Genomic DNA, 461,373 nt, shown 5'->3' with positions numbered 1-461,373 from the left:
GGCAGGTGTGAAGTAAGTATCGGCGTTGCCGTTCAAATATTGAACATTAAGGTTGTCAACACGCGTTGTGCTGTTTACCTTGAATGGTTGCGCTCCGGTCGGGTTTACAAAAGTTAAATAGTTATCCCCGTTGATGTTGAAAATATTGGCCCCACTCACCGACTTAAAGGTAAACGTGTCATTAAACCTATACATCGAATAGGAGTTGGTACTGGTTGGATTATAGAAGGTCAGCCCAATCGAGTTTGACGAAGCACCTATTTCCAAATACTGATTAGTACCATTCTTGGCAATGTTTGCGCCCTTTTTTAGGTCGAGCGAAGTAGAAGTCTCCTCAATCGATGCCTGATCAAGATTCCCTGCGTTCCATTTTACGAGATAGCCGGTAGAGCCTGAGCCAGTCAGCCCGCCCGAAACAGTCCATGAACGGTTCGCCGAAAGGTCAAAAGTGGTGCCGTTGATGGAAAGCGTCCTGACAGACGGAACATATCCGGCAGTTGCGTGATTGCCCCAGCTGACCGCCGTGTTCCAGTTGGTTGAATTACCTCCGCTGGCTGTTATGGTGCCCGAGAAAGTAGCGTTACCAGTCGCGCGGGAGATTCGCAAAGGCTCTCTCAAAAATGCCGCAGCGTCATTAAAACTCCACAAAGTGAAATCTGATCCGGAATCCGAACCCGATTCAGTTCCCGCTTTGCCGAACGACCAGCGCGTTTGACCACCATTTAAAATTGTGTATCCGCGAACGTTACTGTTGGTTGGCGTATCAGAAACAAAAATCCCTCCGTTGGCAGTTATGCTTATTCCCGATTCGCTCAGTAGGCTGTCAGTTATTGTTGTAGCAGTCGCCATTTTAGGGAGCCTTCCCGCTGTGGCGCTACCCGCCACCTTTGCATCGAGAGCAGCCTGCAAACCCGTTACGTTGGCAATTGTATGAGTATGGGACAATGCGGCATACCTTCCATCGCCGTAAGTAGTGTCGAAAGCAAGCGAAATATTTGCCGACAATGCTCCCCCGCCAGTCAGGCCAGTTCCGGCCGATACGGTGCGGGATACCGGGACGTAGAGACCTGCGTGGTTTCCCCAGCCAAAGGCCGAGTTCCACTGTGTCGAATTGCCGCCGCTCACCGCGATGGTGCCCGAAAATGTCGCGTTGCCAGATGCCCGAGAAATGCGAAGCGGTTCACGAAGGAAAGTTCCGCCATCGTTATAGGCCCACAATACAAAGTCGCTGCCAGAGTCCGAGCCGGATTCAGTGCCCGCTTTACCCATAGACCAACGGGCAAACCCCGAAGCCCACAACCCATAACCGCGCACGTTTGAATTGTGAGCAACATCCGAAACAAAGACGCCTCCGTTCGCCGTGATACTTATGCCGGATTCACTTAAAAGGCTGTCTGCGAAAGTGGTGTTCGTTGCAAACTTTGCATAGCGACCAGGCGTGCCGCTACCTCCGGTCTTCGCATCGAGTGCAGCCTGTAAGCCTGTAACTTCGGAAATTGCGTGAGTATGCCCGAGCTGAGAGTAACGCGTATCGTTCTGCGCATCACTGCGAGAGTTGTCCGAATGCCATAATGTATAATCGAGGCCTGTATCTGTCCGCAGCCTGAGATCAGACGCGGCTTCCGCATACAGGTAGGCCCCAAAACTTCCCGACGCGTGGAAGCCAATCCCAGGCCGCGCACCGGCAGCGTATGCTCCGGGAGGGGTGTACGCCTCGAAAGCTCCATTCGAGTAGGCGCTGTTCGCCACGCCAACCGCAAGCATAACGTAGCTGGTCGCCGCCCGGATCTTGGAGGCGGCGGTAATGGCATCATCGAAATCAGCAGCACTAAGGAATTTCATATCAGTTCTTTTTCACAATCACACGATAAGCATTCAGGGCAGGAGCTTTTGCGAACGCAATAGCGCAGGTATTTACTGTCGGGCGGGTAACATCCGCGTAAACTGTGGCGCCTGTCGTAGCGTCAAAGAGCTCAACGCCTACATCCTTCGTGTTGAAGTTGTGGGTAATCGTATAGGTGAGCGCGGTAGCATCGCCGACGTTCGTAGCAAATCCCGACGCAACCAACTGCGCGTCGAGAAGCGTTTTCAATTTTAGCGGGGTAACCGCTCTTGTATCGTCGGTGCCCGTGTTCGTTTCTGCCTGCGTAGCAATCTCGATCAAACCGGTGCGCGTTTCCGTTGCGGTCCGCTGGCTTAATGTCGATGGCGTAACCACTTTGTTCGCATCCGTTCCGGTTTGAACTTCCGCGGCGGTAGCCAATGCCACAACGCCAAGAACGGTAGTCGTCGCCTGATCGCGGTTGCTTTCCAGGAATATCCAGTCAGAGGCTACGGTAAGCGATGGGTTGTCTTTGTTGGCAATCAGTACATCGCCGACATTCATTGTTACGCCCTGAACTGTACCGGCAACAGTAACATACCAGTAATAGCCCTTGAAGGTGGTTGCGCCTCCGGGGAACTGCGTGGAAGTAGTCGCATTGAAAGCACCCTGCAAGCTTCCGATTGCAGATATCCGGCTATCGACGTAGGCCTTAATTGATCCGGCCGTCGCGAGATTGGTAGACAGCGCCGATGCCATCGTATTATCATCTATGATTGCAATGGCCGAAGCTACGCCAGAACCTGCCGCCACGCGCCCGATCAGGGTCATGGTCGGAATGTCCTGAATCTTGGCAAACGTGATGTTTTTATCCGTTACCTTAATTGTGGTAACGGCATTATCGGCAAGCTTCGCGGTAACAACGCCCAAGTCCTTCAAGCGGACGATATCGGCATTGATTTCCAGCCCCACACCATCCACGTTCACAGACAGCGTAGTAACACCAGCAACGGTACTTTCCGCCAAACCAGCGCCGCCAACTACGTTTCCTCCACCGAAGGGAATCCAGGTAGTATCAGTGACGCGGTAGTAATAGTACAGGTTCGTTCCTGTATTATAGTAAATCTGCCCATCGACCGGCGAGCCAGGGGCAACCGCCGCAGAGTGGATAACAACCTGCAACAGCTGGTTTTTATCCATGTCAACATTACTGAGAAATTTCATCTCCTTCTTTGGTTTTTATTTTGTGATGATGACCAGACCGGTCTCCGGCTTGGTGTGTATAATTTTGAAAACGTCATTGTCTATGTACTGCACGTCGCTCATTACCTTCATCCCGCCAACCAGGATATTAGGATCTGGCTTTTTATTCAGGTTATGGGTTACAATCCACTCCTCAGCGGGCGTATTGAAAGGAAACTCCAATTGTTCGGAAGCTTCTCCCTCGCAGTCGCATGCACAGCAATCTTTAATAGGCGGTTCCACGTCCTCGATCAGTTCAATCGTCGCCGAAAGCGTCGCAACCTCGACCGTAGCCAGGTAAGCGATCATTGTAATTTTCCAGAATCCAAGACCTGCCGTTCCATCGAGTGGCATTTCAACATCGTCGCCAACGCGGAACACTACCCGGATCCCGTCGGCGTCCGTATCCATACCGAAGATGTAGGCCTTATCGTCGTCTGTAAGCTCGGTAACCACGCTTCCTACGTTGTGGTAAACGATGTAGTCAGGCCCTAAAACCCATGCAGGTTGTTCAATGCCCCCAACGATTTTGGATAGCATGACTTTCACTGCGTCAAACTCCTCGCCTCCAAACCTTCGACCCGAGATAGTCCACCAAAAGCCCTCGGGAGGCATGAAGTATTGACGGCCCGTTTTTGGCACATTCGCATCGAGCAGCGTCATTTCGCCGCCATTTACATGATCGATGGTCAAGAACCGAAGGCCTGAATAATCCTCAGGATCCAGTGCAACACGAAAGCTAAAATCAGCCTGGGCGATGCCTACGATCTTCCCGTCAGCATCACGGCCGATAAACTTCGCCAGCACGCGGGATGGTGCCTGGTGAATATCCCCGATTTTCAAAGATGATTTGTTGCCAAATATAAGTGTTTTCCCTGACGTATAAGCAAACTTCTGAGGATATCCCGTAAACTGTTCCAGGTCCATTTCAGCGAAAGAACCGCCTCGTAAAAACTGTAATTCCCATTCGCCTGTAACACATTCCACGCCCGGGCCAAAGCTATTAAAAACCAGCGTCCAAGGCACAAGATCATACTCGGCACCTTTCAGCGGGATGTTCTCGGCGATGATCGTCGCGTTGGTCGTTCCGGGCGGGAAAGTGGCAAGTGAAAGCAGCGGCTTCGGCTCGGCATCCTTGCTCTCGATGGTGAACTTATCTGTCCGCTTAAAAACCTCTACCCCATCTTTCAGTAAGCGTACCGGAAATGTATATACGCCAGCCTCCAATTCTGTATTTTCCTCGAACACTTCGAACCACCATGCGAGCGTAGGATTCACATCGGTAATGTGCTGCTCGCCGATCACCTCACCATCCTTTTCGAGTGAAAGGTAAATTTCGTCATAGTCGATATCGTGGATCTCGGCGCGCGCGTTCACCGGACCAGGATACACGAATGACGTCGCACCGTCCGGCATGATCTCCCCGACATAATCAAAACCCTTGACAAGGAATTTCTTCATTTTCGCCAAGTACTCCTCATCGTAAAGCGTCAGGTCAAACGGCTGATCGGTTTCGTTCTCGCCAAGGAATGCAGTAACCTCGATCAGGTATTGCCCTACGCTGGCAGTTGTTCCGCTGGTATCCGCGAATGGCCTGTAAATACCCTCTGCGACCGGGCTGGATAGCGGGAAGTTTTTGGTAACATCCAGTTCCGCACCCAGGTCGCCGCCGCCAGTTATTTTTATCAAAACTCGGTCGTGCAGGCCTTTAACCGTTATCGGTGTATCCCATTGCGCCAACACTTCGAATGCACCCGGCAGGTCGCCAATTTTGGCGTCGCCTGCGGAAGTATCCATAAGCTCGCCAGTGATCTCAGTAGCCTCGATTACTTGCAAGGTGATCTCGTCGGTATACGGGCGGTGCTCTGCTACTCCATCCCATATTTGAACCGTGATCGTCCGCCTTTCAATAATGATAGGTGTGCCAGTGATCGAAAAGTCGTCATTCACCACGCTGCGAGCTGTCACCCATTCCGGAACGGAGAAAAACCGGTACGTCAAAAACTTGTGGCCGTCGGGCATGTAATCCCGGAAATTAAAGCCGGTAACAGTTTCCTTGTTCAGCGCAAAATTGAGCACAGGGAAAGGTTCGAACTCCGGCGGCCAGGTCTCGACGTAATCCTCATTCTCCTCGACCAGGACCGGCACGCGGATAGGGATCGCATTCTCGGGATCCGTCGGATCGTATGCCTCAAAGTCAACGAAGAACGAGCCCGACTTCGGAGCAAGCGCGGTTGCAGTCACCACCAGGTTCTCCACATCGATAGCGGAAATCCATGTTGGTTTTGAGACAACTTTGAAAATCAGCGTCGAAAAGTCGGTTTTATCCTCCGCGTCCAGATCCTCCTCATATTCAGTGAACGCCTCGGAAATGAAATCATGAAGATCGATAGAATCCTCGCTTTCAATCCCGGCAACATAGGTCAACGGTGTGATATCCTCGAACAGTGCGCCGGTACGTCCGACAGCTTGCACCGCTTCAAGTATCTCTTCGCCGGTCAATGGCATATCCTCAGCGTTGAGCCTGCCCGTAGTCGTATCCTCCTTGCTCGGGTAAATTCCGTCGCCCTGATCAGGAACAGTGTTCAACTGCTTGCCCGAGCCAGGGATATAAGAGTTTTGTTTGAGCTCCGAATCCGGAATATTCTCGAAACGCACCTCTGCCGCGACAATCCGGGCAGTGCGCATGTAATCGTTGTATTTAAAGCTCAGTATCCGGAATTTCTTATCCCCCTGGTCACCAAACATCAACGTGTGCATGTATGTGAGCCTTAGAGCTTCCGGCATCAGCTTTATAGTACCTTCGATCAAGGTCAACGGGCGTGTTGTCATACAGAGGCGATCTTTCATCATCGCCCGGTAGATACTTATCGACTCGTTCAAGTTACCGCGACGCTTCCAGGACTTTGTGACTTCGTTTGAACCAGGTTTAGTCCACGCTCCTACATAGTATTTGGTATAGTCGCCTGATATCAGGTTAATCTTTGTCGCCTCCTCATCGGTCACGTCTCCGCGCTCCAAGGTGGTAGCATATCTCGCCGATTCCTCGGAAGGCACAAAACCTTCGAGGACACCATTCAAGTTGTAAACCTTATACCAATCTCCCGGCTTACCCTCGTCGTCCGCCATTTTATAAAAGCGCACGTAGACTTTATCAGGATAAGGAACGTCGGGGGAAGTGGTAATAAACGTACTACTCAGCGCTACCGTACCGCTGAAAGTTCCTTTTTTGGTATTATTGCGAATGCTGATCACTTCAAAGTTTTCGCCTACGCCTTCCTGAGTGCCGCCAGCATTCGCTATCCGGGCAATGATCAAATCGCCATTCTCGACATTCACCCCATTCGCACCGCCAATTTTCCGATATTCGCCGGCAGGCACGCCGGTAACAGCCCAGGTCCAATTTGCAGCACTCGCAGCTGGATAATCCGGATTTGTGGACACATTAATCTCTCCTTTGTTGACCAAACTTCCTCTATCGACCGGCTGCACCCTGATAAGATGGAAATTGGTGTCTGCACTCCAATTCGTTTTGTCTGATCCGGCTTGCGCTGGATTGCTGTTTTTGTCTACCCAAAAATTACGAACCGAACCATCAGTAAGCGTTACGGGGATTCTAATCGAAATGAGTATGTCTGATGAAAATGCCTCGGTCTCGTAATCGAACGATATCGTTACGCTTCGGTCAGCTCTGGAAATAGATCCTCCCGGGCTTTCGATCCATTCCGATGGCTCCACATCATACCATGCGCCTTTAAGTACTGGCTTGTTGAATAGAGCCCCCACCGCTCCGGTACCAGCGATCGCAATATTGATCGCCTGGTTGGTGAGCTTTTTAAACAATCCTACTTTCTTGCGCTTCCGATATGGCTGCGGGGATTTTCCATTGATTTTAAGAATGGACCTTCCTGATTCGCCTCCAAGACTGTACTGTTCCCATCCAGGATTTCCTTTCGCCATGTGCGTAAAGTCCCATCCGACAAGTCCATTCTCGGTCCAAATGATCATGTTCCCGTTTTCGAAAAACGGAGTTTGCGCGCCAAGATCGACCTCGGTGCGGTACTTGTTCTTTGCCGGCAGGATCCTCACCACGCCGCCATCTTCGGTAAACGATTGCAAGCTGTTTACCTCATAGGTTGAAGGCCATGCTTTGCCTGTAACATCTCCAATGTCATGGTGATTGTTAGCCAGGCCGGTCGAGTTATCGACAATGCCACGGATCACCCAACAATTGTCTATCTGTACGATTTCCCCATTGAAGTGATTCAGGATGTCGTTCACAATAACATCGCAGTACATCGCCTCGCCATTCGAATCGAAGAACCGGAAGATGCTTTGCTCGTACGAAGTCAGCCCGAGTACGTCAGGTCCGGAAAAGCTGGTTTCCACGATGTGGGTGGATAATCTCAGTGGCAGATCGCCGGCTTGGATCAGGTTTAAACATTCCTGAATGATCGTCAGACCCGTTTTCTTGAAAACAGTGTCCGGGCTTTTGTACTTTGTCTTAGAAAGGTGAGCCAGACCGCAGCTGACAGTGAGCGACACCGGCCACGGCGCTTTTTTGTATGGCCTGGCTGCATCCCAAGGCTCTACCCATCCGCTGAATTCAACGTTTTCTACCCATACATCGACGATCTGAACAAAGTAGGTCTTTCTATTCGTGGTAAAATCTTTCAGATCATAGTGCTCGGTAAGCCAAAGGCTGATACGTGCCTGGCCTGCGATAATGGGCTGCTCCGGAAAGAATGAGGTATCACTGCTGCCAAAGTTGTACTCGACAGCTCCATTTGTACAAAACCATTCCGTCGGCTCGCCGGAGAAATCATCTTTGAAAAACCTGATCTCCTTAACGGTCTGATTTATATCCCGGTAACGCGCAAAATATTTTAATCCCATTATCCGCCAAAAATTGCTGAATCTCTCACTTGAACCCTTTTCAAAACTGTGTGTAAGTCCTCTCCCCGGATGCTGTATTCTGCCACTATCTCAGAGCCGCCCACTGCCCGTGGAAGGGCACCCTTTACGCTCTTTTTGATCGAATTGTCGAGCTTCGAATATGGGGCGATGAATTCGGGATCATTCCATGAGTTGTTGTTATCCCCGACTATCGCCTGCATAGGCTTGTAAGCCAAACCACCGTCTTTGAACCGGGTCACGGCCTGACTCGCCTGGTTACCGATTTTATTCTGAGTGGCCTGACCGAGGGCAACGAGTCCGATACCCGCAGCGAGAGCGAGATATGGGTTCTTGGCGAATACTTTCAACGCAATCCCCGCGGTACCTGCCGCGATCAGGGATTTACCCATATCTTTGAGCATCGTCGCCAGAGAGCCGATTACACGCCTGCCGAACTGCTCCACTCCACCGGCGCCTGTCATAAGATTTCCCAGGAGTTCGCCGAATGCCGCCGCCGTTTCGTTTGCCGCATCTTTCAGAGTAGAAGAAAGCGCCGCGCTCAGCTGCTTCGTGCGATCGACAATTGAGTAAACCCTATTGGCGTATTGCGTATCGCTTTCGCCGGCTATCTTGGGGATTTCTTCGAAATACTTGCGGAACTCAGAGAGGCTTGTTTGCGGCCCCATGAACTCCTGCATTTCGCTTGCCGCTGAATTCCGGATTGAACCACGGAAATTCTCGTTCTCGATACTTCTGAGCGATTGCGGCATTCTGACATCCGCTAGGCCGGAAAGCTTGGCGCTTGCAAGGCTCTTACTATCATAAGCGGATTGGCCGATCATGGAACCTGTCGTGTTACTCAGGCCTAAGCGCTGAACATTCAGGTTTTTCACCACGCCGACCAGCTCTTTATACTGGTCAGTGGCATCTTTTACAGCCTTCCGCTCTTTGAGGTACTTGCTTGCCAGGTCAATTTGCCAGTTGACATAGCCGAGTTCCGTGAGCTGCTTATAGTATTTGCCAGCCTCCTTTGCCTCTTTGGCTGCGGATTTCACAGCGTTGGAAGCTGTTTCAAAGGCCTTGCCCTGAGAATCTATGCTTATGGTTACCTTCCGGACCTCCTCAGCAATCTCTCCCTGACGCTTTTTGTAGTTGGCAGCAGTAGGATCGAGACTGTTGTACTCTTCGCGAAGCGCTTTTAGTCGATCTTGTAAATCGTTGATCGACTGACCGGCCGGGTTTCCTTTGCCGCCAGTGCCGTTGGAGGTAGGTCCGCCAGCTTTTGCTGCGCGCTCCTTCGCCTCAGCGATTGCCTGGTTGTACTGATAGATCGCGTAGTTTGACTTCTCGACCTTTTTCTCCTGCTCTACAACTTCCCGCTCAGCTTTCGCAAATTGCCCTTTAATTTTTAGCAGGTCGAGCGCGGCCCTTTTGTCCTCCTCGTAAGTCCCCTTTCCCTGCCTTGCGCGTACTTCATCAAGTTCCTTTGAGTATTTCGCACGATCGGCCCGAAGTTTATCCAGCTTCTTGATATCGGCATCCAGCCCAGAACTACCAATACTGGCCAGCTCCCGGCGGTTGGCAACTGCCTTTGCGTTAAGGTCGGCAATTTGCTGCGCGGCATCAACGAGCTCTCCGCTGGTTGCTTTTCTTGGCAGGTATTGGCCCATACCGAGGTAATCGGTTTTCTGGCCTGACTTGATCATACCTTGCAACTCGGCAACCCGAACTTCGCCTCGCTTATTCTCAGCAAGCAGCTGCTCGCGGCGGACGGCCTGCATGGACACGAGTAGCTTTTTTTGCTCTTCGGTGTAGGCTTTTACCTTATCGGTGTTGATACCGATAACATTGCCGTACCGGTCCCATCCAGTCACAGCGGACGGAACTACCTCGGCGATTTGCTTGATCACATCCCTGAGCTCCGCCTGCTCTTCCTTGCCGGTACTGTTTTTCAGCTTCTCATACTTCGCAATAAGCGGGTCGAGCTTTGTCGCAAATCCGGCAACTACTTCCTGCTGTTTATTGTACTCGGCCGTTTTACTGGTCACCAGTGGCATAATTGCAGCCAGCCCGGCGAGCGCCGAGACGGTAGCTAGCACTGCAACGACCGGCCACGAAATACCGGCAAACCCGGCGGCAGTGATTGGGAGGAATTTAATAAGCGTGCCTACTGCGCCAACCAGCAACGGAACGGCCACAGCCAGACCACCAACCAAAAGGATCGCTTTTTGAGCTTCCGGATTCAGCGCGGCAAAATTGGTTGACAAATCATCCAGGACACCGCCGAGTGTTTTAAGCACGCCGGTAACCCCGTAGGTCATATCGATCCCCTTGCCGATGGTAGCGGAAAAGAATGTTGCGGAATCTCCCAGCTGTTCCAGGGCCATGTTTGCGCCGCCGGATACCTTCGGCAGCTTTTCGAGGCCCGAAACAAACCCCTCGATAAACTTGTCAATTCCCAACTGGTTCAGCTTTGCCGGATCCGCGGTACCAAACTGCTTTTCGAGTACCTCCATTGTCTGAGGTATCCGGTTTGCCAACTGCCGAAGATCGACGGTATTGATATTTTGGGTAGCCTTGAACTGTTTGAGGTTGAAAAGCGCCGGTTCAAGATCCGAGGAGTCTCCGCCAGAGCCTGCAATGGCATTCGCAAATGATTTGACGGCACGCTCGGCGAGGCCAGATTCAAGGCGAACCGCACGAAGGCCGACCAAAGCCTTTGTACCGTCGAAAATACCGACGCCTGGCTCTTTTGCAATCCTGCGAACGTCTTGCAGGGTTTCACCGTAAAGGTTCAGACCTTTCTCCATCCGTTCGAGGGTAGCGAAATCTTTGAACGACTTTGCACCGGCGAAGATGGTACCAGCAGACACCAGCGCCATTTTTTTAGAAACGTCTTGCAGCTCATTCCCTAAACGGGCGAGTCCGCCGCGAAACTGCCTCTGCGCGGTATCTGCTGACCGGTAAGATTGAATGAGGGTAGCGTTAACATCACCGGCAAACAATTTGAATTGTTTACGAGCCTCCGATAATCCGGAAGCCACGCCCGATGGGTTAACGCCAACTCGTATATTGGTGCCGCCTACTACGTCGCTCATGGTATTGCATTCATTCTGGCCTCCATCGCCCGTTTGTAATCGGGATCGATAGCGCGGCCGGTTTTTAGTTTGGCTAGCGCGGCTTCATGCTCTTTGTCGATTTCCAGAGGGAACCATTCACTGATTTCCACTGGATCGGCGCCAAGTGCGGCCGTAATGGTCGAATAGGTCGTATGCGCCTGGAAGCGGGCTATTTCCCACGCCTGGTCCTGCTCATACTTTAACTTTCTGTAATAGCCCTCCCTGATCAGACTAAACTCGTAGGGAGTGATGTATTTGAAATCCGCAACGGAGACGCCTATTTTGGCTGCGTCTCGCCAGTAGTCTCGCCAGTCGAACTCTGTGACTGCGCTTCCGCCTGTGTCGCTTCCCTGATCTCCTGAATCGTTTGAAACAGTCGTCCAACTGCCGGCGCGAACACTCGACCGGTAAACCCCATTGCATTCATGAATGCCAAAGGAACTTTTGAAAGGGTTTCAGCATCGGTGCACTCCTCGAAAATGCGGATGAACTCGGCTTCATCCTTCCACTTCCGATCTTCCGGCTCTATACCGTTCTGGATAAGGAAAAGGATAATCTCGAACTCCGGCATTTCTGTTTTAGTCAAGTCGAATCCGGGATGTAGTTCCTCTATCCGCCTGCGGGATGTAATGCCAAAGCGAACTACGTATTCATGACCTCCGAGCGTTAATTTGACGCTGGTTTCTGAAAAATTATCAAGCTTACTCATTACGATTTAGTTTTAAACAAGCTCCTCGCGATTGAGGAGCTTGTCAGTTTGTTGATGAAATGAAAGATTACGGCGTGGCCGTCTGATTTGTCAGCACCGGCAGTCCATCGAAGGTGAACGCGATGGTGTAAGTCCTGGCCTCTCCGTTACTTCCAGACGTACGGAATGTTGCGATGAATGCCCAGAAAGTACTCACAGTGTCGTTTTCGTACTTGCCAGCCAGGCGGTATTGACGGCGTACCTGCGGAACAGCTTTAAACCATTCCTCGAATTCGCGCGCTGAAACGTTGGTTGCCGCATCTGCTGGATCGTACTCGAACACAAAACCGGTCAGCTGGGCGTCATAATCCGCCTCCTCGCCATCCGGAAACTTCCTTTTGCCGCTATCACAATTCAGCGTGACCATGTTCACGGCGCCTCCGTAATCCTTGGAGTTACCGCAACCCACCATCACCCAATTTGGCGCAGCCTCGGTGCCTTTGTTGACAAAGAAGTTCACTTCCTTGTTCATCACGGCGGGGTTAATCCTTTCTGCCATTTTGATTTATTTAGTTTGTTGATTTTGCAATTGCATATCCCTCGTACTCAATAATTTTCACATGAGTATCGAGGTCGTCGTCCCAGCCGTCGGCGACTTCTTCGCCACTGTTGAAGGTCAGCCCGACATTGCTAACCTTGCCGGCATAATCATCCAGGACCTTCCGCATTTCCATGATCGTATCGGAACAGTGCCAGTATTCCGCGCCATGAACTCCGATTTCAACCACACCGGTTTTGATTCCCATAGGGTTGTCGCAATTCATCTTTGACATACGGTTTGCGGCCACATACATAGCCGGCAGCTGCGTTCCCTCCTTGATGATATTCGGGTATATCCTCTGTCCAACGATTCCGGTTACGCCCGGAATGGTCAGCAGTAGTTCGATAATTGCCTCTTCGATCATTGTTGTGATTGAGGTAAATTCTGACGAGCCCATTTCATGAACTCTAACCGGAATTCGCGTTCTACATCTACCCGTACCATCGGCATGGTTTGATCGTAGGCGCGTTGTAAAAAGTTATTTTTAGTCACTCTCCCCAGGCTCTTACCTGCTTTTGAAAAGCGGATCCGGGTACCACGGGTGATGAAATTCGTTCGCCAACCTACTTTACTGGACCGCTTACTGACGCCGATCAGAATCCGGCCGGATTCATTCTTTTCAGGTGGTACAACCTTTGCCCGCATATCCCTGCGAGTGGCTCCCCCCTGGGCGTAAGCATTGGCATTCTTTCCGGCACTACGGTGTTTCAGGGATATCCGTGTCCTGCCGCCTTTCGAAACGGGAGCATTGGCCTTTGCCACGTTCAGCATTGGCTTGGTTGCCTTTCTCAGAATCCGGTTTGTTGTGTCAGTCGGCATGATCTTGCTGTATCTTGCCAAGCCCTGATCAACTTTATTCAATCCGGAAGTATCCGCCGTAACCTTGATCATCCTACCAGTTCGGTATTTATCTGAATCCTGTAACCCCTGCCTATCTCGGTAGCCGTTGAGACTACCTTGTAAACCTGCCCGGTAAAAAAGTCGATGATCTTCCAGTCAGTGACAATTTTGTTCTCGCCAACCAGCAGCTCACGGATAAATGGTATCTGCCAGTTTATCTGCGTTACGGACCGGGTTGCGTTATTCTTTGTCTGAGACTCATCGACAGGCCCCGGCTCTTCCCGATATGCCGGAAACATCTCGTAAACGATCACTTCGCCAGTATTGGACTCGTTGAACCTGCCAGGCACGTTAACCGGCTTGACGAGCTTGATTCGTCGGTCAAACTGGCCTACACCACGTCTTCTATCCTGCATATGGGAGTACGAAAGGGGCTAAAAGCCGGTCAACCATTGTCTTTTTCTCCCGCACATAGTCGCCCGGGGCTTCATACCACTCGGCTATCAATCCGCGGACTGCCCGAAGGAGATTCTTTTCAATCTTCCCCTCTGGATACCCAGCTTTAAATGTCACCCGAAAGAAAGTTTTTGAAGTTCGGAATGAAGCAGCCCACCGGATGCGCGACCGTAGTTCACTTTCCCGGATGAGCGAGTAGTTGCTGGCCGGGATCACGGTAAACCCTGAATCTCCTTCCTCTTCAATGCTGGTAATGCTCTGGATCAGGTATTTATCCCGTATTTCGCACGGCAAAGTGCTGGTATACCACTCATAATCCGAAACGGCCAACGAAAGGTTGGTTTCAGTCTCCACATACCCGATGGCCTCATCAATCAGTTCCTGAATCTTGGCATCTTCGGCCACGTATCCCGGAATATCAAGTTTAAGCCACTGTTTCGCCTGTACAAGGGTGACGGGCGAAACAGTGTACTTTTCTTTCAATATCGGGTAGCTCCTCTGCATTATTCCTCAATCTCTTCTGCGTATTCCATTTCGAGCAGCTTGTCAGCCACTGTTTTAGGGAGAGTCGGCGTTTCGCCTGGCTCATTCACTACCAAAGGGTGAAGTTTGACGATGCGAACTCTCTTTGTTTCAAGCTCGGCGCCCTCGACGGGTTTTCTGGTTTTTGCCATTGTTTGTTATGGAAGCGGGCCCCATAAGGGCCCTGGTTGAAAACTTACTTTTGCTGATTACGGACGTACCGTCACGATATCCTTGATACCCGCGAAAGACTTTTTGCGAGACTCGCGCTGGTTCCAGAATGCATTGACAGTTACCTCGATCTCTGCTTTTTTCTTCGCAGTGTACGGGTCAACGATGTACTCAGTACCACCCCATTGTCCAACAATCCAGTCTTTGAAGTTTCCGTAGATCAGCGCGGATAGGTTCGTCCCTGTGTTTTTCGTCAGGTTCGACGGGATCAGGTTAGAAACGACCGGCTGGTAACCGTTCAAGAGATTGTCACGGGTATCCCACACAGCTTCACCATTGGTACCGGCGAATTTTTGCGTGGTTTTCAGGATTCCGCGGACTTTTGAGTTGGTCAGATACTTAGGCTTGCCGCGCAAATGATTGTATCCAGACACCATAGTTTCCAGCTCTACGATATCTTCGTAGGTAGGCAAAGCTCCGTTTGTGTCCAGTCCGAGTAAGTTGCCGTTTGCGCTGGTAATGATCAAAAGGAGCTTGATAGCCGCCTCAACGTTCATTTTTTGCGCCAATGCTTCGCCGATCTGGCTGATCACGAATTGTTCCATGTCAATACTTCCCTGGATCATGATCTGACGGGAAATAGGAATAGTCACACCGCGACGTTCAGGCACCATGCCGAGTGAGCTGAACAGAATTTCAGCATCCATCATTTCCTCAATCTCGTCGAGTTCCTGAATCGCTGGCACAGTGTCCTGCACAGGAATTTTGAGGTTACCAGTCAACCCGGTCAAAAAGGTGGCGTCTACTTCTTTCAGGAAAGTATTGGCCTGCAAAACTTCCAAGACGGAGCGAACATCTTCACGAATCAGTACGCCGCCCTGGTCACCGGGATTGGTGGTCTGCCCGGTCGCAGTCTGGCCGCGCTTGGTGAAAATAGAGTCCATCACGATCAGCCCCGCTCCGTTCACCTCGATATTGTCGCGCTTGGCGGCTTCCATACCGATTGATTGGACCTCGGCCTCAACGCCGTCCAGCTCTCTCATGTGCAGTTTCGAATCAAGTGCGCGAAGCAAACTAAAACGAGCCAAATCGCGTTCGTCCTGCTTAGAAACGTCGCGCTGACCTTCTTCGCCAGAACCTACCGATGCGGCGCGTCCGGCGTTGAACGCCTGGATTTGCTGCGCGCTTCTGATCTGTTCATCGAGCTCCTTTACTTCGTCCGTCAAAGTGGAGAATTGCGTACGCTCCTCCGGCGTAAGAGCCCTTGTATCGGACTCCTTCGCAAGGGTCTCCATTTCGGTACGCTTGACGGCGCGCTCTTCTTGGAGGTCTTTAAGAGTTTTCTTAGACATTGCTTTGTTTGTTGATGAAATTGTTATTAATCTTTAAATCATCTGCATCCGCATGCGTGCATACTGACTCAGATATTGCCTTTCCTGCTCCTTATGGGCCTTCATGGCCGCTTCGTACGAGCGTTGAACCACGTCGGTAGTAGTTTGAGTGTAAGCTGGCAGGGTTACGGGCCCAACCTCGAACACCTTTTCAATCCGGGTGACGTATCTCAGGATTACGCCGTCTCTTTCCTGGCTAAAATCCCACTCATCGCCATTTTCGGCGGTTGTAAACATGAATGAGCTGCCAGTCACGTACTCGTTGCGAATTGGTTCAATCACTAGGTCTTTAATCGTCTGCGTAGGCAGCGGTACAGCGTCATAGTGAAACCCCTTGTCGTCAATGGTATACGTAAGGGTCTTGTTTGTGGTCCTGCCGAGGACATAAACCATGTTGTGGTTGAAACAGGACACGATATCTTCCAAATCGGCACCATTCAATGCCCTTGGATCAATGATTTCGTAGAACCAACCGAGTTTTTGCGACCGTTGGTTGAATACGATGCCAGTACCGGGGATATGCACAACGCCATCGGCTCCGGAAACCGCCCGCACTTGACTAAGATTCTGAGGCACTATCCTCGTTTCCATTGCTTTTTTTGTTGTTTTTGGTCTGTTTAAACTCTTTGCCGAGCAGAGCAAGCGGACGGTTTGAGCCGTTCATGTAGGCCGTATCGCCGGTGCCGTCTGGCAGCTTGTCCATTTCTTCCAGGTCGCGCACTTCATCCAATTTGAAGAAGCCAGCGCCAGCCATCTTGGCGTAATACTCTGCTTGTGCTTTCTGGTCGCCTTTCAGCAGGCCTTTAAAATTGTGGCGGGTGAAAACACCCTTTAATATTTCGTCCTTGCGCAGGCACTTGTAATCGAGCTCTTGCTCGAATTGTGTTGCGATAGGGATCAGTACTGAATTTGTGAGCGCGATAAACATCTGCTCTACACCGGTTCCCCATGAGCTTTGAACCTCAGTGTTCCCCAAAACGGAAAGTGGAAGCCCGAACATCATCGCGATCTCTTTCGCGGATTGATTGAACAGCTCATTAAGCTGGGATTCAACGGGCGTCATGCCTACCTTGGTGAATTTTACACCATGAGAAAGCACTACTAGTCCAAACCCGCCGTCGTCACCATCCTGCAACCCTTCTACCACTCGCTTTTTAATGGTTTTTGCAGCATCCTCGCTTTTCGCATCCCCACTCTCGATTATCCCGCCTACAAAGGTGCTTTTTGAGAAAAACTTGTCCTCAAATTGCTTGGCAAGCAAGTTTATCTTGATCGTTTGGGACTGCCATGTGACAATCGAACCGCCCCAATTGCCGTCAAAACTCAGGTCTTTTAACCAAATCACTTCATCCTCGGAAAGCGTCTTATTGAGGTGAGGGATCTTGAAATAGAACTCATCCGAAGAAATGTCATGCAGGATGAACACTTTCGAGCATGGATAAGGGATGATTTCGGTTACCCTGTACAGATAATCACGTTTGATTTCTGCGATTGACCAGCCATAGACCAGGCAATTCATTAACATTGTCCGGTGCGCGATAAATGGCGACATATGCCGGTTCGCGCGTTTGGTTAAAACCCAATGAAGCGGGTGCTCAGTGAATTTTTTACTACCACCTCCCGATTCAGAACGGTATACAGTATACGGCAGGCTCGAAAGGATATTACTGATAAACCTGACACAGCCGTAAAACGCAGAGATACTCATCGCGTTCCGGGGCGTTACAGACACATGCAGCTCATCCAATCCCAATTTCCGCGCAAATTCTTCTGCTGAATCCTTTGTAGATGCAACAGAACCGGATCCGTCCGAAACAGTAGCCGGCGTAACCGACCTCTCTTCAACGGGCTCAACAGGTGCGGGCTGGGATCTCTCGCCAAATCGAAAGATGTTTGTCCAACTAGCCAATGAAATATAAGTTTATACCGAAGGTACGGAGGTCGAAAATCAATAATTGTAATTCCCAATACCTCCTTTGAAAATTATTTTGCTTTGTTGCCGTAATACGCCGCTTTGAACGACTCAAACGAGGAATAATAGTTCTTATAGCCATCAGTCCAGCAAATCCGGTCCACGTGATCAAATGCACGCCTTACGGTGGTTCCTGTGGCTAAATGGTCGTTGAACAGCTTGAAAAAAGCCGTTTTGGTCAGTTGTAAGTCTGTTTTCTGAATTTTCATGTCAATACACGCCGTATGATCCGTCGTTTTTAGATTCGCCCATTGTAGTATTCCATTTCGAGTAGGTGCCTATTGCAATGATACTCGCAATAATGCCGTCGATTTTGTCGCGGCTTTTGTCCTTTACGGGCGTATAGTTGCCGTATGCATCTACCCGCATCGCCACATTCCCCAACATCCAAGATGTAATTGGATTCCCATCGTGAAAAATCTCACCGTTCAGTATCATTTCTTCGAACAACTTGGTAGCCGGAGCCATACCCGCGGCTTTTTGCTGGAAGACCTGCACTTTGTTGTAGTAATCCCAATTCAAGGATCCGTCCTCTCTGGTCACTGCTGCCCACCTGGTGCCCAGCTCCTCGGTCAATTCATCACGGAAATAGGGCGCTGAATAGGGGTCGTAGCCGAGAAACATGAGCTCTTGCTCCATCGCCGCCTCGAAAATGTCCCTTTTGATGAAGTTGTAATCAGTCGTTTTACCGGGCGTCGGAATTAAGTGCCCCTCCTCAATCCACTGCTTGTAATCGATCCCGGACCGCACTGCATTTTCCGCTGCTATCTCCGAACAATAGTGCCGAACAAGCAAGAACTTCTCTTCTGGAAAGAATGCAGCAAGTGAGGAGATATCACGGGACTGCCCCAGGTCAAGGCCACCATACCACACGTTCCGGTTGGAAAGCGATTTGGCAATGTACGGCCGGGCCAGCGCATCCCACGTTTCCGAAGGAATCCACGTAATGGCTGCGTCCACCCACATATTGAGGTGTTTCGTTTTAAAGTCCACCTCCTTGGTACCCGATAGCAACGCCTGTTGGAATTGGCCGCGAAGGTGATCCATTTCAACGGAAATGCCGAGGTTAGGATTTGCTTTGCGCCACGTTTTCTCATCTTTCCAATCGTCGTCCTTGTCAATGCCATAAATCAGGATGAATGACTGATCGAGCTTTGACTTTCCTTTCAGTACACTGATACAGACTTCCCGGTACTTGTAGCACGGGCCTTGCTTATTGTCCCCAGCCGTAGTGATGATGAAGAAGATAGGTTGCTTGCGAGCCGCCATACCGGTCTGCAAACTGTTCCGAACACCATCGTTTTCGTGAACGTGATACTCATCAAGGATTACACCGTGCGGGTTTTTACCCTCGGTCGTCCGCTTGTCGTGCGAAACGGCCATGAACTTGCCCCTCAGCTTTTTGTAGATCACGCTCCAAAGACTAACCTTCGCATGCTTCATCAGGGCCGGCGATCGCTCGACCATCGCTTTCGCCTCATCAAAACACTGCATTGCCTGATCGCGGGTAAAAGCGGCAGAATAAATTTCGGGACCGTTTTCGCCATCCCAAAATTGAAGCAATAGCCCAATGGCAGCCGCGAAAGTGGTTTTCCCGTTCTTCTTCGGAATTTCAATGTATGCCTCCCGAAACCTCCGTTTCCATCGATTTTTCTCGGAATCGTAAGATTGCCAGCCGAACAAGCTAATCACTACGAATGCTTGCCAGGGCGAGCACTCGAATTTTCCGCCATCGGTTTCACCTTTCGACAATGATATCAGATCAAAGAACGAAATCGCAAACGTGGCCAGAGCCTCATTGAACCGCAGTGTTTTTCCGTCCTGCCTGGCTAAGTCTTTGAAATGGCGCTTAACAGCAAGTCGCACCAGTTCGCCGACAATGATCTTGCCGTCACGGACATCCTCAGCATACTTTAAACCAGATTCAAGCGTATTAGCCATTCAATTGTTGCAATTTTTTCATTGCCGCCATCAGCGGATCCTCGCCTTTTTCCGGAGCTTCGATTCTCGCCCGGGCGGCCGGTGTAAAGCCGAACTGATTTGCAATTTTCAACGCGTTGTTCAACGCAGCGTTTTTGATTCCGACAGCTGGGTGCTGCTGCGAATAAGTCCCGCCATCGCCTCGCTCAAAAGTCATGATCATACCTTCCTTTCGGATCACGTCGCACGCTTCAATGTACGATCCCATTTCATTGCAGTATGCGGAAAGCAGGGCCAGGTCAGTATTTGCGAGGATGCCCATCTTGATCAGTTCGGTGCATGCCATCTTCCATTCCTTTTTGGCGGCGGCAGATAAATACTTCGGCGCCGATGGCGGGTGCTCGATAGTTGACGGCATGATTTCGTTTGTATTCGCGCGATCCTTCCGGGCCGTACCTTCCAGCTCTTTTTGCGCAGTCGGTTTACGTGGTCTACCTGGTCCCATTTTTCAAAAAAATCAATTGTTACTCCTGATACCCCCACCCCCTGAATTTTGACATTGTATTCAGATGGGGGCGGCGGGCATTGTCACGGGGTCACCTTTAAAGTTTTGACCCCTCCCCCGTAGTAGGACTACTACAAGCCCAAAATCGGCCTCAGGACGCTGGAAACGGCCTTTTCAAAGACTTGCCCCTTTTTCACCCTAATTCACCACCATAATCCCCGAGCGATCCATGATGACACGGAGCTCTTCACTTGACATTCCTGTCTCTCCTGTCAACTTCAAAGCATCGAAGGCCTGCTGTGCACGGTCTAACGCGGCCTGCTCCTTCTCAATAAGAATCTGAATGACATCAGCTACATCCTCTGCATCAAAGTGTATACCGAAAGCGGATACCATGCGATCTCCCCATTTCGCTTGATACCTATTTCCAAGTGCGTCCGACAGTTTATTCAGGCGCTGCTCATGGTGCACCACATGAGCATGCAGGTTGGTCGCATGATCTAATTGTTCCTTTGTCATGATGTAATTATTAATGTAACCGTTAATAGAATAAATTAAGTAATCCAGCAGTTATATGATTTTAATCTCTCGTCAAAAGCCACCTCTATCATATGAAATTCTTATACAGTTCAATATCTGATGCCATATCCAAAAGGTTTGGCAACGCTAAGACCATTCCAAATCAAAGTGCGACAAACGGCCTAACGATATTCAATTTCATTATCCCGTCTATCCGACCCGTTGCTGTTATACTGGAACTGCATCCAGCAGAGCCGACTATCTTGGTTAAAATATTTCCCGCCATAAATGAACTAGAAAGACAGATATTTGACATAATCCCTTTGCTATCAAATGATTCAGTTCAATTTTCGCAACAGAAGTCTAGGATATTTGTTGTCAACAAAGCCCCTACTTCGGATGATTTCAAAGTGTATTTCATGACTTTCTTCCCTGATGGAGAACTGGAAGAGTTAATGTCAGGAAGTAAATTAGTTTCCCAAATTATTTCACTACTTTCTGAAACTAATTTCGGTCGAGACTCTTAGTCAACAATACCATTGTTTAATTTCTTCTCCGCTGCCTCGCCTCCTCAGCGCTCTTAATTACATGACACCGCTTACACAGGCTTTGCAGGTTTTTGGGATCGAAGGGATCGCCGCCCACTTCCAACGGTGTAATGTGATCTACCTGAACGGCCTCCACTAAACGCCCTCTTCTGTCGCAAATCTGACAGTATGGAAAGTCGAGCAGCTGCTGCGGCCGCACCCTGTCGCGCCACTCTCTGCAATCGCGTATTTTTCTTACCTCGGCTGCGGTTCGTGGGGTAAGTCCAATCAATTCGTTCATAAGCGGCTAAAACGAGACATTTGCCGATAGCTCGGAAATAATCCTTAATGTATTTCGCGGCGGCTTCAATGCTGCCACAAACCAATTCAAACTGTAAATTCCGATAAGAAGCTATGAGGTCAAGAGCGGCTTTTCTCAATACTTCCTGATCAGCGACCAGTTCGGCCTCATGCTCTTTCAAGCAAATAACATAGCCGTTCATTACTTATAGCGAACGTCGTGGATTTGCAAATGGATATCCGGGAATGATTGATGGTTTGGCCCATCGACAATGCAAAGGCTGCCGGCGACACACTCCTTGTCACTGACGGCAAGCGCCTCAACCTCTACCAGTATACGAACGCCAGGCGTAAGGGCTACCAGCTTTTGAATGTCGGGAGTTTGAGCGATTCGGCACAAACCCGATTTGGGAAGATTTTTGACTAATTCTTGCTTGCGTGAACGCCGTGGCGATCTCGTGTTAGTGGGGTTCATGAAGTCCAAGTTTGTTGATGAAAGTTGCAAATCTGAAGAACCCAGGTCGGGCAACTAAATACCGCCTTCGGTACTCTCGCTGCCCGACCTTTGCGATTCGGGGTGCTTCAAAAATGTTGGACTCAAAGATAAAAAGGAGTTATTATAAATACCTCCTCCTGAGGCGCATTATCGGTACGCTACCTCGTTTTTGTGTAAACTTGGGTGATAAGGTAAGCAGCCGCAAATCAGTTCACTCATAATACTACTTTGCTGTGATTTTATTAACCACAACCTGTAATTGGGAACCATTCAGATTATAAAACGTATTATCCCCAGTATTTACCTCATCAACAGCCCCCGGTTTAAGATTGCTTACAAAGCCCTGGTGTTGCCTAATATTTCCGCTATAATTCTGGGTTATGGTATAGTCGAAAGATATTGTCTTTTCAGTGACATTTTTAAAACTGACAATATTTTCAGTTAAACCTTTAAGCTCGAACTTTCCATTTACGCATGACTGAAATCGGTTCTGCGTTAGAGTTAGGACCGAAAATACTCCCTGAGTTGGAGATCCAAAGGTATTGTCCCAACAATTAATGCTCTTTTTGGCTAAAACATCATAAAATTTTACATCACCATTGTTGCATTCTTTCACAGTCGCAGGCGGCGTAGTCGGATCTGGATCAGGGTCGGAAGGGCACCCAAATAATAAAATTGAGGCTGAAAGTACTAATACACCGTAGAGCTTTTTCATGAGGATGAGGTTTAATGTTAAAATACCCACATATGGTCAGGCAATTACAAACTAGCAAGAAATTACTTGTTCTCCGAATTTAACTTACCTAACGGTTAACTTCCTTGCGAAGGACGAGCAGGCACCGTCATAGCTGTTGTAAGATTGAAGAGTTAAACATGCGCCCAATTGATTCCCTTTGCTATCATGTAGATAGCTTGCCTGCCGACTCCAAAACGGTTGGCTATTTGCTGGTAGCTCCTCGTGCCCAATAGGGCACGGATTTTCGGAATGTCCGATTCTGTTAGCACCGACTTGTAGTGCTTGGAGCCTCTTTTAAATTTACTATCGTTCATATGAGTTCGCCGCTAAAGTCTTGATCGATATTTGGGGAAACTGACTGACTGCTTCAACGAAAGACATGCGTTGACCGCTTCGAGTAATTCCCTAGCTATTTCTGTTTTCGTTGATCGCCGTGACTGGAAAATTCGGTAAAATTGACCATCTCAATGCGATTTAAACCGACCACCTGTTCCGTTCGGAATTGAATATAGATTCCCCTCGAACGAGCTATGAGTACTCCTGGATAAAGTATTCAAACTGAGGATACCTGAATCAAAGGAGAAGTACGCGAATTACGTCAAAATGATCTTCGAATTAATGGCCCTCCACTTCGATGTGCCGGAGCAGCCAAAATCCAAGAGCTGATAACGCCACCAATAGCTAGAATAAATTAAATGTCGATGCATTAAGGGGGAGACCCGTCATTTAATGACCAAATTCGATTTTGGCTCATGCTCGCCTTCACTAGTACCGTACCCATCTCACCATCTCGGTTTTTTGCGAAGATATATTCCAGGTCATTAGTCGGAGTAAACTCTTCGCCTCGTTCTTGTGCCGCCGTTGCATCGTAGTAGTCCTGACGATACAGAAATATTACCACCGTTGCATCTTGCTCTATCTGGCCGGAGTTTTTGAGGTCGCTGAGGCCGGGGCGTTTGTCTCCACGCGACTCATTCGCCCTGCTGAGCTGCGCAAGTTCAATAATTGGCGTTCCGATCGAGCTTTTCAAGTGGGTGAGCTTTTCCTGTACTGAGGTTACCACCTTCGTTTTGTCCGACGAGTCCCGAACCGTCCGGTCCTTGATTAGCTGGATGTAATCGATGAAAATCAGCTGAATTCCGTATTTCCTCTTCCAGTTCCTCAACGTGAGACAAATGTCGTTGATATCCCAGGAATTGCGGTTCTCATAGTAGTAGATTGGCAATTGTTCGATCTTCCTCATCGTATCCCGAACAATTGTCTTCTGATTCATCGCCAATCTTCCCTTTGTCATGTCACTCGATGAAACATGGGCCACGTTGGAAACAATCCGAGCCGTGAGCTTCACCTTTGCCATTTCGAGCGATACAAAGGCAACCGGGATACCAAGTTTCGCTGCCGTGTAGGCGTGGAAGCATCCGCAGAGGCTTTTTCCCATACCAGGCCGACCCGCGATGACGATCGAGTCGTCGACTTGCCAGCCGCCCGTAACGTCGTTCAAGTCCTTCACCCCGGTATCTATACCTGAGAGCTTTGTTTCGGGCCGGTCAATAAGCCTGTTTAACTCGTCAAGCGAGTGAGCAAATGTAATCCCCTCAATAGGCCGGTTCCTCGTCGTCATGATATCCGAAGCCTCATTTACCAGTGTATCTAACTTTTCGATCGGTTCGTTCGCCTCAACTGCGCCAAGTAGTTGCATCGACTTGGTGAGCATTGATCGCTTTACCGCCAATTCCGACAAAAGCATCGCATTGCGCCATAAGGCAGTGTCAGAAGTGAAATATTTTTTCATTTCCTGATACGTCGCAAGAATATCCTTCTTGCCCGAAGGCACGACCTTGTTGAGGATGCTACTTTGCGATACCTCGCCGCCGGCAAGATGAATACCGAAAACGATATCGAACAAAAACCGGTAGTCAGGGTCATAGAAGCACTCCGAGTGTAGTATCTCCTCAACCTTCACGATCAACTCTGGACGGTTGCACATTACAGAAAGCACGTCTTTTTCAACCTCCTTGGATTGCGGAGGTGCAATGTTAAAGTTCATCGGATGGCTAGTTTTGCTGAAAGTTTATTGAACATATCAAGGTCGATCTCCCCCTCACCGAGCATTTCGTACAGGATTTCCATGTCTCGCTCCTTCGCGAATCCAGTACTTTTGGTGAAATCTGGTAACACCGCCGGCACTGAATAGCAATGCCCGTACTTCTCGGCCATTTGCTTGAATGAGGGATCGATCCGGGTTTCGATCCTCAGTTCCGTTTGCTCTCCCAGCATCAGGAACTCGGTCAGCTTTGCCCTCCGGCTCGGCAGCGAAAACAGAATGTGATTGCCGCAGTTCTTGCATGCGACTGCGTAAAGCACTCCATGTTGGAGCCTGGTTGGTTTCTCAACGGACGGGACGCATCCGCTACGGCATTTGCTATTCATGGTTCTGTTGATGATTGTGGTTTGGGATCATTCAGGTAGCGGCGTTTCGCCTGCGCAACCTCTTGCTTTTTGGGATATTTTGCGCCAAGCTCCTCAACCGTATCGATCCAGGTCGTTTTGATTGCGTGGTGCCAGTCTTTCATTTTTTTGCTGCCAACCTTCCAGTTCTTCCCCTCATACCAGGACACGAATTTGTGAGCAAATTTGGCCGAAGCCTCCTCGCTTAAACCAAAGTTCTCTATGACCATCTCACGGACATCCTCGATTGTTGGAGGAACAAATGCAACGGGTTTATTTATATTACTTTTCTTTACTTTACTATACTTTACTTTACTTTGTGTACTTAACTTTGGTTCTGCCTGTGTTTCTTCCTCGATTGGTATAGTTTCTTCCGGAAGTAATGCAGTGTCAGAGGAATTAATGAGGCCAATAAGCGAGTAGCGCACGTCGATGTCAGCTTTCCTCTTCGCATCTCGAATGATTTTCAACCACCGTTTTTGAATTCCGGAGCTGGTTAAAATCGAGTGTTTTTCGAACATCTCCTCACTGAGTAGCCCGTATTTCATCATAGATTTGACAATCTCCATCACCCGGCTACTGGCAATTCCGTGGCCGATCTTCTTGCCATATATCACAGGCATGAGCTCGCTCCATGGAAGATAATATCCCTGCTGGTAAATGTAGCTTAGCATTCTGGTAGCCACGTAGCCACCTTCCATCCCATGCTCTTCCTCGACGAGAAGAACCTTAGGATCTTCGTAGAAATTGACATTCATGGGGAAATATTCGAGGGATTCGGAAATTGGACGAGCCATAACATGTTCATATCAAACTACCTGTAAGCCAAAGACATACCGAGTTCGGTTCAAAAACCGAACAGTGATAGTTAATTTTTAGTAAAATTGATTCTAACGCTACTTCGATACACTCACTGGGAGTTACTCTGCGAAAGGGTGAAATATTCGCTCTGAAAGAACTTTCTTGGATTTTGGGCAACGAGAGCCAGGTGTACGTTGGAGACGAGATCATTTATCCCCCTTCGCAATCCGCAAAAAGTCTCCAAAAAATCAGCCCGAGGGCATTCAAAATAAGGAGAGCGAATGTGGGAGTCGAAAATGTCGTCAACGATGTTTAAGACTTCGATGAGCGTCTCAGGCCCTCTCATAAAGATATCATGCCTCGCATCGACTTCAAATACTGATGGGACGCCACCTTCTTTAAACAGAGTCTCCGTTATTATCTCCATCAGATCACGCATAAAGCCCGTCACGTAATACACGTCGATTCGATCATTCACAACTCCCGTACCGCCAACTCGCTGTTCCAGATACGAGCAATATGCTTCGTTCAATGTCGTGATAATGCGTATCAATCCTCCACTTGTGTTAAGGTTACGAGCAAAAAACTCAGGGGTAGCAATCAATAATTTACAATCTTCCATTTTGATAACTGATATGTTTATACGTACAAGGATGTTTCACTCAACTCAGCGCTTTGCATTTTGAGATAGTGTGAAAATTTCGCTCAGCTCAACCATCAGCTTGGTTGCCCCATATACAATCTTTGCCACGTCGTTAAACTCCTTGCGAGAAATACCACTGGTGTTTTCCGTAGTCGGAGCATTCATGTATGCGGTAAGCATTTGATGGATAATATTCAATTTATCCGGCAATTCGGCCTGAGCTTCGGCAAAGTCGGTGCAAACGTAGTGTAGCAGCCTTGACGCCTGCGCCTGATTTAAGGACGTAGCGTACTGCATTTCATTCTGAAATGTTGTGTTCATGGAATTTAGACAGTTTAAAAGCTAGCGGTATCTTGGTTTCACGTCAATTCGCTGCCTTTCTATAAAATTATTAAGATCCTCAATTTTGAAATACAGACGGTTCCCGCTCTTATAATGACGTATGCGCTTTGTAGTAGCATATTTGTAGAGCGTTTGAACGGAGACACTCAAGATACTAGCAGCCTCTTGAGTACTGACAAACTGAAATTTATCAAGCCCCACTTCATTGTAACGAATGTCGATTGCCTTAACAAGCTTCTCCTCAACCGACTCGAGGCGAAGTAAAATTTCATCGAGAATATTGGACATAACACTGCTGTTTAAGATGTTCATAATTCTCTAGAAACCAATCGAATACCTACCTTCTACTCGGCTCTCGCCTCCCCTTTTCCACGAAATCGTTGAGATCGTCGATCTTGTAATACACATAGTGCCCTCGCTTGTAGTGCCTCAGCTTCTGTTTCGAGGTATACAGGCGAATTGTGGGGATAGATACGCCGAGGATCCCTGCGGCCTCCTCTACCCTGACAAACTGAAACTTGTCAAGGCCGTGTTCGTTTTGCCGCGACTCAATGGCGCGGTCAAGCTTCTGCCCGAAATTATCCAGGCGAGATACTATTTCATCAAGGATGTTTGACATTGATTATAGATTTGTTGGTTTACATTTTACGTGGCACAATTCGGCCGGAATCAAGATAATTGTTCAGGTCCCCGATTTTGAAATAGAGCTTTGCATTGATCTTGCTATGAGGTATGCGGTTTTTCAGCTTGTATATGAAATCGATGGAGCAGTTCAGAAATTCTGCTGTTTTTTCTACTGTTAAATACTTTTCGGTATCAACGCCATTTTTATCAAGCTGAGCATCTTTCAACTCTAGAATCATCATTTTCAATTCCGCCAATTCGTCAAGAATCATCTCGTGTACATTCGGGATATGCATAGCTTTTCTGTTTTAGATTACTGATACCCACGAAGATACAAAGCTCCCTCTACCGCATCGGATTCTATGAAGCAATTAACGGGTACTTCTTGGACCACAGCTGCCGAAGATGGTCCATTAGCTGCGAAAAAGACTTTATGAATCCAGAGTCGATCGAAAATGCTAGGTTCGTTTCTAAACGCTCGAGCTCCCTCAGCTGTTGCTCGGTGCCGGTGTTGCGAATTCCTGACTCATGACGCCCAAAGACAATGTGATTGAGCGCACGGGCGAGATTGGCGTAATCCGTGTCAGGGAACTTCGCGACACCCTTTGCAAGGTCCTTGAACATATTGCCGGCCTCTATGCGATTGAGAATTAGCCCATCCGTCAGCCAAGTGATTACATTGCCGTACAGCATCGGATTCATTTCCATTGCGATCAAAACCCAAATGTAGGGATTGCACCAGGTTGATTTTGTATGGCGTGCGCCCTTGGTTGAGTAAGCGCCGTAAGACTTCAAGACCTTTGTAATACCTTGTCTTTCAACATGTTCTATAAAACCCCGAATTCCGGGTTTTATAACAACCTCACTATCAAGCACTTTGTTAAAAACATTTTTCTCCAGGATGTAATAGATGCGCTCATGGTTCTGCTTCGACTCAAGAACCTTGTCAATACTTCTATCTGACCATCCATGAATTTTTCGCGCAAGGTCATAAGCGCGCTGCAAATCTGAAAGGTTCAAATGGCCCGTTTGCGTCTCCTGGCGAATTGTGATGCCGAACAACTCCCTGCTCTGACTCACCAAAGTTACGTTGGTTTTCATTCCGCAGCAGCTACCAGAGATTCAAATTGACTAAACAGTGATTTTCTTTCTTTTTGAAATGCTTTAACCTCCTCCTCGTGCTCCTTGATGACTTCAATTGCGGTTTCAAACAATAACTTTTCTTGTTCGGGGAGAATATTGCGCTTCCCATTGCGCCACATTGAAACAATCGCAGGCGAGTATCCGAGTCGAACATAGAACTTATTCTTGATCCTTCTTTTCGAGAGCTCATTAAGAACTTTTCCGACAGACTCCTTAAAATCAGGAGATTTCTTGATATCAACGTCTTTCATTGCTGGAATTTCGTTTACCGTTAAATCACAAACTTTTTGACACGTCATAACAATAGCGTACATTTGTTATTGAGATTCAAAGGTAAATGAAAATGTTTTGACGTGTCAACATATTTTCATTATTTATTTTTACATGTCATATTTTTTATCGTGGGATTTTCGGAGAAAGTCAAAGAAATCATTGAAAAGCAAGGACTTACACAATCGGAGCTTGCTAATAAAATGGGTGTCAGTCGCCAAAGTATTTCATCCGCGCTGAAACAAGCAAAGCCTCATGCAAAAACTATTGAAGCGTTTGCAAAAGTTTTGGGAGTCGCCGCGAGTGAACTAGTCGAAAACGACGAAGAAAATAACATCAATATTCAGTTCGCGCAAAGGTTGAAGAAAATGATGGAGCACTATGGCGTGAGCGGTACCGATCTAGCAGAAAGAACTGGCATTGCACAACCAGTTTTGAACGGCATCTTGCTAGGGAAGTTGAGTCCATCGATGATTATCATCGCCTCAATAATGAAGATATTCCCATGGGTAAGTATGGAGTGGGCACTGCATGGCTCAGGCTCGATGAACGAAATTTGGAAAAGCTCAGAAGGCCTGAATATTCGTAAAGATATCAAATCCAGAAAGGAGACACCTCCAGAAAATGAGTTCATTGAGGTTCCTCAGCTTGGCAATGATCAGAGAGTAGAGTTGACTCGGCGCGAACATTCTAAAATCGACAAAGACGCCGTCGATGATCTATTTGCTGGGTCCCAGGCGAAAGGCTCAGTTCAAGAGATTTATGAATTTGCGACTATAGGAACAACTGAAGTATATAAATTCATACACGGATACTCTCGCTACGTTATTTCAATGCCCTTAATATACCATGCCAAAGAACAAGGATATGCATACTATTCGAAATTCTGGAATGATGAGGACTATCTAATTAGCGTCGGAAGGCACGTAATTGCAGTTGACTCTCTTAAGTTCTCTACTTACAGGTCCTTTGTTGTCGGAAATGATCCAGCCTCACTGGAAAACGGTCTTGATTTTAACGAAGGAGACATAATAACAGGCGGACGAGTAGAACAAAAAACCTGGAAAGATATTGCTTCATTGTCGACACTTCACGATGTAATAGTGAATTGCGAGGCTGGTATATTTTTTCGGCGAATTAAAGCCGTCCATCCGAACGGAAGAATCACATTAGAAGCCACAAACCCAGACAAGGATAAGTATCCAGACTTCGAGCTCGACCTTGACAATACCTTTGAAATTTATGAGATAGAGGTCGTTACGCGTTACAAAAAATAGAATCCGCGGCAACCTTTGACCACGAAGCGCTCTCGGAAAATGGGAAGATGAAACTAATTTAGGCGATACTGATAAGGTTTAGAATTTTACCCGATTAATACTCAGTTATCACCTTTAATTACATACAAATGGATTCAATCGTTAACATCCCCTTAATGCAATCATTGCAATATGCTATAAACAATGGCAAAGACGTACTTCTCACCTTTCCGGTAGCGGACAGCTATCAATCGAATAGCCAACCATCGGAGAAAACCCGACCTTTCCGCATAAGCTTTTACAACGAAAGGACACATGAACTGAAAGGGAATTTTCTGGACAAGGTAAGTGATGAGGTTGATGAATCACTCCAACCATATAGTATCATTCGCGTCCAGGTCATCGAATAGGCCGCCCGCAAATTGCATGCCTCCCGGACCATGTCCGGGAGTTTATTACCAATCAAACTATTTTGATATTTACTTGGATTGTGATAAGATTACAGCAGTTACAACCGCCCTATCAAGATGATTAGAAAATGTCTACAAATAAGAGAGGATTTCGAGCTGTACAAAAGGCTTCTCGAAAAGGACAAATTTATAGAAGAGCGTGCTATTGACCTCGTAGATAACGGAGCCACTTGGCGACGGCAAAATGCGAGCATAAATCATGATTCACACGAAGACATGTTCTTTGGCGTTGATAAACAGAAATTTGGAAATAAATATGGCCTGAAAATATTCATTAAAATCTTGTTTGATGAGCCAGTTTTCTATTTCGATTCGGACGGCCCGGCGCATTTCAACTATGACAAAGTGAACGGATTAAGTGGTTCTAGCATAGGAACTCCACATTTCAACTTTTACGACTCAGAGGGGATCAAGCAAGCGCGGCGCACTGAGTTTATAGAAGAAAATATTTCAAGATTGCAGAATGACATTAACTTCGGTATGGAATATTTTTGCAAGGAGGCCCACATTAACACCAATTCCCATGTTCCACGAATACGAGAAGGGCTACAATTGGGTATTTTTGCAAACGAGATAGATGATATCCACCGTGGAGTAGATTTTCTCGATGAAATATGAACTGGAAACAAGTATTCGAGGCCGTCAAATCAGACTTTTGTAGCCTCATGAATTTTAAGGTCAGGGGGGATACACTGGAAGTCCAAACAAGTTTGGTTACACTTGGAAATCAATTTGTTTCAGTTTTCATAAGCCTAAAGAATGATGTATTCATTGTTTCCGATGGAGGCTGGATCGATCAAAACTACTATGGCGATTCGGATCGCGACCAGATCGAAGAAGACATTATTCAAAGAATTGAAAGTCAGCTCCGGTATAGCTACAAGATGAACCAGGTTAGGGCAAAGACTGGTGCGATTTTCAACTTCAAGACGACCTCGGATATAAAATTGTTGTCCTTGACGGCATTTGAAACGGCTCATTTTGTTACACAGATGGCGAACGCTCGGCTAACTCACTACGCAGAGGACAAAATCCCGGCAGAGCGACAGATGTTTGTCAGCGAAGTGAATTCTATTTTAAAATTTCAATATGGATCTCAATTTTCAGCAAATGATTCACTGGACGCACATATTGGAGAGCTTGGAAACATCAAATTTAACGCAATTATAAGACGCCCGGCAAAAACAAGCCTCTTAATGTACGTAAGTGGATCAACTCACGGCAACTTTGTTCGAAGTGCGGCGGTCGCGACAATTAACTTCCAGATTGCTAACAAAGATTGGACGGCGAGAAGGTTTAACAAGGTGGCAATCGTTAATAGTCAGGCGCCAGGATACAACCCTGAAAGAGTCCACGATTATTTGAGGGAGCTCAGGGAGGAAACTAGCACGGACTTGCTTGACTTTTACAAAAATCAGCCCAATATCGTGGAGTTGATTGCAGCCTAGTACTGCACCTTACACTCAACACGATCTCGAACAAGGATTGATTTTTGAGACTCGGTATCTACCCGATATCCATCACATGAAACCTCCCGGACCAGTGCCGCGATTTTTCATGTGTAATACTCCACTCCTTCGTTTTCCACTGGCACTGAAACTGCGACATCCCGTTTGTTTTCGTCCAATGTCTCAGTTATGGTGCCGCGATTTCTGTTGTTGAGATACAGACGACATCCACACCAATCCAAGAACTTGCTGGGAGACTGCGCTGATCCATATACGAAAAGCCCGTACAGATAACCCCGCTCCCAAGGCGCAAGAGATCAAGGGATTCTACGGATATTCATTGCTTTGAAAACAGGACATGGTCTTCACTAACCTCACCACTGGATAGGATCGTGGCCTTTGACTTCACATCAAGTTCGCGCCCGATTAAAGTTGCATCAAAAATCACGCGCACTTTCTCCATCTTTTGGTAATCAATGAGCCATTCGACCGTTCTATCCAGGTTAATATTATCTGCCCGAGTCAACTCAATACTGTCAAAAGTTATTTCAAAGGGCGTTGTTGTTGTAGTCACTTCGGTACCAATAGGTATTACCTTAGCAGTTTGACGGTGCTTCAAGCTAATCTTGTTATCTGCAATTTTGGTGATCGTCCACCGTACAGTATATTCCACCGTTACATTTTCCAGGTAAACCACTGAATACCTATACTCATACGATCCAACTAAATCCGTAGTCAGATCTTTGGAAGGGCTTGGATCTGAGTCTTTTTTGCAAGATAAAGATGTTAAGAATAGAGCTATGAACAATAATTTTCTCATTGGGAGTGGCTTTAAGACGTAAACTTCGGAATATCATTTAGTAATTCCAATTAGTTGTGAGTACTCGCTTAGCTGTTCGCCGGTCATACAACAACGAAAAGGCGACGGGCAATTAGACCGTGAGTGATGGCCGAGACGAAAATTATCTATCGGCGGGGATAAGGTTGGCGGGGACTTAGTATAAACGTACAGGTTCAACTATTTTTTGACCGATGATTGGTTATGAAGCCGCACAGGCCTGAATGGCGCGTCCCGACGCTCAAAGACGCTACAACGTTAGAAAACTCGCTGAAAAAGGTTACTCATGTTCTTCAAAAGTTAAAATGATAAAGGCCGACTTCGAGCTGAAAGATTGAAAAACTTTGTTGTAGCGATAAGACTCTGTTGATTCTGGTATAAATCACCAATTAAACTTAAACAGATTGCACAATGGGGATAGTCAAAAATTACATGATTTTAGAAGTAGGCATCAAGGACGTTGGTTTGGGCTCGACGAAAGACTTAACCGCAAGTCCACTGTCAGAGGAAGGCAACAGCGGACGCATGGCAATATTCGAATCTGAACAAGCGGCGAACAAAGAGGTGGAGAGGCTCTTGTCTCCATACTCTTCTGGTCACTACATTATCCTGCCGGTATATTCCAACGAATCGTAGAATTCAATGATGGGCAGATGTCGGGCTTGACCATTGAGGTCGCCTCAGTTAAAGTGTGGAATGATTATTGCTGCTGTTATAGATAACTTAACCAGGAAGCCCAATGAAAACTAACCTCCAAAAGCTCAACATATTAGGTAAATATGAACGAGACAGGGCCGCGCTGGCTAACCGACAAGTTGCCGAATTCGATTCATTGTCACTAGGAGGCGCTCGAAAACTTCGGATTACGCACATGTCCCAAGTTTTAGAGTTGCAGGAACGACTCTTTCGAGATCTTGCCGGGTAATGGCATCTTGCAGGGAAGTCTGACTCCCAACATCAATATCTGATCTGACAGTATTGATGAAGTTCATCCGGGTTTTGATCCGAATCGCCGTTTGGCCGATTCCATAATGTCTTGTTACCACGGAATGCCGCTCCCCTTTTTCACTTAGATTGTCAGCAGGCTAACGTGAAATTTCAATTCAAAAATCCCCACTTCTAGCCTCCAATGGCATCCAAACAATATGCCCTCCGGAGCCGGCGACACGTCGGGCTTCGCTGTTGTAAATATTATAACTCGAAAAGTTCATTGTGAGTCTCATTGTGAGTCTTCGCGACCAGCTAGCAAAAATAGCCCTCACAAGCTCACTGAGCCACTTTTTCCAAATCCTGTCTCATTTCACCCGTAAATTGTCCTATACTCACCCCGGAAAAATGCCGGGCTGGCCGTATTTTTGTAACAACACTTCGCAAGCCGGTGACAATCCGGTGATTAATCCATATCGTTATGAAAACGTTTTATGCGGTTTTAGCCAACTCGCTGGCGGCTGCGCTTACAAATACGTTTGTCTGGTTTGCCGTCACTTTCTGGGTTTATCTCGAAACCCGGTCGGTACTCGCCACGTCGGTTATGGCCGGGGTTTACCTCGCAACGGTCGCCGTTTCGGGCTTCTTTCTCGGCTCAATCGTCGACAGGTACCGGAAAAAGACTTCAATGATGCTCTCGGCCACGCTCACCCTGGTGCTCTACATCATCGCCCTCATCATTTACGTCTCCACGCCCGAAGCCGTTTTCAAAGACGATTCGAGTGTTAACCTCTGGCTTTTTATCACGCTATGCCTCTTCGGCGCCATTACCGGAAACATCCGCTCCATCGCATTATCCACCGTGGTGACGATCCTGATCGAGGAAGACAACCGGGACAAGGCCAACGGAATGGTCGGCACAGCGAACGGGGTGTCGTTCCTGATCGCGTCGATTTTCAGCGGGCTGGTAATCGGTTACCTGGGCGTATTATGGATGATGGTGCTCGCCGTGGGGTTGAGCGTTGTGGTAATCCTGCACTTGCTTACGATCTCCATTCCCGAAAAAGAGGTCGTCCACACCGAACCGCACACGCAGCACATCGATATCCGCGGCACCATTGCCGCCGTAGGCATGGTTCCCGGTCTTTTCGGACTGATTTTCTTCAACACATTCAATAACTTCCTGGGCGGAGTGTTTATGTCGCTCATGGACGCCTATGGCCTCTCGCTCGTATCCGTACAGGCATGGGGAATCCTGTGGGGCGTGCTGAGCCTTGGTTTCATCGTCGGCGGGCTGGTGGTAGCCAAACGCGGCCTGGGAAAATGCCTTTGAAAACCCTGTTTACCGCCAACATCGTCATGTGGCTTATATGCATGATTTTCCCCATTCAGTCGTCCATTGTGCTGCTGGGCATCGGCATGTTCGTTTACCTCTGCCTGATCCCGGTTGTGGAAGCGACCGAGCAGACGATCCTTCAAAAGGTTATCCCGCACGAGCGGCAGGGACGTGTGTTCGGGTTCGCGCAGAGCATCGAGCAGGCTGCTTCGCCGATTACCGCATTCATGATCGGACCTATTGCGAAGTTTATTTTCATTCCCTTCATGACCACCGGCGCAGGCGTTCGCCTCATCGGCTCCTGGTTTGGAACCGGTACGGCACGCGGTCTGGCACTTTTGTTTATCGTAACGGGCATTGTGGGCCTCATTGTGACGCTGTTAGCCATGCAATCCGCAGCGTACCGGAAATTATCGCTCGTTTATCGGAAACCCGCGCCCGAATACGATACCGACGACGTGCCCGTCAGCGAAGAGGCCTGATAGCGTTTTATTTTCAATCAACAACTAACCTGCACAGCTATGTTTGGACAAACGAAAGCTTTCAGCGGATACTCGGTCGACGACCTGCGGAAAGCACAGCAGTTTTACGGCGAAATACTTGGAATAGAAGTATCTCAGCAACAGGAAATGCCTGTGCTCCACCTGCACATTCACGGAGGCTACGAGGTAATCCTGTACGAAAAACCGAACCACGAACCAGCGACCTTCACCGTCCTCAATTTCCCTGTGAAAAACATTGAAGAGGTGGTTAAAACACTCAAATCCAAGGGAGTGAAGTTCGAAAGCTACGACTGGCCGGGATTCAAGACGGACGCCGACGACATCATGCGGGGCAACGGCCCTACCATCGCGTGGTTCACCGATCCGGCTGGTAACATCCTGTCGGTCATTGAAACTGAAAAATAATCATCCTTAACCTTCAACTGAAAACATGGAAAACACAGCAAGCACCAGAATGCAGGGTGTTGTAAGTATGTACAATTTACAAACGCCCTTTTTTGCATTTGTAACAGAGAATATTTCCCATGAAGACACACAAAAGCGCCTGGATACCAAAGCCAACCACATCGGCTGGCTCGCGGGCGCGCTCGTGGAGCAACGCTTCGACCTCGCACGCCACCTTGGCTACGAGGGCCAGCAGCAGGCCAACGAGTTTTTCAAAGACTTCAAGGGGATTCAGGATGGTGTGGAGTATCCGTCGATCGCGTCGTATCAGGAGGATTGGAATAAAATCACCCCCATCCTGAAAGACTTGCTGAGCAACGTGAGCGATGAAGAACTGGAACGGCGCATCGATATGGGGCCGGAGTTCTCAATGTCGCTCTATGAACTGATCACGTTCTCGATCTACCGCGAAGCGAATATCATCGGACAACTCGCGCTTTGGCGGCGGTTACTCGGGTATCCGGGCATGCGATACATGTAAAATAGGCGGAATTGTACTTTCTTGCGGGCTAATCAGCGATCAGGCATTCTATGAAAATGTTTCAGCAAGGCGTTCAGCTCAAAGCAAGAAGCCGCGGTTTCCACCTCATTACCGGGGAAATCCTTCATGCATTACCGTCGATCAGCGAAATCAAGGCCGGGATGTGCCAGGTATTTATCCAACACACCTCGGCTTCGCTGACGATCAACGAAAACGCGGACCCGACTGTCCGCATCGATTTTGAGATGTATTTCAATAAATCGGTACCCGAAAACGATCCCGATTACCGGCACGACTACGAGGGTTCCGACGATATGCCGGCGCATTTGAAAGCGTCGCTGCTGGGAAGCTCTGTGACGATCCCGGTACGCAACGGCCGGCTAGCGCTCGGTACCTGGCAGGGGATTTATCTCTGCGAGCACCGCGATTACGGCGGCCCGAGAAACCTCATGGTCACCGCCTGGGGCATTTAGGCATTGGCGATATCATATAGAAAGATATTTGCCATAGCCATTCAAATTTTACTAAAAGTATTTTACATATTATAAGTATCATACATTCTCCCTTAATCCAATCACCTCAACCCTTCTGACGAGCGGCGCCCAAAAACGAACACACAATTCCCTCAGCGCCATTGCATTATCGTTGCTGATCCAGGCCCGTCGTTGGCCCAAACCTTGTCGCAAAGCGCAATCTGTTTCAAAAACGAATCTCTCGTTGGCGCCGTCAGGACATTTCCGCCGGAAAGGTATTGGTAGCTGGTCAGCTGGTCCATGCAGGAGACGACCATTTGCTTCTCGGCTTTGCCTGCAAAGCTGGCATCACATTGCAGTGCATACCTGAGCATGTCGGTATCGAGAATTCCCGTCCGGAATGCGCCCTGGTGCCCGTCCGGGCGGTTGGTTTCGTGCAGGTTGTTAGTGAGCGAGATGGGATAGCTTTCCGCCGACATCCAGCCGTTTCCATGGCGGGTCTGGTAGGCCCTGGTAAGGTAATAAACCGTCGCAGCAACGTGCAAGCCATTGCGGCGCAGTATTTCAAAAGCATTTCGGCTGGTTGTATTCGAGCGGGTCACATTTGGGAAAATACCGAAATCCATATCCAGCAAAATTCCCTGTCCGCCTTCGAAAATATAGTTTTCAAAACCCATTTCGAACAACCGGCTTTCTGTCAGCAGGCGGATCGTCCCGCGGGCACTATCGACATCACGCAGAAACTGGTCCAGCCGCATAATTTCCAGTTCCAGCGCTTCCAGGCAACTTTCCAGCCCGCGTGCTTTAAACCTGATCCGGTAGTAGTCGCGTACCGCTTCGAGCTTACGTTCCAAAACGGCCGGAAAAAACAGGTCCTGCGCATACAGCTTGAACGGCCCCTCGTTCCGCTCGATAGTCGCGCCAAAGCCCACGCCCACAGTTCCATGAGCAAGGTTGGCGCGATCACTTATATTATAGAATTTATCAAAAGGTGTTGTAACCATGGCCAGCGGGTCTACAAACAACACCGGGCTAACGCCCCATCGCTGCAATGCCCTGGACTCCCGTACAATGCCCGTAGGGTCGATCGTGCAGAACCGGGAGAAGAACACGGGTACCTGGCGAAAAGAGCCTGAGCCAAAGTTCGAAAACACGTGCAGCTGACCATCCGCGTGCAAGACGGTATGCCCGCATTGGTGCCCCCCATTGAACCTGATCACAACGGGATGGTCCAGCTTGGAGGAAAGGTAGTCGGTAAAAACACCCTTTCCTTCATCGCCATAACCCATCCCTAAGACAATCTGAATATTCCCCATTACAATGCGATAATGCCGGAAATGCCGTGATCACGGCGAACGAGTGAATCTTTGACAGCCACCAGTGCATTGGAAACCGATTGTCTTGTTTTGCTATCAAACCGGCTCATGGCATCATCGGCATTAACCCCTTTTACCAGCGCCACGGTGGTAGCGATGAGCTCCGCAATGTTGTTCTGGTCTTCGAGCACCAGGAAACGCTCGCCGAGCAATGTTTTCCATTGTGAAAACACAAAATGATCGTTGTGATAGCTGGCTTCGTTGGCATGAATATGAAAAACGAAATACGACCGGCAGGCTTCGTTCAGCAACGACGCCGCATTGAGATTTTCCTTCCCGCGGTACCCACATTTGGCCCGTAACAAATCGGCGGCCATAACGTCATGAAAGCCCTCGTCGCCGATCGTAAAAAGGAAACCCTTTTCCTGCCTTTTCTCAAAGGAATCAATGGAAGTATGCCTCGCCGCGAAGTACCAGGCCAGTGGATAGCTTTCGCGGTTCTGTCCGCCTCCGCCCCGCTCGATGAAAATCCGGGAAAGGCAGGCATCCAGCTCCATTGTACCCGATTCGAACTGACCTACCTGCAAAGGATAATCGTCGGAAATGTGATCTCCCACCGCCATAAACATGATTTGCGGATCCAGAATACCGTTGCTTATCAATGTGTTCATCAATGCGCCGAGTTTATTCTTGATCAGGTTTTCGGGGATCGAACCCATTGAACCGGTTACGTCCAGCGCCACGACGATCGGCACCGAATCGGGATGCAGATTCGAATCCCGCGACTCCCGGACGTCGACGCCCTCCGGGGAGAGGTCGGGATGGATCACGCCCAGCTTGTTTTGTGTGAAATTGTCGTCGATCGATTGCGTTCTGCGCACCCGGCTCACGCTGTCGTAAGCATCGTCACTCCATGAGGAATAGCCCATTGTTTTAAATATTTAAGTGTATGAATTGAGATGGAAAATTTCGGTCGAGCATTTCGCGGTATTTTTCATAGCACACGAGCGAATCGTCATCGGAGCTTAGAAGAAAATCTACAAACTCACGGGGTTGGGTTTTACGCAACGCAGTACCAAGCCCGGAACGGTCGCCGAGGAGATAGGCGCCTATCCGTTTCACCATTTCGAGGTCGGCATTTTCAGTGGCCTTTTTGTCTCTCAGCAGTTGCCCGGGATACCAGTGCCGGTAGGCGCCCGATATGGTCCGGACTTTGCCGCTTAGCGCTGCCAGGTGGTAAAAACCGGCGACGGCAATCCCATGTGTTTCGGGCACGAGCATTACCTGCGCGGGCGTCAGGCCCAGGTGCGCGCAGCCCGTATGCCTGTGCAGCAGCATGCAGAATTCCAGCAACCGCGATACGACCCAGTTCACATGCTCCTGAGGCAATGTGAGGTTCACCAGCGGTACAGCCCTTTGGGAAAGTAAAAAACTGTCGTCGGCGTCCCAGCTATAAGGCATGTAGCGCCTGAAATGCTTCGGCGCAGCGACTGCGACTTCCTCCTGGTTCCGCTTGGCCTGCGCCACGGCCTGTTTGTCGCCCTGGAAGAGTACCCAGTGATTGTTGGTCAGGAATTTGCCGGAATCGTCGGTAAAGACAGAGCCGTTGCCAAAATGCCGGAAGAGTTCGATCAGCCGCTTGGTAGCTTCCTGTGCAGAAGGATGGCTGCATTTGTCGGGATGGATGGCCTTCAACATGTCCCGGTAGGTCATGGCCGTACTTTCTGCCAATACCTGGTAATCGATGGCTTGCAGCACCTGCGCGATCAATCCGCTGTTGTCTGTCATGACTCGTAATTTCCGTTTATGAATACCCACAAATAGCTGAGAGAATGCCAAGGTATTCGAAGTAACGGCACCAAGCCTACGCCATTGAGCATGTGAATGATATGGATTAGCGATCGGTGCAACGCGGGGTCAATTCCCTTTGTCACAATCACCCCCTGACAATGTCGCAAATCACATCCGTTTTTCTTGACCGAACCCGCTTAGTTTGTAACATCGGAATAATGCCAAACAGGGCGGATCGAAACGCCTTCAAAACTGATCGGAACAAATGGTAGAGGTATTCAAAACAACGGTAGAGAAGCAAAGCCAGGCAAGGTTACTTGTCGATCTGATTTGCCTTGCATTCACAGGCTACCGGGCCAGTTTCGACCTCGAAGATTGCGATAAGGTATTGCGGGTCAGTTGTGACGGCACGGCGATATGCAATACCAGCGTCATAGGCCTGCTGGAAAGCTTCGGCTATGAGGCGGCCGTTCTGGAAGACGACTATTCCGAAACCGCTCTTCCGGCAGCATCACAAGTCCTATCCATTCTATAACCATATAAACTACATCAACTATGAAAAAGACAAGGATCATCTTCTGGGTCGTCACCGCCTTGCTGGCTATCATGATCGGCATTGGGGCCGCGTACGATGCCATTTCGGCACCTGAGGCCGTCGCGCACGTAACACGCATCGGCTATCCTGCTTATATAGTACCTTTCCTGGGCGTTGCCAAAATCCTCGGCGTCATTGCGATCCTCGTTCCGGGTTATCCGAGAATCAAGGAATGGGCTTATGCAGGTATTTTTTTCGATCTGTTCGGCGCATTTTACTCGCACATTGCATTCGGCGATGGCCCCGATATGTGGGCACCTTTTATCATCGGATTCGCGCTGATCGCCGTATCCTATATTTATCACCACAAATTGCAGCGCGAAACGCTCGCTACCGCATAACAGGGCTTACGGATTCCGGCCCTTTCATGATTTTGTAGTCAACTTATTACCAATCCCATAACCTAAAAACACTTTCAAAATGAAGATCATCAAGAAAATCCTGTTTGTCATCGCAGGCATCATTGTACTCGCCCTGGTGGCCGCACTTTTTGTGAGCAAGGAGTACAGCGTCAAACGGGAGATCACCATCAACAAACCCAGCCAGGAAGTGTTCGACTATGTCAAATTCATTAAAAACCAGGAGCATTATAACAAATGGGTGATGATGGACCCGAATATGAAAAAGGATTACCAGGGTACCGACGGCACAGTGGGCTTTGTGTACGCCTGGGACAGCCAGAAGGACGACGTCGGCAAGGGGGAAGAAGAAATCAAATTGCTCGAAGAGGGTAAAAAAATCAACCTCGAAGTGCGGTTTAAAAAACCGTTCGAAGGACTTGCCGTAACCGAAATGACCACCGAAGCGATCTCACCCACGCAAACCAGGGTATCGTGGGGAATGAGCGGAAGAAGCGCCTATCCCATGAACCTGACGAACACCATCATGGACAGCATGTTGGGCGCAGATCTGGAAGAGAGCCTTCGGACGCTGAAAGGCATTTTAGAAAAATAGACAAGTGTAACTCATTCATCAACAACCAATCCGTCAAAAGCTATGTCAATCATTTCATCACCCGCAGAAGCGAAAACCAACGAGACAGTGGACCGGAAACAGCTATTGCACGACCTCGACCAAACGGAGCAGGACTTTTACTCGATCCTCGCCGCATTGACTCCCCGACAGTTAAACATCGTCCCGTTTGCGGGCAGCTGGACGGCCGGTCAGGTGGCAGAACACATTCTCATGGCCGAATCCGGCATTCCGGAGACCGTACTCGGCTCTACGGAGGAAACCGACCGGCCGGTAGCACAATATGTCCCCGTCATCGAATCGATATTCCTCGATTTTACCGCCAGATACCAGGCGCCCGAGTTCATTATCCCCTCGGCCGGCCCGCACGACCAGCAGCAATTGCTCGAAGCGTTCAAGGCCGAGCGCGCGGCGATCCGTGAGATCGCGGCTAATGAAGATCTCACGCTGACCTGTACGGATTTCGAATTCCCGCAAATAGCCAACCTCACCCGTTGGGAGTGGCTGCAATTTGTACTCTGCCATTCGAAAAGGCATACCCGCCAGTTGCGCAATATTTCGGAAAAAGTTAGCGGGGCATCCGACCTCTGATATTTCAAAGATTGATAACTTGCGGACTCATTTTTACTATCTCAGTGCTATGTTCCGTAAGTTATCATTCTTGTTATTATTGATGGTCGGCATGTCGAATGGCTATGCCCAGGTTGCTGCCACCAGTAAGAAAATAGCCCCTTTTCAAATCAGGCTGGTAAATGGCCAGCAGTACACGTCGTCGCAGCTTGCTGCCGGGCCGGTAGTACTCATCTATTTTTCACCGGATTGCGAACACTGCCAGAGCTTCACCAAAGATCTGCTGAAAAATTCCAGCGTGGTTGCCAATAAGCAGGTGGTTATGGTCACATTTCAGGCGATGGACATGCTGAAACCCTTTGTGAGCCAATACAGCCTCGGTACTTACCCGAATTTCAAAGTGGGTACAGAGGGTACGTCCTACCTCGTGCAGCGCTATTACCAGATCCGTTCGTTCCCTTACATTGCCATTTACGACAAAAAAGGAAACCTGGTGAGAACATTCGAAGGCGAACAGCCGCACGCCGAAATCTTCAAGGCGTTGAAGCAGATCTGATCCGCGTTTCAGCCGGCGAACATCGCTTCGTAATGTGCCGAAGGCGCTAAAATCCCGCCGCTTTCAGTGTAAAACGACTTATCGGTGAGATACACGCCCTTCTGCGTTTTCGTCCAGCTTCCATTCGCCATCGGGTGGAAAGCCGCGAGTTTGTCCCAGTTCTTATAGTATTGATGGCCGTTCGTTTCCTGCAAGCCAACCGACATTCCGGGAAAAGGCTGCAAACGGGCGGCCACATTCTTGTTCCAATCGACCAGGATCGGGTTTACCGTGAGGTCGGCGCAGAAGCAGGGCACCTTTTTTTCGTAAGCCAGCTGGGTGATTTTCATCGTCATACTCAGCGTTTTGGCAATGGCTTTCACCGCAATCGCCGAATACCCGAGCTCAATGCGGTGCGCGGCGTCTTCGACCGTGTGCGCGCTTTCGTCCGCGGCCACGCGCACGCCCAGGTCGCCCACGAAGGCTTCGTTGCTTTCCTCAAATGGCTCTTCAATCACGGCAATCTGATCGAATGCACCGATTTTTTTGGCGTGATCCAGAAAACGGAGCAGCGTTTCCTTCTTCTCGTAGCGGCCATTCGCATCGAAATAGTAAGGAATCTTGCCGTTTTGGGTATAAGGCGTTTCGTAGTGACCGATCGCCTTGTGCAGGGCCGTCAGGAAGGCAATGTCCTTCTCGATCATCTCTTGCTGCGTTCCCGCTGCGCCGGTTTTGAGTTTTAATATAAAATAACCTTCATCGGCCGCCTGCTTGATGCGTTCCGGCGAAGTACCGACGGCAAACGAAGGGATACTCGCCACTTTCTCATGCCGGTAGGAAAGTCCGGGCCGGTAAGCGGCAGGTACCATTTCATCAAACTGCTTCATGCCATTCTCCTGCGCGTAAAGCAGCCACGCGGCATTGTCCACGCACACGAGGGCATTCAATGCAAAGGTTTTCCGCAGGTCGGGGTTGCCGGTGATTTTCCTGCCATAAGCGAGTACTTCGGGTAGTATGTCGTCGAGCAATTGTACCGGATCGTTGAACGACGTCCCTTTGATCATCTGCAAGGCATGCTCGCTCATAGCGTACATCAATGCATTACCGGCACTTTCGGAATGGGCGGCGAAAACCTTGGAATCCGACCAGAGCACCCCCTGCGTACCCAGGCCTACCTTGCGGATACCCGAATCGGATTCCAGCATGGCAACAGCCTGCCAGCTGTCGGTGATGGCGCTGCCTTTAAAACGATAGGGGTTCAGCGGCTCCCGCTCAAAGTTGGAGCTGACGTTCTTGATGGTGATTTTCTTCACGGCTGGCTTCGAAAATGGATTGGGGAATTGGTTTTCAGGCGCAAACATACCGGCCGCAGCCAGAATACCCGCCCGGCGGGCAAATTCTCGTCGTGAAAAATGTTCAGGTTTTCCGGAAATCATGGGTTTGGGAATGTGTTTCAAATGGTCAGACTCGATATCAGGCAGCTACCCTGACCCAATATCCGAATTTTATTCCCCCAAAGTCCGTCAAAGCACGTTCGTTCTGCTTAGGGAAGGCGGGCCACATTTTCAGGAAAATTAATTCTGATAAAACTCGTAATTCTCCTTCGTCACGATGTCGATGGGCATATAGTTCTGCTTTGTGACGGGCGCATTCACGACGAGCGTCTGGTAAAGCGCCATCATACCTCGGTATCCCTGGTCGTCGGGGCGGTGACAGATCAGGAAGTCGATCACATTGTCTTCCAGGTAATCCACGTTTTCCTTCACAAAATCGTAGCCGATCAGCGATACGTGGGTACGGTGACTGTTTTTCAGGAACGATGCGACCGTATGCACGCGCGAGTTGGTCACGAATGCCGCGCCGATATCCTTGTTTAAATGGAACACATAAGTAAGGTGCCGCGCCACGGACTGGTAATCCGTTTCGCGGATATCGATGCGGACAATCTCGTTCGGCTGATTATTATCATTGAAATATGCCCTGAAACCATCCTCGATTTCGAGGTAATTGAAGTTGTCGATCTCCTTGGAAATATTGATGATCAGCACCTTCTTCTCCGGTTCCAGGCGGTACGTGAGCAGTTTTGCGCCTACGTACCCGCTTTTGCGCAGGTGCGGGCCTATGTATGAGAGGCTGTGCAGGTCGGGAATATCCGAGTCGATGAAAACGTATGGGATCTTCCGTCGCACGCATTCTGCCGCGAACTTGCGGGTTTCCTCGATGAAAGAAGGGGATATCAGGATTCCGTGAAAACCGGCATCGAGCACGAGCCGGATCTGATCTGCGAACGAATCCTTATTATTGAGGTCAAACAAAAACACTTGCACCTGCACTCCATACTGCTTCATTTCTGCCTCCGCACGGCGTATGCCGTTCAGCGGAGCCGACCAGAAATCCGTTTCTTCCGACACGTCGGGCAGTAATGCGGCGAGGCTGATGATCTTTTTAGAAGCCAGCCGGCTGGCGAGGATGTTGGGCTGGTAGTCCATCTCCTTGATGATCGCATTGATCTTCGCCTTGGTTTTCTCCGAAACGCCCGTCCGGTTATGCAGCACCCGATCGACCGTAGCGGTGGACACATTGGCGCGCCTGGCAATTTCCTTCACGCCGAACAATTCGTTCTCTTTTTCCATTCAAAGGTTTCGTTCGAAGGGATAAATATAGGCGTTGCCCGGCTATTCCTGCAAAGAAATCGCCGGGCACGACGCTATTCGTTGGGATTAAAAGGTGAAATGGCAGCGCATTTACCGTCACGTGCAGCCGAAATGCCTCAGATATCCAGCAGTCTTTTCAACCGGTCATAAAATCCGGTATCACGGAAAGTAAACTGCTTGTGTAAAACATAATTGCTCAAAAAGCTCGCCCCCATCGCCGCAATTTGTGAAAACAGTTTATTCAAATTAACTTCCTTTACCGAAAAAGGGATCAGAAAAATAAATGTGCCAAACCATTGCCGGGAAATATCATACAAAATGGCCGATCCATAAACGGTAATAAGGCAGGACAGGATCGAAACCATAATAAACTTTACGATCTGCCGCCGGGTTTGCGTCGTATTCCTTGCGTTGAATGCAAAAAGCCTTGTTAAAAAATAGCCGACGATAAATGAAAACCAATATCCCGCAAACAAGGCCGACTTATAGGAAATTGGAAGCCATTCCTGTAAAATAGTAGCAACCAGCAAATTGGTCAATGCACCGGTCGCTGCAACAACAAAGTAGGCAATGAGATCGCGGCGATTGAAAAGTTGGTCGGCCATAAAAAGGGTTTCTGACCCGCCAATATAGTTGTTTAAAACGCTTCATTTCAACTAAAAATCAGCAAACAGCATGAAAAGAGCATTACTCCTTATCCTGGTCGCAATCCTGAATTGCGCCGTCGCAGTGTTCGGGCAGGATAACCAGTCGGTATTGTGGGAGATTAGCGGTAAGGGGCTTGCAAAACCGTCCTATTTGTTTGGGACTTATCATGTGGCTTCCATTTCAGTGCTTGACAGCTTTCCACAAGTGATGCGCATCGCTACCAGCTGTGATTTCGCACTTTTTGAAACCGGTGGCTCGCATATCGGTGATACTCCTCCTCCGATTCAAACTGCTCAGCCGCCACTCGATTCGATCTTCACACCGGCAGAATATGCAATCGTTGACAGTTTTTTCACCGCGTCGTCATACGGCAGCATACGGCAGCACACCAATGATGCTGATCTTTTGTCAATGTTTCAAGTAGCCCTTACCATACAACTGGGCCATGGGAATAAGCAGGACGAGCCATTTGATGGCCTTCTGTTGAATCGATTGAGTAAACTAAATAAACCTGTTTTTCAATTGGATGATCCACAAGAAGTTGACAACGTAATAAATGGTTTGGGCTACCGGAATATTGCCAAAATGCTGGTAGATATAATTAATGATAAAACTGCCTTTCAGCAGCAAGCTCCTGAGGAAGCAAAAGACCTTGCATTATACTCCAAAACGCTTCGCCAACCGCTCAGGCTCAGCGAAGAAGTCAATGTAAATCTCGGAAAAGCAACTATTCACAGGAATGCACATTGGGTTCCTAAAATTGAAGAAAAGATATCAGAAGGAAATTGCTTTATCGCCGTCGGGTTTAAACATCTGCAATACAAAACCGGCCTCATCCAGTTACTTAGAAACAAAGGCTACACACTCAATCCGGTTAATCTTTAATAAAGTCCGGTTATCAATTGATTTAAATACCAAACACCTTGAATCAGGAAAATGTCACATTCCGGGCAATGGTCCCGACCGATGCTGATGATATTTTAGATATTATCAACTACTATATCACTCATTCTACATCCTACTTTTCCGAGACACTTTTAGACCAAGGCAGTATCTCACATTTATTCAATGAGCAAAACGTACTTCCGAGATACGTAGCCTTAAACGGCGGGGAAGTAGTTGGATTTGGATATGCCTATAACTTCCGGCCCGAAAGCACATTTTCACAGACCGCCAAACTAACCTATTGGTTGAAAGAGAATTACACCAGGAAGGGAATTGGGAGCGAACTTTACAATATGCTCGAAACCGAGCTTAGAGTTCTGAAAATATCCAGTATTTTAGTCAACATTTCATCGGAAAACACAGCCAGCCTGAACTTCCATAAAGCAATGGGATACAATGAATGTGGAAATTTCGAAAAAATCGGCTACAAAAACGGCCGGTATTTTGATCTGGTTTGGCTGCAAAAATTCCTTCATTAACCTTCTCCTCCCTATGACCAACCCAGCAATCCATGGCATCGCCCCATGCTTTATTGTCAGAAATGTCCCGGCCGCACTCGCATTTTACCGCGATTTCCTGGGTTTTGAGATTACATTCCAGGGCCCGAGCGAAGACGACATTTTTTTCGGGATCGTCGAGCGCGGCGCGGCGATGATTATGTTCAAGGCCGTCGGCGTGGACCCGATTCCCAACCACACGAGGGATATCAAACAAGGCATTATGCGCTGGGATGCCTACCTGTACGTACCCAATCCCGATGCCCTAGCGGCAGAGTTTGCATCCAGGAATGTCGAGTTCTTTCTGCCTATCTGCAACAACGACGATAACTTACGTGGTTTTGAGGTAAAAGACGCCGATGGGTATTTGTTGTATTTTGGAAGGCCAAATAAAAGTGACCAGTAAGTTTGTATTCCAACCGCACCGACCCACCTGTTAAATGAAAAAACCCCGGTTAATAAGACTAGGCCTGCTTGTAATCAGTATACTGCTATACTTCGTATTGATTCTTTGTCTGCTGGGAATACTTTTGATGTTAAGTGGAGGTGGTCACATTAGCGTTCCGATTGAAGAATACTACCCAGTGGTCGGTGTTGGAATATTCGCTATTCTAATACTAAAAGTGGTATCCAGGATTCGTAAAAATCTGAAAGCAAAACAACTGACGGACGACTCAGATGAGTACTAGCGACTACTTTGCTTTTCTGCGACCAGTCGATTTTCATTTAGTTCGCTTTCCCAAGGAATTCAAAGAGTTTAGCGGTTGTTCTCCTGCTTGGTTCTGAAAACATCATACCCGTGCACGAAAACAAAACCATTCATCTCGAAATCGTGATTAACACCTCCGCGCAAAACATCTGGGCGACGCTTACACAACGCGAGCTGATCGGCAAATGGATGCTCGATACACCCGTCGATATCCTCACTGAATGGCACGAAAATGGAAAATTGCTGGAACGCGGAGATTTGCATGGCTTACCGTTTGAAAACAGGGGAAAAATCGTTCGGTTCGACCCGCCAAATGCATTGGAATACACCCATTGGAGTTCGCTTTCGATCGTTCCCGACATTCCGGAAAACTATTCCGCTATTCGCTTTGAGCTCCGGGAAACCGGCAATCAAACGCTTCTAACCCTCACAATCCGCAACCTTCTCACATTCGAAATCCGCAAACACATGGAATTTTACTGGAAAACCGCGCTGCATTTGCTTAAAGAAGTAGCCGAATCGCACTAACAATTGTCTCGGAAGCGATTTGTTTGCATTTTAGGAGCCGAAAATTACTCACTCCCATCACTCAATAGCTCCTTATGTACATCAACCGCTACCTCTCACCTATTATCGTCTACTACTATTCCTGGCGGATGGTCCTGTTTTCGATCGCTACGGGCTCCATCGCCATTTTTGTGTACGAATACCTCGGCTGGAAATGGGTAGCTATCCCCTGGCTTCCGGTGTCACTGGTCGGTACGGCCACAGCATTTTTTGTGGGCTTTAAAAACAACCAGTCGTACGACCGCAGCTGGGAGGCCCGCAAAGTGTGGGGCGCCATTACGAACCACAGCCGGTCGTTCAGCGCTGCGGTACGCTCTTTTACGACCTGCTCGCCCGACTCGGACAACATTATTGCTGCTCAGGAAAACCGCATTATCATATACAGACACATCGCATGGCTGTACGCATTGAAGAACACCATGGTCCAGCGGACAAACTGGGAGCACACCGACCGCGCGAGCGAACGCCAACGCAAGGCATTCAGGCGTTCACAGGTACCTTGTGACGTGGAGATCGCGAAACACCTGCCCGAGGCGGAGCTTGCGTCGATCAAAGACAAGAAGAACCAGGCGACGCAGATCCTCGACCTGCAATCACAGCACATCCGTGACCTTCGCCGCGCCGGCTCGCTCGATGCCTATCAGCACGTGGCGCTGCAAGACCTTATTTCAAAGCTCTACGACGAACAGGGCAAAAGCGAAAGGATCAAAAACACGCCGTTCCCGCGCCAGTATGCGACTACGTCCATGCTTTTTATATTTATTTTCATGACGTTACTGCCGTTCGGTCTGCTGCCTCAGTTCGTGGATTTGGGTGAGAAGTACATGTTTTTGCTGATTCCTTTCAACATGATCGTCTCCTGGGTTTTTATGTTTATGGAATATGTAGGCGATATCAGCGAGAACCCTTTCGAGGGCTTGCTCAACGACACGCCCATCAGCACCATTATCCGCAATATTGAAATAGATCTGAAAGAAATGCTCGATGAAACCGATCTGCCGGCGAAGTTTTCGAGCTATTCAGGGACTTTGTTTTAGGATTAAATCAATCGGTGGACAATCAGCGAAGCAGTCCCGGACGCGGAGGATATCAAAAAAATGGGCATTTTAAGCGGAATGGGCCATTTTCGCCCCAAGGTTTATTTGCAGAACCGCGCGAAATGTTGCGATATTGCCATTAATTATATTCTCAACGTTCGCTAAATGATGAAAATACTAATAGCCGACGACCATTCGCTGGTACGTTACGGGCTTAAATTAGCACTTCACAACCATTTCAAAGATAGCCAGATCGACGAGAGCTGGGACGGTGCGTCGGTTAAGGCGCAATTTGCCATGCACGCCTACGACCTGCTGCTGCTGGACCTGAATATGCCGGAAACGGACTCCACCGTTTTGCTGCAATGGATCCTGGAATTTCATGCGAATACCAAAGTGCTGGTCGTCTCCATGAATGACGAAAGCATTTTCGGTAAACGCTCGCTGCAACAGGGTGCACATGGCTACCTGGAAAAAGATTCGTCGCCGGAAGAACTTCTGAAAGCAGTGAGGACCATCCTGGACGGAAAGCGTTATGCAAGCCCGAACCTGGCCACGATCCTGATCAACGACACGCTAACGGGCAAATCGGGCAATCCTTTCGACCAGCTCACCACGCGGGAGTTTCAGGTAGCGATTTACCTCGCCAAGGATTATTCCGTGACGCAGATCAGCGAAATTCTACAAGTTCAGTACACGTCGGTGAATACATTCAAGCGAAGAATATTCAAGAAGCTCAATATCGAAAACAGAAGTGCATTAGTCAGGCTGGCAGATGCCTATAACCTCGGTTGAATGCAACGGGGAGACAAAAGGGCTGTGTAATGCCAGGCCACCTATGCTCACGGTGGTGCCTACACCCCTGCCGCTTTTAACGGACATCGTGAAGCCGAGCGTGTGCGCAAAATCCGCGATCAGCTGATAACCCAGCCGGTTGTTCGGCTCCACCGGCGCATTGACAGCCGGGTTCGACAGCCGTCGCCGGACTTTCTGCAACTCGCTGGGTAGCATTCCGCTTCCATTGTCGGTGACAGTAAGTACCGGTCCATTTTCCGAATTGGTGAAAACAAGTCGCACCTCTCCGCCCCGCGTATGCTTGTTGGCGTTGTCGATCAGGTTTCTCAGGATAGCTTTCAGGATATCACGGTTGGTATAAACGAAGACATCTTCCGGGCAATCTACCACCAGTACATTCTTATTGAGCAGCACCATATCTTCAAAAAACTGCTGCAATTCGCCTGCTAATTCGCTGAATGAGAACGAATGCTGGGCGGGCTGGAAGTTCTCGTGCTGCGAGCGTGCCCACAGGTTCACCTCTTTCACAAAAGCGTGGATATTGCCTGTCGCTTTCTTGATTTCCTCGGTGCCTGCTTTCACTTCGGGAAGCTGGTCATTGGCCGCAAAACGCGACACGTGATCGGAAAGGACGTTCAGGAAATGCAGGGGCGATTGAAGATCGTGGGCGATCATCATCGTGATTTTTTGTTTGAGTCCGTTGCTGTATTCAAGCCTGCGCGACAGGTCTTCCACCTGTTGTTCCAGTTCCTTTTTGGCAAGTTCGAGCCGAAAGTACCGGCCCCGTACCCACAGAAAAAAAGCCAGCAGCGACACCACTGTCATCATGACACAGATCCATTGAAAGATCATAACTCACTACCGGGTTAGATTTGGGGTTACTCAGTGAACTTAGTATCGTGAAGGGTGCTTGATTATAGTTACACAAAGAAATCGTTTTTGTAGTAAATATTGGTACAAAAGGTCAATATTTTTACTATTATTTCTACATAACACTAGAAATCATCAATAAGCCCCACCAAAAACATAGCATTAGCACAAAAAGTCAACAGCCCGCCAAAAGTAAAGAGACCTCCTTTCCACTTTTCATCCATCGCGCCGATCCATTCATCCATCCCCCATAATCCGGCCTTTGTCATATTTTCCTTTCAGCCTTGCGTGCGCGCTACCATTTTTGTTGCGTCATTTACTAAAACCATGAAAATGCGAAGAATTCTCCTCATTTTTTCCATCCTTGCCAGCTCACTCCTATCTCCGGTATTTGCACAATTCCCAGGTACAGGAAGCAGCCAGCCCAAAGCCCTGCCGGGAACAGCCGGCGACCAAAGCCCGAAGGGATCGGCTAAGATTACCGGTTCCGTTGTAGATTCAGCTTCTTCAAAACCTATTGAATTTGTGAGCGTTGCGTTGTACGACAAAGTCAACAATAAGGCGGTTGACGGTACAGTGGCCGACGAAAAAGGAAAGTTCACCCTCAACAAACTCGCTGCCGGCGACTACAAGGTGCTCATTTCTTTCATCGGTTACGCCAACAAGACGATCGACAACATCAAGCTCTCCAAAGGCCAGGATATGGATCTTGGAACGATCAGTCTGGGCTCCAACACCAAAACGCTCAACGAAATAACTGTCACCGGGCAGGCCGCGCTGATTGAGGAAAAGGTGGACAGGCTGGTTTATAATGCAGAAAAAGACATTACGGCAAAAGGTGGCGACGCTACTGACATTTTGCGGAAGGTACCGTTGCTTACCGTCGATCTCGACGGGAATGTTTCGCTCCGAGGCAGCCAGAACATCCGCGTGCTGGTCAATAACAAACCCAGTACCATTATCGCCAACAGCGTGGCTGATGCATTAAAACAAATCCCGGCCGACCAGATCAAATCGGTGGAAGTGATCACGAGCCCGTCGGCCAAATATGACGCCGAAGGATCAGGCGGGATCATCAACATCATCACTAAAAAGAACTCGCTGCAAGGTCTCAACCTGAATATCGACGCCGGCGTAGGTAACCGCGGCTCGATGCTCGCATTGAACGGCGGTTACCGTAAAGGGAAGGCCGGTTTCACCATCGGCGGCTTCGGACGCGGCATGTACAACACCGTTACCAAAACCTCCCTGGAACAAACCAGCACCGTGGGAGACATTACCACCACCACGCTCCAGACCGGCGACGGTTCGAGCCACGGGCTCTTCGGAAACTACAACCTGGGCTTCGACTATGATATTGCTAAAAACCAGAGCCTCACGGCCGGCGTAAAATACGGTGTACGTAACTTCTCGAACCAGCAGGACCTTGCGACCCGCCTGATGAAAACCGGCAATCCGGATGCGCTCTCCGCACGCAATGTGGCGGCGGACAACCTTTCGGGAACCGTGGATGTGAATGTGGATTACCTGCACACATTCAAGCCGCAGCAGGAATGGAGCATTTCGACGCTGTACAGCCGCAACGACCTCACCAACGACTTCGACGCCGACATTTTTACTGAGAAAGAGTTGACTTCCCGCCAACGCAACCTCAACAAGAGCGTTAACCAGGAGTTCACGTTTCAATCGGACTACCAGACGCCGATCAAGAAAAACCAGATGCTCGAATTCGGCGGAAAAGGGATTTTCAGGGAAGTAAAAAGCAAGTACAGCTTCCTGACCGCCGAACCGACAGGTGACTATCGTCCGGAAACAGATCAGCCTGCGGGAGACCTGACCTACCATCAGAACATCGCGGCGGCGTATTCATCCTATACTTACACCACTAAAAAGCGCTATACACTCAAAGCAGGTTTACGGTACGAACACACGTTCATCGACGCGAGTACCAACGAGGGCGTTGTGGGTGTGGGTAACTATGGCGTGCTGGTCCCCAGTGTGAATGCTTCCAAGACATTTAAAGGAACAACTGTGAAACTCGGCTACAACCGTCGTATCCAGCGCCCGGGCCTGCAACAATTGAACCCGAACTTCAACTCGGCCAACCCGCAGAACATCACCGTAGGTAACCCGGAACTCCGTCCCGAACTGACCAACAACTACGAACTGGGTCTGAGCAAGAATATCAAAAAGACCTACGTAAATGCGACATTCTTCGGCCGATTCACCAACAATGCGATCTCGCAGGTGCGCCAGCCCTCGGACACCCTCGCAGGCGCGATCGTGACCACGTACGAGAACATCGGTAAGCAGCACGCATATGGCGCCAACATTTTTGCCAATATCGCTGCTACTTCCAAAATCAACTTCGGCGTTTTTGCGAACGTGTTTTATACCAAACTGACTGGCCAGACGATCGGACAAAATGGGCTTTCACAGGAAATCGATAACGACGGTGTGAACGTGAGCGGTGGTATTTTCTCACAGGCAACATTCGGAAACGGCTGGGGCGCGCAGGCATTCGGGTTCATGCAGGGCCAGCAGATTCAGCTGCAAGGCAAGCAGGGCGGCTTCGGTTTCTATACGATTGGCGTGAAGAAGGAATTTGCCAACAAAAAGGCCAGTCTCGGCCTCGCTGCCGAAAACTTCCTGAGCAAAAGGTTTAAAATGCATACCGAATTGACTTCCTTGCAGTTCAACCAGGTCAACGACGTATATCTTTACAACCGCGGGTTCCGCCTGACATTTACCTATAAAATTGGTAAAATGACGATGGATGCGCCGAAAAGGAAAGCCAAGTCCGTCAACAACGACGACGTGAAAAGCGACGGAGGCGGGCAACAAGGTGGTGGCGGACAGCAAGGCGGCGGCGGAAATGCACCCCGCTAGGTGCGCCCCGCTAGGCGCGCCCCGCCAGAATCAATACAGCGATATTTAATGAAACTTACACAAGCCTGTTTAAACTCAAATACAATTTCCGGTATGAAAACAAACAAACTAATTTGGACAATGGCAGTGGCGCTCGTCTCCACGGCTTCTTACGCGCAAACTGTCGATGAAATCGTGGATAAACACGTCGCTGCCCTGGGCGGGCTCGACAAGATCAAGGCTGTAAATACCGTCGTCACCGATCGTTCCCTGGCTGTACAAGGCATGGAAATACCGAACAAAACGACCCTGGTGGTAGGCAAATCAGTCCGCAACGAATCGACTGTGATGGGCAATACGATGATCCAGGTAGTGGATAACGGCCAGGGATGGATGATCCGTCCGACCATGATGGGCGGCACCGGAGAACCGGAAGATATGCCAGCCGACCAATTGAAACAACAACTGAGCTCGCTCGACCCATTCGGCGGCCTCGTGAATTATAAGGAGAAAGGCAATAAAGTGGAGCTCGTGGGCAAGGAATCCGTCGACAAGAAAGACGTTTTCCACCTGAAACTCACTACGACCGATGGGCAGGTAATCGATGAATTTGTGGATGCAAATACCTACCTGGTAACCAAAGTGAAGGTTTCGATGAACGGCAATGATGGCGAAATCGCTCTTTCGGACTATAAAGAAGTCGACGGTGTGAAATTTGCGAATACAATGGAAATCAGCAACCCGCAAATGGGAACCATGTCGTTCATTACCAACAAAATAACGGTGAATACCCCGGTAGATCCGGCGATATTCAAGAAGCCGGCGAAGTAAGCGCCTGCGGCGCCGACCATGGACCATAGACGATGGACCATGCTATTGCTGTCCGAAATGCATGGTCTATGGTCTATGGTCGGCGGTCGATGACCAATTCCCAACCGACACCCTACCGAATAGCGTTGTTACCTGAACAACGCTATTTTTTTTGACAATTCGATCGGGTCTTTTACTTCCATTTTATCGTAAATGCGCCGTTTGTAGGTACTGATCGTATTTTCTTTCAGATTCATGATCGCGGCGATCTCCTTGGTCCATTTCCCTTCGGTCATGAGCTGCATGACGCGCCGCTCACGGGGCGACAGTGTGACGATGGGGTTACCGCCTGTGGTGCGGCCGCTCATGTCGGTAAAGCTCGAAAGGAAAATTTGCTGCACATCATAGCTCACGTAGCGGCCGTGGTCGAGAATCGCCTGCACGGCATTCAGGAACTCTTCCTGAGGTGCCTGCTTGGAAATAAACCCATCGGCACCGGCTTGCAGGTACGGCAACGCGTAAACCTTCTCGTCAAATGCCGAGTGGATGAGGATCGGAAGCCCGGCTTGCCTTTCGCGGAGCATCTTCATCATTCTGACGTTCTCGCCGCCCGGAATATCGATGTCCAGCACGGCCAGATCGAAACACTCCTGTTCGAGGACCGCGAGTGCGTTCGGAAAAGTCTCCGCATGGCTTACAGCCGCCCGGGGATAAAACTCGGCAAATACCATTTTGAGCCCCAGCAGAATCAGCGGGTGGTCTTCAATACATAAGAATTTCATAGAGGTGCTAACCGATACAGACAGGGTATAATATTATTTCGTGCAATATTAGGAATATTATCAGAAAACAGATTCTCTCCGTTTTGTAGAAATATATCGAGATTTCAGCAACACCGCTTTGCGCATTTGTTCAGCTCAACATGGTTACCTTCTCGATCAGCTTGATCAGGCTGTTGACCTGCATCTTTTTAAGTATCCGCATTTTATGCGTCCCCACGGTGGTTTTATTGATATTCAGGATAGCGGCGATTTCCCCGGTCGATTTCCCGGCAATGAGGTGGTTCATCACCTGCCGCTCCCTTTCCGAAATGCTCATCAGCGGGTTCACATATCGCAGCGAACGGTTGATCTGGCTTTCCTGGATGATCTGCTGCTGTAATGCCGTGCTCGCATATTTGCCCATCACCATCATCGCCCTGATCGCCTCGTCGAACTGCGCTGATGACGCCAGTTTCGACAAAAAGCCATCCGCACCTGCCTTCATATACGGTAGACCATACGTGCTTTCTTCCAGGTCGGTGATAACCAGTATAGCGGTACCGGGGTACAGCGCTTTCATCCGCTCCACCACGCCCGCGCCGGCTTTCCCTTTGATATCGACGTCCAGAATAATCAGTTCGTAAATATTACGGCTCGCAAGGTCATAGGCTGTGTCGACGGACGATGCATTGTCGACCGTCGTTACGGGATTGATCTCACCGATTTTCTGCTTTAATCCCAGTACGGTTAGCGGCTCGTCCTCGATAATGAGTATATTCATAAATTGGCTGATTGGCTGACAGAACCCCGGGCATTTAGCCTCTGTCGCAAATGTCATAATTCTACTTGCTCCGGATTTGGAACTAGTTCGTAATTTGAAGATGTAAATCTAAGAATAAATATTACACTTCTGTCGCTACACGTAAATGTAGAAATTTCTCTAACATAACTCAAACAAACTCGATTCAAAACTTAAGGCAACAGGATGTGCAATGAGTAGCAAGGCCTTAAACTGGGCTAAAAATGCATATTAAACCTCTTCCAGGCGCTTCTTGGCCCGGAATTTTTGTCGCGAATAGTAAAACTTTTTTTGCCGAACCGGGTAATTAACTGTAAACTTGTACAGACCGCTGAATAAGTTTTACATCAAATAATAGGAGTTTTACTCAATATTTACGGTATTTATTTGATAGCCATTGAGTCACAAAAGGTTATAAACGGTCGGAAACTGAATACAAGTCCTCCTTAAAAAAATGAAAAAAATCTTACTGGTTGAAGACCATGCTATTGTCAGGCTCGCTACCCGGTTCTTGATTCTTGATTTGCTGAACCCGGTGGTCGTGCATGAAGCTGGCTCTTTCAGTGAGACACTCGCCCAACTCTCCAATAATCAGATCGACCTGGTTATCCTCGACATCAATATTCCCGATGGCGAAGGGTTCAACATGATCCCGCGAATCCGGGAAGTGCAGCCCAAAGTTTTGATCATGATCTTCTCGAGCCTCGAAGAAGAGATCTATGCCTTACATTATATCAAAGCAGGCGCCAATGGGTTCCTCTCCAAAAATGCCTCTCAGGAAGAGATCAAAAAGGCGATATTGTCCATGCTGGAAGTCGGTAACTATATCAGCACCGCCGTTCAGCAGCAACTGCTACGCAACACCCTCGAAAACAAACCCAATGGCGAAAACCCGCTCGAACACCTGTCGCAACGGGAACTGGAAGTGATGGACATGCTCATCGAAGGTTACTGGACCAAAGAAATCGCCATCAAACTCAATCTTACCGAAAGCTCCGTCAGTACCTACAAAGCACGTATTTTCGAAAAACTGAAAGTTTCGACCCTGATCGAAATGTTCAAAAAAGTCCAGTTCTATAAAAGCCAAAACCCTGGTATTTAGCGCATTGTCAAGGATCAATTAATTTTTTAGTTTAAATATTTGACAGAACTACGAAAGATTCGTAGAATTACGAAAAAATCGTAGCCATGGAAAAACTGACCATTCAGGAGCAGGACGCCATGCTCGCCGTATGGAAAACCGGCGAAGGAAGCGTCAAATCATTCATGGAGGCCATGGCGCCTCCCGTCCCACCCTATACGACGGTCGCCTCGACTATTAAAAACCTCGAAAAGAAGGGATATCTCCGCAGCCGGCTGGTCGGTAATGCCTATTTGTATGCCCCAGCGATCAGCGAGGAGGCCTACAAGCAAAAGTTTATGGGAGGTGTCGTCAAAGACTATTTCGAGAACTCCTACAAGGAACTCGTGAGCTTTTTCGCGCAGAAGAACAAGATTTCGGCCGACGAACTAAGGGAAATCATCGGCCTGATCGAAGGAAAGAAGTAATTCATCCAAACTTTTCAGCTATGTCGGCATTTCCGGATTACCTGCTCAAACTGTCGGTCGGCCTCAGCGTGATCGCCCTTTTTTACCATTTGGTACTGCGCAAGCTCACATTTTACGATGCCAACCGCAGGTACCTGTGGTTGTACTCTTTTCTCTGCTTCCTATTCCCGGTCATCAATATCAATCATTACATCGCTCCTGAGCCCACGCCTGCGCGTGTGTTCGTGCAAAGCGTACCCACCTTTACGCGCATAGCCGCACCGGAAACTCTGGTCTCGGCGACGGTTATTCCTGGCGAGCCAGTGGCTGCCGCCGGTTCGTGGGCCCAAAGTGCCACCGAGTGGGTGCTGTACATCTGGCTTGCCGGCGTGGTGGTTATGGCGTTTCGGTTGCTGGTGCACATCCGCTCCTACCTCCGTATCCGGTCACAGTCCCGGCTCGTTTCAAACGACGGTGTAAAAATCTTCCATTTCGACCTCTGCATGAGCCCGTTCTCGTTCGGAAAGGCCATTTTTTACAACCCTCACCTGCACAAGCCCGACGAATTACAGGACATGATCCTGCACGAATACATTCACGTGCAGCAATGGCATTCACTGGATGTAATCTGGTCTGAAATCCTGTGCATTATCAACTGGTTCAACCCCTTCGCCTGGCTGATCCGCAGCGCCATCCGCCAGAACCTCGAATACATTGCCGACCAGAAAGTGCTGGAAAACCACCCGGATACGAAAGCCTATCAATATCTGCTCCTGAAAGCGGCCGTCGGCCCGGAGTTCTCATTGGTGAACCAGTTTGGTTACCATTCCCTGAAACAGCGGATTATAATGATGAACAAAAATGCAAGCCCGCGTGTGTTAATGGCGTGTTTTCTGTTCATTCTGCCGCTAGTGGCGGTAGTGCTGGCCGCATTTCGGTGGGATGTGCCGGGAAAAGGAAAAAAGGTGATCAATTTCTATCGCTCGCCAGTCGAGGTTAGTGTAAGAAAACCCAAAAACCTGCTGCATTTGGCAGGCGTGGTCATGGATGGCGAAACGGGCAAACCGATCACGAATTTACCCCTGAAAATCACGCACGACGAAGTCTATGTCAAAACCATTTCAACAGACATGGATGGCTTTTACTTTGCAGAACTGCCCGTTAAACCAGAAAAAGGTATCAGCCATACCTATTCCATCGGATACGATGGCCCCAATCTTTACATGCAATTCAGTGCGGGAGAGACGTATCACGGTGGGTTTAATTTCGGAGAACGCTTCGAGTACCATTTTATACGCAAGCGCGCAATCCCCGACCTGAGAAATTTCTATTATTCTCTTGATTCCAAGCCCTTTTACGATAAATACAACCCTTCAAACACTCGTGTACAACTCAAAACCTACCTGCTCGAAAATATAGCGCCTCACCAAAAGGAAATGGCCCTGCGAGTGGATTACATCAACACACACCGTTGGTCAAAAGATGTGATTACGCTGTATAAAGGCGGCTATTTCGATCGTAAAAAACAGCTGGTAGGGTACGAAGGCGAGTTAAATCTCCTCCTGGACGGAAAGAAAGCGACACCCCGTGAAATCAATGATGCATTCCGGAATTACCCGTACTTCCTGAATGAGGGTCAGGAAAAGAGGAATTTTGGGGGATTTAGCCTCTGTACCCAAATCGCCTACCTCACCTTCCCCCTCTACCGCGACGCCCCGCCGGCTGCATTGGTAAAAGGTAATGTACAGGTAAGAGACGCCCAGTCGTTCGATCCGGCAAGGCTTGAAAACGAGCCTTACCTGCTCGATGGCTTCCGGCAGGTTTACGGCGCGAGCAGCAACCTGATACCCGAAAAACAGGACATTAAGAGGGTAATGCTCCTCAAAGGCCGGCTGGCAAAATACTATGATCCGTCACTCAACGAAATCTGGTGGATCGAAACCCGGCCGGTCAATGAAGTTTTCGAACGGCCGGATTTCGCTTCCAAATAACAGTTCATGGTGATCAGCACAAAGCCGACTCATCGCATTGCTCCCGCACGCGTCGCGTATGTGCGAGCGTGAGGCTTGGTTTGATCAACTCCTTGAAGAAGGGTATTACAGGCTGGCCGGCGGCCATCAGTTTGGGCCAGTCGGACGAGGCAATGGCCGCACGGCCGATCGATACCAGGTCGGCCGCGTTGCTGTTCAGCAATTTTTCGGCCAGTGCAACATCATGCATTCCGCCGTTCGCGATCACGGGTGATTTGAGCAGGCTTTTGGCGATGCTGTTGGAAGAAGTTCCGTCGGGATAGCGGCATTCGCGCTCCCAGCGGCCTCCTTCGGCCGCAATGTGCAGGTAATCAGGGTTTATTTCGGCGAGTACTTCAAAAATCCGCCGCGCAGTTTCCGAACCGCCCGGCCAACGGTAGGTGAGATCATTAACTTTGCTCTCTGAAACACGGATGCCCACGATGAAACCGTCGGGCAATGCCGCCTTCACGGCCCGATACACTTCCATCAAAAACCGCAGCCGGTTCCGCTCATTACCGCCATAAGCATCGGTACGGAGGTTGGTATAGGGCGTTATGAACTGGTCGAACAAATAACCATTTGCCGCGTGTAGCTCAACCCCATCGAAACCCGCCTCATATGCCAGCCATGCGGCATGGACATAACCTGCTTTCACTGCTTCTAAATCCTCCGCTTGCATCGCGCGCGGCATGGGAAACGGGCTGGGTGACACAGTATGGTCCGTAGCCCGTAATCCAAGCGGTTGTACAGCCGAAGGTGCGATCGTTTCGTCCGTAATTTCCGACAACGCCCCGCCGTGCATCAATTGATTAATAATAAGCACATTATGCCTGTGAACGGCTGTCGCCACACACTTCCAGCCTTGCATTTGGGCTGTATTCGCAATTCCCGGCTGGTTATGGTTGGCTTTGCTGAACAATTCGTCCGTATAAGTGCCTTCGGTGATGATCATCCCAAAGCCGCCTGCTGCAAACGCCTCGTAATAATCTGCCATTTCCTGCGTAGGTACACCGTCCGGCGTCGCGCTCACCCGTGTCATAGGCGCCACCACGAGGCGGTTAGCCAGTTTTCTGCCGTGTATTTCAGGGCTATCGAATATCGTCTTGCTGATCGTTTCCATACTTCGTTTTTTGACTACAAAAGTACCGGCCTCGTCAGCTGCGCGGCATATAACTATTTTAATAAAAGTGCTTAAACTTGTTTAAGGCCGCCGCGCGAGCTGCTTTCGGATCTGGCTCAGGAATACGGGGGTAATGCCCAGGTAGGAAGCGATATACCGCTGCGGCATGCGCTGTTCGAGGGTAGGATATTTGGTGATGAGCGCTTCATACCGCTCGGCGCCGGTCATGGAAATGGCGTTCAGGATGCGCTGGTCCTGGGCAATGCTGCCCTTTTGTTCGAGAATGCGCCAGAAGCGTTCGAATACGGGAACGTCCTTGTAGAGTTGTTCGAGATCGTCCTTTTCTATTTGTAACAGCACAGAAGCTTCGAGCGCCACAATGCTCCTCGTAGCGGGGAGCTGTAAATGGAAACTGGTGAAATCGGAGATCCACCAGTCTTCCATCGCGAAATGCAGGGTATGGTCGTTGCCCTTCTCGTCCATATGAAAGGAGCGGAGAAAACCTTGGCAAACATAGCTTTCGTACCGGCACACATCACCCTGCTGGACAAGGTATTGCCGCGGAAGCAACTTGCGGACTTTCAGAAGGGAAACGAAATGCGCCTGTTCGGCCGCCGTGAGCTCAATGCGGCGCAGAACGTGGTCGACGATCATCTTTTGCAGTGCGGGGTCTTTTTCCAATGGTTTTCACAGCCTGGTGTCGGCGGCAAATATTGGAAACTAATCCGTCCGATCCTACCGGCGTGAGCTGAAATCAGCTTAGCGTACCGCCGTCGATGGTCATTACCGAGCCCGTGGTGTAGCTGTTGGTCGGGCTGGCCAGGAACGCCACCGCATCTGCAATGTGCTCCGGACGCCCGTATTTCGGGATAGCCATCATACCACGTTGAAAGTCGGAGAATTCTGAGGTCGACGGGTTCATATCCGTATCGACCGGTCCCGGCTGAATGAGGTTTACCGTAATCCCCTTCGGACCGAGGTCACGCGAAAGCCCCCGCGTAAAGCCCGACAACGCCGACTTGCTCGCCGCATACAAGGTCGCCTGCGGTACCGCCGCGCGATCAGCCATGCAGCTGCCGATTGTTACGATGCGGCCGCCCTGCTCCATTTTCCGCGAAGCCGTGAGGCAAGCCTCGAACACGGATTTGACATTGACATTCATGACATAATCGTAGTCCTCGGTGGTATGCTCCTCGAATGCCTTACCCACGTACACGCCGGCGCTGTTTACCAATATATCCAGCTTGCCAAAATGTTCGATAGCCTGATCGATGGCCGCAGATACGGCCCCCTCGCGTGCATTGTCGGATTGCAAGGCTACTACGGTAAGGCCTTCTTCCGTGAGTTCTTTCACGAGGGCTTCGGCCTGGCTCTTACCGTTGACGTACGTAAAAGTCACCTTCGCTCCTGCTGCCGCGAGCCTTTTCACAATGGCTGCTCCAATGCCCCGGCTTCCCCCTGTTACGAATGCGACTTTGTCTTTCAAATTTTGCATGATGATGAATTGGTTTTGATTTCATTGCAAAACTATCGCCCTACTCGTAATTTTACAGGTACTAACAAAATTGTCAAGTACTAACATAAATGTAAGTTATGCGAAAACAGAGCTCCACGAACCTTGAAAACGAAATACTCATCAACGGAAATTGTGACATGGCTTACACCCTGGACCTGATCGGCGGCCGCTGGAAACCTTCGATCCTGTGGCGGCTGGCTTACGGCGCCATGCGGTACAGCGACCTCCGCCGCAGCCTGCCGGCCGTGTCCGAACGCATTCTGATCCTCCAACTCCGCGAAATGGAGAGTGACGGCCTCATCAGCCGCAAAGTATACCCGGAAGTGCCACCGCGCGTGGAGTACCAGCTTACAGACCTTGGAAAGAGCCTCGAACCGGTGATCAATATCCTCACCGACTGGGGCTCTGAAAACCGGCCCGGTTCAGAGAAAAAACGGGTGCGTTGTCAAATATTGCTTCCATAGCCGACAGTCTGATCACGGCGGTGCCAACGAGCAGACGATGTAAAAAACAAGCCCCCAAAGACCAGTGGTCCCGGGGGCTTACACTACCTCTGCGTATAAATAAACTAGGGAACTTGCACAGTTTTAATGGTGGTGTAGTTGTACTTTTTATAAGTATCGTTCACCCGCACGCCGACGCGCACGTAGTAGGTCGTGCTGTATTTCATTGCTACCGACGACGAAATGGTAATATTCTGGCCCTCCTTATCGACTGTCACGGGTACCACTGCTCCTACTGCTGTATTGTCCCAATTATTATTTCCAACATATTGATTGGTTGAAATAAAAAGCTGGTAATCGAGCGGATTGGGTTTGGTGAGCCCTTCCGGCGCTGCATTACTCGTGAACTTGAAGCTTACCGAAAGCTTCTTGTCCGCATTGATCACCGGTTCCGCTACCCAATCCACATTCAGATAAGGTATTACCGTGAAATCCTGCTTCGTAGCACCTTTAATATCCACTGCTTTTTCGGCGACAGGGTAAAACGGACCTTCCACCGGCGTGACTTTGTAATTGCCCGGAAAGAGCTTGTTATTGATAAAAGAGCCGTCCTGTTTCAGGTTCAGGAACAATGGCAGCGGCGTATTGCTCCAACTCAGCTCTTCCATTTTCAGGCGCGCGCTGGAAGCGCCCTGTTCCAGCTGGATTCCCGCACCGCCGGCATCCACCAGCCGGCCTTCGAATGTCGAATCCGGCGCATCCACGTCGTCGATCTTGCAGGCGTACAACATGAGCGGCAGAAATAGGATATAAATAAGACTTTTCATTGTTAAATTCGTTTTCAGTGATCAATATTGCTCATTCTGAACCAGTTTCGGGTTCGCGATCAGCTCGGCACCCGGAATGGCCTCGTAGTAATTTTTGGTAGCGATGGTAAACCGCGAGCTTCTTTCCTCGAAACGACAATCAAAAATGTACTTGCCTCGAACGTAGTCGCTGCTCTCCGTCACTGCGCCCTTCGCGAACAGGAACGGGTTGCATTTCCGCCAGATGCGCGCATTTACCTCCGCATCGGCGGTGCGCCAGCGGAGCATATCCCACCAGAGTTTGTTCTCAAATGCGAGCTCCTTCCTGCGCTCGATACGCACGAGCTGCAACCCGCGTGTAGGCGCCAGCACATATCCGCCCACACCTGCGCCCGGAGCGATCGGCGGCGCGGACGAGAGTTCGGCGGCTGTTTTGAGCAGCACAGCACCCGCACGGTGACGAATTTGGTTGATGTTTTCAAATGCATCGTTCAGCAAAGCCACGCCGTCCACTTCCGTAACGCCGTTCTGGTGTAGCTCCAATGCCGCCTCAGCGCGGTTGAGCAGCACTTCGGCATAGCGCATTTCTATCCACGACTGGTTCGAGCGGTGTAAGGCGGTAGCCGCCGGCGCGAGGTTCGGCATCAGCCATTTGCGGCCATGGAAGCCGGTAATGGTTGCATTGTTGGCCGAAGTAGGACCGTCGAGGCCCGTCGGGTTGATCGACTGACCATTCGAGAGTACAATGGGCGTCTGGTTGTTCCAGGTACCCGATTGTTTTACATTGGAATTATAAAATGCATTGGAGTTATAGCCACTGGTCATATCCTCGGGGATAAACTTCGGGATCGGCACCGAGGGGTCCACGGTTTCTATCAATGTGCCTCGCCGCAGATCGGTGCGGACGCCTTTGATAGCCTGGCCCGGCAGCAGCACCGTCCCCCGCAAACGCGGCTCGCAGTTCTCGAAAAGCTGTTCCACATAATCGTAAACAATGTAGTTGCCTTTGTCATCGGTCGTTTTCAGCTGCCCTTTGGCATTCTTGGGCAATCCATCGAAAAGCTCCACGTAATCGAGCGTAGGGTTGAAACGATCGCCGTAGGTAGAGGTCATGTGCGGCGGTGCATAAACGGCATCGAAGCTGTGTACAGCCTCGGGATAGGAATAACCTTTGGCAAAAATGGTTTCCGGGCTGGCCGCATCGAGGAACAGGTCTGCATAATTATCGGCGGTCGAAATTTTGTCGTTGGCCGACCATTTTTTCATATATAATGAATACTTGCCTTCCACGGATTTCGCCGCCTGAAATGCCGCTTTGAAATATTCATTCGCTTTTTCCTTTGGAATTCCACAAAGCATTACGCCGTCTTTCACAAACGGGTTGGCGTAACGGGCAATGGAACCCGCCGTAAGCGCCACGCGTGACTTGAATGCTGCGGCAATGTTCTTATTCACCCGGCCCGACTGCTCGCTGGCCTCCGGCATGGCCGCGATCACGAAATCCAGATCCGCTAGGATAAAATCGAAAACCTGCTGCTCGCTGCTGCGCGGGATTTGGAGCGATTCCAGCGTGGAGCCGTCCAGCGACTGCACATCCTGCGTAATGGGCACACCGCCATACCGCTTCACGAGCGCGAAATAGGTGAATGCCCGCACGAAACGTGCTTCCGCAATCCATTTGTCCACCTTTGGCTGCGTGAGCGACGGCACATATTTCGGCAGCTCGCGGATCAGGTAATTGGCATTGCGGATCACCTGGTAGCCGCTTTTCCAGTAACCGCGAGCAGGGTTCACAAAGCCGCCGTTGTTACGGTTCGCATTCTCGCCGGTATTCAGCGCAGGCGTGGCGATGTTGTTCCAGGTGTCAAACCCTTCGGTCCCCTCCTGCGCGCTGTATTTGAAGTCCTCGATCGGCATCCGGCTGTACAATGCCGCCATGTATGCCTGCATACCGGCGTCGGTAAATGCATCCTTATCCTGCACGACGTTGATCGGAGGAATGTCGAGCTCATTACACGCATAAGTGCCGCCCAGCAGCATCAGCGCGAGGCCATATTTTATATTTTTCATTTGAAATACCATGCTGAATTTGATTTAAAAACTGATACTCGCACCCACATTGATCGTCCGGTTGATGGGGTACATATAGCCGTACAACTCCGACGGGTGCTCCGGATCCAATCCCCGTACCTTGGTGAATGTGTGAAGGTTATAACCATTCACATACACCCGTAGCCCTTGTACCCCCGCCCTTTCCAGCAGGTCTTTCGGAAGTGAATAACCAATTTCAGCACTTTTCACGCGCAGGTAAGCGCCATTCTGAATGTTCCGCGCAGAGTTTTCGTCGGCAGTGGTGCCGGTGTAGGCGTAATATCCTTTCGTCCATTGGGTCGACGGATTGTAAGGATCGGCCGTCGGGTCGTTGGGATGCCAGCGATCCATGAAAAACTCCAACGCATTACCATCCCAGGCGAGCGGCTCGCGCAGTTGCTCCCCGTAGGCCACATAAGAAAGCGCGGCGCCCTGGAAGAGGATATTCAGGTCAAAACCCTTGTAATCGATAGAGCCCGAGAAGCCGAAGTTCATGAGCGGATGGTTCTTTTTAGCGTCACCACCTACGGTTGTATTACTGGCCGGGTTGATGGTGGTGGCAATCGGGTGACGGTCCATGTCGTCGATGGTGCCGTCGCCGTTCCAGTCTTCATAAATGTAATCGCCCGGCAAGGTAGCACGGCCTACGAATGCATTGTGCGAGGCGATTTGCTCATACGACTGGAACTGTCCTTCATAACCCCAGCCAAACCAGACGTCGTTGAAACGGTTGCTGCGGTTGTTGCGCCAGTTGTCGTAAGAGTTACCCGAGCGGCCTCTCTCGATGTAAATGTTGCGGGTACGCGTGAGCGAAAAGTTACCCGACACATTGTATCGGATCTCGTTGATACGCTTCCGGTGGGAAACCGAAACCTCGAAACCGCTCGTCTGGTCGCTGTTCAGGTTTTCCTGCGGCATTGTGGCGCCGAACGTGCCGGGCAACGACATAAGGCGATTCGCCAGCAGCCCGGTCCGGTTCCGGCGGAAAATGTCGAAGGTAACCTCCGCCAGGCCATTCCAGAAACCGGCATCCAAACCCGCATTGGCCGTTTTTACGGTGTACCAGGTGATATTCGGGTTAGGCGAATTGCGGAAACCGAGCGAGTTCACAAACGATCCGCCGAACATATATCCGCCTGCCAGCGCCTGGCTGTTGCCATTGAACGGGTAATCGTAGCCCGATACGAACTGGTATGACGATGCCCCGTCGTCCCCCATCGTCCCGTAAGAGCCTCGGATTTTCAGGTTATCCAGAAAACGGAATGCCGCATTGTTCTTGATAAAACCTTCCTCCGACAACCGCCAGCCAGCCGAAACCGCCGGGAAGAAACCCCATTGCTTACCCGGAGGGAATTTGGATGAACCGTCGTACCGGAAACTGAAATCGGCGATGTACTTGCCTTTGAAATCGTAGTTCAAGCGGCCTACGAACCCTTTGTTGGCATTCTTCCAGATCGCATTGATATTGCTGTTCCCCACCTGGTTCTGCGCCTTTCCGGCAAACAAATACTCCATCGGGATACCCAGCTCGCGGCTTGCGTAGAAGTTGTCGCTGCTACGGGTGCTTTCTTCGTAAAGTACCAGTGCTCCTACACTATGCTTCTCCTTGAAAGAGCGGTTGTAGTTTAATGAAACCTGCATCAAAGTTGACGGCAGCGTGTTGTAGGTACGGGTCAGCTGGTCGGGCAGGTTGTTTGCGAAGGGGGCGTAGGTGCCGTTCGAAGCATTGTAATCGTACAAATTGTAGGACTTCTTATAATTGGTGTTGGAGTTGATCCGCGTATCGTAGCTGAACATCCCTTTGGCCATCAACCCTTCCACATGCGGCACCGTGTATTCCAGCTGAAACTGACTTTGGAGCCATTTGTTATTGTCCTTCTGGTAGCCCGAAATAGCGGCGGTGGTCAATGCTACCGGGTGGCCGGCAGCCATTTTAAAGAGGTAATCCGGGTTGTTATTGGAATAATTGGTCTCGTTGGGCTGCGCGCGCCAGAGCGGCCCGTAGATCTCGTGCATACCGCCCGCCTGCTGGTTATTTTTTGTATCGATAATACCGCTCAGCTTCAGCGAGGCCCGCAACTGTTTCGTAATCTGGGCATTGATATTCGAACGCAGGTTGTACTTGTCATAATTCAGGTCTTTGCTCTTCCAGAAACCCTCCTGGTACATATAACCCATATTGATAAAATAATCGACTTTGCCATCGGAAGTACCGCCGCTTGCGCTGAGGTTATGCTGCTGCTGGGGCGCGCGCTTCTGCATTACGAGGTCGTACCAATCGGTGCTTTGGAGCTTTCCTTCGCGGTAAGGCGCAAAATCTGACTCGGAATAGCGGATCGTGGGGCTATTCACGTTGTGCATGCTCTTCTCGTTCATGAGCGTGTAGCGGTCGATCGCGCCCACGGGCTTAGGCAGGCCGAGGGCGGTCTGGCTGCCGTAATACATCGAATACTCGATCTTCGCCCGTCCGCTCGCGCCGCGTTTGGTGGTCACGAGCACCACGCCGTTCGCTGCCCGCACGCCGTAAATAGCCGCCGCAGCGTCTTTCAGGATCGAAATGCTTTCGATTTCATTCGGATCAATGCGCGAAATGTTATCGCGCGGCACGCCGTCGATCACGATGAGCGGATTACCAAATCCGCGGATATCGAACTGGTTGGAATTGAAATCCCCCGGCTCCGACGATTTCTGCACCACCCGCAAGCCCGGCAGCTTGCCCGTGAGCATATTCTGCACGTTCTGATTTTTAGTGGTGACGATTTCCTGGCTGTTTACGGAAACGACGGCTCCGGTGAGCGTCACTTTCTTCTGAGTACCGTACCCTACCACCACTACCTCGTCGAGGTTCCTGTTGTCCTCAGCCAGCGTGACATTGATCGTCGTTTGGCTGCCGACAGCAACTTCCTGCTTGGCATACCCTACAAAAGAGAATACCAGCACGTCCGCACCTGATCCGACCTGGATCGAGAACTTCCCGTTCACATCGGTGGTAGTGCCGGTGGCAGTGCCTTTCACAAGCACGTTCACGCCAGGAATGCCCTCGCCTTTTTCATCTTTGACTGTTCCCGAAACATCGGTCGCGGCAGGAGGACGAGGGGCCACAGACTGCCCGCTGCCACTGCGGAGCGCATACGCAGGTGGGGTGGAATGGCATAGCAATGCCATACTCATCGCCCATAAGGGGATGGATAAAGTTTTGTTCATAATTGTTTTTTTGAAAGAAAAAGTTACACGGAGGCAATTGTAATTCCGGCAGCTAAGTAAATGGCGGGGTGTTAACGGGGACTTAATTTGGACTTAATTGCAGGTTTTAAGCCGACATTTTTTCCCATTTATTCTTTATTAATTCCTAGTTAAGCCAAAATTATAGGTGCGCGTCTAGATTTGGATCAGTCCGGCAGGCTTATGGGCTCCTGGCGTTTACTCAAATCTTTCACCTTAATCCAAACCTAAATGAAGAACAACTGCTTACTGTTGCTCCTTTTACTGGTGGCAGCCCTGCCCTCGCGTGCGCAGGTAACGCCCATGGACGACTGCGAATCGCTTACCGGCTGGGGAGGCGGCGGCAATGCACTAAGCCTCGACAGCGACGCGCCCGTGCAGGGTACTTATTCCATCAAATCCGAGGGAGGCAACACCGAACGCTTTCGCCGCACATTCACCACGCCGATCAACACCGGCATTGGTCCTACCGAACTGAACATCGCCTACCTTCAATTTTCACTTTACGTGTCGGACGTTACGAAGTTCAGCGCCTCGGGCGGGCAGTTTGAAATTACCAGCTCGGGCAACCCCGATACCGACGAGTACAACTGGGGTACCGCGAGCGTAAACCTGCGCAACGGGTGGAACAACGTGGTGCTCCGCCTGAGCGCCGCGGGCAAGCAAGGCAATCCGAACCTGGCGGCCATTAATTTTTTCAGGTATTACAAACCCATTAATGCGGGCGAATCGGTGATTATCAAGATCGACAACCTCCGTTTCACCAAAGGCTATGAGGGCAGTGTGCTCAGCGGCGCGCACATTTTCAGCGCAGCCGACAATACCACGGGTTGGTCGGGTGCGGATGCATTGGTAGCCGACACGGGCAACAAGATCCTCGGGAGTGCGTCCATTGCCAAAACCGGCTCAGGTACCAACTGGTTCACCTTCAACCCCGCGCCATTTAACACCACGGTTTCGGAGGCTGATGGCGTGGTGAAATTCTGGCTGTTTGTTTCGGATGCAACGCAAATGAACGGCAGCGGGAGCATCGTATTCTCATCGTCGGGTCTGGCGGGGAGCGATGAATACCGCTGGAACCTGGCCAATCAGAAAATCCAGAATGGCTGGAACCATGTGATCCTGCATTTGGATGCCGCCACCAAGACGGGTAACCCGAATCTCTCGGCCATCAATTTCTTCCAGATCAGCCAGGCGCTCAATGCGCCCGTCACCGCGCGGATCGATGAAATCGAATTCTACGAGCCTGCCCCAGCCACTACGCCTGTGCCTTCTGCCAACACCCTGAACGGCAAAGTGATGTTCGGTTACCAGGGCTGGTTTGGGCTTCCGACCGATGGCAACCCTACACATAACTGGTGGCTGCATTGGTTTGGAGGCGCACCCGACCACGCCAATGCGACCGTGGATATGTGGCCTTACCTGGGCGATTACCCGTCCAACGAGCTCGTAGCGACCAACATGGTGTATAGCAACGGCGCGCCCGCAAAGCTGTTTTCGAGCTACAATTACAACACCGTAGATCAGCATTTTAAATGGATGCGCGAGCACGAAATCGATGGGGTTTTCCAACAGCGGTTTCTGCAAAATTTCCGGACAGGCGATTCACGCGTGCCGAGGCATTTTGAGAAAGTGATTGAAAACGTGCAGACCGCCAGCCTGAAATACGGTCGCGTGTATGCGATCATGTACGACCTCTCGGGAGCGGATGCTACTTCCACCGAGGCAGTAATCGCCGATTGGAAGCGACTCGTGGATGAAATGGGCGTCACTTCGGAGAGCAACTACTTATGGCACAAGGGCAAGCCGCTCGTGGCATTGTGGGGCCTCGGCCTGGCTTCGAGCCCCGACGCTACCGCCGCACGTTCCGACAAGCTCGTGAAATGGTTCCGCGAGGGCGATCCCACCGACCCTACAGACGATCCCAAATACCGCGCGACCATCATGGGAGGCCTCAACAACAACTGGCGCTCGCATACCGCCGAATGGCTCGCGGTTTACGACCAGCTGGACGTGATCAGCCCATGGTCGGTGGGACGGTACAGCAATGAAAGCGGCGCCAATGCATTCGCTATTAACTCCGTGCGGCCCGATATGGCTTATTTACAGCCCAAAAACATCGATTATATGCCGGTGATCTTTCCGGGCTTTTCGTGGTTCAACCTGCAAACCGTCCGTAATAATCCTTCGGCAGCCATTAAAAACTCCATTCCGCGTAACGGCGGCAGTTTTTTGTGGCAACAATCGCAGAATGTGATCAACGAAGGGGCCAATATGGTATACCTCGCGATGTTCGATGAAGTGGATGAGTCGACTTCCTTCTTTAAAATGGAGAAATTCGCCGATCACACCCCAAAAGGCGGAGCAACCTGGTTCCTCTCGCTCGACGCCGACGGTTTCGACCTCACGCCCGACTGGTACATGGGCATTGCCGGTTACACCAAGAAAGTGCTCGCTGGAAAAGCGACAAACAGTCTGTCGGTTCCGCTCTTTCCCAATGCGCTGAGTACTACCGCCGGGCAGCCGCTGCCTGTTACGTTGGTAAGTTTTAGCGCGCAAACCGAACAAAACAATGCGTTACTAAGCTGGCGCACCGCGCAGGAAGTCAACAGTTCGCACTTTGAAATTCAGCGAAGCACCGATGCCAAGACATTTACGACTATTGGAAAAATCAGTTCCCGCCAAAACGCCAACGGGAGCAACGATTACTTTTATACGGATGCTAACCTGCCTGCGGGACAATTCTATTACCGCCTGAAAATGACTGATATGGACAATTCTTTCGCATACAGCAGCATTGTAACGGCGAAGATCGAGCGAGCAATCACCGTTAACGTTTATCCAAACCCCGCAGCGAATGTGCTGGCGGTGCAGTCGGATGCCCGCATTTTGCAGGTAGCTATCGTGAACTCGGCAGGCAGAAAAATGCATTCCTCCGCACCCGGCAAGCCCTATTTTGAATTGAATATCACTACCTGGCCGTCGGGAACTTACATTGTCAATGTCGATGGCGTCGAACGAAAGATTGTAAAACCATAAACTGAGTTCTCCGAAACCTGAGTTGCTGCGCCCCGGCCCGAAACGGCCGGGGCGCATATTTTTAAGGCATGGGCCTTGCAGCCTTATATTATTTCAAGTTTTTTTTAACTTTTGTAAGTTATTAGTTGCCACTGCGTATTACCTGAACCGGGCTGACCCATATGAGCCATTTTATGCCTCCTGAAATCGCCATGAGTGGCGGACGCAGTGGCGCACGCAGTGGCGTACGCCCGGTATCACCCCTGAACCTCCTGATGAAATTGCCCTTTGTCCTCCTCGCATTCCTATTCATCATTTCTGCCGGGGCTCCGGCGAAAGCCCAATCGCATGGCCTGCGTTTCGCCAGCTACGAGGTGTTGCAGGACCATCGCACGATGCTCGATCTTACGCCGACCAAACAGTTTTGCATTTCGGAAAGCCTCGAATTGACATTTGACTTTTGCTTTGTACCTAAGCAAAAAACCTATTTCGGCTACATTTTCAGGCTCATAGGCGACGACAAAAACAACATCGACCTGATTTACGATAACGGCGTCGCCGCAGCGAATGGCCGCTTCCGGGTCATTACAGGTGACAAGCTATCGGGCATTGCATTCAACATCGCCGATCAGTCGCTTTTTGGCGGCTGGAACAAGTTTCTGCTCAAAATTGACGTAAAGACCCGGAAACTGAGCATCACAGCGGGTGGGAGAACCTATTCGCATACAATGGAGGCGGCCTCAGGCGGCTGTTATCAGTTGCTGTTCGGAGCCAATCAACATAAGTCGTTCCAGACTACGGACGTGCCGCCCATGAACCTCGCCAACATCCGGCTGGCCCGGGACGGGAATTCTGCCGGTTTCTGGCCGCTGGACGAGCACTCGGGCGAAGCGGCCCATAATGCAAACGGGAAAATTGCCGGTGTGGCCAAAAATCCGGTTTGGATAGAAAAGTTGCACGAAGCATGGCAGCCGCGCAGGCGCATGGTTACAAGCGGGTTTGCGTGTTCCGCACTTGATCCAAAACGCGAGACCCTTTACCTGATCGGCGAGGATAGCCTGCATACTTACTCCGTGGCCAGCCAGGTAATGATTTCTTACCCCTACCAATCGGGCAGGCTGCATCTGGCAAAGGGCAACCAGGCGTTTGTGGATACAGCTACGGGAAATCTCTATACCTACAATGCCGATCAGCAGCGCATCGCCCGCTTCGATTTTGCGAGCTGGAAATGGGACAACAACTTCATTTTCCCGATTCCCGAAAGCTCCACGGAATACTGGCATTCGAATAAGTTCTTTTCGGCCGCAGATTCCTCGCTGTACCTTTTCGGCGGTTACGGGCATCTGACCTACAAAAACAAGGTGCATCGCTACCATATGCTGACGCACCAATGGGCAACCCTGCCTACCGGCGATACAACGACGCCCCCCACCTACACGCCCCGGTACCTCGCCGCCGGGGGAGTGGGTCCGCACGGCATGTACATTTTGGGCGGCTACGGCAGCCTGACGGGCCAGCAGATCCTGAATCCGAGAAACTGGAACGAGTTGCTGCTTTTTGACCCGCATACCCGAAACTGGAAGAAAGTATACGATACTGGTGCGGACCTGGCCCAGCTGAATTTTGCCAATTCATTGGTCTTTCCCGACGAGTATTTTTATGCATTGAGTTTTCCAAAAAACAGGTATAATTCGGAATTGCAGCTTGTCCGCGGCTCGCTCGACAAACCGGCGTTTACGCCTATGGCAAACCCGATCCCCTATTCCTTCCACGACACACATTCTTTTGCGGATCTGTTCTTCTGTCCCGACAGCAAGCAACTGGTGGCATTCACCATGACCCGCAGCGAGGACGACAAGCAGACGGTCATGCATGTGTACACGCTACTCACACCCGTACGCGAGGCCCGGGCCGAAGTGATAACCGCCGAATCCAAAGCATTGCCCGTGTGGCCGTTGGTATTAGCTGGCACGGGGCTGTTCGCTGGCGCCGCGTGGCTGTATTTTCGCAGGCGTCGCCCGGTGGCAAATGCCTCCGAACCGGGGAATGGTTCACCTGCGGACGTGCCTCCCGCTGCCGCTCAACCTCGTAAAAATGCCAGCCCGGCGGCTTCGCAGGAACGGAATTGCATTTCACTGTTCGGCGACTTGCAGCTTACAGATGACAGCGGGACCGATATTACCCAAGCGCTGACGCCGCTTATCAAAGAGCTGTTTCTGGTTATTTTGCTGTATTCAATCCGTTGGAAAAGGGGCATTAACTCCGACAAGCTGCGGGAATTGCTATGGGCCGACAAATCGGCCGAGAGCGCCCGCAACAACCGCTCGGTGAACCTTACCAAACTGAAAGCCATTCTGGCCAAAATGTCGCATTGCCAGATCGTCATGAACGCGGGGCATTGGAAACTGGATTTCGATGAAAATGAAGTGCATGTCGATTACCTGGACTTCATGAATATCACTTCTTCCAAAAGCATCGACCGCCCGATGATCGAGGCGCTGATTGGCATTACCAATAAGGGAAGCTTCCTGTCCAACATGGAATTTGAATGGCTCGACCCATTTAAATCGGAAATTTCGAATATGGTCGTCAATACATTTCTGAATTACGCAGCGGGCATTCAGGTATCCGACGATCCGGAGCTGATGGTCCGCCTGGCCAACAATATCTCATATTTCGACCCGGCCAATGAGGAGGCAATGGTCCTTAAATGCAAGTCGTTTGCATTGCTGGGCAAGCATTCGCTAGCGAAAAGTACGTTCGAGAGCTTTACGAGGGAGTACAATAACATTTACGGAGAGGATTTCCGGCGGGAGCTGTCGGATATCCTGAAATCGGAAGTATAAGAGGAAAGATTATGCAGAAAATGCAGGCCGGCACCAGATGCGCCGGCTTATTTTCTGGTATACCGCAAACCCACAGAAAGCCCGATCTGATAGGGCTGTATTTTGAATGGATTATCAGGATTGCGCAGTTTTGACAGGCTGTATTCGAAATACGGGCCGACAGTCATGACCACATTGTTTCCGGCAAAAAGCTCCTTCCCGAAGCCCGCATTCACCCATGCCATGTTCTTGCCGGAAGTGAGGTCGCGACTGAATTCCGCCCCAAAATCCCCGAAGTAGTTACGCAGGAAATGGGAGCGGCGCACCGTGTGCTTTTTCACAGCCATTCCCACCAGCCGAACCGTACTGTTCTCCTCCTGCGGAATGCCTTTTCGTACCACCTCATAATTGCCGGTGAGATCCGGCCCTACGGCAAACTCGCTGGTGGCGATCTCGTAACGGTACGACTGTTTGAATTGTCCGTAGTTAACCAGCAACTGAAATCCGCTGCGCTCTACTCCGGCCGAGACCTTATACCCGACGGTCTGGGCCGAGATTTTGGCAGGCAAAACGAAGTTTTGGTAAACAACCCCATTTCCCGGCCGTACGGTCAGGATCTGGAACGTACGCAATGGTGTAAGTCCTGCTATAAAGCTCCAATGTTCTTTGAAAAGGAATTCATAGCGTTTTTGCGGCTTGCCGGGCGTTACAAGGCTATCGGGTTCCCAGTTATATTTTGGAAGGGCCATTGGCCTGTGATCCAGCACCCCGATGTCTTGATCGGCCAACGAAGGCCCTTCCAGTTCTTTGATATCGCCTTCACCGGTTACGGTACTATCCGGCATCCCATTTCCAAAATCTGCTTTCGCCATTTCCGATTCCAGAAATGCCCTGTCGGCGGGCGAAATGTCTTTATCTCCAACCCAAATTGATGCGAAGCCTTTCGACCGGGCCGCCTCAACCCATTTGACAACGTCTGCCCGCTTGTACTTATACGAATGCGCGACTATGCGGGTTGCGCGCAAAGTACCGGCTTGCACACTTTCTCCGGCTTTGCTTACAGTATTGGATTCAATAGGCAATGCAGGCTGAGACGCAACCTGGTGAGTAGCTACCGTTTCCGGTTCCTGCCTATCTTCTTGCCGCGCCGGCGATTTGGAACTAGCCGGCAGCACATTGGACAACTCCCTTCTTACCTGCTTTATCCCGGCAACCACTTCTCTTTTCTTCTCCACTGAATAGGACACGAGGTACACCGTGGCCGTAAGTGCAATGAGCAGCAGCAACGACGCAACGAGGCCCGTTTGCACCATGCTGGTTCCGCCCCCAAGCCCCTGGAATATCTTTTCCCTGAGGGTCGGATCAGGCAGTCGTTCAAAATTATCGAATCGTTCACGGAGAGCTTTACGCAACTCCTCGTCGATACGCTCGTCAGAAGATTTCATATTGCGTAATTCCTTTTTCCTGTAACTTCCTCATTAACAAATTTCTTCCTCTTAAAAATTGCGAGCGGGAGGTACTGTCGGAAATGGACAGCATTTCCCCGATTTCGCCATGCGTATAACCATCTATCAAATGGAGGTTGATGATCATCCGGTATCCGTCCGGTAATGTATTGATCACATTCAGCAGCACGTTCATGTCAATCTGAGTGATAATCTTCCCATAATCTCCCGAATCGATCTCCCGCTGAAAATCTTCGAGGTTGGAGTGCAGCTGCTGCTCCTTCGTCGTCCGGTGATAGTAATTAATCGCCGTCCTGATTACCACCGATTTCACCCAGGCATCAATCACCTCCACATTCCTCAATTCATTGATATTCTTGAATACCTTAATAAACCCATCCTGAAATATATCTTCCGCCTCTGCCTTTGTTTTCGCATAACGCAGGCAAAGTCCCAGCAATTTGGATTTGTACCGTTCATAGAATGCAGTCTGCGCCCTGGCGTCGCCAGCTTGACAAGCCCGAACCAGATCGGCCAGCGAACTGTATTTCTTGCTGCGGAAAAATGTCATTCAGAAGGGTTATGAAGTGTATCGTTGAAACATTTATTTCTCGCTCACTGGTCAACCACAGACTGGTACCTCATATTCACGAAGTTGCCATCCTGATCGAAAGTGAACCGGCAATTTTCATCCGTCCCCTGCATAATCAACCCATAACCTGTCCCAATCGGGTCTGAAAATTTATAGCCTTCCACTATTTTCATGGAAGAAAATACCCACGAGTTTTTTACAAAGTTCTGTATTTTTTCAGGGTATTCATCAATATTGTAATAAAATGCCTCGGCCCGATAAATTGTATTTGTCAGCTTTCCCGTAGCATTGAAAGTAAAATCATAATTGGTGCTGGATGCCGTGTAGGCATTTACTTCGTATATTTTTTCATTCTTATCGTTAATACTAATTGTTGCAGCCGCAAATCTCAGCTTTTCCCTTTCCAGAAAACTCACCACAGGGCCTGGCAAGGCGACAAGTTCGTCTCTACCGATTGAGTACGAAAATTTGATATAAGGCTCCAACACAATCGACAGTCTTTTGGGATTGATCAGATCATATTTGAGCCAGCTCAGCAAATAGGCCTGGTTATTCCATGTGTACCGCGCACTATATTTCCTATCGACACTCACCTGATTTTCAGGCTCCTTGTAAGCTTCCACCACTCCTCCCGTCATATTCCTCGAAGGAAGCGCCCGCTTCATCGAATCGGGAAGTACACCGTGCATACGGTACACGCTTAATATCTTTTTTGTATTTAATGCGGCGTAAAAAGGATTACCTTTCAATTTATAATAAACTTCATACAGTTTATCTTTTTCTATTGCCTGAAATGTAGCATCCGTAGCATCAGGATATGCGTCCGACATGACCTTGATAATAGCATCCGGCAATGTTTCCGGCGGGATCACCTGCTGATCTTTGTAATTGCTGCATCCGTTTAAAAACAGGATCGGGACAATCAGAAGAAGTAATTTGTTCGTAAACATTCTTTCATTCATAGCATCAAATGATTTTGATCGCCGGGGTGCCAGTTATGTAATTAATATAAGGAAACTCCAAATTTGTGATCCGCGTCCCGCGTTTCGACATCCGTCAACCAAGCCGCTCGCATAGTAAATGCATAAGTGACTTTTCCCTGTACCGTTTGCTCCTCGACCAGGATCCTGATCCGCTCGGGGCTGGCTGCTCTTCGGGCTTCCTCCACTCCTCTGAAAAGCGGAGCCGGTTCGCTCGCTACGTACCCGCTATCGGGTTGCCAATCGGTACCCGACATCGCCGCTGCAAGCGACTGAATGCTTTCGGGCAAGGGAAGTTTCATCATTTTGCGTTCATTATCCCAGCTCCATTCGCCGCTTTGTTTTGTCGATTTAAGCATTAACATGCATTGAAATTCACCGAAAGGGACTTTTCCGTACGCACCGGTCATTTGTGATTCGGTTACTACCCCTTTCCCATAATAGCCCCGCCCGAACTGCACCGCCACGAACGGGATCACTTCGTTCAGGTAATGACTGCTGAGTAACGTCGTTTTCTCGCGTACATTGAGCGTGGCGATCTGGTCTTCTTCCTGCCGGGATATTTCCTCGATACGCCAATACCTTTCCTGCACGATCATTCTACCGAGAAACTCGGCCTTCGTCAATCCCGGAGCCGACCCCGGCTTTACCTCACTCTCTGTACCACAGGACAACAGTGAAAGCGTCACAAAAAGGAGGCTGTTCACCAAGCATGCCCTGAACCGCCGTTCGCGACCGGCTTTTCCATGCTTCATCACCATCTCAGATTCATTTTATTTATATTGCCGGCCAAGCTATTTTGAAATCCGGTTTTTTCCAACCTTAGTCCGACTATCTTTTTTCATGGCTAATAGTCTGATTAAAAAAGGCTTTCTGATCGTCCGCCCTGGTGGCGGAGCATGCAGGAAGACACGTCCCTCGAAAAAAACGCTGCACGGAGCTAAAAAAAGTCTTAACTCATTCCGGGTAATTTGAGTCCGGAACCTTTCAAAGCCTCCATCAGCTTCTCCTGGATTTCCATTTTGGTATCCACAAAACCGTGGGCATCGAGCCACACATTCACCATCACTTTATAGCCGTCGGGCTCGATAGATGATATCCCAATGCGCCTTTCGGGGACTTTAAGGGCACTTTGGGCATGATCGAGGACATTGTTGACAATGTTCCTGACCTCCCGGAAATCGATGCTATTGGTGAATTTCATCTCCACGTCGAGCCGCCTGTTGCCCGAACTGCTGATATTGATAATCACCTCGTTCGAGAGCTTGCTGTTCGGGATCACGACCGTGCGATTATCGTAAGTTCTCACGACCGTATAAAAGATCTTAATGGCCTGCACCGTCCCCTCCTGCCCTTGTGCCACAATGTTATCGCCTACGTGGAAAGGTTTGAGGATCAGGATGAGGACTCCGCTTGTAAAATTCTGCAAAGTACCTGATAACGCCAGGCCTGCCGCGACACCGATTGCACCGATAAGAGCCGCAAAAACGGTCATTTGGATGCCTACGATCTGCATGACCGAAATAATAAGCAATACCCGCAGCGTGGTTACCGCAAGGCTGAGAAGGAATGGAGTGAGTGACGGGTCGATGTCGCGCTTGTACATGTGCGCGTTGAGCCAGCGCGACAATATGCGGATGAGCCAGAAGCCTGCCACCAGCACGCCTATACCTATAAGAACAGAAGGCCCCGTTTCCAATATCCAGGCGTAGGCCTTGTTATAAAATTGCTGAATTTTCATGATTAGAGTGCATTGACTGAAATACCCCGCTCGCGAGAAAAATCCGTTCCAAAGCCGGTTGGCATATTTTTTGATCCCTACACTCCCATTAGTTAAGGAAAAAAACCAACAGACATGGAAATCCATCATCATCAACAAACAGAATTACATAGGGCTGCGGATGGTAACAGCATACCCGTGCGGCCTGCATTTGGCAGATATATCGTGTACATCCTGCTGGCGGCAGTGGCTACGGGCATCGCCTTTTACTTCTATGCGCCGAAACCGGTGAATAAGGCCGCTAACGAGAATATGCTGCTCTTCCTGCAAAACACGATCAGCGACATTGACCTGAAACTCAGAAACGGGGACAATAACACCGACCTAGCAACGCGGCTTTCGTGGCACAAGTCGAATATGGCCTTGTATAATGAAGCCAAAGCCAACACCGACAAGAAGGTGACGGAGCAACGCGAGATCCTGAAAAAGAAGATGGTACAAGTACAGCAGCGCGACTTTCCGGAGTTACGTACGGCCTACGTCGAATCGAAAAAGCAAGCATTGGACGAGCAGCACGTCGGGATTAGCCTGGCCGGCAAACATCAGGAAGTACTAACCTTCGAAGGCCGGATGTTCAAGCCGGAGCAGGTACAGGAGGACTTCATGAAGAACATTTACGGGGTCGTGAATGACCTGCGGTTTAAGAAAATCGTCTACAAATGGTCGGATGCACCCGACGGCTATCATAACTACGAGATCAAGTCGAAGGCGGATTCGGAGATTTGACAGGGCCGCCAAACTCGCTCCGGTAAATCCTGACCAACAGCAGCAGGTAGCTGATCAGCAACGGGCCGAAGATGAAGCCCCAGAAACCGAACAGCTTCAAACCGGCGATCAGACCGAGGATCGTGATGACCGGATGCACATTGCCCACCTTCTGTAAAAAAGTGATGCGGGCTACGTAATCGATATTTCCGATGATGACTGCGCTGTACGCAGCCAGACCGATCGCCTTTCCGGTTTCACCTTTGGAAAACAGGAATATCACCAATGGCAGCCATATCATCGCCGTACCGATCACCGGAAAGAAAGCAAACAAGCCCGTGATCAATCCGAGCAGTACGAAATCCTCGATCCCGACGATCCAGTAACCGAGCAATGCCACCAGCCCCTGGATAAGCGAAATAAGCGGGATGCCCAGCGCATTGGCCCGTACCATACCGCATGTTTCATCGGCAAGGGATTGGATATTCTTATGTTTGAGGGGGATGAAATGTTCCAGCGTTTCTTCCATAAACCGGCCGTTTTTGAACATAAAATACGACAGGAAAAGGATCATCAGCAGGTTTCCGAGCATGGTTGCCGAGCTGTTGAGGATTCCGGGGATAAAACCCGCCGCTCTTTTGCGGAGATCCGTCGTCGCCTCGCGGGTAAGCAAATCCTGCCCGGTCCATTCCCGAAGCTGCGCCGAAATTGCATCAATGGCATGATTCACCTGCTCCGGGTTTTCCGCGATCATATTGATTTTTTGAAATATCATCTGGCCCGCGAAATACACGGGAGCCACAATGCAAGCCATAAAAAGCACCATAAACAGAACCGCGGTGAGGCCTTTCTTCCACTTTCGCTGCTCGGTGAGGTGAAAATAGTACTTACGGCAAAGGATGTAGATCGTGAGCGCGCCCAGAAAACCGGGGAAGAAGATATAAAGCTGCTTGAAAACGATTACCGCCAATGCGGTGACAATCAGCAGAAAGGCTATTTGGCGAATGCGGTTGTTGAAGTCGGATACCATGAAATACCGTTTTGGATCACTATACGTGGAGCAATTATTGTACCAATATCGCCGGAAATGTCCAAAAGAAAAGCGCAGGACAAGTTATTATCCTGCGCTTTTGCTGTATATCTGAACGGACTATGCCGCCGATTGATCATCAACATCCGCATCCGGCGCATTTTTTTTCACGGATTCGATCCCGTTATCGCGGCTTGCTACGCTTTCGTACATTTCGCTGCTTCCGATTGCCTGCCCGTTGGTAGCTTTCAAAAGGAAATAGAATTTGTCGTTTTTCGAAGTAAGGCGTTCGAAACGTGCATCATCCTGCGAATTCTTTTTCACCGATTCGATCCCGTTTTCACATGCCGCTTTGGTCGTATAACCCTCGCTTGCCAGGATCACCTGGCCGTTTCCGGCTTTCAGGTTAAATTGAAATTCTCCGTTAGCCCTTTTTGTAATTACGAATTTTCCCATGTTTGAAAAGATTGGATTAGGCGTTCAAAGTACGATTATCTTTTCTTAATGCAATAGTATACGTTAACGAAAATGCGCTATACGTCCCTCAGGCCCGCGAGGATGCGCCGCGCGACCTGCCTGCGGTAGGGTGCGCTCACGGGCAGGATATGCGAGGCAATCTCGATTGTCTGCTCGGTGAATGCCGTTACTTTATTCAGCGCAACGATCAGCGAGCGGTGTACCCGCATAAAACCGCGTCCGGCAAACCGAATTTCAATTTCCGTCAGTCCCTGATGAACAATCAACTCTTTTTCAATGGTTTTGATCTTCGTATACTTCTTCACTCCCTCAATGTACAGCACCTCGTCGAGAAACACCTTCACCGCAGACCTGCCCGAAAACAGGTAAATGAATGGCCCTCTATCCGGCGCGGACCGCTTGCGCCTGGTCGGCACGTTCCGTTTCACAACCGGCGGTGGTACTGCCGCAAAGTACCGGTCAATGCTGGCAAGGAAACTCTCGAACGCAATGGGCTTCACCAGGCAATCGAGTATGTAGTCGTCGCCGCGCTTCCACCGCTTTTTCCGGTCGGACAGAAAAATGACCCTGGGTCGGCAGGGCAGCAATTCTAAAAATGCTTCTCCCGTCACTTTGGGAAGCATAATGTCGAGGAAAAGGAGGTCGATCTTATTCTGCTGAAGATACATCAGCCCGTCGATCGCGTGGTAAAATGTTCCCACGTGTTCCAGGGATTCCAACTCGCCGATATAGGATTCGAGTACGCTCGAAGCATACGGCTCATCGATAATTAAACATTTGATTCTACTCATAGAAAAAAGCCGGTGAAATAACTGTACTTCAAGGGACTAACCCACGGGGGCGAACAAATCGCAACCAAAGGTGAGTCCGACAGACTGGCCGGTTAAGTAATGAGAAGAAACGAGTTGAGTAGGATGGCGTTCAATTTCCAAATAATTCGGGAAAACTCCAACGCCATCCCCGCCGATGCTGCAAATTAGTACGATCAGATACGTTTCAAATACATCCGCAATGCGCGCATTTCGGTATCCGAAAATGCGGCGGTCATTTGCCAGGGCATAGGCGCTTTCAGCTCGGTGCCATCGGGGCGCTTACCGGTACGCAGCGTCTGAAAAAACTGTTCGTCGGTCCAGCGGGCGCTTTTCCCGGTCGAGGAAATGTCGGGCGTACCACCTTCTCCCGGCGTACCCTTCATGTCGGATTTGTGGCAACCGGTACAAATTTGCGACACATATTTACCAAAGTCGGCCGTAACACCCTCGCGGATCGCCAGCGGAGGTGCTGCATTATGGTCGATTTTCTCAGCCTCGAACAGTTCCAGTTCTCCCAGATCGGCCAGGATGGTCGCTCCGACGCCAATTTCGCTGGGCGGGTTCACGCGGTCGACGGGCGGCACCTGTGCGCAATAGGCGATCACCGCTTTCAAATCGGTTTCGCTGAGCTTGTTGAAACCCGCCGACGGCATATAAATAAGCGGCGTACCGTCTTGCTGCACGCCATGACGGATCGCCCGCACCCAGTCGTCGGTGTCGTAGTCTTGGGATATTCCGCCCTTTCCTTTGGTGAGGTTGCGGGCTACCAGCCGCCCTACCCCGCTTTGCTCGAAGAGGACACGCCCACCCAGGTCTTTGCCGTGGCAGTCGTTGCAGCCTTTGGTTGTAACAAGGCGCTTACCTTGTGCGATAGTGGCAGAATCAGCCGGGATGTCGAGTTTGACGGGCTTTACCGGGTATACTTTGCTTTTCCGGTTACCGATTGTGATGTAGGCTTTGGTGTAATAACCGAGTGCAAGGAGCACGATGACCAGCAACGTACGGCCGGTCCATTTCAGGACTTTTTTTAACATGGCTTTTGGAAATAACAGTTTGGAAAACTGCCGGCAGGGCCGACATTGCAAAAATGCCTTGCCGGCCGGCGATTCCCATTGTCAAATCCTTTGAAGCGTCATTATCGCTGCATGAATTGCGTAAAGCTATTTACCAAGCCATTTCTTGAAATCCATTGCCTTTTCGCGGCTGATAATCACCTCGCTCTCAGGCGCAGGCGTAAGCGCGAGCTTAATCTTGTTATTGAAATACGGGTTGATCTGCTGCACACAATGCACGCTGATGATAAACTGGCGGTTAGCACGGAAAAAGCAGTCCGGGTCGAGCATTTTTTCGAGCTCATCGAGGGTGTAATCGACCGGGTATTTCTGGTTATTCTTTGATTTAAAAAGGCTGGTACCCTCCTCGGAGTAAAAATAAGCGATGTCGCTCACCTCCACCGGCACCCATTGCTGCAAATGCTTGACCAGAAACCGTTTCCGGTATTCGGAAGGCTGCATTTGCTGGCGAAGCTGCTTGACGAGCGAATCGATCGCGTCGCGGTCTACATGGCTGGCATTTTTGGAAACGTCGCTCTCTGCACCCCTGGTGAGACGATTGTATTTCGCCAGACTGGCTTCCAGTTCCTGGCGTTTGATCGGTTTGAGCAGGTAATCGATGCTATTAACCTTGAATGCCCTGAGCGCGTACTCGTCGTAGGAAGTGGTAAATATCACCGGCGATTCCACTTTCACCTGGTCGAAGATTTCAAAGCTTTGGCCGTCGGCCAGTTCGATATCCATCAGAATAAGGTCGGGGACTTCATTCTCTTTCAGGAAATCCACCGATTCCTGCACGCTGGCGGCCTTGCCGACGATTTCTATATTCCCATCAATTTCAGTCAGTAGTTTGGAGAGTTTTCTCACGGCCAGATCCTCGTCTTCAATCAATAATACCTTCATAAATTGGTTTTGCAGTTCATGTTTAGGATCAAAAGTTAGGTCAAGATAACCAATTCCTGAAACCTGCGGGAAACGGAAACACATAAACGTCCTATGAAGCGGCATTTAAGGGCTATGAAACGTCTCCGCCCCGACTGGTACCCGCAAAATACCTTCCTGAACCGACATTTACGCCGATCGAACACTCCATACATCGCCTTGTACGCTTCATCCCCTGCTTGTCCCGTTTGGCGCACAATGCCCGCGGCGCAAGCCATGCAGCCATGCTAATTTTGGCTCAACCAAATGCAAATCTGTTAGCCATGAAAATGAAATTCTACACTCACATTGCCCTGTTTTCCCTGCTCGCTGCCGCGAGCCCCGCTTGTAAAGACGACGACAAAAAAGACGTGACACCGGAGCCTGTTAAAATCACTTTCACTGACAAAAAATGGAAGACCGAAACCTGGGACCTGGTCAAGCCGCTTGACCTCGACGAGGACGGCGACAAGGAAACCGATCTTATGCAGCTGCTCATCGAATGCGATTTCGACGACTTTATTGTATTTCAAAAGGACGGCAAGTTCATTACCAATACCGGCAGTAAGCGATGCAATGCAAACGAGGAGCAGGAAAGCTACACCGCCAACTGGGCCTACGACGAAGCGGCAAAGATCATCAAAATGAAAAGTGTGCCCAGCGGCCTGGAAAAAGACGATTGGGAAGTCCTCGAACTGACCGAAACCACTTTGAAAGTACGCTTCAACCTCCTTCCCGAAGACGGGGAATCGGCAGCGATCAAGAGCGTAATGACTTTGAAGAAGATGTGACCGCTACTCCGACACCAGCAGCGGGAGACTTACTGAGAAGTGCTGCGGGTTTTCATCGATATTAATCTCTCCCTGCCCCAGGAGGCTGTATTTCGTAGCAATATTGGCCAGGCCTATCCGGCTGGAAGGGATTGTAACCGAGCGTCTTTGGAGGTTGTTCGAGACGACAAGCCTGCCGTCGATCGTCGTGTTTAACCGAATATAGAGTGGTTGCTGAGGCATGATCACATTGTGCTTCACCACGTTTTCCATCAGCAACTGCAATGTGAGCGGCGGCAGCATATGATCGCGGTAGGCGGGGTCGATTTCTTCTTCTAACCGCAGGTTACTCCCGTAGCGCGTGCTCAGGAGGTGAAAATAGGAGCTCGCGAAGTTGAGTTCGGATTCCAAAGTAGTGAGTTCCGACTCGTTACTGCGCAGCAGGTATCGGTATACATTGCTCATTTCGTCGATGAACTGCGTCGCGAGCTCGGCATCCTCTTCGATCAGCGACGAAAGCGAGTTGAGGCAATTGAACAGGAAATGCGGGTTGATCTGCTGTTTCAAGCTCTCGAACTGGCTCTGGAGGTTGGCCTTGCGCAACTTCTCGGTTTCGAGCAGCTTCTGTTGCCACAGCTCGAACGCGTACACGCCTTCGTGTATGCACGTAACCACGACGTTCATGACCGCGCCCAATGCAAGCGCCCATTCGAAACTGGTGAGATCGTATACGTAACCCTTGAAACCGGCTGCTTTATAGAGGAAGAACAGCCCGCTGATAATGGCCAGGTTACAAAAGATATGCGCCGGGATCATGAGCAGCATTCTTTTGGGAGTTTGCTTGAAATGCGAAAACTGCCTGCGAAACCAGTAACCGATCCGGGCGTGGATGAGCTGATAGGCAAGCCCGAAAACGACAGTGGAAACGATCGTCGCCTTTGCAAACACCGAAATGTCCGAAAAATAAATGCTGCCAACCAGCAAGTAATTCATCAGCACGATGTACGCAGGAAGCAGGGCAAGAGCAATCCAAATATCCTGCTTGGTATAACTGACCAGTAGCTTCACGTCGTTTCGAATTGGTTACGGGTTGATCCTACGGGAATTCTTACGGTAAATGTCTCCCCGTCGTCGAAGAGCATCGGCTCTTCGAGGTTCAGGTCGCGAAACCGGGAAATCAGCGTTTCCAGGCCCTCGCGCGCTGCATTCACGTGCTTCGGCTGAATCGAATTCCGGACTTCGAGCTGCCTGCCGTATGTCGTGATCGACAGTTTCAGAGGCTTTTGTTTCATCACCACATTGTTCCGGATCGCATTGTCGACGAGCGTTTGCAAGGTGAGCATGGGCACCATGCAATGGGCGCAGCTTTCATCGATATTCATTTCTACTTCGATGGCCGAGCCGTAGCGGGTGCTGGTCAGGAACAGGTAGGAATGGATAAACTCGCCCTCGCTTTTGAGGGACGCCAGCCCGTTTTCGCTCGTGTGGAGCAAATACCGGTACACGCTCGAAAGCTCGTCCAGGAACGCACCGGCCTGTACGCGATCCTCTTCAATAAGTGCAGAAAGGGAATTGAGGCTATTGAACAAAAAATGCGGATTAACCTGGTTTTTAAGGTTATCGAACTGGTTTTGGAGCGCCTTTTTCTTGATAGCCTCCTCTTCCTGCAATGCTATTCCATATTGGCTCAACGAATAGATGAGCTCATAAACGGCACCCACCGCGAAGAGCGTCACCACGCAAAGGGTAATGTAAATGCCGTATTCTTTTAAGGTAAATACCTCCCAATCCCAACGCGCTAAATACACGAGCACAAAAAAGAAGCCCTGGCTGAGCACCTCAATCGCGAGATAGCCCGAAAACGTCCCGAAGATCCGTTGCCGGGTTTGGGTTATATCAGGGTACCGTGCCCGCCATTTCTCGCTCCACCGGGCCATGAGCTGCCAGGTAATGAGCGCACACCCGAGCCATGCCAGTGTGATGGTCACGCTTTTCCACTGGCTTCCGATAAATTTCTGAACAAGAAAAAGGTTCAGCAGCAATACCCACACGAGGATTACGAGCGGACGGAACCATTTCCATTGCGAAGGATTTTTCAACTTAATACCGGCAGATTAGGGGACAGAGTGCGATTTGCATTCCCGAACATAAAACTAAACCTGCCGGACCGATTTATCAAACACTTTTTCACACATTTTGCCTGCTATAAAATCCTAACTTTTTGAGCCTCAAACCAAAAATTAGTATATTTATAACCGCCGGCACTTTATCGCACCCTCGCGGAAGCCACGGCTCTTTGCGCATCCTTACGCTTTGCTACACCACAATCATCTGAAATTCGGCCCACCCGGACCGGTAGGTTTCTTGTTTTCTATTTAAACCCCTTCTCAGATGGAAGCAAACAGTTCCTCTAAAACGATCCCCCATTTCAGGGGCAGGGTTATTACCCCCGGTGACACCGACTACGATACCGCCAGAAAAGTCCATAACGGCATGGTGGACAAATGCCCCGAGTTCATTGTACGTTGCGCGGACGAGACGGACGTCGTCAAGGCCGTTCGATTTGCGCGCGAAAACGACCTGCTGGTAGCCGTACGCGGCGGAGGCCATAATGGCGCCGGCCTCGGCGTATGTGACCAAGGGTTAGTTATTGATTTGTCGGCTATGCGCAATGTGACCGTCGATCCTGTGGCGCGCACGATCCGGGCGCAAGGCGGGTGCCTGCTCGGCGATCTGGACAAGGCCGGCCATCCTTACGGATTGGCCGTACCTACGGGAATCAATGCCACAACGGGTATCGGAGGGCTTACGCTTGGAGGGGGCTTGGGACATTTGACACGCTTCGGCGGCTTGACGATCGACAACCTGCTCGAAGCCGAAGTGGTACTGGCCAATGGGACGAGGGTAAAAGCATCTCCTACCGATAACCCGGATCTTTTCTGGGCCATCCGCGGCGGCGGAGGCAATTTCGGTGTCGTAACGTCCTTTCTTTTCCGGGCACACGAGGTCCACACCGTGTACGGCGGACCGATGTTCTGGGATATCAACGACGCCAAAGTGATGATGGAATGGTACCAGGATTTTATCAAGAAAGCTCCGGACAGCGTCAGTGGTTTCTTCAATTTTCACAAAATACCACCTGCACCTATATTTCCCGAGCAGTATCACCTGCAACTGATGTGCGGCATTGTGTGGTCATGCATTGACGAGGAAGAAGCATCGGAGGTTTTCGAAATGGTACGCAAAGTCCGCAAACCCTTGATCGACGCCGTCGGCCCACTGCCTGTTCCCGCGCTCCAAAGTATGTTCGACGACCTTTTCGTACCCGGATACTATTGGTACTGGAAAGGCGATTTTGTAAAACACCTCAGTTCAGAAGTCATGGACGTGCACATCAAGCACGCGCACAGGATCCCCAATTTTTTCTCGGGAATGCACCTCTACCCTATCAACGGTGCTGCCGGCAGGGTAAGTAACGACGCCACCGCCTGGAATTACCGCGACGCCACGTGGTCGATGGTGATCGTCGGTATTTCACCGGATCCGTCGGAAAGGGACCTGGTGACCAGCTTCGCCCGCGACTACTGGCAGGAGCTGCACCCGCACGGCGCCGGCGGAGCCTATGTCAATTTTATGATGGATGAAGGCGCCGACCGCGTGAAAGCTACCTATGGCAGCAATTACGAGAAGCTCAGCCAGGTGAAAGCCAAATATGACCCGGATAACCTGTTCCGGGTAAATCAGAATATCAAACCCGCATAAAGAAAACAGGCAGGCCGTTGCGGACCTGCCTGTTTTTTTAGAATAACACCCCTTCATCATCCGATTTGGCGGGAGGGGTGTATACATCCTCCGACACTTGGGTCGAATCGGTAGCGCATTCGCCGGTATAGCCTTCGGGCCTCGGGAAAGGGCCTTTACGGTACTGAATGAGCGTTTGGTCGTTGTAAACCTTTTGCATGAATGCGCCCCACGCGGGCATCGCCACACGCCCGCCCTGGCCAAGGGCGAGGCTGCGGTAGTGAATGCTCCGGTCTTCGCCTCCAACCCACACGCCGGCCACGAGATTGTGCGTCATGCCCATAAACCAGCCGTCGGAATGGTTCTGTGAAGTACCCGTTTTGGCCGCAATTTCATTACCGTCGGTAACGCCGTACTGCCGCAAGCGACCGGCGGTACCGCCCGGATCCTCCACCGCGCCGCGCATAAGGTACAGCATATTATACGCCATATTTTCACTGAGTTCCTGGCTTTGCTGCTCGTGGAACTCGGCCAGCAACTTGCCATGGCGGTCTTCTATGCGCAGGATCGTCATCGGCATCACCTTATATCCTCCGTTGGCGAAGGACGAGTAGGCCGACACCATTTCGTAGACCGACACATCGCCGGTCCCGAGGCAAAGCGCCGGGGTAGCCGGCAACTCGCTGGTAATACCCAGCTTATGGGCATAATCGACTACCGTATTGGCTTTTACCATCTTCATGATATTCGCCGTCACCGAGTTGACCGATTTTCCCAATGCCTGGCGCAGTGAAAGCGGCTGCTCGGAATACACACCATTCGAGTTTTTCGGCGTATAATCTTCGTTTACATCGTCGATCCCCGCCTGGAAGGTAACAGGCGAATCCATAATCTTTTCACAAGGGGTAATGAAGTTCTTATCCAGCCCCGCCGTGTATACAAACGGTTTGAATGTAGATCCGGGCTGGCGTTTGCCCTGCTTCACGTGGTCGTACTGGAAATATTTAAAATTAATCCCACCTACCCACGCCTTCACGTGCCCATTGCGCGGGTCCATGGCCATCATACCCGCCCGCAGGAAGCGTTTGTAGTATTTGATGGAGTCGATAGGGCTCATGGTCATTTCCTTTTCGCCATCCCATGAGAATACCTTCATCTTATAAGGCTTGTTCATCACTTTCCATGCCTCCTCTTCGCCCAGCTTGTTTTTCAACACATTGAAATACGGCAGGCGACGGACAGCGGTATTGATGAACCCGGGGATTTCTTTTCCGTCCTCGTCGATCCATGGGTTACGGCCCTTCCAATGCTCATTGAATGTCTTTTGCTGCGCCTGCATGTGGCGCGTGAGCGCTTCCTCCATGTACTCCTGCATACGCGAGTCGATGGTCGTGTAAATGCGCAAGCCGCTGGTGTAGAGGTTCAGGTCTGTACCGTTTTCCTCGTTGTACATTTTCACCCAGGCTTTCAAATAGCCGCGCATCGACTCCCAGAAATACGGTGCCGGGCCGTTGGCGTGGGTCTCCATCGCAAATTCCAACCCGAGCGGCTTCGCGCTGAGCACATTGAAATCGTCTTCCGTGATATCGTCGTACTTCCGCATTTGCGCAAGCACGGTATTACGGCGGTTGAGGGCGTTCTGGGGGAAGCGGACAGGGTTGTAGATGGTAGGGTTTTGCAGCATGCCCACCAGCAATGCCGATTCAGGAATATCAAGCTCGGAAACGTCTTTGTTGAAATACGTCTTGGCTGCGACTTTAATACCAAATGCATTGTTACCGAACGACACGGTGTTCAGGTACATTTGCATGATCTCCTGCTTGGTATACTTGCGTTCGAGGATAATCGAAAGTATCCACTCTTTCGTTTTGGCGATCACGATCCGCACGCCGGGAATTTTACTTAGTGTTCCTTCAAACTCTTCCGAGCGCGTATTGAACAGGTTTTTCGCGACTTGCTGCGTGAGCGTACTGCCTCCGCCGGAGCTGGAATTGCCCGTGAGGATGCCCTTCGCCACCCGCAAAAGGCTGCGCGGGTCGATACCCGAATGGCTGATGAAACGGGTATCCTCCGTAGCCACCAGTGCGTTAATCAGGTTGGGCGAAATTTCGGATATCTCCACCGGCGAACGGTTCTCGATCAGGTATTTACCGAGCGACTTCCCATCCTGCGAAATCAGCTCGGAGGCGATCTCGCTTTTAGGGTTTTCGAGCGCCTTCAAGTCGGGCATGCCCCCGAAAAGCCAGAAAAAATTGTAGTTAACGGCAGCGATGTAAAAAATCAGCAAGGCAAGCCCGATGCCAAAGCCCCGCCACAAGAAAAGAATGCGACGCCGGTATTTCCCGGGTTTCAATTGAATCATGTATTTTCCAGAGTAACGTCCAATAAACCGACCAAATAAACGAATTTGATCCACAAATCAGCTATTAGAACGCTACTGGGGTGGTATTTGCTATTTTTTAGGCAAAAATATTTGAAAGGGCCCGTTGACTACGCCACCCCGGCCTGCCCCGGAAATTCAACCCGTTTTTTATATTCATTCGGACTCAATCCGGTTTCCTTTTTGAACAACCTCGAAAAATAAGGCGGGTTTTCAAAACCCAGAAGATAAGCGGTTTCCGCGACGGTTTTGTCCGTACTAAGCAGCATATTTTTTGCTTCTGACACGAGAAAAATGTGGATCAGTTCGATGGCGGTTTTGCCGGTTTCCTGTTTCAGCAAATCGCTCAGGTAACGCGGCGAGGTGTTGAGCATATCGGCCATGAGTTTGACGGACGGCAATCCTTTTTCCTGAAAGTTTCCATCTTCAAAATAGGTCGCCAGGCTTGCATTGAAACGCGAAACCGTGGTGCCCGAAAGCTGCGTGCGGTTGATAAACTGACGCTTATAAAAACGTTGCGAATATTTCAGCATCGAATCCAGGTGCGTGAGCATAATGTCGCGGCTGTATTCATCGGTGTTATTGAAATACTCACTTTGAATGCGGCTGAAAAGATCCCAAATGATCTGCTCTTCCCGCTCCGACAAATGTAATGCTTCATTGGCTTCATAATCGAAAAAACCATATTTGCGAATCTCCGAATGCAGCGGATGGCCGTTCAGAAAATCCTCATGCACGTAAAGAATAAAACCTTTTTCTTCCAGCTCGATATTATTCATTTCGATCACCTGCCGGGGTTTCGAGAAAAGCATTGAACCGTTTTCGTGATCGTATTTCGTGCGGCCGTAAAGAATATGCCCGGCTTTGATCTTTTTGAATGCGATCATGTAAAAGTCCGTCGTAAACTCCCGCCAACCCAGCGTGCAGCTTTTCAGCTCATCGCAGGTAAACATGCTGATCATAGGATGCTCCGGAGCCGGCAAATTGCTGGCGCGATGGAGCTCGCTGATGCTTTTATAATGGTCCATGGTTTTTAAAACGGTTAAATCTGCACCCGTATAAGGTGCAGATTTGATGAGTTTAATCAAATTTAACTAAAATCAGGCAGTTACCTGGCCTCCGTGAGCGGCGTCAGCTACCTCTTTCCATTCTTCCCACGTTGCAAGGCGGTCGGCGTACACCTGGTTCAACCAAGGGAACCCAACTTTACCAAGGAAGATTCGCAAAGGCGGGTTTTCCTCGTCGACTACTTTCAGAATCGCGTCCGGTGTAGCCTGCGGATCGCCGATGGTATCCGGCGTCAACCCTGCGTAAAGTGCTTCTTTAATGCCGTCGTATAGTGCGATCGGCTCGCTGTGAGTGGCCGAAGCACCGCCCCAGTCGGTCGAGAAGCCGTTAGGCTCTACGATCGTCACTTTGATGCCAAAGTCTTTTACTTCCGAGGCCAGCGTTTCGCTGAGACCCTCAACAGCCCATTTTGAGGCATTGTAAAGGCCCAGTACCGGCAGCGTGGCAACTCCCAACACGCTGGAAACCTGGATAATGTGACCACCGCCTTGTGCCCGCATTACGGGGATAGCCGCCTGCGTCACCCACAGCAGACCGAAAACGTTGGTTTCGATCTGGTCGCGGGCCTCTTTTTCACTGGTTTCCTCGATAGCACCAAACAGGCCGTAACCCGCATTATTGATCACCACATCGACGCTGCCGAAATGCCGGCTGGTTTGCTCGATCGCCGCGAAACTCGCGGCGCGGTCGTTCACGTCCAGCTGAATGGTTAAAAGCGTGTCGGGATATTGCGCTGCGAGGTCTTTCAGCGTTTCAGTGTTGCGGGCGGTAGCCGCTACTTTGTCCCCTCTTTTCAAAAAAGCCTCTGCCCATATACGGCCAAATCCTTTGGAAGCGCCGGTAATAAAAATTGTTTTTGACATGATTGACAATTGTTTTGGTGTTTTGATGCTACAAATTTACCGGGTCGCTTCCGCCGGCGGCTTATACAAAAATCCGGAAATGTGATACAGTTTTACGAAGCGGTGCGGACAGGATTTAACAGGCTGCGGGAACCGTTGAAGCTGCATTCCGGTTCCCCGGATAATGACCATCGAAACCTACTTCCCGACGCCGGAGCTGAGCCCGTTTATCCAATCCTATAAGGTGATCGAAACGCCTGCGGAAGTGGTTAATCACGTGCTGCCCGAAACCTCGCCGGTGATGGTGTTCAGGCTGAGCGGGCAGGTTTCTGTCAATCACAATGGCGGTACCAATGTGCTCGAACCGTTCGTCGTTTCGGGTTTGCGGAAATCCGGACGGGCCATGCAGTATCATTCCGGCACGATCAACATCCTGGTTGTCTTCCGGGAAGGCGGCATTGCGCCGTTCATCCGCGAACCGCTGCATGAGCTGAGCGATACCAGCATTGCCATGAACTGCCTCGATGGTTTCAGGGACACCGGCCTGCTCGAAGAACAACTGGCGGAACAGCCCTCGCACCTGGCCCGTATTGCATTGATCGAGCGGTTCCTGCTTAGCCGGGTAAGCGGCAGAACGCCGGATAATATGGTATTGGTGGCTATTCAAAAGATCCACAATGCCGGTGGTCAACTCCGTATCAGGGAACTGGCGGCGTCGCTGCACGTGAGCCAGGATGCATTTGAGAAGCGTTTCAGGCGGGTAGCCGGGCTTTCGGCGAAGCAGTTTGCTTACATTGTCAAAATGAAATCAGTGATCGAAAAGGGTCGTTCGGGCCAGACATTAGCTCAAATTGCACTCGACGCCGGCTATTTCGATCAGCCGCATTTCAATAAGGACTTTAAACTTTTTACCGGGCTCACCCCTACCGAGTTTTTCAAATCTCCGGTATTCTGGTAAATCAATGATTTTTTACAAGAATGGCAGGCAGCTGCTTTGGAATTTTGTATCCATCAAAAACCACCAGAAAAAGCTGTTTACATTCAATTCAAAAATCATGGAAGCACAACAAAACACCGAAGTCGCGTTCATCAGCAAGTACCTCATTCCCGCAGCATCCAAAGCCACTTTTCTCGAACGCCAGCAAATTGCCGCGACGTTTATCAGCACTTTGGACGGCCTCATCAGCAGCCACGCGTACGAGCGCATGACCGAAACCGGCGATACCGAATACATTACCATTGCTACCTGGGTTAGCGAAGAGGCGGTGAGCCATGCGCGGGAGGCAGTGAACGCCGAAAACCAGCGGACCGGCTTCAACCGCGCCGAAATGCTGCAAAAACTCAACATTAAAATGGAGCCCGGGCTATTCCGCGAGGACCTGGCCTGATCAACGGCCTGCATTTCGGTGGAACCAACGGGTGCGTTTCGGCTACCAGGCCGGAACGCACTTTTTTTCAAATGGTGTGTCGTATATTTAGGCTCGCATAGCCATAGCACCATGAAAAACGAAGTACTCGACGTCTCCGGAATGAGGGCGCTGCCCCTCGATCTCGATTCCGCCATTTCTTTTATGCCCTATATCCGCTTTCTCGAACAGCGGGTTGCGGAAGAGAAGACCTTAAAATCTACCTTTTACAAGAACATACTGACCTATTTCCACGAGCACCAGATCCCACAGGGAGATGTACCGCTCGACGAAGCCTACCTGTACGGCGATTTCTTCGAATATATTTACAGCAGCCTCTCGGCACCCCTCGCATCAGAACATAAGCTGGCCTGGGGCATGTGTCAGCCGCTGTACCCGCATATTTTTTACGGTACCGACCTGCTTTTCGAAATGCTGAACATGAAGCCGGCCGATTCGCAGTACGAGCTTCAAAAGAACCCCGAAGACTACCAGCGGGAGCGCCTGCATTTGATTTACACACTAATCCTGCAAAGGCTTTACAATTTCCAGGTGCCGGTGAAAATACAGCAGTATCACGCCTGGACGGACGTCGAAACCGGGCTCTACCGGTTCTACGAAGTGCTGGTTAGCCCCGAGTTTGTCGAAGTAAGCGCCACACGGGAGCTGCCGGACCTCAACTTCGTGGAAATCTACGCGCATTTCAGCGAAAAGGACGGGCATTTACAATTGCAAAAGGTGCTGCCGCTCGATATGTTCCGATTCCGGGGCTTTGCGGTGATCACCGTGTCGGATGTTACAGCTAAAATGGCCGTTGAAAATATCAAGAAGGTGCAGTTCAACCGGGTTCCCGGCGATAGTCCCAACCGCTACCAGCGCATTATCCAGTCGTTGAAAACATTGGTGCAGAACAACCGCATTGAATTTGACCTTTTCCCTTTCGTGCGCGTGAACGGGCAGGCCGTGTACGGGTACGGACAGGTAGGTACGGGCGTGCTTTTTCAGATTTGGGGCGAAAACCGGCTCACGCCCGAAGAGTTCCGGCGCCAGGCGGAAGGTTATGCCTCAAAACCAAATTCGTTCTTCTCACCCGACATTCAGGGAGAAGACGAGCGTCAGATCGGCTGGCTTACCCCATTCCGCGACCTGAATGTGCGCTCACTGGCATTGGTACCCCTTTTTGTGGATCAGAAACTCGTTGGCGTGCTTTGTATGCACACCTGGGAGGATGAGCGCTTCGACGAGAAAAAGCTGGCATCCCTCGAAATGGCATTCGCGCCTGTGGCACAGCTGCTCGACATTTATATAGAAGAGTTCAATCTGGAACTGGAAAGCATTATCAAAGAGAAATTCACCTCGATACAGCCCGCCGTACAATGGAAATTCAATGATGCCGCCTGGCATTACCTGCACCGCAGGAAAAAGGGCCTTCCCGAGGTAAACGAGAACATTGCATTCTACGACGTGTACCCCTTGTATGGTGCCATCGACATCCGCAATTCCACGAATGAACGTAATAGCTCCATCCGCGCCGACCTCGGCCACTACCTCGAGTTGCTGGATGAACTGCTGAATGCGCTTGCCAGCTTCGACCGGTCGTCGCTCATGCAAGAGCTGCGCTTCCATTGCACCAAATGGCAAAAGGCGGTAAGCCAGGGCGAACTGAACAGCACTTCGGAGAACAATCTGAACATGTTCCTCAATGAAGAGGCCCGCAATTATCTCATTCACCTGTCGCAGCAGGACCCGCGCACCGCGCCGCTCATCGATGCATACATCGGGGTCACCCACCCTGTGCAGGGCGAGGTGCACCGTCACCGGCAGGAACTCGACCACTCCATGGAACTCATCAACACGGCCGTAAACCGGTATTTCGAAGACCAGAAAGAGCTGTTACAGGAGTCGTACCCGTGTTATTTCGAGAAGTTCCGGACAGACGGCATCGAATACGACATTTACATAGGGCAATCGATTGCGCCCGATAAGCCATTCAACCATTTCCACCTCAAAAACCTGCGGTTATGGCAACTCTCGTCCATGATCGAAGTGGCGAAACTCACCCGTGCATTGCTCGGTGAAATGCCGAAAGAGCTGCATACCACGCAGCTGATTTTTGTCCATAACCACATGATCGACATCAGTTTCCGCAGCGACGAACGGAAATTCGATGTGGAAGGCGCTTACAATATCCGTTACCAGATGATCAAGAAGCGGATCGACAAGGTTCGGATCAAAAACTCCCAGGAAAGACTCACCCAGCCCGACAAAATTGCGCTCATTTACCTGCATCAGCGCGACATCGAAGATTACCTGCCCTTCATCCATTATTTGCAGGAAACCAATGCCCTCGAAGCCCATAGCGAAGAACTCGAACTGGAAGATCTGCAAGGGCTCAGCGGCCTGCGGGCGTTGCGGTTGGGAATCGTGTATTAGGTAGGCTGGCCCTGCTTCGCGTAAAGCATTGCATTGTTTCGCGGCAATTTATATTTAAATATTATTTGGACTTATTACAAATAAACTATATTTGCAAGTCCACATGCGAAGCGTGCCCTCAGCTCTGCCTTCGCTTTTTACTACTCATTTATCTCAATCATGTTTAAAAAACAACTTTTTATTGCCGCCTTTCTGCTCTGCTGCTCGGCGCAGCTCTTTGCTCATGCCCTCTGGATCCAGACTGCCCCGAAAGGTAAAGCCGGTCAGAAACAGGCGGTTAAAATCATTTATGCCGAGCCCGGAGACAAGCCTGAAAAGCTGGGCGAATGGTATTCCGATGTGAAGGATTTTGAGCTCTGGCTCACCGCGCCCGACCAGAAACGTACTAAACTGGCTACCGTTGCAGCCGACGATCATTTCACAGCCGAGTTCACTCCCGAGCAACAGGGCGTATACACGCTATCGGTAGGCCACACGTCGAAAGACCTGGGTGGAACGACGGTTTACCAGTTCAATGCCAGTGCATTAGTAACCGTCGGCAAAGCCGATGTCGGCAATAATCCGGGTGCCAATGCCAACGAATTAAATGTCTTTGCAGATCCGACGAAAACCAATAAGGTTAACAGCCCCCTCAATCTGCGCGGCCTTTTCAAGAATAATGGAAACGAAAAGCTGAACATCACTATCGCTTCACCGTCGGGATGGAGCAAACAAATCAGCACCGATGAAAAGGGGTTGGCTGAATTTGTTCCGCTTTGGCCGGGTACCTACTACATTGAAGCATCCAAAAGCTGGAAAGAGACCGGCAATCTGAACGGAAAGGAATACAAGGCATTTTGGCGCAGCGCTACTTTGCTGGTGGAAGTTGGAAAATAGTTTTTTAAAGCCTTATTCATTCGCATGTCCCTGTACGAACAAATCAGTGCCTATTGCATCCGCCACAAAATAAGGCTTGCCGAAAAGCGGGTTATTGTGGCCGACCAATTACTGGTCGCCGACGAATTTACTGACGGCGATACATTATGGCGCGACATGCGCAGCCGGGGCATTAAAATCAGTCCTGCTACCGTTTATGAATCGCTCAACTGGCTGGTGGTTGCAGGATTTGCGGAGCGCCGTTTCGCGACGGACAGCCGCAAAAATCTGTTTGGGATCCCCGAGCTTGTCCGGAATACATTGAACAGCTGAAAACGATCAATCCTGTTTATCAGTACTTAACAAAAAAGGGTCCGTTTTCCGGACCCTTTTTTGTTCATATCATTAAGCAACCACTGCATTCTTCGGTTTGCGGCCCCTGGGTTTACCAGTGTATGCCGGCTTGGGTTCTTCGGTTCCCAAAGTAAGCTCAAAACCGACAACGCCTTCTTCGTAATTAAAAAGGGTTACCTCAAAAATGTACTTTGTATTTTCAAAATCCACACCGCCTTTACGGAGAATCAGTTCCAGCGGGATAGAATATCCGCGGCCGCTTCTGGTAAGGACGAATGTTCCGTTTTCATCCGAGCTCGGAATCAGATAGAGGTGCTTCAAGGTTCTCTTACCTTGTTGCGCTCCGATTTTAAAGCGAGCTGTTTCAGGTTCGATACCTAATTCTTCCAAAGTTTTTGGAGGAAGAACCAACTTACCTGAGGACGAAACATAGCCGGTTGGCTTTGGTTTCTCCTGAGGCTTTTTCGTTACCGAAACATTATCCTCGGGAGAAAAAAATTTAATTGCTCTTGCTTTCATAAATAAATTACGGGTTGCTGGTGGATTATTACTTTCGCAAAAGTAATGAAGTTAACATTTTATTAAAATACTTTCTTAGAATAAATAATACGCCAAAACTGGCGAAAAAAATCATTGCTTAAATACCTCTGGCGCCATTTTTATTTAGCGTTTTTCGCTTTCGATTTCAAAATTGATTTTAATTGGAAGCGATACGATCATCGTTAATCCCGCCGTCGCAATTTTCATCCTTTTCTAATATACGATTCGTTCCTTCCACCAGACCGCACACCGGTACGAGTTTTATCCCAGGCGCATAACGGTTGTTAGCCTGCCGTATTAAGAAAGCCGTTTCTGAACAAATTTGTCCCATACGGTTACAAAAGTCTATTCTCAATTAACAATCCAATACCACTGATTGGAACCCCGCGCAATTACAGTGCGTAGAACTAGTTAGCCGCTAAGATTTCACCTAAGAATTAAGTTGAATTAACAAGCCGAAGGTAAAAATCCCGGTACTGCTTTATCGGACAAATCGAAAACTAACTCTCCATCAATGGTTAATGAACCAATAATTAAAGCCGGTTTCCAGACGCTTAATATTCATTCACCGGTTACAATTAGTATTTGAACAGTAACTTGTAGCAATTATTATTACAAGCCACAAATGCCGTGCCAGTGATTTTTAGTCTTTCTAAACTTTCGCGGTAGCACATTAATCCCGTACATTGCAATTACCGGACGCTCAATCATAGCCGCTATGAGAAAACTGCTTCTACTGAATTTCCTCTTGCTTTCCCTTACCTGTGCACGCGCCCAAGCCACGCGGGAAATCTCGTCTCCCGACGGTACTATCAAGCTGATCGCCCGGGCAGACGACCGGCTGCGGTACAGCATCTATTTCAAAAACCAGTTGATCGTATCGCCCTCGGAAATAGACATGGCACTTTCGGATGGCAAGAAGCTCTCGGACGGCCTTTCCAAGCCGCAGTTTACAGTAAGAAGCGTCAACGAAACCATTGTGTCGTCTGTACCTGAGAAGCGTACCCATATCCCCGACCGATATAAGGAACTGAAAATCACCCTTCCGAATGCCTTCGTCGTCATTTTCAGGGTGTATAATGATGGTGTGGCCTACCGCATTGCCACGTCGTTTCCGGGCAACATCACCATCCGCTCCGAAACGGCTGCATTCCGCTTTCCGGCCAATCATCCCGTGTATTTCCCCGAAGTGGCGCCTCCATCGGGTATGGACATCTACCATACGAGTTTCGAAGAGCCCTACACGATCAAACCGCTGGAACAGATTCATGCCAAAAACCTGCTTTTCTCTCCTATTCTGGTCGCACCGAAAGATTCGCCCAAGATCGGAATTACCGAGTCGGACCTGGAAGATTACCCCGGGATGTTCCTGAGCGGCAATGCGGAAAAGGCCTTGTTCGGCCACTTTGCACCCTACCCCGCCGAAGAAACCGAAACCAAAGAACTCTATTCTACCCGCTATGTGTCCAAACGGGCCGATTTCCTGGCCAAAACCAAGGGGACGCGCGTGTTTCCGTGGCGGGTGCTGATCATTGCACCGGAAGACAAGGATTTACCCGGTAACGACCTGGTGTACCGCCTGGCAAGTCCTTCGCGTGTGCCGGATGTATCGTGGGTAAAGCCCGGCAAAGCCACCGATGAGTGGATTATCACTTCCAATATTTTCAATGTGCCTTTCAAAAGCGGCATTAATACCGCCACTTACAAATACTACATCGATTTTGCCAAACGCTTCGGGTTCGAGCGCATTATGATGGACGCCGGTTGGAGTGATAATAACGACCTTTTCAAGATCAATCCGGACATTAATATGGACGAGATTATGGCCTATGCCAAAAGCAAAGGCATTGGTGTGAGTATGTGGACGCTCGCGCTCACACTCGACAAGCAGCTTGAACCGGCCCTGGCACAGTTCAGCAAATGGGGTGTGGATTTTATCATGACCGACTTCATCAACCGGGACGACCAGAAAGCCGTGCAGTTTTACTATAAAATAGCGGAAGCGTGCGCCAGGCACAAGATCATGCTGATGTTCCACGGTGCTTTCAAACCCGCCGGGTTCAACCGCACATTCCCACATGCAATCGCACGCGAGGCGGTGCTGGGCTCGGAGTACAACATGTGGAGCGCCAAGGCGACGCCCGACCATAATGTGCTGCTCGCATTTATCCGCATGCTTGCCGGCCCGCTGGATTATGAGCCCGGAATGCTCAACAATGCAACGCCCAAAGGTTTCCATGCCATGCCCGAAAACGTGATGTCGCTCACCACCCGCACGCAGCAGCTGGCGATGTTTGTGGTGTACGAAAGTCCGATTCAGTTTTTCGCCGGCAATCCCTCACAAGGCATGAAAGAACCCGCATTCATGGAGTTGCTGGGGAGTGTCCCCACCGTTTGGGATACCACCCGCGTTCTCGATGCGCGCCTGGGCGACTACGTCGTGACCGCGCGAAAAAGGGGCTCCGACTGGTTCATCGGCGCGCTCAACGATTCGACGGCACGGGAACTTATCATTCCCCTCAATTTCCTTCCAGAAGGCAATTTCCAGGCTACCATTTGCGAGGACGGCGCCAATGCCGATCGTTATCCTGCCGACTACCGCATTTCCGAAGCCATTCTTACTTCCAAAAACACGCTGACACTCAAACTGGCACCCGGGGGAGGGTTTATGGCCCGGCTGCGTCGGCAATAAGCAGCTTGTCTACTATTTGCGCTGCTGATCTACAATATTTGGCGAAGCTGACCTGACCCGGTTGTTTTGTTTCGCCAGAGGCCCCACCTCTGCCGTACAAACATTTATTATACCAATCATGTAGTATGCAATGCATAGTACCTAACATTACATAGCTTTGTAAAAACTATTAGCCATGAGAACTTTTGAAGAAGACTTCGGTCACCTGCCATTTCCCGGGCGCTGGCTGGGCGGTATTTCGCTCGTGCTCGCGCCCGCATTGCTGCTCACCGGCGAGCTGTTGAAGTTCCGGTTCGATTTCTTTTTTCCGGAGCAACTCAGGGCCTACCAAACCCATCCAACGTTGATGTTTACGGCTTACAGCCTATTTCTGGCCGGGAATATTCTGTTATGGCCTGCCATCGTCACCCTTGCAAATCTGATCGGACGTACCAAGCCTGTGTGGGCGGTTTGGGGCGGCAGCCTCGTGTTGTTCGGGCTCTTTGCGCGCACATTCCATTCGGGGATCAATCACCTTGCATTTCAGCTCGTTGACATCCTGAGTTTGCCGAAAGCGACGGCAACAATGGCTCAGTCCTATGGCGCATTTCACATTGTTTCGACGCTTTCGGGTGCGATCCTGTTCGGCTGGGCGGTGCTCGCCGTCGGAGCCTGGCTGTCGGGAACGTTGCGGCCGGTGGGCGTGGTGGCGCTGGCGATGATGTCGGCGCTGATGATCGGGGTGTTGAAGGGCGGAACAGTCATGTCCGTGATCGCGACGTCGTGCCTGTGCATTGCACTTGTGCCCCTGGGCGTGCGCGTACTGGCGCACGGGAGTATGCCCCCGGCCCGGCTGTTTTGGGGCTGGCTGATATTTTCTTCCGCCGTGATCGGTTTATTTTTCTTCCTCGGACAAGCGGGGTGATATTGATACGTAAGCTGGCTTAGGAAACGTAAGTGCGCCCGATTTACTATCCGCAACCATTTTCCTGCCTCCCTTTCCTCCTTTTCCTCCCTTGCCCTCCTTCTTACGACGCCCCCACCAGATCACGAAGCCGGTAACCGGCAGGCTGGCGCATATCAATCCGGCGAAAAAGGTGAGGATCTTACTCGGCAACCCCGCCCAGGCGCCCACATGCAGGTCAAAATTCAGAGCGTAGGCTTTTTCGCCATTGGTCAGTTCCCCGAAAGACCGTGAGCGCAATTTGGCTCCGGTAAACTGGTCGTACTGGCCTTGAATACGATCGTAGCGGTTGCCCGCGCTCAAATATGTGGAGGCATTCATAGGCAGTTTTCCCTTGGCAGGGAAATTGATCAGGTACCCGTATGCATTAGGCTGGTCGGCTTGCAATGCGGCAAATACCCGGTCGACCGCCTGCACGTCCTTGTTTTGGGTTGTATCTGAAAAAACAGCGGGTACCTCCACCAGCTTCCCACCGTCCGCGATGGTCTTCACACCTTTTTCGAACCAGTCGAACGCCCACACCAGGCCGGTAACCGCACATACGAACAGGATCACGCAAGCGTAAAAGCCAAGCACATTATGCAAGTCGTAGTTAACGCGCTTCCATTTAGCATTCCATTTGATTTTGAAACTCTTATCCCTGCCCGACTTATTCCATTTGGCAGGCCACCATAGTACCAGACCGGAAATCAGGATCAGCACAAATGCCAGCACCGAGTAGCTCACCACCGCGTGCCCGATCTTTTCGCCAAACAGCATCCGCATATGCAGCCCGAGCAGGATGGTAAAGAACTCGTTTTTTGAGTCTTCCAGCTTTATCACCTTGCCATTGTACGGGTTCACGTAGGCACGCTGGTAATATTTGTAATAATCCCAGTGCGAAAAACCCTCTTTATCGACCTTCAATGCGCGGAAAATGTACGTCCTGTCGGGTTCGGAAGATATTTCGACGCGCGTCACGGGCCGCTTCTCTCCTACGGCTTGTTGTGCCGCCGCCAGCAGCTGGCTCAATGGCAGTTTCGGTTTGTTTTCAGGTTGGATAAAAAGACGGTCCCGATAAACCAAGGGTTTGATTTCGTCGGTAAAAACGTAAATGGCACCGGTAAGGCCGAGCACAATAATGACGATCCCGGACGCCAGCCCCAACCAGAGGTGTAAGGTTCCGATAAGCTTGCCAAGGGCTGTCTTTCGCTGAGACATGAATGCAGTTTGGGTTGATAGCAGCCTGAAAAGGCGCTTAAATAGCTCAAAAACGTAGTTCAACGCTTTTGCAGCAAAGAAATAGCCTATTTAGTTTAATTACAAATTATTACACCCAAGAACCCTCATTATTTTCAATCAAAATAAAAATAGGAAAGCAACCAGGTACCGGAAACTAGCCGGTTGCACCACAATGGCGGCCTGCTTCGGGATTTGTTTAAATTTGCGCGCTGTTCAGCCAATTACCAAACGCCCCCGATGATGAAGCCTGCTTTCTTTTCGAAGTACGAATGGTGGTACCATCTCGCGATGATGCCCGTCTGCTTCGCGCTGGGCAATTATTATTTGCTGGGCGAACGTTACTTTGTGCATTTGCCCACCTTCCTGACGGCCTCTTCGCTGGCATTCGTGCTCTACTGGTCGTCGGTGGTGATCCTGACGATCGTCATCCGCAGGACAGCCGGCAGCGCAGCCGAAGGGCAGATACTCGAACAAATGCTGAAAATGCTATGGAAACTGGCCGCCGCGACGGTATTGCTGATGGTTTTCGATATCTGGATTTATAGTCTGGTACCCGTCCTCGATGTCGGTTTCAGCTGGTCGAAAATATGGCCGCTGGCATTGGTCGGCTTGCTTTGCGATGCATTTATCGGCGCGTTGCTCGGTTTGTTCTATGCATTGCAGCAATGGAAAAATGACCAGGCCGACGACGAAAAATTGGCCCGGCAGTCGCTGGAAGTTGAGTTTGATGCATTGAAAGGCCAGGTTAACCCGCACTTTTTGTTCAACAGCCTCAATACGCTTTCGTCGCTCATCAGCGCCGATCCCGCGCAGGCCGAGGATTTTGTAGAAGACCTCGCCCGCATTTACCGCTACATGCTCCAAGGCGGCCGTACCGAACTGGTACCACTGCAATCCGAGCTCAGTTTCCTGGAAGTGTACGTCCGGCTGCTAAAAGTCCGGTATCACGATGCGCTCGTGGTACAACTGCCCGAGCGCTGCCCGGCCGACCTGATGATCCCGCCGCTTATGCTGCAAATACTGCTCGACAATGCGGTTCAATACAATGTACTATCGCCCAGCCGCCCGCTGAGGGTTGTGATCACGCTCACCGACGACCGGGCTGTGACGGTTACCAATAATGTGCAGATGCGTCACCGCACCCTCGGCGCCACCGGCACAGGCTTGCGAGGGCTATCAGCGAAACTTATGACCTTCACTCCGCGGAAATTGCGGATCGAAGAAAGCAGCGAAGCATTCTCCGTAACAATCCCGCTCCTACCCGACGCGGCGCCTGCACAGGTTCCGATGTAGCGACAATTCATTCCAATAAAAATACAGTTGATGCAAGTTCTGTGCTTGCCGTTAGGCGCATTACACTATTTTTGAATCAGCCGCAGTAGAACTGTTTCAGCGAAACTCAGGCAGCCTGTTACAGGCAGCGGCTACCTAACCATGAAGAAAAGAGCATTGTTTGAGAAACTTCCGGACAAAATCCCTTCGGGAAGCGCACCAGCTTACGCCGTGGCTGCGCTGGCATTCCTGTTGTTTTTCGACTACATCATTGTTGGAGCGCATGTTTTCGGCGATATGGGCCTGTTCGTGAAAGCAACATTGCTGAATGCGGCGTTGCTGGCGGCAAGCTACGCCGTGCAGGCACGCGTAGCCCGGTACATTGCTACCCATTACAGCGATTTGCAGAAAACACTCATTCGTGTGGCATTGTCCATTTCGGCCTACGCGGTGATTTCGGGCGGATTTGTACTGCTGACAGCCTGGCTTTACATCGGCCAACGGTTGTTCGCATCGACGCTGACCGTACATACGCTCATCATCATTTACATTGTAAACCTGGCCGCCATTGTGCTGATCACCGGCTTGTGGGAGACATTCGATGCCCTCGCACGCTGGCGCCAGCACGAGATCAATACCGAGCGGATGATGAAGGAGAATGTGAACGGACAGCTGGAAAGCCTGAAAGCACAGATCAGCCCGCATTTTCTTTTCAATACACTTAACTCCCTTTCGGCATTGATTGGCGAAGACGCTGAGAAGGCCGAGGAATTTGTGGATGAAATGGCCCGCGTTTACCGGTATCTCTTGCAAACCAACCATTCATCCGTCGACCAGGGCGATTTCGGGCAATTAACAACGTTAAAAAAAGAACTGTCGTTTATAGAATCGTACGGACACCTGCTAAAAACGCGCTATGGCGATGGTATGAAGCTGTACATCCACGTCGAAGAGTGTTTCATGGATAGCCGCATTCCACCGCTGACATTGCAGCTGCTGGTCGAAAATGCGGTGAAGCACAATGTGATCCGCGCCAGCAGGCCGCTCACTATTTTTATATTGAGTACCGTGGACGGCCAGTTGATGGTAAGGAATAATTTGCAGAAGAAAAACCTGACAGCCGGGGCCGAAAACATTGAATCCACGCACGTCGGCCTGACCAACATTGTTACCAAATACCAACTGCTAAGCGAGTACCGGCAGGGACTACCCCAGCCGGTGATCGAAAGTAATCACGAGTTTTTTACAGTAACCTTACCACTGATTTCCTGAAAGTATGAATGCGCTTATCGTTGAAGATGAAGATTTGTCGGTCCGCCGCCTGAAAAAAATGATCGGGGAAGTAGCACCGTCACTGGATGTGGTGGGCGTTACCGACAGCATCGAGCAAACGGTGGAATGGGTGCACGAAAACCGCGCAGCCGGCAAAGCGGATCCGGACCTGATCTTCCTCGATATCGAGTTATCCGACGGCCAGAGTTTTGAGATTTTCAACCGGATCGAAGTGACGAGCGCGATCATTTTCACCACTTCCTACGATGAATATGCATTGCAGGCCTTCAAACACAACAGCATCGATTACCTCCTCAAACCCGTGCATCGCGACGATTTACAGCGGGCTTTGCAGAAATATGAAAAAATGAAAAGCCAGCCCGCCGTCGATCACTCGCTGGCAGGCATCCGGAAGCTGCTGGAAGATTTTAAAAGAGCATCGTCCGTGGAGTACCGGCAGCGCTTCCTCGTGAAACAGGGGCAAAAAATGCTCTCCATCGAAGTCGGGGAAATTGCCTATTTCTTTACCGACGACCGTTACAGCTTTTTCATGACCGACTCCAACCAGAAAATGCTCGTCGACTACACACTCGACGAACTCGCCGAATCACTCGATCCCGCCCGTTTTTTCCGTATCAACCGCGGCATAATGGTCACCCATCGCTCGGTCGACAAAATAGACCCCTATTTCGGCAACCGTCTGGCGCTCACGCTCCGTCCCGCGCATAACAAGGAAGTGCTCGTGAGCCGGGAAAAAGTGGGGGATTTTAAGGTGTGGATGGGTAAATAGGCAAACCGAAAGATTCGGCCGCCAAGCCTCAAAATTTCACCAGAACCTATTCCTATCCGGATAAAAACACCGTGCGGATAGTCGAAAAAGACGTGGTGACCAAGAAGGAGCAGCACATTTACCTCTACATAGAAAACGATAACATTGTGAGGACCAAAACACTTGACCCGGTCACGGATCAGGTTAAAGAGGAAAATCAGTTCGAGTACGACGAACATCCCAATCCTTACTTCTCGTTGACAGGCAAAACTAGCCTTCCGATGTCTCGCTCACAGCGCAATGTTACCGTCACGCGGACGCTATTCCGAAATGGGGAGTCGGTTAATTCGGAGATCAGGTATGCGTACGAATACAAAGGCCAGTGGCCTGTCAAAAGATACCAGTTACTGACCAACGGCAAAAAGCTGCTCGAACAGGAGTACTTTTATGAATAGTGCTCAAACTTTGAGCACAAGCCTGTCTTCGAGCGCCGCGTTCATGCCCGGTTCCGCACGTCGCTCGTGCGGGAGCGTGTAGAACTCCACCGTGATCGTAATGCCGTCGGCAGTTCTTTCGAGAAGCACTTTCAGGAAACCGTGTTTGGTGTCGCAGCTATATTCGAGGTTAACGCCTTCAAATTCCGGCAGGTCGCTATGGAAGCGGTAGTCGCTGGTGTAAGCCACCGGGTGCAGCTCGTCGTAACCGCCGCTACCTGCTACGATGAATGGCAACACACGGCCATTCCTATTACGGCCGCTTTTGTAATGCCGGCTGAAACGCTGGTAATTATGCACGTGCCCGCTGAAAACGATGTCGGGGTAAATGCCGATTTCTTCGAAAACGCTTTCCAGCAATTCGATCATCGGCATACTCGAACCGTGGTTGACATCCGCCGAATAGGGCGAATGGTGGAGGCAAAGAATTACCGCTTTGTCGGGCCGCTCGCTGTCGGCGCGTCGGAGTTCGTGGATCAGCCATTCGCGTTGCTCGTCGGTCACCACACCGAATTTCGGAACGTTGCTGTACATCCCGATGATGTTTGCCAATGGCGTGAGAAGCGTCCAGTACGCATTAGGCTGCACCATACTCTTGCGTTCCGCATTGCCGCTGAAAGAGACGGTCCGCCGTTCGGTATCGCAGAAAACGGCCGTAAAAGCATCCAGGCTGTTGTATCGGACGCGGCTGTCGGGATTGATGTCGCTGTCGTGGTTGCCCGGGATCGCGAAAATCGGGCCGGGGTATTGCTGATAAGGCTCAAAAAATTGGCGTTGGTACTGGCTGGCCTCACCGAAATTGTAGACCACGTCGCCCAGGTGGAATAAAAACTGGGGCTCATATCCGGTTTTCTCCGTCGCTTCGAACTGCTTCACCATCTCTCCTACCACCAGTTTCTGAAAGTCCGGCGTACGGATACTCCCGGTATCACCCACCATGTGGAACGCCAGTTTATTCTGATCCGGCAGCGGATCGACAGCTTCAAGATCTAAATGATAAGGATATTTCCCGGACGGCTTCGGCGCAGGCTGGTACTTGAATGTATCGTCGGGAACGTCTCTTTTGAAAACGGGTTTGGAGAATTTCTTGGAAAAATCTGATTTCATTACGGATGGCTGCCATTTATCAGCCTTTTGGTATTTGCTGATGGCAAGCTAGTAAAAAAACAGAGCTTGGGGTTGTAAAATTTGTATTAATTCCGGTCAGCCCCAAGCTGCTGATATTATTTAAAAACGCTCCTTACCACCTCTCCAACCGGATGGTTAGCCGTAAACTTGAAACCCATCAGCTGTGCGACGGTCTGTGCGAATTGATCCTGATAAACCTGCGACTGGCTTTTCATTTCTCCGCTCGCCGGGGTATCCGGGCCTATAATCGCCATCCAGGTTTCGTTGGAACCCGGCGCCGAAGTGCCGTGGCTCGTCCAACGGTCGCCGAGGCCGCGGCCGTGGTCGGGGTAAATGATAATCGTGGTTTTATCCTTATAGAACGGATCGGCCTGCATGTAGTTCCAGAGGCTTCCCACCATCGCATCGACGTAATGCGCGCCGTCGAGGAACGAGTCGTATTGGCCGTGGTGACCGAACTCGTCCATATCCGCGAAATCGATATGTACCACGCGCGGGTGGTTCGCCTCGATGTATGAGCGCGTCAATGCGTAGGTATGGGCGTCAAAGCGCACCGTTTTACCAAAGTACTCGGGCAGGTAATTTTGCAATTCATTGGCCAGTTTCTGGGCTTCGGTGAGGTTATTTCCCTTCACTTTTTCGCCGGGAATATTCACCAGCATACCATTGCGGTCGCGGTTGAGAATGCGGGAAAGTGCATCCCACGAAGCGAATGTGACCACTTTGCCTTCGATGCCCTTTTGCTTGTTGAAGAATTCGAGCACATTCTCATTCGGATTATTCGGGTAATCATTGCTGTTGACTTTCTCGTCGTAATACCCGCAAAGCGTTTCGCTCCGGCCAGGGTAGGAAAACCAGTATTTGTTGCGCACATTCATAAGATTGCCCAGATCGCGGTTTCCATAAAGCTGCCCATGTTTTGAAATGGTATTCCAAAAGAAAGGCATCAGCTTGTTCCGGCGTTCGGCGACGGTTTTGCCCCAATATTTCGCGCTCATCGCTGCGGAATCCTGCTGGCGGTATTTTTTGGAATAAAACAAAACCGAATCCGCGCCGCGGAAGATCTCCTGCCAGCGGCAGCCGTCAACGGAGATCATGACCACATTTTTCGTTTTGATTTGGGCGGTGGTTACAGTGCTCAGAGCCACTGTGCATAAGGCCGCCAGGATCGGGGTGAGTACAAAGGTTTTCATAATGTTAAGGTTAAGAGTCCGGAAAAGTAAAAACTTCCTCGGGACAGAAGATCCGGAGGAAGGGTAAATTTTATTTAACAAGCCACATTACGCCATTCTGGGTGTCGGCCCCATTGAACTGCGTTTTGAGCGCGGCTTTCACATTTACCTCATTGGTCGTGTATTCCGAGGTCGGGTAAGCCCAGCGGACGGGGATTTGATTGTTGTTCGCATTGGATTGCCCGATATCAAATGCGGGGATGCCCGTTCGGCGGTAGTTGTAGAACGCCTGGCGCCCCGAGTTTTCGAAGAATGCCATGTACTTCTGTTCGAGAATCTTCTGCAAGCCTTTTTCGGTATTGGCCGGATACGGGTTCGCCGCCAGGAACTTATCGATTTCCGATTGGGCGATGTTGTAAAACTTCATCGATTCGGTAACGCCTTTGCTGTAATAATCTGCCGCATTACCCGCGAGCCAGCCGCGATTGATCCCCTCTGCAATGCTGAAATTCACTTCGTGCGCACCCAGCTGGATCGCCGGCACACCAGCCGCCGACGCCTCCCAGTAATCGAAATTGATCATCGAGAGCAGCCCTTTTCCCGCCTCTTCAAGAAGCGTCGATTGCAGGTCGCCGGTTTTACCTCCGCCGTAGCGTTGGTAGGCATCCGCATTGCCTTTCAGAGCCTCGGCGGGCAATGCCACCACGAGCAGGCGCGGGTCGCGGGTGGTTTTGGCGATATTGACAAAGGTGGCCCCCAGGGTGTTCCGTTTGTCGTTTTTCACCACTACCCCATTGCTCGGCCACAGCGGGTAGGTATTGATGGTGTTGTAAACAACCTGGAAGTTGTCCGCATTGGTAGTAATGAGCGGATATTTGGCCGGATCGTTCACGATTGCCGCGAACTGTTGCTTCACGTTCAGATCGGGGGTATCGTCGGCACGCTTGCTGAGGCTGATGAGCACGCGCAGGCGGTAGGAGTTGATCAGTTTCTGCCATTTGGCGAGGTCGCCGCCGTACAGGTAATCGCCCGAGATAGCCGGTTTTTTCGCGATCAATGCGGGCATTTCAGCATTGGCCTCATCCAGCCATTTCAAAACCTCGATATATACATCCTTCTGGCTGTCATATTTAGGCTTGAAAACCCCGTCGCTCACCCCTTTGATCGCCTCCGACATCGGTACGTCTCCGAACATCTCGGTAGCGCGGCTGTAAAAATATGCCTTGAAAAACTTCGCCAATGTGAGGTAATGTGCGCCCACATCGCCGGTTTTGGTGGCCTCGATCTCCATGCGGCCCACATTACGGAGCGAGTTGTAAAAAACGTCGTAGGAGCCTGTCGTCCAGCCGTATGCCTGGCCATCGTAATAGGCCTCATTCTGCGTCATAAACTGATTATGACGGTGATCGGCACTCCATGGTGAATCCCAGGTGTTGGTCAGAATCCCCGTAAGGATAAGGTCCGCGGATGGGTTGGTGATCGCACCCGGGTCCTTTTGCAGCGTATCGATATCCTGGCAACTTCCCAGGCCGAGCGCCAGCGACAATATCATGTATTTGATCTTTTTCATTGGTAATTCCGGTTAGAAAGTCACATTCAAATTGGCCCCGAAGCTCTTCACAGACGGCGTCTGGAAGCTGGTGGTCGTGCCGGTAAACTGGTCGAGGTCGATGTTTTTGGTATATTTCCCCGTAAAGTACAACAGGTTACGCCCAACGAGCGAGAGGCTGGCCGCCGATGCAAAACGCGTTTTGGAAAGCAGTTTCGCAGGGAAATTGTAAGTCAGTACGACCTCACGCAGTTTCACATAAGTACGGCTCTTGGCAGCGATGTAATTGGACTGATAGTAATTCGTCGCCCACGCCTGCCACAATACCGGTACGTTGTTTTCTGTAAACTCACGGGTATCGGAGATCACATTACCATCCTGGTCGGTATTCAGCTGGCCTTTCACGATCCGCTTTCCGGAGGTCATCACAGAGCCCTTGTAGTCGGCATTGTCGCGGTTTTGCCAGTCTTTCAAGCGGTATTCATTCGCCGACTCCGGCGCTGTACCGCTACCGAACTGTTTGGTATACATATAGTTGTTAACCTTTCCACCGAACCGGCCATCCACCTGAAAGCTCAGTGTGAAAGACTTGTGCGTGAACGTGTTGTTGATTCCCGCGGTGAATTTATTGTCGTAATATCCGATTTTGGAATTGTAAGGATTGTAAGCAGGCATTCCATTCGAACCTACGATGATATTACCGGTTTCATCACGCTGAAAATCTTTGATATAATAGGAATCATCGCGTTCTCCCACATGGATGTTGCCATTCCGCTGCTGTACACCGTCGATCTTATCAAGCCATTTGTGGTTCAACGACCAGTTCCCCGACACATTCCAGGTAAGGTTTTCGTTCTTCACAACCATTCCGTCCACGCCCAGTTCGATCCCCTTGCGTACGTAGGTGAATGCATTCCGCTGCACGCCCGACACACCCGAGGTCACAGAGGTAGGTACGCTCACGATACCCGGGCCTTCCACGTTCCGGAACACCGCAGCGTCAAAACCGAGCCTGTTATGCAGAAAACGCATTTCCAAGCCGAGTTCGAAGGTTTTCACACGAGCCGCTTGCAGGTTGTCGCTGTAAAGCGTGCCGGTGTAGCTCACGCCGGTGTAAGAATTATTCCAGGGCGCCGAGCTCGTGTACGTCGGGAGCAATTTGTAAATATCATATTGAGCGTTCTCATCCACGAAATCACTCGCCACGTTGGCATAGGCACCGCGTACTTTCGCGAATGAAATGGCCTGCGGCAGGTCAATCACCTCCGAAAGCACCGCGCTCAACGAAGCCGACGGATAGAAATAGGTATTGTTTTTCTTAGGCATCGTGCTCGAACGGTCGGCACGGCCTGTGAGGCTCAGGAAGAGGAAATCCTTGTAATCCAGATCCACAAAACCGTATACACTTCCCACCCAGCGCTTGGCGTAGTCATTGGCGGATGTCGAAGGCTGTACGGAGTTCGAAAGATCGTACACACCCGGCACGAGCAGGCCTTTGGTGGTTTTACCAGTGAGCGAGGTCACTTTCACAGAGCGGAGGTTGCCGTACAACGAGGCATTCAACCCGAAATCCTTGCCGAAGCGGTTCTCGTATTTCAATGAAGTTTCGGTATTGTTCTCCCAGAAACTGTCGTACGTTTCGGAATAGCCGCCGGCCTGGTTCGGGAAGCCGAAATTGTAGAGATTCGACGAAATCGGGGCACGCGTGCTGCGGTTGCGGTTCCAGGTGCTCACGTTGGTACGGGCATTGAATGTCAGTTTGTCGCTGATTTTATAGTTCATCTGCGCAAAACCGTACACATCGTTTTTATAGTAGGTTTTCAATGCCTCGTAGGCGGTCATCCAGGGATTATCGTAAATGGTATATTCCCGGTTGTACTGCTGCGCATTCTCCTTGCCGGGCTGCCAGTAGTTACGCAGATCGTTCACGTCGTAGTCCACGCCGCCCCACACGGTAAATATGTAAATAGGGCTTGCAGGGCCGTAGTCGAGCGTCGGATAATTGGGCGAATATTGGCGGTTGTAGTTAATGCTCGCATCGAAGCGCAGCTTTTTACCTGCATTAATTCCTCCTGAAATGTTCACGTTGGTACCACCGAGTTTGGTATTCGGCATCTGACCGCGCTGGAATGTCTGCGAAAGCGAGAGGCGGAAATCGCCGAACTCGTTTTTGCTCGAAATAGCGAGGTTATTGGTACTCAGCAAGCCGTTCCGAAGGAAGTTGGTGAGGTTATTCTTGCCTCTCGCGAGCCAGGGAATAGGCACCAGTTCGCCGGTTTTGGGGTCTTTGGGACTGTTGTATTGGGTGATCAACTGTCCCTCGAAACGCGGCCCCCAGATATTGTAGTCGTTGTCGTTGATCCCGCCGCCGCGACCGTCCTTGAACGCATATTCGTAATCGCTGCCCGGGCCGTACTCCGTCTGGTATTTGGGGATTGCATTAAAACCGGTCTGCAACTGGGTACTGGAATTGAAATCGACCGTGAAGCCTTTCTTCGCGCCGCTACCTTTTTTGGTGGTGATGATGATCGCCCCATTCTGGCCGCGGTTACCGTACAATGCTGCCGCACTGGCTCCTTTCAGTACCGAATAGGTCTCGATGTCGTCCGGGCTCAGGTTCCAGGAATCGGTGTTCATCGGCACGCCGTCGACCACATACAATACCCTGTCGCGACCGCGCAGGGTCACCTGCGGGCTGGAAAGCAAATCGGGGCTCTGTGCGATGGTGAGGCCGGCTACTTTACCCGTCAGCGAGCTGATCGCATTCGGCTCGCGCGCTTTCACCATGGTAGCGCCTTTCACTTCCGACACCGAATATCCTACCGCCTTTTTCTCCTTTTTAATACCCAAAGCCGTGACAACCACCTCATTAAGCTGCCGCTGGTCGGCCGTCAATGCAATGTCGATCACCGTTCTGTTTCCCACGGCCAGTTCCTGTGAGACAAAGCCCAGGAACGAAAAAACCAACGTATCCTTCTCACTATCAACCCGCAATACGTACTTCCCGGTAGCGTCGGTCACCGTCCCGCGCGAAGTTCCCTTGATGAGGATATTCACGCCGACGAGCCCTTCCTTGCCTGCACCTTCGGTTACTTTACCGCTAATGGTCCGTTCATTTTCGGAGGCATTAATTGTCGAACGCACAACTTTATACGTACGCTCGCTACCAAGGGTATTTCCCGGCACTGGCATAGCGGCATAGGCGTGGACTTCCCGCGGAAGCACCGCCGAGAGCCCCAGGCACAGCGTGAGCGCAACAGACCAGCACCCGCCAGGGCGCTTCCGCTCTAAAAACGTAATCTTTTTTTTCATAAGTGATTGTTAATTAGCTGGTATTTCAAAGTCAAAAGGGTTCCATCAAAGGCCGAAAGGCCTTCTTGCAAATGTGCACGCGGCAAATGCGGGCAAAGCGCTGCACTGGCACCAGAAAGCCGGGCGCCCAGGTACGATCGCCGGACACACTACTTCCGGCTAACAGTGGTCATTCAAAAACAAAAGTTCGTGGTTAATTCATGTGCAATCTGGATTGTGAACAAATACTAAACAGTCTTTGATTATCACTACTTCAAAATATTCTGCGGCTAAAACCTAAAAGTAAAGTATAATTAAACAATCTAAAAGCTTTTGCTCATATTTATCCACCAATTGCTCATTTTGTGTTCGAGCACGTCTTTATATGTTTACAAATACTCTATATTTTCAACCTTCGACACAAAGATATTTCAGACCTCTCAGAAACAATTTACCTCAATGTTAATTAATATTTAACTTTTACAAAGCCACCCGTTCCTGCCGGCCAGGGGCCCGGTAAGGAGTGCGCTGCATTACCGGCGAGTGTTAAGTATTTGAGAGCAAATCAAAACTTCTTATTTACCTAATAATGGCTTAACACCACGGAAGCATCTTTGCGGCACTTATGAAGATAATCCGCAACATCCTGCTCGTTTTTTGCTCGTGGGTACTCTGGCTACTCGTGTCCCAGTTCTTCTTCTGCCCTCGCTTTAAATTCAATGATCCTATTCCTTTCGAAGGCCCCGTCCTCTATAATCCTTACGATTCAATCGATAGCTCGCACTGGGTCAAAAGCAACTTCCACGCGCATGCGCATGCATGGGAAGGCGCCACCAACGGGCATGGGACCGCAGCAGACATCCATCATGCCTACAAGGCGCTGCATTACGGCGTGCATTGCGTGTCCAATTATCATCATATAGATACGACCTATTCTACACATACCAATTATCTTTCGGCATACGAACACGGATATAATATCCGGAAAACACACCAACTCGTACTCGGAAGCACCGAAGTACAGTGGCTGGATTATCTTTTTCCGCAGACCGCGCATAACAAGCAGCACATACTGAGCCACCTCTCCGGCCCCGACAACGTGCTAATCCTCAACCATCCGGCATTGAAAAACGGCTACACCGCCGAAGACCTCACCCAACTCACGGACTACGATTGCATGGAGGTATTAAACCCGTCCGTAACCTCCACGGCTCAGTGGGACGCGGCATTATCAGCCGGTAAGCGGGTATTTATAGTTGGCGCCGACGATATCCACGACGTGATTTCAAAAGAACGGCTTGGCACGCGATGCACTTTCGTGAATGTCCGGAACAATTCGGCAGGCGAGGTGATCCATGCATTAAAAACCGGGCAGAGCTACGGGGTAATCGTCGGCGAAAACCAGTCGCACGATGCTATTCCGCAACTGCAAAGCCTGACGGTGCGCCACGACACAATTAATGCCCTGATGACGCAAACCGCCTCCGAAGTGACCATTACTGGTCAGAACGGCAAAGTACTCGCCCTCGCCCGCCACACGGATCGCATCAGCTACCGCATCACGCCCGACGACCGCTACGCCCGCGTGACGTTCAAATACGCGAACGGCACGGAGATTTTGCTGAACCCCGTGTTTTTTACCCCTAAAAACGGCTATCAGCCGGCACCGGTTTATGAGAATTTCAATGAAACCATGTTTTTCCGCAGCATCGGCACCTGCATTCTGGGCGGCTGGCTGCTGCTCCTGGTACGCCTGATCACCGGCCAACGGCCGCAACGCTACGGACGACGCAGGCTCTCATGGCGATAGAATACGTTCAGAAACACCCGTTAACTGCGCTGGTGATCGTTTTTACGATCATCAGGCTCCTCATTGCCAACCTCATCAACCTCGGCAACGACGAAGTTTATTACTTCACCTACGCCGTCCTGCCCGATTGGAACCATTTCGATCACCCGCCGCTGGTCGGGGTTTTTATCCGCATTTTCACGGTCAACCTCCATTGCAACCAGGAGGTATTTGTGCGAATGCCTGGCATCGTAGCGGCGGCTGTCAATACCTGGCTGATTGCCCGTTGCGGCATGTTGATCAAAAACCGTAACACCGGCCTGATCGCTGCCGTACTTTACAATACGTCTGTTTACACGAACATTCTTTCAGGCATTTTCATCCTTCCCGATTCGGTTCAGCTCCCGTTCTGGCTGGCTGCCTTGTATGTTATGCTAAGGTGTCTCAAAGCCACAAATCCGGCAGATATACGTCGGTACCTGCTACTGACGGGCCTCTGGATTGGCCTGGCGACGATGAGTAAGGTGCACGGCGTGTTCCTCTGGTTCGGGCTTCTCGGCTTTATTGTTTTCGACCGCCGTGGCCTGCTCAAAAGTCCTTACTTATATGTATCGATGGCCATTACCGCATTGCTGGTATCGCCGGTTTTGTTCTGGAATATCAGCAACGACTTCATTACCTGGCGGTTCCACAGCGAACGCGTGGTGATCGGCAATGGCGGCATCGATATCAAATCGTTTTTCAGGACTGCTATCGGTCAGGTGTTGTATGCCAATCCTTTCCAGGTCGCCATCTTCCTGTTTACCGGCCGAATGGTCGCACGCGGGCTTTCCGTGGCTGGTGCGGCGTCGGTCGCATTGCTCTATTGGTGCAGTCTGCCCATCATAGCCTGCACCACGCTGGTTTCGCTTTTTCGCGACACGCTACCGCATTGGAGCGGGCCCGGGTTCGTCGGTCTCATGCTCATCGGGGCAGCCTGGGCCGATCACTTCATTTCCCAGGGCATTAATACCCTTCCCAAAAAACTGCTGCACGGCTCCGTGGGGCTGATTTTATTCGTATTCACCATTGGTCCCATCCTTATCCGGTCCTACCCAGGCGCAATGAGCCCCAAACCCTTCCCGCATACCGGTGCGGGCGATGCCACTTTGGATATTACCGGCTGGGAGCAACTATTACCGGCATTTGAAAAGCTCCGTGCGGACGACATCGCCAGCGGCCAAATGCAGCCTGACGCGCCGATGGTCGTGCACAAATGGTTTCCGGGTGCTCATATTTACTACCATGTCGCATACCCCCTCGGCATGCGCACCGTGGGCGTCGGGCGCCTGGAAGACCTGCATCAGTTTGCCTGGCTCAACCAGCTGTACGGGCATGTCGCTCCCGGCGCCGACGCATGGTACATTACCCCTTCCAACAATTTCAGCGATCCCGCCGAACAATTTGCCGGGCAATTCGAACGCTTCGAAAAAGCCGGAACCATCACCCAAAGGCGCAACGGACAAGTAGCACGCTACTGGTTTGTTTACAGGCTTCGGAATGCGATGCGCGGTTTGGGGGCGGCCGCTGACGATGGGGCCTCACGGCCCGACCATAGACATAGACCATGGACCATCGACCATCGACCATGGATCGCAGCACGGCGACAATAGGCCTCCCGAACATGCCTGATGCTTCGGAACAGGACACCCCATCCGGGGTAAAACATCCAGCCGCACTGTATTGCTACAAACAGAGAGCCCCTCTGGGGCGACTCTTGAATATGACAGATCGTCGATGGTCCATGGTCGGGCCGCAGGCCTTACGGTCGGCGGTCGACGGTCAGCCCTCGGCCGTCCATAATCGCCCCCATGGTCGATGGTCCATGGTCGGGCCGCAGGCCCTATGGTCAACGGTCGGCGGTCGCCGGTCAGCGGTCAGCCGTCAGCGGTAAAAAAACATTCCCCCCATACAACCATTTCCCGATCTTGCGGCCTCTTTGATACGAATACGCTAAAAATCCCCGCATGACTTCGGAAGCCGATTTGATTACTGGTTGCCTTTTAAATGACCGTATTGCCCAGCGACAGCTGTACGACCGCTACAAAAAAGCGATGTACACCCTCGCCTACCGCATTACCGGTGATTTCGACGATGCCAACGACGTCTTGCAGGACTCATTTTTGGAAGTATTCAAGCATTTGAACCAGTTCCGCGGTGAGTCGACGCTCGGTGCGTGGGTCAAACAGATCGTCGTCCGGAAATCGACGAAAAAGAAGCGGCTGGTAATCTGGCAAAATGTGGATGATTATACAGGTGAAGGAGTCGACTGGGGCGAATCGGAGATCAATGCGGCGCACCTTGAAACAGCGGTTTTATCATTACCCGATGGTTTCCGGACCATTTTTGTACTTGCCGAAGTGGAGGGCTACACACACAGGGAAATCGCGGAGATGCTTCATATTTCGGAAGGCACCTCGAAATCACAATTGTTTCATGCCAAAAGAAAGCTCCGCGCGATGCTTTCGGCGAACTGACCTCGATTTTAATGGAAAAGAACCATATAAACCTGCAAAATGCGATTCGCCGCTTCCCGGCCTACGAACCCGGGGACGAAGTTTGGAATGCGATTAATGAAAACCTCCTGGCGCAACCACTCCGCCAGGCGCTTTCAGAAATGCCCTCTTACGAGCCGGACGACAAACTCTGGGATCTGATCGACCGTAAAAATACGCAGCAACAACGCTGGAAATGGGGATATGCGGCAGCAATGCTGCTGATGGCGGCCGGAATTGCCTGGCTGATACTGCCGACAAGTTCGGCGGGCATTGCGTACTCACAGGAAACCGTCGACCAGCGGCTGCAAATGGATGCCGAGTTGAAGACCGATCAGCAATATCGCCTCCTGAAAACCTATTGTGAGACCGAGACGCTGGTTTGCAAGAGTACCGAATACCAGTCGCTGCAACAGGAATACGAGCGGCTTAGCTCGGCATCGGAACAGCTCGTGCAGGCGATCGGCGATTACAACACCGAGCCGGCCCTTTTGCGACAGTACAACGAGATTGAAAGACAAAAAACGGACATTCTGAATGCAATGGCCAAGATGATTTAAGCACCATAACAATGAAAACGTATCTCAAAAATATCCGAAAATTAACCCTGCCCCTGCTGGTTGCGTGGGCGCTCGGAGGCCCTCATGTGTACGCGCAGGGAAAATTGCAGGTTGCCACCAAAAGAATCGAAAAGACGGTGAGCGCGCCCACCGTACGGACACTGTACATCAGCGCCGAAAAAGCCGACATCGAAATCGTGACCTGGGACAATTCCGATATTGCCGTGGTGATCGAGCTCTCGGCCCGCCATCCGGACCGCGCCACGGCCACGCAGGACCTTTCCAAGTTGCAGTATATCGCCGACCGTAATGGAAAGGATTATTTCCTGCGCAATTATATTGTATTAAAAGATGGGGAAAGCAAGCCCGTTTCGAACCTGAAAGCGAGGTACACGATCCATTTACCCGCATCATGCGCTGTCGATCTCAAAAATTCGTTCGGCACCATCATCCTGCGCGGCCTGACCAACCAACTGAACCTCAAAGCGGATTTCTGCACAACAAACCTGACTGGATTAAGCGGCAAAGGTGCCCTGCAAACGACATTCGGTGAGCTTTCGGGCAACGAACTGGCGGGGACATTCACCTTTGCGAGCGACCATACCAACGTCCGCCTGGAACAGATCGCAGGGGCTGTTCGCATCGATGCCGCATACGGGAACGTCGAAATCTTCCCGACCGTGGGCCTCACCAGCCTGGGAATCCATTCCAAAAAGGCCGAAGTGACGCTCCTGACGAAGAACTGGCAGCATTTCGACTATACCATCAACGGCGCCTACGCCACCATGAAACTGCCCAACGGCTTTAAATGGAAACGCAACACTGCCGATTTCAAAGAAGCATTTTTCTCCCGCAACCAACTCGCCAGCGTCGACATCAACGCCGAGTTCGGAAGGGTCACGATTAAATAAAACGGGTGCTTTAACTATTAGCCATGAAAGTAAAATTACTTGTGTTGCACGTGTTGGGCATTTGCGGATTGTGCTTTGGACAAGACGTGCCTATCATGTACACCTAGGAAACCGACCCACTCCCAAAACAATATTTCATCGACCGTTATGAAAATCTGTTCATGACGAAAATCCCAACTAGGCAAATGCTCAAGCTGGACTATACCGGCTCGGATTATCGGGGGACAGGCTTCCAGTTGGGCTATGAATACAAGCTAATGCCCACGCTATCACTCGAATTGGCGATTTACGCGCAAAGGAGTTTCGGCAACGGATTAAGCCTCAGGATACCCATCGGATTCAACTTTTGGGGCATACAAAAATGAGGTGGTGTCCCAATATGAACAAAAGGATAACGAATGGCCTGAGCGCCAACAATTTTAGTCGTCAATATCTCGGGCTTTCGTACGATCGCTCATTCAACTTTTCGAAAACGATGGTTAATTACCACGAAACAATTCAGTGCGTAGGATTAGTTTGGGGATTTCAGAGCCGCTTTTTCTCCTCCGGCCATGTCGACATTTCAATTGGCCTATTCAACAGGCCGATCTGGGGTGTGTTTCCTAAGAACTATTCCAAAAACTTCATCCCCGTAAAACACTTCGTGCTGGCAACACAGCCAGTAGTGGGCGTCGCCATCGGCGATTGGAAGAAGTCAGGCGCGGCAGCAAAATGCGAGGCGTTGTTTTGCGAGGAAGATATTCAACGTCATTGGGAAGTCGGCCTTCCAGACGTTACCATCGGCCAAAAAAACCAGAACATCGGAGTGGACATTGCTTTGGAGAACAGATTGAGGCACATCTCGTTTTCCATACAACCCAAAGCGGCGTTTTACTACTCGCACCGACATGTGTTGAAAGAATTTAGCTACTCCTATCACAATCTTGGTTTTAGTCTTAAATTCCGATATTATGTTTTTCAGACACTCCGGGTACGGAAAGGGAAGTCAGGCTATAACTTTTCCGGACCATACGCATCGTTCCTCACTGGCTATTATCTGATTAGAAACAGACACAATCTTAACTCCGAACAACAGGGCCAGAAGGTAGGAAACATCAGCATCGAGCCCGCCATCGGATTTCAGCAACGACTTTTCAAAAAGCTTTTCGTCGACGGCTCCGTCTTCTATACCAAAAACATTGTAAGCAAATTCTCCGCCGACCGGAAAGGCTATTTCGCATCGTGGCTGGGGCTAGGATTCATTTTCTGAAATAACGGGTCGAACCGCCGGCACTCAGAACACAAAAGGGCAGTGCCTTAAACCATTTAGCTATGAAAAGAGAAATACTCGCATTGTGCATGCTGAGCTTAATTTGGAATTCAGTATCCGCGCAGGACAGTCTTACTGTCAGCTTCTCAGAGGAGCAGGATACTTTGGTAAAGCAGCGGTTTATAGACAGACATGAAAATGTGTTTATGACTAAAGTTCCGACGAAAAGTATGGTTAAGCTTTCTGCTGTCGACTCCCGTTTTGCCGGCACTGGCATATTTGCATCCTACGAGCACAAGATACTGCCGAGCTGGTCACTCGAAGCTGGGGTTTACGCGCAACTCCTCATGATCAACAACTCGCTGGTGTCTGAATTACGCAAACTTAAAACTGAGAACATCAGCTACTGGGCCATAGTGAAGGCAAGATGGTATTTCGATATGCGTCGGCGAATGCAATTAGGTTTGAACAGCAATAACTTTACAGGTATGTACCTGGGTATGAACTACGAGTATTTATGGAAAAACCCTTACACGCGTGTAACGGGCCACGTACTTGGTTTGACACTTGGATTTAAAACACGTTTTTTAAACCATGGCAATCTTGACCTCGGGATCAATTTGTATTCTCGGCAACTCGGTTGGGGGACTATGAATGGCGACTACCAAAGTATATTCAAGCCGAAATACTTTGTGCTTTCCACCCATAAGACATACGGAATTGCATTCGGTGATTGGAAACGAAATCCGAATCCAACCGTTTGCGATGTCCTCGTCTGCGATGAAGACATTCTTAGTCAATGGAAATTCGGGCTCCCCGATATTTCTATTTCTCTCACCAAGCAATTGGTGGCAGTAACAGCAGCCTACGAAAGGAAGATCGGCAAAACGCCTCTGTCAATCCAGCTTATGAACGAGAGTACACTTTCCAGTTACACGAATAGCGGACTCTTCGGAAGTATCCTAACTGATCTGCAATTGAGATACTACTTTCTTCAAAGCCTTCGGCTTCGAAAAGGTTTGGGCGGATCAAACTTTTCCGGGCTCTACCTGGTAGGTGCTGCCGAATACTATCAGGGCTGGAACGCCAAAGAAAAATTTTCTTACTCAAACAACCGCTATTACGCTATGCAGACAGCTAAACTTGGCCTTGGTTTCCAGCAGCGCCTCCTAAGCAAAGTGTTTATTGATGGCGCGCTCTTCTACCAGGAAAATTACATACCCCGGAGCTGGAACAATTCCCTGGGAAGATCAAAAAACCGTCAGTTCAGCTCGAAACTAACAATCGGGTTTACCTTATAGCCGCCTATCTGCCACGATGTTGAAAATTCAGTCGGAACCTAACAAAGACGCTGATCAGCCGAAATAGGACTACGCTCGCAAAGTACAAACATTAGGAGATTCGTCCGCACTATTAAAAATCTGCTAATCCACACCAAACGGGTAAACTGAACCAGTCGGTAACTTTTTAGTTTTGGTCCTAAAAGCCAGCTGACCAGAACACCTATGACAACGTATTTCAAATTCCAGCCAGCGCGACTGGCAAGCATAGTCGTATTGCTGATAATTACTTCTTGTTTATTTCAACAAGTTGTTGCCCAAACCTCCGCCCGCCCATTCATCCCCCTCTGGGAAAACGGGGCGCCTGGATTCGAAAGCAAGCGAAACGAGCCGGAATCGGCGAAGGATTATTGGGTAAAAAACATTCATAATCCGTCGTTGCAGGTATTTACGCCACCTGCTGGTAAGGCAAACGGTACGGCCGTGGTCGTATGCCCGGGCGGCGGGTTCAGGCTGCTGGTTTACAATGCCGAGGGCATCCAACCCGCTGAATATCTGGCCAAGCTGGGCATTACGGTTTTTGTTTTAAAATACCGCCTGCCGCGTGAAGAGGGCTCACCCTACTCGCTCGACAAGCACCCGCGCGAGGACGCGTTGCGGGCGATCAGGCAGGTACGCAGCCGCGCGCAGGAGTACGGGATCGATCCCGCACGCGTAGGAATGCTTGGTTTTTCGGCCGGCGGAGAGGTAGTGGCGTCCGTAGCCTATGTTTCCGGCAAAGGCGAGCCTAATGCGAAAGATCCCATCGACCGACTCGACGGACGGCCCGATTTTCAGATGCTGGTATACCCGGGCCCGTTGGGCATTCCCGAAACAGTGCCCGCCGACGCTCCGCCTGCATTCTTGCTCGCCGCCAACGACGATCCCTGCTGCGGCGTCACCACAGCCAGCCTGCTCATCAAATACCGCGAAGCGAAACGGCCCGTGGAGGCGCACCTGTACACCAAAGGCGACCACGGCTTCAACATGGGTGACCGTTCACCACTCCAGAGTATCAAATCCTGGCCACAGCGCATGGCCGATTGGTTGGGTGATAATGGGTATTTGAAGTGAAAAAGTACTTAAAATTATCCTGCTGATAATCTCCCGATTGCCGTTGGAGAATTTGGTAAACGATTTGAATAATAGAATTGTTAGGTTGTTGCAGTTAATCAACCAGGTTTCAAAGCAATGACTATTCAGGAACAAATAATACAGGATGTCGCGACAGTGACCGAAAATACTGGTCTCAAATCTCAGCTGTATGATTATCTGCAATCGCTGAAATCCAATAAGCTGCAACAACCAAATAAAGACGCGGTATTGTCATACGCTGGCACCATCCAGAATGACGAAGCCGAAGAAATGCTGAAAATCATTGACCAGGAATTCGGAAAAGTTGATGATGAATGGCGCTGAAACACATTGCAATAGACACAAATATCGCGATTGAAATACTTAATGGTAACAAAGCAACGCTGCAAATGCTGTCGGTATTTGATGTTATTGCTTTACCAGTTCCCGTATGCGGCGAGTTGATGTATGGGGCAAAAAATTCGAGCAAAGCAGAAAGAAACCTCGCCCATTATCGTGCATTCATCGGTAGCTGCGAAATACTCGAGGCCAAGTTGCCGACGGCGTGGGAATACGCCAATATCAAATTAAATCTTAAACTAGCTGGACGCCCAATACCCGAAAATGACATCTGGATTGCAGCCATTTGTCAATCCTACGATATCCCATTTGCCAGTCGTGATGGACATTTTTCGTATATTCAGTCACTACATCTAATTGGTCTATGAAAAACACCTTGATAGTCGCTATTTTCTTTTTGGCATTCGCTGCCTGCCAGCCCAACGAAACCAGTCAGCGAACAACTGTAGCAGCCAATGCGACCAACGAAAGCCTCGTTAAACAATACTTCGACTATTTCAATAAGCACGACTGGCAGCAAATGGCTGCTATGTACTCCGACACGGCTGAATTCAAGGACCCGTCGCTGGGCGAAGGCATCGTGAAACAGACACACGAGCAAATCGTCAAAAAATACGGCGAGTTGCAGCAAATGATCCCGGATGTGCGCGACAGTGTGGTTACAATCTATCCTTCGGGCGACAAACACATGATCGTCGAGTTTATCTCAACCGGTACTACGCCCGATAAATCGAAATTTGCGCTGCCCATTTGTACCATTTTCACGATTGAGAACGGCAGGATTACACAGGATTTTACCTATTATGATAATTTCAGTGAATAGATTGGTGATCAACTAATTGCATTAAAACTCCCGCTCCTGATAAGCCAACCCTTTCCCTTTCTCGCAATAATCTTTCAAACTGAGCAAAAACATGGCCCAGTTGTAGTTGCACCACTGGTAAAACTCGGTCAGCTCGCGCCAATTGAAGTGCTTTAATACGACGGCGGTGACGCCGTTTTTCCTTTCAAAGAGTTCGAGCGATACGCTGGTACCGATCCATTCCGGATCGGAATGCGTACAGAGCCATTCAATACGCTTGTTTTCGGTGAGTTCGACGATTTGCATTAAAACGCGGTCGTCGTCGCCGAAACCGAAGTCGGAAATGGCGCCGACTTCATTTTGAACCGTCAGGTCGATGGTCCAGACGTGGCCCAGGCCTTTCTGCGTTGTTAATGCTTCGTATATTTTTGAAATGGGTGCCTTGATATAGTTGATGTGCTCGATCTTTTCCATGGTATCGCTATTGAGTTGTTGGTAACCGCAAAGCTAGCCAGGGTAAATAACCGGGAGGTTGGGGAAATGAGACATTTGAGGGGCGGTTCACGCCAAAATCTGCATTTGCCCGGGTGTTACATGCCTGACGGCATTTGTCACTTAGTTTGCAATGCCCGATTTCTACCAATGTTGCGTCGCTGCCGCGACTCGTCACAACCAAGTGCCGTCAGGCACGTAATATTGGTAGAAAATCAGGCACATACCCATCGCAAAATCCCGTCGGGATGCAACAACGGAGCAATCGCCGTTGCAACTTACCCGACCTTTGCACCGCCCCGCAAATACTCCGCGGTGAGCGACTCCCTGGATTTGAGCAAATCGGCAGGGGTGCCTTCGAACAATATCTGGCCGCCTTTGTGGCCGCCCTCGGGACCGAGGTCGATGATCCAGTCGGCGTGTTTCATGACTTCCGTATTATGCTCGATCACGATCACGGAATTGCCCTGGTCGACCAGATGATCAATGATTTCCAGCAAATGACCCGTGTCCGACATGTGAAGGCCGGTAGTAGGCTCATCCATGACGTAAATCGTGCCATTCTTATGCAGCTCGCCGGCCAGTTTGATACGCTGGCATTCACCGCCCGACAATGTGCTCAGCGGCTGCCCGAGCGTGAGGTAGTTGAGCCCTACCTGATTCATGGCGGTTAGCTTATGAATGACTTCCTTAGTTTTGAAAAATGCCAGCGCCTCTTCCACAGACATATCGAGCACATCGGTAATCGACTTGCCATTGACCTTATATTCCAGCACCTCCGGCTTGAAACGCTTGCCTTCGCAAGTTTCGCAAACCGTTTTCACAGGTTCCAGGAATGCAAGGTCGGTGAATATGAATCCAAGCCCCTGGCATTCGGGACAAGCGCCGTCCGAATTAAAGCTGAACAGCGACGCACTCACCTTGTTGGTTTTACCAAACAACTTGCGAATGTCGTCCATAATACCGGTATAAGTGGCGGGATTGGAGCGAATCGAAGTCCCTACGGCCGACTGGTCGATCACAATCGCCTCCGGGTGCTGAGAGAGGAACACGCCGTTGATCAGCGAGCTTTTACCCGAACCCGCTACGCCGGTCACGACTGTAAAAACGCCGGTGGGAATATCTACCGACACATTTTTAAGGTTATGGCGTTTGGCATTCCTTACTTTTAATGCACCCGTTGGCTGCCGGAAAGTGGATTTAACTTTTAAATCCCGATTGATAAACCTGCCGGTCAGTGTCGGGGCTTGCAGAAGCCCTTTGTAGTCGCCGGAGTAGACAATTTCACCACCGCCGCTACCTGCTTTCGGGCCAACATCCACAATGTAATCGGCCACGCGGATCACGTCGGGATCGTGCTCGACGACGAGGATGGTATTGCCCTTATCACGCAATTTTTGAAGTAGCTCGTTCAGTCTGTGCACATCGCGGGGGTGCAGGCCAATACTGGGTTCATCAAAAATATAGGTGATATCGATGAGGCTGCTGTTCAAATGCTTCACCATTTTAATCCGCTGCGATTCACCGCCGGATAAGGTGCCGGTTTCGCGATCGAGGCTCAGGTAACCCAGGCCAATGTCGACCAAATGCTCCAACCGCTCGGTCAGCGTGTCGATCATCGGTTTCGAAACCGGGTCCTTGATTTCACGGATAATTTTGACCAGTTCCGAAACCTCCATCGCCGACATTTCGGCAATGTTCAAACCATTAATGCGACTCGCGAGCGCCTTTTCGTTCAGACGGGCGCCCTTGCACGCGGGACAATCGCCCATTTTCAGGAACCGCTCCACTTTTTTGACGGTCTTTTCCGAAATCTCGCTGCTATCTTTCTGAATGTACAACCGGTTGAATTTGTCAACCAGGCCTTCATACTTTGTATCGAACGTCATTCCATTGTAATTGGATTCGTAGGTCCCCTTTCCATACAGCAGGGTATGCATTTCCTCGTCGGAGTAATCCTCCAATTTCTTGTCGTTATCAAGCATTCCGGAGAAAGTATATGCTTTCCAATACCAGGTCCCGACGGCATACAATGGAAAAAGGATCGCTCCTTCATTGAGCGACTTCGTAGGATCGAGAAACTTTTCAAGGTCGATTTCTACCTTTTTACCCAAGCCATTGCATTCCGGACACATCCCGGCAGGGTCATTGAAGGAAAACGCATTGGAAAAACCAGCGTGCGGCTGACCCAACCGGGAAAACAGCAAGCGCATAACCGCCGAAATGTCGGTAATGGTGCCCATCGTGGAGCGCGAATTGCCTCCGAGCCGCTTCTGGTCAATGACAATGGATGTGGAGAGATTTTCGATGGCGTCGGCCTCCGGCTGGCTGATGCGCGGCAGCCGGTTGCGGATAAACATGCTGAATGTTTCGTTCAGCTGGCGCTGTGCCTCGGCGCCGATGGTGTCGAATACGATGGAGGATTTTCCCGAACCGGAAACACCGGTAAAAATGGTGATTTTGCGCTTGGGAATGTCGAGTGAAACATTTTTGAGATTGTTTTCCCGTGCACCGCGAATGCGGATGTACTCCTGGTGGTTCATGGCGTTGAGGTTTGATGAAATGTAATGAGTGAATGATTGAATGACCGAATGATTGAATGATTGAATGAGCGCCGGGGGACGGGGAATGATTGAACGAACGAATGACCGAATGGTTGAATGAACGAATAGTTGTGAATATTCGGTCAGTCAATCATTCGGTCATTCAAAATTATGTATCCAACCGGACTACAAAATTAACTAAATGGTCTTTTCACGAAGCGCTGCCCGCCGAAAAAATCCATTGCACGGCGTAACGGTCTGTGAGTGTCGCCCATTGGCCTTTGAGGATCTCCGGCGAAAGCGGTGCAGTCACTTCTCCTTCCATGGCCAGTTTCCGGAATACCGATTGCAGCTGCTCGGGTGCCGTAATGCTGATCCACAGCGAAATGCTGTTACCCGAGGCTACCCCTTCCTCACCGCCGAGATCGGACGCAAAGAGCCGGACATGCTCCGACACCAGGCTCGCGTGCAGCACCAGCTGCCTGATTTCCGATGGGAACTGCCTCCCGCCCGGCGTATCGCCCAGGTACGTGAAATGCAGTTCGCCCCCGAAGCACGACTGATAAAAGCGCATGGCCTCTTTGCAATTGCCGTTGAAGGTAAGGAAGGGGTAAATCGCCATTTTGTAGTTTATTGATTATAAGCACGTTCCATTTCGGCAATATCGAGCTTTTGCATGCCCATTACTGCCTGGAACATCTGTCCCGCACGCTTAGGATCGCCGTTGGATAACCGCTCGGTCAGCATGGCGGGGACGATCTGCCACGACAATCCGAACTTGTCTTTCAGCCAGCCGCATTGGCTTTCCTGACCGCCGTCGGCAGTGAGCGCGTTCCAGTAGTGGTCGATTTCTTGCTGGTCTTTGCAGGAAACAAAAAACGAAACGGCTTCCGTGAACTTGAACATCGGTCCGGCGTCGAACAAATGTAACGTCAGTCCGTTGATCTCGATGACGCCCATCATCACCTGGTCGGCCGGCATATGGCTGCCTTCGCCCCATTTTTTCAGCTGTTTGATCCGTGAATTCGGAAAAAGGCTGGTGTACAGGTTCATCGCTTCTTCTGCCTGTCCATTGTACCAGAGAAACGGGGTAATGCCTTGTGTGGTTGACAATTCGCTCATTGTTTTGATTGTTGAAGGTGAATGGTTCTGATAAAAATGATTTTTAGTTTGCTGGTGATTGACATTACAAATTTGGCGGGATAAATGAAAATAAAAGGGGTGTGAATACGCCTATCCCGAGGGGTAAAAATGCCAACTGAATATTTTTCTATATTTACGTCTTCTAAATCCAAAATCGATATGAAACATATCTCGGTATATGTCCCCCAGTGCTCCTACATTGAAGCGGTTTCACCCGCGTACCGGCTTTTCAACACGGCCAACGACTTCCTGAGGGCGTCTGGAAAAGAGCCTAAATTCCATGTCGAATTCGTAGGATTGAACCATGATATCAAAGCACAGGACGGCGAGTACACGATCCGCATTAATAAACTCCTGAGCGAAGTCGACAAAACCGACCTCGTAGTTATTCCGGCATTGTGCGGCAACTTGCGCGAGTCCGTCGAGCTCGACAGGCCTGCCATTCCGTGGATGCTGGAAATGCGTGAAAAAGGGTCGGAGATCGCATCGCTTTGTCTCGGCGCCTTTTTGCTGGGTGCCACCGGCTTGCTCGACGGCAAAAAATGTTCTACGCACTGGGCTTATTATGAAGAGTTTAAGGAAATATATCCTCAGATCGAAGTCGTGGATGGCACCATTATCACCGACGAGGGCAAAGTCTATTCGAGCGGCGGCGCCAATTCGATCTGGAACCTGCTGATTTATATTCTCGAAAAATACACCAGCCGCGACATCGCAATCCTCGCCGCCAAATACTTCGCTATCGACATCGACCGCGATAACCAGCGCGCATTCACGATTTTCAAAGGCCAGAAAAACCACAACGACGACGGCATCCTCGCCGCACAGGATTACATCGAACAGAACTATACCGAGAAACTGACGATCGTAGAGCTTGCCGACATTGCCAGCGTCAGCCGCCGCAGCTTCGAGCGACGCTTCAAGAATGCGACCAACAATACGATCAACGAGTATGTACGCCGCGTACGCGTAGAAGCTGCCAAACGGAGCTTCGAAGTATCACGCAAAAACGTGACCGAGGTTATGTACGACGTGGGTTATACCGACACCAAGGCATTCAGGGATGTCTTCAAAAAAGTGACCGGCCTGACGCCCATCGAGTACAGGAACAAATACAGCAAAGACAACTAGAAGCGGCCACCGAGCCGCTTTTTTATTGGATGGCATTGTCCTCTTCATTTATTTTTCACTAAAAACCAGTGATTTACCGGTAGCTCATTTTATTTGCATGCGCCTTTCCAAATGCTCACTTTTGCACCACTATTTTAAAAATCGAACCAATTTATCGTCATGTCAAAGTCTGTTTTGATGGTCGTGCTCGCATGCATGATCGGTTCTGCGCACGCACATTCCACCCTGCCAGCTATGAACAGTAAAATCGCTTACACCGAAACCGTCGACTGCGGCAGCGTTTCTCTGATCGACATTTTCAGACGCGCCCGTCTGTGGGTAAGCCAATCGGCCCCGGACAATAAAACGCTGGTCGACGACAAGGAAACCGGCGACCTCGTTACGCAAGGCCACATTACGATCACCATTCCCCGATCTGAAAACAATGCGGGCGGCGTTTACAGATTCGCTTATGTGCTTTCGGTAGAATGCGCCAACCGCAAATACCGAGCATCGCTGGCCAATGTGGAATACCAGGAAGGAAACGGCGGCCGCACGGTGCCTCTGGAAGTTTTCAGCCAGAAAAGCGAAAACAAAGCCGCGGCTGCCGAGCTGGATGCCAAACTCAAAGCATTACTCGCCGATTTGCAGACGAACGTGAAGGATTACAAGCCGTTCTGATCATGAACACCGGTCGCGTTGCAACGTTTCTACTCGGTCCCGAACTTTCCTGGCTCCTGATATACGGCCTGGCGCTGCTGCTCGTAGCGCCCAACCAGCCTCCCACTGAAGCCGGCAACATCCGTCTCGAAAGCCTTGCCTGGTACGTGCTCTTCGGCGCGATCATTCTCTCATTTGTGCCCCTGTACTGGTCGCAAAGCGGGTTGGGCTGGTGGATGCTGCGTATAGGCATTGCCGGTTTGATCGGCATCACCTCCGTCGCCACCGCATTCTGCAGTGCGATCGACTACCACGATTCCCGTAATTCGGGCGTGGGCACATTGTGGATCATGCTGGTCATTTTTGGAGCGATTTTCCTGTTCCTGGGTATGATCGTCGTGAGTCTGTACATTAAATTCAGGTCTTAACAGCTGCCAATATGTTTGACGAAGTCCCTTCTCCTCAAAACACCTACGCGGTCCGCTTCGGCGCATATGAAGTGCGTATGAGCCACTGGATCACCGAACCCGTCATTATACGGCTTTCTAATAATCAGATGGTATTCGATATGCCCTCCACTTGGAGCTGCGACGAAGCGAAATGGATCGACGACCACACCGTAGAGCTGAAAACGCGGCTGTACCCGGGCCGAGAGTATTGCGACCTTGTCCTCTACCTTAAAGCGGAAACCGGCAAGGCCATTAGAGGGAGTTACCCGTTCGCTAATTCGATGAACAAGCCTCCTCGGGAATTCGAGGGCAGTTTGCAGGAAATCTATCGCTGGCTTTAACAATGCAGAAACATGGAAACTACTAGCAAGGGAGTACCGGGTTTTGAACTATTCATCTTACTGTTCTTTACTATCGGCGCAGTTTTTGCGGTGATCTCGTTTACGATTTACCGTAACAGCCAGAACCTGATCGAAAACGGTATCGAAACCAAAGGCATTGTCATAGACCTTCACCGCTTAAAGCCCCGGGAATATCCTCTGGCACCATCTATCCGCTATGTCAAAAAGGACGGTACCGTCCATGTTTTTCACAGCTCGGAAGCGCGTAACCCGCCCGAATACCAGATCGGCGAGGAAGTGACATTGTACTACGACCCGAAAGACCCCGACAATGTCCATTTGAAAGGCAATTACCTTTTTGTATATGTATTTGCAGGAATGGGCGCCATGTTTTGGCTGTTTTCAATCTGGTACGTCGGCTCCGCAGTGAAAGCAATATTTCAATGGCTTTTCGGCTGATAGTTGCCGAAAGTGCGGATTAGTTTTTACAATCCCCTATTCCATCTGTAAAACAATAAGTTCTCCCGGGCGGGTATCCAATTCAAGTCGTTCGCCGGAAACTGATCCCGTCCGCTTGCCATTGCGCCATACCCGGGCCGATTTACCTGGCCAGGGGTTCAATAATGTACAAATCTTCCCCTTTTCACTCTTGATCCGGACCATTTCCACACGGCCATTCTCCCGCCGCGAAGAAATCAGAAACGCTCCCCAGGTCCGCAGGTCTTTGAATTCGGCATTCTGCCCGTCGGGAAGCCCGCCAAACAACCGGATCACATTCCCCGCACTCATGCACAGCATTTCGTTCAGTGCATTGGCCACTGTGCAGCTGTTTTCAATTCCATGCGGGTTGTTCAGTTGAAAACCATTCCCGTAGGTATGCAAAGCATATTTTCGGAGTTCGTCAAAAACGATTCGTGGCGTGTAGCCGACGCGGATGGCCGCCATGAAAAAGCTGCTGCTGGTGTTGGCATCCTGAAACCGCTTCATCTCGTCGATGGTATTACGCGACAATGCCAGCAGTTCATCTCCGCTATCTAGCGTAATGGCATTGGCAGGATAAATATGCTGGATACCGAGACCATTGTTTACCCACCAGTCCACGCCTTTTTCCGAATATCGAAATACCATTTTGCCGTTTCGCTCCTGCACGGGAAATGCGCTGAGTTTTTCCAGAATATCCTTCCATTTGGCCTGCCGGTCCTGATCTAATTTTAAAGCCGTACTCAAATCAAGCATCAGGCTGAAAGTGTTACGGACAAGTCCCAGCGACAGAATGGGGTTCATATCGGCACCCGAGCCCTCATGAATGGCGTCGTTGTAAATGACATACCGGCCATTTTCATATTTCAGGTAATCCTCCCAAAAATCGGCAACCGCCCGGGCGTAAGGATATATCTTCTTCCCGTAGCGCTCATCGTACGTGCAACGCCAGTATTGCGCTATATTCAGCAAGCCATATGCGGCATTGGAGCGCTGCCCGAAGAACAGGCCGCCCTGCTCTTCATTTCCGGTGCGGGGATACCGCGGGTGGTTCCGCGTTACTTCAATTCCCAGCGGGCCAATCCCGACCGGATACAATACCCCGCGGGTATGCGTCACATTTTTCGCATACCATTCTCCCCTTTCCACAAAATCGATGAGCGGCGCGTCATGAGGCGCCCCTTGTTCCAGGCGATTGGCAGCGTAAAGCGAATAAAACGGGGCCTGATGGTTATAGTTCAAATGGTAATCACCTGCCCATTGCGGATCGTCGCTGGTTACCCAGCCGAAAAGGCCGGGAGGAAACCGCGGATCGCGGCTGCATGCCGCCATGGTGTACAATCCCTGGTAATAGGCCTTCATCAGCACCGTATCTTGTATGGTTACAGAAGACTTTTTCCAGTAAATCTGCCACCATGCCCCGTGTCGGGCCATTTCCATGTCGGCGGTATGCCTGTCGGCTTTTTTCAATTGGGTCAACACAAATTCCAGAGGCTGTTTACGCTTAAACCGACTCTCCACCGCCAAAGCGATCATCACCTTTTTGTCTGGCTCCACGGTAAATGTGCTACTACTACGATCGACGACCTTCAACCCGATAGCCACTTCGGTGGCAATATCGACACTATCCGCAAATGCCCTCGTGAGCCACCACGTGCCGGCCTCGCCGCCTTTCTTCAATCTCGCCTGAGGGTTTTCAGGCGCATTCAGGCCGACGGTCACCTGAGCGGGCCTGCCTGTTGCAGTAATTTCAATGAAGGCCGCATTGCGTACCGCCGACACCCATGATTTCAACGCTACTTTACCTCCGCCGGCCGCGAGATGGCAGGTGGTTGTGCCATCCGTCAGTTGTTGATCGGCGGTAAAACCCGCATTTTGATAACCGTCGATCCGGATATTGACAGAGCCCGCAATCCTCGGCCCCGACACATCGTCTTTTCTCGCGAGTGTCTCCGGGGACACCAATCGCCAAAAATCGTTTTTGGAAAGGTAGTAACTCACCACGTCGCCCTTGTAGCCCAGCGTCATAGTCACATCGCCGTTGCCCATTAATGGACCGTCTACTTTATTGGTGCTCGGCGTGGATACCATTGGTTGTGTCCACCTGTTATGAAAGGCAGTAACCGGGCTGGTACCGGTTTCACGGGTTTGGGCTAAGCCAGTAAACTGATAAAAGAAAAGGGAAAGGGTCAGGAAAGTCGGTTTCATATATTTTGTAAAATGCCTCAAAGGCCGCTATCGGCAGTTGAAGCAATCAAGAGTCGGGGTTAAGTCTGCGCTTTACATGCATTGCCTTGCGGCATTCCGGTTCAGTACATTAGTTTGTCCAAATGTATGTACATAAAATCAGGTAAAAAAATAAAACAGGAAATGGCCTGCGTCTTCCTACGACTGCAAAGCAGACAGACCGTCATCAAAAACGCCGCCTACTTTACAGAAAACCAATATTTAAGCTAAAAGCGGCTTCACCACTTTGCCGTGAACGTCGGTGAGGCGGTACCGTCTCCCCTGGTGCTTGAATATCAGCTGCTCGTGATCGATGCCCATCAAATGCATCACAGTAGCCTGGAAATCATGCACATGCACGGGATCTTTGATGATATTATAGCCAAAGTCGTCGGTTTGCCCATATACGAACCCCTTTTTCACGCCCGCACCGGCCATCCATATCGAGAAGCTGCGCGGATGGTGATCCCGACCGTAGTTGTCACGGGTGAGCTTACCCTGCGAATAGGCCCCGCGGCCGAACTCACCGCCCCAAACTACCAATGTTTCGTCCAGTAAGCCACGCTGTTTCAAATCGTTGATCAATGCAGCGGAGGCTTGGTCGACGCTCTTGGCCATGATTTTGATATCATTCGGCAGGTTACCGTGCTGATCCCAGCCCTGGTGGTACAGCTGCACAAACTTCACATCCTTTTCGATCAGCTTCCGGGCGAGCACGCAGTTCGCCGCGAATGTGCCGGGCTTGCGTGAGTCTTCACCATACATATCGAAGATGTAATCGGGCTCTTTGGAAATATCCATTGTTTCGGGCACTGCCGTTTGCATACGGTAGGCCATCTCGTACTGCGCCATCCGGTAATTGATCTCTGGATCGAGCAGCTTCTCGAATTGGCCCTGTTGCAGCTTCGCGAGCGAGTTCAGCATGCGCCGGCGGCTGGTGCGGTCAATTCCCTCGGGGTTATTGAGGTAAAAAACAGGGTCCGGACCGGAGCGGAATACCACGCCCTGGTGAATGGATGGCAAAAAACCATTGCTCCACAGTTTGGCATACAACGGCTGGTCACCGCCGCGGCCTTTGGAAAGCAGCACCACAAATGCGGGCATATTCTGGTTATCGGAGCCCAGCCCGTAGCTCACCCACGATCCCCAGGAAGGCCTGCCACCCTGCTGGCTGCCGGTTTGGAAAAAGGTAACAGCCGGGTCGTGGTTAATGGCCTCGGTAAACATCGACCGGATGAATGTAACATCGTTCACAATGCCTGATGTGTACGGCATCAACTCACTGATCATCATATCATTATCCCCATACCGCTGAAATTTGTATTTCGAAGCGGCCAGGGGGAAACTGCTCTGCCCGGCGGTCATTCCGGTCAGGCGCTGCCCTTTCCGCACCGATTCGGGGAGGTCCTTACCCCACATCTCTTCCAGTTTGGGCTTATAGTCGAACAGTTCGAGCTGCGACGGCGCCCCACTTTGGAACAGGTAAATAACACGCTTGGCTTTCGGCGGAAAATGCGGGTGCCCGATCGGCAGTCCGGCAGCTTCGGCGCCTTTTTCACCTACCTTTTTGGCCAACGAATTGTCTGCACTCAAAAGCGATGCCATCGCTGCCGCACCCAGTCCCAAACTCGTTTTCGAGAGGAAGTTGCGCCTGCTCAGTTGTTCGTGGACATGGTTTTCAAGTTCTCTGTAAAGGCTCATTGCTTTGCTGGTTATCGCTTGATCAAAAATTCGTCAAAATTCATTACCGTACTCGCCACGATGGTTCCTGCCGCGAGCTGTGCCGGGTTCAGGGTTTTGTCGAGCGGGTATTCCCCTACTGCCAGAATCGATTTCATCCGTTTCGGATTGTGGCTGAAATCCTTCAATTCCTCGTCGTACAACTCTTTCAGCACGACTTTCTCTTTCGGATCGGGCAGGCGGCTCGTTAATGCGGTGAAAGCATAGTCGATCTGTTCATCGATGGATTTGCCGTTTTTCAGCATATGCTGCGCCAGCACCCGCGACGCTTCTACGAATTGCGGGTCGTTCATAACCACCAATGCCTGCAACGGCGTACTGGTTTTCTGCCGTTTGGTAATGCAGAAATGCCGTTCGGCGGCATCGAAGTTAAGCATCATCGGCGGCGGCGAGCTCCGTTTCCAGATCGTGTAGAGGCTCCGGCGATAAAGCGAATCGCCGTGCTGCTGCTTGTAAGTGACCTCGTTGCGTGTCGCAAGCGCCTCCCACAAGCCTGCGGGCTGGTACGGGTATGCACTCTTGCCCCCTACCCTGCGCGTAAGCAACCCGCTCGATGCCAATGCATTATCACGGATCTGCTCCGCGCTCATGCGGTAGCTCGGCCCGCGTGCGTAAAGCCGGTTGTCCGGGTCGACGTCCTTCATATTCGGTTCAATTTTGGAGGATTGCCGGTAAGTGGCCGAAGTGACAATCAGCTTTTGGATAGCCTTCACATTCCAGCCCGATTCACGGAAGCGCGCCGCCAGGTAATCGAGCAGCTCGGGATGCGTCGGTAGTTCGCCCTGGTTCCCATAATCATCACTCGAAATCACGATCCCTTTTCCGAAATACATCATCCAGAACCTGTTAACGGTCACTCGGGTGAATAGCGGATGATCCTTGTCGAGCAGCCATTTGGCCAGGCCGAGGCGGTTTCTGGGGTATTCTTTGGGTATTTTAAAGAATGCGTCCGGTGTATCCGACGTCACGGGCTTGCCCGGCGCATCATACGCACCGCGATTGAGAATGAAGGTTTTGCGCGGATATTTGCGCTCTTTCATCACCATCACATCGATCTGCTTGTCCATGATCTCCGTTTCCTCGCCGACCCACGCACGGCTCGCTGCCAGCTGCTTTTTATAACCGGCATCGATATTGGTCAGGTAGTATTCTTTCAGGGAAGCCAGCTGCGCGGGTTTCAGCTGCGCGGCCGGTGTTTTCAATGCAGTCAGCAACTCATTTTTTAATGTAAACAAACCCTGCATTTCCAGCGGACTGATGGCCCGGGTGTAAATCCTGAATTCATCGACCTCGAAATTCTTCGTCCGCTGATCCGACAACCGGCCGATATTCAGCTTGTCGACGTACCAGTTCGTTTTGTTTTTACCAAACAAAATACTCTCTGTCAGGTGGTCATTATGCACGGTAACCGGCACAGGCTGGCCATTGACGAACAGTTTCAGGCCTGCCGCCTTGCTCAATCCGTCGTAGGTAAAGCCCAGCTGGGTCCATTTGTTCATCGGAAATTTGTCAACCGTCTGTATTTCAATCGCATTTTCCGGCCACACATGGCTGATCGTCAAGCGAATCCGGCCATCTTTTTCCCTGAACACATTCCAGCCGCGATATCCATTCATCACCCCATTGGATTTATGAACTAGCGAACCACTCACCGCAGGATCGTGCAGATTAAGCCAAATACTGATGCTGAATGGCTGGTTCCGCTCGAAGAATGCGAAGTTGTCCCCGAAACTCACGGCGTTTTCCCCGAAAATATACCGGGCCTTGCCGATGCGTCCATCGCGCGAAGCCACATTCGAGAGGCTGTCGTCGCCTTCCGCATTGGCCTTATGCTTTGGATCTGCAAGGTTGGCAAACTCCTTACCCTTAGGTTCATCGAATGTAAAATGGCCTATCAGATCCGTTTTTTCCGGAAGTAATGCTTTCTCGGGCGCGGTGCGGGCGCCGGTGAGCCATTGTTGAAAGCCAAGCTCATACACAGCCGCATTGGCCGTCATTGCCGACCGCTCTTTGGCAAGATTGGCATGAATGTATTTCAATTTCGCATCAGCCTCCGGCGTCGGCAGGGTAATGGCCGGGCTCGCTTCGCCGTTGTATGGGATCTGGCCGTTTTCATCATTATTATTAAAAAACGCATACAACGAATAGTAGTCCTTGTGGCTGATGGGGTCATACTTGTGGTCGTGGCAGCGCGCGCACTCCACGGTCAGGCCCAGGAATGTCTTGCCAAACGTATCCACGCGATCGGAAACGTAGGCACTGCGGTATTCTTCGGGTATAATACCGCCTTCCTGGCTCTGCTGGTGCATCCGGTTGAACGCCGTGGCGACCATCATGTCGCGTGTCGGATTCGGCAGCATATCCCCTGCCAGCTGCCAGGTTACAAACTGGTCGTAAGGCTGGTTTCTGTTAAATGAATTGATCACCCAATCCCGGAACGGCCAGGCGGTGCGCAAGCCATCGTCCTGATACCCGTGCGTGTCCGCATAACGTGCAGCATCGAGCCAGGGTACGGCCATATGTTCGCCATAATGCGGCGAGGCCAGCAACCGGTCGACGGCCTTTTCGTAGGCATTCGGGGATTTGTCGTTCAAAAATGCGGTAACCTCCTCGGGCGTCGGCGGCAGGCCGGTCAGGTCAAGTGAAACGCGGCGCAGCAATGTAGTTCTGCCCGCTTCCGGCGAAGGTTTAATATTCTTGTCTTCCAGTTTTTTAAGGATAAATCGGTCGATATCGTTGCGCACCCACGCCTCATTTTTCACCTTCGGCAATGCGGGCTTCTCCACTTTGGTGAATGCCCAATGCGGCTTGTACTCCGCTCCTTCTTCCACCCAGCGGATCAAAATGGCCTTCTCCCGCGCCGTAAGCGACAAATGCGATTCGGGCGTAGGCATAACCATGTCGGGGTCTGCGGACAAGATCCGGTGCACGAGCTCGCTGCTGCCCGGCTTACCGGGTTTAATCGCCTTCAAACCGCTCTCCGCCTCTTTTTTATAAGCCACTTCGGCCACATCCAGGCGCAAATTGGCCTTCTGGTGATTGGCGTCGGGCCCGTGACAGGCAAAACAGCGGTCCGACAGGATCGGCTTTACGTCGTAAGTATAGTCGACGGGTGCCACCAACGTATTCATTTCAGCGGCCACGTCGTCCGGCAGATCAACCTTTTTGTCACAAGACATTAAAAAGAATCCGGCGGCGGGAACCAGCACGCAATATTTAAACCAGGAATTCGACATTTTCTTAAACATTATTACCAGCGGGCAGCTACAACAGATAACAATCAACAAAGCACTCAGCCATCCAATTCTCCATTCCCTTAATCCTAATTTAATCATTTGCCGTCGACTTAAGTCGACGGCAGAAGGATTATATTGTGTTAATAGCCAGGATTTTGTGTTAATGTGGCTTTGCCATTTTTGGTGCTATATACAATGGCTTGCTGGGGGATGGGATAGTATTGGTGCCGTTCTTCGAATTTGGCGCCGCTGAGATAGGTGCGGAGATTTTTTTCCTTTTCGAGATAAGTATTCAATACCTGGACGGCTATTCCCCATCGGACGAGGTCGAAGAATCTATGCCCCTCCATCGCGAATTCGAGTCGCGTCTCGAACCGTACCGCGTCGCGGGCGGCAGCGGCATCTTTCCAGGGCTCACTGTAAAGTCCTACCTCGTAATTAGCAGCTGCTTTACCAGCGTCCGTTTTCACAAAACCATCCGGATTGGCAGCGCGTTTACGAATCATGTTTACGTATTCGCGTGCTTTTTCCAGGTTGCCCAACTCCACTTCGCATTCGGCCAGCCAAAGGAGCACGTGATCGTAACGGATCAGCCGGTAGTTGTTGGTACTGAGGCGCGGGTTGCCCGTTTTCCCGGACTCGGCCTTGCTCACGATCTGCTTTTTGGAGGAATACGGCCCTGCATACGATTGGTCCCGAATCCAGAACCGGCCCGGATGTAGGCCCCAATCGATGTACGGAATGCCCCTGCGGCCGAGTGTCCAGTCCACGCGGGAATCGAGGCGGCCGGTGTAAGGCTCAAACGGTGCCGAAGAAAGCAGCCCTTCGTCATTCTTGACATTCTCTTCGTTGAACGTCTTGATCATCGGCAAACCCTTTTCGTCTGTTTTGTAGGCATTCACCAGGTTTTGGGATGCCTGGAAAAAGCCGCAGCAACCGCCGGGGCCGTTCGGGTACATATAAGTAAGCTCGTCGCCCGCATTCCCACCCGAGCCGTCGGCCGCCGTCACGGTATATTGTACCTCAAAAACCGATTCGGCATTATTCCGGGTCTCGGCCGCGAAATTGTCATGAAAACGTTCCATCAGCTTGTACTTTCCGCTGTTCACCACTTGCAGCAATGCTTCTTTTGCCGCTGTAAGATGTTGCACATTCGGCTGGCCTTTCGGAAATCCCTGAAACATATGGCATTTACCGAGGTAAGCATAGGCCGCATTTTTGGTCGGCCGTCCGGGATCGGCTTGCGATACCGGCAGGTTTTCAGCCGCGAATTTGAAATCCGCTTCGATCTTCGGCCAGGCGTCTTCGGTATTGGGCAGCAGCACGCTTTCCGGGTTTTCGGGATCCCAGGTCTGCTCGTCGAGATAGGAAATGTTGCCCCACATTTTCTTGGCCTCGAAATGATAATGCCCCCGCAGAAACCGGGCTTCGGCCGTAATCTGCGTTTTCCGCTGGTCGGAAAGGCCCTGTACCTTCGGCAGCGATCTCAAAACATCGTTCGTGCGCGCGATGCCGTCGTACAGCGTGCGCCATTTACCATAAATGTGGGTATTGGTCGAAAGCCATACGTAGCGTTCGAGGAACGTCTGTTCGGGCTGGTCGCCGGCGTCGGAACCTTTGTAGGCATCATCGGAAACGACGCTACCGAAAATCCAGTTGGAAACCGCACCGTGCCAGGAGGTAACGCCGCTGGTACCAATGCCGTCGAGCAGCGCGTATGCCCCCACGAGAGCGCCCTCGATGCCCGCCGTGGTGAGGATAATATCAGGACTATATTGCCCTTGAGGCCTTTTTTCGAGAAAATCGTCGCCGCATGAGGTCGCGAACAGCAGGAGCACCGGTATGAATATCTTTTTCATGGTATTGATTTTAAAAGCCGAGACTGATACCTACAATGAATGCCTTGGGCGTCGGATAAACGCCTTCGTCCACGCCGATCTGGCGATCGGAACCGCTGTTGAAGTTGCGGAGATTGATTTCGGGATCTAAGCCGGTGTATTTCGTGAAAGTCAGCAGGTTTTGTCCCTGGATATAAACCCGCAGGTGGTCGGCTCCGATTTTGGACAAAACCGATTTCGGCAAGGTGTATCCAAGCTGAATATTCTTGAATCGCAGGTAAGAACCGTTCTCCACAAAATAGGTCGAAGGCTCGCCGCTCTGGGCGTCGTTCGCATCGAGGATAGGGAGTTTGGCATCAGGATTATCAGGCCGCCATGAGTCGTAGAGCATTCTTTTGGAACGGTTACCCTGAAAAACTTCGAAGTCGGTCCAGTAGCGCACATGGTTGAAAATGTCATTCCCCTGCACGCCCTGCGCGAAAATGGCGAGGTCAAAGCCCTTGTAACCCACATTCACATTGAGACCATAGGTAAAATCAGGGTGCGGATTACCGATGTAGGTCTGGTCCTGCGCATTGATCACGCCGTCGCCATTCACATCACGGTATTTGAATTTGCCCACTCCCTGGGTGCGCTTGCCGTCGATGTAAATATTGGAATCATAGTACCCCGGGAACCTGGCGTGATTTTGTACTTCTTCCTCATTCTGCATGATACCGTCAATAATATAACCATAGAAAGAGGAGATCGGCCGGCCGGCAATGGAGCGCGTTACCGCGGGGGTACGCAGCGAGAAGCCGGGCAGGAAGTCGTCAGGGTTTTGCGGGTCGAGCGCGATGATTTTGTTACGGTAAGTCGAGAAATTGACCCCAATGCTGTAAGTAAGCTGTCCGTCCAATGCGTGGTCCTGGTAGTTCAGGGCGAGGTCTACGCCCCGGTTCTGCATGGAAGCGATGTTCTGGGCAGGAATGGCGGCATCGCCCAGGCGCGGATCGTAGGCTTTGGTGTACAACAAATCCTTCGTTTGCCGGTCGAAAACATCGAGGCTCAGGTCAAATTTGCCTTTGAACAAATTGGCGTCGACACCCACATTGACCGTCGTGGTAGTCTCCCATTTGGCATTCGGATTCCCGAAACGGCCGAGGTCAAAACCCTGCATATAGCCGATCGGACTGCTGCCGAGCCCGTACCCGCTGCTGTTCGGATTGCTCTGATAAGTGGAATAAGCATTAAAATCCCCGATTTCCTGATTACCCGTCTGCCCCCAGCCCGCGCGGACCTTCAAATCACTCACAAAATCGACACCCGACATAAAGCTTTCCTTCGAAATGCGCCAGCCCACGCTCGCAGCCGGAAATGTGGCGTAGCGCGACGCTGCCTGGAAGCGCGAGGAAGCATCGCGGCGCAAGGTGGCTTGGAGCAGGTATTTGTCGTCGAATGCGTAATCTACGCGTCCGAAATACGAGAACAACGACCAGGACGACGACGCATAGCCGCTGTTGGTGGCCGTAGCCGGGTTACCGGCGTCGATGTACCGCAAATCGATATTGTTGGAGAAAAAGCCCTGGCGATAAGCGTTCACAAAATCGCCGAAAGAATCAATAGATTCCAGCCCGACGAACGCATTCAAATGGTGCGCCTCTCCGAATGTTTTATCATAAGTTAGGGTGTTGGTCCACGTCCAGGAGTAGCCGTAGCCCCGGTTTTCGCTCAGGCTGTTCACATTAGTGCCGTGCGCCAGTTCGATTTCAACCGGCGTGTAATACTTCCCGGCGGATGCGGTCAGGTCCAATCCGAAACTGGTTTTAGCCGTCAGGTTTTTCAGAATATCCAACTCCGCATACGCATTGCCGAACAGCCGAAGGTCTTTATAACCATTATCCTTGTTGCGCACGAGCTGGCCCACGGGGTTATTCGCATTTCCGAGGTTACTGCCGAGCGTACCTGCGAAATTGCCGCCGATATCGTACACCGGGATGATCGGCTGCGCGCGGTAGGTATTCGAAACCTGGCTCGTTTCGCTGTTGTTGCCGTAGTTACCCTGGCGCCTTCCGTAGGCAACCTGCAAATTCTCCCCTATCCGCAGTTTCTTTTTAATGGTAAACTCGGTATTCGCCCGCACCGAGTAGCGTTTGTAGCCATTGTAAAGCAAAATACCCGTCTGGTTGAAGTAATTAGCCGAAAACGAATACCGGCTCACCTCCGACCCACCCGAAACGCCCAGCTGGTAATTCTGAATAGGCGCGTCGTCGAAAACCTCACGCATCCAGTCGGTACCCTGTTTGTTGGCTTTCGTAATGGAGAATTTGGTTTTGCCAAACTGCGGGTCGGTATAGCGGTCGTAGCTGTAATTGGCCGGATTCACCCGCGGATCGCCTTCGGAAGCACCGTCGGGAATGATGTAATCCGGGATAACCGGCGTGGGTCCGTTACCGTATTGGGAATGCTCGGGGTTACCTGTCTTGGGGTTCACCACATTCGCATTCTTCTTGCTCTGCCAAAGGTATTCTCCGTATTCCTTCGTATTGAGCAGATCCATCGTTTTGGCCAGCTTTTGCACCCCGAAATAGGCATCGAAAGTCAACTTGGGCACGCCGGATTTGCCCCTTTTGGTGGTAATGATCACCACGCCGTTCGCTGCACGTGAGCCATAAATCGAGGCCGACGATGCATCCTTTAATATCTGTATCGACTCAATATCATTCTGATTGATCGTATTGAGGTTCCCTTTCGTAGGCACGCCGTCGATAATGTAAAGCGGATCATTGTTCCCAAGCGTCCCATACCCGCGCACACGTACGGCCACACCCCCGCCCGGCGTATTATCCGTGCCCACGGTCACGCCCGCGGCACGCCCTTGCAACTGCTGCGCGAGGTTGGTAGCCGGCACCGAAAGCAGCTTTTCGGCATCGATCACGCTCACCGAGCCGGTAATGTCCCTACGCGACTGCGTGGTGTAACCCGTCACCACGACCTCGCTCAATGCTTTAATGTCCGGATCGAGCGCGACGTTGATCACCGAGCGGTTCACGACCGGGATTTCCTGCGACACATAGCCGACAAAACTAAATACCAGCACCGCCTTATCATCAGGTACGACGAGTTCGAAGCTCCCGTCACCACCGGTGATGGCCCCCTGCTGCGTACCTTTCACCACCACGCTCACGCCGGGCAGCGCTTCCTTGTTGTCAGAGCCGGTAACCTTGCCTTTCACGCCGATATCCACCTGGTGCAGGTACGGCAACGGTACAGGTTCGAGCAGCTTCGGGGAATTGGAAAACGACTCATCGGGTTTGCGGACCAGGATAATGTAGTTACCCGACACCGAATAATGGATTTGCAATGGCGCCAACAGCTCCTTCAACACCTTGCTGAGCTTCTGGTTAGAAGCTTCTACGGTCACTTTCTGGTTTGAAATCAGGGACGGAATGTATGAAAACTTGACTTTGGCATTCTTTTCAAGCGTCGTCAGCACCTGTTTGAGGTCTTGCTGCCTGACTTGAAGCGTGACCTCCCGGTTCAGGATTTCCTGCGCCACGCCGTCGTTGGCAAGGGCCAGGCTCTGAAAGAAGAGGGACACCAGAAATGGTATGCATGTAACTTTCATCGCAGCTACCAAATATTTAAATGGTAAACTATTTTTTTTCATACTTTTACGATGGTTTTTGGGTGTTCACAAACGACAAAGACCTTCCTCTCTCCCATTTTGGGAGATTTAAGTTTCGCTTAAAATCCGGGGAATTTTCAAAGCCGGAAACGCTGGACCCGTTCCCGGCTTTTTGCTTTCTACAATCGGTGTTCAATCATATGTTAAGGGTTTAGGATGAGTAGGTAGGTAAAATTGAATGCTATCTGCAACCTTCGCTCGAAATAACAACCTGGCCGTCGCTCACGCGGTAGGCCGCTCCGAGGGTTTGCGTGATGATGTCGAGTTTGGTGAAAAAAGGCTCATTACTCAGCTCCACACGTAGCGAACACTTCTCCATCACCGTCGCGTCATACACGATCGGGATGCCGTACACTTTCTCCAAGGCAGAGAATACCTTGCTGACGGGCTGATTTTCAAACACGAACCCGGCTTCGGAATCGGGCTTGATGAGTTCGAGCGGCATATTGGTGATGGATTTGGAAACCACATTGTCCTTCACCGAAAATATCGCTTGCTGGTTGGGCGTCAGAAGCAGTTCGGTACTGCGGTCGGTGGGATTGTCAATGTCTTTCAAAGGCAAAACCGATACCCTCCCGCTCCTTACCAGCACTTCTACGTTCGTATCGGTGGTTTTAACCAAAAAACTGGTCCCCAGCACCCTCGTTACCAACCCATTGGCATATACAAAAAACGGGTTCTGCGGGTCCTTCGTCACATCGAAAAATGCCTGGCCGGACAGGAAGACCTCTCTCTTTTTGTCATGGATAAAATCGGCCGCGTAGCTGATCCTGCCCGCGGGTGCGAGGCTCACTTGACTGCCGTCCGGCAACCCGACCCGCATTGCCTTGCCTGTCCTGTTGACCACCTCCTGCAACTCCTTCGACGACCCCGGCACGTAGGCCATCCGGCGGCCCTCTCTACTTTCTGTTTGCTCAGTTTTCCACCAAAAAGCAGCGCCCAGGCCCGCTACCAGCGTTACCACCGCAGCGACGGAAAGCCATTTTCGCCATAGTACGCTTTGCACCGGCTCTTCGGCGCCCGCTTGTGTCGTATGCAGGATGCGCTGTACCTGGTCTTCGAGCTGCTGGTCGGTCACAATGGCGGCATGTGCGCGCCAGGTCGTGATCAGTTCCCGGGCTTGCTGCATAATCACTTTTTTATCGGGATAGAGGCGTACGATCTCGTCCCAAAGCCCCTCCGTTGCGTCGGCTTCACCAACTACCCACCGGCGGAAACTGTCGTCTTGCAGGAAGTCTTCCAGATCGTAATCTTTATAATATTTCATAACAAAACACCATTTGGTGTGTTTACAGGGAGGATAATCGGCAAATGCGGAAATCATCACCGAAAAAAGTGAAAAAAACTTTCGATGAACTATTAACTAACTAATAATCAATACAATAAAATAGCTAAAAAAGAAGGCAAAATGGTGTGCCATTTGTCCCGGAAAAGCCGTAATGCTTGCGAAAGCAGGTTCGCCACGGCAGGTCGCGAAATATCGAGCACCTCGGCGATCTGCTCGTGTGAGAGGCTTTCGAAGAATTTGAGGTGGATGATTTCACGCTGGCGGGGTGTCAGCGAATGCAGCACCGTCCCGATTTGCTGCTTGCGGCGTTCGTCGGTTTCGGTCGAAATCAGGCGGCTTTCGATGTCTTCCTCCGCGTGGCGGCCTTCGTGCCAACTTTCAAACGGGGTAAGGGCATGCGTCCGCTCAATCTCTTTAAGCAGCCGGTTCCGAAGGCTTTTCAGCAGGTAAGGCCGGATTTTGTCGGTATCGGCCAGGAAACGGCGGCGGTCCCAAAGCGAGGCAAAAAGATCGTGGATGCAATCATTCAGCGTATCGCGGTCGTGGATGAAACGCGAGCCATATTCAAACAGCGCACGAAACTCTCCCCGGATCATGGCTTCAAAAACGGCTGCATCGCCGTCTTTGAATTTCTTCCAACGTTCGAGGTCCTGCTCCATCGGTCAGCCAGTGTACAAAATGAATGCTGTGAATGATCGAATTTCTTTATTAAGTAAAATTTTAACCCGACTTACTCCAATGCGACCATTCACCATCACGTGAAATACCGTCAGGGCTTCTTGTACCCCTGCGCCGCATCGTCTATCACCAGCACCCAGTCGTGCCCGTAGCCGGATGTAGGCGGGATGAATTTATTGACCGTCTTATTATCAAACTTGCCGGCGTCCCGCACTTTGCCATTCCTCGGGTCGTACCAGAATGCTTCCAGGTTCGTGCCGGATATTTTGCCGGGGTTCACCGAGAAGGGTTTTCCGGACGCCGTATATACAAACAGGTAATCTTTCCCACGCGTCGCCTGCACACGCTCGGGCGCGGGCAAGGCGTTTTCAATCACGATCGACTGGTCGGGAACGCGGTCCGTGATCGGACGGGACTCCATCAGCCTCCGTACATACTTCATTTCCAAGGCGCCCGGCAGGTCGAGGGCCTGCTGCCAGAAAATATGCGGACCATTCACCGCCTCGCGGTTGGGCGAATACATCTGCCATATGTCGTGACATCCGTACGTATGCCCGAAAGCGCCCGCGAAGAGATCGAGGTAAGCCGATTTCCGAACGTCGTATGCGCTTGACGTGCCATTTTCCCTTGCATTAAAACACACCGGGTGATCCTCGTAAATGGGCTCCGCATCAATAACCGGCTTCACGACCGTGCGGTTGTAAGAGCGCTGAATGTTGTCGTAAACCGGCGAATCCCGGCAGTGGCCGGTCTGGAACATGTTGAAATCGAACCACTCGTCGTCGTGGAACCACTCGCTGGAACCTTCCTTGTTCGGCTGAGGGTGATAGGTCATCAAAGCCTTGTCGTGCCCTCCCACTCCTTCGGCAATGCCGGCAGCCATGGCTCGCCAGATTTCCACGTCGCGGCTGTCTTTGCGGGGCTGCCGGTCACCGCCGAGCACCCATATCACATTTGGCTTGGCCTTGTAGCGGTTACCGAGCCATTTTCCATAGGTTTTTGCATTGTTTTCATTAAAAATCTCCGGCCCCTTACCCCAGGTATTTTTAAACACTTTATCGCCCCAGGTCGGCAAAAAAGCGATGGTTAAGCCATAGCTCGCCGCTTTGTCGATAATGTAATCGACGTGCTTGAAGTAGTTCTCGTTCGGCTGCGTGGGATCGTTGTTGACCAGCGGTTTTTCACCATAAGGATTCGGCTCGCCCAGCCCATCGAATTCAGCCAAAGCCACTGCTTGAATGACGGTAAAGCCCTGCTCAGCACGTTTTTGGAGGTAATAATCGGCGTCGGAGCGGTCGAGCCGGTGAAAAAGCTCCCAGGCAGTGTCGCCAAGCCAGAAAAAAGGCTTACCTTCTCTGAGTAAAAACCGTTTGTTTCCACTTATCGTATAGTGTTGCGCGCGTACACCCGCGAGCGAGCAGCAGAGCACTGCCAGAATCAGGAGCTTGTTTGGTTTCATGGGTACCGGATTAACTACGTATCGTCAATCCATAAAGCTGAGACCTGTCGATTCTTAACATTCAGAGCGTGAATAATCTAACAAATAAGTGAGGCTCTTATTTTCATCGAAATCCATTTTAGGGAATTAAGCCGTTCGATTTTTTTTTCGACCGGAGGGTAATTTCAAGAACCTCATATTCAATATTTTAATGCAACTAGTTACCGGCTTTTTATATCATTATACGTAGAATAATTATTACCGTTTAGTAATTTATTTCCTCGAAATGGCGATATATCACTAATATTGAAGTACTATTTTTACATAACCTGAACCAAACGCACCTCCCTATGAAAATAACTTCTACATCTTCCGCTGTTGACATTGCCGTTTTCCGGGTATCCTCCTAATCAGGACAGGTACAAACCGGTCAATACTGCTCATCAACACTCATTTCGACTGCACTTCATCGATACTGCCGGTAACCGGCAGTGAAACGTCAATATTTACATTATCCATTCTTTAACCCATTTCATTCTATGGCTGAACCATTTCTATCTGAGATCCGGATGGTGAGTTTCAATTTCGCGCCGAAAGGCTGGGCGCTTGCCAATGGGCAATTTCTCCCTATCAATCAAAATCAGGCGCTGTTCTCGTTGCTCGGCACTACTTACGGGGGGAACGGACAAACCACCTTTGCGCTGCCGGACTTTCGCGGCAGAGTACCCATTCACATGGGCAACGGCCATACCCTCGGCGAAGCCGCAGGAGCCGAGGCCGTAACAATTAACACGCAGCAATTGCCGGCGCACACCCATTTTCTGACTGCTATCGACAACAACAGCGGCAACAACAACAACCCGATTGGTAACTACCTTTCCAATTCGGCGCCCAACAACCTTTACTCCAACAACGTGAGTACTCCGGTGACTCTGAACCCGGCCACCGTATCGAATGTAGGAGGCAGCCAGCCGCATACGAATATACAACCGTACCTGGCACTCATTTTCATCATTGCATTACAGGGAATTTTTCCAAGCAGAAATTAAGTACCAGGTCAATTTTTGTATCAACCCAAAACTTTTGAAATAAATGGGACAACCATATATTGGAGAAATCAGAATGTTCGCCGGGAACTTCGCTCCTGTCGGATGGGCTTTCTGTGACGGCCAAACGCTTCCTATATCTGAAAATGACGCGCTCTTCACGCTGATCGGTACTACTTATGGTGGCGACGGCCAAGAAACTTTCAATCTGCCCGATCTGCGTGGGCGGCTTCCCCTGCACTCGGGTACCGGGAAATTCGGAACGACCTATCAGATCGGCGAGAAGGCGGGGGTTGAAAGTGTTACCCTGAGCACCCAGCAGATTCCTTCCCACAATCACCTGATTGTTGCAAACAATGACATTGCCAACTCACCGAGCCCGAAAGATACGGTACTCGGGGTATCCAGCTCAACATTTGTTTTCCTTGCTGATGCCCCTTCCGAGCCGATGAAAACCGCTCTGAGTCCTTCCGGCGGCAGCCAACCGCACGAGAATACACAGCCTTTCCTGTGTGTGAGTTTCATCATTTCATTATTCGGCGTCTTTCCGTCGCAAAGCTAGGCTCACTCGACCGGCAATTGTAGAACCTCAAAACACATTCAATCATCATGGCAGATCAATTCGTAGCAGAAATAAGAATATTCCCCTTTAATTTCCCTCCGACCGGCTGGGCGTTTTGCGATGGACAAATTATGCCCATTTCCCAGAACACCGCGCTGTTTGCATTGCTGGGAACGACTTACGGGGGTGATGGCAAATCGACCTTCGCACTTCCCGACCTGCAAGGTTCGGCGCCGATGCACCCGGGGGATGGCCCCGGGCTCTCCCAACGCTTTCTCGGTGAGCAGTCGGGCGTAGAAAGTCTAACGCTCCTTGTATCCGAGATACCCTCGCACTCGCATGCCATTAACGCCGTGGGTGCTTTGGCGGATGCAAAGGGGCCAAAAGACAATGCTTTCGCCGTTTCCCAGAATGGTAACGTATTTACGGCCGGCCCCAGCCCACAGGTGATGATGTCTCCGAACTTACTCTCGGTCACCGGTGGTACTTTGCCGCATAACAACATGATGCCTTATCTGACGGTCAATTTCTGCATTGCCTTGCAGGGCATTTTCCCGGCGAGAGGCTAGTAAAAGACCCGGAGTAGTACTGTTTAAATTTTTTCTGATTATTGATGAAGTTAAAGCTTACCGACCCCAACCTGCGGCTGCGGCCCATTCAGTCCGCCGACATGGATAAACTGCTGGAAATTTATGGCAGCACAAGGGAAAAAGAAATGGAAAGGGTTCCGCACTGGTCCGACCTCATGAAAAAAGAGTTTATCGCCAGCCAGTTTCGGGCACAGCATGAATACTATCAGAAAAACTATATCGGTGCTGATTTCTGGGTTATTGAAAAGAACAACAAAACGATCGGAAGACTTTACTTCCAGGAAGATCACCAGGGACAGGGTATGCGGATCATTGACATCAGTATCCTGCCGGAGTACCGCAACCAGGGAATCGGCCGGGGTATTTTTGAAGATCTCCTCGGAAAAGCGGCGGCGCTCGATCGTCCGCTCACGATCCATGTCGAGAGTTTCAATCCCGCCAAGAATCTGTATACCCGCCTTGGATTTAGAACAATTAGTGAAACCAATGGAATTTATCATTTAATGGAATGGAAGCATACGATTTAAGCCAGATCACATCCTCGGATTTTACACCTAATTTGGAACAGCCGGTTGACATCCATTTCGCAGAAAACATTGTAGTGCAAGCAGTTGTAACCGGCGTAACGGAACTAAACGGCTACACCCCGTTGGAAAGAAAATCGTTCTCGATCGAGCTTCAAACGACCGGTGACCGTAAGCCCCGCGACCAGGGCATTTACAGAATTATCCATCCGAACGGCAAGTTCATGGACGTGTTTATGGTCCCCGTCGCGCTCGATGCAGAAGGAATGCGCTACGAAGTGGTCTTTTCGTAAACCTGAATTTTAGAACTGAATACGAGATGAATATTGAGCCTATGATTGCTTAACAAACTAAAACTATGAAAAACTTATACGCATACCTGGCAGGCGTTGCCCTGCTCGCGTCGGGCGTTGAAATCGTCACCAGATTAGCCGACGCCCCGGCCGTCTCCAAGGAATGGACCGTCCGAAAGGAGGACCGGTCTATCCAAAAACAGAAAGAACGGGTGCCATTTGCCCGCGCCCGCAAAAAAGCGGGAACCAAAGCATTTCTCGCACCGAGCATCACCGCTACGAATACGTACGCAATCACCAACAATGTCGGCCCTGCCGGAGCTTCTGCTGGTGACGAGCTGGAATACACCGTCACCATCACCAACGGCGGACCCGACCCTGCCACCGCGACGGTGTTCACCGAACAGATCGACGCCAATACGACACTGGTACCAGGCTCGGTAAAGGCAAGCCCCATCGCGCAAAACGACTCCTACACGACCATTGGAAACGTCGGGATCAATATCCCTTCGGGCACGGGTCTGTTTGCGAATGATATAAGCCCGAACGGCACAGCCATAAGCCTGAACGGTTCGACAACCATCACCTCGACAAACGGCGGTACGGCCACCGTCGACGCCACAACCGGCGCATTCACCTATGAGCCGGTCGCTGGTTTCTCCGGTAATGACACTTTTACCTACGAGATTCAAAACGGCTCTGGCATGACGTCTACCGCTACGGTTACGATTACCGTGGGAAGTGCAACCACTATGATCTGGTTTATCAATTCCGGCGCGGCTGCGGGCGGTACCGGCACATTGAGCAAGCCATTCAACACGATCGCCGCTTTCGAGGCAATCAATGACGGAGTAGGGCTACACCCTAAAAACGGGCAAGTTGTGTTCATTTATTCCGGGTCATACACCGGTCCGCTTACCTTGCGGAATGACCAGAAACTGCTTGGACAAGGTTCAACGGAGTCGATTCTCAGCTTTACGGGCTTCTCCCAGCCAGACGGCACCAACCAGCTTCCGGCTACTACCGGAACCGATGCCGGCAGACCTTCGATCACTACCACATCCGGCACGCTCAATGCGATCAATCTCGGGACCACCAACAGCATCAAGGGGGTGAACATAGGAAATACCACCGGTACCAAAATTTCCGGATCAGCAGCCGGTACATTTACAGCGACAGAAATGGCTTTATCCGGTAGCGGTAGCGCTCTGAACCTGTCAAACAAAACATTAGCAGCCAGTTTCTCCAGTGTATCGAGCTCCTCTGCCACAAATGGCGTCAGCCCGATCAAGATCTCGGCCAGTACCGGGTCGCTCACGATACCGGCTGGTAGTATTTCGGCATCATCGGTGCCAGCCATCGACATCGTCGGCGCCAGCGTCGCCAATAAAGTTGCCCTTAACATCACATTGACATCCGTATCGGCCAACGGAGGTAACAAAGGTATGGCGCTTGCAAATGCTACCGGTTCCTTCACGATCAACGGTACCGGAACAACAGGCGGGTCAGGCGGAACGATCCAGAACATTGCCAACCGCGGGATCGAACTGACCGACGTTCAGAGTATCACCATTAAGAACATGAACCTGACGAACGCCAACACAGCCGAAGGTGCTGTAACTTCCAACACCGACAATTCCAATGCCAACGCGGCGATTCATGGATCGAATGTGGCCGGCCTTACGCTGGATCGCATTGTGGTAAGCGGAACGGTGGTCCAAATGGGGATTAACCTCCGGGGAGGCAGCAACTTCAACCTCACCAATAGTACGATCAATCAATCGGGCTCCGCAACGATTGTCGAAGAAGGCAATATCTACGCGATGAACGTAGGCGGTACGAACTCGATCGTGAATTCCACGTTGAAAAACGCAGGCGGACGGTCAGCTTATTTCAGAAACAACAACGTCAATATGACGAGGCTGAATGTAACTAATTCGTCATTCCAAGATCCGGGCGGCGCTGCCTGTTTGCTATTTGAAGGGGCAGGCAACTCTGTTATGAGTCTCAAAATTCAGACTAGCTGTCAGTTTCTGAGACCGGTCACAACGGGTATAGAGGTCTTTGCCAACAACACTTCACAGATAGAGGCAGACATCCAGAACGCCACTATCGATATCGGCTCCGGAGACGACCAAGGGAGAGGCATCGACATCTCCGCGTCGGGAACAGCCAGCGTTAAGTTCAATGTAGCAAACAATATCTCGGATTACCTCGGTGGCCCCGGTTTCAACTTCTTCGCCTTCAATCAGGGATATCTTGAAGGAAACGTTACCGGTAATACACTGACCAACAATGGCGATAACGAAGCAACGGAGGGTTCTTTCCAGGGTATCACATTCTCTACCGAAGGAACAACGGCGCGCGGTGTCCTCAAAATAAACAACAACACTATTAACAATTCCCTCAACGGGGTGGGTATTGGTATCCTGCCGGCGTCGACCGGCGGCGCGCTAAGCAGTGTCATCGCCGACAACAATACGGTTACACTTACCGGAAACGGCTTTGCACACGGTCTGTACCTGAACTCCGTAGGCGGCACAGGCAACAATGGCACGCTGTGCGTTAATGTTACCAACAACGACGTAATATTATCGCCTAATTCACCTTTCGCAGCGGGTTACAGAGCCGGTACAGCGGGAACCGTGCTGAACGTGCAGCAAGCAGGAGCATCCGCCTCAGCTGCATGGAACGCAGGCCTCAACACACCTTCTAACTCAGCAACGAAAACCGGCAGCGGTACGGTCAACTATGGCGCCGGAACTTGTCCGTCTCCTTCATTCAGCGGCTTACGTATGGCAGCTATCGAGGAACCAATGGCAGGCAGGCTTTCGGCAGATTCAGTATCAACACCGGCAGCACCGGTACAACAGGCGGCTGCCCAGGCACCGGCTGTAACCGAACCCAAGGCGGAAATCGCACAAGCCGTAACCACTGCGCCGAGCCCGGCACGAACGGAAGCAGCACAGTCCGGTGAAACTGTAACGGTGAATGGCACAGGCGCCGGTTTTACATTACCGGCCAACAAAAACACCATCATCAAGTTCAAGGTGGTAATTGATGCGAATATCCCGGTGTCTGATTGCGAGGTTTCGACACAAGGTACTGTAAGCGGCAGCAATTTTGCCAATGTGCTTACAGATGATCCGAACGCAGCAGGAAGCAGCAACCCGACCGTCACCCCGGTGGTGTCGGTGCCGGTCATCACATTCTGCCCAGGCAACCAGACTTTCTCACCGGATGCAGGAACTTGTACGTCCACACAGACATTTACAGCAACCGCAGACGGATGCCCTGCCCCAACCATTACTTATACAGTCGGCGGCAACCCGATCACATTCCCATACGCATTCCCTGCCGGCGAGACAACCGTACTTGTAACGGCTTCGAATGGCATCGGAACGGCCCCTACCTGCTCGTTCAAAGTAACGGTAACCCCTACCCCGGCTCCGCCGATCACCGACCAGCCTGATGCGGCGACGATCTGTGCAGGCTCCGGCACTTCGTTCACCGTAGCTACTTCGCAGACAGGTGTTACTTACCAATGGCAGAAAAAACTATTCGGCGGCTCATTCGCAAACATTACAACCGGCACAAACCCGACTGCCGATGATCCAACACTGACATTGAGCAACATTCCTGCCAGCGATAACCTTTCGGAATACCGGTGTATCATCACCAACCCTTGTAACAACAGCACTTCCGATGCGGCGGTACTGACCGTGAACCAGATCACCGGTTCGAGCATTGCAGGAACTACTACTGTGAACCAGGGTGCACCGGCGCCAAACGTTACTTTCAGCGCTACCGGCGGTACTTTGCCTTATACGTTCACTTACAAGGTCAATAACGGAACTAACCAGACGGTGAGCACCACCGGCGTGCAAACCAGCGCAACTGTAAGCCAGTCGACTGCTGCCGTGGGCACATTTACCTATGAACTGGTGACGGTGACTGACGCTCAGAACTGTACCTTGACGCCGCCTTCGGCTCAAACGGCCACTGTAACCGTGTCGAACAACCTCACGGCGACGATCTCGGGCAGCACTACTGCCTGCCAGAACGAAACGGCACCTAAGATTACGTTTACGGCTGTGAATGGTATCGCTCCGTTTACATTTACCTACAAAATCAATGGCGGCGGTGACCTGACCGTGTCGACCACGGGTGTGAACACGACAGCGACCGTAGACGTACCGACAGGCACGACGGGATCATTTGTTTACACTTTGACCAATGTAGCCGGCGCGGGCGGCGCTACGACGCCGATCTCCGGACAGACGGCCACTGTGAATGTCAATGAGAAGCCGACCATCGCGCTGACCGGCGCCCAGTACGAATGCCAGTTCGCGGCCAACCCTCAAACGTATACCGTATTCTTCACGGCTACCCCGGGCGCTGTAATCACGACCGACAAGGGTACTGTCAGCGGCAACACGGTTATCAATGTTCCGAGCAAGGAAACGGCAACCATTGTGGCTACCCTGAACGGCTGTTCGGACACGCTCTCTGCTTACAAAGACTGCTCGCTTCCGGTGACATTGATCGATTTCAGCGGTGCGAAAGTTGAAAACACCATTGCATTGAAATGGAACACGGCCGAAGAAACGCACAGCGACCGCTTCGATGTTCAACGCAGCGCCGACGGCAAAAACTGGGCGACTATTGGCACGCAAAAATCGCAAGGCGAGAGCTATTCAGTGGTGAACTACACATTCGTTGACAAAAAACCAGCTCCGGGTGATAACTTCTACCGCCTGAAAATGATCGATACCGATAAGACATTCGCTTACAGTAAGATCATCAAGGTTGGCTACGACGTGCCGGCGCTGAACTCGGAATCGTATCCGAACCCGGTATCCGACGTCCTGAACCTGAGAAGTACGGATTGGAGCCAGGTTAAGGCAGTAGAAATGCACAGCCTGACGGGACTTTCGGTTTACAAATCGGGTAAAAACGTTTCGAAAACCATCGATGTGAAGAGCCTGCCGGTAGGCATGTACATTCTGACGATCACGCACAAGAACGGTGAGGTTATCAACCGGAAAGTGCTTATCAACCGATAATTATGACACCAATGCGTTATTAATGTGTTGTTTAGGTTAACGGTATCAGGCGGGGAGGTTCTCTCCGCCTGATTTTTTTATATCACTGCCCGTTTCTTTTGATTAGCAGGCGATTCGTATAAATTTGGATTTTTACACTTCACATGACATCCTTGAAAGCGCAGCAGAAACGGGAGATTGCAATCCATATCGGCATATGGGTGACCATTCTGCTTCTGCCCTACCTTATATCATCGGCCGACGAAGGATACAGGATCGGCGGGTTACCGGCGGCGTTTTTCGTGCTGGCGGGCCTGATTCACGCGGGGATTTTCTATTTCAATGCTTTTTACCTCTATCCCAAACTGGCCCGCGGCTGGCGCTGGTGGTTATATATTCCCTGCGCGATCGCCGTGATCATGGCCTCCTTTGCCCTCAAATACCAGATTGTAGCCCACTTTTTTCCGGAAGTAGTGCTCCGCAGCGCCGCCGGATTGATATTCGGCCCGTCGGTGTTGGTATTCGCGGCAAGCATTGTGTATCGCCGGGTAAGCGACGGCATTCGCCGGGAACGTGCGCGAAAGGAATACGAGGCGCAGCAATTAGCCGCCGAGCTGAAACTGCTGCGGTCGCAGGTCAATCCGCATTTTCTTTTTAATGTGCTGACAAACATGGTAGCGCTTGCGAGACAACGGTCCGACCAACTTGAAGATGCGCTCCTCCGCCTGGCTGACCTCATGCGTTATATGACGTACGACACGCAGGCGAAACAAGTGACCTTGCAGCAGGAAACGAATTATCTCAAAAGCTATATTGAATTGCAAAAACTGCGCTTTTCGGATGGAATGCGCATTGAACTGGATATTCAAATGGATACGGAGGCCGGCCGCTTGTCGGTAGAACCGATGATCATGATCCCGTTTGTGGAGAATGCATTCAAGCATGGCACCTCACGGCTCGATGAACCTTACATTCTGATCCGCCTCGAAGCCACGAACGGGCTTCTGACGCTAACAGTCACCAATCCGTACGATGCTTACGCGGGCGAAACGAAAGACGGTCATTCGGGCATTGGCCTCGAAAATGTACGCACCCGGTTAAAACTCATTTATCCGGACAAACACACCCTCGCTATCGACGACCGCAACCAAGTTTTCACTGTCACCCTGAACCTGGATTTACGATGATGCGATGCCTCGCCGTTGATGATGAAAAGCTCGTGCTCGACCTCCTTGTCGACAATATCCGGCAGGTGCCCTACCTGACGCTCGTGAAAACCGCGCGCAATGCGATGGAGGCCATTGAGATATTGCAAAACGAGCGCATCGATCTGCTTTTCCTGGACATTCAAATGCCCCGTCTCAGCGGTTTGCAATTTTTGAAAACCCTTCCCGATCCGCCGCTCGTGATCCTGGTAACGGCTTATGACCAATATGCATTGGAAGGTTTCGAACTGAATGTGGTTGATTACCTGCTGAAACCCGTGAGTATGGAGCGCTTTCTGAAAGCCTGCAACCGGGCCCACGAACTGTTCGAACTGAAATACAAAACGCCCGCTATTATACCACCCGCCGCGCTGCCCGATTTCTTCGTGAATGTTGAATACTCGCTGGTGAAAATAGTAGCGGCCGATGTGGCCTGGATCGAGGGATTGAAAGATTATGTCAAGATCTACCTTACCTCCGCCGACAAGCCGGTCATTACCCGAATGACATTCAAGGCATTGGAAGAAAAACTCCCGGAACCGGCATTTGTCCGTACCCATAAGTCCTACCTGGTAGCTGTCCGGAAAATCACCGCGATCAAGCGTGATTTCGTGCTGATCGGCGCCGCCGAAATTCCCGTCAGTGAGCATTACAAAGACAATCTCCGCAAAATACTGAATATCTCGCCCGATTGATCGTCGCAGGATTTGACGGTTTCATCGCAGACATTAACGGTGTGGTCTACTCTCCCTGAAATGCAACAAGGCATACCATAGCTTTGGTCAAAAAACAAACAAAGCCATGATTTCCAATGCATTCATAACCAAACTCATCCTGATGGCGGGAAGCCTGCTTCTCACCCTGGCGGCCGGGGCGCAGACGCGCATTAACGGCGATATAACGGGGCCATTGGGCGAACCTGTTCCCGGAGCGCACGTCCGCATGAAAGGCTCCCAATCTGGTACCGTAGCCGATTCGCTCGGCAAGTTCGGTTTCGTGACTACCCGGCGAGGCAATCAGACGCTCGTCGTATCGTCTCTTGGTTTCAAAACACAACAACAAACAGTTACCATTGCGGATAGCACCATTACGCTCTCTATCACCCTCGACGATGCCGCCAACACCCTCGAAGCCGTGACGGTGAGCGCCGGCAGCTTCGAAGCGAGCGACAAGGCCAAAGGCGCATCACTCACGCCCATCGACGCTTACACGGTAGCAGGCAATGGCGGCGACATCTCCAATGCGCTGCGGTCGCTCCCGGGTGCGCAGCAGGTGGGCGAGCGCGAGGGGCTGTTTGTGCGCGGCGGGACCAGCGACGAAACCCGGATGTTCGTCGACGGTACGCTCATGAAAAACCCGAACTATGCTTCCGTACCGGGCATTATGCAGCCGGCCCGCATTAACCTGTTCCTTTTCAAAGGTGTATTGTTCAACACCGGCGGCTACTCGGCATTGTACGGACAGGCCATGAGCAGCGCGCTGATCCTCGAAAGCATCGATCTGCCTGAAAAAAGCTCCGCCAATTTCAGCGTATTTCCCTCGAACCTCGGAGCGGGTTTTCAGCATTTGGCGAAATCGGGGCGAAGCAGCTACGGCGGCGGGCTCGCTTACAGCAATCAAAGCCTGTATAATAAGGTCGTCTCCCAGCACCCGGATTACTACTACGGGCCGGAATACACCAGTGCCAATGCGAACATCCGCGTCAAAACCGGAAAAACAGGCATACTCAAAGCGTACATCGCCTTTGCCGAAAGCAATATCGGCATGCGGAACCCGGACACCGACAGCTCGCTGCTCCGCTCTGATTTCCGTTTGAAAAACCCGAATATCTACGGAACCGTCAGCTACCGGACCAACTTCGGACCCAACTGGCGCCTCGACGCGGGTATGGCCTATACTTTCGACAAAAATATGGCTCATAACCGGCTGCTCAGCGGAAGTAATGAGCCTATTGCCATTCCGAATGCGCCATTTTTTGCCAAAAACAGCGACATAACCCTCCGCTCGCATTTCGCACAGGGCCGTGCCGTACTCACGCGGAACTTCGAGCGCAACCAGGCGTTCCGGTTCGGCGGCGAGACATTCTACTTCCGTGACACGCAACATTCCAATGGAACCCCGGCGACGCTCCGCGATCAACTGTCGGCTATTTTTATGGAAGCTGACATTCATTTGGGTGAGCACCTGGCATTCCGGCCGGGACTTCGGGCCGAGTATTCGAGCCTGCTTCGCAAGGCAGTGCTAGCGCCGCGTGCGAGCCTGGGGTATCGGCTGGCAACCGGCAGCCAGCTGAACCTCGCGTACGGTGTTTTCTACCAAAAACCGGAGAACCGGTATCTTTTTCAAAACCTTCAACCCGGGTTCTCCCGCTCGGAGCATTATGTGCTGAATTACTCCAAAAAGGCCAATAACCGGTTTTTCAGGTCGGAGGTTTATTACAAAAAGTACAGGAACCTGGTGCGGACATTTCCGGATATCTCCCTCGCCGGCGATGGCTATGCGAAAGGATTGGAGCTCTTCTGGCGCGACAAAAAGACCGTCCGCAACCTGGATTACTGGCTGACTTACACTTACCTCGACACGAAACGTAACTACCTGAATTACCCCGAAAGCATCCGGCCGTCGTTCACCAGCCCGCATACTTTCACCATCGCCGTCAAACGCTTTTTCCAGGGAATGAGCACCAATGTCAATGTTTCGTATTCCTACGCAGCCGGGCGGCCTTACTACGACATCCGCGCCGGCGGAGATGCCGGTACCCGCATTTACGATTCCGGCACAGCCCTCCCCTACAATGTCCTCAACCTGCACGTGTCCAAGATGATGACCTTTTTCAAAAAATCGAAATTCCGGGATTACTCAGGTTTCGCGTTCGGGGCGAACAATGTGCTGGGGACGAAGCAGGTATTCGGGTATACCTACGCCTACAACGGCCAGTTCAGAACGCCCGTTACGCTCCCCGCCACACGCTTCTATTTCGTCGGCATCTTCATGAGCCTGGGCATCGACCGGACCAAGGACCTCCTCGATCAAAGTCAATGAGTTCAGAGGCCAAAGTCCAAAATCGTCAACTCCCGACTCATTCAATCATTCAATCATTCAGTCATTCAATCATTCAATCATTCAAAACCATGAAAACGCTCATCACCACCATCCTGCTCATTTGCACTGCCGCATTCACTTTTGCGCAAAACGGAGACTACACTGCTCAATTAGAAGCATCCGTCAAAAAACTCGATCAGGCCAAGTCGGTTGCCGATTTTCAGGCGCTTGAAAAAACGTTTGTCCAAATGGGCAATGCCCGGAAAACCGAATGGCTTCCCTACTACTATGCTGCTCTTTGTAATGCTAAAGCCGGGTTTCTTCTGCAAGACGACGGCGAGAAAATCGAGCCTTACAGCGTGCGCGGCGAAGCGCAGATCAAGAAAAGCGAGTCGCTCGCGAACGGCGACAGTAAGGTGCTAGCCGAAATCTATGTCGTCCGGGCGATGATTTACCGCACCAAGGTTTTCATCAGTCCTATGACCATGGGCAGGGAGTTCGGCCCGCTTTCCGACCAGTTTTTAAAGAAAGCACAAAAACTGGATGCCGCTAACCCGCGTGCCATTTACCTCGAAGCCTGGACCAAATACTACACGCCCAAACTCTGGGGCGGCGACAAGGATCTGGCCAAAGAACTCGCCGGGAAGGCCATTCAGAAACTTCCCGCAGCGGCATTCACCGTCATGCCGCATTGGGGCAAAGCTGAAAGCGAGGCGCTGCTTAAATAGCGATTACACTTCATCATTGTTTCACTTAAACTTTTAGAAACCATGTTTTTCGGATTATTGATTTTCGCCCGTATCCTATTCGTGGCCTGTATGGTTTTCATCATCGGCTACATTTACGGTCCGTTCTCCCAACGCCGCGGCCTGACCATCGCCGCACGTGTAGCTGCCATCGCGATCATTTTCGCATTTATCATGATGAACATCTTTGCGTTCCGAGCCGGGGCCTCGCACGGTGGTGGCCCATGGAACAGAGGGCATTGGGATCATTGCGACGATGCGCATCCTCATAAAATGGAAGCGAAGCCTTAAAAGGCACCCAAGTAACCAAACGCCTCGCACCCGTGTGAGGCGTTTTTTATTGCCCTACCCCAAAATCCCCCAATATTTTACCAGGATAATGTAAAAATCAAGCGGATTAAGCGCCCTATTAATGGTTTGTTAACCATTTCTTAATTAACCCCCGATTACTTTGACCCCACGGTTCGGCCGACCGCTTTTCATGCATTTAAACGAACAGGAACTTAACCCTACGGTATGAACAAACAACTTCTATCAAAACCCTTGTGCGGGCACCGCATCCGGACGTTGCTCCGGCATGTATGCACTGCACTATGCCTGATGCTGCTCGTGCAAGCGGGCGCATGGGCGCAATCCGCCGCGGACGAAACCGCCATCAGCGGCGAAGTGAAAGACGAGAAAAGCAGCGCTATTCCCGGCGCGAGCATTGTGCTGCAAGGCACCACGAAAGGTACTACCACTGATGCCAATGGAAAATTTTCGCTCTCCGTTCCCAAATCGGGCGCGGTGATTATCGTAAGTTTTTTGGGATACAAAAGGCAGGAGATCGCCGTCGGTAGCCGTACGAGCTTCGATGTGCAACTCGCACTCAGCACGGATGAGTTGCAGGAAGTAGTGGTGGTGGGTTACGGCACGCAGCGTAAGCAGACACTCACCGGCGCTATTTCGAACATCGTTTCGGAGCAAATCAAAACCACCACTCACACCAGTTTGGCACAAAGCCTGCAAGGTAAGGTGGCCGGGGTGCAGATCCGCCAGAACTCCGGCGAGCCGGGCTCATTCAGCACGAATATCAATATACGCGGCTTCGGCGAGCCATTGTATGTGGTCGACGGCGTGGCGCGTGACGGCGGGTATGAGTTTCAGAAGATCAACCCGGACGATATCGAAAGCATTTCCGTACTGAAAGATGCTTCCGCGGCGATTTTCGGTATCCGTGCCGGAAATGGCGTCGTAATCGTGACTACGAAAAAGGGTAAGCAGGGCAAGCCGCAGTTCAGCTACAATATGGTGTATGGCCGCCAAAGCCCTACCGACGTCCCCAAAATGACCAGCGCATTGCAATGGGCGGAAATGCGGAACGACGCCGCGAAGAACCTGGGCGAGAACCCGGTGTTTTCTCCCGAGGAAATCGAGAAGTTCCGCAGCGGCGCACCGGGCTACCAGGGCACCGATTGGTATAAGGAAACTTTGAACAAATCGGCGAGCCAGCAGCAGCATTTCATTTCGGCATCGGGCGGCGAAGGCGTGGTGAACTACTTTACCAGTTTTGGCTACCAAAAAGAAAACGGTTTGCTCAAAAGCGGTGATATGGGCTATCAGAAATACACCTTCCGGTCCAATATCGGTATTGATTTAACCAAAAACCTGAAAGCGGACCTGATCCTCTCAGGGCTGTTCGATAAACGTGACCAGCCGGGTGATAACTTCTTTAACATTTACAAGGGTACCCGCATTGCATTGCCCACTGAGCGCCCGTATGCCAACGACAATCCGAAATATCCCGCATTGCTGAGCGGCGGCTATAACCCCGTGGCTTTGGCCGACAGGAGCCTGACCGGCTACTCGCAGGAAGTGAACAAGTTCTTCCAGTCGACCTTCGCATTGACCTACACCGTGCCGTTCGTTCCGGGGCTGCGCATTAAAGGGTTAGTGGCTTATGACAGCAATAACTACCGCGCCAAATCGGTTTCGAAAGCTTACAACCTGTATACCTACGACGCGGCAACCGACAAGTACATTGCCCACGCCCAGCGTAACCCGTCGCGGATCGGCAACAATTTCACCGATAACAACCGCATTACCTTCCAGGGACAGCTGTTTTACAACACCGTGATCGCGAAAAACCATAACCTGGGCGCTACATTGGTATACGAGCAGCAGGAATCGCACAACCGCTGGGCGGGGCTCGGGCGTGAGTACGCATTCTTCACCAACGACCAGATCGACCAGGCGGGGCTGAACAACCAGACTACCAGCGGGTCCGAAGCGGAATATGCCAGCCAGTCGTATGTGGGCCGTTTGAATTATGATTTCAAAGAAAAGTATTTGCTCGAAGTCGCTGCGCGCTATGACGGCTCCTACCGCTACCATCCCGACCGCCGCTGGGGCTTGTTCCCGGTAGTATCGGCCGGATGGCGGGTGTCGGAAGAGGGTTTCATGAAGCACATTCCCTTCATTTCCATGCTGAAACTGAGAGGTTCGTACGGCCTTGTGGGTGCCGACGCGGGTGCGCCGTTCCAGTATGTGCCCGGCTTCTCGCTCACCGGCGGTGGCGGGTATGAGTTCACCAACGGCAATTACACCACCGGTGCGGCCTCCCCGGCGATCGTGAACGAGAAGCTCACCTGGTTCAAATCCAACATCCAGGATGTCGGTATCGACGTGGGTCTTTGGGATAACAAAATCGATTTCACTTTCGACATTTACCAGCGCGACCGCAAGGGTTTGCTCGCACGCAGGAATGTTTCGCTGCCCAACACATTCGGCGGTACCCTGCCCGAGGAAAACCTGAACAGCGACCGCGTGCGCGGGATCGAGTTCTCGGCCGCCTACAACGGGCAGATCCGCGATTTCAAATACGGTATTTCGGGTAACTTCAACTTTGCCCGCACGCAGAACCGCTACGTAGAGCGCGGTGAGTTCCTGAGCAGCACGGACAAGTGGCGCGGCGGAGCTACCAACCGGTGGAACGACGTGGTGTGGGCCTACCAGCTCGAAGGCCAGTTCCAGAGCAAGGACGAGGTCATTTATGCGCCGATCCAGAACGGCGACCTCGGTAACACCCGCGAGCTGCCAGGCGATTTCAAATATAAGGATGTGGATGGTAACGGGGTAATCGATGGTAACGATGCTGTTCCGTTGTTTTTCGGCGGCGATCCGAAAATGTACTATGGTGTGACTTTGAATGCTTCCTGGAAAGGTTTCGATTTCACGGCATTGTTTCAGGGCTCGGGCAAATACAGCGTGCGCTTCCGCGAGGTATATGCCGAAGTGTTCGCATTCCGCGGCAACACGCCCGAGTATTTCTATGACAGATGGCACCAGTCGCCCGACGGCCAGTGGATCCCCGGAGAATGGCCTGCCTCCCGCTTCAACTACAATGTGGGCGCCATGTACGCCGAGAGCGGCGCCTGGCGGAAAGATGCCTCCTACCTGCGTTTCAAGAGCGCGCAGCTGGGTTACACCTTCAACCTGCCCTGGCTGAAAAAGATCGGTATCAACGATGTGCGCGTGTATGGCAATGCCCATAACATTTTCACCTGGGCCGATCCGTTCGTGAAGCCTTTCGATCCGGAAAAAGTGGAAGGATTGTTTGGAGCGGGGCTTACCTACCCGGTGACGAGAAGCTACAACTTCGGGATCAATGTCAAATTTTAATATTAATTGATAATGAGCTATTTAAAAAAGACCCTAACGCTGTTGTTGGTGCTCGTGGCGATGAGCTGCGGTGATGTACTCGACAAGCAGCCGCTCGATAAGTTGCAGGGCGAGAACCTGTTCTCCAACCCCGAAGGCGTAAAACTGTACATGGCGAACCTGTATTACCAGCTCCCGATCGAGGATTTCACCTTCTTCCGCCAGGGCTTCAACTGGAACACCGGCGACCCGAACAACGGCGGTTTCGCCCCGGCTATGTCGACCGACGAGGCCGTGCATACCGAGTTTGGTGATTTTATCGGGAACGACGATTTCCAGTGGTGGGACCAGGGCTACAAGCTGATCCGCGATGTGAACATCCTGATCGACATCATCCCTACCCTCGACATTACCGACGACGAACGGAAGGCGCTGGTCGGCGAAAGTGCGTTCATCCGCGCATATGCCTATTTCGCATTGGCCAAGCGCTACGGCGGTGTGCCTTTGATCACCTCCGTACAAAAGTATGAAGGCGATGTGGAAGCCCTGAAAGTACCTCGCAGCACCGAAAAGGAGACCTGGGATTTTGTATTAAAAGAATGCGACACGGCCGTGGGCAATCTGGGTGACTCGTGGCCCGGCGGTGAAAGACGCGCCACCAAATGGGTAGCCTATGCCCTGAAATCCCGCGCTGCATTGCACGCAGCCTCATTGGCCAAGTACGCCGACCGCGCCCCGATCTCGGGAACAGCCGTGGATCAGAAACTGGTCGGATTGGACAAGGCCGCCGCAGCAGAGTTCTATAAAGCGGCCATCGATGCGTCGGAAGCGATTATCAGTTCGGGCAAATTCAATTTATACAAACCTTCACCTGCAACGCCGGAAGAAGCCGCCAACAACTACCGGTTGCTTTTTGAAGATCCTAACAATGCACCGGAAGAGGTGATTTTCATCAAAGGTTACGCGAGGCCGGGCTCCGGCACAGGCCACAATTACGGCATCTGGTACCAGCCCAACCAAACGGCCAACGGCTGGCCGCATCCGGGCCGTATGAACCCGACCCTGGAACTGATGGACGTTTACGAAAGCTATGACAAGCCTGGTGAAAGCGCGCCGCTTGCAACTTCCGCAGCCGCCAACGATCTGACTGACTACACCGGTTTCAATGCAACCAAGCAATACAAACGATTTGATAGCGAGAACGATATCTTCAAAGGGAAGGACGCGCGCATGTGGGCGACGATGATCCTGCCCGGTACCAGCTGGAAAGGCCAGAAGATCGTGATCCAGGCCGGTTTCATCAAACCCGACGGTTCGGCACAAATCATGGGCGGCGACCCGTTCACCCACGGCGGCACGACTTACTATACTTATGGTGCCTCCGACCGTACGAAATACTCCGGTTTCGATACCTGGGGCGGCAATAATACCCGTACGGGCGTGAGTTTCAAGAAGTTTCTGAATGAAGGACTGAACATCGCGCCGGGCTGGAACCAATGCGTGACCGACTTCGCCGATTTCCGCTACGCCGAAATCCTGCTGAACTACGCCGAAGCCATTGCCGAAAGCGGTACGGGCGACAAAGTAAAGGGTGCGAAGGCATTGAACGACGTTCGCCGCAGGGCCGGGCATAAGGTCGAAATTCCGCTGACGATCAACAATGTGATCCGCGAAAGAAGGGTTGAACTCGCATTTGAGCACAAGCGTTTCTGGGACCTGATCCGTCGCCGCGAATACCACACGGTGTTTAACAACACCATGCGCCACGCATTGCTACCGGTCCTCGACCTGCGCGTGACACCTGCGAAATACATTTTCGTTCGCGTGAATGTGCCCCGCAGCAACCCGTCCACATTCGATTACCGCCAGTACTACCGAGCAATTCCCGGCATCGGGGCGAATGGTCTGGTCCAGAATCCGCAGTATTAAGAGGGCTATAAGCTGTAAGCCATAGGCTCTATGCTTTCCAGGCAAGAATCTTGTGGCTTATAGCTTACCGCATAGAGCCCCGCAGTATTAAATTGCTGTAAGCTGCAAGCCGTAGGCTATATGCTCTTCTCGAAAGCGCAAAAGCTCAAAGCTTACAGCATATAGCTTAAAGCAAAACGATTAACAATGAAACAACTATTCCCCTACATCCCCGCCCTGCTTCTGCTTTTCGGCGCTGCGGCGTGCAGTGTCGACAACTACCCTGCCCCTGATTCCCAATTGTACGGTACCTTTCTGGATGCCGAAACCAATGAGCCAGTGGAGCAGGACATCATCCGCGGCAGCACCATCGAGTACATCGAGCACGGTTACGCTTCGAATACCAAGCAGACGATGATCATCAAAAACGATGGCAGCTATCGCAACAACCTGATCTTCGCGAATACGTACACGATCACGCCCGTGCGCGGGAATTTCGTAGCCATGGCGGCGCAGGAAGTGATTGTCAAAGGCGAAACGAAGCTGGATTTCAAGGTGCAGCCTTACATTCGTGTGAAAGAAGCCAGCATTGAGAAAGTAGGCACGAAGATCGTCGCCAAGTTCAAATTGCAGCAAACTGTGATGAACAATGTGAGGAAAATCGGCTTGTACGCGCACCCGGAACCGTCCGTGGGCGAGCCTATGCGCGTGGCGCTGGCGGAGCAGGAAATCAACGGTGTGATTGATCCCAACAAGGTTTATCAACTGGAAATCGACCTGCCTTCGAACAGTAATGTATTGAAAACCGGCAACCAGTACTTCTTCCGCGCCGGCGGCATTATCGACGCGCCGGAATCGAAGTTTAATTATGCGAAAGCGGTGAGGATTGCATTGTGAGTAAAAAGGCCGTAGGCTATAAGCTTTAAGCAATAGGCTGTACGCCTACGGCCACAAATTAAAAAACATCAATTAGCATACAGCTTAGAGCTTACAGCATACAGCTTACAGCTTACAGCTTAAAGCATACAGCCTTCTTATGAACTTCCCCAAACTCCTATTCTTCCTTTCCATCATCTCGCTAAGCTGCAAAGGCGGCGATGATGACCCCAAAACCGAAGACCCTAAACCCGTCGAAGAGGTTAAATATGACGAGTCGCATTCGTTGTTCAAAAGTTACAAGGGCCTCGTCATGGCGGGTTACCAGGGCTGGTTCACGGCCGAAGGCGATGGAGCGGGCCGCGGCTGGCATCATTACCAGAAGGCCGGAAAGTTCGAGCCCGGCTTCGCATCAATTGATTTCTGGCCAGATGTAACGGAGTATTCCAAGACCTACAACACCGCATTTAAATATGCCAACGGCGAAGCCGCCAAGGTATACAGCCCCTACGACGAGGAAAGCGTGGACCTGCATTTCAAATGGATGCAAGAGCACGGGATCGACGGCGTATATATGCAAAGGTTCGTCTCTGAGGTGAAAGGCGAAAGCGGCAAACGGCATTTCAACAAAGTACTGGCCAATGCATTGAAAGCCTCTAAAAAATATGGCCGGGCGATCAGCATTATGTACGACCTCAGCGGCTCGACGTCCGCGGATATGGATTTCATCGCCAAAGACTGGGAAGAGCTGCAACAGCTTTTCAAACTGTTCGACGGGCAGGAGAACCCTACCTACCTGCGGCATAACGGCCGCCCGCTACTCGCCATTTGGGGCGTCGGTTTCAACGACGGCCGCAAATACACCATTGCCGACATTCAGAAGCTGATGGATAAGGTAAAAGGCCCTACTAAAAAGGCCTCGATACTCCTTGGCGTGCCCTACTATTGGCGCGAGCTCGGGCGCGATACAGAGAACTCGCCGCTGCTGCACACGGTTATCAGGCAAGCCGATATTATCATGCCCTGGGCCGTAGGGCGTTACAATGCGTCCACCTACCTGAGTGTCGCCGGCCCGAATCTGCCCGCCGACATTACCTGGTGCAATACGAATAAGATCGATTACGCGCCGCTGGTCTTCCCGGGGTTCAGCTGGGGTAACCTCAAAAACGATAAATCACTCTACAACCAGATCCCCCGCAACAACGGCGAGTTCCTCTGGCAACAAATCGCCGGTGCGAAAATGTCGGGCGCAGAGGCGCTCTACGTAGCCATGTTCGACGAGGTAGACGAAGGTACCGCCATTTTCAAAACCCGGAAAGAAGGCGATACACCGTTGAATGCGGAAGGAAAATTCGTCGGAATCGAGCCAGACCTGCCTTCCGACTACTACCTGTGGCTCGTCGGGCAAGGGGCCAATTGGTTCCATGGAGCGAGCGGGTATGGAAATGTGAAACCGGCCCGCAAGTGACGGCTAATTTGTGCAAGGGTTCCTTGCACAAATTATTCCTCCTCATTTCATTTCGCCAATTTTCATTATGTTTAAACAAAATAGAGGCCCATAGCCCGTTTGTTAAAACAAAATATATGAAAATTACATTTTCCCTGATCCTTTCTTTCTTCCTGGCGGGAACGCAGGCCTTGTGCTTTGCCGACGGAGGAAAAAAATCCAAAGCATTGCCCCGGATCGCCATTGCGGGGCTGGGTATCGAGTCGAGCACGTTCTCGCCGGCACGTACGGAAGAACCTGCATTCAAAGCCAAATACGGTGAACAGATTTTCACCTCCTACCCTTTTATGGCGCCGGATTCCAGCTTACGGAAACGTGCCCAATGGCTCCCGGCATTGGTAGGAAAGTCGTTGCCTGGTGGTATGGTGACGAGGGCTGCCTATGAGTCGCTGGTGAAGCAGACACTCGAACTTTTGAAGAAAAACGGCCCGTACGACGGACTATATTTCGATATCCACGGTGCAATGAGCGTCGAAGGGCTGGATGATCCCGAAGGCGACCTCATCACGCGCATCCGTGAGGTGATCGGCAAAAAAGTACTTGTTTCGACCTGTATGGACTTGCACGGCAACGTTTCATGGCGCCTGGCGCAGCATACCGACCTCATTACCTGTTACCGGATGGCCCCTCACGAGGACGCTATGGAATCCAAGCGGCGGGCCGTTGCGAACTTGCTTTCGCGCCTCGAAAGCGGCAAAGGCAAGCCGGCATACAAGGCCTGGATCCCGGTACCGATCCTGCTTCCCGGCGAAAAAACGAGTACCCGCATTGAGCCAGGGAAATCGCTTTACGCCAAGGTTGCCCCTGCTTCGGTGCAGCCGGGCGTTGTCGATGCTGCCATGTGGGTAGGTTACGCCTGGGCCGACGAACCACGGAACCACGCCGTGGTGATGGTTACCGGCGACGATAAGGCCAAAGTGACCGAAAGTGCCGAAATGCTGGCCAAGAGCTTTTGGGAGGTACGCAAAGAGTTTGCATTCGTAGCGCCTACCGACGATCTGAAAGGTGCATTGAACAAGGCTCTGGCCAGTGATAAACATCCGTTCTTCATCAGCGATTCGGGGGATAACCCTACCGCCGGCGGTGCAGGCGACGTAACGTGGACGATTACGGAAATCCTCAAACGCCCTGAATTCAGGAATGAAAACGGTCCGTCCTTGATTTACGCCTCTATTCCGGGCCCGGAACTGGTCGAAGCGGCGGTGAAAGCCGGTGTGGGAGGAAAAATCGACGCCTATGCCGGTGCGAAAGTGGATGCGCGTTTTGCGCCTCCGATACATCTCGTTGGTACTGTTGAGGCGATCCATCACGGAGACGTCAATGCCGAAACCGAAGTGGTCGTAAAAGTGGGCAGCGTGCGGGTGATCGTAACCAAAAAACGCAAGCCTTACCACAAGGAAGCTGATTTTACGCGACTTGGCCTGAATCCGCGTAAATCGGACATCGTGGTCGTGAAAATAGGTTACCTCGAACCGGAGCTGTACAATATGCGCGCCGACTGGATATTGTCGCTTACTCCCGGCGGCGTTGATCAGGACCTGGAACGGTTGCCTTACAAGCGCATCAAGCGTCCGATGTTCCCGTTGGATAAGGATATGAAGGATCCCGATTTGAAGGCAAAACTAGTGCCGTTGTCGGATAAGTAGTAGATGCTATTCGTATCAAAGCGGGCTAATCCTGAAAATGGATAGCCCGCTTTGCTGTTTTATCAAGGTAAGGTTTCCCCGCTGCCGGGCCTGCTGGTTCAATCCGCCAATGCAAATGCGATAGCCGCATCGGAATGGATACGGGTCGTGTCGAAAACCGGCACCGACACATCCTCCTGGCCAAGTATCATCGGAATTTCCGTGCAACCCAGGATGATCCCTTCCGCGCCCTGACGGATCAACTCGTCGATAATCGCAAGATAGCGCTGCTTTGTTTCTTCCCGAATAATGCCTTTCCCGAGCTCGTCACGCAGTGTATCCTGAATAAAATCCCGGCTCTCCTGCGTTGCCGGCACAATAGGTTCGATGCCCAGGCTCACCAGTTTATCTTTATAAAAATCCATTTCCATGGTAAACTTCGTACCCAGCAGGCCTACTTTCCGGAGCCCTGCCTGCTTGATGGCTGCGGCCGTCGCGGTGACGATATGGATAATCGGCAGATTGATTTCCATTTCCAAACGGTCTGCCACGGCGTGGGCGGTATTCGCGCAAAGCACGATGGCTTCGGCTCCCGCTTTTTCGAGGTTCAGGCAGGCGTCCCGCAGAATACGGAAGGTGTCGTCCCATTTGCCGGCGGTGTTGTTGCTCACAAACGCGCTGAAATTGACTGAGTAAATAACGCATTCGGCATAGTTGAGCCCTCCCAACCTGGCATTTACGCCTTCATTGATAAAGCGGTAATAATCGACGGTAGAGACCCAGCTCATACCGCCTACAAGGCCTAATTTTTTCATTTTTTGGTGTAGATATAAACGAGTGCTCAGGCATTATCGCGGTCGGAAACACGACCGGTAACCCAAAGCAGAAATAATGCATTGAAAAATAGCGTTTCACGCAGCCAGGTGAGGCTTTGAATGGTGTTAATGTTCTTTTTCATGGCGTTTTCAGTTTTTGGTAAATTAAAAAATACACGCCGAAAAAGCACTTACTTATAGGCAATTTTCAATTTTTTAGAAAAGCCGGTGGCTGTGTTGTCGATAAAAACTGTGTACATACCCTTCTGCCTTCCGTCCATATTTACTTTCCAATCCTCATCCGTCGTCACGTCGTAACTTTGAACCAGAAGTCCGGCTGTATTGTAGATCGTCACCCGGTCGCCCTTTGCGAGTCCGGCGATCGTGATAACACTACTGCCTCCCGGGTTGGGAAAAACAAACGGCTGGCCGCGTTTATCCAGCGTACCTGTCACCAGCGAGCTGTATTGGAAAGTGCCGTCCAGGTCGACCATTTTCAGCCGGTAGTAGTTTGCATTGCGCAGCGGCTCGCCGTCGGTAAATACATAGGAACTCCCCGCCCCTTTGCCATGCAGCGTTCCCAATGTCTGGAAGGTGCGGCCATCACTGCCGCGCTGTACGTCGAAATGCGAAAATTGGGTTTCCTCTGCCGTTTTCCATTCGACCAGGAACCGCCTCTCACTCTGGGCCAGCCTGATAGAAAGTAGTTTTACCGGAAGTGGGTCGCCCGGATTGGTAATTTTGGATAATGTACCATTCAAAAATGACAGGATATAGAGTTCACCGGCCTGGTCCTCTCCAAATGAGATTAGCGACGAGTAAGTGGGCCCTGCGTCGGGGCTGGCCACGCCGAGCGGATCGATGTACCCGATTTTCCCACTCGAATAATCCCCAAAAAAGTAATGGCCTTTCATCGATGGATAGCGTGAGCCGCGGTAAACAAATCCGCCCATGACAGAAGCGTCATTGCCGCCATTGTTGGTATATCCGGGATATGTGAGCCTGGGGGCGGTGTAAGTCGTTCCTTGTGCGCAGTGTGACGGATTGTAGCTCTGCGTGCCTTCAAGACAGTTCCAACCGAAATTCGAAGGCGGCCCGCCGAACGGATATGCCAGATAATTAATCTCCTCCCAGCCGTCCTGGCCGTTGTCCCCGATCCAGAGATCGCCCGTCTGGCGGTCGAAGCCGAATCGCCAGGGATTTCTGAGGCCAAGCGCAAATATCTTCCCGAGTGGGTTATCGCCGGGTGACGGACTGCCGGTATCAAGCCGCAGGAGCTTACCAAAGAGCTTGCCCATGTCCTGAGAGTTATTGTCCGGGTCTCCGGGCACTCCGCGGGATCCGGGACCGTTGTCGCCGGTAGAGATGTACAAAAAACCGTCTTTCCCAAAAGCCATATCGCCGCCTCTGTGGCCCCCCAGGACGTTCCCGTATGGAATCGTGAGGATCTTGACCTCCGAATTGGCATCCGCCAGATCGGCATTACCCGCCTGCCGGGAGAACCGCGAAACCTGCACTTCCGTCAGGCTCTTTACCACATACAGTACATAAAAAAAGCCGGAAGTCTGGTAGTCGGGAGGGAAGGCAATGCTGAATATCCCTGCCCAATCGGGATCGTTGATTTTCGCACCAATATCCAGAAATGGTTGTGAAAGGACGGCCCCGTTTTTGAAAATCTTGATCTTTCCGCCTATTTCGGCCACGAAAAGACGGCCGTCGGATGCATGGGTGACCTTGACGGGCCGTGTGAAACCGCTGGCGACCGGTTCAATGGCGAGGTTGAGTTGAGCAGAACCGTTATGTACAGCCCCAATCAGCAATAAAACGATGCAGAGCAGATTTTTCATGAGCACAGGTTAGAGGAGTAACGTAAATATACCAAATATCTCCCCCCTCACGCTACCGGCTCGACTTCATCGCCTTCACCGTTTTCATGTTGCCGTGCCTGGTAAATTCTTTGTACTCGGGACTATCACAAGCGTACAACGCTATTTTCCCGTTCTCATCGTTGTGAACACCCCAGCCGTACCGTTTCGTCAACGGTGAGCAACGCATGCACGCCTGGCCTTTTGAAAAAAACTGCTTCCGGGCCTCTTCCAGCTCGCTTTCGGTGAGATCCTTTCTTTCCGCAAAAACCTTGAACAGCACATCGTCGGATGTGAATTTATAAGGGTTTTTACTAATCATTTCATACTGGATACCGGCCACGGTTTTGGATTCGCCTTTCATCGGCGGTATTTCGCCACCCGCTGCGGGGCAGTCTTCGGCAACCTCGATGAACGTGTTTTCGTAGTTGGTGGTATGGACTTTCATAGCTGGTCTGTTTTCGGTGCAAAATAGTCGGGCCGGTGACAACTGTGTGTCAGCAGGCAAATCTAATTACATCAAAACTTTGTCAGGCGCTTACGCAGCCATTTCTGCTGCTTCCGGCTCGTTATTCCGTTTTATGTCCCGGTACGCCCATTCTGCCATCGCGTTGATCACCGATTCCAGCTCCTTGCCGCCGTCGGTGAGCGTGTAGGTAACATACGGCGGCACCACCGGCTTAGCCTCACGAATGAGCAAACGGTCGCTTTCCAGCTGTTTCAAATGCTGAATGAGCATCTTTTCGGTAATGTGCGGCATGGCCTTCTTAATCTCGCTGTAACGCTTGCTACCCGCCAGAAGGTGGTACAAAATGATCGGTTTCCAGTGGCCGCCGATCTTGTTCATCACATACGTAACCGGGCATTCCTGCATTACAATCTCACGGTTCGCATTGTAAGTCGAGTTTTCCTTGATTTTAGTCATACATACTCTCGGGTAAGTACTTGTCAAAAAGTAAGTACAAATATAGCTTTGTCCCATCAAAAAACAATTCGAAAAGACATGAAATACATTATCACAGGGTCACTTGGCAATATTAGCCTGCCCGTCACACAAAATCTGGTTAAAGCTGGCCATCAGGTAGTTGTCATCAGCAGCAATGCAAATAAAAAAGCGCAGATCGAAAGCCTCGGTGCCGAAGCGGCGATCGGTTCAGTACAAGACGCGGCCTTTCTCGCGTCAGCATTTCAAGGTGGCGATGTCGCATACCTGATGATACCTTCGGATTTTTCCGTTGCCGATTACGCTGCATTCCAGCTGGAAGTAGCAGACAAATATTTACAGGCCATTCAATCGGCCGGTATCACGAACATCGTGCTCCTGAGCAGCATAGGCGCGCATTTGCGTAAGGGGGCGGGACCGATCGATGCATTGGGTTACCTGGAAGAAAAGTTGGCTCAGACGCCCGGTTTACACGTAAAAATCCTGCGCCCGTCCTATTTCTTCAATAACCTGTATGCGCAAATCGGCCTGATCAAAAACGCGGGCATTGCCGGCAGTAATTTCGGCGGCACCGAGGAAAAACTTGTACTTACGGACACTAATGATATCGCCAAAGTGGCCACAGAGCAGCTTCTCGCCCCATTTACAGAAGCGCAAACCATCATCTACATTTCAAGCGACGAGCGCCACCCCTCCGAAATTGCCGCAATACTGGGTGCGGCCGTAGGTAAAGAAGGCACGCCCTGGATTACCTTCACCGACGAAGATGCCTTCAACGGCATGCTCCAAGCCGGCCTGAACGAGAGCTTCGCCGGCCTCTACCGCGACATGGGCCAGGCGCTGCAAAGCGGCAGAATGCAGGAAGATTATTGGAAAAACTGCGGAGAGATCAAAGGTACTTTCAAACTGGAAGACTTCGCGCAGCGGTTTGCGGGGGCGTATCAGGGGTAGTATTGAGGGCCGGTTCAACGCCGGCCCGTCATTAAAACTCCGCTCCTATCAATATCCGCTTGAAGGGGTAAAAAACAGGCTCTTTGGGGAAATGGATATTCAGCATTGCCTTGTAATCTTCGAGAAATGGGGCTTTCAGCTCTTCCGGCAGGCGTTCGAGGTAGGGAATCAGGGCCGTGCCGGAAACCCAGGTCAGCAGTGCGTCCACATCTTTCAAAGTCAGCGGATATATTTTCTCAAAAACCTGCATGGCTTTGCCTCCGTTTTCGAAAAGGAGCTGCGCATATTGATCGGGTTCCAGTACGGGCGATAACCGGTTCCAGCCGGCATAAACAGCCGCGTAAGGTTCCCGCATAGCGAGCTCATTGAGCAGGCGGTTAGTCAGGTTGTGATGCTGGGCGGGCATTTGTACCAACAGTTGCCCTCCGGGTTTTATTTTGGAAATAATTTGGGGAAACAACGCTTCATGGTCCGCTACCCATTGCAAGGCCGCATTGGAGAACACGACGTCCCATTGCTGCACCTTTTCCAGCTGCTTTTCAATGGTAATGCATTCAAAATTCAAAATACTGCCATCCGCTTTCCGCGAGTTGCCGAGCATTTCCTCCGATGAATCGACGCCCAGCACGTGCGATTCCGGTAAGGCGTCGGCCAGTTGGGCCGTCAGCTCCCCGGTGCCACATCCCAGGTCGATCGCCTTCAATCCCGGCCGCACTTTCAGCAGTGCCAGCAAGTCGTAAAACGGCGCCGAGCGCTCCGATTTGAATTGATTATAAACTTCCGGGTTCCAGGCCATAGGGCATTATATTTTTAAATTGAGTAATTCAGTAACCATTTCGGATAGCGGAATGGCCGTCACGTCCTTAGCCATGGGAAACCTTTCCTTGCCCGGATACACCAGAAACCGCTTTTCCGCCTCAATATCTTCACAACCGAGGTAAAAACCTTTCGAAAGCGAGGGAGCAAGCGATCTTTTGATCTCGATGGCGTAGCGTTCTTTCGGCCCTCTTTCGAGTACCAGATCGATCTCCGCGCCTGCCGAGGTACGGTAATACCAGGGCGTCATGCCCAAGGGCAATGCAGCCATCAGGTTTTCGATTACAAATCCCTCCCAGCTATTGCCTGATACCGGATGGCCCAGCAGGTCGTCGTAGGTGGCGAGGTTCAACAGTGCATGGGTGAGACCGCTGTCGCGTATGTACACCTTAGGCGTTTTCACGAGCCGCTTCCCCACATTCCCCGACCACGGTCGTAATGTACGGATCAGGAAAAGGTCTTCAAGCAATTCGACGTAGCGTTTCACGGTGGGCAATGCAATATCGAGGCTTGAACTCAATTGAGCGGTGTTCAGCTGCCCGCCCTGATGGTGCGCCAGCATGGTCCAGAGCCTGCGCAGCAAGACAGTCGGAATACGCGGCCCGAACTGCGGTATGTCGCGTTCCAAATAGGTATTGATAAAATTAAGCCGCCAGCGGAAGCTGTTCAGGTCGTTTTTAGACAAAAAACTATCCGGAAAGCCGCCGCGCAACCACAGCTTATCCTGAGCAGTCGGGCTCGTCTCTTCGATTTCATTAATCACAAATCCGGAGAGCTCGCGGTAGGCGATCCTTCCTGCCAGCGTTTCGGATGATTGCCTCAAAAGATCGAGTGACGCAGATCCCAGAATCAGAAATTGTCCCGTCCGCAAGCCCTCTCTCCTGCGCCGGTCGATGACACCCCTCAGCACTGGAAAAAGCTCCGGAACCCGGTGTACTTCATCAAGAATAATGAGACTACCCTTATGCGCCTCAAAATAGGCCTCGGGTTCGTTCAATTTCGCCAGATCGAGCGGATTTTCGAGATCCAGGTAAATCGGTTTCGGGTCCAGCGACGCGGCTACGAGCTCAGCGAGCGTCGTCTTGCCAATCTGGCGCGGGCCCAATACGCCCACAGCCGGAAAGTCAGCCAGTAATTCGTCGATTTCTTCCTTTGCTATGCGTGGTATCATCCTAGCAATTATAACATGTGATGTTAGATTTACAAGGTAAAATTAACATTTTAAAGCGGGTATTTCAAGAATTTTACCTTGTAATTATAACATTTAATGTTAGATTTACAAGGTAAAATAGAAGATCAAGTATCTTATTTTACACTAGTTATCAGTAATAAAACCTCAATTGCCGGCTTTAATAACTATGTGATCACCAGTTACACTGCCTGCTCTATGACTGCATCAAAATCCGACCCGACTTTAAAACAATACCTGACCTTCCTGACTTCCCTAACATTCCTAACTTCTCTGACATTCCTGGCCACACCCACCCTCGCGCAGAACACTGACGGCCATTTTGCGGAAGCGGAAATCGTGATGAAAAGGGCCAATGGTTTTCGGGGAATCTGGTACATGAACCAGCCTTCGAACGACGAGTATGTTTACAAATACAGCGGCGGACTGGCGGTTTACCCGGCCAATCACCGGCCATTTGCCATTTATGCGAGGCAGGTTGATAAGACTTTCTTTTGTTTCGGAGGTACCGACAGCACCAACTCCACATTGCTGCATAATGTCTCCTATTTCGACCACAGAACGAGCAAAGTAGCGAACCCACTGACTATTCTCGACAAGAAAACGACCGACGCGCACGATAACCCTGTGATTTCGATCGACGACCGGGGCTATATTTGGATTTTCTCGACGTCCCACGGCATTTCGCGCCCTTCCTACATTCACAGAAGCAAGAGACCTTTTGATATCGGCGATTTCGAACGGGTGAATGCCACGGAAATGGTCGACGGCAAGGTGCAGCCCTTTACCAATTTCTCCTATTTTCAGGTTTATCACATCAAGGGAAAAGGATTTATCGCGCTTTTTACCAAATACAACAAGGCCGGCCAGCGGGTGATCGGGTACAACACTACCGCCGATGGCGTGCATTGGAGCGAATGGAAAGTGCTCGCGCATATCGAGGAAGGACATTACCAGATCAGTACCGAGCGGAATGGCAAAATCGGCGTGGCATTCGACTACCATCCCAAGGGCAAAGGACTTAACTACCGGACCAACCTGCATTACCTCGAAACATCGGATTTTGGAAAAACCTGGCAGAATATCGCGGGCGAAACTGCGCAACTGCCATTAACCAGCCCTCAGAACCTGGCCTCCGTACACGATTATGCGAGTGAAAAGCGGAACTGCTACCTGCTCGACATTACTTTCGATCGGCAAAACAAACCTGCTATCCTCGTCATCGCCAGTAAAGGCTACGAAGCGGGTCCGGCCAATGGCCCGCGGGAGTGGACATTGTACCGGCCGGGCGGACACGGTTGGGAACACCACATTGTGACCACCTCCGACAACAATTACGACATGGGCTCGGTTTACCACATTTCCAAAAACAGCTGGCGGGTCGTCGGGCCCAGCGTCGATGGTCCGCAGGCCTACAATCCGGGTGGAGAAGTGGCCATGTGGCGGAGCGACGATGGCGGGAAGCAATGGGGCCTGGAAAGGCAACTAACCCGGAACAGCCCGATGAACCATTCCTATGTACGCAAGCCCGTGCACGCGCAAGATGGCTTTTACGCGATATGGGCAGATGGCCATGGCCGCAAGCCGTCGGAATCGTTCATTTACTTTTCCAATGCTAATGGCGACGTATACAGGCTGCCGAGACAGGGTAAAGCACGCATGCTGGTACCTGTGCCCGTGAAATGAGCAGGCACAAAAAAATTGCCGGCCTTTACGACCGGCAATCGAATCTATATAGCGTATGTGATTATTGTTGCTTACGTTTTTTCACGGTATGGTCAACGATTGCACCCGTACCTGCGCCCACGCCCGCGCCAATCACCGTGCCGATCAATGCACCTTCAACATGTTTCTTGTTCACGATCGCGCCGGTAATGGCCCCTGTGCCTGCTCCTACCAGTGCACCTTTGGCCGTGTGGCTCCATTTCTTTTTAGCCGGAGCTTGTGCCACAGCGGGCGCCGGAGCGCTTGCAGCAGTGTGAGTGTGGTTTGTTGCCTCAGTTTTCTCAAGATCTTCCCACTTTTCCGCTTCCTGACGCTGAGCTTGCAGGGCGTTCATTGAATCTATGATGGCCTGTTTTTCCATGGCCACACGCATGGAATCGATGGTTTTTTGTTGTGATTTCAAGAGTGCTTCCTGCTTGTCTGACTGCGTGTTACAAGCCGCCAGCATAGAGGCAGCCAATAACATCGAAATAAGAGCTTTCATCTTTGGTGTTTGGATGGTTATGCAATAGAATATTCCAAAACCATGCCAAACATGCCCAATCCGGGCAATAGCAACACACTCCGCACCCTGCCTACCGGTAAATAACAAACGATTGAGTAGATCCGGGGAACTCGCTAACTTGTAGAACTACCTCGATCCCTAAAAACAACCACCTCTTATGGAAGGTATTATCAACGACAACCTCGACCAGCAATCGCAGCGCCCCGGCCCGAACGGCCCGCGGCCCTTTTTTACGCGAGGCAGCAAAGAGACTGTTATCAGCGCCGAATACGACGGCCGCGTATTATGGCACATTACCAGCGACGGCACCAGAGTGATCGGAAACAAAGTGGAGCTGGATGCCTATTCGGGCTTGTCGGCGCTTGATCAATCGCATTTCTTTATCTGCTACCGGCAGCAGAAAGCGGGCATTCCCATTATTGATATGGCCGATGCGCCCGATAAACTGTTTTTTGCGAACCTGCCCCCCTCTCCCGACCGTGATTTCAGGGTTACGGAGCTTTTTCCCGAGGTATGGGCTACCGGCGTAACGCAGGCCGCGAGCCGGCTGCCGGAGTCGCGTAAGCACGTTTTTGTTTACATCCACGGCTTCGATTGGGAGCCCGGCCTCAAACTGGAACTCGCGCCGCAGTTCGTGCAAAGCTATTTTGCCCACCCCGAAAACAGCGTGGCTAATGTGCTGTACTTCGGCTGGCCGTCGTATGGATGGCGCAAAAAGGCCGACGACCGCTCGATCGGCTATGGCGAGCAGTTTACCCGGAATGGACTCTTTGAATACTTTGAAGTGCTCTCCCGAAAACTGAAAGAAGCGGGCAAAACCCTTAACCTGGTGGTGCACTCATTCGGGCATCAGCTGCTGAACGGTATGATCAACCCCGGAGAGGGCCACAGCATTCCGACGGGCATTTTCGAAAACATATTCCTCATGGCGCCCGATGTGACACACCTGGCTGTACAGCAGGGAGGTGTACAGCTGCGAAACATGCGCAGGAAGTTCAAGGGGCCGCATTTTCATTACAACTACACGCCGTTGAAGCAGTTGGCCAAGCACGTCCATATTTACTACGACCCCAGCGATTACCTGCTGTATGTGAGCTCTAAACAGTTTAACCTCAATGCAAATACCGCCACCTTCGATCCCCGCCCCGATGCCGAAGGCCTTACAACGGACTTCCGCAACCTGGGCAGTTACGGCGACGAAATTTTCAAAAAGGACCCGAACCTGAAACTCGAAGGCGGTTTTAACTTCTATAATGTGCTGGATATCATCAAACAGGACGCAGGCCCACAAGCGGATCCACTCTATTACGGCTTTCTCGACAATAACGACAATGCCATGGCCCGAGCTCGCGAAGGTGATTACAGCGGTATTAAACTACTCAGCACGTTCTGGGACAGGTATTACCTCATGAACCATCACGCGTACCTGTTCAGTAGCAGGCCCGTAGTCGCGCACGTGTTACAGCGCCTCGCAGGTGTGCCCGCGGAGCCGTCCATACACGAGGAAGAAGCGCCTATCGTGTAAAATATGCACGCAGGTCGCCCCTGAAATGGCGGCCTGCGTGGTTTTATCGCTGCTGGGTAGGCACCCACACCTCAGGTCCCGGCTCCTTGTTCGAAGTCAGTTCGATCAGCGACAGCAAATAATCGTTTTCAGCCTCGCCGCTTTGCTTTACCATCTGGCGAAACGCCGCCTCGCCCGCCGGGAACACGGCCGTAAGATCGAGTTTCCACGCACCATTTTCCTTATTAAACTCGAACGACAACGGCGTCTTCTGTCCCCGTACCAGCAATTCGCCCGAAGCGAAATTGCCGTTCACCTTCACCGCGCCTACCTCGTTATTCATCACCGAGCTCTTCCCTACCATCCCCATTTTAATGGCCGTTACCAGCAGCTGCTTGCCATTGGTGGTCATGATTTCTTCTTTCGAAATGCGATGACGAATGATCAGCACCATCAGTTTGTCCATCAAAGAGAGCTTATCGACTGTCACCGAATCGGCCGTTTTCACCTTTCCGAGAATATCGCCGTAATACGTAATCGTCTTGGTATCCACCTTTTCAACAGCCTCCTCGCCCTTGTCATTCAGGATCGCTGACTTGTAGTCGTCAAATGTTTTCTTGACTTGCTGCTCCTCGGTTTGCTGGGAGAAAGTCAGTGTTGGGATCAGGAGTAATGCCAGAAATGCAATGTGGGTAAAATACTTCATTGGAATGATTTGGAATTGAAAATGGTCGCGAAGATAGCCTGAATGCATTAAAAAAGTGACTTATCGGAAGTCACTAAACTTTTTCAAGGGCCTCTTTCAAATGCAAGTTCCTCTTCTGCAAGAACCTTCTCATATAGCTCTCCAAATACAACTTATCAAAAAGGGCTCCTAAAATGCCGAACGGTACTTCATACTGAAATATGTCCGTCATGACTGTGATCCCGTTATCATCAGCAAAATGATGCTCGTGCCGCATACTTTTGAAAGCGCCTTTCAGCATTTTGTCCTCAAAAAACGTCGGTACGATCATTCGCCCGATTTCCACCGTAAGGCGCTGCCTGATTCCGAGATGATTCGCCTCCCAGGTCACAATGTCCCCTGCTTCAAACAACCCGGTCATTCGGCCTGCAACGACTTTTTCATTCGTGCCAGCCGCTGACGATAAATGCGTGTCGACGCTCCGCGCGGCATCAAAGCAAGCTTTAATAGGCGCGTGAATCAGCGTTGTTAAATGAATCGTTGCCATGTTTAATTCAAATGCTTCAACTCCTTTCCGTCCCAAACACCTTTATAAGTCTCATTCAGACCCTTAATTTCTACGCGAAAACTCTGATCCTCAGCTTTATATTCTGACGTGATCACATTATCGCTTTCATCCAAAAATTCGAGGCCATAGTTAAAAGGCAATTGCTCGCTCGTGAAATGCATTTGAATGCCACCGTCTTGCATATTAAAGACCGCAATTCGGAAATGTTCGGGATTGCCTTTATCGGCGTACATTTCGTAGCCCATTTCCTGTGACGCGACCATGAAAAGCTGTTTATGATAAACCAGCGGGTATCGATAATCAATCGTATGCGGCCGGAAATCAGTGTAGTAGCGCTTACCGTCAATGCGTAAAGAATAGCACATATCGAACGAATACTTTTCGGTTCCAGCTGTTTTTTGATTATAAACCTGGTTATGAAAAATCGTGTCGACAATCGCCAGCGACGGTGCGACCAGCTTACCTGCTACATTCAATGGATCTTTCAAATCCTTTGACTTAAATAACAAAATACCGCCCGGTTGCGGGAAAAGCAACGACATATTCGGATCGGGCTTTTGCATGAATGTCTGCGGCGCAATTTCCTGCGCAGTCGCCGCGAGCGCTTGCGCATTCGTGCTCGCGGGCGTGTATGAGCCGTTCTGGATGTTGAAATTGAAAGGGGCCACTACGAACTCCTGTGCCATTGCATTGCCCAGGCTTATTATTGTTATTGAAATAAAACCCAATAGGAATTGCGCCACCCGGAGCGCCACTTTGGAAAAATGCGTCATGATACTAAGCGGTAACCGATCGTGCTGCAAGCTAAACAGATCTTCTACTTCGCTATTAAAAAGCAGTGAAAAAATGTGTAAAAACTTGCTTGCGGGGCTGCAAAGCGTAAATTTGGCTAGTCTAAAACAAACAAATCATGAAAACGACTTTCACCTTTTTGCTTCTGTTGGCGGCCTCGCTAGGCTTCGCGCAGCTTCCCAAACCCGATGAAATCCCGACCTCCAAAGGTCCGCTCAAAATCCAGCCACTCAACCACGCCACGCTGGCCCTCACCTGGAACGGCAAAACCATTTACGCCGACCCCTACCAGGCCCCGAAAACCTTCGTAGGCATCGCCAAACCCGACCTGATCGTGATCACCGACATCCACGGCGACCACTTCGACCCGGCTTCCCTCGATGCCCTCGACCTGACGAACACCATTATCGTGGCCCCACAAGCCGTCGCCGATAAAATGTCCGAAGCATTGAAAGCCAAAACCACCGTCCTCGCCAACGGTGCCACCACCGAAAAGCTTGGCATCAGCATCACCGCCATCCCGATGTACAACCTCCCCGAAACCGCCGACTCCCGCCATACCAAGGGCCGAGGCAACGGCTACGTCCTCAAACTGGGCGGCAAATCGGTCTTCCTCAGCGGTGACACTTCCGGCATTCCCGAAATTAAGGCATTGAAAAACATCGACGTGGCATTTGTATGCATGAATTTGCCTTACACGATGGATATTAACGAGGCTGCTGCGACCGTGCTGGCATTCAAGCCTAAGGTCGTTTATCCTTATCACTACCGCGGACAGAATGGGTTTAGTGATACCGAGGCGTTTAAGAAGCTGGTGAATGAGAAGGATGGGATGATTGATGTGCGGGTTAGGGATTGGTATACGGTGAAGTAGCACCGTGGATTTGCTTCGGCTTCGCCCAGCGTGACAATTTCAGTAAGACTACAATGTGAAATGTTAGCTGAGCGAAGTCGAAGACAGCCTATCAATACTCGCCATCTTCTTCATTTGAAGGTTTTTCCCTCACCCAACGCTTCTCAATTGATTCCCTCTCAGCCGCTTCCCCATATCCAAGATTAAATAACTCGTTTAGGCTCGGATCTCTTTTTATGATTTCCGATAAGGCAACTAGCCGGATATCCTCAGGATCTTGGTCTCCCGTCAAAAATTGCCAGTCACCATCATCGTCATGGACCACCCTCAAAATAGGGCTGCCAAGTTCCAGCCATTGCCTGGTCGTAAAAACTCCAAGATTTGTCGCTTCCCGAAACTTAAAATCTGCATTACGATCCAGCAAAGGCTGCATCGCCAAATACTTTTCATCAAAACCATTTTCCCAGGGAAATTTACCCGCCCGATCTGCCCAGATCATTTGCAGAGCCGGAAAACGTTGATAGTTGTAGAATTCCATCGCATAGCCAAAATAATCGCCGACATTTCGCTCATCGACCTCAACGAACATGGCAGATCCGACTTCAAGAACTTCACCCGACGGCTCCCCCGCCCTAAACTCAGTCCCCTCCCGCACTAATTGGCCTGCATAGTTAACCAAGTTGTGCAGAGAGTCATTTGACAACCCGAAGCATATAATTTCCGGATGGCGATATTCCTGCCAAAGGCCAACGCTGTAAGCAAAAGATGGTAGATAGTCTGTCGCTTCGATAATGACTACAGACAAACCGTGTTTTTCAATATGCGACTTCGTCCGCTCATTGTCGTGGCAAAGATGATGATCCATTTTGTTTAAAATATCTTGAAGAATTGTTCCAAAGTAAACAAAATGTGACTTGACTCAGCATCCCGTTATTAAACAGTCGTCATCGTAAAACAAATGGTTGCTTTCAAAGCAACGATTCCTCTGTTGCGTTGAGCGTGATCTCCAATTTGTTACCTAAGCACTTCACTGTCACTTCATCGCCACATTCAAAGCCGGCTTCTTGCAGCCACTTGCCGCAGAGACGGATTTCGGGCATGAGGGCGTATCCGTACCATGCGCGTGGGAGGTATTTGCCGTAAACTTTGAGGCGCCGCTCGGAGGGGTTTGAAGATTTTTTTCGGAGTGTCATAGTTGCTGTTTTACATAATTTACATAGCAAATAACAATATAAATATGATGTAAAACAATATTTCTAGTAGTCTTTCGAGGGCTTTTCTAAAATTGATTTAGTTCAGAATTAGCGTTAGATAGCATAAAATATGCAGTCGTCGCTAATTATGCGCCTTAATAGAATCAAGATAGTACTACACGAACAAGGAAAGACAAGCAAGGACCTAGCTCAGGAACTTGGCAAGGCGCAATCGACGGTTTCACGCTGGTGCACCAACGACTCACAGCCGTCATTGGAAACGCTTTATGAGATTTCGGTTTGGTTGAAGGTGGATATTAGGGAGTTGTTGAATTCGACAAAAGAGTAGACGCCAACTCTGCCTGTCTTAACAACTATTAAAGTAACTCCTCAAACTTCATGGCAGACAAAGCACACATCACACCTATCGTTTTTAAATGGGCCCGCGAATCGGCAAAAATCACTGCGGAAATAGCGGCTTCAAAAGTTAATGTCCCTGCGGAGAGATTGCTGGAATGGGAAGCAGGAACAAGTCAACCGACTATCAAACAGGCTCAGATGCTGGCGAAGGCTTACAAACGGCCATTCGCACTATTCTTTCTGCCCGACATTCCGCGGGACTTTCAACCTTTACAAGACTTCCGCAGAAGCGATTCAAAACCACTAAGTACCGGCTCCGTTTTCATTATTCGTGAGATTCAGCAGAAACAAGCCTGGATCAGCGAAACCAATAGGGAAAAGAATGAGCAAAAGTTTCCTTTCGTTGGTCGTTTTACAATCCATGACAACCCGGCACTGGTAGCGCAGGACATTCTCGATACACTTGCAATTTCTCCGGGCAAATACGCTAATGGAAATGCAATCAAAGAATGGATAGACAAGGCAGAAGCAAGGGGTATTTTCATTTCACGAACGAGTTTCATCAACTCCCATTTGACCTTAGATAGCAACGAACTTCAAGGATTTGCCATAGCCGATCCTTATGCGCCATTTGTTTTTATTAATTCTGAGGACTGGGCTGCGCCGCAGCTGTTTACGCTCGTACACGAGCTTGCACACATCTGGATTGCAGCCACTGGAATTTCCGCTGACGTCGAGCCGGGTTTTCGAAAGGCTGATCGACTTCACCCTGTTGAACTGTTCTGCAATGAAGTAGCTGCGAATGCACTGATTCCAATTAACATGCTACGCCAGGTCGGCAGTAACATATTTCAATCAGCGTCTCAGGCTTTTACGATTGCAAAAACGTTCGGTGTTAGCTCCTTTGCTCTGCTCGTTCGCGCATTGAATTTGAACCTGATCTCAATTGCTCAATACAAGAGTTTAAAAACAGCGGCGGACGCCGAATTCAAGGCCTTTCTCATCAAAGAAGAAGAGAAAAAGGCCAAGCAAAAGGAAAGCGCTGGCGGACCAAACTACTATTTATTACAAATTCAGAAAAATAGCCGATTATTTACTCAAACCGTTCTGGACGCATTTCGTGGCGGCAGCCTTGAACCCACTCAAGCAAGCTCGCTACTCAATGTGAAAATCAATCACTTTCACAACCTGGAAGCCCAGTTATACAAATGAGTAACGCAATCAACAAGTACTGCCTGGACGCCAACGTGCTGATCCAGGCCTGGAACTCCTATTATTCACCAAAGTTTTGTCCAACCTATTGGGATGTGCTGAATGAGTTGGGAAGTGCTGGGAGAATTTTCATTCCGGAGGCTGTCCGTGACGAAATTACTCGGACTGATGATGAGCTATGCAAATAACTTAAACAAAGTAGGATTGCAATCAAAGGTGTGGAAGAAAGGGTGATTGAATGCCTCCACGCGATATGGGCTGCAAATCCTATTCACACTACGGTCAATGCGACCCCAAATAGCCAAACGAAATATTTTAATATTTCTCATTCTGCACGGGAGTCCATTTCAATTTATCATTCTTTGTCTAAAATACTGGATAGCTCTCTAAACTCTAACTTACGAGTACTGTCTCCTTCATGCCACTTAATGAATTGTTCAAGCCACAAATATTTGGAAAGAACCCTTTCGTTGTCCTTGTAAATGTAAATATTATGCAGAACAAACTGCTTCACTTTCGATATCTCCTCCCGCTCATTGTCCGAAATAGATTTAAGCGTCTCCAAAGTAACATTATTGATTGACTGTGTTAACTTCAATACAGACCTTATTAAAGGATCATCGTCTGTGTCTTCTAGTAGATTATTAAACGCAGATTCCAGCATCTGTATCGAGCCATCAATCAAACCAAATGGGTTAAAAAAACAAACATTTTCCCAATCCAGTATGACCGCTCTGTCTAAGGCAAATTTAGATAATTTTTTACGGTCGTATTTACGAAGCCTTTCAATAATCGACTTATCGATAATTACCCTTGGGTAAATAGCTGTTTTACTTTCAAGATGATATGCTTTTATTAGCCCTGACGAGAATATAATGTTATTGTCAGCATAGTATGACCCAGTCGACACGCCACCGCGCATAAAAATCCGCTTAGAAAACATTATTTGCTGAAAACCTCTCACAAATACAGAAATAAAGTTGAAATTCATTAAGAAATCATCCTCATTATCAAAGTAAGGAATTGAAATACAAATATTATCTGAAAAAGTCTGGTAAGAAAGATGTTTAAGCAAATCTTGATTATTCAATGTGGTCGTTTCTAAAAGCTGTACCTTGGCAAGTGCGAATGATTCCTGTATATCTTGCAAAACGGTTGAAGTAAGATCCGTTTCGTAGTCATGAATCAAGTCACTAAACCCGAGTATATCCATAAAACAAATGATTCTAGGCTCAGTTTCCACAATCTCTCCAACAAAGTAGTCCTTTGGGTCGCGCGGAAGATTGATGTAAAAATTATCATCAGTTTCTTTTTCCAGAAAAACATGAAAATTGCCCGAGAATTCCCTAATTGCGATCTTTAATGCTATAACATCAAAAGTATCTCCTTTCAAGCATTTTTCAGTCAGGCACCTAATTTCATTTATAACTTTGATTAATGATGTTTTACAAATTTCATTATCTTTAATTTCCTTTATAACCTCGGAAAGATCAATCTCTATGAGTCGCAGAAATAGCACATCAATACTCGAAAGATATTGATCCCAAAATCTAATTAACCTTCCTTGTGCATCAAGCCCATCACTATTATATTCGTATAAAGCCTTCTTTAATTTTCGTTTAAATGTTATTAATAAGTTACTCGGGTTAATTGGCGGAATGGTGGATTTTCTTATTCTATCTTCTAACGATTTTCTATAAAAAGTCGAACACCATTCGATAGAAACTGACTTAACGCAATCCTCCAAAGTGTGAGGAAAGTGACTCATCGCCTGTTTTCGAATATAAGCAGGTATAATTCTCTTCGAGTAAATGCCAATTATCTGTCCAAAAGTAATTTCTTCATTGTGGAGGGGGTTTTGAGCCAAGATCTGAAAGTTCAGAAATATTTGATATTCAGGAAAGTCCAAATTTTGATTAAACAAGATTTTGCTAGCAACAGAATAATCCTTTTCCTGGGATATTGAAGTTCTCACATTCCATTCCTCTGCCTGCTTGGCAATATCGGTTAAAAAATGGTCCGTTAGAATTATTGCTTTTATTGAGTAGTCCCACAATTCTAGGTCAACTGCTTTTTGAATAATATTGGAGTAAAAATCTCTTAGCAACGAAACGGCTTCTTCGTTGTAGTATCCGGAAAGTTTAATTCGAACAATCTCTTCCATCCCAATGGTCGTAATCATTTAATTGATCGTATAGCTCTTAGACGTTTACTGAAATATACACTAACTGACGCCGCAAACCAAGTGGCCTCGATCACACTTCGAACGGAAAAATCATAAACCTAATCCATTTGCTAATAAGCAGTTCTAGTATACAAGCTCGCCCGAGATTTTAGTTTAGTGGAGCGAACACGATTCTCGCACATTTCCAAGCGGCGGCTTCGAGACACGCCGCACATCACCTCCCCACCCCACTAGCCCGCTCAACCTCCCCAACAAACCCCTCCAAAACCCCACTAACCCGCAAAATCCCCTCCTCAGCCTCCTTCCAATTCCGCTGCTCAATCGCCTCCCGGATCATCGGCAAAGTCTTCACGCCATACCCCGTATAAAATCCCGGCGCATAGATCTGATGCCGATACCAGGGCCGGCGAGGTAAGCCATCGGCATGAATCAGCTTCCTTTCGGTTTTATATAATATCTCATTCAACTCCTTCAACTTGTCCGCAGGCAATGCAGAGAATTTCGAAGAAGCCGAGGCGAATGCTTTGGCGCTGTTTTCGAGGGCTACCAATGCATTATCCAGCGGCGCGAAGTTCAAATAGGGAGCTACCGATAATGGCATAGGCTTCACAAATGGATCCTTCGGGTCGGAGGCGGCTTCGTAGCGGCCTTCGGCGAGGGATTTGTTGTGGTCTTCGGCTTTGGCGCGGGCGGCTTCGAGTTCCTTTTTTACTTCCGAGGTGTAGAGCTGCACGGTATTGGCGAAGTTGCTGAAATCGAAGGGCAGCACGTCGGCGTTGGCGAAACGGAGGACGGAGCGGCCGAGGGTTTTGGCAAGGGCTACGCCGTAGGCAAAGTCGCCGTCTTTGAAACGGGTGTAATGGTCGTAGGAGTCGAAAATGGAGTGGTAGTCGCCGCCGGCATCCTCGCCGCCGTAGCCGACGTTGAGGGAGGCGATACCGAGGTGCTGGATGAACGGCGTATAGTCGGAACCGGAACCGAGGGCGCCAATGCGCAGGTCGGTGCGGGTGCGGGCTTCCTGCTTGGCAGTCGGCGAGCCGTTGAGGATCGTGCGCGAGCGCAGCCGATCGATCACGCTCGTGCCTTTTTCGGGGTCGATCACGTCGCGGCCTACCTGGTTGATGAACTTCTCGAGCGTGTGCGAGCCGCCCGCGCTCAGGTACCCGCGACCGTTTCCGTCCGAATTGAGGTACACAACGGCCTTTTCCTTCAAGATGGACTGGTATTTTTCCACCCATTCCGTCGAGCCAAGCAGGCCGGGCTCCTCGCCGTCCCACCAGCAGTAGACGATGGTACGCTTCGGTTTCCAGCCGGTTTTGACGAGCTCGCCCAATGCCCGCGCTTCTTCCAGCTCGGCCACAGCGCCGCTCACCGGGTCGGCCGCGCCGAACACCCAGGCGTCGTGGTGGTTACCGCGGATCACCCATTGGTCGGGGAACTCGCTGCCTTTCAGCGTCGCGATCACATTGTAGCAAGGCACGATATCGAAGTTGAATTCGAGCTTCAAATGCACCTTCGCCGGGCCAGGGCCGACGTGGTAAGTGATCGGCAATGCGCCCCGCCAGGTCGCGGGCGCAATTTGTCCGCCCAATGCTTTGAGCAGCGGCAATGCATCACCGTACGAAATCGGCAGTACCGGGATCTTCATCATCGCCGGGGCCTCTTCCACCGACAGCCGTTTATGCGTCGCATCGGCCACAAACCCGTTCGTCAGCGGGTCACCCGGCGCCAGCGGCAAATCCACCACCGAGCCACGCTGCACACCCGACTCATTTTTAAATGCCCCTTTGGGATATACGTCGCCCTGGAAATAACCATCCTCCTTCGGATCGGAATAAATAATGCATCCGATCGCGCCATGCTCATATGCCACTTTCGGCTTGATCCCCCGCCATGAACCGCCATATTTCGCGATTACGATCTTGCCCTTCACATCCACACCCAGTTTCGCCAGCTCCTCGTAATCGTCGGGCACGCCATAATTCACAAAAACCAGCTCGGCCGTCACATCGCCATTGGCCGAAAACGCGTGATAAGGCGGCAATACATCCTTCGTTTGCGCGGATGTGGCATCCTCTTTCAACGGTTTTTCGGTTAATGATGCCTTGAATTTCGTCGGTTCGGTCAATTCCAGAATGCGCACTTTGGGCGTCGGGAAAAGCACATGCACGGTATCCAGCCGTGCATCGAAACCCCACGAAGCAAGCTTGTCGCGGAGGAAAAGTGCATTATTAAGGCCATATGGAGATCCCAACTGGTGGGGAAAAGCGGTCATGCGCTTCATCCAGTCGCGCAGGTTATTGGCTTGTAATTGTTTGTCAAAAGTGGCTTCGAGGTCGAGCTGCTTCTTTGCAGCATCGGTACCGAAGCCGAGGAGCGATGGCTGTTGCTGTGCGAGCGAAGGCAACGCTGCCAGTCCGGAAAGTAGTATTGGAATAAATGTTCTTTTGAAAAGGTGTCGCATAGGAATGAAGTGAAACGTTTTGATGATGCTTAAATATAGTAAACCAGCGGAAACAATGCAGAACAATGCCGGAGAATGTACCACTACGCAGAAATGTCGCACTAATGCCGCTATCAAATGTGTAGTCGAAACCCTAATTTTACCGGAAACAACTTCGAAATGAACAAACAAACCACCTCCGAGCAAATCCGTACATTGCGCAAAAACAAAGGCCTTTCGCAGGAAGCGCTGGCCGAAATGGCGGGCATTAACCTGCGCACTCTGCAACGGATCGAAACCGGCAGCGTCGTTCCACGCGGTGAGACCTTACGGCTTCTCGCGCAGGCGCTCGAAGTAGATATTGAAGCCTTTTCTGCCGATCAATTTTCCACACCCACCGCCACGCCATCGGCCATCGAAGATCCAGGCATTTTGAAACTACTGAATCTTTCCGCATTATCCTTCTGGTTCATCCCGCTAGGAAATATACTTATCCCTTGGGCAATTTGGATGTATAAGCGCAATACAGTAGCCGGCGTAAGCGAACTCGGCAAACGCATACTAAACTTTCAGATCACCTGGTCACTGCTGGTTTATGGAATTACTTTTGTAGGTATGATGTCTGGTATTCTTAATTTTTTGATTAACCCGGTTATCGTTTTATGCGTCATTTTCGCTTTGTTGGTCATCAACACGATTATTATTATCTCTAACCACTTCAAACTTCAACGCGGCGAGGAGGGCGATTATGGGACAAGTTTTAAGATAATCCAGTGACTAAGGTCTCAGAGTCAGTCAACCCGTCTTTCCTTAATCAACTACTTTACACCTCGCCAATCAACTTCCGCAAGGAGAGCCTCTGCACGGATAAAAAAGTCGGGAAATTGCGAAAACTTTGGCCTTGATAACACCTCGTAATATTCAGCCAGCAACTCATCGGAAACGCAAAGCTGAATCCTCTCATTAATGAAGAGCTCTCGAACAATCAGATATGGGTAACTCCTTTGAATAAGTGCTGATACAAATACATTCGTATCAATGATTACTTTTTGCATGTGTGCGTACAGCTTTCACCTCGGCGGTGATTTGGTCCATCGACATATCCGACAGACCATATTTTTCTGCCAATTCAACAGATCTTTCAATATTTTGGCGAACAAGCTCCTTGCTGACCAAATTGAAAAGTTCTGCGAATGTGAGACTTTCTCCCTTCAATCCTAATTTTTCAAATTCCTTCTCCGAAATTGAAACATTCAATGTCCTCATAGCCTTACTGTTTACCCGAAGATAAGAAAATTCCAGGTAAGATGGCTAATTGCCATTTTTCCGGGCTCTCTCCCCTCACAAATGCAATACCACCAAAGCCACAATCGCCGGCAAGGCCTGTACGAAAAATATCTTCTTACTAGCGGTTACAGCTCCATAAATACCTGCCACAATCACGCAAGTCAGAAAGAAAACACCCACATACAGCCTCCAATGATGGTCCTCAATAAGCAACGACCAGATCAGCCCTGCGGCCAGGAAGCCGTTATAAAGGCCCTGATTCGCAGCCAGCGTTTTGGTAGGTTTGAAGAGTTCAGGCGCGAGCGATCCTTTGAAGGTTTCCTTGCCCTTCGTTTCCCAGGCAAACATTTCGATGTAGAGAATGTAAAGGTGTTCCGCCGAGACTAAGGCGACGAGGATGGTAGAGAGTGTTTGCATGGGAGCTGATTTGGAAAATGTTCTTTATCGGATTTTGCTTCAAGGAATTTGGAGCAAAATTTTCAGTTTGGAATTCATATCATTAAGCTCGTGAGTTGATAACCTGCCCAAAAGCCCTTTTGCCAACCTTTGATCCAGGGTGGCTATTTTACTCGTCCTGATAAGCGATGCTAATTTTAAACCATTAGTGTGATTTGGAGCAAGCAAGACGTCGGTTGGCTCCTGCCAGCCGATTTGACTGGTTATAAAACAAGTAGTGATATCGATCCTGTCTGCCGCGAGAATAACCGCGGGGCGCAGTTTACTTCCTGACAAATCGGTAAATGGGAACGGAATGAGTACAATATCTCCCTTAACCATTGTACACTTCTTTCAAATCAGCAATAGTATAGATATCTTCTTCGTCCCTCAGAAACTCGAATGCAGTACCTTTTTCGATCAATAACTGGATCCCTTCGGTGAGCTGTTGTTCCTCATGACGCTTACGGACAAACTCAGCGAAGTCCGATATCTCCTCTGCCTTGTCGACAGGAAGCTGGTTAATTGCCTCCAAAGTACGTTCGATGATCGCTTGTTTCGTCATGGTTTCACAGGTTATGTATCCAAATATAGCAATTTCCTTTATCTTACCACCCACTTTTCCCATTCACTTCTACTCACCAACCAACGCATGAAAAAACACATTCTCGCTTGCCTGTTCCTATGTCTGTGCACACTAGCGCACGCACAGACACCCGACAAAAGCTTCAAAACCGACGATCTCATTATCCAGAAGGTCAGCGACCACGCATACACCCACCTCACCTACCTGCAAACGCAAACTTTCGGTAAAGTCCCCTGCAACGGCCTGATCGTATTCGATGCGGGCGAGGCGGTGATCTTTGATACGCCGGCAGATGATGTAACTTCGGAAAAGGTAATCCGCTGGGTCGAGGACAGTTTGAAATGCAAAGTGAAAGCCGTGATCGCGACACATTTCCACGAGGATTGTGTAGGTGGGTTGAAGGCATTCCACGAACACGGCATTCCCTCGTACGCTACCAACAAGACAATTGCATTTGACAAAGAACACAAGTTTCCCGTCCCTCAGAAAGGTTTCGACGATAAGCTGAACGTGAAAGTGGGCAAAAAACCGGTAGTAGCGGCTTTCTACGGTGAAGGACATACGCGCGACAATATCATCGGCTATTTCCCGAGCGAAAAGGTAATGTTCGGCGGCTGCCTGATCAAGGAAATCGATGCGACGAAAGGTAACCTGGCCGATGCGAATGTCGATGCCTGGTCGGCGACGGTGACGAAAATCAAGGCGCAATATCCCGATGTGAAGGTCGTAATCCCCGGCCACGGCAAAATCGGCGATGCTGCGCTGCTCGATTACACGATCAAACTATTTGCTCAAAAGTAAATCGCAACGCGGTTCCCTGTTTGTAGCCACCCTGCGTTACAAAACAAATTCAGCTTCGGAGGAGCTTCCTGATACGTGATGATCAAGGAAGCTCCTCCGGAGCTGAAAACATTATTGGGAACGTCGTTGCTATAAACAGGAGGCCGCTCTGCGGCCCGGGTGGTCGGCGGTCGGTGGTCGGTGGTCGGTGGTCGGCGGTCGGACGTCAATGGTCGGCGGTCAAAATCACCAACGACATCCAAACAGCCCCAACGCTACTTTACCCCTTTCCCAGTCGCCGCCCAGTAAATACCGCCATAGAGGTGATCCAGGAACGATTGGTCGGAGTAAACCAGGCCAATGTGGCCCAGGCCGGTATAAAATGCCCGGCCGCCGTCGAAATTGTGATACCATGCAATCGGGTGGTCGCCCATGCCATTGCCCTGGCTGGTTTTAGGATCGTACGTCTTTTCGTCGATCGTGATGAGCACTTTCAGGTCGTCGGCGTTGAGCGGCTTCTTGTATTCATACCACTCGTCGGTCCACATCATTCGCTTCGGGAAGCGTTCCAGACCTGGAAAATTGCTGTCTTTCACATCCAGGAAAGCGGTTTGCTGCGCCGGGTGGGTCTTGAAATACGCCCCTACCAGCTTGCCATACCACGGCCAGTCGTACTCCGTATCAGCCGCCGCGTGGATACCTACCCAGCCCTTTCCGCTTTTGATGTACTTTTCGAGCGCCGCCTGCTGTGTATCGTTAAGGATGTCGCCGGTCGTGTTCAGGAAGATCACCACCGAATAGTTAGCCAGACTTTTGTCATTGAAAACATCGGCATTCTCCTGCCAGTCGACCGAAAAATTATGCCTCGACGCCAGGTTCCTGATCCCGGTCACACCTTCGTGAATGGAAACATGGTGAAAACCCGCAGTTTTAGTAAAAAGCAACGCCTTAAACTGCTGCGCATGTGCCGTAACGGCACTTCCGATCAGAAGAGACAGGGCCAGTATTTTTTTGAACATGATTGTAATTGGGGTAAAGATGGAAATAGTATTTAAAACAAGCGGGGCTTGAAATTTACTGATGCAGTCATGGCAGAGCTCATCAATTCTGTAAAGGCATCCCTGATTTAATGCCAAAATCAGAGCTAACATTAAAATGAGTGCCTTTTTAATGTTAGCTCCAACCGCTCGTTATAAAAAAGCCACCGAAGGATTGCCGTGGTACTAAAGGTAGAGAAACAAAACAGCCGACCCCGCAATGGAGCCGGCTGCATCTCAATCAAATCCAAACAAACTACCTCCCCACTTTCAACCTCGTCTGTGCGCCGCCGGATACGTCTTTCAATTCCACTTTCAGGCCACCTTTCACTACATTCCGGTCGAGCACGAGTGTGATCGGTTGAATGCCCTGTGAGAGATCGGCGGTGATGGTACCGTCGGAGACTTTCAGTGCTTTGTTGCCATTATAGGCCGCAACGCCGCCGGGGCTGTTTAATGCAAAAGTTACGGGACCTTTGGTCAATGCTTCCACTTCGAAGCGGATAATGCTGAATGCCTTGCCGGCACTGTTTTGCATTTCGGCCAAATTATCCACAGGAAGCTCGCCGGAGACTTTGCTGTACACGGGCGAGGTGGTCACTTTGGCACCCTTGCCGGCGATAACAGGGCCTGCATCCATGGAGAATTTCGCGGCCAAATCCTTACTCAGCTCGATCGTCTCCCACCTGCGTACGTAGCGCGTCGCGGGTACGCGGAAGTCGCCGGGTTCGCCGAGCTTGGTCAGGAATGCGACGAGGTTCACAAATTGGTCGCGGTCGAGACCGGCGGTAAGGCCGGGAGGCATGAGCGAGCCGGGGACTTTCTCCATCACCTGCACCTGGCTTTTGGCAATGGAAACTTCTTTGCCCGTCACATCGCGGATCACGATATCGTTGGCACCGTCGGAGGCCAGGTAACCCATCAGCTCGGATCCGTCTTTTTTCACGACGCGTTTCAGATCGTAACCTTCTTTAATGGAAGCACTTGGGTACAGGATCGAACGGATAATGGTTTCTGCCGGCGAACTGGTACCGAGGCTGCTCAAATCCGGGCCAATCAATCCGCCTGCGCCGCCGATGGCATGACAGGTGGTGCAGCTCGACTCCGCTTTACGGAAAATGAGTTCTCCTTTGGCGGCATCCCCTTTTTCACGGGCCAGTTTGGCAAGCCCTTCAATGGTTTTGTCGTCGAGGTCTTGCGGCATTTTAGGTGCAGGCAATGAGCCACCTGATGCTTCCAGTGCCTTTTTCAATGCAGCGATTTCATCGATGCTCTGGCGCGTCCAGCCGGCGCGCTGTTGCACGAGTACCCGCCCGCGCTTAGCTACGGCTTCCGGGATTTTCTTCGCTGCAATGGCCTCCGCTAATGCAGCCGAACCGGGGTTCGACGGGATGAATGCAAGGAACAGATCCGACATATCGGTATCTGCTGGTAATGTCCGCATGAGCTCGGCGCTCACGCGTGCGCCTTCTTTCTCATCCAGGCCTGCCAGTTGCGCTGCCGCGATAATGCGTACTTCGGGCGTGTTTTTCGGACCTGTCAGATCGGTTACCAGTTGCAATGCCTTGGGTTTATCAATAGCGCCCAATGCGCCCAGCGCTGCTTTTTTGGTAGCCGGGTTGCCACTCTGGATCAGGCCGGTCAACCGGTCGTTCAAAGAAGATAGCTTCCAAAGGCCGATCAGGCGAATAGCGCTCAGACTGATCGCTTCCTCCTCGTTGCCGATCAGCATTGCAATGCGCTCCGGATTTTTGTTAGGCGCTACATGACGCTGGTTACCGGCTTCTTCGAGCGCTGCGAGCTGAGCCGCCGCATTCTTGTTGTTGTTCTGTACTGCGAGGTCAAGCAAAATATTGAGGTCCGACGGCTGGCCGAGGCGCGCGATGGAAGCGAGTACGTCTTTCTGGTAATCGTCGGGTACCTGGCCTTTCTGGTACAATGCGGTCAGCAAAGTCGCCGCGTCGGCACCGGTCGCCGATTTCAATGCATAAGCCGTCTTTTTAGCGTCGCCTAGCAGGTTGGCATCCGTTTTCAGTTTGGGCAGCCACACCGGTTCCAGTTCACGCACAGTTTGCCACAATGCGAAGTCCAGGAACTCATCCATTTGCGCATCGAGCACCGTTAATGCGGTTTTGGCAGCTTCCGGTGTTTTGGTTTTGCGTAGTGCGATCACCGCTTCCAGGCGTACCTGCGGATGCTGGTCACCTACAGCCCTGGCCAACAATGCCGGTGTATTCGAAACTTTGGGGTACCAGAGCGCCAGTGCCCGCAATGCAGCCGCACGCACGTTGTGGCTTTTCGCACTCAGCAAATTGAGCAATACCGGCTCGTTTACGGTTTCCAATGTTTGGTATAACCATAATGCTTCCAGCAAATTGTGCTCGTATTTCGCATCATTTTTGTCCAAACCGGCTACCCATTTTTCCAAAGCAGGCAGCACTTCTTTCGCTCCGCGGGCTTTCAGCACTTGTTTGGCTTGCAGGCGCGTCCAGTCTTCGGGTAATTTCAGTGATTCGAGCAACTCATTGACAGTCGCTTTCGCCAGCTGCGGCTTTTTCACCAACGGACGGTTCTTGGCAACAATGCGCCAGATCCGGCCATGCTGCTGATCGCGGCGCGGATCGTGAAAATCCACTTCGCCGTGCTGGATAATGGGGTTATACCAGTCGGCGACGTAAATGGCACCATCCGGACCTACATTGATATCCACCGGACGAAAAGCGACATTATCCGACCACATCAGATCGTCGGTCTGTTTCGAAACGTAACCGCTGCCCTGCTCTTCCAGTTTGAAACTGTTGATGCGGTTGGCACGGAAGTCGTTGGTGATCATGCGGCCTTGCCATGCGTCCGGCAAATGCCCGCCCGAAACCACATCCAGGCCGCTGTGCTTCGGCTGCCCCGGATTAAGGCCGCGCAGAATGCGTGCAGCACCCGGCGCAGTTACGAAAGTCGCCCCCGGAAACGCATAGTTAATACCCTCACCACCAGCACCGTCCGTCAGAAACGACTGTCCCCAGCGGTCGAACTGCAAACCCCACGGATTCACAAGCCCGCGTGCGTACACGTCCATATCCAGGTTACGCGTATTGAGCTGCCACACGCCTCCGCCTTCGAGGCGTTTGATACCAAACGGGGTTTCCACGTGGCTGTAAATGTAGATCGACTGGTTGAAATACATCCGCCCCTCGGGTCCCCAGCGGAAAGTGTGGATCAAATGGTGCGTATCGCCGGTTCCGAAACCGCTCAGAATGCGGCGTTTCTTGTCGGCCCTGCCATCGCCGTCGGTATCCGCGAAATGCAGGATTTCAGTGGAGTTGGCTACGTAACAGCCCCCGTCACCCGGCAGGATACCGGTAGGCTGTATCAATCCTTCGGCAAAAACGGTCGATTTATCGGCTTTGCCGTCACCATCCGTGTCTTCCAGGACAAATATCTTATCGTTCGCCGATTCGCCCGTTTTCAAATGCGGGTACACCGTGCTGCTCACCACCCAAAGGCGGCCTTCGGTGTCCCAGTTCATCTGGATCGGCTTCGCGACCATCGGATCGGCAGCGAATAGCGTTACCTCGAACCCCTCGGCTACCTTAAAGGATTTCAATTCCTTTTCAACGTCGGGGTCCAGGTTAAAGGGATGCAGCTCGGGCTCGGTCGAGGAGGTTAGCAGCATCATAGGAAGGAGCAATGCTCCGTAAAATATCTTTTTCATATTTGATGTTACAATTGTTGCGGTGCGCTGCACCTGGATTGTTTCGAATCGATTAATTGCTACAATTATTTTGGTGCTCTGCACCCTTCTTAATGCAGGTGCAGAGCACCAAAATGATTGTAGAATAAGGAGATTTCCATCCTATTTGAGGTGCAGCGCACCGTAAGAAAACGGCACACGGCACATCCGTTAATCTATCTTCCGCAGCTCATACACCACTTCCTTCGGTTCGGCATGGAGGATAATCTGCCCTTCAAGCCATTTGATGAGGATATTCTGCTCTTCGAGGCCCTTCACGTGCCTGCCCTGCTCATACTTGCGGAAACCGATGATGTAGGTCTGGTTCAATGGCCGGTACTGGAAAAAATGCAATTCGTTTTTACGGATAATCATCTCACGGATGCGTGCCGACTGCTCGAATTGCGGCCCCTGCTTGATTTCTACGCCCTTCTCCCACTCTTTGGCAGATGCGGTGACTACCTGCTCATTGCCGGCTGCTAGTGTGTAATACCCTTTTTTCAACCCGACAATCCGCACCACATTGGCATCATTACCCACCCAGCTGCTGGCTTGCGGAAACGGCAACGGAAGGTATTTGTCCGCGGCTGCAAACCGTACAATCACGTTATTGTCCTTGCTGTCCGTCAGTATTTTCACATTGGAAGAGAACGGCGTCGGTTTCGCGATAGTGATCGTCGAAGTTTCCCGGTCGGCGGGCAGGCCCAATGCCTTTTCCAACACATCGGCGAGGTAGTAGTAGCCGGTTTCGTTCAAATGGACGGTATTTTCAATGATATCCGCTTTCTTGCTCGTATTCAGCACCGGGTTATAAATATCTATATACTGCTTGCCGCGCTGAGAAGCGACATCGGCAATCGCTTTGGAATACAATTCAAGATCGGCATTCCGCGCATCGATACGCTGCGTAGTGTCGGAAGAAACCACCGGGATCGTCGAAAGCAGCACGGTCCGGGCGCCTAGCGATTCTATCTTGTCAATCAGTTTATTCAAACCATCCTTGAAATGCGCCACACCAGCCTGGCCTTCCTGCGCCTCCACGCCCCCGTATGCGAGGAACACAATGCTCGGCGCGGCATGGGTGATGTCCTCCATCAAATGCTCGTAAGGTGTCGGCGGGTTGGTGTAGGTACTGCGCGCCTCCCCCCAGACGTTATCGCCCGTCCAGCCGAGGTTGCGGAATGTGATGCCCTTGTCGGCAAAACGGGTGGTAAGGGCCAGTTCCAGGTAACCATACCGGAATTCGTTCTCAAAAATTGAGTTTCCCAGGAAAACGACGCGGTCGCCGTCTTTCAGCACATTCGGGCTTTTATTTTGGGCGTGGGTAGGTCCGTAGACGAGGGTTAGGAAAAACAGAAAAACACAAACCGGAAGCCCCGGCAGTCTAAAATTGCTCATTTACTTTGGGTTAAGTGTTTGGCAGAGTACTTTAATAGCATACAAAGACCCAAAGGCATCGAACTTAACCGCCCGTTACACAAAAATCGGGCATCAGACCTCCTCAGGCACCGTTTGCAGCGGCTTAGGCGCGGGGACTACCGCAATAGTGATCACCGTGGCCAACACCAGCGCAACCGCCATCAATGTATAGGAAGCATTAAAATTCCCGGTTTCGCTATTGAGATACCCCACCAGGTAAGACCCCGCAAACGATCCCAATGCCCCCAGGCTGTTGATCAACCCAATGGCCCCGCCGATCACATTCTTCGGTAGTATCTCCGCAATAGCGGCGAAGAACGGCCCGTAAGGCGTGTACAAAGCCCCTCCGGCAACTACCAGCAAGGCATATGCGAGCCAGAAATGCTCGGTACCAATCCACACCGCCGTATAAAGGCACACCGCGGCAATCAGCAGGAACGGCCACACGAACACTTTCCGGTTACCTGTTCTATCCGAAAAATAGGACGCAGCGAGCATCCCCACCACAGCAAACACATAAGGTACCGCCGAGAGCCAGCCCGTAGTCACCATGTTCATATTCGGAGCCGCCTTGATGATCGAAGGCAGCCACATTACAAAACCATAAACCCCGACACTCCACAGCAGGTATTGCAGGCACAGAAGGATTACTTTCGTGGATTTAAATGCCTCCGCATAGTTTTTGACCGGCTTGATACCCGCCTGCTCGGCTTTCAGTTTCTCTTCTACGGCTATTTTCTCCTCCTGCGTCAGCCAGTCGGCCTGCATGGGGCGCTCGTCGATGAGCTTCCACCAGATGAACGCCCACAGAATGCCCGGCGCGCCCTGAATAATGAACATCCACCGCCACCCGAGCGAGTCGATCAGATATCCCGAAAGTACCGACATCCACAGCACCGTCACCGGGTTACCCAATATCAGGAACGTATTGGCGCGGGAGCGCTCTTCTTTGGTAAACCATTGGCTCAGCAGGATCAGCATCGCGGGCATTACCGCGCTTTCCACCACCCCGAGCATGAAACGGATGACGATCAGCGCCGTCGCGTTGTTGACCATCCCGGTTGCCGCGGCCAGTCCGCCCCAGAGGATCAGCGAAATGAATATCAGCTTCTTGGCCGTGCGGGTAGCCGCATAATGCGCACCCGGGATCTGGAAGAAAAAGTAGCCCAGAAAAAACAGCGAGCTCAGCAGCGTGGAAGTATTCGGGTCGATATGGAGGTCGTCGGCCATTCCGCCCGCCACCGCAAACCCAAAGTTGGCGCGGTCGAGGTATGCCAGGCTGTATGTAACAAAAACAACGGGGATAATCCGGTACCAGCGTACCTGTGCGAGTTGCGGCTTCATGCAGGGGTTCAGGAGATGATATGCATTAAAACGCAAATCCCCGGCGGTTCTACCATCGGGGATCTGAAATGTTGCCGGGGATTGCACTCAGCCCTATTTGCTGAAAAGCTTGTACCCAAGGATCAGCGAAGCTTTGTTATAACCTGCATCGACCCTCGCGCGGTACAAATAAAGACTTCGGTTGAAATAGTAGCGTGCTTCCAGGCTGAAACGGCCGCTGGCAACACCTATCCCGCCGGCAAAATTGGACCCGGCAATGACCCCGTAGTTCACGTTATCGTCCCGCTTGCCCGTTGCCTGCTCCTTCAAAGTCCAGGCGTACAGCACATTTACGAATATTTTGGTTTGATCTGTCAGGTAAAAGTGATGGCGGATCCCCACCGGCAGTTCGACGGTCCAGAACTCGGCATCGAGCGTGTATCCGGGAGAAGCCAGGGGAAATTTGTAATACTGGAAACTGGGCTCGGCCACGACCGACCATTTGTTTTTATGAAACGGCGCGAAATATTCCCCTTCCAGACCGACCCGTGGGGAAACCTCGCTTCCGTTGCGTTTTCCCTTGTTTGTAAATGTAAAATTCCGGGTCGAAAGCATGGTCAAATCTGCTCCCGCGGTGATCTTTACATTGAAAACGTTCCTCTTTGCCTGCTTGACGACATTCTTCGCCGCTGGGTTACGGCAAGTGTTATAGCGCTCGAAAAAGCGAACGAGATCGCCCTCTCGATAATTGGTCCGCTCGATCTCCAACCGGCTGAGCCCCTCACACGAAAGATCGTTCAGCAGTTGCTGCCGGAAGCCGAAACTAATGGCCCGCTGCCCATTCCCGTCAATATATCTCTTGAAAATCAACGGTGTAAACAGAGAATCTGCTTTCTGATAGTAAAACTGGCTGATCTCATCCCGCTTGTATTGCAGCAGCGTCGCCTCTCCTTCGACCAGCACTTTGAGGAACACAAGCTCCTCCTTCCATTCGGGATTACGGCCATTGGAAAGCCGGCTCACATCGGTAGAGCTCTGATCCACCTTCACGAAGGCCCGTACATACGCGTTACCCGCATCGATTCCAAATGCACTCACGTCCTGTAAAGTAGCTTCCAGCACTTCATCACTCCCCGGTAGCTGGTAGCGGAACGACGACGGGCTGTTATCCCAATCCACATTCCGGATACTGCACACGGTTTTCACCTTATCGTTGCCTACAAAATAGCCCTTTTCAAACCGGATCTGGGCTTTCACGCCGATCGACAGGCAGATAAAGAAGAAAAACAGGATGGGTTTGTAAGGGAGCATAGCGCGGTCGAGTTTCGGTACAATATAATCAAAGAAAAATAATGTAACCGATGAGACCGATTTATTTCTGCCATGCGTTGCATCCACCCATTTCACAATTTTCGACACGCGCCTAATCCCGCTGAAACTGTCGGTAAAATATCCCTGCCTCTCCCAGCGCCTCCTTGCAAACGCCTAGTACCTGCTCCACCAGCCCGGAGATATCTTCCTTCGCGGAGGATCCATTTTCCAGGACATCCAGCGGCTCGTCCAGCAATGCATTCAGGCCCATAATCGAAATCGTAGTTTTGATTCCGTGGGCAATGCGGCGGATTTCGCTGCGGTCGCGCTTTCCTACCGCCGCCGACAGCGCTTCCAGCTCTCGCGGCATCAGGTGCAGGAACTGTTCGGTCACCAGCTTTTCGTAGCTAGCATCGCCGTTGCTGATCTCCCGCATATAGTCGAGATCAATCACTTTGAACGGATTAACGGAAACACCATTTCGTAATAAGGGTTTGGTGTAAGTGGTCAATACCCTGTCCAGCTCGCTTTCCCTGACTGGCTTGGCCATGTGATCGTCCATTCCGAGGCGGATGCATTTCTCTTTTTCCCCCTCCATCGCATGGGCCGTCATCGCGATTACAGGAATCGTCAGTTTCAGTTCCTCACGTATCGCGCGCGTAGCCGTGTAGCCATCCATTCCAGGCATTTGAATATCCATAAAAACAAGGTCGAATGGCTCGCTGCGAAGCATTTCAATCGCCTCAAACCCATTGGTTGCCACACGGCCTGCTATCCCCCGCTCTTCCATCAGGCGCATCATGAGCCCCTGGTTAATGATATGGTCTTCCGCAATCAACACACGCAAGCCTGGGCGTTGCGCGTGCGCGGCTTCGGCAGGAGCACCGGCAAGGGGCAATTCGCTCTCCACCGCTACCCGGTAAGGAATGGTCACCTTCACCGAAGTACCTGCCCCTGGCTTGCTCGATAGGGCAATATGCCCATCCTGCAAATGCACGAGGTCGCGTACGATGGATAATCCCAGGCCGGTGCCCCCAAACTGTCGGGTAGTAGAGTCTTCCGCCTGCCGGAATCGTTCAAAAATCGTTTCGAGCCGCTCGGTTTCGATGCCGATCCCGGTGTCCGTCACCTCGAACATCAGGTTCACGCGGTCATCGTTACGGCCGTTCGCTGTGACGCGAAGATTTATTTCACCGGTTTCTGTGAATTTAAATGCATTGCTCACCAGGTTGACAAGGATCTGCGTCAGCCGGGTCGGGTCGCCCGTAATTGTTTCCGGGATCGCCGGATCGAACGACACAATGAGCGGCACGTTTTTTTCGGCCGAGCGGTGGTGGAACATCGTTCCTACCGAATGCACCAATGCCTCGGGATCGAACGGCACGTGTTCGATCCGCATCATGCCCGACTCTATTTTAGACAGGTCGAGGATGTCGTTCACGATGGCCAGCAGCGTCTCCCCGGATTGCTGCACCGTAGTGATATGCAAGCGGGTATCCGCGTCGAGTTTCTTCTTTTGTAGGAGATTGGTGTAGCCTAAAATCGCATTCAGCGGTGTCCGGATTTCGTGGCTCATATTGGCCAGAAAATTCTCTTTCACGAGCACGGCCTCTTTCAGCTTCCTTTCGCTGGTATTGAGCTGGCCGATCAGTTCCGCCTGTTTCTTCATCCGGCCGATAATGATCGCAAAAACCGCCGTAAGCAACGCCAGCACGCCGATCGTCAGATACAAATTCCAACGCAAGACCCGCTGGCCGCTTTGGTCTACCAAGTTGATCTTCACCGCCAATGCCGCGCGGCTGGTACTATCTGCCTGGTGCGAAAGCCCGCTGCTCATCCGGTACTCATCGAGCAGGCTCTCATTGGCGCTGATCAGCTCCTCCAAATTGCGCCGCGTCATATACTGCACGGCCACCAGGGCAAGCACCGCAGCCACGAAACCCGTGGTAATGTAAATGACAAGCGTGCGGACTCTCATGGATTCAACTTTTCAAAAATCACAAAACATTCAGCCTGCGGTTCAACGCCGCGCGATAGGTATCGGCAACGGGTACCATTTTTTTGTTAATAATAAGCGTGCCGCCTTCGATTGTGTCGATTTTACCTACCTGGATGATAAATGAGCGGTGTACGCGCAGGAATTTCGATTCAGGGAGTTTCGCTTCCACCTCCTTCAAAGAGGTGTGTACGGAGTAAAATTTTTCTAGCGTATACAGTTTGACATAGTCCCCCATGGCTTCGGCATACAGGATATCACCGATTTTCAAACGGCGAACGATATTAGAATCCCTGATGAACAGGAAACTGTCGTCCTCCATCCTCACCTCCTGTTTTTTACTCCTGAAAATCTCCCTGGCCTTTTCAATGGCCTGCAAGAAGCGGGCGGGCGTTACCGGTTTGGTGATATAATCGGCCACGTTGAGCTCGAATGCCTCTGCGGCGTACTCCTTTTTGGACGTCGTGAATATGATCACCGGGTTTTTACTGCTCAGACTTTTCACCAGTTCGATCCCCGTCATTCCTTCCATTTCAATGTCGAGCAGCAAGAGGTCCACCTGTTCATCCATGATCCTGCGGTAGGCGTCCATGGCATTGTCGCATTCCCCGATGAGCACCAGCTCTTTGTCGTGCTTCACAAGCTGCTTCAATGTGGTGCGGGCAATGATGTTGTCGTCGATCACCAGGCAATTCATAATTAAAGATCCGGTTTGGTGGGAGGAATGCGAAAACCAAAGTAGCGAAAAGAAATCACAAAGACACTTTTGCCCTTTTCACCGACAGTTTCTGCCCTTCTGCCCACGCACTGTTTCCCAGGTTGGCCGCACCAGGTAGTTTTGGATCATTCAAACGATCAATCACCAAAAAACATAGCATCACAATGAAAACTTTCATCACATCCGCTATCATCGCCGCGCTGGCAATCACAGGAGCTCAGGCACAAACCCTTGCCAAAGACATCAAAAAAGAACACCGCGCCGAAAAACACGCCGCAGCACGTCAGGAGGTAAGTGCCCGCTCCAAAGACAGCTTTTACGCCGATTTCGGCCAGGTACCCGATGCCAAATGGGTAAGAGGCCCGCAGTTCGATGAAGTTACGTTTACCAAAGACGGCCAGCAACAAACCGCCTACTACGACAACCATTTCATGCTGGTAGGTACCACCGCCGACAAAAAATTCTCCGATGTCCCTGCCAAAGCACAAAAAGAGATCCAGAAACAATTTAAAGGCTACGCAATCGGTGCAGTGGTAGAGTACAAAGACAACGAGAATAACGACACCAACATGCTCCTTTACGGCACCCAGTTCGAAGACGCCGATCACTATTTCGTAACCGTTTCCAAAGGCAAAGAAGCCGATGTGCTGATGGTCAAAACCGATGGTGAGATATCTTTTTTCAGCACCCTTCGTAAATGATGGTTGAAGTAACGGGTAGCGCGAAGGTAAACCTTCGTGCCTGATATTCGCAGGCCTCTGGCCGGCCGGTCTATGCAGCAAGCATATTGCAATATCGACCGGCCGGAGGCCTGCGAATGGCGTGTGCAAAGCAGGAGCTTTGCACCAAACATACCGACGGCACTAACGCCGCTTTTTTGCTTCCACCTGCTGCTGCACGAACGAAAGCAGTTCATTCAGATTAAACCGCGAAGTGTTATTGGCGGCCGCGTAGCGCACATAAGGCAATGCTTCTTCCGGCTGGTCCATTTTAAGTAATATCACAAAAAGCATCCGCGCGCGCTCGAAGCTATTCTCCATCCGGAATGCTTTTGACAGGTAGTTAACTGCCTGGCGATGTAAACCCAAGGCGATACTGAGCTTGCCGGCATTATCGAAATACACCGCATTTAACGGATCGTCGAGCGCCAGCGCTTCGGCCACGCGGAGCATTGCGGCGGTGTCTTTGGCGGCAGCGTAATGCTGTTGCAGCCGGACCATCGCATCGCGCCAGGATATTTGTTTGACCACCAGCGCACCCGCCAGCTTCTCTTCTTCCGTTTTCTCCCGCTTTTCTTCCGTCGGCATCGGGATATTGAACGGCCAGCCTTCTTTGAGGATCATCATTTCATACTCTCCTTTCAGAGAATCCATGGGAGTAATGGGCATTTGCTTTTTCAATGCTTCAAAGGGCATTTCGGCTGATGATGCCGGCAATAGGCCCGTTTGCCGAAGGGTCTGATAAAACGCTTCTGAAAGCAGCGCATATCCCTGCAAATTGGGATGCACATGTTCGAGGAGCGTTTCCTTGCCCAAAATACCCCCGGCAGCGTGTTTTTTAAAAAGGTCGCGCGCGTCTACGAGCGTCACGCCCTTGTGTGCGTGCGCGATGTCTTTGATAATGGTATTCAATGCGTCCGGCGCGCGGAAACGCAATGCATCGAGCTCCTTCGCCATCACGAACTCCTTTTTAGCAGACGGATAATCGGCCTGATGGTACAACCGAATGCCTGATTGATAATGCGCATCGGCCGATTTCCCTCGTCCGTCGGAGATACTGATAAAGGGTTTCAGATCCTTCTCATTGCTGACAAGGTTACTGATCAGCAAGGGAATGCCTCGCGCACTGGCTGCTGCGGCGAGTTCGTCCATATTGGCCCTGAACTGCTCAATTCCGGCATTGTATGCGGCCGAGCCGAATGCGATCTGCTGGTCGGCGGCCATTCGCTTCATCAGGTTTTCGCGCAAATCGACGTTTTCACCCGAAATCAGCCCGGTAATTTTGTCGGCTACCGTCGCCATCAGTTGGGTAAGGCGCCAACTGCGCAGTTTCATCAGCCAGCAGGCCAGCGTGCGGTTATGGCCGATGCCTTTGGTAGCAGCCACGCCCATCGCTCCGTAGTACTCGTTATGGCCCGTGTATACCAGCACGGCATCCGGCTCATAATCGAGCACAGCTTTGCCGAAATCGAGGACGGTGTAGGAATTTACGGCCGTCAGCGAAAGATTAATGACCTCGAAATCACGGTCGGGATAGGTTTGTAGAAGCCGGTATTGCAGCCAGCGGTGAAACGACCCATTGTTCATATATGGATAACCAATGGTCGTAGATTCGCCCAATACGAAGATGCGAAACACGCCCGGCGCCTTGTTCGCAGTGAAAGGCTCGGCGTTGCCATAGGTGGCATTCTGCTGATTGGCGAAATAGCGCTTTGAAGCGTGCGGATTGAGCACCAGGTAGCCTTTCCTGGCTGGATCTTCCGTAAAAACCGCCAGATCGTGCCCGTAGCCAAACAACCGCAACGCCCCTTCCAGCACCAGTAGTACCAGAAAGGGCATTAACAATATGATCAATTTAAATAGAGACTCGCGTTTCATTCGCTGTTACATGCCTACGGCATTGGAATTCTCAATATCAACTTGATGCTACCCATATTACATGTCTGACGGCATTTGCGACCAACAAACATTACGGTCGGATGCTCGTACCGTCAAATTTACGAACCTGCCAGTTGGATTTGCTCGTGATCGGATACTTCGCGGCTTCTTTTTCATCAATATCCACGCCCAGCCCCGGCACCTCGTTCACCGACATATACCCGTCCTTCATCGTCGGGCAGCCTTTGAAAATCGCCTGGGTCTTTTCGTTGAAGCTCACGGCCTCCTGGATACCGAAGTTCCAGACAGCGAGATCGATATGCGCGTGCGCAGCGTGGCCCACCGGCGAAACGTCGCCCGGTCCGTGCCAGGCCGTTTTGATATTGAACCACTCGCCCAGCCTTGCCACTTTCATAGCCGGTGTAATGCCGCCGATCTGCGACACGTGGCAACGGATGTAGTCGAACCATTGGTTGGCCATCGGGTCGCGGAATTCGTTCACGTTGTTGAACAACTCGCCCATGGCTATCGGCACCGTGGTACTTTGCCGCAGCTGACGGAACCAGCCCATGTTTTCGGGCGAAAATGGATCTTCAATGAAAAAAGGCCGGTACGTTTCCAGCGCTTTGATCATATTAATGGCGTCCATCGGCTGCACACGCTCGTGAATGTCGTGCAGCAGCTCGATATCCTCGCCGCAGCGCTTGCGCACCGCTTCAAAAAGCTTTGGAACCGATTTCAGATACGCCCTTTCATTCATATAGTTATCGGTAGCCCCGCCAAAACCTGCGGCTTTGAAATCCGGCTTTTGCTCGGTTGCACCCACGGCACCATAGCCGCCCTGCTGAATGCGGATGTATTTAAAACCCCGGTCCATAATCCGCTGGACGTCATCGGCGACAGCTTCGGGTGTGTTACCATTGGCGTGGGTGTAACAAGGGATCGCGAACCGCGCTTTACCGCCCAGCAACTGGTACACCGGCATCCCCGCGCGCTTGCCTTTGATGTCCCAAAGTGCCTCATCCAGTCCGCTCAATGCATTGTTCAGCACCGGGCCGTTGCGCCAGTAGGAGCTCACGTAGGTCGAATGCCACATGTCTTCGATGTTGTCGACATCCTTGCCCACACAGAATTCATTGAGATAAGTATCAATCGCCGTCACCACCGCAAATGCACGCTGGGTAAAGGTAGCGCAGCCAAGCCCGTACAGGCCCGGTTCGGTGGTTTCCACTTTCACGACGATCAGGTTGGAGCCCTGGGGTGCGGTGACGATCGCTTTCACGCTTTTGATTTTCACCGGCGCCATGCCTCTCGCATACGCGGGTTGCGTGTAATGCGCATGAGCGCGGTCGGCCGAACCGAGCAGGCCGAGCAATCCGGCTGCCGATCCCGCTCCCAGCATTTTCAAAGCGTCACGACGATTCTGTTGGGGCTCAAAGGTATTGTTGTTCATAAACGTTTGGATTAGGAATGGTTATCAATGGGTCAAAATGGCTAATGGGTCAGGAATGGTCAATGGGTCAGGAATGGTCAGTAGGTCAGGGATAGTCAATGGGTCAAGAGTAGTCAGTAGGTCAGGGATAGTCAATGGGTCAAGAATAGTCAGTGGGTCAGAAATAGTCAATGGGTCAGGGATAGTCAGTGGGTCAGGGATAGTCAGAATTGGACCATGGTCCATGGTCGGTGGTCCATGGTCGGCGGTCGGCAGTCCATAGTCAATCGTCAATCCCCCCTCCCGGCAATGCAAATGCGATATACTTCCCCCCAGGCTTGTGCCCGTTTTTGGCTCCGCCGGCGGCGATCACCACATATTGCCTGCCGTTCACCATGTAGGTAGCGGGGGTTGCGAAGCCGCCTGCCGGTAGTTGGTATTCCCAAACGGTTTTGCCGGTTTTGCGATCGAATGCGCGGATCTTCTCGTCTTTGGTGCCGGCAATGAACACCAGCCCTCCTGCCGTCACGATCGGCCCGCCGTAGTTTTCCGTGCCGGTAATAGGGACGCCCTTTTTGGTGAGCTCCGGGAATTCCCCGAGTGGTACGCGCCAGAGGTATTCGCCCGTGTTCAGGTCGATAGCGTTGAGTGTGCCCCAGGGTGGTTTGATAGCCGGGTAACCGTCCGGGTCGAAAAAGCGCGTCCAGCCATTATTAATGTAAGGCGGGATGTAGGGAAATGCCGATTTGGCCTCCTCAGGCGCTTCGCTCGCGCTGTGCTGCTCGATAACAGGTGTTTTGGGTGTTGTATTTAAAAGAAAGCCTACCAATTCCTCCCGTTCCTTCTCGGAAATATGCTGGAATGAAGGCATTCGCCCGCGTCCGCTTTTGATAATATTGCCAATTTCCTCCTTCGACAATCTGTTGCCAACCTGCACAAGGCTCGGATATTCCTGCCCGCTGCCTTGTCTGTCGGCGCGGTGGCAGGCGGCACAATTCCGCATGTACACGGCCTGGCCGGGCGACGCCGCAGCTTGGCGGGCAGTATTACCGCCCCTCCCGCTATAATCCATCATTTTCAGGTCCCATACCATTTCGTTGGCGTTTTGGTATAGAATACCTTCCGGGTCGGCCGCATTACCACCCCATTCAGCGCCTCCGCCGATGCCCAGGTACAGGCTTCCTTCCTTGCTGGGCGGCATATACTTGTTGCCGGAGCGGGTCTGGGCGAATTTTTCCTTCACAAATGCGTGTGCTTCAGGCGTGCGATCAGTGATTTCGCTTTCTGTAAAATTCTGCCGCGAAAACGGCGCCGGCTTGGCCGGGAAAGGCTGTGTGGGCCACGGATGTTCACCGGGAAGATGGTAATCCGTCAACGCGGGGCGTTCCTCCACTGGAAACAGCGGCCTGCCGGTGTCACGGTCGACCAGGAAAAGCAGGCCGTCCTTGGTCGCCTGCGCTACGGCGTCGATCTTCCGGAGTTTGCCGTCCGGGCCTTTATGCCTGACTGTCAAAAGATTGGGCTGGCACGAAATATCCCTGTCCCAAAGGTCGTGATGGACGGTTTGGTAGTACCAGTTCATTTTCCCGGTCTCGGCATTCAGTGATATCACGCAATTGGCATACAAGTTCTTCCCTTCGCGGTCGGCACCATAAAAATCGACCGACGGCGAGCCGGTACCAAAGTACACCGCGCCCCGTTTTTCGTCGAGCACCATACCGGCCCAACTATTGGCGCCGCCAATGCGCTTCCAGGCATCTTTGGGCCAGGTATCGTGGCCGGGTTCTCCCGGTTCGGGCACGGTGTGAAATGTCCATTTGAGCGTTCCCGTGCGCACGTCAAATGCACGTATGTGCCCGGGCGCGGCATCCCCATACTCCGACACGCGCGACCCTATCACCAGCATATCCTTGTAAATCACGCCCGGAGAAGTCGCATCCACCGATAGTTTATCATTTTCACGCCCCGGCCGACCGGCTACCCCCTGGCTCAGGTCTACTTTTCCACCATTGCCGAAGCCCTGCACTAGTTTTCCAGTGGCGGCATCGACGGCACAAAGGTGGTTACCTGCTGTGTAAAGGATTCTTTTATCCCGCCCGTCTTCCCAAAACATAACACCCCTGCTCACATGGAAACGCGGTGTGCCGCCTGCGAATGGGTCGAAACGCCAAAGCTCCTCGCCGGTGTCGGCCTTCAATGCAAACAGGCACAGCTGCGGCGTGGTGCCGTACAAGATGCCGTTTACGATGATCGGCTGGCACTGGATTTCCATCGGGCGGCGGGCAGGTACCGTGCCCGGGGCCAGTTTCGAGGCGTCGTATTCCCAGGCTACTTTCAGCTGGCTTACATTACTGAGGTTAATCTGCGTCAATGGCGAATAGCGGTTCCCGGCCTTGTTACCGCCGTAGGCGATCCAGTCGGCGTTACGGTCGTCGGTGTGCAGGCTAACGAATGCGGCCAATGCTGTTAACATTGCCAAAATCGACAATATCCGCAAAAATCGTCCCGTCGGACCGACGTTTTTGTGTTGGTTCGAATACATGAAATGGAATATTGAATAAATATTGCGGTGCGCTGCACCTTGGCGTTTTTGGTACAAACCGACGGTGGAATATTGAATCCACAAATATTGCGGTGCGCTGCACCTCTTCGTGACCGGTGCAAAAACGCAGAGGTGCAGCGCACCGTAATACTTGTAGTCAAAATAGCATCAATACCCCGGATTTTGTCGCATGTTCACGTTGGCGGTGATTTCGTTGATCGGGATCGGCTGTGCGTAATCCGTAGGGTCCCATTGGATGGCGCCTCCGCGGATGCGCTGGTAGTAAGCCGCCTCCTTATCGCCGATCTGCCAGCGACGGACGTCGAGCCACCAATGGCCTTCGGCGAAAAGCTCCGCCCAGCGTTCGTATTTGAGCGGGTCGTTTTTCAGGACGGCGTCTGTCGCTTTCGTTTGGTCGGTAAGGCTCTTGTAGTCCAAAGCCGAAGGTGTATTGACCGGCAGCCCGTATGCCCTTCTTTTGACCTTGTTAATGTATTCCAATGCACCCGCATTGTCGCCTGAATGCGAGAGCGTTTCGGCATAAAGCAAGTACACATCGGCCAGCCGAAGCCACGGGAAGTTAGCCCCATTCGACATGTTGATCTCCGCTTCGGTACCGTTCGGGTTCGTGAATTTACGGAAGCTCCAAGCCTCCATATCCAGCTCGGTAATGTCGAGATAATGCGAAATAGGCCGCTTTTTGCCGCTCACAACCATCGAATCCACGTAAGGCTGGTAGCAGGCTACCCAAAGGCGCGGGTCGACGGTTTGCTTTTTCTTCGCTTCCAGCGAGCGGGTAATGTAAGCAGGATCCACATTGGCGATATTGGCGCTCGTGGTACCGGGTTTGAAATAGTGCCCCTCATTAAACCCGAAACGGGCAATGTTTTTGGCATGCGGGAACACGTTCGACCAGGCCGAAGCTGCCTGCCCGCCATTGTCGCTCACGTACGTAGGCGCGATCACCATCCCGATGCTCGAACCCATCGACTGGTCGTCGCCACCGCGGGCGGTCATGTCCACATTCAGGTTCAGTTCAAAAAGGGATTCGCTGGTAAATTCATTTTTACCATTGAACATATCCTTATACACATCGAACGACACGAGCGATTTACCACTGTTGGTCACCACATCACCGAGGTAGGTTTTGGCGTTGGCCCAATCGGCCTGATAGGCATATACTTTGCCTAGAAAACCCTTCACCGCCCAGCCCGACACCTTGTGTTTGTCAGTAGCGCCGGTCCAGCTGGTGCTTTTGAGCAAGCCTTCGGCCGCTTTGAGATCGCTGATAATGAAATCCCAACCTTCCTTCACCGTTTTGCGCGGTACCTGTGTCGCTTCGAGGCCCGGAGCTACTTCGGTAATGATGGGCACGCCCATTTTGGCACCATCCGTAGCCGCATTGAAGCCCTCTCCCCAGAACGATACCAGGTGGAAATAGTACCAGGCGCGCAGGAAAAGTGCTTGTCCTTTGATCAGGTCAATGGCCGCGGCGTCGTTGGGCGCTTTCTGGCGGTAGGTTTCAATGGAGGCGAGCAGTGTATTGCTGCGCTGCACGCCGCGCCAGAGCTCGCGCCAGGTGTCGTACAGGAAGCTGTCGTTGGGCTGCGAATTGTTCTGGCCCATCTGGATCCACGTCGGAGTACCCTGCCAGCTCAGGTCGAGGGTGTGGTCCCAGAGCCAGAGGTTTTTACCCAGCATGGTGTGCCCGTAGAGGCCGGTGGCGTGCTGGGTGGCATACACGCCCGTCAGCAACTGTTCGAGGTCGGTTACCGAATTGGGATATTGCGAAGGTGACAATGCGCCCGGGTTTTCGACATTGACGAAGTCGTCGCTGCACGAAAGCAGGCCCGTAAGCACAAAAAGCAGGAGAAATTGGTGTAATATTTTCATAGCCTTGCCAGCTGTTTAAATCGGTTAGAAATTCAGATCGATACCCATGGAAACCAGCCTCGTGCGCGGGTACGAATAAATCGTGTCGAGCCCGCGGGCGGTGGTACCGTTGCGACCGAGCACTTCCGGGTCGAGGCCCGAGTAGCCGGTAAATGTGAGCAGGTTCTGTGCCTGGAAATAAACCCGCAAACCGCTCATTTTCCATTGTTTCACCAATGCAGAAGGCAATGTGTAGCCCACTTGGAGGTTGCGCAGTTTCAGGAACGAACCGTTTTCAACCACGAACGAGGAAATACGGGTATAGTTCGAGTTCGGGTCGCGGACGTAGTTACCCGAAGCGTCCTTCGTACCCACGCGAGGCTGGTCGGTGAGGCCGTTTCCGTTGAAAAACGAGGTTTTGAAGATGTCGTTGGTGGTATTGTAATCGCCGACGAAAAACTGGGTGTAATATTTGTTTCCGTTGAAAACATCCACACCCTGCACGCCCTGGAACATCGCCTGCAAGTCAATGCCTTTCCAACCGAGGTTCAGCGAGAAGCCGTAAGTGATTTTCGGCCAGGGGTTCCCGATATAGGTCTTATCGTCGATGGTAATGCGGCCGTCGCCATTCACGTCGCGGAATTTCAGGTCGCCCGCGCCGGTGCCGGCATTCTGGAAGAACACGCCGGTGGTTGGTTTACCTGCCGCGGCGGCAGCCTCCTGCGCGCTCTGGTTCAATGCGGCTACTTCCGAATCGGTCTGGAACAAGCCTTCCACAATGTAGCCGTAAAACTGGCTCAGCGGCTTGCCTGCCTGCGTACGCGTAACGGTACTTTCGAGGTAATCGCCTGCCGCACCGTCGTTGATCGGGTTGTTGTTGGTACCGCTCAGCTGTTTCACCAGGTTTTTGTTAAATGCTGCATTCGCGCTCACGGAATAGGTAAAATCTCTCACCTTACCCCGGTAATCTACCGCCAGTTCAAGCCCTTTGTTGCTCATCTGGCCGATATTGGTATACACACTCGACCCATAGAAGCCCGCCGAAACCGGTACCGGCACCTGGTAGATCATGTCCTGGGTCTGGCGGCTGTACCAGTCGGCGGTGATATTCAGTGCATTCTTGAACAAACCGAGATCGATACCGATGTCGGTCTGGTTCACCTGCTCCCATTTGATATTCTGGTTGGGCAACTGGGCCGTCAGAGCATAACCTTTTGAACGGTCTCCGTTGGGCAAACCGAGGATATTGGTACCGCCGCTGCCGCCAAACGACGCCTGGTAGGTGTATTGCTGAATGCTGCTCGTGCTTCCCAGTTTACCATAGCTCGCGCGGACTTTCAGGTTCGAAACCTGTGAAAAATTATCCCGCACGAAAGCCTCTTCGCTCACTTTCCAGCCTACCGAAAAGGACGGGAACACACCCCATTTGTTGGCCGGCCCGAAGCGGTCGGAACCATCGCGGCGTACATTGGCTGTGAAAAGATACTTGTCGGCAAATGTATAGTTGATCCGCCCGAACTGCGAAAGCAGGCGCGTTTGCGGAAACTCTCCGCCGCTTGTTTTGTAGGTACTCGGGTTGGTGGTCATGCCCAGGTTATAGGTAATCACCTGAAAACCCTGTGCTTCCCCGTGCAGGTTGCTAAGGTTCGATTGATAGGCCTCGTAACCCGCCATCGCCTTGATTTCGTGACGTCCGAAGGTCTTCGCGTAGGTGAGGACGAAGTTCCCGGTAAAGTTCCGGGTATTGTTCTGGTCGCGACTCAGGAATGCATTCAGATTTTTGAGCGTACCAAAATCGTAGGCTTCCGTGAATTTATAATTGTTTACCGCATAAATCGACGCCCCGAATGTCGAGCGGAAGTTCAGGCCTTTGACGATTTCCCAATCGAGGTAAACGTTTCCTTCCAATGCATACTGGTTGTTCTTCGCGTGGTTGATAAGCTCGTTCGCCACGAGGTTGGGCCCGGTGAAAAAAGTGCCGGTTTTCGCCCAGCCGCCCACGGGGTTGGTCGGATCGTAGACGGGGATCACCGGCGCCGAGCGGAATGGGAATGTGCTGGTTTGCACGGGGTTGTTACGCGTGCTCCAACCGTACAGCGTCTCTCCCACTTTCAACCGGTTGTTGATCTTGAAATCCGCATTGGAACGGATCCCGTAGCGCTCAAACCAGTTATCGATGATGGTACCGCCTTCGCGCTGGTAGTTGGCCGAGAGGTAATAGTTGGTTTTGGGCGTAGCGCCTGACAACGAAAGCGAATAGCTCTGGTCGCTGCCGTTTTGGTAAATCTGGTCGGTCCAGTTGTTATCCGGCAATGTGTTAGGATCGCCCCAGCCGCCGGTATTCACACCCGAAGCAGCCTTGGCTTTGATATAATCAGGCGTATTCAGCATCGAATACAGGTTCACCGGCTTCCGTACGCCATAATAGGCATTGAAGTTGATATTCATCTTGTCGGAACCCGCCACGCCGCGCTTCGTCGTGACCAGCACCACGCCGCCCGCCGCCTGTGCGCCATAAATGGCCGCCGCACTCGCATCTTTCAGAATTTCAATGGATTCGACGTCCTGCAAGTTGAAGTTATTGCCGGCCGACATCCGGATCCCATCCACAATGTAAAGCGGCGCCATACCTCCGATGGAACCCACGCCGCGGATCACAATATCGGACCCACCTCCCGGCGAACCATCCGGGCGCGTCACCTGCACACCGGCCGCACGGCCCTGCAATGCTTCATTCACGCTGCGTACCGGCAGGTTTTTGATCTCCTCCGACTTCACCGACGATACCGAGCCCGTCAGGTCCGAACGCTTCTGCGTACCATAACCGACGACTACCACCTCTTCCAATGCCTTATTGTCGATTTTCAGGGTTACGTCGATCTGGCTTCGGCGTCCTACGATCACCTCCTGCGACATAAATCCGACAAAAGAGAACGTCAGCACCGCGTCGGCGTCCGTGATATCAATATTAAACACCCCTTGCTCATTGGTGGAAGTACCGCGCTGGGTACCTTTCTGGATTACGTTCACACCGGCTAGAGGCTCGCCTTTTTCGTCGGAAACCTTACCCGTGACGGTAATATCGAAGATCGTTTGCAGGTTGACCTTCTTTCGCATCAATTCCGTCATTTTTTCCTTCAAAACCGGATCGGAGGTGAAGGAAAACGGCTCTTTCAGGCTCGCCTGTTCTTTCGGTTTACGCGCCGGCTCTCGCTTTTTCTTCACGATGATCGTCTTGTCGACGATATTGTAGGTCAATGGCTGCCCGGCAAAGCAGGCGTCCAGCACCTCTTTCAAGGGCGCGTTCGTCACATTGATATTGACCTTTTCGGCCTGGTCCAGCATTTCGAGGTCGCAAATGAACAGGAAGCCCGTTTGTTTCCTCACGGTCCTGAGCACTTCCAGTAAAGTTGCGTCCTTCTTTTTGATCGATACCTGCTGGGCGAATGTGTCTTCGGCCAGCACCTGCAATGTACCAATCAGGAATATCAACACGGTTAATTTCATCGTCAGGAGGACTTTGCCAAAGTCGGTTCGGTGTTTTACGGCATATAGCCCCCATCGAGAACGGATTAGTATATACGCCCTCCACAGGACAGTTTTGCCCTTGTATACAAATTTCATAGTTTTGTATGCCTGGTTAAAAGTGAATGTATCGTTGTCCAATGATCTCAGGACTGATCAGGTCGGGCCGGGTGCGGTCGCAACGCATCCGGTCTTTTTCCTCATCATCCTTTCCGGTAAGCAGTTCAGGAGGAATTCAGGCGGCTCATGTTCAGGGGCAGGTTTAAGTTGAAGGTATTCAATCTGTATTTTTCACGGTAATTTTCCTGTCGTCGATCCGAAACTGGATGCCACCCGTCATTTCGAGCATTTTCAGCACTTCCGACACATTGTTTTTGCGCGAGATAGTCCCTGCAAAAGATTTTCGCTCCACATTTCCTTCATATTTCACATCCAGGTCGTACCAGCGCGAAATCTGCCGCATAATCTCGCGGATATTCCCATTGAACTCGAAGCGCCCCTCTTTCCAGGCCACAACACTCTCGGTATCAACCGTTTTCACAGCAATGTCATGCGCGGCTTCGCCCGTCACCACACGCGCCTGCTGGCCCGGTGTGAGCACTTTGGTCACTTCGTCCTTCTTCACACGCACGGAGCCTTCGAGTAGCGTCGTCTGCATGGTAGGCTCGTCGCCATAGGAGCTGATATTGAAATGCGTACCTAAAACAGTGATTTCCATATCCTTACCACCCCGTTTTTTATCCGCCACGCGTACCAGGAACGGCCTGGTCTTGTCGGGTTCTATTTCAAAATATACTTCGCCCGTCATTTCGACATCCCGCCTGTCGCCTTTAAAAGCCGTAGGGTATTTCAGGCTCGACCCGGCATTGAGCCAGGCCCGTGAGCCATCCGGCAACACGATCTTATATTGCCCGCCGAGCGGTGTTTTGAGCACATTATAGGCCACTGCGCCATCATTTGTATTGTTTTTACCATATATCACCTCCCCTTTCGATTTGTCGATCGTGGTTCCCGGCTGCACCAGCAGGTTTCGTTCAGTGATCGTATTCAGGTCGTAGGTCCGGCCGTCGGCCAGGGTAAGGCTCGCCCTGTTGCCTCCCGCAGCCGCATCCTCACCGTACACGCTATGCATGACCGCTGCCTGCGGCGCGGGTTTCGATTTATTGAACCACCGGTAGCTTCCGTACACGAGAAATAGCACCACCGAAGCCGCCGCCAGCCTGAATAGCCACATCGGGCCGCTCCTTGTTTCGCTGCCGGACTCGTTCGCGTCGGGTTCCTGCTCGCCTCCGCCCATCCCCCGCTCATTGGCGCCGAGCCCTTGCTTGTTGGCGCCAAGCTCTCGTTCGTTGACGTCGAGCTCCTGCTTGGTGCCTCGCATCCCGGTAGCCGAAAATATCGAACTCAAAATATCGTCTGCCGTTTCGTCGGATAATGCATGTTTTGCACCATCGTTCCGGATAAACTGATCAATCAGCCCGTTGATCTGCTCACGGTTATCGTCCGAAAGCAGCATGGCCATCAGCTCTTCCCGCTCTTCATCGGTGATCTTTTTCTCACAATACCGGAAAAACAAGTCATCCAGTCGTCGGTTTTGCATAAGTAGTCAGGATTACGGAAGGCTTTTACCGACCTTCACCCGTAAAGACTCCCGCCCGGCAGTTTCGGGGGACAATGCGACAAAAAAAAGTTTAAAAATTAATTTACCAGGAAAAACAGCAGCCATGAAATCGAGATTTCGAGCTTCAATTTGCTGTACGCGCGGATGTGGCGCAATGCGCGGGCGAGGTGGGTTTTAACGGTTTCCGAAGAGATACGGAGCTTCTTCGCGATTTCTTCGCGCTTCAACTCCTGCTCCTTGCTCATGAGGTAAACCTGTTTTTGCTGCGCAGGCAAAAGCTCCACCGCCTGATGCACGATTTCCTCGATTTCGAGGTCGAGCAGGCGGTTGTAGGTGGTGTTTTCCCCGGCGGGCAATTCAAGTTGAAGATCGTCGACGAGCTGTTGCTGCCGGGCCATTCTTTTGAGGGCCGAAAAAACGTGGTTGCGGGTCATGATGAAGAGATAATCCTCGAAACCCGCGATTTCAAGCAATGCTTCCCTTTTTACCCACAATTTCAAAAATACGTCCTGAACGACCTCTTCGGCCAGAAAGCTGGAATGCGTGAGCCGGAATGCGGCGGAATAGACCTTGTCGCGGTACCAGTGAAACAGCGTGGCAAATGCCTTTTCGCTACCGGCTGCAATATCAGTCAGCAACTCCGTTTCATTATGTAACGCGTCTATCTTCAATGGAATACATGGCAGATTTGCACAAATGTAAACATCAAAACGGATCAAATAGGAAAATATGGTTATTAAATGTTTTTAAAAAGGGAATGGCGCGAAGGTCTGCCTTCGTGCCTACCATTTGCAGGCCTCCGGCCGGTCAGTACGCAAGTATCGCTCTTCCAGTACCGGCCGGCCAGAGGCCTGCAAATAGTGTGTGCAAAGCAGTAGCTTTGCACTAGCGCATTAAAACCTTCCTCATCTTCTGAAAGATCTCCGTATTCTCGTACACCCCTCTGAAATCCAGCGAGTGCGGGCCGTAGGCGAAAACGGGTACCATAACGCCGGTGTGGTCGCTGGTGCTGAACTGGCCGTCGACGTAGCCGGTTTTCAGGTTGCCGTCCAGGAGTGTGAGGCCGCCGGTTTCGTGGTCGGCGGTGACGATCACGAGCGTTTCGCCATTGGAATCGGCAAAGCGGAGTGCCTCTCCTACCAGCTTATCAAAATCCAGCATTTCGGTCACCACGTAGGGTACGATGTTCGCGTGGCCGCCGTAATCGACCTGCGCGCCCTCGGCCATCATGAAGAAGCCTTTTGGGTTCGATTGCAGCGATTGGAGTGCCTTTTGAAATGAATCTTTGAGGAAATCGCCGCGACCTTTCTGCATCGATACCACATGCTTGTCGTCCAGCAGCACGAAAGGCGCTTTCATACCGGCCAGGTCATTCCAGTTGTTGGAAACCTGAAAACCGCGTGCTTTCAGCGAATCGGCCGTTTTCGTTTTATCAAAATGGCTGTAACCGCCGCCGATCAGCACATCCACGGGTTCTTTCAGGTAGTCGGTCGCGATTTCCTCCATCTGGCTCCGCTCGGGGCGGTGTGCGTAAAAGCAGGCCGGGGTGGCATCGGTAATGTCGCCTGCCGAGATCAACGCCGCCTTCCGGCCCGTGGCTTTCACCTGGCGGATAATGGACGGCACCGCTACGAGGTTGGGGTCGACGCCGATAGCACGATTGCGTGTTTTATGGCCCGTCGCAAAGGCAGTAGCACCCGCCGCTGAATCGGTAATGTAGTTATCCGAAGAGGCCGTTTTGGAAAAACCGATATTCAGGAACCGGCCGAGATGGAGGTCCCCACGGTTGGCAGTGAGGCCCGAGTAAATCTGCGCCAGGCCCATCCCATCGCCAATAAGCAGGATGATGTTCTTCACCTTGCCGAGCGCGTCATTGTTTTTGTAGGTGGGTTGATAAGGCTTGTAAAACTCCGTGGATTGGTACTCGGCGTTCTTGCGGCCGCTCAGAAATGTGCCCAGCTCGGCAACGTGGTCGGTATTGATATAATCTGCACCGAGGTTCATCAGCACTTTCCAGGCATTGATATTGTCGGGACTGGCCCAGAAACGGAACGGCTTGCCCATTGCGTGTGCGTTGGCAATCGCATCCACCAGTGCCTTGCGGTCTTTTTCAACGGGAATGCCTTTTCCGTTCCATTGCGAATACCTATGGAAGTCCTGGCTGATCATCCCAACCCGGGCAGCTTGCGCGGCAGTATAGTTTACACCCGGGCGGCCATCGAAGAAAATGTAAGCGGGATATTGCTCAAACTGGTCCGGCGCAGGCGTATTGCCGCTCACCACCACTTTCACGGAGCCCTTCGGGGCCAGCAATGCCTCATGCGGCGCCAATGCTTTCACCAATGCCTGCAAGGTAGGCTGAGAGGCAGTCTTGAGGTCTACCAGCAGGGTCATTACCCGGCTTTTATCCTTATATATGCTTCCCTGGTTTTGAGTGATTCGTTTGATAATCTGCTGCAAATACAGCTTTTCAAAAGTGCGGTCGGCGCTGATATCCTTGGAATCGTGCGCGACGAAAAGCGTATCGTTGCGGAAATGCACATCGGCCTCTACCGAGCCGAACTGATGCTGGTAGGCCAGTGTAAACGGCGCGGCCTGCATATAATCGTTGTGTGAATGCGCGCGCGACAGCGGGTTGTCGTTGCTGCTTTGAGCAGAAACGGCCCACGGCAAAAGGGCAAAAAGAGGAATTGATAGTCGGGAAAAAGCTTTCATGAATTGGTGTCCCGGCGGTTTGAATAACTGTTTGGGGGCCGGGATCTGCCCGCAAATATCCGCTGAAATGGCATTCGCCAAGCCGGAAATGCCATTTTCATAACAATTATTTAAAACCGGCCGGAGCCTCACAGCCCGTTTCCAAACCATCGCGCCTTGTATACATGCATATCCGGGAACGCGAAGCTGCGTGCGGGCTCGTGGAATTTCACATGGAATGTCCACCAGCTCTCTTCGGGAATGGTGTAAATATATTGCCCGGAAGCGTCTCTGCCCAGACTTTTGACATTCTCCGCGTCGGGAAATCCTTTGATTTTGGTAAACTGCTGCGTGGCCAGGCTGAACAGCCAGGTACCATGGTGCTCGGTGACGAACAAATCGCCCGATGCATTCGCGGGCTGCAATTCGTGGCCGCCAATGCCGGGTATCGTCCATTTTGCAATCATTTTAAGACTGTTCCCGGAAACGATCTTGTACTCACGCAGCACGTCGTAACCCAATGCAAAAACGCTCTTCCGCTTTTCATTCCACACCACGCCGTGTGCGGAATAGAGGGAATCGGTATACAAAGGTTTGTCGGGCTGTTTCAACGAAAAGAGCATCAGTTTGTTCCCCGCAGGCTGTACCGAGGCGGCCGCAGCAACGAGGTCGCCGGGTAGCAGTTCGATCGAATGCGCGTTGGGGACGCTGGCGTGGAAAAGTACCTTCCTGTCCTTTACATCCAGCAATGCAATGGCCCCGCTGGACGACGACACCAGTAACTGCTTCCCTCCGCGGACAGCCTTGCAGTCGTCCATTGTGTTGAACAATTTTGACCGGAAATGCTCCGGCAGGTCCATCGCCTGGTGCGCATCCCAAGACCATATAATTTCGGGGATACTGTCTTTGGAATTGGCATAATCCACTACCAGCACCTTACTATCGCCGCACACGAGGAACGATTTCTTTGGAACAGACTGGGAAAAAGCGGGACTCATGAAGGCGGTCATGAAGCATGCAGCGCCAGTAAGGATTTTGTTCAGGAAACGGGTCATGGAATAGATTATCACTGTTAAAAAATTGAACTGCCGCGAAGTTAGCGTCGCAACCGGCGGATTACATCTCAAAAGGCGCTATCCGCCTGAAAAATAATGTATTCTTAACAATTTGGAATTATCCTGACCACACGCTGCCCGTAGTTTTGGGCATACCAACCGGCGCTGTATGTGGGCATATTTATTTCCTGACAAAAACAGATTTCTCAAATCCGTTTCCTGGCTTTGTATCCTCTTCTTCGTGACCGAAGCCACTCCCGCCACCCGCGAAATGACCGAACAGCCCGGTGCCTATCCGGCCCAATGGGCGGCAGATTCCGCCAGCGCCGGCAGCTTCTCCGTCATTACCTACAACATCGCCGGACTTCCCCAGGTCATTTGCAGCGCCGCCACGCCCCGAAAAGAGAGTATTTCCGCCATCGGTCGTCTGCTCAACCGCTTCGACATCGCCCACGTACAGGAGGATTTCAATTACAATCAATATTTGTACAATGCCGGCAATACCCATCGCTACCGCACACCTACCAAAGGGGCCGTCATGACCGGCGACGGACTCAATACCCTTTCCAAATTTCCGGTAAAGCACCTCCGCCGCATAGCCTGGACGGACTGCACCGGCGCGGACTGTTTTACGCCCAAAGGTTTCACCTATACACGCATCGAAATCGCCCCTAACCGCTTTATCGACTTCTACAACGTACACGCCAACGCGTACAACCACCCGCGTGCCGCTCTCGCGCGCCGCCGCAACATGGAACAGCTATCGGCCTACATCCGCCAGCATTCGCCCGGCAACGCCGTCATCGTGATGGGCGATCTGAACGGCCGGTACAGTTTCGGGCAGGATAATGTGGATTGGTTGTTGCGGGAGAATGGATTGAGTGATACCTGGGTACGTTTACATTGCAACGGTGTCATTCCGAAAGTAAAAGAAGGCTTACCGCCAAATGACATCCTTTCCGTCAACGATTCCACTGAAACGATCGACAAAATACTGTTTCGCAGCAGCGATTCCATCCACTTGGAGCCTTCCGAATATGTTTTGGAAAAGCAATCATTTTACAATACCGACGGGCTTCCGCTTTCAGATCATCACCCGGTATCTGCACGATTTAAATGGCACGCGGTTGAACCAATGATTACTTTCAATCCCTAATTGGAAGTTAATATCTACAAAAAATTATCCCTTGAATAGGCCATTACAAATAGATACTACATTTTTTGTATATCTATTTCTATCAAGACAATAATGAAAATACATTTATATTATTTTGCACAAATCTATTCGTAGATATTCAAAAATCCCTTCTATATTGCGGCGCCTTTAAGCACCTCATATTTTACTGCACATTGTTCATTTCTGTCAAACTCAGATGGAGGGATTATGTCTCTTCCGACAGATTTGTTATCCCATTCTAACATTGAGGTGCTCCCCGAAAAACCTGTAACAGAGTAGGGAATATTCACAATTCATGTACAATGAAAAAATCAGTACAATCGGCGCTGATGGCGGCTACCCTTTTGCTATCAATTACCTCCATTTCAGTGAATGCACAGACAGTTTCCCCCGACACGTCGCGCAACGCACGCACGCAAAGTTTTTCGGGGACGGTAACTTATGATGGTTCGGGTGCAGGGACCGGAGGCAGTGAAGCGTCCTATTTCGGTGTCAATTCGGGCGCAGTAACCACAGGCCCTCGAAATTCATTTTTTGGTGCTTACAGTGGTACAGCCAATACTACGGGCGACGAGGGCGTTTTTATTGGTTATAAGGCAGGAACTGCCAACACTTCAGGTTCGGCTAATACTTTTATCGGTAGCTTCTCGGGCTCAAAAACCACTACTGGTCGATACAATGTATTTGCAGGAGGCTACTCAGGCATCGAGAATACAACAGGAAAAACAAACTCATTTTTGGGATTCGGAGCCGGATGGTTCAACACGATTGGTGAGGCAAATACCTTTCTGGGCGCTAACGCTGGTCTTAAAACAACAAGCGGAAGCAGAAATACTTACGTAGGGCAAACAGCCGGCAATAACAACCAAATAGGTAGCGGCAATGTTGCAGTAGGTTATAAAGCAGGATTCAAGGAATTGGGAAACAATAAACTTTATATCGCCAACTCCGATACAATTCAACCATTGATCTATGGTGAATTCGATGCCGGAAAATTGGTATTGAATGGAAAAGTAGGTGTGAGCACATCCTCTTTCCCAACTACCGTAGGCACAGCGGATGTAAGTACGTATAAACTGTTTGTGAAGGGAGGAATATTAACAGAAGAGGTGCGGATTCGGACAGGCTGGGCTGATTATGTTTTCCAGCCGGGTTATCAATTAAAGGATCTGGCAGCCGTTGAAAAGTACATTGAAAAAAATGGACACCTACCAAATGTACCATCGGCTAAAACGGTGGAAGAGGAAGGATTAAGCCTAGGCGAAATTGCGAAGATACAGCAGGAAAAAATTGAAGAGCTAACGCTCTATCTCATTGAGATACAAAAAAAGCTAAGTAGTCAGCAGGCAGAAATTGAAAAATTGAAAGCGATTAACAAATAATCAATCGAAAGCAATATGAAAAAATGGATCATACCTTTTTTCTCCTTGTTTATTGCCCAGGTTTGTTATTCGCAGACTGCCGAGGAGAAAGAAAAAATAAAAAAGCTAACCCGGGTAAAGGAGCTTCAGGAATTCAGCAGGAAGCACAACGATGAGTATCAACGCATGATGCGTCAGATCGAACCAACCGGAAAAAATGTCACCTCCACCTCGCCCGACGAACCGCCCAAAATTGTGATGAGACTGGACAGCGCAGGAAAGCCGGTATATGCCAAATTCCTTGACTCTGACGGTAACCAGGCGATTAAATCGACTAGCTTATACGCAGGGGGCGCGCTTGGACTTTCCGTACAGGGTGAAGGCATGACCGCCGGAATGTGGGACGACGGGAATGTGAGGGCGACACACGTTGCTCTGGAAAACCGAGCTTTGAATCTTGAAAATGCTACAGTCCGAAACCATGCTACATTTGTGGCGGGACAGATCATAGCGACCGGCGCTTACAGCCCTTCGAGTGTTTACGGAAAGGCCATCGGTGTTGCATTCAAAGCGAATGTCAGAGCGTATTATGCCGACAATGACGTAAGTGAAGTAGCAAACGAAGTAGCTAACGGTTTGCTCGTCTCCAATCATACTTATTGGGACGTTCCCGTAAGTTACTATTCTTCTTCTGCGGCAAGTTTTGACAACATTGGATATCTGGCTCCTTACTATACTTGTGTATGGTCCGCGGGTAATGCATACCTAAATCCAACCACCGGTACAGATCAGCTGGTACACTACGCGAACGGAAAAAACATGATTAGCGTAGCCAGTACTGCGCAACTTACGAACTACACGGGTCCGTCGTCCGTGGTCAAAGCATTTTATTCCAGCCGGGGGCCTACCGACGATGGTCGTATCAAACCTGATATCGCTGCAAATGGCGAGGACGTAGCCGGTTTGAAAGCTGCTAATGACAATGATTTCTATGCCGGTGGTACCGGTACCTCCTTTTCAGCTCCACAAGTGACTGGTGCCGTATTATTGTTACAACAGCACTACAACAACGTCAACAGCACTTTTATGAGAGGCTCCACTGTTAAGGGATTGGTGCTGCACACCGCTAGTGAAGCAGGACCTGCACCGGGCCCGGATATTACTTTCGGATGGGGCTTGCTGAACGTAGAAAGCGCAGCAAAAACAATCAGTAATAATGGTGGAAAATCTGCGATTCTTGAAGATTCTCTGGGTGGTGGCAAGACCTTTAAAAGAGAATTTATAGCCTCCGGTTCAGAGCCACTAGCCGCATCGATCTCCTGGACGGACAAGGCAGGTACAGTTGTAATGGATAATGATCCGATGATCCAGCTTGTCAACAACCTCGATATTCGACTTTCGGATGGAGTAAATACTTACTATCCCTGGAAACTTGACAGCACAAACTACAACGGACCAGCTCTAAAGGGTGATAACAACCGCGATAATATTGAAAAAATAGAAATTGCGAATCCTGTTGCCGGGCAAAAATATACCCTGACTGTTTCACACAAAGGAAGTCTTTACAATAATGGTCAATGGTTTTCGCTAATTGTTACTGGCTTGGAAGAATGTGTCGCTAACCGCACAATCACGTCGGAAGTGAATTCTGTTTCCATCGACCAGCAACAGGCATCGGCCACTATCACGTTGCAAAACAACATCGCTAGCGGTGGTAAAGCAATTTATCACGCGTCTGATGAAGTATTGCTAAAAGACGGGTTCACAAGTGTTTCCGGATCGGAAGTGCGAGCTTACCTAGAAGGCTGTACCAACGACTACAATGCACGGACTGCTTCGGCAGACCGGGTTGTTGAGACTTTCCCTAACATACCGTCGCCAGCCGGAAATACCGAAGAGCTACCCGAAAACGCCGTATACCCCAACCCGGGCAATGGCGTTTTCAATGTAAACCTGAGCGGCATACCATCGGGAAAAGTTGAAGTGTTCGGTGCCGATGGTCAGATGATGTTTGGCAAATCGTTCAAGAAACAATCGCATATGGAAGTGGATATCAAAACTGCTTCTCCCGGAATCTACATTCTCCGCATAGTGTCCGACCAGAAGGTCCTGACGAGGAAAATCGTCAAAAAATAGATTATTGTTGTGGTAATATAAAAGTGGGCGTCAGCTTCGGTGCCCACTTTTTTGTGGCCTACGACTGAACCAGCACCGGGAAGTTCTCCACAGTCTCGCACATGCGCTTTCGGAACTGAAATGGCGTCAGCCCAGTAAACTCTTTGAAATTGCGGATGAAATGCGACTGGTCGGCGTATTCCTGCTCGAAAGCGATGTCGGAAAGCTTGTCGTACAACTGGCTGCGGAGCTGGTTGAGCGAGGCCTGGAAACGGCAGATCCGTGCAAACAGCGTGGGCGACAAGCCTATCCCTTCCTGAAAACGCCTTTCAAGCGTGCGTTCCGATACTTGCAGTTCGAGACGGAGGTCTTTCAGGGAGACGGCCCCCTGCGACTGGATGATCCGCTGCAATGCGTAGCGCGTGGCGGTTTGCAGCGCGTGATCGTTGCGGCAAATCTGTTCCCAGAGGCACTCGGAAAGGATATTGGCCTTGGCTTCCACATCGGAGGTGCTTTCCAGCTTCTCCATCAGTCGCTTGCCGTTCAGCAGCAGATCGAGGTCGAGGCAGTCGTCGGTCAGTTCGTTGGAATCCATACCGAAAATGGATTTCAGGGCATGCGGATAGAAGTAAACGCCAATGGTGCTGAAAGTCGCCGGCGAAACGATGCGGGTATGCGCGGTCGACTGCCCGTACAGGAATATGGACGACAGCTCCTTCCCCTCCTGAAACGAGGCTCCCGGCGATTGCTGGAATATGATCCCCGGAGAACCGTCGGCGATGGTCACGAAATGCACCTGCTCGTCGGGCCGTCCCGAACTTTCGAGCGCCCAGTAGTACCGGACGTAGTCCTGCAAATGCGGCGGCGGCTGAATCTGATGGTATTTCATGGCTATTGAGTAGGTAGGCAAGTTACCGATTTTTTCAAAACAATCCCCGCAGATATTCCTGAACACCAAGCGGTTTACGACCGAGGAATCCTTCCAGCGAAGTGTGCGTCTTTGCAAATTCCCCTGCCCGGATGCTGTCGGCCATGCTGGCGTAAAAACCGGCCTCCTCCTCATCCAGCCCGAAACCGAGCAGGCCTTTGCGGTAATCTTCCGGCGAAATGTCGGTATGCGCCGCTTCCGGATAACCTGCTATATTCTTCAACTCCGATGCAATATCCGCAAAACTGAGCATTTCCGGCCCGGTAATATCATGCGTGGTGTTGTCGAATGCTGGCCCGGTGAGTACATTGGACAATGCCTCGGCGATATCCTTCCGTGAAGCGAAACTCACGCGTCCGCTGCCCGACGGGTAGAAAATCCGGCCGTCGCCCATAGCTTCGCCGATAAAAAGCGGGATCGTTTCATGGTACATGCTGTTACGGAAAAATACATAGCGCATCCCACTCTGACGGATCAGCGCTTCGGTGTTCCGGCAAATGTGCGCCGCTTGGAAATGCGCCGACTCCTCCGGAAAAAGCGTGCTGGTGTAAGCGATCTCTTTCACGCCGCATTTCACCGCTGCATGTACCACCCGTGTTTCCTGCGCCAACGCCCGCACACCCGTGGCCGAAGCCGATATCTGCAACAGCCTGTGTACGCCGGTCAGCGCACGCTCCAGCGATTCCTGATCTTCGTAATCGGCCACGCGGATGCATATGCCCGAGCCCGCATAGTCGCTGAGCTTGTCGGCGTCGCGCACAATCGCGACGATGTTTTCCGGCTGTGTTTTTTTCAATAAAAATGAAAGGGTGGCTTTCCCAAGGTTTCCGTTTGCTCCTGTGATGGCTATCATTGTTTTGTTTGTTTTAGTTTAAAGCAAAACTAGACGCCGCCCGTCCCTCAAAATAGAACAAAACCGACAACCCCGATTTTTCGGCCCGGTAACCTTAATTTTTCGCAATCATCCTTAGATTTGAGATTATACGCCGGGTATCCGGCAGCCCGGCTCAGTTCAGCATTATGGAGAATTACAGTATCGTCATCTTTATTATGGCCATTATGATCGGCCTCTCTGCCATGGCCGACAGCGTTAGGATACCCTACCCTGTGCTGCTAATCACCGCCGGGATCGCCATCGGGTTCATTCCCACATTGCCGGTAATCGAGCTTAACCCTGAGGTCGTATTTCTGATATTCCTTCCTCCGTTACTATATGATGCGGCTTTTAATATCAATTTTCAGGATTTCAGGACCAATATCAATACCATCAGCACGCTCGCTATTTCGCTTGTATTCATCACTGCGTCGGGTATCGCGGCCGTGTCCTACTACCTCATTCCGGGCATGACCTGGCCGCTTGCATTCGTGCTTGGCTCCATATTATCTGCCACCGACGCCGTTGCGGCCATGAGCATTACCAAGGGCCTCGGCCTTTCTTCCAAAACCAACACCATTCTGGAAGGCGAAAGTTTGGTGAACGATGCGTCGGCGCTGGTTGCGTACCGGTTTTCGGTAGCCGCTGTAACGGGCTCCGCATTTATATTCTGGCAAGCATCAGCCGAATTTGCCGTGCTACTGCTAGGTGGCGCGATCGTCGGGCTGGTAATCGGGCGCATGCTGGGGTTCATCATTATGCGTATCCACCACAATGCGCAGGCGACGATCGGCATGATGCTCCTGATGCCCTTCGTGGCCTACCGGGTGGCGGAAGAGCTCGAAGTATCGGGCGTGATCGCGGTCGTGATCCTTGGCCTTGGAATCGCCGATTTCAGCAAGAAGATCTTTCCCGATCGCCTCAAAACCCAATCCAAAACCATTTGGGAAATCATCATCTTCCTGCTCAACGGACTCATATTTATATTAATAGGCCTGCAATTCCCGTATGTAATCAAGAACATCAGCAGCGACCAGCTCCTTCCCTACATTGGTTACGCATTGATCATCACCATTATCGCACTCGTACTTCGCATGGTGCGGGTGTTCTGGCAACGGGCTAATCTCCAAAAAGGCTTCGAACGCGGTCGGGGCCGCATCAGCGAAAACGCCCTGCTCGATTTCAAAAACAGCCTCATTATCAGCTGGTCGGGCATGCGCGGCATCGTCTCGCTCGCCATCGCCATCGGTCTCCCCACGCACCTGCACGACGGCACACCCTTCCCCCTGCGCGACGCCATCATCTTCATTTCCGTGGCCGTGGTGCTATTTACCCTGATCGGACAAGGGTTGACACTACCGTGGATTGTGAAGCGGCTGGGGGATTAGGCGTTTGATAATTCATCGGACGCCGCTTGCTGGTTCTCCGCGCAAAAAAATAGTTTCGCACTTTGAACCTATCTATGTTTAGCTCCATATCGATTTAAATCGACATGGCTGGTCCACTATTCGGATTACTTCCATTTCCGACCGGGTAACATTCTGATACAGCTAAACTTGATTACTATGAAAACACACATTACTGTTTTGTCTGCGACGCTATTGGCATTTACGTTTCTGGCTTGCTCAAATGTAACAAGGCAAGAAATCCCTCCCCAGGAACAGGAAAATATGGCGATACCGCTAGATTCCCTCAACCCGCTCATTATTGCCGAAATCACCAGACCGGTAAAGCCTGACCCATCTTTCAGTTGGGCACCCAAAACGGGCTCCGTCGACCTCGGAAGCCTCAAAAACACCTCCGGAAAAGAGCCCGTACTCATGGTGATCGGCGAAGCCCGTGCAGCCGGTTACAGGGACGGCGGCTTGTATCGGCAAGGGCAGCTTACCTCCTATCCGAACCTGGTTGCCCGGCAAATGGGCCTTGCCAACTTCGATCCAGGACTTTTTGACAAAGAACAGGGTAATGGATCCGGATATTTCGTGCAGGATCCCGGTTCCACATTGCCGAACTGGTCCAAGGTTACCAACAATCTTGCATTTGATAATGATAAGACGAAACAAATGAAGCCTTATACCGGTGGAATGGTGCACAACATTTCCGTTCCGGGCAATGGCATCAGCAAGTATGATTTAAATCTGAGTAGAATTTACAGTGAAGTAATTGACTTCGAAAGAACTAGTCCACTACCCTCGTCGGCTTTGACCGCGAATTACCTCTGGACTACCGGACTCGTGCCGCTCGCGCTGATCAATCGCATCATTCCGGCAGATAAGGCAAACCCTTGGGCGCATTTGAAGGAAATGAATCCAGACATCGGGATTATTGATTTAAATACCGATGTCTACACGATCGCCGATATTGCCGGTGGAGAGAATGGCCTGCTGGGGCCGCGGGAAGTAGTGCAGGAACGTTTGGCAATCAACTATTTCAGAGAAAAAAAAGCGCCGTATATATACATGACCGTCCCGGACGTGCTCGATTTTCCCTACTTCAAATGGTTTACATTAAAGAAACTCGCCAGCCGGACCAAAAATCCCATCTACTCAGTGTGGGGCTCGAAGAGCGTCCTTGCGGACAATAAAACTATTTTCCTACCCACAATCAACGTCATCAACGTTCTTCAAGGCAACGCATTTGAAACACTTGAGGAGCACGACGTAATCCTACCAAGCGAAATCTCAAAACCGGAATGGCACAACGACTTCGAAGTCGCCGCCTATGTCAGAGAGTTCGGCCATCCGCTAGTCGATTTTTATAGCGTTTACAAAAAGATCATCCATGGCGATTACGTCTCCGAAGACGGCTTCCGCATAGACCCTTCCTATCCAAACGGCAACTTCTTTTCCTCCGACGGCATTCACCCCACAGCAATCGGCCAAGCCGTCCTTGCAAATGAGGTGATTAAAGTGTTGAATAAGAGTTATAAAGCAAAGATTCCACTGATTAATGTGGGAATGTTTGCAGCCGAGATCGAAAAAGTGAAATAGCCTGATTGTCCACTAACATACATTACGATTTGATATGAAAACATTCAAAACCTATTTCAGCATTTCCATAATTTTTACAGCACTACTATGCTCGTTTGCAACAAGCCTTCCGGCCAATGCCTATACGATGGCCATCACGTGGCCTATAAACCGGGCGGTTATGCAACGAAACACGAACAATAAAGCAAGCATCTACTTTGCAGGCCAATTCTTCAATGATCCAACAAGCGAAACAGATCCGTGCCCTGCTTTCAGCTTTTACTACAAGGTGGAAAGGTTAAAACTCACTGATGGTTCCTATCAAATGGATCAAATCGGCTGGACACCTTTTTCTCTCTACAACACCTCGGCGGGGCTTTTCGGCAACACCATATCGAATTTAGATGCAGGATGGTACGACCTCAAAGTGATGGCTACATCGGGAGGGATCGGAGGAGCTATGTTCGCCTTCGCAACGATCCGTTTCGGAGTGGGTGATGTTTTTATCATCGCCGGCCAGTCCAATGCTCAAAGCAAAGGATTCAAAGACGGATTCGATAAAAATACCTACCTGCCATCCGACGCATAAGACTGCATGAGCGTCCACAATTTCAATGGCGCTTGTCAAAAAAACATTTGGAGCTATCCTAACATGGTTAAATTGATCCCGCAAATAGAACCTAGCCTGTTTCGCGTGGGTCCATCCGGCTTCAATAGTCTGTGCTGGGCACCGTTGGGTAAGGAAATTGCCGACAACCTGCAAGTGCCAACCGCCTTCTTCAATACTGCCATTGGTGGAACATCTGTACTGAATTGGGAGGAAGGGGCGAAAGGGTTACTGACTCAATTCGCAGGAAACTATGGATGCTTTCACTACGGTACCAGTATGGCCGATGCGGTTGGGCAACCTTATCTGACTTTGAAAAATGCTCTGAAATTTTACGCAAAGATTTTTGGGATAAAAGCTGTGCTTTGGCATCAGGGCGAAGCAGACACTCAGGCAGGCACATCGGCAGCGAATTACCAGTCAAGGCTTCAATATGTGATTAATAAATCGCGAACAGACTTCGGGTCTCAAAATCTTACATGGTACGTATCCCGAGCGTCGCTAATCAACGGCACTACATCTGCCAATGTGATTTCGGGACAGAATAACTTAATCAACGCAGACCCAAATGTTCATCCGGGACCGCAAACGGATGGCATAAGCATTCGTCAGGATGGAACTCATATTTACATGTCAGGACTCACTCAACATGCTACTTTATGGCGAACAGCAATTTATGCTACGCCAAGCTCTCTTTTTTCTGCCGCAGTGGCTCCCACTTCTAATTTCATTATGAATTCGCCAGGCTATCCGCTGCAAACCGTTGCCGGATACAGTGAGTACCGGTGGAACGATTTCTCGGCTCCTGCTGCGTCCCATATTACGACCGGAGATGGTTTTTGCTACGTAAAAGATGTAAACGGCAACTGGTACGTCAGCCCCAAATACCTTCGAACAGGTTTTTGCGGCTTGGTGCCCGAAGCGTCACCTAATGAATCCAGTTTCATTGGTGTCACCGAGGACCAATACCTCTTAAAGGTGAGTCCTAATCCATCACTACCTAGACAGGCGAACATCACATTCAAAGTAAAACAAGCAGGAAACATTCGTGTGAGCATACTTGACGAAACTGGCCACACAATCGAACATATTGTAGACGGCCGTTTTAATGCAGGTAATTTTGAATACAAAATTCAAAGGGGTTTACGGCCTGGCACCTATTTCTGCCATTTGCAGGTCGAAATGGTTGGTGTAACCCGACGGTTCTTCGTGGCGGAATGAAAATATTTTGCTCTAACCCACTTTTCTTAACCTAGGTTAATGTTTCCGGTTTCCCGCTGGTCTAGTTTTGTCATATCAAATCAATCGCAACAAGACAAAACGAAATAAGTAATTAATCTCAAAACCTTTTAAGATCATGGAAACTCTGAATATCATCGACCCAGCCAACGACCCTGCCATTTTTGAAGATGTTAAAACTTTCCTCAACGCGCTGAACTCAGGAGGCGGTACTCCACTGGAACAGCTCTCACCCGCAGATGCGCGTAACGTGCTCGTAGGCGCTCAAAATTCCATAGAAGTGGATTTGTCGGGCATCGAAACCAGCGAAAAAACCATTACACAAGACGGCCTTACGGTTAAACTCGATATCGTAAAACCTGCCGGTACCACCGAAAAACTCCCGGTGTTCATCTTCATTCACGGCGGCGGCTGGGTACTGGGCGATTTTCCTACCCACAAACGCATTGTCCGCGACCTCGTGGTTTATTCCGGTGCGGCAGCCGTATTTGTGAACTACACCCCATCACCCGAAGCGAAATATCCGGTGGCGATCAACGAAATATATGCGGCAACCAAATGGGTGGCCGAACACGGCGACGAGATCAACGTCGACGGCAGCAGGCTGGTTGTGGCCGGTAACAGCGTAGGCGGCGACATGGCTGCCGTAACCGCCCTGAAAGCCAAAGACAATAACGGCCCCGAAATCAAATTGCAAGTGCTCCTCTGGCCGGTAACCGACGCCACCTTCGAGACCGTTTCGTACAACCAGTTCGCCGAAGGCCGCTTCCTCACCAAAAACATGATGAAATGGTTCTGGGATAACTACACCACCGATCCCGAAGAAAGAAAACACCGCTATGCCTCCCCATTGCAGGCTACCACCGAACAGCTGCAAGGCCTGCCTCCTGCCCTTGTACAAACTGCGGAAAACGACGTTCTCCGCGACGAAGGCGAGGCATATGCCCGCAAACTGGAAGCTGCCGGCGTTAAAACCACATTGGCACGATACCAGGGCCTGATCCACGACTACGGCTTGCTGAACCCGCTGGCTAATGTCCCGGCCGTTCAGGGTGCGCTCCTACAAGCTGGCGCCGCTATCCGCGAGGCTTTGAAATAATTTTAGAACATACTGCTACACAGAAACGGGTTATGCGAGAGTGTAACCCGTTTTTTACTTTTCTACATTCCTACTCCTCAGATTATCAATTAATTATAAATATTTTATAAAAAAATAAGAGAATAACGTGAATATATCGGTCGTTTTGTGTGTCTAGATTTTGAGTAAGCGGTTAACTTGCCGCACCTAAATCCTTACAGTGATTCTATGACGCAAAGACAAATCGGGGCAATTGCCGTATTTTCAGGCTATCTGCTCCTCGCCATCACAGTGTACCGGTGGCAGCTATTCACACACTTCGTTTGGACCATCCTGCTCTTCAAAGCATTGGTTCCCATTGCTTTTGTGCTCTTCTGCTGGTCGGTTACCCGCCTGTTGAAACTGCCGTTCTGGACGGCGCTGCTTATCCCGGCGCTTACAGAAACGGCTTCCTGGTTCTACATCCGGCATACGATTGAGGTCAATCAGCACACCGACCGGCATGAAGTGGGTGTACTCGAAAAATGGATCAACTATCGCGACGTGATCCAGTTCAACCGGCATTTCGCCAGCTACTCGCCCGACCTCGGCTACGTGCTCCGGCCCAACAGCGAAGGCGTGCATTCGAGCCTCGAATACAGCAACACATTCAAAATCAACAGCTTCGGCGTACGCGATGACGAAAGCTCATTGGATAATCCCGAGCTGGTATTCCTCGGCGATTCCTTTACCATGGGCTGGGGCGTGGACCAAAACCAGACCTACGCCGACCTGACCGGCCGGAAATTGGGCGTCAAAACCCTGAATGCCGGGATTTCGTCGTATGGCACCTACCGCGAAATGCTGCTTTTTTCTAAAATGAGGCGGGATTCCGTCAGGCTGGTGGTGCTGCAATACTGCGATAACGACTTCGAAGAAAATGAAGCCCGCAACGAGCCTCGAAACGAACCTCAGCAGCTCACGGCCCGGTCATTTGCCAACACGGCGACTTTCAACCGCATCAACGAAACCTATTACCCGATGCGCTACACCTACTTTTTTGTCCGGGAAAAAGATTTGCTCAAACGCATCTGGACGAGCCCGGTACAAGTGTTCCGCGAGATCAGCGGCGCATTGTCGTCCTGGGTGAATGGCCGCCAACTCGACGTCGTGACGCCGCCGGATATCAAAACCCCTGCCGAAACGAAGCCTCAGGCCGAATATTTCTTCAAATCGGTCGCTAAAATCCGGAAGTTTTACAAAGGCCATATCGTGGTCATGCATCTCGACGGCCGCTATACCCGCCCCGAAATGATCCGCGCGTTTGAAGCCCACGCACAGCAAACCGGCGACAGCCATTTGTTTTTCCTGCATACCGACGAGCTCCTCCAAGCGCAGGATTATTACCCGGTCGACGGCCATATCAAGGCATCGGGGCATGCGAAAATATCGGACGCATTGGTCAGAATGATCAGCGAAAAAGGCTTGCTCACGCGCTGATACGCTGCGGCAACTCTCCGAAAATGCCTATGATTTCCTTCGTTTTGCGACGGCTTACGGCAGCTTCGTTGCCGCAGCGCATTTTGAGGGCACGGCCGTCTTCTGCGTAGCCGATCACGTAATCGGCATTCACGAGAAACGACTTGTGCACGCGGACGAAGTTATTGTCGAGCTTGCAGGCGAGCCATTTCAGCGTTTTGCAGATCAGGTATTTCCTGCCCGCACAGGTATATACGTAGGTGTAATTGCCATCGCCTTCGAGGAAAGTGATTTGCTCTGCGCGAATCGTAAGCGTTCTTCCCATGAAATGTACAGAAAGCTGTGCCGGATGAGTTGCTTGTCGGTCCAGGGCAAGAGAATCGAGAGTACAGATGGAATTCATAATGAAAAGGAATGGAATTGAATGGATAATAGCACGTGCAGTAGTGGTTTGATATTTCAAAACTAACACGCGTCGGATGACCTGTGTAATCCACTATACATCAGGCAGGTTTGAGTTTAAACCCGGCGAAAGCCAACCTAAATCCGGTACCAACCTGCGGGTATCTCGCGGGAAATGGCTATGTTAGAACCATCGCTTAAAATCTTTCGGTCATTGCATTCCCTTTATGGAGCTGATTCTCTTTCTGAAACAACACATCCTATTATCCCCCGAAATGGAAGCGCAGGTGCAGGAGGCTTTCAGGCGGGAGGAATTACCCAGAGGGCACCGGCTGTTATCACCCGATAACTTTTCGCAAAAGGTGTTTTATATCGAAAAGGGCGTCGTAAGAACCTACTACATTAAAGACGGTAAGGACATTACCCATTCATTTATTCTCGAAGGCTCATTTTTCGTGTCTATCGAGAGCGCTTTTTTCAATAGTCCGTCGCCATACGGCGCAGAAGTTTTGGAACAGACCACCATTCGCACCATTCCCTACCCCGACCTTGAAAAGTTCATCGACGGCTACCAGGCGTTGCAGAAACTGAGCCGTCTGGTGATGATCAATGCCGTGAAAACATTTTCGGACAAACTGTATTCCATCCAATTTCAATCGGCACAAGAGCGGTACAATTCCATGCTCGAAAAATTCCCCGACATCATGCTCCGCGTACCGCTGGGGCATATTGCCTCTTACCTGGGCATCACGCAGGAGACGTTAAGCCGGATCAGAGCTGGAAAAGTCTGACATTTTTTCAATATTAGGTTACTTTTTGATTTAGATCAAAAGCATTGCCATCAATCGGGGCCAATTTTGCACCAGGATATTAAACCTAACGGTCGTCCATTCTTATGAAAAGCAATCCTATCTATCTCATTCTCACGATGGCAACGCTCGCAGGCTGCAACAAGCCCGCGGACCAGGCCAAATCCGTTGAAAAGCCGCTACCGGTGATAACCCGGCAGGCACAGAACATTTCAGCCAACAACCAGATCTCCGTCAGCGGCAACATCGAGGGCAACAAAACAGTACGCCTCGGTTTCATGGTAGGCGGAAAGATCAACTACATCGCCGCCGCAGAAGGCCAGCTCGTGAAGCAAGGCCAGCTGTTATCGAGCCTTGACCCTGGCAATTACAGCATTGCCAAGGAAATAGCCGATGTGCAAGTAGCTCAGGTACAGGACGAATACGACCGCCTGAAAGTGATGCACGACCGCCGCAGCCTCAGCGAAAGCGATTTTGCCAAAGTCGGTTTCGGCTTGCAGCAGGCCCGCGCACAGGAGAAGCTCCACGCTAAAAACCTGTCGGATACGAAGCTGTTTGCGCCGATCAGCGGTGTCATGCTGAAAAAGATGGCGGAAGTGGGTGAGATCGTCGGCGTGGGCACGCCGCTCTTTGTCGTGTCGGACATCCGCACGGTGAAGGTGAATGCGTATATCCCCGAAAGTGAATTGCACAATATCAAACTCGGGCAAGAAGCGAAAGTGCTGGTATCGTCGCTGAGCGAGACATTTACAGGCAAAGTAATCGAAGTAGGTTCCGCCGCCGACGCGGCCTCCCGGGCATTTACCATTAAAATAGCCCTCAATAACCCCAAACTGCTGATCCGCCCCGGCATGATCGCCGAGGTGACATTAGCCTCCAACCAATCCAAAAAAGCACTGGTGCTGCCTACCGAGGCTGTTTTGCGCGACCTCGACAACCAGAGCTACGTATTCGTAGCCGATCCCGACCGCAAAATCGCGCTGAAAAGAAAAGTTAGCCTCGGGCAACTCACCGACAACCAGATCGAGATCACTTCCGGCATCTCCGAAACCGACCGCGTGGTAACCGGCGGGCAGCACAAGCTCACCGACGGCACCGCCATTTCCATCACCCAATAAGCTGCGTTATGAACTTTGTCAAATCATCCCTGAAATATCCGCAGGTGACGCTGTCGGTATTGCTGCTGGTGTTTGCGGTAGGCGTTTATTCGCTGCTGAACATGCCCCGGCGTGAAGATCCGAAGATCACCGTCCGGCAAGGCCTGGTCCTCGCCTATTTCCCCGGTGCCAACTCCGCACAAGTGGAAGACCAGGTTACCAAGAAACTCGAACAATACCTTTTCCAATTCGAAGAAATCCGCAAGGACAAAACCTACTCGACGTCACAGGACGGTATGGTGGTGGTGAATGTGGAATTGGGCGAAAACGTCAAGAATCCGGACGTGTTTTGGAGCAAGCTGCGCCACCAGTTACTGGTAGCCAAGCAGGTGGATTTCCCGAAAGGCGTCCGAGGCCCGATCGTGAACTCCGATTTCGGTGATACCGAAGCGCTGGTGATCGGCATTGAAAGCGACAAGGCCACCTATGCGCAGCTCAAAGAATATACCCAGAAACTGGAAGACGTTCTCCGGACAGTAAAATCAGTATCCAAAATCAAGCGTATCGGCGAGCAGAAGGAACAGATCACGGTCACTTCCAGCTCCGAAAAACTTTCTCAATATAATGTCAAACTGTCGTCCGTGGTGCAGGTTTTGCAATCGCAGAATGTGATTAGTCCGACAGGAGATATCAAAACCGCAACGAGCCAGACGCCACTGTACACATCGGGCTATTACAATACCGAAAATGAAATCGCGAACCAGATCGTAGGAGCCTCAAAAACGGGCGAACTGATCCGGCTTGGGGACATTGCGCAGGTGAACCGCGAATACGCCGAGCCTACCAGCAAGACCACCGTGAACGGCCGTAATGCGATGATGCTCGCCATCCAGATGCAGGAAGGGAACAACATCGTGAAGTTTGGGGAAGAAGTGAACGCCAAGCTGGCCGAAGTGGAGAAGCTGCTGCCGGCGGACGTCACGCTGACCACGATCGTAAACCAGCCGAAGCTCGTGGATGAAAACATTACGCACTTCATCCGTGAATTTTTCCTGGCCATTTTCTCGGTCGTGATCGTCGTGATCCTGCTTCTGCCGATCCGCATTGCCGCGGTGGCCGCGATGGCTATCCCGATGACAATCGCCGTTACATTCGCATTGCTCAATGCATTCGGTATCGAACTGCACCAGGTATCGCTCGCAGCGCTGATTGTCGTGCTCGGTATGGTGGTGGACGACGCGATTGTGATCGCCGATAATTATGTGGAGCTGCTCGATGAAGGTATCGACCGCTGGACAGCCGCCTGGCGCAGCGCTACCGACCTGGTTATTCCCGTTCTGGCGGCTACGGTAACCATTATTGCCTCGTTCATGCCGATGGTCATTCTGACCGGCTCCGTGGGTGAGTTCATCCACGCATTGCCCGTAACGGTAGCTATTGCACTGGCTGCTTCGTTCATCGTGGCCATGATCCTGACCCCGTTGCTTTGCTATACCTTCATCAAAAAAGGCCTTCACGACCACAGCGCGGAAGAATCCGACAAAAAGAAACGCATTACCCTGCTCGACCACATGCAGAACGGCTACAATGCCGCCCTCGAATGGTGCGTGAGGCATTCGGCGCTGACGATCGGCGTCAGCTTGCTCACGGTCGTACTGTCGCTTTTTGTATACCAGGGCATTAAGCAGAAGTTCTTTCCGGCGGCCGAACGCAATCAGTTTGTGATTGAACTATGGATGCCGACCGGCACCAAGCTCGACCAGACCAGTCAGGCCATTCTGAAAGCAGAAAAACTCGTCAAAGGCGATCCGCGCGTGACCTCCTACGCGACGTTCACCGGCACGAGTGCACCGAGATTTTACTATAACTTCTCCCCCGAAGTGCCGGTGACCAACTACGCGCAGATCCTGATCAACACCACCGACGAGAAAACGGCCGAGGCATTTGCCCACGAACTCGAAGGTAAAGTAGCCGCATTGATCCCCGAAGGTTCGCCCCAGGTGAAACTGATGCAGCAGGGCTCCCCTTACAAATCGCCTGTGGAAGTGCGCATTGTGGGCGACGACGTGGCCCGCCTTAAAGCGATCGGCTTGCAGGTACAGGAAATTCTCAAAAATGCGAAAGGCAGCGCAATGGTCCGCCCTGATTTCCGTGAGGATTATTACGGCATCAGCATTCAGCTCAAAGACGAAGCCAACAAGCTCGGCTTTACCACCGGCAGCATTTCGCAAATGGTGTACACGGGTTTCAACGGCGCGCCCATTTCGACGATGTACGAAGGCAACAACCCGCTCGACATTGTTTTCCGCCTCGACGAACGTAACCGCCAGTCGTCCGATAACCTGGAAAACATTTACCTGGCCTCGCCCGTAACCGACGCCAATGTGCCCCTGCGCCAGATCGCCGACTTGAAACCGCAATGGCAGACCGGCAAGATCATGCACCGCAACGGCGTGCGGACGCTCACCATCCTGAGTGAAACCGAGGACGACGTACTCCCCGCAGAGCTGGTCAAAGAAGTGAAGGACAAAATCGCCGACATTCCACTGCCCGCAGGCTACCGGATCGAATACGGCGGTGAGCAGTTCAACAAGAACGAGACATTCAGTCAGATGATCGTCGTGCTGGTAATCAGCCTCGTACTCATATTTTTCATCCTGCTGTTCCAATTCCGCAGCCTCAAAGAAGCCGCGCTCGTGATGCTCACGATCCCGCTCAGCTTGTTTGGCGCGCTGATGGGCCTCTATATCACGCATAACAACTTCGGATTCACCGCATTTGTGGGCCTGATCAGCCTCTCGGGGATTGTGGTACGGAATGCGATCATCCTGGTAGACCATACCAACGAGCTGCTCGCCCACGGCATGGACATCCGCACGGCTGCCATCGAATCCGGCAAGCGCCGCCTGCGTCCGATATTTCTTACAGCGATGGCCGCGGCAATCGGCGTGCTGCCGATGATCCTGTCGGGATCACCGATGTGGAGCCCGCTCGCGAGCGTAATCGCCGTCGGGGTGATCTGGTCGATGGTGATGGCGCTGCTCACAGTGCCGGTGCTCTACATCGCGATGATCAAACCGCATGATAAAAAAGACCTGATGGTAACACCTGTTGCTGAACACCATGAAAACTAAGCTGATATTCCCGATACTCACACTCTGCGCGGTTGCCCTCGTTCCCGCGTATGCACAGCAGGCGCAACCGCTCACGCTCGAACAGGCCGTGGAGATGGCATTGCAGAATAACCATTTGCTGAACGTGCGCAAGTTGCAGGTAGCCGAAAAGGAAGCCAAAGTAGCCGAAGACGCGATCAAGCGATATCCGGTCGCGTCGGTGAGCTCGTCGTACCAGTATAATGCCAATCTCGGGCAGCTGGTAATCGAGCAGGGTTCTTTCGGCGCGCTGCCGCTCGGCGGTACGACCATCGCATTGCCGAATGAGGAGAAGACTTTTCCTTTGGGTAAACACCACAATTTCAACGCGGGTGTAACCCTGTACCAGCCGATTACCCAGCTTGGTAAGATCAAAACGGGCATTGAAGTAGCGAAAACCGATGCCGAACTCGCCCGCCATGAGCAATCGAGGGCGTCGTTGCAGATCAGGCAGGCAATCGAGAAACTGTATTATGGTTTGCTCATCACGCAGAAGCAACAGGAAGAGGCAAATGCGAAAATCAAGCTGGCGCAAATGCGGCTGTACGATGTAGAAAGTGCATTACTTTCCGGCAAAACCATCGATGTAAACAAAGCAGGCCTGCAAGCCAACATTGCCGACGAGGAGCAGAATCTCCTCAAACTCCGCATTCAAACCGAAGATTACACAGCCGATTTAAAACAGCTGACCGGCATTGAAGCAGATAGTGTTGCGCTTGCACCGGTCGCGAACATCGCAACGGGTACCGGCACGCTGGATAGCTATTTAAGCAATGCGGCCACGTCCAACAACGATATTAAAATCGCGAGTTTGACGGAAATCAAAACCCAGAAAGCCATCCGCGCAGCCGAGCAAAGCAACCTGCCCGACATCGGCCTGGTTGCAGGTTATTCCTACCAGACCGGTAACCTGCTTTTCCCGAACAACAACCCGTTCGTAGGGGCGCAGTTCAAATGGAATATTCAGGATCTGGTCGCCAACAAGCAGGTGATCCGCCAGCGGCATTTCCTGAGCCAGCAGGCGCGTGAAAACCTGCTCAACACGCAAAATCAGGTCAAAAACGATGTTTCGAAGACGCACAGGAAACTCACGCAGGCCACCGCGCTGATTGCCGTAGCCGAAAAAGCCGTCAGATATCGTACCGAAGAGCTCAAAGTGCAATCCGACAAGCAGGCATCCGGCCTGAACCTCGAAGCGGATATCCTCAACACCCGCTCCCTATTGGCCAAAGCCGAAGCCGATTTGCTGGCGGCGCAATTGAATTACCGTCTGGCACAGTCGGATTTGCAGCGGCTGGCCGGGGAATGACAAAAAATTAACATATAATTCACAATGAACCGATGCAGGATAGCAGAATAGCAGTTAAATTGTAACCGATACAAAACTTATGCTTACCTGCTAGCCATGAAAAAATTATTTCTGATCCTGTTCTCGCTCTTGACATTCCTGGGTTGCCGCAATGATAACGACGCGCCGGTACCGGAGGCCATGTTCGAACACCCCGACTGGTATATCCTGAGGTCGCCGGACAACCGTGACATAAAGGCAGTACACGGTAACATAGACGATACGCTGACCATCACAACCGGCTTCGAAGTGTTTGTAACAACCGACAAGGGCAAAACCTGGACAAAGGGCAATTACAATGCCCGCGTGGGTCTGTTTGCATTTATGGAAAAGCAGGATACACTCTATGTGATGGAAACCCAGAGAACTGGCGCCAGTGTGTTCGACAATAAATTCGGCATGCTGCCTTCCTGGTTCAGTACGGACCGAGGGCTGCGCTGGGAGCGCTCTACGGCGCGCTGGGACGTTGAAGATTATAAGGTACCCATCAATTATGCATTTTCCGGCAACGGCATCCGGTTTCAAATCGACCTGATTCAGACCGAGGATGGCTATCTTCACACCATTGGTATTAAATCTGAAAGTGGACGAAAAATCGAACTTCCTGCCCGGCATCAGTTAGTGAGCTTATATTTTGATAAAGAATCGCGGCTATATGTGACCGGCTCGGCACCACTATGCGGGAAAGAAAATACCTTCGAATTTTGCGATCAGATCAATCGGAGCGGCACGGTTTATGTTTCGAAAAGGCCAGTCTTGTTCTGATAAAACCGATATTATTCCAACAAAGAGGCCGTCGCGTGTGCGATGGCCTCTTTGCATTTCAATGCGAATCCCGTTCTACTCAATCTTCGTCAGCGGCGGCACATTGCGGTTTGCACCATCATAACCGATATTCTGGTTGATCACACCCTTCGTATTAGCCGTGATCACCAGCGAAGGGATCGGCCATAGTACGTGGAATGGCGCCATGTTCGCCGTGTTGCCCAGGAGTTGTATCTTCTTTTCGTAAGTGTTGTTATACCGCATTACCCGGTCGAAATAATAGTTCTTTTCACTGAAATTGGTCAGACTGTAACCATTGATACCCGCCTTGGCCATGATGTACGAAACCCGGACGAGCTCCGAATGGCGGGGTTCTTCGGCGAACAGCTCCCGTGCACGCTCGTGCAGGATAAAATCGATCGATACCTCGCCCGCGGTGACCGGCAATGCTTTTGCACGCTCGCGTACCTTATTGATATCATCGGCTGCCAATGCAAGCTGGTTTTTCCATAAATAAGCCTCGGCGCGGAGCAAATAGGTTTCGGCCAGGCGGAAAATGTACCAGTCGCCATTGCCACCCATGGGTGTCGCCTTCGGGTCGTCCTGCGGATTGTACATAATGTAATGCGGCATCGCGTACACGTGCTTGAACGTATCCACCTGAGCAGCGAGGAATTGGGTGTTAATCGGTTTACCAAAATCAACCGAAACCGGGTTGTTGTACCTCAGTTCATGAATATCCACCCAGTTAATGTCGGCCCGCCGCAAATCGGACGTATTGCGCCAGGTACTGCCTTTGTGCGCCCAAATATCGTATTGGTAATAGCCCGTCAGCCGGATATTGGCATTGCCCCGCCCCAGCGAATCGTACATAGGCCCGCTGGCTACCATGCCCGGTTTGCCCTGGCTGTCGAGCACCTGCGGCTGAAACCACTGGCAATTGTAGAGCCGCATCGTGTAAAGGCCCACGGAGCGCGCGGCCGGCGGTGCCTCATAGCGGTCGATAGACGCCAGAATGGTCTCTGTATTTTGGGCAATGCTGAAATTCTTCGGGCGGTGCAGATCCCAGATAAGGTTGCGGTGGCCCTTCGTCGCATCGATCCCAAAACGCTGGGTCATTAATGCATACGGACCATTAATGACCTTGTTGGCGGCCTCGATAGCCTTGTCGTATTCCAGATTGGCGAGGTAGATCTTCGTCAGCAAGTGATTTGCAGCCCCTTTGGTAATCACGCCAGGTTTGGCAGCGACGGGCAGCCATTCGGCAGCAAACTCGACGTCCGTTTTGATCTTTTCCAGGATCGTCCAGCGGCTGTGAGTCTGAAAATCGAGCTTGGCTTCCGATATTTCACCACCCAGAAACGGCACATCGCCGTAGGAGTTTACGAGCCGGTAATACCAGTAAGCCCTGTGCCAGAGCGCTTCGGCCAGAATGGCATTTCGCTCCTGGTCCGATTGCCATTTAATATCGTCGATCCTGCTGATGAGCACGTTACAGTTTTTAATGGAAGAATAAATCACCGTAAACATCGTCAGGAAGCGGTAATACTGGTCGGTATTGGGTGTAAGGTTGTAAAAATCAAGCTGCGACCACGGCGACGCCAGATCCGAAGCCGCGAACTCCATCGTCAGGTTCGGCATCGTGCCGGTACTTTCGTTTTTGAGGTCCTTACGCATGGTAATAAGCAGTGCCTCCATCCCGGCCTTGTCCACGAACACTTTCTCCGGGCTGAAAAACGACAACGGCTCCGGTTTGAGCCAGTCCTTGTCGCAAGCCGACTGGCTTAGCAGCAAAACAAATAATATGAGGTATCGAAAGATTTTCATAATGTTCAGGTTAATGGCTGTTTACAATGAGAGATTAAGCCCGACGGTGAAATTTTTAGGCATCGGAACGTTGGTACCATCACTATCCCATGCCTCGGGATCCCAGCCGGGCCATTTCGTGAACGTGAGGAGGTTACGCGCCGAAGCGAATACACGTACACTGTTCACTTTCAGCTTTTTGGAAAGGTCGGCAGGTAATGAATAACCCACATTCACATCCTGTAAGCGCAGGAACGATAGCTTCTTGTAAACCTTTATCCCTCCACCGAAAACGTTGGTGTTGGTATTCAGCCGCGCGTATTCGTTGGTCGGGTTATCGGGTGTCCAGTATGGAAAATCGTTGGTGTTCCGGCGGTCGTAGGTGTCGGAACCACCCGTGCGCAAGCCTTCGGCAAACGGCGCGATATGGCCCAGCTCGCTCCGTAGGAATAAGCTGGCGGTGAAGTTCTTCCAGAATGTAAACTCATTCCGCAGGCCGATCCGGAAGCGCGGCTGGCGGTAGCCGATAAACTGCTTGTCCAGCAAAGCTTCATATTTGCCGTTGCCATCCACATCCTCCGCTTTGAAATCACCGGGCTGTAATTTGTAAACCGCCGCCGCATCCTTTTCTGCCGTTTGCCAGATGCCCGTCACGTTATAGTTCCAAACGCGGTCGATAGCCTGGCCGGGAAACCATTCATTGGAATAATCGGGCAGCTCCCGGGTAACGGTTTTCCCATCCACGGTTTCTTCTTTATAATCCCCGAACAACCGCTTGATTTTGTTTCGGTTAAATGAAAAAACCAGCCCGCTGCGCCACGAGAAATTGGCGTGCTCGGTATTAATGGTATTGATGGTCATTTCAAAACCTTTGTTACCCAGGAGCCCCAGGTTGGTGGTAATGTCTTTGAAACCGGTGATTTCAGGCAAAAGGCGCCTCATCAGCAGGTCGGTAGTGGTCATATCGTAATATTCCATGCTCAGATCGATGCGGTTTTTGAGCAAACTCAGGTCCATACCGATGTTGATCGATTTCGTTTTTTCCCAAACCAGGTTCGGGTTCGCCAGCGACGTGTTGTAAACACCCACCTGCACATTGGTACCATCGTAATACATGGCCGAAAGCAGCTGCGCCAGCGCCGAATAGGCCCCGATATCGCGGTTACCATTCACGCCCCACGACAAGCGGAGCTTCATCTGGCTCACAAAATCAATATGGAAGAACTTCTCCTCCGAAATCTTCCAGGCCACCGCGGCCGCCGGAAAAACCGCCCTCGGCTGCTTGGTACCGAATGCCGAAAAGCCATCCCGGCGGACCGACGCCGTGATCAGGTACTTGTCAAACAAGGCGTAGTTGAGCCGCGCCATGGCCGCGTCGCCGGTGATCTGGGTGTCGTTCGTTTCCATCGCGGGGCTGGTACCGTACTGCATCCCGTGGAAGCCGAGGTTCTGGTTGGGCACGAAACCCTGGTTGGCGATTTTGGAATACCAGCCCCGGTTACGCTCAGCACTGTAAAGCAACGTCACGTCGAACTGGTGGATGCCGAACTGCTTGTTCCAATGCAAAAGGTTGTCGAGAATGTACTCGTACGTGGACGCGTCCGCCCGCGTGCTGTACCCGCCCGAGCGCGTGGAGCCGCCGTCAAGCGTATTGGACGACCAGAAATTGTAGTCTTTCGAGGCCTCATACCTCGGTTGAAAGGAAATTTTGTAGTCAAAACCAAAAGGCAGCTTGATCTTGCCGTACAGCGAAGCAAACAGCGTATTCACCTTTTTCATCCTCTCCTGACCATAAAAGTTGATCAGCGGATTCGCCACTGCGAAGCTGTTGGGATACCACATCGCATTGCCATTCTCGTCAAACATCGAGCCGTAGGGGCTCATGATGAACATCTGCCCCAGGTTGGCGGGCACAGTGCCCTCATCGCGGTCGGCGAACTGGCTGTTCACGCCTACATTAAGCCAGTCGGTCACTTTGAAATCCACATTGAGGCGCGAGCGAATCGTCGAAAACTTATCGCCGCGTAATATGCCTTCGTTGTTCTGATAGCCCAGCGACCAGTAGTAGGTCACATTCTGCGAACCTCCGCCGATACTCACGTCGTAGTTTTGCCGCAACCCGGTGCGGATCACTTCCTTGTACCAATCCACGGTCTTCCCGGCCAGGTAATTTTCGGTTTCAATCGGAAAAAAGCGCAGTCGGCTGAGCCATTCTTGGGTATTGTCGGCTTGCGGGTTGTTGCTCGCACTGCGCCATTGTTCGAGCGAAACGCCAGCCGGTAGCGTACCCGGATTGTCGTAATAAAAAGACGGACGGTCCGGATTGGTTGCACGCAGCAGGTCGCGACGGAAGGTAAGGTAGCCGTCTTTATCGAATGGTTTGAAATCATTCGCCGCCTGGGCCGTACCCACATTCGCCGAAACGTTGATCACCGGCTTACCCGTGGCGCCCTTTTTGGTTGTGATGAGGATCACCCCACCCGCGGCCCGCGCACCAAAAACGGCCGCCGAGCTGGCGTCTTTCAGGATATCCATCGTTTCGATATCGGCCGGGTTAATGTCGGCGATGCTGCCGTTGAATATCACGCCGTCCATCACCACCATCGGGCTCGAATTGGCCGTCAGCGACTTAGGCCCGCGGATCTGTAACGAACTCCCTCCTGCCGCGGAAGTAGCCTGGTTTGCATTGAAACCCGCCACCGTGCCCGTCAGCATGTCGGTAAGCTGGGTCATGGGCTGGTTTTTAAACGTCTTCGAATCAATGCGGATCACCGCGCCGGTGAGGTCGCTCTTCTTCATTGTCCCATAGCCTACTACCACCAGCTCGTCGAGCGCATTGGTACTCGGTTGCAGGGTAATTTCAATCACCGACTGGTTCCCGACAGCCACTTCTTTTGACACGTAACCTACATAACTGAATGTGAGCACATCCGACGCCGCAGCCTGCACTGCATACCGGCCGTCGGCGTCGGTGGTAGTACCCCGCTGCGTGCCTTTCACCACAACGGTCACGCCGGGCAGGCCCTGTTTGCTCAAACTATCGGTAATCACGCCGGTAACATCCCTCAGATTTTGCCCGTGGAGCCATAACGGGCTGAGACATGCAAAAAGAACAAGAATACGGGCCCATGGATGGGTGGGTAGTTTTACATGCATAAGATTATGGTTAGGAAATGAAAAATGAATTTTCGAGGGACGGAAAGCCAAAATCGGGACATGGCAATACTTTCCTCGCAATGCGGCTGTGAGGTCATTTGTGATGCGTTTTGCGCATCCGGCAGTATTTAATTTTGACTTATAACAATGTTACAAGGAATTTAATAGGTATCCATGGGATTCCCCGGAAATAGTACCGATAACGTTCTCGGAGGGATGAGGGGTGACCGGTGACCGCGGACCGATGACCGCCGACCGCCGACAATGGACCATAGACCATGGACAATCGACCATGGCAGGATGCTGCCCCGGAGGGGCAACCTGTTTATAGCAATGTGTTACCCCATACGTTTCACCCCGGATGGGGTGTCCTGTACAAGAGCGTCGGGCATATTCAGGAGGCTCCCACGGAGCCACATGTCCCTATTGTCACCTGGCTACAACAGGATGCCTCTACGGGGCGGTCAGTGGTCAGTGGTCAGTGGTCAGTGGTCGGCGGTCCATCGTCCATCGTCCATGGACGGGCCGCAGGCCCCTCCCTCAGCGGTCACCAGTCTTCACCACGTACCTGCCGAACCCCGCCGAAGCCGTATCGGCAACGGTTCCGTCCGGCTTCCGGTAAATGAGATACGCTTCGAGGCCCGGGTGGGCACTAAGTATTTCAAACGCCCCGTCGATGCCTGCGGCGAGCAGCGCATTGTCGAAGCCGTCGGCGGTGATCGCTTCGGGCGCCACTACGGTAGCGCTGATGATCTCACGCTGTACGGGAAAGCCTGTTCGGGGGTCAATAATGTGGGAGAGCCGCATTCCGCCCGATTCCCTGAACTTGCGGTAACTGCCGGAAGTGGTAACAGCCCCATCGCCGATCGTAATCACTTCCCGGATCACGGGTGCATCGAATTCCCTGGTGGAAGGGGTTTCTATGCCGATTTTCATCGGTTCGTTACCCGGCAACTTCCGGCCCCTGGTGCGGATCTCCCCTCCCACTTCCACCATATAATTATCGATCCCGCGTGCTTCCAGGAACCGGGCCAGCACGTCCACCGAATAGCCCTGCGCGATACCGTTCACGTCTATTTGCACGCAGGGGACCGTTTTCACAAGCCTGCTGCCTTCGATCTTCAATTTATCCGATCCCACACAAGGCATTAGCAGGCGAATGACAGCGCTGTCGGGCATAGCATCGGCAGCTTTTGCTCCAAAACCCCACGCGCGCACGAGCGGGTACACGGTGATGTCGGACAAGCCGCCGGTTTCGCGGTAAATCTGCATCGATTTTCCCACGACCTGCGCTAAATGCCGATCCATTTCAATCCCCGTTTCCGATCCGTTAAACCGGCTGATCAGCGAGCCGGGCAAGTAAATAGAAAGCGACGCATCGAGGCTTTGGAAAACACTGTCAATCTGTGCCTGGGTTACGGATTTACGGTCGGCATACCAGGTAATGGCATAGGTAGTGCCCTGCGCCTGCCCGGTGATCCGGTAGGTACGAGGTACCACGGCGGGGCGTAATGCGCCTAGCAGAAAGCACATCATTGCCACCATAAGCCCTATCAAATGCCTCCGCGATCGCATCAGGCCGAATATTCAGGTTTCCAATACTGTACTTTTTCGGTATCGGCCGCTGCATTGCCCATGTGAATGGCAATAGAGCCATCGCGACCGGTTTCCACATTGGAAATAGGCTCTTTTTTGCTTCTGACACATTCGGCGAAGTCCTTCAACGCGAACACCGTAGGTTCCAGTTCCACTTCGCCGGGCTTTCCGAACTTCACTTCCACGCCTTTGCCCTGGGTGGTCACGGCGATGGTCGCACCGGTAACACCATCCACGACGCCCCTGGCATTGTTGGTAATTTCAGGATAAATGAATGCCTTGTCGCGGAGGATCTCGACCGTGGCCTTATCGCCCAGAATACGGATGCTGTATCCATTGTATGCATTGGATAACACCGAGGTTACGCTGGCTTTCACGCCGTTGGGGTAGTCGTAAACCGTGCGGATGTTGTCGTAAGTATCCCGGCCGTCTTTCCAGTAGTTGATGCCTCCCAGGCCGACCACCTTCACCGGGCGGCTGTCGGTGAGGTAATTCACAACGTCGATCTCATGCGCGCAAAGCTCCGAGAGCGGACCGCCGCAATACTCGCGGTACATGCGCCAGTTGATCGCGCGTTCCATTTTGGGGTCTTTCACCGGGAAGCGCCAGTTGGAGTTGCGGTTGTACTGGCATTCGAAATGCGTGATCTTGCCCAGCCAGTTTTCCTTCATGATCTCCTTCACCCGGTGGTAAAGGCCATAATAGCGGTACTGGTAACCGATCTGGAACACGAGCCCCGAAGCCTTCACCTTCTTCACGAGGTCGATCGCCTGCGGGATGTCGTACGTCATCGATTTTTCGAGGTAAATGTGCTTCCCGGCCTGCAATGCGGCCACGGCCATCGGGTAATGCAGGTAAAGCGGCGTGGCGATCACCACGGCGTCGATGGATTTGTCATCGAGCAACTTGCGGTAATCAGTGTAGCCTTTGGCGTTTTTGGCAGCGAGGCTCAGGCCCTTTTGCAGGTTTTCGGGGATGATATCGCAGCAGGCAACCAGCTCATAGTCGGGCATTTCGCGGATAAGCGTTGCCAGGCCGGCACCGCGCGAGCCGGTACCGATGATGCCGAGGCGGATCCTGTCTGCCGGGCGCACTGCATGCCCGAATGCCGGTGAAAATGCAGCAGAAAGCCCTGCGCCTGCCATCGCGGCGAGGCCGGTTGCAATGAAGTCTCTTCTTGTTCTTGATTGGGTCATGGGTTGGAATGGTCAGGTTTAGTTACGTGTTGTCAGGGGTGGTCAAGGGTGTCGGAAATGGTCAGGGGTTGTCAGGTATTGTCAGGGGTTGTTTGGTGCGTTTGGAATGGTCAGGTGTTGTCAGGGGTAGTCATGTATTGTCAGGGGTTGTCAGGTGTGATTAGAATGGTCGGGTTTTGCTTGTGAGGGGTCGGATTGTGTTTACGGGCACGTGCCCGTAAATGTAGGTATTTTTTAATCAGATGGGAATGAAATGGTTGTAGAAAATTTTTGTGCATAAAAAAGTCCCGGCAGTGTGGCTACCGGGACTTGACCTGTGGGTGGTTCAGGGCCGCACGAAGCGGAGCCCTGCCGATATCCCCACGCGGTACGGCTGATAGTAGAACGGGTTTTGGGTACCTTTTACCTTTACCGGGCTGAACTCGGCATAGGGTCCAATGCTGAATGCTGTGTGGCGGCTCACCGCAAATTGTTTTCCCAACCCCAGGCTGAGCCACCCAAGGCTTTGGCTGCTTTTCAAATCATGCGAATACTCTGCTCCCAAAGCAGCATAAAACCGGCTGACAGGCGAATGCCCCCAACGCAGCTGCCTGGAAACGCCAATGCCGAGCATTGAAAATTTCCGGTTCTCCTCCATCCTGTCGCCCTGGCGTACGGTTTGGTATTGTCCTTTGTCGTCGGGTTTGACGAGATAGTTATTGTTGGCGATTTCGTAAGAATAGGTCTGCCGGAAACCGCTGTAATGGAGCTGCAACTGTATACCGTTCCGCTCCACGCCGCCGCTTATCTTGTAGCCCATGGACCGTGCCGTAAATAATGTCGGGAAGCTGAAATTCTGAAAATCCTGCGCTGCGGACGATGGCACCGTGAGGATCTGGTATGAATGCAACGCCGACGCGTTGAAGAGCCACGCTACCCTCGTCGGGTTGGTGACAATCACCTTCGCAGGCTTGAATGCAGGCGCCACCACGCCTCGCAAATGCAGCGGTACCTGCATTTCTTTCAAAGACATCGATGCCAGCTCTTCCAACGGCATCGCGGCCATTGCCGAATCCACCTGCGCAGGCGCTTCTTCCGCCAGTACTGCATTCCCATTCCCATTTTCGGAAACGGGATCCGCTCCCTGTATTGTCGCCACAGGGGAATCTGTATTCGCAGGCGGTAAGTTTTTATACCGCCTTACAGTGGCGCCCGGAGCGTTGCCGGCTTGCCCGCGATGTACCTTCGTTGCCGGTTGGTTACCCAGGTCTTTCACAAAAACACTTTTAACCAGTTTCTCCGATCGCGAAACGGGTATTTTCCAGACCGTTTTGCGGGAAAGCGATTGAGCCGAATGCACCGGTGCTTTCGAAACCGAAAGAGCCTCTTCCGTTGGTTTTGCATTGCCGGATGTCGCCCGTACAGCCTCATTTGCAGTATGCAGAACCGCTTTTTCCGAAACCGCGAACGAAGTTTTGCTTTCGCCCGCGAAGCGGCTGAGCAGGATGCCGGACATGGAAAGCAGCACGAGCGCACCCGTGAACCACCAATACCTACCCGTGCGCGCAGGCTTTACGCGCGCACGTATACGTTCGAGCGCGTTGGGGTTGGGCTGTTCTTCATAGTCATCAAACTTGCGTTTGAGGACGTCGCGCAGCGCTTCGTTCATTTTGTCCTCAGAAGTTTTCATGATGTACTATTCCTTTTAGTTCCAATTTTTTCATTAGCAGGTTACGTCCTCTCATGAACTGCGACCGGGCCGTAGCATCCGACATGGACAACATTTCACCAATTTCGGTGTGTGTATAGCCGTCGATCAGGTGCAGGTTAATCACCGTCCTGTATTTATCGGGTAACTCGTTGATCAGGTCCACCAGGTCGCGGACGTTCATCTGGTCGATAATGCGCACGTAATCATCGGATTCCACCTGCCATTCGACGCCGTCGAGCGAACTTTGAAGTTCCTGCTGCCTGGTAGTGCGGTTGTAATAGTTGATCGCCGTCCGAATCACCGTCACTTTCACCCAGCCGTCCACGGCCTCGGGCTCCTTCAAATCGCTGATATTGTTAAAAATCTTTACAAATGCGTCCTGAAAAATGTCGTCGGCCTCAGCCACGGTCCGCGCATAGCGGCGGCAAATACCGGTCATTTTGGCCTTGTATCGCTCGTAAAATACGGTCTGCGCCCTCGGGTCCTGCTGCTGGCAGGCCTTCACGAGGCTTGTTACGCTGTCGTACTTTTTAGAGAGAAAGAATTTCATCAGGGGAACGTTGGGTTCAGGAATAAAACTTAGACCTGTAAGTAACTTAAACTTAATTAATTACTATTTTTTATTCAAATCTCAACACAATTCTTTTATATACTACATTGAAATCCTTATCAAAATACACGTCATAGCGCCCGCTGGCGTATTTCACGGAAATGTAATAGGACGTCAGCCCGCGATAATCGCTCACCAGTTTCAGATTATATTCGAATCCATCCAATTCCGGTTGGCTATTCAGGTAATCCTGAATAGGCTGCGGAACAGTTTGCAGGTTCGATATGGCCCCGGTTACACCAATTTCAATAAACTTGGTGCTACTCCACAGCAGCTTGCCTTTGCCGTCAAACAGCATTGATACATTTTCCGCATATTGATTGTATGAGACAGTGGCAATTACGAAGTACATTTTTGAGTCATCCATCCCTACGAAAGTATAACCCTTAAAAAGCTTCGCTCCGGGAATGGCCTTGATCGTGTCCGCCACGGCGCCGGGCAGATCGCCCAGCTCGTACGTTGTAATCCGGTACTTCATACGATCAAACATGGCGTATGGAGTTGAAGGGCCGACACCGGACCATTCGAACGAATAAACTTCACCTCTATGGTTGAAAACCAGTTTATTATTAGCAGTAGTCGCAAAAAAAGCAGTAGTATAATCCGACAATGTGCCACTGGCAAAACGTGATTTTTGCAATGCTTCCGTCAGAGCGGCAGGCACACCGCCAGGCACCTCCCTGAAGGTCTCCCACATTTTACCGTAATCCACCAAAGAGGAATAGCGTTCTGCATCTGATTTCAACTTCACTTCCCATATCTTTTCTTCCAGGATAGGTTTAAAAACCAGATCCTCACCTTTCGGGAACTTCGCTTTTACCACGTTCACCACCTTCTCTGGAATCTGCGTTGCGGGATCCACCGGACGCAGGTCTTTCAGGTCGTTACAACCTGCGAGCATCACTGCCAGAACGGTTATCAGAGCGAGGGTTTTCATAGTTTCTGCTTCAAAAGGCCACATAACGATGAATATTAGCCGAGCCGGAGAACGGCCACATTTGCTTTAACAAAAAAGTATAATTTCTCCCCTCGTGCTGATAGCGGAAGCGCAGCGTGCCGCTTTTTCGCAACGCTTTGACTTCCTCAAATGAGTCCACATGTGTGTACCCGTTTTTATCAAGTTCGATCGTAACGCCTTCCGGAAAAAGACGTGGCACATAGTAACTGATAGGGTAAATATCTCTCGCTAACGATATCGTCCCCGCCTTCTCATCCCAGGCGTAATCGAACCCCAATGGAAGCGCGGTATCGGCGATCACATCAAAGATTTCGGCATGGCCGGAAAACTCGGTATTGGGAACTTCGTCCCCGTGTCTATAACAAAGCCATGTACGACCGGGAGACCACTCATTAGTGAAAAATTGAACATAAACATGTTTCATCAAGGAGTCATAGTGTTGATCCGAATTCAAAAATGTGGTATCCTTTCCCTTCACCATGTACCATTCCTCGATATGGTACAAGTTCTTCCTCACGTTTCTCATCACCTCATCCCTTTTCAGCACCGTTTCCACGGGTGTTACAATCTCTTCCGGATCGTCTTTCTTTTCCGAACAACCAGCTGTAATTATTGCCATTAACAGGGCAAATGCACAAATACACTTCATATTAAAGCACTAACTATCCATCAATTTCAAGGGTACACAAAATACTTCGCACTCGCCTGTTGGCCGGGTTCGCGATAGTATTGATACATCGGTTTCATCGTAATTTTATATGTGACTTTGCCCAGCTTGGGATCGTCGTCTTCATAGATAAACTTCATACTCGGCTTAACGATCGCCTTTTTCGCCTGTTCGGCCGACATTTTCACGTTAAAACTCGCCGGATCCAGGTAACCTTTTTTACCCGGTACGATCATTGGGAAATAGCTCGTTGTTCTCGCCGTCTCGACACCCAGTGTGCCCTTTTCCTCGTTCCAGGTCAAGTTCATTTCCGTCGGAAGAAAAACACGGATATTCAAGTTGAATGTCAGCGCATTGCCCGGAATCTCGGTATTTGGAAACTGACTCGCACCGCCATGAAACATAATGGGTCCTGCGCCCTTTTGGATGTAAAAGTTCAGGATTGCAGCCTTCGCATAGAGCGGCAGCAGCGTATCCACCTTGTACATATCCACCGAATCCTTTCCGGCAAACCGCCACGCATCGGTAATGTAAAAAGAGCGTCCGGCGAGCCAGGCGGAAACCGTGTCGCGATTCAGGCGAACAGGCTCCGGCTTGGGATCCGGCTGATCGTTATCTTTTTTGTCGCACGCACACATACCTGCGCCGACAATACACAAAAATGCAAATAACAGCAGCTTTTTCATAACAGGTCTCATTTCAGAATACGGCGAAGTTGGCATCCCATTGCTGGTTAGGTTCGCGGTAATATTCGTACATCGGTTTGAGCGTGATCTTGTATTTCACATTCCCCAGTTTCGGATCGACGTCTTCGTAAATAAAAATCGCCTGCGATTTAACCTGCGCCGCTTTGACCATCTCAATGGTACGATGATTAATAAACGATGATGTTTCCAGGTAGGCCTTTTTACCCAGAATAACCATGGGGAAATAGTCCGTCATCCTGTCGCTTTCTATTCGTAAGGTGCCCTTATCCTCTTCCCAATAGCAACGCAGGCCGGTGGGCCGGTCGACTCTTATCCCGAGGTTAAATGTCTTTGCGTCGCCCGGGATTTCGGTATTCGGGAACTGGCTGCCGCTCCAAAAATTAATGTATCCTTCGTCGAAATAGAATGAGAAAAAAACAATGTTCCGGTATTTGGCATAATTGGTATCGAGTTTCAGCAGGTCCACAGAGTCTTTGCCAACGAACCGGTAAGCCTCCGCGAGGTATTGTGGCCGGCCCTGGAGTGCAAACTTCACGGCCTCGCGTTCCAGTTTAATGGGCTCAGGTTCAGGCGTCGGCGTGGGATTGTCTTTGGAACAACCTAACTGCCCCGCCGCGAGCAGGATGAAGCTACCGAAGTAAAAAAATCTCTTCATAATGGTGTCTGATTGATGAGCGGATCGCCGCGTTTTGCGATTCCAATACCAGAGACACCCAGGCGCATTTCAAGCGTGGCGCCCGGAAGGCTTTTTTTTCAGTTTAAAACAAAAAAGCATTGCAACCGGGTACCCAACCGCGCGCGTTGCAATGCTTTAAAATCATAGAGGCATTCTATTTTTCGGGGAAGTAAACCCGTACGTCGGGGTGCATGGTGTAAAACCGCCATTGCTTACCGTCGAAAACCGGGAATCCGCTGGAAGAATTGTTACCGGCGATGGGGTTTCCTTCGTATTTGCTCCAATGGACGAGGTCTTTCGAAACGGCCACATTCATCGTCCACTCACGCCAGTCTTTGAACGCCGACGCATGGTAGTAGGCATAGTAATGGCCTTTGTACTGGATGATCTTGTTGAATGCGACGGCAAACGCGTCGTACTTTTCGGGGCCCGCATTCAGTACGGGTTCGTCCTGTACATTCGTCCAGGTTTTAAGGTCATTGCTCGTGGCAAGCCACACTGCGGCGTCATTGCGTTCATAAAAAAGGTACCAGGTACCCTTTTCCTTCCAGACCGTCGGCGTACCATAAGGCCCTTTGCTGATGAGCGAACCGTTTTTGAGGCGGATGTCGATAGCGCCCTGGTCTTTCCATTGAATGCGGTCGGTAGAAGTGAGCAAATGGGCGATGTCGTCTTTGCTTTCGGCGAACATATAATAGGTGCTGCCTTCCTTTACCACGCACATATCCTCCACCCACAGCGAGGTATGGATCGGGTTTTTCGGATGGCGCGTCCATTTCAAGCCATCATCGGAAGTCGCCAGGCCGAGGTATTTCATATTGTTACCGGTCGCTTTGGTGTAGCCGGTGTACCACATATAGTACTTGCCCCCTTCGCGCAGGATGTACCCGCGTTCGCGGATTTTCTCGTCCCAGGTTTGCGGGTCGCCAGTGCCCTGGAAGAGCGGATTGCCGGCATATGCCTTGAATTTGACGATTTCAGCGGGGAATTCGTCGGAAACCGGCAGGCGTAACGCCATTAGCAATGATGCCCCCAGCAGAGCGGAAGAAACAAAAAGGGCGATGCGTTTCATAGGTATGGTCAGGAGATGGTCAGATATTGTCAGGGGTGGTCAGGTATTGTCAAGTGTGGTCAGGGGTGGTCAAGCGTGGTCGGGTGTTGTCAGCGTCGTTCGGATAGGTTCGCCGGAACGCGTTCTACGATGCGGTTAATCTTTCCCTTTTGTTTAATCAAATCAAATGCATCGTAAAGCTCCCCTGTGGCCGTATAGGTATCGAATAACAGCTTGCCGCCTTCTACATTCACCACATGGAAAAGTTGGGTGTAAATGGCGGAGCGGTCCATCCACGCAGCACGGTCGACATTGGAATCTGTCATTTTCGGCCCGCTGACGGATACCACGTACATCGTTCCTGACTGTGCCCCTTTCTCGGCCATCGGGATGTTGGCCATGCCGCGTGCGTAGGTGTGGTCGTGGCCTTGCAGTACGAGGTCGACTTTGTACTTATCAAATAACGGCTTGAAAGTCTCGCGCATACGCTTGTTATCGCGGGTGGTTTTGGGCGAAAAAATCGGGTGGTGGAAAGTAATCACGGTCCATTTGTTCGGGTTGTTTTGGAGAATACCTTCCAGCCACTCTTCCTGCACCTTCGTCCACTTCTCGGAAACATCTACCTGATCCGAGTTTAATGAAATGAACCTTACACCCTGAACATCTGCATAATAGCAGGTTTCTTCCAATCCTTTCGGGCCGTTTTCGGGCAGGGTAAATTGCGGCCGCCAGAATACGGAAGTCGTGTTAATGCCTTCGGGCGTATCGAAATGATCGTGGTTACCGGGCGTGGGGAACGCCGGGATCATCGAATGGATGAAGCCCCCGCCGCGGAACCAGTCGCCCCATTCCACATCGCGGTTGGCTTTGTTGATCAGGTCGCCCGCGTAGATGGCCAGGCGCGCGTCGGGCGCTTTCGCATAAGCCTCACGCGCCACGCGCGACCATAGCGATGAGATATTCACCTGAACATCCCCATAATAGACAAAAGACAGCTTCTGGTCGCGGGTGCCGGCAGTCGTGAAATGGATCCACTCACTCCACCCCTGTTCCCCGCCGACCCGGTACGCATATTTGGTACCGGGTTGCAGGTTTTCGAAAATAATGGAATGGTAATGGGCCGTGGGCGTATCCTCCCAAACGAGTTTTTGGGTATTGGCTTTGCGTTTTTGGGCCTTCGACACAAACCGGGGATCAGCCTCCGCCACGGCGATCTCCGCGAAACTTTCCGCAATGGCCTCGGAAGTCCGCCAGTTGACCGCCATCGAAGTCGACGGGTCGGCCGTCACATTGAGCACAATGCGATCGGGTGCCGCCGTAGGCAGATAGGTTTCTCCATTTTGCGCGGTCGCCGCCAGCGCCCACAGGGCCAAACTGCCCGTCGCAACGATTTTTGAAATGCTGTTTTTTAAATACATACTAAAACCGGCCGGAGCCGAACGATTACCAGGGCGCCGAAGTACCTTTCAGCAGCCACATTTTTGAATATTGATGGTCTTTGCTCTGACCTGTCGGCACGAAGCTGCTCGGTTCCAGCTTGTCCACCGCCGCATTGTAATTCACCAGGTATTTGACATCCGCATTGGCGATCGGGTACACGAAACGCACGGGAATAGCCGCGCCGAACTGCGCCGCCGGGCCGGTTTTAAGCGCCGGGAAGCCCGTTCTCCGCCAGTTGAACCATGGCTCGACGCTCAGCCAGCCGGCAATCCATTTCTGTTCCGAAATCCTTTCCAGCTTATTGGAAGCCGACGCCAGGCTGACCGCATTCTGCGCATAGTATCGATCGAAACTGAAACCGCTCGCTACCTGCGCATTGTACTTGTCGAGCGACGCTTTAATTGCACTTTTGTAATGGTCCTCTGCCGTGCCCGAAACGCCCCAGCTACCGTCCAGCGCAGCCTCCGCAAGCATAAATTCGACCTCGGCATAGGTAATGAAGTTCATTTTCACGTAAGCCTCGGTATTGGTGCGGTAGCGGTTGTGCAGGAACGAAATGTACGGGCTGCGCTCGGGGTTGTAGGCAGTACCGTCATCGCCCTTGTTATAACCCGTCGCATCCACGATCGCCAGGCCGACGGGCAACCCCACATAAAGCGAGGTATCCACATTAGCACCCGCTTTGGCCGGCATATATTTCACCGCGAATGTTTCACCAAATGCATTGGTCACGCTTCTATCGGTCGCGGTGGTGATTTTGGCGTCCCATTTGTTCAGCACGGGCTGGAACCAGCGGTCGCGGCGGGGATCGCCGAGTGCTGTGAGCTTGTCGACAAATGGCTTGGATGGTTTGATATAATACAAAGGATTGCTAGCATTCAGCAAACCACCTACGGCCGAGTTGTCTTTGGTAGTACCGATGAAAGCCATGGTTGCATCGTCGGCATTGGCGGTAAATGTGGCGCTTGCTGCATCTTTAAATTCCGCTGTAATGTCGATGCCAGCGGAGGCGGCTTCCGCTTTTTTGGCCGAAAGCCGTAATGCGTAACGCATCCGCAATGCATTGGCAAACTTTTTCCAGTTGGCCGCCTTTCCGCCATACAGCACGTCCGATCCGGCGCTCACCACATCGGCAGTGCCCAGGCTTCCCAGCAGCGTGGAAGCAGTTTTGAGATCGGTGAGAATGCCTTTGTACACGTCTAGCTGGCTGTCGTATTTGGGATAATATTGCTCACTGGCGGCTTGCAGCGCTTCCGAATAGGGAATGTCACCGAACAGGTCCGTCATTAAACCAAATACGAACGATTTCATGGTTAGGGCTATCGCCTGGAAAAAACGATTGTTGTCGCGCACCGCGGCCTGGTACATCAAATCGTTGTTTTTCAAAATATTATAGTACTCCGACCAGCTCGCCGCAGACCAGCCATATTGGTTGACTTTCATAGCCCCCTCGTTCGTGCCCATCTGAATGTACTGCATCGCCCCCGAAAGATCCGAACCTTCCGCACCGAGCGCATAGTAGGCCTTGGCCGAATGCGTCAGCACGTAGCTCATGATGTAGTTCGCCGACACTTCCTCCGGGCTGTTGGGGTTCTGGTTAACCTTGCTCAAATCCTCGCAGCTCATCAGGAGAAGCCCCATCACCGCGGCCAGGCTATATATGATTTTTGAAATTTTCATGATCACAATCGTTTAGAAATCTACATTCAGCTTCAAACCCACCGAGCCGGTCCACGGCATTACATTATAGTACTCGACACCCTGCATCCAGGCCGAGCCATCCTGCCGGAATGCCCGCTCGGGATCGATGCTCACGCCCGCAGCAGTCCATTCGAACAGGTTATTACCCACAATGGATACCGATGCATTCTGCAATTTCAGCTTGTCGGTCAGGCCTTTGGGCAAATGGTAGGTAACAGCCACCTCTCGCAGCTTCACGTAGGTAGCGCTGTACATATTCTCGCTCGGAAAAGGGCGCGTCGAATAGCGGTAGGCGTTGAAAGGGTCGAGCCAAACGGTGTTGGTGCCGCCGAGGTTTTCAATGTAGGTGGTCTTACCCTCTGCGTCTTTGGCAGTTCGCACGCCCACGTTAAAGCTGGCATCCTGCACGCGGGTATCTTTTTTGGTACCGGTCCACGCGTCGAAACCGCCATATTCAGCATTGCGCCCTCCTACCCATTTACCCAGAAATGCCTCGGGGTTGGCTTTGATCTGCTGGTCTATCGGCGTGTTTCTGTCGTAAGGCACCCCCGAAAGCGACTCTTCGAGCTGGCCGTTGTTGCCTAGAAACATCATGGTATTGGAATAGAACGAGCCCCCCTGGCGCCAGTCGATATTTGCGAAAAGGCTGAAATTCTTGTAGCGGAAGGTCTGCTGCACGCCCATGAGGAAATCGTGGTTGTAGTTGCCGATCTTCTGGATATGGTTAATATCGGTGTCGGTTTGGTACAAGCCGCCGCTGGTCAGGATCGGGTAGCCGTAGTAGGGCGAGTTCCGGTCAGTCACTTTCAGCATGGGTTGCTGGTAAATGTCGCCCACATCGCCGCCCACGTACGTGCGCACCTCCGCGCCGCTGTACGAGTTGAACGAAAAGTAGGTAATCCCCTCAGCCAGACGCTTAATGCGCGTGCGGTTGCGCGTGAACGACACATTCACGTCCCAGCTGAAATTACGGCCCTCCACCGGCGTTGCATTAATGCCGAGTTCAAACCCGCGGCTCTGTACAAGCCCTGCGTTGATCAGCTTGCTGCTCGAACCCGATTCGATGGGAATACCGATCGTAAGCACCTGATTTTTGTTATTCCGAACATAGTACGTACCCTCGACGCCCAGCCTGTTTTTGAGGAATTTCAAATCCAGACCGATCTCGTTGGCGCTCGATATTTCCGGTTTCAGGTTATTGTTTTTCAAAATATCGTTCTGGTACATGCGCTTGGTCGGGCCCCAGTCGGTATCGGCGAGGTACGTCTGGCGGAGGCTGTAAGGCGCCACATCGTTACCCACCTGTGCCGATCCCGCGCGGAACTTGGCGAGCGAAATCCAGGAAGGTAATGTAAAAACATCCGATAGGATCACGCTCAACGAAGCGGAAGGATAGAAATACGAGCGATTATCCTTCGGCAGCGTACTCGACCAGTCGTTGCGGGCCGTCAGATCCAGGAATGCGTAGTTTTTAAAACCGATTGAAGCAGAAGAATACACGCCGTAGAGCAGCTTGTGCGTCCATTGGCTATTGTAGGTAATAGTCCCCGGCGCCCCGTTGGCAATCGTGTACAAGCCCGGCGAAACGAGTTCGGTTGTAGCATTATTGATAAAATTCGAACGCTGTTCGAGCCGGTTGGCGCCTGCGAGGATATTCAGGCTCCATGTTTCGTTGAAATTCTTCTTCCAGCTCGCGATGAAATCGAGGTTCGTTTCCTTTCGATCATTCATCTCAACCTCATAACCGCCTTTTACAGCCTCGTAATTGCTGTAAGCCTTTTTGGCCTCCAATTTTTCCTCATACGCATCGCGCGAGAAGCGTCCCATGAGGGAGAATTCGCTGGTAATGTCATAGTCGAGTTGCAGCTTGCTGACGGTGCGGTTGCGTTTGAAGCCCGTCGGGTTTTCGTACGCAATGAAATACGGGTTATTCTGCTTGGTTTTATACACGCGCTGCTGCATTCCCTCCTGCCCCGGCATCCAGTAATCCTTTAAATCGAGGATGTTCACCTGCGCACCCATTTCATAAATGCTCCGCACCGGCGAGTTGCGGCTGGCATCGATGAGCGGACGATTGTCGGACCCCGATTCGGAAACGTTGAAATTGGCCTGTGCGCGCAGTTTATCGGTGATGTTATAGGTCGTGTTCAATGCCAAAGTGAGCCGCGAAAGGTCAGTATTGGGCACGATGCCCTTGTTTTTCATATTACCAACCGACAAGCGGAAATTGCCTTTGTCATAATTGCCGTTGACCGACACGTTATTGGTATTGGTAGTACCTGTCTGGAAAAAATCCTTGAAGCGGTTGGGATGGGAAACCAGCGGCACCTTCTGGCCGTTGCTGTTCCATTGCACCCATTGTTCGCCCGCATCGAGGCGTGGCCCCCAGCTCTCATTCTCCTGCTCTTCCAGAATATGCGCGCCGCTTTTACCCGACCCGAACTTGTTCTGTACCGGCACATAACGCAGCGGCACTTCGAGCACCATCGCCGTGTTCAGCGAAACGCCCAGGCCCTTTTTCCCGCCCCGGCCCGATTTGGTCGTGATCAGGATTACGCCGTTACCTGCCCGCGAGCCGTACAATGCGGCCGCGCTGGGGCCTTTCAGCACCGAAATATTGGCAATATCGTTCGGGTTGATGTCTGAAATCGCATTACCCATGTCGGCACCGGCGAAGCTGTTGTCCAGCTTGTTGGCTACCGGCACGCCGTCAATCACAAACAGCGGCTGGTTGTCGTTGTTCAGCGAATTGGCCCCGCGGATGATCACGTTCACCGTCGAGCCGGCAGTTCCGTCCATCTGCGAGATCTGCACACCAGCCACTTTGCCCGATAATGCATTCAGGACGTTATTCTGCGGCGTTTGCGTCAGCGCCTCAGCCTGCACATTTCCTACCGAATAGCCGAGTGAACGTTTGTCGCGGGTAATGCCCATCGCAGTCACCACGGCTTCTTTCAGCGTTTCCACACTTTCCTGCAAGCTTACATTCAGCACCGAATGACTCCCCACTTCCACGCTCTGGCTGTTGAAACCAATGTAGGAAAAGATCAGCACGGCCCCCTGCCCGGTAACGTCAATGGAAAAGTTACCCGCAACGTCCGTCGAAGTACCCGTTTGCGTGCCTTTGATGAGAATGTTCACCCCGGGAAGCGGCGCGCCGTCTTTCGAGGAGGTTACTTTACCCGTAATTGTCCGCATGGGCGTAGCGCGGAGCTCCGGCAGCGTTTCCCCGTTCATTGACGAATCGCCATTGCTTTTTACGGGCGTCAGCACGATTTGCCTGCCCATTACCTTGTATTTCAGGCGCATCGGATCGAGGATTTCGTCTAAAACCTTGGCCAGTTTTTCTTCGGTCACCTCGAAGGAGTACTTGCGAGTTTCGGTTATCAGCTCGGGCCGGTAGGTAAACCGAACCTGGGCCTGTTTCTCGATGGTCGACAGGATCTGCACCACGCTCTGGTTCTGCACGCTAAGGCTGATACGACGGCTCAGCAGGTCCTGGGCGCCTACCTTTCCCGCTATCGAAACGGTTGCAATACTCACTGCAATACAGAGCTGCATGAAGGAAAAGCGCATCAGTCGGTGGAGTATTTGATAGTTAAATAGCTTTTTTTTCATTACGTTTAAACCGGTTCTTGTTTTGAAAAGAGACAACAACACTCCTTGCATCCCGAGAGGGTCGGATGTTCACAGTACATTCGGTAAGGAGCCTGAGCCGGTAACGCTGGAACCGTTGCCGGCTTTTTTGTGGGTAATAGACGGCTATTCGGTCATAGGCGGGCGGTGGTTGGGGGTTTAGGGTTAGGTCAATTACAATGCGGATCGGAAATGCGGATCTTCGCGCCGGTAACCTGGTAGTCGGCTTCGATGGCTTCGCAAATCACCCCAAGTATTTCAAACAGCGATTCTTCCTGCACCGACGACGTGAGCCTGCAAGCGGCCACCGCCTCTTTATCATACACGATTTCGATTCCGTAGGCCTTGCCGAGCGAGTCGAAAATGGTGCTTACCGGCGCATTGTTGAACGTAAACCTGGCCAGGTCGGCCTGCGCAATCACCGGTTGCGGCGCTTTCACGAGTCCCATGCTCAGCCGCTCCTCTTTTCGGAAAAACGACACCTGCTGGTTCGGGGCGAGCACCACCGATTGCGTCTTGCGCGGCGCACGCGCTTCCACTGACACGCTACCCGTGCGTACCTGCACAGACGCGACGTTTTCCTTTTCGAACGACCGCACCGTGAAGCTCGTACCCAGCACGCGGGTAGTCAGTTCGCCGGCGTACACAAAAAATGGTTTGGAAGGATTTCTTTTTACATCAAAAAACGCCTCCCCCGCAAGGTATACTTCCCGCTTGCTCCCGTCCATGCTTTCGAAAAAACTCATGCGGCTACCCTGCGCGAGGGTTACCCGGCTGCCGTCGGGCAGTTGGACAGTTTTCTCTTTCCCTGTTTCATTGATTTCCTCGTGCAGATTTTCCAGCTGTTCGGTGCGTTGTGCGTACAGCGTTTGCGGTTCACGGTACCAATGCCGTATACCCCAGGCCGTCAGCAACACCACCACGGCAGCCGCCGCATAGCGCAGCCAACCGAGCCTGAACACCGGTTCCGAAACCGGCGCGTCGTCCATTTGTCCGCTTATTTGTGCCCAAATCAAACCCGCTTCGTCCTCATCGAACGCAGGGCGTGAGAGCTCGGCGAGATTCAGGACGGTTTGCCGCGCCTGTGTGATAACGTCCTTCTGGTGGGGATATAATGCTGCGATCTGCTCCCAAAAGGCATCTCCGGCCGCATCCGGCGACTTGGCCCATTGAATGAAGGCGTCGTCCTGGATAAAATCCGCTAATGTGTAGGTCTGGTATTTCTCTGTCATGGTCAAAACCTTTCAAACCCCTAAATCGGGTGAATGCAGGTTTGTACTCAGCGACCGGAAAAATTTTGTAAGGTGGAAAGAAAAACGAGCAAACCGCCCGCTGTTTCAAACAAAAGCCGGAGCTGGGTAATGGCCCGGTGCAGCAGGTTTCGTACCGATTGGTTGTTCATTTGCATCATTTCGGCAATTTCTTCCAATGAAAAACCGTGCAAATACCGCAGCTGAACAGCCTCACGCTGCCTTGGTGAAAGGCGGTTTACAGCCTCAGCCAGTTTCTCATAACTATCAGAAGGACCATCATGCCCGAAAATGGCCGTTTCGAATGCATTACTTTCCTCGGCTACCTCCACCACCAGCCCGATATCGGCATGCAGGCGTTCGGGATGCTTTTCGAGGTTGCGGATAATGCGGTTGCGTAGCGAGCGGAAGAGGTAGAATTTGATGGAATCGGTCGTAGCCAGGCTGCCGCGGCGCACCCAAATGTGCAGAAAAAGATCCTGCACGCTATCGCGTATCAGTTGCCGGTCGGAAGTGACCCGGTAGCCGTAGCTCAGCAGTTCGTCAATGTATTTCTGGTAAATAGAGGCAAAAGCGTCCCTGTCGCCATTTTGGAAGGCGCTCCACAAGAGCATATCAGCATTTGCTTCTTTCAATGGAGATCGGTGGTTTGGGAACATTACCACGATATACTGATTTTTTTACTTGAAATACTACCAAAAAATCAAACAATATCATGATATACTGCTAATAATACAGAATGATCCGCAACGCTGCCCGGCTCTTAACAAAATCTTAACGTTTCCACTCGAACCGGGCTTTGATCTGCACCCGGTCACCGACACCAATATTCGAGATCCAGACGTCCGAACCATCCGACGGCACATGCCCTGACTTACCTGCCGGTTTCAATGCATTACCGGAGGCCGTTTGGAGTATGCCGATCGGTTCCAACCGGTCGTTCAACATGGTTGCTCCCACGTACAGGGGCGCGAAGGGAAGATTGGTGTCGGTGACCAGCGAATCAGCCGAATTCCGTACCGTATGCACTTTGCCGACCAGCAGATCATCTGTTGTTTCGAGGGTCAGCACATTCCCGGCGATGGTAGCGGATTGAATGGGATGCTCGGTTTCGCGAAGCGCATTCGTAAAATGCGCGATCCTGCCCGGTTCGATGTGTCCAGTCGTCCCGCCTTCCATAGCAATGGATATCCGGCGGCTTCTCACATCCAAAGCCGTTACGATGCCGGTAACCGCATTAGCCCTGAACATTTTTCCTTTGACTTTCAGATAACCGCCATCGCTGAAAAACACGCGTTCCGGCGCACCATTCGCATCAAAACGGACCACCGCCACATGCGCATCAGTCTCGACCCCCGCGGTGCTTTTGACCTTGCTGGTCGTATCGCTGATTACTACGTCTGTCCCATTCTGCCGCTTCACTTCCACAGCTGCTCCATGTTTTACAGGCAGTTTACGCAATGCCTTAATCAGCGGCATATTCCCCGCGAACGGCTCCATCACGCCAATGAAGGTACTTTTCAAAGGCTCGTCGCCCGCCGACTTGCGCCTGGTAATGACGTATTTCAAAAGGTAGTTCTTAGCCCTCGGCTTGTTCCAGGCATCCGCCATCCTGATTTCCTGGCCTGCCTGCGGCAGAATATGGATTTTAAGCTTCGCATTTTCATCCGAAATGTGGCTGTACATCAGCGCTGTTCTATCTCCATTCAATTTCTGAACATTGAAAAGGTATTGATAACCAGACCCTTTGTAATTCCAATAACTGCCCTGATAGCCCCTCGCTCCCATCTTGGCATCATCATAAACCTCTCCGAACGCTACCTCCTCGCCAGCAAGCGTGCCGGGTTGCCTTTCCTGCCAGTTCCCCTCCGCTACCAGCTTACCCGGAGGGCCGTGCAATGCGTAATCGTGCTGCCGACCACCCGCTACCCTGAAAAAATCGACTACGTAGCTTTGCGCGGTATCGACATCGACCATGATCATATTCCGGCGATAGGTTGTCGTTTGCGGATAAGTGGCCGATGAAGCGTCCATCGACCGTGCAAACGCTCCGTCGGCGAAATCGTGCAGCTTGCCGGGCACATTATTCGCCTGCCGCTGGGCGTCCACCACCACGGTATTATGCGCCACCGTATTGAACGACCACGTGTACACTTCCTTCACATATTCATTCATCGCATCGGGGTAACCCAAGTCGGGCATCATTTTCTGCCCGTTTGTAAAAAGCTCGAAATTCAGGAAATCCCAATGGTAATGTGTGCCTTTGAAACCGTAATTGAACGTCAGCGCCACGGCATCAGCGCGGTTGTTGAGCATTCCCATGCCATAACCCGCCAGTAAATGCGACGGCCGCCTCCCCAATGCCCTGCCGGCTGGTAAGGGCTGTACCTCCGGCAGCACATCACGGAAAAGCGACTCGAACGTGGAAAACGACTGTGCACCGACTTTCCCGACGGCCGCCAGCCAGGTAAGGTAACGCGGGTCGCGATAGGTGCCGTAACCTACTTGATACACGTCGGCGTCCTGCCCTACCAATGTTCCCAGCACCGAGCCGCTGTCCCCAATGCCGGGGGTAATCTTCCCAATCGCCACCATTTCGAGCGGACTGTTGATCAGTGCCCGCAGCCGCGGTTCGGCAAAAAGATCGGTACCGCCGGTGCGCAGCATGTCGGCAAACCCGGTGATCTTCTGAACGGTGAGCAAATTATAGTCCGGCGATTCGAGCGGCTGACCGTCACGGAAGATCATGTTATACAATGCATACCGCAGTCCCGATTGCACACGGCTTTCGCCCGGCTCCTCCACCAGCATGCGGAGGTACTTTTCGGTGCCCATGTTTTGCCTTGCCAGCAGTATGTACAGCAGGGCGATTTGGTGCATGCCGTAGTTACCCTGGATTTTCCGCTGCATGTAGGCATCTACGGCGTCTTCCAGCACGTTCGCTTCGATGAATGCGCGTATTTGCCTGCCGGTTTTTCCCGTCGCCTTTTGCAGGTCGGCGTCGCCGTCGATGCTGTCCCAAACCGCATCATAAGCCTCAGCGGCGTTCTGAATGAGGCTCGTCTCCCAGATCAGGTTCAGGATTTTACCATTATAGGTATGCCCTTTCATTTTCTCCATCAGCCCGTATCGCGATTGGTTGGCATGGTCCATCGACGGATATACTTCTCCGAGGCGGTGCAGCATCACGGCCGCCTTGTGCGCGTAGCGCTTGTCGCCCGTGAGCAGGTACGCATGCGCGAGGTCCGCAAATGCCGGCTCGATATGCCCTTTCCACATCCATTGATTGGCGTAGGCCACAAACCAGTACCGCTCGCCATCCGGCGCGATCCAGCCCCAGCCGTCGTCGGCATATGTCCTGTCAAGCCCTGTTTTGTCTTTGAAACCGCTTCGATAGTAAGCCAGATAATCATTTGAGGGAAAAACCTGCCCGTCGATTGGCGATTTCACTTGCAATGGATGGTCCGGGTCGACGATCCACGGGTAAAAGCCGCCGACTTTGAAAACCGTATCGCCATGTACCGGGCTTCCTTTCGGGTTGAGGTCGAATGCGCGGGGGACGCGGGCATCGGGCATAAGCGCGATAATGGCCGAATCGGGCCGGGCCAGCCATCGATCGGCGGCTTTCAATATCTTGTCGCGAACTTGCTGAGCCTCTTTATAATGCAGCACATTCATGCGAGCCTTCATAATGTCCGCTTCCCTGTAAATCATCCTGGCCGTTTTTAGCGGAAACTGCGGCATACGTTCGGCAACAGGTACAAACGGCGGAATTACCAGGCCATCGCGGGGAGGATTCACCGTCCCCTGCCCCAGCAATTGTAACGGCAAAGCGGATATCCATAGACTGATCACACGCTGTGGATTCCACCATCCAGCAACCATGCTCAATACTTTTCGTTGACAGAATGTTTTCACTGAAAGAGGTTATTTTAATGCTAGTGAGTCCGAGAAACGCTTCAATCGGCTTATGTGCGTACAGTACCTGCCTTTGCCAGAAATTTTCAGTTAAAATTGTAATAATTTTTTGTAAACCAAAGTATTTAATTTTTGTAAACTTTTTTATCACAAAATGTTCTTTTCCTAAACAGATATTTGATAGATTTGTTTGTCGCCGAATCACTTTCTATCTTGATGAACTTTCGGGCACGTACACGAACCAGTTTTCCCTAACCCTTATCATGCAATGACGCAGCTGAAAACATTGGCAGTATCCGCTCTGACACTGCTTTCTTTTCACACCATAGCCCAGAAACGGTATACCGAGGCCCTCTCGCCGGCCGAGTCGGCGAGGACGTTCCAGCTCCGCGAGGAATTCAGTATCGAACCGTTCGTGACCGAGCCGGAAGTGCTGTCGCCCGTCGACCTTGTTTTTGATGCGGCGGGCAATGCATTTGTCGTAGAAATGGGCGATTACCCCTACGACGCCCAGCCGGGGCATTTCAAAGGGCGTATCCGCCTGCTGAAAGATACCAATGCCGATGGTAAGATCGATCAATCCTATGTTTTTGCCGACGGCCTGCCCAGCGCCACCAGCGTTTTGCCCTACAAAGACGGCCTGATCGTTTGCGCCGCACCCGACATTCTGCTTCTGCGCGATACCAATGGTGATTTCAAAGCGGATACCCGCGAGGTGCTCTTTACCGGTTTTTTTGCCAAAAACTCCGAAGCACAGATCACCAGCATGCGGTACGGCGTCGATAACTGGATTTACGCCAACAATAGCGGGCAAGCCGGAATGATCACCTCCCCGCTCCGGCCTGACATGCCGCCGCTGAATGTTGCCGGAGGTAATTTCAGGTTCAGGCTGGATAAAAAACTGTTCGAAGTCGAGTCGGGCAATGGGCAGTTCGGGCTCGCGATGGATGAATGGGGCCACCGCTTTTATACTCAGAACACATTGCACATTCAGCAGTCGCCGATCGCATGGCGCTACCTGCACCGGCACAATTACCTGCCGTCGTTCCGCAGCGACATCAATATCTCGGATCATGAATTGGAAATGTTTCAGAAATCGGCCACACCCTACTGGCGCCAGCAGCGCTCGGATCGCCGGCAAGCAAAGTACGATTCGCTGAAAACCGGGTTTACCGAATATGCCCGCGGCCATTTTACGGGTGCGTCCGGTGGTACTTTTTACGGCGGAGATGGCTTTCCCAAGGCATTCCAGGGATCTGTGTTTACGGGCGAAGTCGCCGGGAACCTTATTCACCGTGATCTGCTCATCCCCGTTAATGGTTCACCGGCATTCACAGCGAGTCGTGATGCGCACGAAAAAGACCGTGAATTCCTGGCTTCCACCGATCCTTGGTTCCGCCCGGCTAATCTTACCTCCGGCCCCGACGGCTACCTCTACGTCGTTGATATGTACCGCCAGCACATTGAAACGCCCGTTTCTATCCCCGAAGATCTCAAAAAAGATATGGATTTCGCCAATGGCGAGCAGTATGGCCGCATTTGGCGCATTTTCCCGAAAGCGGGTGAAAAGCGCCCGGTTGCCCTACCCGATTTGCGGTCCAAAACATCCGCGGAGCTCGTAGCCTTGCTCGAACATCCCAATCAATGGTGGCGACTGAACGCGCAACGGATTTTGGTTGAAAAGTATGCGTGGAGGGCTAATCCGCCTAACAATTTGGTCGAAAAACAAGAAAAATCGATCGTCCCTGATTTAATCAAATTGACCGGACATGCAGATCCCCGAACCCGCCTCCACGCGATTTATACCCTGGAAGCACTCGACGGGCTGAATGAAGGAATCGTCCATAAGGCACTAAGTGACCCTCACGCGGGGGTGCGCGAGCATGCTGTGATCCTGGCCGAAAAGTATCCCGCATTTTTGCCCGAAGTGATCCGGCTGATAGCAGATCCTGCGCCTCAGGTAGCTTACCAGGCCGCGTTGAGCACAGGGCAATTCAGCGGAAAAGAGGCGCTGGCCGCTCTGGCCGATGTAGCCGAAAAACAATCGGAGAATGCTTCATGGCGGTTGGCAGTACTCAGTTCCGAAAACAGCTCATCGCCTGAAATGGCGCAGTTACTGGCTAGCCGTGGCCATTTTTTTAATGCTGCTGCGCCGGGAAAGCTCAAATTTATTGAAGACTTCGGCTATATAGCGGGCGCACGAAACGGCAAGAACGATATTGCTTCAATTCTTGAACTGCTGAATTCCCCTGCCGCCTCCACCGATCCGCAGTGGGCAGTGGCCGCACTAACGGGACTTTCGAAGGGCATTAAAAAATCAACCAACAAAAAGGAGGCAGAAAAGCAGGTCTCCAAACATCTGCAAAAGTTGGAAAACCATAGCTCAGATGCCGTGCGCAAGCAGGCCTCAGAGCTAAAAAAAGCACTGAATATCCATTGAGGACACCTGCACCCAGCCATTCACCAGAACGATATGAACCCACTTGCTAACCGCAGACTTTTTCTCCGCCAATGCCTTACCTGGGGCACCACGGGCGGTACCGCGTGGCTCATGGCATGCGCCGGCGCCAAAAAACAGCCCGTCTCCAAAGCCACATCCGCAACCGACCCATGCAGCGACCTCACGGGCGTAGATCCCACCGACGTTCAGAAACGGAAGTCCCTGGGCTACACCAGCAAATCGCCCCTACCCGACAGCCAGTGCGACAACTGCAAATTGTGGGTTCCGGCGAAAGAAGGTAAAGAATGCGGCGGCTGCCTGCTTTTTACCGGGCCGGTCAATCCCGAAGGACATTGTACTTACTGGGCTCCACAAGTTTAAACCATCTCAAATATGCCGCATCAGCCATTTAGCCGCCGTGATTTCCTGAAAACCAATGCCATTTTAGGCGCAGGGGCGACGGTTTTGCCGGGGTTTGTTATCGAGGGACAGGAAGTGGTCAGCAGTAGTCAGGAGGTGGTCAGCAGTAGTCAAGAGGTGGTCAGGGATGGTCAGGAAGTGGTCGGGGGTAGTCAGGAAGTTGTTAAGGATGGGCTGCTCTATTTTGACGGTTTTACGCGCATTGGTCCGCGGAAGTATAAACATCCGGCTGAAAAATGGAAGCTGGACGATCTTTTGAAAGACATGGATCAATGCTCCATCTCGGCGGCGCTGGTAGCTTACACACAGTCGGTTAACTATGATCTGATGTATTCTAACCTGGAACTGAACCGGATAATTAAGCCTTATCCGCACCTGTTCCCGATCTGGAATGTGATGCCGCATCAAACGGGCGAGTTCCCAGAACCTGGCCAGCTGGGCAAGTTGATGTCCGAACATCATGTCAGTGCAGTGAGCATTCATCCCAAAACCAATGCATGGGACTGGAAAGCATGGCATTGTACACCTTTGTTTGCGCATTTGAGTAAAACAAAAACACTCACCATCACCACCGCCAGCGAGCTTGGTACCTGGGAGGATGTGGAGGAATTTCTGATCCGACACCCCTATTTGCCGCTGCTGCTCACCGGCGCCGTCTGGAACGAGCAGCGGTATGTGCTTCCGCTGGTGCAGCAATATAAGAACCTGCATATCAGTTTCGATAATTTCCAGATCAACGAAGGCCTGGAATACCTGCACCGTACAGGCTACGTCGACCAGCTGATTTTTGCCTCAAACAGTCCCACTATGTCCGCCGGCGCCCACCGGACTTATATCGATTACTCGGCCATTCCCGAGACTGACCGGGCTAAAATAGCCGGTGGGAACCTTATGCGCCTGTTAAAAATCAGTTCTAAACCCGCATTACGCGAGAACAAGAACGAGGATATCCTCATGCAGGCAGTACGCGCGGGCTCGCCCCTGCCCGTACCCGTGATAGACATGCACATGCATATGCTGCACGAAGGCCTGAATGGCGGCGGCTGGACCTACCGCATGGAAAACGGCGGACCGAAAGGGATTTTCGCGATGGCTAAGCGGCTGGGTTACCAGGGCGGCGGCATTATGAGCTGGAATGGCGTGGTAAGCCAGAATGCCATTGCCGGAAATCCGTGTACCGCCGAAGCGCTCGACGTTGCACCGAAAGGTTACTGGGGCCTCGCTACTTTTGACCCCAGCCATTATACACAGGAAGAATTGCGCAAAATGATCGCACAGGTGTATGCCGACAAGCGGTTCATCGGCATGAAACCTTACCAGTTTTATGGCTTCGAATACCACGATCCGGTGTATGATGTGTGGTGGGAATATGGTAATCAAAACAAATTTTACGGTCTGATCCACAATTCGCGCTCCGACTTACTGGAAGTGGAAACGCTTGCGAAGAAATACCCCGACGTCCGTTGGGTGATCGCGCATGCGGGCGGCAGCTACAAAATGGCCGATATGGCGATTGCAGCCATGAGAAAGCACCCGAATGTATTCGCCGAAATCACCCTGACGCCCGTTCCGCTGGGTGTGATCGAATACCTCGTGGCAGGTGCGGGTGAAAACCGCATTCTCTACGGCTCCGACCTGCCTATGCGTGATCCGCGGCAGCAGCTGGGGTGGCTGGTATTTTCGACATTGCCGCTGGAAATCAAAAAGAAAATACTGGCCGAAAATGCCATGCAAGTCATCAAACCCTGCCTGGACAGGCTACCGGAACATAACCGGCCCTCCTTGGTATCCAACTAAAACCCAAACCATGTGTAGCACGAACCATTTGTCGCGAAGGGAGTTTCTGGCCGGTACCGGAGCACTGCTGCTCGGAAATACCCTGGGTGCGCGCGCCGCCGTAGCATCCGCGGAGGAGCCGATCATCGACATTCACCAGCACGTGCATTATGCAGCACGGCCCGACGACGTGCTCGTCGCGCACCAGCGTGCTATGGGCATTACGCACACGATCCTGCTACCGGCAGGTACACCGGCGTTTGGGACCTCCACGCATCAGGGCAAAACCAATGGCTTGCAGGCACAATGCGCAGGCAATGAAGCCTGTTACGGCATCGCCCAAAAATACCCAGGCGAGTTTGTTTTTGGTTCGAATGAAGTCCCCGATTTGCCCGACGCCGTTCAGGAAATTGAAAAATATCTAAAACTCGGGGGACGCGTGATTGGAGAATTGAAATTTGGGGTGGATTGTGATTCGAAGGAAATGCAGCGCATTTACAAGCTCGCCGAAGAGTACCGGGTACCGGTACTGATGCATTGGCAATTCCAGATGTTCAACTACAATTTCGACCGCTTCCCTAAAATGCTCGAAAAATACCCGAAAGTGAATTTTATCGGTCATGCACAAACCTGGTGGGCCAATATCGACAAAGACCATACCGACCAGCGTATTCTGTATCCCAAAACCAAAGTCACGCCCGGCGGCCTCACCGACCGGCTGCTAAGCGACTATCCCAACATGTACGGCGACATGTCTGCCGGCTCCGGCCTCCTTTCCATGACCCGCGATGAAGACCATGCCCGTGAATTCCTGACGCGCCACCAGGACAAGTTGCTTTACGGCAGCGATTGCGACGATCATATCGGCTCCGGCGAAAAATGCCAGGGCGCACAAACCATCGCTGAAATACGGAAACTGGCCGCTTCCAAGGCAATCGAGCGAAAAATCCTTTATGCCAACGCAAAAAAACTTTTCCGAATAGCATAAAAAAGCCCTTCTGCGAAAACAGAAGGGCTTTTTTATCAATTTTACATTACATTAAACACCCAGGCTCCATCCTTCGCGGTAAGTCCGTTTCACCCACTGGTTCACCTCGTCGAAGTTGGTAACTTTCATGTTTTTATAATCCCAAAGCATTTTCAGGTTAGCGCCCGGGTAGTCGTAACCGTTACCAGTTGCGCGTGGTTTAGGCATGTCCGCGCCACGGATCGCGAGGTTCGCCATCAGGATCGCCTCCGTCAGTGGGCCTGCCTTTTCGAACGGCGAGCTGAGCTCCATTTTGCCATAACCCGCGATACAGCCCTCTACCCACTGCGCGTAGTGGCCTTCCGCCGACCCCGGCACCCGTGCGAACTTTTGTTTCACTTTCACTTCTTCCATACGAGAAAGCGGTAACAAGCGCGGATTGGCGGCATATTCGCTGGCCATCATCTTGCCCTTGGTACCCACGAACAGGATCCCGCTGTTACCATCACCGAACAGTTCGTTCGCGCCAAGTTCCTCGGGACGCTCCGGCTTAATTCCGCCGTCCATCCAGTGCATCGTCACTTGCCCTTTCGTTTTAGGGGTTTTCGGGAAAGTAAGCGTTGCGTGGCTCGACGGCGGGCAGCTGTCCGGGAAAATACCGCGTTTGCCAAATGCCGTAAACACGCTTCCTACGCTCGCTTGCATATCCACCGCATATTTCAGATCGAGGATACGGAATGGTGCTTCCATGAGGTGGCAGCCAAGGTCACCCAATGCGCCTGTACCGTAATCCCACCATCCGCGCCAGCTTCCGGGGATCAGGTTCTCGACGTAGTCTTTATAAGGCGCCGTACCGAGCCACAGGTTCCAGTCGAGTTCTTTCGGAACCGCCGGCTTGTCGGTCGGCCAGGGAATACCTTGCGGCCAGATCGGCCGGTTGGTCCAGATATACACCGTATGCACATTACCGATAATGCCGGCGTCGTGCCACTCGTGCAACTGACGGACACCGTCACCGGACGAGCCCTGGTTGCCCATTTGTGTTACTACCTTGTATTTGGCAGCTGCTTCGGTGAGCATGCGTGCCTCGTAAATATCGTGGGTCATCGGTTTCTGCACATACACGTGCTTGCCCAGCTGCATGGCCGCCATCGCTACGACCGCGTGCGTGTGGTCGGGCGTGGAAACCGACACAGCATCGAAATTTTTGGATTCTTTTTCAAACATTTCCCGCCAGTCTTTATAATACTTGGCTTGTGGGAAGTTTTTAACGGAGGTGGCTGCACGTCTGTCGTCCACATCGCACAGGTAGCCGATATTGGCCTTACCGCTTTTGAAGAAATTGGCAATGTCGGACGTACCTTTTCCGCCGACACCTACTCCTGCCACAGTCAGCTTGTCGCTCGGGGCCACGTATCCTTTCCCCAGCACGTGGCGCGGGACGATCATCAGGCCTGCGGCGGTACCCGCGGCCGCTTTAATGAAATCCCTCCGCGAAGAAGAAGGCTGCTCTTGGACGGTATTCTTTTTTTCCATGTACGTGATTTTTTGATTTAGGAAATGGATATACAGATTACAGGTACTTCACCTCAATTTACTACTCGCCTAAGCACTTTTTTTCAAGTATTTACTCTGAATACTCCAATAATGGCTATTACTCCGCGCCCGCTGGATAGGAATACAGCTAAAAAATCATAGTTTTTTCCTACCTTTTAATCAACTTCAAACACCCCTTCCTATGAAAACACATTTCCGCTTTCGCACCGCACATTTCCATTTGCTGCTGGCAGGCTGCGTACTGTTTGGATTCACTTTCAGTACCCGCTCCGACGTTGGGAAAGGTAAGCTGGTTTACAAAACCGGCAGCAAAGCTTTTGATATGAGCATCAAGTCGGCCTATTTCATCGCCGGGCCCGACGGCTTCGACAGTGGCAAGAAAATCCGCCGTTTGCTATTCACCACCAACACCTTGGACGACAAAATCAAGTCGTGCGGCGCGATGAATTGTGTGGATCAATACCTGGAAGGCTTGCAGGTCGACCTCGACGCCGCCCCGCGGCTGCTTTACTGGATCAGCCTGAACAACCAGCTGGTGCAATATTCAGGCACCGCCCAGAATGAGTTCCTCACCCTGACCGCCGACAGCCCCGATCATCTCGCAGGCACGCTGAAATTCGACCAATCTGCGTCCGGTGGCCCGGCAGTGGATGTTACGTTTGATGCGAAGCTATTGAAGACGTTTGCGAAGGCACGTTGAGAGGTAAGAGCCATCAAGTCAGACTTTCCAGCCGCTTCTGAGCCAGCTGAGTCCTGTATCGTTTCATTTCAGTTTTAATTTCTATCAGCCTTTCTGATGAAGTTTCAGGGTCACGGTATTCGAGTTCCAGTAGCCGGATATACTTCTCTACCTTTCTTTCAGTTAAGGCTAATGAAACCCAGTGGATCACTTCATGAAGAATCAGGCGTTTGATAATTACAAAACTATGATACACAAAGTAAGCCAGTAGCCCGACCGTCACAAGTAGGATTTCTTTCCAGGTACCGTCAGGGACTCTGAATATCACTGCGCTCAAAGCAGTGGTGATCGTCGCAATGGCTTTACTTTTCGAATAAGTTTCCGGAGCTCTCGGCCGTGCTGGCATTAGTCGAGGATATCTTGAATTTCCTGAGAAAGGCCATTCCGGTGATACCGCCCCAAAGTGACCGATTTGCCTGTTCTGGGGTTAGTCAGGACAATATCCCCGTAAAGTGCATTGTAAAGAAAGCGAACCGACCTGAATAAAAAACGGCTTAGTTGGAAGACTATCCAGGCACCGGTGACAATGAGGATGATGTCTGAAAGCAAGTTTGCTATTTCCATGATTCAGTGTGAGTTTTGATGATTAATACTCCGAAAATATGCCTTCTTTTTCGGTCAAAAAAGTTTTTAACACATTTTCCTATCACCAATTATCCTTCGGCTTCGGTGCTGCGGAATTGCTTGCGGTAGGCGGCGGGAGTCATACCCCCGAATTTGCGGAATTGCCTGAAAAAGAAGGGCGGACTCTCGTAACCGCAGGCAAAACTGATCTCGGCCACCTGCATATCGGTTTCGATGAGCATTTTAGAAGCCATATTAATACGGTACTCATTGAGGAAAGTAAACAGCGGCTTTTGCATGGTCCGGCTGAAAAACCGCGAAAACGACTCCTCGCTCATATACACGAGCCCCGAAAGCGTCGCGAGCGTAATGCGCTCGGAATAATGCTCCCGGATATAGTTATAAACGGTATTAATGCGCTGGTTGTCCTCATAATTGAGCGGATAGGCAAATCCCTGTTCACAAAGGAAGTGGATGTTTTTCACGGCCGCCAGGAGTTCGAGTACTTCCAGAAACTTGATCAGTCGGGGAAATGGCTGCATTTCCAGCATTTCGGCCAGCATGGGTTTTACTCTCGCTGATACCCCGTGGTCAAAACGGATACCTTGTCCGGCCATTTGCAGCAGCCGCTTAACCGATTTGAACTCCTCCACATCCAGCCATCCGGCCCCCATAAACTCGCCCGGCCATTGCACCACGATCGAACTGGCCGTGCCGACATTATCCGGCGTGTTTTTCCAGCAATGCGGCAAGTTCGGGCCCAATAATACCAGGTCGCCCGCTTCGAAACTCTCCATGCTGTTGCCCACATAGCGAATCCCCTCGCTTTTGAGAATGACCGTGAGCTCATATTCCGGATGGTAGTGCCACGGCGCATCGAACTCCGCCACTTCATACCCGAATATGCGGAACGAGGAATCAGGCAGGGGCTGGAATGCTTCAAATTGTGCTTTCATTGCTCGAAAACAAACATTTTGTACCTTATTTAGCAGCTATTACAAATCAATACTTCAATATTAATACAAAATAAGTTAGTTATTAATCAAAATCAGCAATGCACTTAGAAGATGACATCCGTCATATTTGTAACACTAAAACTAACACCGAACACAAAATCATGGAAGTAGCAACACGGGATCTTTCCACCTATCATGAATTGATATCCGACCTGTTCAAACAGCCAACCAGTCGCGAAGAATGGGAACAATACCGGCTAAGCGATGAGCAGGTAGCGTTTTATCACGAAAACGGCTATCTCTCGAACATCAAGTTGCTGGAAGATTGGCAGGTGGATGCATTGAACGAAGAACTGGTCGCTGCTACCGACCCATCCAACCCGAGCCATCATTTATATTACGAATTCCATTCCAACGAGTCGGCCGACCCTAATGCGGTCCTCTTGCACGCCCTGGGAGCGTGGCGCGTGACGGAGGGATTCCATGACGTACTCTGGAATCCGGCATTTGTGATGGCCGCCAGCCAGTTGCTGGGCGACAAGGCCGTGCGGTTCTGGCACGATCAGCTTTTCTGCAAACCGGCAAGGCATGGCGGCGTAGTGGCATGGCACCAGGATTATTCCTACTGGACGCGCTCAGTGCCTATGCAGCACCTAACCTGCTGGACGGGCCTTGACGATTCGCTGGTCGAGAACGGATGCCTTTATTATGTACCTAAAAGCCACCGCTGGGGCCTGCTCGACAAGCCCGAACTCGCCGGCGATATGGAAGGACTGATGCAGTACCTGACCGAGGAACAGAAAGCGGAGTTCAAGCCCATACCGATCGAAATGAAGCGTGGCCACGGCACATTTCACCATCCTCTGATGGTCCATGGATCCTATGAAAACCGCTCGGAACGCTCACGACGAGCATTTGTGATCAATGTCTTTGCCGACGGCACACAATCCGATACCAATGCCACACTGCTTGACGGTGTGCCCATCATCCCAAAAGGAGAAAAATTAAAAGGGCAGTTTTTCCCGCTGCTTTTCGACGCATAACGCTACTATTCCTAAATCCGCTTGCATTAACACACACCTCCAAAAGGCCGCTCGTATTCATGAGTGGCCTTTTTTGATGCTCATGGCCGAGCCAGATAACGAAAGAAAAAGCTTCCGGGATCGCCTAGCTGCTGCCAGACAATGTAATTGGGACCAAAATCCCGGATTTCGGGTGGATTTTCAAATGCAATACGATAGTTTCTAGCACTATAAACCAGCTCTTCAAGTGGCGTCAATGCGCAGGTGGAGAAAAGAAGAACGGCTATTAAAATGTATTTCTTTCTGGTCTCGATCAGCCATATAATTTGTTTTATCACGAATACAGACAGAACAAACAGCGGAGGAATGGAGAGTTTGATGCTCCAATCATTCCATCGTCCAAGAAGAAAAATCGGAATGGCGAACAACGATATTAATGCGACTAGCAAAATATCATCCTTCACAATTTTAGGGTTTGCGAAAACAAATATGGATGACAATACTAAAAATTCAGCAATTATAAAAAGGCCGTACTGTACCCAATATCCTTCCAATGCGTTCGGAGCGTAAATCATTCCGAATGAAAAATCATTGGAAACAATAAATGCGAATAATATTAAAAATAAGAAGCAAGTCAACGCATTCGTCCAATTCCATTGCAGCCACTCTTTCCAATAATATTTGAGTATTATTAATATAAATGGGGCAATTCCTATCAAGCAAAGTGGCGACCACAGCAGCATTGCTACACACGCAAGCGGAAAAATACGCATTAAAGCCGGACTGATTTGTCGATGGTTCAATATAATCCCGATTATCAGCCAGGTAGGCAAACAATGCTGCGGGGCCCAGAACAGATTCCTCGTATGTGAAAAATAATGCAGCGGGCTAAGCCACATTTCGGACCGGTCGGTGGTGAATCCCAACAACTCGTTGAAAATATAATCCATTCCGCCGAACAGGCAAATCCCGATGAAAACAAAAAAGGTAACCGCATAACCTCGCTGCCTCACATGCATGCGCACGAGCATAAGCGCAAGCGACGCGCCGATCCAGGAATATGCGAAAAGAGCCAAATTAGCGGCTTTCCAGCCCAGCCATTTACCCACAACCGCTGCGGGAAGGTAATAGGCAAAGTAGTAGACATACGCCTTATCTGAAATCGACCCGAACTCCTCTCCAAAATACTCCTTTCTAAAATACAGAGGCCATGAACCGGTTACGAGATGCCATAGCAGAGAACTTCGTATACCCGAATCAAAATTACGGTACCCAATGCCACCGATACTGGAAAAAGACAACCAGATAAATACCAGCAAGCCTACCAACGCCAAATGCGCACGCCATACGTACCGTTCCGACGCCATTCGTTTCGTCAATATTTTGAAATGGACGGAAAAATTAGCGTTGCATATTCCACTGTACATTCCATAGCCAACCAATCCAACGAGAACGGCCGAAATTTCAGTCCTAACAAATCCGACGATGAAAATAAATACCGGGAAAAGCAGGTAACAAAACGCAGCTAAAACCAATAAATCGACGAAAAACAACCGCGGATACAAATATCCGGATTGACTGATATGAAATCTTTTCGGTTTTAAATTTTTTAATTCAATGGCTTTAACGAAAGACAGCATACCTGCCCTCTCCGCATTGAACAATGGGAAGGTTTTCATATAGTTTAAATCAAATGGCATAGAAATTCCCATCCGGATCGCAATGGCAATCGATCCGGCAGGTTGATTCAACAATAAAATACTAGCAATGGGTTATCCGAACGAGATAATCGGGGCGTCTGGTAATAACGATCCTAGTTATACGAAAAGCGCTTTTCGTATTAAAACAACTATTTTTTATAGTTCATAAAAAAGGACACCCTATTCGAGTGTCCGCGTTGCGAAAATCTATTTTTTATTTGTAAGCATATTTCAAATCTCCATAGCCATAGCCGGATCGCTGATGCCGTGCTTACCAGTTTCGATCCTGCCCGCAAGGCGACGCTGGTATGTCCCACCCGTTTTAAACTGAACCGTAAGATCATACCAGTTCCCATGGCCACCACAGGTCCATTCCCTGGCAACCTTCTTCCCTGCTGGTATCGTGACGTTCAAAGGCTTCGATGGGTTATAGCTATTCGACACGATCATTTCCAGGGCCGATTTGCCTGAATTTTGCATTTCCAAACGCATAATACCCTTATTTTGGTCATAGCTCGCCTTTACTTCCGGCTCCGCAACCAGGCTATTTCCCGAAAAGCGTCTAAAATAACCGTTAGGGCCAAAGACCTCCAAACCATAGCCATCGGATTCAGAAAACGGTCCCCATTCATCTGAAACCGATTTGCCAGCCTCCACTGTGTAACGCCTCGGGATCCGATCGAGATGTTTGAGGTCATACACATGAAATACCACCCCGGCGGCACCTTTGTTTTCAAAAAACAGCTCCATTTTATACGAGCCTGCTTTCGCGTGCGTATGCAGGTGATACGGGAGCGCGCGGGAGTAGCGTGTCCCTTTTTCCTGGAACAACGGTCCGGGCGATTCGGGTGCGGTAGCCTTGGGAAGCTGCCGGGACGCTTCCTCAATGCGCACGTAGTCGGCCGTTTCGGGTAATGGCGGGAAGACCGGGTCATTGGGCGTTACAAAGTCGAACGCGGAAGTAAGGTCGCTACTGACCGACCTGTGCCAGGGGCTGATCGCCGGGATCACCACGTTGAACCGCTTTTCGAGAAACTGCCCGACGGAAGTGTGATCGGCAACTTCCGAATTGACCCACCCGCCCTTGCTCCAAGGCGAAATAATGTACATCGGCACACGCGGCCCCATCCCCCACGGGCGAACATTACCCGTAATCGTGTCACGTTTGTCCTGGTAAATGCGTGTTCTAACCGGTCCGCCCTTTTTCATGCTGGCTTCGTAAAAAGGATTCGGAAACTCCTTGGAGCCTTTATCGTTGTTGAAATACATCCCGGCTAGATCGATCGTCGATTTACCGGCCAGGGATCCGTCCGTATTATAAGAGGGTACGGCCGGTGCCGGGAGGTGGTCGAAAAGTCCGTCGTTTTCGTCAAACGTGAGGAAGAAAACCGTTTTGCTCCACACTTCGGGATTGGCAGTAATGGCCGTCAGCACCTGGTGGGTAAAATCCCCTCCGCGGTTCGGGCTCGACGGCCCGCTGGGATGTTCCGAATTACTTTGCGACGGCAATACCCAGCTCACCTGCGGCAATGTGTTGTTTTTGACGTGCTCCGTCAGGTCCCGGATCGACCAGTGCTTCATCCCGTTTTCGTAAACCGGGGAACCAGGCTTGGCAGTTCGGAAACTCTCAAATGCCAGGCAGCCATGCATAGCGCCCGTCCAATTATCATTCGGGTCCTGATAAATACGCCAGCTGACGCCCGCCTTTTGCAGAACGTCCGGTATCGTGTCCCATTTGAATGCATTGCCCCGGTAAGTATAGCCAGGGTCGGGCATTTTGCCCTCTACCCAGCAGCGCAGGTTCACCGGTTCGGAATCGGCATCAGTACAATTGATGCCGGCGGCACGCTTTTCGGGATCAGCATTTGCACCCGACCAGAAAACGATCCGGTTGGGATCGGTACCCGTGGCAACGGAGCAATGGTAGGCATCCGAAATCGTGAACGCCTCTGCCAGCGCATACTGGAACGGGATCTCCTCCCGCGTGTAGTAAGCCATGGAATACGGCGTTTTGAACATCGGCCAGAAGCCGTATTTACCCTGGTTCCAGGCTGCTTGCGTGTCTGGAAAATCGTGGGGCGTGCCGTTCACGAGTGCCGCATTGACCGTCTTTTTATCGGCACGGTAAGGCGAATATTCCCGCTTGCCATCCGACTGTACAAACGCACGCTTACCGCTTTCGAGCGGAATCGGAAAACGGTCACCAAAGCCCCTGACCCCACGCATTGCACCGAAGTAATGATCGAAAGAGCGATTTTCCTGCATCAGGATTACCACATGCTGTACGTCGTGGATGGTTTTAGTAGGGCTGTGCGCTTTCACCGCCAACGCTTTGCGGATTAATGGCGGCACCAAATTCAGCGCTGCACCCGCACCGGCGGCTCCGGCAGACATTTTAAGGAATTTCCGACGATCTATTTCCGACATTTTCAGGATCAGTTTTTCAACCAAAAGGCAGAATAAGGCTGCATTTAACCGGATCCGGCTGTTTCCTCTCTCAATTTCATATTCCGTTAATCTGCCATAACCGACCGTTTAAGAATTGACACTCCCGCAAGCGTTACCAAACTCCTGAACCGCCGTCTAAATGAGGATCAAAAACCGGTAAAATGTTTACCAAATCCGTAAACTTTTTTGTATCTTCATGGGCTATTATTTAGAGGACACACTGACCGGCGAGCGGCTGCCGGCGACGATTAGCAGGCTTTCCAGGAAAGAGGTAATGCTGATCAGTAGCAAACAATTTCACTTCGATTGGAGTAAAGAGACCCGATTCGAAGTCTATGCCCTCAGAATCGAACGTTCAAGAGAAATCCTTGGACTCGTTTCTATCGATTACCAGCCTGCAAATTCCGCAGTAGAGATTCGGTTGATCGCGAACGCGAGCGAGCATACAGGCAAGCAAAAACGATACAGCAGGATAGCAGGCTCAGTATTCGCCTTCGTATGCTTAAAATCGATTGAAGCCGGATTTGACGGTTTTGTCTATTTGAGGCCCAAAACAAAAATAATCGACCATTATCGTTCTGTATATGGTTTTAAATACACGGGATTTTCCATGATAACCGAAGGACACAACACTGAACTATTAATAAGCAAATACCATGAGGACACCGACCAAAAGTGAACGAAAAGCAATTGAGAGATTATTCAAGGAGTATACACTTGAAGAACTTGCTGATGCTTTCGTATTTCCAGTTGATCCGCCCACCGCAGAGCAGCGGCTGGTGGAGAAGGCTTTTTGGGCGGAAAGAAGAAGGCAAATGGCCAATCGTACGCCTGAGGAACTCAAACAATCTAAATTACTACAAATTAAATATCAGATCCTGAACTACATAGAGGACAGCAGCCCCGAAGCACATTGGAACTTCCATTACTTCCTCAACGAGTACATCCGTGCGCAGAACAAAAAAGACAAGGAATTCGCGGCAGATGTGGATGTAAAGCCCTATGTCCTCAGCCAATACCTGAATGGCCACCGTACGCCGCCAAAAGAGTTTCTGATCCGGCTGGAACTGCATTCCAATGGATCGATCCCCGCATCGTGGTGGCTTAGATCGCTGCAAAAATCAAAGGAAGTGGAGCTGATGCAGGACACCGCTATTCGTGAACAGGAAAGCAAGCATGTCAGAAATAAAATCGAACTTGCGCTTTAAACGAACATCATTACTTCGAATGAACCTACGCGCATTTCCCGTTCACTACCTGTCGCTGGTTGCGGTTTTCACTTGCTTTCATTTCGCGGCGCTGGCTGCCGACACGCTCCGGGTCGAGGGTGGAAGGATTTCCGGCACCTCGAGTTCCGATGGCCGGGTCAGTATCTTTAAAGGCATTCCGTTCGCGGCACCGCCGGTGGGGGATTTGCGCTGGAAAGCGCCACAGCCGGTAAAGAAGTGGAATGGCGTGCTGGCGTGCGACAAATTCGGGCCCAGCCCGATGCAGGGCGATCCGGCACCTTTCAGTATGTGGAGTGCGGAATTTCTGATCCCCAAAACGCCGATCAGTGAGGATTGCCTGTACCTGAATGTATGGACTGAAAAACAGGGCAAAACAGCAACGAAGAAGCCGGTAGTCGTGTGGATCTATGGCGGGGGATTCGTAAGCGGCGGTGCGGGATGTGCCATTTATGACGGTGAAGCGACGGCGAAAAAGGGGGTTGTGTTTGTCAGTATCAATTACCGGGTGGGCGCATTCGGTTTTTTTGCACATCCTGAGCTAACCAAAGAATCGGGTAAGAATGCGTCCGGGAACTATGGATTAATGGACCAGGTAGCCGCTTTGAAATGGGTAAAAAAGAACATCGCGCAATTTGGCGGTGACCCCGACAATGTGACGATCGCAGGCCAATCGGCCGGCTCTATGAGCGTTAACTGCCTCGTGGTAAGCCCGCAGGCGAAAGGCCTTTTCAACAAGGCAATTGCAGAGAGCGGTGCCGGTTTTGGCAGAAACTACCCTTCGTTGAAGCAGGCGGAAGAGGGCGGCATGAAGGCCGGCCAGGACTTGGGAGTTACTTCCCTGGCAGCATTGAGAAAGGTACCTGCCGACGTGATCCTCAAAAAGGTATTTACGTTCCGGGCACCGATTGTCGACGGCTACGTGCTCCCCGAACCCATTTCCGCCATTTACCAGGCTGGCAAACAAAATCCTGTAACGCTGCTGACCGGCTGGAACCAGAACGAGAACGCGGTGGAGAAACCCAAAACTGCCGCGGAATTCCAAGCCACTTACAACCAGTTACTTGGACCGAAGGCGCAGACATTCTTTCAATATTATCCCGCTCAGACCGACGAGCAAGCGGCCCATTCGCAAAACGACCTTGCGCGCGACGGAAGTTTCGGTATGCAGAACTACGCGTGGGCATTGGCGCAATCGCAGCAGGAGAAAGGCGTGTACCTCTACCGTTTTACGCGAAAACTGCCTGCTACGGGCATCTACGCGCGCTACGGCGCATTCCACACGGCCGAAGTCGCCTATGCTTACGACAACCTCCGTTTCATCGATCGCGCATTGCGGCCACTGGACGCGACCGACGATCAGATTGCGCATATCATGTCGGCATATTGGGTGAATTTTATCAAAACAGGCAACCCGAATGGCACCGGGCTGCCGCAATGGCCTGCATTTAATTCCAATGCGCCTCAAATGATATTACTCGGAGACCAAATAAAAGCGGCACCACTGGCCGAACAGGCCGCACTGGATTTCCAGATTGAACAGGCCGCCAAACGGTAGAATTAACAGGAAGCCGGCTTAAAGCGGTTGTAACCAGTCAACTCAAACCGGCTTCCTATGCTTATCGACAGAAAGACTTTCCTGCAAAACCTCTCCATCGCTGCCGGCGCAGCACTTCTCTCCGATTTCGCACAAGCCGACCCTCTTTTTGTAAAAAAACCTGAAATGCAACTCGGGTTTGTGACCTACCTCTGGGGCAAAGACTGGGATGTACCAACGTTGATCAAAAACCTTTCCGACACGCACATAGCGGGCGTCGAGCTGCGCGTGGAGCATGCGCATAAGGTAATGCCAGATCTCACGCCCGAACAGCGGAAAGCCGTAAAAAAGCAATTTGCCGACAGTCCTGTCAAAATCATTGGGCTGGGCACTAACCAGCAATATGATTATCCCGACCAGGACAAGCTCAAAAGCTCGATCGAGCGCACGAAAGAATTCATCCGGCTGAGCGCAGATGTGGGCGGCACGGGCGTGAAAGTGAAACCCAATGCATTGCATAAGGAAGTTCCTACCGAAAAGACATTGGAACAAATAGGTCTCGCATTGCGCGGGTTAGCGGGTTACGCGGCTGATTTTGGCCAGCAATTGCGGCTGGAAGTCCATGGCGAGGAAACGCAGGAACTTCCGAACATCCGCAAGATCATGGATTATGCCGATCACCGCAATGCCAAAATATGCTGGAACTGCAACAAGCAAGACCTGAACGGGCAGGGTTTTCAATACAATTTTGATCTGGTCAAAAAGTATTTCGGCGACACCTGCCACGTGCGAGAGCTCGACCGTACCGATTACCCCTACCCCGAGCTGATCGACAATCTAGCCAAAATGGATTACAAAGGCTGGGTACTACTCGAATGCCACACCAATCCCGACGACAAGATCGCTGCGCTGAAACAACAGCGCCAGGTTTTCGATACCATGATGGCTAAATATTGATTACCAGCGAACCGCTTTAAATTTCCAGCCGGGCACTTTTTTCTGCATTTCAATTTCATCGTCGCGCTTTTTAAGACCGCAGGCGATGTAATTCTGATGCAGCCTTTGGAGTGCCTCGCGATCCAGCTCCACGCCCAGCCCCGGGCCCGTGGGTACTTTCACACTGCCTTCTTCAAATGGAATGCGGCCACCGACGATCACCTCGTCGCTCTGCCAGGGGTAATGCGTATCCAATGCATAAGGCACGCCGGGTAATGCTCCCCCGAGGTGCACCATAGCCGCCAGTGAAATTCCCAAATGGCTGTTGGAATGCATCGAAAGGCCCCGACCGAACGTCTGGCAAATGCCGGAAAGGGTCATGGAGGCCTGCAAACCACCCCAGAAATGGTGGTCGCTGAGGATAATGTCCTCGGAATGCAGCTCGATGCTCCGCGGAATATCGCCAAAAGAAGTGGTACACATATTAGTCGCGAGTGGAATACCCAGCTCTTTGCGGACTTTCGCCATGTTTTCCTGTCCACGCACGGGATCCTCGAGGTATTCGAGAATGCCTTTCAGCTCGCGTCCGTAGCGGATCGCCGTTTCTACCTCCCAAATCGCATTCGGGTCGACACGCAATGGCACATTCGGGCCGAATGCCTTATGCAATGCGAGCATCGAATCTACTTCCACTCGCGGTTCGAAAACACCTCCTTTTAATTTAATGGACTGAAATCCAAATTCTTTACACATCGCTCGTGCCTGCTCCACGATACTTTCGGGATCGAGTGCGGCAGCCTGGCGCGCGGCAGCCCAGCCAGTGGCATCCGGGTCGGTACCGAATTCCAGCGGGCCGCCTGCACCTTCATATTTATAAAACAAATAAGCCGAAAATGGTACCCGGTCACGCATTTTACCTCCCAGCAAATCCACGACCGGCCGGCCGGTAATCTTGCCGATAATATCCAGACAAGCCACTTCCACCGAGCTAAAAATGTGCACAAGCTTCCGCTGGTCCCACGGCGCATCCCCGCGAGCCGCCGCCGATTCCGTACCGAAATGGTCGGACAATACCTGCCGGATCACATTCAAATTGAACGGATCGCGGCCGATCAGCAATGCCTTAGCTTCTTCCAATGCCGCGTCAATATCGCTATTGCCGGGAATTTCACTAATGCCCGAAATGCGGTCGTCGGTAACGATTTCAACAACCGTACGCAGCGCATAAGGCGCATGCAAGCCCGCAGCATTCAACAACGGCGGGTCAATAATGGCAATGGGGGTAATGTGGATTTCCTGGATTTTGGACATTGTTACTGGTTTGAATGATTGCATGGGTGAATAAAAAGTCAAGTGTTGTCAAGGAGGTCAGGTGTTGTCATTGGTAGTCAGGTGTTGTCAATACCTTCCAGCTCACGCCCCTGCCTCGTCGGAAGCGGCTTGGATAAGCCCTTTGATATACCCGTAACTAAACGCAAACGCCTCATTGGTAGAGCCCGGCGCCTCGTGATGCGGGACGTGGTCGGGCATTACCATACCGTCGAAACCGACGTCGCGCAACGCACGCACGCATTGCAGGAAGTTCATATCGCCATTGTCGGGGTATACCTCCTGGAAATTATTCCAGCCGCCTTTGATATTCCGCAAATGGATGTTGAAAATCTGCTTCCGGTCGCCTACCCATTTGATGATCGGCAAAATCTCGGTTTTCGGGTCTTTCAAACCTTCGGCGATCGACCCTATGCAAAAGTTGAAGCCATGCCAGGGGCTGTCGTAGAGTTGTGCGAACCTCTTAATGCCCGCAAACACATCGGGACTGTTCCAGCGTGTAATACCCCGGTAGCCAACGGGCGTCGGCGGATCGGCAATGTGGTTGCCGAGCTTCACCTTGTATTCTTTCGCCACGGGCAGGCAGCGGTCGAGCAGGTAGGTAATGCGCTCGAACATCATATCGATATTGACGTCGCCGGCAATCGTTTTAGGGTGATTTTGCTTCAATGCTTCTTCATAATTCCAGGTACTGTAACTCGCATTGCCGCGTTTGGGGTCGGTGGTCCGGCCAGTGCGTAGCACGGGCAATATGGTGGTATTGTAATTCAAAAGCGGCACGCCGGTTTTGCCTGCGACCATGATCATTTGCTGTAACTGTTCTATTTCGCGATCGCGCTGGGGACTTTTGCCCAGCATTACATTGGGAAATATCGCCTTATCGATGCCCGACGACGCCAACGGCCAGTGGTAGGCATCGAGGCTGATCCCGTATTTCTCGCACGCCTCGCGCTTGCGCATCGAGTCGTCGAGGTCCCAGCCTTTGCCTTCAATAATTTTCGGGGCGCCGCCGTCGATATTGTAAACACCGTGACGGGCCTTAAATTCGAGATTCTCGACCGAGGTACCACCTGATTGGCAACCCACTTTCATCAAAACCTTCTTGGGTTCGGCTTTAATGGCCGCTGCCTGTAATTCACTTTCGCTCAACACCGTGGCTCCCACCGAGCCGGTGGCGAGCACCTTCACAAACTGATTTCTTTTCATGATCTGATTCGGTTAAGGTGTACAATCACATCCTGTTAGTCGTTCAATGCGAGGAATAGCGCGCTGTGGTCGAGTTCGCCATTGCCTTGCTGCATGGCAGCCTGCATTTGTTTCGCCACGGTTTCGGTGCCTGGCAGCGAAAGAGCGAGCTCACCACCTGTTTTGAGGGCGATTTTGATGTCTTTTTGGTGTAGTTTGATTTTAAAACCAGGCTTGAAGTTGCCGTCGATGATCCGCTGGCCGTGCAGGTCGAGAATGCGGCTTTGCGCAAAACCTCCCAGCAGCACTTCCCGCATTTTGACCAAATCCACACCCGCTTTTTGGGCTAATGTAAATGCCTCGGCCACAGCCTGGATCGTCTGGCCGACAATCATTTGATTACAAGCCTTGGTCGTTTGCCCGGCGCCGGGCTCACCGATGTGCACGATATTCTTGCCCATCGCCTGAAACACCGGTAACGCCCGGGCTAATGCCGCCGCATTGCCGCCCACCATAATGGACAGGGTAGCGCCCTCCGCACCCACCTGCCCGCCCGAAACCGGCGCATCCAGCGCTTCCACGCCCCTTTCCTGCATGGCATCAAAGAGTTTGCGGGCTACCAGCGGTGCTATGGTGGACATATCAATGAATAAACTTCCCGCGCGAATGCCGCCGAGAACGCCACTGTTGACTACCTCTTCCACCTGCGGCGAATCGGGTAACATGGTGATAATGATGTCGCTCCCCGCCGCCAGCGACGCCGCGTCGGGCCACACTTTGGCACCAGCATCCTTCAATATGCCCGACGCCTGGCTGGCCGCGAGCACGCCCACGGGGAAGCCTGCCTTCAAGAGGTTGAGTGCCATGGGCTTACCCATTATACCCAGCCCTATAAACCCTATTTTCTCCATTTTATACAACTATCTGTTTTTGAATTCATTAAACCAAAGGAAATAGGTGCGCTGCGATCATCAGCACCACCAGCCCCACGCACCCCATGACGACGAGCATCGGCGAGAAAGTTTTCAGCGCCTCCCGCTCGGTGAGGTTACTGATCTTGACGATAATCCAGAAACCGGCGTCGTTCATCCACGGTACCAGCTTGGAGCCGCAGCCGATCGCCAGGCCAAGGTATAATGGGTGGTATTCCAAATGGGCGCTGGTTGCCATTCCCGACAGGATACCAGAAGCTGTAATGAGCGCAACCGTAGCCGATCCCTGCGCCGTACGTACAACCGCGCTGATCACGAAAGCGAGCGGGATGAGCGTCATCTGGTAGTCGGCCGTGAGCGCGGCAATGCGGGAACTGATGCCCGTTTGCTGCAAGATCCCGCCAAATGCACCACCCGACGCGGTAATGAGGATAATGCCTCCCCCGCTCATCAATGCCGCCTGCACAAATGCCGAAATACTTTCCTTGTCACCCTTTTTCCGGACAGCCAGCAGTACCAGCGCAATCAAACCTCCTCCCACCAGGGCAATGTTTTTATCACCAACCAAGGCCACAAAATCGACCAGGAAGTGAGCCAGTAAAGATTCGGGCGTAAAGGAGCCCGATTTGATCATCGATTTCAGGATGTTATCCAGACAAATGAACACCAGCGGAAAAGTGACCGGCAGCAGCGAAAACCACAGCGGGGGCAACTCCTTATCGTCCTTTTCGGCCAGCGACCGGATATCAGCCAGCCTTGCATCCAGCGAATCACGGAGCGCTACCGGCCATTTGGCATTGGCCCATTTGGCAAACAGGAACCCCGCGGTGATTGTCACCAGCCCCAGCAAGGTACCACCTGCCATCATCATACCGATCGGGATATTCATTTCTCCAATCAGGAACAGGGGTCCCGGAGCCGGCGGCACGAACGAATTGGCCATGGCTGCACCGCCGGTAATGGCCAGTACCAATAGCAGATAGTTCTTGCCAATACGCATGCTCACAGCTTTCGCCAGCGGGATCATCAGGAAAATCACGATATCAAAAAACACCGGCACACCCAGGAAAAAGCTGCTCACCAGGAACGCAAACGGCGCATTGTTCACGCCCGTCACAGCCAGCATCGACCGCACGATGCGCTCCGCCGCACCGCTTTCCAGCATGGCCTTACCAATGATGGCCGCCATCGCGATTAGAATGCCGATTTTACCGCACGTACTCCCGAATTCCGTAGCAATGCGCTCGCCGATACTCTTTTTGGCCAATGCGGCAGCAGCCTCGGGCGACGAACCTTTCGCAATCGCAAACGCCTCGACCGACGCAGCCGGCGTGAGCAGCGCCACGGCAAAAGCGGCCAGGATCAGTGCCAAAAAGGGGTGCAATTGCAGGAAAATAATGCCTCCCACCACGATGATCACGCCAATGAGCAGAATGAAGAGCGGATCGCTGAATAACACAGTCATTAAAGTCATGAAGAATCAGGTTTTAGGATGGGCGGAGATCGTTCAGCTTTTTGGCCATCGTGCGGGCACCTTCGGCCACAAAGGTGGCGTCGGAGCCGCAGGCAATGAACCGGATGCCCAGCTCGTGGTAGGCCGTATATTCGCTGGTATTAAAAAACAGGATACCGACGGCCTTTCCCGCTTTTCGGGCAGCTTCACACGTCTCGCGAACCGCTTCCCGGAACTTCGGATGATCGAACTGCCCGAAAATACCGAGCTCCATGGAAAGGTCGGCCGGACCGATGAACAGGACGTCGACCCCGTCCGTATTCGCCACCGCATCCAGGTGATTGAGCACCTCCACGGTTTCGATCTGCGCGATGCCGAGGATATTGGCCCGGCTGTTATCATAATATTCCTGAAAATGCTGTCCGAAACCCGTCGCACGCACCATTTTGGCCACGCCGCGGCTGCCAAATGGTGGATAGTGCAAGCCCTGCACGAGCTTTTGCGCTCCCTCGGGGTTCAGGATTTTGGGGCACATTACTCCCTCGGCACCCATGTCGAGCACCCGATGAATGCGCTGGCTTTCCGAACTCTCCACACGTATGATCGCGGCCGTGGGCGTGTGTTCGAGCGCCTGCAACTGGTAAAGCACGTCCTTTTCGGAGCCCGCACCATGTTCCAGGTCGATCAACACCCAGTCGAAGCCGGCCAGTCCGACGATCTCAGCGGTGAGCGAACTGCCGGTATTGAGCCAGCATCCGTGCAGGGTTTCCCCGTTTTGCAGTCTTTTTTTCAGGTTTTTCATTCCAAAATCGGTTGTTACAATGCTATTTCTTGTCCCACCACACGCGCGTGTCGAGCAGGTCGGGACCTTGCGCGGCAATCGCCTTCTGGACATTATCGTGGTTCACGTTCAGTTCTGCGTCGGTGTAGGTCAGCCGGCGGATAAACGGTTCTGTTTTAAGGTCGCTGCCCGGGTATGGGTTGGGTTTTAAAACCGGGAAACCACTGCGACGGAAGTTCGCAAACGCCTCGGGGCCGATCAGGAACGACGCTACCCAGTATTGCGTGTTGATCTCTTCCAGCTCCTTGCCTGCGTGCAACGGGTGAGCGCTCACGTACGAGGCAATGGCCGCATCGCCGATGGCGGTACTGGCCCCATACATTGCGAATTGCTGCATATGGGCCTTGATTCCCTCGGCATACAATGCAGCGGCGTCGCCCGTCGTCCATTTACGCACCACCGCTTCGGCGAGCAGGAGCTGCGTTTGCGCATAGGTTACCAGGAAACTGGGAGCAGTTAACCCCGCCATTCGCGTCCTGTCGAGCTGGCTGTAATCCCACAAGCTGGCCAGTTTCTTGGCCGCTACATCGGCGCTAATGGTCGTGTTGTCGTACCCCTGCGGCATACCTATCTGCACCGCCACCGAGCGGTTGGCTTTCGCTTCCACCTGGTCGGCCCCGCTTTGCGCACCCACGTAACGCACCGCGATCGCCCCCAGGCGCGGATCGTTGTTGGTGGATAGATAGGTCACAAATTCTTCATCCAGGTAATAGAATGCCGACTGCCCGCCATTCAGCGAGCTTCCCACCGGGTTGGTGAAACTCGCCGTATGGCGGATCACCGCATTGTCCTGGTTGGATTGCATTACCCCTCCCGCCACGGCCTTGGCTACGTATTCGGCAGCTTTGGCAGGATTGATTTTCGAGAGCCGCATAGCCCCACGCAGCAACAACGAGTTACCCAGTTTTTTCCATTTCAAAACATCCCCGCCATAAAGCACATCACTCGAAACAGCCGTTTTGGAAGCATCCAAAGCATTCGATGCGGCGTCCAGTTCGGTGAGAATGTCGTTGTAAATGGCCTCCTGGTTGTCGTAAGCGGGCGTGGTATTGCCCGTGAGGAAGCCCGAGCCCGCCTCGGCGTAAGGAATGTTGCCGTAAGTATCGCTCAACACCATAAATGCATAGGCTTTCCAGATCCGCGCCATATGGTACAGGTTCGTACGGCTTGCATCGTCTTTGGTTTTGGCAACTACGTCGGCCAGTTCCTTGATAATAGTGCGGTAATAGGTATTCCAGTTACCCGACGTCACGCCCCGGTTATCCTGGTTGAAGTTGGCAGCCGATCCCTGCCCGCTGAACGGCGTGATCATCTGCTTCACAATCGTCGTTTCGTAACTCAGATTGCCATACACCGGCGCGCTGTTAACGATGGTCGTATTGAGCTGATAGGCAGGGTTTACGGCAGTGAGGGCAATGGGATTGATGTTCATCTCATCAAAACCGCTGTCGCAGGCGTCCATCGCCATGATGCAAATGCCGCTGATTAGTATATGTAATGCCTTTTTCATAGTCGATCGCTTAGAATTTCAGATTGAGGTTGAAACCCGTGCTGCGGGTGATGGGTAAGCCGGTTGCTTCGAGGCCGATCAGGTTGTCGGACGGGAAACCGAACTGGTCGGGGTGGATGGTCGGCACCCATTTTTTGAGCACCGCCACATTGTTGGAGACAATGCTCAGCCGCGCAGCTTTGATAAACGGAATGTTTTTAGGTAGAAACCGCCCGAAATCGTACCCGAATGTGATCTGCCGCAATTGCCACAAACCTGCATTGTACACAAACTGCTCGGCGATATTCTGCGACCTGACCGTTTCATAATAAGCCTGCACCACCGATTTCGTTTGATTCACTTCACCATTCGGATTCACGCCGTCGCCGATAATGAAACCCTCCGCCCGCCCGGGCAGCGTCTCTTTGAGCAAGCCATGCCGCCACGCATTGTGGTTGGTACCAGAAATCATCTTATGCCCGAGTTTGAAATCGATCAGTACCGAGGCAGAGAAGTTTTTATAATTAAAACTGTTGGTAATGCCCCCTACCCACTTCGGTAATGCGCTCCCGAACGCGATTTGCGTAGGCGTGCGCAAGGGCCGGCCATTTCCGGCGTCGAAAACCTGCCTGCCCTGGTCGTCGCGAAGGTAGCCGAAGCCATAGAGCTGGCCCATTGGCTTGCCTACCACCTGCCGGAGCTCACCGGTAAAGTCACCGGTTCCGACGGTGATCATCGCGTCGCTTACATTGCTTCCCAGGTCGAGGGTTTTGGTGACATTATAAGCCGCGTTGAAATTCAGGTTCCAGACAAAGTTTTTGTCCTGGTAAGGCGTCACGTTCACCATCATTTCGAGCCCGCGGTTGCGGCCTTTGCCCACATTAATGAGCTGCGTGAGGTAACCCGAAGCATCGGAAGTCTGCGCTTGGAGGATCTGGTCGGACGAGAGTTTATCATAATAGGTAAAATCGAGCCCCAGCCTGTTTTCAAACAGTTTCAATTCCAATCCCACCTCTTTTTCCGAAACCCGCATCGGCCGGAGGTTCGCATTCGGAACCGTGGAGCCATTGATCGTCGCCAGCGGCTGGCCGGCGCCATTCGGGTTGGGGAATTGTTGCGGATTGATGTTGTAAAACAAATTGTTGGCGTACGGTTGAACATCCGTGTCGCTACCTACTTCGGCATAAGCTACCCGTACTTTCCCAAACGAAATCCACGAGGGCAACGAAGCCGTAAATGCCTGCGAGAACACGAAACTGGCTGTTACCGAGGGATATACAATGCTCCTGTTCGCTGGCGAAAGTGTTGAAAACCAGTCGTTACGAATGGTACCGTTCAGAAAGAGGAAGTCGTTGTAAGAAATTTCCGCTGCACCGTAAAGCGAATTGACCTGCCTTTTGGAAAACTCATAGGTCGCGTCGCGCTGGCGGCCGTTCCCGATCGTGTACAGGTCGCGCACATAAAAATCCTGCACGAATACATTGTGCCGGCTCAGTTTGCGGCGCATCTGATTGCCCCCTGCATTGATATTCAAGCCAATGCGACCGAATGTTTTGTTGGCCGAGATCAGGAAATCAGTATTCAGCTCGCGTACCGAGCGGGTATCCTGCACATATTGGCCATTCACAAAACCCTGAGGCGCTGCCGCTTGCCGTTGGCTTCCTGTGGGCAGGTTGTAATCCTGCTCGCGGGAATAGTAATCCTGTCCTACCCGCACCTGGGCATAAAGCCAGTCAGTAAAGCTGTACCGCACCGAAAGATTACCGAATACGCGGTCCTTTTCCACGTTTTCGAAGCGTTTCAACGCAAAGTAGGGATTGGTCCTGTTCGTGAACCGCGACCATACATATTCATTACCATTCGCGTCGGTCGCGTATTTTTCCAGCAAATCGAGCGGCATGGAATTGGCCATGTTGTAGAGCACCACCGGGCTGTAATCCTGTTCCGCAATGTTCGGCGGGTTTTTACGGTCCTCGTTGGAATAGTTGATATTACCCGAAACGGTCAGCTTTTTGGCCATAGTTTGGGTAAACCCGAGGTTCACCGTTTTACGATGGTAACCCGAGCCGGGCAAAATGGTTTTATTATCCAAATTCGAAAGCGAGAGGCTGAAACCGCCGAATTCCCCACCCGATGACAAGGTAATGGTGTTGGTAAATGTGCTGCCTTTGCGGTAATAGTCGGTGATCTGATGCCGCTGAGGCACATAAGGTACTTCCACGCCATCGAAAAGAATCTGCGTCATGCCCGGTTCGAACTTCTCACCAAAACTCCATTGGCCGGAGGTGGGATTAGGCGTGGTAGGCCGCTTGCCGTTTTCGCCCTGCCCGTATTCATATTGATAATCGGTATAATCGAGCGGTGTTTCGGTGGTGAAATTGGAGTTGAACTCAATGCCGATACCAATGCCGGCGCCGCGCGTTTTGGTCGTAATCATAATCACCCCGTCCTTCGCCCGCGAGCCGTACAATGCCGACGCCGCAGCGCCTTTCAGCACGGTCATCGACTCGATATTGTCCGGGTTAATGCTGCTCAGGCCGTCGCCGCTGTCGGAAGTGCGGTTGGAACCCTTATCGGCCGCATCGCCGCGGGCACCGAAGTTGCTGTTATCAATCGGTACGCCATTCACCACGATTAATGGCGAGTTGTTACCCCCAAACGACGACTGTCCGCGAATGCGGATTTTGCTCGTACCTGCCGGCCCGGAACCAAGCGAAGTAATGTTCACACCGGCCATTTTCCCCTGCAATGCATTCATAAAATTGGCGGTACGGTTCACGGTCATTTCCTCGGTGGGTACGCTGGCAGTGGCATAACCGAGACTTTTGGCTGCCTTTTTGATACCCAATGCGGTTACCACTACTTCTTCCAGTGCCTTGCTTTCGGGCATCAGCGAAACCACCAGGCTGGTTTGGTTTCCCAAGATTACCTCTTTGGATTGATACCCCACAAAACTGAACAGCAATGCGCCGTCGCCTTCCTGAATGTCTATTTGAAATGTACCTTCCGCATTCGTGGTCGTCCCGCGTTGGGTACCTTTTATAATGATGTTAACGCCCGGCAAAGCGGCGCCCTTTTCGTCGGTGACCTTGCCGGAAAGGCTTTTCTTAGGCGCAAGTTGAAGCGAATTGCTCTCCGGGAGCAGGAAACCATTGTCAGCCCCCGGCAATTCGCCCGAAGAGAGAATGATCTTCTTTCCCGATAATTCATATTTGATTTTCAGTGGTTTCAACAATTTAAAAAGCACCTCTTCCAATGTCGTATTCACGGCCTTGATCGTGACCTTTTTCGACGCTTCGAGCACATTGGAACTGTATACAAACTGTACATCCGTTTCCTTTTCGATGTGTGCCAGCACCCGTTTGATTTCACGGTTCTCCGCCTGGACCGTCAGACGCCGGTTCAGGTACTCCTGCGCAGTGCTCGTGTGCGCATACGCTACACCCGCGAGCAACGCCATGACCAAACTCTGTGTGATCGAAAACCTCATAAGTTTCAGCCAGAATTTTCTGGTAATGCGTTTTTTCATACTTTTGAACAGGGTTTAAAGGGTTCTTTTAACCGGGAACTTGCAGATACCGAGCGTGTAACTTTGGCGAGTGGCCGCTCGTGATCCGACCTTGATGGCAGTGAAACCCACTGCCATTTTTCATTTACTGCAACCTTTGCCGCTGACGACGATCTGTCCGTCGACGATCTCGTAGCTGGCCGAAACAGTTTTGCAGAGAATGCTCAGTTTGTCGTACATGCTTTCGTCGGAGAAAGCCACCGTAATTTTGCAGGCCCAAAAGCTGTCGGCGTCGAACTGGACAGGGATACCGTACGATTTTTCCATATCCCTCAATATCACCGGCAGCGGTACTTCATCGTATTTCAAAATGTTTTCAACGGCTCCATTCGGAAGTTTTTCGGGGTTTTCCACCAATGTTTTCGAGAGCTGGTTGGCACTTTTCTCAAAAACCGCCGCCTGATTGGCCGTGATGATGAGGCCCTTCACTTCCTTTTCCAAAGGCTTGTCGACATACACCGACACCTTCCCCGTTTGCACCTGCACGGTGATGTTCCGGTCGTCGTCGAATGCGCTCACTACGAAGCGGGTACCGAGTACTTTGGTCACCACTTTGCCGGTATGCACCATAAATGTCTGCCCCTGTTTCTTCACCGAAAAAATAGCCTCACCCGTCAAATACACCACCCGGGCACTATCGGCAAATTCCGACGGGTAGCTCAGGTAGCTCTTCGGACTCAGCGTTACTTCCGAACCGTCATTTAAGTGGATTACCAATGGTTTTGAAGTGTCATTTCGCGTGGTGACAAGATTCGCCGGGCTCGCGGTATTGGCCGCGAGCTGCGGTGCAGAAGCATTATTTTGATAATAATACCAGCCAATTCCGGCACCTAGCACAAGCACCGCGGCAGCTGCCATCAGCCATCTTTTCCAGAAAATAGTACGGCCGCTTTCTTCGTCATCATCGGAGAAACTGATTTCTAAATGGTCTTCCTTACCGCCGACAGCTTCAATAAACCGTTCAATTTCAGCGCGAATTTCCTTTTCACTGAGCCGCTCCCCATCCACGTTCGCCGCGCGGATCAGATGCTCTGCCTGCCGGAATGTATCGCGGCAGCCGGGGTATTTGTCCAAAAAAGACAACCAGAATATTTCCTGCGTGCCCTGGCCCTGCACCCATTTCCGGAAGCTCTCGTCTTCCAGGAAATCTTCGACGGTATACGATTCGTAAGGCTTCATTCCGGTTTCAGTTCTGTTACGTTACACACTATACGCCTGAGATCAGGTCGCGCCTAGGAACTCAGGTCGTAATGCTTCCGCAGGCTTCCCAGCGATTTTTGCAAGAGATTATAGACTGACTGACGGCTCAGGTTCATGACCTCGGCGATTTGCTCGAAGCTGAGGCTCTGGTAAAAGCGCAGGTAGATAAGCTCCTTCTGCCTGCCCGACAGGCTGTTAAGCACTCCTTCGAGCTTTCTCACCTGGTATATTTCGTGTTCTTCGTCGATCAGCCGGAGGTCGGAAGAGAACTCCACCGAAAACGAGTATTCATCCGACAGCATCGACTGGTGCGTGACATGCTTTTTGGATAACTCGCGCAAAATCCGCGTTTTGAGCACCACGAGCAGGTAGGAACGCACATTGGACACCGCCCCGAAAGACCCCGCATGGGCTGCCCCTGCTGACTGCTGCGTTTTCCAGAGGTTCACGAACATATCCTGAATGCAATCCTTCACGAATTCGCGCTCGCCATGCAGCCTCAGGCCCCAATGGAACAGGTCGGAATAGTAGCCCTGCATGATATTCGCCAGCGCGTACATGTCGCCCGACTGGTAGTCATTCCAAAGTTTCTGAGCTTCATCAGGAGTAATGCGTGGTCTCATCTCGTGGTAGCTGTCACTTTTTCTAGATGAGACTCATTTTCGGAATATATACCCCACTATTTTTATCTTTTTTATTAAAATAATACACGATAGATCCAGAAACGTTGTGCGTGCCCCTACTCCCTCATGTTGACAGGCGACCATTATCTGTGTAAATTGTGAGTAGCTCCTATATAAATGAGCCTAACACTATGAGAAAACTTACTTCGACGAATTACTACAATCAGACGTTCCTGGAAGAGAAATGCACATTGAACGAGCTGATCAACCTGCTTAGCAAACGGTGGCTGACCGAAGTGATGTTCAGCATTGAGGAAGGTAATAATCGCTTTTCGACGCTGAAAGAGGACCTTAAACACATTAGCGACAACATCTTAGCCGATCGCCTGAAATTGCTCGAACAACACAAGCTGATCATCCGCAACGACAACTTCCGCGAAGTACCGAGCCGTGTTGAATACACGCTGTCCGAAACCGGTTCCAAACTCAGCGAGCTCCTCGATGGCCTTTGCCATTTCTCCGAAACCGAAATGGAATTCCCCGAGTAACGCCGCCTTAAAGACCGTCCGCCCGGTCCTTAACAATTGTTAACAATCACTTCGGAAATTGTGAGTGACGGGTCAATAGCCCGTTATTCACCAATCAAATCCCGCAATACCACCGATGCGCAGGTTCCCCCGAATATCGCAGGGAGGTAGGGCATGGTGCCGTAGGCGGATTTTTTATAGTTACTGCCGTCGGTGAGAATAAGCGACTCGCGGATTTGCTCTTCTGTCGAAAATACGGCTTTGATCCCCTTGTAAATCCCCGCCTTTTTAAGGTTTTTCCTGACCTGCTGCGCGAAAGGGCAATTGTATGTTTTCGAAATATCGACCACTTTCAATTGCGTCGGGTCCATTTTTCCGCCCGCGCCCATTGAGCTTACGATGGGTATGTTACGCTTGTAGGCCTGCGTGAGGAAAGTCAGCTTGGGCGTCACGCTGTCGATCGCATCTATAATGTAATCGTAATGCGTTGCATCGAGGATTTGCGCTACCGCATCCGGCGTCACAAAGCTCTTCACGACATTCAGGGTCAATTCAGGATTGATCGCTTTGAGGCGTTCGGCCATGATATCGGCTTTACTCTGGCCGTGATTCGTAGCCAACGCGGGCAACTGCCGATTCCGGTTAGTCGGGTCTACCACGTCGCCATCCACGATGGTCATCGTCCCTACTCCGCCGCGGCAAATGAATTCGGCCGCAAAGGAACCCACGCCGCCCAAACCGATCACCAGCACATGTGCCTGGCTGAGTTTCACCAGGTTTTCCCTTCCAATCAATAACTCCGTCCTGGAAAGCCAGGAAAAATCCTCCATCATTGTTTAAATACTTTACCAAAATTCGATTCGAGCTGCAAAGCAATCTCTTTTTCGGGAATATTCAGCAGCTGCGAGGCGGTTTTGTAGATTTCGCGGATATCGCCACCCGTATCGTCGGTTTCGAGCAGCAGCTGGTCCGGCGGTACCGCCCTGAATGCCTCCACAATGGCCGCATTGGGATGCAGCAGCGCCTTCCCGAACGACAGAAAATAGCCCGCATCAATCACCGGCCGGATTACCGAAAGACGGTTGTTGATCCCATGAAAAATAACAGGCACACAGGTGTCCCTCAAAAATTGCAGGCACTCCCGAACCGCCTTCACACAATGGATCACCAGCGGCTTCCGCAGTTCCCCCGCCAGCGCGATCTGTCGTTCAAATGCCTGGCACTGTGTGTCCCAGTCCGTCGCAGTGAGCTTATCGAGGCCGCATTCGCCAATTGCAACTACCTCCGGATGAGCAGCATATCCGCGCAGCAATTCCAAATCATCGGAAAGCGTTTCCGCACGGACGTACCAGGGGTGCAGTCCCGCGCTTACATACCGGCTGGCCACGGGGTCTCCAAATCCGCTATGCCGGTTTTCAATAGCCAGTATATTGGGAGTACCGGGCGGGTTATGGGTATGGACATCCAGAAACATCGGAACGGCGGCTCATTCAAACGGGTTTACCGCGTACATCAGGCTCCTGGCCGATATTTCGTGGGAATCGATGTGCGATTTGCCTTTATAGTTGCGTACTCTCAGGTTATCCTTCCCCTGATAAACAAAGGAAAGCGTAGCAACCGGCTGGCCGATATTGAACATTTTGGAGCCTTTTTCGGCATAGGCATCAGCCAGCTCCCTCAAAACAGCAACATCAGGAAATTCAAGGCATTTCAGCGTAAAACCATCGATATCGCCATCCCAGTTGAGATACAGTAAATGGCGTTGTTCAGGGGCTATTTCAAAATAAAAATTGAACCGTCGCTGCCCGTCGAATGCCTCAGAAAGTTGCAGCTCCTTCGATTCGGGGTAATAGGTTCTGATTTCTTCGCGTAAGTAATCGAGTGAATTCATCTTGGTGCGTGGGTGGTGTCTTTCAATTCGTGTATAAACAAATATATCCAGCCAGCGGCAAAATTTCAAGGATCAGCCCGGAAACAGTTTGATCACATGCTTAAACGTTTTACCAAGCGGCAATACCTTTCCGTTCAACAGCCGGATCATATTGCCCTCGATATAATGTACGAATTTTTTGTTCAATATGAAAGACTTGTGGATCCGGATGAACGCGTCGGCCGGCAGCTGTTCTTCAAAACTTCCCAGGGTACGCTGCGTGAGCAGGAACTGGTCCCGGCCCCAGACTTTGACGTAATTCCCCAGACTTTCAAGATAATACACGTCATCAAGCTGCATTTGAACCAGTTTCTTGTCGGATTTGATGTACAACGGCTCCGCTTCGTGCGGCACGGCGGGCGGCGCAGGCGCGGTTATCACCTGTTTGCGCAGGGTATACTGCTCCAATGCCCGGTTGGCGGCTTTCAGGAACCGGTCGAAGCGGAACGGTTTCAGCAGATAATCGACCACTTCCAGTTCGAAACTTTCCAGTGCATACTCCTCGTAGGCGGAGGTAATGACGACCAATGGCCGCTGGTTGAGCGTACGCAGGAAATCGAGACCGCTGAGCTTCGGCATTCGGATGTCGAGAAAAATAAGGTCTACCGCGTGGTGATTGAGAAATGTGAATGCCTCGGTAGCCAGGTAGCATTGGCCGGCCTTTTCGAGAAACGGGATGTCTTCGAGGTATCTCAGGATCACATCATGGGCCAACGGCTCGTCGTCGACAATCAGGCAGCGTAATTTCATAGCAGGTCGATTTCCAGGCTGGCTGTAAACACTCCGTTCTTCGCTGCGGTGGTTAACCGGTGCTTTCCGGGGTAGAGTAATGCCAGACGTTTCCGCAAATTAGTCAATCCGATGCCCGTTTGCGCATCCGGCACCGGTTCGTATGAATTTTCACAAACAAAACGCACAGCACGCTGGTCTGCTTTGAGGCTGATACTCAGGAATGCGTCGCTTTCAGCATTTTCTACGCCGTGCTTGAATGCATTCTCGACGAAAACAATCAGCAGCAGCGGGGCGATCAAGATTGTACCATCCGCTATTTCTTGTTCAAATTGCAGGTCCAGGCTTCTTCTCAACCGGATTTTCTGCAATTGAATATAATCTTTCAGGTATTTAACCTCGTCCTCCACCCGCACAAATGGTTCCCTGGCCTTGTAAATCACATAGCGCATCAATTCCGAAAGCTGTAAAATGCTCTCGGGCGTCTGCTCGGAACGTTGCAGGCTTAATGCATAGAGATTGTTGAGTGTATTGAAGAAAAAATGCGGGTTCAACTGCTGCTTCAACAGATCGAGCTCGGCCACGGACTTCTCATGTTGCAGCGCAGTAATAAGGCTGTTCTGCTTCGCCCATTGAATCGCCAGCAACACCGGCAAGCTGATCACCAGTATCAGCATCGCGCCGAACGCGTTTTCAGTCACAAATGGATTGGCCGAAAACACGCCGCCCAGCACTTTACTGAAAGGCAAACTGGCCAGTAACTGCCCCCACAGCGGGTAAAACACACCGATTAACGCGGCCGAACAGAGGATGTAGTACAAAATACCCCGTTCTTTCAGGATCACGGGCACCAGCCAGCGGCTGTTGACATAAAAGAAAAAATACCCCGCGAGGTACATCACCAGCAGTTGCAGGGAATAGCTGATAAATGTAGGTAAATGGGCCGCTATTTTCAGGAGGTGTATCTCAAAACCAATAAGCAGCTGCTTCCCCGAGTGATACAGCGGATTGTCAAGACTCGACACCGCCATCGCACCCAGCACTAATGCAAGCCCGATGATGCTGATCAGCACCGCCTTTTCCAGGCTCAATCTGCGTATCCATTTTACCTCGCGTAACCGGCCCATGTACTGGCCTTCCACCACGAGGATGCATTCCAGCACCGCAATGCAAAGCCCGCCGGTAAACACCACCGGCCATATCAGTTGCTCCGGGTTCAACAATGCCGCCGAGCCCCCCAGCAATAGGGGTAAGTATCCCAGAAAGCATCCCAGCCAGACCCGCCGATTGCGCCTTGCAAAGCGCCCCTCCCCACTCCCCTCGCGTACCCACGTGACCGCGAGCACAGGCGACCATAGCGTAAGTGCCAGCAGCGATTGAAAATACGCCGCCCAGTAATCGTCCCGCCCGATCGTAAACCCGATCGAAATCCAGCAAAACAGCCCTGCGTAAAGCCAGGTATCTTTCCGGCGGGCCAAAACGCCCATTACTTTTTCCAATATCAACATCCTGCAAATAAACCGCAATGCAGGCCTGCTTTTCAAAAATTAATGACGACCGTCGCGATTTTGGTGATATTGGTAAAAAAGGCACAAAAACAGTCTTTCGAATGCATTCGTCACCACAGCATTAGCCTTCCTCATTATTCGTTGAACACCCGGCCATCAGCATCCATCTTTGAAGCCGAAACTTCAAAAGCCATGTCATGCAAAGATTAAAAATCCAGGGGCTCTCCAAAACCTATTCCAACGGCGTCCGCGCCCTCGACCGGGTATCGCTCGACATACCGAACGGGATGTTCGGGCTACTGGGCCCTAACGGTGCCGGCAAGTCGACCTTCATGCGCATTCTTGCTACCCTTACCCAGGCCGACAGCGGGCTGGTCACCTTCGACGGGCAGGATATTACCCGTGAAACTGATTGGCTGAGAAGCAGGCTTGGTTACCTGCCGCAAGATTTCGGTGTATATCCGGGCGTCTCCGCGGAAAACCTGCTCGACCACCTGGCCGTATTGAAGGGCCTGATCCACCAAGCGGAGCGCCGGGAACAAGTGGGCGCGCTGTTGCAGCGTACAAACCTCTACCAGCACCGCAGGCAGGCCGTGAGCACATTTTCGGGTGGAATGCGCCAGCGTTTCGGTATTGCACAGGCGTTGCTGGGCAACCCGCAACTGGTGATCGTGGATGAGCCTACGGCGGGCCTGGACCCTTCGGAACGCAACAGGTTTCACGATCTGCTGAGCGAAATCGGGGAGCATATCGTGGTGATTCTCTCGACGCACATTGTGGACGACGTGCACGACCTATGCCCGCAAATGGCCGTGCTGGCCTCCGGTCGCGTGGTGCTGGAAGGCAAACCCGAAACCCTGACGCATTCGCTGAAAGGCCGTCTCTGGCGTAAAACCGTCACGCCCGCGGAGCTCGCCGAAATGCAAGCCACCATTGACGTGATCTCTACGCGCAGGGTCGCGGGGCGCATTCAGGTGCATGTACTTGCGGACGCATGCCCGGGTACCGCGTTCGAGGCATTCGACCCGGGGCTTGAAGAGGTGTACTTTGCCACGCTCCCGGGCACAGGCCGGAAGGAGGTGCAGCCATGCTAGCCGCCATGTTTCGCTTCGAAATGGGTTACCATTTCCGGCAGATCAGCTTTCGCATTGCCGCATTGTTATTTCTGATCTTTGGCGTACTGATGCCGTTCGGCAACTTTGGCGGTGAAGAAATACACCGGAACGCACCGCACGTGATCAATTTCATCATTTGCCTGCTTTCACTGTTCACGATCTTCGTGAGCACACTCGCCGGCGCGGCTGTGGTGCTGCGCGATGCCCAACACCGGATGGAGCCGCTTATTTTCACGACGAGCATTGGTCGCATGCCCTATTTCGTCGTCCGACTGGCCGGGTTGCTCACCGCCGTATTCCTGGTGATGTGCCTCGCAGCGGCGGGCGCGGCGATGGTCACGTTCATTGCACCCGCCGGGCAATTAGGCCCTTTCCATCTTTCCTACTACCTGGTGCCATTGCTCCTGTTCGGCCTGCCGGGCGTGGTGTTTTGTTGCAGCATCGTTTTTGCGACGGCCCTGCTCACGCGCAATGTCCGGTGGGTTTACACGGCCGGAGTTTTGATGTTTATCGTCTATTTCACGGCCTCCATTCTGGGTAATTCCCCCGTGATGGCTGGTTCCATTCCGGCCCCCGGCGGCCCGGGCTGGGTCGCGGTATTGATAGATCCCTTCGGCTTTACAGCGTTTTTTGGAGAAACAATGAACTGGCCCGTTTGGCGTCGCAATCAGGAGCTTTTTCCAATCACCCCGCTGTTCGTCGCCAACCGCTTGCTCTGGACCGCGATTTCGCTCGCTATGCTGGCGTTGTCGTACAACCGTTTCAAATTCAGGATTCTATCTGAAAATGACGCGCCCCCGGCCCGTAAACAAGTCGCTCAAAAGGTACCCGCTATCGCCTACCGGACCATCCGTACCCGCACCGGCGGGCTGCACTACCTCTGGCCGGCATTTTGGCGGACACTTAGGCTCGAAACAAAAACATTGTTCAGCAACCCGGTCATAACGACGCTCATCTTCGCATTGTGGGTGTTTTTCAATGCGATAGAGCTGTTCGAGAACCTTTCCAACGGGCCATATGGGGTAAGAAGTTACGCCACCAGCGGTATCCTTGCCGAGCAGCTGGTGGCCGTGCGGCCTGCGTTACTGCTGATCCTGTTTTACGCTTCCGAATTGATTCACCGGGAAAAGACCACGGGAATCGAGCCGCTGATCTTCTCCACGCCGGTTTCTGTTACAGCATTTGCCATTGCGAAATCTCTCGCGCTCGTCTTCTGGATTCTGGCGCTGATCACCGTTCACATTTCTGTCGGGGTAGCGGTGCAATGGTTTTCCGGATTTGAATATTTTGAATGGCAAACTTATTTCTCGCTCTATTACTACGCCGGCCTGCCGCTGGTGCTGTACGCGATCCTGATCCTCTTCATTCAAACTATCATTCCCAACAAATACCTGGGAATACTTATCAGCGGTCTCATTATCGGCATTTTCATCTTCGGCCGAAAACTCGGCCTCGAAAGCTACCTCACACGTTTCGCCACCGCCCCACGCCTCCGCTATTCCGACTTCGACGGGTTCGGCCACAGCGGCTTGTCGTTTAACTGGTATATGTGCTACTGGACGCTGGTTGCGCTTGCGCTGGCGGGCATCGGTACGCGCATGTGGGCGGGGTATGCGCGCGGCCGCATACGTACGGGCATTACATCAGCCCGAGCAGCGTTGGTATTTTCATCGGTCTGCGCATTGCTCGCTATCGGAACGGGGATTTTCATTCAATACCGAACCGGCTTTTCGGCGCATAACCGCACGGGAACGACCAATGCGGAATGGCAGGCACAATACGAACGGAAATACAAGCCGCTTGCAAGTCTGCCTCAACCGGTAGTTACGGATGTTCACCTGCAAACCGACCTTTTCCCTGCCGATCACTACTACACCGTAAAAGGTTCCATGCGGATTAAAAACAAATCAGGACAACCGATTACGAGGCTGTGTATCGGGACTGACCCGGAGGTTGAACTGATAAGCCTGGCGCCCGAACAAGCTTCACGGATGTCGTCGGATGAAACCTTCGGCCAGCATGGGTACCGCCCCGATGTCCCGCTCGCGCCGGGTGCTGAAATGACGATCCGTTTCGCGATCCGCGCAGACCGATCGGGACTTAAACCCTTCAACAGCGAGCACTCGGTTGCCGCCAATGGTTCTTACATTGAATTGGAAAAATACCTGCCGTATTTGGGATACCGGGCCGCCTACGAAATCGAAGATCCGGAAGAGCGACGGCAAAATGGCCTGCCTGTTCGCAGAGACGACCCATCGTCCGACCACGAGTATCATTTCATTCAATTTCAAAACGTTATCTCCACCGAAGCCGGGCAGCAAGCCATTACGGTGGGCACATTGGTGAGAAGCTGGGTGCGTGCTGGCCGCAGGTATTTCCACTACCAATCCGAGTCCCCAATCCCCTATATGTTTGCATTGAGCGCTGCCCGCTATGCTGTAAAAACGGAAAAGTACAAAGGCACGACTTTCCGGATCTACCACCATCCCGGACACCTGCAAAACATCGCAGCCATGATGCTCGCCATGAAAGACGCCGTGGACTACGGCAATGCCCATTTTGGCCCCTACCCGCGCCGCGAGCTCACGCTGGCCGAAATCCCCCATTACCCGGGTTCGGCTACGGCCTATCCCGGCCTTATTTTCAGCCAGGAACGAACCAATTTCAGAAGTGATCTGGGCGATAGTACCGGTTTCAACTTCACCTACGCTACCGCCGCGCACGAAACGGCGCATCAGTGGTGGGCGGAACAGGTGGCGGCTCCATCAGGCCCTGGTTATGCATTGCTCACAGAATCCCTCGCGAAATACACCGAAGCCATGGTGACCGAAAAACGGTTGGGCAAAATGTACCTGCGGCCTTACCACGTGAAGGACTCCCAGCTCTATTTCGCCTATCGCAACGCCACCGCCGAAAGAGAAATACCGCTTTGGCAAACCACAGACCAGCCTTTTGTATATTACCAGAAAGGCGGGCTGGCGCTTTTCCGTCTCAAAGAGGTGTTGGGGGAAACGCATTTCAACCGCGCATTACTCGAGCTCGTGAAACTTCATGGTTACCCGCTTCGAAAACCGGATCCTGCCAGCCTCGTCGACGCTTTGAAATGCGGTACAAATACCTCTCAGGCCCGACTGGTCGACGAGCTTTTCAAGAAAGTGATTGTGTTTGATAATGATATTAAAATCCTATCCAACAAACCATTACCCGATAATAAACAGCTGCTTACGTTGGAAATCAATGTCCGCAAAACCGACGAAACCTCGGGCAAACCCGTGCTGCTGAAACCCGACGATGCGATTGATATTGCCGTATTCGATCAGCAAATAACGCCGAACGTCGTGCCGCCAAAGCCCGTTTATCTGCGGAGGCACCATTTTTCCCAAAACCGCTCGGTCATCCAAATTGTGGTGCCGCGCGAGGCGGCGGCAATTGTACTTGATCCGCTCTCGTATATGCTCGATGTGAGCGATCACAACAATATAGTCATCTTAAAATGAGGCCGGGCGGAACTTTGAGTAATGCATTCGTTTTTCCATGTTAGCTATACCGGCATTGTATGGAACTCATATTTGAAAAGGACATTCAAGACTCATTTCGCATCAGCCATTTTATGCACACCGGGATAACCGGGCAAATACCGGAACGCCTCTCCTACCACCGGATCCTTTTTGTAGAAGAAGGCTCCGGTGTGGTCGAAATTGACGATGCACGGTTTGAACTGGCAGAGAAGACGCTTTTCCTGCTATCGAAAGGCCAACTCTGCCGCTTTCCCGAAAAAAGCACAATTACCGGCTATGAGCTGTGTTTTGGGGATTGTTTCTGGGAAAAGGCGCCGGGCAGCGCGAGTAACTGCAAGGCTGTTTTGTTCAACAATGCTGCGGAAAATCAGCGGCTGCCTCTCAATGACTCCGCTCTTTCTGAACTCAATTTCCTGTTTCGATCACTACACCATGAATTTGAAACAAGGGATTACGTCAACAAGCTCGACGCGCTGGCGGCTTATCTGAAAATCATCATGATCAAAATCGCGAACATCAATGCGGAAGCCGGAGCGGGTTTTGATACTCATGAAAAACAGGCGTACCGGGCTTTCATCGAGCTCGTGAGCCGGAAATACCGCGAAATGCACGAGGTCGCCGAATATGCCGGGGAGCTGAATATATCGGCCAGGCGGCTTTCGGATATTTGCAAGCGCTGTGCGGGCAAGGGTGCGAAAGAGCTCATTAACGGGCAGCTGGTGGCCGAGGCGAAACGGTCGTTGCAGTTTTCGTCGCAGCCGGTGAAGGAAATTGCCTACCACCTGCATTTCAGCACGCCTGAGCAGTTCAGCCATTTTTTCAAGAAGAATGCCATGATGTCCCCGCAGGATTACCGCGCGCGCTTCGTCAATTTTGGCAGGTGATCCGCGGAATCTGACATTCCCCGGTGCTGCGGGCAGGCCTAATTTTGTGGAAACAAAAAAACACAAAATCATGTCTACCAACACATTGCAAACCATCGCGGGCATCCGCATACCCGATAGTAAACTGGCCAACGACGCCACCGACCTACTTCTCGAACACGGTACCGAATTTATCTACAACCATTCATTGCGGGTATTCCTATTCGCCTCGCTGAACGGCAACCGGGAAAAGACGGTGTACGATCCTGAATTGCTTTACATCAGCGCCGTTTTCCACGACCTGGGGCTGGTACCGCATTACAGCAGCCCCGACATGCGCTTCGAAGTGGACGGTGCCAATGCCGCCCGCGATTTCCTGAAAAGCAACGGGTTACCCAAAGAGTCGATGCAGCTCGTGTGGGACGCCATTGCCCTGCACACGACCATCGGCGTGGCTGAGTACAAGGAGCCGGAAGTGGCGCTGCTGTATTCCGGCGTCGGCCTCGATGTAATGGGCGAAGGTTACGAGCAGCTCAGCGCAGCCGACCGCGAGGCGATCGTCGCTGCATTCCCTCGTAATGATTTCAAAAACAGGATCATACCCACATTTTTCTCAGGCTTCGCGCACAAAACAGGGACCACATTCGGCAACATCAAAGCCGATGTATGCGCCTACATGATCCCCAATTTCGAACGTAAGAATTTCTGCGACTGCATTTTACACTCACCTTGGAGCGAATAGCGGCGGTCGGGTATTGTGATTATTTCAAATAGCCGGGTACTTCCTCGACAATCGTTTCAAACAGCTTTTTCGCGCTGGTATGCTTCAATACCGGCGCGATCTGTCCTCCCCAGAACATGATCAGGTCGTATTGCTGCTTTTCGGTGGCGGCTTTGCGAAGCGGCACGATAAACTGGTTTTGCAAAGGGAACGGCAGCAGTTCGTCGTTACGCCCGGCAATGGATTCGGTGTAGCGGCTGCGGATACCACGGCCCAGGCGGCCCGTCGAAACCTTCGTCAATGTGGTGTAACGCGCTGCGTCCGAATGCAGGAGATTGCGATGGTATTCACTTGCCCCGGACTCTTCGGTAGCGAGGAATGCCGTGCCGATTTGCACGCCCTCCGCCCCGAGGGTGAATGCGGCTGCGACGCCGCGGGCATCGGCAATGCCACCGGCCGCTACTACCGGTGTTTTTACTTTTTCACGAATCTGCTGCACGAGTACGAACGTGCCCGTGAGCGATGCCTCGGGAGATTCCAGGAACGACGGCCGGTGACCGCCGGCTTCAAAACCGGACGCGATAATCACATCCACACCGGCATTGTCCAGTGCAATCGCTTCATCGAGCGTGGTAGCATTGCCGATGAGCTTAATGCCTTTTTTGCGAAAATCTTCCAGGATAGTGGGAGAAGGAAGGCCGAAAATAAAGCTGAAAACCGGAGGTTTGGCAGTCAGCAATGCATCGACCTGATTCTCGAAACGGGATGGATAAGCTTTGGGCTTTGCCGGCAACGGTGCCCCGACTTCGTCGAAAAACGGTTTTACGAGCGCAGCGGCTTTTGCAAATTGTTCGTCCGAAACTTCCCCGGCAGGAAAGTCACTGTCGGAAATCCAGAGGTTAATGTTATAGGGTTTGTCGGTAGCCTGTTTCAGCTCCTTGTCCAGTGCTATAATTTCGTCGGGGGTGAGCATGTAAGCACCGTATCCACCCATTCCACCCAGGTTCGAAACCGTGGAAACGAGTTTCACCGAGGAAAGGTTGCCCCCGAACGGGCCTTGCAATATCGGATAGTCGATTCCCAGCACGCGGGAAACATTGGTTTGATTCCACATAATCCAGGTTAGCGGGCAGTAAGTGAAACCCGCTACGCAAATTAAGCAGAGAAAACGATCGGTCTTATGTGACTTACATCACAATTTTGTGTCAGCGCGATGAATGGTAAAGCCGGCTCAAAGTCTCGCGCGACACGCCCAGGTAGGAAGCGATAAGGTGCTTCGGCACGAGCTGGAACAGGGTCGGATATTGTGCCAGGAGGTCTTCATACCGCTTTTTGGTATCGTTGGTCATCAATGAAAGGAGCCTCCTTTGCGATGCCGCGTAACCGCGGTTGGTTCGCCAACGAAAAAAATGCCCGATTGCTTCGATTTCGTGGCAAATCTTCTCGCGGTCGTCCGCGGATATGGACAAAACCTCGGCATTGGCCACGCAATCCACGATCACAGCGGCCGGGTGCCGGTTGTACAACGCATCATAATCCGATGCCCACCAGGTCGGCATGGCGAATTGCAGGATGGTCATCCTCAGCTCGTCGTTCATGAAGTAGGTTTTAAGGCAACCACTCAGCACGAAATACTCCCGCGTCACCGCGTCGCCTTCACGGATCAGCATTTGCCCTTTCCTGAACGATTCGTGTTTGAAGCAAGCATAAAAACCGTCGAACTGCGCATCGGTCAGTTCGACGGTTTTGGTAATATGGTCTTTCAGGATTTGCCGGGCGTCCATTGCGGGTCTGTTTCAGTCCTGAAATATAAAAGTTTACCACAAATTATGGCTCATTGGTAATCGAGCCAGGCTGTGGCCTTGCAAGCCTTATCCGTTTTGAACCTTACCCAGCGGGCAGAGAAATTCTTCGGGAATGGGAAGGAAACTATCTGTCCGGGCTTCACTGTGAACGTTTTATAGGCCATCCACGGTCCGTTACCCACCGGATCGGCTTCGAGCGTAAAAGTCACGGCTTCCTTCGCATTGTGAGAAAGTTTCAGACTCTTTTGATCATAAAAACCAATCAAATAAGGATCTGAATGCGCGCCGGCCTGCACCTGCGTATCTTTCCAGGGGCCGCCGTGGCCGGTGGGTTTGCCTAGTTTCCACAGGTCGTCGATCGCGCCGGCCCATACGGCCGCCTTTTTGTCAGCCGAAACAATGATATGCTCGCTATTTTGCATCGATTTCGGGTCGATCCCCGTCATGACCAGCAAACCGCGGTAGGATGCATAGTCATGAATGCGGAGATTGTGCGAAGAAACCGGGCGGATTTTGGCATAACCATCGGCATTCTCGGCAGGCAGCTCATAAAATGTACCGTGGCAGTTGAAAAGATCACGCTCCGTGGCCACCTCGCGGCAAATGCGCAGCGAGGCCTGGTTGGTGAGGCCTGTGAAAGCCTCATTACCCAGCGGTAACCGCCACCGGCGGCCTTTGTCGTCGACCACAAGCACGGATGATGCGTCCACGGTCACGACTTGTTTAGGAATAGCAAATTTGGTTTTGATAAACGAATGCATTGCCGCATCCTCCTGGCGGTTGAGCTTCATATTGCGATCGAGCTCGTAATAACCGACCTCCCCCGGCTTTGCACCGCTGAAATCCTGCGCAGCCAATCCCAGTACCCGCCGATTGTCTCCCAAGCCATACAACAGCCCCCCGCGGCTGGCCACCGAACCGGCATTGCTGAGTCCTTTGAAAATCGCATCCGGCGTACCTGCACGGCGGTCGTCGGAAGTATAGGTAAAATGAACCGTTGCCCGGGTAGCATTGTCGGGCCGCACACGTACCCATTCGCCCGACTCTGCATTGCTGAAATCCGCGTTGAGGGCCATATTCGGGCCTACATTCACCGTTTTCAGCACCGACCATTCTCCATTTCCCTTTTTATCCACTTCAAATACAAAGCGCGTTTCGCGCTCGCTCTCGTTGCGAATCCACACCGCACGGTGCGCCCATCCTGCAAACAGGAACGGCTCCGAGTTTTGTCCGGCTTTCACTACCTCGTTCAGCCACACCGAACCTTCGGCCGAATTAGGACCAAGCTGGTCGGGCAGGTTAAGGGGTGTAAACCAAAGATTGGAATTGGATTGTCCGGGGCCTTCTATCCCACCCTTGGCTTTGCGTTTGTTCAAAAACTCGCGCTGGGCCGAATCGTCGCAACCGAAAACGAGGCGCTCGTTCCAGCGGGTGAAATCACCGATCACTTTCAGGTAAGCCGTGCGCGGACGAATGCCGCCGCTGTTGTGCGAATTGAATTGCCCCGGAAACTTCCAGAACATGCCGTGCATGGTCATCAGGTAATCGGGCTGTTGCGCGGTGCCTACGTCGCGGATGCGCGGCCATTCGGTATTCCAGCCGTGGGCGCCATCGTAGGCGTGGCTGGCTTTGGGCAGGCGGTAGAAGCTCCATTTACCATGATCGCGCACTCCCACCAGCACCGATTTGTGGTCCCAGCCGGTGGCCCATATCGGGTCGGTGGCGGGGTTGCGGTTGCCGTAAATACCGCCTGGACCCGTAACTTCCACAAACTGGTTGCGGCGAACCACCTTCCAATTCTTTCCATCCCATTCCGACAATGAGCCCGACTCGATATCGAACTGTATCTCGGCCTTCCGCCCCGGTTCGCCGTTGTTGGAGTACACCGCCACGCCCTGGCCCGAGTAAAAACCCTTCCCGTGCGTACCCGGAAGCAGGCCTTTGGTTTGGTAGGTCGCCTTGTCGGTTTCCTTGTCGCGGTCGATGTTGCCGTCCTCATAGAGCATTTTAGGCGTAAGTGTTTTCACATCCACTTCATAAAAACCCTCTTCCATCGTTCCGTAAAGGATCTTTCCGGCTGGGTCGGTCAGGTGGCGGGCATTGCCTGTGTGGCGGCCGGGCATATCCATCCCCGGCTTGCCTTTGTAAGGTATCGTGCGTACCTCGCCTCTGCTGTCGATGGCGTAAGGCCCGATAAATAGCTGGTTGCTTTCCCGGTGGATCATCCGGTTGGCCGGCGTGCCGCCGATACTTTCGGGGCGCACGGTCTGTTTGAGGTCGGCGCTGATCTCGTACAGCTTATCCGACGAGCCGAATGGCAGGTGCGGACCGTAGGTAATCGCCCACAGCTTCCCGGCCCAGGGCACAACGGCACCTGTGCCGCATTCCCCCTCATTGTTGTACATGGCCAAATGCGGGTAAATACCGCTGTATGAAGGCTGCTTCGGGGTTTGTGCCGCCACCGGCAGGGCGATACTCATCACGGAACCGGCCACAAACGCCCACATACGATTTCTCTTCATCGAAAGACTCATAGGTTTGATAATCAACTGGAAAATATAGAATTAATATCCGGCATTCTGTGTGATGTTCGGGTTCACACGCCGCTCTACGGCCGGGATGGGCCAGAGGTACTGTCGCGATTTGTCGAAACTGCGCTGGGAAAGCGCTTTCACATCCGTACCAAAGCCCGAATAGTCGGCCAGGCCGTCGTCGTCGAGCGGGGTAACGCCCGGGAAGGGCCATTTGGCCCGGTTCTGCGCCACCGGGTCTGGTAAGCCGACGACAGGCGTCGACAATGCCTTTTCGGCCAGCTTCCAGCGGATCAGGTCCATATACCGCAGTCCTTCGCGCGGGAACTCCACGCGGCGCTCGCGACGCAGCACTTTGCGCAATGCGGCAGCATTGGTAACGGCAATGGCGGGATAAGCCGCGGTTTGGTCCACACTAACACCATAAGCACGCGCCCTGACGAGGTTAACAGCGTTCAAAACGCTTTCATCGATCTCTCCGAGCTCTATTTTAGCCTCTGCGTACGTGAGGAGCATTTCGGCGTAGCGGATCACGATGGCATCGTTGTCTTCTACGAGCCGGTCGGGCCACGTCTGGTCGATGCCTTTTTTCCAAAGCAGCCCCGTGAAGCTCGCAAATGCGGCCACGGCACGGGTATCTTTGTTGGGTACCCGCCGGTTCTCCTTCGAACTGAACACTGTTAGGGAATCCGGGTGCGGCATGTAATTGTAGCCGAGCCATTGCGTGTTGAACTCCACAATGGTCGCCGTCAGCCGCGGGTCGCGGTTCTTGAAAGGGGTCTTCGGGTCGTACAATGCCGACTCGTCGATCGGCTTCCCGTCCGTGCATTCGTAGGCGTCCATCATGTCACGCGTGGGCAGTTGTGCGCCGTACCCGCCCGCATTACGCGAGATATTGTCCTGCACATATCCCGCACCATTGAAAACCTGCTGTTTTTCGTCGCGCGGCACGCTGATGATCAGCTCCTTGCTCGTCTCCCCGGCTTTCAAAAAGAGCTGCGAATAGCTGCTGTGTAATGCGTAAACGCCCAGGTCCATCACCGCTTTCGAGGCATCGCGGGCGAGCTGCCATTTGCCTGTGTACAATGCCGTGCGTGCCTTGATCGCCAGCGCGGCACCTTTCGTCAGCCTCTTCGTTTCGGATGCTCCGTAGGAAACGGGCAGGTTGGCGATGGCGAAATCGAGCTCGTCGAACACAAATTGCAGGACCTCCGCCTGGTTCTTGCGGGCAATGCCATAGGATTCCTCCAACGCCACGGGTTCAGTCAGCAGCGGCACGTCGCCGAAATGGGTGACCAGCCGGGAATACTGGTAGGCGCGTATCAAACGCATTTCCGCTTCCAGGCGCAGCATTACGGCGGCCGGTGTGTTCGCAGCGGCACGCTCTTTGTTGGCAATAAACGAATTGACGCGGGCTATGGCTTTATAGGAATTGAGCCAGAAAGTCTGCACGCCTGCGTCATCGGCGTTCATTGTGCCGCCGATCACGGCGTTGGTCAGTTGCCCGCGGTGCCACTCGTTATCGCTGAACAGCTCGTTGTCGTTGCCCCAGAATGCAAGGCGGTACAAATCGTTCACGGCGAGTTCCAGCTCGGTCTGGTTCGAATAAAATGTGCCCGTGGAAGCTTCCGACAGCGGATTAAGGTCCAGGGTATGGCAGCTCGTCGCCCCGGCGAGGAGCATCAGGAATAGGGTCTTTTTCATGTGTTATCAATCAAATAGGGTTACTAAAACCGGATGGTGGCACCAGCCATGAAAGTGGCGACGATCGGGTACGAATAGCTGCCCGATTCCGGATCGAGGTATTTGGGGAATTTGCTGAGCGAGAATACGTCGTTGGCCGAAAGATAAAGCCGCAGCGATTGCACGCCGGTCTTTTTCAGCACGTCCTGTTTCAGGGTGTAGCCCATTGTGATGTTTTTCAGGCGGAAATAGGCACCGCTCATCAGCCAGTAGTCGGAAAGCGCATAGTTGGCGGCATTGGATGTTCTCGAAAGCCTTGGATAAGTCGCTTTCAGGTTCTGATCGGGTGTATTGTTGTTGCTCCAAAACTTTCCTATCATTTCCGACGGCATATTGCCAAATGCCTCAGCGAACGGTTGGGTAACCTCTGAGCTCAGCCGCGACAGCTTTTTGGCAACGCCCTGAAACGTCACACCCACGTCAAAACCCTCGTAATCGGCCCGCAGGTTACCGCCGTACAGGTAACGCGGCAACGCGCCCCCGAGCAGCACCTTGTCGTCGGTCGTGATCTTGCCGTCCTGGTTCACATCCACGTACCGCACATCACCCGGTTTGGTAGTCACATTCAGCACCGGCGCTCCTTTGATTTCGTCCATCGTTTGGAATAACCCATTTGAAATATACCCGAACCATTCGTTGTACTGGCTCCCATTGCGGACGATCTGGTCGCCACGGAACTCGGTACCCTTCAAATCACCGACGGTCGATTTCGCATCCGACAGGTTCGCCGAAACCGAGTAATTGAGCTTATTAATGCGGTCGCGCCAGCCTAGTTCCAGTTCCCAGCCGCGTACGTTCAGCGTTCCGGCATTCTGGTTGGGCTTGTCATAACCCATGTAAAGCGGGATATCGAGCGGCAGGAGAATGTTGGTCGTCGTCTTTTTGTAATAATCGGCTGCCAATGTGAGGCGGTCGTTCAGGAACGAGGCATCCAGGCCGATATCTGCTGTACGACTGGTTTCCCAGCTGATATTTTCAACCGCATACACCTGCTGCGCACCACCTGTGAGCGGCACCACGCCGCCGTTTTGGTAAAACAATGCGGTAGAGAAATCGATTGTGGCCATATAGGGATAATAGGCCGGGTTACCATCCTTGTCGAGCAGGCGCTCGTTACCGGCCTCACCCCACGAGCCGCGGAGTTTCAGGAACGACAGCCAGCGCGTGCTTTTGAGGAACTGCTCTTCTGAAACTGTCCAACCAGCCGAAACCGACGGGTAAATGGCCTTCCGGTATTGGGATGCAAACCGCGACGAAAGATCCGAACGGAGGTTTCCCTGGATGAAGTACTTGCTTTTGAAATTGTACTGCAACCGACCGAAGAATGAATGCAGACCCGATTCATTCGCGCTGCCATTATTATCGCGCAGCTCTGTCGAGCCCGAATTGAGGTAGGGAAAGCCCGTCAATGCAAACCCGCTGCGCGAGGCGCCCAGCGATTCGAGCGAGCGGTAGTTTTCCTCAAAACCCGCCAGGATATCAATCGAATGGGCATTGTTAAACTCCCTGGCATAGTTTGCGAGCACCTGACCGTTGATCGTCACACCCTCCGACCGGCCTTCGGTCAGCACCGTCCGTGCCTGATTCATGACCGTACCCACAGTGCCGTCCGGATTGGTGAAACGGATCTGCTTGGAAAAGTATTTGGTTTTATCAAAATCGAACACGGGGGCTACCAGGGCTGTCAATGTGAGGCCGTTCACCGGTTTGTAGTTGAACTGCATCCGGCCACCGATCTGGTTGTACAAGCCTCTGGAAAAACCTCCCTGGCGGATCTGCGCCAACGGGTTACGGCCGTCCTTACCCACCGCGAAGTTGCCGTTTTGATACACATCGTCGTAAATAGGGGGCATAATACGCGCCTCGTAAATTGGGTTGTAAGCGCTGCTGGGAAGCTCGTTGGCATTACCTTTGTTGGTGGTCCTTTTGTAAAAAACATCCAGGTTCACGCTGATTTTGTCGTTCACCTGCATATCGTTATTCACCCGGAACAGGTAGCGGTCGTACGAACGGTTATCATAGAACGCACCCGAGCTTGCATATCCCAGAGATGCTTTTGTTTTGATTTTTCCGGTGCCCATGGTGAAAACGAGGTCGTGGCGCTGACGCGGCGCGCTCTTGCGCGTGAGGATCGCCTTTTGCCAATCGGTATTCGGAAAACGGTCGGGGTTTACGCGGTTGCTGTCGAGGTAGGATGCAATGTAGGCATCGGCAAACGGTCCGGCGGAAGCACCATCATTCACGGCCTGCTCATTGAAATACCGCATATAATCCTGCACACCCACATATTCGGGTGTGGCCGTGGCACGCTGCACGCCATATTCGTAGGTGTATTCAAGGCTCCCCTGCCCGCTTTTGGCGCGCTTGGTCGTGACCAGAATCACACCTGCCGCCCCGCGCGAGCCGTAGATCGCCGCCGACGCCGCGTCTTTCAGCACGGTAATGTTCTCGACATCGCCCGGGTTCACGTTATCAATGCTTGCCACGGGTACGCCATCGACGATCACCAGCGGGCTGTTCGTACCAATGGTGGTAATACCGCGAATGAGGATGCTCGAACCGGAGCCCGGTGCTCCGCTGCTGCGTGTGACCGAAACACCCGCCACGCTACCCTGTAATGCGTCCGACACCTGTAATGTCTGTCTTCCGCCCACGTCGCGCGCGCCGATCGAGGAAATGGCGCCGGTAAGGTCCTTCTTCTTCTGGGTGCCGTAGCCTACCACCACCACTTCCGACAAAGCATTATCACTTTGTTTGAGGGTCACATTCAGTTTTGTCTGGACACCGGGCGTAATGTCCTGACTTTGGTAACCCACAAATGAAAATGTGAGGGTGACGGCCTCGCCATCGGGCAATGCAAGCGTATAATCACCATTGGTATCTGTAACCGTTCCGCGCTGGGTACCTTTGATCACAATGCTTACGCCGGGCAGGTCTTTTGCGCCTTCGTCCGTTACTTTGCCCGTAAGCTGCCGTACTTGTGCCAGCAGCGGTCCCATCGAGGCAAGCAACAAGGCGCAGCCGAGTAGAATTTTTTGTCGCATATTTTTTTCCAATATTTAGGGTTTCAAGCTGTCCCGGGGCCCTGGGATTGCACAGATCAAAAATTTGAGTGAGCAAATATAAAATTGGACAATACGAGGATTTTCAAATGCGCTTAGCCAGTTCGCTATCCAAAATTATGGACAACCTAAAAAGCTGACATACAGAAGTTTATTGTATGATTACTATGGAGAATGGACAAGACAAGGCGAGCTCTTTAGACCTCCTCGATCACTGTTGTCAACTCGTGGCGGATACCTACGGCAAGCCCGACAGTTCGGAGTGGACGAACAGTGATTTCATCAGGCTTTGCAGCATCCTTTATAAAAAAACGCACGTGCAGATCAGCCCGAATACCCTGAAGAGGATTTTCGGGAAAATAAAAACGGATGCACGGTATTACCCACAGAAGGCCACGCGCGACGCATTGGCGCAATATGTAGGCTTTGCCGATTGGGATCAGTTCACCCTTGCGCAGTCGCGGCAGCAGATTGCACCGCTCCCCCACCGGCCCGAGGCCGAGCCTATTATTCGGCCGATGGAAGTGCCGATACAGCAGCCAACAGCGCGGAAACTGCCGGTAAGGAAGCTACTCATGGTTGCATTTGCGTTGATCGTCGTCGGTATTGCAGCCTGGCGGGGATTTCTTTTGTGGCAAAACGATAAGCCGGAGGTAACGTTGTTTTGTAAAAATCCGGAGGGAGATAACCCCCATTCGGCCGTTTTTGTGGTGCGGAATTTCAGGAACGTGGCCGACCTCGCCGATGAATACACGATTGAGTTCGGAGACGGTGAAAAAGTGCGTCTGAATGGCAAGGACAGCGTTTACTCAAACTATTATGAAGTACCTGGGCACTATCTGGCCATATTGAAAAAGGCTGGTGTGCCGCTGGATACCGTGCCCGTTTTCCTGCACACCAACGGCTGGACTGCCACTGCGAATATGATGTACGACACCACCCGCGTGTATCCCATTGAGGCACCGGGCCTTTTTTCTCAGGGATACAACAGCATCAGCGCCAGGGAAATAGCCCGCGCCGGCGTCGATACCAACCGGACGTTTTTTGTCGATTTCATCAATACCCACCTCACCGGCATCGACGGCGACAACTTCGAACTTCTGATCGACGTCAAAGCCTCGCCTCCGCGACCGGGTGTGCGTTGCTCACAGGTACGCGTGACGGTATTCGGGGATTCGTCCAATCACATGGTGGATGTTATGAAACCCGGCTGTGCGCATTGGAGTAAATTGCAATTTTCGGAGCTGCACAAAGACGGTCGCTCGGAAGGCCCCAACTTCCTCGGCGCCGACCTCACCACCGGCGGAACCGTCTCCATGAAGGTCGTGAACCGCCGGGCAACTTTGCTGATCAACGGCAGGGAGGTTTATAAAAACACTTACAAAAAGCCGCTAAGGCACATTTATGGGCTGGATATCATGTTTGCGGGTATCGGGACTGTGCGATCGGTGCGGTTACGGGATTTAAAAACGGGCAAACAGTTCGCGGGGAATTTTTAGCGATTGCTATTCCGATGATAACTCAGCCTTCTCCTTTTTCAGCGCTGCTTTTCTTCTTTTTCGCCACCATTTGATCGTCATTACTGTACCGATAGCCAACAACACAAATGGCCATACCGCCACTAACGTCACTGCGAATGCACGGAGATTCCCTACACCGCTCTTGAATGCGTCGGCGAGTTCAGTGAGAAATGGGTTCGCTGTGTCGATCGGTTTGTAGAAAACAATATGCAGCGTGGAGTACTTGATGTCCCCTTTCAGCTGCCGGAATTGCGCTTCGGTAGCTTCGATGTCCGTCCGGATTTCGCCTAGTTCTCTCTCTATTTCGAGGATTTCCTTCACCGTATTGGCTTTAACAAGCAATGCGCGATAGCGGTTTTCTATATCCTTCTTTGTTTTAAGCCTCGATTCCGTATCCACATATTGAGCCGTTACATCCTCGTTTGAAATCGATTTTTCCCGGAAATCAGTAACTCCCGCGGTCGCCGAAGCCAGAAATGTTTGGAAACGGGCCGCCGGCACGTGCACTACCATCGTGTAACTCACCGCATCGCCCCTGCGCTCCTCCTCGTCCCGGCTCACATAAGCCTTACTTGCCCTCACAGAGGCCATAATCGTTTTACGCGTTGCCTCCGCATCCTCGGTTTCGAATTCAATGCGGCCTGTTTTGATAAATTTCTTCTCGGTGAGTATTCCGCTTGCCGCTCCTGCCGGTTCTACATCCTCCTCCGCCGGTGCTACGACTACTTCAGCTGTTTCGTTTTTATCCTGTGGTGGCACTTCGACCTTCATCAAACTGACTTCTGAACTGTCTTCTTGCTTTGGCCCGCTGCATGCTGCGAGTGCCAAAAGCATGATCGAAATTGAAATAAGTCGTTTCATGGTTATTTTTATATTTAATTTTCTTGAATATATATTTGTAACTGATCAAATGCAACAGGGCTTGTATAAATATTTCATATGAAAAAAGATTACGACCAAACCAATGAGCGGCCGGTCCGCGGCGATGAAGGAAAGATCATCGCTACCAGCTTGATCCTCTTTATTGCGTCCACAATCCTTCGCTACCTCGGCCCCGACGGGGCCTCCTGTTTGTAGAATATAGATGGTACAATATTCATCCAGGCTTCGTAGGTGCCACCTCGCGTAGGCAGGCGGCACCACGGAGCCTTCCGTTGTTTGCAATTTTATGTGCTATAAACAGGGAGCTGCGGCTGGGCGTTCTCAAGAATAATTCCCCTATCTTTGTGCCCAATATGTCAAGGTCTGAAACTACATATCGCCCATCTGCTGACATTGCAGCCTGACGCCGGTCTTCTGAATTAACTTCTTTTCAGGACCCGCGATTTCCTACTGCTTTGATCTAAATTTTCTCCATGCTATGCGCGCGGACAGGCGATGTGCTGCTCATAGCTCAGACTTTACAACCATGACATCTCTAAATCAATACGGGTGGAATACCCATTTTGAACAACATTTCCATACTTACCAGGCACAAGGACTCGAAGCGGGCCGCGTTACGGCCATCGAAGGTTTCCGCCACAAGCTCATAACAGCCAGCGGCACGGCAGACGCTATGCTTTCAGGTGCACTTATGAACAGCGCCGACAACTGGGATTTGCCCAAAGTGGGCGACTGGGTCGCATTCAAATCCTATGACAATGAAGGGATTATCATTTCCGTACTACCGCGACTGAACGAACTGAGCCGCAAACTCCCCGGCCGTACCACCGAGAAACAGGTGATCGCAACCAATATCGACACCGCATTCATCGTGCAGGGCCTCGACCGCGACTTTAACCTCATGCGTTTACAGCGCTACATCGTGCAGATCATGCAATGCAACATCCGCCCGGTAGTGCTGCTTAATAAGCAAGACCTCGTGCCCTACCCGGAAAGTTACAGGCAGGAAGTGTTGGCGCTGGGTTACGATTGCCGGGTACTGCTGCTCAGCGCGACCGGCCAGGCGGGACTCGAACAATGGGCAAGCGAACAGTTGCTGCCAGGCAATACATATGTGCTCATCGGCTCCTCGGGCGTGGGGAAAAGCACGCTCGTCAATGCACTGCTGGGTTACCATTTGCAGGAAGAGGGCGCTGTGAGCAGCTTCAACCACAAAGGCAGGCACACGACAGTTTCGAGAAATCTCGTAATGCTGCCGTCCGGGGCGATGCTGATCGACTCGCCGGGAATGCGGGAATTCGGCGTTACGCTCGAAGCCGACGACCAGGGGATGCAGTATCATCCATTGCTGGCGGCACTTTCGGCCGAATGCCGGTTTCACGACTGTACGCACCAGCACGAGCCCGGGTGCGCGGTCGTGGCGGCGGTGCGCGAGGGCACGCTCCCGCGTGAGGTGTACGAAAGCTATCTGAAAATCAGTCGGGAGCAGGCGCATTACCAAACCGACTCAGTCGAGCGCAAGCGGGTTGAGCGGCAGTTTGGAAAGATAGCGAAGCAGGTGGTGCATTACAGAAAACAGCGGAAATATTAATGTAAAAGAAAAAGAGGAACTCGCCGCCCCTCTCTTTACTCAAACTACAATGAAATCATGTCCGGAGACCGGACGCTATTAAAAGCGTCCGGAACTCTGTTCTCTAATCATTTTGGCGTAGCCACCGAGTAAACGGTAGCTTCGGGGCTGAACCATTGGTTTAATAGCCGGGATTCTGAATAATCTTTTTATTCTGATCCACAACCGGTTGCGGTACGGGGTTCATGTACATTTTCTTGGTAAAAACGTGCGGGTGATTTAAACCCACCACTTCATACACCCATTTGCCTTTGTTATCAGCCGGCGAGGTATTGGTGATTTTCATCCCGTGGAAGTCCTTGTTCATGACATCCTCGGCTATCACCCAGCGAACGATGTCGTAAAACCGCTTGGCTTCGAAGCACAGCTCTACCCTGCGCTCCCGGCGGATGGCTTCGCGCATGGTTTCCTTCGTAAGACCGGCCGGAAGTTCGGGCAGGTTGGAACGTTTGCGGATCGCATTGATGGCCGAGTATACCGACGCATCGGGGCCAACTGCTTCGTTCTGAGCCTCTGCATAGTTCAGCAACACCTCCGCGTAACGGTAATACACATAATTCTGCCCGCTGGCGGCGCCCCCACGCGGCTTCAACGGGTTGATTTTCTTTTTGAAATAATAACCGGTATTACCCACGTCGTCGGTACCGAAATCGATCTGGTTTTTCGAAGGTCTTACCTTATCGATGCGGGTGTAAATGGTATCGACCTTGGCCATCCAGTCTTGCTTATAGGGCGCGCCGTCGTAAACGATGAAGTCATAAAAGCGCTTTTCGCGGTTTACGTAGGGGTTTTGCGGGTTGTAGCCGGAAGTCGGGTCGGAAATGGGCTTGCCGTTGGCCATCGCAAACTGGTCGACAAGCTCCTGCGTCGGGCAGTAATTGCCCCAGGTGTAGTACACGCCGTCAATCCACACCGGGCCGCCGTATTGCTCGTAGTTGGAGCCCATGATCACCGCCACCACCTGACGGTCCCAGATCACCTCGGAGTTGTACTCGTTTTTCTCCCACCAGAATGCATTGATATCCGGGAACAGTGCATATGTGCCGCCGTAAGTATCAATAAACTGCTTGTTGGTAGCCGCGGCCGTTGCCCAGCGTTTCGGGTCGAAATTTCCGAAGCCTACCAGCTTGTTCGGGTCGGCACCGGCTGCGGGTGTGGCCGCATTGAATGCCGGGCTCGCCACGTACAATTCTAGCCAGCCTTTGAGCGCGAGCGCTGCGCCGAGGGTAGCACGGCCGGCGTCGGCATCCCCATTGTTGTATTTAACAGGCAATGCTTTGTTCGCCACAATTTCGCCCAGCTCCTTGGTAATGAAATTGAATGTCTCTTCAAATGTGGCGCGGGAGCGGTAAAGCTCGGCCTCTTCCATCGTGTTGCGATCGAGCACTTCGGTAATGATCGGCAGACCGCCGAGGTGCATAAACATTTCGCTGTAATAATAGGCCCGCATAAACCGCACTTCGTCGATGCGTTTTTTGCGGTAAGCCTCCGAGAAGTTGGCCGAGTTTTCAGTCACTTTTTGAATGAACAGGTTGCATTTGCGGATTTTAAGAAATCCCGCAGCCCATGACGCATAATCGGTGGCATTGCCATTGGCGTGGTCCATCGGCGTGCCGTTGTTCACCGCCGGGTCCACGATGCCCTGCCGCCACGAATAGGACTTCCAATAGAAGCCCGCGTCGTTGTCGTCGGTGAAATTATCGAGGTTATCGGGCGAGTTCCATTTGTTGGAGAGCGCAGTGTAAATGTCGTTCAGAAACAGGTCGGCATTGCCTTCCGAGGCCCATTGCATGTCGTCGGTCAGGCGGCTTTTGATGTCGTTTTCGAGAAAATCCTCATTGCAGGATGTCGTGAAAAGGCTCACGCCGAGCATCGTAAATAATATGGTATGTCTTATTCTTTTCATTGGTTCAAAGTTTTCGAGATCAGAATGTCACATTAAGCCCAAACACGTATACTCTCTGGTTCGGATAGGCCGTTTCACGATCCGTGTAGCCTACTTCCGGGTCCATGAACTTCAACTTGCTGAACGTTAGCAGGTTTTGACCCGACGCATACACCCGCACATGCTGGATACCGATAGCACGTGTAAGGCTCTTAGGCAGCGTGTAGCCGATGATCGCGTTTTTGAGGCGCAAATGGGCCGTGCTCGTCATCCAGAAATCCGACAGCTGCGTGTTGTTTGCATAAGGTGCTTGCGTGGCGCGCGGGTAGCGGGCATCCTGCGTCTGCGGGGTCCAGCGGTTGTCGTAATACTCGTAGCTCGAATTACTGTTGTTGTTATTGAATGGAATGGTCTGGAACTGACGGATGTCGAGGCTTGCGAGCGACGAACCCTGGAAGAACAGGCTCAGGTCGAAGCCTTTCCAGTCGGCAGTGGCATTCAATCCGTAGGTAAGCAGCGGGTAAACCGGCTTGCCGATCATTACCTCATCATTCGAATCGATTTTACCGTCCGGTACCCCCTGCGGGCCGCTCACATCCACATAGCGAATGTCGCCCGGCCGCAATGCACCGAACTGCGTTACATTGTAGCCGTCGGCCGCATTGATAAGGCCGTCGTCATTCTTGTCGTCGTCGGTGGTGAACAATCCGTCGGTTTTATAGCCGAATTGCGTTCCCAGCGCTCGCCCGGTACGGCTGCGATTAGGATTGTTGCGCGTGGCTGCTGTTTCGAAAACCTTGATCATCTTGTTTTTAGCATAACTCACATTGCCGTTGATACCCAGCCGAAGGTCGTTCTGGAAGCGATAATTGGTACCGAGGCTCAATTCCACGCCGTTGTTTTCCATGATACCGCCATTCTCGTCGGCCAATGCCAGCCCGTACTCTACCGGCACACTCACAGCCGGCGGGAGCAGCATTCCCGTGCGTTTTTCGTGAAAGTAATCGGCCTCGATCGTCAGCAAACCACGCCACAGGGATGCTTCCAAACCGACATCAGTTTTAGTAGAAATCTCCCAGGTAATGTTCTTGTTAGCCTCGTTCGGCACTACCGCCCCCTGCACCATCGAGCCCGGCCCGAATGCGTAGGCATTGCCATTGAGGTTGTAGCCCGTCAGGTATTGAAACGCCGTACCCGCCAGGTTCCCCGATTTCCCCCACGACCCGCGTACTTTCAGGTTGTCGATCCAGTTGAAGCCATTTTTGAGAAAATTCTCTTCCGAAATCACCCAGCCTGCCGAGAATGCCGGGAAATACCCCCAGCGCTTGCCCGGCGCGAAGTAGTAGTGGCCGTCGTAACGCCCCGAAGCTTCGAGCAAGTACTTGCCTGCGTAGGCATAGCCCACGCGGTACACGTAGCCGATTTGGCTGCCGGTCGACGAGGTACCACCGTTGTCGAAATCGTTTTTGTTGGAACTACCCATATTCAGCTCGTCGACGTCCACGGCAAAGTTGTTGCGGCGTGCCGAAAACAGCTCGTAGGTATTGTTGCGGGCCTCCGCCACGATCAGACCGGTGAAATCGTGCTTACCGAATGTGTTGTGGTAGTTGAGGTAACCCTGGTAAGTAAATGTCTGGGTTTTGATAAACTGCTGCGCCAGCCAGGAGAATGCCGCCGCTCCCCCTTCCGCGGTGGAAATTTCGCGTTTATAGGTGTAGGGAGTGGTCGTTAAATCCTGGGTGTAGTAATAGAATGGCTTGTGGTAACCCTTCTTGGTGCGCTGAACAGGGTCATAGCTGAATGTACCCTTAACGCTCAGCCCTTTGATGAACGGCAGCTTTTGCTCGATAGCGATGGTCGTCAGCAAAGTGTTGTTGGAATTTTTGGTATAACCCGCATTCAAAACCCCTACCGGCGAGTTTCCCGCAAATTCTCCCCATAAACCATTGCTGTAATAAAGGGAACGGATCGGAATGTATTTGAATCCGTTGCGAAACAAGTTCCCCGCCGAAACCGCCGTATCCACCGACGATACCCGCTCGACCGAACCGATCAGCGAAAGCGAAACCGTGGTGGTTTTCGTTGCTTCGGCCGTCAGGTTCATATTATAGCTGTACCGCATGTATTTCACGGGGTCGAACATCCCGTTCTGTTTCAGAAAACCGAAACCCGTCTGGTATTTGATCCGCTCCGAACCTCCGCTCAGCTGCAAAGTGTAGTTCTGCATTGGCGCATTCATATTCACGAGGTCTTTCGTGTTGCTGATCGGGTATTTATCAGGGTTTTCTCGGTTCAGGTCCGTGTAATTTTCGACCAGGTCCGTCGCAAATGGCAATTGCGTGCCGGTGGGGTTTTCGTTCAGGTAAGCTTCGTTTTTGAGCCGCATATAATCCTGTGCGCTGAGCATTTTGGGATAATATGTGGGCGACTGCGAGCCATAGTAGGCACCGAATGATAACGTAGGCGCACCGGTGGCCCCTTTTTTGGTGGTGATGAGCAATACCCCGTTCGCACCGCCCAAGCCATACGGCGCCACCGCAGCGGCATCTTTCAGCACGGTTACGGTTTCAATGGAGCTGGGGTCGATCTGGTTGATATTGTCGCGAATGACGCCATCCACTACCACCAGCGGTTTGTTGTTCCCGGTGGTACCAATGCCCCGGATGTGTATTTCAGGCGAATCGGACCCGGGCTGGCCACCGTTCGGGCGCATACTTACCCCCGCCACGCGACCGGCGATCGAGCCGGAAACGTTCGGTACCGGGTTCTCCGCGATCTCGCTGCCTTTTACCGCCGCAATCGAACCCGTTAGCGTCGATTTCTTCTGGGTACCATAACCGACCACCACTATTTCGTCCAATGCTTTGGTATCGAGCTGCAATGCCACGGCGAGGTCGGTGCGGCTGCCTACAATTACTTCCTGCGAGAGGTAACCTACAAATGAAAAGATCAGCGTCGCATTGTCATCCGGCACATCGAGCTGAAATTTACCCGAAACGTCGGTGGTAGTACCGCGCTGGGTGCCTTTCAGGATAATGCTCACTCCGGGCAGCGGCTCATTTGTCTCGGGCGAAGTTACGGTTCCTTTGATCGTGCGATCGGCGGCTGCTACCATATTTCCGGTTGAACCAACCGCAGGTATTTCGCTGGTTTTCTTCGGCGCGCGGGAAAGGAGAATCTGGTTGTTGCGCACCCGGTAGTTGATGTCCAGCGGCAGCAGCAGGCGATCTAGCACGGCGAATAGCTTTTCCTGCCGGGCATCGATGCTCACGGTTTTTTGGAGGTTCACCAAGCCGCTGCTGTATGCAAATTTCACTTTCGTACCCTGTTCAAGCCGGGTGAGGGCCTCGTTGAGCGTGACATTTTTCAAGTCCAATGTCACATCACGGTTCAGCAGCTCCTGGGCCGGCGAATGGCTCGCCACAGCCACCACCGAGCAAATGCTGATCAATAGTAACTGATAAAAAGTCAGGCGCATGATATGGAGTAGCAATCTATGCCATGGATGAAAAGGTTTTTTCATAATTTTACGGTTGACCGGGTTAAAATTCAGACAATAGTTATCCTGCCAAGCCTGCCTTCGGGCGAGCCTGTGAACCGCACGTTCCGGGATGTTTTAGCCGGGCATTTCCATCAGGGGTGTCGCAACCACTCCTGATTTTTTTGTGGCTAAAAGTTGCTGGATGAGGGGAATCTATGTTTTCATGGAGTTTGTCAGGGGATTGATTTGGGAAGCTGTTTTGGATTGTTATGGGTGGTTATAGGTAGTCAAGGGTTGTCAGGTATGGTCATTTGAACTGGGGTTGACGGGCTTTAACGGCAACCTTGTCCTTTCAGTGTAATAGTTTCGCCTTCCATGCGGTAGGTACTTCCCAGCAGCGTGTCGATCATATCGAGGATCTCGGGCAGGCGTTGGTCGGTGAAATCCACTTTCAGGCGGCAGTCTGCCAGGCCGTCGTCCGCGAAACCGATTTTTACGTGGAAAGTCTGCATTAAGCGCTCCGCGACCTCTTTCATAGGCGTTTCGTTGAAAACCAGCGAGGCCGACTGCCACAGTTCTTTATCCGAATCCTTCTCCGCCACTTTCAGTACTTCCAGGTGTTTGCTTTTTGGCTCGAAAACCACCTCCTGTTCCGGCCGCAGCACTACCCGCTCTTTCATTTGCGCGTTGCCCACCTCCACACGGCCTGTCGCGACCGAAACCTTAACCGTACCCTCGCCCGGAATCGCCCGCACATTGAAACTGGTACCAAGTACCTTCGTTTGCAGATCACCGGTATGGATCACAAATGGCCGCGACGGATCTCGTTTCACTTCAAAAAAACCTTCGCCCGAAAACAATACCTCCCGGACTATAAAAGGATGGTCATGCGATATCTTAGCTCCGGGATGCAGCCAGACCACGGTACTATCGGGAAGCAAGTGCGGCAAAATTTTATGTTCTTCATTTACAAACGTGAGCACATCGCCATCAGGCTGCGCGGTTTGTTGCGCGATCTCTTCCTGTCTTTGGTATAAAAAATAAAGCAGTCCCAGACCCACTACAAACACCGCTGCAATGCGTCCGATGTAATGCCACAGGCCGTATACGGGTGTGGCAGGCTCGTCGCTTTTGCGCAATTCGGAGAGGTAGGTTTTGATGCGGTTATACAGCCGGTCCTGGTCCGCGTCCGTAAAGGGCTCATCGGCAGGCTCATCCAGCTGTTGGTACCATTCATTCACCAGGCGACGCTCTTCGTCCGAGCATTCATTCGCCAGGTATTTTTTAAGAGTTTCAGGAGATAACGGGGGCTTTTTCATTAGGTGTATTTTTTACACTTATTAGTCAACTAACAGTACAGTCATGGAAAAGCGGGAACAACCCTTACTCCAATAGGAATTTTTTTTCAAAAAATTGGATGCGTCAAATGATCGGAAGCATAAGTACCGCCAGTGCGATGTAGTCTTTCATTTCCACCCGGAGGATTTTCAGCGCCTTACTGATGTGCGCTTCCACCGTTTTCTCGGAAATCTCCATCAGCCCGGCGATTTCTTTGAGGCTGTACCCCTTGCGGCTCAGCGTAAACACCTCGCGGCATTTCTCGGGCAGTTTGAGCAGCGACTGCTCATAAAATTCATTGAGGGTGTTGAAATCGAGGTTCTCCGCCGTGACATTATCCGGCAGGAAATCCTCGTCATCGAGCGTGAGGACCTGCTTGCGCTGCTCCTGGTGATAGTAGTTGATAATGCAATGGCGGAGCGTGCCGTTGAGATAGGCCTGGATATTTTTTTGTATATCAAACTTATGGCGTCCGAGCCAGAACTTCACGAAAGTTTCCTGTACCAAATCCTCCGCGATCGCCTTCACGCCCGTCTTTCGGATGGCCGTATGCACGAGCAGCCGCACATTCCTGCGATACAACTCCCTGAATGCCAGTTCCTCGTCCTGCTCGCACACAAGCGTCATCAAGGCCTGTTCGGAATAGCTGCTGTATGGGTGGTTCACGGGCAAAGTGGTGGTAACAAGTTGAAAAAATGCAGGGAAACACTCGGTAAAGCGGAAGGTGTTTACAATTTAATGATATAAATCATAATAATTATCCATCATTAAAAAACAAAACCCCGCAGGGCAACCCAGACGGCTGTACCCTACGAGGTTTTGGAAAAACCGTCAAATGGATACCTTCGCTACCGGCGCGCAAACGGGCATTTCATGCGCATGGGCGCGCTTGAAAGTCAGTTTTTTTGTTAAAATCTTTTCCGGTACGGCAACTCCCTCTCGGATTTTGACGAACTGGTTAACTGCGACATTTCGCAGTTTCTGCACCTTGCCATTGCCATTCCAGCGGATCTCGATCTCATCAATAACCTTCGCTTGTCCCAGGCCTATCTCGCGTTTGAATGGTTGAGATCCGAAGCTTCCTCCCGAGGAAACAACGCGGTAAACGCTGCGCTGCTTGCCATTTTCGGTGAAGGTAAGCTTGATCTTCGAACCGACAGCCGCCTTATTGGAGGCTACACCTTCGAGGTCCATGGAAATCCAGTTGTTGGCGCTTTGCCCGGGGTTCAGGAAAAACGAATTCTGGTAAGCATCACCAATGTAAGCGCCGCCCATTTCAATGTAAATGTCCTGGTCGCCGTCGTTGTCCATATCGGCAAACGCCACAGAATGCCCTTTTTGCAAGCTTCCCACTTTCGCCGAAGTAGTCACATCCGCAAAGCCTTTACCTGCTGTGTTTTTAAACATCTTGTTAGGTATCAGAGATTTGTAGCTCGGATTCCCTGTTCCGATGAAAATATCCAGATAACCATCATTATCAATGTCCCCGAAATTGCCGCCCATCGCGAATCCCGTTTTATCGAGTCCCATTGCCTTGGTGACGTTCGTGAATGTGCCATCGTGGTTATTGTGGTAAAGTACCGGCTGTCCATGGAATGCGGGAGAGTTGCCCAATCGTTCGGCTGCTGCGTAGTAGCTCAATGCGTAATCCATGGTATAGTCCCCGCAGAGAATATCCTGCCACCCGTCGTTGTCATAGTCCCAGAACCAGGTTGCGAATCTTCGGTTCTGGTCTTTGTCCAGCGTGGCGGCCTGTGTTGCATCTTCAAAGCTGATCCTGCCATTGCCGATGCCTTTATTCCGTAGCAGAAAGCGGCGTCCGCTGAGTGTCGAAATGAAGAGGTCGTTCCAGCCGTCGTTGTCATAATCGCCCGATGTCACGCCTTTCACAAATGCGGCTATTGCCGAATTCGTTTGCTTCGCCACCTCGGTAAATGTGCCGTTCTTGTTGTTCAGATACAGCTCGCAGGGATGGTAGTTGGCCCCGATCGTCGTTTCGTTTCCGATAAATACATCCAGCCAGCCATCGTTGTTAAAATCGTTCCAGGTGGCTGTCTGTGTCGGGTGCATGGATAGCAGCCCCGCGTCGATGGTCACGTCGGTAAAAGTACCGTCGCCATTGTTGCGGAGCAGCGAATTCGGCTGGTCTCCGTAAGGGCTGCCCAGCCATGCACCGCGCAGCACGAAAATATCCTTAAAACCATCATTGTTATAGTCGGTCTGCATCATGTGTAATCCACCGGTGAACTTGTTCAACCGCGAAAACTCCGATTTATCGAGGAATGTCCCGTCGCCATTATTTTTGAAATAGTGCATCGGTTCGCTCAGGTCCCAGCCCGACATGGCCAGGTCCAGGAAGCCGTCGTTGTCGAAATCCTCCGTAATCACCCCACCGGCCATGTTCCTTACATCCAGTTTCAAATCCGGCGCGATATCTTCGAATGGCTTCACACCTACGGGATCGTCGGCATCCATCGACGGGATCAGCATCGTTTTCGGCACGCGCGCGGGGTACTCACCCAATGTCATATACGCGATGTTCAGCAACCACAATGCCTCATAATCATCCGGTTTTTCGGCCAGCATTCTTTTGTAAATATCTACGGTACCTTTCGAGCCTCTGGTATTGCGATGTACCCCGCCATTTTTGATGGGTAGTATGCACGCATCCACCGAGTGGTTGTTGATACAATTGATCTGCTCCCCGAAGCGCAAATAGGCTACCGCCATGTCGTCGGTTACCTTACGCATGACGCCGGGCAGAGCCTCAAACGGCCCCGGGTTCCGTTCCAGGCCTCGGAGAATGGCGATCGCATCATCGGGTCGGCCGAGTTGGAGTAGTACATTGGCCTTGAAATGCCTCACCCTGAACTGCTGAGCCACTTCGCTCGGGGGTATCGCTTTCAGAAGGGAATCGAGGTACATAAGCTGAGCCTCAGGGCAGAAATTATTCTGATAGTTAAACACCCTTTGTTTCGACTCCTCCAACAAGCCCAGCATTTTGTCTTCCGACGTCGGCTTCGTGCACAGGCTTATCGCCAGCGCGCCCGTAAGCACGACGGTAAAAAGTATAAGTTTTTGCCTCATGTTCTAAGTGTTAGCTTTTTTTCGAATACCATAAAGCATACACGCAGCTGCCCCTTCATGCGGCATTGCGGCAAAAAGGGGTGTCTTACGTACGATGCTATCTCAAAAAGCGGCCTTGGGAGGAGGCGAGGCGACGTAAAGGAACAAAGAAGGGATTGTTAGCAGAATACCTTTAAAACCGGTGTCCTTCCGGATCCAGTCTATGACGAAAAACCAGTGTTTTCTATTGAAGGTGAGGTAATCTTTCAGGAAATTTTTGAGCATTTGCGGCGCTTTGCCTTTACCGTCCGTGACACCGCCCTTCACATGTTTGTCCACATGTGACACGAGGTCTAGGTAACGGTCTTTTGCAGAGATATCGAGCTTGCATTTGACATACAAAGTATCATTCATTAACTGCTGCTCGACAATCTGATAAAAATCATCGCCCCGCCGCAGGCGTCCTTCTGCCTGTTCGGCCACCTGCCAGTCGGTTTGGTAAGGGACCATGATTGGGATTTTCAGCACCAGCAACTCTTCGGGAAGCACATCGCCGGAGGCAAGCTCTCCGCTATGTCCATCGGCAAAATACTCCCCTATCCAATACACGAGCGGAAAGCCCATGATATTGTAGAGCAGCAACGTGCACATCAGGATAGAGAAGACCTTTTTCACCGGACTGTTTTCATCAAATGTAGGCGTTTTTGCAAAAAAATTCGTCATAAATATTCTATCAATATTTCCATTATCCGGCGTGCCCGATAATTCTCCGACGGCTACTTGCGAACACCCACCGGAAATGCGATATATTAGAAGTCTACACCATTCCAACCAACCAAAACGTGTGAACACCATCGAGCTACTTATTCACCAGAACGCCAATACGTACGACTGGACCAATAAACTCATCCACGACATTCCGTTTGAAAAGTGGGAGATCATTCCGGGTACCATCGAGTCGAGCATCAGCTGGCAGGTCGGGCATTTGATCATCAGCCATTACTTCCATACGATGATGGTTATCCGCGGGCACCAAATGGATATCCTGCGGCAATTACCTATCAAAGATTACAGCGACTACTTCACCGTCGCCCGCGCCGAACAGTCCGTCGGAAAATTCGCTCCTGAAAAGCTGTTTTCAGATTTAAAAATCATGCAGCAAAAATCCCTGGAAATCCTAGCGACCGTTGCACCGGAAGAACTCGAAAATCCATTAGAACCAACGCCGACGCCCCATCCGGTTGCTACCAACAAATTTGAGGCCATTGACTGGAACGTGAAGCATACCATGTACCACTGTGGTCAGATCGGCGTGCTGCGGAGGGTTGTGAGCGGGCGGTTTGATTTTGGGCTGCGGGTGAGGTGAGACGACATCAATATTCTGATATATTTGTGATTACACAGTTCCGATAGTTGAGTTTTCCCCGAATGGTATGTCTTACAAAGTTTCGCCTCTTCCATTAAAAATAGATCTTGAAACCAAGCCCGTTTTAAAGAAAGTTGCTGCGGCCAGAAGCGCGTTAGCAGAGCTTAAAGGCTCGGTGGCGGGCATTCCGAATGAGACAATCCTCATCAATACATTATCGTTACAGGAGGCAAAAGACAGCTCCGCGATCGAAAACATCGTCACTACACAGGACGAACTTTATCAATTTGACACATTCGCAGGAAAGTTTAAAAACCTGGCGGCAAAGGAGGTACACGCCTACGCGAGCGCGCTTCGGAGTGGATTTGAAATTGTGAGAGAGGCTGGGTTTGTCTCCAACAACCATATTTTACAGATTCAGGTTACCATCGAAGCCAACAATGCAGGATTCCGGCGAGTGCCGGGCACGGCATTGAAAAATGACCTGACTGGCGAAACAGTATATATGCCGCCGCAGAGTTATGACGAGATCGTGGACCTTATGTCTAATCTCGAAAAGTTCATAAATGATGATTCATTGAGCGACTGGGATCCACTTATCAAAATGGCCGTCATTCATCATCAATTTGAAAGTATTCATCCATTTTATGATGGAAATGGACGGACCGGCCGTATTCTGAATATTCTTTATCTGGTAAAAGAAGGCCTGCTGAATATTCCTGTATTGTACCTGAGCCGCTATATCAATCAATACAAGGCCGACTATTACCGGCTGCTCCAAAAGGTACGCACCGATAACGCGTGGGAAGAATGGGTGCTTTATATGCTGGACGGAATCGAGAAAACTTCGTTGCAAACTATCCGGCAAATTCAAGGTATCAAGGTATTGATGTTGAAATGTAAGCAGCAAATGCGTAGTGAACTGCCCAATATCTATAGTCAGGATTTATTGAATAATATTTTCAGGCATCCATATACCAAAATCGATTTTGTGATGACGGATTTGGAGGTCTCACGAATCACCGCAACTCGCTATCTTGATCAACTCGCTCAAAAGGGTATATTGCACAAACAGAAATTGGGTCGGGACAATTACTACATCAACATGGATCTTTACGAGCACCTTGGCGATATCAATAGCTCTCCGCAACCGTAACATGTATAGGAAAGTGCTATTTTCTATGCATATCCTAAAAACATGTATAGAAAAGTGCCATTTGCTATACATATTCCAAAAACACATATAGAAAACCCCCATTTTCTATACACATTCACTCGTACAACGCCGTCATCCGCCTCCGGAAATCCTCGGGCGTGTACCCTGTTTGTTTCCCGAAAAACCGGGTAAAGTAGGCCGGCTCTGAAAAGCCTAGTTCGTAACTGATTTCCTTGATCGGTTTGCGAACGTAGCCTATCTCACGCTTGGCTTCGAGGATGAGGCGTTCGTTGATCATCTGGCTGATCGTTTTACCGAATGAGCCGCGGGCCAGTTCGTTGAGCCGCTTGGCACTGATCGAGAGCTCATTGGCATAAAATTCGGCTTTGCGCTGCTTCCGGTAGTTGGTTTCGATGGATTCCAGCAGCATTTGCAGGCGTGGATCGCGCGGGGTGGCGGCACCCGGCGCCGGGTCGCATGTCTCTTTTTGAAGATCAATACAATGCAAGAACCAGCTCCGGAGATAGGTTTCGAGGATGGCCGGGCGCCTCGCGTCGTCATATTCGGCGCGGATCAGGCCCAGCAACGTGTTCAGAATGGATAGACGGCACTCGGGGATGGCGACGGAAAAGTTGGTAGAATATTTGAACAGCTTAAAAATATCGTTGCCAATGAGCCGTTCGAAAAAATCTTTGGAAATGGCCATCAAAAAGCCGCATTTGCCGCGCTGGTCCATATTGTGCACCTGGTCGGGCAGCAGGAGAAAAACCTGGTTGCGCGCGATGGGATACCTGTTAAAATCAATGTAATGCGCCTGCCCGGGTTCAATGTCGGTGAACCACAGCAGTTCGTAAAAGTCGTGGCGATGGATGCCGTTGAAGAAATGCTCGTCGCCATCCTCGATCGTCGCCATCGCGAAAAAGGCATCGCCGAGGTCGTGCAGGGGAAATTCCGTGCGCTGCTGCTCCTCGATCGTCTTGCCAACTATGTAATCCATATCCTTTCCCACTTCTTGTTGCGCCTCGCGACCTCAAATATCGGCAGCGGACGCAGATCCTGCAAAAACACAAATCCCCGCCGGCCATCAGGTGCGGCGGGGTTTGTAGTACTTCTAAAACCCAAACTATTTGACCTTAACAATGGCGGTAATAGCCCCGCCCTCAACTTTGAGGCCTTGCTTGGCGGTAGCAGTGGCGATATCCACCGTGTACACCCAGCTGCCGGCTTCGGTGTTGATGCCCACAAAGACGCTCTTTTTGTCATCGCTGACCGTGTTGTTGTTGTAGGAAGCCGACGACGACGCGATCACGTCGGGCACGCCGATTACCCATGTAAATGTCTGGTTGTAGGCATCCGCAATGGCCAGTTTCTTGTTTCCGGATGCCTTGCCCAAATCTCCATACATATAAAGCAGGAACATGCCGCTGCCGAGGTAGGTCTGGTTAGCGATTTTATAACCGCCCGATTTCTCCTGCACATTGAAGAAATAGCTCTGATCGAACTCGGTGGTGCCTCTTTTAATGCGAACGAATGCCGATGGCTTGGTAGAAGTAGCCACCCCGCTGTTGGTGGCCGATGCAGGGGAGAATGCATACACATCGCCGTTTTCGTCTACCGAAAGGCCGTTGTTAAAATACGAACCAATGAAGCTCGTGCGGTTGTCTTTGATGACTTTGTCGAGCGTCATGGCCGGGTAAGAGAACACGGCAATCCAGCTGCTGTCGGGATTGGCGGTACCGAAAACGTCCGGCGCAGCACCTTTAATGCTCATATAGGGCGCGAAAATCTTGTCGCCCACCTGCGTAGCCCACGTAAAGTGCGCACGCTCGCCATTGCCCGCGAGTTTCACGATGTTTACCTGGCCCTCACCCACGATTTTGGATTGATCTGCATTAATGCGGAACCACGACGCGCTTTCATTGCCGCTTCTCGGCACTTTGATCGTCAGGATATCGTCGCCTGCCGGTGCAAAAACCTGCACGGTTTCACTCTGAAAATCAGAAGTTTTTACCAGTCCTCCTTTTTCATCCAATGCATAAGTAGTAACGGCACCGGGGTTTCCCTGGCCATATAAAAGGCTGAAAAACTTCCCCTTATGCGTCAGATAATAGCGGTAAGACCCATCCTGCTCGATACCCTGCCCTACCGTGCTGATGGTCCCCTGCGAAAGGTCGCCGGTGGTAAGCAAGTAATCGGCAACACCTTGTGAGCCGATTGGCGCCGATGCCACCACGTAGCGCGACTGTGTTCCGGCGCCCGGCCCGGGTGTGGGATCGGTCGTATCGTCGTCGCTGCATGCGCCCAAAGCGACGCCCATGCCCACTACAAAAAACCATTTCAAATATGACTTTTTCATTTTTTGATTTTGATTGGATTATTGAATTATGAAAGATTATTTACTGATGAAATAGCGTAATTTGACATAAAAACCCCGACTTGGCTTCTGCAAGCTGAAATTATCGAACAGCTTCGCGTCGAGCAGATTTTTGCATTCCAGCGAGACGTTATAGCGGCCATCGGCCATGGCATATACCAGGTTTACATCGTGGCTCAGCTGCTGTGGAATATCCAGCTTGTCGCTGCCGAGGCTTGGCCAGTAGAGGTAATAGGCATGCACGTAAAGCAGGTTATAGCCGAGGGTAAGGGTGTTGCCTTTTTTGCCAAGGTCTTTGAAGAAAACCGCAGCATCCGCATTACCGAACAGGAACGGCATATTGGGGATGCGATCGCGGTAAAGCGGGCTTTCGGTCGTGTACCCCTCCTCGAAACGCGTATTGTTGCGGAGGTTTTGGTAGGTGAGATTGGCGCCCGCCGTGAAAAGCTGGCGGAATGAGTACCGCACCTCGCCATCGATACCGAAATTGGTCACATCGGCCAGGTTATCCATGACCTGCTTGGTCTGATTGGCATTCAGGCGGGGACGGATGAAACCCTGGGCGTCGCGGTATAGCACATTCGCATCCACACTAAACCGGTGTACGCGGTTGATCGCGCCGTTGTAGCTAAAACCGAGGTTGTAGTTGTAGCTCGTTTCGGGGTCGAGGTTGATATTGCCTTCCAGGTTCAGGAGGTCGCCGAAGAGCTCGTCGGTTTCAGGCAGGCGGTAACTTTTTTCAAATGAACCTTTCAGCTGGAAATTTTTGAATAGGAAATACGTGGAAGCAATGCCGTAACCGAGCTTTTCAAAACTATTTTTCTGGACTAAAAAAGCTTCGTCGCCCCAGTTACCGGTCGGGTTGTAGGAAACTGAAAATTTGTTGTTCTGCGAGAAATGTTTGAGGAATAGAGAGGTGTTCCAGCGCTCGTTATAGTCGAATTTATAGCCCAAACCGAGCACATTCTTCCGGTTCACGCGCGGCTGCTCATACTTGGCCGACTCAGGAAAGAGCTCATCCTCCCCTTTCCTGTTAAAGGTGTTGAATACATTATTAATCGTCACCGAATGCCGCGGATCGATCTGGTAGGTCACATTCGCCGTAGCCAGGCCATTGTTGTTCCGGAATTTGTACAGCGACCGCTCGCGCTCGCTACCCTTTCCTTCATATTGTTTGAACTGCTGAAACCAGTTGTAGCGGCGGTACACCGTATCCACATTCTGTTCCTGGCCCAGGTTATAATTGGCGGATATATTGACATTTAACCCTTTGACAAACAAATCCTTCTTCTGGTATTTCAAACTCGGCATAACGATGTTACCCTTGCGGTGCCACTGCCCGAAAACACTCACCATCCGCGCGCCGGTCTGGATTTCAGCTTTGTTTTTACCCAAAGTAATCCCCAGTAAAAGCCGGTCCGCAAACTTCTTGCCCACCAGGCCCACATTCGCGATTACGGTTTCATTGTGGTAGGTATCATGAAACCTCCGCAGGCGCTGGTTGCGGAAATACTCGCCGGTGTTCACGTCGGCGACATCGACGGTGATCCAGTAGTTGTTGTCCGAATAATTCTGAAATGCATTCAGCTGTGCCGTAAAGCCATTTTTAGCCGTAAAACCCGCATTGATCGTCGTACGATGGGTATTGAACGAGCCGTAGGAATAGGAAGCGTCGAGGTAGCTGTTCTGCCGGGTGTTCGTTACGATATTCACGGCGCCGCCTAATGCATCCGAACCCAGCCAGATCGGCACCACGCCTTTGTAAACCTCCACGCGCTCGGCAAGGTTAATAGGGATGTTATTCAATTGAAATGAAGAACCGAAATTATCCATCGGCACGCCATCGAGGAAAAACTTCACCTGACGGCCCGTGAAACCATTCAGCGAGAAATTCATGTTCGAGCCCACGCCCCCGCTCTCCCGTACACGCACCCCCGACACGCGGTCGAGTGCATGGGAAAGGTCGAGCGTAGAATTTTGGAGCTTTTTGGCATCGATGGCCGTCACATTATAAGCCTGTCGGTTGATCTCCTTCGTCTCCGTCCGGCCGATCACCGAAACCGATTCCAGCTCGCGGGTTTCGGAAACCAGTTTGATATTGTGCCTGAAATGCTCGCCGGGTTTGAGCGTAATGTCTTTGGTTTGCGTCTGATAACCCATAAACGACACCAGCAGTTTATAGGAGCCGGGACGCACGTGTTCGATGGTGTACTTCCCGTCGGCATTAGTGAAGGTCCCGTGCGAAGTCCCTTTCAGGCTCACGGAAGCACCCGGGAGCGTCTCTCCGTCCTCCGACCGCACCTGCCCGTGGAGGGTAACATTCGCCTGCTGGGCAAAGGCAACGAACGACAAGGCACAAAGCAGCCCTGCATGCAGAATTTTACTAATTTGCATTGCTTTAAATGTTTCAGCGTTTACAAGTAATGCGCCTCGGCGCAGCAAACCGGATGGGTACCAGCCATTCGGTTTTTTACTTCGAATTGATGTCTCGGGGAATATCAGATAGTGGTTATTTCATATGCTTTGATTTTTGAGGGTTTTTGCAACATTTCAATCAGATAGTAGCGTAAGGAAGACCCAACCGCACTGGACTTTTCGAACAACTAGTTGGTCTATTTTTATTAATAAATAGACTCATTCTAAATAACAGCACAAAAGTAACTACCCAGCGACAGTTATCCTTATACAATTTGCCGGTTTAGCTGGACAATCTGAACATTGGCCGATATCGCACGCAACGTCGCCTCAATAAGCAGCGTAGTTGCTTCGCGCAATTCTTCGGGGTTGAGGGACGCAAAACCGATACAGATGGCATTCAAATCGACCCCCAGCGGGTTATGCCGCTTCCCGTCCCTGATAAAAAGCCCGAGCCGCTGAGCTTCCGCCGCCACCTGCACCGTACCCACCCCGTGGAATCGCACCCAAAGGCACATTCCTCCTGTGGGTACTGTGAAGGAAACGATGCCCGGCAGATGCTCGGCGAGCATTGCGCACAACAGATCGCGGCGTTCTTTGTATAAACCGCGGATTTTGTTGAGGTGGCGTTCTACTGCACCGCTGCGCAGCAATTCCGCCGCAGCTTCTTCCAGGAGGTTATCCCCCTGCAAATCGACCACATACCGGTGCTGGCCCAGCAAAGCGATAAGGTTGGCGGGTGCCACGATGAACCCGAGCCGGATCGCCGGAGCGAGAATTTTGGTCAGCGTACCCACGTATATAACACTCCCGCCGGCATCTCGGCTCGCCATAGGCAATGTAGGATGGCTTTCATAATGAATATCAAAATCGAAGTCGTCCTCGATGATCGCGATCCGGTGCGCTCCGGCAATTTCCAGCAGCCGGAGACGCCGCGCCGCCGACAATGTGACGGTGGTAGGATGATGGTGATGCGGAATCACATAAATGAGCCTCACCGGCGTGGTGCGGCAGATGGCTTCCACGGCATCTACATCGATCCCCTCCCCGTCCACCGGCACCCGGCATACGTTCACGCCCAGCCGGATGAACATCTGGGTCACCACAAAAAAGCCGGGGTCGCCGACAATGACCGAATCACCGGGTTTCAGCAGCAGCGAGGCAGCCAGGTACATACCCATTTGCGCACCTTTGGAAATGAACACATTCTCGATGCCGATATTCAATCCCCGCGTCTGCCGAAGCATTCGCACAACCTCAGCCCGCAGGCGCGGCGAACCTTCCTTGGCCGTGTAGGAAAGATAATCTCGGGCGAATTTCCGGCTACCGATCACGCGGTACTCGCGCAAAAGGTCGTTCAGAGGTGTAAGTCGGACGTCGGGAAACCCCTCATTAAATACATATTTGAAAGCGCCCGAGGGATATCTGACTTGCAATTCGTCCCGCATTTCGAAGCCGATCTCGTAGCCGGTTGTAGCAGGATACCTTACTCCCGAGGCTCCTGCTTGCTCAACCAATGGCGCAGGCACCGTCCCCGGCATTTCTAGCGCCACAAAGCAGCCCTTCCTCGGCGTCACGTCGATCCACCCTTGCGCTTCCAGCTCCGCATATGCAGCCACGACGGTGTTCCGGTGAAGGCTCAGCGACCGGGCCAATTCCCGGCTGGACTGGATCTGCATGCCGGGACACAGAATACCCTCCCGGATCAATGAACTGATTTGTTGTACAATTTGAATGTACACGGGCAATTCCCCTGGCCTGCAAACCTTGATGAGGCTACCGAGCTCAATCATTTATGATGGTTTAATTCTGGACTAGCAACAACATGGTTAGTGGACTATCCGGCCACGAAGAGGCACATCTATATTTGCCTCTATCACCAAAACCCGATGAACCAATGCGAACTATTATTTTCCTCCTGGCGGCATTTGCCGCGCTTCCGGCCATGGCGCAACACGAGCATGCGAAAGCCAGCGTCAAAGCCGATCCATTCCAGTTTCAGCACGTGCGCAGTGAATGGCTCACCGATGCCGAACTGAAAGGCTACAAACTCGAATCATCGGTCATGACGATCGCCCCAGGCGCGACGGATACCGTTAGCCACCGGCACAACTGCGATCTCTTCGGCTACGTACTCGAAGGCGAGGTGCAGATCGGGCTCGATCACGCGCCTCCGGTGTTGTACAAAACAGGCCAGATGTTTTTTGAAAAAAGAAATATCCTGCATTCACTGGCCGCCAATCCACTCCCGAACAAACCTTCACGCGTGCTGCTGCTGTTTCTGATCAAGGACGGCCGGGCGTCCTACACACCCGAATATCCAACCAGGAAATAATTAATAGCTGCACAATATACCAATGAAGTTGAAACAAATACATAGAATTTCCGGGATCATCATCGCGGTGTTTCTCGTGCTACACCTCAGCAACCATCTTTTCGCCCTCGGCGGGCCGGCGCTGCATATTACCGTCATGAAGTACTTCCGCATGGTATACCGATTCCCACCGGTGGAGGTGCTGCTGCTGCTATGCGTCGCCATACAGATTTTCAGCGGCCTGCGACTGGTTTTCACCAAAGGATTCAGAAAGCAGCCGTTGTACGTGATCGCGCAGGCCCTGAGCGGGATTTACCTTTCTCTTTTCCTGATCAACCACGTCAGAGCGGTGCTGCTGGCTCGTTACGAGTGGCATGTCGAAACCGACTTCTACTTTGCTTCGGGCGTGGCGGTTCATTACCCGGAAAAGCTGTTTTTTATCCCCTACTACACGCTTTCGGTGTTGTGCGCATTCACGCATATCGCATGCGCACACTATGCCCGCAGGATGGAGCTCACCGCAATTTCGATACCGTCCGGTGCGGACGCCCGGTTTAAAAATGAGGCATTTTGGATTCTCGGGACCGGCGTAGTGGTGACGGCCCTGATCGTGGGCTCGCTTACCGGGCTATTTTATCCGTTGTAGGGCAAAAAAAGTAGCCTCCGTCCCCACGGCAAATGTGCAGGTACGGAGGCTACTTCCATTTTTTCAATTAATATTTCAAACTTTTCAAATACGCGATCGACTGCGGTACCTGTGTTGCATAACTCGGGCTTTCATCCTCGATATAGTAATGCTTCAACCCTGCCTTTCTCGCGGCTTTCAGCACGGCAGGAATATCGATTTGCCCGGTACCTAATGCCACGTCGTTCTCGACCGGCGTGCCGCCCGACATATTGCCGACTATCCCCTTCTTCAAATCCTTCATGTGCATGAGTTTGAAACGGTCGGGATATTTGCTGATCAGCGCCGCTGGGTCCTGGCCCGGGAAGAACGTCCAGAGCATATCGAGCTCGAAACTGACATACTTCGGATCGGTGTTCTGGATAATATAATCCATGAGCGTCCCCTCGCCATGTTTCTCGAACTCGTAACCGTGGTTATGGTAGCAGAACGTGAGACCAAATTCCTCTTTCAGCTGTTTACCGATCTTGTTAAAATCTGCCACCGTTTTTTCGGCCATTTCGAGGGTAAAAGGCCCTTTGTGAGGCACCCAAGCTACACGTACGAAGCTCGCACCCAATGCTTTTGCGTTGTTGCCCACCTCCTGTGTTTTGTTAAGCGCGTCGTCATAGCCTACACCAAACGACGAGCATTTGATTCCGCGCTCATCGAGCAGCTTGCGAAGTTCGGGGGCCGTCTTGCCGAAAAGGCTCGAAAACTCCATGTCCGTAATTTTCAATGCTTTAATGGTATCCAGGGTAGCCGCGGTGTTTTTGGAAAGGCTCGTCCGGAATGTATACGAAACCATCCCCGGCTGATCCGGAAAAAGCGGTCTACCTTTCTGAGCCGAAGCCGAATATCCGCAAGCTAATGCCACTACGATCGCCGCGTGGAGCTTTAAATGTTTGATTTTCATGTAAAATGGTTGGTCAGGTTTGTGAGGTTTTGGTTGAATGAATACCCAGGAATTCCGGGGCTAATGCAAGGGACGAAAATTTATCCTTGCCACCCTATAACGCCATGCTCGCCAAAACCTATTCTTCCTTTTTCAAAAAGGCTTCCGCATACCGCCTGCCCAGTTCCCGCGCGGATGCAGTGTCGAAATGCGTATCATCGCCCTTGTGCACCAGCCCCGAAGCCGACGCCATATAAACCAGTTTGTTACCCTTTGCGTAATCGGCGATGATCTGATTGATAACTGCCGCGTCGGGATTCTTGGCGACATAAAAATCGCCCAGCGTCCCCACTACAACCGGCACGTTTTCGGTATGAGTGTCCCGGCGCAGGCGTTTGAAAAAATCGGCCAGTTTAGTGGCGTATGCACCTTTTTTCTCTGGTGAACTATCGGATTCACCCTGGTGCCAGATAATGCCTTTGATCGTCCCGCGTTTCTGTGCCTCCTTCACGCGGGCGAGCATTTCGTCGTAGGCATAAATGCCGGTCTGCTCATGTTTCGCACCGGGTTGCCAGTCGTCGATACCGCTGCCGCCTACTGCACAGGGAATAAGGCCGATCGACCGCCCGGAATGCTTTTTGAGAATTTCCTGCGCGAAAGTCAGACCCGGCCCTACGCCTACTACCGCCGGTTTGTCCTGATGCAAAGGATCGGCAGCGATTTTCCATTCATTTTGACGGTTAATAGCCCATATTTTGGGAGAATTGGGCTGCGAGGCCGCATCTGTCAACCCTCTCCCCGCCATATTGGATTGCCCGATCAACAGGTAAAGCTCCATTTGATCGGGGGCGGTTTGCCCGAAGGCGGTAATGGCACCGACCAACACACCTAGCAGTATTTTCAAGGGTTTCAACTTCATAATATCATATTTTCAGGACATTCAACATTGGTATTACCAAAAGCAAAATGCCCGGGATATTTAACATCCCGGGCATTTTGCTTTTGGACGACCTACCGGTGGTCAGCGGTCGGCCGTCGGTGGTCATCTCTTATCCCACCACACTTTCGACACATAGGAATCTCCCTTCGACAACCGGCTCACGGCCTGCTCGTAATTAGCCTTGTTCAAAAGCGCCTCGCGGGAGGAATAAATCGTCCTCCGTGGAATGGTGCCGCCGGTAGAACCCTGAAACGGCCCGGGTTTCAATGCCGGGTAACCCATTCTCCGCCATTCGATAAATGCTTCGTAGGAACGGCCGAAAAGTTGTATCCACTTCTGCGTACCTATTTTTTCCAGCTTCTGTTCTTTGGAAAGGCCGGTCCATGAAAGTTCCTTTTCAAATGCGGCCGGCACTGCCGTTACATTATAAGGTGCCTGCGCCAATGCCGCTTTCACGCCATCCTGATAGTATTTCTCTGCTTCCGTTGCCGTTCCGCCCCAGCCTTCGAGCGCGGCTTCGGCTTTGTAGAACGACACATCCGCAAACGACATCACCATGCACGGGATCGCCGGGCTATACTCCCGGTTGAAGAACGTAAGCGTGGAAACGGTGCTGTAATCGTCCTTAATAATGGTTTTCAACAGCTCATCCGTCAGCGCTACGCCTATGCCCTTGTATGCGGGTGTGCCTGCCTTCACGGAGTTGACGCTCGGCTGCGCAATGCGCGGCAGGCGCGGGTCGGCGCTGGCTACCAGTTGGGTAACGAACGCATCGGCGAGGTATTTCAGGTCGGGGCTACCGGCGAGGAACTGGTTCAATACCGGATGCACATTCGCATTGGTCGCATTGTTGTAGGTCGGCACGGTAGCGTCGTCGGCTGCGCTTTCGAGAAGCGGCTGGCCCATGGCCTCGGTCACGGTTTTTTGTGCCAAAGCGGGATCAGCATAGCGGATGCGCATTCCAAGCCGCAATTTCAGCGAATTGGCATACTTCTTCCATTTGTTAATATCACCCTTATAATAAAAATCCGCGCTGCCATAGCTTGCATCGCCAGCCGTAAGCTGCCCGATGGCCGCATTCAGGTCATTGATCAGCGATTTGTAGATCGATTCCTGCGTATCGAATACCGGCTTGGTGTTCACATCCGCAGGCCCGAGCGCGGTACCAGAATACGGAACGTCGCCGAAAAGGTCGGTGAGCCGCTGCCAAACCGAAATCTCGACAATGCGCGCGATCGCCAGCTTGCTGCGACCGCTCGGATCATTTTCCTTTCCTTTCAAAACTTCATTACGAACCTGACTGATATTCCGGATCAGCGTATAATGCGCGTCCCAGGTATTGTTATCGCTTTGCTCGATATAGCGCGAGCTCGAAACCAACACCCCCCCGGCCCAATGCTGGATCCACGACCCGTACTGGCTGTTGGGCACTTCGTAGCCCTCCGCAAATGCCGCGTCCTTCTGCACTTTCGAAAGCAGCAGGCCCGGATCAACGGTCGTGACGGATGTGGGCGGCGTATTAATTTCCTCAAAATCGCCGGTACAAGCCTGTGTGAGGCATATCGCACCGGTGAGCAGGATTGATGGGATTATATTTTTCATTTCTCAAAAATTTCCGGTTTGAACAATTACAACTCCACATTCAGGCTGAACCCGAAATAACGCAGCAAGGGCAAAGCGGTGGATTCAAGTCCCAGCGACGAGTTATTGACGTTGAAAGAAGAAGCCTCAGGCGCGAAACCTTCCGTTTTGCGTTGCAGATAGAACAGGTTGCGGCCGTAAATACCCGCCCGAATGCTTTTGAACGGCGTCCGGCTGATGAGCGTGTTGGGCAGCTGGTAATTCAATGTCAGCTCGCGGAACATGATGTAGCTCGCGTCGTTAAGCATTTCTTCGGGGATCACATTGTCCTTATCCGGCGCTACCACGTTCCAGTAATCCTGTGCCCGTACCTGCTTGGTATTCGCCTGGCCGGTGCCTACCCAAGTTCCGTTATCGGATTTGGACGCCACCACCCCGTCGGCCACGTAAGTACCGTCACGACCCGGCAGCGTCTTTTTGATCGTTCCATACACCAACTCCTCGCGCAAGCTCTGCGAGTAAATCTTGCCGCCCTGGCTGATATCGAACAGCCCCGACAGGCTCACACCCTTGTAGCGGAATGTGTTGTTGAAACCGCCGATCCAGTTCGGCAGTGCATTACCGAGCTCATACAGGATCTTGGAATTGGATTTCAGGGGTAAACCGGTCGTCGGGTCGATGAGGCGGTTGCCATTGTCGTCGCGGAGCCACTGGAAACCGTTGCCGATAAGCGTACCAAACGGCTTACCCGGCTCTGCCACCACGTTTACACCGCGGTCGGTACCGAGCACGTAGGTATCCACGCCTTCGGCCAAGGCCACCACCTGGTTACGGTTTCTCGAAAAATTGAATGTCGCATCCCAGCTGAACCCATCGGCCGTTTTAATGGGCGTACCATTCAGCGTCAGCTCCACGCCACGGTTACGGATCTCGCCGGCGTTGATCCTCCGTGAGGCAAAAGTACTCGACGGCGGCAGGGGCACGTCCAGGATTTGGTTTTTGGTGGATGCATTATAATATGCAAATGCCAATCCTGCGCGGTTCTTGAAAAAGCGCGCCTCCACCCCGAATTCGAGAGAGGTAGTCAGCTCGTTTTTCAAATTGGGATCAGGAATGGTCGACGAGAACGACGCCAGCGGAACACCGCCATGCGCAACCTGGTCGAGCGAATAGGTACCGGTGAGCTGATACGGCGAACCCGAACTCCCCGCCTGCGCTACCGAGGCGCGGAATTTGAGGAAACTCAATGTATTGCTCCGGATATTGAATGCATCCGTTACGACGAAACTCGCACTTACCGCCGGGTAAAAGAAAGAATTATTGGCAGGCGAAAGCGTCGAAGACCAGTCGTTACGCGCCGAGAAATCGAGGAAGAGGTATTCCTTATATCCCACCTGTCCCGACAAATAAACCGAGTTGATCGACGATTCCGTAAGCCCGAACACATAAGAATTGATCAGCGTGTTATTGATCGCATACAAGCCGGGTACGATGAACTCCGTACCGGTATTGCCCGTGGTGCGGGAATAGAATTTCTGATGGTTGGCTCCGAGGTTCAGGCCAAGTGAAATGTCTTTCGTCAGTTGCGGGGTCAGCGAGAGCAAAATGTCGCTGTTGTCCTCCCGTACGCGGGTTACCTGCTCGGAAATATCGCCATTGCGGTTGGCGCTCTGGTAGGTTCCTTTTTCGCGGTAGCGCAGGCGCTGATCGGTGTAGAAATCAGTTCCGGTTTTAGCGGTGAGACGGATCCAGTCGTTGAACTGGTAACTCAGGCGGATCAAACCCAGCAACCGCTGGCGGTCATCCGAGTTCCGGGTGTGATCGACCGTCCAATACGGGTTGGCGGTTGATGAATTGGTCGCGTAGGTCTTTTCCATCCCTACAAACGGCACCGTACCATAGCCGAGCTGCTTCGCCACATCCTCCGCCGTCCATGCCGAATTGGCCAGAATACTCATCGGCATGCTGCGCGGCTGGCTGATGAACAGGTACGCCGGGTTATCGCTCGCGTCCGAAACCGTAGGCCGGTTTGCGCCTTTCTGGCCTATGTAGTTGGCTTTTACATCCAGTTCCAGCTTCGATGTGATCTTCGCCACGGTGCGGAGGTTCACGTTGTTGCGTTTCAGCGTATTGCCCGGTGTGTACCCGTCAATGTCGGTGCGTCCGTAAGAAAGCCGGTAGTTGATATTATCATTCCCTCCTTCCAGGCTCAGGTTGTTGACCAACTGCTTTTCTTTTCTGAAAAAGGTTTGAAAAGTATTGGGCTGAGGCGTAAAATTGAGCACATTACCCCACTGGTCCTCATATTGCTGCCCATCCATGCGGGCGCCCCAGCTTGAACGCGTGAAACGATCGCGGCCGCCGCTGGCTTTGGGCATCCCCTGAATATTGCCGGCCTGCGCCGCTGCCCAGGTGTATATTTTGCCATCGCTGCCCCGGAAATGCGTGAACGCACCATCCAGCCCCTGGCCATACTCATCCTGAAAATCGGGCAGTACCAATGCGTCACCTACCGAATAATCGATGCCGTATTTAATGCCAATGCCCTTTCTGGACTTGCCTGATTTGGTGGTGATCAGTACCACGCCATTACTTCCCCGCTGGCCGTACAGCGCGGCAGCATTAGGCCCTTTCAGCACGGAGATCGACTCCACATCTTCGGGGTTAATATTTGAAATACCATCCCCATAATCGATACCGCCCGTTGATGAGGGTGAGTTGGGATTGCTGTTATCCATTGGAATACCATCGATCACATACAGCGGCTGGCTGTTACCGACGAGCGAATTGGAGCCGCGGATCACCACGCGCGACGAGCCTCCCGCGCCGTTGGCCGAGCGCGTCACCTGCACACCCGCCATCTTACCGGCCAATGTGGTCGCAAGATTGGCCTCCTTGGCGGTACTGATCGCCTCCCCGCCTATTTCCTGCACCGAATAACCCAGCGCACGCTTATCACGCTTGATACCCAATGCGGTTACCACTACTTCAGAGAGATTCTGGGTGTCTTCGGCCAGGGTAATGTTGATCTCCGACTGCGCTCCTACCACCACTTCTTTGCGTACATAACCCACAAAGGAGAACACCAGCACTGCCGAAGCGTCGTCCACGGCAATCTCGTATTTCCCCGTCACATCCGTGGCGGTACCCCGCGTAGTGCCATTTACGAGCACGCTTACGCCAATCAGCGGCTCTCCTTTCGCGTCTACCACCGTACCCCGCACAGCCGACTCCGCCACCTCCGCCCGCGTTAAAGGCGAGAGGGATGCGAGCGGACTGTCTTGCGGCAATGCCGAGCTTTCCCGGTTCGGCGCAGCATTGCTATCCTTTTTGCGGCGGTCTTTGGAAGCCAGCAGCACATACGTATTTTCTTTGATCTTCTTGTATTTTAATCCCGTGGAAGCCAGCAATGCATCCAGATTCTGTTCTAGCGTCCGGGATGGGTTGACAGCAGCGGATGAAACCTTCAAATCGTCGAGCAGCTTTTCCTCGAAGAGAATGTCGGCGCCATAGCTCTCTTTTAGTTTCAGCAATGCATCACGCAGGCGTACGGGCTGCGTTTGCCGCGTTTCGGTCTGCAAAGGGCGGGCCGATGCCAGCAACTGCCCGAATCCCGGCGGAGGGCACAAACTGAGCATGGCGTAAAGGCCAAATGCCTTTGCCAGAGGTACATGTGGGTTCATGGTAGCGTTTGGGTTAGTTAAAAGATCTAATTGGTGTCAGTTGAATCGGGAATAAGGCGCACCTGGTCGCCGCCGACCAGCACACGCATATCAAGCATTTCGGACAGCACCGACAGCAGTTCATCGGCCTGCCTGGCTTTGAATGTGCCCGTAACCTGCCGGGCCGCGAGTGCGGGATCGGCCACGACGATTTCCAGTCCGAATACCGCATTCAGCTCGCGGCTCGCATCAGCCAGGGTGGTATGGTCGAAATGGAAATGATGTTCTTGCCAAACCGCTGGGTCTTTCAGCTCCGTAACGGTCAGCGGTTGAATGGCGATCTTGCCATCCTGAGCTACGGAAGCCTTTTCACCCGGCTTCATATCAAGTGGCCGGACCATTTCAGCGGAAGAAATCTGCACTTTGCCTTTGCTCAATACCACCTGGGTGCCTCTCTTGCGGGTATACACAAAGAACTCGGTACCAAGCACAGTCACCTTTCCCTGGTCGGGCGTGTGAACCGTGAACGGCTGGTGATCCACCTGGTGCGTAACCACAAAACCAGCCTCGCCTGTGAGGTAAACATCCCTTCCGAGACTGCCGAAGCCCCACCGGAGGAGTTTCAGGTCGGAGTTGGCCAACAGCGATACGCGGCTTCCGTCCCTCAGTTGGATGGTCTGGCTTTCGGCGTAGCCGGTGCGGTAATGCCGGTAGAGGATTGCATCCCTGTAATAATACCCGCCTCCTGCCATCAACAGAACAGCCGCGGCAACGCGTAACCAGTTCCGCCAAGGCGGCGATGGCGAGCCGGCAGCCTCTGCACGGTTGTTGTCGTTGGTAAGGGACGGCGCTTCCAGCAAGGCCTGCACATTTTTAAAGGCCTCCTCTACGTCCGGCAAAAACTGCGGGTGGCTGTTTTCCCATTCCTGTAACCATTCGAAATAGCGCTCCGTGTTTCCCGGTTCGCCCAGCCATTCTTCGATAAGCTGCTTTTGCAGCACCGTGGCCTGGCCGGAGAAATAGGTGAAGAGCATTTCTTTGGACAATGGTGTGTTCATGCTTTTAGTTTGTCAGTTTTGTTTCAATGATCGGCGCAATACACTGAGCGCCTTGGATATATGCCATTCCACGCCCTTTACCGTCACTCCGAGCTTTTCCGCGATTTCCTGGTAGGATTTCCCCTCGAACCTGCTCAGGATAAACACCTTCTGGCACTGCGGGGGCAAAGCCTGGATCGCCCGCTCGACCTGCATATACAGCTCGTCCATTTCCATGATATGGTCGGGCGCAAGCATATCCGAAAGGAAATCGTCGTCGAGCTCCTCCTGCCTGATTTTGTTGAACTCCCAGCGGAGGTAAGTGAAGCATCTGTTGCGCACCGCCGTGAAGAGATAGGCCCGGAAGGTCGTCGCGATGCAGGTATGCAATTCTTTTTTCCAGAAATTGAGAAAAATTTCCGTTACCAGATCTTCGGCGATTTCTTTGTTATACACAAACCTCGCCGCATGGCTGCAAAGCGGCTGGTAGTAGGTCCTGAACAGCAGTTCATAGCCCTTGGCAGCATCCTGCCCGAATGTTTTCCGGATAAAAAACTCCCTGTCAGGCAGTGCATTATCGAGCACGGTTGCGTCCGGCGTCCCCGGCCGCGGGTCGATCGGTCTTTCGGGATTTTTCTCTTCGTCCGGTAAATGTTCGGAAGGTTCGGGCGTCACGGTTCGGGGTTGGGTTTAGGGCTACACCCACAGGACAAAATTTGGAAAGGCTACCCTAGTTGTTCATTAAAAAACTTTCATTTTTTAATTTGCACCCATAAAAATACGATACAATGCGCAAAAGCTTCATCCAAACCAAACCCCACCTCGTACTGCTTCTCGCCTGCCCCATTATGGCTGTCATTGCCTGGATGCGGCGGAATTATTCCGTCGACGTGCAGCTGTACGATACCTTTTACATACTTCGGATCGACTTGATAGCGGAGTTCCTGATTACGATCATCCTGATTACCAGCCTGCTATACTGGCTCACAAGAAACCGCACCGGCTTCCCTCAGCTGACTGCCGCGCACGTACTCGCGACGATCGGCATCGCCCTTTACATCACCAGCACGATGGGCTACCCGCCCAACAACGCCGTGGATACCTGGTCCACATTTTCGCCGCAGCAATACAAAGAGTGGGAAGACATGCGGGTGCGCTTCGTAGGCGCCGTAGTTACGTTCGGAGCTTTTCAGTTATTGCTGGTTGTGAACCTGATTGTGAAGTGGCTAAAAACCGCCTGATAACCCGGGCGTGCCCAAGGATGGTTGGTTGGCAATAGAAAAAAAAATGCAGATAGTTTGGCGGCTTGCATTAAAGCCACGAGCCAATGAACCTGTTCATTTTCCTTGCATTGTCGGCCTTCGTCGGAGGCGTTTCGCTGTTTGCCGCTTACCTGCAAGTCGCGAAATCAGCCGAGCCGGAGTATTCCCTTTCCGGGCCTTTCACATTACGCAAAATCCTGTTTTTCCTTGCATGGGCAACGCCCGTGGTGTTATTCTTCGTGGTATGGGGCATCACCACGGTCAACATTCCTTATCAGGACGACATCGACGCAATCCTGGAATCTACTTCGGCCATAGCGGAGGGAACAGGGTCGCTCCGCGAATTCTGGTCGGCGTTATCCAAGCAGGATGATGAACGTCGGATTGTGGTTGTGAGGTTGGTGGCTTGTGTGATGTACTGGGTAGGCGGATCAATCGATTTTCGCATGATTGCCCTGGTAGGAATCTGCACTTATCTGGTATTCCTCAAACTGGTCTTTACCTGGTTCAAGTCCGAGCCCAATCTTCCGTTGGTGCTGCTTCTGCCGATCCCGTATTTGCTCTTCTCCAACTTCAACTACGTGGCATTGTACCAGGCAATGGTCCCGCTGCAACACATAGCGGTGTACGTCTGGGGATTCGCCAGTATTTGGCTAGTAGCCCGTAATACACGCGCCGGTCTGCTTTGGGGATCAATTTTTGGCATTTTATCCGTTTACTCCGACGTGACGGGCATATTTATCGGCCCGGTGGTTGCCGTGATGTTACTGACCTGCCGCCGGTGGCTGGCGGCAGCGTTTTGGATATTGCTGTTCGGTTTTATCTCCGTATCCTATTTCAACGGGCTGGTAATGCCCGATTTCCGTCCAACCTTCGCCCAAAACTTAGCATCCTGGCCTGACATGCTGTTAATAGCCGTTGCTATGCCCGGCATGATTGCCGACGTGTTTATGGAGGGCAACCAAACTTCAAGATTGATTTGCGCGGCCGGTGCCGGGGTGGTAAGCCTTGCGCTGGTAGGCGTGAGTGCATTCCGGTTCGGCCGCAAGCTCGTGCACGAAAGAGAGGCCATTACACCAAACCAATGGTGGCTTGCCGGTTGCATCCTGTTTTTGATGATCACCTTTTTCGCTTTCGCCTTCGGTCGTGCCGCCAATGGAGCAAACAGCATTTTGTTGAGCAGATACAAACATATGTTTGCATTTTGGGCCATACTCAATTATTTACTCATTATTCAACTGCCGCTATTTCGGCGCACGGCCCGAAGGTACGTGCTCATTTTGCAAGCTGCTGCATTGATCTATTTCGGAAGCAGTTATTTCCAGACCTGGGGTGATATGATCTATTTGCGAAAAACCATTCAAACAGATGCTTATGGCTGGACTAAGAACCGGGAGTTCCCTTCGGCACCCATTTACATTGCCGTAAAAAAGACGGTCGATACTATTTTCGAGAACGCATTGAGAAACAGCATCTACCAGTTCCCCGATCTTCCTTTCGAGTGCCTCAGGCAGGCCAAAGTTCGCGGGACTTCGGAAATTGTGGTCCGTACGGCCGACTTTATTGTCGTAGGTGCAGAAGCGCCGGATATCCGCTGCTCCCCCGACGACGGCATTTACCTGATCATCCATTCCGGCGACGAAATACATATGTTACCCATGCGTCTGCGCAGGAACACGTTTCTCTGCTTCCTGCGCACCGGTCGCTATTATGCCGGCTACTGCGAGTCGATGGCTATGCTGAGACAATATTTGTCCAAAAACAAAAAATATAAACTGACGCTGGGCGTAATCAGCGGCTCGAACCGCTATTTGCTGACTACCGGGAAGGAGGTTAGCACCAGCTGAAATAGCTCAGATCAGCTTGTCAGGCGTAATGGGCAACTCCCGCACGCGCTTACCGGTTGCATGGAAAACCGCATTCGCAATAGCCGCTGCGACACCCACAATAGCGATTTCTCCCAGGCCTTTCGAACCGATGGGGTTGGCCTGCACATCCGGCTTGTCAACGTAATACACTTCAATAGGCGGCACATCGGCGTGAACGGGGATATGGTAGCTCGCAAAATCGGTGGTCACATAGCGGCCGAACCGATGGTCCATTTCCGAATGCTCCATCAGCGCCATACCAATGCCGCCCACAACGCCGCCGATTGACTGGCTGCGGGCGGTTTTATAGTTGATGATCGCGCCCACATCCGCACAGGTGACCACGCGCGTAACACGCACCTCACCCGTGAGCGGGTTCACTTCCACCTCCACAAAATGACAGCCAAACGAATACATCGAGTACTGATCACGCTCCGCACCCGATTTGGATTCTTCGGTCACTTCCAGCTCGTTCAAACGATGGTACTTTAAGATATCGGCATAACTAATTCCCTCCTTGTCATCCTGAGAACTAAAAATCCGACCATTTCTGACAACCACCTGACCTCCGGACTTGAGTCCCTCTGGCATCTCCCCCGCCAAAGCGACCAATTTGCTCTTCAATGCCTCGCAAGCGACATGCACCGCCGAACCCACACTAGGAATTGTGGACGAACCATTCTGGCCGGGCGCATCGGGCAGGGCCGAATGGCCGAGGTCAAAACGTACCTTTTTGGCATTCACCCCTAACACCTTGGAGGCAATGCGCGTCATGGCCGTGCCAGTGCCGGGGCCGATGTCCATCGTCGCGCTTTGCACGATCACCGAACCGTCGGCCTGCATCGCGGCCCGCGCCTTGGATGGGTGCCGGTGGAACCCGTACAGGCTCGACGCCATGCCGTAACCGAGCAGCATTCCATTGCGTTTCACCGATCGCGGCTCGGGCAGCCGGTTTTTCCAGCCGATTTTCTCCGCTCCCAGCTCATAACATTCCCTGAGCGCCTTCGCCGACCACGGCAGATTCCGCTCGGGATCGGATTCTGCAAAGTTTTTGAGCCGCAATTCCAGCGGATCTGTTTTCAACGCATAGGCCAGCTCATCCATCGCCGATTCCAATGCAAACATCCCCGTCGCGTCACCGGGCCCGCGCATCCAGGTGGGCGTGTTCACGTCGAGCGGGAGCAGACGGTAGCGCGTGGCCACGTGCGGGCACGCATACAGCGCGCGCGAGGCGAGCACGGTACGCTCCAAATGCTCTTCATACATCGACGTCTGCCCCGTTCCTTCATGTACAATGCCCGCCAGGCGGCCGTCTTTCGCGGCGCCGATACTGATTTTCTGTTTGGTATAAGGCCTGTAACCCACCGATGTAAACATCTGCTCCCGCCCCAGCACCAGTTTCAGAGGCCGTTTCAACTGCTTTGCAGCCATAACCGCCGCCATCGTGTGCGGCCACACGCGAATACCCGATCCGAATGCCCCCCCAATGTAAGTGGCCACCACCTGCACATTTTCCCTCGGCAGCTTGAATGCCTGCGCGAGTTGTCCCTGTGCGGATTTTACGCCCTGGTTTTTGTCATACACCGTGAGTTTGTCGTCGGCCTCCCACACGGCAATGATCGCGTGCGGTTCGAGCGGCTGGTGATGCTGTGTGGGTATGGTATATTCGGCCTCGATCCTGACATCGGCATTGCGCAACGCCGCCGCGTCGCCGCGCTCGTAATCCTGAAAAGGCGAGTTCTTGGACCGCTGGACATTCAGCGGGATGCCGGAGTGCGCGATGTTTTTTTCAAAATGCGTCCGATGAGGCTCCTGCTGGTAGGTCACGTGCACAAGCGAGGCCGCGTGCACAGCCTGTTCGTGCGTAGCCGCGACTACCATTGCCACCGGCTGTCCGTCGAAATAAATGAGCGAATCATAAAACACGCGGAATGCCGTACCCGGCGGCACGCGCTCCGCAGGCTGCTTTTTGGGAGGCCAGCCCGGTATTGTCATGGCATTCACATGGCTGATCACCGCAAGCACGCCCGGCACCGCTTCCGCTTCGTGCGAATCGATGGCGGTAATGCTGCCCTTGGCAATGGTGCTCGTCACCAACACCGCGTGTAACAGCCCCGGAATCGCATATTCGGCCGAATACGTGGCCTTACCTGTCACTTTTACCGCGCCATCGACACGGCTAAGCGAGGGATCCGACGGATTATCCAACGATTGTCTGTTCATAGTCCGGTCAGGAAATGCCCGTTGCAGCTTTCAAAGCCGCTACGATCGCGTTGGAGGTTAGTTTAATTTTAAATGCATTCTGAGCGGTAGCCTTGGCGCTTTGCATTTCGTGCTCCGCTACTTCCCTGAAAAGCTTTTCCGACGGCGCCTGTCCTCGCAGCATAAGGTCGATGGCCCAGTACCGCCACGGCTTGTGCGCTACGCCGCCGAGAGCCATCCTCGCGTCCCAAATGCGCCCGCCATCCATTTGCAGGGCGGCCGCTACCGACACCAATGCAAAAGCATAGGACGCACGGTCGCGTATTTTCAGGTAATGGCTGTGTTGGGCAAAGGCATTGTCCGTCACCTCAATGGCCGTCACCAGCTCCCCGGGTTGCAGGTTGGTATCCAGCTCGGGTTGCAGCGTGGAAAGCCGGTGAAAATCCTTTAACAGTACCCTCCGCTCCCCGCCCGTGCCGTTGATCACGACCTCCGTGTCCAGCGCAGTAAGTGCCACGCACATGTCGCTGGGATGCACGGCAATGCACGAAGATTTTTCATTTCCTCCAAAGCCGTTCCCTGCGAAAAAGATAGCGTGCGTACGGTTAATGCCCGCTTCCGCCCCACAGCCTGAGCCCGGTTTGCGCTTGTTGCAAGGCAATGCCAGATCATAAAAATAGCTGCAACGCGTACGCTGCAATAAATTACCGCCCACTGTGGCCATATTGCGCAGCTGTCCCGACGCCCCCGCAAGCAAGGCCTGTGCGAGCAGCGGCTGGCGGCTCAATACGCTTTTATGCTTTGCTACATCGCTGTTCAGGGCCAACGCACCAATGCGGAGGCGATCGTAGCGGTGTTCTATTTTCTTTAATGGAAGATGATTGATATCGATCAGCTTCGACGGCGACGCAATGCCGCGTTTCATCAGCTCGACCAGGTTCGTACCGCCGGCCATGTACTGCGCTTCGGGGTAATCGGCGGCCATACTGATGGCTTCCGCAACGGTTTTGGGGCGGAGGTATTGAAATGGCTTCATACTTTCACTCCCTCCTTTTTGACTTCCAGAATGGCATCCACGATGTTTGGATAGGCCCCGCAGCGGCATAAGTTACCGCTCATGTACTCCCGCACTTCCGCCGCCGAGCCCGCGTGCCCCTCGCGTATACACGCAACGCCCGACATCACCTGCCCCGGCGTGCAATACCCGCATTGGAAGCCGTCGTGCTTGATAAACGCCTCCTGCAACGGGTGCAGCTTCTCCCCGTCCGAGAGCCCTTCGATGGTCGTCACTTTCGAGCCGTGCTGCATAACCGCGAATGTCAGGCAGGATAATGTCCTCCGACCGTCGACATGCACGGTACAAGCCCCGCATTGCCCGAAGTCACAGCCCTTTTTGGTACCGGTAAGGCCCAGATTCTCGCGGAGCAGGTCCAGCAATGTCATCCGCGGATCGATAGAAATGCGCTTGCGTTTTCCGTTAACCGTCAGTGATAGTTTTACCTTGACCGCATTGCCAACAGGCCCGTCGTCGGGCGCCACGGCTGCGTACAGGAAGTCCGCCGGCGCCATGGAAAGGCCTGCGAACAACATGGATTGTTTCAGAAAAAAACGTCGGTCTTCGTTTTCGGCGTCGGGCGGAGTAGCGTCGTGGTCGATGTCCATCGTCATTCAGTTCAATTAATATGTTTAATAAGGGAGGTTGGCGTGGGATTTACCGGTTGAAGGGGGTCAGGAATGGTCAGGGAGTTGTCAGAAGTAGTCACGTGTGGCCGGATATATCCAAATTCACGCCGCGGGTGAATGTCGTCAGGCATATAATATTGGTAGCAAATGTTGCGGTTTGGCACATTAAAAATGCCGTGAGGCATGCAACAACAATGCTTCGTTGTTACATGCCTCACGGCATTTCGGATATATCGTGTGCAGGCTCGCTGCTACCGATATTTCACCGCTACGCGATTTTGGTGCTGCATTCGTGCATCATGTTTTTCGAACACTCGCTATTTAAAATCGCCGGCGTTCCAAGTCTTCGACTTTCCTGCGGCGAGTTCTGCATTGAGCGTCTTATTTCCATATTTCAAGACACGTTTCTGCGCGTTGGGCGAAAGCAGCGTCACGGATTTCAATTTACCATTTTCCCAAACCTCGTCCACGGTTACATTACCACGTGCTTTCAAACCTCTGATGGAACCGGTGGGCCAGGCGTCGGGTAATGCGGGAAGGAGTTCGATCACCCCGGTTTGCGATTGGAGGAGCATTTCGGCTACACCCGCGGTAGATCCCATGTTACCGTCGAGCTGGAATGGCGGGTGCGCGCAAAGGAGGTTGGCATAAGAACCACCGCCGTCGGCCATATTGGTACCCTGGTCGGCTACTGGCCGGAGCACGCTTTTGAACAGCTTGTGCGCACGGTTACCATCCTGCAAGCGCGCCCAGAAGTTCACTTTCCATGCCAGCGACCAGCCGGTACCATCGTCGCCGCGGGCGTTCAGGCTCACGCGTGCCGCTTCGGCTTCGGCCGGGGTTTGGGTAATGGAAATCTGCTTGCCCGGATGCAATGCATACAGGTGCGAAACGTGGCGGTGGTGGCTGGTGGAGTCGTCGACATCCTCGCGCCATTCCTGCAACTGTTTCCAGCGGCCGATCTGCAACGGCAATATCTTGTCGCGGGTAGCGCGGGCCTTTTGCGCAAAATCGGCGTCGATACCCAGCAGGGCAGCGGCTTCGGCGGTGTTGTTCAGCACGTCCCAGGCCATTTCGTGGTCCATGGTAGCGCCGGTGGAAATGCCTCCGTGCTCGGGCGAGTACGATGGCGAGGATACCAGGCGCCCTTTGCCGTCATTGCTCAGGTAATCCATCCAGAACTCCGAGGCCTCTTTCATGACCGGATAGGCCGTATTTTTCAGGAACACCTTGTCGTTGGTAAATGCATAATGCTCCCACAGATGCTGGCAAAGCCACGCCGCACCACCAGGGAAAAAGCCCCATGGAAAATCCCAGCCCGGCGAGGTGTAACCATAGGCATTCAGCATTGTGTTGACGATCCATCCTTTGGCATTGAAAAACTCCTTCGCCGCCAAACGGCCCGGCTCCACGATCGACTGCGTGAAATCCATCAGCGGCAAATGGCACTCCGAAAGATTGGTCGCCTCGGCCGGCCAGTAAAGCATTTGTATGTTGATATTCGTGTGGTAGTCGTTCGCCCACGGCGGGTTGGTGCTGTCGTTCCACTTACCTTGCAAGCTCATAGGCATGGTACCCGGGCGGGTCGACGAGATCATCAGGTAGCGGCCGTACTGAAAGTATAGCTCTTCCAAACGGGTATCGGGCTGGCCAGCCGAATAGGCCTTCTGACGCTGGTCGGTAGGAAGTGCCGGCGCAGTGGCATTGCCCAGCGTCAGCGCCACGCGGTCGAATAGGCCGTGGTAATCCTTTTGCTGCTCGGCCAGCAATGCGGCGTAGTTTTTGCCAGCCAACTTCGCCATGGTTGCGGCGTTTGCCTTTTTATAATCATTTCCTTTATAATCAGGGAACTTCATCACGTAATCCGTCGCCACGGTGTGGATCAGGACGATGGACTTGGCACCGGTCACCGTCAGCACGCCGTTGGTAAAAGCGGTTTTGCCGTCGGTATCGATACGGTAAACGGTTTCGAACTCCTGGTGGTTGTCTTTCAAATGCCCGCCAAAGGTGTACTGGTTTTTAGCAAACTGCTCATAATCTTTGGCATGAGGTGTTTCGAAACGGATGGAATAGGTTTCGGGCGTCGAAGAGGTGAATTTGTACACCATCGCCTTCGAAGGATAGTTACCGAAATAGGTCCTTTCAAAATGACTGCCGCCTGCGTCGTAGCTTACCTTACCCAATGCATCGGAGATATCCAGCTCGCGGCGGTAATTCTGCACGGTGCCTTTGGCAGGCAACTTAATGAACAGGTCGCCGACCGTTTGCTGCGCACCGAAATCGGAAGACGGGGTATTCTCTTTTTTTTCATGAATAACGCCCGTCAGCTCCTTGTTCGCCAGAGCATGGGCTTCTTTCATTTTCCCGGCAGCGAGCAGCTCGCGTACCTGCGGCAAATATTTGTAAGCCTCTTTTTTTAAACCAAAATTATATTCGGCATTCGCCCCTTTACCACCTGACCACAAGCTGCCTTCCGAAAACTGAATGCGTTCCTCGTCTGTTCCGCCAAAAAACATGGCACCCACGTAGCCATTACCGATCGGCAATGCCTGGGTCATCCATTCTTTGGCTGGCTGGTTGTACCAGAGCGACAAAGGTGCAGGTTTGGGTTTGGGATCGGGCTGCGCTTGCAGCGGACTGAATGCGGTAACGGAACAAACGAGTAGTCCTAGAAATGTTTTCATCACTGGGGTTTTGGCAAATAATAATGGTAAAATTAGATGCCGTTTTTGAATTAAAAAATGGACTTTTTGACAAGCACCGGCCGCTATTCAATCGTCAGCTTAGGCGAGCCGGTAACTTTTACATTGCTTTTGAGCATGTTTTCCAGCTTGATATTCTTGCCCAGCACCTCTCCTTCCAGCTTCAAACCCGAAACCTCCACCTCAGAGCAGCCATTGAACCAGAACATATTATGGTTACCCGATTGAGGTGTGAGCTCCGTCGTGCGGACGATCCGGTTGTTACCAAAAACCAATCCGCGGGTACTCTTGGCAAACAGCACGGGATAATCAAATGTATTAAAAGTATTACCCTCGATCCGAATGTTGAAATGAACCGGTTTTTTGAAGTCGGCTACTTTGTTGGACGGGTTAATGGCGATGATCGCATTGCCCGGCCCTCCCTGGTAGGCGCAGTCGATGAACTCGTTGTTACGAATGGTAACATCGCGCACCGCACCCGACTCGTACCAACCCTCCGCGTCCGCCTCGATCAGCACGGCGCTCATGCCGGTACGGAAAAAGGTATTGTTTTCGATTACGGCCTTGCGCGGGGTCGTGAGCAGCACGCCGCGGGTGTTGGTGCGGGTAAAGTAGTTTCGGCGAATGAGCACTTCCGGCGTCCAGGTCATGTTTTCGACACAATCGTGGTCTTCCAGCGTCGCCGGAACAGGCTTCTCGAAGGTTAGCAGTATTTCGCGGTCGTTCAAACGGTCAACCGTTTTGACCACCCCGTTGGCAAACCGCTCCATGGAAGCCGAGTGCACGAATGCCACCGTGTCTGTGGGAAAAAATGCGTTGAAACCGTAGCTCTGCCCGTGCATGAACCGCACTTTGAGTGAAGTGGCATCGGGCTTGCCCACAATGCGCAGGTTGGTCCCATGTACGTTGATCGGGTCGTCGTGCGCGCCCGAGAACCGGCAATCCTCGACAGTAACTTTACCGCGGCATCCCGAAAAATGCATAAAATCAGCAGACGAGGCGATAATACGGCCCGTTTCCGGTCGCGGTGCGCAAGTGACGCGGCGCATGGTCACGTTTTCGGTGTACTGGCTTACAATGCCCAGGCCGTGCATATAATGCATGCCCACATCTTCGAGCGTCACATTTTTGCATTCGCGGATATGCATGCCTACCTGGTCGCGGATAATGTCGCGGACGGTGAGAATGTTACCTCGTTTGGGCGTAACGCTGGTGTTGAAACGCACCCGGCGCGGGACGACCTCCATCGCCTGTGCATTCGCATAAGGTTTCCAGTCGCTGTAACGCATGGTTTTCAAGGTAGTATCAAACTCTACCGCGTGGAAATGCGTCGTTTTCCAGCCTTCTCCAAAAAATTCCAGCTTGCCGTCGCGGATTGCGTAGCGGGCATCGCGCTGGATAGCCAGTTCAACTTCGCCATCGGAAGCATTCGCATACCGCATTTCCGACATGGTCGGCCGCTCAAAATCGACGTGTATATTTTGAAGCTTCACGTTTTCGCAATGTTCCAGTACGATCGTCGTCATTTTGCCATGAAACACAAACAATGCACCGTTGCCGTCGACTGTCAGGTTCTTCGCATTGCGAAAGAGCATTCCGACCGTCCTGATTTTAAGTGAGTCCTCCTTTTCGGTGGAGGTATTGGAAATAAAATACTTTTCGCGGATAGCGCCATCAGGCCAGAAATCGTACCGGCCTTTCGGAAACGTCAGGGTTGTCTTCCCGGTACGGATCGCCTCATCGATGACCTGCTGAATGCGGACAGTGACGTTTTCGTAAGTGTCGGGATGAATGCCTGCGTCGACCACAGAAACCGTTTGTGCACGGGAAGGATTAAGCAGGAACAGCGCGCAGAAAAGCGCAGTGTAAAAACGGTAGAGCAAAGGCATTAGGGTCAGGAATGGTCAGTTGTGGTCAGGAATGGTAAATCAGGACGCAAAACTAGGTCAAAATTGAGATAGTTTATGCAAAAAAGAAGCGCGGCGTTCTTTTTTGTCAGGTGTAGTCAAGGGTTGTCAGGTATAGTCAGGTGAGGTCAAGTGTTGTCAAGTATAGTCAAGTGTTGTCGGGTATAGTCAGGTGTAGTTGGGGTTAATCAAAAAGATTATCCGAAATTATCGCGTGCAACGGGGCAGGACAATGCATTGACGTAAAAATACCACCGCAATCGCGTAGCGATGTAATGTTGGTAGCAATCGATTGGAATGGTGTATTTCAAAAATGCCGTGAGGCATGTAACAACAGCGCATTGTTGTTACATGCCTCACGGCATTTTTGGCGAAACCGGATTCATCGCGTCTTCTACCAATATCACATGCCTAACGGCATTTACTACTGGTCAAAACAACACTTGACAACACCGGACCACACTTGATCACACCTGACAACTCATGACCATACCTGACCACACCCGACCATACCTGACCATACCTGACCACACCTGACCACACCTGACCATCAACTAGTAAGCATGTGGATAATAGGTATTTGCCACCCGCCCATCCGCAAACAATTCGAGCAACGCATATCCGGGAGGGGTTTCCTGGTAATAGTTAGGTCCGGCGGATTCCGCATCGCCCTTTTCCCACCAGAAACCGCTCATAGCGCCGTTGCAGCAGTACTGAACGCCATTGTACTCGGTATGGTCCTGCAAATGCTGGTGCCCGCTGAGACAAATCCGCACCTTATCGCGGTGTTTGTAGAACAGGTTTTTGAGCTTCTTATAATCCGAATGCCCTCCCCCGCCCGCGAGCATAGGCGTAGCACCCAGGATCGGGTAATGCGACATCAGGAGCACGAATGTGCCCGGTGCCAGTTTGGCCAGGTCGGCTTCCAGCCATTGATATTGCTCATCGTCCAGTGAAACATGCTCATTATTGCCATCGAGGATCACGAAATGCCAGTTTTTTCGGGTAAAACTGTAATAACGGCCCGGTGTTTTGAGCCGCTTCACCACATAGTTTTTACCATACATTTCATCTTCTTTGGAAGGCGCCGCCCACCAGGGATCGTGGTTACCGATGCAGCTGTGGATTTCATAGCCCTTTAAGGTAGCCGTGCATTCGTCCCAAAGCTTCCAGTAACCCAGCATGGTTTCGCGGGTAACGTCCTTGTAATCTGCGGCATGAATAGAGTCGCCGCCATTGAGGAAAAAATCAGGCTTGTGCTTCAAAACATCGGCGAGGCATTTTTTGAAACGGTTGGGTGCATCGTCGCCCGCGCGGATATGCACGTCGGTAATGTGGGCGATTTTCAGTACCGGCTTATCGGCAACAAGCCCGGCATTTGTGGCCGGGCCTGCAACCGAAGCAGCCGTGAGTAATCCGGTATTACGGATCCAGGAACGTCTGTTCATTGTATTGATTTTAAATTAATTCCATCCAAAAACCTGCTTCAACTTCGGGTTCAGCAACATTTCCTTTTGAGGGACAGGTCGGTAATAGTATTTAGGGTCTTCGAATTTGCGTACAGCCGTTTCGGTCACCATCGTACCGCCGGCATTGCCGTTTTTGAGGTACACGGTCACGTCCTCGCCGATAGCCCCCGCGCGGTAGTAGATCAGCACCACACCGAGGCTGTTCTTTTCTTTTTCCTTTTCGTCGGGGATCGTTTTCGATTTGTCGATGAGGATAATATCTTCCACGCCGTCGCCCGTCAGGTCGTATTTACCCAAGCCTGAGAAATACATTCCTTCCGGAATCACCGTCAGCAGCTTACCCGCCTGCCAGCGCATTACATCGTTGAAACGCTGGTTTTCGAATGCAAATTCCACCCTTCTTTCACGACGGATCTCGAAAATAACACCGCGGTTGGCACCGGTAACGTTCGGGTATTTCTGCACCATCACCGGGTCGGGGCTACCGTTGGCCGCAGCCAGTTTCAGATCGGGCATTCCCACACGCGCACGGATCAGGTTCACCGATTTATCCAGATCATCCTGCGTAAGCGTTCCCAATTCCGCTTTCGCTTCGGCATAGGTCAAAAGCACCTCGGCATAGCGGTACACGGGCACATCCACGCTGTTCAGGATCACATTGTCGGTGGAATTGATGTAGCCCTTCAACTGGTGGTAACCGGTAAAGTTCTTGTTCAGGCGCAAAATGTAGGGAGCGGTTTCCGCTGCGCGTACCCAGCCAGGGTACACGAGCGTCTGCGCGAGGCGGGGATCGCGGCCCTGGAACTCCTTCACAAAACCAAACTGCTGATACCCCTGCACATCGGTGAAGCGGGTACCGTCTTTCATCAGGTAAGTCTGCACGAGGTCACGCGACGGAGCCTGTTCGTAATCGCCGAACACGGTACTGTTCACATTCTGGCTGCGGTCCTTCGTCTGATCGAATGCATTCGCCAGGATCACTTCCTTGTTCGAGCTCAAATCCTGGCTGTTGAACAACGCCGCATAATCCGCATTCGGTTTGCCGGTATTATAAATCGAAAACTTGTTCGACGCCATGATTTCGGCCGAAACCGTCGCTGCCGTTTCCAGGAACTTGTTGGCACTCGCTTGGAGGTTCAGCTCAGAGTGGTATTTCCGGTAAGTACCTTCGTACAATGCCGTACGGGCATACTGCGTCATCACCGCCCATTTGCCGGGCGTTCCGGCAGTCACCGACTCCCGTACATTGGCCGCCGCAAAAGCGAGGTCGGCCATTACGCTGTCCATCACAACCGCACGCGGGTCCTGGGTTTTGTAAAGCTCCTCGTCACCCGGGTTCACCGTTTTCGAAAACCAGGGAACATCCGAAAACCGGCCCACTTTTTCCAGGTAGAACTGCGCACGATAATAGCGGGCAATACCGGCATAATGCGCTTTCACGTCGGAAGTTGCAGTGGCCTTGTTATAGTTGTCCAGGAAATAATTGATGTTCCGCAAGCGGCCCCAGTCCCAGCCGCCTGTGATGGTCTGCGAGCTTGGAGAGCCCGTCATCACCACTTTCATTTCCACTGCGCCCGTTGTAGCCGCATTGTCGGTGCTCTGGTCGTTGAGGTAAGTGCCGTACATGTCGGGCATGCTCAGCAGCCCGTTGACGTACAATGCGAGGTCGCCCTCGTTGGCAAAGAACACCTCCGGCGAAATGGAGGTCTGCGGCAGTTTTTCGAGGAAATCGTCGTTGCAGGCGCTTGCACCGGTCAACAACGCCAGTAATAATATATGCTTTTTCATTTCAGGCTGATGGATTAAAATCAAAACTCGACATTGACACCAAATGCAAACTTCCGCTGGAACGGGTACGAAAAGCCGTTCGAAGTGTTGAAAGTGTTGCTGTTGCTGATTACCTCCGGGTCGAAGTACTTTTTGAGTTGTGAGAATTCAAAAAGGTTCTCGCCGCTCGCGAAGATGCGTACCCGGCTGATATTGCGCTTTTGCAGCAACGACGTAGGCAGCGAATAGCCGATCGTGATGTTTTTGATCCGCAGATAAGCCGCGCTCAGCAGGTATTTTGTCTGGGCGAGGTCGAGGCCCGAGCCATAGTTGTTATCCGCGAGCCACGATTGCAGCACCGGGAAATTGGCATTGGTATTCGCATCGGCAAGTCCTGCCGCGATGTAGGATTTCGAATGCTTCGCACGTTGCTGGTCCGAATCCGCCTGACCGCGGTAGTAATCCAGGTTCCAGGGATAAACGTTAGCATAAGGCTGCTGGTAAGGGCCCCAGTAAAGGTAATGCCGCGGATAATAGTCGCCTTTCAGCACGCCTTGCAGTACCGCCGAGAAGTCGAAACCATTCCAGTCGGCACTCATGTTGAAACCGATTCGGTAGCGCGGGGTCGTATTTCCGATCACCGAAAGGTCTTTCGGGTCCTTTTTTGTCAACCCTTGCGTAATGCGGCCGTCGCCGTCGAGATCCTTGTATTTCGGCCAGCCCGGCACAACGGACAACGCTCCCCAGGGAACGATATCGCTCTCATCGAGTTTCGCGATTTCGTCGGTATTCCGGAACAGACCGTCATTGGTAAGTCCCCAGATTTCGCCCAGGTTCTGCCCCTTGCGAAACTTCGAGAACAGCTCCTGGTCGTTTTTGAAACGGGTGATTTTCGAACGTGAGTCGGATACAATCAATTTGGCACTGAACGAAAGCGTTTTGCCGCTCACCTGGTAGGTATCGTTGTAGTTCAGGGTCAGTTCGAGGCCTTTGGTACGCAAGTCGGCTACGTTTTGAGCCGGCACCTTGGTACCAAGTACGCCCGGAAGCTCCTCTCCGTCGGTAAGCATTCCTTTGGTGTCGCGGATGTAATAGTCGATACCGAAAGTCAGGCGATCTCTCAACACCCCGAGGTCTGCCCCGAAGTTCAGCGTCGAAACGCGTTCCCAGGTATAGTTGGACGGGTCTACGCGCAGGATCGGAGAATTGGTGATCACCGTCTGCTTGTTACCGCCGATCAGGTAGTTGGATAGCCCCGTCGGCAATGCCTGGCGGAAGCTGTAATAGCCCACGTTCTGATTACCCAGGTCGCCGTACGAAGCACGGAATTTAAGTGTAGGAAAAAGAGGCAATGCATCCTTCACGAACGACTCGGAGCTGGCGATCCACGCAGCCGATACCGACGGAAAGAATCCCCAGCGATTGCTCGTCGGGAAGCGCGACGAGCCGTCATAGCGACCATTCGCTTCGATAATGTAGCGGTCGCGCAGCGTGTAGTTGATCCGGCCGAAGAAACTGCGTGTGGCGTAGCTCGTATCCGCGCCAAATGCCTGTGCGGTTCCGCTGGTAAGGCTGATGTAAGGCAATGAAGGGGAAATGAGGCCCACTTTCTGCGCTTTGGTGGTGGTATAACTGTAATTCTCCTGGTTATAACCCGCGAGCAGGTTGATCCGGTGAACGCCCAGCGTTTTGGTATAATTGGCAAACAAATCCATCACATTGTTGGCCAGGGTGGCGTTGGTCTCATACACACCGCCGGTCCCGCCTTCGGTACGAATGTCGTTCGGGCCAAAACCAATGCGGTAGTTGCGCTGGTCCTGCTTGGTATTCCATTGTTCACGCTTGAAACTCGCCGAACCGGTTATCACCAGGTCGCCGTTCAATGCGGTAGCGATGCCGCGGAAAATATTCTGGAAGCCGAACATATCCTGCCTCCTGTTGCCTCCGTCGACCAATCTGGCAGCCAAACGGCCTGCGCCGGAGTTGGCCCATGTGCCGTCGGGGTTCACGGCCACCTGCGTAGGTTGCAGCGTATAAATGTCGTTGATGTTGGCCGTCGGCACCGCGCGTTCGGTACGGTAAATCGACAGGTTGTTATCCAGTTTCAGCCATTTAAAAGGCGTGAAATCCAACCGGGCACGGGAAGAGTAACGTCTCCAATAATCGGCGGTCAGCTTGTTCAAGCCGCCCTCGTGGTTGTAATCCGCCGAAATGTAATAGCCCACCGTGCGTTCGCTGGCCGTTTTGGCGCTACCGGTGAACCCGATGCTGTGATTCTGTGAAAAGCTCCTTTTGGTAAAAAAGTAATCATACCAGTTATTGCTACCCATGTAAGCCCATTTGGTGGGATCGGATGGGTCTATACGCGTGTCGGGCGTGGACGGGTTATCCGAGCGCTCCTTGGCCCACGCGTAAGTTTCGTCGGAATAGTTGACGTAGTCCCAGGGCGTGTTATCGGTGGACGTTTCCAGCACCCGCGAGAAAATGTACGGGTCGGTAACCGGCTTGGGAAGTACCGTCGGCTGGCCCCAGGAGAAAAAGTTGTTATAAGTAATGGACTGCTTGCCTCTCCCGCCCTGCTTGGTGGTGATCAGCACCACACCGAAAGCCGCGCGGGCACCATAAATCGCTGCCGAGGCCGCATCGCGCAATACCGAAAAGCTCGCGATATCGGAAGGGTTCAGTCGGAGGAGGTCGGTACTGCTCGCGGCGGCAATACCATCGATCACAAACAAGGGCTCACCGCCATTGATAGAGGTAAAACCACGGATGTTGAAGTTCGGTACGGTTCCAGGGGTACCGCTCTGATAAGTGATGTTCAGCCCGGGGCTTACGCCTTGCAAGCCCTGCATTACGTTGGCTACCGGCCTGGCTTCGAACTGCTTACCGGAAATCTGATCAACGGCACCGGTGATGTTCACCTTTTTCTCGACCCCGTAGCCGATCACGACCACTTCTTCGAGATTACCGAGATCAGCCTGCAATGTCACAAAAATCTCGCTGCGACCTTTCACGAGCTCTTCCTGTGTTTTATAACCAATGTAGGAAAACACCAGAATGTCGCTCCCCGACACGCCTTCGAGGTAATACTGGCCGTTCTGGTCGGTGATGGTCCCTCTCTGGGAGCCTTTGATCACCACATTCACTCCCGGCAGGAGGTCTTTGCCGTCGGTTACGCTTCCGGTGACTCTGCCGCCCGCGGTTGCGGTAGCTTTGCCGTTGCCGCCGGCATGGAGGGTCGTTTGTGCGAACGCAGGTGCGATAGCGCCGAGCGCCAAAATCACAACCAAATGCAAGCTTCGCAGCAGCCTTGTGTAGTAAGGTCTGGGTACACTTTTCATCATAAGTAAAAGTTAAAGGTTAGCCACTTTTGGGGCATTTTGAGAATGCAAATGTCCTAATCAAAAGTTACGCCAATATTAAAAAATAGTTACCTGATTGTGATTATAAATTGAATGAATGTTCAATTAATTTTCAAACGAATAACAGACTTCCGGTTTCCGTAAAAAACCGTATATTGCCGATACGTTACACCCCGAACCGCCAATGGGAAGAAAAAGCCTCAAAGAAGCCCGTAAAAAGGAAATCATTAAAGTGTTTTACAGCCTGGCCAAGAAGAACGGCCTGGAAAATACGTCCATCGCCAAAATCGCGGCGAAGATGGAGATCAACCCCAGCCTCATTATCCATTACTTCCAGACGCGCGAAGACCTGGTGTACGGGCTGGTCGATTATATTCTCGACAAATACAAACTTATATATAAGGTAAGTGCCGCCCATTCGAAGGATTCGCGAAAAGCTTTGCTCGAAATCATCGGCAATATTTTCTCCAAAAAATGGAATGCACTCTTCGACGACGGCCTGTTCTACGGCTGCTATGCCATGGCATTTCACGATGCGAAGGTGCGGGACCTTTATAAGAAATTGCTGGATTCACTCCGGGCGATGCTGATCGGGCATATTGAGCAATGCCGCGCAGATGGTGTGCTGGATGTGGAAGACGTGGAAACGGTGGCGGATAATATCTTCGTGCTCATCGACGGCGCCTATTTTTACCTCAGCCTCGTGTCCGACAAGGAAGAGTACGAATTGCGCCTGAGCAAATACCGGCAGCAGGCATTATCCATCCTGCATTTAAAGGAACTGTCAGACGTTGCGGGATGACCGCCTCGCGAGCCTGCGGGCAACCGCTCCTATCCCGATCATGAGCCAGATCACATTGACGGCGACGTTCGGTTTATCGCCGTATTCGAGGGAATAGACAATGAGGGTGGCGGCGCCGGTCATATTCAGGATGTGGAATGGATAGCCGTTCGGTTTCAGTACACCGATCGTGAGTAGCAGGTACGCCAGTACATACGCCACCACGCCCAGCCAGCCCAACGTTTCCAGTATTAGTGCGGTATTCATAGCTCTTTTTTTACTCCACAATATTAACGGCGCGCGCATTCCCAGCCAAATCACCCGGCGAACGCCAGACAAGCCATTATTCGTCGTTTTGAAAGATTAGCCAAATAAAATCGCCCAAATTCACAGATTTGCGGAATTTCGGGAGCAAATAAGTTAATATCGGTAAAAAAGCCGCTAATTCACATCAAGTTTTTGGTTTTCCGACCTGCTAATTTTACAAATAGATAATTTTCAAAAAGCACCCTCCGACGCATCGTTTGTCGGCCTGAAAAACCAATCGGCTGCCCGGCAGTCGGCCAGTATTTTATTGCCCTTACATTCATCAAAGCAGCTATGAAAATCCCTAACCCAAGCCTTCGTAAGAGACTTTACATACACATAATCAGCACACTATGCATGGCCACGCCGCTCATGGCGCAAAAAACGCTTCCCGCCTATCAGCCCAATCCGGCTGAACTTTCGGCGGCCTATAAAAGGATGGCGCTGATGGATTCGCTCACGAAAGGCAGCGTGCTGAAAGCCCAGGTACAGCCCAACTGGCTTGCCGACGGGCAATCGTTCTGGTACAGGAATGTATTAAAGGATAGTTTGACTGAATATCTGGTCGTAAAGCCCGGGGAAAACAAGAGAACACCCGCCTTCGACAATGCCAAAGTAGCCGCCGCGCTTTCCAAAGCATCGGATTCCACGTTTTCGGCCACTAAGTTATGGATCAGCGACCTTCATTTCGAGTCCGAAAAACACCGCATGATCCTGCAAAGCAAGGGAAAATGGTTTGCATATGATACAGAAACCGGCACGGCGCAGAAAATCGACAAACCGGACCTGCCCAAACCGAAGGATATCGGGTGGACCAGGCAGCTCAGCCGCTGGGGACGCTTCCGCGCCGACAGCGTCTCACCCGATAAGCAAACAAAGGCATTTGTCCGGAACGGCAATATTTATTTGAGCAAAAAGGATGACAAAAACGGTAAACAACTCACTTACGACGGCAACCCGCTGAAACCGTACGGCGAGCTCAGCTGGTCGCCCGACGGCCGGTACCTGGTTTGCTACCGGATCGATCACCGCGACGAGCGGCAGGTAAGCATTATATTCTCCTCATTGCCTAACACCACCCGCGGGGAGGTAAAAACGCGTGGCTATGCCCAGCCCGGCGACGAGTTTACGAGCTACGAAATGCACGTTATCGATATCCAGAGCGGCAAATCGGTACAGGTGCAGTCCGAAGTGATCGATTTCTTCAACGCACCCGTGATACGCTGGCGCAAGGGTGACGCCATGCATTTTACCTACGAAAAGGTAGACCGCGGCCATCAGCGTTTCCGGGTAATCGAGGTGGACGCTGCCAGTGGCGCTACCAGGAACATCATCGACGAAAAGACCGAGACTTTCATTTACCAGAACATGATTTACACGCACTACCAGCCTGACAATCATGAAATTATCTGGGTTTCGGAAAAAGACGGCTGGCGGCACATTTACCTGGTCGACGAACAAACCGGCCAGATTAAAAACCAGGTTACCAAGGGCGAATGGGTCGTGCGCGAGATCGATAGCGTGGACACGCAGAAGCGCGAAGTGTGGTTCAAAGCCAGCGGCATGAATGCCAACGAAGATCCTTATCACATTCATTATTACCGCATTAAATTCGACGGAACGGGCCTCGTGAAACTCACCGACCACGCGAAAGCCACACACCAGCTCACCTTTTCACCCGATCGAAGTTATTACGTCGACACCTACTCGACCATGACCAGCGCGCCGGTTTCGGAACTACGCAAAACCGCCGATGCATCACTCGTGATGAAACTCGAAACCGCGGACATTTCTCCCTATCTCGCATTAGGCTTCAAATTGCCGGAAATTTTCAAAGCCAAAGGCCGCGACGGCAAAACCGACATTTGGGGCATCGTGTACCGCCCGAGCAACTTCGATCCGAAGAAGAAATATCCGATTATCGAAAACATCTATGCAGGCCCGCAGGATTCGTTTGTTCCCAAAGCATTCCGCCATTACGGCGAAATGCAGAGCATGGCCGAGCTGGGCTTCATAGTGGTGCAAATGGATGGAATGGGCACTTATAACCGCTCCAAGGCATTCCACGACGTGTGCTGGAAGAACCTGGCCGATGCCGGCTTCCCCGACCGCATTGCGTGGATGAAGGCACTGGCCGAAAAATATCCTCAGGTGGACTCGACCCGCGTGGGCGTGTACGGGACCTCCGCCGGCGGGCAAAACTCGCTGGGTGCATTGCTCTTCCACCCGGGCTTTTACGACGCGGCGGTTTCGGCATGCGGCTGCCACGACAACCGTGTCGACAAGCAATGGTGGAATGAGCAATGGATGGGTTACCCGGTGGGCAAGCATTACGATGAACAGTCGAATGTGACTAACGCCGCCAAATTACAGGGCGACCTGTTGCTGATCGTCGGCGAAGTGGACACCAATGTGCCGCCGGAAAGCACCTACCGTGTTGCCGATGCGCTGATCAAGGCCAACAAGGAGTTTGATCTGCTCGTAATTCCGGGCATGGGCCATAGCGACGGTGGCCCGTACGGACGCCGCAAGAAAAGAGACTTTTTTGTACAAAAACTTTTAGGTGTGAATCCTCCGAACAGAAACAAGGTATCGCTTTCCGCGCCGCAGGCACTAGGAAAATAGTTTAAAGTAGAGAGTTTAAAGTTAAAAATTCAAAAAGTCAGTAAATCCTCTGCCCCGGACTTAAGTCCGGGGGAATAGATTAAAAAGATTAAAATAATTGCATTGAGCAAATTTTTGCTTGGCAGGGATTGCTATGCCATTATTTTTTATAAAAACTTAAAATTCAGCCCAGAAACAGACGCTTAATGCTACTCTAACCCGAATTCCATGAAAAAAGCATTACTATTAATTTTCGCGGTCATACTGATGCAAGGCTGCGCTCAGAAGCGAAAACCGGCACAGCTGCCTGCCGCTTCGACCGAAAGTAAGGACGCCCGGCGCGGCGACGGCCGCCGCATCGAGTTGTTGTTCCTTGGCCACGACAGCCGGCACCATTTTTCGGAGAAGTACTTTCCGATGCTCTCGCTGCCGTTGTTCCAGAAGGGCATTAACCTCACCTATACCTCCGATCCGAATGCTTTGAGCACGGAAAACCTCGCGCAGTACGACGGCGTGGTGATTTATGCCAACCATAACACCATTACCCCGGCGCAGGAAAATGCATTAAAAACGTTCGTGGAAGGCGGTAAGGCGCTTATTCCGCTTCATGCAGCTTCTTTTTGCTTCCAGAATTCAGATTGGTATATCAAAGCGGTGGGCGGCCAGTTCAGCTCGCACAAATACGGCACATTCACCGCACCGGTGGTGAAAGCAGATCACCCGGTAATGCAGGGCTGGAAGACGTTTGAAACCTGGGATGAGACTTATGTGCATTCCAAACTGAACCCGGACATTGTCGTACTGCAAGAGCGCGTTGAGGGCGACCACCACGAACCCTGGACATGGGTGCGCACGCAAGGCAAAGGCCGCGTGTTCTACACCGCCTACGGCCACGACGAGCGCACCTGGAAGCAACCTGCCTTTCAGGAATTGGTAGCCAACGGCATTATGTGGGCCGTGAGCGACGACGCGAAGGCGCAGTTAGCGAAATTCAATTTAACCAAACCTACTTACACGGACGCCAACGTACCCAACTACGAAAAGCGCGACCCGGCACCGAAGTTTCAGCAGCCCTTATCCCCTGCCGAATCACAGAAACTGACGCAGATACCCGTCGATTTTGAGCTGAAACTCTTCGCTTCTGAGCCGGATATCGTGAAACCCATCGCCATGGCCTGGGACGAGCGCGGACGCTTGTTTGTGGCTGAAACGCAGGATTACCCCAACGAAGTACGCGACCAGGACGGTGTGGGCAAGGACCGCATCAAGATTTGTGAAGACACCGATGGCGACGGCAAAGCCGATAAATTCACCATTTTCGCCGATAATCTGAACATTCCGACCAGCCTGGTATTTGCCAACGGCGGTCTCATCGTGGCCCAGGCGCCGCATTTCATTTTCCTGAAAGACACCAACGGCGACGACAAGGCCGATATCCGCGAGAATATCATCTCCGGCTGGGGCAAAAGCGACACGCACGCGGGGCCCTCTAACCTTAAATATGGCCTGGATAACAAGATCTGGGGCGTACTCGGCTATGCAGGCTTCCGCGGAACGAATTCGGGCAAGCAGCTCAGTTTCAGTCAGGGTATTTACCGGTTCGACAATGACGGCAAAAACCTCGAATACATCGGCCGCACTTCCAACAACACCTGGGGTTTGGGTTTTTCCGAGGAATTTGAAGTGTTTATTTCAACGGCAAACGGGAATTACAGCGGGCATTTTGCCATGCCACTTGAATACGTAAAGCGTTCCGTGGCGGACGGCTCGGGCAATACGGTTTACAAACTGGATTCGCATTATGAAATGAATTACCTCACGCCCGCATTGCGCCAGGTGGATTTCCACGGTGGGTTCACGGCTGCGGCAGGCCATAACCTTTACACGGCCCGCAACTTTCCGAAATCGTACTGGAATGCGACGGCGTTCGTCTGCGAACCGACCGGCCGGCTGCTTTACCAGGCATTGCTGAAACCCCAGGGTGCAGGTTATAAGGAAAAGAATGGGTTCAACCTGCTGGCCAGTGCCGACGAATGGTTCTCGCCCGTGCACGCGGAAGTGGGCCCGGACGGGGCGGTATGGGTGGCCGATTGGTACAGCTTCATCATCCAGCACAACCCCACCCCGCGCGGTTTCGAGAATGGGAAAGGAAACGCGTACATTAACCCGCTGCGCGACAATCAGCATGGACGTATATACAGGGTCGTTTGGAAAAATGCAAAAAATACGCCCTATCCAAAACTCGACAAAAACGACGCGGCGAGTCTGGTGGCCGGTTTGAAAAACGACAATATGTTTTGGCGCACGACGGCGCAGCGGCTGATCGTGGAATCTAAGAATACCGCGGTGATCCCGGAGCTGATCAGGATGGTGAACGACCAGTCGGTGGATGAAATCGGCTTGAACAGTCCTGCTGTGCATGCATTATGGACGCTCGACGGTCTCGATGCATTCACCGGGCCTAACGAAGAAGCGTACCACACGCTCGTGCGGGCCATGCGCCACCCGGCCGCGGGCGTGCGGAAAACAGCCGTAAAACTGCTTCCGCGCAACGACAAGACGCTTTCCGCATTGAAATGGACCAATTCATTGAATGACCCTGATCTGAAAGTAAGGCTGGCGACCGTCCACGCATTGACCGACCTACCCGCTTCGGAAGAAATCGGCAGAATGCTGTACCTCGCGGGTCAGGATTCGCAGAATGCGGCCGACGAATATTTGGCGCAGGCGATTTTCTCAGGGGTGATCAGGCATGAAAACGGCTTCAAAGCGGCGGCAGCTAAACTCAAAGACTCCACATTAACCGCGCGTATCGAACGTGGGCTGATCGAAGAAACTTATATGCTGAATCTATGGTCGCCACCGATTTACCCACCCGAAGTGGCGCACAAAGAACTCAAAATCAAAGCCATTATTACCAAAGCACAGGAGGAATTATCCGGTGTGGTGGTTTCGCAGGGCAATCGGCAGAACGGGTACAGCCTATACATGCAGGATGGCAAATTGCATTGGCTGGTGCGCCAGGACGGCAAATCCTATCAGGTGACTTCTACCCGAAAATTGCCCGATGAGCGCTTCAATGCCTACGCCACGCTCTCGGAAGGCGGTAAAATGACACTCGCCATCGAGGATGAAACACCGGTGACCGGCAATGCAGCCGGTCTTTTCCACCAGCCTTTCGCCCCCGACGAGATCCGCCTCGGCCGTGATTTGCGCGACGGAAACCAGGTAGGCGAATATGGCGACAATGCACGGCTACGCGGCTGGCTCGACATCAAGAGTACCCTCCACCTCCATAACCAGGCCTTTCAAGGCCTGGCCCCCCAGACGCCATTGCCCTCAGGGACAGCCTCGGCGCCCACAGAAGTCCTGAAAGGCAAAGGCACGCCCACTACCATCAAACTGAAAGTGATCGAACATGAAATGAAGTTCGACCAGAAAAGTTTCACCGTAAAGCCCGGCCAGAAAGTGACGATCCAGTTTACGAACCCGGATTTTATGCAGCACAACCTGCTCATTATCAAACCCGGAACATTGGAGAAAGTAGGCAATGCGGCCGACCTGCTGGCGCGGGAAGCGAATGCCATCGCGCTCAACTATGTACCCCAAATGCCCGAAGTACTGCACGCAACGGAACTCGTTAGCCCGGAAGGCAATGCGACGCTGGTGTTCATCGCGCCCGATAAGCCCGGCGACTACCCGTTCCTCTGCACAGTACCCGGCCATTGGCGGATCATGAACGGTATTATGACAGTGCAATGAGTACCCTCAAATAAGTTTAACCATCTAACTCCAATTGATATGAAAAGACCATTATCCCGCCTGATCCGGGAACTGCACCGCTTTTGCCTCCTCGCGGCGGCGGTAGCCTGTTTCCTGACCGAAAATGCCCTGGCGCTCGCCGCCGACCGACAGATTTCCGGCAAAGTGGTGTCCGCCGAAGACAAGAACCCGCTGCCCGGCGTGACCATCATCGTGAAGGGGAAAAATACCGTGGGTACCGCCACCGACACGGACGGAAAGTTCAAGCTGGAAGTGCCTGAGGGCGCTACGCTGATCCTGAGCTACATTGGCTATGTGAGCCAGGAGCTGGCGGTGGGCAACCAGAGCGAGTTCAATGTGGAACTGGCACCCGACCAGAAACAATTGCAGGAAGTGGTGGTGATCGGGTATGGTACCCAGAAAAAAGGGGACATTACCAGTTCCGTGGCGAGCATCAAGCGCGAGGATTTTGTCCAGGGAACCGTGCGCGATGCGGCGCAGCTGGTGCAGGGCAAAGTGGCGGGTTTACGCATTACCACACCCAGCGGCTCTCCTACTTCCAACACGCAGATCAATTTGCGGGGTATCAACTCCATTGAAGGAACAGCCAACCCACTGATCCTGATCGATGGTATTCCCGGCGGATTGAACACCGTGGCACCGGAAGATATCGAATCGGTGGACGTGTTGAAGGACGGATCGGCGGCGGCGATTTATGGTACACGTGCTACCGGCGGCGTAATCCTGATCACGACGCGCAAAAACCGCGGTACTTCACGCTCGACGATCGAGTATTCCAATTATGTCAATATTCAGACTATCGCGCGCCGTCCCGAGTTGCTGACAGGCGACGATTACCGTCAGAAAATCAAGGAAGGTATCGCTTACACCGACTACGGTGGCAATACCGACTGGCTTTCGGAAATCATGCAAAAACCGGTGAGCCACAACCATAACCTCACGTTTTTTGGTGGAAACACCACCACCAACCTTACCGGCTCGATCAACTACCGGAATTGGGAGGGTATATTCCTGAGATCCGGACAAAACCGGTTCACCGGTCGCGCCGATCTGAATCACGCCATGTTCAACAACAAATTGAAGACCAATTTACAGATCATCAACCGCATTACCCGCTCCAACGGTGCCGTGAGCCCGGCTCTCGACGACGCGGCCTACGGCTATGCCTACCGCCAGGCCATTATCCGCAACCCGACCGACCGCGTACGGACCGACGACGGTAAATGGCAGGAGCGCGATGGTTATTTCTATGAAAACCCGGTTTCGCTGCTCAACGAATCGAATTACGAAAGCTCGTTCAAGGAAATGCGGATGGCCGGTAGCCTCGACTATGCACCGATAGACGACCTGAACTTCAAGTTACTTGTATCGAACGTTCAGAACAGCAACCTCGAAGGCGGTTCCACCACATTTAACCATACAGCCACGCGCCTGAGCAACCAAAATGCGACCGCGTTCCGTAACACCTACGCCAACAACGAAAATCTGCTCGAATTCACGGGAAATTATTCCAAAGCCATCGGCAAGCACCGTTTTTCGTTACTCGGCGGATATAGCTGGCAGGACGCGACCTACGAAGCATTCGCCGCCAATAACTGGGATTTCCCGACCGACGCCTACGACTGGAACAACCTCGGCGCGGGTGGTGCATTGCAGAAAGGTCAGGCCGGTATGAGCAGCACCAAAAACAAATGGCAGCTTGCAGGCTTCTTCGGCCGTTTGACTTACAGCCTGAGCGACAAATACCTATTCATGGCCAGCGTACGCCGCGAGGGTTCTTCGCGCTTCGGGGTGAACAACCGGTGGGGGACATTCCCGGCGGCGTCCATAGGCTGGCGTATCAGTAAGGAGAATTTCATGGGCAGCCTCGGCGCGGCTTCCGACATTAAACTTCGTGCGGGCATAGGTGTAACGGGTACGATCGCAAACAATCCGTATATGTCTCAGATCAGCTACAATTTCGACCGCGAAGAAGGGGCATTCATTGGGGGAAAATGGGTTCCGGGCTTCGTGCCGGCGCGTAACTTCAATCCCGACCTCCGCTGGGAAAAGAAAGAGGAATACAATGCAGGTGTGGATTTCGGTTTCATGAAAAACCGCATTAACGGATCGATCGATTTTTACAGCCGCAAGGTGAAAGATTTGCTCTACAATTTCCCTGTTCCTGTTCCACCGTATCTGACGGGCAGCATGTTTATCAATGCCGGGGTCATGCAAAACAAAGGTGTCGAGGTACTGTTGAATATCGTACCTATCCAGACGGGTGATTTCCAATGGAATACAGGATTCACCTACTCCACCAACCGAAACAAGCTCGTGAGCCTTTCGAACGAGCAGTTCCAGGCGGCGAACGATTTCTTCGACGCGGGTTACACGGGCGAGCCTATCCAGGTGAGCACACACCGCGTGAAAGTAGGCGAACCGATCGGCCGTTTCTTCGTTTGGAAGAGCGTTGGCGTGGACGATAAGGGCGCTTGGCTCATCGAAAACAAGGATGGCGAGGTGATCCCTATTGCCGACGCTACACCGGAGGACCGCCAGTATTATGGTAATGGTATTCCAAAACACATTGTGGGCTGGAACAACAACATCCGCTACAAGCAGTTCGACCTGGCTGTGAATATGCGCGGCGCATTTGGTTTCAACATCCTCAATTTCCAGAGCATGTTCTACAACAACCCCCGTAACAAGGCCTACAACATGCTTAAAACCGCCTACGACCCGATCGACGGGAAGGTGCTCAATACCGACCTCGTGTATGTATCGCATTACATTGAAAAAGGCGACTACTGGAAAGTCGACAACGTGACGCTGGGCTATACCCTGCCTGCCAATACGATCAAAGGCATTAAAAACGCGCGCATTTTCGTGTCGGGCCTCAACCTGGCAACCATTACCGGCTACACGGGCATCGACCCCGAGGGTGTGATTTTCACCGGCTTCTCACCGGGCAACGACTACCGCGACAAGTACCCAACCACCCGGACATTCACCGCCGGCCTAAGCGTAACATTCTGATCCTCAAATTCTTGAAACCAATGAAAAACAAAAATATAACATACGCGATCCTGGCCGCATTGCTAGCCGGAGCCCCGCTCTATTCCTGCACCGACCTCGACGAGCAAGTGTACTCCGAAGTCCTCGGGAGCAGTTACCAGCCCACCGAAAAAGACCTCCCGGCCATTGTGGCGCCCGTTTACTCGTCGCTGCGCTCGCTGATGCTCGGCTGGCAGGGCTATTTCGATTTGCAAGAAGAGGCGGCCGACGCAATCATCACGCCGGTGCGCCCCAATGGCTGGGACGATGGCGGCACCTACCGCCGTATGCACCAGCACACGTGGACGGCCCTGCAATGGCAGCCCGAAAACGCCTGGCGCCAGGCATTTGCCAGCATTACCACGGTGAACCGCGTGCTATCCCAGATCGAGGACGGTGATTTGCCGCTTACAAACGGCAAGGATGCGACCATCGCCGAGCTCCGCGCCGTGCGTGCCTTCGCCTACTACCTTTTGCTGGATAATCATGGCAACGTGCCCATTGTAACCGACTTCAAGGACGTTACCCTTCCCAAGCAGAGCAAGCGTAAGGAGGTTTATGATTTTGTGGTAAAAGAACTGACGGAATCGCTCCCGAACCTGAGCGAAAACGCCGCTACTACTTATGGCCAGATGAACAAATGGGGCGCGAAGACGCTTCTGGCCAAAATTTACCTCAATGCGCAGGTGTACACAGGCACACCCGAATGGGCAAAGGCGATCCAGGAAGCCGACGATGTGATCAAAAGCGGCAAGTATGTACTGGATGCCAACTATTCCGATGTTTTCACCTGGACTAACTTCAATTCCAAGGAAATTATATTTGCGATTCCTTACGATGAGATCTACGGAACCGGCAACCAGATCCACATGAAAACACTCGATCCGCTGAGCCGATCGGTGTACCCGATGAACGCCGGGCCATGGGGAGGGAACTGCGCCGTTCCGCAGTTTATCGACACCTACGACGCTGCCGATACCCGCCTGGCCGACACCTGGATCATGGGCCCGCAGAAAAGCGCAGCGACCGGTGCGGTGGTGATTACTTACAACAAGGCTGTACCCGGAATGGACAAAACTGCGTCGTCGGATGGGTTCCGGATTGGTAAGTACAAAATCAAACCTAATGCCACCGGCAGCCTCGACAACGACTTCCCGTTCCTTCGTTACGCGGATGTACTGATGATCAAGGCAGAGGCATTGCTGCGCACCGGCAAAGCGGCCGAGGCGGCCGAACTCGTTACGCAGGTACGCCAGCGCGCATTCAAAGCCAACCCGGAAAAGGCCAAGGTAACTGCGGCTGATCTTGCAAAAGGCAGTCGTTATAATTACGGTTACCAGGCTACGGACGGCACGATTACCGAACGTCAGGGAGGTGATGACATTCAGTTTGGCCGATTCCTGGACGAACTGGGCTGGGAGTTCGCCGCGGAAGCGCACCGCCGCCAGGACCTGATCCGTTTCGGAGCTTATGAGACCAAGAAATGGTTCAACCACCGCCCGCAAACGGCCCAGCGCTCGCTCTTCCCGATCCCGCAGAATGAAATCGACAAGAACCCCAATCTGAAACAGAACCTGGGTTACTAATACATTTATAAATTTGGGTTAGGTAGTTCCTATTTGCTCATCGGACGGAGTATCTTTGTTTCGGTGGGCAATTTTTTATTGTATTTTCAAAATTCCATTATCCCATGTTTTCACAATCAACATACTTAAACCGCAGAAAAACGCTTCGATCCAAACTGGGCAAAGGGCTGATCCTGCTTCTCGGCAACGAGGAAAGCGGCATGAACTACCGCGATAACGTATATTCATTCCGTCAGGACAGCACGTTTATCTATTATTTCGGGATCGACCAGGCGTCATTAACGGCCGTAATCGACCTCGACAACGACCGTGAAATCATTTTCGGCGACGAGCTCACCATCGACGACATCGTGTGGACCGGCCCGAAGGAAGCGCTGGCCGAAAAAGCGGCCAAAGTAGGTGTAAACGAAGTAAAGCCGGCGGCCGCTGTGGGCAGCTTCCTGAAAGACGCATTGTCGCGCGGGCAAAGCATTCATTTCCTGCCTCCGTACCGCGGTGAGCATTACCTGAAATTGCAGGAATGGCTGCACATCAATCCGTCCGAAGCAGCTCAAAAGGCTTCCGTTAGCCTTATTAAAGCGGTAGTTTCGATGCGTTCTTACAAAACCGAGGAAGAAGTTGCCGAGCTCGAAAAAGCAGTGAACACCTCTGTCGACATGCATTTGTCGTTCATGCGCGACACCCGCGCGGGTATGACCGAAAAGGCAATCGCGGGCAGGCTCCAAAGCATGGCCATCGCCCGGGGCGGCGATATATCCTACCCCGTCATCCTGACCGTCAACGGAGAAATCCTGCACACCCACGCCCGCGACCTCGCGCTCCGCGACGGCCAAATGGCCTTGTGCGACGCGGGAGCGGAAACCTCCATGCATTATTGCGGCGATCTCACGCGGACCATACCGGTTGGCAAGGCATTTACGAGCGTTCAGAAAGAAATGTATGAAATCGTACTCAACGCCCAGGAATCCGCCATTGCGGCGTGCAAGCCGGGGGTTTTGTTTAAAGACATTCACAAACTCGCCTCCACCAAACTCGTTGAAGGCATGAAGCAAATGGGTGTCGTCAAAGGCGACGTAGCGGAGGCAATCGAACACGACGTGCACACGCTCTTCTTCCAATGCGGCCTCGGCCACATGATGGGCCTCGACGTACACGACATGGAAAACCTTGGCGAGCAGTATGTAGGTTACACCGATGACCTCCAAAAAGGCACAACCTTCGGCTGGAAATCCCTCCGTCTGGGCCGCGCCCTCGAACCCGGCTTCGTCGTCACCGTCGAACCCGGCCTGTACCTCATCCCTACCCTCATAGACCGCTGGAAAGCAGAGAACAAACTCTCGCAATTCATCGACTACGAAAAGCTGGAACTCTTCCGCGATTTCACCGGCATTCGTATCGAGGATAACCTTTTGATAACCGAGAATGGTAACAGGATTCTCGGGAAGGAACTGGCGAAAAGTGTGAAGGATGTGGAGGCGTTGCGGGGGTGATGATCTGTTGAAATTGTTGTAAATTTGTGCTATCGATTCAATAACACTTTCAACAACACCGCTATGCAAGTACAATCAGAAATGACTTTCGAACAGTTGGCCGATGCAATTCAGAAACTACCGCCGACAGAATGGAAGAGATTAAAAACCTTAATTGATTCGGGAAAACGGAAGACGCGCTCCCGGGAAGAATTGCTTGCGCTGCTACTCAATGGACCTGTTGCAACTGAAGAAGAAATCAGGACTATTGAGAACAACAGAAAAGCGATTAATCAATGGGGAAGAAAACGGTTATGATTGATTCTTGCATTTTGATTGAATATTTCAGAAAAGCAGACAAAAGTAAAAGCGCTTGGTTTCAACTGGTGAACAGCGGTTTCGATTTCGCAATGTCTGTAATTGTCAAATATGAAATTTACGCTGGTGCTACGCCGCAGCAAATAAAATTCTGGAAAGATACCCTCGCCGACGTTTCAATTATACCACTGGAAGATCATTGTGTGGATGAAGCAGTGGCTATCAATTATCAGCTAAAACTCGACAGGAAACAAATTGAGATAGCAGACCTGTTAATAGCGGCAACCGCCATTTCCAACAAAATGCCTCTTGCAACTTTAAACAAGAGGCATTTTGAAAGAATTAATATGCTGGAATTACTCTAATTTGTCGTGATAGAACAAAGCCAGGGCCTTACTCCCCCCGACTCCAACTCCTGAATATCTCCCTTTCCAAAGCACTTGGCGACGACTTTTTCCTAATCTCAAATGTCCCGTAGTGCTTCTCGGTGGTCACGTCGATTTCCAGCCCTGCGTAGCCGAGGTACTTTTTGTAGTCCGGCTCGGTGGTGGTGTAGATGTAGCTGAATAGTTCGTCGAGCTTCCTTCCGGCTACGCTTTCAATGGTGGCGCGAAGTTCTTCTTCGGTGAAGCCCCGGTCTTCTTTAATGTAAAAATCCTGGTACAATTGCCGCATTACATCGTCGAGCGAGCGCTTGTTCCTGGTTTCGTAGCGAATAGCAAGATCAAAAAGCAAGCCAACGACCGGTCCTTTCTGATAGTACGAAATGGTTTTGTTGACGGCATCGCCGGTACGGCCGAACGGTCCGTCGGACCAGGTTTCGGCACTGGCCTGCGCCAGCGTCTGGAACAGACGCCCGGGTTTGGTTTCTACATTAGTGATTTGCTTTTTGAAAAAATCAAGAAATTCCTGTTCGCCCATGAGGCCCGCCGCACGCATGATCAGCGGCTCGTAATAAACGGTCAGGCCCTCTGAAACCCACAGCATGTTGGTTTTGCTCCCCTTGTCGTAATCGAACGGCCCGAGTTCGATGGGGCGGATGCGTTTGACATTGTAATGATGAAAATACTCGTGGGTAATGAAACCCAGCATACCATTCCAGCCGCGCGCAGCGAGCTGGTCGCCGCTGAAACTGATCGTGGTCGAATTCAAATGCTCGATACCACCCTGGCCGGGACCAATGGCGATGAACGTGTAGTGCTTATAAGGAATATCGCCAATGAGGGACGATGCCTTTTCAACGATCTTCTGAATGTCAGACATCAACTTGGCCCGGTCAAAATCCCCTAGCTTGTAGCCGATAAAACGGTGTGGAATGCCCTTGACTTTGAATCCGGGCAGTTCTTCGAGGTTACCGACGAGTAACGGACTGTCATATAATATGTCAAAATCCGGGGCGATGTAGGTGAATGCTTTTCCAGGCACGGCATCGAGGCCGGTAGCAACGCGGTTCCAGCTACTGAAGGGCTTGATCGTCACTTCCGACGGCGTTTTGAGTTTGCCTGCTTCATGCATAAACAAGCTACCGGGTGTAAGGTAGGCATGTTCCTCGTCCAGGTAACTGGCCGCCACAAACTTGCGCGTGGTCTTTACATCGTATTCCACGTGCAGGCTGCGTATTCCCTTTGCCGCAATCGCCCAACCGTTCTTGCCGGATTTCACCCACGGCAGCACACGGCCATTACCATCTTGTACCACCAGTTTATCCACGTTCGAAGCGTAGTCCATCAACTGGTAATACCCGGGTTGCCAATCAGGCAGTTTCAATCGTGTGGTGTCACCTTCGACAACCTGCCAATCCATTGTGACATGAAAAGTATGATTGGCCGGTTCGGGCATGGAGACTGTAAACCTAACCGGCACGGACTGCTGAGCAATGGCAACGGTCACCAGGCAATGCGCCGCCAGCATACAAAGCCAGCGGTTTGTCTTTTTGAAATACATGATACAGGAGTGAATTTAAAGAAGCTATTTAAACTGATAAAACTTCCACTGGGTTTTGAAATCAGGTTTCAGCGACTGATTGATCAGTGTGGCACGCACCATTTCGATCGGCATGTTATTTTCCTTCATCACGGCCTCGTGAAACTGCTTGAACGTCATTTTCCCGCTGTCGACAAGCTCCTTTTTCAAACTGAACAGCTGCAAGCCGCCAATGAGGTAAGCTACCTGATACAACGGACTATAATTCCCTTCAAATGACCGCCTTACCTCCCCTTCCGCATTCGCACGCTCGTGCCCGACGCGATCAACGAGGAAGTCGATGCATTCCTGGGGCGTCCATTTGCCCAGGTGGTAATTCAGCGAGAAGATGATCCTTGCGCAGCGGTGCATACGCCAGAAAAGCATCCCGATACGCTCCTCAGGCGTTTTGGCAAAACCTTTGTCATACAAAAGCAACTCCCAATACAATGCCCAACCCTCCGTCCAGAACGGCGTCCGGAAATCGCCGCGATAGGATTTGTAGCGACTGTTCATATAGTATTGCAAATGGTGGCCGGGAACAAGTTCGTGATGTACGGTGGAACGCGAGAAATACGGGTTATTGCCGCGCATGCTCATCAGCTTGTCGTCATGCGCCATGGTGTTGGTAGGGTAAGAAATGATGATATCCCTGCCACCAAGGAAAAACGGGTTCACCAGTTGCCGTTCAGGTGTCATCATTTGCATTCCCCAGGTTTCGTCGGCTATTTCGGGATAGTCGATGAGGTTGTTTTGGAGGATAAATTCTTTCGCATCATTGTAAAGTTTCAGGATCAGCTCGGGCTGCGTACCAGCTGGCACGTAGCTGTTTTTCACCTTTTCCTGCGCCTTCTTCCATTCGTTGCCGAAACCCATTTCCGCGGATGCTTTCAACAGTTCCTTATCACACCACGCAAACTCCCTGTTGGCCAGCTCAATCAGTTCATCGGGCGTATACACGATCATTTCAGTGCCGAGCTGCCGGATCAGTTCATCCCGGCCGATCGGAACGCCTTTGATACCGCTGGCGTCCTCTTTCTGCGTCGTATTGAGTTTCCCTTTGCTGCGGATGAGTTTCGAATAGGCCAGCAATGTGCTGTCCAGCATTTTGTAGGGCTTCGGTACCCACCAGGTAAACAACGGGTCATAACCATTATAAAACTCAAATGTACTCTTCAACCGCGCTTGCAGCCCGCTCACCGCCTCCACCCCCATGCGCGACAGCGGCATATCGATCGATTCCAGCTTTTTGAACGATTCCTCCGCCTGCTTCACCTCTTTCTGCCAATCGTTCAATTTCGCCGCGACGGCCTGCCCGTCCACAGTAGCGCCGCGCCGGCGGCCTTTTTCCAGCTCATAAATCCCGGCGGCAAACGGAATATACTTTTCAATTCGCCCATATTCCTTTTCCTCTTGTGCAAGTGTGAGCAAATGATCGTCGATGTTGCGTTTCAACAAGAGGTAATCCACCCTTCCATAAATGCTCATTTCATTGAAATCCATCTTTGCGAGCCTGCCTAGGTAGTCATCATCCACCTCCCGCAGCCTTTTCCGCTGTTCTGGCGATTCCAGGGCCGGCCCGCCGCGCTGCGCCCGGTCCTCCGCGGGCATAGGACCGTAAAAGTAATTCACCGCACGGATGTCCTGCGCGTACTGAATCACCAGCCCGGCTATCTCGCTGGTTTGTTCATATAGGTTAAATTTAGATTTGGAAGATTGCGCAGCTGCTCCGAAGACGGAAAGCCAGCAAAAAAGAAAAACCGCCCAACGCGAACGTATTACGTAGTTATGCGTCATAGGATTCAGGGATATTAAGGTTGGATTTTACCAAAATTAGCCCAAAATGCCAGTGAAAACCTACCGGGTTTTAATCAATAATTGACAAATTTTAGCATGCGTACAGCCATCGAGGACGATCGGTTACAATAAATTTTCCAACGACTGCCGGATTTCGGCCGCCCTGGCCCGGTCGCACTCCGACTCCCCGCCATCCATTTTGCCGATGGCCACGTCGAGAACCTTCAATGCGGCCGGAAAATCCTCTTTGAAATCGCGCAGGCGTAATGCGAGCGAGATCGCTTTCTGCAAGGGTGTCAACGTCGCGGGGTCGGCATCTTCGTATTCTACCTGATCCTTTTCGCCAATCTGAATCACGATGACGGCGTTTTCAGAAACATCGGTGATCGTGAAACGGGACTGGCCGGGACGCATTCTGGAAATCCTCGGTATCCCGGTATTGGGTACCCTTCCGAGCTTTGTCTTTAATGCCCGCGAGAAATCCGTGTGCACCTGTTCGACATTCTGCACCATCATCAAACAACCGGTATAACCCGCTTCTGCCCCTTTCACCCGTACAAAATGCAGCTGATGCCCGTTCCGTTCGACGACGCCGTATTGATAGGGCCTGTCTTGCCGGTAGGTAATCGCAAATCCGAGATTTTCCCAGAATGCAAGCGTCTCGCCAATCGATTTGCAGGGCAATACGGGCACGGTTGTCCATTCTTTTTGTTCCATAAAACTAGCTTTGGGTTCAGCCGGCAAACCTAGCGTATGGAATTTTAAAATTCCCTTTATATACTTTTTTGACGATAAAGGAGACTCTTAAGAACCGTTCTCCGGCAATTCCTTTAATTTGGCGTATGCAAGATTTCATCCATGACAAGCGGGTCTATTACAGCCCCATTGAATTCGCGATGTCCTACATCGGCGGTACCTGGAAAATCCCGGTGATCCGTGCACTCGCCAACGGGCCGCTCCGCTACGGCGACCTCAAAAACGCTATCCCGCACATCACCGACAAAATGCTGAACACTCAGCTCCGCGACCTGGAAAAGAAAGGCATGGTGAACCGCACTATTTTCCGCGAAAAACCGCCAAGAGTTGAATATGGTCTCACAGATCGCGCCATGCAGTCCATCCCGGCCATTGAGGCACTGGAAACCTACGGCCGGGCATTAATAGGGTGGGAAGCTGAAGGGATTGTGGAGAAAGAGTTTGGGCACTGACTGCCGACCGCTGACAACCGGCCGCCGATGCAGAACACCAGACTATTTGCGATCGGCGGTCAGTGGTCGGCGGTCGAAACTAGCTTATTGCCGGAAAGTTCCGACCGGAATCTCGAAATAATAGCCTTCAACGTCTCACCAGTGCCTTTAATCACCAGTTTATTGAGATTGTATTGCGACATGTTCATCGCAGCTGCTATTTCCTGGATCGTAAGATGTTCGCTTTGCTCCAACATTTTGCGCACGTCGTTGAGCACGCGATCGGTTTCTTCGCTGTATTGGGAGCCTGTTTCGGGGCGCTGCGTGTCGGGCAGGTTGCGTTTCACGAGGTTGACCAGTAATGCAGCCGAATTTGCCACGAGCTCGCGGCTGCTATCCTGCAAATGCCCGAGTTCGGTTTCGATCAATCGCACGAGGTGGGTAACTGCCAGCCGGTCGGTTTCGTTGCGAAGCGCCTTCGGGCGCAGGAAACTGGGCACCGAAAACAGGTCACGCACGGTGCGGAACATGCCCGTGAAGCTATTAAGAGGATCCGCCGCCCCGGCGATGCGGAACGGATCGAAGAAGATAGTAAGCAAATTGGTCCTGTAAAAGGACTTGAAATGGATTGGGTGGCCGGGGGAAAGGAGAAAGATCGCCTGCTCTTCGTAGTGCCACGAATCATCGTCGCAGGACAAAACGCCCTCCCCTTCCGTGACAAATGCAATACCAAACAAGCCGCCGTAGCGGGATGACTGTTCGAGCTCGCGGGCTTCGCAGCTTACCAGGTTCAGGGTTTGATCGATATTGAGTTCTTTCATCACGTTGAAGAAGGGTTTAGGAATAGTCACCTCATCTCGTATCCGCCTTTCGCGGCTTCCACGAAACACAGGGTTTAGGTTTATGGTCAACTTACTGTTGGTTTCCGCAAAAACACAGTCAGTAACCAAAGATGTTTACCAATAGCCAAACCAAAAAATCAAAGGTGCCCAATGCCGGATTTCAAGAGCTGAATGCCCGCTTTGGGAGGAAGAAAGGAGACCGGTTACAACGGTTACTTACCAAGCCATTGTTTGAAATCGGCCATGCGGTCGCCGCTGACGAACACCTCCTGCGCGGTGGCGGGGGTCAGTTCGAGCTTCAACCTGCCGGCCGAAACGGTGTAGATCGAGCGGATGCTGTTCAACGCGATGATGAGCGAGCGATTAATGCGAAAAAACTCCTTGGGATCAAGCATTTGTGCCAGTTTGTCGAGGCTGTAATCCATCGCGAGATGTTGCCCGTCGAACGTCCGGAGGAACGTCGCTTTCTGTTCGATGGTGAAATAGGCGATCTCGCTCGTGCGAATGCTGAATAGCTTAGGCCCGGCCGAGGCGAGGAAACGCTCTTTGTAACCTTCCTCATTGCCCGATTGGTACATCGCCATCAACGCAGCAAAATCAGGCGCGGGAGTAGCCGCGGATTTGGCATGCAATGTCACAAACTTGTCGATCGCCGCCGTGAGTTCTGCCTTATCTACCGGTTTCAGCAAATAGTCTATCCCGTTGGCTTTGAATGCTTTGAGCGTGTATTCAGAATACGCGGTGGTGAAGATAATAGGAATCGTCAGTTTCAGCTCCTCGATGATCTTGAATGCAAGATCGTCTTCCAGATGCAAGTCCATGAAAATCAAATCGGGGCGCTGGTTGGCGGCGTCGCTCAGCCACTGGATACTCTCTTTCACAGACGACAGTTTCGCCATCACGTTGATTTTGGGATCATATTTCCAGACCAGGCTTTCCAGACGACTGGCACTCAGCGACTCATCCTCTATAATAAGCACATTCATGAAAGCAGCGGCACTTTAACGGTAAAACAGCCGTCGGTCTTATCGACCATCACCGGCTTGTCGATCAGCAATTTATAGCGGTTCACAATATTCTGAAGGCCGAGGCGTGTAGACGACTCCGGCAGCTCACGTACTTGCAGCGGATTGCTGATCACCAGGTAATCGTCTTCCACGCCAATGGTTATCAGCAGCGGATTGCTGGCCGACATCCGGTTATGCTTCACCGCATTCTCCACGAGCAGCTGTAATGTGAGCGGCACGATCGAATATTTGTCCTTTTCTTGGCAGGAAATGCGGATATCCAGGTTAAGCTTGTTCTCAAACCGGATCATGAGCAGGAACATATAAGTTTCCAGGAACTCGACCTCCGTGGCCAGTTTAATGGAATCGTAAACCGATTTTTCCAGAATATACCGGTATGCCTTCGAAAGCTGGTTGATAAACTTGACGGAAAGCTCCTGGTTGGTTTCCACGAGCGTCGTAAGCACGCTGAAATTATTGAAAAGGAAATGCGGACTCACCTGGTTTTTCAATGCATTGAAATGGGCTGTCGCATTCTCCTTCTGCAAACGCTCCTCGTTGACCACCACCCTTTGCAGGCGCTCATACACGCGCTTGTTGGCCGCGAGGTAATACTCCGCCATCAGCGCCAGCACCGTGATGCTCGTATTGGCCCGCTGTTTCAGCACGGGTGTTTTGTTCAGCGTAATGGGCAGCACATCGAAACTTCCTTTTTCAAAAACCGCCTCCATCCAGTGCCACAAGTAGCGGTACCAGTGATTGAATACCATAGCCAGGCCAATCGCCACCACCAGCATGATAGCCTGGTTCACCACCCGGAAACGCTCAGGAAAGTCCTCTCCCAAAAACCGGGAGGTAATGTATTGCAGCCACTCAATGACATTGATCCACAGAATAAAAAAGGCAATGCTGAATAGCAGCTCCATCGTCCACAGCGGCAGGCGATGCCAGAATATGGGCATATCGATCTGCAAAACGTTCATATAAATGCGTATTGGCACATATATGACCGCAAAGCCCAGACCGAGTTCCCATTTTTGGCGATTGGTGAGACGGGATGTTATTCGGGGTTGCATTTACTTTTGAATTCAGAACATCAAAATTAATAAAGTAGCATTAACTGTGATCTACTATTTTTCTGATGAGCCGTGCAAAGCAAAAGCGGGCGGCCCGATCCTACCGACCGGGCCGCCCGCCTATCACTTACATTAATGACCAGTTATTGCTCGGCATACTTCTTGAAATTATCCAGAATCGCCTGCCAGCCAGCCTGCTGGAATTCGACAGGATGCGTGTTTTCAGGATCGAATGTTTCCACCACTTTGGTGCCGTCGCCATCCTGTTCGAATAGCACTGTCACTTTGCGGCCGTCGCCCAAAGTATAAGCCAGGTAGCGGTTTTCCTCCACTTCAGTGTAAGTACCACCGAAATCGAAACTGAAACTACCGTCTTTCGCAGCCATGGTGGTTTTGATGCTGCCGCCTACACGCACGTCGTTTTCAGAAAAAGGGGCATGCCAGTCGTCGGATGCGAAACACCATTGGGTAATGTGCTCCGGTGCATTCCATTTATTCCAGACGTCCGCTACCGGTGCATTGATATTCGCTTGTACAGTTACAGGTTGTGTTGTCGCTTCCATTTCTTTGTGTTTTTTAGTGATGATTTGATGTTACAAAGTTGCCGGGTTTCCGGGAAACGGAGCGATGCCTGTTGCGACAAAAAGCGGGTGCGTTTGCGACACCCGCTTCAAAAACGTCATTGATTCACTGTAAGAGCCTTTTTTACTGCCGGTGCGACGTGCGTTCCGAGCAGCTCGATCGACTTCATCAAATCCTTATGCGCAGGCGCACCGACGTCCGTATGCATGAGAAAGCGCGTAAGACCGAACATCTCCTGATGGTAAAGTATCTTATCCACCACTTCATTGGGCTCGCCTATGAACAATGCGCCGCTGCGGCTTTGGCCGCCTTCGAACTGCGCACGTGTGTAAGGCGCCCACCCGCGGCTGCGGCCGACGCGGTCCATCTGTGCGGCGTAGGAAGGGAAGTACAAGTCGCTCAGCGCTTTCCCGTCCGGCCCCACCAGCCCGTGCGAATGCGTAGCCAGTTGCATTTTGGCTGGATCGTGTCCTGCTTCCAGGTATTCGGTTTTATATAATTCAAAAAATGGCTTGAACTGCGAAGGCATACCACCGATAATGGCGATGATCAACGGCAAGCCGAGGCGCGCAGCGCGTACCACCGACTGCGGCGTACCGCCTACCGCCACCCATATTTCCAGGTTATTGTTCACGGCCCGGGGCAAAACCTCCTGCCTGTCGAGTGTCGCGCGGAACTTGCCTTTCCAGGTGATCACGTCGTTTTCATTGATTTCTTTCAGCAATTGCAGCTTTTCGGTGAACAGGCCATTGTAATCATTCAAATCATACCCAAAAAGCGGGAACGACTCGATGAAACTGCCCCGGCCAACGGTAATCTCCGCACGGCCGCCCGAAATGAGGTCGACCGTCGAAAAGTTCTGGTAAACCCGCACGGGGTCAGCAGAGCTCAATACGGTTACCGAGCTCGTAAGCTTGATATTTTTGGTCACTGAGGCCGCTGCCGCCAGAATGATCTCGGGCGTCGAAACCGCGAAATCCGGCCGGTGGTGCTCGCCAATACCGAACACATCCAACCCAACCTCGTCGGCCAGCTTGATTTCCTCCAACATATCCTGCAAGCGCTCCTGCGGCGACTGAAAAGAACGGGTTTCATTGTTAAATGCAAGATCCCCGAACATGCTGATTCCTATTTCCATTTCCTGTTTGATTTTCGTCTTTGTCTGAATGGCATTCAAAACCATCCAATAGTCAAACCAGTATCATGGTGTATAGATTCCGGCGCCGGGGCTTTAACATAGTATCCAAAAGTATAGCGATGGGGTGGCTGACTGCTGACGGCAGACCGCTGACAACCGACCGCCGACAACCGACCGCCGGCCAGAGGCCTGCGGCCGACCATAGACCATAGACCATGATTAGAAAATTCTTAAAGTAAAACCAGCACAAAAACATCGTCGGCGGTCGGCCGTCAATGGTCGGCGGTCGGCCGTCAATGGTCGGCGGTCGGCCGTCAGGCCGCTTGCGGCCTATTCACTCCGCAAACTTCGCACGGGATTCACCATCGCCGCTCTCACCGATTGGAAACTGACGGTAAAAACGGCAATCAGCACGGCAATCACGCCGGCCAGTACGAACATCCACCATTCGATGTCGATCTGGTAAGCGAACCCTTGCAGCCATTGCTTCATAATATACCAGGCTACCGGGGAGGCCAGCACGATGGCCATCATAACCAGTTTCAGGAAGTCTTTCGAAAGCAGCCCCACAATACCCGCTACGGAAGCGCCCAGTACTTTTCGGACACCGATCTCCTTCGTACGCTGCTCAGCGGTGAACGCGGCGAGGCCAAATAGCCCGAGGCAGGAAATGAATATCGCCAGAAAGGCAAAATAACCTGCCAGTTTGCCTACGACCTGCTCGCTCTGGTATTGACGAGCGTACTCCTGGTCGGTAAATGCATAGGTAAACGGCACATTGGGGTTTAGTTTCTTACAAATCCGCTCGATTGCCGTCAGCGTTTCGGGCGTTTTACCCGCCTGAATGCGGACGATGACGCTCCCTTGCGGTTCACGTACAGCGAGGTAAGCGATGAGCGGGCGGATGGCGGTATGCAGCGACTGGAAATGGAAATCTTTCAGGACACCCACAATACGGATTTTCGATCTGCCCCAGTTGATCTCCCGGCCGACCGGATCTTTGAGACCCATTACTTTCACTGCCGTTTCGTTGACAAGCACGCCGCTTGAATCCGTCGGAAAATCCTTTGAAAAATCGCGGCCGTCGGCCATTTGCAGGTTCATTGTTTTGGTAAAATTATACCCTACACCCACCGGTGTGAACCTAACCTTATCATTCGGGTCGCTGCCGGGCCAGGTGATTCCCTCGGTACCGTTGCCGTTGGAGGCCGGATTGGCGGTCATATGCGACACCTCTTTTACACCTGCAACTTGCGTCAATTGTGCTTTCAGGATGTCGTATTTCTTGAACAGTTCGCCCTCAATCGGAAAGTAGACCAGGTTTTCGCGATCAAATCCCAGGTTTTTGTTTTGCACAAAACCCACCTGCCTGTAAATAATGATCATGCCGACGATCAGGATCACCGAGAGCCCGAACTGAAATACTACCAGCCCCTGCCGCACCCATACCGAGCTCGAATCAAATTTTAAAGCGCCTTTGAGAATGCGGACCGGATTGAGCGACGACAGGAACAAAGCAGGATAACTGCCCGCGAGCAGCCCCGTCGCAGCGAGCAAGCCCGCTATGATGCCCCAGAACATCGGCTCCGACCAGGGTAGTACCATTTGCTTGCCGGTAAGGCTATTGAACGCCGGCAGCAACAGAGCCACGAGCAACACGGCCAATATCGCCGAAAGCGTCGCGATCAGCAGCGCCTCGCCCATAAACTGCCCGGCGAGCATAGAACGCATGGCGCCTACTACCTTTCTCACACCCACTTCTTTCGCGCGGCGCGATGAGCGTGCGGTAGCGAGGTTCATGAAATTGATGCAGGCGATCAGCAGGATGAACACGGCCACGAAACTGAACAACCGTACATATTCAATGCGCCCGCCGTCCATTTTAGCGTCTTTGATATTGCTGTTAAGATAATATTCATGAAAAGGCTGCATGGCGAGCTGCGTTTTGTACGGCTTGCCGGCATCGCGGTTGGTTTTATCGAGCAGGTGGAGCATTTTCGTGGCTACTTTGGCCGGATCGGCATCTTTTCGCAGTTTGAAAAACGTCAGAGGGTCGGTACTGCCCCAATCCCTGGCCCAGCCGTTGTCATCCGTGTAGGCGTCCCAGGTCATGAGACAGTCGAACTGCAACGAGCTGTTGGTGCCGATATTCTCAAAAACCGCTGAAACGGTCATTTCCTTGCGGTTGTCATAGCGAATCGCTTTTCCCATGGCGGCCTCCGCGCTTCCAAAAAACGCCTCGGCCATGTTGCGCGAGATCACAATATTGCTCTTATCGCGCAATGCACCTTCCGGGGTACCTTGCAAAAGCTTGTAGCTGAACATTTTGAAAAAATCGGCACTCGCCCAGTTAGTAGCCTGCTTGTGTATCTTATTGCCGACCGAAAACGTCTGCGGGTTAGTCCATGAATACGGCGTGCTCATTTCTATCTCCGGTATCGATTTTTTGAGCTCCTCCGCCAGCAGTCCCGGCGTCCAGATCACGCCCTGTACTTTCCCGCTGAAATACTCACGCATATAAATGCGATACAATTGACCATTGTTCGTGTGAAACGCATCTACGGCCCGTTCATCGCGGATCCAGAGCATAATCATGAGGCTGCAAGCCATTCCGAGCGCTAGGCCCAGGACATTAATGGCCGAAAACGTTTTGCTTTTGAGCAGGTTACGAAGTGCGATTTTGAAATAATTCTGGATCATGGCAGCACTGAATGAATAGGTTTCGGAATAGTCGTTTGAGCGCTTCTGGCGCGCGAATGGGCGCATGAGGCGAATGGCCGCGAGGGCATATTTCCGGTCGGCAGGCGGCTTGCCCAGGCTTTCGAGCCAGTAGGCGTACATTTCGAGCATATCGCCCTGTAATTCTTCGCGTGTATCGGGGTGCGACCAGCTTGCAAGCAGGCGGGTAGCCCACCGCGGCGGCCTAGCGGGGCCCGGCGTACCGGCGCCCGACCGCGCAGAGGTTGGTTTTCGTTCCATATCAGCGGGTCATTAACTGGAGTGTATCCGGCGACATCGCACTCCACAACGCCTCCCTCGCCTCTTTCGCTTCACGCAGCGCCTTGCGGCCGAATGCTGTTACACGAAAAAAACGTTTGCGGCGACCACCCCGCTCGGCCGTAGCCCCGCCCATTTCGGACGACAGGAACCCTTTTTCTTCCAGTCGCTGCAAGGTGGTGTGCACGGTGCTGAACCCGACCGCGCGGCCGGCTTTCTGGTCGAGTTCCTGCGCGACTGTCACGGCGTAGGCTTCCTCGCCGAGCACCGCGACCGTCAGCAGCACGACCTCTTCCAGTTCTCCTAAAAATGTTCTTCTCATGGCTGAATGCATTTATTCCGATAATGTCGGGCAAATGCCGTGCCAAATTCGGAAAGTAGGCCTGAGCTATTCAAAAACGGGTTTTGGGCGGTTGAAACGGCCCGACGAATGTCCGATTCCGAACATCCGTGTAATCAAAGCGGACAAGTCGCAGATCGTACTTGAAAACCGGTTGTCAAACAGTTACATTTGGGATACAATCGGTTCTGTTTTATGAATATAGGCAAAGAGCTCCTGTTCTTTTTCAGCGCGCTGGGTGCTTTCAACGGCATCCTGCTCGGGCTATTCCTGTTGTTTTTTACCCAAAAGAAATACCTCGCCAACAACTTCCTGGCGGGTATGTTGCTGGCGTCCAGCGTAAGGATCGCCAAGTCGGTTTGCCTCTATTTCGACGGAGGGTTGCCCAAGATTTATCTGCAAATAGGCCTTTCCGCCTGTTTTTTCATCGGGCCATTTTTGTACTATTTCGTGCGGTCTGCGGTAACACCCCTGGAAAAGACACCCAAGAGCTGGACATGGACGCTCATCGCCCTGGCCGTGCTGACACTGGCTGTGGGCATTGCCCTACCCTATTCCGAATACCCGGTTTTGTGGAATAAAGTGATTGCGAGGCTGATTTACGTGCAGTGGTTCGGCTTTTTGGTTGCTTCGGGCGTCATGATCCGCGGCCTGTTGTGCAAACTGTTCCGCCGATCGTATGCGATGAAGCCGGCCGAAACGTGGATTTCCATGATTTTCCTCGGCAATGTGCTGATCTTCCTTTTGTATTTTTCTTCGCTGATCAACGCCCCTTTCGCTTCGTACATCAGCGGGTCCATTGCATTTTCGCTCATCCTCTACCTGATGATCACCCTGGTGATTTACAAGAAGAAAACCGACGAGCTGTTCCTGCTTTTGCCCGATAAACCCGCCGCTAAAAAACTCAGCGACAGCGATGCAGAACTGTGGCTTGGCAAGCTGGAAAAGGTGATGGCCGAAAAAGCCATTTACAAAAACCCCGACCTGAAACTGCACGATCTCTCTCGCGAAATCCAGGTTTCGGGCCACCAGCTTTCGGCCTTGCTGAACGATGGCCTGGGCAAGAACTTCACGACGTATATCAATGAGTGGCGGATTGCCGAAGCCTGTAAAATGATCGCCACCGAGCAGCACCTCACGCTCGAAGCGATCGGGTATGAGGTCGGTTTTAATTCCAAATCTACTTTTTTTGCCGCATTCAAGAAGGTAAAAGGCACAACGCCTTCCTCTTATCAAATAACTACTAATCAACCAATTACAGATTAACGGCGGTATGAATTTATAAATCCGTACTCCTGATTTGCCTTTTGCATACCTTCGAAAACGGCGGGCTTTGGATTTTTGCCTCAAACCAGATCCATTGTCGCAGCCATGAAGTTTTCCGGCATCATTTTCTCCTTCCTTTTTCTGTTTACCCAAATAACCGTCGCCCAGCACCGTTACGCGGTTTCGGGAAAGGCCGTCGGTCCAAACCGGCAACAGGTTGCCGTGTATGCCCGCCTGCTTGCCCTGCCCGATTCCGCATTGCTGCAAGGCGCGGCATTCGAGGACGGCAGCATTACCTTCTCCGGCATCGCGCACCAAACCATTGCCCTGCGGCTGAGCAGTATTGGCCTTGCCGACACGCTGATCGTCCTTAATCCGAACGGCCGGGCGCACATCGATCTCGGTACCATCCTCATGCGTGAGCACGTGCAAGCGCTCGCTAGCGTGACCGTGCGCGGGCAAGCCCCGCTCGTGAGACAAGGGGCCAACGGCACCACCGAAATCCAGGTTAGCGGCAGCATTCTGGCCGGCAGCACATCGGCCACCGAACTGCTCGGCAGGTCGCCGGGCATTATCTTCACCGAAGGTCGGGCGGGCGTCGCGGGGCGCGGCGAAGCATTGATTTTCCTGAACGGGCAGGCCATTACCTATGAACAAATGGCGGCCATTCCCGTGAGCCGCATTGCCCGGGTGGAGGTGATCCCGAACCCCTCGGCCCGGTACGATGCCGAGGGTAAGGCGGTAATCAACATCATTACAAAGCAGGTGATGGATACCGGTATGACGGGCTCGGTTACCCAGCAATATGCCTACACCCAATTTGCAGGCAGTGAGCTCAATACTCTTGCGGATGCCCAGTACATGCGCAACAAACTGGCGTTGCAAGCCAATTACGCCCTGCAAACCGGCAACAGCCGCGAAGTGCTCCATACCATACGCACCCGTCCCTCGCCCACCGAGTACCTCCATTCGGACCTTACCACCGACTGGCAACGCAAGTTGCGTAACTATTCCAATTTCGGGGCGGGCGTACAATGGAATCTGAATACCAGCAGCTATTTGTCGCTCAACTATAAGGGAAATCTCAACAGCCTTGGCGGCAGCCAGAACAGCAGCAACGCCCTCGCCGACAAAAAAGGCAGCAGCTTCTACCAAAGCCGCGTTGCCAAGGACGAGGAACGCTGGAACCATGCTTTTACCCTCAACTTCCAGCAAGCGTTGGATACACTCGGCTCCGCTTTGTTTGTCGGCACACAATATGCCCGTTTCAAAACCGACCAGCACGACCGCATTGCCGAAAGCAGCCTCACCGGCGACAGCACCGGCCTGCGGAGCCTGCTCAACGATGTGCTCGTTCGCATCCACATTTCCAGCACCCAGCTCGACTATACCAAAGCGTTCCGCAACGGCGGCAAGCTCGAAACCGGCGCGAAGTTCAGCTACGCCGATAATGGCTCGGGCACCGATTTCATGGTTTCCTCGGAAGATGGGCCGTTCCTGCCCGACCCTGGCCTGAGCAGCAACTTCCGTTACCGCGAAAAGGTGCCGGCCGTGTATCTAAGTTATCTCGGGAATTTGAAAAACAATGTCCGTTTCGGCGCCGGGCTGCGGGGCGAATACACGAGCTATTCGCTCAATACCACCGCACGCGGCGGCCAGGTTATCGGGGATAAGTACTTCAATGTTTTTCCCAATCTTTTTATCAGCAAAAACTTCCCTGGTGGTCTCCAAAGCCGCATTTCTTACGTTTCCAAGATCACCCGCCCGCGCTATCAGGCACTCAACCCGTTCGTGATCTACCAGGATCCCTTCACGACCATCGAGGGAAACCCCAATATGCAGCCGGAGAAGATCCATACTTTCGAAGCCGGCCTGCAATACAAGCAGCTCGACGTCCACGCGGGTTACACGTACACAAAAGACAAGATGAGCGGCGCTGCATTGCGTGGCGAGTCGCCCAACAGCTATGTTTTAAAGGGCATTAACCTCGCACGGGAGCATTCCCTTTTCATTACCGCCTCGGCGACATTCAATATAGCCTGTTGGAACACCACCAATACCGTCACCGTGAGCCGCAACAACCTGATCGACAATGAATACGGCTTCGAAATCCTCAAACCCAGGCCGCAGCTTTATGCCTACACCAACAATACTTTTGATGTAAACCATATTTTTAAAATCCAGCTCATGGCCTGGTACCTCAGCGAAAGGTCACAAGGACTTTACAACGATTTCAGCCGGTCGACCGTAACCATGGGAATTGAAAAGGATTTTTTGAAAAACGCATTGAAAATCAGGCTCACGGCGAACGATATTTTTCATCAAAGTCACGTGCACGGCAAATACAGCGTCGGGGCTACCAACATTTACTATCACCGCACGTATTCTACCGCATTCTTCGGCATCAGCGCCGTGTACCGGTTTGGGAGGTCGGGAAGAATTACATTCAACAGCAAATCCACCGGTGAGACGGAGCAGAACCGGGCGAGGTAATGATATATGGCAGGAAGGTAGACCTTCGTGCTCCTTATTCGCAGGCCTCCGGCCGATCACTACAGCAATGTCGTATTGCAGTATCGCCCGGCCGGAGGCCTGCGAATAGTGTGTGTAAATCATGAGATTTGCACCAGCATGGCGCGAGGTAAGATTGCATTAAATAGTGATTAAAAAGGCATTAGGCACGCATGCAGGTTAAAGGGAGTTACTAATTTTGAAGCGTTCTCTTCAACCTGAAAAACCATGAAAAACTACATTATCATTTTCCGCGAGCCCGACGGTCGGCGGCCCGACGGTCGGCGGCCCGACGGTCGTCAGGATTCACATACAGAGGCGGAAATTACGGCGCATCGGGAAAACTGGTCGAAATGGTTTGCCGAATGGGGTGCCAAAGGCAAGTTGGCAGGCGGTAGCGGGCTGACGCTCAACGGCCGCATTATCAAAAACGGGCAAACCAACGAAGGCATTCACTACGTGGGTACGGAAATCGTAGGCGGCTTTCTATTGCTCAAAGCCGAAGATCTCGATGAAGCCACTGCCATCGCCGCCAGTTGCCCGATCTACGAGTTCGACGGTTACGCCGAAGTCCGCGAAATGCAGCAATAGCCCCCATGCCCTCCTCCTTTCCTCCCTTTCCTCCCTTTCCTCCCCTTCCTCCATACTCCCTCAATAAGTTTGCAAAGCCCCTGTGTCCCCCTGCTCCTTCAATATCTTCTTCAACCCATCGACATTCATCGTCAGCCCGACCTCGGCGTCGGGTGCGGTTTCTTCATTGATAATGCCGATCGGGCCGCGATAGCTGCTCTCGCGGATGATGCGGATCATGTCGGCCTCGGCATCGCCCTCGCCCACAGGAACTACCTTCACGGGATTTCCCTTTTTTAGCCCCATTAAATTCACCGCCATCAAATGCGGTAGAATTTTCGGGAAAAACTCAGGGAAACGCTCGATGTCCTCCTCGGCGTGGTGCAGGTTGTAGACGATGCCGATATTCGGTCTTTTGAGATAATCCATCACTTCCAACTGATTCTCGGGCTTCCCGTACCAGCCGCCATGGTTGTAAAGACCGACCGAACAACCGATTTCGGCAGCTTTGTCCGCAATATAGGCTACTGGTTTCGCAACGGCTTCCACCTTCTGCTGCTGGGTCATTTGGTCCATGTCCTTGATTCCGCCGATCATGCACCAGATTTCGGTTTTGACGTTGTGCCGTTTCAACAGGTCGAGGATAATGGACAGATTCTTATCGTTTTCAGGGTTTGGGCCCGAATACAGCCAGAATGCCTGCAACTTGATGTGGTGCCTTTTTAATGCTTCCAATTCGGCGTCGAATTCGGGAATGTGCTTCTCGCGCCAATCGTAGGCGAGCATGGTGAAACCCAGCTTGTTCAGCATTTCGGCGCGCTGTTCGGGGGTGCGTTCCTTGGAATCGAACGGGACAATGCACCACGCAATCAGGTTTTGCCTGGCGTAGATATTGTTGGCACTTTTGCTGGTAGCATTAGCCATGAACGGATCGCTGATGCTCTCTTTACCCGTTTCTACCCGCCCTGCGAAGCGCATGACACTCTTCCTGTCGCCGTTATACACGTTGAAATCGTACCACTGATGGCTCTTGGAAGCCGGAATGAGCATTTTCACCGTTCCATCGGCAGGCAGGTCTGCCCCTATTTCTTTTTGCTGATACGCATTGTCGATGACTTTCAGCGCCTGGGGTTTCTTTCCTTTATTCACCGCCACGAGTTCCACATCGCCGGTCGGCTTACCGTTTTTGTCCAAAACATAACCACAAACCAACGCTATCTCAGGCTCCTGCGCATTACCCGCGAACTCGCGGAAGTAGCCATTCGGGCCGTACACCCGCAAATGATATTGGCCGTTTTCAAAACCAGCCAGCTTGAAACTTTCTGTCAGTCTATCGCCAGCCTTCACGGCATAGTTCCAAACCCGCAGCACTTCGCCTTCATAGGGATTCATGGCATAAACGATAAACGGCGCCCCGGCCGATTTTGCACCGAAAACCTTATTCCCCGCCTGCATTGTTATTTCAAATGCGGCCTTATCCGCAGAAAGCGCCCCATTCACATGCAATTCGTAAGGAAGCGCCAACGACGGCCTGGTACCCGGCTCCTGTTTAGGCAACAAGGGTGACCCGACCGGATTTGCATTGATTTTCCCGATTTCCGCTGCGTTCAAAGCCTTGAAATTCGCCGGTACATCTTTGAACTGCGCTTTGTGAATCGTCGTCAGGATTTCATCGCGGTTCACCGGCTTCGGCTTTTTATACGGCGACGCGTCGAAAGGCTGGAAAACCGAGCTCATATTGCCGCATATCGTCCGGCGCCATTCGGTAATGTTCGTTTCCCGGACCGGCTTTTTCGACTTATGGCTCGTAAATTCTTCCAGAAACTGGATGATCGACGTGTGATCGAAAACCTGCGAACACACCTTCCCGCCCCGCGACCATGGCGATGCCACCACGAGCGGCACCCGGAAGCCCAGCCCTATCGCACCACCGCGTGCATTCGCCTTAGGCACCTGGGTTTCGTCCTGTTCCAGTGGCACGTACTCGGCCTTGACATCGATGCCTGCAGACACTTTTCCTGAGTTCGGCTTGGTCGGGTCCGGGATCGAAAACGGTGGAATGTGATCATAATAGCCGTCATTTTCGTCGTAACAAAGTATGAAGATCGTCTTCTTCCACACCTCGGGATTTTGGGTGAGAATATCTAGCGTCTCGGAAATGTACCACGCGCCATACCACGGTGCCGACGGGTGATCGGAGAAGTTCTGCGGCGCGGCCAGGTATGAAACCGTCGGCAGCTTACCTTCCTTCACATCTTTCCGGAACTGGTAGAAAATGTCACCTTCGGGCACTTCGATCTTCCTACCCTGATCCCCATCCTTGTACCACATCGACGACAATTTCAGATAATCCGGGTCATTGCGGTTGGTCACGAATGCATTCCGGTGCAGCTCTTGCTGGAATACCGACAGCTTTTTGAAGTTTTCCTCACTGAACTCCGCCAGATCTGCTTCGAGTCGTTCCAGCAACGCGTGGCGCTGCTCCCAGGATTTGGTCAGCTTATCCTTTTCGGCACCCGTCGCCGCATCCAGTTTCTCCTTTAAAGCGGGCAGGTCCTTCTTAATTTTATCCACCTCCAGAGTCGCGTAATGGATAAAATCCTTCGAATATTTCACGCCATACTGCGCATAACGCTCCAACGGATTACAGCCAAAATTGCTCAGCCACGAGCCTACGCCGGGATGGAACTGCACCACAGCGCCTACTTCATTCTGATAGAACTTCCAGCTAATGCCCGCCTCCTGCATGCGCTCGGGGAAGGTTTTCCATTTCACCGGCTTATTGATGGAAAAATAGCTGTTTCGCACCACGGCCAGCGAATCCATTTCGGGCTTTTCGCGGATCGTACCCGACCAGAGATAGTAGCGGTTGGGATGGGTGGGCGTCATCGACGAGCAGAAATTCTGGTCGCAGATCGTGAAGGCATCGGCCAGGGCGTAATAGAACGGAATATCTTCCCGATCATAATAGCCGAGCGTTAGCGGCATTTCGGCGTATTCCTTGTGGCCCGACCGCTTGGATGTGAGCCATTTATCGTATTTCCCGCCGTTGTAGGCATCCACCTGCGACTCGCGCGAGTGCGGCAGGTCGTGCATCCACGTGGCTTTGGTATTTTTTATATCGAGGCGAAATGGCGCGTAGGTATCGCCTTTGAGGTCGGTTTGGAGCCATACCTTATTTTTATTCGGCAGATCGATCGCCCGCGGGTCGTTGAAGCCGCGCACGCCTTGCAACTTGCCATAGCTATGGTCGAACGAGCGGTTTTCCTGCATCAGAATTACCACATGCTCGGCATCGAGGTAAGTCGTATTCGGATGGGGCGTGATCGCCATCGCCCGCTGCACCGACTCCGGGAATAAACTCGCCGCGCCGGCACCGCCAGCCAGCATCGCCGCCTTTTTGATAAAATCTCTTCTTGAATCCATGGGTTTAGTTCGGGTAGTTACTAAAAGCTACAAGTAGTGGGAGCGGCAAAATTACTGTTGCGGGCACCGGTGCAGGGTTATGGGAGTGTTAAGAAACGCAGCTGCTTCCATGCACAATATTCACATCCATTTTTAATATTTTTTTCAAACCCGACCTTCGGGCGTTTGGTTTTGGGGCTACTAGGAGGTGATATATGAAATCATCACCTCATGCCACGCAGCTTATTTACACGTTTATTCCTCCTGATTTCAATCAGTTTTAACGGGTTCGCCCAAAAGGCACCTTCGGTTTCGGGTTATGTCAAAACAGCATCCGGCGAGGCGCTGCCCGGTGCGACGGTTTCCCTACTCAAAACCGCGTACGGCGTTACGACCGATTCCGATGGCTTTTTTGTCCTTCCGGCCGTCAAAGCGGGCACCTACACGGTTCAGGCGACATTGATGGGCTACAAAGCCGTGTCCGAAACGGTCACTATACAAACCGGGAAGACGACCTCATTCAATTTCCGCCTCCAAGAAAACCAACAGAACCTCAACGAAGTGAGCGTTTACGGCAAAACGGAGACGCAGGCGGTGAAGGAACAGCCTTTCACAGTGAATGCGATCGAAACGAAGCAGTTTCAGAACACTACAGCCGACCTCAACCAGGTACTCAACCGCAGCGCGGGCGTACGCATTCGCGAGCAAGGGGGATTGGGGTCGAACTTCAACTTCTCGATCAACGGGCTTTCGGGCAAAGCGGTGAAGTATTTCATCGACGGCGTGCCGATGGAAGTCATGGGCAGCGCGATGTCGCTCAACAACATTCCCGTGAACCTCTCGGAGCGCATCGAGGTGTATAAGGGTGTGGTGCCGGTCCAGCTGGGCTCGGATGCCATGGGCGGCGCAGTGAATGTGATCACCAATCAAAAACAGACCAATTACCTTGACCTCAGCCACAGCTACGGCTCGTTTAACACCCACCGTTCGGCACTCACAGCCCAGTATGTGCATAAGCCGACCGGCATTACCGTCAAAGCAAGCGGCTTTTTCAATTATTCCGACAATAACTACAAGATGAAGGGCGTCGAGATCCTGGAAGGCGGGACGCGCGTCGGCAACCAGATCACCGACCTCAATGGCGCCAACTTCGTGGTAACCGACGTGAAGCGCTTCCACGACCACTATCGCTCGGGGATGGGGCAAGTGGAAGTGGGCATTACCAATAAAAGCTGGGCGGATGTGCTGTATGCAGGTTTTGGTTACTCAGAGAGCCGTCAGGACCAGCAAACGGGTTTTGAGCAAACCATCGTATACGGCAATGTGGAGCGGAAAGGGAAATCATCGACTGGGACGTTGCGCTACAAAAAAAGCAATCTGCTGGTAAATGGCCTGGACGTAAACCTGTTTGCCTCACTGTCGACAGACAAATACCTGACCGCCGACACCTTGCTTCGCCAATATTACTGGGATGGTACCTGGACCACCAAGGGGGCGACCGAGATGGGTGGTATCAAATCGCTCTCGCACATCATCCGCCCCCGCACCTTCGTACGTGCGAACGCGAGCTACGCGCTCAACGAGCGGCATTCGTTTAACCTCAACTACACGGTCGACCGCCTCAAAAACGAGAATTACAATGAATTGCTCGTGTCGGGCGACGATATGCCGGGGATCATGACGAAGCAGATCCTGGGCCTTGCCTACCAGCAGGAGTTGCTCGGCAAACGCTGGACGAATACTTTTTTTGCGAAATATTATGGCCTGGGCCTCGAACGGAAGAAGTGGATCGACAACGGCTACCAGGCACTGACCGACCATTTCCCCAACTACGGCTACGGTGCGGCATCGCGGTACAAAATCCTGCCCGATCTCGGCGTGAAGCTCTCATTAGAGCATACTTTCCGTTTGCAGGAGGTGGAAGAAGTGTTTGGCGACGGCCTGAATGTGCAGCCCAATCCGGACCTGAAACCCGAGCGCAGCGACAACGTGAACCTGGGCTCCTACTACGGTTTCCGCACCGGCAAACACCGGTTTTTCGCGGAAGCAGCCGGTTTTTACCGCAATGCGTCCGACTTCATTTACCCTGTTGCCGACCAGCGTTCAAAAGCTTTGAAAAACGAGAACAAATCGAACGTGCGCGTAACCGGTTTCGAGGCCGAACTACGGTACGACTACGCCGACATCCTTTCATTTAACATAAATGCAACCTACCAGAATGCGATCAACATGACCAAGTTCGGCAGCACGACTTCCAACGTGCCGGAAGCAACTTATAAGAACAAGATCCCGAATCAGCCTTGGTTTTTCGGTAATGCCAACCTCGGCATCGGGAAAAGCGATGTGTTTATGAAGGGCTCGCGTCTGCAATTCAGCTGGTTTACCCAATATGTGCATTGGTTTTACCTCACCTGGGAGGCTTTCGGAAATGTAAACGGCAAGTCGACGATCCCGAGCCAGCTGATTCACAATGCCACACTAAGTTATTCATTTGCCGACGGGCGCTACAACGTGTCGGCGGAATGCCGCAACCTCACCGACGACCTGGCTTACGACAATTTCAGGCTCCAAAAACCGGGCCGTGCCTTCGCGCTGAAACTCCGCTATTTCATTCATTAAGCAACTTAAATTTTACCTATAACACCCAAAAAATGAACAGATTTTTCAGCTACCCGGCAAAAGCCATCCTGATAGCCCTCACCGCATTCACGCTCAACGGATGCAGCAACGGCGACGATAATGGAGGCACTCCCGTTCAGGAAGAAGGCAAATATTCCGCTATCCTTTGTGTAGGCGCGTGGCCCAATACTGCCTACTACATTGCCGACGTGCCTTCTCTGACCAGCGGTACGATCAGTATCAAAGGCAATGGTGCCGAAATGACCGGCAAGGTTTATGCCCAGGACATTATCCAAAAAGACGGCTTTTACTACCATGCCAACTTTGGCAGCGGGCGCTTTGGTAAATATCACGTGGAAAAGGGCGCGTTGGTGATCGATAAGGAAGTGCCGTTCACGTTTCTCAACTGGAGTTCTTATGTGTGGGTGGATGATCAAACGCTCGTTATCTTCGGCGACGCGGAAGGCGAAGGCCGTTACGCCATCGTGAAAGTGGCAGATATGACCCTTACTTCCGGAAAACTGGACCTGAAAGCGAAACCGACGGGCTTTACCGGCTACAACATCGGGTTTGCCGAGCACCGCGACGGCAAGCTGTTCGTGGGCTACGGCTACTCGTTCTCGGATTGGTCGGTAAAACCGCTGCCAGTGAACCCCGACTTCAATGTGGCGGTGCTGAGTTACCCTTCCATGAAAACCGAAAGCACCATTACCGACACGCGCACCACTACGCCCGGCGGGCCGATTGTGTACGCGCCGGCGTCGTTCAAGGATGAAAACGGGGACATTTATTTCATCAGCGACCCGGTGGCCGGGTACGATTACAAATCTCCATCGGTGGTTTACCGCATCAAAAAAGGTGCTACCGCGCTCGATCCGACCTATTTCTTTGACCTTTCAGCCAAAACCGACAATGGTATGGGCGCGGCCATGTGGTATATCGGCAATGGTAAAGCCATCGTACGTACCCGTATCAAGGGCGAGTCAATCGACGCAGATCACTCATTTTCAGTTATCGACGTAAAAGCCGGTGCATTCATCAAAAAACTCGACCTTCCCGCCGACAAAGGCGAACGAATGGTAAACGCCGTGGTGGTGGAAGACGGCAAAGCGTACATCGCCGTGAACGCGGCAGACAAGGATTACATCTGGGAATACGACACGGCGAGCGAAAAGCTAACGAAGGGCGCCGAGTTTGTAGACGGTATCGACTACATCCTTCGTCTGGAAAAAACGAAATAGCCCTTCACCACGTCAAAACTCCCGGTCACCAAACTCGCTGGCCGGGAGTTTGGCTTTTCTGGTAAGCTGGTTGAGGTTATAGCTGAGGTTTAGGAGAAAAATGTCGGTTTCCTGGATGTAATTGGTGGTCGTGTAAAAGTCCTTACCCCATGTCGAAATACGCTGCTGGTTGGATCCCACGACACCCAGATCCATATTTTGCCACTGCAATGTCGCCGCCAGCTTTCCTTTGAGGAAACTCTTCTTCACCGACAAGGCCGGGTTCACAAACCGGGAATCCTCTCCTTGTGCCGTTACCCTTTTGGACAGGTAGCTGATCGCCCATTGCACCTGCCAGGAAGGTGCTATTTTGAATGTGGTATTCGCATTCAGGGAATATACCACGCTCGATGTATTCACTACCACAGTATTCACGCCGGCCGCATTCCGGAAAAGCCCTCCTTCAATCGCGTAGCGGTACACGTTCGCGCCCGCGTAAAGCTGCCACCATTTGGTCAGGTTGGTATTCCCGCCGAGCTCCACACCCCAGGAGGTAGCCAGCCCTGCATTGGTATAAATGCGGTTGACGATCGTATCGTTATACACGCTGTTCACCCGGTTGACTACATTTTTAATCCGCTGGTTATATAATGTAACAAAAGCGCTTCCCTTTTCGAACTCCTTCACGACACCCACTTCGGCCATACCGATAAATTCCGGCAAAATGTCGGGATCGCCCGATTCGAGGGTTTCGGAATGCTCGCGTTCCGGAAACGGGTTAAGCTCGTTGTTCGTTGTACGCTGCACGCGGCGCGTGTAGCCCGCTTTCCCGCGCCAGCCTTTGCCCCATGCGTATTGCAACTGCGCAGATGGAAAGAAGTTGGACAAATCCAGATTGCGCGTGCCGGTACCCGCCGCGCTGAACTGCCGGGTTGCGTATTCATAGCGCAAACCACCCGAATATTCCAGCTTGCCCGACTTGCCGCTGTATTGGCCGTACATCGAATGAATGTGGTTCACGAGGCGCGTCCGGCTCGAAAACTCCGGCACGAGCACGAACTCCCCGGTTTCAAGGTTTTGATCCAGGTACTGAAACGCTCCTTTTTGCACCTGGTTACGGTATTGATAGCCTGTTTCCAGTTTTCCTTTGCCAATCGGCACCACATAATCGGCCTGCAAGCGGTACGCATTTAATGGATTCTCGCTCGGGTTACGGGTGCTTTGCAACGTATGTGTACGGCCGGGCTCCGCGAGGTTGATGTTGGTCGTGAGCCCGTCCAGTTCGGCGGACTCTACCAGTCCCGACAATGTCAGCTCCGATTTATTTCCGAAGCGGTGCAGGTAATCGAGGTTTGCCGAGGTTACATCGGCTGTTTTCTGCGCGATATTGGAATTGAAGTAGGTTATCCTTCCCACGTTCTGCCCGGTTTCCAGATTGGTTTTGGTATTGTTGTAAACCAAATCCGCCCTTCTCGACTGGAAGCGATAACCCTTGTAAAAACCTGCTGAAATGACATTCGACGGGTCGGCCGTGTAGCTCACCGATGCCCGGGCCGTGTAGTTGTACCGCATGAAACTCCGCTCGCCATCGGACGGGAAAGACGTAAAAACATCACCGATCGTCGTGTTGACATCTCCTACCCTGCGTCCCGTGAGGTCATTCCGCAGGTAGTTACCGCTCAGGTTTACCTCCCATTTGCCTGCTCTGATACCCCAGGCAGCATCCGCGCCGAAACGCTGCGGATTTTTCAGGTTATGATACGTATGAACCGATGGCAAGCCCCCCTGCACATTCACAACCAGGCTCTGGCTGTTCTTCGCGACCGTTTTAGTGGTAATATTAATAATCCCCGATTTTCCGTCCGGATCATAACGCGCCGATGGGCTGGTGATGATTTCGACGTTTTCAATGCTGTTGGCGGGGATCTGGTTGAGTACAACAGCCGGGTCGGTCTGCACAGGTTTGCCATTCACGAGTACGAGGAAGCCCGTCGAGCCGCGCAATGCAATGTCGCCTTCGCTATTGACCGTCACCGACGGCGTATTTTTGAGTACATCCACGGCCGTACCGCCCTGGCTGCCGAGAAATGCACCTGCACGGTACACCTGCCGGTCGATCTTATTTTCAACTGCGCTTCGGTTTCCCGTCACTTCCACGGCATCGAGCACGCGCCCGTCGGGCTGCATGGCTACGGGCGGTAATGCCACGTTACCTGCCTGCGCGGGTACAGAGGTGCGCGATTTGCGGTACCCCATGTATTGTGATTCGAGGTAATATGCGGCGACAGCCTGTTTTTCGAATTGGAAAATGCCCTTGTCGTCGGCCAGGACCCCGCTTACGAGCGTCGAATCGGCTGAGCGGAACAATGCAACTGAGGCATAAGGCAGCCCCTGGCCAGTCTGCTGATCGGTGATTTTGCCGGCGACAGTCATCTGGGTTTGCGCCATAGCCGGCACGAGTGTGCCCAAAAGTAATGTAAGCGTAAAAAGAAATTTCATAAGGGTTAGTTTCGCCTGTTCCTGGTGTTGCGGCAAAAATAACTCTACAAAATCAGTAGACTTTTGTACTTTCAGTCCTAAAACTGGTATATCTAGGAAATCCCCTTCCGGTAAACGCTTGGTAAAACACCGGTTTGCCTTTTGAAGAATTTATTGAAATGAGATGGGTCCGTAAAACCGAGCTCGTAGGCGATCTCACCCAGGTTTGCCTGCGAATACAGCAGCAATCGCTTGCTTTCCGCCGTCAGTTTTTCGGTGATCACCGCCCCGGCCGTCTTATCCAGGAACTTGCGGCAATTGGCATTCAGCGTTTTGGGCGTAACATTCAGTTCGCCGGAATACCAGGCCACCTCGTGCATGGATTTGTAATGTACCGCCACCAGTTCAAAAAAGGATTTGAGCAAAGGCGGCTCCGGCTGGCTGCGGTCCATGTGCGCTTCGCGTTTCAGCAAATTGAAGAGCAGCAGCAGGTAAGTCTGCACGATAGCCTCGTAATTTGACTGCCGGGCGGCATATTCATGTTCAATGCTCTCAAAAATCCCCTGAAAAGTTGCCGTCGCATTTTCGAGACGGTAACCGCTGCTGAATGTCAGTGGAAAGGTTTGGAACAATGTATCATAAAGCGGGTGCCCCAGCAGAAAATCTTTTTGCACCATCACCACAAAGCCTTTGGGAATGGCCGTCAGTTCCCAGTTATGAATCTGTCCAGGCATGACGAGGTACAGGCTGTTTCCGCTTACCGGAAAACGGTGGTGGTCGATTTGGTGCATCCCTTCACCCTGTGTAAGGTATATGATTTCGAGATATTCCTTATGGCCGTGCGGGTGAGTGGTTTTAATGACCTCCTTCATCCTTTTGATCCGAAACAACTCCTTCTCGTTCAACTTATTCTTAATCTCGATTTGCATATAAACAGGGCACGGGGAATATTCTAGCGATTTAATAGAGTAGCAAATTAAGTTAAAAAGCATGTACAGGAAAAGAGGGCGCCCCGAAACAGGACACCCTCTCGCACATCAGCTACTCTAAATAATGGCTGTTATGCCTGTTTCGCCAACTGGATATTGGCCAGTATTTTAATATTTTCCCCCAATGCAAGGCCGCCTGTTTCGGTGAGCGAGTTAAAGGTGACGCCAAACTCCTTGCGGTCGATGGTACCGCTCACTTCGAAGCCCACTTTGGTATTGCCCCAGGGATCGCGCTCGGTACCGCCGTATTCGGCTGCGAGTTCTACTTCTTTGGTAATGCCTTTGATCGTCAGGTCGCCTATGAGTTTGTACAAATCACCTTTATCTTTTTTAAGGGAGGTGGAAACAAAGCTGAACTCCGGATATTTCTCCGCTTCGAAGAAATCGGCATTACGCAAATGCTCATCACGGCCCGGCTGGCCGGTGTCCACGCTGTTTACGTCTATGGTAAAATTGACGTTGGCGTCCTCGAAACTGTCACCGTCCGTCGATGCCGACCCGCTGAAAGTGCGGAAAAAGCCGGTTACAGTCGAGATAACCAGGTGCTTCACTTTAAACTGAACTTCTGAATGCGCTACATCTACATTCCACGTTGTCTTTGACATGATTTCATTGTGTTTGATGGTATGAATACTTCACACCTGGCCCTCACAGGAAGCCACTCCTGATCGCCTGCCGTCAGGGCCGGGCGGCGATACAAAATTAGCCCTCAGGCGTACCCGAGATCGACCGCTTACCCCGAGGTTACCACTATACTCTTATATAGCGGTTGTTGCAAACTGCCGTCCGAACGCCCTTTCGACGTTGCTCGAGTCCCTCTCCCGCCGCCGTATCCTGTCATTTCAGGTCATCCCATTAACAAATTCTTTCTACATATCAAACTTCTATTTGTAGAACCATATCTACGAATTCAATGGTGTCTAGTGCACATTTAATTCGATATTTGTCCGCAGATTACATCCAAACTCACTCTCTCCCTCTTCATCAAGCCGACATATTTTAACCCCGAAATATTTGCCGCCTTGGTTTGCGCGGCCTTGCCTTGCCTTTAATTTTTCTCACCTAATCAAACGCTTGCTTATGAACAAAAATCTATTGATCAGGGCACTTTTCCTGCTGATGGGAGTGCTGTGCTATGGAGCAGCCATAGCGGTCAACATCACCGGGACCGTGTGGGTCGATGCCGACAATGACGGCATCGTCGACGCCGGCGAAACCGGTACGAATTTTGGCGGTACGATGTATGTCAATGTCGTCAACAATGCCACCGGCGCAATTATCGCTTCCACCCAGGTAGGGCCTGCCGGTGGTTATTCGTTTACCGGCCTGCCCAATAACCTGACTGGCCACAAGCTTGTGCTGACCAACACGGCTACCAATCCGAAGGGGAACCGCATACCGGGCACTTACTACGTGGCCGAGGACGTGGTAGGGCCAAGCAACACCGCCAACCAGGCCAATGCTCCGCTGAACGGCGAAATCGCGCTGACCAACCAGGCTACCAACATGGCAAACCAGAACTTCCGGATGGGCCAGCAGACGCCGTTCGGCTGTCTGGACGGTATCGCTTACCAGATTGCGGTAGTTTCCGGGCAGACCGAATCGTCTCTATTTAGTTATAACGTGAGTTCAGGCACACGCACGCTGATCGGCCTGACATCCTACTCTATGAACTCACTGATTTACAGCACCGCTGCCGACAATTTTCTGTGGGCTACGCTGGTTGGCTCCAACGACATCGTACGGATCGGAGCGGGTGCGGGAACGGTGGTTTATGATATTGCAAACCTGCCATCGGGCAGTTATAATGTGGGTGTAGAGCTGCCCAATTCGTATATGCTGGTTTATGCCACCAATGCAACGGATTACTATGTGATCGACGTTGACCCTACACGTGCGACTTTCCTTGAACTGGTTGACCCTACGAACGGATACGCATTGAAAACAGGTCCGAATTACGGCACACCCGTTTCCGCAGGCTTTGCAGGCTCGGATATCGCCTACCTCACTTCTACCGGCCTTGCCTACGGAATCACCACAACCGGCGTCCTGCAAACGCTAAACCCGGCAACAGGCGCAGTGACGACCAACCCGGCGGGCGTAACAGGCCTTCCGGCCGATCCATACGGAGGTTTGTTCAGCGACAAGGCGGGCAAATTATACGCATTCAACAACACCACCGGTGGGTTTTACCGCATCGATCCCGTTGCCAATACCGCCACATTGCTTTCAACGAGCCCTCCTTCGGGCGGAAACGACGCGGCAAGCTGCCCGAATGCATTCGTGGAATGCGATACCGATATTCCGGTGGTACCGGCCGACGTAACCCTTTGTCCGGGTAATACGACCAACTTCACCGTTGCACCTGACGGCAACGGGCCATTCACCTACCAGTGGCAGCAAAGCACCAATGGCGGAGGCACCTGGGCCAGTTTGCAAACAACGCCATTTACCGGACCTAATGGCAGCTATTCCGGCGGCGGCACGGCAACCCTTACTGTAACTCCTTCGACCGCAGCCTGGAACAATTACCAATACCGCTGCGTCATAACCAGCAACCTCTGTACTACCCCATCGTCGTCGGCCACCATGAACGTGTACGCCACACCCGGCGAACCTACATTGGTTGCCGGCACCGACGCGCCGATTTGCCCGGCCGTTACTTACAATCTGAACCGCCTGGTAGCAGGCCCTGCTCCTGCCGGCAGCACATTGCGTTTCTACACTTCATCTACGCCTTCCGCAGGTACGCTCGTGGCCGATCCTACCCAAGCGCCTCCAGGCACATACTATGCACGTTACGAAAACCCCGGCTGTTCCGGCCCGGTGAGCCAGCCCATCACCATAACAGGTTGCCTTACCCCATTTACCTGCGAAAATGGCGTAGCTTATCAGGTTGCGGCCGCAGCAGGCGAGTCGGTTTCATCGCTGTACGCCTATAACGTAACAGACGGGACTCGGACGCTCATCGCACCGTTGACCACAACCGTGAACTCGCTCATATACAGCGAAGTGGATAACACGCTTTGGGCTACCAAAAATGGTACGAACTCAATCGTCCGCATAGGGGCCGATGGTACGTTGCTGGAATATCCTATTGCCAACCTTCCCAGCAACTTCAATGTAGGCACCGGACTTCCGGGAGGTTACATGCTCGTATACAGCAGCAACCAGCCACGTTACTATGTGATCGATATCAACCCGGCGCGCTCCACTTATCTGCGCCTCGTGGATCCAGCCAACAGCTACGCGTTACAAACCGGTCCTACGTACGGTAAAGCATTAAGTGCTGCAATCAACGTTGCCGACCTGGTATATGAACCGGTTACAGGACTGGTTTACGGGGTAGAAACAACCACCGCCAGACTCGTGACGCTTAACCACGTTTCCGGTGCGACCAGCGTTGGCGCGGTGGTGGCGAGCCTGCCGACCAATACAACATTCGGCGCAGTGTTCGCAGACCCGAGCGGAAAACTCTACGCATTTGCCAATGACCCGGGCACATTCCACCGCATTAATCCCACTGCCGCTACGTCGACGCTGCTTTCGACCAGCATTACTTCCAACAGCAACGACGGAGCCAGCTGCCCGAATTCAATTCTTGAAAACCTGCCTTTCGATTGCGCCGATGGTATCACCTACCAGGTGGCCGCCGCTGCCGGAGAACCTGTTTCTACACTCTACGCATACAATGTGAATAGCGGCGCGCGCACCGAAATTGCACCGCTGCCGATGACAGTCAACTCGCTGATCTACAATTCGGCGGACAATATGCTCTGGGCAACTAAAAACGGCACCAACAGCATTGTCCAGATCGATCGCGAGGGCGGTACTGTGGAATATCCGATCGCAAACCTGCCCGCATCCGGCAGTTTCAACGTCGGCGTGGAATTGCCTAACGGCTACATGATGATTTATCAGACAAGCCAGCCCAGCTTCTATGTAATCGACGTTGACCCGAACCGTCCTTCGACTTACCTGAAACTGGTTGACCCGACCAACGGTTTCGCGGTTCAAACCGGACCAACTTACGGAGTAGCATTGAGCGCACCTTTCGGCGGAGCCGATTTTGCCTACCTGCCTTCGACGCAGTTGATCTACGGTTTCACAACCGACGCCCGCATTTCGACCATTAACCCGCTTACCGGCGCGGTTACCGTCGGCGCGGCACCTGTATCGGGCCTGCCCGGTAATAGCAGCTTCGGGGCTGTTTTTGCGGATGCAACAGGCAAACTGTACGCATTCCATAACGAATCCGGCCGTTTTTACAAAATAGACCCGGTCGGCAATTCGGCCAGTTATATGTCGACCTCGCTGCCATCCAACAGCAACGACGGCGCCAACTGCGTAACTGCGACGCTTTGCGATATTGAGCTTACCAAGCCAAATCCGGAAACCCAGATTGTGTGCGAGGCCACCACTGCTGTCTTCGCGGTAAAAGCCACCGGCACCGGCACGCTCATTTATCAATGGCAGGTAAGTACCGACGGCGGCACCAGCTGGACAAACCTCGCCCCTGGCGGCGCCACCGATGCCAACGGGAGCTATACGGGCGCTAACTCGGATACGTTGCGGCTTTCGCCGGCAAACACCGCATGGAGCGGCAACCGCTACCGCGTGATTGTCGATAGCGACAGCGATTTGTGTACGCTCACATCCGGCTCTGCTTTGCTGACCGTCCGGACTGAACAGGAATGCGGGTTACCGGTTAAACTGGTTTCATTCTCGGTTTCCAAAGAAGCTAACAGCACCGCGGTGCTTAACTGGAACACCTCCGAAGAAACCAATAGCGACCGTTTCGAAATCGAGCGCAGCTCCGACTCGAAAACCTGGACCACCATCGGTACCCAAGTCTCGCATGGCGAAAGCAGCGTATTGCGCAAATACAATTTCGTGGATCAGACACCGGCAGCAGGGCTGAACTACTACCGCCTCAAAATGGTAGATCGCGCTGCGGACGGCCAGGATGCACCATTCGCATACAGCCGCATTCTGAGCGTGGAATTCGACGGCACTGCCATGCTCGCCGCTTATCCTAACCCGGCCAGCGACCGGTTGAAGTTCAAGGATTTTGCAAAAGTGAAGTCTGTTGTCCTGCACAATGCGGCAGGCATAAAAGTAATCGACCGCAAGGCCGTCACCCCGGAAGGGCTCGACGTCAGCAAATTGGCTCCGGGCATTTACACCGTGAAGCTCACTTTGGCCGACGGCAGCCAACGGGTGCAAAAAGTAATCATAGTTAGATAAATAGTACTTGGTAAGGGAAAAAGCACAGGCCGGTTGGTCTGTGCTTTTTTGTGTTAAACTAGTGTTTTGCTGCGGAGTTGCGGTCGTTTTGCAGCACTATAAAAGGCAAATACACGTTCCAATCCGCTTTCACATCATCCTGGTTCAAAAAACCGCGTGAGTAATTGCCCAGCACGACGTCCGGATCACCATCGCCGTCCCAATCTTTTACATCCATACAAATCCAGCGGCCGTATTGCGCAATGGGAGGCGAAAATGCCTGGAACTTCAAGGCTGATTTGACCGACTCGTTTTGGAAATACAGGAATTTCTCTCCCGGATTATGAATAAGGTCGGCGAAGAACGCAATCGATGCAATGTCCAGGTCGCCATCGCCGTCGAAATCCGCTGCCATTGCTTTGGTAGCGCCATTGGCAGGGTAAAACCATTTTTTATCGAATTGAAAATTCCCCTTATTGAGGAAAATATAAATGCCATGGTAGGGTTTCAGAATGCGGGAATAATCGCTGTTGTCGCCTGCTGTGTAGAGAATATCGGGCAGGCCGTCGGCATTGAAATCGGCAAGCTGAAAGCTGGATGAGCCGTATACCGGCGGGAAACGCAGCAGTTCCTTTTCGGTAAACCCGCCTTTCTGGTTATTGGTGAAAAGCCAGATGCCCTCCTGCGCGTGGGCGAACAACGCAATGATATCAGGCCAGCCATCGCCATTGAAATCGCCCGTTACCGACTGTGTTGCGCCTGCCATTTCCCGAACGGCCGCCTTTTCGAACTTCCCGCCCTGCATTTGCCTGAATACATACAAGCCGCCCTGGTTGTGCCCAAATGCCGACACCACGAAATCCGTTTTCCCGTCCTGGTTAAAGTCCGCCGCCGAGGTTTGCAGCGGTCTGCGCAAGCCGGTGATAAAAGGCACCGGCTCCAACCCCGAAGTTTCCACGCGGTAAAGCTCGCCGCGCGTTACATCATAGGCACGCATCTCTCCCACCGCCGTCACGACCGTAGGCCCGGCGGCCGGCGTTCCGGCGGCCGGCGTTCCGGCGGCCGGCGTTCCGGCGGCCGGCGTTCCGGCGGCCGGCGTTCCGGCGGCCGGCGTTCCGGAGGCCGGCTGCCGGGCAAACAGCATGTGCATGGCCGGCGAGGTCAGCGGGGCTTTTGTTTTTTTACTAAAATCATGATCCCAGCGCACCAATGCAGGCACTTCGGAACTGCTCGTGTAAATGGCCTGGCCTGCGCTGTCGATCGCGACCATGGTGGTGGTGGCCAGGCGGGATGTATCGGCAGCCGGCTTTCTGAGCGTAAAACCGGCCCATTCCGCGCGTACAGACGAAGGCGTATGCCCAGCCGGGTGCGGCCCAGCCGGGTGCGGCCCAGCCGAGTGCGGCCCAGCCAGCTGCGCAGGAGCGAGGGAGTCGTAATAAGCGACGATCTTCATCCAGTCGGTAATGGGCATGGCCGAATTTTCAGTGGCAAAATACTGGTTCCGCTGCCACACCTCGATCCCGAAGTATTGCGCCATTACCGGCAGCACCCGGTTCTTCCACGTATCCTTGTCGAGCAATGCCGGATCGACCGGCAAATGGCAGGTACTGCAATGCTTTTGAGCCGCGTCGCGTCCCTCGGCCATTTCACCGGTCAGCCCGGCATCTTCCGACCGGCCTGATGTGCCGCAGGCCTGTATGCAAACCGCCGCGATGAAAATGCCGATAGGTAACGCCGCAAGCCATTTAGATAATTTCATAAATCCGATCAATAATCCTCCTATTATAAACAAAAAGGGGCAGTTATAAACTGCCCCTCACGACGAAGTCGCCCTCGTCTGGTTCTAGCTTGTTATTGATAACCGGGATTCTGTTTCAATGACGACACCCCATTTTTGGTGCTAAGGTCAATCTGACGCTGCGGGATGGGGAAGTACTCGTTCACATTTTTCAGGAATTTGCCGCCTCGCACGTCCGGCGTAATCTTGCCCTCAAATGCGATATAGGCATTCAAAGTCTGCTCGGCAATGCCCCAGCGCGACAGGTCGAAGAAACGGTGACCTTCCATTGCCAGTTCAAGTTTGCGCTCGAAATAAATGGCCGCCAATGCACCGTCTTTTCCTTTCGCAGCAAATGCGCCGGCAGGGTACTGTGCAATTTTGTAGTTCGCGGCAGGTGTTTTGGTGAATCCTCCCATCGGTTTTGCCGGATCGGCGTAGGTATACACCCAGCTTTCAGGCTTCGCTGCGCGTGCACGCACGCGGTTCACATATTCCTGCGCCTTCGCGAGGTTATTCAGCTGCGCTTCCGCTTCGGCGGCCATGAGCAGCACATCGGCGAAACGGATCACCTGGATGTTGATAGCCGTGCCCGGTGCCCATGAATGCTGATCAGAATATTTGTCCTGCGTTGCCTGCCAGTAAATATTCTTTTTGGGTGAATATGGCCCTGCATAGCTCTGGTCACGGATCCACGACTGACCCGGGTGGTTACCCCAATCGAGGAACGGAATGCCGCGGCGGCCTACCGTCCAGTCGATACGCGGGTCAAGAGCCGTAGTAGCATCCGGCGTGAATGCCGCGTCGGATTTAATGCCCATATCGTTTTTCAAAGTCGTCGCATTGTAGTTGTCCACTTTGGGCAAACCGTTGGCGTCGGTCTGGAAAGAGTTCGCGAGGTCCAGACTTGGCTGATAGAAACCGCAGCAACGGAACGGCGAGTTGTACGGGAAGTTGAGCATACCGCCGGTATTGGCATTGTCGATGGTGTTGGTACCATCGTTGGCAGCCATCTGAATCGCGAAAACCGATTCGGCGAGGTTCTTCTGCGCCGCGTCGAAGTTGTCCTGGTATTTAGGCAACAGGTCATATTTCAAACCATTGCTGGTAACACCTTGCGTGATCACCTGGTCAAAAATCGTCTTTGCTTCCGTATACTTCTTCTCGTACAGGAAAGTTTTTGCCAGATAAGCGGCAGCCGCCCATTTGTTCGCACGGCCTACCTCCGATTGTGTAGCAGGAAGGTTGTCCATCGCAAACTTAAAATCCGCCTCGATATTCGACCAAATGTCGATATCATTCTTTACCGCTGCGGGGTCCGGCGTTTTTTCGTCCACCCAGGGCACCATGTTGAACATTTTCTTCAATTCCGAATAGTAATGTCCACGCAGGAAGCGGGCCTGAGCCGCGTAATCGGTTTTTTCAGCATCGGTAATGCCCGACGTTACCAGCGGAATGAATTTCAGCACGGTATTGGCACGGTTGATCCCTTCGTAGGCAGCCCGCCATTTGCTGTTGAAAAACCCGTTGCTGGGCCCGGCACTGTAAATCATAATGGAGTTGATACCCGGTTGGTCGGCACCGTCGCTTCCCTTTTTGGCATCCCCACCGGCGATACTGCCATAAATCCAGTTGTCGGCAGCGGCGTCCCATGCACTGGCAGCCCCTACCCCGTTACCATCCAATGCGGCGTACGCGCCCACCAGCAAGCTCTGCACCCCCGCTTTGGTACTCAGCTGGGCATCGCTCAATGAGCCCAATGCAGGTTTATCCAGAAAACTTTCTTTGCAGGAATACGAAATCAGACCGAAAATCGCGACCAGCGCTATTTTTGAAAATCTAAATGTCTTCATCTCTTTCTGTTTTTATATACAGTGAATTAGAATGTCAGGTTTAAACCAACCAGGAACTGGCGCGTGTTCGGGTAAACGCCCTCATCCAAACCAAATGCGGTAGAACCCGCCACCTGGCTTTGTCCAACCTCTGGGTCCGGGCCGGAATATTTGGTGATTGTGAACAGGTTGGCGGTTTGCACATACACACGCAGGCGATCGATTTTCAGTGCCTGGGTGAGGTGTTTCGGCAAAGTGTAGCCAATCTGTGCGTTTTTCGCGCGCAGGTAAGAGCCGTTCTCCACATAGTATGAGTTAGGCACGTTGGTGGTACTGAATGAACCCGTATTCTCCTGGATCGGCGCAGTGGCATTCATGTGGTCCGGTCTCCATGAATCGTATAATGCCGTGTTGCTTTTCGCCCCCTGGAAGTTGGTATAGAAGTCGTGCCACCATTTGAGGTTGTTCCAGATCTGGTTGCCTTGCACACCGTAAAGGAATATACCAAAGTCGAAGTTTTTGTAAGTAGCACCGATATTCAAACCGTAGCTGAATTTAGGGCTAGGGTTACCGAGGAAAGTACGGTCATCGGCAGTGATAATGCCATCGCCATTTACATCCTCGTAGCGGAAGCGTCCCACTTTCACTTCGTTCTGGTAAACCGCTGCCGGGTTACCGCTCTTTTCAGCTGCCTGCGCATTTGCCGCGTCGATTTCCGCCTGGCTGTTCCAGAAGCCTACGATGTTGTAGCCGAAGAACTGGCCGATCGAATGGTTCACTGCATTGCGGACGATCGTGCTACCGTTGAAACGGCGACCTTCCTGGTCGAAATAGCTTACCCCATCGGTAATTTTCACGATCTTGTTGTTATAAGTCGTGAGTGTAACCGTTGCATTCAGTTTCAGGTCTTTGGCAACGGTTTTCTCGCCGTAGATCGACATGTCGATACCTTTGTTCTTCATTTTACCAATGTTCACCGCAGGTGCTGTACCTTGTCCAACGGTCCCCGCAAGCTCAGGTGAGAACAAAAGGTCGTCGATATTTTTCTGGTAGTAGTCGATCGTGAAATCAATCGCTCCGTTGAACAACGACGCATCGATACCGATGTTGGAGTTGATGTTACCCTCCCATTTCGCGTTCGGGTTACCTACGCGGGTCCGCTGGAAGCCCAATACGGTACTGTTGCCGGTTCCTTTGATATCGTAGAATGCGAAGCTTCTGTTCTGGCCATAGGTAGTAAATGCATTGGCAGGGTCCACGTTGAACTGGTTACCCATGATACCCCATCCACCGCGGATTTTCAGGTCGGTGAGCCAGGTAGCGCTTCTCATAAATGCTTCCTCTTTCAGTCGCCATCCTGCGCTCACAGCCGGGAACCAGCCATATTGCGAGGTAAAACGCGACGAACCATCCCGGCGCAATGTACCGCTCAGGAGATATTTGTCTTTGAAATTGTAATCGATACGACCGATGTACGAGAACAATGCATCCGAAGAGCGGTTCGAGAAGTTGGTAGGTGTTCCTGAACCGGTAGAAAGGCTGGTATAATTGGGGTCAAAAGAGAAATAGCTCTGGGTAGAACCGCCCACTTCGCGGTAGGTGCTGTTATAAGCTTCCGTACCCAAAAGCACCTTCACATTGTGTTTGTTATTAAACGAATGCTCGTAAGTAACGGTGTTAGTCCAGGTCCAGTTGTAGCCCGAGTTCACGCGCTCCGAGTACGAGTTGGTCGTCACGTTTTCGGAATTCTCCCATTCAGGATAAGAAAATGTATTCTCTGCATAGGTAAACTGGCCTCCTCCGAAGCTGGTGCGAAAGTTGAAATCTTTGAGAAAATCCACTTCGGCGAACATGTTCCCGAACAAGTTGTTGGTAACACCCCGGTTGTTGCGTGCGCGATCGCGGATCGCGACAGGGTTTTTAGCATTACCCAAACCACTACCAAAAGAACCGGCATAGTTGCCCTGAATATCGTACACCGGAATGATCGGCTGCATACGGTAAGCCATACCGATGCCGCCGCCTTCTTCGAGGATGCCCGTGCGCGGGTTGTTTACGAGTGTGAGCGCGATGTTCTCGCCTACCCGGATATGCTTCGTTACATTATACTGGCTGTTGGCGCGGATCGTGTAGCGTTTCAGGTAGGTGTTCATCAGGTTACCCTGCTGGTTGAAGTGGTTGAACGAGAAGAGGTAATTGCCCTGCTCGCCGCCGCCGCTCACCGAAAGGTTATGACTCTGGATAGGCGCATTCTTGAACACTTCGTGGAACCAGTCGGTGCCTCCCTTGTTGGCCTTCACAATGCGGTAGAACGAGTCCATATCCGCTTTATCGGTATAGTTGGGGTTCACATAATACTTCGTGAGGTCCACGCTGCCTTCTTTGGCTCCGGTAGGCACGATGTAGTCGGGCAAAACGGGTGTTTCTCCGCTGCCGTACTGCGGATCGTTGATCGTCGCTCCCGAGTTTTTAAGCGCCAGGAATTTCAAATCCGCCATGCCTTGCGGCGAAAGAATATCATACACGTTGCCTTTCGGAACAGTCTGCGTGCCGTAGAACATGTCGTAGCTCACCTTCACTTTGCCCTGGCCGCGTTTGGTGGTGATGATCACGACACCGTTGGACGCCCGCGAACCGTAAATGGATGCTGAACCTGCATCTTTCAATACCTGCATCGAGGCTACGTCGTTCGGGTTGAGGTTGTTGATGTCCTGCGTAGGCACTCCGTCCACCACAAACAATGGCGTGTTGTTACCGAATGAGTTGATACCGCGGATACGGATCTGCGGCGCTTGTCCCGGCTGACCGGAAGTAAGTACGGTCACACCCGAGGCGCGGCCTTGCAGCTGGTTGCTGAGGTTGGAGTTCGGCTGTTCGGTCAGTTCGGATACCTTCACAATCGAAACGGCACCGGTCAGGTCCTTGCGGCTGGCGGTTCCATAACCTACTACCACTACTTCGTTCAACAACTTTTCGTCCTGGGTCAGCGTCACATCGACCGTACTCTGGCCCGCGGCTACTTCCACGTCTTTCGAAGAAAACCCAACGAAACTGAATGTAAGCGTAACGTTGCCATCGGGTGCATCAATTTTAAATACGCCCTGGGCATCGGTACCCGTACCGCGCGCGGTGCCTTTCACGACCACCGAAACGCCGGGCAGAAATGAGCCGTCTTTGTCGCTTACCGTACCGGAAATGGTGCGGTCGAGCGTCGCCGATTTGTAGCTCTGCGGGTTGAGTTTCTCCACAGGCAGTTTCACTCTTTTCAGGATGATTTGGTTGCCTGAAACCTCAAAACCAAGATCCAGCGGCGCCAGGATGGTTTTCAATGCCGAGCCGAGCTGCTCCTGCTTCACATTCACGCTCACCTTGCGCTCCGCCTTGATCAGATTGGAACTGTAAAGGAATTTTATTTTAACCTGGTCTTCAATTGCTGACAACACTTTACGGACGTCCTGATTCTGCATCTGGATGGTAACGCGGTTATTCAGAACCTCCTGCGCTTCGGTGGCACCAGCCAGGGCCACGGTCGTCAGAAGTGCAGCAATGATGAGTTGCATACAACTGAATCTCATAAGGATCTGCCAATAAGCATAGTTAGGATACGATTTTTTCATAACTTTACTAAGTTTTGTAACATGGAAAAATGGGCAAAACGAGTCCTCCATCCGCTGGTAACGGATGTAATCGAATTGGGGATGAACTCAGGGTTGGTGATGGTGCAACATCATCAACCTTCTTTTTTTGATGGGAATTTGGTTAAATCATAGAAGCAGTCTGGGTTTAGGGTGATTAGTTAGGTTTGTAAGCATTTGTAATTCCTCTGGGTATCAATTACATCCTCTGCCTGTGACGACCATCTTTCCGTCGATCACCTCGAAACTCGCCTCGATGCCCTTGCAAATAAGGTCCATCTTTTCATACAGGCTTTCGGTCGTGAACGAGGCGGTCAGCAGGCATTCTCCGAACAAACGGTGGTCATATACGATGTCGATCCCGTAGGTCTCTTCGATATTGTTCAGCAGCTCCGAAACCGGCATGTCCTGGAATTTCAGCAGCGGCGCTGGTAACACCGCCGACGCCAGGATCTCCGGCTCATCGACCAACCCTTTACGGAGCTGCGTTTGCTCACGCGAAAAAAGCACTTTCTGGTTCGGCGTGATGATCGTTCCTGCGAGCTCGGGACTGGCGATCCCTTCGCACACTTCCGTATCCGTACGCGGGAAAACCGAAACTTTACCGGTTTTCACACACACTTCCACCTGTTTCGCATCCTCGAACGCCTTCACCATAAAACTGGTACCCAAAACCTTGGTAACCAATTCATTGGAATACACCACAAATGGACGCTGGCGGTTTTTGGTCACTGTAAAAAATGCCTGCCCCGACAGATACACTTCCCGTAATGCATTCTTCACGAAGTCTTTACGGTAACTCACGCTGCTTTTCGGCTGCAAGAGGATCGTACTGCTATCCGGCAATATGAGCAGGATCGGCGACGTGGTGGTGTTGGTCTGCTCCACCAGCGGCGCTTCCACTGCCGACAATAGTTCCTCATAACTCACATGGCTGTCGTGCCGGTTGGGCTGCCTCGCCCAGCCAATCACGAGCAACACTACCGCAGCGGCCGAGAGCGACGCCCCCAAACGCAGCCACAGCCCCCGCATCGGCCAGCGGCTTGCCGAACCTTTCCGGCTATGGATCTCGTCGAGCATGGCGGCTACCCGGCCGTCGGTCGGGAAATCCGCTTCCATTTCGGAACGGATACCCAGCAATACCGACCGTGCACCGGCAATGGCTTCGGCTTTTTCGGGATGTGTGAGTAAAAAGTTATTCCAAAAATCACAGGTCTCCTGAGACGGGGCCAGTACCCAGGATTTGAAATATTGATCTTCCAGGAAATCAGTTACTTCGTAATGATAGTAACCCATCAGTATAATAATTTGATGAAAAATTTGACATGGTGCTCAACAAGAAAGAGCAACCGGGCGGGCGGTTTAACTCACTTTTCGTGAATTATTTTAGAAGAAATAGAAATAATCCCGAAGTGAGAATCGAAATGGTGAGCTGACGGAGTTTAGAAACAGCACGTTGCACGAGGTTTCTCACCGATTGCTCATTGATGGTAAGGATCTGGGAAATCTGGGAATAGCTGAAATCCTGGTAGAACCGCAGCATCATGACCTCGTACTGGCGCCCGGGGAGGCTTTTCAGCCATGCGTCGAGCTCGTCCTTTTGCTTCTGACTCTGTTCCGACTCGATGATTTCGCTCTCTTTCGGAAGCGCAACCGGGTGAAACTCTTCGTCGATCAGATCCCAGCGTTCATTGAAACGGCCGTTGCAGTTCTTGTGAATACGCCGCCTCAGCGAACGGAAAAGATAAAAACGGGGAGAATCTGCGTCGGCCAGGCGGGAGCGGCTTTGCCAGAGGTCGATAAACAAATCCTGAACCAGGTCCTCCACTACGGCTTCGTCCGTGATCAGTTTTTTTCCGTAACTGTAAAGTACCCTCACATACCGCTGATACAGTAAAGTGAATGCCTCCTCGTCTCCCTGCCGGAAGCGTTGCCAGAGCATTCTATCATCGGTATCGGTAAAAGGAGAAGCCAAATAGTCAGGTTTTTGCTTTTATCAAAAATACTAAAAAATGTTCAAATAGAACAATTTTACCGAACATTCCCTTCGAATATTCGCATTTTCATGTCCTATATTGACATATTTGGCGCAACGTAAACCGCTGGATACATAGCAATTAGCCCGACATCCGCGGGGAAGGTTCACCTGGCTTCGGGAGAGCTCATGAAGCCATACGGCTATCGATCAGCTGAAAGAAATCTCTCCGCATTTCCTCTATGTCCGGGCTTTTCTTCATAAAACCGGAAGCGCCGAGTTCCATGCACTTCGCCACGATTTCCTTCTGGTCGGAGGTTGAGTACATATAGATCGGCGTTTTCACCAGCCGTGGGTTCTGCTTCAACTCCACGAGCAACTCCATCCCATTCATTTTGGGCATATTGATGTCAATAAAGATCAGGTGGGGCTGATAGCTGTCCCCGCCCAGCTTTTCCAGCGCCTGGATGCCGTCGCATGCAAACTCGCATTCAACACCCGCGCCTGTGTCCTGCATTGTAAGCAGGAAAATCTCCTGATCGTCGACATCGTCATCAACCAGCAGAACCAAAATGTTTTCGGGTATCATCATTTTACAGGTAAATGCCTACGGCCAGCCGGACCGCAGTTACGTAAAGTGCGGCCGACCTTCCGGTTACCGGCAAGTGGCAAAATCCGTTCCATAAGCATTCCCCGGCGAACGCCGACCTGGCTGCGTAGAAAATGGCACAGCAACGCACATCACCGCTTTCCAACCTGTAAAGTGTGTTGTGATGGTAGGGAAAAAATTGCACGGTCTTTCCAGGCGCAGCAATACTCCAACCTTTTTTGTAGAATTTTTTCAAAATTAGATAGCGCAAAAGTAGAATTAATTAAGTTTTCAGTATACTTGCGGCTACAACATTTAGCCAACACTATTTCTAATGAAGAAAAATCTCCTCCATTTGTGGCTGTTCATGCTCATGGCAGCCGTGTCCTTCTCATGTAGCGACGACGACGACAAAGCCCCTGAGAGCATCAAACTCGAAGATTCCTGGAAGGAAGGCTGGTCTTCCCAAAAAGTGCTCGACATCGCTAAGGGGCAGCGCCCGGCTCCGTCGGTTTACCTCGATCAGAAGTATATCGATTTTCATTTGGCGCAGTTCAACGGCGGTGCTACTTACCTCGTCACCAAATCGTCATTGGATAAATACGGCCGCGACACCCTGGGCTATCCCGACAATACGCAATTCGTGATGACCAAAGCCGAAATGGATGCCATGCTGACCAAAACGGCCAAAGATATCAGCAAAATTGAAACAGAACTGGGCATACCAGCCGGCAGCTGGAAAGGCCAGGAAATGGTACGGATATCGATCTCCGATCCCAAAGCATTGAACGTACGCGTTCCTTCGGGCAACGAAATGGGCGCCAACAGCTTATGGCTCCCGGGCGGCCACCTGCCGACGGGCTATTCCGAAGCCGTTATCAACAAGATCCCGAAGGGAAAATACACGGAAACACCACTATAACCATGAAAACAAGGCAGCACGTTGGGCGACGTGCTGTCCTTATTTTTGACGTATATTTAGCCCCGCATAACGCTTTTTTACATGAAAGAAATTGCCAAGGAAGCCTGGAACTACACTTTTTCGGAACAGCATCCCGGAGACTATATTCTCTCGGTGGTATGCGGAGGGGCAGGTTTGTATGACTTTGTGATCCGCCTCACGAGCGCGCAAATCGCCGCCTACGAGCGCGAGGGCATTCCTTACATTTCCAGGCTGGCCGAAGAGGTGCGGTACGACCAGACACCGTTCAACGCGCAAAAAGCCTGACCGCAAGCCACTTTTATCCAAGCTGATTAACAGACTCTTAAAGGCCCATCCGGGCCTTTTTATTTTTTCCCGTGCAACGTTTCGGGAACTCGGTCGTCATTGCATTGCATTCGTTACGGCGGTCCGGCCGTCCGGCGACCCGGCGGATGCAGATCGAATAGTCGTTAATTAGCCATGTATGAAAACACCCCTACTCACCCTGGCCATTCTGGCCCTCACCCTACATTTCGTTTCCGCCCAGCATGTGCGTGTTTCGGGCTTGCTGATGGATTCCACGGCCAGTAAACCGGTAGAATTTGCCACGGTGGCATTACTGAAAGACGGCAAGATCACCGAAGGCGTTACCGCTGATGCCAAGGGCCGGTTTACGTTCGCGAAAGTGGCGCCGGGTGTCTACATCGTCCAGGCTTCGCTGCTCGGTTACACGACCAAAACTTTCGGCCCGGTGCACGCCGACAAGGAGGATGTGGAGCTGGGTGTCATCAAACTGGCTTCCGCGGCACAAAACCTGAAAGAAGTAACTGTCAGCGAGCAGAAAGCGCTCTTCGAAGAGCGTTCCGACAGGATGGTTTACAATGCGGAAAAGGACATCAGCATTAAGGGCGGTGACGCTACCGATGTTTTAAAGAAAATCCCGTCGATTGCGGTGGATATTGAAGGCAATGTGCAGCTTCGTGGCAGCGGCAATATTAAGGTGCTGATCAACAACAAGCCTTCCAATGTTGTGGCACGCAGCGTTTCCGAGGCATTAAAGCAAATCCCAGCGGACATTATCAAGCAAGTGGAGGTAATCACCTCTCCTTCTGCCAAATACGACGCCGAAGGAACCGCGGGCATTATCAATATTATTACCAAAAAGAATACACTGAAAGGTACCAACGGCTCCATCAGCCCCAATTTCGGCCAATGGAACAACTGGCCTAATGCAAGTATCAGCCACCGCAACAAAGGCCTGACGCTCTCTGCGAACGGCGGTTTCAGCAACTGGAAAAACAAGCGGTATATGCAGCAGCTCCGCACATTTACCAATGCCGACACCGTCACCAATCAGGATCAGCTGCAATGGATCCGTGGCCGGGGCAGGAACGTGTACGGGTCTTTCAATGCCGACTGGGACATCGACTCACTCAACCGCGTAGGCACGGGTATCAACTATTATAATGGCATCAACACCAATTACTTCGATATTACTTTCGACGAGACCAGCCTGGGTGTTTCCCGCCAGTATTTTCAGCGTGATATGCGCCGGACTTACGACTGGCAGGGCGCAACAGTCAATTTCGACTATACCCGCTTGTTCAAGAAACCTAAAAAAGAACTCACCCTGCTGATGATGTACTCCTTTGAAGGCGAGGACAGCGACTACGATTCCGACCTCCAAAACCGCAGCAATGCCGTTTACTACCGCGAAAAGAGCTACAACATCAGCAATAATAAGGAAGGGACGATCCAGCTGGATTTCACCAACCCGCTCGACAGCATCAGCACCCTCGAAACGGGTACCAAAACGATTTTCCGTAAAATCCTGAGCGATTACCGCATATCCAGCGCTATCGACGGCTCCGACGATTTCCACGATATGCCGGAGCAGGCCAATGTGTTCGATTATGCCCAGCAGGTCACCTCTGCCTATCTGGTTTACAACCGCACACCGAAGAACAAATGGGGCATTAACCTCGGCGCGCGTTACGAGCATACATTTATACAAGCCAACTTCCTGAATGGCACGGCTTCATTTTCCAATAATTACGGTAACCTCATCCCGAGCGTGAGCCTGTCACGGAGCCTCAAAAAGAACCAGCAGTTGCGTGTGAGCTACACCCAGCGCATTCAGCGGCCGCAGTTTTTTTACCTCAATCCCTACGTGAACCAGGCCGATTCCAAAAACCAGTACGGCGGTAACCCCTACCTGAAACCCGAGCTGACGCATTCAGTGGAAGCGAATTACAGCGTGTCGATCAAGCAGACGAGCATTAATGCATCGTTTTTCCTGCGCCAGACCAACAATGCGATCGAGAGCATCAGTACCGTCGACAGCGCCGGCGTTCTGAAACAGATTTTCCAGAACGTGGCCCAAAATTCCGCCTATGGCCTCAACCTGAGCGCCAATACCAAAATCATGAAGCAATGGTCGGTCAACGGCTCGCTCAACCTCTTTTACAATGTACTGGAAAGCGCCGAGCTCAAAACCCGCAATGCCGACTGGATGTACCGCATCAACCTGAACTCGACCATCGATTTCGGCAAAGGTATCAAAGCGCAGCTCTTTGGATTTTACAACTCACCGCGCGTGAACCTTCAGGGCAGCTACGGTGGCTTCGGATTCTATAATATTGTATTGCAAAAAGAAGTGCTGAAAAAGAAGGGAACGATCGGGTTTGGCTATGACAACCCGTTCAATCAGAGAATAAGATGGAAAAACGACTTCGTAGGTCCGAATTTCGTGCAAACGCAGGACGTAGCAATGTACCGCCGCGGCTGGCGCCTCAACCTGAAATATGAATTCGGGCAGGTGTCGGGTAGCCAGCGTCAGAAAAAACGGATCAGCAACGACGATAAGAAGGCTGGTGAAGGGAATAATTAGGAGTCAGCAGCATTACTAAATCGGACGGAATGGGGTAAAGCCCGGGTTTTGTAAAAAAACCCGGGTATTTTTTTGGAAACCGTATGGTTTCATTTATATTTGGAAACCATACGGTTTCCATTTTAATTTTTTGCGACTTACCCATTATGAACCAGACGCGGCGCGATGTTTTTCAGGCTATTTCAGATCCCACGCGGCGGGAGATCATCGGCTTGTTGGCGAGGCATTCGCTCAATCTGAACAAAGTCGCCGATCATTTCACCATGAGCAGGCCCGCCGTTGCGAAGCATATCCGCATCCTGACGGAATGCGGGCTGGTGGTGGTACAAACCCGCGGCCGCGAAACCTTCTGCCAGGCCGATCTGAAAGGCCTCAAACAGGTTTCCGAATGGGCCAATACCTATCAGGAGTTCTGGAACGACAAGCTGGATGCGCTCGAACGCTTCCTGGACGAGGACCCTTCCGATGAAAATCTCTGAACTTTTAACCCCATAACAACGATGGCTTTTGAACCTTTTGTTTTAGAAAGAATCCTGAATGCACCGCCTGCGCGCGTGTGGCGAGCCCTGACCGATGCAGGCCAGATGAAAAAGTGGTATTTCGATATCCCGGATTTCAAAGCGGAGCCCGGCTTCGAGTTTGAGTTTACTGCCGGCAGCGAGGACAGGCAATACCGCCATCTTTGCAAGGTTACGGAAGTGGATCCGGAGCGAAAACTGGCCTACTCATGGCGGTATGCCGATTACCCCGGCGATTCCGAAGTAAGTTTCGAACTCATTCCCGAAGGCGACAAAACCCGCTTGCGCCTCACGCACAAGGGCTTGCACACCTTCCCGAAAGACCACGCGGATTTCGGATTGCAAAGCTTCACGGCGGGCTGGACGCACATTATCGGCAAAAGCCTGGCGGAATTTGTGGAGCAGGAAGGTTAAGGAATCACCTTTTCCGCGCGCAGCTGATCGAATATGCGGTAGAACATCTGTTCGGTATCCGCATATTCGTGAAAACCAAGTCGCCTGGCCTTCGATCCGTCTGCGAGAAAATCGTAGTCCCAGGAAAACACAAAATCCCCGAATGGCCAGGCGGATAATGCTTCATAGCCATACTGCAATCCATGACGCTCGCGGAGTGCCTCCCACACAGGCGCCTTGTCGCGCATTACCTCCGCGAGCGGAAGCTGCACCGGCGATGCGGTTTCGAGCCCGAAGTACCGGCCGATCTTCGGCCACATTTCCTCCCAACGAAACAGATCTCCATTATTAATATTAAATGCCTGATTGGCAGCCGCCGGCGTAACAGCAGCCCAAACGGTGGCTTTGGCGAGCAAATCGGCATCCGTCAGTTCGATAAGCGGATGGTAGGCGCCGGGTTTGCCCGGAAACCGGAACGGCACATTCAATTCCCTTGAAATGGAGGCATAAACCGCAATCAACGACACCAGGTTGAGCGGGTTACCGGGAGCAAAACCACCCACCACCGACGGCCGGATCGCCGACCAGCTCCATGATTTCCCCTGCTGCTTAGCTGTCATGTACCGCTGCTGCTCGGTCATGAACTCGGGGAGCATAATCGGCGGGTCGTCTTCCCGCGCCGGCGTCCTGAATGGACCCAGATGCGCACCGTACACCTTATAGCCTTGCATAAAACTGATGTGTTCGAGTTTCGGGGATACCTTTTCAATGGTTTCCACCACATTCCTGAACATGGCCATATTAGGCGGCACCAGTTCGGCCCAGGTGGGCCTGTCCTGATAGGCTGTATAAAAAACGTGCGTCACATGATCCAGCGTAGCGAACCGGGTGGCAACATCCCCTTCGTCGAGCAAATCGACCGCGATAGTTTCGACATTGCCTGGCATCGGCTTTCTCGACGTGCCGATTACCTTCCAGTCGGGCAGCGATTGCAGGTAGGCCGTCAGGTTCTTACCGATTACGCCGCTCGCCCCTACTACCAGTGCGGTTTTCAGATTTTCCATGGGATCAGGCCCGGTCAAGGGGTTGTGTCAGATAGATTTGCGGATTCGTTTCCAGCTTTTCCAACGTCGCTCCGAATGCCTGGATGTACGGTTGCGCATTATGGGCATCCAACCCCTCGCGGCTTTCCCATATTTCCTGAAACACAAACACATTCGGATTGTTATCGTCCTGATAGAGATCGTATTGCAAACAAGCCGGTTCCTTTCTCGATTCGGTTACCATATTCAACAACGTCGCGCGGACCTCGTCCCGGTGCGCTGTTTGACTTTCGATGACGGCGGTAAGATAGATAGCCATGTTAAGCTGCGGTTTCGATTTCCAGATTATTGAACACCCCGGCCAAATGCGCCAGGTATTGATTTTTGTAATCCTCGATACGCTCCGGCGTCGCATTCTTTTCGAGGTCGTGGAAGTGCATGCTTTGCAGCGGCTCCATGCCTGTAAATGCATTCATACGGTGGAAGCCGAACATCACGCCCTGGTCTACCGAATGCTCCCGGAAGAACTCGCCGGGTAATGTAAATGCCGTTTCCGGTGCATTCCAGGTGGTGGTGAGCATGTATTTCCGGCCATGGAGCATGCCGCCCGTGCCATAATTGATATTCGGATTCTCGTTTTTGCGGCCGTCGCTCCGGTAAATGCCCTTGCGGTGACCGGCCGTGAATACGGTGTCGATATATTCTTTCAATTTATAAGGCATTGAAAACCACCACACCGGCGTGTGGTACACGACCACATCGGCCCATACAAACTTCTTCACTTCCTCGTCCGCATCGTAGGGCTGGTTAATATCCGTTACTTGCAGCTCGAAGCCGTTTTCTGCTGTAAAATAGGACTGGTCCAACCCTGTCAGCGTGTGGTTGAACTTCCCGCCGGAATGTGCGAAATGCTGACCGCCGTTAATAACAAATATCTTTTTCATGTTCTGTTTTGATTTTGACACTACAAATTTCCGGCAGCTAAATGCATTATCAAAATAACTTAAATTGTATATTTGTATTATAAAACTTATAGATAGATATGGTACTCAATCTGGAATGGCTCCGTACTTTCAAGGCGATCTATGAAACGGGGACGCTCTCGGCAGCGGCCCAGGAGCTTTTTATATCACAACCGGGCGTAAGCCTGCATTTAAACTCACTCGAAGCCTACACAGGGCACAAACTGTTCGACCGGTCGCCGCGGAAAATGGTGCCTACCGAAAAGGGAAAGGTATTGTACAACTTCGTGCTCGACCCGCTCCGGAAGCTGGAAGCCGTAGAGCAGCATTTCCATAAGAGCTCCAAATCCGAGCGGCCGACGATCAGCGTCGGGATGTGCTTCGAAACCTTCCAGTACACGCTGGAAGAACACATTGCCTCCCTGCCATTCAACCTCATTATCAAATTTGGGGAATACCCTCAAATGCAGCAGGATCTCGACAACGGTCTCCTCGACCTGATCGTAACGCCGCAACAGGGAAATCAGCAGAACCTGGTTTACAAACCGTTTTCCAAAGAGCGGATCGTACTCGTCGCAGGCGGCCATACGGATATCGAACCGTTGATCGACCTGCTCGGTCAGCCCAACAAATCCGAAGCCGCCAACTGGCTCAAACAGCAAATCTGGTACAGTACCGCGGCAGACATGGAGCATTTGAAAAACTTCTGGCTCAAAAACTTCGACCAGCACCCCGATTTCCGACCCAACTACATCGTACCTAACATTTGCTCGATCATCCGTTGCCTCAGCGACGGGGAAGGTTTCTCGATCGTCCCGCATTTCCTGTGCGTGGAAGCCATCGAAACCGGACAAATCCAGCTGGTATGGGAAGGCAACACGCCGCTGGAAAACACATTGTATTTTGGTACACGGAAGAAGACCATTTACCAGAACGAAATCGAGCAGTTGCAGGAGCTATTCGTAGCGAAGTGGAAGGCTCCCACTGCCGTTATGATGTGATGGCTGGCCGGAGGCCTGCGGCGGACCGCCGACCGCCGACCATAGACAATAGACCATAGACCATAGACCATAGACCATAGACCATAGACCATAGACCATGAAACAATCGAACGGGTTAATTGTTCCCTCGTTGTGGTCTATTTGTATTTGGCCATGGTCGGCGGTCGGCGGTCTATGGTCTATGGTCGGTCCATCGTCGAGCCACGCCCCTTAAATGCTCACATTAATCGTAACGCCAATATTCCCCCTTGTCGCTTTGGAATAAGGACAAGTCTGGTGCGCTGATTCGATCAAAGCGCGGGCGGTTTCCTCGTCGAGGCCGGGCAGACTCACATTCAGGCGGGCTTGGAGGAAATATTCGGCTTTGGTGAGGCCAAGATCCACCTCGGCGTCCACTGCCGTGCCTTCCGGCAATGTGATCTTTTTCTTCGCGGCGGCGATCCCTATCGCGCCGATAAAACATGCCGACCAGCCGGCCGCAAAAAGCTGTTCGGGGTTAGTACCGGCCCCATGGGAGCCCGGCGACGACAACTGAATGTCGAGGTTGCCGTCCGAGCTGCGTGAAGCGCCATCGCGGCCGCCTGAGGTGTGGGTTTTGCCTGTATAAAGTACTTTATCAATGGTGATAGTACCTGCCGCCTGGGTGATTTGGATTGTTTCCATGATTTTCTGAATTGATTTTGTGGCTTTCTAAAAATTTCTAGTTCTATTCAAAACCGGCGTTTCCGCTGCGATTTCTGATACAAATAGAGCACAATCACGCCTCAACCAACAGCGCAAACCAACCGAACCAGACACATTAACCGCCGAGCTGGACATTCCGCACCGTCATCTCGCCGACACTTCTCTGACTACATGCGACGATGCCCGCAGCTTTTGTCAGGGGTGGTCAGGTGTTGTCAAGGGTAGTCAGGGTTTGTCAAGGGTGGTCAGGTGTGGTCAAGGATAGTCAAGGGTAGTTATGTATTGTCAGGGGTTGTCAGGAATGGCCGGGCGTTGTCAAGGTTAGTCAGGGTTTGTCAGGTGTAGTCAAGAATGGTCAGGTATTGTCAAGGGGTTATCTAAAAGCAAGTGACAGTGTATTGACGTAAATGTCACGGCGCCAAAATCGCGTAGCGATGTAATATAGGTAGCAATCGATTCCGATGGTATTTCGGGAAATGCCGTCAGGCATGCAACAACAGCGCATTGTTGTTACATGCCTGACGGCATTTTTACGAAATCGGCTGATTTACATTCCCTACCAATATTACATGCCTCACGGCATTTGTTTCCCAACCAACAAACTAACCATACCTAACTATAACTGACCACCACCTAACCACACGACCAACCCTGACCACACTTGACAAACCCCGACTACCCTTGACCACACCTGACTATCCTTGACAAACCTTGACTACACCTGACCACCCTTGACAAAACCCGACTACCCTTGACCAGACCTGACCACCCTTGACAAACCCTGACTACACTTGACCATTCCTGACCACACCTAACCACCCTTGACAAAACCCGACTACACTTGACCATTCCTGACCACACCTGACAAACTCTTGACAAACCCCAGCAACCGGCCTGTCCATTTCACCCCCGAATCCGTCCAACTCAGCCCGAAACCAATTCCCGGCCATAGCGTACAAGGCTACTTTTGAGCAAAAAACAAACCGCTATGAACGCCCTGAAACGCCACAGATACCGCAACGCCGCCGCGATCGTCGCAGGCATTCTTTTTACTAGTTTCGTTGTATTGCAAGTCAACAGCCCTAAGGTTGAAAACCCGCCGGTAACGTCGGAATTTCACGGGCCGGAAGAGGTAACACGCATCCTGAAACGCTCATGCTACGACTGCCACTCCAACGAAAGCAACCTGCGCTGGTACGATAAAGTGGCGCCATTCTCCTACAAAGTCGCTGCCGACGTGGAGGAAGCCCGCAAACGGTTCAATTTTTCGGAATGGGACAGTATTCCGAAGGCCGATCAGGAAGGCAAGCTCTGGTACATCGTCAATATGATCGACGCCGGCCGGATGCCCCTGCCCGAATATGCAGCGGCGCACCCGTCCGCGAAGGTGACACCCGCCGAGCTTACGATCCTGAAAAACTATGTGACCAGCATTTCCCGCAAGCATTATGCGACCGGCGATACCGCTGCGATCGTCGAAAAGCCCAAAGTGTCGCACGTTCCGACTTCCATCAACGGCATCCCCTATTTCGATGACTACAAAAACTGGAAGGTGATCAGCTCCACCGGCCGTCCCGACAATGGCACCTCTCGCATTATCTACGGAAACGACGTAGCCGTAAAAGCCTTGGAAGAAAACAACATTCTCCCCTGGCCCGACGGCGCGGTGATCGTAAAGGTGGTATGGAACAGCCAGGCACCCGACGCCGACGGCAATGTGAAGCCCGGCAATTTCAACAACATTCAGATCATGGTCCGCGACGCCAAAAAGTTTGCCGAAACCGAAGGCTGGGGCTTCGCAAGGTTCAACGGCCTCGATTTGAAGCCTTATGGCAAGACGGCCGCCTTCTCCACGAGCTGCATCAACTGCCACCAGCTCGCGAAAGGCACCGGGTTCGTGTTCGATATTCCAACGCGGGTGTCGAGGTGACGGTAGACCGCCGACCATAGACTATGGACCATAGACCATGGACTGTCGATTGGCGATGGCGCATAGCACCAAATTCCTCAATTCACCCAAAACCATGGTCTGCGGTCCATCGTCCATGGTCAACTATCCCAAATGATCACCATACCCCACTCGGCAGTCGGCGGTCGGCGGTCGGCGGTCGGCGGTCGGCGGTCAAAACAACCCAATCAACCATTAAATCACCAAAAATCATGAAAACCAACATCATCACTTCTCTTTTCCTCGCATTTGGCCTCTCATTCTCCGCTATGGCCTCTGATTCAAAAACCACCGACAATACCGCACCCAAAGGCTTCGCAGTCGTTGAGCTCTTCACCTCCGAAGGCTGTTCCAGCTGCCCGCCGGCCGACAAGCTGCTTGCGAAAATCCAGGAGGAGCATGCAGGCAAGCCGGTTTACATCCTGGCATTCCACGTCGATTACTGGAACCACCAGGGCTGGCGGGATGTGTTCAGCGAAAAAGAGTTTACAAAACGGCAGTATCAATATGCGAGCTGGCTCAACCTCGAAACGGTTTACACGCCGCAGGTAGTCGTCAATGGCCGGCATGAGCTGATCGGCTCACAGGAAGAAACACTCAGACGAGCCCTGAATATAGAACTGAACTCGGCTGCTACGGCACAGCTGAATGCGGAAGCACAAATCGAAGGAGGAAAGCTGAAACTCGCTTACCAGGCATCAAATGCCGCCCGCGGTACCGCATTGCAGGTTGCATTGGTGCAAAAAGTGGCGCATACGATGGTAAAACGGGGCGAGAATGCAGGTAGGTTACTGCCGCATGTGCAGATCGTCCGTAGCATTCAAAGTTTCCCGGCAGCAGGCAATGGCAATGTGACCGTAAATCTGCCCGAAGGCTTCAACCCAAACGACTGGGAAGTGATTACGTTCCTGCAAAACACACAGAACGGTAGCATTGTGGCGGCTAACAGACCTGTTATTGACGGCCGACCGCTGACCGCCGACGGCCGAGCGCGTTGAAGTAACGTCAAACCATGGTCGATGGTCCATCGTCCATCGTCAAATATCCCAAACGATCACCATACTCCACCCGGCGGTCAGCCGTCGGCCGTCGGCGGTCAAAACAAACCATACTCTCATGAAAAACCTCATAGCAATCTTCATTTCCGCTGTATTCGCACTAACAAGTTGCCAGCAGCCGCGCAAGCTCACGCCTGCACCCGAAACCATCTTCGACGACCACGGCCTGCACGTAATCACCTCCTTCCACAACGACCGTACCCGCACGATTTCGGTGCTTTACGGCAATGATGAAGCCCTCGTACATGCGAGCGGGGAGCGTGCCGGTACGCCCGGCGTGGCGACGCCCGGCGAACCGTCGCCCGGCGAACTTTTCAAGTTGGTGACCTGGGACCTGAAACAAAACCCGCTCTGGTTTGGCAGTGATATCAATGGCGGGGTGCTATCGGTGGAAACGGTGGCTGTTTCCGCCGGCAAATCGGGTCCGGCGATCGATTATACGATTGACAACCCGGCTCAGAAAACAGGCAAAAATGCCGTTTCAAGCAATGCAGAGCGGATTAGTTTTATATTTGCCCAACGGGCGTCTGTTTTCCCGTAAACCGGTTCACGAACAATCATGGTACAAAAGACATTCAGGGTTTCGGCGGTAATCGTCTGGCTGAGTTCCGTGTCGCTGGGCATACTCACCACGGTGCCCAAAATAGCCGAAAAGCATCCCAATGGTTTTGAAGCGATTACCAGCGCGTTGATCACCACCTCATTCACATTGTTTGTGTGGTATTTCAATATCTACTCGCTGCCCAAGTTTACGAAGGAGCATTCATCCTCGGGCTTTTCGTACCCGCTGCTGTTCCGGAGCATCGCCATTGGCATGGTGCTCATGTTCCTGATGGTAGGCGCACAGAAACTGGCCATCCCGTCGCTGGACTTCGGGCCGGTGGTGCTGATGTTCGAAGTACGGGGGATCATGATCAACCTGATCTTCTATATGCTGCTGCATTTGCTTTACCAGACCCACCGCAACCAGCAGGTGATCCTCGAACTAGAACGCAGCAAGGCCGACAACCTCGGCGCACAGTATGAACTGCTGAAACAACAGGTCAACCCGCATTTCCTCTTCAACAGCCTCAGCACCCTGAAATCCATGGTGGAGCTGGAAGACAGAAATAGCGTCGACTTCATATTGAAACTGTCTGATTTCTATCGGTTTACATTAGAAAACAGAAAACTGGACCTGATCAGCCTTGCAGAAGAAATTGAAATACTCGACGCTTACATGTATTTGCTGAAAGCACGGTTTGAAGAGGGAATCGAGCTCGAATACAGGATCCCGGAAGACGTTTACCGTACATGGATACCGCCCTTCACGCTGCAACTGCTCGTCGAAAACTGCATCAAGCACAATGTGGTTTCGCTCGATAAGCCGCTTCACATTACCATATACGAGGAGAACGGCCTGCTGATCGTCGAGAACCCGCTGCAATTGAAGAAGAATCCCGAGCATTCCACCGAGGTAGGGCTCGACAATATCAACCGGCGGTATTTCCACCTGCTGAACCAAAAAGTACAAATCGAAAACGACCAGGAATATTTCAGGGTCAAACTGCCGCTCATTCATGAAAATCGTAATCATTGAAGACGAAATCAAAACGGCCCGCTCGCTGGCACAGCTCATCACTACGCTCCGGCCCGAAGCCGAGGTGGTAGCCACGATCCAGAGCGTGGAGCGGGCCGTTTCCTACCTCACCGAAATGTCCCAGCCCGACCTGATATTCATGGATATCCAGCTTTCGGACGGCCTTTGTTTCGAAATTTTCGAATCGGTGAAAGTGGTGCCGCCGGTGATATTCTGCACTGCTTACGACCATTATGCAATCGAGGCATTTAAAGCCAATGGGATCGATTACCTGCTCAAACCGTTTAAAAAAGAGCATATAGAAGGTGCGCTGGACAAGCTAAGCCAGCTGAAAAGCTATTTTTCCTCCGAAAAACCGCTGGTACCGGAGCTCGAATTACTTCTGAAAAGGCTTGGCGAACCCGAAGGCAAAAAGAGCTTCCTCGTTTTCAAGCAAAACAAATACATCACGATCAAAACCGAGACCATCGCCTTCTTTTACATTCACAATGAAACTACCTGGCTGCGCACATTCGACAACCAGGATTACACCATCACACAACCGCTGGAAGAGGTGCAGGGCATGGTGTCGCCGTCACAGTTTTACAGGCTCAATCGCCAGTATCTGGTCAATTTCGACGCGGTGAAGGAGGTGGAGCATTATTTCTCGCGGAAGCTTTTTATCAAACTCACGATCCCGACGCCCGAAAAGCTGCTGATAGGAAAAGAAAAAGTGAGCCATTTTCTCGGCTGGCTGGAAAATCGCTGACCGCGCGTCACTAAGCCCAAAAGAAAAATCCATTGAACATAATAGGATCAATGGATTTTTAACTACATAACTCAATAGCAATAACCGCACTTGGTGTACCTGTTATTGTGGTCGAAATATATCGTTAAGAAGCAGGCGGTGTAATTAAAAATGAATTAAAAAATACGCCCCGCTTCCTCAGATCGTGATGGTCTGACCTATTTCCGGCAAATGCAGCACCAGACCGGCGTCGGCAAATGCCTTGATCGCCGCGGCCTTATCCACTTTGATAAACCCGAAAGTATCATAATGCACACCCAGCACCTGGGTCACGCCGAGCAACTTAGCCGCTTCGATGGCGTCCTCGATCCCCATCGTCAGCACATCGCCGATCGGCAATGCCGCAAAATCCAGTTTGGCCCATTTGGGGATGAGCGACATATCGAGCGTCAGCGCGGTATCGCCGCTGTAATAGAAGTTCCCATCCTCAGTTCTGAATGCAAAACCCTCTGCCACACCGGCATAGCTACCATCCTGAAAACTGCTCGAATGCACGGCTGCCGTTCCTTTCGCGGTACCGAAATCGAACGTCCATTTACCGCCCGGATTCAGCGGGTGCACATTCTTCACCCCCTGCGCGCCGAAATGCGTGTAGAGTTCCCAGCTGCCGACCACCATCGCATCGTTGTTGTTGGCGATCTTCACCACATCGTGGGAGTGGTCGAAATGGCCGTGCGACACAAAAATATAGTCCACCCGGATGTCGTCCGGATTAATGCCTTTGGCCAGTTCGTTGCCTGAAATAAATGGATCGAAAAGGATCGTTTTGCCTCCTGCAACTACGGAGAAACAGGAGTGGCCGTAATAGGTTACTTTCATTGTTTCAGTTTTTGATGTAATAATACTGCCGTCCCGGGAGCTGTCAAAATGATGCTGGCACAAAAAAGTGCATAAAAGGTAATGCATGCTTAATCGTCCATTTCTGCCCAATCGGGCACATGTAACCGAAGGTATTCTAATACAGCGATTTATGGGGAAAAATTTTCCCAGTTTCGTTGGAAATACGTAAAAGTACTTCTACATTCGTGAGCATTTATGATGCGAATTAAAATTCACTATCTAATTCTTTCATGATTATGAAAAAACGTTTCTCCCTTCTCTCGTTCATGTTTGTGGTGGTGTTGGCTGGCTTCTCGGGCCGTGCAGTGGCGCAGGACACGCAAACCGACAACCATCAGATCTCCGTGGTTGTACCTGTCGTAGCTTTGCTCGATCTTGAAACCTCTGCAACCAGAAATTTCACAGCCAGTTTTACTAAACCGACCAACGACGAAGCAGGTGAAAAAATCCTGGCCCCTGCCGATAATAGTACCATCTGGCTCAACTACACGTCGATCCAGGCTGGAACTACTACCAAGAAAGTAAACGTGAAAGCCAGCGCATTAGTCGACGGCGTGGACATCCACATCGTAGCCGCAGCCGCTGCGGGAGGCGCGGGTACAAAGGGAACTCCGACAGTCGGCGGCTTCAACCTGACGACAGCCGATCAGGCGCTCATTACCGATATCGGAAGTGCCTATACGGCTTCGGGCCCGACCAGCGGCCACCAGCTTACTTATTCTTTCGTCGCTGCCGACGCCAACTATGCAAACCTGCGCTCCGGCACGACGAACGTTACAGTGACCTATACGCTCGCGGATAACTAAGATCCTGAATGAAATGGATTGCCTTACTCAGCATGATGCTACTGATGCCCCGGTACACGCGGGCATCGGTAGTGATCTTGAACGGATTGACGCACAACCACAGCATTCCGACGTCCGCCACGAAGGTCCAAGGGGCCATCAAGGTTAAAAATGACGGCAGAAAAGACTCCCGTATACTGGTCTACCGTCAGGACCTCGTTTCGCAATGCGACCAGCAGGCGGCTTACCCGGAAATCGGCAGCCACGGCAGGTCGCTCGGTGCAGGACTGAAAACCAGTGTCGACGAGCGGGTAATCGCCATCCATGAAGAGTACGACGTGCGGTACACGATCGAAGCCGATCCGAACCGCCAGCCGGGCACTTATTGGGAGGTTATTATGGTGGAAGTGGCCGATCCTGTGCGCGAAGAAGCACACAACGGCATTCATGTCAATTCGAAAGTACGTTACGCCATTCAGGTGATCGTGGACATCGGGCCGGTGGAAGGGCCGCCCCTGTCCTATGAAAAGGTCATCTACGAAAAGCTTTCCGCCGAGCAGTCGGTTCTGAAAGTCGTGTTGAAGAACAACGGCGCGTACGGCGCACGTACGAATGTCATCCTCGAAGTTTACGACAGCAACGGTAACAAACTCAAAACCACGCAGCCCAATACGCGGATGCTCTACCCGGGCAATTGCAGCACGTTTGAGATACCCATTACCGACATGCCGAAAGGCAAGTACGACTGCGTGATCATCGCCGATACCAAAAAAGACCTGTTCGGTTCGAACATTTCTTTACAGATTGAATAATCCTCCTCTCCCATTGTACCGGCTCATCGCCATATTGCTTTTGATGACAGGACTGCATGGTTACGGGCAAACACCTGTAACCGTGAGCCTGGCCAATGTGCCGGATACAGTGGTTCCCGGGGGGCATATCACGTTGTTTTTTGATGTAAAATCTGCCTCACCCCTACCTGATTCGCTGCGGGAAGAAATGCAGTTGCCCGAAAAATGGCGGCTTCTTTCCCAGCGACGTCCGGTAAGGACTGCCGGCGACCAACAAATACGTTACTTTTATGTAATAGGCACGCCCACCGGCTGTGCTTCGGGTGAGTACCTGGTGAAATTTCGGGTGCATGCAAATGGGCAGGAGATTGCCGCGCAGGTACCGCTTACGATCGGGCAAATCCGCCACCTCGAACTCTTTGTTGTGACGCAGCCCGAATTCGTCCGCGAAGGAGACACACTCCGGCTTACTTACATGATCCGCAATGCGGGCAACAATGCCGAAAAATTCCATCTGAAATCCGACCACGGGAAAATCGAGCAGGTAACCGACAGCCTGACCCTCGAACCGGGAGCCGGCACCCATGTGACCGTCTCGCAAGTCATTCCGGTCACCGACAACAATGCGTGGCAGGCGTCGTCGAACCTTTCGGTGATGATGACCGGCGCCGCCGAGCCGGTGTATTCCGTAACCAGCATACCCGTTTTTTCCTCCAAAGTCAGAAAGATCGACCGCTACTTCCGCTTCCCGGTGGAAGTAGGCGGTGGATATTTGTCGTATCGCTACGGCGGCAGGGAGGTTACCGCTTACCAGTATCAGGCCACGGGCAAGGGGTTCATCGACCAGAAGGAGCGCCATTATCTCGATTTCGTCGTCCGCGGTCCCAACCAGTTTGTATTTCCGGCGGTGGGCACCTACGACCAGTACTCCCTCGATTACGCCTGGCGCAAACGACTGTTCGTCTCAGCCGGCGATTATGTTTTGCAGCTCAATAACCTGATGGAATTCGGCCGCTTCGGGCGCGGGCTGCGGGTGGAACAACAGTTTAAAAAAGTGGCCTACACGGTATTTTACCAGAAAGCCCGGTTTTTCATGAACCAGAAAGAGTCGTTCGGGGGTAAGTTTATATACAAATTGAATGAGTCGGCCAATGTGGGGGTGCATTATGCTTCCAAGGATGTGCTCTTTCATCACCAGCGTTTCTGGTCGCACCTGACGGGCCTGGCTGCGAACGTACATACGAAGGAATTCAACCTGGAAAGCGAAGTAAGTGCAGGCCAGGCGATCGGCAAAACCGATTACGGGGCATTTCTGCGGCTCCAATTGACCAAAAAGTGGATCAGCTTGACGAGCAATGTCATTTACGCGGGCAAGCATTTCTATGGTTTTTACAACAACAGCCGGCTGTTCAACAATAATATCGGCTTCAACATCACCCGCAAACTCACCATCGGGGCCAGCAACAACTTTTCCGATGTAAACCCGAGCCTCGACGCCAACCTGTACAGCGTTTCGCCCAAGGACCGCAGCTACCTCGGCTACATCTCCTTTCAGCCCGACCAGCGTAACCGCTTTTTCCTGTTCTATTCCAAAGCCGAACGCAGGGACCGGCAGCAACCGGCAGCGTTCCATTACTCCGAGCATTTCAGTAATTTCTCTTATAACCTCACCTCCCCTAAGTTTACCCTCTTCTACCAGGGGCGCTACGGCTACTCCAAAAACCATCTCGCGCCTGACAACAACGGGCAAAACGAATCATTTTCAAACCTCGTGCAGCCGGCCGTCCGGCTCTTTCCGTGGATTTGGGTCGGGGGATATTTCGAGCACCAGCATACCAGCAAGTTTTCAACTTCCGGCTCGGTCGAAAACTTGTTCTTTTACGGGGGGAATGCGCGGATCAACATCAAACGTAACCTGTATGCCAGCTTCCTTTACCGCAACAATTACGCCCCCGATGAGCTGTACGTGCGGAGGAGCTTTGTGGACGCTTCGGTGGTGCTGGATCTGAAAAGACACGTTTTCTCTTTCTCCGGCGGCCGTTCCTATATTCCCAATGTGGACAACACCGATCAGAACACACTGTTTTTCAATGTTAAATATGCATTGCGGCTGAATGTCCCGCTGGGTCGGAAAAAAAATATTGGTACAGTGAAAGGGCAACTCACGGGCTTCGGTTACCGCAAGCAGGGCAACCTGATCCAGCTCGGCAGCCACAAGTTCATGACCGACAGCACCGGCATGTTCACTTTCGAAGGCGTAGCACCCGACCGGTATTACCTTAGCATTGCCCAAAACGAATCGGGCAGCGAGGGCGTGGTACCCGTGGTGCGCATGCCCATGCTGGTAGATGTGCGCGCCGACAGCCTTAGTGTAGTTGAAATCCCGCTGACGCGCACCGGCAGCATCGCAGGCAGGATCGAATTTTTAAAAGCAAAACAAAATGGTTTGTCGTCGGTACTGACGGAAAAGCCGGCGGTGCTCATAAAACTGCACGGTGAAAACGGCAGTTACCTGACCGAGCTGAACGATAAAGGCGAATTCTCATTCCGGGAAATACGGCCCGGTGGCTGGGAAATATCGGTATTCATCCCGGGCAGTCAGGACCGATTCGTCGTCGAGGATGGTACCCGCCAGCTCACGGTGGAAACCGACAAGACCCTCGACCTCACGTTCCGGATCAAGCCGAACGAGAAGCGGATCCATTTTTCGGAAAGAAATTTTGAAGTATCTGTCAAAAAATGAAGTATGCAATGCTCATATGCTGTGTTTTGTCCGGCCTGGCCTCGTACGCGCAGACGGTCGCGAACGTGGACGTGAGCATTTCCATGCCGTCGGTGGCACTGGTGGATATCCTGCCGTCGGGTTCCAACAGCGTCACCCTGCAAATGACCGCCCCGACCGAAGCCGGCAATACCGTCGGGACCGGCTCATCCAATAATACCAACTGGCTGATATTCACCTCAGCCGTCACCAGCGGAGGATCACGGAGCATCAAGGGCGATGTAGTAGGAACATTGCCGACGGGCATCCGGCTGCGTCTGGACGTATCCGCCTATGTGGGCTCGGGATTGGGTTTTACGGGAGGAAACAGCTACGTCACGGCCAACAAATACCTGACCAACACCCCGGTGAGTTTCATCGACAACATCAAAGGCGCCTACACCGGCATTACCTATGGCAGCAATGGCTTCCAACTAACCTATTCCCTTGAAATACAAGACTATGCCAATATCCGCAGCGGCACCTCGAACGTGACGGTGCGTTACACCATGGCCGACAACTGATGAAGTACATTATCGCCTTCTGCATTGCAAGCCTCACAGCCCTCGCCGCCTCCGCGCAAACGATTTCGATCAACAGCGGAACGACGTGGTCTATTCCCTCGTTGTCGTCGACGATCACCAAAGCCGGCAAAAACTATGAGCATATCGAAACCAGCGGCGCCTCACAAACCCTCCTGAAAGTAAATGCGCTGATCGCATGGTCTATCACCGCGCACCTCAGCGCAACTTCCAACTGGGACTCGTCGCTAAAACTATCCGTGCAGCGGACGGGCAACGGCACAGGCATTGCGATCCTCACCGGCGGCACCACTTATATCCAGCTCACCAGCACCCCGCAGGCTTTTTTCAGCGGTCTGCTCAACCTGACAGCTAACCGCGACAATATCCCCATTCAGTACAAAATCGAAGGGCTGTCGGTGATGCTGCCGGTGAAGACTTACACAACGACGGTGACTTATACGATTTCGGGGTTGTAGGGCCCTGCGGGCCCGACCGCCGACCATGGACCGCGGACGGCCGATCGCATGCTGCGCCGGTGCAAAAATACCCTTCGGCGGTCGGCGGTCAGCGGCCATGGTGGTGCAAATCTCCTGATTTGCACATACTATTTGCAGGCCTCCGGCCGGTCAGAACCGTGGTAACGCCTTTGCGGTATCGACCGGCCGGAGGCCTACGGATATTTAGTCACGAAGGCAGACCTTCACGCCATTTCGCATTTCGCGCTATCGGCCGTCAGCGGTCCATGGTCGGTGGTCGGCCCGCAGGGCCCTACTCGAACATCCGCTCCTCCCGAATCACGCGAAACGGCTTCTCAAAAAACGCCATCGTAATCCGGTTGAACTCCTCGGCGTAATGTACCAGTGTTGAATGCCCCGAATTGGGCAGGATCCAGAGGTAAGACTTTGGAATGGCTCGCGCGATCTGCACCGTGTGCTCGGGGATAATCACGTCGTGATCGCCCCCGATGATGAGCGAGGGGCATTGTACTTGATGCAGTTGGTCGAGCGTAATATTGGGCTGAACGGCCATGAGGTGCATGAGCTTTCGCTGATTGTGTTTGACAGGGTCGGCCATTTGCTTAGTCAGATCGGCATCCCATTCCAGGATCTTTTTATAAAGCCATGGATCCAATGCGGTGGAGTCGGGCCAGAGATTAGCACCGGTTGCTGCCAGTTTCCGCACTTTTTCGGGGTGACGCAATGCAAGCAACAGTGCATTAATGCCGCCGTCGCTCCACCCTACCACGTTGCAGGAATCGATTTTGAGATGTTCCAGCAACGCGTGCAGGTCGTCGGCCATCATTTCATAGGATAGCGAGTCGCCCTTATCCTCTGATCTCCCCTGCGCCCGGCTATCAACCAAAATCACTTTGTAAGACTTCGCGAATGCATGGAGCTGATGTCTGAAATCGCGCATCGAGCCTCCGTTGCCATGGACAAACAGAACCGGCTTGCCGGAGCCGTACACTTCATAATACAGCTTTACACCCCGCAAGTCGGCAAAATGGCCTGCTTTGGGATTTCTCCCCAGCAGCGCCGTGTCCGGCTTTATCTGCCCATACGCATTCGTGCCGGCGAGCCAGCAGCATAAGAAGATCAGGAGATTCAGTTTCATTTCAAATCAGGTTTGAGGCTCGTACTTACCAAATGTACGTTCCAAAAACGACTCTATCCTCGCCTTCTGCCGCAAATGATGCCTGAAATGCATCTCTGAAAACTGAAACCACTCCTCCGCGTTCAGGTAATGCAGGCCCGGGTGCTTCGCCTTGCCATGGAACAGGCTCCGTGCGATCAACAAGTCGGTTTCGGCGACGGTCGTTTTCAATTGCAGCAGCCGGTCTATCAGCGATTGTTTGCTCGCAGGCTGCCGGACAAATGCATTGGAAGGCGGCCCATCGAGGATCGCATCGGGAAACGCATTGTTGCGCAGCATGGTTTTTGCTTCCGAAGTACATTCCTCCATCGCATGGTCGTTCGATGCCAGGCAGACTTTGATCTGGCTGAAATAAAATTCCGTCTCGTCCAGAATGTGCATATAAACCTGCCCCAGCGACCACGCGCCGGGCCCAGGCTGGGCCAGTAGTCTGGCAATATCGTAAGGTTCCAGCGATCGAAGCCAGATATCGATGGTATGGTGATAGTCCTTGACTCTCATTTTTTAGGATGTGCTGATGATCTTACAAACCTAATCCGATCGCCGGAAAAAATGCGCGGGGTTTAACGACAATCAGCGGTGGTATTTGCGACAAATGTGTGGTCGTGCACAGGATAATCGATATACCCGCCGTCGCTGCCCTGATAGTAAGTTCCGGGATCGCCGGCTGCAAGGGGAAGACCGAAGCGGAAACGCTCGGTCAGGTCGGGATTGGCAATGTATGGCTTGCCGAATGCGATCAGATCGGCGAGCCCGGCTTGCAAGGCAGCTTCCGCCGTTTCCGCGGAATAACCTCCCGCGAGCATCACCAAACCGTCGAAGCGGCGGCGTAGGTCGCGGATGTAGGTTTCAGGGATTTTGCCCTGCCCCACCGGCCCCTGATCCGACAAATGGATGTACAAAATGCCTATTTCCTGCAATGCGTCCACAATATACTGCTGCGTTTCCAACTCTTCGGTGTAGTCGGGCAGGTCGTTGAGTTTCACAAACGGCGACAGGCGTATTCCGGTTCGCTCCTTCCCGATCGCCGCCACGGTACCTTCCACGATTTCGAGCAGGAAACGGCTGCGGGCGGCGATGCTTCCCCCGTACGCGTCGGTGCGCCGGTTGGTATGCGGGTGCAGAAACTGCTCAGGCAGGAACCCATGCGCACCGTGTATTTCGACACCGTCGAAGCCCGCCCCGATCGCATTGATCGCGCCCCGGATATGCTCGTCGATGAGCCTTCGGACGTCGGCCGCGCTGGCCTCCGAAGGCTCGCTATTGGGCAAATGGATTTCTCCTGCCGTGCGTATCAGCCCTTCGGCCGTCACCGCAGACGGCCCGATCAGCGGCATTTGTCCCTCATTATTAAGGTAATGCCCGATGCGCCCCGCGTGCACGAGCTGCATGAAGATCCGCCCGCCTCGTGCATGCACTTCGTCGGTAGCGCGCTTCCAGCCTTCAATCTGCGCCTGGTTGTAAATTCCGGGGGTGCCCATGTAACCGATGCCGTTGGGCGCCACGGCGGTGTTGTCGGTGATGATCAGGCCCGCGCCGGCCCGTTGCCCGAAATACACGGCGGCCGACTCCCCGGGAACGCCGTTCAATGCCCTCCGGCGGTTCATAGGAGCCATTACGACGCGGTTCGGCAATTCAAGCGCGCCGGTTATGAGTGGCGTCAATAGTTTTTTTTGCGTATCCATCATTGTTTTTTTGAATACAAAACTATCTGCAGCACCTGCGGGCGAACAGTGACGTTGCGTGGTTTTTTCGGTATTTTTACAGGTTAAGAAACAAAAGACACTGCATCAGCCCTTCGAAGTGTACGTAGCCGACATGGATTGCTGGAACGAGCGGCCATTGATCTACCACTTCTTCGAAATCGTCAGGATTATCGACGGAACCGGCACACGCGAGATCAACCGCAACCGGTTCGAGTACCACCCCGGCAGCATTTTCCTCTTCACGCCGCTCGATTGCCGCGGCTTCGACGTCGAGACGCCCACGCGGTTCTGCTCCATCCGGTTTTCGGAAGTGTTTTTATCCGAATACAAAACCGAACAGGACAAGGAACGCGTAATCGAATGGCTGAAACAGCTCGAAACCATATTCGCGCACCATAACCGGTTCGAAGAGCTCCTGATCCGCAACGACGGCGATTGCCGGATGATCGCCTCGCTGATCTCCCACCTCGTCACCGAATACGAGCAGCGGCAGGCAGGCCATGAAGAAAACCTCCGGCATTTGGTAACGCTGATCCTCAATGTAATTACCCGCAATGTGCATGACGGCCGCGCAGCCGACACCTCGGGCACGAAGCCAGCGCTGATCAACCGCCTGTTGCTGCATATCCAAAGGCACATCGCCGACCCCGAAAAGCTGCGCGTCGAATACCTGGCCGGGCAATTCAACCTGTCGCCCAACTATGTAGGCGAATATTTCCGCAAATACACGGGGGAAAGCCTGCAAAACTACGTCGCATCGTCGCGCGTTAAGCTCGTAGCACAGCGCCTCACCCAAAGCAACCTGACGATCAGCGAAATAGCGAATGAGCTGGGCTATACCGACGAAAGCCACCTCAGCCGCCAGTTTCGCAAGCACCACGGCACCAGCCCAACCGCCTTCCGGAAAGGGCTCGTCACAGCGGCCGTTTAAAGAATGCCATTGGCCGCAAACTCCCTCGGCGTCATGTTGTACAGATCGCGGAAGCATTTGGCGAAATAGGAAAGGTTATCAAAGCCCACCGCATAAGCTGCTTCCGACACCGTTACGCCGTCCGAAAGCAATGCAGCCGCTTTTTTCAGCCGGTAATTACGAATCAGCTCCACCGCCGAAAGGTCAACCAGCGTTTTGAGCTTCCGGTTGAGGCTGCTGTTGCTCATGCCGATCTCACGGATCAGCTCGGTCACCCCGAAATCGGGGTCGTCGAGGCGGGCATCGAGGATTTTGTATAACCTTTTCAAAAACGGGTCTGTGGCCTCCCCGGGACCTTCCGGCAATGCTACCGGCCCTGCGAAGCTCGCCCGCAAGCGCTCGTACAGGCGTGCCTGCCTGTCGAGCAGGTTACGTATGCGCAGGCGCAGCTCGGGCAGGTGAAAAGGCTTGGTAATGTAATCGTCCGCGCCGAGTTCCAGTCCCTCCACCCTGCTTTCCAGCGCCGATTTGGCCGTTAGCAGCACCACCGGAATATGGCTCGTTTCCAGGTTGGATTTAATGTGTTTACAAAAAGTATATCCATCCATTACCGGCATCATCACGTCGCTAATAATCAGGTCTGGCATGATTTCGGCGGCCATAACCAGCCCTTCCTCGCCATTCGCCGCGTGGTGAAACCGGTAATTTCCGGCCAGGCTGTCGGAAACAAACTCGGCTAGTCCCGCATTGTCCTCCACCAGCAGGATCTGCACCAAACGGGCCTCTTCACCCTCGGCAGCGCCATTTTCACCGGCGTTCGAGGCCACGGATCCGGCTGGCTGCCGGGCTTCATCGCGGCGGTAGGGTAAGCTCACCGTAAAAATGGTATCAAACCCTTCGGCACCGCTTTGGACCGAAACCCTACCTCCCTGCAAACCGACCAGTTCCTTCACAATGGCCAGCCCAATACCCGTACCTTCCTGGTAGCCAGCAGTTTGATCGACCTGGTAAAAACGATCGAAAATACGGTCCAGCTGCGCATCCGGAATCCGCGCTCCCGTATTCGCGACGGTGATTTCCGTCCCTTCCGAATGAGCCGCACCGAGTGTAACCAATATCCGCCCCGAGGCATTCGCAAACTTCACCGCATTGGACAGCAGGTTGGTGACAATCCTTTCCAGTTTTTCATGATCAAACCAGTAGTACCGGCTTTCAAGGCGGTTTTCAAACTCTAAAACCACATTTTTAGCCTCCGCAGCCATTTGGAAAGCACCGGTAAGCATTTCCACAAAATCCGGCAAATCGCCCCGGGCCACGTTGATATGCGTCGTACCGGCTTCCAGTTTGGAGAGATCGAGCAACTGATTGATGAGCCCCAGGAGCTGCCGCGCGTTCCGGTCGATCATAGAAAGGCGTTTGACATCTTTTTCCTGCCGCGTTTCTTCCAGCATTTGCGCGGTAGGCCCGAGGATCAGCGTGAGCGGCGTCCTGAATTCGTGGGTAATGTTGGAAAAAAAGCGGGTCTTCATTCCGTCGAGTTCACGCAGCTGCTCAGCCTCCCGCGCTTTCAGGTCCACTTCCTTTTGCTTAAAAACAATGGACTCCTGCATCCTGACGCGGTTGGTATATACCCTCAGCAATCCATAAACCACGCCGAGAAAAGCTACCAAATAGATCGCATAAGCCCACCAGGTTTGCCACCACGGCGGGTTCACCCGGATATGCAGCTCCCGCACTTCGGGACTCCACACGCCGAGCGTATTGGAAGCATTCAACCGCAATACGTAATCGCCTGGCCGGAGGTCGGTGTACCTGGTCACCGGCGTTTCGGTTTCAATCCAATGCTCGTCCACGCCTTCGAGCTGGTACCGGTAGCGGATTTTATCGCTGCGGTTGTATTGCATCGCCGCAAATTCGATGGTAAGGAAGTTCTGCCAATGCGCCAGGTCCAGTGCCTGCATGGCCGTCACGGGCAGCTCTCCGGCCGACCGACGCGGTTCCAGGGGTGCATTGTTAATGAAAATGCCCGTTATGTAAACCGGCGGACGATAATGGTCCTCGTTGGGTTGCTTTGAATCAAAAGCCGTGATTCCCTCCATCCCGCCCAGGAAAATGCGCCCGTCGGGCAATGCGAGGGCATGGAAGCGGTTGAACTCATCGGCCATCAGACCGTCCTCACGGGTGTAGGTGCGCGTACGCAAGGTTTTCCTGTTCACCTGCGACAGTCCCTGGTTGGTCGCCACCCACACATCGCCCCGCAGGTCGGGGATAGCTGCGTACACCACATTGTTAGGCAAGCCATTTTGCTTCGAAAGCCGCTCGCAATGGCCCGTACGCTTATCGAACCGGCACAGCCCGCCACCGAAAGTGCCTACCCACAGCAGGTTCTGGTCCAGCGGGTCCGCGAAAAGGCAATACAAATTATCACTGCTCAATGTACCCGCCCCTTGTCCGTAATGGCCGATCGCCCCGGTAGCTTTGTCGATACGGTACAGCCCCCGCACCGTCGTCGCCACCCAGAGATATCGCCTGTCGGCTACGATTTGAATAATCCCCGATTCGATTGCCGGGCGGACCGCGGTCGGTCGGGCCGCGATCGGTCGGACCGCGGTCGCCCTGGCCGCGGTCGCCCGAATAGCATACGGAAACCGCGTCCAGACACCATTTTTGTAAGAAAACAACAAACTGTCATGCATGGCCCACATCCTCCCGTCGGGGTCCTTCGCCAGGCTGATCGCCAGCTCCGAACGTTTAATATCCCTGATCTGCACCGGGAACGGAATACTCCTGATCGCGCGGCTGTTCAAATCCAGTTCAAAAAGCGGCGTCCGGCCGGCACTGAACCACATTTTCTGCGGGCTATCGAATGCGTAGCGGAAATTGTAAGAAAAAAGGTCGTCGGGCAGTTCGGCCATTTCGGCCGGCGGCACTTTCAGGAAGTCGCGCAGAAGGTCCGGAATAAAACCGGAGGAATAGGATTTCGTATTGAAATAGCTGGCCCTCAGGTTGTACTTCCGGATCCCCTGCCCGTTGGTACCTGCCCAAAGTACGTCGGAACGGTCAATATAGAGGCTCTTGAATTCGCCCACATCCGTCTGAACGGGAAATTCGGCAAGGCTATCATGCTTATCCAGCCGGTACAGGTGGTTCATTCTGAAAAAATAGATGTTACCCTTACTGTCGGTCACAATGGAATGCCGGTATTGGGCCTGGGTGTCCAAAACCAGTGCCCGCGTCTCGCCCTGGCCCGTCGCGGGGTCGAGCAACGCCATTCCCGCATTGTAAAGCAGCAGTAGGCGGCCGTCGCTAAGCTCGGTTAATGCGTTCACTTTCTGATCAATACCGCCAGCAAGTATCGCCGAGTGGTACGTTTCAAAATGATCGGTGCCCTTTTTTTGTATAAAGAGGCCTTGGTTGGTGACGGCCCAGATATTCCCGGCCCTATCCTCCTTCACAAAGCGAACGTGGGCATGCGCAATGGCGCTCGTATCGCCGTTCACCAGGTGGTACCCTTTTATTTTTTGGGTATTTAAATGAATGTAATCCAATCCGCCGCCATCCGACATCAGCCAGAGCCTGTGCTGGCTATCGGCGTACATATCTCTCAAAAACCGCTTGCCGAACTGTTTCTGATAGAATGCCTGGCGCGAAAAATTGACGAAAGTCTCGCGTACGGGGTCGAAGAGATCGATCTGCCCCTGGTCGGTGGTGATCCAGATTTTGCCTTCCGTGGTGATTTGCAGGTTTTCCAGCCCTAATGAGGAAAGCGACGTCTCCTGCGTGTCCGACGGTTGAAATACCCTGAAACTCCGACCGTCTCCACCACGGCCGTCGTAACGGCATAGCCCGTCGCGCGTGGCGAGCCACATAAAACCACGCTTGTCCTGCACAATACCGGGCACGAAACCCTGCGGCAGGCCTTGTTTGGCGGTAATGCTTTCGGGGACCGGAAAGCTTGCAGATTGCGCCGATGCTGCTGTCGGCAGACACCCGCTGCCAGCCAGCCCATACAGCACGAAAACGATTACCCGGCGGATCATGTAGAATTTCTTCAAATAGCGGCGCTTTGAGGCTAATTTACAATAAAACAGCCTTGTATGACGAAAAATGAATAGTTTCTGATTAAAAATTGACAATCGCCGAACACCTATTTATTCCATATTGCGGCCAAAAAATGATCACTCATCATTCCGGACCGCGCTATGAATACACAACTACTACGACCCCTTTTCACACTGTTTTGCGCACTGATGATCGCGACCGTCTCCCATGCGGCGGTGATTTACAATCACAACTTCAACAATAAGAACTTCTCGGCACCTACCTCGATCAACGCCAACATGACTGCCGTGTGGAGCGGGATTGGGGACACTCCTTACAGCCGCAACGACGGCAGCGACCCGGGAATGGCTTTGAACGCGCATAACCACGTGTATGTCCTTACAATTACGATGAAGGAGGGCTTTATGGCGGAAATCACGAGTATTTCGTTCCGGCGTTTTTCAGGTGACAATGCCACCATGCAGATCAAGGTTAATGAAGAAAATTACGGCACTACGTTCACCGCAACCAACACCCTGGCACTCATTACCCGTACCAAAACCGTATCCGAGCTGCGAAATCAAATCGTGATCAAGATCGCCGTTACAAACGGGAGTTATCCCAATTATTACTCGCACATCGACGATTTCACGATCAACGGTACGGTGTCCGCCTACGACCCCGCTGCCGAAGCGACGCCCGATGCCAATGGCGTACTGTACGTCGATGCTAATGTCGGTACACCGGGCGACGGCAGCAGCTGGAACCATGCACTTAAACGGATGTACTACGCCACCCGGGCAGCCGCAATGAAGCCGGCCATCAAACAAGTGTGGGTAGCAGGCGGCTCCTACCAAACCGAAGCGGAAAATACACCTATGACGCTCACCAACGAGGTCGCCTATTACGGTGGTTTTTCGGGCTATGAAAGCGATGTACGGGAGAGAGCGATTGCTTCGAACGCGACGGTATTAACGGGACAGGGAGGCACCGTGATAACCGTATCCGGTGCGGGCGCCTCAACGCGGCTCGACGGCTTCGTGATTACCGGCGGGACGGGCATGGCCGTCGGCGACGACCGGCGGGGCGGAGGCTTGCACGCGACCAACGCATCCCCGGTGATTGCCAACTGCATTTTCGGGGAGAACGCCACCGACCCTTCTGCCGCGGACGGAAAGGGTGGTGCGATTTACCTGCTCAATTCAAGTCCATTAATCATTCAATGCCTTTTTGCTTCCAATTCGGCCCAAGGCACTGCTTCCGGAAAAGGCGGGGCGATTTTTATCGACAATTCATCGCCCACGATAAGGAACTGCACATTTTCAGTCAATGAAGTGGGCGGCAACGCCACGCCGGGCAACGGTGGCGCATTGTATGCAATCGGCAGTTCGTCGCCCGTTATTGAAAACAGCATTATCTGGAACAATACCGACGCTGCTTCGCCGGGAGGTGTCAGCAGTATCGGCGGCAGCGGAACACCAGCCGTCTCCTACTCGCTCATTCAGGGAGGTTTTGCTGGCGGAACCAGCATTCTCGATACCGATCCGCAGTTTGAAAATGCGGGAGAAGGCAATTTCCGACAGCTGAAAGGCAGTCCCGTCACCAATGCCGGCAACCCGGCCACCGATCTTTCGGTATTCCCCAGAAATGCCGACGATACACCCGTCGCATTCGACGGCGACAGAAGGCTTACCAGTACTGCCATAGATCTAGGGCCGTACGAAGTAACCCCGAGCGCGATCTGGTATGTGAATGCCGCCAGCACCATTCCCGATCCATCGGGCGACAGCTGGGGCAATGCATTTGCAGATCTTCATGCAGCTTTTAACAACGCTTCGGACGGGGATCAGATCTGGGTAGCACGGGGAGAATACGAAACGGGCGGCATACAGCTTGCATTTATTCACGGGGTAAAAGTTTACGGCAGCTTCACAGGGACTGAAACCACGCTCGGCGAACGTCCCCTGCCCATTGCCCACGGAGACCCGGCTACCGCCACGGTGCTCACTTCCTCGGTTGGTCCGGCGATTATGAACTTCAACAACGGCCTCACCTATAACGACATTTTCGACGGGTTTACCATCAGCAATGTAATCGGCAGCGACGGCGGCGCAATGCGCAACGTGGGTGTTTCGTTGACCATTTCAAACTGTGCATTCCTGGATAATTATGCATCGAATGGCGGAGCTATCTACAACCACGCTGCTTCCGTGCAGATTACCAACACGCTATTCAGAGGCAATGGTGCGTCGTTTGGCAACGGTGGGGCCATTGCCAATACCAACGGCTCGAACGCCGTTTTGATCAATTGCCTCGTGACGAACAACTCTGGTCAGTTTGCCGGGGCCATTTTTAACGAAGGCTCCCAGCTAACGCTTCTCAACGCTACGATTGCAAACAACAGCCAGAGCAACAGTGGAACGATCAGCGGCTACAATGGCCCGGTAACCGTCCGCAACAGCATCATTTACGGCAACGGCAGCGGCATTACCAGCCAGGAAAGTATGATTTCGGTCACTTACAGCCTCGTGGAAGGCATGAATGCGAGCGATACCGACCATAACCTCGCCGGTACTACCAACCCGCAGTTCGCCGGTGAAACCGACTGGACGCTCCTGCCCTGCTCACCAGCCATTAACCGGGGTACCAACGAAGCTTTACCCGATCTCCTCAGCCCGCCAACCGACCTGGCCGGCAATGCGCGCATCTACAACTCGCAAACCGATATGGGCCCGTACGAGCTGCAAGCGGTCGTGGGCCCGGGCACATTACCCGCGAGCGGCGAGCAGGCTACGCTCCCGGTATATGCAGGTGCAACCGCCATAACCAGCGACTGCAAAACCTTCGGGCTCATTGAACCCACCGGTGCCCCCGGGGCGCTCGGCAATGTGACGGTGAAGGCATTTCTGGCAGCAGGCAATACCTTGTCGGAAGGAGAAAAAGTGTTTGTCAAAAGGCATTACGACATTACCCCTTCAGGGACAGACGGTCCGGCCAAAGTGACCCTGTTTTTTTCCAAACAGGACTTCGACGCCTACAACCAGGCTTACGGCAATGCCAACAATGCCTCCCTTCCTGCCAACCTGAAAGTGGTACAATACCATGGTACCAGCCCGTACGGCTTCCCAGGTACCTATTCCGGCCCTACGCAGCTGATCACGGACGTAACGGTAACCGAAAGCGAAGACCACACCATGTACCTCGTTTCGTTCGAGGTGACCGGGTTCAGCGGGTTCTTTATTTCAGGCCAATCCGAAGCGGCATTGCCCGTTACGCTC

The 461,373-nt window shown here is 51.9% G+C and carries 375 protein-coding genes and 1 pseudogene (2 of these 376 only partly in view); 157 read left to right on the top strand and 219 right to left on the bottom strand.

The features are described from left to right. The 19 genes from J2Y43_RS13900 to J2Y43_RS13810 all read right to left on the bottom strand — a co-directional run. On the bottom strand, window positions 1-1,842 hold the 5' portion of the coding sequence (locus tag J2Y43_RS13900) for a hypothetical protein (protein ID WP_309983545.1). It extends 1,023 nt beyond the left edge of the window; only the first 1,842 of its 2,865 coding nucleotides appear in the window; the start codon lies at window positions 1,840-1,842; its stop codon lies beyond the left edge, outside the window. Window position 1,843: 1 nt separating this feature from the next. Continuing rightward, window positions 1,844-3,046, bottom strand: a complete 1,203-nt coding sequence (locus tag J2Y43_RS13895; protein ID WP_309983543.1) for a hypothetical protein — start codon at window positions 3,044-3,046, stop codon at window positions 1,844-1,846. A gap of 15 nt (window positions 3,047-3,061) precedes the next feature. Then, on the bottom strand, window positions 3,062-7,960 hold the full coding sequence (locus tag J2Y43_RS13890) for a hypothetical protein (RefSeq protein ID WP_309983541.1): 4,899 nt from the start codon (window positions 7,958-7,960) through the stop codon (window positions 3,062-3,064). Beyond that, window positions 7,960-11,058 (bottom strand): tape measure protein, encoded by a 3,099-nt coding sequence (locus J2Y43_RS13885; protein ID WP_309983539.1) that lies wholly within the window; start codon window positions 11,056-11,058, stop codon window positions 7,960-7,962. The genes J2Y43_RS13890 and J2Y43_RS13885 overlap by 1 nt, the downstream gene beginning before the upstream one ends. Further along, entirely contained in the window at window positions 11,055-11,189 is a 135-nt protein-coding gene (locus J2Y43_RS13880) for a hypothetical protein (protein WP_309983537.1), read from the bottom strand. The genes J2Y43_RS13885 and J2Y43_RS13880 overlap by 4 nt, the downstream gene beginning before the upstream one ends. Before the next feature lie 167 nt (window positions 11,190-11,356). Beyond that, a complete protein-coding gene (locus J2Y43_RS13875) occupies window positions 11,357-11,788 on the bottom strand; it encodes a hypothetical protein (protein ID WP_309983535.1) in 432 nt (143 codons plus the stop codon). 67 nt (window positions 11,789-11,855) lie between these two features. Further along, window positions 11,856-12,326, bottom strand: a complete 471-nt coding sequence (locus tag J2Y43_RS13870; protein WP_309983533.1) for a hypothetical protein — start codon at window positions 12,324-12,326, stop codon at window positions 11,856-11,858. A 10-nt stretch (window positions 12,327-12,336) separates the two neighbouring features. Continuing rightward, window positions 12,337-12,732 carry a hypothetical protein gene (locus J2Y43_RS13865; RefSeq protein ID WP_309983530.1) on the bottom strand — a complete coding sequence of 132 codons (396 nt, stop codon included), beginning with the start codon at window positions 12,730-12,732 and terminating at the stop codon, window positions 12,337-12,339. Beyond that, entirely contained in the window at window positions 12,729-13,259 is a 531-nt protein-coding gene (locus J2Y43_RS13860) for an HK97 gp10 family phage protein (RefSeq protein ID WP_309983527.1), read from the bottom strand. The genes J2Y43_RS13865 and J2Y43_RS13860 overlap by 4 nt, the downstream gene beginning before the upstream one ends. Beyond that, window positions 13,256-13,624, bottom strand: coding sequence for a hypothetical protein (locus tag J2Y43_RS13855; RefSeq protein ID WP_309983525.1), 369 nt, complete (start codon window positions 13,622-13,624; stop codon window positions 13,256-13,258). The genes J2Y43_RS13860 and J2Y43_RS13855 overlap by 4 nt, the downstream gene beginning before the upstream one ends. Further along, window positions 13,614-14,168 (bottom strand): hypothetical protein, encoded by a 555-nt coding sequence (locus J2Y43_RS13850; RefSeq protein WP_309983523.1) that lies wholly within the window; start codon window positions 14,166-14,168, stop codon window positions 13,614-13,616. Before J2Y43_RS13850 ends, J2Y43_RS13855 begins: the two co-directional genes overlap by 11 nt. Beyond that, on the bottom strand, window positions 14,168-14,338 hold the full coding sequence (locus J2Y43_RS13845; RefSeq protein ID WP_309983521.1) for a hypothetical protein: 171 nt from the start codon (window positions 14,336-14,338) through the stop codon (window positions 14,168-14,170). Before J2Y43_RS13845 ends, J2Y43_RS13850 begins: the two co-directional genes overlap by 1 nt. Window positions 14,339-14,395: 57 nt before the next feature. Further along, window positions 14,396-15,709, bottom strand: coding sequence for a phage major capsid protein (locus tag J2Y43_RS13840; protein WP_309983519.1), 1,314 nt, complete (start codon window positions 15,707-15,709; stop codon window positions 14,396-14,398). Between the two features lie 33 nt (window positions 15,710-15,742). Beyond that, window positions 15,743-16,339 carry an HK97 family phage prohead protease gene (locus J2Y43_RS13835; RefSeq protein WP_309983517.1) on the bottom strand — a complete coding sequence of 199 codons (597 nt, stop codon included), beginning with the start codon at window positions 16,337-16,339 and terminating at the stop codon, window positions 15,743-15,745. After that, window positions 16,308-17,657, bottom strand: a complete 1,350-nt coding sequence (locus J2Y43_RS13830) for a phage portal protein (protein ID WP_309983515.1) — start codon at window positions 17,655-17,657, stop codon at window positions 16,308-16,310. The genes J2Y43_RS13835 and J2Y43_RS13830 overlap by 32 nt, the downstream gene beginning before the upstream one ends. 74 nt (window positions 17,658-17,731) lie before the next feature. Then, on the bottom strand, window positions 17,732-17,929 hold the full coding sequence (locus tag J2Y43_RS13825; RefSeq protein ID WP_291196390.1) for a hypothetical protein: 198 nt from the start codon (window positions 17,927-17,929) through the stop codon (window positions 17,732-17,734). A gap of 1 nt (window position 17,930) precedes the next feature. Then, on the bottom strand, window positions 17,931-19,661 hold the full coding sequence (locus tag J2Y43_RS13820) for a terminase TerL endonuclease subunit (protein ID WP_309983513.1): 1,731 nt from the start codon (window positions 19,659-19,661) through the stop codon (window positions 17,931-17,933). Next, window positions 19,654-20,145: a phage terminase small subunit P27 family gene (locus J2Y43_RS13815; protein ID WP_309983511.1), complete on the bottom strand. Its 492-nt coding sequence runs from the start codon at window positions 20,143-20,145 to the stop codon at window positions 19,654-19,656. The genes J2Y43_RS13820 and J2Y43_RS13815 overlap by 8 nt, the downstream gene beginning before the upstream one ends. 198 nt (window positions 20,146-20,343) lie before the next feature. Continuing rightward, window positions 20,344-20,664: a hypothetical protein gene (locus J2Y43_RS13810; RefSeq protein ID WP_309983509.1), complete on the bottom strand. Its 321-nt coding sequence runs from the start codon at window positions 20,662-20,664 to the stop codon at window positions 20,344-20,346. Between the two features lie 92 nt (window positions 20,665-20,756). Here J2Y43_RS13810 and J2Y43_RS13805 point away from each other — a divergent pair, with 92 nt between their 5' ends. After that, window positions 20,757-21,191, top strand: a complete 435-nt coding sequence (locus J2Y43_RS13805; protein WP_309983507.1) for a hypothetical protein — start codon at window positions 20,757-20,759, stop codon at window positions 21,189-21,191. Between the two features lie 16 nt (window positions 21,192-21,207). Here the strand turns inward: J2Y43_RS13805 and J2Y43_RS33585 are convergent, their stop codons facing one another. From J2Y43_RS33585 to J2Y43_RS13745, 13 genes are all read right to left on the bottom strand, one after another. Further along, window positions 21,208-21,492 carry an HNH endonuclease signature motif containing protein gene (locus J2Y43_RS33585; protein ID WP_409014423.1) on the bottom strand — a complete coding sequence of 95 codons (285 nt, stop codon included), beginning with the start codon at window positions 21,490-21,492 and terminating at the stop codon, window positions 21,208-21,210. 201 nt (window positions 21,493-21,693) lie between these two features. Beyond that, window positions 21,694-21,966 (bottom strand): hypothetical protein, encoded by a 273-nt coding sequence (locus tag J2Y43_RS13800; protein ID WP_309983505.1) that lies wholly within the window; start codon window positions 21,964-21,966, stop codon window positions 21,694-21,696. A 244-nt stretch (window positions 21,967-22,210) separates the two neighbouring features. Continuing rightward, on the bottom strand, window positions 22,211-22,702 hold the full coding sequence (locus J2Y43_RS13795) for a hypothetical protein (protein WP_309983503.1): 492 nt from the start codon (window positions 22,700-22,702) through the stop codon (window positions 22,211-22,213). A gap of 727 nt (window positions 22,703-23,429) precedes the next feature. Then, window positions 23,430-24,770: a DnaB-like helicase C-terminal domain-containing protein gene (locus tag J2Y43_RS13790; protein WP_309983501.1), complete on the bottom strand. Its 1,341-nt coding sequence runs from the start codon at window positions 24,768-24,770 to the stop codon at window positions 23,430-23,432. Beyond that, on the bottom strand, window positions 24,767-25,153 hold the full coding sequence (locus J2Y43_RS13785; RefSeq protein ID WP_309983499.1) for a hypothetical protein: 387 nt from the start codon (window positions 25,151-25,153) through the stop codon (window positions 24,767-24,769). Before J2Y43_RS13785 ends, J2Y43_RS13790 begins: the two co-directional genes overlap by 4 nt. Next, on the bottom strand, window positions 25,150-25,968 hold the full coding sequence (locus J2Y43_RS13780) for a DUF4373 domain-containing protein (protein WP_309983497.1): 819 nt from the start codon (window positions 25,966-25,968) through the stop codon (window positions 25,150-25,152). Before J2Y43_RS13780 ends, J2Y43_RS13785 begins: the two co-directional genes overlap by 4 nt. Before the next feature lie 113 nt (window positions 25,969-26,081). Next, window positions 26,082-26,594 carry a hypothetical protein gene (locus tag J2Y43_RS13775; RefSeq protein WP_309983495.1) on the bottom strand — a complete coding sequence of 171 codons (513 nt, stop codon included), beginning with the start codon at window positions 26,592-26,594 and terminating at the stop codon, window positions 26,082-26,084. A 45-nt stretch (window positions 26,595-26,639) separates the two neighbouring features. Continuing rightward, on the bottom strand, window positions 26,640-26,936 hold the full coding sequence (locus J2Y43_RS13770) for a hypothetical protein (RefSeq protein WP_309983493.1): 297 nt from the start codon (window positions 26,934-26,936) through the stop codon (window positions 26,640-26,642). Between the two features lie 21 nt (window positions 26,937-26,957). Then, complete coding sequence (locus J2Y43_RS13765) at window positions 26,958-27,245, bottom strand: helix-turn-helix domain-containing protein (protein WP_309983490.1); 288 nt, start codon at window positions 27,243-27,245, stop codon at window positions 26,958-26,960. A gap of 49 nt (window positions 27,246-27,294) precedes the next feature. After that, window positions 27,295-27,576, bottom strand: coding sequence for a helix-turn-helix domain-containing protein (locus J2Y43_RS13760; protein WP_309983488.1), 282 nt, complete (start codon window positions 27,574-27,576; stop codon window positions 27,295-27,297). A 19-nt stretch (window positions 27,577-27,595) separates the two neighbouring features. After that, window positions 27,596-27,877, bottom strand: a complete 282-nt coding sequence (locus J2Y43_RS13755) for a helix-turn-helix domain-containing protein (RefSeq protein WP_309983486.1) — start codon at window positions 27,875-27,877, stop codon at window positions 27,596-27,598. A 64-nt stretch (window positions 27,878-27,941) separates the two neighbouring features. Further along, the gene (locus J2Y43_RS13750) at window positions 27,942-28,682 is read right to left on the bottom strand and encodes a hypothetical protein (RefSeq protein WP_309983483.1); all 741 of its coding nucleotides are present in this window, start codon (window positions 28,680-28,682) and stop codon (window positions 27,942-27,944) included. Further along, window positions 28,679-29,038 (bottom strand): hypothetical protein, encoded by a 360-nt coding sequence (locus tag J2Y43_RS13745; RefSeq protein WP_310226522.1) that lies wholly within the window; start codon window positions 29,036-29,038, stop codon window positions 28,679-28,681. Before J2Y43_RS13745 ends, J2Y43_RS13750 begins: the two co-directional genes overlap by 4 nt. A 39-nt stretch (window positions 29,039-29,077) precedes the next feature. On the opposite strand from J2Y43_RS13745, the gene J2Y43_RS13740 reads away from it, so the two are divergent. From J2Y43_RS13740 to J2Y43_RS13730, 3 genes are all read left to right on the top strand, one after another. Then, complete coding sequence (locus J2Y43_RS13740; RefSeq protein WP_309983479.1) at window positions 29,078-30,271, top strand: helix-turn-helix transcriptional regulator; 1,194 nt, start codon at window positions 29,078-29,080, stop codon at window positions 30,269-30,271. Window positions 30,272-30,777: 506 nt separating this feature from the next. Continuing rightward, window positions 30,778-31,338 carry a hypothetical protein gene (locus J2Y43_RS13735; protein WP_309983476.1) on the top strand — a complete coding sequence of 187 codons (561 nt, stop codon included), beginning with the start codon at window positions 30,778-30,780 and terminating at the stop codon, window positions 31,336-31,338. Beyond that, window positions 31,335-32,168 carry a hypothetical protein gene (locus J2Y43_RS13730; protein ID WP_309983474.1) on the top strand — a complete coding sequence of 278 codons (834 nt, stop codon included), beginning with the start codon at window positions 31,335-31,337 and terminating at the stop codon, window positions 32,166-32,168. Before J2Y43_RS13735 ends, J2Y43_RS13730 begins: the two co-directional genes overlap by 4 nt. 337 nt (window positions 32,169-32,505) lie before the next feature. On the opposite strand, the gene J2Y43_RS13725 is transcribed toward J2Y43_RS13730, so the two are convergent. Further along, a complete protein-coding gene (locus tag J2Y43_RS13725; protein WP_309983472.1) occupies window positions 32,506-32,988 on the bottom strand; it encodes a hypothetical protein in 483 nt (160 codons plus the stop codon). A gap of 429 nt (window positions 32,989-33,417) precedes the next feature. On the opposite strand from J2Y43_RS13725, the gene J2Y43_RS13720 reads away from it, so the two are divergent. From J2Y43_RS13720 to J2Y43_RS13695, 6 genes are all read left to right on the top strand, one after another. Next, complete coding sequence (locus J2Y43_RS13720) at window positions 33,418-33,642, top strand: hypothetical protein (RefSeq protein WP_309983470.1); 225 nt, start codon at window positions 33,418-33,420, stop codon at window positions 33,640-33,642. A 772-nt stretch (window positions 33,643-34,414) separates the two neighbouring features. Further along, the gene (locus tag J2Y43_RS13715; RefSeq protein ID WP_309983468.1) at window positions 34,415-35,266 is read left to right on the top strand and encodes an MFS transporter; all 852 of its coding nucleotides are present in this window, start codon (window positions 34,415-34,417) and stop codon (window positions 35,264-35,266) included. Then, on the top strand, window positions 35,257-35,751 hold the full coding sequence (locus tag J2Y43_RS13710; protein WP_309983465.1) for a hypothetical protein: 495 nt from the start codon (window positions 35,257-35,259) through the stop codon (window positions 35,749-35,751). Before J2Y43_RS13715 ends, J2Y43_RS13710 begins: the two co-directional genes overlap by 10 nt. A gap of 39 nt (window positions 35,752-35,790) precedes the next feature. Then, window positions 35,791-36,177, top strand: a complete 387-nt coding sequence (locus tag J2Y43_RS13705) for a VOC family protein (RefSeq protein WP_309983463.1) — start codon at window positions 35,791-35,793, stop codon at window positions 36,175-36,177. Between the two features lie 25 nt (window positions 36,178-36,202). After that, window positions 36,203-36,697, top strand: coding sequence for a DinB family protein (locus J2Y43_RS13700; protein WP_309983461.1), 495 nt, complete (start codon window positions 36,203-36,205; stop codon window positions 36,695-36,697). Window positions 36,698-36,747: 50 nt separating this feature from the next. Continuing rightward, window positions 36,748-37,170 (top strand): secondary thiamine-phosphate synthase enzyme YjbQ, encoded by a 423-nt coding sequence (locus J2Y43_RS13695; RefSeq protein ID WP_309983459.1) that lies wholly within the window; start codon window positions 36,748-36,750, stop codon window positions 37,168-37,170. Between the two features lie 152 nt (window positions 37,171-37,322). Here the strand turns inward: J2Y43_RS13695 and J2Y43_RS13690 are convergent, their stop codons facing one another. The 3 genes from J2Y43_RS13690 to J2Y43_RS13680 are packed head-to-tail and all read right to left on the bottom strand — an operon-like array spanning window position 37,323 to window position 40,274. After that, window positions 37,323-38,486 (bottom strand): adenylosuccinate synthetase, encoded by a 1,164-nt coding sequence (locus J2Y43_RS13690; RefSeq protein WP_309983457.1) that lies wholly within the window; start codon window positions 38,484-38,486, stop codon window positions 37,323-37,325. Then, a complete protein-coding gene (locus J2Y43_RS13685) occupies window positions 38,486-39,415 on the bottom strand; it encodes a hypothetical protein (protein WP_309983455.1) in 930 nt (309 codons plus the stop codon). The genes J2Y43_RS13690 and J2Y43_RS13685 overlap by 1 nt, the downstream gene beginning before the upstream one ends. A gap of 4 nt (window positions 39,416-39,419) precedes the next feature. Next, entirely contained in the window at window positions 39,420-40,274 is an 855-nt protein-coding gene (locus tag J2Y43_RS13680) for a hypothetical protein (RefSeq protein ID WP_309983453.1), read from the bottom strand. Window positions 40,275-40,542: 268 nt separating this feature from the next. Here J2Y43_RS13680 and J2Y43_RS13675 point away from each other — a divergent pair, with 268 nt between their 5' ends. The 5 genes from J2Y43_RS13675 (at window position 40,543) to J2Y43_RS13655 (ending at window position 42,970) form a co-directional block, all read left to right on the top strand. Beyond that, window positions 40,543-40,812 carry a hypothetical protein gene (locus tag J2Y43_RS13675; RefSeq protein ID WP_309983451.1) on the top strand — a complete coding sequence of 90 codons (270 nt, stop codon included), beginning with the start codon at window positions 40,543-40,545 and terminating at the stop codon, window positions 40,810-40,812. Between the two features lie 20 nt (window positions 40,813-40,832). Beyond that, on the top strand, window positions 40,833-41,213 hold the full coding sequence (locus J2Y43_RS13670) for a DoxX family protein (protein WP_309983448.1): 381 nt from the start codon (window positions 40,833-40,835) through the stop codon (window positions 41,211-41,213). Between the two features lie 79 nt (window positions 41,214-41,292). Next, window positions 41,293-41,826 (top strand): SRPBCC family protein, encoded by a 534-nt coding sequence (locus J2Y43_RS13665; RefSeq protein WP_309983445.1) that lies wholly within the window; start codon window positions 41,293-41,295, stop codon window positions 41,824-41,826. 42 nt (window positions 41,827-41,868) lie between these two features. Next, a complete protein-coding gene (locus tag J2Y43_RS13660; protein WP_309983441.1) occupies window positions 41,869-42,435 on the top strand; it encodes a DinB family protein in 567 nt (188 codons plus the stop codon). 49 nt (window positions 42,436-42,484) lie between these two features. Further along, window positions 42,485-42,970, top strand: a complete 486-nt coding sequence (locus tag J2Y43_RS13655; RefSeq protein ID WP_309983438.1) for a thioredoxin family protein — start codon at window positions 42,485-42,487, stop codon at window positions 42,968-42,970. An 8-nt stretch (window positions 42,971-42,978) separates the two neighbouring features. Here J2Y43_RS13655 and J2Y43_RS13650 read toward each other — a convergent pair whose 3' ends face one another. From J2Y43_RS13650 to J2Y43_RS13640, 3 genes are all read right to left on the bottom strand, one after another. Next, the gene (locus J2Y43_RS13650; protein WP_309983435.1) at window positions 42,979-44,385 is read right to left on the bottom strand and encodes a mandelate racemase/muconate lactonizing enzyme family protein; all 1,407 of its coding nucleotides are present in this window, start codon (window positions 44,383-44,385) and stop codon (window positions 42,979-42,981) included. Window positions 44,386-44,523: 138 nt separating this feature from the next. Next, window positions 44,524-45,582, bottom strand: coding sequence for a substrate-binding domain-containing protein (locus J2Y43_RS13645; protein WP_309983432.1), 1,059 nt, complete (start codon window positions 45,580-45,582; stop codon window positions 44,524-44,526). Window positions 45,583-45,719: 137 nt separating this feature from the next. After that, window positions 45,720-46,208, bottom strand: coding sequence for a GtrA family protein (locus tag J2Y43_RS13640; protein WP_309983430.1), 489 nt, complete (start codon window positions 46,206-46,208; stop codon window positions 45,720-45,722). A gap of 70 nt (window positions 46,209-46,278) precedes the next feature. On the opposite strand from J2Y43_RS13640, the gene J2Y43_RS13635 reads away from it, so the two are divergent. The 6 genes from J2Y43_RS13635 to J2Y43_RS13610 all read left to right on the top strand — a co-directional run bounded on the left by J2Y43_RS13635 (window position 46,279) and on the right by J2Y43_RS13610 (window position 50,801). Next, a complete protein-coding gene (locus J2Y43_RS13635; RefSeq protein WP_309983428.1) occupies window positions 46,279-47,136 on the top strand; it encodes a TraB/GumN family protein in 858 nt (285 codons plus the stop codon). Window positions 47,137-47,174: 38 nt separating this feature from the next. Then, window positions 47,175-47,675 (top strand): N-acetyltransferase family protein, encoded by a 501-nt coding sequence (locus J2Y43_RS13630; RefSeq protein WP_309983426.1) that lies wholly within the window; start codon window positions 47,175-47,177, stop codon window positions 47,673-47,675. Between the two features lie 13 nt (window positions 47,676-47,688). Continuing rightward, a complete protein-coding gene (locus J2Y43_RS13625) occupies window positions 47,689-48,099 on the top strand; it encodes a VOC family protein (protein ID WP_309983424.1) in 411 nt (136 codons plus the stop codon). Between the two features lie 393 nt (window positions 48,100-48,492). Further along, window positions 48,493-48,930, top strand: a complete 438-nt coding sequence (locus tag J2Y43_RS13620) for an SRPBCC domain-containing protein (RefSeq protein ID WP_309983421.1) — start codon at window positions 48,493-48,495, stop codon at window positions 48,928-48,930. A 74-nt stretch (window positions 48,931-49,004) separates the two neighbouring features. Then, entirely contained in the window at window positions 49,005-50,006 is a 1,002-nt protein-coding gene (locus J2Y43_RS13615; RefSeq protein WP_309983419.1) for a bestrophin family ion channel, read from the top strand. A 165-nt stretch (window positions 50,007-50,171) separates the two neighbouring features. Continuing rightward, on the top strand, window positions 50,172-50,801 hold the full coding sequence (locus J2Y43_RS13610; protein ID WP_309983417.1) for a response regulator transcription factor: 630 nt from the start codon (window positions 50,172-50,174) through the stop codon (window positions 50,799-50,801). Here J2Y43_RS13610 and J2Y43_RS13605 read toward each other — a convergent pair. After that, window positions 50,766-51,629 carry a HAMP domain-containing sensor histidine kinase gene (locus J2Y43_RS13605; RefSeq protein WP_309983415.1) on the bottom strand — a complete coding sequence of 288 codons (864 nt, stop codon included), beginning with the start codon at window positions 51,627-51,629 and terminating at the stop codon, window positions 50,766-50,768. The two genes, J2Y43_RS13610 and J2Y43_RS13605, sit on opposite strands and share 36 nt — an antisense overlap. Window positions 51,630-51,796: 167 nt before the next feature. Beyond that, the gene (locus J2Y43_RS13600; protein WP_309983413.1) at window positions 51,797-51,940 is read right to left on the bottom strand and encodes a hypothetical protein; all 144 of its coding nucleotides are present in this window, start codon (window positions 51,938-51,940) and stop codon (window positions 51,797-51,799) included. Between the two features lie 58 nt (window positions 51,941-51,998). On the opposite strand from J2Y43_RS13600, the gene J2Y43_RS13595 reads away from it, so the two are divergent. Together J2Y43_RS13595 and J2Y43_RS13590 are read left to right on the top strand one after the other, a co-directional pair. Then, window positions 51,999-54,560: a TonB-dependent receptor domain-containing protein gene (locus J2Y43_RS13595; RefSeq protein WP_309983411.1), complete on the top strand. Its 2,562-nt coding sequence runs from the start codon at window positions 51,999-52,001 to the stop codon at window positions 54,558-54,560. A gap of 93 nt (window positions 54,561-54,653) precedes the next feature. Further along, on the top strand, window positions 54,654-55,370 hold the full coding sequence (locus J2Y43_RS13590) for an outer membrane lipoprotein-sorting protein (RefSeq protein WP_309983409.1): 717 nt from the start codon (window positions 54,654-54,656) through the stop codon (window positions 55,368-55,370). 128 nt (window positions 55,371-55,498) lie between these two features. On the opposite strand, the gene J2Y43_RS13585 is transcribed toward J2Y43_RS13590, so the two are convergent. Together J2Y43_RS13585 and J2Y43_RS13580 are read right to left on the bottom strand one after the other, a co-directional pair. Further along, complete coding sequence (locus tag J2Y43_RS13585) at window positions 55,499-56,131, bottom strand: response regulator transcription factor (protein WP_309983407.1); 633 nt, start codon at window positions 56,129-56,131, stop codon at window positions 55,499-55,501. A gap of 130 nt (window positions 56,132-56,261) precedes the next feature. Beyond that, a complete protein-coding gene (locus J2Y43_RS13580; protein ID WP_309983405.1) occupies window positions 56,262-56,891 on the bottom strand; it encodes a response regulator transcription factor in 630 nt (209 codons plus the stop codon). A gap of 472 nt (window positions 56,892-57,363) precedes the next feature. On the opposite strand from J2Y43_RS13580, the gene J2Y43_RS13575 reads away from it, so the two are divergent. The 3 genes from J2Y43_RS13575 to J2Y43_RS13565 all read left to right on the top strand — a co-directional run bounded on the left by J2Y43_RS13575 (window position 57,364) and on the right by J2Y43_RS13565 (window position 60,427). Then, entirely contained in the window at window positions 57,364-58,011 is a 648-nt protein-coding gene (locus J2Y43_RS13575) for a response regulator transcription factor (RefSeq protein ID WP_223405828.1), read from the top strand. Between the two features lie 86 nt (window positions 58,012-58,097). Then, window positions 58,098-58,457, top strand: coding sequence for a BlaI/MecI/CopY family transcriptional regulator (locus J2Y43_RS13570; protein ID WP_309983403.1), 360 nt, complete (start codon window positions 58,098-58,100; stop codon window positions 58,455-58,457). A gap of 20 nt (window positions 58,458-58,477) precedes the next feature. Beyond that, the gene (locus tag J2Y43_RS13565; RefSeq protein WP_309983401.1) at window positions 58,478-60,427 is read left to right on the top strand and encodes a M56 family metallopeptidase; all 1,950 of its coding nucleotides are present in this window, start codon (window positions 58,478-58,480) and stop codon (window positions 60,425-60,427) included. Between the two features lie 13 nt (window positions 60,428-60,440). Here J2Y43_RS13565 and J2Y43_RS13560 read toward each other — a convergent pair whose 3' ends face one another. The 3 genes from J2Y43_RS13560 to J2Y43_RS13550 form a co-directional block, all read right to left on the bottom strand. Beyond that, window positions 60,441-61,568: an NADH:flavin oxidoreductase gene (locus tag J2Y43_RS13560; protein WP_309983399.1), complete on the bottom strand. Its 1,128-nt coding sequence runs from the start codon at window positions 61,566-61,568 to the stop codon at window positions 60,441-60,443. A gap of 81 nt (window positions 61,569-61,649) precedes the next feature. Beyond that, window positions 61,650-62,249: a Crp/Fnr family transcriptional regulator gene (locus J2Y43_RS13555; protein WP_309983397.1), complete on the bottom strand. Its 600-nt coding sequence runs from the start codon at window positions 62,247-62,249 to the stop codon at window positions 61,650-61,652. A gap of 73 nt (window positions 62,250-62,322) precedes the next feature. After that, on the bottom strand, window positions 62,323-63,063 hold the full coding sequence (locus tag J2Y43_RS13550) for an SDR family oxidoreductase (RefSeq protein ID WP_309983395.1): 741 nt from the start codon (window positions 63,061-63,063) through the stop codon (window positions 62,323-62,325). Between the two features lie 98 nt (window positions 63,064-63,161). Here J2Y43_RS13550 and J2Y43_RS13545 point away from each other — a divergent pair, with 98 nt between their 5' ends. Beyond that, window positions 63,162-63,548, top strand: a complete 387-nt coding sequence (locus tag J2Y43_RS13545) for a helix-turn-helix domain-containing protein (RefSeq protein WP_309983393.1) — start codon at window positions 63,162-63,164, stop codon at window positions 63,546-63,548. Between the two features lie 104 nt (window positions 63,549-63,652). Here J2Y43_RS13545 and J2Y43_RS13540 read toward each other — a convergent pair whose 3' ends face one another. Genes J2Y43_RS13540 through J2Y43_RS13530 form a run of 3 tightly spaced genes read right to left on the bottom strand, consistent with a single transcriptional unit; the run spans window position 63,653 to window position 69,628 of the window. Beyond that, complete coding sequence (locus J2Y43_RS13540; protein ID WP_309983391.1) at window positions 63,653-64,354, bottom strand: DUF3823 domain-containing protein; 702 nt, start codon at window positions 64,352-64,354, stop codon at window positions 63,653-63,655. Between the two features lie 21 nt (window positions 64,355-64,375). Beyond that, window positions 64,376-66,403 carry a RagB/SusD family nutrient uptake outer membrane protein gene (locus tag J2Y43_RS13535; RefSeq protein ID WP_309983389.1) on the bottom strand — a complete coding sequence of 676 codons (2,028 nt, stop codon included), beginning with the start codon at window positions 66,401-66,403 and terminating at the stop codon, window positions 64,376-64,378. Between the two features lie 24 nt (window positions 66,404-66,427). Further along, window positions 66,428-69,628, bottom strand: a complete 3,201-nt coding sequence (locus J2Y43_RS13530; protein ID WP_309983387.1) for a TonB-dependent receptor — start codon at window positions 69,626-69,628, stop codon at window positions 66,428-66,430. 249 nt (window positions 69,629-69,877) lie between these two features. On the opposite strand from J2Y43_RS13530, the gene J2Y43_RS13525 reads away from it, so the two are divergent. Beyond that, complete coding sequence (locus J2Y43_RS13525) at window positions 69,878-72,685, top strand: T9SS type A sorting domain-containing protein (protein ID WP_309983380.1); 2,808 nt, start codon at window positions 69,878-69,880, stop codon at window positions 72,683-72,685. 161 nt (window positions 72,686-72,846) lie between these two features. Then, a complete protein-coding gene (locus J2Y43_RS13520) occupies window positions 72,847-75,510 on the top strand; it encodes a galactose oxidase (RefSeq protein WP_309983378.1) in 2,664 nt (887 codons plus the stop codon). 47 nt (window positions 75,511-75,557) lie between these two features. Here J2Y43_RS13520 and J2Y43_RS13515 read toward each other — a convergent pair whose 3' ends face one another. The 5 genes from J2Y43_RS13515 to J2Y43_RS13495 form a co-directional block, all read right to left on the bottom strand. Next, window positions 75,558-76,934 (bottom strand): hypothetical protein, encoded by a 1,377-nt coding sequence (locus J2Y43_RS13515; RefSeq protein WP_309983377.1) that lies wholly within the window; start codon window positions 76,932-76,934, stop codon window positions 75,558-75,560. Then, window positions 76,921-77,505: a sigma-70 family RNA polymerase sigma factor gene (locus tag J2Y43_RS13510; protein ID WP_309983376.1), complete on the bottom strand. Its 585-nt coding sequence runs from the start codon at window positions 77,503-77,505 to the stop codon at window positions 76,921-76,923. Before J2Y43_RS13510 ends, J2Y43_RS13515 begins: the two co-directional genes overlap by 14 nt. 44 nt (window positions 77,506-77,549) lie before the next feature. Then, window positions 77,550-78,488, bottom strand: coding sequence for a hypothetical protein (locus J2Y43_RS13505; protein ID WP_309983375.1), 939 nt, complete (start codon window positions 78,486-78,488; stop codon window positions 77,550-77,552). A 41-nt stretch (window positions 78,489-78,529) separates the two neighbouring features. Continuing rightward, window positions 78,530-79,261: a hypothetical protein gene (locus J2Y43_RS13500; protein WP_309983373.1), complete on the bottom strand. Its 732-nt coding sequence runs from the start codon at window positions 79,259-79,261 to the stop codon at window positions 78,530-78,532. A gap of 197 nt (window positions 79,262-79,458) precedes the next feature. Continuing rightward, a complete protein-coding gene (locus J2Y43_RS13495; RefSeq protein ID WP_309983370.1) occupies window positions 79,459-80,247 on the bottom strand; it encodes a mechanosensitive ion channel family protein in 789 nt (262 codons plus the stop codon). Window positions 80,248-80,361: 114 nt separating this feature from the next. Here J2Y43_RS13495 and J2Y43_RS13490 point away from each other — a divergent pair, with 114 nt between their 5' ends. After that, the gene (locus J2Y43_RS13490) at window positions 80,362-81,012 is read left to right on the top strand and encodes a hypothetical protein (RefSeq protein WP_309983368.1); all 651 of its coding nucleotides are present in this window, start codon (window positions 80,362-80,364) and stop codon (window positions 81,010-81,012) included. Here the strand turns inward: J2Y43_RS13490 and J2Y43_RS13485 are convergent. The 5 genes from J2Y43_RS13485 to J2Y43_RS13465 all read right to left on the bottom strand — a co-directional run bounded on the left by J2Y43_RS13485 (window position 80,984) and on the right by J2Y43_RS13465 (window position 85,265). Next, a complete protein-coding gene (locus J2Y43_RS13485) occupies window positions 80,984-82,021 on the bottom strand; it encodes an AI-2E family transporter (protein ID WP_309983367.1) in 1,038 nt (345 codons plus the stop codon). The two genes, J2Y43_RS13490 and J2Y43_RS13485, sit on opposite strands and share 29 nt — an antisense overlap. Window positions 82,022-82,141: 120 nt before the next feature. After that, the gene (locus tag J2Y43_RS13480; RefSeq protein WP_223405791.1) at window positions 82,142-82,477 is read right to left on the bottom strand and encodes a YegP family protein; all 336 of its coding nucleotides are present in this window, start codon (window positions 82,475-82,477) and stop codon (window positions 82,142-82,144) included. Between the two features lie 77 nt (window positions 82,478-82,554). After that, window positions 82,555-83,289 (bottom strand): LytTR family DNA-binding domain-containing protein, encoded by a 735-nt coding sequence (locus tag J2Y43_RS13475; RefSeq protein ID WP_309983364.1) that lies wholly within the window; start codon window positions 83,287-83,289, stop codon window positions 82,555-82,557. A gap of 194 nt (window positions 83,290-83,483) precedes the next feature. Further along, window positions 83,484-84,344: a cytochrome c gene (locus tag J2Y43_RS13470; protein WP_309983361.1), complete on the bottom strand. Its 861-nt coding sequence runs from the start codon at window positions 84,342-84,344 to the stop codon at window positions 83,484-83,486. Between the two features lie 126 nt (window positions 84,345-84,470). Beyond that, a complete protein-coding gene (locus J2Y43_RS13465; RefSeq protein WP_309983358.1) occupies window positions 84,471-85,265 on the bottom strand; it encodes a LytTR family DNA-binding domain-containing protein in 795 nt (264 codons plus the stop codon). A 308-nt stretch (window positions 85,266-85,573) separates the two neighbouring features. On the opposite strand from J2Y43_RS13465, the gene J2Y43_RS13460 reads away from it, so the two are divergent. Then, window positions 85,574-86,074 (top strand): lipocalin family protein, encoded by a 501-nt coding sequence (locus J2Y43_RS13460; RefSeq protein WP_309983356.1) that lies wholly within the window; start codon window positions 85,574-85,576, stop codon window positions 86,072-86,074. 3 nt (window positions 86,075-86,077) lie between these two features. Here the strand turns inward: J2Y43_RS13460 and J2Y43_RS13455 are convergent, their stop codons facing one another. Then, on the bottom strand, window positions 86,078-87,121 hold the full coding sequence (locus tag J2Y43_RS13455) for a histidine kinase (protein WP_309983354.1): 1,044 nt from the start codon (window positions 87,119-87,121) through the stop codon (window positions 86,078-86,080). Beyond that, window positions 87,118-88,152, bottom strand: a complete 1,035-nt coding sequence (locus J2Y43_RS13450) for a histidine kinase (RefSeq protein ID WP_309983351.1) — start codon at window positions 88,150-88,152, stop codon at window positions 87,118-87,120. Before J2Y43_RS13450 ends, J2Y43_RS13455 begins: the two co-directional genes overlap by 4 nt. A 292-nt stretch (window positions 88,153-88,444) precedes the next feature. Here J2Y43_RS13450 and J2Y43_RS13445 point away from each other — a divergent pair, with 292 nt between their 5' ends. After that, window positions 88,445-89,815 carry an FAD-binding oxidoreductase gene (locus tag J2Y43_RS13445; protein WP_309983349.1) on the top strand — a complete coding sequence of 457 codons (1,371 nt, stop codon included), beginning with the start codon at window positions 88,445-88,447 and terminating at the stop codon, window positions 89,813-89,815. Between the two features lie 37 nt (window positions 89,816-89,852). Here J2Y43_RS13445 and J2Y43_RS13440 read toward each other — a convergent pair whose 3' ends face one another. The 3 genes from J2Y43_RS13440 to J2Y43_RS13430 form a co-directional block, all read right to left on the bottom strand. Continuing rightward, on the bottom strand, window positions 89,853-92,156 hold the full coding sequence (locus J2Y43_RS13440; RefSeq protein WP_309983346.1) for a transglycosylase domain-containing protein: 2,304 nt from the start codon (window positions 92,154-92,156) through the stop codon (window positions 89,853-89,855). A gap of 128 nt (window positions 92,157-92,284) precedes the next feature. Continuing rightward, window positions 92,285-93,202: a helix-turn-helix domain-containing protein gene (locus J2Y43_RS13435; protein WP_309983344.1), complete on the bottom strand. Its 918-nt coding sequence runs from the start codon at window positions 93,200-93,202 to the stop codon at window positions 92,285-92,287. A gap of 72 nt (window positions 93,203-93,274) precedes the next feature. Beyond that, complete coding sequence (locus J2Y43_RS13430) at window positions 93,275-94,105, bottom strand: SDR family oxidoreductase (protein ID WP_309983342.1); 831 nt, start codon at window positions 94,103-94,105, stop codon at window positions 93,275-93,277. 163 nt (window positions 94,106-94,268) lie between these two features. Here J2Y43_RS13430 and J2Y43_RS13425 point away from each other — a divergent pair, with 163 nt between their 5' ends. From J2Y43_RS13425 to J2Y43_RS13405, 5 genes are all read left to right on the top strand, one after another. After that, window positions 94,269-95,042, top strand: coding sequence for a helix-turn-helix domain-containing protein (locus tag J2Y43_RS13425; RefSeq protein ID WP_309983341.1), 774 nt, complete (start codon window positions 94,269-94,271; stop codon window positions 95,040-95,042). 4 nt (window positions 95,043-95,046) lie between these two features. Beyond that, the gene (locus J2Y43_RS13420) at window positions 95,047-95,472 is read left to right on the top strand and encodes a hypothetical protein (RefSeq protein ID WP_309983338.1); all 426 of its coding nucleotides are present in this window, start codon (window positions 95,047-95,049) and stop codon (window positions 95,470-95,472) included. A 111-nt stretch (window positions 95,473-95,583) separates the two neighbouring features. Beyond that, window positions 95,584-97,923, top strand: a complete 2,340-nt coding sequence (locus J2Y43_RS13415) for a GAF domain-containing protein (RefSeq protein ID WP_309983336.1) — start codon at window positions 95,584-95,586, stop codon at window positions 97,921-97,923. Window positions 97,924-98,082: 159 nt separating this feature from the next. Beyond that, window positions 98,083-98,799, top strand: coding sequence for a DUF4198 domain-containing protein (locus J2Y43_RS13410; RefSeq protein ID WP_309983334.1), 717 nt, complete (start codon window positions 98,083-98,085; stop codon window positions 98,797-98,799). A 24-nt stretch (window positions 98,800-98,823) separates the two neighbouring features. Continuing rightward, window positions 98,824-99,111 (top strand): Fur family transcriptional regulator, encoded by a 288-nt coding sequence (locus J2Y43_RS13405; RefSeq protein ID WP_309983332.1) that lies wholly within the window; start codon window positions 98,824-98,826, stop codon window positions 99,109-99,111. Between the two features lie 72 nt (window positions 99,112-99,183). Here J2Y43_RS13405 and J2Y43_RS13400 read toward each other — a convergent pair whose 3' ends face one another. After that, a complete protein-coding gene (locus J2Y43_RS13400; RefSeq protein ID WP_106598987.1) occupies window positions 99,184-99,651 on the bottom strand; it encodes a hypothetical protein in 468 nt (155 codons plus the stop codon). Window positions 99,652-100,390: 739 nt separating this feature from the next. On the opposite strand from J2Y43_RS13400, the gene J2Y43_RS13395 reads away from it, so the two are divergent. Further along, the gene (locus J2Y43_RS13395; RefSeq protein ID WP_309983330.1) at window positions 100,391-102,364 is read left to right on the top strand and encodes a glycoside hydrolase family 97 protein; all 1,974 of its coding nucleotides are present in this window, start codon (window positions 100,391-100,393) and stop codon (window positions 102,362-102,364) included. A 175-nt stretch (window positions 102,365-102,539) separates the two neighbouring features. Continuing rightward, a complete protein-coding gene (locus J2Y43_RS13390; RefSeq protein ID WP_309983328.1) occupies window positions 102,540-103,268 on the top strand; it encodes a hypothetical protein in 729 nt (242 codons plus the stop codon). Here the strand turns inward: J2Y43_RS13390 and J2Y43_RS13385 are convergent. Then, on the bottom strand, window positions 103,239-104,507 hold the full coding sequence (locus tag J2Y43_RS13385) for a PepSY-associated TM helix domain-containing protein (RefSeq protein WP_309983325.1): 1,269 nt from the start codon (window positions 104,505-104,507) through the stop codon (window positions 103,239-103,241). The two genes, J2Y43_RS13390 and J2Y43_RS13385, sit on opposite strands and share 30 nt — an antisense overlap. A gap of 258 nt (window positions 104,508-104,765) precedes the next feature. On the opposite strand from J2Y43_RS13385, the gene J2Y43_RS13380 reads away from it, so the two are divergent. The 4 genes from J2Y43_RS13380 to J2Y43_RS13365 all read left to right on the top strand — a co-directional run bounded on the left by J2Y43_RS13380 (window position 104,766) and on the right by J2Y43_RS13365 (window position 108,296). Beyond that, window positions 104,766-105,821, top strand: coding sequence for a histidine kinase (locus J2Y43_RS13380; protein WP_309983323.1), 1,056 nt, complete (start codon window positions 104,766-104,768; stop codon window positions 105,819-105,821). Between the two features lie 141 nt (window positions 105,822-105,962). After that, window positions 105,963-107,072: a sensor histidine kinase gene (locus J2Y43_RS13375; RefSeq protein WP_309983321.1), complete on the top strand. Its 1,110-nt coding sequence runs from the start codon at window positions 105,963-105,965 to the stop codon at window positions 107,070-107,072. Window positions 107,073-107,076: 4 nt separating this feature from the next. Continuing rightward, window positions 107,077-107,862: a LytTR family DNA-binding domain-containing protein gene (locus tag J2Y43_RS13370; RefSeq protein ID WP_309983319.1), complete on the top strand. Its 786-nt coding sequence runs from the start codon at window positions 107,077-107,079 to the stop codon at window positions 107,860-107,862. Window positions 107,863-107,933: 71 nt separating this feature from the next. Then, window positions 107,934-108,296 (top strand): hypothetical protein, encoded by a 363-nt coding sequence (locus J2Y43_RS13365; protein WP_309983316.1) that lies wholly within the window; start codon window positions 107,934-107,936, stop codon window positions 108,294-108,296. Window positions 108,297-108,299: 3 nt separating this feature from the next. On the opposite strand, the gene J2Y43_RS13360 is transcribed toward J2Y43_RS13365, so the two are convergent. The 4 genes from J2Y43_RS13360 to J2Y43_RS13345 form a co-directional block, all read right to left on the bottom strand. After that, window positions 108,300-109,442, bottom strand: a complete 1,143-nt coding sequence (locus tag J2Y43_RS13360) for a metallophosphoesterase (RefSeq protein WP_309983314.1) — start codon at window positions 109,440-109,442, stop codon at window positions 108,300-108,302. Between the two features lie 116 nt (window positions 109,443-109,558). After that, window positions 109,559-110,656, bottom strand: coding sequence for a sulfatase-like hydrolase/transferase (locus J2Y43_RS13355; protein ID WP_309983312.1), 1,098 nt, complete (start codon window positions 110,654-110,656; stop codon window positions 109,559-109,561). A gap of 70 nt (window positions 110,657-110,726) precedes the next feature. Then, window positions 110,727-112,205 carry a SusD/RagB family nutrient-binding outer membrane lipoprotein gene (locus J2Y43_RS13350; protein ID WP_309983310.1) on the bottom strand — a complete coding sequence of 493 codons (1,479 nt, stop codon included), beginning with the start codon at window positions 112,203-112,205 and terminating at the stop codon, window positions 110,727-110,729. Between the two features lie 12 nt (window positions 112,206-112,217). Beyond that, a complete protein-coding gene (locus J2Y43_RS13345; protein WP_309983308.1) occupies window positions 112,218-115,496 on the bottom strand; it encodes a SusC/RagA family TonB-linked outer membrane protein in 3,279 nt (1,092 codons plus the stop codon). A gap of 604 nt (window positions 115,497-116,100) precedes the next feature. Between J2Y43_RS13345 and J2Y43_RS13340 the strand changes: the two genes are divergently transcribed. From J2Y43_RS13340 to J2Y43_RS13285, 12 genes are all read left to right on the top strand, one after another. Next, on the top strand, window positions 116,101-117,285 hold the full coding sequence (locus tag J2Y43_RS13340) for a hypothetical protein (RefSeq protein ID WP_309983306.1): 1,185 nt from the start codon (window positions 116,101-116,103) through the stop codon (window positions 117,283-117,285). Continuing rightward, window positions 117,276-118,916, top strand: coding sequence for a glycosyltransferase family 39 protein (locus J2Y43_RS13335; protein WP_309983303.1), 1,641 nt, complete (start codon window positions 117,276-117,278; stop codon window positions 118,914-118,916). The genes J2Y43_RS13340 and J2Y43_RS13335 overlap by 10 nt, the downstream gene beginning before the upstream one ends. A gap of 354 nt (window positions 118,917-119,270) precedes the next feature. Further along, entirely contained in the window at window positions 119,271-119,780 is a 510-nt protein-coding gene (locus J2Y43_RS13330) for an RNA polymerase sigma factor (protein ID WP_223405734.1), read from the top strand. An 11-nt stretch (window positions 119,781-119,791) separates the two neighbouring features. After that, window positions 119,792-120,358, top strand: coding sequence for a hypothetical protein (locus J2Y43_RS13325; protein WP_309983301.1), 567 nt, complete (start codon window positions 119,792-119,794; stop codon window positions 120,356-120,358). A gap of 11 nt (window positions 120,359-120,369) precedes the next feature. Further along, entirely contained in the window at window positions 120,370-121,269 is a 900-nt protein-coding gene (locus tag J2Y43_RS13320; RefSeq protein ID WP_309983299.1) for a hypothetical protein, read from the top strand. Window positions 121,270-121,454: 185 nt separating this feature from the next. Then, on the top strand, window positions 121,455-121,634 hold the full coding sequence (locus tag J2Y43_RS13315) for a hypothetical protein (protein ID WP_309983297.1): 180 nt from the start codon (window positions 121,455-121,457) through the stop codon (window positions 121,632-121,634). A gap of 14 nt (window positions 121,635-121,648) precedes the next feature. Then, window positions 121,649-122,518 (top strand): hypothetical protein, encoded by an 870-nt coding sequence (locus J2Y43_RS13310; protein ID WP_309983295.1) that lies wholly within the window; start codon window positions 121,649-121,651, stop codon window positions 122,516-122,518. Between the two features lie 62 nt (window positions 122,519-122,580). Further along, a complete protein-coding gene (locus tag J2Y43_RS13305) occupies window positions 122,581-123,819 on the top strand; it encodes a hypothetical protein (protein WP_309983293.1) in 1,239 nt (412 codons plus the stop codon). Between the two features lie 204 nt (window positions 123,820-124,023). Next, window positions 124,024-124,911, top strand: a complete 888-nt coding sequence (locus J2Y43_RS13300) for an alpha/beta hydrolase (RefSeq protein ID WP_309983291.1) — start codon at window positions 124,024-124,026, stop codon at window positions 124,909-124,911. A 117-nt stretch (window positions 124,912-125,028) separates the two neighbouring features. Continuing rightward, window positions 125,029-125,256 (top strand): hypothetical protein, encoded by a 228-nt coding sequence (locus J2Y43_RS13295; protein ID WP_309983289.1) that lies wholly within the window; start codon window positions 125,029-125,031, stop codon window positions 125,254-125,256. Next, window positions 125,247-125,639, top strand: coding sequence for a type II toxin-antitoxin system VapC family toxin (locus J2Y43_RS13290; RefSeq protein WP_309983286.1), 393 nt, complete (start codon window positions 125,247-125,249; stop codon window positions 125,637-125,639). Before J2Y43_RS13295 ends, J2Y43_RS13290 begins: the two co-directional genes overlap by 10 nt. Beyond that, the gene (locus J2Y43_RS13285; RefSeq protein WP_309983284.1) at window positions 125,636-126,094 is read left to right on the top strand and encodes a nuclear transport factor 2 family protein; all 459 of its coding nucleotides are present in this window, start codon (window positions 125,636-125,638) and stop codon (window positions 126,092-126,094) included. The genes J2Y43_RS13290 and J2Y43_RS13285 overlap by 4 nt, the downstream gene beginning before the upstream one ends. Window positions 126,095-126,115: 21 nt before the next feature. On the opposite strand, the gene J2Y43_RS13280 is transcribed toward J2Y43_RS13285, so the two are convergent. From J2Y43_RS13280 to J2Y43_RS13265, 4 genes are all read right to left on the bottom strand, one after another. Beyond that, on the bottom strand, window positions 126,116-126,547 hold the full coding sequence (locus tag J2Y43_RS13280; protein WP_309983282.1) for an SRPBCC domain-containing protein: 432 nt from the start codon (window positions 126,545-126,547) through the stop codon (window positions 126,116-126,118). Window positions 126,548-126,843: 296 nt separating this feature from the next. Continuing rightward, complete coding sequence (locus J2Y43_RS13275) at window positions 126,844-129,108, bottom strand: excinuclease ABC subunit UvrA (RefSeq protein WP_309983279.1); 2,265 nt, start codon at window positions 129,106-129,108, stop codon at window positions 126,844-126,846. 211 nt (window positions 129,109-129,319) lie between these two features. Beyond that, the gene (locus tag J2Y43_RS13270) at window positions 129,320-129,730 is read right to left on the bottom strand and encodes a VOC family protein (RefSeq protein WP_309983277.1); all 411 of its coding nucleotides are present in this window, start codon (window positions 129,728-129,730) and stop codon (window positions 129,320-129,322) included. A gap of 8 nt (window positions 129,731-129,738) precedes the next feature. After that, window positions 129,739-130,230, bottom strand: a complete 492-nt coding sequence (locus J2Y43_RS13265) for a VOC family protein (protein ID WP_309983275.1) — start codon at window positions 130,228-130,230, stop codon at window positions 129,739-129,741. 180 nt (window positions 130,231-130,410) lie between these two features. Here J2Y43_RS13265 and J2Y43_RS13260 point away from each other — a divergent pair, with 180 nt between their 5' ends. From J2Y43_RS13260 to J2Y43_RS13240, 5 genes are all read left to right on the top strand, one after another. Next, window positions 130,411-131,382, top strand: a complete 972-nt coding sequence (locus J2Y43_RS13260; protein WP_309983273.1) for a helix-turn-helix domain-containing protein — start codon at window positions 130,411-130,413, stop codon at window positions 131,380-131,382. Between the two features lie 159 nt (window positions 131,383-131,541). Further along, window positions 131,542-132,042, top strand: a complete 501-nt coding sequence (locus tag J2Y43_RS13255) for a DUF4468 domain-containing protein (protein WP_309983270.1) — start codon at window positions 131,542-131,544, stop codon at window positions 132,040-132,042. 2 nt (window positions 132,043-132,044) lie between these two features. After that, window positions 132,045-132,449 carry a hypothetical protein gene (locus J2Y43_RS13250; RefSeq protein ID WP_309983268.1) on the top strand — a complete coding sequence of 135 codons (405 nt, stop codon included), beginning with the start codon at window positions 132,045-132,047 and terminating at the stop codon, window positions 132,447-132,449. An 11-nt stretch (window positions 132,450-132,460) separates the two neighbouring features. Beyond that, on the top strand, window positions 132,461-132,811 hold the full coding sequence (locus J2Y43_RS13245; RefSeq protein WP_309983265.1) for a hypothetical protein: 351 nt from the start codon (window positions 132,461-132,463) through the stop codon (window positions 132,809-132,811). A gap of 12 nt (window positions 132,812-132,823) precedes the next feature. Further along, window positions 132,824-133,270: a DUF3592 domain-containing protein gene (locus tag J2Y43_RS13240; RefSeq protein WP_309983263.1), complete on the top strand. Its 447-nt coding sequence runs from the start codon at window positions 132,824-132,826 to the stop codon at window positions 133,268-133,270. Between the two features lie 36 nt (window positions 133,271-133,306). On the opposite strand, the gene J2Y43_RS13235 is transcribed toward J2Y43_RS13240, so the two are convergent. The 8 genes from J2Y43_RS13235 to J2Y43_RS13200 all read right to left on the bottom strand — a co-directional run bounded on the left by J2Y43_RS13235 (window position 133,307) and on the right by J2Y43_RS13200 (window position 149,423). Continuing rightward, window positions 133,307-135,499, bottom strand: a complete 2,193-nt coding sequence (locus J2Y43_RS13235) for a glycosyl hydrolase family 95 catalytic domain-containing protein (protein ID WP_309983261.1) — start codon at window positions 135,497-135,499, stop codon at window positions 133,307-133,309. A gap of 240 nt (window positions 135,500-135,739) precedes the next feature. Then, window positions 135,740-137,218 carry a DUF1501 domain-containing protein gene (locus tag J2Y43_RS13230; protein ID WP_309983260.1) on the bottom strand — a complete coding sequence of 493 codons (1,479 nt, stop codon included), beginning with the start codon at window positions 137,216-137,218 and terminating at the stop codon, window positions 135,740-135,742. Between the two features lie 11 nt (window positions 137,219-137,229). Further along, window positions 137,230-140,493 (bottom strand): DUF1553 domain-containing protein, encoded by a 3,264-nt coding sequence (locus J2Y43_RS13225; protein ID WP_309983258.1) that lies wholly within the window; start codon window positions 140,491-140,493, stop codon window positions 137,230-137,232. Window positions 140,494-140,633: 140 nt separating this feature from the next. Beyond that, on the bottom strand, window positions 140,634-142,352 hold the full coding sequence (locus J2Y43_RS13220; protein ID WP_309983256.1) for a RagB/SusD family nutrient uptake outer membrane protein: 1,719 nt from the start codon (window positions 142,350-142,352) through the stop codon (window positions 140,634-140,636). 10 nt (window positions 142,353-142,362) lie between these two features. Then, complete coding sequence (locus tag J2Y43_RS13215) at window positions 142,363-145,938, bottom strand: TonB-dependent receptor (protein ID WP_309983254.1); 3,576 nt, start codon at window positions 145,936-145,938, stop codon at window positions 142,363-142,365. A 241-nt stretch (window positions 145,939-146,179) separates the two neighbouring features. Then, entirely contained in the window at window positions 146,180-147,265 is a 1,086-nt protein-coding gene (locus J2Y43_RS13210; protein WP_309983252.1) for a FecR domain-containing protein, read from the bottom strand. A gap of 107 nt (window positions 147,266-147,372) precedes the next feature. Beyond that, window positions 147,373-147,945, bottom strand: a complete 573-nt coding sequence (locus tag J2Y43_RS13205) for a sigma-70 family RNA polymerase sigma factor (RefSeq protein WP_309983250.1) — start codon at window positions 147,943-147,945, stop codon at window positions 147,373-147,375. 110 nt (window positions 147,946-148,055) lie between these two features. Beyond that, window positions 148,056-149,423 carry a glycoside hydrolase family 140 protein gene (locus tag J2Y43_RS13200; protein ID WP_309983246.1) on the bottom strand — a complete coding sequence of 456 codons (1,368 nt, stop codon included), beginning with the start codon at window positions 149,421-149,423 and terminating at the stop codon, window positions 148,056-148,058. A 518-nt stretch (window positions 149,424-149,941) separates the two neighbouring features. On the opposite strand from J2Y43_RS13200, the gene J2Y43_RS13195 reads away from it, so the two are divergent. The 16 genes from J2Y43_RS13195 (at window position 149,942) to J2Y43_RS13120 (ending at window position 172,031) form a co-directional block, all read left to right on the top strand. Next, window positions 149,942-150,451: a tail fiber protein gene (locus J2Y43_RS13195; protein WP_309983244.1), complete on the top strand. Its 510-nt coding sequence runs from the start codon at window positions 149,942-149,944 to the stop codon at window positions 150,449-150,451. A gap of 43 nt (window positions 150,452-150,494) precedes the next feature. Beyond that, window positions 150,495-151,010 (top strand): tail fiber protein, encoded by a 516-nt coding sequence (locus tag J2Y43_RS13190; RefSeq protein ID WP_309983242.1) that lies wholly within the window; start codon window positions 150,495-150,497, stop codon window positions 151,008-151,010. A gap of 47 nt (window positions 151,011-151,057) precedes the next feature. Next, complete coding sequence (locus J2Y43_RS13185) at window positions 151,058-151,579, top strand: tail fiber protein (protein WP_309983240.1); 522 nt, start codon at window positions 151,058-151,060, stop codon at window positions 151,577-151,579. 44 nt (window positions 151,580-151,623) lie between these two features. Beyond that, complete coding sequence (locus J2Y43_RS13180; RefSeq protein WP_309983238.1) at window positions 151,624-152,127, top strand: GNAT family N-acetyltransferase; 504 nt, start codon at window positions 151,624-151,626, stop codon at window positions 152,125-152,127. Further along, window positions 152,109-152,417 (top strand): DUF6916 family protein, encoded by a 309-nt coding sequence (locus J2Y43_RS13175; RefSeq protein WP_309983236.1) that lies wholly within the window; start codon window positions 152,109-152,111, stop codon window positions 152,415-152,417. The genes J2Y43_RS13180 and J2Y43_RS13175 overlap by 19 nt, the downstream gene beginning before the upstream one ends. A 65-nt stretch (window positions 152,418-152,482) precedes the next feature. Beyond that, window positions 152,483-157,483 (top strand): Ig-like domain-containing protein, encoded by a 5,001-nt coding sequence (locus tag J2Y43_RS13170; RefSeq protein WP_309983233.1) that lies wholly within the window; start codon window positions 152,483-152,485, stop codon window positions 157,481-157,483. Between the two features lie 143 nt (window positions 157,484-157,626). Beyond that, the gene (locus J2Y43_RS13165) at window positions 157,627-158,649 is read left to right on the top strand and encodes a histidine kinase (RefSeq protein ID WP_309983231.1); all 1,023 of its coding nucleotides are present in this window, start codon (window positions 157,627-157,629) and stop codon (window positions 158,647-158,649) included. After that, a complete protein-coding gene (locus tag J2Y43_RS13160) occupies window positions 158,646-159,362 on the top strand; it encodes a LytTR family DNA-binding domain-containing protein (RefSeq protein WP_309983228.1) in 717 nt (238 codons plus the stop codon). The genes J2Y43_RS13165 and J2Y43_RS13160 overlap by 4 nt, the downstream gene beginning before the upstream one ends. Window positions 159,363-159,468: 106 nt before the next feature. After that, the gene (locus J2Y43_RS13155; protein ID WP_309983226.1) at window positions 159,469-161,709 is read left to right on the top strand and encodes a TonB-dependent receptor; all 2,241 of its coding nucleotides are present in this window, start codon (window positions 159,469-159,471) and stop codon (window positions 161,707-161,709) included. 89 nt (window positions 161,710-161,798) lie between these two features. Further along, window positions 161,799-162,437, top strand: a complete 639-nt coding sequence (locus J2Y43_RS13150) for a hypothetical protein (protein ID WP_309983224.1) — start codon at window positions 161,799-161,801, stop codon at window positions 162,435-162,437. Between the two features lie 42 nt (window positions 162,438-162,479). Further along, a complete protein-coding gene (locus J2Y43_RS13145) occupies window positions 162,480-162,746 on the top strand; it encodes a hypothetical protein (RefSeq protein ID WP_309983222.1) in 267 nt (88 codons plus the stop codon). 225 nt (window positions 162,747-162,971) lie between these two features. Then, window positions 162,972-166,115 (top strand): TonB-dependent receptor, encoded by a 3,144-nt coding sequence (locus tag J2Y43_RS13140; protein ID WP_309983219.1) that lies wholly within the window; start codon window positions 162,972-162,974, stop codon window positions 166,113-166,115. 12 nt (window positions 166,116-166,127) lie between these two features. After that, a complete protein-coding gene (locus tag J2Y43_RS13135; protein WP_309983217.1) occupies window positions 166,128-168,023 on the top strand; it encodes a RagB/SusD family nutrient uptake outer membrane protein in 1,896 nt (631 codons plus the stop codon). A 186-nt stretch (window positions 168,024-168,209) separates the two neighbouring features. Then, window positions 168,210-168,899: a DUF3823 domain-containing protein gene (locus J2Y43_RS13130; protein ID WP_309983215.1), complete on the top strand. Its 690-nt coding sequence runs from the start codon at window positions 168,210-168,212 to the stop codon at window positions 168,897-168,899. 139 nt (window positions 168,900-169,038) lie between these two features. Next, a complete protein-coding gene (locus J2Y43_RS13125; protein ID WP_309983212.1) occupies window positions 169,039-170,346 on the top strand; it encodes a glycoside hydrolase family 71/99-like protein in 1,308 nt (435 codons plus the stop codon). Between the two features lie 116 nt (window positions 170,347-170,462). Beyond that, window positions 170,463-172,031 carry a M81 family metallopeptidase gene (locus tag J2Y43_RS13120; protein WP_309983210.1) on the top strand — a complete coding sequence of 523 codons (1,569 nt, stop codon included), beginning with the start codon at window positions 170,463-170,465 and terminating at the stop codon, window positions 172,029-172,031. 98 nt (window positions 172,032-172,129) lie between these two features. Here the strand turns inward: J2Y43_RS13120 and J2Y43_RS13115 are convergent, their stop codons facing one another. The 4 genes from J2Y43_RS13115 to J2Y43_RS13100 all read right to left on the bottom strand — a co-directional run bounded on the left by J2Y43_RS13115 (window position 172,130) and on the right by J2Y43_RS13100 (window position 175,615). Beyond that, a complete protein-coding gene (locus tag J2Y43_RS13115) occupies window positions 172,130-172,825 on the bottom strand; it encodes an aspartate/glutamate racemase family protein (RefSeq protein WP_309983208.1) in 696 nt (231 codons plus the stop codon). Between the two features lie 191 nt (window positions 172,826-173,016). Beyond that, window positions 173,017-174,672, bottom strand: a complete 1,656-nt coding sequence (locus tag J2Y43_RS13110) for a PQQ-dependent sugar dehydrogenase (protein ID WP_309983206.1) — start codon at window positions 174,670-174,672, stop codon at window positions 173,017-173,019. Window positions 174,673-174,724: 52 nt separating this feature from the next. Beyond that, the gene (locus J2Y43_RS13105; protein ID WP_309983204.1) at window positions 174,725-175,138 is read right to left on the bottom strand and encodes a DUF6157 family protein; all 414 of its coding nucleotides are present in this window, start codon (window positions 175,136-175,138) and stop codon (window positions 174,725-174,727) included. 90 nt (window positions 175,139-175,228) lie between these two features. Further along, window positions 175,229-175,615: a winged helix-turn-helix transcriptional regulator gene (locus J2Y43_RS13100; RefSeq protein ID WP_309983202.1), complete on the bottom strand. Its 387-nt coding sequence runs from the start codon at window positions 175,613-175,615 to the stop codon at window positions 175,229-175,231. Between the two features lie 78 nt (window positions 175,616-175,693). Here J2Y43_RS13100 and J2Y43_RS13095 point away from each other — a divergent pair, with 78 nt between their 5' ends. Beyond that, entirely contained in the window at window positions 175,694-176,584 is an 891-nt protein-coding gene (locus J2Y43_RS13095; RefSeq protein WP_309983200.1) for an NmrA family NAD(P)-binding protein, read from the top strand. 31 nt (window positions 176,585-176,615) lie between these two features. Here the strand turns inward: J2Y43_RS13095 and J2Y43_RS13090 are convergent, their stop codons facing one another. Together J2Y43_RS13090 and J2Y43_RS13085 are read right to left on the bottom strand one after the other, a co-directional pair. Then, on the bottom strand, window positions 176,616-177,380 hold the full coding sequence (locus J2Y43_RS13090; protein ID WP_309983197.1) for a methyltransferase domain-containing protein: 765 nt from the start codon (window positions 177,378-177,380) through the stop codon (window positions 176,616-176,618). 6 nt (window positions 177,381-177,386) lie between these two features. Beyond that, complete coding sequence (locus J2Y43_RS13085; RefSeq protein WP_309983195.1) at window positions 177,387-178,571, bottom strand: ATP-binding protein; 1,185 nt, start codon at window positions 178,569-178,571, stop codon at window positions 177,387-177,389. A 216-nt stretch (window positions 178,572-178,787) separates the two neighbouring features. Between J2Y43_RS13085 and J2Y43_RS13080 the strand changes: the two genes are divergently transcribed. Further along, window positions 178,788-180,275, top strand: coding sequence for a BNR-4 repeat-containing protein (locus tag J2Y43_RS13080; protein WP_309983193.1), 1,488 nt, complete (start codon window positions 178,788-178,790; stop codon window positions 180,273-180,275). Between the two features lie 61 nt (window positions 180,276-180,336). On the opposite strand, the gene J2Y43_RS13075 is transcribed toward J2Y43_RS13080, so the two are convergent. Further along, on the bottom strand, window positions 180,337-180,798 hold the full coding sequence (locus J2Y43_RS13075; RefSeq protein WP_309983191.1) for a glycine zipper family protein: 462 nt from the start codon (window positions 180,796-180,798) through the stop codon (window positions 180,337-180,339). A 178-nt stretch (window positions 180,799-180,976) separates the two neighbouring features. On the opposite strand from J2Y43_RS13075, the gene J2Y43_RS13070 reads away from it, so the two are divergent. Then, entirely contained in the window at window positions 180,977-182,344 is a 1,368-nt protein-coding gene (locus tag J2Y43_RS13070; protein WP_309983189.1) for an alpha/beta hydrolase, read from the top strand. Window positions 182,345-182,387: 43 nt separating this feature from the next. Here the strand turns inward: J2Y43_RS13070 and J2Y43_RS13065 are convergent, their stop codons facing one another. The 3 genes from J2Y43_RS13065 to J2Y43_RS13055 all read right to left on the bottom strand — a co-directional run bounded on the left by J2Y43_RS13065 (window position 182,388) and on the right by J2Y43_RS13055 (window position 184,349). Then, window positions 182,388-183,029, bottom strand: coding sequence for a hypothetical protein (locus J2Y43_RS13065; RefSeq protein WP_309983187.1), 642 nt, complete (start codon window positions 183,027-183,029; stop codon window positions 182,388-182,390). Window positions 183,030-183,102: 73 nt separating this feature from the next. Further along, complete coding sequence (locus J2Y43_RS13060; protein WP_309983185.1) at window positions 183,103-183,555, bottom strand: SRPBCC family protein; 453 nt, start codon at window positions 183,553-183,555, stop codon at window positions 183,103-183,105. Between the two features lie 2 nt (window positions 183,556-183,557). Then, entirely contained in the window at window positions 183,558-184,349 is a 792-nt protein-coding gene (locus J2Y43_RS13055) for a hypothetical protein (protein ID WP_309983183.1), read from the bottom strand. A gap of 137 nt (window positions 184,350-184,486) precedes the next feature. Here J2Y43_RS13055 and J2Y43_RS13050 point away from each other — a divergent pair, with 137 nt between their 5' ends. Further along, window positions 184,487-185,242, top strand: coding sequence for an MBL fold metallo-hydrolase (locus J2Y43_RS13050; protein WP_309983181.1), 756 nt, complete (start codon window positions 184,487-184,489; stop codon window positions 185,240-185,242). A 91-nt stretch (window positions 185,243-185,333) separates the two neighbouring features. Here the strand turns inward: J2Y43_RS13050 and J2Y43_RS13045 are convergent, their stop codons facing one another. Beyond that, on the bottom strand, window positions 185,334-186,086 hold the full coding sequence (locus J2Y43_RS13045) for a DUF4262 domain-containing protein (protein ID WP_309983179.1): 753 nt from the start codon (window positions 186,084-186,086) through the stop codon (window positions 185,334-185,336). Between the two features lie 103 nt (window positions 186,087-186,189). Further along, complete coding sequence (locus tag J2Y43_RS13040; protein ID WP_309983177.1) at window positions 186,190-186,414, bottom strand: SymE family type I addiction module toxin; 225 nt, start codon at window positions 186,412-186,414, stop codon at window positions 186,190-186,192. 130 nt (window positions 186,415-186,544) lie between these two features. Between J2Y43_RS13040 and J2Y43_RS13035 the strand changes: the two genes are divergently transcribed. Genes J2Y43_RS13035 through J2Y43_RS33580 form a run of 3 tightly spaced genes read left to right on the top strand, consistent with a single transcriptional unit; the run spans window position 186,545 to window position 188,174 of the window. After that, window positions 186,545-186,763, top strand: coding sequence for a helix-turn-helix transcriptional regulator (locus tag J2Y43_RS13035; RefSeq protein ID WP_309983175.1), 219 nt, complete (start codon window positions 186,545-186,547; stop codon window positions 186,761-186,763). Between the two features lie 50 nt (window positions 186,764-186,813). After that, window positions 186,814-187,986 (top strand): XRE family transcriptional regulator, encoded by a 1,173-nt coding sequence (locus tag J2Y43_RS13030; RefSeq protein ID WP_309983173.1) that lies wholly within the window; start codon window positions 186,814-186,816, stop codon window positions 187,984-187,986. Then, entirely contained in the window at window positions 187,983-188,174 is a 192-nt protein-coding gene (locus J2Y43_RS33580; RefSeq protein WP_409014421.1) for a DUF4411 family protein, read from the top strand. Before J2Y43_RS13030 ends, J2Y43_RS33580 begins: the two co-directional genes overlap by 4 nt. 167 nt (window positions 188,175-188,341) lie before the next feature. Here J2Y43_RS33580 and J2Y43_RS13025 read toward each other — a convergent pair whose 3' ends face one another. Both J2Y43_RS13025 and J2Y43_RS13020 read right to left on the bottom strand, forming a co-directional pair. Beyond that, on the bottom strand, window positions 188,342-190,168 hold the full coding sequence (locus J2Y43_RS13025; RefSeq protein ID WP_309983171.1) for a hypothetical protein: 1,827 nt from the start codon (window positions 190,166-190,168) through the stop codon (window positions 188,342-188,344). Between the two features lie 217 nt (window positions 190,169-190,385). Continuing rightward, entirely contained in the window at window positions 190,386-192,635 is a 2,250-nt protein-coding gene (locus J2Y43_RS13020) for a M28 family metallopeptidase (protein WP_309983169.1), read from the bottom strand. A 159-nt stretch (window positions 192,636-192,794) separates the two neighbouring features. Between J2Y43_RS13020 and J2Y43_RS13015 the strand changes: the two genes are divergently transcribed. Continuing rightward, a complete protein-coding gene (locus J2Y43_RS13015) occupies window positions 192,795-193,391 on the top strand; it encodes a helix-turn-helix domain-containing protein (protein ID WP_309983167.1) in 597 nt (198 codons plus the stop codon). A gap of 41 nt (window positions 193,392-193,432) precedes the next feature. Here J2Y43_RS13015 and J2Y43_RS33575 read toward each other — a convergent pair whose 3' ends face one another. The 5 genes from J2Y43_RS33575 to J2Y43_RS12995 form a co-directional block, all read right to left on the bottom strand. Continuing rightward, window positions 193,433-193,669 carry a putative toxin-antitoxin system toxin component, PIN family gene (locus tag J2Y43_RS33575; protein WP_409014420.1) on the bottom strand — a complete coding sequence of 79 codons (237 nt, stop codon included), beginning with the start codon at window positions 193,667-193,669 and terminating at the stop codon, window positions 193,433-193,435. Continuing rightward, entirely contained in the window at window positions 193,650-193,880 is a 231-nt protein-coding gene (locus J2Y43_RS13010) for a hypothetical protein (protein WP_309983165.1), read from the bottom strand. The genes J2Y43_RS33575 and J2Y43_RS13010 overlap by 20 nt, the downstream gene beginning before the upstream one ends. Before the next feature lie 75 nt (window positions 193,881-193,955). Further along, a complete protein-coding gene (locus J2Y43_RS13005; protein WP_309983163.1) occupies window positions 193,956-194,318 on the bottom strand; it encodes a DUF1304 domain-containing protein in 363 nt (120 codons plus the stop codon). Window positions 194,319-194,357: 39 nt separating this feature from the next. Next, a complete protein-coding gene (locus tag J2Y43_RS13000) occupies window positions 194,358-194,678 on the bottom strand; it encodes a type II toxin-antitoxin system PemK/MazF family toxin (RefSeq protein ID WP_309983161.1) in 321 nt (106 codons plus the stop codon). Then, window positions 194,671-194,901 (bottom strand): hypothetical protein, encoded by a 231-nt coding sequence (locus J2Y43_RS12995; RefSeq protein ID WP_309983159.1) that lies wholly within the window; start codon window positions 194,899-194,901, stop codon window positions 194,671-194,673. Before J2Y43_RS12995 ends, J2Y43_RS13000 begins: the two co-directional genes overlap by 8 nt. Window positions 194,902-194,988: 87 nt before the next feature. Between J2Y43_RS12995 and bla the strand changes: the two genes are divergently transcribed. Further along, window positions 194,989-195,723 (top strand): subclass B1 metallo-beta-lactamase, encoded by a 735-nt coding sequence (gene bla, locus J2Y43_RS12990; protein WP_309983157.1) that lies wholly within the window; start codon window positions 194,989-194,991, stop codon window positions 195,721-195,723. A gap of 254 nt (window positions 195,724-195,977) precedes the next feature. Here bla and J2Y43_RS12985 read toward each other — a convergent pair whose 3' ends face one another. The 7 genes from J2Y43_RS12985 to J2Y43_RS12955 form a co-directional block, all read right to left on the bottom strand. Next, entirely contained in the window at window positions 195,978-196,721 is a 744-nt protein-coding gene (locus J2Y43_RS12985; protein WP_309983155.1) for a ThuA domain-containing protein, read from the bottom strand. 274 nt (window positions 196,722-196,995) lie between these two features. Then, window positions 196,996-200,448: a PVC-type heme-binding CxxCH protein gene (locus tag J2Y43_RS12980; protein WP_309983153.1), complete on the bottom strand. Its 3,453-nt coding sequence runs from the start codon at window positions 200,446-200,448 to the stop codon at window positions 196,996-196,998. 189 nt (window positions 200,449-200,637) lie between these two features. Next, window positions 200,638-201,864, bottom strand: coding sequence for a GDSL-type esterase/lipase family protein (locus tag J2Y43_RS12975; RefSeq protein WP_309983150.1), 1,227 nt, complete (start codon window positions 201,862-201,864; stop codon window positions 200,638-200,640). A gap of 93 nt (window positions 201,865-201,957) precedes the next feature. After that, on the bottom strand, window positions 201,958-203,229 hold the full coding sequence (locus J2Y43_RS12970) for an MFS transporter (RefSeq protein WP_309983148.1): 1,272 nt from the start codon (window positions 203,227-203,229) through the stop codon (window positions 201,958-201,960). A 93-nt stretch (window positions 203,230-203,322) separates the two neighbouring features. After that, window positions 203,323-204,519: a hypothetical protein gene (locus J2Y43_RS12965; RefSeq protein ID WP_309983145.1), complete on the bottom strand. Its 1,197-nt coding sequence runs from the start codon at window positions 204,517-204,519 to the stop codon at window positions 203,323-203,325. Window positions 204,520-204,631: 112 nt separating this feature from the next. Next, window positions 204,632-206,497, bottom strand: coding sequence for an ATP-binding protein (locus J2Y43_RS12960; RefSeq protein ID WP_309983143.1), 1,866 nt, complete (start codon window positions 206,495-206,497; stop codon window positions 204,632-204,634). 19 nt (window positions 206,498-206,516) lie between these two features. Further along, on the bottom strand, window positions 206,517-207,212 hold the full coding sequence (locus J2Y43_RS12955) for a LytTR family DNA-binding domain-containing protein (protein WP_309983141.1): 696 nt from the start codon (window positions 207,210-207,212) through the stop codon (window positions 206,517-206,519). Window positions 207,213-207,397: 185 nt separating this feature from the next. Between J2Y43_RS12955 and J2Y43_RS12950 the strand changes: the two genes are divergently transcribed. Beyond that, entirely contained in the window at window positions 207,398-207,934 is a 537-nt protein-coding gene (locus J2Y43_RS12950) for a hypothetical protein (RefSeq protein WP_309983139.1), read from the top strand. 162 nt (window positions 207,935-208,096) lie between these two features. On the opposite strand, the gene J2Y43_RS12945 is transcribed toward J2Y43_RS12950, so the two are convergent. From J2Y43_RS12945 to J2Y43_RS12905, 9 genes are all read right to left on the bottom strand, one after another. Next, window positions 208,097-209,791: an SGNH/GDSL hydrolase family protein gene (locus J2Y43_RS12945; protein WP_309983136.1), complete on the bottom strand. Its 1,695-nt coding sequence runs from the start codon at window positions 209,789-209,791 to the stop codon at window positions 208,097-208,099. A gap of 130 nt (window positions 209,792-209,921) precedes the next feature. Continuing rightward, window positions 209,922-211,283 (bottom strand): enolase C-terminal domain-like protein, encoded by a 1,362-nt coding sequence (locus tag J2Y43_RS12940; RefSeq protein WP_309983134.1) that lies wholly within the window; start codon window positions 211,281-211,283, stop codon window positions 209,922-209,924. A 262-nt stretch (window positions 211,284-211,545) separates the two neighbouring features. After that, complete coding sequence (locus J2Y43_RS12935) at window positions 211,546-213,804, bottom strand: PQQ-binding-like beta-propeller repeat protein (protein ID WP_309983132.1); 2,259 nt, start codon at window positions 213,802-213,804, stop codon at window positions 211,546-211,548. Window positions 213,805-213,972: 168 nt separating this feature from the next. Then, window positions 213,973-215,697, bottom strand: coding sequence for a RagB/SusD family nutrient uptake outer membrane protein (locus J2Y43_RS12930; protein WP_309983130.1), 1,725 nt, complete (start codon window positions 215,695-215,697; stop codon window positions 213,973-213,975). Between the two features lie 24 nt (window positions 215,698-215,721). Then, the gene (locus J2Y43_RS12925; protein WP_309983127.1) at window positions 215,722-219,183 is read right to left on the bottom strand and encodes a TonB-dependent receptor; all 3,462 of its coding nucleotides are present in this window, start codon (window positions 219,181-219,183) and stop codon (window positions 215,722-215,724) included. A 295-nt stretch (window positions 219,184-219,478) separates the two neighbouring features. After that, a complete protein-coding gene (locus tag J2Y43_RS12920; RefSeq protein WP_309983125.1) occupies window positions 219,479-220,801 on the bottom strand; it encodes a FecR domain-containing protein in 1,323 nt (440 codons plus the stop codon). Between the two features lie 98 nt (window positions 220,802-220,899). Beyond that, window positions 220,900-221,493 (bottom strand): RNA polymerase sigma-70 factor, encoded by a 594-nt coding sequence (locus J2Y43_RS12915; protein WP_309983122.1) that lies wholly within the window; start codon window positions 221,491-221,493, stop codon window positions 220,900-220,902. Between the two features lie 214 nt (window positions 221,494-221,707). Beyond that, window positions 221,708-223,537, bottom strand: a complete 1,830-nt coding sequence (locus tag J2Y43_RS12910; RefSeq protein ID WP_309983119.1) for an alkaline phosphatase — start codon at window positions 223,535-223,537, stop codon at window positions 221,708-221,710. Between the two features lie 128 nt (window positions 223,538-223,665). Beyond that, window positions 223,666-224,571, bottom strand: coding sequence for a DUF6528 family protein (locus tag J2Y43_RS12905; protein ID WP_309983117.1), 906 nt, complete (start codon window positions 224,569-224,571; stop codon window positions 223,666-223,668). A 169-nt stretch (window positions 224,572-224,740) separates the two neighbouring features. On the opposite strand from J2Y43_RS12905, the gene J2Y43_RS12900 reads away from it, so the two are divergent. From J2Y43_RS12900 to J2Y43_RS12890, 3 genes are all read left to right on the top strand, one after another. Then, on the top strand, window positions 224,741-225,727 hold the full coding sequence (locus J2Y43_RS12900) for an endonuclease/exonuclease/phosphatase family protein (protein WP_309983115.1): 987 nt from the start codon (window positions 224,741-224,743) through the stop codon (window positions 225,725-225,727). 323 nt (window positions 225,728-226,050) lie between these two features. Beyond that, a complete protein-coding gene (locus tag J2Y43_RS12895) occupies window positions 226,051-227,130 on the top strand; it encodes a hypothetical protein (RefSeq protein WP_309983113.1) in 1,080 nt (359 codons plus the stop codon). Between the two features lie 15 nt (window positions 227,131-227,145). Then, entirely contained in the window at window positions 227,146-229,245 is a 2,100-nt protein-coding gene (locus tag J2Y43_RS12890; RefSeq protein WP_309983111.1) for a S8 family peptidase, read from the top strand. 58 nt (window positions 229,246-229,303) lie between these two features. Here J2Y43_RS12890 and J2Y43_RS12885 read toward each other — a convergent pair whose 3' ends face one another. Continuing rightward, a complete protein-coding gene (locus J2Y43_RS12885; RefSeq protein WP_309983109.1) occupies window positions 229,304-230,113 on the bottom strand; it encodes a helix-turn-helix domain-containing protein in 810 nt (269 codons plus the stop codon). 34 nt (window positions 230,114-230,147) lie between these two features. Further along, window positions 230,148-231,005, bottom strand: a complete 858-nt coding sequence (locus J2Y43_RS12880; protein ID WP_309983107.1) for an NAD(P)H-binding protein — start codon at window positions 231,003-231,005, stop codon at window positions 230,148-230,150. A gap of 167 nt (window positions 231,006-231,172) precedes the next feature. Here J2Y43_RS12880 and J2Y43_RS12875 point away from each other — a divergent pair, with 167 nt between their 5' ends. The 6 genes from J2Y43_RS12875 (at window position 231,173) to J2Y43_RS12850 (ending at window position 238,398) form a co-directional block, all read left to right on the top strand. Next, window positions 231,173-232,414 carry a Na+/H+ antiporter gene (locus J2Y43_RS12875; protein ID WP_309983105.1) on the top strand — a complete coding sequence of 414 codons (1,242 nt, stop codon included), beginning with the start codon at window positions 231,173-231,175 and terminating at the stop codon, window positions 232,412-232,414. Between the two features lie 177 nt (window positions 232,415-232,591). Beyond that, entirely contained in the window at window positions 232,592-234,016 is a 1,425-nt protein-coding gene (locus J2Y43_RS12870) for a hypothetical protein (RefSeq protein WP_309983103.1), read from the top strand. A gap of 160 nt (window positions 234,017-234,176) precedes the next feature. Continuing rightward, the gene (locus tag J2Y43_RS12865) at window positions 234,177-234,584 is read left to right on the top strand and encodes a hypothetical protein (protein ID WP_309983100.1); all 408 of its coding nucleotides are present in this window, start codon (window positions 234,177-234,179) and stop codon (window positions 234,582-234,584) included. A gap of 63 nt (window positions 234,585-234,647) precedes the next feature. After that, window positions 234,648-235,823: a sialate O-acetylesterase gene (locus J2Y43_RS12860; protein ID WP_309983098.1), complete on the top strand. Its 1,176-nt coding sequence runs from the start codon at window positions 234,648-234,650 to the stop codon at window positions 235,821-235,823. Between the two features lie 136 nt (window positions 235,824-235,959). Further along, window positions 235,960-236,940, top strand: a complete 981-nt coding sequence (locus tag J2Y43_RS12855) for an alpha/beta hydrolase (RefSeq protein WP_309983096.1) — start codon at window positions 235,960-235,962, stop codon at window positions 236,938-236,940. Window positions 236,941-237,147: 207 nt separating this feature from the next. Further along, on the top strand, window positions 237,148-238,398 hold the full coding sequence (locus tag J2Y43_RS12850) for a hypothetical protein (RefSeq protein ID WP_309983093.1): 1,251 nt from the start codon (window positions 237,148-237,150) through the stop codon (window positions 238,396-238,398). On the opposite strand, the gene J2Y43_RS12845 is transcribed toward J2Y43_RS12850, so the two are convergent. Next, the gene (locus J2Y43_RS12845) at window positions 238,388-238,702 is read right to left on the bottom strand and encodes a LytTR family DNA-binding domain-containing protein (RefSeq protein WP_309983091.1); all 315 of its coding nucleotides are present in this window, start codon (window positions 238,700-238,702) and stop codon (window positions 238,388-238,390) included. The genes J2Y43_RS12850 and J2Y43_RS12845 overlap by 11 nt on opposite strands. Window positions 238,703-239,006: 304 nt before the next feature. On the opposite strand from J2Y43_RS12845, the gene J2Y43_RS12840 reads away from it, so the two are divergent. From J2Y43_RS12840 to J2Y43_RS12820, 5 genes are all read left to right on the top strand, one after another. Next, window positions 239,007-239,570, top strand: coding sequence for a Crp/Fnr family transcriptional regulator (locus J2Y43_RS12840; RefSeq protein ID WP_309983089.1), 564 nt, complete (start codon window positions 239,007-239,009; stop codon window positions 239,568-239,570). A 104-nt stretch (window positions 239,571-239,674) separates the two neighbouring features. Further along, complete coding sequence (locus J2Y43_RS12835) at window positions 239,675-240,706, top strand: efflux RND transporter periplasmic adaptor subunit (RefSeq protein WP_223405536.1); 1,032 nt, start codon at window positions 239,675-239,677, stop codon at window positions 240,704-240,706. 8 nt (window positions 240,707-240,714) lie between these two features. Continuing rightward, window positions 240,715-243,819, top strand: coding sequence for an efflux RND transporter permease subunit (locus tag J2Y43_RS12830; RefSeq protein WP_309983086.1), 3,105 nt, complete (start codon window positions 240,715-240,717; stop codon window positions 243,817-243,819). Further along, the gene (locus tag J2Y43_RS12825) at window positions 243,809-245,146 is read left to right on the top strand and encodes a TolC family protein (protein ID WP_309983083.1); all 1,338 of its coding nucleotides are present in this window, start codon (window positions 243,809-243,811) and stop codon (window positions 245,144-245,146) included. The genes J2Y43_RS12830 and J2Y43_RS12825 overlap by 11 nt, the downstream gene beginning before the upstream one ends. A 96-nt stretch (window positions 245,147-245,242) precedes the next feature. Next, a complete protein-coding gene (locus J2Y43_RS12820) occupies window positions 245,243-245,950 on the top strand; it encodes a hypothetical protein (RefSeq protein ID WP_309983081.1) in 708 nt (235 codons plus the stop codon). A 75-nt stretch (window positions 245,951-246,025) separates the two neighbouring features. Here the strand turns inward: J2Y43_RS12820 and J2Y43_RS12815 are convergent, their stop codons facing one another. The 17 genes from J2Y43_RS12815 to J2Y43_RS12735 form a co-directional block, all read right to left on the bottom strand. Beyond that, the gene (locus J2Y43_RS12815; protein ID WP_309983079.1) at window positions 246,026-247,777 is read right to left on the bottom strand and encodes a RagB/SusD family nutrient uptake outer membrane protein; all 1,752 of its coding nucleotides are present in this window, start codon (window positions 247,775-247,777) and stop codon (window positions 246,026-246,028) included. A 21-nt stretch (window positions 247,778-247,798) separates the two neighbouring features. Beyond that, window positions 247,799-250,912, bottom strand: coding sequence for a TonB-dependent receptor (locus J2Y43_RS12810; RefSeq protein ID WP_309983077.1), 3,114 nt, complete (start codon window positions 250,910-250,912; stop codon window positions 247,799-247,801). A gap of 540 nt (window positions 250,913-251,452) precedes the next feature. Continuing rightward, on the bottom strand, window positions 251,453-252,487 hold the full coding sequence (locus J2Y43_RS12805; protein WP_309983075.1) for an FAD:protein FMN transferase: 1,035 nt from the start codon (window positions 252,485-252,487) through the stop codon (window positions 251,453-251,455). After that, the gene (locus tag J2Y43_RS12800) at window positions 252,487-253,704 is read right to left on the bottom strand and encodes a Gfo/Idh/MocA family oxidoreductase (protein ID WP_309983073.1); all 1,218 of its coding nucleotides are present in this window, start codon (window positions 253,702-253,704) and stop codon (window positions 252,487-252,489) included. The genes J2Y43_RS12805 and J2Y43_RS12800 overlap by 1 nt, the downstream gene beginning before the upstream one ends. Window positions 253,705-254,029: 325 nt before the next feature. Then, window positions 254,030-255,373 carry a hypothetical protein gene (locus J2Y43_RS12795; protein WP_309983071.1) on the bottom strand — a complete coding sequence of 448 codons (1,344 nt, stop codon included), beginning with the start codon at window positions 255,371-255,373 and terminating at the stop codon, window positions 254,030-254,032. Continuing rightward, complete coding sequence (locus J2Y43_RS12790; protein WP_223405518.1) at window positions 255,360-255,944, bottom strand: RNA polymerase sigma factor; 585 nt, start codon at window positions 255,942-255,944, stop codon at window positions 255,360-255,362. Before J2Y43_RS12790 ends, J2Y43_RS12795 begins: the two co-directional genes overlap by 14 nt. A 70-nt stretch (window positions 255,945-256,014) precedes the next feature. Beyond that, window positions 256,015-256,941: a hypothetical protein gene (locus tag J2Y43_RS12785; protein WP_309983068.1), complete on the bottom strand. Its 927-nt coding sequence runs from the start codon at window positions 256,939-256,941 to the stop codon at window positions 256,015-256,017. 10 nt (window positions 256,942-256,951) lie between these two features. After that, entirely contained in the window at window positions 256,952-257,581 is a 630-nt protein-coding gene (locus J2Y43_RS12780; protein ID WP_309983066.1) for a hypothetical protein, read from the bottom strand. A 56-nt stretch (window positions 257,582-257,637) separates the two neighbouring features. Continuing rightward, on the bottom strand, window positions 257,638-258,315 hold the full coding sequence (locus J2Y43_RS12775; protein ID WP_309983063.1) for a hypothetical protein: 678 nt from the start codon (window positions 258,313-258,315) through the stop codon (window positions 257,638-257,640). A gap of 13 nt (window positions 258,316-258,328) precedes the next feature. After that, window positions 258,329-258,991, bottom strand: coding sequence for a hypothetical protein (locus J2Y43_RS12770; RefSeq protein WP_309983062.1), 663 nt, complete (start codon window positions 258,989-258,991; stop codon window positions 258,329-258,331). 175 nt (window positions 258,992-259,166) lie between these two features. Then, complete coding sequence (locus J2Y43_RS12765; RefSeq protein ID WP_309983058.1) at window positions 259,167-260,084, bottom strand: glycosylase; 918 nt, start codon at window positions 260,082-260,084, stop codon at window positions 259,167-259,169. A gap of 89 nt (window positions 260,085-260,173) precedes the next feature. Further along, entirely contained in the window at window positions 260,174-261,481 is a 1,308-nt protein-coding gene (locus tag J2Y43_RS12760; RefSeq protein WP_309983056.1) for a metallophosphoesterase family protein, read from the bottom strand. Window positions 261,482-261,506: 25 nt separating this feature from the next. Further along, the gene (locus J2Y43_RS12755; RefSeq protein ID WP_309983054.1) at window positions 261,507-263,183 is read right to left on the bottom strand and encodes a SusD/RagB family nutrient-binding outer membrane lipoprotein; all 1,677 of its coding nucleotides are present in this window, start codon (window positions 263,181-263,183) and stop codon (window positions 261,507-261,509) included. A gap of 12 nt (window positions 263,184-263,195) precedes the next feature. Next, complete coding sequence (locus tag J2Y43_RS12750) at window positions 263,196-266,822, bottom strand: SusC/RagA family TonB-linked outer membrane protein (RefSeq protein ID WP_310226513.1); 3,627 nt, start codon at window positions 266,820-266,822, stop codon at window positions 263,196-263,198. Between the two features lie 188 nt (window positions 266,823-267,010). Next, window positions 267,011-268,072 carry a FecR domain-containing protein gene (locus J2Y43_RS12745; RefSeq protein WP_309983050.1) on the bottom strand — a complete coding sequence of 354 codons (1,062 nt, stop codon included), beginning with the start codon at window positions 268,070-268,072 and terminating at the stop codon, window positions 267,011-267,013. Between the two features lie 47 nt (window positions 268,073-268,119). Further along, window positions 268,120-268,725, bottom strand: coding sequence for an RNA polymerase sigma factor (locus tag J2Y43_RS12740; RefSeq protein WP_309983048.1), 606 nt, complete (start codon window positions 268,723-268,725; stop codon window positions 268,120-268,122). A gap of 139 nt (window positions 268,726-268,864) precedes the next feature. Then, window positions 268,865-272,008 (bottom strand): heparinase II/III family protein, encoded by a 3,144-nt coding sequence (locus J2Y43_RS12735; protein ID WP_309983046.1) that lies wholly within the window; start codon window positions 272,006-272,008, stop codon window positions 268,865-268,867. 268 nt (window positions 272,009-272,276) lie between these two features. On the opposite strand from J2Y43_RS12735, the gene J2Y43_RS12730 reads away from it, so the two are divergent. The 4 genes from J2Y43_RS12730 to J2Y43_RS12715 are packed head-to-tail and all read left to right on the top strand — an operon-like array spanning window position 272,277 to window position 277,632. After that, window positions 272,277-274,448 (top strand): PVC-type heme-binding CxxCH protein, encoded by a 2,172-nt coding sequence (locus tag J2Y43_RS12730; RefSeq protein WP_309983044.1) that lies wholly within the window; start codon window positions 272,277-272,279, stop codon window positions 274,446-274,448. A gap of 33 nt (window positions 274,449-274,481) precedes the next feature. Next, on the top strand, window positions 274,482-274,829 hold the full coding sequence (locus tag J2Y43_RS12725; protein WP_309983042.1) for a high-potential iron-sulfur protein: 348 nt from the start codon (window positions 274,482-274,484) through the stop codon (window positions 274,827-274,829). A gap of 12 nt (window positions 274,830-274,841) precedes the next feature. Then, on the top strand, window positions 274,842-276,665 hold the full coding sequence (locus J2Y43_RS12720; protein ID WP_309983040.1) for an amidohydrolase family protein: 1,824 nt from the start codon (window positions 274,842-274,844) through the stop codon (window positions 276,663-276,665). Window positions 276,666-276,675: 10 nt separating this feature from the next. Beyond that, window positions 276,676-277,632, top strand: a complete 957-nt coding sequence (locus tag J2Y43_RS12715; RefSeq protein WP_309983039.1) for an amidohydrolase family protein — start codon at window positions 276,676-276,678, stop codon at window positions 277,630-277,632. 51 nt (window positions 277,633-277,683) lie between these two features. Here the strand turns inward: J2Y43_RS12715 and J2Y43_RS12710 are convergent, their stop codons facing one another. After that, window positions 277,684-279,147: a Gfo/Idh/MocA family oxidoreductase gene (locus J2Y43_RS12710; protein ID WP_309983037.1), complete on the bottom strand. Its 1,464-nt coding sequence runs from the start codon at window positions 279,145-279,147 to the stop codon at window positions 277,684-277,686. 202 nt (window positions 279,148-279,349) lie between these two features. Here J2Y43_RS12710 and J2Y43_RS12705 point away from each other — a divergent pair, with 202 nt between their 5' ends. Then, on the top strand, window positions 279,350-279,868 hold the full coding sequence (locus tag J2Y43_RS12705) for a hypothetical protein (RefSeq protein ID WP_309983034.1): 519 nt from the start codon (window positions 279,350-279,352) through the stop codon (window positions 279,866-279,868). 13 nt (window positions 279,869-279,881) lie between these two features. Here J2Y43_RS12705 and J2Y43_RS12700 read toward each other — a convergent pair whose 3' ends face one another. The 3 genes from J2Y43_RS12700 to J2Y43_RS12690 all read right to left on the bottom strand — a co-directional run bounded on the left by J2Y43_RS12700 (window position 279,882) and on the right by J2Y43_RS12690 (window position 281,427). Beyond that, window positions 279,882-280,253 (bottom strand): hypothetical protein, encoded by a 372-nt coding sequence (locus J2Y43_RS12700; protein ID WP_309983032.1) that lies wholly within the window; start codon window positions 280,251-280,253, stop codon window positions 279,882-279,884. Beyond that, entirely contained in the window at window positions 280,253-280,471 is a 219-nt protein-coding gene (locus J2Y43_RS12695) for a hypothetical protein (protein WP_309983030.1), read from the bottom strand. Before J2Y43_RS12695 ends, J2Y43_RS12700 begins: the two co-directional genes overlap by 1 nt. Window positions 280,472-280,560: 89 nt before the next feature. Next, the gene (locus J2Y43_RS12690; protein ID WP_309983028.1) at window positions 280,561-281,427 is read right to left on the bottom strand and encodes an AraC family transcriptional regulator; all 867 of its coding nucleotides are present in this window, start codon (window positions 281,425-281,427) and stop codon (window positions 280,561-280,563) included. A 161-nt stretch (window positions 281,428-281,588) separates the two neighbouring features. Between J2Y43_RS12690 and J2Y43_RS12685 the strand changes: the two genes are divergently transcribed. After that, complete coding sequence (locus J2Y43_RS12685; RefSeq protein WP_309983026.1) at window positions 281,589-282,470, top strand: phytanoyl-CoA dioxygenase family protein; 882 nt, start codon at window positions 281,589-281,591, stop codon at window positions 282,468-282,470. Between the two features lie 80 nt (window positions 282,471-282,550). Here the strand turns inward: J2Y43_RS12685 and J2Y43_RS12680 are convergent, their stop codons facing one another. Next, entirely contained in the window at window positions 282,551-284,128 is a 1,578-nt protein-coding gene (locus J2Y43_RS12680; protein WP_309983023.1) for a hypothetical protein, read from the bottom strand. A gap of 252 nt (window positions 284,129-284,380) precedes the next feature. Continuing rightward, window positions 284,381-286,576: a phosphocholine-specific phospholipase C gene (locus J2Y43_RS12675; protein WP_309983020.1), complete on the bottom strand. Its 2,196-nt coding sequence runs from the start codon at window positions 286,574-286,576 to the stop codon at window positions 284,381-284,383. 217 nt (window positions 286,577-286,793) lie between these two features. Here J2Y43_RS12675 and J2Y43_RS12670 point away from each other — a divergent pair, with 217 nt between their 5' ends. Genes J2Y43_RS12670 through J2Y43_RS12655 form a run of 4 tightly spaced genes read left to right on the top strand, consistent with a single transcriptional unit; the run spans window position 286,794 to window position 290,317 of the window. Continuing rightward, window positions 286,794-287,276 (top strand): hypothetical protein, encoded by a 483-nt coding sequence (locus J2Y43_RS12670; RefSeq protein WP_309983018.1) that lies wholly within the window; start codon window positions 286,794-286,796, stop codon window positions 287,274-287,276. After that, window positions 287,254-287,805, top strand: coding sequence for a hypothetical protein (locus J2Y43_RS12665; RefSeq protein ID WP_309983016.1), 552 nt, complete (start codon window positions 287,254-287,256; stop codon window positions 287,803-287,805). The genes J2Y43_RS12670 and J2Y43_RS12665 overlap by 23 nt, the downstream gene beginning before the upstream one ends. 19 nt (window positions 287,806-287,824) lie before the next feature. Next, on the top strand, window positions 287,825-289,381 hold the full coding sequence (locus J2Y43_RS12660; RefSeq protein ID WP_309983014.1) for a carboxylesterase family protein: 1,557 nt from the start codon (window positions 287,825-287,827) through the stop codon (window positions 289,379-289,381). A gap of 57 nt (window positions 289,382-289,438) precedes the next feature. After that, on the top strand, window positions 289,439-290,317 hold the full coding sequence (locus tag J2Y43_RS12655; RefSeq protein WP_309983012.1) for a TIM barrel protein: 879 nt from the start codon (window positions 289,439-289,441) through the stop codon (window positions 290,315-290,317). Here the strand turns inward: J2Y43_RS12655 and J2Y43_RS12650 are convergent, their stop codons facing one another. The 9 genes from J2Y43_RS12650 to J2Y43_RS12610 form a co-directional block, all read right to left on the bottom strand. Continuing rightward, window positions 290,318-291,607, bottom strand: coding sequence for an enolase C-terminal domain-like protein (locus J2Y43_RS12650; RefSeq protein WP_309983010.1), 1,290 nt, complete (start codon window positions 291,605-291,607; stop codon window positions 290,318-290,320). It abuts the gene before it with no gap. Window positions 291,608-291,709: 102 nt separating this feature from the next. Further along, window positions 291,710-292,831 carry a mannonate dehydratase gene (locus tag J2Y43_RS12645; RefSeq protein WP_309983008.1) on the bottom strand — a complete coding sequence of 374 codons (1,122 nt, stop codon included), beginning with the start codon at window positions 292,829-292,831 and terminating at the stop codon, window positions 291,710-291,712. A 35-nt stretch (window positions 292,832-292,866) separates the two neighbouring features. Then, the gene (locus J2Y43_RS12640) at window positions 292,867-293,721 is read right to left on the bottom strand and encodes an NAD(P)-dependent oxidoreductase (RefSeq protein WP_309983006.1); all 855 of its coding nucleotides are present in this window, start codon (window positions 293,719-293,721) and stop codon (window positions 292,867-292,869) included. A 28-nt stretch (window positions 293,722-293,749) separates the two neighbouring features. Continuing rightward, on the bottom strand, window positions 293,750-295,216 hold the full coding sequence (locus J2Y43_RS12635; RefSeq protein WP_309983004.1) for an SLC13 family permease: 1,467 nt from the start codon (window positions 295,214-295,216) through the stop codon (window positions 293,750-293,752). Between the two features lie 13 nt (window positions 295,217-295,229). Continuing rightward, on the bottom strand, window positions 295,230-295,997 hold the full coding sequence (locus J2Y43_RS12630; protein WP_309983002.1) for an aldolase/citrate lyase family protein: 768 nt from the start codon (window positions 295,995-295,997) through the stop codon (window positions 295,230-295,232). A gap of 22 nt (window positions 295,998-296,019) precedes the next feature. Then, window positions 296,020-297,546 (bottom strand): SusD/RagB family nutrient-binding outer membrane lipoprotein, encoded by a 1,527-nt coding sequence (locus J2Y43_RS12625; protein WP_309983000.1) that lies wholly within the window; start codon window positions 297,544-297,546, stop codon window positions 296,020-296,022. 10 nt (window positions 297,547-297,556) lie between these two features. Continuing rightward, complete coding sequence (locus J2Y43_RS12620) at window positions 297,557-301,054, bottom strand: SusC/RagA family TonB-linked outer membrane protein (protein WP_309982998.1); 3,498 nt, start codon at window positions 301,052-301,054, stop codon at window positions 297,557-297,559. Between the two features lie 120 nt (window positions 301,055-301,174). Further along, entirely contained in the window at window positions 301,175-302,272 is a 1,098-nt protein-coding gene (locus J2Y43_RS12615; protein ID WP_309982996.1) for a FecR family protein, read from the bottom strand. A gap of 53 nt (window positions 302,273-302,325) precedes the next feature. Beyond that, the gene (locus J2Y43_RS12610; protein WP_309982994.1) at window positions 302,326-302,916 is read right to left on the bottom strand and encodes a sigma-70 family RNA polymerase sigma factor; all 591 of its coding nucleotides are present in this window, start codon (window positions 302,914-302,916) and stop codon (window positions 302,326-302,328) included. Window positions 302,917-303,107: 191 nt separating this feature from the next. Between J2Y43_RS12610 and J2Y43_RS12605 the strand changes: the two genes are divergently transcribed. Continuing rightward, on the top strand, window positions 303,108-303,464 hold the full coding sequence (locus J2Y43_RS12605) for a helix-turn-helix domain-containing protein (RefSeq protein WP_106598884.1): 357 nt from the start codon (window positions 303,108-303,110) through the stop codon (window positions 303,462-303,464). An 83-nt stretch (window positions 303,465-303,547) separates the two neighbouring features. On the opposite strand, the gene J2Y43_RS12600 is transcribed toward J2Y43_RS12605, so the two are convergent. From J2Y43_RS12600 to J2Y43_RS12580, 5 genes are all read right to left on the bottom strand, one after another. After that, on the bottom strand, window positions 303,548-304,276 hold the full coding sequence (locus J2Y43_RS12600; protein ID WP_309982988.1) for a tRNA threonylcarbamoyladenosine dehydratase: 729 nt from the start codon (window positions 304,274-304,276) through the stop codon (window positions 303,548-303,550). After that, window positions 304,273-304,917 (bottom strand): TatD family hydrolase, encoded by a 645-nt coding sequence (locus J2Y43_RS12595; protein ID WP_309982986.1) that lies wholly within the window; start codon window positions 304,915-304,917, stop codon window positions 304,273-304,275. The genes J2Y43_RS12600 and J2Y43_RS12595 overlap by 4 nt, the downstream gene beginning before the upstream one ends. 12 nt (window positions 304,918-304,929) lie before the next feature. After that, window positions 304,930-305,334, bottom strand: coding sequence for a hypothetical protein (locus tag J2Y43_RS12590; RefSeq protein WP_309982984.1), 405 nt, complete (start codon window positions 305,332-305,334; stop codon window positions 304,930-304,932). 72 nt (window positions 305,335-305,406) lie between these two features. Continuing rightward, window positions 305,407-306,123: a LytTR family DNA-binding domain-containing protein gene (locus J2Y43_RS12585; RefSeq protein ID WP_309982982.1), complete on the bottom strand. Its 717-nt coding sequence runs from the start codon at window positions 306,121-306,123 to the stop codon at window positions 305,407-305,409. Continuing rightward, window positions 306,120-307,646 carry a sensor histidine kinase gene (locus J2Y43_RS12580; protein WP_309982980.1) on the bottom strand — a complete coding sequence of 509 codons (1,527 nt, stop codon included), beginning with the start codon at window positions 307,644-307,646 and terminating at the stop codon, window positions 306,120-306,122. Before J2Y43_RS12580 ends, J2Y43_RS12585 begins: the two co-directional genes overlap by 4 nt. A 161-nt stretch (window positions 307,647-307,807) precedes the next feature. Here J2Y43_RS12580 and J2Y43_RS12575 point away from each other — a divergent pair, with 161 nt between their 5' ends. From J2Y43_RS12575 to J2Y43_RS12560, 4 genes are all read left to right on the top strand, one after another. Beyond that, window positions 307,808-308,704, top strand: coding sequence for an ABC transporter ATP-binding protein (locus J2Y43_RS12575; RefSeq protein WP_309982978.1), 897 nt, complete (start codon window positions 307,808-307,810; stop codon window positions 308,702-308,704). Window positions 308,705-308,709: 5 nt separating this feature from the next. Next, window positions 308,710-312,222, top strand: coding sequence for a M1 family aminopeptidase (locus J2Y43_RS12570; protein ID WP_309982976.1), 3,513 nt, complete (start codon window positions 308,710-308,712; stop codon window positions 312,220-312,222). Window positions 312,223-312,281: 59 nt separating this feature from the next. After that, window positions 312,282-313,127 carry an AraC family transcriptional regulator gene (locus J2Y43_RS12565; protein ID WP_309982974.1) on the top strand — a complete coding sequence of 282 codons (846 nt, stop codon included), beginning with the start codon at window positions 312,282-312,284 and terminating at the stop codon, window positions 313,125-313,127. Window positions 313,128-313,197: 70 nt separating this feature from the next. Continuing rightward, window positions 313,198-313,848, top strand: coding sequence for an HD domain-containing protein (locus J2Y43_RS12560; protein ID WP_309982971.1), 651 nt, complete (start codon window positions 313,198-313,200; stop codon window positions 313,846-313,848). A 19-nt stretch (window positions 313,849-313,867) separates the two neighbouring features. On the opposite strand, the gene J2Y43_RS12555 is transcribed toward J2Y43_RS12560, so the two are convergent. The 5 genes from J2Y43_RS12555 to J2Y43_RS12535 all read right to left on the bottom strand — a co-directional run bounded on the left by J2Y43_RS12555 (window position 313,868) and on the right by J2Y43_RS12535 (window position 322,950). Beyond that, window positions 313,868-314,941 (bottom strand): nitronate monooxygenase, encoded by a 1,074-nt coding sequence (locus J2Y43_RS12555; protein WP_309982970.1) that lies wholly within the window; start codon window positions 314,939-314,941, stop codon window positions 313,868-313,870. Window positions 314,942-315,032: 91 nt separating this feature from the next. Continuing rightward, complete coding sequence (locus J2Y43_RS12550; RefSeq protein WP_309982967.1) at window positions 315,033-315,611, bottom strand: Crp/Fnr family transcriptional regulator; 579 nt, start codon at window positions 315,609-315,611, stop codon at window positions 315,033-315,035. Between the two features lie 50 nt (window positions 315,612-315,661). Then, entirely contained in the window at window positions 315,662-318,154 is a 2,493-nt protein-coding gene (locus tag J2Y43_RS12545) for a hypothetical protein (RefSeq protein WP_309982964.1), read from the bottom strand. A gap of 42 nt (window positions 318,155-318,196) precedes the next feature. After that, window positions 318,197-319,867 (bottom strand): RagB/SusD family nutrient uptake outer membrane protein, encoded by a 1,671-nt coding sequence (locus J2Y43_RS12540; RefSeq protein WP_309982962.1) that lies wholly within the window; start codon window positions 319,865-319,867, stop codon window positions 318,197-318,199. A gap of 23 nt (window positions 319,868-319,890) precedes the next feature. After that, complete coding sequence (locus J2Y43_RS12535; RefSeq protein WP_309982960.1) at window positions 319,891-322,950, bottom strand: TonB-dependent receptor; 3,060 nt, start codon at window positions 322,948-322,950, stop codon at window positions 319,891-319,893. Between the two features lie 185 nt (window positions 322,951-323,135). On the opposite strand from J2Y43_RS12535, the gene J2Y43_RS12530 reads away from it, so the two are divergent. Continuing rightward, window positions 323,136-324,467 carry a hypothetical protein gene (locus J2Y43_RS12530; RefSeq protein ID WP_309982959.1) on the top strand — a complete coding sequence of 444 codons (1,332 nt, stop codon included), beginning with the start codon at window positions 323,136-323,138 and terminating at the stop codon, window positions 324,465-324,467. A 6-nt stretch (window positions 324,468-324,473) separates the two neighbouring features. Here J2Y43_RS12530 and J2Y43_RS12525 read toward each other — a convergent pair whose 3' ends face one another. Next, window positions 324,474-325,349 carry a DUF4349 domain-containing protein gene (locus J2Y43_RS12525; protein ID WP_309982956.1) on the bottom strand — a complete coding sequence of 292 codons (876 nt, stop codon included), beginning with the start codon at window positions 325,347-325,349 and terminating at the stop codon, window positions 324,474-324,476. Between the two features lie 78 nt (window positions 325,350-325,427). Between J2Y43_RS12525 and J2Y43_RS12520 the strand changes: the two genes are divergently transcribed. Next, window positions 325,428-325,565 carry a hypothetical protein gene (locus J2Y43_RS12520; RefSeq protein WP_309982954.1) on the top strand — a complete coding sequence of 46 codons (138 nt, stop codon included), beginning with the start codon at window positions 325,428-325,430 and terminating at the stop codon, window positions 325,563-325,565. A gap of 331 nt (window positions 325,566-325,896) precedes the next feature. After that, window positions 325,897-326,961: a ribosome small subunit-dependent GTPase A gene (gene rsgA / locus J2Y43_RS12515; RefSeq protein ID WP_309982952.1), complete on the top strand. Its 1,065-nt coding sequence runs from the start codon at window positions 325,897-325,899 to the stop codon at window positions 326,959-326,961. Between the two features lie 160 nt (window positions 326,962-327,121). Here rsgA and J2Y43_RS12510 read toward each other — a convergent pair whose 3' ends face one another. From J2Y43_RS12510 to J2Y43_RS12485, 6 genes are all read right to left on the bottom strand, one after another. Then, window positions 327,122-328,906 (bottom strand): RagB/SusD family nutrient uptake outer membrane protein, encoded by a 1,785-nt coding sequence (locus tag J2Y43_RS12510; RefSeq protein WP_309982950.1) that lies wholly within the window; start codon window positions 328,904-328,906, stop codon window positions 327,122-327,124. Window positions 328,907-328,925: 19 nt separating this feature from the next. Beyond that, window positions 328,926-332,408 (bottom strand): TonB-dependent receptor, encoded by a 3,483-nt coding sequence (locus tag J2Y43_RS12505; protein WP_309982948.1) that lies wholly within the window; start codon window positions 332,406-332,408, stop codon window positions 328,926-328,928. A 290-nt stretch (window positions 332,409-332,698) separates the two neighbouring features. Continuing rightward, entirely contained in the window at window positions 332,699-333,685 is a 987-nt protein-coding gene (locus J2Y43_RS12500) for a FecR domain-containing protein (RefSeq protein ID WP_309982946.1), read from the bottom strand. A 103-nt stretch (window positions 333,686-333,788) separates the two neighbouring features. Next, complete coding sequence (locus tag J2Y43_RS12495) at window positions 333,789-334,370, bottom strand: sigma-70 family RNA polymerase sigma factor (RefSeq protein WP_309982944.1); 582 nt, start codon at window positions 334,368-334,370, stop codon at window positions 333,789-333,791. A gap of 165 nt (window positions 334,371-334,535) precedes the next feature. Then, complete coding sequence (locus J2Y43_RS12490; RefSeq protein ID WP_309982942.1) at window positions 334,536-336,791, bottom strand: CRTAC1 family protein; 2,256 nt, start codon at window positions 336,789-336,791, stop codon at window positions 334,536-334,538. A 102-nt stretch (window positions 336,792-336,893) separates the two neighbouring features. Beyond that, window positions 336,894-337,493, bottom strand: coding sequence for a hypothetical protein (locus tag J2Y43_RS12485; protein WP_309982940.1), 600 nt, complete (start codon window positions 337,491-337,493; stop codon window positions 336,894-336,896). A 121-nt stretch (window positions 337,494-337,614) separates the two neighbouring features. On the opposite strand from J2Y43_RS12485, the gene J2Y43_RS12480 reads away from it, so the two are divergent. Both J2Y43_RS12480 and J2Y43_RS12475 read left to right on the top strand, forming a co-directional pair. Then, window positions 337,615-338,136 (top strand): DinB family protein, encoded by a 522-nt coding sequence (locus J2Y43_RS12480; RefSeq protein ID WP_309982938.1) that lies wholly within the window; start codon window positions 337,615-337,617, stop codon window positions 338,134-338,136. Window positions 338,137-338,203: 67 nt separating this feature from the next. Continuing rightward, on the top strand, window positions 338,204-339,292 hold the full coding sequence (locus J2Y43_RS12475) for a Fic family protein (RefSeq protein ID WP_309982936.1): 1,089 nt from the start codon (window positions 338,204-338,206) through the stop codon (window positions 339,290-339,292). 115 nt (window positions 339,293-339,407) lie between these two features. On the opposite strand, the gene J2Y43_RS12470 is transcribed toward J2Y43_RS12475, so the two are convergent. The 4 genes from J2Y43_RS12470 to J2Y43_RS12455 all read right to left on the bottom strand — a co-directional run bounded on the left by J2Y43_RS12470 (window position 339,408) and on the right by J2Y43_RS12455 (window position 345,874). Beyond that, the gene (locus tag J2Y43_RS12470) at window positions 339,408-340,289 is read right to left on the bottom strand and encodes a helix-turn-helix domain-containing protein (RefSeq protein WP_309982934.1); all 882 of its coding nucleotides are present in this window, start codon (window positions 340,287-340,289) and stop codon (window positions 339,408-339,410) included. 126 nt (window positions 340,290-340,415) lie between these two features. Continuing rightward, a complete protein-coding gene (locus J2Y43_RS12465) occupies window positions 340,416-341,648 on the bottom strand; it encodes a DUF4374 domain-containing protein (protein WP_309982932.1) in 1,233 nt (410 codons plus the stop codon). Between the two features lie 36 nt (window positions 341,649-341,684). Then, on the bottom strand, window positions 341,685-344,060 hold the full coding sequence (locus J2Y43_RS12460; protein WP_309982930.1) for a TonB-dependent receptor: 2,376 nt from the start codon (window positions 344,058-344,060) through the stop codon (window positions 341,685-341,687). 287 nt (window positions 344,061-344,347) lie between these two features. Beyond that, window positions 344,348-345,874: a PLP-dependent aminotransferase family protein gene (locus tag J2Y43_RS12455; protein WP_309982928.1), complete on the bottom strand. Its 1,527-nt coding sequence runs from the start codon at window positions 345,872-345,874 to the stop codon at window positions 344,348-344,350. Between the two features lie 104 nt (window positions 345,875-345,978). On the opposite strand from J2Y43_RS12455, the gene J2Y43_RS12450 reads away from it, so the two are divergent. Further along, complete coding sequence (locus J2Y43_RS12450) at window positions 345,979-346,416, top strand: cupin domain-containing protein (protein ID WP_309982925.1); 438 nt, start codon at window positions 345,979-345,981, stop codon at window positions 346,414-346,416. A gap of 22 nt (window positions 346,417-346,438) precedes the next feature. After that, window positions 346,439-347,041, top strand: coding sequence for a hypothetical protein (locus tag J2Y43_RS12445; RefSeq protein WP_309982923.1), 603 nt, complete (start codon window positions 346,439-346,441; stop codon window positions 347,039-347,041). Window positions 347,042-347,108: 67 nt separating this feature from the next. On the opposite strand, the gene J2Y43_RS12440 is transcribed toward J2Y43_RS12445, so the two are convergent. The 6 genes from J2Y43_RS12440 to J2Y43_RS12415 all read right to left on the bottom strand — a co-directional run bounded on the left by J2Y43_RS12440 (window position 347,109) and on the right by J2Y43_RS12415 (window position 355,849). Further along, window positions 347,109-347,975, bottom strand: a complete 867-nt coding sequence (locus J2Y43_RS12440; RefSeq protein WP_309982921.1) for a sugar phosphate isomerase/epimerase — start codon at window positions 347,973-347,975, stop codon at window positions 347,109-347,111. Window positions 347,976-348,093: 118 nt separating this feature from the next. Further along, window positions 348,094-348,873 carry a sialate O-acetylesterase gene (locus J2Y43_RS12435; RefSeq protein WP_309982919.1) on the bottom strand — a complete coding sequence of 260 codons (780 nt, stop codon included), beginning with the start codon at window positions 348,871-348,873 and terminating at the stop codon, window positions 348,094-348,096. A 123-nt stretch (window positions 348,874-348,996) separates the two neighbouring features. After that, window positions 348,997-350,496 carry a SusD/RagB family nutrient-binding outer membrane lipoprotein gene (locus tag J2Y43_RS12430; protein WP_309982917.1) on the bottom strand — a complete coding sequence of 500 codons (1,500 nt, stop codon included), beginning with the start codon at window positions 350,494-350,496 and terminating at the stop codon, window positions 348,997-348,999. Window positions 350,497-350,522: 26 nt separating this feature from the next. Further along, window positions 350,523-354,158, bottom strand: a complete 3,636-nt coding sequence (locus J2Y43_RS12425) for a SusC/RagA family TonB-linked outer membrane protein (protein ID WP_309982915.1) — start codon at window positions 354,156-354,158, stop codon at window positions 350,523-350,525. Window positions 354,159-354,184: 26 nt separating this feature from the next. Further along, window positions 354,185-355,195: a FecR domain-containing protein gene (locus J2Y43_RS12420; protein ID WP_309982913.1), complete on the bottom strand. Its 1,011-nt coding sequence runs from the start codon at window positions 355,193-355,195 to the stop codon at window positions 354,185-354,187. Window positions 355,196-355,207: 12 nt separating this feature from the next. Continuing rightward, window positions 355,208-355,849 (bottom strand): RNA polymerase sigma-70 factor, encoded by a 642-nt coding sequence (locus tag J2Y43_RS12415; protein WP_309982910.1) that lies wholly within the window; start codon window positions 355,847-355,849, stop codon window positions 355,208-355,210. Window positions 355,850-355,962: 113 nt separating this feature from the next. On the opposite strand from J2Y43_RS12415, the gene J2Y43_RS12410 reads away from it, so the two are divergent. Both J2Y43_RS12410 and J2Y43_RS12405 read left to right on the top strand, forming a co-directional pair. Then, the gene (locus tag J2Y43_RS12410; protein WP_309982908.1) at window positions 355,963-356,415 is read left to right on the top strand and encodes a hypothetical protein; all 453 of its coding nucleotides are present in this window, start codon (window positions 355,963-355,965) and stop codon (window positions 356,413-356,415) included. Between the two features lie 86 nt (window positions 356,416-356,501). Further along, on the top strand, window positions 356,502-358,283 hold the full coding sequence (locus J2Y43_RS12405; protein ID WP_309982906.1) for a hypothetical protein: 1,782 nt from the start codon (window positions 356,502-356,504) through the stop codon (window positions 358,281-358,283). Between the two features lie 6 nt (window positions 358,284-358,289). Here J2Y43_RS12405 and J2Y43_RS12400 read toward each other — a convergent pair whose 3' ends face one another. The 8 genes from J2Y43_RS12400 to J2Y43_RS12365 form a co-directional block, all read right to left on the bottom strand. After that, window positions 358,290-360,527, bottom strand: coding sequence for a xanthine dehydrogenase family protein molybdopterin-binding subunit (locus J2Y43_RS12400; protein ID WP_309982904.1), 2,238 nt, complete (start codon window positions 360,525-360,527; stop codon window positions 358,290-358,292). Window positions 360,528-360,534: 7 nt separating this feature from the next. Next, entirely contained in the window at window positions 360,535-361,542 is a 1,008-nt protein-coding gene (locus J2Y43_RS12395; RefSeq protein WP_309982902.1) for a xanthine dehydrogenase family protein subunit M, read from the bottom strand. Beyond that, complete coding sequence (locus J2Y43_RS12390; RefSeq protein ID WP_309982899.1) at window positions 361,539-362,174, bottom strand: 2Fe-2S iron-sulfur cluster-binding protein; 636 nt, start codon at window positions 362,172-362,174, stop codon at window positions 361,539-361,541. The genes J2Y43_RS12395 and J2Y43_RS12390 overlap by 4 nt, the downstream gene beginning before the upstream one ends. A 332-nt stretch (window positions 362,175-362,506) precedes the next feature. Further along, window positions 362,507-364,873 (bottom strand): glycoside hydrolase family 95 protein, encoded by a 2,367-nt coding sequence (locus J2Y43_RS12385; RefSeq protein ID WP_309982897.1) that lies wholly within the window; start codon window positions 364,871-364,873, stop codon window positions 362,507-362,509. Between the two features lie 83 nt (window positions 364,874-364,956). Then, window positions 364,957-366,780, bottom strand: coding sequence for a right-handed parallel beta-helix repeat-containing protein (locus J2Y43_RS12380; protein WP_309982895.1), 1,824 nt, complete (start codon window positions 366,778-366,780; stop codon window positions 364,957-364,959). Between the two features lie 572 nt (window positions 366,781-367,352). Next, window positions 367,353-368,246: a metallophosphoesterase gene (locus tag J2Y43_RS12375; protein ID WP_309982893.1), complete on the bottom strand. Its 894-nt coding sequence runs from the start codon at window positions 368,244-368,246 to the stop codon at window positions 367,353-367,355. A 15-nt stretch (window positions 368,247-368,261) separates the two neighbouring features. Then, complete coding sequence (locus tag J2Y43_RS12370) at window positions 368,262-370,055, bottom strand: RagB/SusD family nutrient uptake outer membrane protein (RefSeq protein ID WP_309982891.1); 1,794 nt, start codon at window positions 370,053-370,055, stop codon at window positions 368,262-368,264. Window positions 370,056-370,075: 20 nt separating this feature from the next. Further along, on the bottom strand, window positions 370,076-373,378 hold the full coding sequence (locus tag J2Y43_RS12365; protein WP_309982889.1) for a TonB-dependent receptor: 3,303 nt from the start codon (window positions 373,376-373,378) through the stop codon (window positions 370,076-370,078). A 202-nt stretch (window positions 373,379-373,580) separates the two neighbouring features. On the opposite strand from J2Y43_RS12365, the gene J2Y43_RS12360 reads away from it, so the two are divergent. Continuing rightward, entirely contained in the window at window positions 373,581-374,198 is a 618-nt protein-coding gene (locus J2Y43_RS12360) for a TetR family transcriptional regulator (RefSeq protein WP_309982887.1), read from the top strand. Here the strand turns inward: J2Y43_RS12360 and J2Y43_RS12355 are convergent. After that, window positions 374,181-374,444 (bottom strand): CBU_0592 family membrane protein, encoded by a 264-nt coding sequence (locus J2Y43_RS12355; RefSeq protein ID WP_223409175.1) that lies wholly within the window; start codon window positions 374,442-374,444, stop codon window positions 374,181-374,183. The two genes, J2Y43_RS12360 and J2Y43_RS12355, sit on opposite strands and share 18 nt — an antisense overlap. 396 nt (window positions 374,445-374,840) lie before the next feature. Between J2Y43_RS12355 and J2Y43_RS12350 the strand changes: the two genes are divergently transcribed. The 7 genes from J2Y43_RS12350 to J2Y43_RS12320 all read left to right on the top strand — a co-directional run bounded on the left by J2Y43_RS12350 (window position 374,841) and on the right by J2Y43_RS12320 (window position 387,644). Continuing rightward, the gene (locus J2Y43_RS12350) at window positions 374,841-377,108 is read left to right on the top strand and encodes a DPP IV N-terminal domain-containing protein (RefSeq protein ID WP_309982882.1); all 2,268 of its coding nucleotides are present in this window, start codon (window positions 374,841-374,843) and stop codon (window positions 377,106-377,108) included. Between the two features lie 207 nt (window positions 377,109-377,315). Next, window positions 377,316-380,849 (top strand): PVC-type heme-binding CxxCH protein, encoded by a 3,534-nt coding sequence (locus J2Y43_RS12345; RefSeq protein ID WP_309982880.1) that lies wholly within the window; start codon window positions 377,316-377,318, stop codon window positions 380,847-380,849. Between the two features lie 39 nt (window positions 380,850-380,888). Beyond that, window positions 380,889-383,888, top strand: a complete 3,000-nt coding sequence (locus J2Y43_RS12340) for a SusC/RagA family TonB-linked outer membrane protein (protein ID WP_309982878.1) — start codon at window positions 380,889-380,891, stop codon at window positions 383,886-383,888. A gap of 20 nt (window positions 383,889-383,908) precedes the next feature. Further along, entirely contained in the window at window positions 383,909-385,492 is a 1,584-nt protein-coding gene (locus J2Y43_RS12335; RefSeq protein ID WP_309982876.1) for a RagB/SusD family nutrient uptake outer membrane protein, read from the top strand. 104 nt (window positions 385,493-385,596) lie between these two features. Next, the gene (locus J2Y43_RS12330) at window positions 385,597-386,982 is read left to right on the top strand and encodes an aminopeptidase P family protein (RefSeq protein ID WP_309982873.1); all 1,386 of its coding nucleotides are present in this window, start codon (window positions 385,597-385,599) and stop codon (window positions 386,980-386,982) included. A 63-nt stretch (window positions 386,983-387,045) separates the two neighbouring features. Further along, window positions 387,046-387,279: a hypothetical protein gene (locus J2Y43_RS12325; RefSeq protein WP_309982871.1), complete on the top strand. Its 234-nt coding sequence runs from the start codon at window positions 387,046-387,048 to the stop codon at window positions 387,277-387,279. Next, the gene (locus tag J2Y43_RS12320; protein WP_309982869.1) at window positions 387,258-387,644 is read left to right on the top strand and encodes a type II toxin-antitoxin system VapC family toxin; all 387 of its coding nucleotides are present in this window, start codon (window positions 387,258-387,260) and stop codon (window positions 387,642-387,644) included. The genes J2Y43_RS12325 and J2Y43_RS12320 overlap by 22 nt, the downstream gene beginning before the upstream one ends. Window positions 387,645-387,672: 28 nt before the next feature. Here the strand turns inward: J2Y43_RS12320 and J2Y43_RS12315 are convergent, their stop codons facing one another. From J2Y43_RS12315 to J2Y43_RS12305, 3 genes are all read right to left on the bottom strand, one after another. Continuing rightward, window positions 387,673-389,223 (bottom strand): M61 family peptidase, encoded by a 1,551-nt coding sequence (locus tag J2Y43_RS12315; protein WP_309982867.1) that lies wholly within the window; start codon window positions 389,221-389,223, stop codon window positions 387,673-387,675. Window positions 389,224-389,247: 24 nt separating this feature from the next. Continuing rightward, a complete protein-coding gene (locus J2Y43_RS12310; protein WP_309982865.1) occupies window positions 389,248-391,038 on the bottom strand; it encodes a DUF885 family protein in 1,791 nt (596 codons plus the stop codon). Window positions 391,039-391,161: 123 nt separating this feature from the next. After that, window positions 391,162-391,755, bottom strand: coding sequence for a hypothetical protein (locus J2Y43_RS12305; RefSeq protein WP_309982863.1), 594 nt, complete (start codon window positions 391,753-391,755; stop codon window positions 391,162-391,164). Window positions 391,756-391,880: 125 nt separating this feature from the next. Between J2Y43_RS12305 and J2Y43_RS12300 the strand changes: the two genes are divergently transcribed. Continuing rightward, window positions 391,881-392,246, top strand: a complete 366-nt coding sequence (locus J2Y43_RS12300) for a helix-turn-helix domain-containing protein (RefSeq protein WP_309982860.1) — start codon at window positions 391,881-391,883, stop codon at window positions 392,244-392,246. Window positions 392,247-392,305: 59 nt separating this feature from the next. Here the strand turns inward: J2Y43_RS12300 and J2Y43_RS12295 are convergent, their stop codons facing one another. The 7 genes from J2Y43_RS12295 to J2Y43_RS12265 all read right to left on the bottom strand — a co-directional run bounded on the left by J2Y43_RS12295 (window position 392,306) and on the right by J2Y43_RS12265 (window position 400,189). After that, window positions 392,306-393,046 (bottom strand): AraC family transcriptional regulator, encoded by a 741-nt coding sequence (locus tag J2Y43_RS12295; RefSeq protein ID WP_309982859.1) that lies wholly within the window; start codon window positions 393,044-393,046, stop codon window positions 392,306-392,308. A gap of 233 nt (window positions 393,047-393,279) precedes the next feature. Continuing rightward, window positions 393,280-394,053, bottom strand: a complete 774-nt coding sequence (locus tag J2Y43_RS12290) for a LytTR family DNA-binding domain-containing protein (protein ID WP_309982857.1) — start codon at window positions 394,051-394,053, stop codon at window positions 393,280-393,282. Then, window positions 394,050-395,057 (bottom strand): histidine kinase, encoded by a 1,008-nt coding sequence (locus J2Y43_RS12285; RefSeq protein ID WP_309982855.1) that lies wholly within the window; start codon window positions 395,055-395,057, stop codon window positions 394,050-394,052. The genes J2Y43_RS12290 and J2Y43_RS12285 overlap by 4 nt, the downstream gene beginning before the upstream one ends. Window positions 395,058-395,293: 236 nt before the next feature. Beyond that, complete coding sequence (locus tag J2Y43_RS12280) at window positions 395,294-395,713, bottom strand: SRPBCC family protein (protein WP_309982853.1); 420 nt, start codon at window positions 395,711-395,713, stop codon at window positions 395,294-395,296. Window positions 395,714-395,829: 116 nt separating this feature from the next. After that, window positions 395,830-396,870, bottom strand: a complete 1,041-nt coding sequence (locus tag J2Y43_RS12275) for an LLM class flavin-dependent oxidoreductase (protein WP_309982851.1) — start codon at window positions 396,868-396,870, stop codon at window positions 395,830-395,832. 330 nt (window positions 396,871-397,200) lie between these two features. Next, on the bottom strand, window positions 397,201-399,849 hold the full coding sequence (locus J2Y43_RS12270; RefSeq protein ID WP_309982849.1) for an ABC transporter permease: 2,649 nt from the start codon (window positions 399,847-399,849) through the stop codon (window positions 397,201-397,203). Window position 399,850: 1 nt separating this feature from the next. Further along, window positions 399,851-400,189, bottom strand: a complete 339-nt coding sequence (locus J2Y43_RS12265; RefSeq protein WP_309982847.1) for a helix-turn-helix transcriptional regulator — start codon at window positions 400,187-400,189, stop codon at window positions 399,851-399,853. Between the two features lie 213 nt (window positions 400,190-400,402). Between J2Y43_RS12265 and J2Y43_RS12260 the strand changes: the two genes are divergently transcribed. The 3 genes from J2Y43_RS12260 (at window position 400,403) to J2Y43_RS12250 (ending at window position 404,575) form a co-directional block, all read left to right on the top strand. Further along, window positions 400,403-401,473 (top strand): helix-turn-helix domain-containing protein, encoded by a 1,071-nt coding sequence (locus J2Y43_RS12260; protein ID WP_309982845.1) that lies wholly within the window; start codon window positions 400,403-400,405, stop codon window positions 401,471-401,473. A gap of 105 nt (window positions 401,474-401,578) precedes the next feature. Next, complete coding sequence (locus J2Y43_RS12255) at window positions 401,579-403,966, top strand: TonB-dependent receptor domain-containing protein (protein ID WP_309982843.1); 2,388 nt, start codon at window positions 401,579-401,581, stop codon at window positions 403,964-403,966. A 246-nt stretch (window positions 403,967-404,212) separates the two neighbouring features. Continuing rightward, window positions 404,213-404,575, top strand: a complete 363-nt coding sequence (locus J2Y43_RS12250; protein WP_309982842.1) for a YciI family protein — start codon at window positions 404,213-404,215, stop codon at window positions 404,573-404,575. Between the two features lie 60 nt (window positions 404,576-404,635). Here the strand turns inward: J2Y43_RS12250 and J2Y43_RS12245 are convergent, their stop codons facing one another. Beyond that, on the bottom strand, window positions 404,636-407,980 hold the full coding sequence (locus J2Y43_RS12245; protein WP_309982840.1) for a phosphocholine-specific phospholipase C: 3,345 nt from the start codon (window positions 407,978-407,980) through the stop codon (window positions 404,636-404,638). 210 nt (window positions 407,981-408,190) lie between these two features. On the opposite strand from J2Y43_RS12245, the gene J2Y43_RS12240 reads away from it, so the two are divergent. Then, window positions 408,191-410,578 (top strand): TonB-dependent receptor, encoded by a 2,388-nt coding sequence (locus J2Y43_RS12240; RefSeq protein ID WP_309982838.1) that lies wholly within the window; start codon window positions 408,191-408,193, stop codon window positions 410,576-410,578. 32 nt (window positions 410,579-410,610) lie between these two features. Continuing rightward, window positions 410,611-411,819: a DUF4374 domain-containing protein gene (locus J2Y43_RS12235; protein WP_309982837.1), complete on the top strand. Its 1,209-nt coding sequence runs from the start codon at window positions 410,611-410,613 to the stop codon at window positions 411,817-411,819. Between the two features lie 12 nt (window positions 411,820-411,831). Here the strand turns inward: J2Y43_RS12235 and J2Y43_RS12230 are convergent, their stop codons facing one another. The 3 genes from J2Y43_RS12230 to J2Y43_RS12220 all read right to left on the bottom strand — a co-directional run bounded on the left by J2Y43_RS12230 (window position 411,832) and on the right by J2Y43_RS12220 (window position 415,870). Next, entirely contained in the window at window positions 411,832-414,297 is a 2,466-nt protein-coding gene (locus J2Y43_RS12230) for a TonB-dependent receptor domain-containing protein (protein ID WP_309982835.1), read from the bottom strand. Window positions 414,298-414,389: 92 nt separating this feature from the next. Continuing rightward, window positions 414,390-415,205, bottom strand: a complete 816-nt coding sequence (locus J2Y43_RS12225) for a helix-turn-helix transcriptional regulator (RefSeq protein WP_309982833.1) — start codon at window positions 415,203-415,205, stop codon at window positions 414,390-414,392. 131 nt (window positions 415,206-415,336) lie between these two features. Continuing rightward, window positions 415,337-415,870: a YceI family protein gene (locus J2Y43_RS12220; RefSeq protein WP_309982831.1), complete on the bottom strand. Its 534-nt coding sequence runs from the start codon at window positions 415,868-415,870 to the stop codon at window positions 415,337-415,339. A gap of 475 nt (window positions 415,871-416,345) precedes the next feature. On the opposite strand from J2Y43_RS12220, the gene J2Y43_RS12215 reads away from it, so the two are divergent. After that, on the top strand, window positions 416,346-420,512 hold the full coding sequence (locus tag J2Y43_RS12215; RefSeq protein WP_309982828.1) for a DUF6923 family protein: 4,167 nt from the start codon (window positions 416,346-416,348) through the stop codon (window positions 420,510-420,512). 58 nt (window positions 420,513-420,570) lie between these two features. Here the strand turns inward: J2Y43_RS12215 and J2Y43_RS33570 are convergent, their stop codons facing one another. From J2Y43_RS33570 to J2Y43_RS12180, 8 genes and pseudogenes are all read right to left on the bottom strand, one after another. Further along, on the bottom strand, window positions 420,571-421,488 hold the full coding sequence (locus J2Y43_RS33570; RefSeq protein WP_409014431.1) for an FG-GAP repeat domain-containing protein: 918 nt from the start codon (window positions 421,486-421,488) through the stop codon (window positions 420,571-420,573). Beyond that, window positions 421,475-421,570 (bottom strand): annotated as a pseudogene (locus tag J2Y43_RS33565) (hypothetical protein); the annotation flags it as partial. The gene J2Y43_RS33570 and the pseudogene J2Y43_RS33565, both read right to left, overlap by 14 nt. Before the next feature lie 772 nt (window positions 421,571-422,342). Beyond that, window positions 422,343-424,121 (bottom strand): RagB/SusD family nutrient uptake outer membrane protein, encoded by a 1,779-nt coding sequence (locus tag J2Y43_RS12205; protein WP_309982823.1) that lies wholly within the window; start codon window positions 424,119-424,121, stop codon window positions 422,343-422,345. A gap of 26 nt (window positions 424,122-424,147) precedes the next feature. Beyond that, window positions 424,148-427,717 carry a TonB-dependent receptor gene (locus tag J2Y43_RS12200; protein ID WP_309982821.1) on the bottom strand — a complete coding sequence of 1,190 codons (3,570 nt, stop codon included), beginning with the start codon at window positions 427,715-427,717 and terminating at the stop codon, window positions 424,148-424,150. 213 nt (window positions 427,718-427,930) lie between these two features. Beyond that, entirely contained in the window at window positions 427,931-429,031 is a 1,101-nt protein-coding gene (locus J2Y43_RS12195) for a FecR domain-containing protein (protein ID WP_309982819.1), read from the bottom strand. A gap of 85 nt (window positions 429,032-429,116) precedes the next feature. Further along, window positions 429,117-429,710 (bottom strand): sigma-70 family RNA polymerase sigma factor, encoded by a 594-nt coding sequence (locus J2Y43_RS12190; RefSeq protein WP_309982817.1) that lies wholly within the window; start codon window positions 429,708-429,710, stop codon window positions 429,117-429,119. A gap of 187 nt (window positions 429,711-429,897) precedes the next feature. Beyond that, the gene (locus J2Y43_RS12185) at window positions 429,898-430,302 is read right to left on the bottom strand and encodes a response regulator (protein ID WP_309982814.1); all 405 of its coding nucleotides are present in this window, start codon (window positions 430,300-430,302) and stop codon (window positions 429,898-429,900) included. A gap of 1 nt (window position 430,303) precedes the next feature. Next, window positions 430,304-430,555 (bottom strand): hypothetical protein, encoded by a 252-nt coding sequence (locus J2Y43_RS12180; RefSeq protein WP_309982812.1) that lies wholly within the window; start codon window positions 430,553-430,555, stop codon window positions 430,304-430,306. 78 nt (window positions 430,556-430,633) lie between these two features. On the opposite strand from J2Y43_RS12180, the gene J2Y43_RS12175 reads away from it, so the two are divergent. From J2Y43_RS12175 to J2Y43_RS12155, 5 genes are all read left to right on the top strand, one after another. Continuing rightward, the gene (locus J2Y43_RS12175; protein WP_309982810.1) at window positions 430,634-431,221 is read left to right on the top strand and encodes a hypothetical protein; all 588 of its coding nucleotides are present in this window, start codon (window positions 430,634-430,636) and stop codon (window positions 431,219-431,221) included. An 81-nt stretch (window positions 431,222-431,302) separates the two neighbouring features. Then, on the top strand, window positions 431,303-431,527 hold the full coding sequence (locus J2Y43_RS12170; protein ID WP_309982808.1) for a hypothetical protein: 225 nt from the start codon (window positions 431,303-431,305) through the stop codon (window positions 431,525-431,527). A 178-nt stretch (window positions 431,528-431,705) separates the two neighbouring features. Further along, the gene (locus J2Y43_RS12165; RefSeq protein ID WP_309982806.1) at window positions 431,706-434,111 is read left to right on the top strand and encodes a TonB-dependent receptor domain-containing protein; all 2,406 of its coding nucleotides are present in this window, start codon (window positions 431,706-431,708) and stop codon (window positions 434,109-434,111) included. Window positions 434,112-434,257: 146 nt separating this feature from the next. Beyond that, window positions 434,258-434,590 (top strand): helix-turn-helix transcriptional regulator, encoded by a 333-nt coding sequence (locus tag J2Y43_RS12160; RefSeq protein WP_223409235.1) that lies wholly within the window; start codon window positions 434,258-434,260, stop codon window positions 434,588-434,590. Window positions 434,591-434,611: 21 nt separating this feature from the next. Beyond that, on the top strand, window positions 434,612-435,043 hold the full coding sequence (locus tag J2Y43_RS12155) for an SRPBCC domain-containing protein (protein ID WP_309982803.1): 432 nt from the start codon (window positions 434,612-434,614) through the stop codon (window positions 435,041-435,043). Here the strand turns inward: J2Y43_RS12155 and J2Y43_RS12150 are convergent. The 3 genes from J2Y43_RS12150 to J2Y43_RS12140 are packed head-to-tail and all read right to left on the bottom strand — an operon-like array spanning window position 435,040 to window position 437,009. After that, window positions 435,040-436,086 carry an SDR family oxidoreductase gene (locus J2Y43_RS12150; protein WP_309982802.1) on the bottom strand — a complete coding sequence of 349 codons (1,047 nt, stop codon included), beginning with the start codon at window positions 436,084-436,086 and terminating at the stop codon, window positions 435,040-435,042. The two genes, J2Y43_RS12155 and J2Y43_RS12150, sit on opposite strands and share 4 nt — an antisense overlap. Window positions 436,087-436,090: 4 nt before the next feature. Continuing rightward, window positions 436,091-436,384 (bottom strand): putative quinol monooxygenase, encoded by a 294-nt coding sequence (locus J2Y43_RS12145; RefSeq protein WP_309982800.1) that lies wholly within the window; start codon window positions 436,382-436,384, stop codon window positions 436,091-436,093. 1 nt (window position 436,385) lies between these two features. Further along, on the bottom strand, window positions 436,386-437,009 hold the full coding sequence (locus J2Y43_RS12140) for an NAD(P)H-dependent oxidoreductase (protein WP_309982797.1): 624 nt from the start codon (window positions 437,007-437,009) through the stop codon (window positions 436,386-436,388). Window positions 437,010-437,107: 98 nt separating this feature from the next. On the opposite strand from J2Y43_RS12140, the gene J2Y43_RS12135 reads away from it, so the two are divergent. Continuing rightward, entirely contained in the window at window positions 437,108-438,028 is a 921-nt protein-coding gene (locus tag J2Y43_RS12135; protein ID WP_309982795.1) for a LysR family transcriptional regulator, read from the top strand. A gap of 210 nt (window positions 438,029-438,238) precedes the next feature. Here J2Y43_RS12135 and J2Y43_RS12130 read toward each other — a convergent pair whose 3' ends face one another. Next, a complete protein-coding gene (locus J2Y43_RS12130) occupies window positions 438,239-438,691 on the bottom strand; it encodes an organic hydroperoxide resistance protein (RefSeq protein ID WP_309982793.1) in 453 nt (150 codons plus the stop codon). Between the two features lie 1,009 nt (window positions 438,692-439,700). Between J2Y43_RS12130 and J2Y43_RS12125 the strand changes: the two genes are divergently transcribed. The 5 genes from J2Y43_RS12125 (at window position 439,701) to J2Y43_RS12105 (ending at window position 444,045) form a co-directional block, all read left to right on the top strand. Then, a complete protein-coding gene (locus tag J2Y43_RS12125; protein WP_309982791.1) occupies window positions 439,701-440,642 on the top strand; it encodes a heme-binding domain-containing protein in 942 nt (313 codons plus the stop codon). 230 nt (window positions 440,643-440,872) lie between these two features. Beyond that, window positions 440,873-441,658 carry a DUF1223 domain-containing protein gene (locus J2Y43_RS12120; protein ID WP_309982789.1) on the top strand — a complete coding sequence of 262 codons (786 nt, stop codon included), beginning with the start codon at window positions 440,873-440,875 and terminating at the stop codon, window positions 441,656-441,658. Window positions 441,659-441,776: 118 nt separating this feature from the next. Then, window positions 441,777-442,259, top strand: coding sequence for a hypothetical protein (locus J2Y43_RS12115; RefSeq protein ID WP_309982787.1), 483 nt, complete (start codon window positions 441,777-441,779; stop codon window positions 442,257-442,259). An 18-nt stretch (window positions 442,260-442,277) separates the two neighbouring features. Continuing rightward, entirely contained in the window at window positions 442,278-443,297 is a 1,020-nt protein-coding gene (locus J2Y43_RS12110; protein WP_309982785.1) for a histidine kinase, read from the top strand. Further along, window positions 443,278-444,045 (top strand): LytTR family DNA-binding domain-containing protein, encoded by a 768-nt coding sequence (locus J2Y43_RS12105; RefSeq protein WP_309982783.1) that lies wholly within the window; start codon window positions 443,278-443,280, stop codon window positions 444,043-444,045. The genes J2Y43_RS12110 and J2Y43_RS12105 overlap by 20 nt, the downstream gene beginning before the upstream one ends. A 177-nt stretch (window positions 444,046-444,222) precedes the next feature. Here the strand turns inward: J2Y43_RS12105 and J2Y43_RS12100 are convergent, their stop codons facing one another. Next, window positions 444,223-444,903 (bottom strand): metal-dependent hydrolase, encoded by a 681-nt coding sequence (locus J2Y43_RS12100; protein WP_309982781.1) that lies wholly within the window; start codon window positions 444,901-444,903, stop codon window positions 444,223-444,225. Between the two features lie 257 nt (window positions 444,904-445,160). On the opposite strand from J2Y43_RS12100, the gene J2Y43_RS12095 reads away from it, so the two are divergent. Genes J2Y43_RS12095 through J2Y43_RS12075 form a run of 5 tightly spaced genes read left to right on the top strand, consistent with a single transcriptional unit; the run spans window position 445,161 to window position 450,261 of the window. Beyond that, the gene (locus J2Y43_RS12095; RefSeq protein ID WP_309982779.1) at window positions 445,161-445,730 is read left to right on the top strand and encodes a hypothetical protein; all 570 of its coding nucleotides are present in this window, start codon (window positions 445,161-445,163) and stop codon (window positions 445,728-445,730) included. An 8-nt stretch (window positions 445,731-445,738) separates the two neighbouring features. Continuing rightward, the gene (locus tag J2Y43_RS12090; RefSeq protein ID WP_309982777.1) at window positions 445,739-446,521 is read left to right on the top strand and encodes a hypothetical protein; all 783 of its coding nucleotides are present in this window, start codon (window positions 445,739-445,741) and stop codon (window positions 446,519-446,521) included. Further along, window positions 446,514-449,243, top strand: a complete 2,730-nt coding sequence (locus J2Y43_RS12085; protein ID WP_309982775.1) for a hypothetical protein — start codon at window positions 446,514-446,516, stop codon at window positions 449,241-449,243. Before J2Y43_RS12090 ends, J2Y43_RS12085 begins: the two co-directional genes overlap by 8 nt. An 8-nt stretch (window positions 449,244-449,251) precedes the next feature. After that, complete coding sequence (locus J2Y43_RS12080; protein ID WP_310226505.1) at window positions 449,252-449,785, top strand: hypothetical protein; 534 nt, start codon at window positions 449,252-449,254, stop codon at window positions 449,783-449,785. Then, on the top strand, window positions 449,785-450,261 hold the full coding sequence (locus J2Y43_RS12075) for a hypothetical protein (RefSeq protein WP_309982771.1): 477 nt from the start codon (window positions 449,785-449,787) through the stop codon (window positions 450,259-450,261). Before J2Y43_RS12080 ends, J2Y43_RS12075 begins: the two co-directional genes overlap by 1 nt. A gap of 292 nt (window positions 450,262-450,553) precedes the next feature. On the opposite strand, the gene J2Y43_RS12070 is transcribed toward J2Y43_RS12075, so the two are convergent. The 3 genes from J2Y43_RS12070 to J2Y43_RS12060 all read right to left on the bottom strand — a co-directional run bounded on the left by J2Y43_RS12070 (window position 450,554) and on the right by J2Y43_RS12060 (window position 453,126). Further along, complete coding sequence (locus J2Y43_RS12070) at window positions 450,554-451,399, bottom strand: alpha/beta hydrolase (protein WP_309982768.1); 846 nt, start codon at window positions 451,397-451,399, stop codon at window positions 450,554-450,556. A gap of 6 nt (window positions 451,400-451,405) precedes the next feature. Beyond that, on the bottom strand, window positions 451,406-451,939 hold the full coding sequence (locus tag J2Y43_RS12065) for a DinB family protein (protein ID WP_309982766.1): 534 nt from the start codon (window positions 451,937-451,939) through the stop codon (window positions 451,406-451,408). Window positions 451,940-452,001: 62 nt separating this feature from the next. Continuing rightward, window positions 452,002-453,126, bottom strand: coding sequence for an alkene reductase (locus J2Y43_RS12060; protein ID WP_309982764.1), 1,125 nt, complete (start codon window positions 453,124-453,126; stop codon window positions 452,002-452,004). A 55-nt stretch (window positions 453,127-453,181) separates the two neighbouring features. Between J2Y43_RS12060 and J2Y43_RS12055 the strand changes: the two genes are divergently transcribed. Further along, a complete protein-coding gene (locus tag J2Y43_RS12055; protein ID WP_309982762.1) occupies window positions 453,182-454,075 on the top strand; it encodes an AraC family transcriptional regulator in 894 nt (297 codons plus the stop codon). Here the strand turns inward: J2Y43_RS12055 and J2Y43_RS12050 are convergent. Then, window positions 454,072-458,109, bottom strand: a complete 4,038-nt coding sequence (locus J2Y43_RS12050; RefSeq protein WP_309982760.1) for an ATP-binding protein — start codon at window positions 458,107-458,109, stop codon at window positions 454,072-454,074. The two genes, J2Y43_RS12055 and J2Y43_RS12050, sit on opposite strands and share 4 nt — an antisense overlap. Before the next feature lie 147 nt (window positions 458,110-458,256). Between J2Y43_RS12050 and J2Y43_RS12045 the strand changes: the two genes are divergently transcribed. Continuing rightward, window positions 458,257-461,373: the 5' portion of a right-handed parallel beta-helix repeat-containing protein gene (locus J2Y43_RS12045; protein ID WP_309982758.1), read on the top strand. The gene runs 546 nt beyond the window's last position; the window shows 3,117 of its 3,663 coding nt (coding positions 1-3,117); the start codon lies at window positions 458,257-458,259; the stop codon falls past the right edge of the window.

Source organism: Dyadobacter sp. BE31 (genome assembly GCF_031457695.1).
GTDB lineage: Bacteria > Bacteroidota > Bacteroidia > Cytophagales > Spirosomataceae > Dyadobacter.
The sequence above is the reverse complement of the archived record's forward strand: the minus strand, read 5'-3'. Positions and strand labels throughout refer to the sequence as shown.

Excerpts from the sequence above, each read along its gene's own strand:
- J2Y43_RS12505 (WP_309982948.1), bottom strand. The coding sequence starts at position 332,408 with ATGAAAAAACCTTTTCATCCATGGCATAGATTGCTACTCCATATCATG.
- J2Y43_RS12245 (WP_309982840.1), bottom strand. The coding sequence starts at position 407,980 with ATGGATTCAAGAAGAGATTTTATCAAAAAGGCGGCGATGCTGGCTGGC.
- J2Y43_RS12710 (WP_309983037.1), bottom strand. The coding sequence starts at position 279,147 with ATGGAAAAAAAGAATACCGTCCAAGAGCAGCCTTCTTCTTCGCGGAGG.
- J2Y43_RS13095 (WP_309983200.1), top strand. The coding sequence starts at position 175,694 with ATGAAATACATTATCACAGGGTCACTTGGCAATATTAGCCTGCCCGTC.
- J2Y43_RS13720 (WP_309983470.1), top strand. The coding sequence starts at position 33,418 with ATGGGGATAGTCAAAAATTACATGATTTTAGAAGTAGGCATCAAGGAC.
- J2Y43_RS33570 (WP_409014431.1), bottom strand. The coding sequence starts at position 421,488 with ATGCGTGCCTATGATGTAACGCGCGGCGAGCTTTACCGCGTGGAAACT.
- J2Y43_RS12440 (WP_309982921.1), bottom strand. The coding sequence starts at position 347,975 with ATGAAAATCAAACATTTAAAGCTCCACGCGGCGATCGTAGTGGCATTA.
- J2Y43_RS12130 (WP_309982793.1), bottom strand. The coding sequence starts at position 438,691 with ATGGAAACAATCCAAATCACCCAGGCGGCAGGTACTATCACCATTGAT.
- J2Y43_RS12720 (WP_309983040.1), top strand. The coding sequence starts at position 274,842 with ATGCCGCATCAGCCATTTAGCCGCCGTGATTTCCTGAAAACCAATGCC.
- J2Y43_RS13840 (WP_309983519.1), bottom strand. The coding sequence starts at position 15,709 with ATGTCTAAGAAAACTCTTAAAGACCTCCAAGAAGAGCGCGCCGTCAAG.
- J2Y43_RS13260 (WP_309983273.1), top strand. The coding sequence starts at position 130,411 with ATGAAACATATCTCGGTATATGTCCCCCAGTGCTCCTACATTGAAGCG.
- J2Y43_RS13360 (WP_309983314.1), bottom strand. The coding sequence starts at position 109,442 with ATGAAATCAGATTTTTCCAAGAAATTCTCCAAACCCGTTTTCAAAAGA.
- J2Y43_RS13020 (WP_309983169.1), bottom strand. The coding sequence starts at position 192,635 with ATGCGACACCTTTTCAAAAGAACATTTATTCCAATACTACTTTCCGGA.
- J2Y43_RS12160 (WP_223409235.1), top strand. The coding sequence starts at position 434,258 with ATGAACCAGACGCGGCGCGATGTTTTTCAGGCTATTTCAGATCCCACG.
- J2Y43_RS12450 (WP_309982925.1), top strand. The coding sequence starts at position 345,979 with ATGCGAACTATTATTTTCCTCCTGGCGGCATTTGCCGCGCTTCCGGCC.
- J2Y43_RS12705 (WP_309983034.1), top strand. The coding sequence starts at position 279,350 with ATGAAAACACATTTCCGCTTTCGCACCGCACATTTCCATTTGCTGCTG.
- J2Y43_RS12530 (WP_309982959.1), top strand. The coding sequence starts at position 323,136 with ATGGAGAATGGACAAGACAAGGCGAGCTCTTTAGACCTCCTCGATCAC.
- J2Y43_RS13470 (WP_309983361.1), bottom strand. The coding sequence starts at position 84,344 with ATGTTAAAAAAAGTCCTGAAATGGACCGGCCGTACGTTGCTGGTCATC.
- J2Y43_RS12805 (WP_309983075.1), bottom strand. The coding sequence starts at position 252,487 with ATGCGATCGCGGAGGCATTTGATAGGGCTTATGGTGGCAATGATGTGC.
- J2Y43_RS12475 (WP_309982936.1), top strand. The coding sequence starts at position 338,204 with ATGTCTTACAAAGTTTCGCCTCTTCCATTAAAAATAGATCTTGAAACC.
- J2Y43_RS13235 (WP_309983261.1), bottom strand. The coding sequence starts at position 135,499 with ATGAAACCGACTTTCCTGACCCTTTCCCTTTTCTTTTATCAGTTTACT.
- J2Y43_RS12445 (WP_309982923.1), top strand. The coding sequence starts at position 346,439 with ATGAAGTTGAAACAAATACATAGAATTTCCGGGATCATCATCGCGGTG.
- J2Y43_RS12275 (WP_309982851.1), bottom strand. The coding sequence starts at position 396,870 with ATGGAAATAGGAATCAGCATGTTCGGGGATCTTGCATTTAACAATGAA.
- J2Y43_RS12250 (WP_309982842.1), top strand. The coding sequence starts at position 404,213 with ATGAAAAACTACATTATCATTTTCCGCGAGCCCGACGGTCGGCGGCCC.
- J2Y43_RS13400 (WP_106598987.1), bottom strand. The coding sequence starts at position 99,651 with ATGAAAGCAAGAGCAATTAAATTTTTTTCTCCCGAGGATAATGTTTCG.
- J2Y43_RS12395 (WP_309982902.1), bottom strand. The coding sequence starts at position 361,542 with ATGAAGCCATTTCAATACCTCCGCCCCAAAACCGTTGCGGAAGCCATC.
- J2Y43_RS13785 (WP_309983499.1), bottom strand. The coding sequence starts at position 25,153 with ATGAATAGCAAATGCCGTAGCGGATGCGTCCCGTCCGTTGAGAAACCA.
- J2Y43_RS13340 (WP_309983306.1), top strand. The coding sequence starts at position 116,101 with ATGAAGATAATCCGCAACATCCTGCTCGTTTTTTGCTCGTGGGTACTC.
- J2Y43_RS13200 (WP_309983246.1), bottom strand. The coding sequence starts at position 149,423 with ATGAAACCAAACAAGCTCCTGATTCTGGCAGTGCTCTGCTGCTCGCTC.
- J2Y43_RS13805 (WP_309983507.1), top strand. The coding sequence starts at position 20,757 with ATGAAATTCTTATACAGTTCAATATCTGATGCCATATCCAAAAGGTTT.
- J2Y43_RS13585 (WP_309983407.1), bottom strand. The coding sequence starts at position 56,131 with ATGAAATTCTTATGTATTGAAGACCACCCGCTGATTCTGCTGGGGCTC.
- J2Y43_RS12060 (WP_309982764.1), bottom strand. The coding sequence starts at position 453,126 with ATGATGGATACGCAAAAAAAACTATTGACGCCACTCATAACCGGCGCG.
- J2Y43_RS13750 (WP_309983483.1), bottom strand. The coding sequence starts at position 28,682 with ATGAAAACCAACGTAACTTTGGTGAGTCAGAGCAGGGAGTTGTTCGGC.
- J2Y43_RS13185 (WP_309983240.1), top strand. The coding sequence starts at position 151,058 with ATGGCAGATCAATTCGTAGCAGAAATAAGAATATTCCCCTTTAATTTC.
- J2Y43_RS12460 (WP_309982930.1), bottom strand. The coding sequence starts at position 344,060 with ATGCAAATTAGTAAAATTCTGCATGCAGGGCTGCTTTGTGCCTTGTCG.
- J2Y43_RS13760 (WP_309983488.1), bottom strand. The coding sequence starts at position 27,576 with ATGTCAAACATCCTTGATGAAATAGTATCTCGCCTGGATAATTTCGGG.
- J2Y43_RS12240 (WP_309982838.1), top strand. The coding sequence starts at position 408,191 with ATGCCACGCAGCTTATTTACACGTTTATTCCTCCTGATTTCAATCAGT.
- J2Y43_RS12065 (WP_309982766.1), bottom strand. The coding sequence starts at position 451,939 with ATGAGAGTCAAGGACTATCACCATACCATCGATATCTGGCTTCGATCG.
- J2Y43_RS13895 (WP_309983543.1), bottom strand. The coding sequence starts at position 3,046 with ATGAAATTTCTCAGTAATGTTGACATGGATAAAAACCAGCTGTTGCAG.
- J2Y43_RS13485 (WP_309983367.1), bottom strand. The coding sequence starts at position 82,021 with ATGGTATCCGACTTCAACAACCGCATTCGCCAAATAGCCTTTCTGCTG.
- J2Y43_RS12235 (WP_309982837.1), top strand. The coding sequence starts at position 410,611 with ATGAACAGATTTTTCAGCTACCCGGCAAAAGCCATCCTGATAGCCCTC.
- J2Y43_RS13325 (WP_309983301.1), top strand. The coding sequence starts at position 119,792 with ATGGAAAAGAACCATATAAACCTGCAAAATGCGATTCGCCGCTTCCCG.
- J2Y43_RS13205 (WP_309983250.1), bottom strand. The coding sequence starts at position 147,945 with ATGGAGCAGGACCTCGAACGTTGGAAGAAATTCAAAGACGGCGATGCA.
- J2Y43_RS12315 (WP_309982867.1), bottom strand. The coding sequence starts at position 389,223 with ATGTATTTCAAAAAGACAAACCGCTGGCTTTGTATGCTGGCGGCGCAT.
- J2Y43_RS12285 (WP_309982855.1), bottom strand. The coding sequence starts at position 395,057 with ATGAACGTTTTGCAGATCGATATGCCCATATTCTGGCATCGCCTGCCG.
- J2Y43_RS12755 (WP_309983054.1), bottom strand. The coding sequence starts at position 263,183 with ATGAAAATTTCAAAAATCATATATAGCCTGGCCGCGGTGATGGGGCTT.
- J2Y43_RS13535 (WP_309983389.1), bottom strand. The coding sequence starts at position 66,403 with ATGAAAAATATAAAATATGGCCTCGCGCTGATGCTGCTGGGCGGCACT.
- J2Y43_RS12075 (WP_309982771.1), top strand. The coding sequence starts at position 449,785 with ATGAAGTACATTATCGCCTTCTGCATTGCAAGCCTCACAGCCCTCGCC.
- J2Y43_RS12760 (WP_309983056.1), bottom strand. The coding sequence starts at position 261,481 with ATGTATTTAAAAAACAGCATTTCAAAAATCGTTGCGACGGGCAGTTTG.
- J2Y43_RS12540 (WP_309982962.1), bottom strand. The coding sequence starts at position 319,867 with ATGAAAAAGACCCTATTCCTGATGCTCCTCGCCGGGGCGACGAGCTGC.
- J2Y43_RS13380 (WP_309983323.1), top strand. The coding sequence starts at position 104,766 with ATGATGAAGCCTGCTTTCTTTTCGAAGTACGAATGGTGGTACCATCTC.
- J2Y43_RS13000 (WP_309983161.1), bottom strand. The coding sequence starts at position 194,678 with ATGGTTAAGGGAGATATTGTACTCATTCCGTTCCCATTTACCGATTTG.
- J2Y43_RS12790 (WP_223405518.1), bottom strand. The coding sequence starts at position 255,944 with ATGAAATTCTTTCTCTCTAAAAAGTACGACAGCGTAACAAGCCTCGTG.
- J2Y43_RS13115 (WP_309983208.1), bottom strand. The coding sequence starts at position 172,825 with ATGAAAAAATTAGGCCTTGTAGGCGGTATGAGCTGGGTCTCTACCGTC.
- J2Y43_RS13045 (WP_309983179.1), bottom strand. The coding sequence starts at position 186,086 with ATGGATCATCATCTTTGCCACGACAATGAGCGGACGAAGTCGCATATT.
- J2Y43_RS12670 (WP_309983018.1), top strand. The coding sequence starts at position 286,794 with ATGGGCTATTATTTAGAGGACACACTGACCGGCGAGCGGCTGCCGGCG.
- J2Y43_RS12605 (WP_106598884.1), top strand. The coding sequence starts at position 303,108 with ATGAGAAAACTTACTTCGACGAATTACTACAATCAGACGTTCCTGGAA.
- J2Y43_RS13375 (WP_309983321.1), top strand. The coding sequence starts at position 105,963 with ATGAAGAAAAGAGCATTGTTTGAGAAACTTCCGGACAAAATCCCTTCG.
- J2Y43_RS12325 (WP_309982871.1), top strand. The coding sequence starts at position 387,046 with ATGCAAGTACAATCAGAAATGACTTTCGAACAGTTGGCCGATGCAATT.
- J2Y43_RS12945 (WP_309983136.1), bottom strand. The coding sequence starts at position 209,791 with ATGCCCTTTCTGGTACTACTGGTGCTGGAAGGGGCGTTGCGGTTGTTT.
- J2Y43_RS13505 (WP_309983375.1), bottom strand. The coding sequence starts at position 78,488 with ATGAATGAAAGAATGTTTACGAACAAATTACTTCTTCTGATTGTCCCG.
- J2Y43_RS13195 (WP_309983244.1), top strand. The coding sequence starts at position 149,942 with ATGGCTGAACCATTTCTATCTGAGATCCGGATGGTGAGTTTCAATTTC.
- J2Y43_RS13150 (WP_309983224.1), top strand. The coding sequence starts at position 161,799 with ATGAAAACGCTCATCACCACCATCCTGCTCATTTGCACTGCCGCATTC.
- J2Y43_RS13270 (WP_309983277.1), bottom strand. The coding sequence starts at position 129,730 with ATGGCGATTTACCCCTTCCTTACCTTCAACGGCAATTGCAAAGAGGCC.
- J2Y43_RS12175 (WP_309982810.1), top strand. The coding sequence starts at position 430,634 with ATGAAGAAAAATCTCCTCCATTTGTGGCTGTTCATGCTCATGGCAGCC.
- J2Y43_RS12115 (WP_309982787.1), top strand. The coding sequence starts at position 441,777 with ATGAAAAACCTCATAGCAATCTTCATTTCCGCTGTATTCGCACTAACA.
- J2Y43_RS12485 (WP_309982940.1), bottom strand. The coding sequence starts at position 337,493 with ATGACGAATTTTTTTGCAAAAACGCCTACATTTGATGAAAACAGTCCG.
- J2Y43_RS12715 (WP_309983039.1), top strand. The coding sequence starts at position 276,676 with ATGTGTAGCACGAACCATTTGTCGCGAAGGGAGTTTCTGGCCGGTACC.
- J2Y43_RS12500 (WP_309982946.1), bottom strand. The coding sequence starts at position 333,685 with ATGAAAAAGCCCCCGTTATCTCCTGAAACTCTTAAAAAATACCTGGCG.
- J2Y43_RS12435 (WP_309982919.1), bottom strand. The coding sequence starts at position 348,873 with ATGAAGTTGAAACCCTTGAAAATACTGCTAGGTGTGTTGGTCGGTGCC.
- J2Y43_RS12490 (WP_309982942.1), bottom strand. The coding sequence starts at position 336,791 with ATGAGGCAAAAACTTATACTTTTTACCGTCGTGCTTACGGGCGCGCTG.
- J2Y43_RS13110 (WP_309983206.1), bottom strand. The coding sequence starts at position 174,672 with ATGAAAAATCTGCTCTGCATCGTTTTATTGCTGATTGGGGCTGTACAT.
- J2Y43_RS13480 (WP_223405791.1), bottom strand. The coding sequence starts at position 82,477 with ATGGGAAAATTCGTAATTACAAAAAGGGCTAACGGAGAATTTCAATTT.
- J2Y43_RS13445 (WP_309983349.1), top strand. The coding sequence starts at position 88,445 with ATGGAAGCAAACAGTTCCTCTAAAACGATCCCCCATTTCAGGGGCAGG.
- J2Y43_RS13220 (WP_309983256.1), bottom strand. The coding sequence starts at position 142,352 with ATGAAAAAGATATTCATACCGGTGCTCCTGCTGTTCGCGACCTCATGC.
- J2Y43_RS13845 (WP_309983521.1), bottom strand. The coding sequence starts at position 14,338 with ATGGCAAAAACCAGAAAACCCGTCGAGGGCGCCGAGCTTGAAACAAAG.
- J2Y43_RS12185 (WP_309982814.1), bottom strand. The coding sequence starts at position 430,302 with ATGATGATACCCGAAAACATTTTGGTTCTGCTGGTTGATGACGATGTC.
- J2Y43_RS12560 (WP_309982971.1), top strand. The coding sequence starts at position 313,198 with ATGTCTACCAACACATTGCAAACCATCGCGGGCATCCGCATACCCGAT.
- J2Y43_RS13025 (WP_309983171.1), bottom strand. The coding sequence starts at position 190,168 with ATGATTACGACCATTGGGATGGAAGAGATTGTTCGAATTAAACTTTCC.
- J2Y43_RS12220 (WP_309982831.1), bottom strand. The coding sequence starts at position 415,870 with ATGTCAAAGACAACGTGGAATGTAGATGTAGCGCATTCAGAAGTTCAG.
- J2Y43_RS13350 (WP_309983310.1), bottom strand. The coding sequence starts at position 112,205 with ATGAAAAAGATCAAATACATGATATTGTCGCTGGCGCTCGGCCTGGGA.
- J2Y43_RS12195 (WP_309982819.1), bottom strand. The coding sequence starts at position 429,031 with ATGGGTTACTATCATTACGAAGTAACTGATTTCCTGGAAGATCAATAT.
- J2Y43_RS12140 (WP_309982797.1), bottom strand. The coding sequence starts at position 437,009 with ATGAAAAAGATATTTGTTATTAACGGCGGTCAGCATTTCGCACATTCC.
- J2Y43_RS13680 (WP_309983453.1), bottom strand. The coding sequence starts at position 40,274 with ATGACAGACAACAGCGGATTGATCGCGCAGGTGCTGCAAGCCATCGAT.
- J2Y43_RS13050 (WP_309983181.1), top strand. The coding sequence starts at position 184,487 with ATGAAAACGACTTTCACCTTTTTGCTTCTGTTGGCGGCCTCGCTAGGC.
- J2Y43_RS13610 (WP_309983417.1), top strand. The coding sequence starts at position 50,172 with ATGATGAAAATACTAATAGCCGACGACCATTCGCTGGTACGTTACGGG.
- J2Y43_RS12685 (WP_309983026.1), top strand. The coding sequence starts at position 281,589 with ATGGAAGTAGCAACACGGGATCTTTCCACCTATCATGAATTGATATCC.
- J2Y43_RS12840 (WP_309983089.1), top strand. The coding sequence starts at position 239,007 with ATGGAGCTGATTCTCTTTCTGAAACAACACATCCTATTATCCCCCGAA.
- J2Y43_RS12985 (WP_309983155.1), bottom strand. The coding sequence starts at position 196,721 with ATGTTCAAAAAAATACTGGCCCTGTCTCTTCTGATCGGAAGTGCCGTT.
- J2Y43_RS12975 (WP_309983150.1), bottom strand. The coding sequence starts at position 201,864 with ATGAGCAATTTTAGACTGCCGGGGCTTCCGGTTTGTGTTTTTCTGTTT.
- J2Y43_RS12895 (WP_309983113.1), top strand. The coding sequence starts at position 226,051 with ATGAAAAAATCAGTACAATCGGCGCTGATGGCGGCTACCCTTTTGCTA.
- J2Y43_RS12280 (WP_309982853.1), bottom strand. The coding sequence starts at position 395,713 with ATGGAAGCGACAACACAACCTGTAACTGTACAAGCGAATATCAATGCA.
- J2Y43_RS33575 (WP_409014420.1), bottom strand. The coding sequence starts at position 193,669 with ATGCAAAAAGTAATCATTGATACGAATGTATTTGTATCAGCACTTATT.
- J2Y43_RS13035 (WP_309983175.1), top strand. The coding sequence starts at position 186,545 with ATGCAGTCGTCGCTAATTATGCGCCTTAATAGAATCAAGATAGTACTA.
- J2Y43_RS13015 (WP_309983167.1), top strand. The coding sequence starts at position 192,795 with ATGAACAAACAAACCACCTCCGAGCAAATCCGTACATTGCGCAAAAAC.
- J2Y43_RS12155 (WP_309982803.1), top strand. The coding sequence starts at position 434,612 with ATGGCTTTTGAACCTTTTGTTTTAGAAAGAATCCTGAATGCACCGCCT.
- J2Y43_RS12525 (WP_309982956.1), bottom strand. The coding sequence starts at position 325,349 with ATGAAACGACTTATTTCAATTTCGATCATGCTTTTGGCACTCGCAGCA.
- J2Y43_RS13030 (WP_309983173.1), top strand. The coding sequence starts at position 186,814 with ATGGCAGACAAAGCACACATCACACCTATCGTTTTTAAATGGGCCCGC.
- J2Y43_RS13770 (WP_309983493.1), bottom strand. The coding sequence starts at position 26,936 with ATGAACACAACATTTCAGAATGAAATGCAGTACGCTACGTCCTTAAAT.
- J2Y43_RS13245 (WP_309983265.1), top strand. The coding sequence starts at position 132,461 with ATGTTTGACGAAGTCCCTTCTCCTCAAAACACCTACGCGGTCCGCTTC.
- J2Y43_RS12640 (WP_309983006.1), bottom strand. The coding sequence starts at position 293,721 with ATGGAGAAAATAGGGTTTATAGGGCTGGGTATAATGGGTAAGCCCATG.
- J2Y43_RS13700 (WP_309983461.1), top strand. The coding sequence starts at position 36,203 with ATGGAAAACACAGCAAGCACCAGAATGCAGGGTGTTGTAAGTATGTAC.
- J2Y43_RS12820 (WP_309983081.1), top strand. The coding sequence starts at position 245,243 with ATGAAAAAATTATTTCTGATCCTGTTCTCGCTCTTGACATTCCTGGGT.
- J2Y43_RS12335 (WP_309982876.1), top strand. The coding sequence starts at position 383,909 with ATGAAAAACAAAAATATAACATACGCGATCCTGGCCGCATTGCTAGCC.
- J2Y43_RS12345 (WP_309982880.1), top strand. The coding sequence starts at position 377,316 with ATGAAAAAAGCATTACTATTAATTTTCGCGGTCATACTGATGCAAGGC.
- J2Y43_RS12850 (WP_309983093.1), top strand. The coding sequence starts at position 237,148 with ATGACGCAAAGACAAATCGGGGCAATTGCCGTATTTTCAGGCTATCTG.
- J2Y43_RS13040 (WP_309983177.1), bottom strand. The coding sequence starts at position 186,414 with ATGACACTCCGAAAAAAATCTTCAAACCCCTCCGAGCGGCGCCTCAAA.
- J2Y43_RS12120 (WP_309982789.1), top strand. The coding sequence starts at position 440,873 with ATGAAAACCAACATCATCACTTCTCTTTTCCTCGCATTTGGCCTCTCA.
- J2Y43_RS13410 (WP_309983334.1), top strand. The coding sequence starts at position 98,083 with ATGTTTAAAAAACAACTTTTTATTGCCGCCTTTCTGCTCTGCTGCTCG.
- J2Y43_RS12970 (WP_309983148.1), bottom strand. The coding sequence starts at position 203,229 with ATGAAGCCGCAACTCGCACAGGTACGCTGGTACCGGATTATCCCCGTT.
- J2Y43_RS13685 (WP_309983455.1), bottom strand. The coding sequence starts at position 39,415 with ATGGGCTATTCCTCATGGAGTGACGATGCTTACGACAGCGTGAGCCGG.
- J2Y43_RS12675 (WP_309983020.1), bottom strand. The coding sequence starts at position 286,576 with ATGTCGGAAATAGATCGTCGGAAATTCCTTAAAATGTCTGCCGGAGCC.
- J2Y43_RS12350 (WP_309982882.1), top strand. The coding sequence starts at position 374,841 with ATGGCCACGCCGCTCATGGCGCAAAAAACGCTTCCCGCCTATCAGCCC.
- J2Y43_RS12730 (WP_309983044.1), top strand. The coding sequence starts at position 272,277 with ATGACGCAGCTGAAAACATTGGCAGTATCCGCTCTGACACTGCTTTCT.
- J2Y43_RS13475 (WP_309983364.1), bottom strand. The coding sequence starts at position 83,289 with ATGAGTAGAATCAAATGTTTAATTATCGATGAGCCGTATGCTTCGAGC.
- J2Y43_RS13315 (WP_309983297.1), top strand. The coding sequence starts at position 121,455 with ATGCTCAAGCTGGACTATACCGGCTCGGATTATCGGGGGACAGGCTTC.
- J2Y43_RS12305 (WP_309982863.1), bottom strand. The coding sequence starts at position 391,755 with ATGGAACAAAAAGAATGGACAACCGTGCCCGTATTGCCCTGCAAATCG.
- J2Y43_RS13775 (WP_309983495.1), bottom strand. The coding sequence starts at position 26,594 with ATGGAAGATTGTAAATTATTGATTGCTACCCCTGAGTTTTTTGCTCGT.
- J2Y43_RS13690 (WP_309983457.1), bottom strand. The coding sequence starts at position 38,486 with ATGGGGAATATTCAGATTGTCTTAGGGATGGGTTATGGCGATGAAGGA.
- J2Y43_RS13395 (WP_309983330.1), top strand. The coding sequence starts at position 100,391 with ATGAGAAAACTGCTTCTACTGAATTTCCTCTTGCTTTCCCTTACCTGT.
- J2Y43_RS13580 (WP_309983405.1), bottom strand. The coding sequence starts at position 56,891 with ATGAATATACTCATTATCGAGGACGAGCCGCTAACCGTACTGGGATTA.
- J2Y43_RS12845 (WP_309983091.1), bottom strand. The coding sequence starts at position 238,702 with ATGGGAAGAACGCTTACGATTCGCGCAGAGCAAATCACTTTCCTCGAA.
- J2Y43_RS13305 (WP_309983293.1), top strand. The coding sequence starts at position 122,581 with ATGAAAAGAGAAATACTCGCATTGTGCATGCTGAGCTTAATTTGGAAT.
- J2Y43_RS13225 (WP_309983258.1), bottom strand. The coding sequence starts at position 140,493 with ATGTCGAATTCCTGGTTTAAATATTGCGTGCTGGTTCCCGCCGCCGGA.
- J2Y43_RS13210 (WP_309983252.1), bottom strand. The coding sequence starts at position 147,265 with ATGAAATATTATAAAGATTACGATCTGGAAGACTTCCTGCAAGACGAC.
- J2Y43_RS13575 (WP_223405828.1), top strand. The coding sequence starts at position 57,364 with ATGAAAAAAATCTTACTGGTTGAAGACCATGCTATTGTCAGGCTCGCT.
- J2Y43_RS13175 (WP_309983236.1), top strand. The coding sequence starts at position 152,109 with ATGGAAGCATACGATTTAAGCCAGATCACATCCTCGGATTTTACACCT.
- J2Y43_RS12600 (WP_309982988.1), bottom strand. The coding sequence starts at position 304,276 with ATGATGGAGGATTTTTCCTGGCTTTCCAGGACGGAGTTATTGATTGGA.
- J2Y43_RS12170 (WP_309982808.1), top strand. The coding sequence starts at position 431,303 with ATGAAAGAAATTGCCAAGGAAGCCTGGAACTACACTTTTTCGGAACAG.
- J2Y43_RS12080 (WP_310226505.1), top strand. The coding sequence starts at position 449,252 with ATGCTCATATGCTGTGTTTTGTCCGGCCTGGCCTCGTACGCGCAGACG.
- J2Y43_RS12360 (WP_309982887.1), top strand. The coding sequence starts at position 373,581 with ATGGGAAGAAAAAGCCTCAAAGAAGCCCGTAAAAAGGAAATCATTAAA.
- J2Y43_RS12800 (WP_309983073.1), bottom strand. The coding sequence starts at position 253,704 with ATGACCCAATCAAGAACAAGAAGAGACTTCATTGCAACCGGCCTCGCC.
- J2Y43_RS12780 (WP_309983066.1), bottom strand. The coding sequence starts at position 257,581 with ATGGCAATAATTACAGCTGGTTGTTCGGAAAAGAAAGACGATCCGGAA.
- J2Y43_RS13765 (WP_309983490.1), bottom strand. The coding sequence starts at position 27,245 with ATGTCCAATATTCTCGATGAAATTTTACTTCGCCTCGAGTCGGTTGAG.
- J2Y43_RS13125 (WP_309983212.1), top strand. The coding sequence starts at position 169,039 with ATGAACTTCCCCAAACTCCTATTCTTCCTTTCCATCATCTCGCTAAGC.
- J2Y43_RS13855 (WP_309983525.1), bottom strand. The coding sequence starts at position 13,624 with ATGCAGGATAGAAGACGTGGTGTAGGCCAGTTTGACCGACGAATCAAG.
- J2Y43_RS12425 (WP_309982915.1), bottom strand. The coding sequence starts at position 354,158 with ATGAACCCACATGTACCTCTGGCAAAGGCATTTGGCCTTTACGCCATG.
- J2Y43_RS13670 (WP_309983448.1), top strand. The coding sequence starts at position 40,833 with ATGAAAAAGACAAGGATCATCTTCTGGGTCGTCACCGCCTTGCTGGCT.
- J2Y43_RS12095 (WP_309982779.1), top strand. The coding sequence starts at position 445,161 with ATGAAAAAACGTTTCTCCCTTCTCTCGTTCATGTTTGTGGTGGTGTTG.
- J2Y43_RS13300 (WP_309983291.1), top strand. The coding sequence starts at position 124,024 with ATGACAACGTATTTCAAATTCCAGCCAGCGCGACTGGCAAGCATAGTC.
- J2Y43_RS13490 (WP_309983368.1), top strand. The coding sequence starts at position 80,362 with ATGGAAATCCATCATCATCAACAAACAGAATTACATAGGGCTGCGGAT.
- J2Y43_RS12935 (WP_309983132.1), bottom strand. The coding sequence starts at position 213,804 with ATGTATTCGAACCAACACAAAAACGTCGGTCCGACGGGACGATTTTTG.
- J2Y43_RS12205 (WP_309982823.1), bottom strand. The coding sequence starts at position 424,121 with ATGAAGACATTTAGATTTTCAAAAATAGCGCTGGTCGCGATTTTCGGT.
- J2Y43_RS13790 (WP_309983501.1), bottom strand. The coding sequence starts at position 24,770 with ATGAACTTTAACATTGCACCTCCGCAATCCAAGGAGGTTGAAAAAGAC.
- J2Y43_RS12620 (WP_309982998.1), bottom strand. The coding sequence starts at position 301,054 with ATGAAAAAACGCATTACCAGAAAATTCTGGCTGAAACTTATGAGGTTT.
- J2Y43_RS13810 (WP_309983509.1), bottom strand. The coding sequence starts at position 20,664 with ATGACAAAGGAACAATTAGATCATGCGACCAACCTGCATGCTCATGTG.
- J2Y43_RS12905 (WP_309983117.1), bottom strand. The coding sequence starts at position 224,571 with ATGACCCGTTTCCTGAACAAAATCCTTACTGGCGCTGCATGCTTCATG.
- J2Y43_RS12680 (WP_309983023.1), bottom strand. The coding sequence starts at position 284,128 with ATGAAAACCTTCCCATTGTTCAATGCGGAGAGGGCAGGTATGCTGTCT.
- J2Y43_RS13565 (WP_309983401.1), top strand. The coding sequence starts at position 58,478 with ATGTCGGCATTTCCGGATTACCTGCTCAAACTGTCGGTCGGCCTCAGC.
- J2Y43_RS13265 (WP_309983275.1), bottom strand. The coding sequence starts at position 130,230 with ATGAGCGAATTGTCAACCACACAAGGCATTACCCCGTTTCTCTGGTAC.
- J2Y43_RS13625 (WP_309983424.1), top strand. The coding sequence starts at position 47,689 with ATGACCAACCCAGCAATCCATGGCATCGCCCCATGCTTTATTGTCAGA.
- J2Y43_RS12885 (WP_309983109.1), bottom strand. The coding sequence starts at position 230,113 with ATGAAATACCATCAGATTCAGCCGCCGCCGCATTTGCAGGACTACGTC.
- J2Y43_RS13330 (WP_223405734.1), top strand. The coding sequence starts at position 119,271 with ATGACTTCGGAAGCCGATTTGATTACTGGTTGCCTTTTAAATGACCGT.
- J2Y43_RS12785 (WP_309983068.1), bottom strand. The coding sequence starts at position 256,941 with ATGAAAACCCTCGCTCTGATAACCGTTCTGGCAGTGATGCTCGCAGGT.
- J2Y43_RS12520 (WP_309982954.1), top strand. The coding sequence starts at position 325,428 with ATGAAAAAAGATTACGACCAAACCAATGAGCGGCCGGTCCGCGGCGAT.
- J2Y43_RS13190 (WP_309983242.1), top strand. The coding sequence starts at position 150,495 with ATGGGACAACCATATATTGGAGAAATCAGAATGTTCGCCGGGAACTTC.
- J2Y43_RS12980 (WP_309983153.1), bottom strand. The coding sequence starts at position 200,448 with ATGAAAAAGATATTTTACGGAGCATTGCTCCTTCCTATGATGCTGCTA.
- J2Y43_RS12465 (WP_309982932.1), bottom strand. The coding sequence starts at position 341,648 with ATGAAAAAGTCATATTTGAAATGGTTTTTTGTAGTGGGCATGGGCGTC.
- J2Y43_RS12890 (WP_309983111.1), top strand. The coding sequence starts at position 227,146 with ATGAAAAAATGGATCATACCTTTTTTCTCCTTGTTTATTGCCCAGGTT.
- J2Y43_RS12910 (WP_309983119.1), bottom strand. The coding sequence starts at position 223,537 with ATGAAAGCTTTTTCCCGACTATCAATTCCTCTTTTTGCCCTTTTGCCG.
- J2Y43_RS13705 (WP_309983463.1), top strand. The coding sequence starts at position 35,791 with ATGTTTGGACAAACGAAAGCTTTCAGCGGATACTCGGTCGACGACCTG.
- J2Y43_RS13645 (WP_309983432.1), bottom strand. The coding sequence starts at position 45,582 with ATGGAAAAAGAGAACGAATTGTTCGGCGTGAAGGAAATTGCCAGGCGC.
- J2Y43_RS12865 (WP_309983100.1), top strand. The coding sequence starts at position 234,177 with ATGCAACGAAACACGAACAATAAAGCAAGCATCTACTTTGCAGGCCAA.
- J2Y43_RS12625 (WP_309983000.1), bottom strand. The coding sequence starts at position 297,546 with ATGAAAAAGGCATTACATATACTAATCAGCGGCATTTGCATCATGGCG.
- J2Y43_RS12690 (WP_309983028.1), bottom strand. The coding sequence starts at position 281,427 with ATGAAAGCACAATTTGAAGCATTCCAGCCCCTGCCTGATTCCTCGTTC.
- J2Y43_RS13345 (WP_309983308.1), bottom strand. The coding sequence starts at position 115,496 with ATGAAAAAAAAGATTACGTTTTTAGAGCGGAAGCGCCCTGGCGGGTGC.
- J2Y43_RS12135 (WP_309982795.1), top strand. The coding sequence starts at position 437,108 with ATGGTACTCAATCTGGAATGGCTCCGTACTTTCAAGGCGATCTATGAA.
- J2Y43_RS13885 (WP_309983539.1), bottom strand. The coding sequence starts at position 11,058 with ATGAGCGACGTAGTAGGCGGCACCAATATACGAGTTGGCGTTAACCCA.
- J2Y43_RS13710 (WP_309983465.1), top strand. The coding sequence starts at position 35,257 with ATGCCTTTGAAAACCCTGTTTACCGCCAACATCGTCATGTGGCTTATA.
- J2Y43_RS12290 (WP_309982857.1), bottom strand. The coding sequence starts at position 394,053 with ATGAATGTGCTTATTATAGAGGATGAGTCGCTGAGTGCCAGTCGTCTG.
- J2Y43_RS12830 (WP_309983086.1), top strand. The coding sequence starts at position 240,715 with ATGAACTTTGTCAAATCATCCCTGAAATATCCGCAGGTGACGCTGTCG.
- J2Y43_RS12265 (WP_309982847.1), bottom strand. The coding sequence starts at position 400,189 with ATGAGAAGAACATTTTTAGGAGAACTGGAAGAGGTCGTGCTGCTGACG.
- J2Y43_RS12630 (WP_309983002.1), bottom strand. The coding sequence starts at position 295,997 with ATGAAAAACCTGAAAAAAAGACTGCAAAACGGGGAAACCCTGCACGGA.
- J2Y43_RS13605 (WP_309983415.1), bottom strand. The coding sequence starts at position 51,629 with ATGATGACAGTGGTGTCGCTGCTGGCTTTTTTTCTGTGGGTACGGGGC.
- J2Y43_RS13240 (WP_309983263.1), top strand. The coding sequence starts at position 132,824 with ATGGAAACTACTAGCAAGGGAGTACCGGGTTTTGAACTATTCATCTTA.
- J2Y43_RS13550 (WP_309983395.1), bottom strand. The coding sequence starts at position 63,063 with ATGCAAAATTTGAAAGACAAAGTCGCATTCGTAACAGGGGGAAGCCGG.
- J2Y43_RS12930 (WP_309983130.1), bottom strand. The coding sequence starts at position 215,697 with ATGAAAATATTACACCAATTTCTCCTGCTTTTTGTGCTTACGGGCCTG.
- J2Y43_RS13595 (WP_309983411.1), top strand. The coding sequence starts at position 51,999 with ATGAAAATGCGAAGAATTCTCCTCATTTTTTCCATCCTTGCCAGCTCA.
- J2Y43_RS13145 (WP_309983222.1), top strand. The coding sequence starts at position 162,480 with ATGTTTTTCGGATTATTGATTTTCGCCCGTATCCTATTCGTGGCCTGT.
- J2Y43_RS13255 (WP_309983270.1), top strand. The coding sequence starts at position 131,542 with ATGTCAAAGTCTGTTTTGATGGTCGTGCTCGCATGCATGATCGGTTCT.
- J2Y43_RS12745 (WP_309983050.1), bottom strand. The coding sequence starts at position 268,072 with ATGACAGAGAAATACCAGACCTACACATTAGCGGATTTTATCCAGGAC.
- J2Y43_RS12860 (WP_309983098.1), top strand. The coding sequence starts at position 234,648 with ATGGTTAAATTGATCCCGCAAATAGAACCTAGCCTGTTTCGCGTGGGT.
- J2Y43_RS13090 (WP_309983197.1), bottom strand. The coding sequence starts at position 177,380 with ATGGCCTGGAACCCGGAAGTTTATAATCAATTCAAATCGGAGCGCTCG.
- J2Y43_RS12665 (WP_309983016.1), top strand. The coding sequence starts at position 287,254 with ATGAGGACACCGACCAAAAGTGAACGAAAAGCAATTGAGAGATTATTC.
- J2Y43_RS12775 (WP_309983063.1), bottom strand. The coding sequence starts at position 258,315 with ATGAAAAAGCTGCTGTTATTTGCATTTTTGTGTATTGTCGGCGCAGGT.
- J2Y43_RS12105 (WP_309982783.1), top strand. The coding sequence starts at position 443,278 with ATGAAAATCGTAATCATTGAAGACGAAATCAAAACGGCCCGCTCGCTG.
- J2Y43_RS12585 (WP_309982982.1), bottom strand. The coding sequence starts at position 306,123 with ATGAAATTACGCTGCCTGATTGTCGACGACGAGCCGTTGGCCCATGAT.
- J2Y43_RS12090 (WP_309982777.1), top strand. The coding sequence starts at position 445,739 with ATGAAATGGATTGCCTTACTCAGCATGATGCTACTGATGCCCCGGTAC.
- J2Y43_RS12200 (WP_309982821.1), bottom strand. The coding sequence starts at position 427,717 with ATGAAAAAATCGTATCCTAACTATGCTTATTGGCAGATCCTTATGAGA.
- J2Y43_RS13820 (WP_309983513.1), bottom strand. The coding sequence starts at position 19,661 with ATGGCTAATACGCTTGAATCTGGTTTAAAGTATGCTGAGGATGTCCGT.
- J2Y43_RS12635 (WP_309983004.1), bottom strand. The coding sequence starts at position 295,216 with ATGACTTTAATGACTGTGTTATTCAGCGATCCGCTCTTCATTCTGCTC.
- J2Y43_RS12145 (WP_309982800.1), bottom strand. The coding sequence starts at position 436,384 with ATGGCTATCTATCTTACCGCCGTCATCGAAAGTCAAACAGCGCACCGG.
- J2Y43_RS13890 (WP_309983541.1), bottom strand. The coding sequence starts at position 7,960 with ATGGGATTAAAATATTTTGCGCGTTACCGGGATATAAATCAGACCGTT.
- J2Y43_RS13155 (WP_309983226.1), top strand. The coding sequence starts at position 159,469 with ATGATTTCCAATGCATTCATAACCAAACTCATCCTGATGGCGGGAAGC.
- J2Y43_RS13390 (WP_309983328.1), top strand. The coding sequence starts at position 102,540 with ATGAGAACTTTTGAAGAAGACTTCGGTCACCTGCCATTTCCCGGGCGC.
- J2Y43_RS12100 (WP_309982781.1), bottom strand. The coding sequence starts at position 444,903 with ATGAAAGTAACCTATTACGGCCACTCCTGTTTCTCCGTAGTTGCAGGA.
- J2Y43_RS13860 (WP_309983527.1), bottom strand. The coding sequence starts at position 13,259 with ATGATCAAGGTTACGGCGGATACTTCCGGATTGAATAAAGTTGATCAG.
- J2Y43_RS12270 (WP_309982849.1), bottom strand. The coding sequence starts at position 399,849 with ATGGAACGAAAACCAACCTCTGCGCGGTCGGGCGCCGGTACGCCGGGC.
- J2Y43_RS12810 (WP_309983077.1), bottom strand. The coding sequence starts at position 250,912 with ATGCATGTAAAACTACCCACCCATCCATGGGCCCGTATTCTTGTTCTT.
- J2Y43_RS13055 (WP_309983183.1), bottom strand. The coding sequence starts at position 184,349 with ATGACGCATTTTTCCAAAGTGGCGCTCCGGGTGGCGCAATTCCTATTG.
- J2Y43_RS13290 (WP_309983286.1), top strand. The coding sequence starts at position 125,247 with ATGGCGCTGAAACACATTGCAATAGACACAAATATCGCGATTGAAATA.
- J2Y43_RS12330 (WP_309982873.1), top strand. The coding sequence starts at position 385,597 with ATGTTTTCACAATCAACATACTTAAACCGCAGAAAAACGCTTCGATCC.
- J2Y43_RS13415 (WP_309983336.1), top strand. The coding sequence starts at position 95,584 with ATGAAAAACGAAGTACTCGACGTCTCCGGAATGAGGGCGCTGCCCCTC.
- J2Y43_RS13215 (WP_309983254.1), bottom strand. The coding sequence starts at position 145,938 with ATGAAAGTTACATGCATACCATTTCTGGTGTCCCTCTTCTTTCAGAGC.
- J2Y43_RS13230 (WP_309983260.1), bottom strand. The coding sequence starts at position 137,218 with ATGAGCCTTTACAGAGAACTTGAAAACCATGTCCACGAACAACTGAGC.
- J2Y43_RS12900 (WP_309983115.1), top strand. The coding sequence starts at position 224,741 with ATGTGGGCATATTTATTTCCTGACAAAAACAGATTTCTCAAATCCGTT.
- J2Y43_RS12950 (WP_309983139.1), top strand. The coding sequence starts at position 207,398 with ATGAAAACTTTCATCACATCCGCTATCATCGCCGCGCTGGCAATCACA.
- J2Y43_RS13665 (WP_309983445.1), top strand. The coding sequence starts at position 41,293 with ATGAAGATCATCAAGAAAATCCTGTTTGTCATCGCAGGCATCATTGTA.
- J2Y43_RS12875 (WP_309983105.1), top strand. The coding sequence starts at position 231,173 with ATGGAGAATTACAGTATCGTCATCTTTATTATGGCCATTATGATCGGC.
- J2Y43_RS12215 (WP_309982828.1), top strand. The coding sequence starts at position 416,346 with ATGAACAAAAATCTATTGATCAGGGCACTTTTCCTGCTGATGGGAGTG.
- J2Y43_RS13440 (WP_309983346.1), bottom strand. The coding sequence starts at position 92,156 with ATGATTCAATTGAAACCCGGGAAATACCGGCGTCGCATTCTTTTCTTG.
- J2Y43_RS12750 (WP_310226513.1), bottom strand. The coding sequence starts at position 266,822 with ATGAAAAAAAAGCTATTTAACTATCAAATACTCCACCGACTGATGCGC.
- J2Y43_RS13675 (WP_309983451.1), top strand. The coding sequence starts at position 40,543 with ATGGTAGAGGTATTCAAAACAACGGTAGAGAAGCAAAGCCAGGCAAGG.
- J2Y43_RS12295 (WP_309982859.1), bottom strand. The coding sequence starts at position 393,046 with ATGAAAGAACTCAATATCGATCAAACCCTGAACCTGGTAAGCTGCGAA.
- J2Y43_RS12355 (WP_223409175.1), bottom strand. The coding sequence starts at position 374,444 with ATGAATACCGCACTAATACTGGAAACGTTGGGCTGGCTGGGCGTGGTG.
- J2Y43_RS12595 (WP_309982986.1), bottom strand. The coding sequence starts at position 304,917 with ATGTTTCTGGATGTCCATACCCATAACCCGCCCGGTACTCCCAATATA.
- J2Y43_RS12070 (WP_309982768.1), bottom strand. The coding sequence starts at position 451,399 with ATGAAACTGAATCTCCTGATCTTCTTATGCTGCTGGCTCGCCGGCACG.
- J2Y43_RS12940 (WP_309983134.1), bottom strand. The coding sequence starts at position 211,283 with ATGAACAACAATACCTTTGAGCCCCAACAGAATCGTCGTGACGCTTTG.
- J2Y43_RS13615 (WP_309983419.1), top strand. The coding sequence starts at position 49,005 with ATGTACATCAACCGCTACCTCTCACCTATTATCGTCTACTACTATTCC.
- J2Y43_RS13170 (WP_309983233.1), top strand. The coding sequence starts at position 152,483 with ATGAAAAACTTATACGCATACCTGGCAGGCGTTGCCCTGCTCGCGTCG.
- J2Y43_RS12965 (WP_309983145.1), bottom strand. The coding sequence starts at position 204,519 with ATGCTCCCTTACAAACCCATCCTGTTTTTCTTCTTTATCTGCCTGTCG.
- J2Y43_RS12555 (WP_309982970.1), bottom strand. The coding sequence starts at position 314,941 with ATGTGGAATCAAACCAATGTTTCCCGCGTGCTGGGAATCGACTATCCG.
- J2Y43_RS12300 (WP_309982860.1), top strand. The coding sequence starts at position 391,881 with ATGCAAGATTTCATCCATGACAAGCGGGTCTATTACAGCCCCATTGAA.
- J2Y43_RS13320 (WP_309983299.1), top strand. The coding sequence starts at position 120,370 with ATGAAAACGTATCTCAAAAATATCCGAAAATTAACCCTGCCCCTGCTG.
- J2Y43_RS13005 (WP_309983163.1), bottom strand. The coding sequence starts at position 194,318 with ATGCAAACACTCTCTACCATCCTCGTCGCCTTAGTCTCGGCGGAACAC.
- J2Y43_RS12125 (WP_309982791.1), top strand. The coding sequence starts at position 439,701 with ATGAACGCCCTGAAACGCCACAGATACCGCAACGCCGCCGCGATCGTC.
- J2Y43_RS13495 (WP_309983370.1), bottom strand. The coding sequence starts at position 80,247 with ATGAAAATTCAGCAATTTTATAACAAGGCCTACGCCTGGATATTGGAA.
- rsgA (WP_309982952.1), top strand. The coding sequence starts at position 325,897 with ATGACATCTCTAAATCAATACGGGTGGAATACCCATTTTGAACAACAT.
- J2Y43_RS13545 (WP_309983393.1), top strand. The coding sequence starts at position 63,162 with ATGCGAAAACAGAGCTCCACGAACCTTGAAAACGAAATACTCATCAAC.
- J2Y43_RS12535 (WP_309982960.1), bottom strand. The coding sequence starts at position 322,950 with ATGCGACAAAAAATTCTACTCGGCTGCGCCTTGTTGCTTGCCTCGATG.
- J2Y43_RS13560 (WP_309983399.1), bottom strand. The coding sequence starts at position 61,568 with ATGGAAACGATCAGCAAGACGATATTCGATAGCCCTGAAATACACGGC.
- J2Y43_RS13405 (WP_309983332.1), top strand. The coding sequence starts at position 98,824 with ATGTCCCTGTACGAACAAATCAGTGCCTATTGCATCCGCCACAAAATA.
- J2Y43_RS13280 (WP_309983282.1), bottom strand. The coding sequence starts at position 126,547 with ATGGAAAAGATCGAGCACATCAACTATATCAAGGCACCCATTTCAAAA.
- J2Y43_RS12590 (WP_309982984.1), bottom strand. The coding sequence starts at position 305,334 with ATGAATTCACTCGATTACTTACGCGAAGAAATCAGAACCTATTACCCC.
- J2Y43_RS12110 (WP_309982785.1), top strand. The coding sequence starts at position 442,278 with ATGGTACAAAAGACATTCAGGGTTTCGGCGGTAATCGTCTGGCTGAGT.
- J2Y43_RS12575 (WP_309982978.1), top strand. The coding sequence starts at position 307,808 with ATGCAAAGATTAAAAATCCAGGGGCTCTCCAAAACCTATTCCAACGGC.
- J2Y43_RS13650 (WP_309983435.1), bottom strand. The coding sequence starts at position 44,385 with ATGATTTCCGGAAAACCTGAACATTTTTCACGACGAGAATTTGCCCGC.
- J2Y43_RS13865 (WP_309983530.1), bottom strand. The coding sequence starts at position 12,732 with ATGATCGAAGAGGCAATTATCGAACTACTGCTGACCATTCCGGGCGTA.
- J2Y43_RS12925 (WP_309983127.1), bottom strand. The coding sequence starts at position 219,183 with ATGAAATTAACCGTGTTGATATTCCTGATTGGTACATTGCAGGTGCTG.
- J2Y43_RS13715 (WP_309983468.1), top strand. The coding sequence starts at position 34,415 with ATGAAAACGTTTTATGCGGTTTTAGCCAACTCGCTGGCGGCTGCGCTT.
- J2Y43_RS12455 (WP_309982928.1), bottom strand. The coding sequence starts at position 345,874 with ATGATTGAGCTCGGTAGCCTCATCAAGGTTTGCAGGCCAGGGGAATTG.
- J2Y43_RS12650 (WP_309983010.1), bottom strand. The coding sequence starts at position 291,607 with ATGTCCAAAATCCAGGAAATCCACATTACCCCCATTGCCATTATTGAC.
- J2Y43_RS13695 (WP_309983459.1), top strand. The coding sequence starts at position 36,748 with ATGAAAATGTTTCAGCAAGGCGTTCAGCTCAAAGCAAGAAGCCGCGGT.
- J2Y43_RS13425 (WP_309983341.1), top strand. The coding sequence starts at position 94,269 with ATGACCATCGAAACCTACTTCCCGACGCCGGAGCTGAGCCCGTTTATC.
- J2Y43_RS13100 (WP_309983202.1), bottom strand. The coding sequence starts at position 175,615 with ATGACTAAAATCAAGGAAAACTCGACTTACAATGCGAACCGTGAGATT.
- J2Y43_RS13825 (WP_291196390.1), bottom strand. The coding sequence starts at position 17,929 with ATGAAAATTCAGAAAACAGACTTACAACTGACCAAAACGGCTTTTTTC.
- J2Y43_RS13310 (WP_309983295.1), top strand. The coding sequence starts at position 121,649 with ATGAACAAAAGGATAACGAATGGCCTGAGCGCCAACAATTTTAGTCGT.
- J2Y43_RS13460 (WP_309983356.1), top strand. The coding sequence starts at position 85,574 with ATGAAATTCTACACTCACATTGCCCTGTTTTCCCTGCTCGCTGCCGCG.
- J2Y43_RS12260 (WP_309982845.1), top strand. The coding sequence starts at position 400,403 with ATGAATATAGGCAAAGAGCTCCTGTTCTTTTTCAGCGCGCTGGGTGCT.
- J2Y43_RS12570 (WP_309982976.1), top strand. The coding sequence starts at position 308,710 with ATGTTTCGCTTCGAAATGGGTTACCATTTCCGGCAGATCAGCTTTCGC.
- J2Y43_RS13525 (WP_309983380.1), top strand. The coding sequence starts at position 69,878 with ATGAAGAACAACTGCTTACTGTTGCTCCTTTTACTGGTGGCAGCCCTG.
- J2Y43_RS13295 (WP_309983289.1), top strand. The coding sequence starts at position 125,029 with ATGACTATTCAGGAACAAATAATACAGGATGTCGCGACAGTGACCGAA.
- J2Y43_RS13085 (WP_309983195.1), bottom strand. The coding sequence starts at position 178,571 with ATGATACCACGCATAGCAAAGGAAGAAATCGACGAATTACTGGCTGAC.
- J2Y43_RS13530 (WP_309983387.1), bottom strand. The coding sequence starts at position 69,628 with ATGAACAAAACTTTATCCATCCCCTTATGGGCGATGAGTATGGCATTG.
- J2Y43_RS12795 (WP_309983071.1), bottom strand. The coding sequence starts at position 255,373 with ATGAAAACTTCTGAGGACAAAATGAACGAAGCGCTGCGCGACGTCCTC.
- J2Y43_RS13660 (WP_309983441.1), top strand. The coding sequence starts at position 41,869 with ATGTCAATCATTTCATCACCCGCAGAAGCGAAAACCAACGAGACAGTG.
- J2Y43_RS13800 (WP_309983505.1), bottom strand. The coding sequence starts at position 21,966 with ATGAACCCCACTAACACGAGATCGCCACGGCGTTCACGCAAGCAAGAA.
- J2Y43_RS12615 (WP_309982996.1), bottom strand. The coding sequence starts at position 302,272 with ATGAAGCCTTACGAATCGTATACCGTCGAAGATTTCCTGGAAGACGAG.
- J2Y43_RS13435 (WP_309983344.1), bottom strand. The coding sequence starts at position 93,202 with ATGGACCATTATAAAAGCATCAGCGAGCTCCATCGCGCCAGCAATTTG.
- J2Y43_RS13465 (WP_309983358.1), bottom strand. The coding sequence starts at position 85,265 with ATGAAGGTATTATTGATTGAAGACGAGGATCTGGCCGTGAGAAAACTC.
- J2Y43_RS13655 (WP_309983438.1), top strand. The coding sequence starts at position 42,485 with ATGTTCCGTAAGTTATCATTCTTGTTATTATTGATGGTCGGCATGTCG.
- J2Y43_RS12700 (WP_309983032.1), bottom strand. The coding sequence starts at position 280,253 with ATGCCAGCACGGCCGAGAGCTCCGGAAACTTATTCGAAAAGTAAAGCC.
- J2Y43_RS13180 (WP_309983238.1), top strand. The coding sequence starts at position 151,624 with ATGAAGTTAAAGCTTACCGACCCCAACCTGCGGCTGCGGCCCATTCAG.
- J2Y43_RS13870 (WP_309983533.1), bottom strand. The coding sequence starts at position 12,326 with ATGGCAGAAAGGATTAACCCCGCCGTGATGAACAAGGAAGTGAACTTC.
- J2Y43_RS12470 (WP_309982934.1), bottom strand. The coding sequence starts at position 340,289 with ATGGATTACATAGTTGGCAAGACGATCGAGGAGCAGCAGCGCACGGAA.
- J2Y43_RS12565 (WP_309982974.1), top strand. The coding sequence starts at position 312,282 with ATGGAACTCATATTTGAAAAGGACATTCAAGACTCATTTCGCATCAGC.
- J2Y43_RS13250 (WP_309983268.1), top strand. The coding sequence starts at position 132,045 with ATGAACACCGGTCGCGTTGCAACGTTTCTACTCGGTCCCGAACTTTCC.
- J2Y43_RS12870 (WP_309983103.1), top strand. The coding sequence starts at position 232,592 with ATGAAAACACACATTACTGTTTTGTCTGCGACGCTATTGGCATTTACG.
- J2Y43_RS12825 (WP_309983083.1), top strand. The coding sequence starts at position 243,809 with ATGAAAACTAAGCTGATATTCCCGATACTCACACTCTGCGCGGTTGCC.
- J2Y43_RS13010 (WP_309983165.1), bottom strand. The coding sequence starts at position 193,880 with ATGAGGACATTGAATGTTTCAATTTCGGAGAAGGAATTTGAAAAATTA.
- J2Y43_RS13420 (WP_309983338.1), top strand. The coding sequence starts at position 95,047 with ATGATTTTTTACAAGAATGGCAGGCAGCTGCTTTGGAATTTTGTATCC.
- J2Y43_RS12815 (WP_309983079.1), bottom strand. The coding sequence starts at position 247,777 with ATGAAAATCTTTCGATACCTCATATTATTTGTTTTGCTGCTAAGCCAG.
- J2Y43_RS12385 (WP_309982897.1), bottom strand. The coding sequence starts at position 364,873 with ATGAAAACATTTCTAGGACTACTCGTTTGTTCCGTTACCGCATTCAGT.
- J2Y43_RS13570 (WP_309983403.1), top strand. The coding sequence starts at position 58,098 with ATGGAAAAACTGACCATTCAGGAGCAGGACGCCATGCTCGCCGTATGG.
- J2Y43_RS13070 (WP_309983189.1), top strand. The coding sequence starts at position 180,977 with ATGGAAGGTATTATCAACGACAACCTCGACCAGCAATCGCAGCGCCCC.
- J2Y43_RS33580 (WP_409014421.1), top strand. The coding sequence starts at position 187,983 with ATGAGTAACGCAATCAACAAGTACTGCCTGGACGCCAACGTGCTGATC.
- J2Y43_RS12660 (WP_309983014.1), top strand. The coding sequence starts at position 287,825 with ATGAACCTACGCGCATTTCCCGTTCACTACCTGTCGCTGGTTGCGGTT.
- J2Y43_RS12150 (WP_309982802.1), bottom strand. The coding sequence starts at position 436,086 with ATGGAAAATCTGAAAACCGCACTGGTAGTAGGGGCGAGCGGCGTAATC.
- J2Y43_RS13725 (WP_309983472.1), bottom strand. The coding sequence starts at position 32,988 with ATGAGAAAATTATTGTTCATAGCTCTATTCTTAACATCTTTATCTTGC.
- J2Y43_RS12655 (WP_309983012.1), top strand. The coding sequence starts at position 289,439 with ATGCTTATCGACAGAAAGACTTTCCTGCAAAACCTCTCCATCGCTGCC.
- J2Y43_RS13515 (WP_309983377.1), bottom strand. The coding sequence starts at position 76,934 with ATGAAATCTTCTGACGAGCGTATCGACGAGGAGTTGCGTAAAGCTCTC.
- J2Y43_RS13600 (WP_309983413.1), bottom strand. The coding sequence starts at position 51,940 with ATGACAAAGGCCGGATTATGGGGGATGGATGAATGGATCGGCGCGATG.
- J2Y43_RS12545 (WP_309982964.1), bottom strand. The coding sequence starts at position 318,154 with ATGAAGAGAAATCGTATGTGGGCGTTTGTGGCCGGTTCCGTGATGAGT.
- J2Y43_RS13730 (WP_309983474.1), top strand. The coding sequence starts at position 31,335 with ATGAACTGGAAACAAGTATTCGAGGCCGTCAAATCAGACTTTTGTAGC.
- J2Y43_RS13355 (WP_309983312.1), bottom strand. The coding sequence starts at position 110,656 with ATGAAAACCTTTGTACTCACCCCGATCCTGGCGGCCTTATGCACAGTG.
- J2Y43_RS12310 (WP_309982865.1), bottom strand. The coding sequence starts at position 391,038 with ATGACGCATAACTACGTAATACGTTCGCGTTGGGCGGTTTTTCTTTTT.
- J2Y43_RS13430 (WP_309983342.1), bottom strand. The coding sequence starts at position 94,105 with ATGTCAAAAACAATTTTTATTACCGGCGCTTCCAAAGGATTTGGCCGT.
- J2Y43_RS13835 (WP_309983517.1), bottom strand. The coding sequence starts at position 16,339 with ATGGAAACGAGGATAGTGCCTCAGAATCTTAGTCAAGTGCGGGCGGTT.
- J2Y43_RS13120 (WP_309983210.1), top strand. The coding sequence starts at position 170,463 with ATGAAAATTACATTTTCCCTGATCCTTTCTTTCTTCCTGGCGGGAACG.
- J2Y43_RS12960 (WP_309983143.1), bottom strand. The coding sequence starts at position 206,497 with ATGAGAGTCCGCACGCTTGTCATTTACATTACCACGGGTTTCGTGGCT.
- J2Y43_RS13385 (WP_309983325.1), bottom strand. The coding sequence starts at position 104,507 with ATGTCTCAGCGAAAGACAGCCCTTGGCAAGCTTATCGGAACCTTACAC.
- J2Y43_RS12380 (WP_309982895.1), bottom strand. The coding sequence starts at position 366,780 with ATGCCTTTGCTCTACCGTTTTTACACTGCGCTTTTCTGCGCGCTGTTC.
- J2Y43_RS13160 (WP_309983228.1), top strand. The coding sequence starts at position 158,646 with ATGATGCGATGCCTCGCCGTTGATGATGAAAAGCTCGTGCTCGACCTC.
- J2Y43_RS12230 (WP_309982835.1), bottom strand. The coding sequence starts at position 414,297 with ATGAAATTTCTTTTTACGCTTACATTACTTTTGGGCACACTCGTGCCG.
- bla (WP_309983157.1), top strand. The coding sequence starts at position 194,989 with ATGAAAAAACACATTCTCGCTTGCCTGTTCCTATGTCTGTGCACACTA.
- J2Y43_RS12400 (WP_309982904.1), bottom strand. The coding sequence starts at position 360,527 with ATGAACAGACAATCGTTGGATAATCCGTCGGATCCCTCGCTTAGCCGT.
- J2Y43_RS13075 (WP_309983191.1), bottom strand. The coding sequence starts at position 180,798 with ATGAAAGCTCTTATTTCGATGTTATTGGCTGCCTCTATGCTGGCGGCT.
- J2Y43_RS12725 (WP_309983042.1), top strand. The coding sequence starts at position 274,482 with ATGAACCCACTTGCTAACCGCAGACTTTTTCTCCGCCAATGCCTTACC.
- J2Y43_RS12390 (WP_309982899.1), bottom strand. The coding sequence starts at position 362,174 with ATGACGATGGACATCGACCACGACGCTACTCCGCCCGACGCCGAAAAC.
- J2Y43_RS13165 (WP_309983231.1), top strand. The coding sequence starts at position 157,627 with ATGACATCCTTGAAAGCGCAGCAGAAACGGGAGATTGCAATCCATATC.
- J2Y43_RS33585 (WP_409014423.1), bottom strand. The coding sequence starts at position 21,492 with ATGAACGAATTGATTGGACTTACCCCACGAACCGCAGCCGAGGTAAGA.
- J2Y43_RS12340 (WP_309982878.1), top strand. The coding sequence starts at position 380,889 with ATGAAAAGACCATTATCCCGCCTGATCCGGGAACTGCACCGCTTTTGC.
- J2Y43_RS12835 (WP_223405536.1), top strand. The coding sequence starts at position 239,675 with ATGAAAAGCAATCCTATCTATCTCATTCTCACGATGGCAACGCTCGCA.
- J2Y43_RS13795 (WP_309983503.1), bottom strand. The coding sequence starts at position 22,702 with ATGAAAAAGCTCTACGGTGTATTAGTACTTTCAGCCTCAATTTTATTA.
- J2Y43_RS12410 (WP_309982908.1), top strand. The coding sequence starts at position 355,963 with ATGCGCAAAAGCTTCATCCAAACCAAACCCCACCTCGTACTGCTTCTC.
- J2Y43_RS12365 (WP_309982889.1), bottom strand. The coding sequence starts at position 373,378 with ATGATGAAAAGTGTACCCAGACCTTACTACACAAGGCTGCTGCGAAGC.
- J2Y43_RS12765 (WP_309983058.1), bottom strand. The coding sequence starts at position 260,084 with ATGAAACGCATCGCCCTTTTTGTTTCTTCCGCTCTGCTGGGGGCATCA.
- J2Y43_RS13335 (WP_309983303.1), top strand. The coding sequence starts at position 117,276 with ATGGCGATAGAATACGTTCAGAAACACCCGTTAACTGCGCTGGTGATC.
- J2Y43_RS12370 (WP_309982891.1), bottom strand. The coding sequence starts at position 370,055 with ATGAAAAAGCATATATTATTACTGGCGTTGTTGACCGGTGCAAGCGCC.
- J2Y43_RS13370 (WP_309983319.1), top strand. The coding sequence starts at position 107,077 with ATGAATGCGCTTATCGTTGAAGATGAAGATTTGTCGGTCCGCCGCCTG.
- J2Y43_RS13140 (WP_309983219.1), top strand. The coding sequence starts at position 162,972 with ATGAACAAACAACTTCTATCAAAACCCTTGTGCGGGCACCGCATCCGG.
- J2Y43_RS13850 (WP_309983523.1), bottom strand. The coding sequence starts at position 14,168 with ATGCAGAGGAGCTACCCGATATTGAAAGAAAAGTACACTGTTTCGCCC.
- J2Y43_RS12855 (WP_309983096.1), top strand. The coding sequence starts at position 235,960 with ATGGAAACTCTGAATATCATCGACCCAGCCAACGACCCTGCCATTTTT.
- J2Y43_RS13540 (WP_309983391.1), bottom strand. The coding sequence starts at position 64,354 with ATGAAAAGTCTTATTTATATCCTATTTCTGCCGCTCATGTTGTACGCC.
- J2Y43_RS13080 (WP_309983193.1), top strand. The coding sequence starts at position 178,788 with ATGACTGCATCAAAATCCGACCCGACTTTAAAACAATACCTGACCTTC.
- J2Y43_RS13735 (WP_309983476.1), top strand. The coding sequence starts at position 30,778 with ATGATTAGAAAATGTCTACAAATAAGAGAGGATTTCGAGCTGTACAAA.
- J2Y43_RS13815 (WP_309983511.1), bottom strand. The coding sequence starts at position 20,145 with ATGGGACCAGGTAGACCACGTAAACCGACTGCGCAAAAAGAGCTGGAA.
- J2Y43_RS13510 (WP_309983376.1), bottom strand. The coding sequence starts at position 77,505 with ATGACATTTTTCCGCAGCAAGAAATACAGTTCGCTGGCCGATCTGGTT.
- J2Y43_RS12255 (WP_309982843.1), top strand. The coding sequence starts at position 401,579 with ATGAAGTTTTCCGGCATCATTTTCTCCTTCCTTTTTCTGTTTACCCAA.
- J2Y43_RS13130 (WP_309983215.1), top strand. The coding sequence starts at position 168,210 with ATGAAACAACTATTCCCCTACATCCCCGCCCTGCTTCTGCTTTTCGGC.
- J2Y43_RS13135 (WP_309983217.1), top strand. The coding sequence starts at position 166,128 with ATGAGCTATTTAAAAAAGACCCTAACGCTGTTGTTGGTGCTCGTGGCG.
- J2Y43_RS13285 (WP_309983284.1), top strand. The coding sequence starts at position 125,636 with ATGAAAAACACCTTGATAGTCGCTATTTTCTTTTTGGCATTCGCTGCC.
- J2Y43_RS12430 (WP_309982917.1), bottom strand. The coding sequence starts at position 350,496 with ATGAAAAATATAATCCCATCAATCCTGCTCACCGGTGCGATATGCCTC.
- J2Y43_RS13755 (WP_309983486.1), bottom strand. The coding sequence starts at position 27,877 with ATGCATATCCCGAATGTACACGAGATGATTCTTGACGAATTGGCGGAA.
- J2Y43_RS13275 (WP_309983279.1), bottom strand. The coding sequence starts at position 129,108 with ATGAACCACCAGGAGTACATCCGCATTCGCGGTGCACGGGAAAACAAT.
- J2Y43_RS12375 (WP_309982893.1), bottom strand. The coding sequence starts at position 368,246 with ATGAACAGACGTTCCTGGATCCGTAATACCGGATTACTCACGGCTGCT.
- J2Y43_RS12955 (WP_309983141.1), bottom strand. The coding sequence starts at position 207,212 with ATGAATTGCCTGGTGATCGACGACAACATCATTGCCCGCACCACATTG.
- J2Y43_RS13065 (WP_309983187.1), bottom strand. The coding sequence starts at position 183,029 with ATGAAGTATTTTACCCACATTGCATTTCTGGCATTACTCCTGATCCCA.
- J2Y43_RS13875 (WP_309983535.1), bottom strand. The coding sequence starts at position 11,788 with ATGAGTAAGCTTGATAATTTTTCAGAAACCAGCGTCAAATTAACGCTC.
- J2Y43_RS12320 (WP_309982869.1), top strand. The coding sequence starts at position 387,258 with ATGGGGAAGAAAACGGTTATGATTGATTCTTGCATTTTGATTGAATAT.
- J2Y43_RS13105 (WP_309983204.1), bottom strand. The coding sequence starts at position 175,138 with ATGAAAGTCCATACCACCAACTACGAAAACACGTTCATCGAGGTTGCC.
- J2Y43_RS13500 (WP_309983373.1), bottom strand. The coding sequence starts at position 79,261 with ATGAAGCATGGAAAAGCCGGTCGCGAACGGCGGTTCAGGGCATGCTTG.
- J2Y43_RS12695 (WP_309983030.1), bottom strand. The coding sequence starts at position 280,471 with ATGGAAATAGCAAACTTGCTTTCAGACATCATCCTCATTGTCACCGGT.
- J2Y43_RS13635 (WP_309983428.1), top strand. The coding sequence starts at position 46,279 with ATGAAAAGAGCATTACTCCTTATCCTGGTCGCAATCCTGAATTGCGCC.
- J2Y43_RS12165 (WP_309982806.1), top strand. The coding sequence starts at position 431,706 with ATGAAAACACCCCTACTCACCCTGGCCATTCTGGCCCTCACCCTACAT.
- J2Y43_RS12510 (WP_309982950.1), bottom strand. The coding sequence starts at position 328,906 with ATGAAAAGAATAAGACATACCATATTATTTACGATGCTCGGCGTGAGC.
- J2Y43_RS12610 (WP_309982994.1), bottom strand. The coding sequence starts at position 302,916 with ATGAGACCACGCATTACTCCTGATGAAGCTCAGAAACTTTGGAATGAC.
- J2Y43_RS13590 (WP_309983409.1), top strand. The coding sequence starts at position 54,654 with ATGAAAACAAACAAACTAATTTGGACAATGGCAGTGGCGCTCGTCTCC.
- J2Y43_RS12880 (WP_309983107.1), bottom strand. The coding sequence starts at position 231,005 with ATGATAGCCATCACAGGAGCAAACGGAAACCTTGGGAAAGCCACCCTT.
- J2Y43_RS12995 (WP_309983159.1), bottom strand. The coding sequence starts at position 194,901 with ATGACGAAACAAGCGATCATCGAACGTACTTTGGAGGCAATTAACCAG.
- J2Y43_RS12770 (WP_309983062.1), bottom strand. The coding sequence starts at position 258,991 with ATGAAGAGATTTTTTTACTTCGGTAGCTTCATCCTGCTCGCGGCGGGG.
- J2Y43_RS12225 (WP_309982833.1), bottom strand. The coding sequence starts at position 415,205 with ATGCAAATCGAGATTAAGAATAAGTTGAACGAGAAGGAGTTGTTTCGG.
- J2Y43_RS12550 (WP_309982967.1), bottom strand. The coding sequence starts at position 315,611 with ATGGACGCCCGGCAAATCCTGAAAGACCATATTACCAAAACCGTCGAA.
- J2Y43_RS13780 (WP_309983497.1), bottom strand. The coding sequence starts at position 25,968 with ATGGCTCGTCCAATTTCCGAATCCCTCGAATATTTCCCCATGAATGTC.
- J2Y43_RS13640 (WP_309983430.1), bottom strand. The coding sequence starts at position 46,208 with ATGGCCGACCAACTTTTCAATCGCCGCGATCTCATTGCCTACTTTGTT.
- J2Y43_RS12405 (WP_309982906.1), top strand. The coding sequence starts at position 356,502 with ATGAACCTGTTCATTTTCCTTGCATTGTCGGCCTTCGTCGGAGGCGTT.
- J2Y43_RS12645 (WP_309983008.1), bottom strand. The coding sequence starts at position 292,831 with ATGAAAAGAAATCAGTTTGTGAAGGTGCTCGCCACCGGCTCGGTGGGA.
- J2Y43_RS13520 (WP_309983378.1), top strand. The coding sequence starts at position 72,847 with ATGAGCCATTTTATGCCTCCTGAAATCGCCATGAGTGGCGGACGCAGT.
- J2Y43_RS13745 (WP_310226522.1), bottom strand. The coding sequence starts at position 29,038 with ATGTACGCTATTGTTATGACGTGTCAAAAAGTTTGTGATTTAACGGTA.
- J2Y43_RS12420 (WP_309982913.1), bottom strand. The coding sequence starts at position 355,195 with ATGAACACACCATTGTCCAAAGAAATGCTCTTCACCTATTTCTCCGGC.
- J2Y43_RS13060 (WP_309983185.1), bottom strand. The coding sequence starts at position 183,555 with ATGGCAACGATTCATTTAACAACGCTGATTCACGCGCCTATTAAAGCT.
- J2Y43_RS12920 (WP_309983125.1), bottom strand. The coding sequence starts at position 220,801 with ATGCAAAACCGACGACTGGATGACTTGTTTTTCCGGTATTGTGAGAAA.